This window comes from Pantoea sp. WEP (assembly GCF_041678305.1).
In the GTDB taxonomy this organism is placed as follows: domain Bacteria; phylum Pseudomonadota; class Gammaproteobacteria; order Enterobacterales; family Enterobacteriaceae; genus Pantoea; species Pantoea dispersa.
The window spans coordinates 1,726,397-2,184,694 of record NZ_JBGNXB010000001.1 but is presented as its reverse complement, the minus strand read 5'-3'; the positions used below and the strand labels follow the sequence as shown (position 1 = coordinate 2,184,694).

Here is a 458,298-nt window from a genome sequence, read left to right as displayed (position 1 = left end):
GACGCGTCAGCAGCAACATCGCCAGCGACAGAAAGAGGATACCGACACCGGTGATCAGCCAGCCGATCAGCAGCGCCGCCGGACCGGCAACCGCCGCCATATTTTGTGGCAGGCTAAAAACGCCCGCGCCGAGCATCGAGCTGAGCACCAGCGCAGTGAGCGCGCTAAGACCTAATTTTTTATCCAAAACGCCATTCCTGAGCAGCAGAGTGTGCTGGGTAGTAGTTGTTCAGCCAGAGTGTAAAGTGGCAATCAGTCCCGTTTAAAACGGAATGCCCTGAAAACAGGCGGCAGATTTTACGGAGAGCGAACGGTGAAGGCAATGCAAGACTATGCAGATTTGCACACGGATTATGCAAACGGCAGGGCGACGGGCGCCGCCCTGCGCGGGGATTATTTAAACAGGTCAGCAGTGACGGTCAGGTTGCCGCCGCTCTGGTTCTGCCACTGGCGCGTAATGTGATAATACTTCGCGCCTTTGGCGATGGCGCGTTTGCCCACGGCTTCTGAGATCTCGGTTGGCGTGCCGAAGTGATCGGAGAAGGAGATGGTGTCAAACGGCTGCATCTGTGCGGCCGTGATCGCATTGACTTCCTGCACGCTGCGGCCATCCGGCTGCGTCACAGTATAACGCTGACCGGTAGAGCTTTGGGTTTCAAAGAAACGACCCACGCTGGTGCTCGGCGTATCCGAGGAAGCAACGCCAGGGATTGCCACTTTCTTCGCCGCTGCGCCGCCCGCAGCCAGGGCTGCTTTGCCGGCTTCAGAATCAGCCGGAATCGAGTCAGACGTATCCTGCACCACGCGCGCTTTGGCATCGGCTTTATACACGTAGGCGGTCACGTACTGGTTGCCACCGTTGTTAGCATCCACCTGACGCACAATAAAGAAGGAGGCCGCACCTTTGTTTTTCGCCGCTTTGGCGATGGCTTCGTTCACGTCCGGCTGGCTGGAGAAGAAGCCGCTGACGGAGACGGTGTCAAATGGCTCAAGGCGATATGCTTCCGCCTTAGGCAGCTCTTTCACGCCGTTGAACATCCGGTATTGCGTGCTTTGTTCCACTTTCGCTGCATTGGCTTTGTACAGATCGGCGGTAACGCGCCAGTTGCCACCGTTACCGTTGCTGTCGTTGATGCCCTGCACGTAGAAAGAGTCCGCGCCTTTGGCGTCGGCGGCTTTAGACACGGCGTCTGTTGCATCGCCAATTGCATTGAAACGGCCGCTAATATTGATACGTTCGAATGGTTTTAACGCGGCCGCTTGTTCTGGCGTTAACTCTTTGGCAGCAAACGCATTGGCCGCCAGCAGTGATAACAGGGTCGACGCCAGAATGGTGTTCTTCAGCTTCATAAAAATGATCCTTCGCCTTACGCAAATTGAGTACGAAAACGTGCTGGACTCTTGATGTATAACAGATTAGCCGCTGATTATTGCATGTAATAATCGGCCTGTCTCAGCCAATTTATGCGCATAACATTGACAATCCCAGCATTTTATTCATCGGCCTGTCATCTTTCGCTGTTATGGCTTTTTTTTGGTCAGCTTACCGCTTTAACCGGTATCGCTTAGTACCATAATAGTTAACGCATTGTTAAATATAGGTTTTTAAAAACAGTTAATTCGTCATGACACGATTAGGCACAGCAGATTATTTTCCATAATGCCGCAAACCTGGTCGCATCCCGCGGTATTCATCGCTGGCATCTGAATATCTGTGTGAATGTCATAAGTGTGCGTTATGGCGCTAGATCGTCCTGGGCATTTTCAGTAGGTTATAAAGACTTTGTTACATAGTGCATTTCGCTCATAAAAAGCTGAAACAGCGTTTCGGCTTTTAAGCATGTGCCCCTTACAGAACCTCATCCTTTAATCATGGAAAGGAAACAGTATGTTAATTGGGATACCCAAAGAGCGGTTAGCTAACGAGTCCCGCGTCGCAGCGACGCCAAAGACCGTTGAGCAGCTCGTTAAGCTGGGATTCAGCGTCACCGTTGAGCAGGGCGCCGGTCTACGCGCCAGCTTTGATGATGACAGTTTTATCGCCGCCGGTGCCAGCATCAGTCATCCGCAGGATGTCTGGCAGTCCGACATCGTGCTGAAGGTGAACGCGCCAGACGACAGCGAGATCGCCCTGATGCGCGCGGGCAGTACGCTGGTGAGCTTTATCTGGCCAGCACAGAACCCGGCGCTGCTGGAGAAATTATCCGCACGCAACATCACCGTAATGGCGATGGATTCCGTACCGCGTATTTCGCGCGCGCAGTCGCTGGATGCGCTCAGCTCGATGGCGAACATCGCCGGTTACCGTGCCATTGTCGAAGCAGCCCATGAGTTTGGCCGCTTCTTTACCGGGCAAATTACCGCCGCCGGTAAAGTGCCACCGGCAAAAGTGATGGTCATCGGGGCTGGCGTGGCCGGTCTGGCGGCGATTGGCGCGGCGGGCAGCCTCGGTGCCATCGTGCGCGCCTTCGATACCCGTCCGGAAGTGAAGGAGCAGGTGCAGAGTATGGGCGCCGAGTTCCTTGAACTCGACTTTCAAGAGGAAGCGGGCAGCGGCGACGGTTACGCCAAAGTGATGTCCGAGGCCTTTATCAAGGCGGAAATGGCGCTGTTCGCGGCGCAGGCGCAGGAAGTGGACATTATCGTCACCACCGCGCTGATCCCGGGCAAGCCGGCACCGAAGCTGATCACCGCAGAGATGGTGGCCAGCATGAAGCCGGGCAGCGTGATTGTTGATCTCGCGGCAGCCACCGGCGGTAACTGCGATCTGACTGTCGCCGACCGCGTCACGCTGAGCGACAACGGCGTCAAAATCATCGGCTACACCGATCTGCCGAGCCGGCTGCCAACGCAGTCCTCGCAGCTGTACGGCACCAACCTGGTGAACCTGCTGAAGCTGCTGTGTAAAGAGAAAAACGGCGAGATCGTGGTTGATTTTGACGATGTCGTGGTGCGCGGCGTCACGGTAATTCGTGACGGCGAAGTGACCTGGCCTGCGCCACCGATTCAGGTCTCTGCTGCGCCACAGGCCGCAAAACCTGCCGCACAGCCGCAGGTGAAAGCGGCAGAGAAGCCCGCTGCGCCGTGGCGCAAATATCTGCTGCTGGCGCTCGCGGTAGTGCTGTTCGGCTGCCTGGCCAACGTCGCGCCAGCGGAATTCCTGTCGCACTTCACCGTGTTCGCGCTTGCCTGCGTCGTCGGGTATTACGTGGTGTGGAACGTCAGTCACGCGCTGCATACGCCGTTAATGTCCGTCACCAACGCCATCTCCGGCATTATTGTGGTGGGCGCGGTGCTGCAGATGGGCCATGGCGGCTGGGTCACCTTCCTGGCGTTTATCGCCGTCCTGATTGCCAGCATCAATATCTTCGGTGGTTTCACCGTCACCCAGCGCATGCTGAAAATGTTTCGTAAGAATTAAGGGGTAACAACATGTCTGGCGGATTAGTGACTGCAGCATACATTGTTGCCGCAATTCTGTTTATTTTCAGCCTGGCCGGGCTCTCGAAGCATGAGACCTCAAAGCAGGGCAATATTTTTGGTATCAGCGGCATGGCGCTGGCGCTGCTCGCCACCATTTTTGGTCCGCACAGCGGCCACGTGGCGTGGATTCTGCTGGCGATGGTGATCGGCGGTGCGATTGGCGTGCGTCTGGCGAAGAAAGTCGAAATGACCGAAATGCCGGAGCTGGTGGCGATTTTGCACAGCTTTGTCGGTCTGGCGGCGGTGCTGGTCGGGTTCAACAGCTACCTTGACCACGCGCCCGGGCTGTCAGCGGTGATGGAAAATATCCATCTGACCGAAGTGTTCCTCGGCATCTTTATCGGCGCGGTGACCTTCACCGGTTCGGTGGTGGCATTTGGCAAACTGCGCGGCAAGATCTCCTCAAAAGCGCTGATGCTGCCGCATCGCCATAAAATGAATCTGGCGGCGCTGGTGGTCTCATTCCTGCTGATGCTGTGGTTTGTGCGTACCGACAGCACCGCTGCACAGGTCGTTGCGCTGCTGCTGATGACGGTGATTGCGCTGGTGTTCGGCTGGCATCTGGTGGCGTCGATTGGCGGTGCGGATATGCCGGTGGTGGTCTCGATGCTCAACTCCTATTCGGGCTGGGCGGCGGCGGCGGCGGGCTTTATGCTGAGCAACGACCTGCTGATCGTCACCGGTGCGCTGGTGGGCTCCTCCGGTGCCATCCTGTCGTACATTATGTGTAAAGCGATGAACCGTTCCTTTATCAGCGTGATTGCCGGCGGGTTCGGTACTGACGTGAGCGGTGCGGATGCGGGCGAAGAAGCGGGTGAACACCGTGAGATCAGCGCGGAAGAGACGGCAGAACTGCTGAAAAACTCGACCTCGGTGATCATCACGCCGGGCTACGGGATGGCGGTCGCCCAGGCGCAGTATCCGGTGGCAGAGATCACCGAGAAGCTGCGCGCGCGCGGTATTAAGGTGCGTTTCGGTATTCACCCGGTAGCCGGTCGTTTGCCGGGGCACATGAACGTGCTGCTGGCGGAAGCCAAAGTGCCGTACGATGTGGTGCTGGAGATGGATGAGATCAACGATGATTTCAGCGATACCGACACCGTGCTGGTTATCGGTGCCAATGACACCGTCAACCCGGCGGCCCAGGACGATCCGCGCAGCCCGATTGCCGGTATGCCGGTGCTGGAAGTGTGGAAAGCGCAAAACGTCATCGTGTTCAAACGCTCGATGAACACCGGCTATGCCGGGGTGCAGAACCCGCTGTTCTTTAAAGAGAACACCCAGATGCTGTTTGGCGATGCCAAAGCCAGCGTCGAAGGCATTCTGCGCGCGCTGTAGGAAACGAAAAGGGCGGTGATGTCACCGCCCTGACAAGCTCAAACCGGGGCGGCACAGGATGGCCGCCCTGTGTTATTTAATCCTCTTCATCTTCCTCATCGTCGAGGTCAATCGGCGATTTGAAATCATCCGGCTTAATCGCCAGCAAATCACAGCGCAGGTGATCGATCACCTGTTCAGCGGTATTGCCGAGAAACGCAGCTGACAGACCGGTACGACCGATGGTGCCCAGCACCACAATCCCGGCGTCGAGATGCGACGCGATATCCGGGATGACTTCTTCCGGCAGGCCCTTCGCTACGTGGGTAAACTCCTCGCCGATGGAAAATTTCTGGCGCAGTGCTTTCATCGCCACCAGATGCTGGCCGCGAATCGCATCGTTATAGACGCTGGGATCAAAATCCGGCAATTCGATGGCAATGTTAATCGGTGTGACAGGATAGGCGCCCACCAGATGCACTTCGGTGTGATTCACCATTTCAGCCAGCTGCGTGGTCTCGCGGATCAGTTTTTGATTAAGCTCATCATGATGCGGTTCCTCGCTGGCAAGGTTTACCGCCACCACCGCTTTGCCGCCTTCCGGCCACGGCTGGTCTTTGACCATCCATACCGGGCACGGGCACTTACGCAGCAGGTGCCAGTCGGTAGGGGTAAAAATCACCGCTTCCAGACGATCGTGCTGGTGCGCCATCTTCAGGACCAAATCATGCTGATGCGCCAGCACTTCCTGAATGATGGCTTCGTACGGCCGGTTATGCCACACCACTTTGATCTCAATATCCACGCCGGCTTCCAGATAGGCCTGCGCCTGTTCGCGGATCCATTCGGTACGCTGGCTAATCACCCCTTTGCGCATGTTGACGCGCTCGTCGGGTGACAGCAGGGTGGTCATTTCGTAGGAGAAGTCGTAGATAGGCAGGAAGGCTTTGATTTTTCCGCCGATACGTTGATTGAGATACACCGCACGCCGCAGCGCCGGCTGGTCGTCCTGCTGAGCATCAATCGCCACCAGAATATGCTGATACCGGGACATAAGGCACTCTCCTCAAACCAAAGCGAAGTTGGATTAAAGATAGCCTAAGATGGCGCAGGGCAGAAGCGGAAAAGTTGTTGCCGGATCAATAAAATAACATTTATCGACCCGGCAGGCGGTTACGCTGCCTGATCGGTCTGGCCGGCCAGTTCAGCCAGCAGCGCATGGTTTTCGATGGTGATATATTTGCCTTTCACCGCCAGCATGCCGCTTTTCTGGAAACGTCCCAGCAGACGGCTGATGGTTTCGACGGTGAGTCCCAGATAGTTACCGATGTCGCCGCGCGTCATGGTCAGGCGGAATTCACGCTGTGAGAAACCGCGCTGGCCGAAGCGACGCGACAGGTTCCAGATAAACGCCGCCAGACGCTCTTCCGCGTTCTTCTTCGACAGCAGCAGGATCATATCCTGATCGCCTTTGATCTCGCCGCTCATCAGACGCATCATCTGCTGACGCAGCGCCGGCATTTTACCGGACAGATCGTCGAGGGTTTCAAACGGGATTTCACACACCATGGCCGTTTCCAGCGCCTGAGCGAAGCTCGGATGATGCGCGCTGACGATGGCGTCAAAGCCCACCAGATCGCCCGCCAGATGGAAACCGGTGATCTGTTCATCACCCTGTTCGGTAATGGTGTAACTTTTAATGGTGCCGGAGCGGATAGCATAAAGGGATTTCAGTTCATCACCGGCTTTGAACAGCGTCTGGCCTTTCTGAATCGGCTTTTTGCGTTCAATAATATTGTCCAGCTGATCCAGTTCATGTTCGTTCAGCGTGAAGGGAATACACAACTGGCTGATACTGCAATCCTGACAGTGGATGGCACAACCGCCAGACTGAATACGTCGAATGCTGCGTTTTTCCGGGATCATATAGGTACGCTCGATGATTATTGACTGTCGTCAATTTTAACATTTTTCTCTGTCATGTGAACTCATCCGAGCAGTAATAATGATCAAAACCGCACAAATGCTGGGTATTCGCGGCTTTGATGTCTGCAGATTACCAGCCGGTTTTTGATCTGGAACGTTTTCTTTCCATATTTACATCCGGACACAACCTGATCCTGCGCAGAAAGCGACGGATGTGATAGCGGAGAACCTTTGCTACTATTTTGCTTTCGGGTGGCATGTTGCGCCCGATTCACCACCAGGCGTGAGGAAAACACCATGAACCTTGATGATGAAGACCTTTTCCGCGATGCCATGGGTGATGTAACCCCGTTAAAAGATTGCGCCAACACCCAGTGGCTGCGCGCGCCGTCAACCAAAGCACCGCGCCAGCAGCCGCATGACGACGCACCGGACAACTTCCTGACGCGCGGCTTCCTTGAGATTATCCCGCGCGACACGCCGCTGGAATATAAAGCCGATGGCATTCAGCAGGGCGTGCTCGACAAGCTGCGGCTGGGCAAATATACGCTGGACGCCAGTCTTAATCTGTTACGCCAGCCGGTAGAGACCTGCCGGCAATCGCTGTTTAGCTTTATGCTGGAAGCGCGCAAACAGGGCCTGCGCAATCTGCTGATTATTCATGGCAAAGGGCGGGATGATGAAGCGCACGCCAATATTGTCCGCAGCTACGTGGCACGCTGGCTGCGGCAATTTGACGACGTTCAGACCTTCTGCAGCGCGCAACCGCAGCACGGTGGCAGCGGTGCAGTTTATGTCGGGCTGCGCAAAACCGATCGCGCGCGCCTCGACAATCGCGAACGCCACGCCAAACGCAGCCGTTAACTGTGAAATTTGCGGATGGTGGCCATCAGCACTTCCGCGCTTAGCGAGAGAGAGTGGCCGCTGCGGGTAATAATGCCCACCGGCTCGCCGGGGCCGGGCGATGCGATTGGCAGTGCGCTGAGCGCATTGTGACTTAAATCTTCCTTCACCGCGCCGGATGGCACAAACCACACATAGTCATACCGCAGCGCCAGCTGGCGGGCCAGCGAGGTGGACGAGGTTTCGACACAGTTGCCCGGCAGCGAGCAGCCTTGTTCATCCAGCATGTGCTGGGCAATACGCCGCGGCGCGGTGCCTTCAGGCGAAATCACTACCGGCCACTGCATGGCACGGGAAAGTGTGACGTTGTCACTTAAGAGCGGGTGCTCCGGTCGCACCACCAGCTTGAGCGATTCGAGAAACAGCAATTCGTAGGTCAGGCCGGTCATCATTTCGCTGTCCGCCATACGGCCAATGCCAATATCAAACTCCCCGGCGCGCAGGCCAGCCAGCAGCACATTATTGTGCAGCGTGGCCACCTGTACCGTGGTGTTCGGCTGCTGCTCATGGAAGCGATCCAGGATCTGCGGCAGCATCCCCATGGCGGCGGTGGTGAGGGCGCCAAGGCGGATCACGATCGGGCGTCCGGAAACCGGTGAGTTGAAACTTTGTCCGGCGTGGTTAAGCGCATCCAGTACTTTCACCGCGTGGGTCAGGAACTGTTCTCCCAGCGTCGTCAGCTGAGCACCAAGGCGACCGCGCTCAAACAGACGTGCGCCCGCCAGTTCCTCCAGCTCATTGAGCGTTTTAGACAGCGCCGGCTGACTCAGATTCAGGGTTTCCGCCGCGCGGCCCAGGGTGCCCTGTTGCGCGACTGCCACAAAGGTGTGTAAATGGCGCAGACGAATGCGCTGATTAAAGAGATGATTTTTATCCATAAACGCCAGCGTAATGAGTCAGAGCGGTCAGCGGCAAGTGGCTGACTAAGATTCTGTTAACTTACCTGCAAAATTATATTAACAAAAACGGTCGGCGTGAGAAGTTTTAGTAAGTGGCTGTATTGGTTGGCTTTATAAATAACCGGGCGTCCGGGCGCGTTTCTGCATTCAGCGTTATCAGTCGCTTAGCGGGAAAAATGTTGAATAATTCTCAATTTCACTTAAAAATACTGCCCGTTATTGTTAACGATGCGCTATCATAAGCGCCGTTTTTTTTACCAAAACTGATGACCTATTCGTGATAATCCTGCAGGAGTGGTACCGTGACCAGCGCTGAAGCCATTGACGTCCGCCAGCTCATCAATCAGAGCGCGTTAAGCAGCTGGCAGAAGCGTTTAATTGCGCTGTGCTTTGTCGTGGTGGCGCTGGATGGCATGGATATCGCGCTAATGGGCTTTATCGCGCCGACGCTGAAAGCCAGCTGGGGCGTGACCAATCATCAGTTGGGGATGGTGATCAGCGCGGCGCTGATTGGCCTGGCGCTGGGTGCCATGGTGGCTGGACCGCTGGCCGATCGCTACGGCCGCCGCGTGATGATCCTGCTCAGCGTGCTGTTTTTTGGCCTCTGGACGCTGGCGACCGCCATGGCGCAAAACATCGAACAGATGATGCTGTTCCGCTTCCTCACCGGTCTGGGGCTGGGAGCGGCGATGCCCAACGTCGGCACGCTGGTGGCCGAATACGCGCCCGAGCGGCGTCGGTCGTTTATTATCACCGTGGTGTTCTGCGGCTTCACCTTTGGCGCGGCCTCCGGCGGTTTTGCCGCCTCGTGGCTGCTGCCGCGCTATGACTGGCATTCGGTGATGCTGATGGGCGGCGTGCTGCCGCTGCTGGTGCTGCCGTTTCTGCTGCGCGGCCTGCCGGAGTCGGTGCGCTTTCTCATCAGCCAGCGCGCGCCTGCTGCGCGCATTCACGCCATTCTGGCGCGCATGCTGCCGGGCAGCGTCCGGCCTGACAGCCATTTTCAAAGCAGTGAACCGCTGGCCGCGCGCCACGGTGCAGTGGCCACCGTCGTCTCATCCCGCTATCTGTTTGGCAGCCTGATGCTGTGGGGCGGCTACTTCATGGGGCTGTTTCTGGTCTACCTGATTGGCAGCTGGCTGCCATCGCTGATTAACACGCTGGGCATGTCTGTCACCGAAGCGGCCATCGTCACCGCCATGTATCAGGCGGGCGGCACCGTTGGCTCACTGTTTGCCGGCTGGCTGATGGACCGCATCAACGCCAATCTGGCGCTGGCCATCATTTACTTTTGCGGCGGCATCGCCATCGTGGCGCTCGGGTTTTCCCCGGCGCAGGTCGGGTTGATGAGCGCCATCGCCTTCTGCAGCGGCTTCTGTTTTAACGGTGCCAACACCGGCATGAATGCACTCTCGGCCAGTTACTATCCCACCCATGCCCGCGCGACCGGCTCCAGCTGGATGCACGGCGTTGGCCGCATCGGCGCAATCATCAGCGCCTTCGTCGGCGCTGAGCTGCTGTCCCTCGGCTGGTCGTTTAGCCAGATCTTTCTGCTGCTGGCGTTGCCGGCGGCGCTGACCACGCTGATGCTGATACTGAAATGCCGCTTTGGTGACCAGCCGCGCGCCACCGAGTGACAGGGCGATCACAGTTCCGCGAAAATGTTACCCGCCGCTAAAGGGTTGATCTACAGTAGCAGCAACCCTTTAGCCCAAGGTGATGACCATGGATAACTTTCTCACCCGCGATGCCATCCGCACGCTGTTCTCTCAGGCCATGTCGGCCATGTACCAGCAGGAGGTGCCGCAGTATGGCACCCTGACGCAGCTGGTTACCGCCGTTAACGAACGCACTTTAGAAGCGCAGCCGGCGCTGAAAAACCGTCTGGCCGCTGCCGATGAGCTGAGCCGGCTCGGCGTGGAGCGTCACGGTGCCATTCGCGTCGGCACTGCCGCAGAGCTCAGCACGCTGCGGCAGATGTTTGCCGTGATGGGGATGGAGCCGGTGGGCTATTACGATCTGTCACAGGCGGGCGTGCCGGTGCACTCTACTGCCTTTCGCCCGGTCAGCGACAGCGCGCTGCGGCGCAATCCCTTCCGCGTTTTCACCTCGCTGCTGCGGCTGGAGCTGATCGACGATGCCGCACTGCGCGACAAAGCCGCGGCTATTCTGGCGGCGCGCGACATCTTCACGCCTGGCTGCCGGGCACTGATCGCGCAGCATCAGCAGCAGGGCGGTCTCAATGCTGCGGATGCCGCCCGCTTTGTTCAGGAGGCGCTGGAAACCTTTCGCTGGCATGCGCACACCACGGTGGACAGCGCCACCTACCGCGCGTTGAGCCAGCAGCATCGCCTGATTGCCGACGTAGTCTGCTTCCGCGGCTGCCACATCAATCACCTGACGCCACGTACGCTGGATATCGATCGCGTACAGGCGCTGATGCCTTCGCGCGGCATCGAACCGAAAATCCTGATTGAAGGGCCGCCGCCGCGCGCGGTGCCGATTCTGCTGCGCCAGACCAGCTTCAAAGCGCTGGAAGAGGCGGTGCATTTTAATGATGGCACGCCTGGCACCCATACCGCGCGCTTTGGTGAAATTGAGCAGCGCGGCGCGGCGCTTACGCCTAAAGGCCGCGCGCTGTACGACCGGCTGCTGGCGCAGGCCGGTACCGGCAGCGATAACCAGCAGCATCAGCTGCACCTCAGCGCGGTGTTTCGTGATTTTCCTGATGATGAACAGACGCTGCGCGAGCAGGAACTGGCGTGGTTCCGCTACCGTCTGACGCCGCAGGGCGAGCATCAGCCGCCGCGCGCCGGGGAAACCGTGGCGCAGCTGCTGGCCGCCGGACGTTTACAGGCGGAACCGATTGTCTACGAAGATTTTCTGCCGGTGAGCGCGGCCGGCATCTTCCAGTCTAATCTGGGCAACCAGACTCAGGCCCGCAGCGCCGGGAATGCCAGCCGTGCCGATTTTGAAGCCGCGCTCGGTGCCGCCGTGCAGGATGAGATGGTGCTGTATCAGCAGACGCAACAGCGCAGTCTGGCCCGCTGCGGCGTGCAGGAATAGGGCGTAAAAAAGCGGCCTGAAAAGTGACAGGATCACTTTTACAGGCCGGCTGTTTTTCTTTCTAATGATTATTGCAGGCGTGCGTCGCGCACCAGCGTATATTTTCCGGCACCCAGGAACAGGATGGCCAGCGCGCCCAGCAGGTAAAGCGCTTCCGTTTCCAGCGACCAGGCGCCGACATCGGTGCGATGCCAGAGTGCGCCCATTTTCACCAGCAGCGTTGCGACTACCATGTTAACGGCAATGATAAAGGCCGCCGGACGCGTCAGCAGGCCAACGATGACCATGATGGGTGCCACAATTTCCCCGATGTAAGCACCGTAAGCGATGAAACCTGGCATGCCTTTGACGCTGAGCAGATGGGCGATCCAGCCGACGCCATGAATCGCCTTAAACTCGCCATGAAACAGCAACAGCCCGCCGAAGGTTAAGCGTAACAGCAATTTACCGAAATCCGGGTGATCGCTCATCCGGGTGAACAGCTGATTGATGCCAGCAAACATCGCGTCTCTCCGTCACGCCAGGTTAACTTGCAACCATAAAACAGAATGCGCCGCTGCAGTTAACCAAAAAATTTGATGAAATTGTTCAATGAATCGGTCGCTTATTCGGCTTAATCTGCAAATGCTTGCAGAACATAGACATTCCACTGAGGCCTGCAAATAATGGAATCAGGCTTTACCAGGAACCCGCAATGAAAAATGAACGACGTCTGAGGATCATGACGGCAGAAGGTGAACTCAGAGGCCTGATGGATGATGAACTGTTTACCTTTAAAGGAATACCTTATGCAGCGCCGCCGGTTGGCGCACTGCGCTGGCGTCCGCCGCAGCCGGTGGTACCGTGGCAAACGCTGCGCGATGCCACCGCGTGGGGCGATGCCAGCTGGCAAAATCGTGACTACTGCGTGGCGGCCGGCGGCGGCGATCCGGGCCGCTTCAGCGAAGATTGCCTCTATCTGAATGTCTGGACGCCGGATGTCGAACCCGCTACGCCGTTACCGGTGATGGTATGGCTGCACGGCGGTGGCTTCAGCATCGGCGCCGGCAGCCTTGATCCCTATCGCGGCAAAGCGCTGGCAGCGCAGGGCGTGGTGGTGGTGACACTCAATTACCGCCTTGGCCATTTCGGCTTTTTCGCGCATCCGGCGCTCGACGCCCAGTATCCGCCGGGCAAGGTGGTCAATAATTTTGCGCTGCTGGATCAGATTGCCGCGCTGCAGTGGATTCAGCGCAACATTCCGGCGTTTGGCGGCGATCGCCATAACGTCACGCTGTTTGGCGAATCGTCCGGCGCGCGCAGCGTACTGTCGCTGTGTTGCTCGCCGCTGGCCGAAGGACTGTTTCATAAGGGCATCGTGCAAAGTGCCTACAGCCTGCCGGACGTGCCGCATAAGCAGGCGCAGCAAACCGGCCTGCAGGTGGCAGCGCATTTCAATCTGGCCGCGGACGCCAGTGCGGAGCAGCTGCGCGCACTGCCGGCCGACAGTTTCTGGCCGCTGGAGCGACCGCTGGCGCTGGGGCCGGTGGCCATCAGCGGCGATGCGGTGCTACCCAGACCGATGCTCGACACCTTTATGGCGGGTAAACAGCATCGCGTGCCATTGATGATTGGCAGCAACAGCGATGAAGCCAGCGTGCTGGACTACTTCGGCGTGGATGCCCGCAGCGTGTTACAACAACTGCGCAGCAAAAGTCGCCTGAGTTATCGCCTGCTGAAGTGGCTGTACGATATCCATGATGACAGCCTGCTGGGGCGCGCGGTGGCGCGCGACATGGCGTTTACCGTCATGCCGCTGCTGGTGGCACAGTCGCAGCACAGCATCGGCATGCCTGCATGGCGTTACTGGTTTGATTATGTGTCAGAAAACGCGCGTCATCTCTACCCGCACGGCACCTGGCACGGCAACGAAATTCCTTATGTCTTCAATACGCTCGCGACGCTGCCGCCGCCGGGTGACTGGCATTACAGCGCCAGCGATATCGCCTTTGCCGGTCGCGTCAGCGCCTGGTGGGTGGCCTTTGCGCGGGATGCCAGTGAGTTCAGCCATCGGCTGCGGCTCGACGGGGAACCCGACTGGCCGGTGTGGCGGCCGGGTGAAGATTTGACTTTCGCCTTTGGCCACGACGGTAAAGCGGAATCGGTGCTGAAGGCGCGATTTATGCGCGGCCGTCTGCGTCTGTTTCGCCTGATGATGCGCAGCCACGTTAAACTTTAATAAGCCTGCTAATCATGTAAAAACATCAATGTTTTTTTAAGGCAAATTAGCCGCTATCTGCCTGATTTTACGACCGCTCAGCCGCCCCGCGCGGCACCCCACCCTGCAATTAATTAGCTTACAAAACATTTATCTTTTCCCGGTTCGCTGCCGATAAATACCCTAAGCCCTGTTTTATCCGGGCTGCCAGCGTTCACACCAGGGGATTATGTATGGGTATGTTAAAAAACTTCACGATTCGCGCCGTTATGCTGACCATTCTCGGGCTTTTCTGCCTGTTATGGTGTGGCGTAGGGCTGTTCAGCGTCCACTCGCTGAATGCGCTCGGCGAGGGTAACGAGATTGATCGTCAGCTGGTAAACCAGATGACGGCGCTCAGCAAAGGCAACGATCAATATTTCCGCGTGGTCACGCGTCTGTCGCGGGTAATGGAAGGCCGCACCGCCGGTAACGCGCCGACCGCAGAAGCGTTCGCGCCGGTGCAGCAGGCACTGGATAACATGAAACAGCAGTTAAGCCAGTTCAAAGCCATGGCGCCGGGTCCGATGGACAGCGAGACGGTGAACAATGTGATCAGCAGCTGGCAGAAACTGCTGGATGAGGGGATCGCACCACAGGTGGCGCTGGCGCAGCAGGCTTCACTGGATGCATGGCGCGCGCAGGCCAACAATGTCACGCCGCCGCTGAGCCGGGCGTTTGGTGCCAGCGCAGAAGCGTTTAATCAGGCCGCCAGCAGCAAGCTGGATGAGACCCGCGTGACCGTGGATACGCTTACCAGCATGACCAAAGTGATTATTGTGTCGGCGGTGGTGTTCGGCTTATTGATTCTGCTGTTCACTGACCGTTACCTGGTGACGATGCTGGTGAAACCGCTGGATCGCATCCGTAACCATTTCACGGTGATTGCGCAGGGCGATCTCAGCCAGCCGGTGGAAGAATTTGGCCGCAACTGCGTCGGCAAACTGGTGCCACTGCTGCGGGCGATGCAGGACAGCCTGCGTGAAGCAGTCAGCGCCATCCGCAGCGGCACGGAGAACATCTATCGCGGCGCGGCAGAAATTTCAGCCGGCAATAACGATCTTTCATCGCGCACCGAAGAGCAGGCGGCCGCGCTGGAACAGACCGCGGCCAGCATGGAGCAACTGACCGCCACGGTGAAATTCAACGCCGACAACGCACGTCAGGCCAGCGCGCTGGCGGAGACCGCCACCGGCACCGCGCAGCAGGGCGGCCGTCTGGTTGGCGAAGTGGTGACCACCATGCAGGGCATTTCCGGCAGTTCGAAAAAGATTGCCGAAATCACCAGCGTGATCAACGGCATCGCCTTCCAGACCAACATCCTGGCGCTCAACGCGGCAGTCGAAGCGGCGCGTGCCGGTGAGCAGGGGCGCGGCTTTGCCGTGGTGGCCAGCGAAGTGCGCAACCTGGCGCAACGCAGCGCCGGCGCCGCAAAAGAGATCGCCACGCTGATTGAAGATTCAGTATCACGCGTTGAAAAGGGCTCGGAGCTGGTCAGCAGCGCCGGCAGCACCATGCATGACATTCTGAAGTCGGTGCAGGATGTGAACGAGATCATGAAGCACATCGCTGCCGCGTCGGAAGAGCAGAGCAAAGGGATTTCGCAGGTCGGCACCGCCGTCACTGAAATGGACAGCGTCACCCAGCAGAACGCGTCGCTGGTGGAGCAGGTGTCGGCGGCGGCCAGCGCGCTGGAGCGTCAGACCGAAGAGCTGCAGGCGTCGGTGGCGAAGTTCCGTCTGTCCGACAGCGCGCCGCGCGCGCAGGCTGTGGCATCCACTGCCGCGCCTGCGCTGCGCCGGCCGGTATTATCTGCCGCCGCAGGCGCTCAGGGTAAACCCGCCAGCAGTGAAGAGTGGGTTTCATTCTGAGGCTGACACAACCACGCCACCAGCTGCGGCAAAAACGGTGGCGCATCTTTTTCCGCCCGCTGTAACAGGCTGTAGCTCGCCCCGGTTGCCACACTCGCGGCAAACGGGGCGATTAACCGCCCGTTCGCCAAATCATTCTCCACCAGCGTAATATCCGCCACCGTCACGCCAAATCCCTGAATCGCCGCGCTGATCGCCAAATCCATGGTGGCGAAGTGCTGATTGCGCGCCATCGGCAGCTGCTCCGCCTGGCCGGACAGCCACAGCTGCCAGTCGCGCGTATCGCCGGTCGGGTGCAGGAAGGTAAATCTGGCCAGTTCACTGACATGGCGCGGCGCCGGCACGCTGCTGGCCAGCACCGGCGTCAGGCGCTCGGCAAACAGCGGAATGGCACCGGCAGGCGGCGTGCCGAATACAATCGCCGCATCAAAGTTTTCCAGCTGCGACGCGTGATCGAGCGTGGTGGTCAGCGCCACGTGAATGTCTGGCCGCTGCTGCTCCAGCGCCACCAGACGCGGCACCAGCCAGCGCATGGCGCAGGTCGGGGCTTTCAGCCGAATCGAGGCATTGCTGCGGCTGGCTTTCTCTGTGGCATTGATCAGCAGATTGAATCCCTGTTGCAGCTCCGGCAGCAGCGCCGCGCCCTGATCGGTGAGATGCAGACCGCGCGCGTGGCGTTCAAACAGGGCAAATCCCAGCCAGCTCTCCAGCGCCGCAATTTTGCGGCTCACCGCGCCCTGAGTGATGCACAGTTCGCTGGCGGCGCGCGTCAGGTTGAGATGACGGGCAGTGACCAGAAAGGCATGAATGGCGTTGAGCGGCAGAGCAGAGCGGGACATAACGGCCTCAAGCTATGATTTTTTATCATGGCTATTATGACAACAATTCGCTTGTCGACTCAAGCGTCGCGCCGTTGAATAGAAATCTACTTCCGATACGTGGTTATGCAACCTGTGGAGCAATGATGACCCTGAACAGCAGCGTGAAGCTCTCCTCCAAACAGCCGGACGTCGGCACCACCATTTTTAGCGTGATCGGCCAGCTGTCCGCACAGCACCAGGCCGTTAATCTGTCCCAGGGCGCGCCCAATTTCCCGTGTGACCCGCAGCTGGTTGAGCTGGTCAGCCAGGCGATGCGCGACGGCCATAATCAGTACGCCGCGATGACCGGTTTACCGGCGCTGCGTGAAGCGCTGGCGGAGAAAGTGCACCGCCTGTATGGCCAGCCGTACGATGCCGCCAGCGAAGTCCTGATCACCGGCAGTGCCAGTCAGGGCATCTACATGGCGATTTCGGCGCTGGTGCATCCGGGTGATGAAGTGATCTTTTTTGAGCCAGCCTTTGACAGCTACGCGCCGGTGGTGCGGTTACAGGGCGCGACGCCGATCGGCCTCAAGCTGCAGGTGCCCGATTTTGCGATTGACTGGGACGAACTGCGTGCCGCGATCACGCCGCGTACGCGCATGATTATCATCAATACGCCACATAACCCGAGCGGACAGGTACTGAATGCCGCCGATCTCGACCAGCTGGCGGCCCTGACGCGTAACACTGACATCGTGGTGTTGTCTGATGAAGTCTACGAACACATCGTGTTTGACGGCCAGACGCACTGCGGCATGGCCACGCATGCGGAACTGGCACAGCGCAGCGTGGTGGTGTCCTCTTTCGGCAAAACCTTCCACGTCACCGGCTGGCGCGTCGGCTATGCGCTGGCGCCTGCTGCGCTGATGGCGGAGATCGTCAAGGTGCATCAGTTCATGATGTACGCCGCCGATACGCCCATGCAGGTTGGCTTCGCGCAGTATCTGCAGAACCCGCAAAACTATCTGCAGCTGTCGTCGTTTTATCAGGCGAAGCGCGACCGGCTGCAGACGCTGCTGCAGGATTCACCGTTCAGGCTGTTACCGAGCGCCGGTTCGTTCTTTATGTTGGCCAGCTACGGACATTTCAGTGACGAAAGCGACAGTGAAATGGTAAAACGTCTCATCGTCGATCACGGTGTGGCCACCATTCCGTTGTCGGCGTTTTATATGGATGGCACTGACAATAAATTAATCCGCCTTTCTTTTGCTAAAGACGACGCAACGCTCGAAGCCGGCGCGCAGGCGCTGTGCCGGGTTAAAGGGTAATTAGGGGAAAATAATGAAAAAACTGAACGCACTGTTTATCGCACTGGGCATGATCACCTCCGTGCAGGCGCTGGCGCAGGAGAGCCTGCGCTACGGTCTGGAGTCGCAATATCCGCCGTTTGAAAGCCGCAACGCGCAGGGCGAGCTGGAGGGTTTTGACATCGAACTGGGCAAAGCTATCTGCCAGGTCGGCCATTTTGACTGCAAATGGGTTGAGAGCAGCTTTGATGCGCTGATCCCGGCGCTGCAGGCGAAAAAATTTGATGCGATTAACTCGGCGATGAACATCACCGAGGCGCGGGCGAAAAGTATCGACTTCACCAACCCGATCTACCGCATTCCTACCATGCTGATCGTGAAGCAGGGCGAGAAACTCGAGCCGACGGCGGCGTCACTGAAAGGTAAAAATATTGGCGTGCTGCAGGGCTCAATCCAGGAAACCTACGCTAAAAAGCACTGGGAATCCCAGGGCGTGACGGTGACGTCGTATCAGGATCAGAACCAGGTGTATAACGATATGGTCGCTGGCCGTCTTGACGGTACGCTGGTGATGTCCGCCGCCGGTCAGTCTGGTTTCCTCGATAAGCCGCAGGGCAAAGGTTTCGCCTTTGCCGGTAAGCCGGTGGAAGACGACACCATTCTCGGTTCCGGCATTGGTTTCGGTCTGCGCAAAGGCGATAGCAAGCTGAAAGGTGAACTGGATGCGGCCATCGCCAAAGTCCATGCCGACGGCACCGTCACTAAACTGGCGGCGAAATTCTTCCCGGGCATTGACGTCAGCGTCAGCAAATAAGCGGGTGTCAGCCTGACCGGCAGTCGCCGGTCAGGCAGTTTCAACGTTTCTCTGCAACCGCGCTTATCGGGCTGCCAGATAACAGAGTGCTTCCGCCACCTGATACGACTTCACAAATGACGGGATCGGCAGGAATTCAAAGCGCGAATGGAAATTGTGCGCGCCGGTGAAGAAATTCGGCGTCAGTAACCCTTTGGCCGACAGCGCAGACCCATCGGTGCCGCCGCGCATCGGAATCACTTTAGGTTCCACGCCCACCTGCTGCAGCGCAGCAAAAATCAGATCGATTGCCCGCCGGTCCTCACCAATCGCGTTACTGATGTTGCTATAGATATCATTGATCTTCAGCGCGACGTGACCAGTGGGATAGTGCGCGGCGATCTGATCGGCGACTTCCACCAGCTGCTGCTTCTTCGCATCAAAACCTTTTAAATCGAAATCGCGAATCGACGCTTTCAATACCGCCTGGCTGGCATTGGCCTGCATATCATTGAACCAGATATAGCCTTCGCGCCCGGCGGTATGCTCAGGCGTGGCAAGCCGGTCGAAGCGGGCGATGAAGTCGTGCGCCATCAGCAGCGGATTCACCAGCACGCCTTTGCCCGACATGGGATGCGCCGGCACGCCGGTGAAGGTAATTTCAGCGGAGGCGCCGTTGAAGCACTCATACACCACTTCGCCCAGCTCGCAGCAGTCGATGGTCCAGGCGAAATCGACGTTAAAGCGCGTCTCCAGGTCCAGCGCCTTGGCGCCGCGCAGGCCGATCTCTTCGTCCGGCACAAACGCCACCACCACATCACCGTGATCGCCACGCAGGTTTTCTACCAGCGTCATCACCACGCTGACTGCCGCTTTGTTGTCGGCCCCCAGCACGCTGGTGCCGTCGCTGAACACAATCTCCTGACCGACATACGGCAGGATTTCCGGATGCTCCGCCACCCGCAACCAGATGTCCTGCTGCGCATTCAGACACAGATCCGCGCCCTCAAAGCGCAGGGTTTGCGGATGGATATCCGGCGATAGCCCGACATCGACGGTATCAATATGGGTGATAAAGCCCACGCGCGGCGCGCCAGGCCGGTTGCCTGGTTTCACGGCGGTCACCGTGGCATGCTGATCAATCACCACATCCTGCAGACCGAGATCGCGCAGCTCCTGCGCCAGCAGTTCCGCCATGGCGTGTTGCGACGGCGTACTGGGCAGCGTGCTGGATTTGGCATCGCTCTGGCTGGAGACCGCCAGATAACGGTAAAAACGCTGGGTCAGCTGACGGGCAAGTTGGTCTGTCATCACAATTCCTTATTAGCTTTGCGCCACTGGAGATACGCCAGACGGCTAAATCATGTTATTTATGAAATAAATACCGATGCTGGCTCATGGAAGTCAATAAAAAGCGAGAAGACGATGAAAAAGATGATAGGAAAACTGGCGCTTAGCGCACTGGGGTTAGCGGTTGCAGGCGGCGTCTCGGCGAAGACGCTGGTTTACTGTTCTGAAGGCTCGCCGGAGAACTTCAACCCGCAGCTCTATACCTCCGGTACCAGCGTGGACGCCAGCGCCGTGCCGATTTTTAACCGCCTGGTGGATTTCAAACCGGGCACCACCGAGCTGGTGCCCAGCCTGGCGGAGCGCTGGGAGATCAGCCCGGACGGCAAGGTGTATACCTTCCATCTGCGCAAAGGGGTTAAGTTCCAGAGCAATAAACTTTTTACGCCGTCGCGCGATCTCAACGCCGACGACGTGATCTTCTCGTTTATGCGCCAGCTGGATACGAAAAACCCGTATCACACCGTTTCGGGCGGTAACTATGCCAACTTTGAAAGCCTCGAGCTGGCAAAACTGATCACCCGTATCGATAAGGTGGATGATCTGACAGTGCGGATTACGCTGGCCCATGCCGAAGCGCCGTTTCTCGCCGATCTGGCGTGGTATTTCGCCTCGATTCACTCGGCGGAATATGCCGACCAGATGCTGAAAGCCGGTACGCCAGAAAAAGTGGACATGCAGCCGATTGGCACCGGACCGTTTGAGCTGGTGCAGTATCAAAAAGATTCCCGCATTCTCTACAAAGCCTTCCCGCAGTACTGGCAGGGCAAGGCCAAAATCGATCGTCTGGTGTTTTCCATCACCCCGGACGCCTCGGTGCGCTATGCCAAACTGGAGAAAAACGAGTGCCAGGTAATGCCGTTCCCTAATCCGGCCGATCTCGACAACATGCGCCACAACCCGAACATCACGCTGGAACAGAAATCTGGCCTCAACACCGGTTTCCTGTCGTTCAACACCACCAAAGCCCCGCTGGACAACGTGAAAGTGCGCCAGGCGCTGGCGATGGCCATCAATAAGCAGGCGATCATTGATGCCATCTTCAAAGGTACCGGCACGGTGGCGAAAAATATTCTGCCGCCGGATGTGTGGAGTGCTGATAAAGATCTGCAGGATTACGCCTACGATCCGCAACAGGCCAAAGCGCTGCTGCAGCAGGCCGGCATTCAGCCGGGCACCGAAATTTCGCTGTGGGCGATGCCGGTCCAGCGGCCGTATAACCCCAACGCCCGCCGCATGGCTGAGATGATTCAGGCCGACTGGGCAAAAGTGGGCATCAAAGCCAACATCGTCAGCTATGAGTGGGGCGAATACCTGAAGCGCGTCAAGGGCGGCGAGCATCAGGCGGCGCTGATGGGCTGGACCACCGCCACCGGCGATCCGGATAACTTCTTCGGGCCATTGTACAGCTGCACCTCGGCGAACGGCGGCTCCAACTCGTCCAAATGGTGCTATGCGCCGTTTGAGAAAATCATCACCGAGGCGCGCGCCGAACAAAATCACGACAAGCGCGTGGCGCTGTACCGCGAGGCGCAGCAGATGATGCATGACCAGATGCCGGCGGTCATGATTGCGCACTCAACGATTTTCGAGCCGGTGCGTAAATCGGTCAGCGGCTACCAGGTGGATCCGTTCGGCAAGCACATCTTCTATCCGGTGGATATCACGCCTTAATCGCAGCGGACAGCGCGCTGAGCTGCTGTTGCAGAAAGGTCAGAAACAGAGTCAGGGCGGCGCTGCGGGGTCGCCCTGACTGCGTCTGCAGCTGCAGCGTACGCTGGCTTAGCTGATCGATATTGACCGCGCGCATCACCAGACCCTGCTGCTGCGCTTCCTCCAGGGTAAAACTGCTGCAAATGGTCACCGCCAGCGGCGTGCGCAGTAAAAAATGGAACAGGGTGGAGAAATTGTCGCAGGTCAGCACCGGTTCAATCAGGTGGCCACTCATGTGGCTGGCCAGCTCAAACAGCTGGCGTACCGTGGTGTTTTGCTGCGGTAGTGCCAGCGGATAGTGGCTGAGATCGGCCAGCGCCACCTGCGGCACGCCCGCCAGCGGATGGCTGTCATGCATCACCAGCAGCACCGGCGCCGGCCATGAGCCCACCACCTCAACCGCACGTTCCGCGTGCAGGCTGAATTGCAATGCCACATCGCACTCGCCGCTGCGCAGCAGTTCAGCCACGCCCTGAGCGCTTGCCACCCGGACGTCAAACAGCACGCCGGGATGATCGCGGCGAAAGGCGGCAATCAGCCGGGGCAGCAGGGTAAACGCCAGCCCGTCGGTACAGGCGACACGAATCAGCGTGCGCCGCACCGCCTTCAGCCCTTTGATCTCCGCCAGCGCATACTCCATATCCAGCAGATTTTTACGCACGTGATGGGCAAAAATCTCGCCGGCCTCGGTCAGCACCATCCCGCGCGCATGACGGGCAAACAGCGTCACGCCCAGCTGCTGCTCCAGCCGCTGAATTTGACGGCTGATGGCAGAGACCGCCACAAACAGCTGGGCGCTGGCCGCGCTGAGCGAACCGCAATCGGCTACCGCGAGAAAATAACGCATTTCCGTGCTTAACATGCCATGGCCTCCGTCTGTGCCTGCCTCGAAATCGGGCAACGCAGCTTTGCTTTAAAGGCAAATCTTACTCGATAAATTGATAATTGTGGCAAAGCTGCCTTTCCGCAAAGATGAAAAAACAGCAGACCTATAACAGGCAGGGCAAACATGACAGCACAACAGGCGGTTCAGCAGGCCACCGCATATTTCGACAGCGGGGAATTTCAACGTATCCTGGCGCGCCGCGTGGCGTGGCGCACCGAGAGCCAGCGCGACGATCGCGATGCGGCGTTACAGGACTATTTGCAGCAGGAGATTGCACCGCAACTGCAGGCGCTGGGCTTCACGCTACAGCTCATCGATAACCCGCACGCTGCCGGCCGGCCATTCCTCGTGGCGGTGCGCATGGAAGATCCCGCCTTACCGACCTTGCTGAGCTACGGGCACGGTGATGTGGTATTCGGCGATGACGAAAACTGGCGCAGCGGGCTGTCGCCGTGGCAGCTGACCGAAGAGGGCGATCGCTGGTACGGGCGCGGCAGCGCCGACAACAAAGGTCAGCACTGCGTCAATCTTGCGGCGCTGGAGCAGGTGTACCAGGCGCGCGGCGGCCGTCTCGGCTTTAACTGCAAATGGCTGTTTGAGATGGGCGAAGAGATCAGCTCGCCGGGGCTGGCGCAGCTGTGTCAGCAGCAGGCGGAACTGTTGCAGGCTGACCTGTTCATTGCCTCCGACGGTCCGCGGCTCAACGCCGTGCGGCCGACGCTGTTCCTCGGTTCGCGCGGTGCGGTAAATTTCCGCCTGACCATTAACGCGCGTGACAATGCTTATCACTCCGGCAACTGGGGAGGACTGCTGAGCAATCCCGGCACCCGGCTGGCCAGCGCCATCGCCACGCTGGTGGACGCGCAGGGCGTGCTTCAGGTTGCGGCGCTGCGGCCCGACTCGCTGACGCCGCAGGTGCGCGCCATTCTCAGCGATATCGAGGTGGGGGGCATGCCAGGCGATCCCGCGATTGACACCAACTGGGGCGAGCCAGGCCTGACGCCTGCCGAACGCCTGTACGGCTGGAACACGCTGGAAGTGCTGTCGTTTCTCACCGGTAACCCGGCGCGCCCGATGAATGCCATTCCCGGCAGCGCGACGGCGGTGTGCCAGCTGCGTTTTGTGGTCGGTACCGACTGGCAGCGGCTGGGGCAGCATGTCAGCGCGCATCTGGCGCAGCACGGCTTCCATGATGTTGAGGTTGAATTTTTGCGCGGTTCACCCGCCACGCGTCTCGATCCTGACGATCCGCTGGTGCACTGGGTGCTGAACAGCATGGCGGCAACCAGCGGCAAAAAACCGGCGCTGCTGCCCAACCTTGGGGGATCGCTGCCAAATGAGGTGTTCGCGGAGATTCTGGGCCTGCCAACGCTGTGGGTGCCACATTCGTATCCCGCCTGCGGTCAGCATGGCGTGAATGAGCACATGCTGAAATCGATTGCCCGTGAAGGGCTGCAGATCATGACGCAGCTGCTGTGGGAGCTGGGCGAGCAGGGAACGGAATGGCTGGCGCAACACCGCGCCTGTGCCGGAGGTGGCGCATGAGCAGCCTCAGCCATAGCGCGCCGCTGAGCGGGGTGAAGCCAAACCTGCACAAAACGCTGTTTGCGACCTGCATCGGTAATGCGCTGGAGTGGTTCGACATTGCAGTATATGGCTTTTTCGCCAGCTATATCGCCCACGCCTTCTTTCCCACCAGCGATGCGTCGGTCTCACTGCTGCTGACCTTTGGCAGTTTCGGCGTCTCCTTTCTGATTCGCCCGCTGGGCGCGGTGGTGCTGGGCAATTATGCCGATCGCCACGGGCGTAAAAAAGCGCTGCTGCTCTCCATCAACCTGATGATGGTTGGCGGAGCCATCATTACTTTTATGCCGGGCTACGACAGCATCGGCCTGCTCGCACCGCTGCTGATCCTGCTGGCGCGCCTGGTGCAGGGCTTCTCTGCCGGTGGCGAATTTGGCAGCTCTACGGCGTTTCTGGTCGAGCATTTTCCTGAGCGCAAAGCCTTTATCGCCAGCTGGCAGTTCGCCACTCAGGGCGCCAGCACGCTGATGGCCTCGGCGTTTGGTCTCGGTCTGACGCAGATCCTGAGCGAAGGCCAGATTCAGGCATGGGGCTGGCGTATTCCGTTTGCCTTCGGCCTGCTGATTGGCCCGCTCGGGCTGTATATCCGCCGTCACGTGCACGAGCCCGCCAGCTTTGCCGCACAGACGCCGGAAGCGGCCCCGCTGAAACGGCTGTTTGGCCGGCAAAAAGCGCTGATGCTGCTGGCAATTGGCCTGATGGTGATCTCCACGGCGGTCAACTACATGCTCAACTACGTACCGACCTACGCAACCAAAAATCTGCATCTGCCGGGCTCGGTGGCCTTTACCGCCACACTGCTGGCCGGGGTGATTCTGACGGTAGTGACGCCGCTGATGGGATGGTGGGCGGAGCGCATTGGCCGCCTGCCGCTGATGTGGGGATCGCTCATACTGCTGATGGTCACCATTTACCCAGCCTTTCGGCTGGTGGTCAATCACACCACGCCGGCCACGCTGATTGTGCTGGTGTGCTGGATGGCGCTGCTGAAATCGATCTATTTTTCTACCGTACCCTCGGTGATGGCGGATCTGTTCCCGATTGGTACGCGCGCCAGCGGCATGGCCATCAGCTATAACATTGCGGTTACGGTGTTTGGCGGTTTTGCACCGCTGATTTGCACGCTGCTGATCAGTGCCACCGGCACCAGTCTGGCGCCGGGCTACTACCTGATGGCGATGTCGCTCTTTAGCGGGATAGCGCTGCTGCGCAGTCAGAAACGGATACGCTAAGTGGCAACCGGTGCGCGCACTGCGCACCGGTGTTTACGCATCAGGCAAACTGCAGATAGGCGACGTGCGTTTGCAGATACTCCTCCAGCCCGTGGCGGCCATCGGCACCGCCGATGCCGGATTTACGCCAGCCGGCATGGAACCCCTGCATCGCTTCAAAATTTTCGCGGTTAATGTAGGTTTCACCGAATTTCAGCCGGCGCAGCGCGATCATCGCGGTGTTCAGATCGCGGGTATACAGCGATGAGGTCAGGCCATAGTCGCAGTCGTTAGCCAGCGCGATGGCTTCATCCAGCGTGTTAAAGCGCATCACCGGCAGCACCGGACCAAATATCTCCTCACGCATGATCGCCATCTCCTGACGTACCCCGGTGATGATGGTCGGTTCAAAATAAAAGCCGCGTTCACCGGCGCGTTTGCCCCCCAGCACCACCTTGCCGCCCTGCGCGACGGCGCTGGCGACCTTTTGCCCGACGCGGTCGCACGCGGCTGCGCTAATCAGCGGCCCCATATCCACATCGGCCTGCTGCGCCGGATCGCCAAATTTCACCTGCTGCATCGCCACGGTCAGGGCGCTGATAAAGCGATCGTAAATGCCGTCTTGCACATACACGCGCTCGGCGCAGTTACATACCTGACCGCTGTTAATAATGCGCGAACTGACGATAGCCCTGACCGCCAGATCGAGGTCGGCGTCGTCCATGACAATTGCCGGCGCTTTACCGCCCAACTCCAGCGACACTTTTGTCACATTCGGCGCCGCGGCGGCCATGGTGGCGATGCCGGCGTTGACGCTGCCGGTCAGGCTCACTAACCCGACTTTAGGGTTGGCGGCCAGTTCCTGTCCCACCTCCGGGCCATAGCCGTAAACGATGTTAATTACCCCGGGCGGCAGGCCGATGTCGTCGATAATGGCGGCGAACAGGGCGGCGTTGTTCGGGGTGATCTCACTCGGCTTCAGCACGATGGTGTTGCCGGTGATCAGCGCCGGTGCCGCTTTGCGCGCAATCAGGAAGAAGGGAAAATTCCACGGCAGAATGCCGGTGGTCACGCCAATCGCTTTCTTAAACACAAAGATGTTTTCGTTTGGGCGATCGCTGTTGACGATTTCCCCTTCGTAGCGTCGCGCCCATTCCGCCATGTAGTCGAGATAGTCAGCGGTAAACAGCACTTCGGTTTGCGCCAGCGCCTGGGTTTTGCCGCCCTCCGCGACGAGGGTGGTGCTCAGCTCAGGCTCGCGCTGGCGAATAGCCGTGGCGATGCGGTGCAGCCAGTCGCCGCGCGTCACCGCCGGTAACGCTTCCCAGCCGGGCTGAGCGGCTTCTGCGGCGGCAATGGCTGCCGCCGCCTGCTGTTTGCTGCCCTGGGGCACGCGTGACAGCAGGGTCTCCGTCGCCGGGTTAATCACTTCAATCCAGCTATCGTTATGCGCCTCGACAAACGCGCCATTAATGTAGTGTTGATGATGAAGGGTCATGTGCAGGGGCTCCACGCTCGGTTTTGTTAAACTGATGTGAAGGAAGAGTGAAGCAGATGAACGCTGGCGACCTTTTTATCACTGCCAGCACCGGCAGGGCGCTGGCAATAGCGGCAAGAATTACGCGACCGACGCAGCATTCTGCGTCAGTGGACCTTTTCAGGAACCGGGCATCATGGCGCCGCTGGCAATAAACCAGACCAGAAAACTGACACCGGCAACGATAATGGCGATGGGGAACAGCAGACCGATTTTCATATGCATCCTGAGCGTTAGGCGAGCTGGATTAGCGCGCGGTGGGTTTTCATCATACTGAATAGCTGAAATTGTGTCGCGTCATCGACCTGACGCAGATGTTCGCCTTTCTGATACTGAATCTGATGCACATGGCCGAGCTGACGCCACACCACAATGGCTGACGCCAGCAGCGCGCAGTTCTCTTCGCTCTGCACGCAGTCCAGCGTGGCGTAGTGGCAACTATCTAAGCCATTAATGAACACATTCAGCGCCTCGGGCGGCACGATGGCGCGGATGTCATCCAGCATCACGCGGCTCACCGCCTGCGACAGCACCAGCGTTAACCGTTTGCTCTTCATCTCAATCCCTGGTTCCGATGATTTTTCCCACGTTATACGGATTAAACTCCGTCGGGGGAAGTGATTCGCGCAGCTTTGTGTGAGTGCCATGTTAAGCGCCGCGCTGGCAACAGAGGAAAAACTGTGCCGATCAACACAACATAAATCAAAAATATGCCGAATAATAAGCAACTTAAAGAACTCATCCGGCATAACGGCAGCAAATGCGAATTTGTGATCCTTATGTTGCATACCCCCCCGATTTTGCCAGTCAGCCTGGCTTTACGGCAACCATCCAAAGGCTGAGTCCACGCAGTGCGCCATAGACTGCCACTAATCGGAAACCGCAGGTGTTTCCGTCTGGCCTCAACCTTACGAAGGAATAACAATGAACAGTGCCATTCTTGCAGGTATCTTCTGGCATCTGGTGGGTGCCGCCAGCGCCGCCTGTTTTTATGCTCCGTTTAAACAGGTTAAAAAGTGGTCATGGGAAACCATGTGGTCGGTCGGCGGCGTGATGTCGTGGCTGATTCTGCCCTGGGCAGTCAGTGCCGCGCTGTTACCGAACTTCTGGGCGTACTACAGCAGTTTCAGTTTATCGCAGCTGCTGCCGGTGTTTCTGTTTGGTGCCATGTGGGGCATCGGCAACATCAACTACGGCCTCACCATGCGCTATCTGGGGATGTCGATGGGGATTGGTATCGCCATTGGCATTACGCTGGTGGTGGGGACGCTGATGACGCCGCTGTTACAGGGCCGATTTGTTGAACTGTTCAGCTCCGCCGGCGGCCGGATGACGCTGCTGGGCGTACTGGTTGCGCTGCTGGGTGTGGCGATTGTGTCGCGTGCCGGGCTGCTAAAGGAGCGGGCGCTGGGGATCAACGCCGAAGATTTCAACCTGAAGAAAGGCCTGGTGCTGGCGGTGCTGTGCGGCATCTTCTCTGCCGGCATGTCATTTGCCATGGATGCGGCAAAGCCGATGCATGAAGTCGCTGCCAGTCTGGGCATCAATCCGCTGTATGTGGCATTGCCGAGCTACGTGGTGATCATGGGCGGTGGCGCGCTGATCAACCTCGCGTACTGCTTTATCCGCCTGGCGGTAAAGCCGGAGCTTTCGCTGCGCCGTGACTTTTCCGTAGCAAAACCGCTGCTGATCGCCAACATTGCTTTCGCCGTGCTGGGGGGAACCATGTGGTATCTGCAGTTCTTCTTTTATGCCTGGGGCCACGCAAAAATTCCTCCGCAGTACGACTTCGTAAGCTGGATGCTGCACATGAGCCTGTATGTGCTGTGCGGCGGCCTGGTGGGACTGGTGCTGAAGGAGTGGAAATCGGTGGGGCGTCGACCGGTGAGCGTGTTGTCGATTGGCTGCGTGGTGATCATTATCGCGGCAAACATTGTCGGTCTCGGTATGGCCGCCTGACCGCGCTTAACATCACACCGCCTGACGCGTCTCTGCGCGCGTCAGGCTTTTTCTTTGTCTGCCATCGGTTCGCGCGGCGACAAAAAACGCTGACGCCACGCGCTGGGCGTTAATCCGGTTTCGCGCGTAAACACCACGGAAAAGTAGTTGCTGTCATCAAACCCGCAGCGCGCCGCCACTTCGCTAATCAGACATGCCTGCGTGCGCAACAGATATTTTGCCTGACACAGCTGCAGCTGACGCAGGTAGTGGCCGATGGTCATGCCGGTTTGCTGACGGAACAGCTGTTTCAGCGACCGTTCGCTGAGCTGATTTTGCTGGCAGAAATGGGGCAGATCGAAGGGGCGGCTGATATCGCCGAGCAGCGCCGACATCAGCAGATCGAGCTGTTCGCCCTCCGGCAGCACCCACGGGCGATCGGCGGCGTAGCCGTGACGGCGCAATATCAGTGCCAGCTGCAAAAACAGTGCTTCCGACAGCTGAATCGATAGCGAATCACTTTTGCGACTTTCGCGCTCCAGCTGGCTGATGACGCCGCGCGCCAGCGCCATGCCGCGCGTGGTCAGACGCCAGCTGGCGGGTGTCTCTTCATCCTGTGGCGGCAGCAGCTGCTGCCAGTCGAGCGCCAGGCTGAAGCGATCGCGGCAGTAGAGAATATTGTCGAGCGCCAGATCGTTGACGCTATCAAAGCTGTGGCAATCACTGTCACGAATGTAAAACACATCGCCGCAGGTGATCAGCCACGGCCGATCGTTGAGGATATGCAGGCCATTACCGCGCCAGACAATCACAATCTCGCTGAACTCATGCCGGTGCGGTGGGAAAGAGGGCTGCGGCATGCGTTCTGCCACTGCTATGGGCAAATTGCTGGCCGGGAAGTAATCCTCGCGCGTCAGTAACAGCGGCATGTCAGCCCTCCGGTTACCCCATCTGCTGGCGCGCCATGCGCGGCGCGCAGCCAAATTCCCGCCGGAACAGGGTGGAGAAGTGATTACTGTCACCAAACCCACACTGATAGGCGATGTCCGTGATGCGCATCTCGCTGTGGCGCAACAGGTGCCGCGCCTGCAATAAACGCAGCCGATTGAGATAGCGCTGCGGCGTGCTGCCGGTCTGCTGCTTCATTTGGCGATGCAGGGTACGCAGCGACAAACAGAAGCGATCGGCCAGCGCTTCCCACGCAATCTCCTCACTGTAGTGCGCATTCAGCCAGTCCAGCAAGCGGTGCAGGCGGGCATCCTGGTCCTGCGCCTGATCGTTGTGCGCCGCCTCGCGCAGCAGCACCAGCAGCTGCAAAAAGTGCTGTTCCTGCTGCGCCTGACGTTCCAGCGACCAGCTGGCCGGCTGCTTCATCTGCGTCACCAGCTGCAGCGCCTGCGCCATCACTTTATGGTTGATCCGCCAGTGTGAAACATACTGGCCGTCCTGTTCGCGCGGCAGCAGCGCGTGCAGGCCGGACAGAAAGCGGAACGCCGCCGGACTGCGATACAACACATTCGTCAGGCACAGATTGTCGGTTTGCTCGTACAGATGGCGATCGTGATCGCGCACAAAACAGACGCAGCCGGCGCTGAGCGCCTGCGGCTGACCATTAAATACGTGGATGCCCGAGCCCTGTTCCACCAGCACAATTTCGTGAAAATCATGGTGATGCTCCGGAAACGCCGACTGCGGCACACGTGGCTCAATGGCTATCGTGTAATCGCCGGCCGGAAAGAAATCAGCACTGTGTAATACCGTCATCATGCGCCCTCAGTTAACAAAACCGTAACCGAGTCTACGCAGCCACCTGCCACCTTACCTTGAATTTTGCACCGGGCAGCGCAGGAAAATCGCCAATTATTCAAGATCGCCTAAGTGATTGATGGAATTGCGGCAAGGCTCACAACTCTGCCGTTATGCGGTTCTGTGAGCTCTCTCACGAACACCTTTGCAAACCTGCCAGCGGTGATGACCCGCTGGCACTCGCGGGAAGGTGTCTGCGGCGCAGGATTTCTACTCTGTCGCCATGTCTTCACAGGGAGTACTCGCCATGAGTCTGCGTAATACTGTTGCCATCGATTTAGGCGCATCCAGTGGCCGCGTCATGCTGGCCAGCTGGCAGGCTGACCGTCAGCAGCTCAGCCTGCGCGAAGTGCGGCGTTTCGCCAACCCGCGCGTGCAGCGCGGCGATTATGACTGCTGGGATTTGGACCGGCTGGAGCAGGAGATCCGCGCCGGACTGCAGCAGCTGGATGAGGAGGGCATTGTGCCGGACAGCCTTGGTATTGATACCTGGGGCGTGGATCTGGTGTTGCTGGACGCGCACGGCGAGCGGGTAGGCGAAGCGGTCAGCTACCGTGATAAACGCACCGACGGCCTGATGGCCCAGGCGATGCGTGAACTCGGGAAACCGGCGCTCTATCAGCGCACCGGCATTCAGTTTCTGCCGTTCAACACGCTGTATCAGCTGCGCGCACTGCATCTGCAGCAGCCGGACTGGCAGGTGCAGGTAAAGCACGCGCTGATGATTCCGGATTATCTGCACTATCGCCTGACCGGTGAACTCAACTGGGAATACACCAACGCCACCACCACCCAACTGCTCAACATTCACAGCGGCGAATGGGATCGCGAGCTGCTGGCCTGGGCGGGCGCCGACGCCAGCTGGTTCGGCACGCCGCGTGCGCCGGGCAATACCGTCGGTTACTGGCGTAACGCAAGCGGCCAGCGCATTCCGGTGATCGCCGTCGCCACCCATGATACCGCCAGCGCGGTGCTGGCCACGCCGCTGGAGCAGGACGATGCTGCCTATCTCAGCTCCGGCACCTGGTCGCTGATCGGCATCGAAAGCCTGCAGCCCTGCGTCAGCGAGGCGGCGCTGCAGGCTAATCTGACCAATGAGGGCGGTGCGGAAGGCTATCGGGTGCTGAAAAACATCATGGGCCTGTGGCTGTTGCAGCGGGTGTGCAGCGAACTGCACATCAGCGATCTCACTGCGCTGATTGCCGACGCCGCGCGGGAACCGGCCTGCCGCGCCCTGATTCACCCTAATCATCACCGTTTCATTAATCCGGCCAGTATGGTGCAGGAGATCCAGAACGCCTGCGCCGAACAGGCGATGCCCGTGCCGCACAGCCCGGCGGCACTGGCGCGCACCATCTTTGACAGCCTGGCGCTGCTCTATTCGCAGACGCTGCAGGAGCTTAGCCACCTGCGCGGCACTGCGCTGCGTCAGTTACATATCGTCGGTGGTGGCTGCCAGAATCCGCTGCTTAACCAGCTGTGCGCCGATGCCTGCCAGCTGCCGGTGTTTGCCGGCCCGGTGGAAGCCTCGACGCTGGGCAACATCGGCTGCCAGCTGATCGCGCTGGGTGAGTTGCGCGACGTGGCCGATTTACGCCGCTGCATTCGCCACAATTTCCCGTTAGAAAAATTTATCCCGCTGAATCACAGCGTCTTTGCGGCCCATCAGGCTCGCTTTGCGGCGCTGAGCCTACCTGCTAAGGAACTTGCATATGACAAAGCTGATTGAACAGGCCTTTGAACTGGCCAGACAACGCTACGCCGCCATCGGGGTGGATGTGGAACAGGTGATGGCACAACTGGATACCATTCCGGTGTCGATGCACTGCTGGCAGGGCGACGATGTACGTGGGTTTGAGAATCCGCAGGGGGCGCTCACCGGCGGCATTCAGGCGACCGGCAACTATCCGGGGCGGGCGCGCAACGCGGTTGAACTGCGTGCCGATCTCGACAAAGCGATGTCGCTGATCCCCGGTGCGAAACGCCTCAACCTGCATGCCATCTACCTTGAGAGCGACCGCCCGGTAGAACGAGATGCGATTGAGCCGCAGCACTTCAGCAACTGGCTGGAGTGGGCGAAAAGCAAAAAGCTGGGGCTGGATTTTAACCCAACCTGCTTTTCTCATGCGCTCAGCGCAGACGGGTTTACGCTGTCGCATGCCGATCCGGGCATTCGCCAGTTCTGGATCGACCACTGCACCGCCAGCCGCCGTATCTCCGCCTGGTTTGGCGAGCAGCTGGGCACGCCGTCAGTCATGAATATCTGGGTGCCGGACGGCATGAAAGATCTCACCGTCGATCGCCTCGCGCCGCGCCAGCGTCTCGCCAGTGCGCTGGATGAGATCATCCGTGAACCGCTGAATCCGCAGCACCACATTGATGCGGTGGAAAGCAAACTGTTTGGCATTGGCGCGGAGAGTTACACCGTGGGTTCCAGTGAGTTCTGCCTCGGTTACGCCACCAGCCGCCAGACCGCGCTGACGCTGGATGCCGGCCACTTCCATCCTACCGAAGTGATCTCCGACAAAATCTCCAGCGCCATGCTGTTTGTGCCGCGCCTGCTGTTACACGTCAGCCGTCCGGTCCGCTGGGACAGCGATCACGTGGTGCTGCTGGATGATGAAACCCAGGCGATTGCCAGTGAGATCGCCCGACAAAAGTTGTTCGACAGGGTGCACATCGGTCTCGACTTCTTCGATGCCTCGATCAACCGCATTGCCGCCTGGGTGATCGGCACGCGCAATACCCAAAAAGCCCTGTTGCGGGCGCTGCTGGAGCCGGGCGAACAGCTGCGTCAGCGGGAGCGTGAAGGGGATTTCACCGCCCGTCTGGCGCTGCTTGAAGAGCAGAAGTCGCTGCCGTGGCAGGCGGTATGGGAAGCGTGGTGCCTGCGCCACGATGTGCCAGCCGATGCCAGCTGGCTAAGCGAAGTCCGTCACTACGAACAACACGTGCTGCGTCAACGTTAAGGAATCGACTCATGCAAACAATTCTCTCCGCGTGGTTTGTGCGCGACATGGTTAAAGCCACCAGTGACATGTGGCTGAAAGGCTGGGATGAGCGTAACGGCGGCAACGTCAGTCTGCGTCTGTTGCCGGAAGAGGTCAGCGCGTATGCCAGCGATTTTTATCCGGCACCGCGCTGTATTGAACTGAGCAAGCCGGCGCCCGCGCTGGCCAACGACTGGTTCCTGGTGACCGGCTCCGGGAAGTTCTTTCGCAACGTGCAGCTCGATCCGGCAGACAGTCTGGTGCTGCTGCAGGTGGATGACAAAGGGCTGTCTTACAAAATTCACTGGGGGCTCAGCAACGGAGGGCTGCCAACGTCCGAGCTGGCGGCGCACTTTCAGTCACACAGCGTACGCAAGGCACTGAGCCACGGCGCGGACCGGGTGATTATGCACTGTCACGCCACCCACTTCATGGCGCTCAGCTATGTGGTGGATCTGGATGCGGCGCGCTTTACCCGCCTGCTGTGGGAGGGCAGCACCGAGTGCCTGGTGGTGTTCCCCGATGGCGTCGGCATTTTGCCCTGGATGGTACCGGGTACCGATGGCATTGGTCAGGCGACGGCAGAAGCGATGGCCAGTCATAGCCTGGTGATGTGGCCTTTCCACGGAATCTTTGGCGCCGGACCGACGCTCGACGAAACCTTTGGTCTGATTGATACCGCTGAGAAGTCATCGCAGGTGGTGGTCATGGCGCTGTCGATGGGCGGCATTCGTCAGAGCATCACCACCGAACAGCTGATTGCGCTGGGCGAGCGCTTTAACGTGAAGCCGTGGCCGGCGGCGCTGCAGGCGGAGCGCAGTGATGTTGCGTAAAGCGTTCGTCATGCAGGTCTATGCGCACTGCCATGCAGAGTATCAGCGCCGTCACACGCCGATCTGGCCAGAGCTGGAACGGACGCTGAAAGCGCATGGCGCGCACAACTACGCGATCTGGCTGGATGCTGAACGCAACCTGCTGTTTGCCAGCGTCGAGGTTGAGTCCGAAGCGCGCTGGCAGGCTGTAGCGCAAACTGAGGTGTGTCAGCGCTGGTGGGCATCAATGCGTGACCTGATGCCATCAAATCCCGACAACAGCCCGGTGAGCAAAGCCCTGCAGCCGATGTTTTTCCTGCCTTAGCCGGCCATGTCAGCAGCGGCGCCGCCAGGGGCGCCGCTAACTGCCAAACGCACTAGCCGTTGGAGCGCAGCTGCGGATAGCGGCGGAAAATGGCGATGCACCAGAACAGGCCCGCCAGGCCAATGATGGCGCCCACGTTGCCCACGTCTGCCATCTGCAGATGCAGACTGACCTGGTTACCGAGTAGCGCGCCTGCGCCAATACCGATGTTATAAATACCGGAAAACAGCGACATGGCGACGTCGGTGGCGTCCGGTGCCAGCGATAGCACGCGCACCTGCATCGCCAGGCCGATCATCATCATTGCCATGCCCCAGATAATACACAGCACGGTAATCGCTGCCGGGCGTACCGCAGCAAACACCAGCAGACCCATACACAGGGTAATCAGCGCAATGGCGGCGATCAGCAGCGCGGACGGGAATTTATTGCCCAGCGTGCTGAACAGAATGCTGCCCAGAATGCCGGCTGAGCCGAACAGCAGCAGTAACAGGGTGGTGAAGTTCTCATCGGCGCTGGCCACTACCTGCATAAACGGCTCAATATAGCTGTAAGCGGTGTAGTGCGCGGTCACCACGACGGTGACCAGAATGTACATCGCCACCAGCGCCGGACGGCGAAACAGCATCGGCACGCTGCTGAGTGAACCGGTGTGCTCACTCGGCAGGCGCGGCAGTATCCGCACCAGCATAATCAGCAGTACCAGCGCTGACAGACCGATCATACCAAAGGTGGTGCGCCAGCCCAGATACTGACCCACAATACGACCAATCGGTACACCCAGCACCATCGCCAGCGCCGTGCCCGTTGCCAGCATACTCAACGCCTGGGTTTTCTTGCCGGCCGGCGCAACGCGAATCGCCAGCGAGGCGGTGATCGACCAGAACACCGCATGCGCCAGCGCAATACCAATGCGCGACAGCACCAGCGACGTGAAATCCCACGCCACGGCCGATAACAGGTGGCTGGCAACAAACAGAATAAACAGGATGGCCAGCAGCAGGCGGCGCTCGACGTTGCGCGTCAGCAGCATTAACGGCAGCGATAACAGCGCCACGACCCAGGCATAGATGGTCAGCATGATACCGACATCAGCGGTTTTCATTGCAAAGCTGCTGGCGATGTCCGACAGCAGGCCAACCGGCACAAATTCGGTGGTATTGAAGACAAAAGCAGCGATAGCCAGCAGCACCACGCGCAGCCAGGCTGTTTTACGGGAAACGGTTGTTGATTGCATTGAATTCAAATCGGCTAAACGACGAGTGAGGGGGGCAGGAACGCACCCGGTAAAGTGACCTCGATCACAAATTTCCGCTATTGTGGAGCATTAGTCAGCCGATGAAAACCGTTAACCCGGGTTTTATCACTGAATATTTCTTATCGCGCTGAGCGTGGTAAATAGCCTGCGGTTATGGGGAGCTGCTGCGCCAGCGTGCTGCCGGCCCGCGAGTCTGCCGTACCAGCACAGGCTAAGTCAGGTGTTTCTGTAATAGAAAAATCGCTTAGCCGTGCTGAGTGCGGGTACCGTGTAGACGGGTGCGGTTCAGACCAGGATTATCAGAGTCACGCCATATGCTTTAGTGCCACGCTAAAGTTGTGGGTCGGACTTTTTTTTACGCCCACCGGGCAGCAGTGTTCGCAGCCCAACGCAGTGGCGTAAAATTTACGCGCCTGCTGGATTGCGGCCCCGGGCGTGTAAAAAGTCCCGAGAAAACGACGACCGCCGTCGGATGGCAGGAACGGACAGCCCTTCGCATGCACCACATGATTGTCGTTATAACCGGCATGCTTATCGACATAATAGTAAAGCTCCATCTGACTACCTCATTGCTGTGTAAAAAATAAGTCTATGTATTATTGGAATAGAACGAATTATAGCGATGAATTGCTATTTTGTTTTAAGTGGTACGGCGCGAATGCCTGATTATTCGAATCCAGCGGAGCAGGCGGGACGCTGAGGTCCCGCGCTAACGATGAAGGGTATTACAGTTTGCGGCCCTGTAAACGCAGGCCAACCAGCAGTGCCAGCACCAGCAGGGCGCTGATAAACAGGGTCACGCCCGGCCAGCCGTAGCGGTGCCAGAATACGCCGCCGAGGGTGCCGGCCACGCTGGAGCCCACGTAGTAGCTGAACAGGTAAAGTGATGATGCCTGGCCTTTCGCCCGGCGCGCACGCGGTCCAATCCAGCCGCTGGCCACCGAATGGGCGGCAAAGAAGCCGGCAGTGAACAGCATCATGCCCGGCAGAATCAGCCACAGCGAATTAAAGGCGGTCAGCAGCAGACCGGCCAGCATGATCGCCGTGGCGCCCGTCATCACCGGACCGCGACCAAAGCGGCTGGTCATCGCGCCGGCTTTTGGCGAGCTCCACGAACCGGTGAGATATACCACGGACAGCAGCCCGACCACCGCCTGGCTCAGTGACCACGGCGCGCTCAGTAGACGGTAGCCGATGTAGTTAAACAGCGTGACAAACGCGCCCATCAGCAGAAAGCCTTCGGCAAACAGCAGCGGCAACCCTTTGTCGCGCCAGTGCAGGCGGAAGTTGATCAGCAGACTGCGTGGCCGCAGCGAGGCAGGGCGAAAATGGCGCGACGCAGGCAGAATTTTCCAGAACATCAGCGCGCCAGCCAGCGCACAGCAGCCAATGACGCCAATGGCAATACGCCACGAGAAAAAGTCGGTCAGTACACCGGAGAGTAAACGACCGCTCATGCCGCCAATCGAGTTACCGCTGATGTACAGCCCCATGGAGAAGGCGATGACCCGCGGATGCATCTCTTCGCTCAGGTAAGTCATGCCCACCGCCGCGACGCCACTGAGCGACAGACCGGTCAGCGCGCGCATCAGCAGAATCCCCTGCCAGCTGCTCATGGTGGCGGAGATCAGCGTACAAATCGCCGCCAGCATCAGCGCGGTCACCATTACCGATTTACGTCCAATCGCATCTGACAGCGGGCCGGTGAACAGCAGGCCCAGCGCCATAAACCCGGTGGAGAGCGATAGCGAAATACTGCTTTCGGCAGGTGTCACGCCAAACTGCTGTGACAGCACCGGCAGGATCGGTTGTACGCAATAGAGCAGGGCGAAAGTGGCAAGACCGGCAGAGAACAGCGCCAGCGTCACGCGCATAAACTGCGGCGATCCACGTTCTATCCATTCAGTAGCGGTATCGGCGGTAACAGGCTTCGTGGACAAGCTGTCCTCATCAAGCGTCACAGCCTGGGAAGAGCGACTCACAGTACATCCTCAATTCAGCAAATATCTGAATACTGTAGGAAAGGCTAAATAGGTTGTACAATATATTAATAATCTCAAATGAGACGTTTAAGATATGATGATTGAGCTGCGCCATCTGCGCTACTTTATTGCCGTTGCGGAAGAGCTGCACTTTGGCCGCGCCGCGCAGCGGCTGCACATTTCTCAGCCGCCGCTCAGTCAGCAGATTTTGCAACTGGAACAGGCACTGGACGCGCAGCTGCTGACCCGCACTAATCGCAGCGTACAGCTCACGCCGGCCGGCCAGTCGTTTTTACAGGATGCGCGCGCGGTTTTATTGCAGGTGGAACAGGCGACCGGGCGCGCGGCGCGCATTCATCACGGTCAGCAGGGAGAGCTGCGCATCGGCTTTACCTCCTCGGCGCCGTTTACCGGACTGGTGTCGGATGCGCTGTATCACTATCGGCAGCGCTGGCCGGAGGTGCATATTCAGATGCAGGAGTACAACACGCGGCAGCAGCTGGCGCCGCTGCACGAGGGACGACTCGATCTGGGCGTCATGCGCAATACGCCGCTGCCGGAGGATCTTCAGCACCGCCTGTTGCTGCGTGAACCGCTGTGCGCGGTGGTGCACCACGCGCATCCGCTGGCACAGGCCACGTCAATTAGCATCCGGGCGTTAGCCAGCGAACCTTTTGTTTTCTTTGATGCGCAGGGCGGCACGGCCCTGTACGGTGAAATTCTGGCGCTGCTGCATCGCTACCAAATCAAACCTTACATTACCCAGGAAGTGGGTGAAGCCATGACGATACTCGGCCTGGTGGCAACCGGCCTTGGCGTGTCGATTTTACCCGCCTCGTTTGCCCGCGCGCGACTGGCGGAAGTCGCCTGGATTCCGCTACAGGAAAGCGATGCCATTTCTGAGGTGTGGCTGGTGTGGTCAGCATTGCGCCAGCCGAGTGCGCAGATGAGCAATATGATGGCGCTGCTGCTGCACAATGCCGAGGAATGAACCCGCGGGTACAGAAAACCGCGTTCTTTGTGTGCGATAAATCACATTTCTAATCAAATATTTGACGCTGCGCGCCAATCTGCATCACCATAGCTGCTGTTTATTTAGAAGCGCGAAAATATCCGGGAGCAGGGCGTGAATCTGGACAGTCAGCCTGGCCATATTGACCAAATAAAACAGACCAATGCCGGTGCAGTGTATCGTCTGATTGACCATTACGGTCCGATTTCGCGGATTGAGCTGTCGAAACGTGCCCAGCTGGCCCCGGCCAGCATCACCAAAATTGTGCGCGAAATGCTGGATGCGCATCTGGTGCAGGAGACCGAGTTTCAGGAGCCAGGCAGTCGCGGACGGCCGGCGATAGGGCTGATCCTCGATACCCTTGCCTGGCACTATCTGGCTGTTCGCCTTCAGCCGGGGTTCATCACCCTGACGCTGCGCGATCTCAGCAGCCGCGCGCTACAGGAAGATCGCCTGCCGCTGCCCGCCAGCGCCGACACGCCGCTACTGCAGACGCTGCAGGAGCTGGTCAACGCCTTTTTTATTCGCCATCAGCAAAAACTTGAGCGTCTGACCGCTATCGCCATTACCCTGCCGGGACTGATCAACGCCGCCTCCGGCGTGGTGCACCGTATGCCGGGCTATGACGTACAGAATATGCCGCTGGGCGAAACCCTGGCGCAGCGCACCGGGCTGCCGGTATTCGTCCAGCACGATATCTCCGCATGGACGCTGGCAGAGGCGCTGTTTGGTGCCTCACGGGGTGCGCAGGACGTGATTCAGATTGTTATTGACGAAACGGTGGGCGCCGGGGTGATCAGCGGTGGCCAGCTGCTGCACAAAAGCGGACGCGCGCTGGTGGAGATCGGTCATACGCAGATCGATCCTTACGGCCAGCAGTGTTACTGCGGCAATCATGGCTGCCTGGAAACGGTGGCCAGCACCGGCAGCCTGCTGCAGCTGGCGGCACAGCGCTTATCGTCGCAGCCGGACAGCCAGCTGCACCAGCAGCCGCTGACGCTGGCCTCGTTGTGTGCTGCTGCGCAGCAGGGCGACCGATTGGCACGGGACGTCATTGCCGGCGTCGGTCATCATATCGGGCGCATGCTGGCGATGATGGTCAACATCTTTAATCCTCAACAAATTCTTATCGGTTCACCGCTTAACCAGGCGGCGGACGTGCTGTTCCCGGCAGTCAGCAGCACCATTCGCCAGCAGGCCCTGCCGGCGTACAGTCACGCTATTCAGCTCACGCCCGCGGCTTTTAACGATCCCGGCACGCTGGGCGGCGCGGCGCTGATCAAAGACGCGCTCTATAGCGGCCATTTACTGATAAAACTGTTGCAGGGCTAACGCCAGCCCGCCTTAAGTTTGCGCTAACGCAAGCTCTCGCCTGGGACAAATCCTTAAACTGCCTCCTTTGCAGGTTACACATCGCTTTAATGAAGGAGGAGAAAGGTGAAAACGATTTTTGTCACCGGTACCGACACCGCGGTGGGTAAGACCGTGGTTTCCCGCGCACTGTTACAGTGCTTTGCCAAAGCGAATCTGTGTGCCGCTGGCTACAAGCCGGTTGCCAAAAGCGCGCAGCACACGCCGGAAGGGCTCCGTAATAAAGATGCCGTACTGCTGCAGCAGGCATCCGGCCTCACGCTGAACTACAGCGACGTCAATCCCGTGACGCTGGAAGAGGATGAAATCAGCACCAGCCCGGCGCAGCGCATCGATTATCCGTTACTCAATCGCGGACTGGCTGGCTTACAGGATCGCGCTGCACGCGTGGTAGTGGAAGGCACGGGCGGCTGGCGCAGCCTGATGAACGACTTACGGCCGCTGTCGCAGTGGGTGCAGCAGGCGCAACTGCCGGTGGTGCTGGTGGTGGGCATTAAAGAGGGTTGCATTAGCCACGCTTTACTGACCGCCGAAGCGATTGCCGCCGATGGCCTGACGCTGGCGGGCTGGGTCGCCAATCGCATCAATCCCGGACTGGCGCACTATGCTGAAATCATTGATGTTCTGCGCGATAAGCTGAACGCGCCGCTGTTGGGTGAATTGCCTTATCTGCCGCGCGCCGAACAGCGTGATTTGAGTGGTTATCTGGATATTTCGTTACTCGGGGGTGATGCACTGCACAGCGAGAGTGCAAAGCCCGCCGCCTGATGAAACAAAATGCGGCATATCGCACGCAGCTGAATCCGGAGTTTCAGGAGCGGCTGCTTTTTTTTGTGCCGTAAACCTTTTTATATTCAATCATCTGTCCTGAATTTTCCCTGTCCGCTGTCGCCCTGGCGCGTTTCATGCATCAGGCAAACTGATAAATCGTTTGCCGGAGCCCTGCTATGTCGCACCCAGAAGAAGAGAAAGGTTTGTTGTACGGGCTGGATGCCCGCATCGGTCCTGCACCGGCGTTCTTTGCCGCCCTGCAGCACGTGCTGGCCAGCGTGGTCGGTATCATCACGCCGCCGCTGATTATCGGTTCCGTGCTGGGGTTACAGGCCTGGATCCCGTATCTCATCAGCATGTCGCTGCTGGTTTCCGGACTCGGCACCTTTCTGCAGGCGCGCCGTTTCTGCGGCATTGGCGCAGGCATGATCTGTCTGCAGGGCACCAGCTTCGCCTTTCTCGGCGTCATTCTCTCGGCGGGGATGACGGTGAAAGCGCAGGGCGGTTCACCGCAGGCGATCCTCGCCATGATTTTTGGCTGCAACCTGGTGGCGGCGCTGATCCCGATGCTGATTAGCCGCTGCATCACACCACTGCGTAAAGTACTGACCCCGGTGGTGACCGGTACGGTGATCACCCTGATTGGTATCAGCCTGATAAAAGTCAGTATTACCGACTGGGCGGGCGGGCATAACGCCCGCGATTTTGGTGCGCCGGGTAATCTGGCGCTCGGGGCGCTGACCCTGCTGGTGATTATCGTGCTTAACCGTTCCCACTCGCGCTGGGCGCGGCTGGTGGCGGTGGTCGCCGGCATTGGTGCGGGCTGCATCGCGGCGGCGCTGAGCGGTCATCTGCCGCTGAAGCCGATGGCGGAGACGCACTGGCTGGTGCTGCCTTCGCTGCTGCATTTTGGCTTTGATTTTAGCTGGACGCTGTTTGTGCCGATCGCGCTGGTCTCGGTGATCTGCGTGATTGAGGCGGTGGGCGATCTGACCGCCAACTGTCTGATTTCACGCCAGCCGCTGGAAGGCGACGGGTTTCAGCGCCGGCTGCAGGGCGGAATTCTGGCCGATGGTCTCAGCTGCCTGCTGGCGGCGCTGTTCTCGGCATTTCCCAATACCACCTTTGCGCAGAACAACGGGGTGATTCAGATGACCGGCGTCGCCAGTCGCTACGTGGGGATGGTGATTGGCCTGATGCTGGTGCTGCTGGGCATCTTCCCGCTGGTCGGCAACCTGCTACAGCAGATTCCGCCGCCGGTGCTGGGCGGGGCAACGCTGGTGATGTTTGGCAGTGTGGTCGCCGCCGGTATTCGCGTGATGACGCAGGCCCCACTGGGGCGGCGTGAGATGCTGATTGTGGCGGTGTCGTTTGGCATTGGCCTCGGGGTGGAAGCGGTTCCGGACGTGCTGAAACAGTTTCCGCCGCTGGTCAGCAACCTGTTTGGTCATGCGGTCACCACCGGCGGGATTCTCGCCATGCTGCTGAACGTGGTGCTACCGAATGAAGCTAAAACGGTTGCGGCGGTCGGCGCGGTTGAAGAGAGCAACTGACGCACAATTTACCTGGAGAATCGCGCCCTCCGTGGCGCGGTTCGGTCGGGGTTACGGGTTGAGACGACGGCGCGTGCGGCCGGAGCTGAGGTAATCCGCGATGTAATCCTGCGAAATTTCGCCGCTGTAGCGACCTTCCTCATCGACAATCGGCATCCATACCGTGTTGTGTTCATACAACTTCGACAGCACCACGCGCAGGTTCTCCTCCGCTTTGCCGGTGACCTTAAAGGTGTGCAGCATCTCCTCGCAGCGGCCGGTGGCGCCGCGCGCTTCACGACGTTTGACAAAGCCCAGCGGTTTGCCATCTTCGTCGACCACCGTGACCGAACGCATGTCATTGTCGTCCATGGTCGCGAACGCCTCCTGCAGCGGGGTACTGCGCTGCACGGTGATGGTCGGCTGCTGATCGGTGACGTCGCCCGCCTGCACCAGCAGCAGACGTTTCAGCGTACGGTCCTGACCGACGAACGAGCCGACAAATTCGTTGGCCGGCTGCGCCAGCAGTTCGTCCGGGCTGGCACACTGCACGATTTTGCCCTGGCCAAACACCGCGATGCGGTCACCGAGCTTGAGCGCCTCATCAATATCGTGGCTCACCAGCATCACAGTTTTCTTCAGCTGGCGCTGCATATCGAGGAACTCGTTCTGAATCACCTCGCGGTTGATCGGGTCGACGGCACCGAACGGTTCATCCATCAGCAGTACCGGTGGATCCGCCGCCAGCGCGCGGATCACGCCGATGCGCTGCTGCTGGCCGCCCGACATCTCACGCGGGTAGCGATGCAGAAACTTCGTCGGGTCAAGCGCCACCATGCTCATCAGCTCCGTCGCCCGTTCCCGGCAGCGTTTTTTGTCCCAGCCCAGCATGCGCGGCACCACGGTAATGTTCTCTTCAATGGTCATGTTCGGGAACAGACCAATCTGCTGAATCACATAGCCGATATTGCGGCGCAGCGTGACGGTATCCTGGCCGCTGGTGTCTTCGCCATTAATTAAAATCCGCCCGCTGCTGGCGGGGATCAGACGGTTAATCATCTTCAGCGTGGTGGTTTTGCCGCAGCCGGACGGGCCAAGCAGCACACACATCTCCCCGGCAGGCACTTCCAGGCTGACGTTATCGACGGCATTGAACGTGGTGCCGTTTTTTTGCGTAAAGGTTTTCGTCAGGTTTTCCAGTTTTATCATTATCGAATCCCCTTAGGAGTCAGCGCTGACTGCAGACGGTGCAGCAGCCAGTCAAGAATAATCGCCAGTAAACAGATCATCAGTGCGCCGGCTATCAGCATACGCACATCGCTGCCGCTGATGCCGTCCAGCAGTTGCAGGCCCAGGCCGCCGGCACCGATCACCGCCGCAATCGCCATCACGCCGACGTTCATCACCACGGCGGTACGGATACCGCCAAAAATCACCGGCAGCGCCATCGGAATTTCCACCCAGCGCAGGCGCTGCCAGAAGGTCATGCCGATACCGCGACCGGCTTCGCGCAGCCCGGGCGGCAGGTTTTCCAGCGCGGTATGGGTATTACGCACAATCGGCAGCAGTGAATAGAGGAACACCGCGGTAATCGCCGGCAGGGCGCCAATCCCCTGACCGATCAGTGAAAACAGCGGAATCATCAGACCAAACAGCGCAATGGTCGGGATGGTCAGCACGATGGTGGCGATGCCCAGCACCGGTGTTGCCAGCCATTTGAAGCGGACAATCAGAATGCCCAGCGGCACGCCGACGAGGATGGCAAAACCTACCGCCACCAGCACCAGCCAGGTGTGCTGCCAGGTGAGCGCCAGCAGCGTGTTCCAGTTATCCATGATGTAATGCAGGGTATCCATTGCGCCTCCTTACAGCATGTTTTTGGATTTGAGGAAATCACGCGCCACCTGCTGCGGCGACTGGTGATCGATATCGACGCGCTTGTTCATCTCGGTGATGGCTTCATCGGTGATTAGCGGCGACAGCGCATTCAGCGCGGCCTCAAGGCCGGGATGGCTTTCCAGCACATCCTGACGCACTACCGGCGTGACGTTGTAACTTGGGAAGAAGTGCTTATCATCCTCCAGTACTTTCAAATCAAAGCCTTTAACCCGGCCATCGGTGGTGTAAATTAGTCCGGCGTCGACAAAGCCGTCGCGCACCGCGTTATACACCAGGCCGGGGTCCATCTGACGAATCTGCGGGCGATCCAGCGGCATGTTGTAGGCTTTCTGCAGCGGTTTCAGACCATCCGAGCGGCCGGCAAATTCCAGATCGAGACCGAGTTTCCAGTTATGATCCGGATCGGTGTTGCGCACCTGTTCCAGCTTCGCCACCAGCTGCGACATGGTGCTGATGCCTTCCGCCTCAGCGCGCTGGCGCTGCATGGCAAACGCGTAGGTGTTGTTCATCGGTGCGGGATTGAGCCACACCAGTCCCAGCTTCGCGTCCAGCTGTTTAACGGTTTTGTACGCCTCTTCAGACGACATCGGCTTGTTGATATGGTTAAAAATAATCAGCGAGGTGCCGGTATATTCCCACGTCATATCAATCTGCTTGTTGATCATCGCGTTGCGCCCGATGGTGGTGGCGATGTTGGTTTTCGGGATGACCTGAAAACCTTTCTTTTGCAGCCACATCACCGTCATCGCAGACAGGATATGTTGCTCGGTAAAGCTTTTGGTCGCCATTACGATGGGCGTGGCGGCGAGCGCGCCGTGACTAAGGGTTAAGGTGGCGGTCAGGGCCAGCGCGGTGCGTTTGACCCAGCGCGCCAGCAGATTAGCAGTGGCCATGATTACATGCTCCGGGTTAAGCCGCAGAGTGCGGGCTGAGGACGCGTCCCAATGCTGCCAGCAGCATGTCGAGGATCAGGGCAAACAGGGCGGTGGCCACTGCGCCGAGGATCAGCGTCGGGAAGTCGTTGAGATAAATACCGGGGAAAATCAGCTCGCCGTAGCTGCTGGCACCAATTAGGAAGGCCAGCGGCGCGGTGCCGACGTTAATCGCGGTCGCGATGCGTACCCCGGCGAGGATCACCGGCAGCGCATTCGGCAGTTCAACCCGGCGCAGCCGCTGCAGTTTGGTCATGCCAATACCGTTGGCGGCTTCAATCAGCGACGGGGGCACCGCGCTCAGACCGGCATAGGTGTTGCGCACAATTGGCAGCAGCGAGGCGAGGAACAAGGCTATCAGCGCCGGGCGATCGCCAATGCCGACAATCACCATCGCCAGCGCCAGCACAGCCAGCGGTGGCAGCGTGTTACCGACATTGAAGATTTGCATCACATATTCAGCCCAGCGACGGGCGAAGGGACGGCTGAGCAAAATCCCGCTCGGGATGCCAACCAGTAAAGCGCATAACATCGACCAGAACACTAAGTACAGGTGTTGCTGCCCAAGGTAAAGTAAATCCACCTTGCGGTCGCGCAGCGTATCCAGCCCTAATCCCCACACCAGCAGGGCTATCACCACCACGATGGCGAGCAGTGCCAGCCCGGCACGTCGGGCGAGCGATGCATTGTGCATAGCGTGCGTCTCCCTGATTGAAAAAATCGATTGATTTTATGACGTTATTTTCAGCGTACCGGCGTTATGCGGTGCAATACACAGACGAAAATCCAGCACGCTGTCAAATTGCAGTTAAAATGACTGTTTCCCGGCTTTTTCACAGTGAAAAACCAGAAACTGCCTTTAGAGCTATAGCAACGCTTGATGATCATTGCCAGTTTTCACGGCAAAATCAGGTAGATACAAAAGTGGTAAAACTAAGCGAAACCCGCATGAAATAAGGTGTCGCTCGACAATAAAAAATTTTCATCAAGATAGGTGACGTTGTCACAAGCAGGCGCACGCAGAGGAAACTGAGTCGGCGAAATTTCGACTAGCCTTGTAAGAAAAAGGGAGACGTATGACTGAAAGCGCACAATTACAAACGGAACATCGCCACTGGATTCTGATTGCCTGCATGCTGGCGATGTTCATGGCTGCCATTGAGGTCACCATTGTGGCCACGGCCATGCCAACCATCATTGCCGATCTTGGCGGTTTCGCGCAGTTTGGCTGGGTATTTTCTATTTATCTGTTAACGCAGGCGGTAAGCGTCCCGTTGTATGGCAGACTGGCGGATATCTGGGGTCGCAAACGATTATTTTTCATCGGCGTAACGCTGTTTTTGCTGGGCTCGGTGCTGTGCGGTTTTGCCCATAGTATGATGTGGCTAATTGTGTTTCGTGCCTTTCAGGGCCTGGGGGCCGGGGCGATTATGCCGCTGACCACCACCATCGTGGCGGACATCTATTCGCCGCGCGAGCGCGCCAGCGTGCAGGGCTGGCTCTCCAGCGTCTGGGGCGTCGCGGCCGTCATCGGTCCGCTCAGCGGCGCCTGGCTGGTTCAGCACTTTAACTGGTCGGTGATTTTCTGGGTAAACGTGCCGATTGGTCTGCTCTCCATGCTGCTGCTGGCGCGTTTTCTGCCGGCGCGCGAACAGCATCAGGGCGCAACGCTGAATCTGACCGGCAGCTGCTGGTTGATGATCAGCGTCACCGCACTGCTGGTGGCGCTGTTACAGGCGGAAGCGCTGGGTTTCTGGCTGGTGCCGTTCCTGGCGCTGGCGCTGCTGGCCGGCTGGCGGCTGAAACATCACGAGCAGCGGGCCGATGCGCCGCTGTTTCCGCTGGCGCTGTGGCGCAGCCGCCTGATTGTGGCCGGTAATGCCGGGAACCTGATTATCGGGGCCACCATGATGGGCATCAGCGCGTTTCTGCCGACGTGGATTCAGGGCATTACTGGCGGCACGCCGCTGCAGGCGGGCAGCGCGCTGGCGATGATGTCAATTGGCTGGCCGCTGGCCAGTACGCTCAGCGGGCGCCTGATGCTGATCACCTCGTATCGTTTTACCGCGCAGCTCGGCGCGTTTTTACTGATTGCCGGCAGCGCGCTGTTACTGCTGCTGCGCGCCGACAGCAGCATCATGCAGGCCGGGCTGACGGCGTTTGTTATTGGCACCGGGATGGGCATGACCAGCACCACCTTTCTGGTTTCGGTACAAAATCATGCGCACTATGAGATTCGCGGCATCTGCACCGCCTCGATCATGTTCAGCCGCATGCTGGGATCGGCCATCGGCACGGCGATAATGGGCGCGGTGCTCAATCTCAACCTGTCGCTGCGGCTGCCGCAGGCCAGCGATCCGATGCAGAAAATTATGGCACCGGAGAGCCGTCAGGCGCTGCCGCAGGAACAGTTACACTTCTGGACCGGGCAGATTGCCAGTTCGCTGCACTGGGTATTTGTGGTGGCATTGCTGATTGCGCTGCTGACGTTGTGGATTGCGTGGCTGATGCCGCGTCAGCGGCCGGAGGCGGAATAAAGCAGGGCGGCCGACCAGCCGCCCGAAGAGATTACTGTGCGGGAGCATCCTGCGAGCTGCCCGCGCTGTCCGGCACGCTGCTGTCCGCATCGCGACCGTTTTTCTTGTAAACGATTTTCTGCGTGTCGTTTTCACAGTGGCCAACGACCTGACCGCCTGCCTGATCAACCTGATCGTTCGGCACGATATCCAGCGTAAAATCCGATTCCGCCACGCCATTGTTGATGATCTTTTTGCTGATGTCGGCGCGCACGCTTTCGCAGGACGCCTGCACCGCCAGCGGTAACGCCAGCGCCATTAGCAACACAACTGCATTACGTTTTTTCATCACTCACTCCTTGTTGCGTCATTCCCGTGAAAACTATAGCAGCTGGCGCGCGTTACGGCGCCAGCGGACGGCCGGTGCGGCGATCGAGGCAGCGCAGGGTGTTCGGTTCCCAGTACGCATTAACGTTGTAGCTTTTTTCACAGGCGTCGCGGGTATCAAAGGCCCGGTCTGCCTTGTCGAACTCTTTCTCCACGCGGGTATTTACCTTGTTACGCAGGTTGCGCGTATCGTTCCACTGCTCATTGCTCTGACGCGCCGCCTCGTTGCTGGCCGCGTTGTTGCCATCTTCAATAATCAGGCGATCCGTCTTAGCGACAGCCAGCGGCGCAGTCAGCAATACGCTGGCGGTCAGCGTGGTAGCCAGCAGGGCGGAAAACAGTTTTTTCATCGTCATTTCCTTTCGTTAACTCCAGCACAGCGCGCAGGGCGGCTGTCACAACACTGTCTGCCAGTATATCATCGCTGCTTCTTTGCTCACCAGCGGTGAGCGGTTTGTTTAACGATCAGAGAGACTTTGTATGCTGCTGAAAACCGCGCTGCTGTTTTTTATCACTGCGATTGCCGAGATCACCGGCTGTTTTCTGCCGTGGCTGTGGCTGAAGCGTGGTATGAGCGCCTGGCTATTGTTACCGGCCGCAGCCAGTCTGGCGCTGTTTGTCTGGCTGCTGACCCTGCATCCGGCAGCCAGCGGCCGGGTGTATGCGGCTTATGGCGGCGTGTATGTGTTAACGGCGCTGATCTGGCTGCGGCTGGTCGATGGCGTCAAACTGAGTGCGTGGGATTGGGTCGGTGCGCTGGTGGCGTTCAGCGGCATGCTGATTATCGTTATCGGCTGGGGCAAGGCCTGAACCGGGCGCGCAGGGCGACCCGACGGGCCGCCACGCGCAGCTTGCTTATCCTTTAAACACTTTCAGTCCGGCGGTGGTTTGCGTCACCGGCATGATTTCCAGCGTGTTGATGTTGACGTGCTTCGGCAGCGTGGTCACCCAATAGACCGCTTCCGTCACGTCTTCCGCCGTCAGCGCGGTGGTGCCTTCATACACCGCATCCGCGCGGCCATCGTCACCTTTGAAGCGCACGTTCGAAAACTCGGTGCCGCCCACCAGGCCAGGCTCGATATCGGTGACGCGCAGCGCGGTGCCGTGCAGGTCGGTGCGCAGGTTGAGGCTGAACTGGCGCACAAACGCCTTGGTTGCCCCGTACACGTTGCCGCCGGCGTACGGCCAGCTGCCGGCAATCGAGCCAATGTTGACGATGTGACCGACGTTGCGCTCTACCATGGCAGGCAGCACGGCGCGCGTCATATACACCAGCCCTTTGTTGTTGGTGTCGATCATATCTTCCCAGTCTTCAACGCTGGCTTTATGCGCCGGTTCGACGCCCAGCGCCAGCCCGGCATTGTTCACCAGCACATCGATATCACGCCATTCGGCGGGCAGGGCAGCGATGGCTTCTTCGATAGCCGCGCGGTTACGCACATCCAGCTGCACGGTATACAGGTTGTCGCCCAGTTCCTGTTTTAATTCCTGCAAACGCTCAGCACGGCGTCCGCTGGCGATCACTTTGTGACCTGTAGCAATGAAGCGGCGGGTGATACTTTGACCAAAACCGGCGGTCGCACCGGTAACAAAAATAATCATCTCACTGTTCCTTATACGATTTCAGGTTCTCTGCCACACCTTAGCATTAACCCCGCAGCGCCGCTCATGAAAAGCGTGAGCGGCGTGTTGCAGAATCTTTCCTGCACGTTTTCGGTGCGGCCATGCACCATGAGCGTGCCCGATCAGGCACATTTTCCCGGCGTATAACGCCAGCGCAATGCGCAAGCGGAATACCACGAACAGGCAATCGGTTACGCATACGATTGCCTGCAATTTTTGCGACGATAATCGCGCTGAAATTGGGTATTTATCTGAATTTAAAGTGATTGTTGGGTGAACTTGCCTGGCATGCAGTTTGCAATATCTTTGCTATATCTCTCTGAAACTTGCCATTACACTCTGAAGGAAGCGTCATGTCTGACTCCGTTGTAACTCGTCTGCGCGCCAGTTTTTTTGATTTTCCCGCGCTGGCCGACCAGCCCGATGGCCTCGCCGACCAGGCACGCTACCTCGAAGACGGTCTGCTGACGCTGCGCGACGGCAAAGTGGTGAGCCTGGAGCGCTGGCAGCCGGCACATCAACACCTGGAATCAACGCAGGTGATCGATCTGCGCGGCAAGCTGATCCTGCCGGGGTTTGTGGATACCCATATTCACTATCCGCAGACCGAAATGATCGGCGCGTTCGGTGAACAGCTGCTGGAGTGGCTCAATCAGTACACTTTTCCGGTCGAGAGCCAGTACCACTGTGCGGCGCACGCGGCGCGCATGTCAGCGTTTTTCCTGCAACAGCTGCTGGCCAATGGCACCACGACTGCGCTGGTGTTTGGTACGGTGCATCCGCAATCGGTAGATGCGCTGTTCAGCGCCGCCGAACAGCTGGAGATGCGGCTGATTGCCGGCAAGGTAATGATGGACCGCCACGCACCGCCGGAACTGACCGAAACGCCGGCGCAAAGTTATCAGCAGACGCGTGAGCTGATTCAGCGCTGGCACCAGCGCGGGCGTCTCGGTTATGCGCTGACGCCGCGCTTTGCGCCGACCTCATCGCCGCAGCTGCTGGAAAAAGTGCAGCAGCTGAAAAACGAGTTTCCCGACACCTGGCTGCATACCCATCTCAGCGAAAATCAGCAGGAGATCGCCTGGGTAAAAACGCTGTTTCCCGCCCATGATGGCTATCTTGATGTGTATCACCAGCATCAGCTCACCGGCAAACGCAGCGTATTTGCCCACTGCCTGCATCTTGAGGATCGCGAATGGCAGTGCCTGCACGACACCGACTCGGCGATGGCCTTCTGTCCGACCTCCAACCTGTTCCTCGGCAGCGGGCTGTTCAATCTAAAACGCCGCTGGCAGCAGCGCGTGCGCATGGGCATGGGCACCGATGTCGGCGCCGGCACTACCTTCAATATGCTGCAGACGCTGGGTGAAGCCTATAAGGTGGGGCAGCTGCAGCAGTACAAACTCAGCGCCGCAGAAGCGATTTACCACGCCACGCTGGGCGGCGCCCATGCGCTGGATCTTGATGACAAAATCGGCAACTTCAACCCCGGTAAAGAGGCGGATTTTGTGGTGATCGATCCTGCCGTATCACCGCTGCAGCAGCTGCGCATGGCCAACAGCGACGATATCCATCAGCGTTTGTTTGTCCTGATGACGCTGGGTGATGACCGTAACATCGCGCAAACCTGGATCAACGGTAAGTGCGTGTGGCAGCGGGAAAGCCATGCGCACGCGCAAGGTTGTTGCCAGGCGACGAAACTGCCAGGATAAAAGCATCCCGCCGCAGGTGGCTGCGGCGTTGCTGATTATCAGGAGCGATAATGACTTCACGTGCCAATCCGTTTTTTAACGTCAGCCCCTTGCCGTACCAGACACCGCCGTTTGATCTGATCGACGAAGCGCATTTCCTGCCGGCGCTGGAAGCCGGAATCGCCGAAAAGCGCCAGGAAGTGGCGGCCATTGCCAGCAACCCCGAGCCGGCAACCTTTGCTAATACCTATGAAGCGCTGGAGCGCAGCGGTAGCCTGCTAAATCGCGTGTACCCCGTTTTTGCCGCGATGACCTCAGCCAATACCAGCGAGCGGCTCCAGCAGGTTGACGAGCTGATCACCCCGCAGCTGACGGCGCTCAATGACGAAATCTACCTTAACCCGGCGCTGTTTGCGCGGCTCGACAGCGTGTATCAGCAGCGCGGTTCGCAGTGCCCGGATGCCGAAGCGATGCGTCTGGTGGAAGTCACCTGGCAGCGCTTTCAGCTGGCCGGCGCCAGCCTGAGTGAGCGCGATAAAGCGCAACTGCGCGCCTGCAATCAGGAGCTGGCCAGTCTGGGCACGCGTTTCGGTAACCGGCTGCTGGCGGCAACTAACGCCGCCGCTTATACCGTCAGCAGCGCGGCGGCGCTGGACGGCCTGTCGCCGGCGGCGCTGGCACAGGCGAAGGACGCCGCCGGGGCGCGCGGGCTGCACGACGCATGGCTAATCCCTCTGCAAAATACCACCCAGCAGCCGGTGCTGCAGTCGCTGACGGTGCGCGCCACGCGCGAAGCGCTGTTTCAGCAGGCGCTGACGCGCAGCGAGCAGGGTGACGACAACGACACGCGCGCCATCGTGTCGCGCATGGCGCAACTGCGTGCGCAGCAGGCCAGTCTGCTGGGCTTCGACAGCTTTGCAGCATGGAGCCTGCAGGATCAGATGGCGAAAACGCCGGAAGCCGCCCAGTCCTTTATGCGCAACATCGTGCCTGCCGCGACGGCGCGCGCCGGGCGTGAAGCGGCGGATATTCAGCAGCTGATCGCCGATCAAAACCACAGCTTCCCGCTGCGCGCCTGGGACTGGAATTACTACGCGGAGCAGGTACGCGCCGCGCAATACGCGCTGGATGAAGGGCAAATCCGCCCCTATTTTGAGCTCAACACTGTACTGGAAAGGGGCGTGTTCTGGTGTGCCAGCCAGCTGTATGGCATCCGTTTTGAACAGCGCCACGATCTGCCGGTCTACCATCCGGACGTCAACGTTTATGAGATTTTCGATGCCGACGGTGCACCGTTAGCGCTGTTCTACACCGATTTCTTCACGCGGGATAACAAGAGCGGTGGCGCATGGATGGGCAATTTCGTCGACCAGTCGACGCTGCTGGAAAGCCGGCCGGTGATTTACAACGTCTGCAATTACAGCAAGCCGCAGCCCGGACAGCCGGCACTGCTCAGCTGGGATGAGGTGATCACGCTGTTCCATGAGTTTGGCCACACGCTGCACGGCCTGTTCGCCACCCAGCGCTATGCCAGCCTGTCCGGCACCGCCACACCGCGTGATTTTGTCGAGTTTCCGTCGCAAATCAACGAACACTGGGCCAGTCAGGATCAGGTGTTTGCCCACTATGCGCGCCATTATCAGACCGGTGAAGCGATGCCCGCCGCGCTGCGCGACAAAATGGTGCGCGCCGCGAAATTCAACAAAGGCTATGACATGACCGAACTGCTGGCGGCGGCGCTGCTTGATTTGCAGTGGCACTCGCTGTCGCCGCACGATAAACCGCAGGATGTCAGCCATTTTGAGCAGCAGGCGCTGGCGGCGGAGAATATCGCCCTGAGTGCCGTGCCGCCGCGCTATCGCTCCAGCTACTTCCGTCATATCTGGGGTGGCGGCTATGCGGCCGGGTATTACGCCTATATCTGGACGCAGATGCTGGCCGACGATGGTTATCAGGCGTTTGTCGAGCGGGGTGGTCTGACGCGGGAAAATGGTCAGCGCTTCCGTGAGCAGATTCTGTCGCGCGGTAACAGCAGCGATCTGCAGCATCTGTGGCTGGCCTGGCGCGGTAAAGCGCCGGACATCGGGCCGATGCTGAAACACCGCGGCCTCGACGAGGCGTAACGCGCCGTAACCGAAGGGCCAGCCAGCGGTGCAGCTGGCTGGCCTGCACGCTTATCCCAGCGGACCGCCTTCAATGGTGTCACACATGCCGGCCAGCACGCGCTCGCCGGTTTCCTCTTTCAGTCCGGCATACCATTCCGCGGTGACCGCCGCATCTTTGGCGTGGGTGACATCACAACGCTTGCGCGCTTTCAGCACCAAATCACGGGTGCGCTCGACGCGCCGCGCCTCATAGCGCAGCAGGCCGTCCTCAATGCCCAGCGAGTGGGCAGTCAGGGTTTGCGCCAGTACCACCGCATCTTCCATTGCCGCACAGCCGCCCTGACCGATATCCGGCGTGGTGCTGTGTGCCGCATCCCCCAGCAGCGCCACACGTCCTCTGACAAAGCGGCTGAAGGGTTCGATATCATGAATCTCCACGCGATTGGTGGTTTGTGCGTCAATGCTGGCGATCAGCCGCTGGACCGGTTCGGCCCAGCCGGCAAAATAGCCGCGCAGATCGTCTTTCACCGTTGCGCGATCCTGCGCCAGCCCTTTCGGCAGCGGGACATCAAAGAAAAAGTAGAAGCGGTTACCGCTCACCGGCATCAGCGAGACGCGCTTGCCCTCGCCGACAAAGGTGGTCCACTGATCGGCGGGCGCGATGCTTTCATCGATGGTGACCAGGCCATTCCAGTTAACGTAGCCTGCGTAGCGGCGCTCGACGTGTTCGCCCAGCACGTGATGGCGAATCACCGAGTGGGTGCCGTCGGCGGCCACCATAAAATCCCCTTCAGCCTGGCTGCCGTCATCAAACCAGGCGGTCACGCCGCTGGCATGCTGCTCCACCCGCACAACGCGTTTGCCAAAGCGGATGCGTTCGCGGCCGTAGCTGTCGATCAGCAGCGCCTGTAACTCTGCGCGTGCGACCGGATAAGGATACTCGCCGACCTGCTGCACCAGCGGTGACAAACTGAAGCGGGTCAGGGTGCTGCCGCTGTGGCCATCGTTGTAAGCCATAAACGCCATATTGCCGCCGAGCGCACGCAGCTGTGCCTTGAGACCCAGCGCATTGAGGCACTTCACGCCGTTAGGCCAGATAGAGATGGCCGCGCCGACCGGTTTCATCTCTTTCACCGCTTCATACACTGCGGTACTGAAACCCGCTTTTTCCAGCGCCAGCGCCGCGCTCATGCCGCCGATACCCGCTCCAATCACAATCGCTTTCATTACCGTCTCCTTTACTGTGCACCCTAAGCCCTGCAACTTTTGTACCATCTTGCAGGGCTAGGGTGATGGTGAGTTAAAGTATTGAAAATAATGATTTCTATTCTGGTTGGGTCAGACGCTGCTTCGGCAATGGGCACAGATGCTGCACCTTAACAGGGCGTCATCCGGGGGAAGGTGAACCAAAGGTTTCACGCTGGCAATCATCCGGCCAGCGTTCATACTCTCTACATCCATCCTGCGAGGACTGAATGATGAAGTGGATAACGATGTTATTTCTGCTGGGCAGCCTGAGCGCAGCGGCGCAAACACCGTGGCAGCCGGAGAGAAAAGGGGATGTGCCGCAGCTCACGCCGGTAGCAGCGAAGTGTGATGTCTCTTCCTGTCAGCAGAACTGTTACGTGCAGCAATCGCAGTGCAAGAATGACAACGGCGGCGGCTGTGGCTCGCTGGCGCAGATTTGCGTACAAAACTGTGCCAGCCAGTGCCGCTAGAGCGTTTACGGATCGTCTTTGATACGGCGATCGATGGCGAAGGGTGCGGAGGTCGCTGTGGCAATCAGCGCGGCCGCGCCCGGATGATCGGGGTTAAACAGCGCATTATCTTCGCCGGTGAGGATGCTGGGTACCGTCATCAGCAGGGGAAAGCCGTTGTGCGGATCGAGAAACGCCGCGCCGATGGCCTGCGTCTCCTCCTGCTGCTGATATTTTTCCCAGCCGGCCGGCAGTTTACTGCTGTCGAGGGCGATGATGTCGGACTCGGGTACCGCCACGGTAAACACCACAAAGCGGCTTTGCTCCAGCAGCGTTTTCCCGGCGTGCACCACCAGTTCCAGCGTCGCCAGCGCTTTTGAGCTGCTGAGGTAAACCGCTTTCATCCCGGGCGGATTCCAGCGGCCACCCCATTTTTCTGCGCCAGCACCGTTAAACGCCTGGCTGGCGTACTCCGCTTTGACAATCCGATAGAACACCCTGACGGGTGCGACCGGATCCTTCCGTCGTGTCATCAGACAATCACTCCGTGCTCCAGGCGACCAATCAGCGTCAGCACCGCATCGCAGCCGGCGGGCGTACTGAGCATGTTAATCGGCTGCGCGTTGTCGAGCGCCAGTGCAGGCTGATACATCCAGTGCATCGCCACTTCCGGATCGCCAGCGAACAGTTGGATCACCGCATCCAGCACTTCAAACACCTGATAGATGCGTGCACCCTGTTCGACCGAGAGCTGCGATCCGGACTTCTCGCGGCGCCGGTAGGTGTTACGGTCAATCGAGACCATTTGCGCGATGTCGATCGGCGTCGCTTTCAGAATCGTGGCGGCGCGTTCGACAATGCCGACATCCATGCCGTCGGTGATCAACTTATGCGCCTTAAGCCGGTTACGCGGCAGCCCCATCTGATCCATAAAAGAGGGGCGGGCGTGCTGAATCAGCGACGGATCAAAGATGCGCGATCCGCTGGTGGGATTAAAAGCCGATGCGGTGGACATCACAACCTCCTGATAATGTTCATGTGAACATTTTTATGCATCAAGTGTACAGCATTTGCCCGCCGGTGTCATGGTTTGTTCACGCCGCACCGCCATTAACTGGCGGTGCGCCAGATGTCGCTCATCGCCAGCTCAAGTTTTTTAAACAGCCGGTAGCGGGTGTCATGGAACGCGAAGCGCGCCGCGCGGGGCTGCAGCGCCTCCGGCGCAAGGGTAACCGCCTGCTGCACGGCGGCAGCCAGATTCGGCCACTGACCCACGCCCACGCCCGCACACAGGGCCGCACCCAGCGCCCCGGTTTCGTGGCAGGTTGCGACGCGAATCGGCATCCCCAGCACATCCGCAAACATTTGCGGCCAGACACTGCTGCGTGTCGCGCCGCCGGAGAGCGTGGCCTGGTTGACCGTAATGCCGGCCGCGCGCAGCCGGTCAATGTGCGCCCGGTGGGCAAAGGTCACGCCTTCAAACAGGGCAAACAGCATGTCAGCGCGCGTATGCCAGCCGCCGAGGCCGTAAAAGCCGGCTTTGGCGGGTTCGGCTTTCCGCCCTGAATAGAGGTAAGGGTGATACAGCGGCAACTGCGCGTCAGGCCTGACCTGTGCCACGCTGTCGCTGCTGCGCGCCGCGCCCTGGCCAGCGCGGCCATCATCAAATTCACGCAGGAACCAGTCAAGATTGGCGGCAGAAGTGGCGCTGGCCTCGATCGCCATGTAGCGATCGCGTTCGATGATCGAATTCATAAACACCGGGCGCAGATAATCAGGTTTGTCGACCACCACCTGATTGATGCTCCAGGTACCGGCGACAATGGAGGCCTCACCGCAGTTCACTACGCCCGAGCCGACCGCGCTGGCAACCACGTCAAACATGCCGGCCACCACCGGGATGCCAGCGGGTAAACCGGTGAGCTGCGCTGCGTGGGCCGAGACCACGCCGGTAACCTCGCAGGATTCACGCAGCGGTGGTAGCAGGGCGAGCGCCTCTTCAATGCCATATAACGCCAGCAATTCACGACTGTAGCTGCGCTGGCGATAATCAATCAGCCCGGCACCGGCGGCATCCGAATAGTCCGCGCTGACGTTGCCGCACAGAAAGTGGGCGATGACATCTTTGGCACACAGCAGATGGCCGATCTGCGCCCAGCGTTCCGGCTGATGCTGACGTATCCAGCTGATCAGCACCGGTGTTGCGGCGGGCCACGGTTTTTGCAACGACAGCGCGTAAATCTGCTGCGCCGCACCGCTGGATTCCAGCGCCTGTACCGTGGCGCTGGCGCGATGATCAATCGACTGGATGCCAAACAGCGGGCGCTGCTGACGATCCAGCGCATACAACCCGTTGCCGTGTCCGGCGGCCCCGACGGCAATCACTTCGCTGCCACGCGTGCCGGCTTGCTGCAGGCAGCGACTCACCGCATTGCTGACGCCGCGCCAGATATCTTCAACTGGCCGTTCAGCATAGCCTTCCTGCGGCTGATGCGTTTCGCCGGCGCACTCCGCTACCGACAGCACGCGGCCGCTCAGGTCAAACAGTACCGCTTTGATCATGGTATTTCCGGCATCGATGCCGAGAATCTGGCTCATATCCGACTCCGTTTCAGGCGAAGACGGCGCACCGCTTAAGCGCCGGTGCAGGTCACGCTTAACCCTGCTGGTAGATGTCCAGCGCATCCGCGCCGCTGACACCCTGATGAATAATCGCCATCAGCGCGCTGACCACGCGTGACGGATTATCATGTTGATAAACGTTGCGGCCATACACCATGCCGCTGGCACCCTGCGCCATCAGCGCGGCGCTTTTCGCCAGCACCGCGCCCAGTTCCCCTTTGCCGCCGCCGCGCACCAGCGTCGGACAGCGCGCCGCCTCCACCACACGATGGAAATCCTCTACGTTATCCGTGGGGTCGGCTTTAATGATGTCGGCGCCCAGCTCCCGCGCCAGCCGCACCAGCGGCACGATTTGTCTGACGTCACCGAGCGAGCCGTACGCCGCGCCCTGGCCGGCGGGGGCCATCACCAGCGGCTCCACCATCAGCGGCATGGCATAGCGATCGCAGGCCTGGCGCAGGCGGCCAATGTTCTCCACGCACATGCGAAAAATGCCCGGTTCATCCGGAATTTGATAAAGATTGACCACCACCGCGGCGGCATCCATCTGCAGCGCGGCAAGAATCGGTGCCTCCGGATTGTGCAGCACCGCCCACATCTCGCGATGGCGTGCTGCGTTATAGGCATTGCCGACGTCGGTGCGCATCACCAGCGCCGGTTTGCGCCCGGCAACGCACTGCAGCAGATCGGCCTGACCATAATTGACCTGGATCGCATCCGGCTGTGCGGCAATCAGGTTGCGCATCACGCTTTCAATATCTTCCAGCCCCAGCAGAAAATCGGGCTCGTTGGCGATGCCGTGATCGATCGCCACATCCAGGCACTTGCCGTGGTGAAATAACCGGTTGAGGCGAACTTTAGGGGTGAGTGACATCCTGAACTTCCTCCTGTGAAAACGCGGATGCGAGCGCGTGCAGCCCATGGCGCTGCGCCAGGCTGATTGCGGTGTGCTGCAAATGTTCAGCGCGCTGACTGTCCTGCCAGCCGAGCGAGTCGGCCAGCAGCTGCGAAATTTCCTGCATGAGCGGCGGCGTTAATTCACCGCAGATAGCCAGCGACGTGCGGCGCACCAGCACATCTTCCAGCTGGCACACCTGTTCATGCTCGATCAGATAGCGCAGTTCGGTGGCGCTGTAACCGGCATGATGCTGCAGCGGCTGTTCGCCGTGCTGCTGAATCTGCTGCAGCAGCGGCAGGGCCCGGCTGCCGTAGCGTTTCGCCAGTTGCGTCACGCGTGCCAGCGGAAGGTCATAGTGCTGCGCCAGCGCACTGAGCCAGGCGGGCTGGGCGGACGGCGCCGGAAAATCCCGGCCGCCGCCAATCGGCAGGTCGCTGCTGGAGACGCGACGCTTTTCTCCCAGCAGGCGCAACACGCGGTCGGCGGCCTCTTCCCCGAAGCGGCGGAAGGTAGTCCATTTACCGCCGACCAGACATAGCGTGCTCCAGGCACGCGCGTGGTCAGGCGGCAGCAGCACCAGCGAATGGTTACGCGAAATCTGGCCATTCACTTTGGCCTCGCTGGCCGGCAGCGGGCGCACGCCGCAGAAGGTGTACACCACCGCAGACGCTGGCACCACGATGTCAGGAAACACAAAGCGCAGCGACTCAAGAATGTAAGCCTGCTCTTCGGCTTCGCACACCACGCTATCGGGGTCATCAACGCGGATATCGGTTGAGCCCACCAGCACTTTGCTGAACCAGGGAAACATGATGCACACCCGGCCTTCCTGGTTTTCGAAATAGACCATTTCACCGTCCAGCATCTGTAACAGCTGTGGGTGATCGAGGATCAGATGCGATCCTTTGGTGCCGCCTATCAGTCTGGTGGGTGGTGAATGCACGGCCAGCTGCTGATTCAGCTGGTCGATCCACGCGCCGCCGGCATTCACCAGCACGTGCGGCTGCAGGCTAAAGCGCTCACCGCTCAGCGTATCTTCCAGCAGCACCGTCTCGTCGCTGGCGCTGACCACCCGCAGATAATTGAGCGCCAGCGCCTCCGGGCAGGCGCGTTCCGCATCTTCAATCAACTCAAACCCGAGTCGCTCCGGCGCGCTGATCCACGCATCGTAGTAGCTGGCGCTGTATTTCACCCAAGGCGCGAAGCCAGGCCAGCGATCGCGCGTGGCGGCTTCGTTACGCAGCTGGTGGCGCGGCATAGCGCCATACTGTCGCGTGTAGAGGTCGTACAGGCTCAGGCCGGTTTTGATCAGCAGCGCGCCGCGCCGGGTGGGCTTATCGCTCAGGCGCAGGAAACGTCGCGTGGCGTTAACCAGTCCACCGCCGAGATTATCGATCGGTACGGTGGTACGCAGCGGAAACACATAGTGCGCGGCGTTTTTCAGCAGGCGATCGCGCTCCATCACCGACTCCTTCACCAGGCCAAACTCGCCGGTCTCCAGATAGCGCAGGCCGCCGTGAATCATGCGCGACAGCGCGCCGCTGGCCGCCTGGCACCAGTCACCTTTCTCCACCAGCACCGCAGGAATGCCCTGTAATGCCAGCTCACGAAAAGTACTGATGCCGTTGATGCCGCCGCCGACGATCAGCACCGGCAGCGAACTGCGCGCGCGCAGGCGGCTAAGCCGTTGTTCGCGGGTCAAAACCTGTTCCATTGTCAGCTCCTTGCGATGAACGCTTACTTGTCAAAGGTATAGGAGCGGGCGCAGCAAACGGCAAATCAGGTCATACAGGATGTGATTTTGTTCACTACCAATGAGAATTGTCGGGAAGCCTGGCAGGGGTAACGATATACTGCCGGTCAGACATCATGGTTAACCTGCAGGAAAAGGAATTTTCATGTTTTCATGGGCCCGATTAAGCGCACTTGCGCTGCTGGTCAGCGGCAGTGCGCTGGCAACGACATCACCAGACAGCATCATCAAACCGCTGATGCAGCAGTATCAGATCCCCGGTATGGCGGTGGCGATTCTGCACGACGGCAAAACCGAATTTTATAACTATGGCGTGGCATCGAAAGAGAGCGGACAGCCGATCAACGAGCAGACGCTGTTTGAAATCGGCTCGCTGAGTAAAACGTTTACCGCCACCTTAGCCAGCTATGCGGCGCAGCAGAACAAACTGAATTTCAGCGACGCGGCCAGCCAGTGGCTGCCGGAACTGAAAGGCAGCGCTTTTGATCGCGTCTCGCTGCTGAATCTGGCGACGCACACCAGCGGCACGCCGCTGTTCGTACCGGATGACGTGACCAATACCCGCGAGCTGATGCGCTGGTACAAACAGTGGCAGCCAGAGGCCCAGCCGGGCACGGTGCGCGTTTATTCCAACCTCGGTATCGGTATGCTCGGCATGATTGCGGCTAAAAGTCTGCATCAGCCGTTCATCAGCGCGATGGAAAAGCAGCTGCTGCCGGCGATGGGCATGACGCACAGCTATGTGCAGGTGCCTGCATCGCAGATGGGGCGCTACGCCCAGGGTTATAACAAGCAGGATCGCCCGGTGCGGGTCACGCCAGGCCCGCTGGATGCGGAATCCTATGGCCTGAAATCCACCTCTGCCGATCTGATTCGCTGGCTGGCCATTCAGCTGCAGCAACAGCCGGTCGCGCCCGCATGGCAACAGGCGGTGGCCGCGACGCATCAGGGCTATTACCACACCGAGACCGCTTTTACTCAGGCGATGATGTGGGAATATTACCCGCTGCCGGTGACCACGCAGCAGCTGGTGGACGGCAACAGCGGCGCGCGCATCATGAAGGGCATGAAAGCCATGCGGATTACGCCGCCGCAGGCTGCGCCGCAGCAGGCGTGGTACAACAAAACCGGCTCCACCAACGGATTCGCCACCTACGCGGTCTTTATTCCGTCGCAGCGGGTTGCGCTGATTATGCTGGCAAATAAGTGGTTCCCGAATGACGATCGGGTGGTGGCTGCGGAAAAAATCATCAGCAACATCGGGAAGGGCGAATGATCACCATCAGAGCGCTGCGCGCAGAAGATTTTATGCCGTGGCTGGCGCTGTGGCAGGGCTATCAGCGCTTTTATCAGACTACCATTGACGATAACACCACCGGCGAGAGCTTTCGCCGCTTGCTGTCCCGCGCGGAACCCATGCACTGTCTGGTGGCCGAGCAGGACGGCGCGATGGTCGGGCTGGTGCATTTTCTTACCCATCGCTCAACCTGGACTCAGGGCGACTACTGCTATTTGCAGGACCTCTACGTCAGCGAAGCCGCGCGCGGTCTGGGTGCCGGCAAGGCGCTGATTCTGGCGGTCTATGAACAGGCAGAGAAGCTCGGCTGTTCGCGTGTTTACTGGCTGACGCAGGCGTCTAATAGCCACGCGCGGGCGCTGTACGATCGGCTGGCGCAACAAACCGATTTTGTGCAGTACCGTCATTTATTCGATCAGCCATAATTTTCCCGGGCTGCCATGGAAGGTGGCCCCCGCGTGCCTGATCCAGGCGCGCTTGCGTTATTCATCTCACCGTTTCGCTCCCTGAACCCTTTCAAACGAAAATCCCTCAGATAAATAACTGTGACCATGCTCGCTATTTTTTGCCTGCGTGCTGTCTTTTTGTTCGCTCGATGTTATGAATGAATATGTAATGTGTTTCGAATGAAACTTAAGCGTAAACAGACGGAGTGCGAGATGAACACCACTTTTACCTCAGAACAACAACCCGACGATTTTAAACAGCATGTGCGCCTGATGAAGCAGGCGCTCAGAGCACAGATTGGCGATGTCGAAGGCCTGTTTGAGCAGGTCAGAAGTAAGATTGTCAGTGAAATCGCGGCCGCGCGCGCCGAAGAGAAGCAGCACGGTACGGCGTGGCCGCAGGTCAGCTTCGCGGATCTGGCCGCTGGCCGCATCAGCGAACAGACCAAAAATCACATCCGCCGCCGCGGCTGCGTGGTGGTGAAGCAAACCTTCAGCCGTGAGCAGGCGCTGGCGTGGGATGCTGACATGCTTAACTACCTCGACGACAATGACTTCGACCGTGTCTATCAGGGGCCGGGCGACAACTTCTTTGGCAACCTCGATGCCTCGCGGCCGGAGATCTATCCCATTTACTGGAGCGATGCGCAGATGTCGGCCCGCCAGAGCGAGGCCATGGCGCAAACCCAGGCGTTCCTCAATCGCCTGTGGAAATTCGAATCCGCCGGTACGCGCTGGTTTGATCCAGACGTGAGCATCATCTATCCGGATCGCATCCGGCGCCGGCTGCCGGGCACCACCTCAAAAGGGCTGGGCGCGCACACCGACTCCGGCGCGCTGGAGCGCTGGCTGTTGCCGGCCTATCAGCAGGTGTTCAGCAAGATCTTTTCTAACCAGTTCGATCAGTACGATCCGTGGGACGCGGCGCACCGCACGGCCGTGCAGGAGTACCAGTCTGGCACCACCACCAAATGTTCGGTGTTCCGCACGTTCCAGGGCTGGACCGCGCTCTCCGACATGCAGCCTGGTCAGGGACTGCTGCACGTGGTGCCGGTGCCGGAAGCCATGGCTTATCTGCTGCTGCGTCCGTTACTGAAAGATGTGCCGGAAGAGGAACTGTGCGGCGTGGCGCCGGGCAAAGTGCTGCCGGTATCGGAGCGCTGGCATCCGGAATTAATTGCCGGTCTGTGTTCGATCCCGGCGTTGCAGGCGGGCGATTCGGTGTGGTGGCACTGCGACGTGATTCATGCGGTGGCGCCGGTAGAAAATCAGCAGGGCTGGGGCAACGTGATGTACATTCCCGCCGCGCCGATGTGCGGTAAAAACGCCGACTATGCGCAGCAGGTGGCGCAGGCGCTGGCGACTGGTGTCTCACCGGGCGATTTCCCCAAAGAGGATTACGAAGCCAGCTGGCGCGGTCGTTTTACGCCGCAGGATCTGAATGAAAACGGCCGGCGCAGTCTGGGATTAGCGTGATTTCTGCTAAGCTGGGCAAAAACTTTTTTACAACAGGCTCTATGAACGCACGTCATCAGCACATTATTCAACTGGTCAGCGAGCGCGGCAGCGTCAGCGTCAATGAACTGGCACAAACCACCGGCGTTTCGGAGGTGACGGTGCGTCAGGATCTGAACCTGCTGGAGAAGGGTGGCTTTCTGCGCCGCGTGCACGGTTCTGCCGTGGCACCGGAAAGTGATGACGTAGGCGCGCGCATGCAAACCCGTTTTGCGGTGAAAAAACGCCTGGCGGAGTACGCCGCCGGGCTGGTTAACCCCGGCGAAACGGTGTTTATTGAAGGCGGCAGCACCAATGCGCTGCTGGCGCGAGAGCTCAGCCATCGGCAGGACATCACCATCATCACCGTCAGCCATTACATCGCCGGACTGCTGCGTGAGCAGGGCGGCGATGTGATTATCCTCGGCGGGCTGTTTCAGAAAAGCAGTGAGTCGGTGGTCGGGCCATTAACGCGGCTGTGCATTCAGCACCTCAACTTCCATAAGGCGTTTATTGGCATTGACGGCTGGGATGAGGCGACCGGTTTCACCAGCCGCGACATGCTGCGCTGCGATGTGGTGAACGCCATCATGGAAAAACCGACGCACACCGTCGCGCTCACCGACTCCTCCAAATTTGGTCAGATTCATCCCTATGCGCTGGCGCCGCTACAGCCGTTTAAGCAGGTGATCACCGACGCGGAACTCGCCGCAGGCTGGCAGCAGCAGCTGCGTGCGCAGTCGCTGCAGCTCAGTCTGGTTTAACCTGATTCATGCGCTGAGTAGCGCCTGCGCGGTCAGCTCGTCGGTGATCAAACCGGTGACGAGTCCGCTGGCCAGCACCGCGCGGATCGCCGCCACTTTGCTCGGTCCGCCGGTCAGCGCCACGATCTCTGCGCGCTGCGCCAGATCCAGCGGCACCGACAGCGTGCGTGCCGTCAGCGAATTGTGAATCATCTGCCCATCGGCGGCAAAAAAGTGCCCCAGCAGTTCGCCCACCGCGCCGGCTTCCGACAGGGCACGGATCTCGGCTGCATCGATCATTCCGGCTTCCACCAGCTGGGCGGCTGGTTCCACGGTGCCAATGCCCACCAGCTTCACTTCACTGTGCGCGGCCATGCTAAACACTTTGCTGACGCCACGCTGCGCCAGCAGCACATCGCGATCCTCTTCGGTGTTGGCAAAAAACGGTACCGGCATCATGTAGGCCTGCGCACCGGTTTTTTCGGCGATGCGATGCATCACGTCATGCGGATTGAGCGCGTAGTTGCGCGTCAGGCAGCCGAGCAGGGAGACAAAGCGCAGGTGCGGCGCGTCGATACGTGCCAGCTGGTGAATTGCTGCCGACAGCGTCCGGCCGTGGCCGAGACCCAGCGTGATCGCCGGCGTGGAGGCCAGCAGATTACGTAAATAGTCGGCACCGGCCATGCCCAGCGCGCGCACCGGCAGGCCTTCTTCGCCGAGATCGGGTGCTACCTGACAAAAGTTCAGGCCGTAGCGGCTGCGCAACTGCTCTTCCAGCGTCACGCAGGCGACAATCGCGCCGTCGATGGTGACTTTCACCGCGCCTTCGGCCACCATGCGCGCAATCAGCCGATGGGTTTTCACCGACGGCAGGCCGAGCCGTTTGGCCACTTCAGCCTGCGTCAGGCCGCCGACATAGTGCAGCCAGGCCGCCCGCAGGGCCAGAGAGTCATCGCGTTCAGCGGAAGTCGGTGCGGATTTCATCGGGTTGTCCCTGTCTGGTTGAGGAGTGCTGCGGGCTGATGAAAGCCCTCAGCACGGCATGCTCACGCGAGATGCAAATCCCGCACCCCGGTATCAATATGGTCGGCCCAGAACGCCACGCTTTCGGCAATCTCCGCCACCACATTGCTGTCGGTGGGCTCGCGCTCTTTGAAGCTCAGCTCGAGGCAAATCTCGTTATCCTGCGCGCCGCCGCGCGCCAGCGCCTCGAGCAGCGGTTGCGGCTGAATGCGACCGCCGGCATTGTACTGCAATGTAAAGGGCCTGTGCCCGCCTTTATCCATCATGCTCTGCTTTATATGGATGATGGGCGAAAAGCGCGGCACCGCTTCAGCCCACGCGTAAGGGTCGTAGTCACGCGGATCGGCAGAGGTGACATCGCCATGATCGATATCCGCCATCATCCACATCGGCAGGGCAAACTGTGCCGCGCTCAGCCGCTGCTGCAGTGCCATACAGGCGGGAATGGTTTCGCCAAATTCGCGCCCGACGCTCATCGGTTCCCAGAACAGGTAACGCAGACCGGCCGCTTTGGCGTGTTCCGCCACTTCCGCCCAGCAGTCAATGGCGATGGCAATCAGCGCTTCACGCCGCGCCGCATCGTTAAAATCCCGCTGGGTGAAGATGGCAAACTGCGAGCCCACCGCGACGCCGCCCAGTTCCGCGGTGATGTCGGCAAAGGTCTTGAACCAGTCAATGTAGTAGCGACGTACCGCCGCATCCGGATGACCAAAATGGTTGAGGCGGCCATACGGGCCGGTCATGCCGGAGGTGACGCGCACGCCGGTGTCACGCAGCGCCTGCTGCATGCGGCGCGTCATGTGGCTGAGCGTGGCAGCAGGCCAGCCGGGATTGATAAACTCATGCGTCAGCTGCAGATCGCGGATGCGGATCTGCTGCGCCACGGTGTGAATTAAATCGCCGGGATCGGCGAAGCGGTTCACCAGCGGATTGGTATTCAGCGAAAGCGTTAGTGGCATGCGGCACCTCTCAGCCAGCGTGGGCGCGCAGCGGCGCGGCAGGGTGGAAAGTCTGTTCGAACCACTGGCTGAACGCGGTGCGCTGTGCAGTGCTCAGGTGCAGCTGATGTTTGGTGCGACGCCAGAGAATGTCTTCCGGCTGCTGCGCCCATTCGTACTGCACCAGGTAGCGCACCTCGGCCTCGTACAGCTGGCCGCCAAAATGCTCACCGAGATCGCTCAGCGAACCGGCGGTGCCCAGCAGCGTGCTCATACGCGCACCGTACAGTCGCGCATAATGCTTGCGCAGCGGCTGCGGCAGCCACGGCCAGCGCGTTTTGATCTCCTCCAGGAAGCTGTCAAAATCGGCATGGGCGATCTCGCCGCCCGGCAGCGTGGCGCTGCGCGTCCAGTCCGCGCCCATGTTGGGGAAAAACGGCGCCAGCTGTTGCAGCGCATGCTCGGCCAGCTTGCGGAACGTGGTAATTTTGCCGCCGAACACGTGCAGTAGCGGGGCATCCTGTTGATTATCGAGGTCGAACACATAATCCCGCGTCACCGCCGAGGGATTACCTTTGCCGTCGTCAAACAGCGGCCGTACGCCGGAGAAGCGGGTAATCACATCGCTGGCGCGCAGCTTAACCTTGAAGTAGCGATTCACCACGTCGATTAGGTACTGCTGCTCGCTATCATCCGCACTGACATCTTCCGCTTTGCCCTGCCAGGGAATGTCGGTGGTGCCGATTAACGCTTTATCACCCTCATAGGGATTGATAAAAATCACCCGCTTGTCGGTGTTTTGCACCAGATAGGCCTGCTGGCCCTCCCAGAATTTCGGCACGATGAGGTGCGAGCCTTTCACCAGCCGCACGCTGCGCTGGCTTTGCGTGTGGCTAACCTGATTGACGATATCCAGCACCCACGGTCCGGCGGCATTTACCAGCGCGCGGGCGAACACCGTGCGCTGCGCGCCGCTGGCCTGATCCTGCAGGGTAATCTGCCATTTGCCCGGCAGACGCTGCGCTGCCACGCAGCGGGTGCGCGGCAGAATGGTGGCGCCGCGCTCGGCGGCATCCAGCGCATTGAGCGTCACCAGCCGGGCATCGTCCACCCAGCAATCGGAGTACTCAAAGCCTTTCTGGTAGCTGTCCAGCAGCGGCGCGCCTTCAGGATCGCGCGTCAGATCGAGCACGCGCGTGCCCGGCAGTTTTTTGCGTCCGCCAAGATGGTCATACAGAAACAGGCCCAGCCGCACCAGCCACGCCGGGCGATCGGACGGGCTGTGCGGCAGCACAAAGCGCATCGGCCAGATAATGTGCGGCGCCGCGTTCAGCAGCACCTCGCGTTCAATTAGCGCCTCGCGCACCAGGCGGAATTCGTAGTACTCCAGATAGCGCAGGCCGCCGTGCACCAGTTTACCGGAGCGTGAGGAGGTGCCTGCGGCAAGATCGTCTTTTTCACACATCATCACCGACAGCCCGCGCCCGGCGGCATCGCGCGCGATACCGGCACCGTTAATGCCACCGCCGATCACAAACAGATCCAACGTGTTGTCACTCATGCGTTACTCCTTAAAGCTGTTTAATGCCTGCCAGGCGGCAGGAAGATCGCGGCGGATCTGCTGATACTGAGGGAACAGCTGCTGGTAGCGCTGCATCAGCGCAGGCGATGGTGCTTCGGCGTCGTCCAGCAGCGGGCGCACCCAGCGTTCAACGCACTGCGCCATGTCCGGATACGCGCCAATCGCCACCGCTGCCATCATGGCCGCACCCGCTGCGCCGGCTTCCTCGCGCTGGCTGATGCGCACCGGCGCGCCGATGCAGGCGGCAAGGATTTGCCTGAGCGGCTGCGATCGTACCGCACCGCCGGTAAGGCGAATTTCTCCCGGCAGCGTGGCGCCCATCGCCTGATAACAGTCGCGAGCTGCCATGCCGATGCCTTCAATCACGCCGCGCACCAGGTCGCCAAAGTTGTGCTGGTAGTTGAGGCCGGTGAAACTGGCGCGCGCGTCGGCGTTAACAAACGGTCCGCGCTCACCGGCCAGCGAAATGTAAGGATGGAACAGCAGGGTGCCCGGCTGCGCGTCGTTGAGCCAGCGATCGATCTGCTGCACCAGCCGCGCATGATCGGTTTCACAGCCAAAGCTGCTCAGCAGATCGCTGGCCACGTTCAGCAGCCAGTCGAGATTGAGCGTGGAGGCCATGTTGGTTTGCACCTGAGTGACATAACCTGGCCACGGCAGCGGAATCACGTAGCCGGTTTGCGCCGGGTTGAGCCAAACCTCGTCAATGGTGACGCTGCGCAGATGCACGCCGGTTGAGCCGACAATCGAACAGGCGGTATTGGCTTCACCGGTGTGCACCCCGGCACCGAGCGCGGTCATCGCCATATCGACATAGCCGAGACACACCGGCGTGCCAGCCAGCAGGCCGGTTTGCCGGGCGGCGTCAGCGGTCAGGCCATGGGTGATTTGCGTGCCGTCGATGATCTCCGGCAGCAGGTGGCGCCGGTGGTTAAGCCCCAGCGCGTCAATCACCGTATCGTCGTAGCGCTGGTGGCGATAGTTGCCAAAGGTAAAGCTGGCTTCAGACGGATCGGTGGCGCGCACACCGGTCAGATTGAGATAGAGCCAGTCCTTGCAGTGCAGTGCCACTTCGGCGCGCGCCAGCAGTTCGGGATAGTGCTGGTCCATGTGCGCCAGCTGCGCACCCTGCTGGCAGGTGTTAAGACCGGTGCCGGTGGCCTGAAAGCGTGCGGCGGCCAGCGGCTGCTGATTGAGTTTTTCCACCGTGGCGGCGGCGCGGGCATCCAGCCAGATCCACGCATCATCCACCGGCTGATTATCAGCACCGACCAGCCAGCTGCCATCGCCCTGGGCGGTCACCGCCACGGCCACCACGCGCGCCGCCAGATTCTCCACCCGATCGCCGAGCTTGTGAATCGCACTGACCGCATCCTGCCAGGTTTGCGTCATTGACTGCTGGGCGGCACCGCCTGCGCTGCGGTAATAGCGATTGCGCGCCGACGCGCACGCCAGCTGGTTACCTTCCAGATCAAACGCCACCGCTTTAACCACCGAGGTGCCGGAATCCAGACCCAGAATGATATCGCCACTCTCCACATACACCTCCGTTCGCTGCTCCCGGTGCGGGAACCCCTGTTTGGTTTATCCGCAGCCTTGTTAATGAGCTGTGATGATTTTGCTAAATACTGTCTTACACCACTTCTCATGGAGATAACATATCTGATGTATTATTTTTCTAAAAAAAGAATAAATTTCACACCGGATGGCGAGTTCGATCACAAAATCAGCGGGGATTGCGGATGCGCCTGGACACTGTGAAAGGTTTTTAATGATTGTATTAAAGGGGTTTTTAAACGGATTTGGGGTGATTGCAGGCAAATAAGCGATCCAGATCGCGCTGTGCGAAAAATTGCGCGCCACCTGTTGACAATTTAGCCACAACAGCACAATTCTCATCACACAAGTTATCACATTTATAACATTGCACGGCGATGAACATCGTCGCTGTGCATCCTGAGAGGTCACGTTATGTCCGAGGTCTCAATCTTAACGCAGCAGCTGGCACGCAAACGTCGGCGGCGCTACACGCTCAGCGGTGTGGTGATCGTGGCGCTGGTGGCTGCCATGGCGCTGGATACCAAAGTGGTGCGCATCGGTTCGGCGGACGACGCGCGTCAGCAGGGCTTCTCCGCAGACAGCTACGGGCAGAAAACCTTTCCCGGCATCCAGCAGGATGTCGAAGCGCGCGCGGTGGATGCCGCCACGCTGGCGGCCGCACTGAACAGCGATCGGCAGCAGGCGGTGGCCAGATACGGTGTCGGCTCGCCGCTGCCGGTGCTGCCGGTCAAACTGCAGGGCGTGGTGCAGCCGGGGCAAATGGGTGTCTTCCCGTTACAGGTCGCCGGTCTGCCAGCGGGCACGCAGCTGAGGTTGCAAACCGGCCCGGCGATCACCGGCACCGATCTGCGTGATGCCAGCGGCAAAATTCAGTTTGGTGATTTTACTAATCAGATCGAATACCAGAACGCCGGGGCGGCGATTAACCGCGCCATGAAAGTGGCGGTGCTGGAGAAACTGGACCGCGACGCGCTGCCGGGCAAAACCGTGCAGGTGGTCGGCGTGTTCCGTCTGCTCAGTCCGACCAACTGGCTGATTACGCCGGTGCGCGTGGAGGTGCAATGAAACCGTTCAACGTCAACCCGGCGCTGCTGAAAGGAGAAGTGATTCTGCAGGCGCGCAACGTCAGCAAAGTTTATGGCTCCACCCATGCACTGAAAGGCGTCAATTTTGAAATCCGCCGCGGCGAAGTCACCACGCTGTTTGGTGAAAACGGCGCCGGTAAATCGACGCTGATGAAAATTCTTTCTGGCGTAATTACGCCAACATCCGGGGAAATTCTGTTAAACGGCGAAGCAAAGGTGTTCCGTTCGGCCACCGAGGCGCGCGACTGTGGTATCTCGATTATTCATCAGGAGCTGAATCTCGCGCCCAACATGAACGTGCGCGACAACATTTTTATGGGGCGCGAAATCATGCGGTCCGGCGGGGTGGATTACGCCGAAGAGGCGCGGCTGACCCGCCATCTGATGGCGGCGCTGGAGGAGGAGATTGATCCGCTGACGCCGGTGGAGAACCTGCGTCTCGGGCAGCAGCAGATTGTGGAAATCGCCCGCGCGCTGTCGGTGAATTCACAAATCCTGATCATGGATGAACCGACCTCGGCGCTCAGCGCGGCGGAAGTGGCGGTGCTGTTTCAGGTCATCCGCGATCTGACCAGTCAGGGCGTGGCGATTGTGTATATCTCACACCATCTGGAGGAAGCACTGGAGATCACCGATCGCGCTGTGGTGCTGCGTGACGGCGTGATGACCGCTTATGCCCGGCGCGACGAGATCGACCTTGAATGGATCGTGCGCAACATGGTGGGAGAGCACTTCGACCTCGGTTCACCGCCCGGCGGCTATGCCTTCGGTGGCGACGCGCTGACGGTGCAGGCGTTAACCGTGAAAAGCAAAACCGGCATCCGGCTGGTGGATCAGCTGTCGCTGACGGTGCAGGCCGGCGAGATTGTCTGCATTTATGGCCTGATGGGCGCGGGGCGCACCGAGCTGCTGGAGTGTCTCGCCGGACGGCTGAAGCAGAGCAGCGGGCACATCCTGCTGCAGGATACCGAGATCTCCGCGCTGTCGCTGTCGCAGCGCATCAAAATGGGGCTGGCGCTGGTCCCGGAGGATCGTCAGCGCGACGGGCTGGTGCAGACCATGACGGTGGGCGAGAACCTGTCGCTGGCCAGCATCAGCGAGTTTGTGCGCGGACTGGTGCTGTCAACGCGACGGGAGAAACAGCTGATCAGTGACAGCATTCGTAACGTGACGGTCAAGACTGCCGGCGGTGAGGCGGCCATCGGTTCCCTGTCCGGCGGCAATCAGCAAAAGGTGGTGATCGGCAAAATGCTCGCCACCCGACCCAAAGTCATTCTGCTGGATGAACCGAGCCGCGGCATCGATATCGGTGCCAAAGCCGAAGTGTTTCGTCTGCTGGCGGAGAATGCCAGCAAAGGGCTGGCGGTGGTTTACACCACCTCGGAAGTGGGCGAGTGCCTGAGTATCGCGCACCGCATCGTGGTGATGAGCAAAGGGCGCATCTCGGCCATTTTCGACGCCAGCGTGAGTAAAGAACGCATTATGGCCGCTTCGGGCGAGTCTCTGGTGGCATGACATGAAAAACGGAGCAAACGGTATGACTGACAGAACCCAAACGCTGGATAGCGCACCGCGGGTGGCGAAACCGGCCAGCGGCAAGCGCCTCAATCTGGCGCGGCTGCTGCTGGAAGGGCGTGCCTTTATCGCGCTGCTGGTGATTATCGCCACGTTCTCCCTGCTATCGCCCAACTACTTTACCGGCGCGAATTTCCTCACCATGGCATCGCATGTGGCGATCTTCGGTTTGCCGGCGATCGGCATGCTGCTGGTGATCCTCAACGGCGGGATTGATTTGTCAGTCGGCTCGACGCTGGGACTGGCTGGCGTGATGGCCGGCTTTATGATGCAGGGCATCAACCTTGAAGCGCTCGGCGTGGTGCTCTATCTGCCGGTGTGGGCGGTGGCAATTCTGACGCTGGTGCTGGGCGCGCTGGTGGGGCTGGTCAACGGCGTGCTGATAGCGATTTTTCGCGTCCCGGCGTTTGTCGCCACGCTCGGCACCATGTATGTGGCGCGCGGTATCGCGCTGCTGATCACCAACGGTCTGACCTACAACAAACTCTCCGGCAGCGAAGCGCTGGGCAATACCGGTTTCGACTGGCTCGGTTTTAACCGCCTGTTCAACATCCCGGTCGGCGTGCTGGTGCTCGGCGCAGTGGCGCTGGCCTGCGGTTTCCTGTTGAGTCGCTCGGCGTTTGGCCGCTGGTTGTATGCCTCGGGCGGTAACGAGCGCGCCGCCGATCTCTCCGGCGTGCCGGTGAAACGCATCAAAATCAGCGTCTACGTGCTGTCGGGTATCTGTGCGGCGATGGCCGGGCTGGTGCTCTCTTCGCAGCTGACCTCCGCCGGTCCGACCGCGGGCACCACCTACGAGCTGACCGCCATTGCTGCGGTGGTGATTGGCGGTGCAGCGCTGACCGGAGGACGCGGTAACGTGCGCGGCACGCTGCTGGGCGCGTTCGTGATTGGCTTTCTCTCTGATGGCTTAGTGATTATCGGCGTTTCTGCTTACTGGCAGACGGTGTTCACTGGCGCCGTGATTGTGCTGGCGGTATTGCTCAACACCCTGCAATACGGCCGGCGCGGTCGCTAACCCTGTGCGCGCTGGCCGGCTGGCGCGCGAGTAACCGTAAAACAAACCTGTACCCTAATAATAACGGAGCACCTATGTTCACTAAACGTCTGTTTATCGCCGCCGCCGCGATGGCCATCTCCACCTTTGCCTTACCCAGCTGGGCCAACAACGGCCTGATGACCATCATCGTCAACGATCCCTCCAATCCATACTGGCTGACTGAGGGCCAGGTCGCGCAGAAGGCGGCGGAGAAGCTGGGCTACAGTGCCAAAGTCAGCGCGCACAAAGGGGATACCAACACCGAAAGCCAGCTGATTGATACGGCGATCACCAATAAATCCAAGGCGATCATTCTCGATCCGGCTAACGCCGACGGCTCGATTGGCTCGGTAAAGAAAGCCATCGCCGCCAATATTCCGGTGTTCGTGATCAATGCCGAACTGAACCAGAGCGGGCTGGCTAAAGCGCAGCTGGTGTCGAATAACGCACAAGGCGCGGCAGTAGGCGCGATGGAGTGGGTGAAGCAGGTGGGTGACAGCGCCAGCTATGTCGAGCTGGTGGGACCGCCGTCGGATAACAACGCCGCCACGCGCGCCAACGGTTTCGATACCGTGTTGTCTCAGTACCCGACGCTGAAGAAAGTCGGCCAGGAAGTGGCGAACTGGGATCGCACCCAGGGCTTCAATAAAATGCAGTCGCTGCTGCAGGCTAATCCGAACATCAAAGGGGTGATCAGCGGTAACGATGAGATGGCGCTGGGTGCTATCGCCGCCCTTAAGGAAGCTGGCAAACTCAGCCAGGTCAAAGTGGGTGGGTTTGACGGTTCACCGGATGCGGTCGACGCGGTTAAAGCCGGTACGCTGGCCTATACCGTGATGCAGCCGGTAGCGCAGTTTGCGCAGAAGGCGGTAGAGCAGGCGGACACCTTCCTCAAAACCGGCAAAACCGGGGTAGCACAGGAGAAGCAGCTGTTTGACTGTGTTCTGATCACCAAAGACAACGCCGGTGATTTCGTTTCGCCGTTTGTCCTGAAGCAGTAAGTCAGATCACCGATGGCGGCATTCTGGCCGTCATCGGTTGCCTGCTGCGCGCCTGATTTGCAAAAGAAACGTTTACGCGCTGTAATCAAAGCCGAAACTGCATTTCCGCTTCACTTTCCGGACGAAACATGGCGCATAACCCGCAAGAGACCTCCGCTGGTCACTTCCTGAATGAAACCTTACCGGGCGACAGCCGTCAGGCGCGTCAGCTGGCACGACGCCAGCTCATAGCCGAAGCCGTGATGGCCGAAGGCGCGGTGCGTATCGAAGATATTACTGAGCGCTTCGGGATCAGCCTGATGACCGCCCATCGCGATATTGATGAGATGGTTGAGCGCGGGCTGCTGCATAAATCACGCGGCGTGGTCTCTGCCACACCAACCAGCCTGGTGGAATCCAGCGATCTCTACCGTGCCACGCGCCAGCTGGAAGAGAAACAGGCGATTGCCGAAGTGGCCGCTGGCTACCTTGAACCCGGCCAGGCGCTGTTTCTGGATGATTCCACCACCGTGCTGCAGATGGCGCGGCTGCTGCCGGCCAAAGCGCCGCTCACGGTGATCACCAATTCGCTGACGTTAATGAATGAATTACGCAACGGTCGCGATATTACTCTGATGGGGCTCGGCGGCCAGTTTCATCACTGGTGTAACGCCTTTATGGGGCGCATGACGCGAGACGAAATCGCCAGCCTGCGCGCCGATGTGTTTTTTGTCAGCATGTCGGCGATTATTGATGATGCGGTGTTTCACCAGTCGGCCGAGACGGTGGAGACCAAGCGTGCCATGTTCGAGGCGGCGCAGAAGCGCATCCTGATGATGGATAACACCAAGTTTGAGCGGCGCGCGCTGCATCGCTTTGCCCACCTGAGCGAGTTTGATGTGGTGATCGTTAATCAGGGCACGCCGGTGCCAGTGCTGCGTCGCCTGCAGGAACTGGGGGTGAATGTGGTGGTGGCACCGATGAAAACCGGGCAGGGACGCACAGAGGCGTAATGCCCGGTTCGCGCGTTAGCCAAGGCCGATGAAGAAGCCGGCAATGGTGGCGCTCATCAGATTGGAGAGCGTTGCGGCGATCAGCGCGCGCAGGCCCAGCCGCGCGATTTCCGGGGTGCGCTCCGGTGCGACGGCCGAAAAAGCGCCGACCACCACGCCAATCGAACCAAAGTTAGCAAAGCCGCACAGGGCGAACGAGACGATGGCGATGGTTTTGCCGGCGAGCGCGCCCGCCTGATGCAGATAAGGTGAAAAGCTGATGTAGGCGACAAACTCGTTCACCACCAGTTTCTGACCTATCAGACTGCCCGCCAGCGCCGCATTGTGCCACGCCACACCCATCAGCCACGCCAGCGGAGCCAGCGCGAAGCCGAGTATTCCCTGCAGGCTGATGTCGCCGTGACCCAACCAGCCGCCGATGCCGCCAAGTATGCCGTTGAGCATCGCGATGATACCGACAAACGCCATCACCACCGTCGCCAGACCGGCGGCTATTTTCATCCCGGTAATCGCTCCGCTGGCGGCGGCTTCAATCAGGCTGCGTGCCGGCGTGTCGCTAAACGACAGGTGGGTAAAAGTCACCTGCGACGCTTCCGTTGCCGGACTGAGCAGCCGGGCGAACAGAATGCCGCCAGGAATGGCCATCAGCGAGGCGGCCAGCAGATATTCAATCGGTACCCCCAGCCCGGCATAGCCGAGCATAGTGGAACCGGCTATTGAAGCCATGCCGCTGCAGATGGCGGTGAACAGTTCGTTGCGATTGAGACGGTTGACGAAGGGTTTGACGATGGCCGGGATCTCATTCTGGCCGAGGAAAATGGTGGTGACCGCCACGAAGGATTCGATCTTACTGATGTTGAGCGCGCGCTGAAAGATGCCGCCCAGCAGGCGAATGATGGCGCCCATCACGCCAATGTAGTAGAGCACGCTAACCAGCGCGGTGATAAAGATGATGGCCGGCAGAACGTGAAAAGCGAATACAAAGCCGGCGCCGTTAAACACCTTGTCCATTTGCGGTCCGGCCAGCGCGCCAAACAGAAACGCGCTGCCCGCATCACTGTAAGCCAGCGCCTGATGCACGCCGCTGGCGACTTTTTCCGCCAGCCATTTGCCCGGCGGCAAATAGAGGATCGCGCCGCCGAGGGCAATCTGAATCAGTAACGCGGCGCCGGTGGTGCGCAGACTGATATGCTTTTTATTTACTGACAGCAGAAACGCGATCGCCAGTAATACCACCATACCCAGAACACTTCTCATTATATCCATCATGATATTTCCTGATGTCAGCCTGGTGAGGTTGCATAGCGGTATGGGCGACCACTTTCTGCCCATATTGTGGGGTTAAAGGATTAGCGGTACCTGCGCACGCAGTCTTCGACCAAATCCCAGAACCAGGCGGTATCCAGCGTGGTGCCCACTTTGGTGTTTGCCGGTTTCCCCAGCACGCCCAGCGCATCACACACCGTGCGGCCATAGCAGGGACCGCTGTTAACATCGATTTCGACAAACATCGGCTGAACGTTGAAGGCATCCGGATTGATCACATAGGCGACACAGGTGGCGTCATGCACCGGGCCGCCCGCCAGACCGTAATTGTCGTGCTGGGTTTTCAGCGTAAAATTCATCATATCGCTGAACAGCTTGCCGGCAGGGCCGCCAGCCTTTTCCATGCGGGTAATGATGTCCGGCGTGCACACCGTCTGGTGCGTTAAGTCGAGGCCCATCATCACCAGCGGGGCGCCGGCGGTAAATACCACGCGCGCGGCTTCCGGGTCGGCAAAAATATTAAACTCCGCCGACGGGGTAAAATTACCGGTGCCGTAAGCGCCGCCCATCAGCACAATTTCACGGATTTTAGGAATGATTTTCGGCTGCATGCGCATCGCTACCGCAATATTAGTGAGCGGGCCGACCGGCACCAGCGTGATATCCCCGTCGCTGTTCATCAGCGTATCGATAATAAAGTTCACCGCGTGCTTTGTTTCCGCCTTACGCGTCAGCGGGCCGAACACCGGGCCGTCAAGACCGGTTTCGCCGTGAATATTATCGGCGACGATCTGCTGGCGCATAATCGGCTGCGGCATGCCGGCATAAACTGGCGTGTCAATATTCAGCATCTGGCAAACGTTCAGGCCGTTGACCAGCGTTTTGTCCAGAATTTGATTGCCTGCCACGATACTGATACCGAGCAGTTCAATCGAAGGATGTTTCGCGGCCAGCATGATGGCGATGGCATCATCATGACCGGGATCACAGTCCAGAATAATTTTACGTGCTGTCATGGTTTACTCCTCAGCTTCTTTATTTATCACCTTAATTTCATTGCAGAAATTTTCCGGTGCGGTAGGGTAGAGGCCTTCACCTTAGCAGCGGCGTGACACGCCAGAGTATGAGAAATCTCATAGTGGACATCGAATGATGAAAGAAATAAATAATGACGCGCTGAAGCAGCAGTTAATAATGGCGTCCGGCTATTGCGATAAATTTTCAGCCGATGTGATCCCGCACACACATTTATTTCATATTCTTGCCGGAGACTATATTGTGCGCGAGGGTACTCTGCCGGCGTATATGTTTTATCTGGCGCGCGGTCGCACCAAACTGTATGTCACGCTGGCCAATGGCCGTATTTCGCTGGTGGATTTCTTTAATGCGCCCTGTTTTATTGGCGAGATTGAAGTGCTGGATGAAACGCATGCTTCACGCGCGGTGCAGGCGATTGAAGCCTGCTGGTGCCTGGCGCTGCCGGTGAAAACCTGCCGCACGCTGTTGTTAAATGATGCGCAGTTCCTGCGCCACGCCTGTCTCGGCCTGGTGAAAAAGAATTTCCGCAATATTGTCACCTCAACGCGCAATCAGGCGTTTCCGCTGGTTAACCGGCTGGCGGCCTTTATCCTGCTGACTCAGCATGACGGTGTGTATAAAGAGAAGCATACGCAGGTAGCGGAGTACCTTGGCGTGACCTATCGCCACCTGCTGTATGTGTTTGCGCAGTTCAGCGCAGAAGGGGTGCTGCGTAAGCAGCAGGGGGGTTATGCGATCGGTAACCGCGCGGCGCTGATGGCCTTAGCCGAAGAGATGGAACCCGGCGCAGCGCTGCCGGGTTACTGAGGTTTATGCGCCCTGGCGGGTGGCCGCCAGCACGATTTCCCGCACGCAGACCGACTGCGGCTGTGAATAGGCGTAATCGATGGCGCTGGCCACGTCGTCTGCGCTGAGCACCTTGCCGCCCATTTCGGCTTTCCACGCGTGATAACCGTCCTTAATTGCTTCGCTGGTGGTGTGACTCAACAGCTCGGTTTCAACTGCGCCCGGCGCGATAACGATCACGCGTACATTGTGCGGCGACAGCTCTTCGCGCAGGTTCTCTGACATGCCATGCACAGCGAATTTAGTGCCAACATACACTGCGTGATTAGGAAACGTCTTCCGTCCGGCCACTGAGCTGATATTAATGATCGTGCCCCTTTTGCGGTCAATCATGCCTGCGGTGACCGCCTGCACGCCATTGAGCAGGCCTTTCACGTTGACGTCGAACATCTTATCCCATTCGCCGGCATCCTGTTGTTCAATTGCGCCGAGCAGCATCACGCCCGCATTGTTAATCAGCGCATCGACCGGGCCAAACTGCTGCTCAGCATCCTGCACTGCGGTGGTAAATGCGTGGCGATCGGTCACATCAACCGCGCGGCACAGGGCGTTGGGCAGATTCAGTGCCGTCATACGATCGATACGGCGAGCCAGCAGCAGCAGGGCATGTCCACGCGCCGAAAGCAGTTTCGCCGTGGCAAGACCGATACCGGAGCTGGCACCGGTGATGACGATTAAAGGTTTAACATTCTGCGTCATAATGACTTCCTCATAGATAAAATTAATGGCGAAGCTGAGGCGTGCACTTTAAATCGCGCAGCGATTGGTGAAAAATGGTTTATTTCTTTCGCCGATATAATGATTTTCTATGGATAAGCGACAGCTAAAAGCTTTTATCTGCGTGTTTGAGGAGCGCAACATCACGCGCGCCGCACAGTTACTCAATCTGACGCAGCCCGCGCTCTCGGCCACGATCAAACTGCTGGAAGAGGAGCTGGCCACCACGCTTTTTATCCGCAGACCGCGTGGCGTGGAGGTCACGGAGGACGCTCGCGTCCTTTATCCGCAGGCGCGCAAGATGCTTAGCGATATGCAGGCGCTGGTCACACGCTTTCGGCAGCCGTCGGATTGCCTGCCGCTGAAGATTGGTGTCGAAGGGGATGTCGCGCCCGCCCAGCTGGCGCAACTGCTGACGGCCATCCGGCAACATTTTCCCACGGTGCTGCTTAGCGTCGAGCCCGGCTGCGTGGGCGATATCCGGCTGGCGTGTGAAAGCCTGCGCTGCGAAGACGAGCTGTTTATGCCGCTGTTTGAAGAGCACTACGTGCTGGCGTATCCCGCCAGTCATGCGCTAAATCAGCTGGAAACGCTGACCCATGACCAGTTGCTTCCGCTGCCGTGGGTGATGGTGCCGACTGATGAGTCGCATCAGCGGCTGCTGCCGTTTTACGGTGCGGGTGCGGCCGCGGCCAACGCCGGCAGCTACGCGCTGGCGCTGGATCTGGCGGAAGCCGGCTTTGGCGTCACCATTGCGCCGGCGCCGCTGGTTGCCGCGCGGCATCGCCTGGCCTGGCGCGCTTTACCCGGTCAGCCGCTGATGCGGCGTGTCGGCATTTGCTATGCGGTTCAGGCGCAGGCCAATCCGGCGGTAGAACGGGTGCTGGCGCACTTCAGCCACGGCGCGCCTTTGCGTACATTATGATAGATCCGGTGCGCTGCCGGGCACACCGGTTCAAAGCGGATTAGCGCGGGTTCATCATGTCAAAAATGGCGTCAAAATTGCCGTCGCGTTCGGCCCAGCGCCGCGCATGGTCGTGCTCCAGCAGCAGTTCACCGCGCGCGACCGGACCATTTTCCAGCATCTGCAGAATCTGCGCGATATAGTCGTCCAGCGGCATGGCGCGGGGATCGCTGAGCTGTTGATCACCGGTCAGCGCCGTCTGTAAATACGGCGGCAGCATTTCCAGCACCTCAACCGGGGTATTGCGCAGTTGATGACGCAGCGAAACCAGCCAGGAATGCAGAAAGGCTTTGCTGGCGCAGTAGGTGGGAAAACTGGCCAGCGGCAGGAAGGCCAGCGCGGAACTGGTTGCCATCAGCGTAGCCTGTGGCTGACGGCGCAGCAGCGGCAAAAAAGCGGCGGTGACGCGAATCACACCGAGGATGTTAGTCATCACGATTTGCTCAGCAATATCGCTGGTCCATTCGTCCGCCGTCACCGTTTCAGGCTGCGAGATACCGGCGTTAGCGATCAGCACGTTGATATGCGGGAACTGCGCGTGAATCGCCGCGGAACAGCGGGCGAGGGCAGTGGTGTCATTAACGTCCAGAGCAAAGCCAGTAATGGCCGGACGCTGGGCGATGATCTCATCGAGCAGCGCCTGGCGTCTGCCGGTGATAATGACGCGGTTTCCGCGATCGTGAAAAACCTCGGCCAGGCGGCGGCCAATGCCGCTGGTTGCGCCGGTGATGAGCAGGGTGTTGTTGGTCAGTTTCATAATGTGCCTTGTCAGTCAGAGAATGAAAGGCCACGTGCGGTGATGCACTGCTAGCGATCCTGATAAACAGGATGCGTAGAAAGCGTGAACGATGCCGTGGCGCTGTTCCGGTTTTCCTCTGCGCAGAGGCCCATTCCGGTTCAGGGCGCGTTGGATGACGGTAACGCCTACGGCAAGTCAGAAGTGAGATGCGCGCTTACTATATAGCGAGCCGGGGAGGGATGTCTATCCTGTCGTCCTGTTCCTACAGCCTGTGGCGTTTTGTCTTATGATCATGATCAGTTATGCTGATTTGTATTAAAAATCATAAAGGAATTATAAAGTGCGCACCCGGGATTCGGCTCGTTTGATTATTATAAATCCTCTTAATCAGGTTTTATTATTTTGGTTTAAGCATAAAAATAATGCCCTGTCAGGCAGAGAATACTGGGCCACACCCGGCGGAGGCGTTGAACCGGGAGAGACTTTTGAACAGGCAGCTATCAGAGAGCTCAGAGAAGAAACAGGCTTTTATGTCGATGATGTGGGTCAGCCGTTAACTGAGCGCATTTTTGAAATGACGCTTCCCAGCGGTGAGGTGGTTTTGGCAAATGAACGATTTTATTTAATTAAAGTTGGAGATGAAGATATCCGTACCAGTGGTTGGACTGAAAATGAAAAGTCAGTCATTGATAGTTATCACTGGTGGGATCTTACTGAGCTGCGAAACACTCGCGACGTCGTTTATCCAATAAATATTGCTGATCTCTGCACATTGCCGGATTAATTACGCGACGTGTCATAGCGTTGAGCGTGTGAATCTATCATTGCCGCTTTCAAATGGAATCTTATTGCAGATGATAAGAGCATGTTCAGTAGAGCAGACACAAGCTCAGGAAAGCAAAGTTTGAAGCATGAACTCACGGCAATGCTTGCAGAATTTATACAGGTATTTCAGGATTTTCAGCAGGTAGCCTAAAGCGGCCTGGTCAGCTTTGCCCCTGTGATCAAATGGCGCATAATGTATATTATGTTAAATATGGTATCCCGTCAGGTATCGCAATCCTTCAGTTTCTCCCTTTACGCCTCTTATCCCCACAGCGGCACTAATGATTATTGACTGATACTCTTAACATTACCGGCTCGATGGCCGGGATTGTATTTGTTGGGTCAAAATAGTTCGTGTAACAGTGAATCTTCCCTTACTCAGCTCTTCAGCATTAAGGCTTAAGACCATCATTTTGATCAGTCAGATGTAGCTTAAAGGCAAGCTAAACACCCCTATTATGATGGTTATCCAAAAACATATGTTGTCTGCCGCCGAAGGAAATCAGTACAAAAAATCTCGCCAGCTATAGGCGGGAAAGTAAAATTATACAAACTAATTCAGGTGAGCTTCAATTCGCTTACACAAAAACTTATAGAAGTTGTTCGCATAATGCAGTGAATTCCCAGATGGTAACCTCTGAAATATTGGACACTCTCCATCTTTAAGTTGCGAGTAGTCAAAATAGAATATTTCACCAAAATCAGTTTCACTCACAACTAGTCATCCAGTGATTTTAACCAGTCTATAAAATCATCTGTCCCATAGAGGTAGTCACGGTCTGTCGAAGGAATATCTACTGCACCTAAACATTCCAGAGTTTTCCAAACAATTTGGTCTTTCACTCTGATTTCCTCATCATCTATGATTGAAAAAGCCCATTCAGATACCTGTGAACGACTTACAACACCTGCATTAAGCTGCTGTATTACTTCCTTAAGCATTTCCCTGTTTGGAAGAATATTCATAATTATCTCCTCCCTTGGTAGTTACTATCAGCATCAAAAATATGATGATTTTTTCATCAGTAACAGGCTAAGGCGCAACACTTCTCACATTGCCTGAATGATCCAACGTCTCATACCATTTATGTTAAATAAGGTGTCTGATCAGGTATCTCAATCCTTCAGTTTCGCCCTTCACGCCTCTTACCAGGCCCACAACGCATTCCACCACGGCGACACTATGTGAAAACTTATCCCACCGGTCTGTTTGATGGACACCACGGCGATATCCTGGTGCGCATCAATGCGCACCCTACAACAGACTGCCCGGTTAGCTTCAGCTATCTCTTTCGCTCATCCACAATGACAACGAATCACGCGACACCACGACGTTATCCTGGTGCGCATCAATGCGCACCCTACAACTGACTGCACGGTTAGCTTCGTCCTCGGTGCTTCAGCTATCTCTTTCGCCCATCCACAACGACAACGCTACGCGAAAACTTCCCGGTTATCCCTCAACGCTTTTGTCAGATTTCACGTAGCGCGATCGGTCTGTTTGCTGAATATCGCGACGTCATCCTGGTGCGCATCAATGCGCACCCTGCAATGCCACTCCGCACTGCACAATCGCAGGGGCGCCATTCATGGCAACCGAACCCGGCGCCGTCAGCGGATTGCCACCCTCATTTATCTTTAAAATAATCTTCCGGCATTTGTCCCGGCGGCATGTTGATTACGGCATCATTATCCGGACCTTCATTCTTCATGTAGGTCACTTTGGCAAACTCAGGAATCACCACGTACGGATACGCTGGCCCTTCATCACGGAAACGATGCATATCTTCGATAAATTCATTCTGATAGCAGATGGTTTTTTCCGGATGCTGTCCTTCGCCGGCAATCCACTGCGGGAAAAAGATGGTGCCGTGAATCACCTTGCGGTTGATATCAAACAGCAGACTGACGCAGGTGCCGGTCGGCTCGTGCCAGTCGACTTTATAAATGCCCGGTGCAAACTGCACCGCATTCATGCTTTGATTGGTCACCCAACGGCCACCAACTAATCCCTGATGGATACGATAATCACAGGTCGTCGCGTTGCGCGCGTACCACTCATATTTCCAGCCATTATCATAGGTATAAACGAAATGCGTCCCGACAAACGCAGACAAATCTTTGGAAAATTCATCCGTTATCATGGTGTTATCCATTATTTTACCTCATCAGCAGTTTGTTGAAGCAGGAATAGTAAGTTATAGCGCCTGTGAGAAAACCAGACGGCAAATTAACAAAAAATCCGCTTCCTGAGCGTGCAGCCGGCTTGACAGCGCCCGTCCCCTGCTCTTTTTCTTCTGCCGGACTCCCTGTCATCCCTTGATTTAGCCTGGCTTTATGTCAAGTGCACATGAATACCAGCAAAAAGTAGTATTCATGTGCACTTAATCCACCTGCTTCAAATCGGACAACTCTCCGTGCGTGTTACCAAAATCGCATGCCGGTTAAATGCAGGGTTCTGGCGATGCCACCGACAGCGATCAGCGCCAGCACAATGCCCAACCCCGCCATCGCTTCAAATCCAAGGTGTCTGAACAGCAGATAACCGACAACGCAGCCGGATAGAAATGAGAAGATCGTAACCAGATGAGTAAAAAGCACGGTTCGGTGGCCATCGCGATCGGCGGCCTCGCTTTGACTGAAGGATGCGCGCAGCCAGGAGCCTAACGCGATGCCGGCGTCGGTCAGTGTGCCGGTCACGTGCGTGGAGCGAACGCGACCGGAGGAAAGCTGGGTCGAGGTTGAATTATGGATGCCCATCAGCAAACTCAGCGTAACCAGAATTTCGCCGTTGTTTCGTTCGGAATACCACAGAATTTCTACCAGGGAGGTCAGCAGCAGGAAAATACCCTCGGCCAGCAGCACCAGACAGTAAATGGTGCGCAGATTCCGCTTCAGGCCGTAAGCTACCGTCAAACGCGCCAGCATGGCACCGCAGACAAAAGCAAAAATCAGCACGGCCAGAAACAGCAGATCGTGCAGGTCAGAACCATTCACCTCTGCCGAAATTTGCGAGGTATTGCCGGTCATATGGGAAGGGAAAAAACCAAATGCGCCAAACGCCATGGCGTTGAGGATACCGGCCGTGGTGGCCAGCGTTAACGCCAGCAGGCGGTCTTCGCTGTGAGAGCGGATTTTCTTCTTGCGCAACAGCATAATCTATTCAGCACTCCTTTGAGAGATTCTCGGGTTGGTCGGGTCTCATCCTTATCAAGCATAGCGGCTATGCTCCGACTCACGGCTAATCCTCTGCTTTTATTACTTTTAAATCCTCCGCTGCCACATTGTGTCGCTGTCATTTTTTTGTCATTTCCACGTCAGCGGATAGTTGGTCCCCGGCGCTTACAGTGGTGCATGAACCCCGATTAATTATGAGGACCGATCATGACATTACGCAAAATCACGGCGCTGACGGCGCTGGTAATCTCTGCCCTGAGTGCCGGACTGGCGCATGCCGACAGCGCTGCCGCGCCGCAGGAAGTAAAAAATATTGTGCTGGTCCATGGCCTGTACGCTGATGGATCCAGCTGGGGCAAAGTCATCCCACTGTTGCAGGCGAAAGGTCTGCACGTCACCGCGGTACAAAACCCCACGACGTCGCTGAATGATGACGTGGCGGCGGTGAAACGCGCGCTGGCACAGCAGAACGGACCGGTGATTCTGGTTGCGCACTCTTATGGCGGCATGGTTATCAGCCAGGCGGGCGATGAACCTGAAGTGAAGGGGCTGGTGTACATCGCAGCGCGCGCGCCGGAGGCCGGTGAAGATTATCCGGCGCTCACCAAAAAGTTCCCTGCAGCACCGGTTGCCGCTGGCCTGAAGTGGCGTGACGACGGTTTTGGGGCGCTCAGTGAACAGGCGTTTATCCACGACTTTGCCGGCGATCTGCCGGAAAGCGAAGCGCGGGCTTATTACGCCGTTCAGCAGCCGATGGGTAAAGCCATTACCCAGGCGAAAACCAGCGTGGCGGCCTGGCATAGCAAACCGAGCTGGTATGCGGTGTCGACAGAGGATCACACTATCAATCCGGATCTGCAGCGCTTTATGGCGAAACGCATGCATGCGCAGACCATCGAACTCAAGGCCAGCCATGTGTCGCTGATTTCCCAGCCGCAGGCGGTGGCAAATCTGATTATGAAAGCCGCGCACGTACCAGGGTATTGAGCGCACCCTTACCGGGTGCATGTTTGATAGCGGCGCAATTTATTGCGTGATAAATCGCGCCGCTAGAAAGGGTGCGCGCCCTGCCTCACGAATGCGCTGGGGCACTCTTCATATCCAGTTCATAAACCACACAGGGCTGGTCGTAATGCTGCTCGATACCGCGATAGCGCATACCCAGCCGCTGCATCACCCGGTGGGAAGCAAGATTTTCCGGATGTGCCACCGCCACCAGATAATCCACGCCAATCTGCCCGGTAGCAAACTGCACAATCGCCGTGGCGGCTTCGGTGGCATACCCTTTCCCCTGACTGCTGCGCAACAGTCGCCAGCCAATTTCCAGCGGCGCCTGTTCCTGATGGGCCAGATGCTGCAGACAAGCCGCTCCGACGATGTCATCGCTGCTCTTCTCGCGCAGCGCCCACCAGGAAAAACCATAGCGCTGCCAGCGTTGCTGCACGCGCTCAATGGTCGCCAGCGTCTCGTCCTCGCTCTTCACCTGTCCCTCATTGATATAACGCATGATTTCCGGGTCATCATCCATCGCGCGCAAGCCGGTGAGGTGGCTTAGCGCAAAGGGTTCCAGTCGTAAGCGTTCTGTTTCAATCACTGCCTGCATGATTCCCTCCCCGGGTTGTCCTGATCGCCACAGTTAGTGGGTCTGTAGTTAGCGCATCATCGCCTTTGTGCGCGTCCGTTACCGGCCAGGCTCCTGACATTAACGGACAACATTGCCAGCGTCATCACAATTTCCAATGACCGGTCAGCTTGTAACCTTATCAACCTCGTGACAATATCGCTACATGTATATACATGTATGTTTCGTGACATTTACTACTGACTAACAAGAAAAATCAATGACTAACCACCTTTAGCCGTTCCAGCGAGGAAACTATGTCCGCTCAGATACCTGCCGCAGATTATTCAGGTGCAGAGAAACAGCGCCTGTCAGAAACACGTTCCATTGATTACATCCCGCTCAGCGAGCGTCACGGGCATCCGTTTAGCCAGTTCACGTTGTGGTTTGGCGGCAATTTGCAGATCACCGCCATTGTTACCGGTGCGCTGGCGGTGGTGCTGGGCGGCGATGTGGTGTGGTCGATTGTCGGTTTACTGGTGGGACAGATCGTCGGCGCGGCCATCATGTCGCTGCACGCGATCCAGGGCCCGCGGCTTGGCCTGCCGCAGATGATCACCAGCCGTATGCAGTTTGGCGTGTTTGGCGCGGTGATCCCGCTGGTGCTGGTGTGCATTATGTATGTGGGCTTCTCGGCCAGCGGCACGGTACTGGCCGGCCAGGCGCTGGCGAAGCTGGTCAACGTCAGCAATGCAGCCGGCATGATCATCTTCAGCGCCATCATCATCGTGATTGCAGTGCTCGGCTATCGGGTGATTCATAAACTCGGCAAAGTGGCTAGCGTCATCGGCGTGCTGGCCTTTGTTTACCTGTTCATCACCCTACTCTCCAGCCACGATTTAGCGGCCGTCTGGCAAAATCAGCACTTCAGCGTTGCCAGTTTTCTGCTGGCGGTATCGCTCTCCTCGTCATGGCAGATTGCGTTTTGCCCTTATGTGTCGGACTACTCGCGCTATCTGCCGGTGGATGTCTCCGCGAAAAAGCTGTTCAGTTCGGTGTTTTTTGGCACCGTGCTGGGCACGCAGGCATCCATGACGCTGGGCGTCATTGTGGCTGCAATTGCGGGTAAAGCGTTCTCCGGTAATGAAGTGGGCTACATCGTCGGGCTGGGCAGCAGCGCCACCATGGCGATGGTTATCTACTTCGCCATCTGCTTTGGCAAAATCACCTTCACCACGCTCAATGCCTACGGCAGCTTTATGTCGCTGACCACCATTGTCTCCGGTTTTCGCCAGCAAACCGCGATCAGCCGTGGCGGACGTATCCTGTTTGTGGTGCTGATGGTCACGATCTCCTGCATCATTGCGCTGCTCAGCGAACCGGCGTTTCTCAAATCATTTACCCACTTCCTGCTGTTCCTGCTGGCCTTTTTTGTGCCGTGGAGCGCCATCAGCCTGACGGATTTTTATCTGATTACCAAAGGGAAAGTCGATGTGCCCGCGCTGTCGCAACCGGATGGCCGCTACGGTCGCTGGAACTGGGCCGGTATTATCATTTACTTCCTCGGAGTGCTGGTACAGCTGCCGTTCATTGATAACCCGCTGCATCATGGTTCCCTGACGTGGATTTTTGCCGGCAACGATGTGTCATGGATCATCGGCTGGTTTGTTACCGCATTGCTGTGGCTGGCCGCACGTCGCTTTGATCGACGCGGGAAACTGGCCGACTCTGTTTATCCTCAGTGACGTTGTCACATATTAGTGCTGCGGCGCGTGTTTTCGCGCCGCCCGCATCGGCAATATCATGATAATGCCGTAAACGCTGCGGCACGCTACACTGCTGATCGCCCTTTCGAGAATGCAGGAGTCATGGATGCCAGCCTCAGCGCTTTCACTGTTCACCCCGGCCACGCAACAGTGGTTTCGCCGCACTTTCCCGGCGGCGACCCCCGTACAACAGGAAGCCTGGCGCGCCATCGCCAGCGGACAACATTGCCTGGTGATTGCCCCAACCGGCTCCGGCAAAACGCTGGCGGCATTTCTGCATGCGATCGACGCGCTGCTTCGCGAGCGCAGCCGTGACGAACCCGTAGCGCGCAGTCATAAGACGCGCATTCTGTATATTTCACCGGTTAAAGCGCTTGCGGCTGACGTGCAGCGTAACCTGGCGCTACCGCTGGCGGGCGTTGCCGCTCAGCGCGCGGAATTGGGTGAGGCGGAAATCACGCTGGAGGTCGGCATGCGCTCCGGCGACACGCTCAGCGCCGAACGGGCAAAGCTGCAGCGCCGGCCGCCGGACATCCTGATTACTACCCCGGAATCGCTTTTCCTGCTGCTGACGTCAAAAGCCCGCGAAACGCTGCGTGGCATCTCGACCGTGATTATTGACGAAGTACACGCGGTGGCCGGAAGTAAACGCGGCGCCCACCTGGCGCTCAGCCTGGAACGGCTCGATGTATTGCTGGCGCAGCCTGCTCAGCGCATTGGCCTGTCGGCCACTGTGCGACCGCCAGAAGCGGTGGCGGCTTTCCTCGGTGGCGCGGGCGCTACGCGCATCGTCAACCCGCCGGCGCAGCGGCCGCTGCAGCTGACAATTACTGTGCCGGTAGAGGACATGACGGACATGCAGCAGCGTCCCGATGCGCGCGCCGCGCAGGAGAGCAGCCTCGCCGCCGGTTCCATCTGGCCACATATTGAAGCCGGCATTCTGGATGAGGTATTGCGCCATCGCGCGACTTTGGTGTTTACCAATTCGCGTGGGCTGGCGGAGAAACTCACCGCACGGCTCAACGAACTGTATGCGCGACGCGCCGCGCCGGAACAGGGCGTAACAGAGCCCGCCCTCGCCTATGGCTCTTTTAGCGGCGGAACCGAAAAACGCGCCACGCCTGCTGAAGCGTATATTGCCCGTTCGCATCATGGCTCAGTCTCGAAAGAGCAGCGGCTGGAGATTGAGAACGCCCTGAAAGCCGGCGAACTGCGCTGCGTGGTGGCGACATCCAGTCTTGAACTGGGAATTGACATGGGCGATATCGATCTGGTGATTCAGGTCGGGGCACCGCCTTCGGTGGCCAGCGCGCTGCAGCGTATTGGCCGTGCCGGTCACCAGGTCGGCGGTACGCCGAAAGGCATTATCTGGCCGCGCACGCGCCGCGATCTGGTTGATGCGGCCGTGACGGTGGACGCAATGCTGGCAGGTGAACTGGATGCTATCGCTTTGCCACACAATCCGCTCGATATTCTCGCCCAGCATACGGTGGCGGCGGCGGCCATGGACACCCTGTCAGTCGAGGCGTGGTATCAACAGGTACGCCGTGCCGATCCGTTCAAAACGTTACCGCGTAACGCCTTCGATGCGGTGCTGGATATGCTGTCTGGCCGCTACCCTTCGGACGAGTTTGCTAACCTGCGCCCGCGCATTATCTGGGATCGACAACAACAAACCTTAAGCGGTCGGCCGGGCGCGCAGCATCTGGCCGTCACCAGCGGTGGCACCATTCCGGACCGCGGGATGTTCAGCGTGATGCTGCCGGAGGGCGAAGAACAGTCCGGTGCGCGCCGGGTCGGCGAACTCGATGAGGAGATGGTGTATGAGTCGCGGATTAACGACATCATCACGCTTGGCGCAACCTCGTGGCGCATCCAGCAAATTACGCACGATCAGGTGGTAGTGGTGCCGGCACCCGGTCGCTCGGCGCGCCTGCCCTTCTGGCACGGCGACAGTCTCGGGCGTTCGGCGACACTCGGCGAAGCCATTGGCCGCTATTTGCGACATGCCGCCAGCGGGGTGTTGCCCCGCAGCGACAACCTTGACGCCAATGCCCGACACAACATTCGTGCGCTCATCGACGAGCAGATTGCCGCCACAGGCCTGGTGCCAGACGATCGCAATTTGCTGATTGAGCGCTGTCGCGATGAAACCGGCGACTGGCGCGTGATTTTGCATTCTCCTTATGGTCAGCGCGTGCATGCGCCGTGGGCGCTGGCCATCGCTGAGCAGATTGGTCGCCAGATGGGCCTCGATCCGGCCGTGGTCGCCAGCGATGATGGGATTGTCGCGCGCTTCCCTGACAGCGAAGGCCGCGTGCCAGGCGCTGAACTGTTTTTGTTTGCGCCGGACGAACTCCAGCGACAGGTGACGGCTGCGGTGGGACATTCTGCGCTGTTTGCCGCCCGCTTCCGCGAATGCGCCGCGCGCGCCCTGCTGCTGCCGCGCCGCAATCCCGGCAAACGTTCTCCGCTGTGGCAGCAGCGGCTGCGTGCCGGGCAGCTGCTGGAAGTGGCGCGGCAGTTCGACGATTTCCCGATTTTGATCGAAACCGCGCGTGAATGTCTGCAGGACGTGTATGACCTGCCGGCGCTGCATCAGCTGATGGCGCGGATACAACAGGGCGAGGTTAAGCTGACTGAAGTTACCACCGATACGCCCTCGCCGTTTGCTGGGCCGCTGCTGTTTGGCTATGTCGCCGAATTCATGTATGCCAGCGATGCGCCGCAGGCGGAGCGGCGCGCCTCCATGCTGGCGCTCGACAGCGCGCTGCTGAGCGATCTGCTGGGCCAGGTTGAGATGCACGAGCTGCTGGCGCCCGAGGTGGTGGCACGCGTTGAGCAGGAGCTTCAGCGCACCGTCCCTGATTATCAGGCCAGCACTCAGGAAGCTGTGGTTGATCTGCTGCGCGAGCTGGGGCCGCTCACTGTGCCGGAAATCACGGCGCGCTACAACGGCGAGGCGGCGCTGATGCCGCTGCTAACCGCGCTGCAGCAGGCGCAACGCATCATTCAGGTTACGATTGCGGCGGAGGCGCGCTGGGCTGTCGCTGAAGATGGCGTGCGGCTGCGCGACGCGCTGGGCACGGCGCTGCCAGCTGATCTGCCCGCCGGGCTGCTCGCGCCGGTGGCCCGTCCGCTGCATGACTTACTTAATCGCTATCTGCGCACCCACGCTGTCGCCACCAGTCTGCAAATCGCCGCCCGCTTTGGTCTGGGCCGCGCCGTGGTCGACGACACGCTGGAAGAGCTGCGTCAGCAGCAACGCGTACTGAAAGGCGATTTCCTCTCGCCTGCAGTCGATGCGTCAACGCAGTGGGTAGCGGAAAGCGTATTTCGTCGTTTGCGCGTGCGATCGCTACAGGCGGCGCGTGAGGCCACCCGACCGGTCGAAGCGCCGGCGTACGTGGCTTTTCTGCTTGAGCGTCAGGGATTACTGAGCGACGTCGCAGCATCCGCGGCACAGGGCGCCTTTGCCGGTATCAACGGCGTGGTGCGGGTGATTGAACAACTGGCTGGCGTGGCGCTGCCGGTTTCGCTGTGGGAAAGCCAGATTTTGCCGGCGCGGGTGCGTGATTATCAGCCAGCGATGCTGGATGAGCTGCTCTCTTCCGGTGAAGTCATCTGGAGTGGCCAGCGGGCTCCTGGCGCGCAGGACGGACTGGTTTCACTGCACCTGAGTGAGTTTGCCAGCGAAACGTTACCGGTGCCTGATGAAGGTAATAATGTGACATTGTCACCTTTGCAGCAGGCGATTGTGGCGCAGTTACAGGACGGCGGCGGCTGGTTCGCCCGCGAGCTGCTGCCGCGCGTGATGGCGCAGCATGAACATGCTGTCGACCCCGGCGAAGTCTTTGCCGCGATGTGGGAGCTGGTATGGCGCGGCTATCTGACCATGGATACCTGGGCCGCGCTGCGCCAGCTCAGCACCACCAGCCACACGCCGCGTCCACGCCCGGCCCGTCCTGCGCGCAGTCGCCACAGTCGGGCCAGTTTCGCAGCCAGCCGCAGTGCTGCTGCGCAGCCCTCGCTCAACAGCATGGCCGGACGCTGGTCGCTGATTGTGCGGCAGCCGCTGACCGACACCGAACGCGCCCTGGCGCTGACTGAAAATATGCTCGACCGCTTTGGCGTGATCACGCGCGGTGCCGCCGTGGCAGAGCAGATTCCCGGCGGCTTTCCGGCGCTGCAGCCGCTCTTGCGCGGCATGGAGGATGCCGGACGGCTGCTGCGCGGGCGCTTTGTTGCCGGCATGGGCGGCGCGCAGTTTGCTGAAAATCCGGCCATCGACCGGCTGCGCCAGCTCGGCAGCGCGCAGGCCACGCACCCGCCGGTGGCGCTGGCGGTGCTGGATCCCGCCAATCCCTTTGGCGTGCAGCTGGCGTGGCCGCTCAGCGTCGGTGGCGTGCGGCCTACCCGCCGCAGCGGCGCACTGGTGGTGATTGGCGATGGGCGCGTTATCTTGTGGCTGCCGCCGGGTGGTAAAGAGCTGTTAACTTTTGGCGACATTAGTGAGGAGCAACGCCAGGCCGCCATCGTGGCGCTGGGCCAGGCCTTACGCCGGGAGAAAGCCCATAGCTTCATCCTCGAACGGGTGGACGATCAGCCGGCCAGTCAGTCATCGCTGCTACCGGCCCTGAAAGCCATCGGCTTTTCCCGCGTGCCGAAAGGCTACAGTTGGTATGGCTAAGCCTGCAGGCGGTAACGATGCTGCTGCAGGCGTTCGGCCTGACGCGGTGTGGCCACCGGCCAGCTAAGTTGCGGAAACAGGTATAACCGGATGCTGAACAGATGAAACAGCGGCAGCAGCAGCGCCTCGTCACGCTGCGCCAGCTGTTCCAGCTGCATCAGCAGCACATCGAGCTCCTCCTGCAAATCCTCATGCGGCGGCGTCTGCAGTGACTTCAGCCTGCGCTTGAGAAACAGTCCCAGTTCGTGAAACATCTGCCCGCTGTCCAGCTGATAACGGCTCAGCAGCGCCTGATGGCGTGCGTAGTAGTCAAAGCTATTGACCCCCAGCCACACCTCGGTCAGCAGCATTCCCGCCGGCGCCATATCGGACTGCGGATCAAGGTGCAGGCGTGGCAGCACCACGTTGACCTTATCCAGCATCAGGCCAATAAAACGCTGGCGTCCCAGCAGCGATGAGCCGTTGCGCTCAATCTCCTTAATAAAGCGCAGCAGTTCACGCAGGCCGTGACGCACGGCGCGGCGCGCAGTCCACGATGGCCGCTTATTGCGCATCAGCGCGGTCAGGATCACCGCAAACAGCACGCCGGCCATCGAAGCAATCGCGTTATTCACCAGCAGCACCAGATCGGGTTTCAGATGATGTCCGAGCCCGATAAAGCCGGGGATCTGAATCGCCACGCTCAGACCAATCATGTTGCTGGCCGGTCGCGCAATCATCAGCCCGAGCAGCAGCAAACCCGGTGCCAGGCAGAGAATCAGCGCCTCGAACGAGGTTGCCTGCGGCAGCAGCAGCGCGACATAAATCACGCTGATAAAAATCGCCACGATCACCCCACGAATAAACAGCTTCATTGAGGTCAGCGGCGTATCGAGGCTGGCGAAGAAGGAGCTGAGAATCGCGGCCATCACAGGCGCTGATGCCCCGTCGCGCCAGCCGGTCGCCATCCACAACAGACAGGAGCCAAAGGTGGCGCAAAATGCCGTCAGCGCCGACAGCCGAATCAGCCCTTTGTCGAAAAAGCGATGCGTGCGTTTGCCGCGCGCCAGCGTGGTATCGCCTGACAGATCGCTGACCAGCCCGCCCACGCTCTGGTAAGCCCCGGCGATACGCACAAAATCCACCAGCCGCTCCAGCAGGCCGGTAAATAGCAGACAGTGTTCGGTAGACAACTCGCCGTTGCGCCACGCCGCATTCAGGCGATCCTGACAAAGGCTCAGTTCCAGCTGAATGCCAATGACATCGCCCACCGCTTCGCCGTCATTCAGCCACAGCAGGAACTGCTGCAGGGTCTGCTCAACCCAGGCAGGAAAGGCAATCTGGCGCGCCGCCAGCCGCTGCAGCCGCATTTCAATCGCCGTCAGCGTGGGGATTAAGTATGAAAGATGCTGATACTGCGTGCTGACCAGGCGAATCAGACGCCGGGCCGCGTCGCCCTCGTACACGCAATGGGTAATCAGGATCTCGACCTGCTGCGGATTAGTGGCCATGCGGGTCAGGATTTCGTCGCGTTCTGGCGATCGGTCTGCGGAAATGCCAGAGAGTAAATCGCGACACAGCTTGCGCCCGTTGAGATACCACTGGCTGACGCTCTGCTCCAGCAGACTGCGCATCGAGACCGGAAACAACAACGCGTGCACCAGGCTGCTACACACAATGCCTAAAGTAATTTCCTCAATGCGCGACAGCACGGTGCTGGTGATACCGAGCGGCGTCGTCACTTCCGGGAAACCCATAATCGCGGCGCTGTAGCCCGCCAGCATAAAAACATAGCTTTTCGGTGTGCGGTCGTGCAGCGACAGATAGAGACACAGGCTCACCCACAGTGAGATACACAGGCTGAACAGCAGCGGATGCGCCACGGTGAGCGGAAAGATAAAAAAGATGAAGACGCCACCGAGCAGCGTGCCGAGCAGGCGGAACAGCGATTTGGAGATGGTGGAGGCCGAATAAAGCTGCGATGCCACAAACACCGTGGTCAGCGCCCAGGCGGGACGATCAACATTCAGTTCAAGAGCCAGATATAATGCCAGAAAGGCGGCCAGACAGGTTTTTACAGCAAAAAAAACGGCGTTTTTCGAAAACCACTGCATGTCACGGAGACCAGAAGGCGCTAAGTGCGGCGTATCCTGCCAGAATCTGGCGGGCGCTCATCCCGATAACTACGACAAATTGTTTCGTAATCGAAAACGGTGTTCATACGCGCCTGACAGCAGGCACAGAATGCTTTAAGGAAACTAATCGAACGCAGCGATCGGCGGGTCGCCGGCGGTATATCTGCGCTGTCACTGCCGCACAAAGCAGCAATCTGCCTTCAGCGGCAGAAATGTGTCGCAGATCACACTTTGCTGCCGGACGATGCTATCCATAAAATAATTTCGCGCAATAAGGCGCAGTTTCCTGCGCCCGATCATTTTAATAGCTGACGATGGTCACCCAGTTCGCGTCCCGGCCGGCTGGCGCTTCGTCGACCCGCTGCAACGCCCCGCTGCGCGCTTCAATGGCGTAGCTGCCAATAACCGCACTCTTCTCACCGCTCACCACCAGCCAGCGGCCATCGGCGCTGATCGCCATGCCGCGCGGCTGTTTCTCCACCGGCCAGCTGCCAATCAGCGTCAGTTTGCCATCCTGCTGGTTAACACGATAACCGCTCACGGTACTGCTGGTGCGCTCGCTGACATACAGAAAACGCCCGTCCGGCGTCAGCTGGATATCCGCTGACCAGATGCGCGGCGTGCTGTCGCTGTAACCCGGCGGCCGTTCACGCCCATGTTGCAGATGATACTGCGCCGCCACCGCGTTGGGCGTTTCCGCCACTTTCACCAGCTCGCCGCTGGTTTCGCGTCGGAACTGGGTAATGATGCCGCCCATTTCACCAATGTTGTACAGATAGCGATTATCCGGCGATAACACTGAGTGGCGCGGACCGTTATCGGCGGCGGTTGCTACCTCCCCCTTGCCGAGGGCGCTCAACGTGCCGTCTGCGCCCAGCCTGAGCTGCAGCACGCGATCGGTGCCAAGATTGCCCACATAAGCGTGACGACCGCTGGCATCGACAATCACCGAATGCGCCGCATGACCGGTTTTATAGCTGCCGACCGGCGGCGTAGCGATGGTGCCGCTGGCTGTCAGGCGGTAAACCTGCACCACGTCGCCGTCATATGAGGCCCCCAGCAGAAAGCGTCCCTGACGGTCAGTGCTGATGTAGGGGTAACTGGCCGCAGCCGGCACGGTGTGCCGGTTGTTCAGCTCGCCGCTCTGCGAGTCAATCTGCCAGCTCGCCAGCTGCAGTGGTTTACTGCGAATCGCCGCGTACAGCGTTTTGTGATCCGCACTGAGCGCCATCGGCATCACTTTGCCCCCGGCCTCAGTGTGGCCAAGCAGCTGCAAAGCGCCGCTGCGCGCGTCCAGCGTATAGCGCGCGATGGTGCCGTCGTCGGCGGCGGATACGTACACAAAGGTCTGCGCCAGCAGTGGCGCGCTCACCGTCATTGCCGCCAGCAGCGTAACGGTGCGCAGGCTGTTTATCATGGTGTTCTCCTTGATGAGGGGTAATCAGACCCGGTTATACGCAGTAAAGCACGCGCCTGTTATGTGAGATTGCCCGACCTCACCTGGGCACTTCTCCAGCAAGCCAGGCTAATCAGGCAATTAGCGGGCCGGCGAACCTGATGTATTGTCCGGGTTTGTGCGCGGGCTCACCTGGCGTGGCCGCGATGTGATGCAGGATTTTGCGGTGATGCCGCTGATGGCTGCACTATTTCTCCGGGCTAAGATGCATCTTTTCCTGCAGCAGTAAAGTCAGCCAGTCTGCAAACACCCGGACAGGACGGGAAAGGTGCAGCCGGTGCGGATATGAAAAGAGTCAGTTTGGTAAACGGAAAATCTTGTACGTTAAGACTAAAAATTAACCACTAAACCCCAAAGGATCTTGGGAAGATCCTTGAGGGGTAAATAGGTTTCTTACCAACTACCGTAGGGATATTTTTTCCCTTTGATAAAATCCTCGGTATCTTTTCCGTACTCATAGCCGTTAGAAAATCGCGTTATTCCTTTGCAAATATCTAATTTATCCCCTGATACGGTTTTCAGAACTGACGGGGTGAAGCGATAATTAGGCTCAGAACCACTTCCCTGTAACCAGACGGCCACTTTCCCCTCCGGAGCCAGACCAATTTGTACTCTGTCGTAATACGCAGTTCTTCCCCGATAATCCCTGTACTCACTCGGCCTGAGCATTTTCTCCAGTACAGGTTTAGGGATCGTCAGGTGAGTTTCATACACTTTTTTATCGATAATCGAGTCCCAGCAAAAAATAATATGTCTGGGAGGCCGTTTAACGTGATTCCAGTAGCCACCAGGCGCACGGTCTTTGTCGTTCCACTCGCCGATAACTTCGGGCAGGTCGGGCGTACTGTTCAGCGTGTTAAAGCGATAGTCCTTTCCATCAGAGTCAAGAATAGCGGCAAACGTCACCACTGCTGGCAACGCTTTAGGTGTGAAAAAGTTAAAAGTCCACTCTGCCGGTACATTGCTTTGCGCGGCGGTGTCGGACAAAGATTTCCCCTGACAGGCCGTTAGAATCAGCAACGGAAAAAACCAGGCTGCACGGATTATTTCCATATTTTATTCCCGTCCATATCATAAACTGTACGTTGCCAGCGCTCGTCTGGCCGGTTGGTGAACGTTACCAGCTTCGCTGGTTTGACTGCACCGCTGATACTCCCCTGGCCGTCTCTCACCACGCTATTCCAGTTGGCTGAGCAGTGAATATATTTTTCGGCCAGCATCAGAATTTCTGGCGTGGTAAAGCCGGGGGCAGGTTGCCCTCTCCTTATGGCACGGCCCATTACAATCGCTTTTTCACACAGGCTGTTCAGTTCTGGCTTGAGTGACAGGTTGTCGTCTTTAGGTAAAATAAGGGAAAATTCCACCCCTGCATCCTGCGCCGCATCGAGCATCACCCGCAATACCACCTTCGACCAGTCGTTATGCGTCGGACGGTCAATAACCAGTGCGGCACCGCTACGTTTCTGTAGCGTTCCGTAACGGTCGGCGGGCATTCTGTCGTCATACCAGGTAGCAACATTCACCTCTACCGCATTCAACAAGGGCGCTATCGCCGGATAGCCGTCGAGTGCTGTAAGCTGCGCGCAGGCCTGCCGATAAATCCGGGTTTCCGTATCAGGGGTGGAGTGAGGGACGGTTTCAAACTCTGGTCGGGTAAGAAAGTATGCTTCTTGTTCGTCGGGGTTGTAGCCACCACCAATGTCGGAGTGTGCACCGGGCAGCGCCAGCTCCGGCCACGCCGGTTTTACGCTATTCAGCGCGAAGTTAAAGCGGCATTCGTGCTGGGCGGTGATATGGAACACTTTGTCTGCCACGCCCGGACGCAGCACCAGATTGACATCCCCGGTGTCGGCGCTGTGCGGGTTGAGGCCGTTAACTGGTGTCCCGATGGCGGCTACGGTATCGAATATACCCAGAAAGCGGGTTTTTCCTCCGGGCGTCCCGGAAAACTCAATACCATTCAGACCTGCTTTAATCGCCGTGATAATGGCGTGATCCTGGCTGAACACCCGATTGGCAAAGTGGCGCGCCGCCGCTGCTCCCCGGCTGAAGCCAAAAATATCAAACTGCAGCTCTTTAATGGTGCAGGAACTGGTGTTGGCATGCTGGAGTAAATAACCCTGAATACCGGAAGCCAGTGCTGCAACTGCTTTATCGGTTTTTCTCACTACGCCAGTATCGCCCCGGCCTGTTCCCATTCCGTAAGTGCTGTCGCCAGCCCCGTCTTCCGTACCGATACCCTCGATATAAATAGCGTACTGACCGGCTCCTGTATCGGGCCTGATATCCTGTCTATACAATGTATTCAACCAGTGTACGTTGCTGTAGTAACCGATATAGCTCCCTGCAGCAGTGCCGCTGTAGCCACGTTTTAGTCTCACGCACTGGGAATACGCAGATCCAGCATCAGCATCATTCATCCCGTAATGTTCACCGGAACAGGCGGCCTGACGATCACCGCTGTTATTCGCATTGTTGCCTGTGCCATCAAAGAACACGCCGATGGTCAGCGTAATTTCCCGTTTCTTCTTCGCGGCCTGCGCACGCTGTTCAGGCTCTGACTCCTGCGCTTTTTTTCTCGCGGTCTCGGCCCGTTCGGCTACCCGTCCGGCGTTGCTGTCGCTCTCGTAGGTGTGCGTCTGGACTGATGGAATAAAACGGGCGCGGCACGGGCAGGAGCTGTAGCTGTCCAGCGAACCCGCCCACTCTTTCAGCTCTCCGCCCACCTCATAGGTGTCCCCAGTGCCGCCGCAAACGCGGAAGCGCCCCTCATGCTTCCCGCACGTCACCGGGTCGCCCTCCCTGGCCTGTTGCCGCAGAATGCCACCGATTTCGTAGGTGTCGTCAGACGCACCGGAAAGGATCCGTCCTCCGCAGGTAGTTTTGTCCAGGTGATACAGAAAAAAACCCGTTGCCATAATCCCTCATGAATAAAGTGGTTATTAAGTCAGCGCATCATACCTCAATCATGACTTAACCAAAATCTTCGGCTTCAGGTTGCCGGTAGTACGCCTGAATACTAAAAAGCACCCAACGTAAAATACTTTCCGTATCTCAATCATAACCCTAAGATGAAACCGGCTGAACACCTGACAGCGCGTCAGGTGTTCAACCGTGTCACAGGCTTTAGCGTACCGATCGCGCGACAGGCGCACAGCTTACTGCAACTTCACGCCTTTGGTTTCTGGCGCTAACCAGACCACCACCATCGCGGCAAGAAAAGCGATCACCGTGGTGGCCAGCCCGGCAGTGAATCCTCCAACGCTGGCGACAAAACCAATCAGCAGCGGCGCGATAAAGCCGCCCAGGCGCCCGCCGTTATACGCCAGCCCCATTAAAAAGCCGCGTGACTGCGTGTCGCCAATGATCTCGGCGAGGAAAGGGCCGGAGCCGGCAAAAATACCGTTTACGCCAAACCCTGCCATGAAGATGGCAACCATCAGAATCAGCGGCTGAGTGGTCGCCAGATACATGCCGACCGCCACCGCACCGATAAACAGGTAGAGCAGAAACATCGGCCTGCGCCCCCACTTATCGGCCAGCAGTGAGAACACCAGGAAGCCAGCAATGGCACCGGTTTGCAGGGCCAGCACAAATTTCAGGCTGTGAAGAAAATCGAGATGCTTAACTTCACGAAGATAGGTTGGCGTCCAGGTGAATACGCCCCAGAACAGGTACTGAATGAAAAAGATAAAGGTAAATGCCAGCAGCAATCCTTTGAGGTTGATTTTGCCGGTACCTGCTGTTTTGCTCTGGCGGTGAGCGCGTTCCTGCTGGCGCGCCAGCCAGACGGGTGATTCAGGCGTGATATAAGCAATAACCATCATGATAAACACCGGCAGTGCGCCAATCATGAAAAGGTAGCGCCAGCCGCCGTTTTCCAGCCCGCCGGTCAGGGCCGTCACCAGCGCCGTCAGGCCAATCGCCAGAATCGCTCCCACCGGTAACCCCATCTGCATCAGCGCGCCGCCGCGTGCACGACGTTCCGGACGCCATGTTTCGGCGATCAGTGCCGCTCCTGACGTCCACATGCCGCCCATACCCAGCGCACCGCAGAATCGCAGCGCAGCAAACGCCTGAGGATTGTGGGAGAGCGCCAGCAGTCCGGAGAAAAGTGAATAGATCGCGATACAGATAAAGGCCGTTCTGACGCGTCCGATCTTATCGGCAACCAGCCCAAACAGAATGCCACCAATAATCTGCCCGCCTGCCGTGGTGCTGATAAACACGCCAAGTTCCGTTTTGCTGACATCAAATACCACACCCAGTACCGGTAGTAACAGCGAGAGCAAAAACGAGTCATAGCTTTCAAACGTCCACCCTAACCCGCCCAGCGCCAGCGTCCTTTTTTTCTGCCGATGTATACGAGATCGCTGCAGCGGACTCATCCTGCGCCAGGGGAGGCGCTTCATGCAGTCTTGATTTGATATTCATCCATATTCTCCAGGGAGGATAAGCGATAGCGTGCAGCCGCGGTGCGCCAGAACAGCTGTTCTCTTTCGGTCGGCGAAGCGTGCTCAGCCAGCCTTTTACAGGCATTCCAGAATACGCCGTAGCTGAACATCCCTTTGTCGACAGGGAAGTTGCTGGCGAACATACAGCGCCCGACGCCAAACGCGTCAACCAGGGTTTCAAACTGCGGCCGCCAGGCCTGCGAGAGCGTCAGGGAGTCCGGTGGCGTGGCGTGCTGGGCGAAGGAGTAGCCCATGACGGTCATGCCGAAACCGCTGATTTTGATGCTCACGTTTGGCAACGCCGCCAGCGCAATGATGGCCTTTTTCCATTCCTGGAAGGTGGCATCCCGTTTGTCGGCATACGGCCCGCTACCGATCGGCCCGCCGCAATGGTCCACAATAATGTGCAGATCGGGTAGCGCCCGTGCCAGCTCAGCGATTTCATCGAGTTGGGTGTGATAAACCCAGACATCCAGCGACAGTCCTTTGCGGGCCAGGCATGCGGCACCGCGCCGGAATGCGGCACTGGCCGCCAGACCGGCGGGCGGCGTCACGGGACTGGATACCACGCGCGGGTCATCGTGCCAGGCCAGCGGATTACGCATCCCGCGTAACCGTCCCCCTGAACGTTCCGTCATGCTTTCAATCACCGGCAGCAGGTCATCGCCAGCCAACAGGCTGGCACCGCCGACAATCGCTTCACAGCCTGCCGCCGCGCCGTAATGGCCGCTGTTAAACATTGCCGCGACGCCGCTGGCAAACTCCACCTCACCGACGGGTTTGAAGGCCTCCGGTCCGTTGCGGCGCAGCATTGAACGGCACTGAATGTAGACGGTGGAGAGTATCCGGTGGCCGGACGTTTCGATATCGTGGCTGAATTCAGGCGCCAGATAACGCCCTGACTGGCGGTCCCATAAGTGATGATGCGCATCGACCATCGGCAGGTCGGGCATCAAAGCGGGTTCATGATGCAGTGCCAGCCAGTGCTCTCTGACTGGCAGATGCGGTGCGTTAACGATCTCCATAGTATCCCCTCTTAACTGCCTGATTTAAATCAGGTCTGAAACGCTGCTGGCATCCCTCATCGCCAAAGCTATGAGTTGCATCAGATAAAACACAGTTTTACATAGTAAATTGACTATAGAATCACCGCATAACCGATAGCCAGCAAAAAGGGGATGTTAATGATGTAAATAAGATGTTAATCACAAATGTCCTGCTACACCTTCTTATGGCGCGATAGCACATCCGGCCCCGCATCAATCATCCATTCCCTGCCCGGTCATTGGCTACACTTGCTGTTTTACCCGCGCAGAAACAAGGAAATGCTATGACTCAACACGCTTCAATCAATCACGCCTGGCTGCTGGCGTCACGCCCGGACGGCGAGCCGGTGAAAGAGAACTTCCGCTTTGTCGAACAACCGCTGCCGCAGGTGCAGGCGGGACAGATGCTGCTGCGCACCCACTATCTGTCGCTCGACCCGTATATGCGTGGCCGCATGGATGACAGCAAATCCTACGCGCCGCCGGCGCAACTCGACCAGCCGATGGTCGGCGGCACCGTATGCCAGGTGGCGGAATCGCAGCATCCGGATTTCAGCGCCGGCGACTGGGTACTGGCGGCCAGCGGCTGGCAGAGCTATGCCCTGTCCGATGGCACTGGCGTGACTAAAATCGGTCATCTGCCCCATCCATCCTGGGCGCTGGGTATTCTGGGTATGCCGGGCTTTACCGCCTACATGGGCCTAATGGATATCGGTCAGCCCAAAGCCGGTGAAACGCTGGTTGTCGCCGCAGCCACCGGACCGGTGGGCGCCACGGTCGGTCAGCTCGGTAAGCTGAATGGCTGCCGCGTCGTCGGCGTGGCCGGCGGCGAGGAGAAGTGCCGCTACGCGATTGATACCCTTGGTTTTTCCGCCTGTATCGATCATCATCGTGACGATTTCGCAGAACAGCTGGCGGCCGCCTGCCCGGACGGTATCGACATCTATTTTGAAAACGTCGGCGGCAAAGTATTCGATGCCGTCTTCCCGCTGCTCAACACCGCCGCGCGCGTGCCGGTGTGTGGCCTGGTGTCGGGCTACAGCAGTCGCGAACTGCCACCCGGCCCCGATCGCACGCCGCTGATCATGGGCGGGATTCTGAAACGCCGCATCCGTATGCAGGGCTTCATCATCTTCCAGGATTATGGCGATCGCTATCCGGAATTCCTGCAGGCGATGACGCCGCTGGTCGAGCAACAAAAAGTGTTGTACCGCGAACACATGGTAGAAGGGCTGGAGCATGCGCCGCAGGCGTTTATTGACATGCTGAAAGGCAAAAACTTCGGCAAAACCGTGGTGAAAGTGGCGTAGCCGGCGGTTCTCTCCCCGACTGTAAATCCGGCCTTAGTGTGTGAGCACTAAGGCTTTTTTGCGCTTTGCTTAACCGCTATTGAGATATAAGCCCTCCGCGTGCGCATGCGATGATGCCCTCCTCTATCCTCTTCTACCGGAGAAGTCATCATGTCGCTGACCTTAGCCGACTCCGCGGCGCTGCCGCGTAAAGTCAATACGCAACAGGCGGAAGCACCGGTGCCATTACCGGCTGGCGCCGCGCATATCATTCGCGACGATGCGGAAGCTATCGCCGTAGCCCATCAGTTGGCGGCCAGCTTCGCGCGCGAGGCGGCACTGCGCGATCGTGAGGGCATTCTGCCCCTCAAAGAGCTGGATGCGTTCTCGCAAAGCGGCCTGTGGGCAATGGCCATCCCCAAAGCCTGGGGCGGAGCGGGCGTGTCGTGGACCACCGTGGCCAGGGTGATCGCCATCATTTCAGCTGCCGATCCGGCGCTCGGTCAGCTGCCGCAAAACCATCTGGCCGGTGTGGCCCATCTGCTGGAAGACGGTAGCGAAGCACAAAAACAGGTACTGCTGAGCGAGGTACTGGCCGGGCTGCGCTGGGGTAACGCCTTCTCGGAGAAGCATGGCCGCACGGTCGCCGATTTTCAGACGCGCTTTCGGCGTGACGGTGATGAGGTGGTGATTAACGGGGAAAAATTTTATGCCACTGGCGCGCTGCTGGCGCATCGAATCCATGCCGTGGCGCTGGACGAGCATGACCGGGCGCATCTGATTGTGCTCGATCGCGACACGCCAGGCATCAGCGTCATTAATAACTGGTCGGCCTTTGGTCAGCGCACGACGGCCTCCGGTACCGTACTGCTGGAGAATGTCCGCGCCCCGCTGTCGCGCGTTATTCCAACCTGGCAGGCGTTTGAGCGGCCAACCGCTGCCGGGCCGATTTCACAGATCATTCAGGCGGCGGTGGATGTCGGTATTGCGCGCGGCACCATTGAAGACACCCTGCAATTTGTTCGCGAACGCTCGCGGCCGTGGATTGACAGTGGCCAGGCGCGCGCTGCCGATGACCACTTCACGCTGGCGGCAGTCGGTGATTTGAAAATCCGCCTGCACGCTGCCGAAGCGCTGCTGTGGCAGGCCGGTGCAGCGATTGACGCCGCGCTGACGCAGCCCGATGAGACCAGCGTGGCACGCGCGACCGTGGCCACCGCCGAGGCCAAAGTGCTGACGACGGAGATCGCTCTGCTTGCCGGTAACAAACTGTTTGAGCTGGCTGGCACCCGCGCCACGCTGCAGGAGTTTAATCTGGACCGCCACTGGCGCAACGCGCGCACCCATACGCTGCACGATCCGGTGCGCTGGAAGTATTACCACGTGGGTAATTATTATCTCAACGGCACGCCGCCGCCGCGCCATGCGTGGAGCTAAGGGCGGCGGAAGCGCGTTGCCGGATGGTCAGCTGCCAGGCGCGGCTGACCCGTCAGACGTTCACGCAAGGTTAACGGCTGTGCTGGCTGAGGACGCACCCGCCCGCGCTGGCGCAGTACCGGCATGACCCAGGCAATGAAATCGTTGAAGCTGCCCGGGCTGATAGCCCAGCCCAGATTAAAGCCGTCCACGCCCGATTCTGCCGCAAACTGATCCAGCCGATCGGCAATGGTTTCGCCGCCGCCCACCAGCAACGGATGCAGACCACCGATACCGATGTAGCGTGCTGCCTCACGCAGCGTCCAGCGTTTTTGATCGTCAATTCGCGTCAGGCTGGCCAGCGCCGAACGGCAGGCGTCGGTTTCGCGAAAGGCCAGCGGCATGTCCGGATCCTCCTGCGACCAGTCGATACCGGTCCACGCCGAGAAGAGCGCCAGCGCAGCCTCTTCACTGATGTATTGCTGATAATCCTCAAGTTTGGCCCGGGCGGCGGCATCATCTTCGGCCGTGATCACCGTGATGGCTGTGACAAAACGCAGCGACGCCGGATCGCGCCCTTCTGCCACGGCCAGCTGACGAATGCGCTGAATATCGCTGGCAATCGCCTGCGCGGTGACGCCACCGAGGAAAATGACTTCTGCGTTACGGGCAGCAAACTGCGCACCGCGTGCCGAAGTGCCAGCCTGAAACAGCACCGGGGTGCGCTGTGGGCTGGGCTCACTGAGATGTGCATCCGGCACCTGATACCAGCGACCATAATGCTGAATAGCGTGCACTTTTTGCGGATCGCTATACAGGCTGTTGGCTTTATCGCGGCTAACCGCATCTTCCTCCCATGAGCCTTCCCACAGCTTCGCGGCCACATCCAGAAACTCCTGTGCGCGATCGTAACGCTCATCATGCGGCAGCTGCCGGGTCAAACCCAGATTGCGCGCCGCGGAATCAAGCATGGAAGTCACCACGTTCCAGGCGATACGCCCGCGGGTGAGATGATCAAGCGTAGTGAACTTGCGCGCCAGCAAATAAGGATGTTCGTAGGTGGCAGAGACCGTAATACCGAAACCGAGGTGCTGCGTGACGGCTGCCATGGCTGAGACCAGCAGCAGCGGATCGTTCACTGGCATCTGAGCGGCCAGGCGCAACGCCGCGTCCGGCTTGCCCTGCCATACATCCAGTTGTCCCAGCGCATCAGCAATAAACAGCGCATCAAAACCTGCGGTATCAAGCTGCCGCGCGAGGGTCGTCCAGTAATCCAGCTCGGTATAGCGATGCGCCTGATCCTGGGGATGTCGCCACAATCCGGCAGAGAGATGACCAGGGACATTCATCATGAACGCAAACAGCAAAAACGGTGAAGGCATCCGTTACCCTCCTCAGACAGGGCGACGCGCACGCAGCGCACCCACGGCCAGTACCACAAAGATCAGTGCGCCGGTTGCCACCTGCTGCCAGTAAAAGTTCCAGCCGACCAGCAACAGTCCGTTGGCGATGAAACTCAGCAGCACGACCCCCAGCAGCGTACCCGGCACATTCGGGCGGCGCGAATGTGCGAAGGTCGCGCCAATAAAGCTGGCACCGATGGCATTCAGCAGATAGGCATTGCCCGATAACGGTACCCAGGCTTTGACATTGGCGGCGAGAATTAACCCGACGATACCGGCGACCAGTGCACTGAATATGAATGCCAGCGCGGTGAGACGTTTGACCGCCACGCCAGAATGATGCGCTACGCTGAGCTGTTCACCCATCATGCGCAGTGCGCGACCGCTGGCGCTGCGGTGCAACAGTTGATACAGCACCAGCACCGCGCCCAGCAACAGCCAGAGCGGCAGTGGAACGCCAAGTAGCGTGCCGTGACCAATAGCGGTAAAACCCGCCGGCAGCGTCTGGCTTAGCAGATAGACCGGCTGCCCACCGTTGGACGACAGTTGCTGTACGCTCTGACCAATAAACAGCGTGCCAAGCGTGGCGAGAAACGGCTCAACGCCGAGTTGTGTCACCAGAAAAGCGTTGAACACGCCTACCAGCAGTGCCGCCGTCAGCGCACCCAACAGCGCCAGCGGCAGCGCGACCTGATGCAGTACCAGCGTCACCAGCACCAGGCAGGCGACATCAATCACCGTACCGACGGACAGATCGATCGCGCCGATACGCGTGACCAGCGTCATGGCCAGCGCCACAATCGCCAGCGGTGCGACATTATTCAGCAGCACGCTACGAATGTTGGCGACGGTGGCAAACGCGGGCGCGGCGATGATGAAAAACAGCAGCAGCGCAACAAAGGTCAGCACCATCAGGCTGCGCAACAGCCCCGGCACTTTTTTACCGCTCAGGCTCAGTTCAGACATGAGATGCCCTCCCCGCCTGACGGCGCCGCAGTAGCGCGGTCAGCGCCACAACCAGCAGGATGAGCACACCCTCGACGCCGTTAATCCAGTAACTTGAGACGTTAACCAACTGAAAGCCGTTGGCTATCAGACTCAGAAACAGCGCGCTGATCAGTGCACCGCCCAGGGTCGGCACCAGGCGACGCGAAAACACCACGCCGAGCAGCGCGGCGGCAATCACCATCAGCAGATTGTCGTTAGCGCCCGGCGAACTGCCGCTGAGCAGCGCCACCGAGGCAATGGCTGCCAGTGCAGCGCTGAAGCCGCACAGCACATAACTCAGACTTTGATAGCGCGCCACGCTAATGCCCGCCGCGTTGGCGGCCTGCGGATGGCTACCCACCGCCTGCAGGCGCAGGCCAAACGCGGTGAAACGACTGAGCCCGAGTGCACTCAACGCCAGCAGCAGAAATCCCCAGCCGAGCCAGGAAACGCCCAGCGGTCCGCTGGCTATCAGCAGGTTTTGCAGCGCGCTGCTGGCGGAAATCGACGCGTTTCCGCTCAGCACCATCTCCAGTCCCATGGCGATGTTCATGCTGGTCAGCGTCGCCAGCAGGGGCAAAATACCAAGCCAGACAATCGCCAGGGCATTGAATATCCCCACGGCGATGCCGGTGAGCAGCGTGAGCAGCAGCGCATAAGTGACAGAGTGTTGCTCAGCGATCTGCGACGCGAATACCGCGGCACACAACCCCATATTAGCGGCAATGGATAAATCAATGCCGCCGCTAATCCCCTGAACACCGCCACCGCTTAGCACAAGCGTCAGACCCAGCGCCAGCGTTCCCACCACCGCCGTTTGCTGCAATACGTTACCGAGGTTGATCACGCTGAGGAAAATAGGCGACAGCCAGGCAAATACCGCCAGCACCAGTACAATAATCAGCAGCGCGACGTGCTGCAGCCACGGCTGCCCCTGCGGTTTGCCTGCCGCCGTCACCACCGCCGGTTGGCTCAGTTCACTCATAGGATTTGCTCCGTCAATGCGCCCGTGCCGGAAGCCAGGGACAGAATCTCCTGGTGACTGGTGTGCCGGGCGGACAGCGTGGCGACCTGCTCGCCGCGCGCCAGCACAATAATGCGGTCGGCGAGCGTTTGCAGTTCCAGCAGATCGGTGGAAAACAGGATAATCACCGCCCCGGCGGCCGCCAGCTGCTGCAGGGTTTGATAAATGGCGGCCTTGGCGGCAATGTCGACGCCAACCGTGGGCTCATCCAGCAGATAGAGCGTGGCGTGGGTGTTGAGCCATTTCGCCAGCACCGCTTTTTGCTGATTTCCGCCGGACAGCTGACGCAGCGGTGCCAACTGGCCCGGTGTGCGGATCGCCAGCTGGCGGATGTTGTCCGCCACTAGCGCGGTCTCGGCGGTTGCGGAGACGCCGCCCCAGCGCAGCAGGCGCTGCACGGTCGTCAGGGTGATGTTGTCGCGCAGGCTCACATCGAGCGCGATGCCGTTGGCGCGGCGATCTTCCGGCACCAGCGCGATGCCACGTTTCACCGCGGCATGTGGCGAAGCCGGTACGCCGTGCGTCTCACCTACGCGCAGCGTCCCGCTCACGCCACGTTCCAGACCAAACAGTGCGCTGATTAACGCCTTCCCTCCGGAGCCCAGCAGGCCGGTAATGCCAACGATCTCGCCACGTCGTGCGCTGAAACAAACATTGTGAAAGCGACCCGGCGCGCTCAGGGCGTCTACGGTCAGCACCGGCTCGCCGTCAGGTGGCAGACCGCGCGGTGCAATCGCCTGCTGCGTCTCACCGATCATGGCATTAATCAGCGCCTGCGGAGAAAGGGCGTCGCCGGTAAAATGCGCGACGTCTTTACCATCGCGCAGCACCGTAACCCGCTGGCACAGCGCCTGGATTTCATCGAGATAGTGAGAAACGTAGATCAGTGCGATCCCCTGCTGACGCATACGTTCAATAACGCGAAACAGCGCCTGCACCTCGTGGCGCGCCAGCGCGGCGGTCGGTTCATCCAGTACCACCACGCGCGGCGCGCGCTGTAATACGCGACAGATCTGCACCAGTTGCTGTTCCGCCACACTTAACCCGGCGATCAGCGCATCGGGATCGATCTGCAGATCGAAGTGCTGTTGCAGTAGCTGCCGCGCCTGCTGACGCATACGCCGGCGATCGATAAACGGTGTGCTGCCAATCCGTGGCTCATTACCGAGCAGCAGCGCTTCCGCCACCGTCAGCGTGCCTGGCAATAGCCGCTCCTGATGAACAATGGCGATGCCCTGCTGTTGTGCCTGAGCCGGACTGGTCAACACCAGTGGCCGGCCTTCCAGCGTCACGCTGCCCTCATCGGCAGCGTGGATGCCGCCCAGCACTTTGATCAGCGTCGATTTTCCGGCTCCGTTATGCCCAATCAGCCCATGCACTTCGCCGGCGTGGACATCAAGCGATACCGCCTGCAGCGCGGGAATGCCGTCAAAGGCTTTACTGATCTGGCGCAGTTGCAGTCGCACTGTCTTATTTATCATCGCTCTGGCCCAGCGTTTGCTGCGCCTGCGCCGCATTCTCTTTGGTGACCAGAATGGCCGGAACATAGGTGGCAGGCGGAAGTGAACGATCGCCGGCAAGGTATTTCGCCACATTTTGTACCGCAGTCTGTCCGATCAGATAGGGTTGCTGCGCCACCACCGCCGCCGCGCTGGATTTCGGATCTTTCACCAGCGAGACCACGTCCGGGCTGCCGTCCACGGCGTAAGTTTTGATTTCACTGCGACCGGCAGCATCAACCGCCTGAGTGGCACCAATCTGCGGTACGTCCCATGCCGCCCAGATAGCCTGTACTGACCCTTGCGGATACTTGTTAAGCAGCTGACTAATCTGCGCATAGGCATCCTGCACGGTATTGGGAATTACGTCGCGCAGTTCGGGCTGAATGATTTTAATTTTCGGATACCATTTCAGCACGGCTTTTAACTGGTCATAGCGCATCGCCACCACCGGCACGCCATAAAAACCATTAAACACCAGAATATTGCCTTCGCCGCGCAGATCATTGACCAGTTTTAATGCCAGCTGCTCGCCAATATAAAAGTTATCGGAGGTTGTGACGTTAATACTGGATGGGCTGGCGGTATCCACGGTAAATAAGGGAATGCCGGCGTCGCGAATTTTTTTCAGCCAGGGTTCCAGCACTGAGGCGGTGCCCAGCGTTTCAATAATGGCATCCGGTTTTTGTGCAATCAGCGTTTGAATTTGCGCGATCTGCTGTGACTCTTTGCGTCCGCCATCCAGCGCGATAGGCGTGCCACCCAGCCGCTTTACTTCATCAATTTGTCCCTGATAGGCTTTCAGATCCCAGTAGTGATCGGTACCGGCCACGGTAATACCGATACGTTTACCGGCCAGTGAGGGAATGGATGCATCAGCGGCGCGAGCGTGCAGCGACAAGCCGGCGAGCAGCGATGCAGAGGCCAGTAATAGTCCGGCCAGGCGGTGTTTATGCATTGTTTATATCCCTGGAAAAGGTTCAGCTAAATAAGGTGAGTGACGCCTGCTATTCGGCGTATAGCTGAAAATTATCACAGTCACTATTTATCCCTAATGCCATTTTCTCCTTTGGATATGCAGCGGATTTGCATATTGATTGCGTGAAAAAGCATGACCGGGCGCAGATATTCTGACGCCCGGTTATAAATAATAAAAACGTGGCTGGAATGAAGGCGTGCGGCGCTAAAGATACGTGATGGTCGCGGGCGCCGCGGGTGTGATTTTAACGCCCTTTTTTCTTGCGTCCCGGCTGGGTAAAGCGCTTGCGGTTAGCGCCCTGACCCGCTTTGTCACTCTGTTTCGGTGCGCTGACGGCCGGTTTTTTCGCGGCGGGCGTCGCCGCTTTTTTCTTCGCCTGTGCCTGCTGCGTTTTTTGATCTTCTGACGACGAATCTTCAATCAGCTTAAACAGGTCGATCAGTTCATCGTCCGTCAAATCGCGCCACTCACCGAGCGGGATACCTTTCAGGCTCACGTTCATGATCCGCGTGCGCTCCAGCTTCGTCACTTCATAGCCAAAGTGTTTGGCCATGCGGCGAATCTGCCGGTTCAGTCCCTGCACCAGGATAATACGAAATACAAAGGTCGACTCCCGCTTCACTTTGCATTTTTTCGTCACTGTGCCGAGCATCGGTACGCCCGCCGCCATACCGGCAATAAACTCGTCGGTGATCGGCTTATCCACCGTGACCACGTACTCTTTTTCGTGATTGTTACCGGCGCGCAGGATTTTATTCACCAGATCGCCGTGATTGGTGAGGAAAATCAGCCCCTGCGAGTCTTTATCCAGCCGGCCAATCGGGAACACGCGCTTGCTGTGATTGACGAAGTCACCAATGTTGTCACGCTCGCCCTCTTCCATGGTGGTGACAATGCCCACCGGCTTGTTGAGGGCGATTAATACCAGATCGTCTTCATTGCGCGGTTCAATCAGCCGCCCGTTGACTTTGACCTCATCCCCGGCGAACACCTGCGCACCGACGCTGGCGCGTTTGCCGTTAATGAAAACGTTGCCTTGTTCGATGTAACGATCGGCGTCACGGCGCGAGCAGATTCCGCTCTCGCTGATGTATTTATTCAGGCGCGTGGATGAGTTGGGCAGCATGGTTCCTCCGAAAAAAAACGGACTATACAGCATGTGCGCGCGTTGCGTAAGGCTGGGTTAAGCGTCCGGTGGCGGTTGTTCTTTGCGGTGTGATAGGGCGAAAAAGCGGTGCCGGGTGTCATAGCGATTTATGGCACATAAAAATCCCTCCTGTCGGTTAAAATAGCCCGCTAGCCCCTGATTAAACTCCGGGTATTGTGAACACCTCACCGTTAACCAGACATGAAAATGTACAACGTGAATCATCTTTTCGTCAGCCGGGAAATGAATGTGAAAAAGCTGCTGGCTTACGGTTTCCGCAAGGATGGGCAGGATTACGGCTACCGCTGTGATGTGATGAATAAACAGTTCACCCTGCAGGTAAACATCACCACCCAGGGTGACATTGCCGCCACCATTATCGATAAAGTCACAGGAGAAGATTACATTCTTCACCGTATTACTTCTGCCACCGGTGCCTTTGTGGGACAGGTTCGTGAAGAACATGACGCTATCTTGCTGGATATCGCAGAAAAATGTTTCCCGCAGAAGCATTTCAAAACAGCGCAGGCCGATGCGATTGTTCAGCACCTGAAACAGCAATATCAGAGTGAGCTGGAATTCTTATGGCCGCGCTTTCCTGAAAACGCCATCTTTCGCCGCAAAGATAATCAAAAGTGGTTCGGCGCGCTGTTGACGATTCACAGCAGCAAGCTGGGCCGACCGGATGATAGCCTGATTGAAATCGTCAATATTAAAGTCTCGCCGCAGGCCATCGCTTCGCTGGTCGATCGCGAGGTTTATTTCCCGGGCTACCATATGAACAAAAAGCATTGGGTTTCCCTGTGTCTGGATGGATCAGTCCCGACGGCCGAGGTTTTGTTGCGCATTGACAACAGTTTTAACCTGGCCGGCTAGACATCGGCGCGGCATCGTATACCTCTTCGCGGCTGATTTCGCCGCCCCATCCCCGCAGCCGCAACGTCTCGCCCGTCAGTTCCACCACCGCAAAGGGCACGCGCGACGGGCCATCCAGCATCCCCTGCAGGGTTATAAACACGGTATCCGCGCGGCGATGATAGCCGCCACGGTGATCGTGGCCGGCAAAACAGGCGCGCACGCCATAGCGGCAGAACAGTTCTGCCAGCTGCGCACCGTTGAGCAGACTGTGGCTGTAGCCCGGTGCCAGCGGATAATGCCCGAACACCACTACCTGCTGGCCGCAGGCGCGGGCCTCAATAAGCTGCGTTTCCAGCCATGCCAGCTGCGTCGCACCGACCGCGCCATTCCACGGCTGCGCCTGCGGTTGCTGGCGCGCCTGTAAATCAGCCAGCAGTGCGGCCGCGCGCTGGCGATCGTCGCCGTTGTGTTGATTGCAGTACAGGCTGATATCGTTGCCGTCGTAGACAATAAAGCGCCAGCCCGGCAGCTGAAAGGCATAGTAACTTTTTGGCAGCGGCAGCGCGTCATCGAGGTGATGCGCGATGGTCTGGGCGTCGTGATTCCCCAGCACCACGGCATGCGGATGGAGTAGCCGATCGTAGAGCGGCAGCAGCGTGGCATAGCTGTCCCAGTGGCGATCCACCAGATCGCCGAGCGTAACGACAAAATCCAGCGGCTGCTGATTGAGCGCGGTTATTGCCTGCGGCAGCTTATGCAGCGCATGACGATAGTAGAGATTCGCCGGGACATCCGCCTCAACGTCAGCATATTGCGGATCGGCCAGCAGCCCGAAGCGCAGCGTGCCGTCGAGCGGTGCCGCGCGTAAATCCGGTAACTGATACAGCTCAGCGACATCACCCAGCCGCTGGCGTTGCGCTGCGGTTAGCGCATGGGCATATCCCATCTCTGGCTCTCCTTAGCGAATACCGGCACGCATGAATGACTGAATAAACTGCCGCTGGAACAGCAAAAACAGCAGCAGCAACGGCAAGGTGGTCATCAGCGTTGCTGCCCCAATCAGCGCCCACTGCACGCCCTGCTCCGGCGCAGAAAACAGCTGCAGCCCGACGGTTAACGGACGCACCTGAACCGAGTCGGTGATCACCAGCGGCCAGAGAAAATCGTTCCAGTGGAAGCTGATCGATACCAGCGCGAACGCCACATAGATTGGCTTTGCCAGCGGAATGTAGATGTGGCGCAGAATGTAAAACCGGCTGGCCCCCTCAACGGTTGCCGCCTCTTCCAGCACCAGCGGAATGCTTTTGAACGTCTGCCGCAGCAGAAAGATGGCGAACGCCGAGGCAAAGTACGGCAGCGCAATGCCGGTCAGGGTATCGCGTAGCCCGAGCGCGCTGATGGTGCGGTAATTATTCAGAATCAGCACATCCGGGCTGATCATCAGCTGCAGCAGAATCAGCGCGAAGAGGAAACCGGAAAATTTCAGGCGGAACCGCACCAGGGCATAAGCGGCCAGCGTGGCCAGCACCAGCTGGACCACCACAATCATCAGCACCAGCAGCGTGGTATTGAGGAAGTAGCGGGCAAACGGTGCCGCGTGCCAGGCATTGATGAAGTTCGCCAGCGTCAGCGGTGCCAGCAGCGAAAAGTGCCCCTGTCCGGCGGCCGGATGAATGGCAATCCACAGTGCCACCAGCATCGGCAAGCTCCACAGCAGCGCGGCCAGCCAAATCAGCAGGTTGAGCGCAAAACCGCCCGGAGAGGATGCAGCTTTCATTGATAATGGGCTCGCTTATCCAGCAGATGAAATTTGATCAACGCAATCGATCCGAGGATCACCAGCAGCACTACCGTCATGGCCGACGCGGCTGGCATGTCCCAGAAACTGAACGCGGTACGATAGATATAAAACAGCAGCAGGCTACTGCTGTTGTTTGGGCCGCCATTGGTCATGGCAATCACCTGATCGACAATGCGGAAGGCGTTCATCGAGGCGTTGATCAGCACAAACAACGTGGTTGGCAGCAGCAGCGGCCACTGCACGCGACGGAAAAAGTAACCGCGCGATGCGCCTTCAATGGCGGCGGCTTCGCTGAGGCGCGGATCGATCTGCTGCAGCGCGGCGAGATAAAAGATCATGAAAAAGCCCGCCTCGCGCCATACCGAAACCGCCATCAGGCAGTACAGCGTGGTATCCGGCTCGCCGAGCCAGTTGACCGCCGGTAGCGAAAACCATGCCAGCAGGCTATTCAGGATGCCAAGCTGTGGCGTGTAGAAAAACAGCCACAGATTGGCGATGGCGATCATCGGCAGCAGCGACGGAATGAAGAAGGCCGCACGCACCAGCGCGTTGCCGCGCAGCCGACGATTGACCGCCAGCGCCATCAGCAGCGCCAGCGTCACCGCCAGCGGAATGGTGATCAGCGCATACAGCAGGTTATTCCACAGCGACTGCATAAAAATGTCGTCATCCAGCAGCGCGCGATAGTTATCCAGCCCGACAAAATGGGCCGGATGCGAAGCGCGCGCGGCGCTGAACAGGCTCTGCCACAGCGTGGCCAGCGCCGGGTAATGGGTAAACAGCAGCAGAAAGCTGAGCGCGGGCAGCAGCAGCAAATAGCCGCTGAGCTGCAATGACCACCCGCGCGGGCGCAACGTGGCGGCGCTGACAGAGAATGAGCTCATCACGCGGCCATCACTGATAGTTTTTCAGCAGGCGGTCAGCCTGTTTCTGCGCATCAGCCAGCGCCTGGGCCGGGGTTTTGCTCTGCGTCACCGCTGCTTCAATGGCGTGATTGAGCGCGTCCTGAATCTGCACGCTGTTGTAGGTCGAGAGCTCCGGCTGAGCATATTTCAGCTGCTCACGCGCCACCAGTGCCTGAGGCACCTGCTGCACATAGGCTTTCATTGCCGCTGTGTCCCACGCTGCCGGCGAGGTGGCAACATAGCCGGTAGCGATACTCCAGCGCGCGGCCTGTTCCGGTGCGGTGACCCAGCGGATGAAGCGCATCGCCGCCTGCTGCTGCGCCGGTGAAGCGCTTTTGAACACGTACAGGTTGCCGCCACCGGTCGGGCTGCCGCGCTGGGTTTTCTCCGGCAGCATGGCGACGCCAAACGGGAAGGTCGCGTTATCGTGCACGTTGGTCAGGTTACCGGTGGTAGTGACCATCATGGCCGTTTTACCACTGATAAAGTCCTGCGGCGTGGTGCCCCAGGCAATCGCACCCTTCGGCGAGACTTCCTCTTTCTGGCCGAGGTCGGTCAGCCACTGCAGGGTTTCCACGTTGCCCGGCGTGTTGAAATACACGGCGTTGCCCTTGCCGTTATCCAGCCGTCCGCCATTGGTGGCAGCCAGCCCCTGGAAATTCCAGTAGCCATTCGGCGTGGAAGGGATCTCAATGCCCCACTGGCTGACGCCGCTGGCCTGTTTCAGCGTCAGTTTTTTGCTGAATGCCACCACCTGCTGCCAGGTGGCGGGCGGCGTATTCGGATCGAGGCCGGCTTTCTCAAATGCCTGTTTGTTCCAGTACATCACCACGGTTGAGCGCTGAAAAGGCACGCCCCACACTTTGCCCTCAATGCGACGCAAAAAGGCCGGATAGAAGCTGTCGATCCACTGTTTGCCCTCTTCACCCGGGGCTAAATCGCTGGCGGCGACGATGGCACCGGCATCCATCAGCGACCAGGCTTCAATATCGCCCATTACCGCCAGCTGCGGTGCGTTACCGCCGCGAAACGCCGTCAGCGCTTTGGTCACGGTGGTGGCGTAATCGCCGGTGTAGACCGGCTGAATGCTGATCTCAGGGTGCTGTTTTTCAAAATCCGCCACCAGGGCTTCCACGGTGTGGCTGACTTTACCGCCGACCGCAATCGGATAGTACATCTGTAACTTCACCGGCTCAGCAGCAAACACCGACGCGGAGGCACACAGCATAACGACACAAGCCAGAGGCGAGAAACGGAGCGCAGACATGATTTTCCCTTGAATAAACGACAACGGTTAAACAGCGTATTTTTTCTCAGCCAGCAACATCGGGTGTTCAGCAGCGACACAGCGCTGGCCGCTGGTGGTGGAAAACAGGTATTGCCGGCTGGTGGACCACTGCAGGCCGACCAGGCTGTCATCCGTGAAGCGCTGCAGGCCGGGCACTTTGACGGTCAGTGATTCCGTGATGCCGGGCAACCGACAGACCAGCAGCGTATCCGCGCCCATGTATTCGTAGCTCACTACCCGCGCACTCAGCGCGGCCTGCTGCGGGGCGACCAGCTGGATATCCTCCGCGCGCAGGCCCAGACTCAGCGCCGTTTCGCCGGCATAGCTCAGCAGCGGTGTGTTGAGATGGCTGAGGTAGTGATGCGCGCCTTTGCTGTGCAGTGGCAGGATATTCATTGGCGGTGCGCCAATAAACTGCGCGGCAAAACAGCTCGCCGGCTGGTTGTAGAGCTGGTCTGGCGTGCCGTGCTGCTCAATGCGGCCATCGTTGAGCAGAATGATGTGATCGGCCATGCTCATCGCTTCGGTCTGATCGTGGGTGACGTATAACATGGTCAGCCCGAGCTGCTTTTGCAGCGCGCGGATTTCGCGCCGCATGCTCTGACGCAGTTTGGCATCCAGGTTGGATAATGGCTCATCCATCAGGCACAGCGTATTGTTGGCGATCACCGCCCTGCCCAGCGCCACGCGCTGCTGCTGCCCGCCGGAGAGCTGTGAAGGAAGGCGCGCCAGCAGCGGTTCCAGTTCAAGCAGTGCGCTGACCTGCGCCAGCCGGGCGGCAAACTGTTGCTTATCTTCACCGCGCGCCTTCAGGCCAAACAGCAGATTCTCCCGCACGCTCAGGTGAGGAAACAGCGCGTAAGACTGAAACACCATCGACAGCTTGCGCTGCGCCGGTGGCAGAGGCGTGACGTCGGTGTGATTGAAATAAATGCGGCCGCTGTCGGCCGTTTCCAGCCCGGCGAGGGTGCGCAACAGCGTCGATTTACCGCAGCCTGAAGGCCCCAGCAGTGCGACGAAACTGCCTTGCGCCACGTCGAAGCTGATATCCTGCAGCGCGATTTTATCGCCCCAGGTTTTGGTGATGTGTTGCAGCGAGAGATGGCTCATGCATCCGCAGTCCTGAAATCAGAATGGCGGTAAGCTAGCTGAGGCGGATGAAAGATTTATGGCGCTGACGTGACGGTTGGGTGATGGACAGCGACCTGCCGCAGAATCCCCCTCACCCGGCACGCCCGCAGGCCGCGCCGGGCAGGCGTTTATGCGTTACTGCGACATGCTCAGAATGGTGCGGATGTTCTGCGCCGTGGTGGCAATGATGTCGATAGCGCCGGTACGCAGCGCGCCGAGGATCGCCATGGCTTTGGTGTTTTCAGCGGCAATGGCAATCACGCAGGGAATTTTACGCAGCTCGTCGATACTCAGGCCAATTACCCGGTCGTTCATCACCGTATCCACGTGCTGGCCCTGAGCATTAAAAAAATCATAGCCGGCCACATCACCGGTCACGCCCTGATTGACGCTGGCATCAATGATCTCATGCGGTGTGAACCAGCCGAGCTTCACCATATAGCTGTTTTCGTTCATGTCGCCGATGCCCACCAGTGCCACATCCGCTTTGCGCGCGCGGTCGAGCGTCTCTTTGATGGTGCCGTTTTGCATGAAAGCGTCACGCAGCGCCCGGTTTTCGACGTAAGCCGGGGCGTACAGGGTTTCGCTGATGCCGCCAAACTTTTTGGCCAGCCGGCGACTGATGTGGTCCGCGTTGATGGCATCCCCCGGACGATGGGTGCCGCCGATGCCGCTGATAAACAGGCAGTTGCGCGTCGGCACCTGACCGGGATAATCGGCGACGGCCGCCACGTTGCGCCCCTGGCCCACGGCGACAATGGCGTTGTCTTTCAGCGACTGCGCGAGATGCGCCGACACCAGCGCCGCCACCTGACGCCGCTGCTCGTCGCTGTCTGGCGAATCGAGGGCAATCAGCGCGCGCTGCAGATGAGGAAAGCGCGTCTGCAACTGCTGTTCCAGCCGCGTACTGAACACCGGATGGTAGCGCACATTGATTTCGACGATGCCCTCTTCACGCGCGCGTTTCAGCAGTCGTCCCACCTTGATACGGGAAATCCCAAACTTACGCGCAATCTCCTCCTGGGTGATTTCGTCCTGATAGTAGGCGACGGCAATTTCCGTCAGCAGCTCGGAGTCCTGAGAAAGCGTGTTTTTTTCCATCCGTTACCTGTCTTGTATCGTCGTGCGGAGTGCTCAGCTGGGAGTTATATCATTGATGCGACTCGCTTCGCCAGCCAGCAACGCCGCGAGTCGCCGCGGCTGTCACGCTTAACGCTGAATGGCGTCAATTTTCAGCATGCGGGCAATAACCTTATCCAGCTCTTGCTGATCGAAGATCTGTTTCCAGTCCGGTTTGATGATCTTCTCGCGGCCATACTCCATGGCGATCATGCAGGCATCCGAGAACGGGTTGGTGGCGCGGAAAGCGACCGCCAGCGCAATCTGAATATGGCCGTACAGCATGGCCTTCGCTGCCTCTTCCGGGACGCCGCTGTGTTTTACCGTTTCATCCAGCGCCTCTTTCATGAAGGCACCGACCATGCAGGCGACGGTTTCGACCAGCGTCGGTTCCAGATACGCCAGTTGCGTCACCGTGACCCAGTGCACCTGATCAACCGGGCCGTACATCACGCTAATCACCTTACTCAGCTCTGCCTTCTGCTCAGCGCTGCCGCTTTCCCAGGCTGCCGCGACGTGCTGAACGGCAGCGACGCCACCAAACGCATCGGCGTGCTCCTCTTTGGTGTAGCGGGCCAGAAATACCGACGGATGGCACGGGTGCGCGACCGCGTATTCGATGTCGTCACGCTGGGCGATCAGGTTGGCGTAGGCCGCGGCCGGATCGAGCGTCAGCAGCACCGCACCGCTTTGCATCTGTGGCACCACGCTTTGCGAGACTTTGCCCAGTACGATATCCGGCACGGCGAGGATCACCACGTCACTCAGCAGCACCACCGACGCGGCATCCGACAGCTCGCGTCCCTGTGCAGTCACCTGCTGCTGCGCCTGCGGTGAATTCTCGCAGTAAAACACCTGATAAGCGCTGTGCTGCAAATTAGCGGAAATACGCATGCCCATTTTGCCGCCTGCGCCGATCACGGTGATGGTTTTCAATGCCTTGCTCATGTTAACGACTCCTGATCTTGTTTACTGCGTAGGAATTCAACGGCGCGGCGAGTCCATTCGGCTTCCCGCGCGCAGGTCTGCGCGGCATCGTCCTGCCACGGCAACCAGTGTTCGATGATTTGGTTGATGTCGCGATCGACCGGCCGCACGCTGGCGATCAGCCGGTCATAATCCAGCTTCCCTTCGCCCATCGGACAGCCGGCCAGGGTAAAACCGACCCAGCCGGCACGGCGGGTAAAGGCGAAATCTTTGATGTGCAGATTGCCGACGCGCGCAGCGGTATTGGCGATCACCTGCTCCTGCAGTTCCAGTCCGGCGACGCAGTTGGCCGGATCGAGACAGACACACAGCCACGGCGAGAGAAAGCGGTTGATCACCGACATCATCGCCGCGCTGCTGACCTGCTCGTAGGTTTCCAGGCACAGCCGCACCTGCTGGCGGGCAAAATCCGGCAGCACGGCAGCAATCAGATTGGCCGCTTCATCCAGCGATGGCCGGTGATCGGCGGTGTTGAACATTGAGCGCACCACGCGCGCGTCGAGAATGGCGGCGATGTGCAGATAGCGGCGCAGGTGTGCGCTGCCGAGACCGCGCGTACCCAGCTCCAGCGTGATGCCAAGCGCATCCGCCTGCTGACGCAGCGCCAGCAGCTGTTCATCTGACCACTGCTCAATCGCCGGGTAGTCGCAAATCTGAAATACCGACACGTCGAGATCGGCGGTGTGCTGCAGCATCTGCGCCAGCGTGAGCGGCTGTGGCACCTGGGGCGACATGCGCCAGAAAAACGCGTAGGTGCTGAGTCCGATGCGGCTCATGACGGCAGCTCCTCAGCCAGCGCACTGGCTTCCTGCACGATTTGCGCCAGCGCCTGCGGATCATGGGCAAAGCGGCCGAGGAACAGGCCGTTGACGTTGCCGCCGAGGCGCTGAATCAGGCCCGGCCCGGCGCTGCCGCCGTAAATCACCCGCAGCGTGATGCCGTCTGGCGTTGTCAGCTGCTGTAGCCCGCTGCACACCGCGCGGATGTAGCTGTCCGGCGCCGGCTGCGGCGCACCGATGGCCCACTGCGGTTCGTAAGCAAACAACACCTCACCGCTGAGCGCATGTTGCGCGGCCTCCGCCAGCGCCTCCCGCAGCTGCTGCTGGCACAGCGCAATCGCCTGCTCAGGCGTGCCCTGCTGCGGTTCACCGATGCACAGCACCGGGGTCAGGCGATAACGCAACGCCATCGCCACTTTGGCGGCAATCTGCGTTTTATCTTCATGAAAATGGCGACGGCGTTCGGCGTGACCGATCTCTGCCAGTGAGCACCCCAGCTCCTGCAGCATGCTGGCGCTGACCTCTCCGGTCCAGGCGCCGTTCTCCGCCTGACACACGTCCTGCGCGCCGACGCGCACCGGCGTGCCGGCAAAAATCTCTGTTACCGCCGGGATGGCCGGATAAGCGGGCAGCACAAACAGCCCGACATCACCGCGCTGCACTGCCGGATGCTGCGCCAGCGTCGCAACTTCGCGACACCACGCCAGCGTTTGCTGGTAGCCGAAATACATTTTCAGGCTGACGCCAAGCCAGATTTTAGGCTGAGCCATAATTACGCTCCCTGTTCAGATGCACTGTGTTCTTTTAACAGATTGCCAACGGTGTTGACGATCATCGCCAGTGAAACCGCACCGGCGTCCGGCGTGCCAACGCTTTTTTCTGCCAGCGGCCGTGCACGCCCCACTTTCGGTACCAGCTGTGCGGTGGCCTGCGCGGCCTGCTCCGCCACCGCTGCCGCACGTAACCAGGCTTCGGTGAGTGATGCGCCCTGCGCGACCGCAGCGCTCAGCGTGTCGCTAAACGGAACCAGCACGTCAACCATGGTTTTATCACCGACGCGCGCTTTGCCGAAGTGCATAATGCCCTCTTTGGCATCCCGGACGCCGGCAGCGACGCGTGGTGCATCCGCTGCCGCGCTGTCGCCCAGCGCGGTGCCGAGCGCGGTCAGTGCCACGCCCCACAGGGCTCCGGACGTGCCGCCCGCTTTATCCGCCCAGGCATCGGCGGCGCGACACAGCAGACTGCCAGCGCCGGCGCCACGCGCGGCCACCTCACGCGCCTTTTCCACTGCGCCGAGTATGCCGCGCTCCATACCAATGCCGTGATCGCCGTCGCCCGCTACCGCATCAATGTCGCCCAGCTGGCCGGCATGACGCTGAATCATCACCGCCACTGCTTCCAGCAGTTCAAGAACGCGCCGGGCGCTGTGTTGTGATGCGGTGCTGGCCTGAGGTAACGTCTCTTCACGGATCTCTTCGCACTCGGCCGCGCTGAGCGGTTCGGCAATCAGGACGCTGCCTTTGCGGTAGGCCGGCGTATTGGCCGGCGCGCGCCACAGCGTTTCCAGTTCATCATCGAGCCACATCAGCGTCAGCGAGACGCCCGCCATGTTAAAACTGGTGACAAATTCGCCGACATCCGGCTCCACCACCTGCAACTGCGCCGCCGACAGCAGCTGGGCGATGCGGCGATATACCACAAACAGCTCTTCATACTTGACTGAACCGAGACCATTGAGGATTACCGCCACGCGCTGTCCCGCCACCTGCGCCACATCCGCTGGCCGCTCACTCAGCAGCCGGTCGACAAAGATTTCTGCCAGCTCGTCGGCGCGCGGCACCGCTGTTTCGCTGATGCCCGGCTCACCGTGGATGCCCAGCCCGAGCGCCATGCGCCCTTTCTCTACCTCAAACAGCGGATGCGAAGCGCCCGGCAGCGTACAGCCGGAAAATGCCACGCCAAAGGTGCGGGTGCGATCGTTGGCGTGCTGCGCTTTTTTCAGCACCGTAGCCAGATCGTCACCCGCTTCTGCCGCGGCCGCCGCCACTTTAAACACACACAGATCGCCAGCGACGCCGCGTCGCTTCAGACGCTCATCGTGGCTGGCGCTGGACACATCATCCGTTACCGCCAGCACCTCACAGGCAATACCTTCAGCGCGCAGCCGCTCGCACGCCTGACCAAAATGCAGCACGTCACCGGCATAGTTTCCAAACAGCAACAGCACACCCGCGCCGTTATGCGCCGCGCGCGCGACGTTATAGATTTGCTGCGCCGACGGCGAAGCGAACAGGTTGCCCATTGCCGCCCCGTGCGCCAGGCCCTGGCCGACCAATCCGGCAAAGGCGGGATAGTGACCGGAACCGCCACCGACAATCACCGCCACGGTATCCGGCTGGCTGCGCGTGCTGCGCACCACGCCACCGCTCACCTGGCGTACTTTATCGGCGTTGGCGGCCACAAAGCCTTCGATCAGTTCCGCGGCAAACGCGGATGGCTGGTTAAACAGGTACGTCATGTTATTGCTCCTGTACAAATGAGGCTGGCAGAGGCTGCGCGCGACGGCGATTGAGGAACAGCATCAATACAGCGGAGAGCAGCATAAAACCGCCGACCACGAACATCGGTAACACATAACTGTGAGTGGCATCATGCAGTGCGCCGGTGATGTAACCGGCGGAGAAACCCGCCACGTTGCCCAGGGTGTTAATCAGCGCAATCGCCGCCGCGGCCGATGCGCCGGTCAGGAACTGCGTTGGCAGCGTCCAGAAATTGGGTAACGCGGCGAAGATGGCGCTGGCCGTTACGGCGATCACCAGGATGGTGGTAAACGGTGAATCCATGTACAGCGCCAGCGGTACGCTGACGCCGCCCGCGACCGCAGGAATCGCGATGTGCCAGGTTTTACAGCCACGCCGCGCGGCATCCCGCGACCAGAAAAACATCACGACGGCGGCGATCAGGTACGGCACGCCGGTGATCAGCCCTTTCTGCATCACGTTGAAGGTGGTGCCAAACTGCTGCTGGAAGCCGGCGATAATGGTCGGCAGGAAGAACGCCAGCGCGTACAGGCCGTAAATAAAGCCGAAGTAGATCAGGCACAGCATCCACACGCGGCTGTTGCCCATCACCGAACGCACGCTGTGCGGGTGCTGGCCCTGCTTGTGCTGATGTTCCGCTTCCAGTTCGGCTATCAACCAGTTTTTCTCGTCGTCATTCAGCCACTTCGCCTGACGCGGCGAGTCCACCAGCCAGAACAGCGCCACAATCCCGATGAGGATCGCCGGCAGCGATACGCCCATAAACATTACGCGCCAGCCCTCCAGGCCAAACAGCCCGTGCTGCTCAATCAGCGAGGCAGCCAGCGGTGCGCCAAATACCACCGTCAGCGGTTGTGCCAGGTAGAACAGCGAGAGAATTTTGCTGCGGTGGCGCGCCGGCACCCACAGGCTGAGATAAAGGATGGCGCCCGGGAAGAAACCGGCCTCGGCAATCCCCAGCAGCAGGCGCAGCGTGTACAGCCCTTCGACACTGCTGACCCAGGTAAACAGCAGCGAGACGATGCCCCAGCTGATCATGATGCGCGCCAGCCAGCGCCGCGCGCCGAACTTATGCAGCGCCAGGTTGCTGGGCACTTCCAGCAGGATGTAACCAATAAAGAAGATGCCGGAGGCGAGACCAAACTGCAGCGCACTGAGGCCGAGGTCCTGCGTCATGCCGTTTGGGCCGGCAAAGGAAATGGCGGTGCGATCGAGGAAGTTGATAAAGAACATCAGCGCCACAAACGGTACCAGGCGCCAGGAGATTTTGCGGATTGCGGTCTGCTCAGCCGCGCTGACAGCAGAGTGATTCATAACGCACCTCCGAAACGTGCGCAGTGAGACGGTGTTGGCCAGGCGCAAAACCGGCGCTGGCGACAGACAAAATGCGAGGTAAGAAGCAAATGACACATGTTCGAGTCCTCAATGGGTCTTCTTGTACATGGATAGGGTCATGCGAACAAATGAACACTACACGGATATTTGCTCGCACCTCAAGCGCAGTTGGCGAAAGTGTGACAGTGCGCATGAGATTTGTTTTCGGTGGTATTTTCAGGATTTTTCGCAGCAGAGCGGCGCTGCGCGATCGTTCCATCAGGATGTGTGTGAGATTTTGCGTGGTCGATCGCTAAATCATATGAACATGTATTGAACATATGTTTGTTTTTGTGGCAGGCTGTCAGTGAACATCTAATCACCTGACGAACATATGTGCAGGTGTCAGACCCTGTGTTACTGGAGAGACGTGATGAAAACTATCGCTATTGGTGCCGATGATGCGGCTATCGACCTGAAAAACATTATTAAAAAGCTGCTGGAAGAGCAGGATTATCAGGTAACTGATTACAGTAACGACGCGCAAAATGACCGCCCGATGTATCCGGACGTGGCGTTTGCGCTGGCGACGGCGGTGCAGCAAAAGCAGTTTGAGCGCGGCATTTTGCTGTGTGGCACCGGCATTGGCGTCGCGATTGTTGCCAATAAAGTGGAAGGCGTGCGCGCCGCGCAGTGTCATGACACCTTCTCCGCCGAGCGAGCGCGCAAAAGTAACAATGCGCAAATCATGACCATGGGCTCACGCGTAATCGGACCGGAGCTGGCGAAAAACATCGTTAACGCCTGGCTGGCATCCGAGTTTGAAGGTGGCGGTTCGACCGCCAAAGTGGAGAAGATCGGTTACTACGAACAGGTGTCACACGCGAAATAATGGGTCATCGGGCGCTGAGTTAAAAGCCGGCAGCGCCTGAGTGGGTGACATCGCCAGCGGCACGCTGACACGACTGGCCACTTTGGTGCGTGCCAGCCGTGTCATACCCGGTGTTTTAACTGCCGCTTAGCGTACCGCTGAGCACTGCAGGCGCATCCTGCTGCACCAGAAAGGCGACCAGCAGGGCGTCGCGTTCACCGTGGATAGCCGGCAAGGCAGCGCTATCGCTTACCGCATCGCCCTTTTGCAGTCGCACATCCCCGGTGCGTGCAATACCCTCCAGCACCGTGACCCAGCTGGCATAACCCGGCAAATGCGGCACCTCGATCTGTGCTCCACGATCCAGCCTGACGTCATAGATGTAAACGGCCTGACGCAGCGTCAGCGGCGCCTCACTGTGCTGCGGACCGGCCAGCAGCGTCCACTGGTTGAGCGCCGCCCCTTCTGCCCGGTACACGCTCTGCACCTGCCCTTCACCGCCGCCGGTTGCCGGGCGGATGTACGCCTGCAGCATTTCGCTTTCAATCAGCGGTGCTGACTCTTCATGACGTACCCCACTGCCCGCGTTCACCAGCAGTGCGCGTTTGCCGTTGAGGGCGAGAGTCTCTCCCTCCTCGCGCCGGTACTGCACCGAGCCGCGCCAGACATAGCTGAAAATCTCATCATCCTGATGGCGGCGCATCGGTACCATCGCGCCGGGCTTCAGCGTCATCTGGTCGACAATTGCCAGCGCGCCCAGTGGTTCTCCCGGACGCTGCCGGCGAATGGTAAAGGGACCGTATTCAAACAGCTGGTCGCGCTGCGCTTTAATCACATTCATCAGTAGCTTCCTCAAAAATCAGATTCTGATGACCATCATAAAGGCTGCAAAATTGCGTAACAGTAGGGCTTTTTGTTGGCTTAAATCAGTGGTTTTGAATGACCTTCGTCCGCGCCTTTAGCCTGCTGCAGTACGAAACTGAGCGCCAGGTGCGGGCTGGTAAGTGGCCGCTGTGGCGCAGGAAAACGCGATGCGGCGCCGGCCATTGACACCTGCGCTAACGCCACCTGAACCGCGCCCTGCTGCTGTCCCTGAGCGACGGCATCGGCGATCAGCGTGTAATAGTCGTCCAGCCGGCCAGCTTTGAATGCGCCCCAGGCATCAGGGATAAGCCTGACTTGCGGACGCTGGTCAGGTGCCAGATTCTCCGGGCAAAACAGCTGGCGCGTACTGTGCAGCGTAGACTCCGCGGCACACAGCACCAGCGCGGGTGCGCCACGGCGATGCACTTCGTCCGCCAGCATACGGTCAGTGCGATAAACCGCACAGCGCTGTTGTGCATCGCGCAGGCTGTCTGCGGCGGCACCTAAGGTAGAGCAGGTAATCAGTATCGCGTCGAACCACGGCGTCAGGCTAAGTAACAGCTGCTCCAGACGCTGCTGCTGGGCCGGCGTCATGCCACCGCTGAGCTCTGCTTCTGCCAGCAGATGTGGCATCACCAGATGGCTGATTTGCTGAGGCGGAATGCCGAGCGACTGTGCGGCGTCATCAAAAATAGCAATATTACTGGCGGCGGTATGCAGGCAGGCAATGGTCACAACGATTCCTTATCGCTTCAGGTTCAGTACGTTGCACTATAGCCGCAATCGGTGACGGAATGCAGCTTTACCGCTCCTGGCAGGCTTCTCCGGATGCGGTGCGAGGCCGTTTCAACGCCTCGCACCGTGCAATCTTCCTTCAGCCGGTCAGCGCGAAGTGCGATCTCAGAACCACACTTCTGCCTGTACGCCAAAGTTCCAGCTACCGCCAGCGGTAAAGCCGGCGCTGCCGAAATCATCGTTCAGCGCATAGTTGTCCAGCGCTTTAGACCAGTTCATCCAGGTCGCGAACAGGCGAATCTCCGGTCGCACCAGCATGTCGTTGATGTTGCCGACTTTAAATGTTGGCGCAAAGGTCAGTTTATACACATCGCCCTTCACCGCGTTGTACGTCGCGATGCTGCCGCCATCCTGATAGCTGCGGCCATTGGGTTTGAGGTCCATATACAGCCACGACGCTTCATACTGCAGCGCAAAGTTTTCCGTAATCGCCTGGGAGGCGCGCAGGTTGATGGTTGCCCAGTCATAGCGATCGCCTTTGCGGTAGCGATCCTCGCTGTGCTGCGCCAGCAGCGACGGGGCCACTGACCAGCGATCGCTCAATGGCATCACGCCAAAAGTGGCCAGTCGCAGCGCGCTGGCGTTGCGCGTTAAGTCGCCGTCGCCACCGATCTGCCGGGTTTCTGCGCCCAGGCCTTTCCCCCACTGAATGGCGTGAGTGCTGCTGCCCGGTGCCAGTCCGTAGAAGCGGTTATTATCGTGCCAGGCCAGCATGGTAAACACGCCGTGCTTTGCCGTATCGTCACTGCGCAGCGCATAGCTGCCGGTGGTCGATGCGCGCCCTTTCAGCTCGTCGTTGCCGTTTGCGCTCATGCCGGTCAGCATCCACTGCCAGTTACCGTAAAACTGGTTCGAGGTCAGCAACAGGTTTTGCACGTTGTTATCGTCGTAGCGGCTGCTGCCCAGGTCGCCAAAACTGCGGCCATAAATGGAGAAATCGCTGCGCCATTGCTCGTTCCATTGCAGGTTGCTGATGCCGCCGCCGGTGCCGCCAAGAAAGACGATATCGGTATCGGTGAAGTGCAGATCAAAATTGTCGCCGTCAAAGCGTTTACCTGCCCACAGCGAGGCATGCCGGGCAGCACCGCTGAAGCTGGGGAAATCCCCCATTTCGACATACACCTGGCGGATATTCAGATTATTGTCTTTATTCTGCACCCACGGGTCCGGACTGGATGAGCCATCTGCCAGCAGCGCTTTGAAATTGGCCCACGAACCATTACTGAACCGGGTTTGATTATGAAAGCCCAGCTCGATGTAGTGATCTTTTTCATTACCTAACCGGCCAATATGCGCATCACCGCCGATCGAACTGGCAGGCGAAATAGCAGGTCCGGCACGTCCGCCGCGCCCTTTATCATTAATCAGCAGGCCGGAACGGGCGTAGCCGGAAAAACGGAACGTGTTGGTTGTTCCGGCGCTCGCCTCCTTTTGCTGCTGCTCATCGCGCGCGATTTTCTCTTCCAGCTGGGCCAGACGCTGCTCCAGCGTTAATGACTGTGCCGCTGCACTGCCACCCACCATCATCCCCGCGATAGCCAGCGCCAGGCGCGCGGTTTTAGCCTTATGCATCACCATATTTATCTCTCTTATTATGTCCATTCATTAATTACAACGGGATTGCCTTTGACGCAGCGAGAGCATAAATAAGCGGATTGCGGTTCTTTTTGATCAATATCATTAAATTAAAAAGTTATATTTTACATGAAGTTATAAGATGATTGATTAATTCGAGGTCTGTTTTTACTTATATGGAAAAATCCTTTGCGACCTGTCTTAAAAGACGGGCGAATTAATTTTTCTTTTCCGATCCCATTCGCAGAATGGCGCTTTTTCCGGCACGGAAAATCTGCTTAGCCAGCAGCAGAAATAAAAACAAATTTGCGAGCTGTACCGCATCGCTTAATGCGGCAACCAGATGAGACGGCGCAATTATTCGGGCAAGCCTGCGCCTCGCTGCTACGCTTAGTGGTTGGATTATCCTTACAAAAGCTGGAGATATTATGAGCAATGACGATCGCAAGCCGACCACCACGGATGCTGGCATTCCGGTAGCCAGCGACGAACATTCTTTGTCCGTCGGTCCTGACGGCCCGCTGATGCTGCACGATCACTACCTGATTGAGCAGATGGCTAACTTCAACCGCGAACGTATTCCAGAGCGTCAGCCGCACGCCAAAGGCAGCGGTGCATTTGGCTATTTTCAGGTGACAGAAGATGTCAGCCGCTACACCAAAGCGGCGGTATTTCAGCCCGGCACCAAAACCGATGTGGTGATGCGCTTCTCCACCGTGGCCGGCGAGCGTGGCAGCCCGGACACCTGGCGCGATCCGCGCGGCTTCGCGATCAAGTTTTACACCAGCGAAGGCAACTACGACATGGTGGGCAATAACACGCCGGTGTTCTTTATCCGTGACCCGATGAAGTTCCAGCACTTTATCCGCTCGCAGAAGCGCCGTGCCGACAACAATCTGCGTGATAACGATATGCAGTGGGATTTCTGGACGCTGTCGCCAGAGTCGGCGCACCAGGTGACCTGGCTGATGGGCGACCGCGGCATTCCGAAAAGCTGGCGCCACATGAACGGTTACTCCAGCCACACCTATATGTGGGTTAACGCCGCCGGGGAAAAATTTTGGGTTAAATACCACTTCAAAACCGATCAGGGTGTGGAGTTCCTGACGCAGGATAACGCCGATCTGCTGGCCGGCCAGGACGGCGATTACCATACGCGCGATCTGTTTACCGCCATCAAAAATGGTGATTTCCCCAGCTGGACGCTGTACATGCAGATCATGCCGTTTGCCGAGGCGGAAACCTACCGCTTCAACCCGTTTGATCTGACTAAGGTCTGGCCACACAGCGATTATCCGCTGATTAAAGTCGGCAAACTGATGCTGAACCGCAACCCGACCGACAACCACGCGCAGATTGAACAGGCGGCGTTTGAACCAAACAACCTGGTGCCCGGCATCGGCCTGAGTCCGGATAAAATGCTAATTGGCCGGGTGTTTGCCTATGCCGATGCCCACCGCGCCCGTCTTGGCGTTAACTACAAGCAGATTCCGGTCAACGCCCCGCAGGCACCGGTGCACAGCTACAGCAAGGATGGCGCGATGCGCATCAATCCGGTCAGCGATCCGGTCTACGCGCCGAATTCGAAAGGCGGTCCGGTGGCGGACGGCGAGCGCTACCCGACGGATTCCACCTGGGAAGCGCACGGCAACATGGTGCGCGCGCCCTACACGCTGCGTCAGGATGATGATGACTTTGGCCAGGCCAATACGCTGGTCAATAAAGTGCTGGATGAGGCGGCACGTGATCGTCTGGTGAATAACGTCAGCGGTCATCTGCTCAACGGCGTGGAGGAGCCGGTGCTGTCGCGCGCGTTTGAGTACTGGCGCAACATCGATCAGACGATTGGCGATCGCATTGCCCAGCGGGTGCAAACCGAGCGCGCCAGGCGTTAATGAGCTGATTTATAAAAATAGAAAAGGCGCCCGCGGGCGCCTTTTTTGCATCGACAGGATTATTTCAGACGGAACGCCACCACGCTGTCGCCGGCTTTGGTGCCGAGCGAACCGTGACCGCCTGCGGCAATCACCACGTACTGCTTACCGTCGCTGCCCATGTAAGTGGATGGCGTCGCCTGCGCGCCGGCGCTAAGCTCCTGCTGCCACAGCAGTTCGCCGGTGGTGCTGTCATAGGCACGAATGAAGTTGTCTGCGGTCGCACCGTGGAACACCAGATCGCCGGCCGTCAGCAGTGGCCCGCCGTGCGCCACCATGCCCATCGGGAAGCCAATCGGGAAGCGACCCGGCAGGAAGCTGGTTTTCAGGTTTTTCGTGGTGCCAACGCGACGCAGCCATTCGGTTTTGCCGGTTTTCAAATCCACGCCGACCATGCGGCCCCACGGCGGTGCAATGCATGGAATGCCGAGACCGGAGGCCAGCTGCTGGATGTGGATGGCGTAATCACCGTGGAAGTTTTCGTTCCAGTAAGGCTGGCCATCTTTGGTGAACAGGCGCTCCGTCGCCGTGGCGGGCGTACGCTTGATCAGGTTGTATTTGTAGGCGAGGCGCACCGGTGCGGCAATCAGCATCTGACGCTGCGGATCAACCGCCACCGATCCCCAGTTGAACACCCCGATATTGCCCGGGAACACCAGCGAGCCGCCTTCTGTGGCTGGCGTCCACGGATTGCCGTCATAGCGCAGGCTGCGGAAATCCATACGGCAGGCCATTTGATCAAACGGTGTGATGCCCCACATTGACTTCTCAGTCAGCGGCTGCGGAATAAAGTTCAGGCTGGATACCGGCTGGGTGGCGGCGAATTTCTCGCCCGGCACGCCGCCTTCCGTCGAAACCTTCACGTCGTTAACCGGATAAACCGGCTGGCCGGTCAGGCGATTGAGCACAAACAGGTTGCCGGTTTTGGTCGGCAGGATCACTACTGGCTGTTTCTGGCCCTGATAATTGATATCGACCAGCGATGGCTGTGACGGGTTATCGCGGTCCCACAGATCGTGATGGGAGCTCTGATAGCGCCATTTGAACGCCCCGGTCTGCAGATCGAGCGCCACTAACGCATCACGAAATTTTTCAGTGTTGCTACTGGCATCACGCTCGATGCCCAGTTCATCCGGCGAGGCGTTGCCAAACGGCACGTACACCAGGCTGTTTTTCAGGTCGGCGCTCAGCGTACCCCAGGCCACCGGCGTATCCTGCGGATAGGTCTGGCCAGCAGCTATCGGCGCGGTATTCTGCGGATTAGCCGGATCAAAGTTCCACACCAGACGACCACTCTGCACATCATAGGCGCGAATCACGCCAGAGGGGTTACCGCTGTTGAAGCCGTTGTCCATTACCGAGCCACCGACAATCACCAGATTGCCCGCGACCAGCGGCGCGGCGGTCTGCATCAGCGCGTGTGGACGAACCTCACCCATATTGGCATGCAGATCCACCACACCGTTGTTGCCAAAATCGGCGCACGGTTTACCGCTGTCGGCATCCAGCGCAATCAGGCGGGCATCGGTGGTGGCGTTAAAGATGCGCTTGCGGCACATCGCCGGCGTCGCCGCCGTGTCCTGTGCGGCAATCGGTGCGTCCGCATAATAGCTGACGCCACGGCAGGTCTGATGCTGCTGCAGATAAGAACGATCTTTCGCCGGCGTGTATTTCCACTTCACCGCACCACTCTGCGGATCGAGCGCGTGGACCTCATTGTGCGGCGTACAGAAATAGAGCATGCCGTTGGCTTTCAGCGGCGTGGCTTCGAAGGTGTATTCGGTGGCGTCGTTATCCTGACGCAGATCGCCGGTGTGATAGGTCCAGGCCACTTCGAGATTGCGCACGTTCTCTTTGGTGATCTGATTCAGGGCGGAGAAACGCAGGCCGTCGGCGGTGCCGCCGTAGGCGGTCCAGTCAGCGTTCGCGCCCTGCTCGCTGTTTTGTTCACGCGCATTGGTGATGGTGCCGGCCTGCGGCAGCGGATCGTAAAAGCACAATCCAATCACCAGTACAATCATGATCGCCACCGTGCTGCCGAGCAGGCAGTGGAAGCGACGCTGTCCCTGATACAGCGGTTTGACCACCCACGGCATCGCCAGCCACAGGCCGATTACGCCAAACAGATCGCCGCGCGGGATCCACTGCCACTTGTCGAAGCCGACTTCCCAGATCATCCATGCCAGCGTGATCCACATCAGCACCGCATACAGGCTCAGCGCGCTGCGCTGATTGCGGAACAGTAAAATGGCGGTGATCAGTAATCCCACCGCCATCAATGCGTAAAATGCGCTGCCGCCCATCATCAGCAGCTTGCCGCCCATATAGAGCAGCGCAACACCCAGAATCGCCAGCACGAGACTGGTCAGTTTGTTTATCATGCGAATCCCTCAACGCTCATCATTATTAACCACCCCAAACTAAAGACACATAAACTCAACAAAATCTTAACTTACGTAACCGTCAGTTAAAAATCTGCCTGGCGGCGTGTCGTTAGTGCCGCTTATCAATGTAGCTCTGCTCCTTCATGCTGCGCCCCGCTTCGCTCGTAGTGTGAGTGAAATCACGTTTCAATTTTGTTGGAGGAAATTAATCAATCATCAGGAAAATCCGCATTTTTTGATAACGCAGCGTGCGATATGACTAAGGGCGCGACAGGCGTGCTGCCGGGCAGCCTGCAATTTGTCGGCGCATGTATTTCTGGTGAAATTATTTAATTGATTAGTGGCGTACAAATGCGATTTGTCCTGGTCATGTCAGAACCTGATGCTAAAAAAGCAGGCAACGCTGCGCTTTGCCCTAAAAATAGCGTCTTTCCGGCACGGTGACATTGATAAATGAAATAGCGTATTTATTATTTTGAGAGTTTCCTTAGCCTGTCTGCCAAATTAATCGGTGATATACATTATCTGACTGCTCTGCGGCAAAGCCGCTTATAAAAAGAAGGTTATTATGATCAGCGCAGACGCTTTTTATCGCAAATTACGTTTTCCATTTAAACTCACACATGCTGCCATTAAATTTCCCGTGGCCAATGCGCACGCCCGGCAATATCAGGTCCTGTCAGCAGAACAGACCATCGATCTGCTGCTCAGCGATGACCGGCTCTCAGTGTGCCGCTATGGGGATGGGGAACTGGAAATGACGCTATTTAAGAATATTGGCTTTCAGTCTTTTGATGAACGCCTTTCCATTCGCCTGAAAGAGATCATGCGCCGTGGCACGCAGAGCGATAATCGCTGTCTGCTGTGTATGCCTGATGCCTTTCGCGGCACCGGGAATATGCGTTTTGGCTCAGCGCTTTTCTGGTTTTTTCATAAAGCGTTTTTCTTTCGCCACTATGAGCATTTATTAAAGAAAGGCTATCGCTATGGTAATACGTCGGTAACGCGACCTTATCATGATTATAAAGATAAACAGCCGGCGGCACGTATTTTTGCTAAATTTAAACAGCTGTTTCACGATAAAAAAATTCTGATTGTTGAGGGTAGCGGCACGCGCCTTGGTCTCGGTAACGATCTGCTCGAAGGTGCCCGGCAGATCCGGCGCATTACCACCCTCAACCGTAACGCGTTTTCGGTTTATAACGAGCTATACAGTAATGTGCTGGCGCACGCGCGCGAGTTCGACATGGTATTGATCTCTCTTGGCCCGACGGCAACCGTGCTGGCTTACGACCTCAGTCAGCACGGCATTCGCTGCATCGATACCGGCCATATCGATATTGAGTACGAGTGGATGCGCAGCGCGGCACGCACTAAGGTGCAGGTCGCGGGGAAAAATGTGAATGAGGTCGGTTTATTACAGAGTGACGAACAGCATGAAGCGGATGCGCATTACCGCAGCCAGATTCTGCTGCACGTTGGCTTAGGTCAGGAGCCACTGCGCAGTGCCGCGGTGGTCACGCAGCCGGTAGTGTGATGCAGCGCACCGTAACCGATCGTGCCGGCGATCGGTTTGGTGCAGTACGCTCAGATAGCGGGTATTTATTAGCCAGCGCGATGGTTCTGACTGCGGCGGCGCGGGCACTATGCCATGGCGGACACTAATTAGTTAGCAGCCTTAGCAATCTGGCATTACCTTTGCTTAATGATTCCTGTGTTCATTTTCAGGAGTCGCATGATGAAAGCGTCCTCAACCCGCTACACCATTTTCTCGCTGCTGTTTCTCATCGCACTGATTAACTACATCGACCGCGGTGCGCTGTCGTTCGCCGCCAACGCCATCTCGCAGGAATTTCACTTCAGTAAAGTGCAACTCGGTGCCGTGCTGGGCTACTTTGGCTTTGGCTATCTGTTCGGGTCGCTGTGCGGCGGCTTCCTTGCCGACCGGCTGGGCACCAAAAAGGTCTGGCTGATGGCCGGCATTCTGTGGTCGCTGCTGGAGATCGCCACCGCGTGGGCCGGAGAGCTGGGCATGGCGCTGTTTGGCGGCTCGGCGATCATGGGGTTTGCTGCACTGCGCGTGCTGTTTGGCTTCAGCGAAGGGCCGGCCTACGCGTTGATGAACAAAACCATCGCCCACTGGGCACCGGATAACGAACGCGGTTTCGCGCTGGGAATTGGCCTGCTGAGCACCCAGGTGGGCTCGCTGCTGACCGCACCGATTGCCGTCGGACTGCTGCTGCTCACCAACGACTGGCGCATGATGTTTATGCTGCTCGGCGCGTTTTCACTGCTGGCGATGCTGCTGTTTGCGCGCCACTTTACTGATACGCCACAGCAGCATCCCCGTGCCAATGCCGTCGAGCGTCAGCTGATCATTGCCGGGCAACGCCAGCAGCCGCAGGACGAAGGCGCGCTGCCGTGGTGGCGCTTCTTTACCAGCCGCACGCTGGTGTGTAACGCGCTGGGCTATTTCAGTTTCCTCTACATCACCTTTACCCTGGTGACCTGGCTGCCGAAATATCTGCAGGATAATTTCCACTATGACCTGCACTCGCTGTGGTATGTGGCGATGATCCCTTGGAGCGGTGCCTGCCTGACGGTGCTGCTGGGCGGGCGCATCGCCGATCGCCTGCTGGCGCGCTTTAACAATCTGCGGCTGGCGCGCAACCTGTTTGCCGCCGTGACGCTGTGCGCCACCGCCTGCTGCTTTATGGCTATTCCCTGGGTCGGATCTGCTGCCGGCATTATCGCGCTGATGACGCTTGGCAACGCGCTCAATGCGCTGGTGAATAACGTCTACTGGTCGGTCGTGATTGACGTGACGCCAAAGGCATCGGTTGGTACCTTCAGCGGCATGACGCTGGCCATCGCCAACCTCGCGTCGATCATTTCACCGATGCTGTGCGGCTGGCTGGCGCAGTACTACGGTTATAACGCCATGTTTACCGTCACCGCCTGTATCGCCTTTGGCAGCATGCTGGCCATGACGCTGCTGCAGCCGGAGAAACGCCTGCAAGCCGATGCGCCGCCAGCCGCCGCGCAGCAAGCTTTGTAAGCGTTATCGCCCGTGCCGCTGGCAGAAGGCGGCGATATCCGGCGACTGAAAATCCGCCAGGTGCGCCATCAGCTTCTCCAGCGGCCAGTTCCACCAGGCAATCGCCTGCAGCTGCGCCGCGATGTCAGCGCTGAAACGGGCGCGAATCGGTTTCGCCGGCACACCTCCGACAATGGTGTAAGGCGGCACATCTTTACTCACCACCGCCCCGGCCGCCAGCACGGCGCCGTCACCGACCGTCACGCCAGGCAGGACAATCACGCCGTGACCGATCCACACATCGTGACCAATGATCACCCGATCGGCACGGCGTCCGGCGAAGAAACCGGCATCGCGCTGCGCGCGGCTGTCGTAATACTCCGGGCAGTAGGTGAAGCGATGCTGTGAGGCGCGATCCATCGGATGATTCGGTGCCCCGATACGCACCTGATTGGCGACGGCCGTGAAGCGGCCAATCTGCGCATCCGCCACGCAGCAGTGTTCCCCAAGGTAGGAAAAATCACCCAGTTCGCTGTATTCCAGATAACTGTGCGCCAGAATTTCACACTGCTGGCCAATCTGCGTGTCGCGCAGACGGACGCTGGGATCGATGGCGGTGTGTTGCATTTTAGCGGGATGCTGGGTGGCAGAAATCATAAAGCAGGTGCTCCGTTGTGGTCAGATGTCTGGATAAGTGGTTGCCTCAACGCAACCGCGAGCCACAACACTAGAGCGGGAAGATGACAGGAATGCTATCGTGTTGCTCCACCGGGAGATCTTCAGGAGAAAATGGAATGAAAGCGTCCCTGCCGTTATTAGCCTTGCTATTCAGTACCGCCCCCGCCTTTGCCGCCCTGCCGCCCGACATCAAAGCCGGAGAAATTGTGCAGGTCGAACTGGCGCAACTGCATCCCACTCAGGCAGCCATTGGTTATCGCCAGCTGGATTACAAGCAGCATCGTTATCAGGCCGATCCGGAAAAGCTGTTCGATGACTATTGCGAAAGCATGGGACAAAAAGGGGTGAAAAGTTTCACGCCGCGCTCCACTGTGCGCGATCCGGCCAGTTTCAGCTGTAAGGCGCCGGTCGGCAGCGAGCCCGGCCCGATGAAAACCGCGGTTATCGGTCCGGATAATCAACTGTACCTGACTGATGGTCACCATACGTTCAGCAACTTTGCTGACATGGCCGGCCTATCAACGCCAGTGCAGGTGCGCATTACCGATGATTTCCGCCCGCTGAAAAGCCAGGCTGCTTTCTGGCAAAAAATGGCGGCGGCACATCTGGTGTGGCTGGAGACGCCAAACGGTAAAATCGCCCCCGAAGCGCTGCCGCAGGAGCTGGGTCGCCAGCATATGCAGGATGATGAGTATCGTTCGCTGATCTACTTTGTGCGCGATATCGGCTTCGATAAGCCAGACAACCCGCCGCCGTTCCTTGAATTTTTCTGGGGACAGTGGCTGAGCCGGGAACTGCCGCTGAAAGCGTTCAACCTGCGCGACCGCGACGGCTACGCCGCAGCGGTGAAAAAGGTGGCGGAGAAGATGGTGAGCGTGCCGAAGGATACGGTGATTGCGCAGAGTGATAGCGGTCCGCTGACGGCGCAGGCGCTCGGTGCCAGAGACGCGGTGAACCAGAAGGCGCTGAACAAGTTAAGCGCCGATAACGGTAAGCTGAGCTGGGCGTTTAAACGTTAAGCGGGCTGGGTAGTGTTGGGTTTATCCAGGTGCGCAGCAATGCGCACCCTACAAAATTACACACTATTGCGGCTGGTGCGCAGCATTACGCACCCGACAAAACCCCACACCATTGTTGCTTGCGCGTGGGCATGCGTCTTTCTCCGTTGTGGCAGGGTCGCCATGGATGGCGACCGAAAACGGCGGTTATACCAGCTCGCTGTTTTTAACATCCGCGGACGGTGCCAGCAGGTTTTGATCGAAGGCGCGCAGCGGCTGGCCGTGGCGAACGCGCTGTGGCCAGTCCGGATTGGCCAGCGCGCTTTTGCCCAACGCCACATAATCTGCGCCCTGATACAACGCCATGCCGGCGCGTTCGGCATCTGACAGCGATCCGTTGATCACCACCGGCAGCTGTGGCGCAGCCTGGCGCGCCAGCTGTAGCAGCGACTCCGTCGCGTCCGCGAACGCCGGCTGCAGCGCATCGTGCTCGGTCAGGTGCAGATAATCGATACCTGAGTCGGCCAGCAGCGCAAATACCTGGCGCGCTCCGGCAGCGCCCTCCTGCCATTTATGCGTAAAATCATTCACTTTCCCCTGGGAAATCCGCACGCCCAGCGTGACGTTGGCACCGATGCGCTGCCGCACCGCGGCGATCACCTCCCGCGTCAGCGTCAGTCTTGCGATAATATCGCCGCCCCAGCGGTCGCTGCGCTGGTTGGTGTAATCGGTAACGAACTGATCGAGCAGATAACCGTTGGCCGCGTGAATTTCAATGCCGTCAAAACCGGCTGCCTCAATGGCGCGCGCCGCGCTGTCAGCAAAGGCGTCAATCACCTGCTCAATCTGTTCATCGCTCATGGCGCGCGGCAACGGATAAGCGCCGTGGCCATGGTAAAACCGCAGTTGTTCACCACGTGGCGGGATCGCCGAAGGCGCCAGCGTATCGCGCCGGTAAATATTGCCCTGCGATATCGCACCGGCGTGCATCAGCTGTGCAATGATTTTGCTGCCGTGCTGGTGCACGCTGTCGGTGATGGCCCGCCAGCCGGCGATCTGCTGGCGATTGACCAGCCCGGCCTGAAAAGCGTAAGTCTGTGACCAGGCTTCATCGATGTAGAGACCTTCGGTGATTATCGCGCCAAAGCCACCGCGGGCAAAACGCGTGTAGTACTGCTGCATACGCTCGCCCGGGACACCGTCTACGCTGGCGGAGATGCGCGTCATCGGTGCCACCATCAGGCGATTGGTTAAATCGAGGTGGTTAAGCGTACTGCTCTGAAACAGGTGTTTGTCGGACATTTGGCGCTCTGAAATAAATTATCATCAGGAGCCATTATAGTGAGTCGCCATTGTGGCAAAAATGACCGATTATGATACGTCTGCTTAACGGAAACCGTTACAATGAACTCCCGGGATATTGATGTTTTTCTGATGGTGTCGCAAACCCGCAGCCTGACGCAGGCGGCGCGGCGGCTCGGCACCACCACTATGACCGTGTCGCGCCGGCTGGCCTCACTGGAGGAAGATCTCGGCGTACGGCTGCTGCATCGCACCACGCGCGCCATTGCCCTTACCGATGAAGGCGAAGAGTTTCTTCCCTATGCCAGAACGCTGGCCGAGACCGAACAGAGCGCACGCAACCTGTTCGCGCCCGATAAACAGGGGGCCACCGGCCAGCTGCGCATCACCGCGCCCACGGGGTTTGGCCGCCGCACCATCATTCCGCTGCTGCCGTCACTGATGGAGCAAAACCCCGGGCTGCGCGTTGAGTTTCAGCTCAGCGACGATGTCACGGACATTGTCGGGCTGGGCTTTGATGTCGCGATTCGCATCGCCCCGCTGCGCGATTCCCGCCTGGTGGCACACCGTCTGGCCGATAACCCGCGCCGGCTGTGTGCGGCTCCGGGCTATCTGCAACGCTTCGGCACGCCGCGTCATCTGGCGGATCTGCATCAACACCACTGTCTGCGCCTGTCGAATGTGGTGCAGTGGAGTTTTATGGTGGACGGTCATCTCTCCAGCCTGAGCGTTGACGGGCGCTTCAGCGGCAGCAATGTCGAAGGGGTGCGTGCGCTGTGCGTGGCCGGCAGCGGCATCGCGCAGCTTTCTGAATGGGATGTGCGGGAAGAGCTGGCATCCGGCGAACTGGTGGCGCTGGAGCTGGAGGACGCGCAGCCGCAGATGCTGGGCGTGTGGGCGCTGTTTCCCACCACGCGCCATCTGCCGGCGCGCGTCAGCGTGTTTGTTGCGGCGCTCAGACAGGCGATGCAACAGCAAAGCCGGCCCGGCGAGTAACGCGGGCGTACGAAAAAAGGCGGAGGGGTGAGCTCCGCCTTGTTTCAAGTTCCGGTCAGTGCGCCTGACCGGTCAGTTGCAAAAGGGCAACGATGATTTGCAGGATCACCCGGACCAGGTCCAGGAGTAATCGAACAAGTTCCATCACTTTCCTTCTCCTCTGACAGGAGCGCGCTGTTCAGCTTTCGGGGCCCTGACTCTACCCGCCGACCGCCTAAGCACATCTGTGAGGAGCGCTGAGCGGCACTCATTGTGAAAGCCACAGGCCAGCACCACCTGAAACCTGCCGGGGTTTGACTATCCGCGCCCCTGGAGTCATCAGAAAACAATAAGCATCCGCCGCGCCCAACACCTGTATAACCATACAGTATTTTAGCGAAACTTGAAATCTTCCGCTGCACATTTTATCATTCCTTTTGTGAGGAGTGCTGAGCACCCCGTTCCGAGCGCGGTTACCAGCCGGGTGACGAACATAAAAAAAGGATTTGGCGACTTGGCCAAATCCTTTTTTATTGCCTGCGATTACCGCTACTGAGCGGCGCTGATACGCCAGATCGCGTTGCCGGCATCGTCGGCAATCAACACCCCGCCCTGATTATCCGTCGCCAGTCCTACCGGCAAACCGCGTACCTGCTTCTGATCGTCGGTGAGGAATCCTGACACCACCGTCTGCGGTTGCCCGACCGGTTTGCCGTTTTCAAATTTCACCCAAATCACTTTATAGCCGTTGAGCGGCGTGCGGTTCCAGCTGCCGTGTTCACTGATGAACGCGCCGCCGCGGTACTGCGGCATATTCTCCGCGCCATAGAACAGCAGGCCGAGCGGTGCCACGTGTGAGCTCAGCGCATAGTCCGGCTTGATGGCTTTCGCGACCAGATCCGGCCGCTGCGGCTGCGCGCGCTCGTCGACGTGCTGACCAAAGTAGCTGTACGGCCAGCCGTAGAAACCTTTGTCCTGCACGGAGGTCAGGTAATCCGGCACCAGATCCGAACCGATTTCGTCACGCTCGTTGGCGATGGCCCACAGCTTGCCGCTTTGCGGCTCCCACTGCAGACCGGTAGGATTGCGGATGCCGCTGGCATAAATGCGGCTGGCACCGGTTGCGGCGTCCACTTCCCACACCGCCGCGCGGCCATACTCTGCGCCGATGCCGTTCTCGGTGATGTTACTGTTGGAGCCGACACCGACGTACAGTTTGCTGCCGTCCGGACTGGCGAGCAGCGCTTTGGTCCAGTGGTGATTCAGCTCACCGCCCGGCAGCGACGTCACCTCTTCCGGCGGCGTACGGATTTCGGTTTCGCCGGTCTGGTAAGGGAATTTCACCAGGCTGTCGGCGTTAGCCACATACAGCGTATTGCCAATCAGCTGCATGCCAAACGGCGCATTGAGGTTTTCGATAAACCGGTGCTGTTCCCACTTGCCGTTTACGTTGCGCAGCAGCGTGATGCGGTTGCCGCCCGGGCCACCTTTGCCGGAAGATTTCTGCACCAGGCTCATGATCAATTCTTTCGGTGCCGTGACCGGGTTTTTCACCCCGTTGGCTTCTGCCACCAGCACGTCGCCATTCGGCAGCACATACAGCTGACGCGGGTGCATCAGGCTGGCCGGGATTTTCTCGATCTTCAGGCCATCGGCCACTTTTGGTGTCTCGCCCTCTTTCCACGCTGTGCCTTCCGGCACCTGCATCGGCGGCATAAAGAAGTTTTTAGCCTGCGGCAGCTGCGGATCAGGGCCGATTTGCCGTTGCGGATCGAGGTCCGATCCGCTGTCGCAGGCGCTCAGCAGTACTGCAATTCCCATCGCACTCATAACACGAAATTTCATGGGCGACCTCCCTGTAAACGACGCTCGCGCAGCGCCAGCTGCAGATTCGCTATCAGCAACAGCACCACCACCAGGGTGGAGAGCGTCACGCCCATCGGCACCACTGCATAGGCATCGCGGCTGTGAATGAATGCGTTAACGATGGCCAGCACGATTGCCAGCAGCGACAGCCAGAAATGGGTTTTCTCTGCGGCAGGTGCGCCACGGAATAAATGAATCAGGCTGATTAGTCGCGGCACAATCGCCAGCACCAGCCCGATGGCTATCAGCCAGCTGGCGGCTTTGGTCCACATGACGATGAAGGTTTGCAGATAGATAATATCAAACAGCCAGGCAGCAAAGAAAAAGCCCAGCGGCAATGGCTCAAGCAGGGTAAACAGCGTCACGCCAACAACCGAGCGTCCCGAGGTATGGTACATCGCACTCTCCCTATCACAGTTTTTCCAGGCGAGAGCGATCCGGCCAGGCATCGCTTCGCACGCCTGAGAAATATTAGTAAAGATAAAGAGTCATGCGCACAGCCCGCACAAAAAGTTAACCGTGCCGACGGAACTGGTTCAGTTCCTGTGCGTCGTGGCTGCAGAACAGTTGCACCTCTTGCGCGTGCTGCAGTGACAGCTCACGCAGCCGCTGCTGATTGCTGTGCCAGGCGGCGCGGTCACTGCACATCAGGCGCTGATAGGCGCGCAGGCCCGGCGTACAGTGGCGCTGGCTGTGGTACATTTCACCGCGATAAAACCAGGCGTCGCCGCCATGCAGCAGCCAGCCGCCCTGGTGACGAATCGCCACGCCCGCATGGCCCAGCGTATGTCCCGGCAGCGGCACCAGCAGAATCTCATCGCTGAGATCGTCGACCGCCTTCACCGCATCAAAGCCATACCAGCGCTCGCCGCCGCTGGCGTAACCGCGCCAGCCATCGTGCGCAGTCCACTGCTGCGGGCGAAACCGCTGACGCGCCAGCCAGCTGCTATCGCCCGCCTGGGTTACGGTATCCAGTTCACGCTGCAGCAGATGAATGCGGGCGGCCGGAAAATCACTGATGCCGCCGGCGTGGTCAAAATCGAGGTGGGTCAGAATAATGTGGCGCACCTCTTCCGGGCGAAAACCCAGCAGCTGAATCTGTGCCAGTGCGCTGAGCTGCTCGTTATAGCGAATATTATTTAGCGCGCGGAAAAAGCCCGACAGGCGGCGGTCAGGATGGCGCATATCCTGCGTGCCCAGACCGGTATCCACGAGGATTAAACCGTGACGGTCAGTTTCCAGCAGTAAGCAGTGGCACACCAGTTCAGCAAACGGACCTTTGCTGAAACCATCGAATAACGCGCCACCGAGCGGGCACATGCAGCCACAGTTGAGGTGATGAATTCGCATTGTTCTCCCCCAAAATAAAATGGCGCGAGCGCGCCGTTATTAAATAAATAAAAAAGTGATTTAACATATATGTGCCATGATGATGCTAATTGCAAATAAACCAGAAACATCCATCTATCACTTTATTTATTACTTATTTAATTTCAATGCATTGAAATATTTGGTGCGGATTTTGAATCAGCAAAAAAATAACCGCAGCGCAAGGTTATTCACGCTACGGTTATTTAACGCGGTCGGTTAACCGTTAATGATTAATCAGGCAGCGCGCGCCGCCCACCACAGGCGCAGCTTCAGTCCCCAGCTGCTGGTCCAGCCGCTGCTGGTGCTGACCACCTTGCCCTGATGCAGCACGATGAACGTCGGCGTGGCGCTGATTTCCCAGCGCTGTCCCAGCGCCCCGCTTTCATCATTGACGGCGAATCCCCGTACTCCTTTTTTATCCAGCCAGGTGGCGACGCGCGCATCGCTGCCGGATCGCAGAGCCACACTGACCACCTGCGTGCCGTGCTGACTGAGCGCGGCCACCGTCGGTGTGGTGAGTTTGCACACGCCACACCAGCTGGCCCAGACGTAAACCAGCACCGGCCGCTGCTGGCTCAGCGTCGCCAGGTTCACCTCGCCCTGCAGCGCGCTGAGCGGCTGCAGGGCCACATCCGCGGGCAGCTGCGGTGCACGCAGCCAGTCCATGGCCAGCAGTAGCGCCGCTGCCATCAGCACCAACAGCACGCCTTCGCGCAGCCAGCGCGTTACCCGGCTCATGGCTGAGCCTGCAGCGCACCTTTCACCGCGGCTTCCAGCTGTGCATAAGGCACTGCCCCGCTGATCAGCTGATTGCCCACCAGCGTGGCGGGCGTACCCTGCACACCCAGCTGCTGCGCCAGCGTCAGGTTGAGGTTGATGGTGTCGAGGCTGGCGGTGCTCGGCGCCGATAAGCTGATGCCACTTTTGTCGAGCGCGGCGGCGATGCTGGCTTCATCATGGTTGCCTTTCTTTGCCATCAGCCGTTCATGCAGCTTAAGAAAGTTATTCGGCTGCTGCTCCCACACCGTCAGCGCCAGACGCGCCGAACTGAGCGAGCTTTCAGCGCGGTACGGCAGCGGCTTCAGCACCACGGCCACCTGCGGATAGTTGTGCAGCAGTTTTTCGATATCCGCCTCAAACTTTTTGCAAAAGACGCAGTTGTAGTCGGTGAAATAGACCAGCGTCAGTGCCGGTTTTTTGGCACCGATGCGCGGTGAGCCGGCATCGTTAAACAGCGCCGCGCGGTTTTTCTCTACCATCTGCGCAACCACGTTTTGCTGCTGGCGCGCGGCTTCTTTATCAAATGCGTCGGCGGCTTCTGCCAGAATCGCCGGATTTTGCACCAGGGTTTCGCGAATCAGCTGTTTGATGCGCGCCTCCTGCTCAGGGGTAAATGGCGCGGCAGCCAGGGCGGGTGCTGCCAGTAACATCAGCGAAAGTAACAGGGATTTTTTCATCATTTTTTTGCCTCAGAGAATGTTGAAATCACCGCATCACGACTTAATAACGGCGATAAAATCTGGCCGTGCGGCAGTGCCGGGCCATAAATCTGGTTAAAGGGGATCGCTACGCGATCGCGGCGGCGCAGGAACTCGCCGATGGCCGGATCCGGTTGTGTCCAGTCACCGCGCAGCAGCACCACATCCTCTGCGCCGAGGGCGGCACGCACGTCAGGCTGATTCAGCACCCGCGATTTATTCACTTTGCAGGTGATGCACCAGTCAGCGGTGACATCGACGAATACGCGTTTATCCTGCTCCAGCGCCTGATTGATGGCGGCTTCGGTCAGCGGTTGCCACACCAGCGATTCTTCTTCCGGGGAGAGGCGCGTCAGCAGTAACAGCGCGCCCGCCAGCGTCACGGTAATGAACACCAGACCTGCCTGCGGCAGCGCGCGGCGTGCGATTAGCCAGCCCGTCAGCGCCAGCAGCAGGATGGCCGCCAGCAGAATGGCGACGGTGCTGCCCCAGTGGGGAATCAGCAGCGTCACCAGCCACAGCGTTGCCAGCAGCATCAGCAGCCCCAGCAGCGTGCGCAGATGCAGCATCCAGCGCCCCGGACGCGGCAGGCAGCGCGCCATGCCCGGCAGCGCCGCAACCAGCAGCCACGGCAGACTCATGCCGACACCGAGCGCGAAAAACAGCAGCCACAGCTGCGGCAGCGGCGCGGTCAGCGCATAGGCGACGGCGGTGCCAAGAAACGGTGCGCTGCACGGCGTCGCCAGCAGCGTGGCAAAGGCCCCCTGGCCAAAATGTCCTGCCAGACCGGCACCGCCGTGCGTCGCCAGCCGGGTAGTCAGGCCGGAAGGCAGTCGAAAATGCAGCAGATCGAACAGACTGGCGCTGAACAGGAACATCACCAGCACCATCACCAGCAGAAAGCCGCTGCTCTGAAACTGAATGCCCCAGCCCAGCGCCTGACCGCTGAGCCGTAGCACGGTCATCAGCAGCGCCAGCAGCAGGAAAGAGAACAGAATACCGGCGCTGGACGCGAGAAACTGCTGACGCGTCTGGCGTTGCGTCTGTCCCTGCTGCTGCACCAGACTGCTCAGTTTGATCGCCAGCACCGGCAGCACGCAGGGCATCAGGTTGAGAATCAGCCCGCCGAGCAGCGCCAGCAGCACTACCGACCACAGCGTGGCGTTTCCGGCAGAGGGAGAAAACAGCGGCTGATGACCAAGGGTCAGCTGGCTTTGCTGAGCGATACCGGCGTCAGCGATAACCAGCGACAGCGCTTTACCGCGCAGGTCCGGCGCGGCCTCGCCCCATTCGTCGGTCACTGCCACGCGAGCAGTCAGCGTCTCACCCTGCACGCTGATTTGCGGCGCCGCCAGCATGCTGCCCTGCGGATAATCAAAGAACAGTTCCGGCTGCTGCCAGCCCTGCTGACGCTGCGCCCGGATTTGCAGCGTGCCATCAACGAAGCTGGCATCAAGCTGATCGGTCAGCCCGCTGTCAGCCGGGATCTGCCCCATCGCCTGGGCGAAGTCACGCGCAAAATCCGGACCGGCGGGCTGCGAGAGATCGAGTTGGAACGGAAAGTCCGTCAGAATGCAGACGTCGCTGCAGGTGGACAGCGTCAGCGTGCCGGCCAGCGTGCTCTGCGGGGCAGATTCGAGCACGATGGGCAGCGTAACGTTGCCTTTGTAGCCTTGCGTGGTGAGGCCGCTGACGTCAAAGCGCGCTGGCACTGGCCACGACCAGCGGGCGTTGACATCCGGCGTTTGCCAGCGGATTTCCGGCGCGACGCCGCCTTCACCCGGCGAGCGCCAGTAGGTTTTCCAGCCCGGCTGCAGGCGAATATCCAGCAGCAGTTGCAGGTGATCGCCCTGCGGCGCGGCGCGCAGGCGCACTTCAGCATGGCTATTTTGCGCGTTGCGCAGCCAGCCGGTATCGGCGGCTTGCACGGTCAGCGCGCAGCTCGCCACAAGGAGCAGCAGGCTCCTGATCAGGAATGTCATAATCGTTTCTCCGTTGAATAACAGGGTTTACGCGGTGGATCGCGTGGTGTTATTCCCGGAAGACGCAGAGCGTGAGATGGCGCCGTCGCAGCGGCACAAACAGCGGTTCACGCCGCCAGACGGTAGCAGACGAAGTCTGGAATAGCGTGGCGATCAACGCCAGCAGCAGTACGAGGAACGGCAGCGCGGTATCGAGCAGCGGCGCGCTGCCGCTGAGTGACTTAGCGCCCAGCGCACAGGGCTTATCACTGCTGGCACCGTCATCAACGGCGGCGCTGTGAGCAGTAATGCTAACGACAGGCTGAGTCGGGAGATTGAAGCTGCGCTGGACGAGACAAAACGCCAGCACCAGACAAACCAGTGCCAGAATCCATTTTGCGCGTTGGGGCGATATCGTCATGCCACAGCCTCAGAGAAAAGTGCGGCCAGTTTATGCAAAAGCAGCAGAAACACCAACCCCTGCTGTGTAAACTTTTGTCTTTATGCCAGCGGGAGCAGGCTGACTGCAGAGAGGGAGAAATTATTCACGTTGATTAATCAGTAAACGCCAGCGGCGGCGTTCGCGCAGCAGGCGCTGATGCAGCCGCTGCAGCTGGGGTAACGTGAGCGCGGCGACCGCTTCTGGCGTAAGCACCGGCAGTCCCTGCTGTTTTCGCAGTGCCTCACTGGCGGCGTCGGCGTTCTGGTGTGGCTGGCACTGCGCCAGCAGCGTTGCCTGCCAGCCCCGCAGCGTTTCATCGTTGATGGCGGCGAGTTCACTCACCATGTCGCGCAAAAACGCTTTGCAGTGTTGCAGCAGTGTACGCCAGCCAATGGACGGTGATTGCAGCGCCAGCTGCAGTCCATCCACATCCGCCACGCGCTGGTAGCGCGCTGACACCACATAACCAATCTGTTGCTCAACCCGCAGGCGCTGAAAGAAGCGTGGTTCAAACATCAGCGCCAGCGCACGCAGCGCCGCGAGGCTGGCATCATCGGCAGCGGGCAGCGGAATAAACAGCAACAAGGCCTGATCGTTCGCCGCACAGCGCAGCGCGCTGACGCCGTGCTGCAGCGCCGCCGCGCGCGCCGGCGCAGGCTGAGTCCGGACCACTTCGCTCACCCCGTGCGCGGCGTGCTGACTGACACTTTCGCTGTGGCCGCACCAGGCGGCCTGCCATGCAGGATGCGCAGCCGGGGCCAGCAGCTGCTGCGGTAGTGCTTCCAGCAACTGACGAATCACAATACTTTGTGCAGCGCGGTGCGGTTGCGGCAGCACCGGCGCATTCAGCGCCGCCAGCACGCCAGGCAGCTGTTGCAGCGCGGGCATTGCATCGTCAGGCAGATTAATCACCAGTTGCCAGACGCCCTGCTGCTGTTGCCAGCGTCCGCTGCCACCGGCATGGCGCAGTGCGGCCAGCCGTGGGCGCAGCTGCTGCTGCCAGCTTAGCGCCGCCTCGTCACTGAGGGTGTGATAAAACGCCGGGCGCACCAGCAGCGTTTCCCGCGGCTGCACCGGATTTGCGCGCAGCAACGGCGCGCAATTTGCCGGGAGTTCCGGCAAATGCAGGACGTCAGCGCACGGATAAAATGACCAGTTAACCGGCGCAACCGGGCCAGCCGCGCTCTGTGGCCATGGCGCGCGCTGCAGACAGAATCCCTGCGTGGTGTAAGGCGCGGCGGACAGCTGTCGCTGCGTCAGCAGCCGCGTGCACGAGGCCTGTGGCAGCGCGGTGATGAAACCGGTGAAATCTGCGGGAACGTCAGCTGACGGCGCCGATCCCAGCGCCCGTCCGCGCAGCTGCGTCAGCGGCGACAGCGCAGCGAAATCCTGCTGTGCCAGTTGCAAATAGTGGCGATGCTGCGCTGGCGTGGCGGCGCGCACCGCACGCAGATGCTGCCAGAAGAGCTGTTCAATGCGTCTTGCCGCCGACGCTGACAGCGCTGGCGCACTGAAGCGCAACGCCAGCCAGCTATGATCGGCGCTCTGCCACAGCCATTCACACTGCAGCGAAGCGCACAGTTGCTCGCTGCGCAGCTGCGCCATCAGGCTGCCAGGGGCTTCATCCTGCCAGAAAGCCTCCAGTAATGTGACATTGTCACGCAAAGCGTTTTCTTCGCCGGTGATAAATAGGCTAAGCCAGAATGACTCTTCATCGGGAAGCTGGATGAGCGTTTCAACAGGCTCCGGCGCGGGAATGGCTGGCAATGAGGAGTGCACCGCACCGCCTGACTGGCGAACAGCAAACGCCTCGGCCAGCTGCTGTAATTCATCCAGCGATTGCGGTCCGCTCAGCCACAGCCGCTGGTTGGCGGCGACGAAATGCTGCTGATGAAATAGCCGCAGCGCCTGCTGAAGCTCCGTTGCGTTGTCACCAAAAGTCGCCGCACTCCCGACGCGAAAGCGGCGCAGTGCGCCACCGGCCGCGTCGAGCAGCGCTGCTTCACTCAGCGTTTCGGCATGATGCCGCAGCAGCTGAAATTCTGCCTCAATGACCGCCGCTTCCTGCGTAATCGCCGTACCGGTCAGCAGTGGCGCAGCCAGCATATCTGCCAGCCTTGCCACGCCCGCCGCCAGCGCCTGCGCCGGCAGCTGGAAGAACCAGGCACTGCGGCTGAGTTGTGTGGTGGCATTCACCTGACCACCCTGTTGCTGCAGCCACGGCATCAGGCGCTCATCGCCGGTAAAGCCCGCGCTGCCGCAAAACAGCAGATGTTCCAGCAGATGCGCCAGACCGGGCCAGCGATCGGGTTCGTGCAGGCTGCCTGCGCCGACGCGCACCAGCGCCGCGCTTTCCCGCGCGTCGGGCTGGTGCGACAGATGACAGCGCAGACCGTTAGCCAGCGTCAGGCTGCGTTCGCACATCAGGTGACCCGCTGTTTGAAAATCAGCTCAGAATTGCTGCGGTTACGGAACTGCAGCTGGGCGATTTTGATATCGCTGCAGCTGGCTTCACGGCGTGCCTCAAGAATTTTTCCATGATGCGGCGACTTGCTGCACACCGGGTCGGTGTTGTCGGCATCGCCGGTCAGCATGTATGCCTGGCAGCGGCAACCGCCGAAATCTTTCTCTTTCTCATCGCATGAGCGGCACGGTTCCGGCATCCAGTCGAAGCCGCGATAGCGATTGAAGCCAAACGAGTTATACCAGATATCTTCCAGGCTCTGCTCCAGCACTGAGGGAAACTGCACCGGCAGCTGGCGCGCGCTGTGACAGGGTAACGCCGTACCCTCCGGCGTCACGCTGAGAAATATCGATCCCCAGCCGCCCATACAGGGTTTGGGCCGCTCTTCGTAGTAATCCGGCGTGACGAACAGCAGATTGGTGAGATTGCCGCTGCTGCCCATGCGCTCACGGTAGCGCGCAACCACCGCTTCGGCGCGGGCAATCTGCTCGCGCGTTGGCAGCAGCCCCTGGCGGTTAAGATGCGCCCAGCCGTAGAACTGACAGGTGGCCAGCTCGACATCATCCGCCTCCAGCTCGATACACAGATCGATGATTTTATCGATCTGGTCGATATTATGGCGGTGCAGCACGAAGTTCAGCACCATTGGATAGCCGTGCTTTTTCACCGCTTTTGCTATCGCCAGCTTCTGCTGAAACGCCTTCTGCGAACCGGCCAGCGCGGCGTTCAGCGTTTCATCGCTCGCCTGGAAACTGATCTGGATGTGATCCAGCCCGGCGTCGGCGAAGGCATCAAGCTTTTTCTCCGTCAGGCCAATGCCGGAAGTGATCAGGTTGGTGTAAAAGCCCAGATCGCGCGCAGCGCGAATCAGCTCCGGCAGATCTTTGCGCGTCAGCGGTTCACCACCGGAAAACCCCAGCTGCACGCTGCCCATGGCGCGTGCCTGGCGGAACACCTCGATCCACTGCTCGGTGCTCAGCTCCTGTTCCTGCTGGGAGAAATCCAGCGGGTTCGAGCAGTAAGGGCACTGCAGCGGGCAGCGATAAGTCAGCTCCGCCAGCAGCCACAGCGGCGCATTCACGCCAGGTTTATTCGGGTTCACGACACTGGATCCACTTCTGTTCAATGGCCGATTGCAGGAAGTCTTTGACGTCATCATCGACACCACCCGCCTCCGGAAAACGCGCATTGAGCGTGGCGATAATGGCCGCCACATCCTGCTTGCCGGTCACCAGTTCCAGAATGGCGGCAGCGGTTTCATTCAGCTTCGCCATTCCTTCCGGGTAAAGCACCACGTGGCTGTCCTGCGCGGCTTCCCACTGCAGACGATAGCCGCGGCGAAACGCCGGAATCAGAGTCTCTTTCATGTGATTACACCAGTCTTGTACTGTGCCAGGCGACCTGATCGGTCACCGTGTGGTACGGCGGACGCTGCAGCGCGTATGCCATGGTCATGGCATCCAGCATGGTCCAGAGAATGTCGAGTTTAAACTGCAGGATCTCCAGCATACGGTTCTGCTGCTCAGCGCTGGTAAAGACTTCCAGCGCCAGCGCCAGGCCATGTTCCACATCGCGGTTCGCCTGGCTCAGGCGGCTGCGGAAGTAGAAATAGCCTTCCTCTTTGATCCACGGATAGTGCTGCGGCCAGCTGTCGAGGCGCGACTGATGAATCTGCGGGGCAAACAGCTCGGTGAGCGAGCTGCACGCTGCTTCCTGCCAGTTGGCGCGACGCGCAAAGTTGACATAGGCATCAACGGCAAACCGTACGCCCGGCAACACCAGCTTCTCTGACAGCAAGACTTTGCGATCGAGACCAACCGCTTCTCCCAGCTGCAGCCAGGCTTCAATGCCGCCTTCCTCACCGTTACGGCCGTCGTGATCGAGGATACGCTGTACCCATTTACGGCGCGTTGCCGGATCCGGACAGTTGGCCATGATCGCCGCATCTTTCAGCGGAATATTGGTCTGATAGTAAAAACGGTTCGCCACCCAGCCCTGAATCTGCTCGCGCGTCGCGGCACCGTTGTGCATCGCGATATGGTAAGGATGGTGAATATGGTAATACGCGCCTTTGGCACGCAGCGCCTGTTCAAAGGCTTCGGGTGACAACGCCTCGGTAATGATCACGATGCGGACTCCTGCAAATGAATCGCCATGCCGTCCCAGCTCACTTCAATGCCCTGCTGCGTCAGGAACTGGCGCTGCGGCGAATGCTCGTTGAGAATCGGATTGGTGTTGTTAATGTGAATCAGAATTTTGCGTCTGGCCGGCAGCGCGGCCAGCAGCGCCATCAGCCCCTGCTCTTCCGCCAGCGCCAGATGGCCCATGGCTTTGCCGGTATTTTTGCCGACGCCGGTGGTCAGCAGCTCATCATCCTGCCACACGGTGCCGTCGATCAGCAGGCAGTCGGCTTTTTGCAGCCAAGGCATAATCACCGCATCCGGTTCGCCGAGGCCTGGCGCATAGAGCAGCGTCTGCCCGCTGGCGGTGTTTTCGATAAACAGCGCCACGTTATGTCCCGGCAGCGGACGATCGCGATACGGCGAATACGGTGGCGCATTGCTGAGAATCGGAATGGCGGTGAATTGCAGGCTGGCGCAGACGTCAACGCGAAACGGCTCAAGCGGCGTGAGCGCACGATGCTGCAGGCCGCCGTTCCAGTGCTGCAGCATGGTAAAAATCGGGAAGCCGCTGGTGAGGTCGGCATGCACTTCCGGCGTACACCAGACCTGATGCGGGCAGCCCTCACGCAGGCTCAGCAGACCGGTAGTGTGATCGATCTGGCTGTCGGTCAAAATAATGCTGCCAATCGCCGTTCCGCGCAGCACGCCGTGTTTCACCAGTTCCGGCGTGCGGGCGATTTGCTGGCTGATGTCCGGCGAAGCGTTGCACAACACCCAGTCGGTACCGTTATCGCTGACAATGATTGAGGATTGGGTGCGCGCCTGCGCCTGGAGCGTGCCGTTACGCAGCCCGCTGCAGTTGGCGCAGTTACAGTTCCACTGCGGAAAGCCACCGCCAGCCGCCGAACCGAGGACTTTAATAAACATGTGAAGGACCGAAGCAGGAAAAGAAAATGCCCGCACGAACGGCGGGCAGGACGTCTTAGCGGTTGGAGATGTACAGCGTTACTTCCAGGCCCAGACGCAGGTCAACAAACTCAGGTTTTTTCCACATAATATTCTTCCTCATAGTCTTAAAACGCAGAGCAGGCTCTGCTAAAAACATTGCGACAGAAACAAAGCTTCCGCCAGCAATGGATAACGCGGGGCGATGTTGCGCCAATGTAGCGAGCAGATCAACCCTGATTGCGTAAGGAAATACACTTACGCCTGCCAGATTTGGTGCAATACCCGCTGCCAGTTGCCCCAGGCAAGTTGTTCCAGCAATGCCTGATCATAGTTGAGACTGCGCATCAGCGCATACAGCCGCGGCAAACCGGTAACATCTTTAAGCTCTGCGGGCACGCTGATGCCGTCAAAGTCCGACCCCAGCGCGACGTGATCGCTTCCCATAATAGTCATCAGATGCTCACAGTGTTTAACAATTTCGATCAAGCCGCCATCATCGTCGCGCTTACCGTCGGCGCGCAGAAAGGCGTTGCCGAAATTAATGCCGACCACGCCACCGCTATCGCGAATCGCCCGCAGCTGGTCGTCGGTAAGGTTGCGCGGCTGCGCGCACAGCGCGTGCGCATTCGAGTGACTGGCGACCAGCGGCGCGGATGAGAGCCGGGCCGTGTCCCAGAACGCTTTTTCATTCATGTGCGACACGTCGATCATCATGCGCTGCTGATTCGCCAGCGCGATCAGCCGCTCGCCGTCGGCGGTCAGCCCCGGACCGCTATCCGGCGAACCGGGAAATGCGCCAGTGACGCCAGCGCCAAAGCGATTTTCCAGATTCCAGAACGGACCGATGCTGCGCACGCCCGCCTGCCAGAAGGCGGCAAGGTCGGCGCCGTCGCCGTCAAAACCGTCCGCGCCCTCAATGTGCGCCACCATCGCCAGCACGCCGTCGCGCCGGCAGGCGGCGATATCGGCGGTGCTGAGGCACAGGCGCGCCCGGCCGTCAGAACGGGCAACCAGCTTTTTCAGAATCTCCAGCTGCTGCCACAGGATCTCCAGCGGCTGCCAGGCTTCACCGGCCAGGTGCGGCGCCACTTCGCTGACGTAGCGCTGCGGCGGCACAAACAGCGCAAACAATCCGCCGGAAAAGCCGCCCTGCTGCATGCGCGGAAAATCGAGGTGTCCTTTTTCGATACCGGTAAAGAAGGCAGTGGCCGGATCGTCGCGATGATGCAACCACAGGTTGAGCAACAGGTCATTATGACCATCAAAGGTTTTGATTAACATTGGGTTATCCGCCACGGATTTGATGCCGCCATGCTACGCGCATCCCGCCTGTTCGCCAAATACCGGCGCACAAAGGGTTACTGTTGTGCCACCTGCAGACCGCGATAAAAGGTCGGCTTGACATCGAGTGGCTGAGCAATCAGGCCGTACTTTTGATAAAAGTCGGCGGTTTCCTGCTGCTGTTGTACGGTGTGGTCATCAATGCTCTGCCAGTGTGACTGACGTCGGGCAAAAGATTTGGCGGCAGCCTCCTGAGGAAAACCGATGATTTTCGCCAGCCTGGCGGAATACGCCTCAACGTGGCGATTGGCCCAGCGGTCAGCGGCCGCCAGCCGGTTAATATAATCCTGCAGCGCCGCACGTTTACTGGCGTCACTCAGTGCCGCATCGGTGGCGGCGAGGAAGCTGTTGCCGCTGGAGAGCCCCACGCCGTTGATCAGCACGTGCCCAGTATGCGTTACTTCTGCCAGCGCGGTGTAAGGATCCCAGGTTGCCCACGCATCGACGGAACCACTCGCCAGCGCAATGCGCGCATCGGCAGGCGTGAGAAAGCGCCAGCTGACCGCTTTATCGCTCAGCCCGGCACTTTCCAGCGCTTTCAGCGCGATAAAATGACCGATCGACCCGCGCCCGGTAGCGATGCGTTTACCGCGCAGATCCCGCGGCGTTTTGATGGGTGAGTCCGGCGCAACCAGCACCGCCAGCCCGGCCGGGATGGATTTGCTGACGGCCACCGCTTTAACCTGCGAACCCGCGGCCAGCGAGAACAGCAGCGGCGCATCACCAATAATACCGGCATCAACCGCCCCGGCATTCAGGGCTTCGGCCAGCGGAGCGGCGGCCGGAAATTCCGCCCATTCGATACGGTAGGAGAGATCGTTGAGCTGCTGCGCTGCTTCGAGCTCGGCGCGCATGTTGCCCTTTTGATCGGCAATGCGCAGGGTAACGCCGTGTGCCGCGACGCTGCCGCTGGCCAGTAACAGCATCGTTAAAGTCACTCTTTTCATTATCATTTCTCTGCAGATGAAAAGCCCAGACTACCCTGCGCATAACAAATGACCGATGCCGATTTCGCATGAGGATTGCCGGAAGTAACATAACGATGCGCGGCTGACGATGGCGCAAAAAAAAGCCCGCAACACGAGGTGCGGGCAACGTAATACTGGAAGCAATGTGAGCAATGTCGTGCTCTTCTTCGGTAGAGCCACCGTCGAAGCGCAGAAGAATAATAATCATTCCTATTATCATCTGTAAAGCGCTAATTGAGAATTTTTCTCATTTCCACACTAAGGTTGTGCTTACCCCCGTCTCCCGCTGGGTAAAAAAAGCGCAGATGCGCGGCGAATTTGGGGAGTGCGCGTGCTTTGCGATACACTCTCGCTATTGCCCGAGAATCGTTGAGTTCTATGCCAAAATTATTCCCCGCGCTGCTGCTTGGTCTCAGCGTCCTGAGTGCCTCTGCGCTCGCCGCGCCCGCGGACTCTATCCGCCACAGTGGCTTTGTCTATTGCGTCAACGGCACGGTTAACACCTTCAACCCGCAGATGGTCAGCAGCGGGCTGGTGGTCGATACGCTGGCGGCACAGTTGTATGACCGCCTGCTCGACGTCGACCCTTATACCTATCGCCTGATCCCCGATCTGGCGCAGAGCTGGGAAGTGCGCGATAACGGCGCGACTTACCGCTTCCACTTACGCAAAGATGTTTCGTTCCAGCACACCAACTGGTTTACGCCGACGCGCAAAATGAACGCCGACGATGTGGTCTTTAGCTTTGCCCGCATGTTTGATCGCCAGCATCCGTGGCATAACGTCAACGGCGGCAGTTATCCCTACTTCGACAGCCTGCAGTTTGCCGACTCGGTGCAGAGCGTGAAGAAGCTGGATAACGACACGGTGGAGATCCGCCTCAACAGCCCGGACGCTTCGTTCCTGTGGCATATCGCCACCCACTACGCGCCGGTGCTGTCACAGGAGTACGCCAGCCAGCTGAGCGCGGCAGGCCAGCAGGAACAGCTGGATCGCCAGCCGGTGGGCACCGGCCCGTTCCAGCTGAGTGAGTACCGCACCGGGCAATATCTGCGTCTGGCGCGCAATCCGCACTACTGGAAAGGCGTGCCGCGTCTGCAACAGGTGGTGATTGACCTCGGCGTGGGCGGCACTGGCCGCCTGTCGAAATTGCTGACCGGCGAGTGTGACGTACTGGCCTACCCAGCCGCCAGCCAGCTGTCGATTCTGCGCGACGATCCGCGCCTGCGCATGACGCTGCGTCCTGGCATGAACATCGCCTATCTGGCGTTTAACACCCGCAAACCGCCGCTCGACCGTCCGGAAGTGCGCCACGCGCTGGCGCTGGCGATCAACAACGAGCGGCTGATGGAGTCGATTTATTACGGCACGGCGGAAACCGCAGCCTCGATTCTGCCGCGCGCCTCGTGGGCTTACGATAATGATGCGCGCGTGACGGAATACAATCCGGCAAAAGCGCGTGAAGCATTAAAAGCACTGGGCATTGAGGATTTGCATCTGCGTCTGGTGGTGCCGACCACCTCGATGTCGTGGAACCCCAGCCCGCTAAAAACCGCCGAGCTGTTGCAGGCGGATCTGGCGCAGGTGGGCGTGCGCGTCACCATCGCGCCGGTCGAGGGGCGTTTTCAGGAAGCACAGCTGATGGCCATGAATCATGATTTAACCCTGACCGGCTGGGCCACCGACAGTAACGATCCGGACAGTTTCTTCCGCCCGTTGCTGAGCTGTGCGGCGATTCGTTCGCAGACCAACTACGCGCACTGGTGTTCGCCGGCGTTTGATGAGGCGCTGCAGCGCGCGCTGCTGTCGCAGCAGTTGTCGGCGCGTATCGACAGCTACGATCGCGCCCAGCAGATGCTGGCGCAGGCGCTGCCGGTGCTGCCGCTGGCGTCGTCGCTGCGCCTTCAGGCTTACCGGCACGATATTAAAGGTCTGGTGCTGAGTCCCTTCGGTAATGCCTCGTTCGCCGGGGTTTACCGCGATGAGCACGGCGAGGAGTAAGCATGATCATCTATCTGTTGCGTCGCCTGCTGTTGCTGATCATCACCCTGTTCTTACTCTCGCTGGTGAGTTTCAGCCTGAGCTATTTCACGCCTAACGCGCCGCTGGAAGGCGCCTCGCTGTTCGATGCCTGGTGGTTCTGGTTTAAAGGGCTGCTGCAGTTTGATTTCGGTGTTTCCAGCACCAACGGTCAGGCAATTGATATACAGCTGCGCGAGGTGTTTCCCGCCACGCTGGAACTGTGCGTGCTGGCGTTTATGCTGGCGCTGCTGGTCGGTATTCCGCTCGGTATCTGCGCCGGCGTGATGCGCAATAAATGGCAGGATAAAGCCATCAGCGCGCTGGCGCTGCTCGGCTTCTCAATGCCGGTGTTCTGGCTGGCACTGCTGTTTACCCTGCTGTTTTCGCTGACGCTGGGCTGGCTGCCGGTTTCCGGCCGTTTCGACCTGCTCTATCCGGTGCAGAACATTACTGGTTTTGCCCTGATTGACGCCTGGCTTAGCCCTTCACCGTGGCGGCATGAGATGCTGGTCAGCGCGCTGACGCACCTGATTCTGCCGGTGATCGTGCTGGCTGTGGCACCGACTACCGAAGTGATTCGCCTGCTGCGCAACAGCACCAGCGACGTGATGGATAAAAATTATGTCAAGGCAGCGGCAACGCGCGGCTTGTCGCGCTTCACCGTGATTCGTCGTCACGTGTTGCACAACGCACTGCCGCCGGTGATCCCGCGTCTTGGCCTGCAATTCTCCACTATGCTGACGCTGGCGATGATCACCGAAGTGGTGTTCAACTGGCCCGGACTGGGGCGCTGGCTGATTAACGCCATCCGTCAGCAGGATTACGCGGCGATCTCCGCAGGCGTGATGGTGGTTGGCGGGCTGGTGATTCTGGTCAGCGTACTGTCGGATATTATCGGTGCGGCGCTCAATCCGCTGAAACACAAGGAGTGGTATGCCCTCAGATAACATCTACGCCGAGAAGCGGCTGCCGAGTGCGTTTCGCCTCAGCTGGCAGCGCTTTTATCGCGATACCAGCGCCATGATTGGCCTGTACGGCTTCGGCATCCTGCTGTTTCTCTGTCTGTTCGGCGGGCTGCTGTCCCCTTACGGTATCGACCAGCAGTTTCTCGGCTATCAGCTGTTGCCGCCGTCGTGGTCGCGCTACGGCGATGTCTCCTTCTTTCTCGGCACTGACGATCTCGGGCGCGATGTGCTAAGCCGTTTACTGAGCGGCGTGGCGCCGACGGTTGGCTCTGCGCTGCTGGTAACGGTGCTGGCAGCAATCTGCGCGCTGCTGCTGGGCGTGCTGGCGGGGATTACCCACGGTTTGCGCTCGGCGGTGATGAATCACGTGCTGGATACGCTGCTGTCGATTCCCTCTCTGCTGCTGGCGATTATCGTGGTGGCCTTTCTTGGCCCGCGACTGGAGCATGCAATGCTGGCGGTACTGCTGGCGCTGATCCCGCGTCTGGTGCGCGAAATCTACACGGCAGTGCATGACGAGATGGAAAAAGAGTATGTGGTGGCGCTGCGGCTGGATGGCGCGCGCAACCTGAATATTCTGTGGAATGCAGTGCTGCCAAACGTTCTGCCACTGCTGGTCAGTGAATTTACCCGCTCGCTGTCAATGGCCATCCTCGACATCGCCGCGCTCGGCTTTCTTGACCTCGGCGCGCAGCTGCCCTCGCCCGAATGGGGTGCGATGCTGGGTGACGCGCTGGAGCTGATTTACGTGGCACCGTGGACGGTGATGCTGCCGGGTGCCGCGCTGATGGTAAGCGTATTGATTGTTAACCTGCTGGGCGATGGCATCCGTCGCGCCGTCGCTGCGGGAGTGGAATAATGCCGTTACTGGACATCCGAAATCTGACCATTGAATTCATGACCGCTGAAGGTCCGGTGAAAGCGGTCGATCGCATCAATCTGACGCTAAACGAGGGCGAAGTGCGTGGCCTGGTGGGCGAATCCGGCTCGGGGAAAAGTCTGGTGGCGAAAGCCATCTGCGGCGTGACCAAAGATAACTGGCGCGTCACCGCCGACCGCATGGTGTTCGATGATATCGATCTGCTGCGCCTGTCGCCGCGCGAACGGCGGCGTATCGTTGGCCATAACGTGTCGATGATTTTTCAGGAGCCGCAATCCTGTCTCGATCCTTCTGAAAGTGTCGGCCGCCAGCTGATGCAGGCCATTCCACGCTGGACCTTTAAAGGCCGCTGGTATCAGCGCCTGTGGTTCTGGCGCAAAGAGCGCGCCATTGAGCTGCTGCACCGCGTCGGCATTAAAGATCACAAAGACATCATGCGCAGCTTCCCGTATGAGCTGACCGAAGGCGAATGTCAGAAGGTGATGATCGCTATCGCGCTGGCTAATCAGCCGCGCCTGCTGATTGCCGATGAGCCGACCAATGCCATGGAGCCCACCACGCAGGCGCAGATTTTCCGTCTGCTGAGCCGCCTCAATCAGAATAACAACACCACGATTTTGCTGATCAGCCATGACCTGCGCACCATGAGTCAGTGGGCGGACCGCATCAACGTGATGTACTGCGGACAAACGGTGGAAACCGCGCAGAGTGATGATCTGATGGAAACGCCGCACCATCCGTATACCCAGGCGCTGATCCGCGCCATGCCCGACTTTGGCCGCGCGCTGCCGCATAAAAGCCGCCTGAATACGCTGTCCGGCGCGATACCGTCGCTGGAACATCTGCCGATTGGCTGCCGTCTCGGTCCGCGCTGCCCTTACGCGCAGCGTAAATGCATCGAAACGCCGCGCCTGAGCGGCACTAAAGCGCATCTTTATGCCTGTCACTTCCCGCTGAATATGGAGAGCCAATAATGGAAACCCTGCTGGAAGTGCGCAACCTGAGCAAAACCTACCGCTACCGCACCGGGCTGTTCCGGCGCCAGCATGTTGAAGCGGTGAAAAACGTCAGTTTTACTCTGCGCGAAAAGCAGACGCTGGCCATTATCGGCGAGAACGGTTCGGGCAAATCCACGCTGGCGAAGATGCTGAGCGGCATGGTGGCGCCAAGCGAAGGTGAGATGCTGATCGACGATCACCTGCTCTCTTATGGCGATTACGGCTACCGCAGCCAGCGGATTCGCATGATTTTTCAGGATCCGTCGACGTCGCTCAATCCGCGCCAGCGCGTAAGCCAGATCCTTGATTTTCCGCTGCGGCTGAATACCGATCTTGATGATGAAGCACGCGAAAAGCGCATCATTGCCACGCTGCGTCAGGTCGGGCTGCTGCGCGACCACGCCGGCTATTATCCGCACATGCTGGCCCCCGGCCAGAAGCAGCGCCTGGCGCTGGCGCGCGCGCTGATTTTGCAGCCGAAGGTGATTGTCGCCGATGAAGCCCTCGCCTCGCTGGACATGACCATGCGTTCGCAGCTGGTGAACCTGATGCTCGAGCTGCAGGAGAAACACGGCATCGCCTATATTTATGTTACTCAGCATCTTGGCATGATGAAGCACATCAGCGACCAGGTGCTGGTGATGCATCAGGGTGAAGTGGTGGAGCGCGGCGGCACCGCTGACGTGCTGGCCTCGCCGCTGCACGACTTAACCAAACGGCTGATTGCCAGCCATTTTGGCGAAGCGTTAACCGCCGAGGCGTGGCGGCGCGAGCGTTGAGTGCTACGGCCGTAGCGGAAAACGCGGCGCGATTTACCCCATTTGATACAGACGTGCTAGAATCCGCACGTCGATTAACGTCGGTCGCACAATTTTTAATCATCGCGACCGCCAACAACAATGACCATAAGGATTACAGCTATGGGTTTTCTTTCCGGTAAGCGCATTCTGATTACTGGCGTTGCCAGTAAACTTTCCATCGCCTACGGTATTGCGCAGGCGATGCACAAACAGGGCGCAGAACTGGCTTTCACCTACCAGAACGACAAACTGAAAGGTCGCGTGGAAGAGTTCGCTAAAGAACTGGGTTCAGACATTGTTCTGCCGTGCGATGTGGCAGAAGACGAGAGCATCACTGCCCTGTTCACTGAACTGGCAAAAACCTGGCCGAAATTTGACGGCTTTGTTCACTCCATCGGCTTCGCCCCGGGCGACCAGCTGGATGGCGACTACGTGAACGCCGTTACCCGTGAAGGCTTCAAAATCGCGCACGACATCAGCGCCTACAGCTTTGTGGCGATGGCCAAAGAGTGCCGCGCGATGCTGAACCCGAACGCCGCACTGCTGACCCTCTCTTACCTGGGTGCAGAGCGCGCTATCCCGAACTACAACGTGATGGGTCTGGCGAAAGCGTCGCTGGAAGCCAACGTGCGTTACATGGCGAACGCGATGGGTCCGGAAGGCGTGCGTGTTAACGCCGTGTCTGCCGGTCCAATCCGTACCCTGGCCGCATCAGGCATCAAAGATTTCCGTAAGATGCTGGCACACTGCGAAGCGGTAACCCCGATTCGCCGTACCGTCACTATCGAAGACGTGGGTAACTCTGCGGCCTTCCTGTGTTCAGACCTGGCGGGTGGTATCACCGGTGAAGTGGTGCACGTGGATGGCGGCTTCAGCATTGCCGCGATGAACGAGCTGGAACTGAAATAAGTTCTGCGGGCGAGCCAGGTGCTCGCCCTTTTTCTTTTCTCTCCCCCGCCTTATAGCCACACGCTATTAATTATTCCCCATGATTCTTTTGCCGTGGACAGCCGTTCAGCGACGATAAGCTAGCCCTTGAGTGGCGATGCGCTTTTCAGATTTGCCCGTTGTGCACTCAGTCCGTTTTTTGCGAAAGGAATGACCATGGAACACCGCCGTTCTCCCGGCCATGACCACTGGTTTTATGAAAGCCAGACTCGCCCGCATACGTCCGCTGCTGCTCCCCTGGTTCCCGAAGCCGCTCATATTGATGACCGTTTTCTGCTCGGCCTGCAGCAGGAAGCCAGCGCACTGCAGCCGCTGCTGCAGCGCTTTCAGCCAGTGCTACAGGCGGCACGCGACCTGAGCCATACCCTGCTGCCCGATGCGGTCAGCACCTCGCTGACCCACACGCTAACGCTGTACGATCGTCTCAGCACCGCACTCACGGTGGCGCAGGTGGCTGGCGTGCAGCGGCTGTGCAATCACTACTCGGCGCGGCTTAACCCGCTGCCGGGACCGGATTCTTCGCGTGAAAGCAATAATCGCCTGACGCAAATCACGCAGTATGCGCGCCAGCTGGCGATGCAGCCTGAGCTGATTACCGCCAGCAGCATCAGCGCGCTGGATGCGGTAGGCCTGACTGAACCCGATATCGTTACGCTCAACCAGCTGGTAGGCTACGTCAGCTATCAGGCGCGCGTGGTCGCCGCGCTTCAGGCGATGATGGGCCTGCCGGTGCGCTGGATCCCTGGCGTCACGCCGCCCGCCGACGCCGATGCAGTGCTGTTCAGTCAGGCTGCTGCCTGGCAGCACGCCATCAAGCCGGTTGAGCTGCGTTATGCCAGCGCTGACCAGCTGGCGGCGGTGACCTTTTGTCAGGGTATGGCCGGACTCGACGACGCTGTCTGGCTGTTGGTGCACGATGCCCAGGCGCTATATGGCTGGGCGACGCTGCGTCAGCGGCTTGAGGCTTATGGTGGGGAAGAGGAACAGCTGGCGCAGGCAGTCAGCGCGCGCGTGCTGGGCTGCCGACGCCAGTTCGCGCAGCTGGCGAACGGCTGGCGCACGCGTTTGCTGCACGATGTGGATCAGGCCAGCGATGACAACCTGACGCAGCAGGTGATCGCGCTGAGCGCCCAGCTTACCCGGCTGCCGGAGCGCTTCAGTGCTGCCCATCTGCAGCCGCTGTTAAACGCGGGCTGGGGCAGCGAGCGCCTGTTCACGCTGATGCAGGCGGTGGCATTTGCCAGCTGGCAGGATCGACTGCTGATGGCGCTGGGCGAAGCGCGCTAATCCGCCAGGTGGCGGCGTGCTTCGTCAAAGAAGTGCTGCGACAGCGGCGACGCCCTGCCCGGCTCGGCAATCACCAGCGCCGCCTGACGTCCCATCGGCGCGATATCAATCGGCCGGCGCGCCAGATGCTTCAGCATTTCCGGTAGCAGATGGCCGCAGGGCGACACCATGACGCCCAGGCCAACCTGCGCACTCTGAATCAGCTGCATTACCGAGGCGCTTTCCACAATCACCCGCGGCAGCACGCCGGTTTCACGCAGCTGTCCGTCGAGGTAACGCCGGAAATAGCGCGTGGGCTCGGCCAGGCACAGCGGCTGATTCGCCAGCGTGTGCAGCGACAGCCGCTCATGCTGCAGCAGCGCCGGGAAATGATCGGGATGGAAAATCGCTTCGACGCCGCGATCGTTGAGCAGCGCGGTCTGGAAATGCAGTTCCCGCAGTGACGTCAGCTCAAAAAAGCCGATACCGCCGTCCACGGTGTGGCTGTTAAGCGCTTCCAGCAGTTGATCGGCGCTCATGGCGGAAACGCGATAGTCGAGCTGCGGATAGCGCGCTTCCACCGCTTTCAGTAACGCCGGCAGCGCCACGCTGCACTGCGGCATCACGCCCAGCCGCAGCGTGCCGTTGACGCCGTGTTTGAGCGACTCCACTTCCAGCTTCAGTCCCTGATACACCGAAACAATTTCGCGCGCCCACGTCAGCACGCGTTCCCCTTCTGGCGTGAAGCCGTCAAAGTTGTTGCTGCGATTGATCAGCGACAGCCCCAGCTCGCGCTCAAGGTTTTTAAGCCGCATCGAGAGCGTGGGCTGGCTGACGAAGCTGGCCTCCGCCGCGCGGCCAAAATGGCGCTCGCGTTCCAGATTGCACAGGTAAATCAATTGCTTGATGTCGATTTTCTTATCCACCGTCGAATTTTTATCGCGTTATGGTAGCAAAACTCGTCGCCCCCCAACGCGCACTCAGCGAAGAAATTTCTGCGTTGTCAGGCGGATTGCTCAGGTGGATAGCGGGTGATATATACAAGGAGACGCGGCGGGTCGCCACCGGCCGCGCCCCGCATGATTAACGGTACCGCCCGGCATCAGGCGACGCCGAGCGCACTTTTCACCTCATTGGCGATCTTCTCGACCTGCGGCCCGTAGATCACCTGCACATCGTGCTCGCTGACGCGATTAACCCCGTTCGCACCGGTCGACAGCAGCGTTTGATCCACCACTTCTTTCATCTCTTTGACCCGCACGCGCAGGCGTGTGAAGCAGCAATCGACGTCCTCTATATTGGCCTCACCGCCCAGCCCGCTGATGATCACGCGGGTGCGTTCATCCGCCGCCACCTGCTGCGGTTTGGCTTCCTCTTCGGATTCGCGCCCCGGCGTTTCGACCTGCATCCGGGTAATCACCAGGCGAAAGCCCCAGTAATAAACCGGCGCATAAATGGCGCCCAGCACCAGCGTCCACCACCAGTGGGTTTTGCTGCCGCCGAGAATGCCAAACACCAGCAGATCAATCGCGCCGCCCTGCACGTTACCGATCATCAGGTGCAGCATCGACATCAGCATAAATGACAGGCCGGTCAGCAGCGCGTGCATCACGTACAGCACCGGCGAGACGAAGATGAAGCAGAACTCCAGCGGTTCAGTGATGCCGGTGGTAAACGAAGTCAGGGCGCCGGCCAGCACCAGCGCTTTGACCCGCTGCTTATGTTCAGGTTTGGCGGTGTGATAGATGGCCAGCGCGGCGGCGGGCAGACCGAACATCATCACCGGGATTTTGCCCTGGGCGAGAAACTGCGTGGCGGTACGCACGGTGTCGTCCGGAATCGCGCCGGGATGGGTCAGCGAGGTGTTGAAAATATTCAGCGCGCCGACGATTGTCTGGCCGTCTACCGTCGCCATGCCGCCAATCGGCGTAAAGCGCACGGTTTCATTGAGGATGTGATGCAGGCCGGTCGGGATCAGCAGGCGCTCGCAGGCGCCGAGCAAAAAGGCACCGTACTGACCGCTTTTACCGATCATCTGACCGACCCACGCAATGCCCTGGCCGATGGTTGGCCAGATTAGTGCCAGCAGCACGCCCGTCAGCGGCAGCACCACCACCGTCACGATGGGCACAAAGCGACGCCCGCCAAAAAAGCTGATCGCCGTGGGCAACTGCTGGGTATAGAAGCGGTTGTGCAGCATCACAGTGAGCAGGCCGGCAATCACCCCGCCCAGCACGCTCATGTTGTAGGTAAAAATGCCGAGCATGTCGATGTACTCGGCTGACGTCATCATGGCGCTGGTCTGGTCCATACCCGCCTGCTGCAGCGCCTCGGGCGTGGTGGTGGCTGCCGTCAGCCCTTTTGCCGCCAGCGTGGCGCTGATCCCCACATTCATGGCGATATAGCCAATTACTGCCGCAAACGCGGCGGTGGGTTTCTCCGCTTTGGCCAGCCCAATCGCGCTGGCGACGGCAAAAAATACCGGCAGATTGGCAAACAGCGCGCCCGCCACTTTACGAATAAAACCGATGATCAACTGCGGCACCTGCAAACTGGCAAATGCTTCACCGGTGATCGCCGGATTCTGCAACGCGGCGGCCAGACCGAGAAAGATACCGGCGGCAGCAATGACGGAGATCGGCATCATTAAGGCTTTGCCGAATGCGTGAACCTGACTGGCAAGTTGCTTCATGGAGCGCGCCCTTTTGCTAACGGAAAGAGCAATTATTAGCCACTATTTGGCCGCACACTTACCCGCCGGCGCGCGGCAGCGGATAATTTATGATGGCGATCACGCTTTTACCCCTGGCGCGCGATAAACGTTAACTATCGCACCATTAAGTCAATCAATTAGACAACTTTTGCCGTCAGTCGCACACTTCTCACCAACAGAAGTCATATTCTGATAACAATTCATAAACAATAAGCCTGCGACTATCATGAAATTTAAACGTAAGATTCAGCCCTATCGCGCCGCTGCGGGCGGCTGGGGCTCGCTGGAAGCCACCACCCGTTTTGTCCTTGACAGTAAAGCTGCCCTGAAAAACATGCGTAACCTGATGCGCATGAACAAAGCGCGCGGCTTTGACTGCCCGGGCTGTGCCTGGGGCGATGATAACAAAAGTACCTTCAGCTTCTGCGAAAACGGCGCGAAAGCCGTGACCTGGGAAGCGACACGCCGCGTCGTCGAGCCAGAATTTTTTGCCCAGCACAGCGTCAGCACCCTGTATCAGCAGAGCGACTATTTCCTCGAGTATCAGGGCCGCCTGACCCACCCGATGCGCTACAACAGCGCGACCGATCACTATGAACCGATTAGCTGGGATGACGCCTTTGCGCTGATCGCGCAGCATTTGCAGTCGATGGATCATCCGGATCAGCTGGAGCTGTACACCTCCGGTCGCGCCAGCAATGAAGCCTCGTGGCTGTACCAGCTGTTTGGTCGGGTGCTGGGCACCAACAATTTCCCTGACTGTTCCAACATGTGCCACGAAGCCAGCGGCACCGGACTGAAACGCAGCATTGGCGTTGGTAAAGGCACCATTCGCCTGGACGATTTCGACCACGCTGATGCGATTTTTGTCTTTGGCCAGAACCCCGGCACCAACCATCCGCGCATGCTGCACAGCCTGCGTCACGCCGCCGATCACGGCGCCAGAATCGTGACCTTCAATACGCTGCGCGAGCGCGGCCTGGAACGTTTTGCCGATCCGCAGAAGCCGCTGGAGGTGGTGACGTCGATGGCCGGCAATATCAGTTCTGCCTATTATCAGCCTAACCTCGGCGGCGATATGGCGGCGGTGCGCGGCATGGTTAAAGCGCTACTGGAAGAGCAGCGTAAACGGCTGGCCGCCGGTGAAAAAGGCATATTCGATCAGGCCTTTATTGACGCCAACACCCAGGGCGTTGAGCAGTATCTGGCGGCCGTCGACGAGACCCGCTGGGAGCAGATTGTGCAGCAGTCGGGCCTGAGCGAAGCGCAGATTCGCGAAGCCGCCGCCATTTACCAGAGCGCCGAACGGGTGATCATCACCTGGGCGATGGGCATTACTCAGCACAAACACTCGGTCGATACCGTACGGGAAATCGTTAACCTGCAGCTGCTGTTTGGCCAGCTCGGCAAACAGGGCGCGGGCCTGTGTCCGGTGCGCGGCCACAGTAACGTGCAGGGCAACCGCACCATGGGCATCGACGAGAAACCGTCGAAAGCGTTCCTCGATGCGCTGGGCGCGCATTTTGCTTTTGAACCGCCGCGCGAGCACGGTCATAACACGGTTGAAGCGCTCAACGCCATGCTGCGTGATGAAGTCAAAGTGCTGATTGCGCTGGGCGGTAACCTCGCCGCGGCGGCGCCGGACTCACCGGTTACCGAAGAAGCGCTGCAGCACTGTGGTCTGACGGTGCACATCAGCACCAAGCTGAACCGCAGCCATCTGGTACCGGGCCACGAAGGCCTGATTCTGCCGACGCTGGGCCGTACCGAGCGCGATCGCCAGGCCAGCGGCAACCAGTTCATCACCGTGGAAGATTCGTTCAGCATGGTGCATGCCTCAGAAGGTGTCGGTATTCCGCTGGCAGAGACGCAGCGTTCGGAAACAGCCATTGTGGCCGGTATCGCGCATGCGACGCTGGGCAGCGACCACATCGACTGGCTCGGCATGGCCGCTGATTACAACGTCATTCGCGCTCACATTGCGGCGACCATCCCCGGCTTCGCTGATTTTAACCGTCAGTGTGATATTCCCGGCGGCTTTTACCTCGGTAACGCTGCCGCAGAACTGCGTTTCAATACGCCATCGCGTCAGGCAGAATTCAGCGCGGCGGCACTGCCGACCTCGCTGTTCCCGCAGCTGGGCAATGACGTTGAAGTGCCGTTCACGTTGCAGACGCTGCGCTCGCATGACCAGTACAACACCACCATTTACGGCCTGGATGACCGCTATCGTGGCGTATACGGTCAGCGTGAAGTGGTGTTTATCCATCCGGACGACATGGCGTCACTCGGTTTCAGCGAAGGACAGCTGGTTGACATTGAAACCCTGTGGAATGACGGTCTGACGCGTCGCGTCAGCGGCTTTAAGCTGGTGCCGTATAATATTCCGCGCGGTAACCTCGCCGCCTACTATCCGGAGACCAATCCGCTGGTACCGCTCTCCAGCTACGGTGACGGCAGCGGCACGCCCACCTCTAAATCGGTACCGGTGAAGCTGGCGCTGACCGCCGCCGCGCCCACCCAGCGTATCGCCTGAGTTCTGTGCGTTACCAGAAAGTAAAAAGCCGCGTAAAGCGGCTTTTTCGCCTGTTTTAGCCTTGCCGCGCGGACCTGATTCGCGTAAAACTGTCCACCGCTCTTAGGCCACGAAACTAAATATATTATGTTCCAGGATAACCCGCTGCTCGCGCAGCTTAAAGAGAAGCTTCACGCGCAGACCCCGCGCGCCGAAGGTGTTGTGAAAGGCACGGAAAAAGGCTTTGGCTTCCTCGAAGTTGACGCTCAGAAAAGCTACTTCATTCCCCCTCCGCAGATGAAGAAAGTGATGCACGGCGACCGCATTTCCGCCGTGATCCACACTGATAAAGACCGCGAGAGCGCGGAGCCGGAAACCCTGATTGAGCCGTTCCTGACGCGCTTTGTCGGCCGCGTGCAGAAAAAAGATGACCGCCTGTCTATCGTGCCGGATCATCCGCTGCTGAAAGACGCGATTCAGTGCCGTGCGGTGCGTGGCCTGACCCACGATTTCCAGAACGGTGACTGGGCCGTGGCAGAGATGCGCCGCCATCCGCTGAAAGGCGATCGCGGTTTCTATGCCGAACTGACCGAATTTGTTGTCACCGCGGACGATCACCTCGCGCCGTGGTGGGTCACGCTGTCGCGCCACAATCTGGAGCGCGAAGCGCCGGAAGTGGGCTTTGGCGAGATGCTGGACGAACAGCTGCAGCGTGAAGATCTCACCGTGCTGAACTTTGTCACCATCGACAGCGCCAGCACCGAAGATATGGACGATGCGCTGTATGTTGAAGAGCTGGCAGAAGGTAAGCTGGCGCTGACCATCGCTATTGCCGACCCGACCGCTTACGTTGCTGCCGGCAGCGAACTCGACCAGCTGGCCTCCAGACGCGCCTTCACCAACTATCTGCCGGGCTTTAACATCCCGATGCTGCCACGCGAACTGTCAGATGATGTCTGCTCGCTACGCCCTAACGTCAGGCGTCCGGCGCTGGTGTGTCGCGTCACTGTACTGCCGGATGGCAGCCTGGCTGACGATGCCCACTTCTTTGCCGCGTGGATCGAATCCAAAGCCAAGCTTGTGTACGACGAAGTGTCGGACTGGCTGGAGAACAGCGGCAGCTGGCAGCCGGAAAATGACACCATCGCGCAGCAGATTCGCCTGCTGCATCGCCTGTGCCTGGCACGCGGCGAGTGGCGTCAGACGCACGCGCTGGTGTTCAAAGATCGCCCTGACTACCGCTTCGTGCTCGGTGAGAAAGGCGAAGTGCTGGATATTATTGCGGAACCGCGCCGCATCGCTAACCGCATCGTGGAAGAAGCGATGATCCTCGCTAACGTCTGCGCCGCTAAAGTGCTGCAGGAGAAGCTTGGCTTCGGTATCTACAACCTGCACACCGGTTTCGACCAGGCGAACGCGGAACAGGCGGCCGGCGTACTGGCTGGTCACGGTATCACGGTTGATCCGCAGGCCATTACCACGCTGGAAGGCTTCCGTCAGCTGCGTCGTCAGCTTGATGCGCAGCCAACCCAGTATCTCGACAGCCGCATTCGTCGTTTCCAGAGTTTCGCCGAAATCAGCACCGAACCGGGCCCCCACTTTGGCCTCGGCCTCGACGCCTACGCGACCTGGACGTCACCGATTCGTAAATTCGGCGACATGATCAACCATCGTCTGCTGAAGGCTATCGTGCGCGGCGAAAGCATTGCGCGGCCACAGGATGACGTGACCCTGATCATGAGTGAGCGTCGTCGTCTCAACCGCATGGCCGAGCGCGATGTCGGTGACTGGCTGTACGCGCGCTTCCTCGCGCCGTTTGCCGGCACTGACCGCAAATTCAGCGCGGAGATCATCGACGTTTCGCGCGGCGGCATGCGCGTGCGCCTGCTGGAGAACGGTGCGGTCGCCTTTATCCCTGCCCCGTTCATTCACGCCGTGCGTGACGAACTGGTGTGCTCGCAGGAGAGCGGCACCGTGCAGATTAAAGGTGAAGTGGCCTACCGCGTGACCGATGTGATTGATGTGACCATCGCCGAAGTGCGCATGGAAACACGCAGCGTGGTGGCCCGTCCGGCCGCCTGAGCATGAAATCGTGCGGGATAACAGCCGTTATCCCGCATTTTTCCCCGCCCGCCCCAGCAGTTGTTAAATTTGTTTCCCGCTTCACACTTCTGATCCGATTCCCTGTCGTTAACAATTCATTACATTACTTTTAACTTGTTGTATTCCGATCGCCTTTTTCCCGGTCCCTACAAGGAGTTAACTCATGAACAACGTCAGAACCGGATTGATCTGGTTAGCGGTGGCGTTAATTGGTGCGGCTGCGTTCGCCATGCTGGCGCTCAGTCGCGGCGAGCACGTTAATGCCGTCTGGCTGGTGATCGCCTCCGTCGCCTGCTATAGCATCGCGTATCGCTTCTACAGCCTGTTTATCGCCAGGCGCATTTTTGAGCTGGACGACCGGCGCCGCACGCCGGCAGAGCGCTTCAATGACGGGCTGGACTATGTTCCTACCAACAAATGGGTGCTGTTTGGCCACCACTTTGCCGCGATCGCTGGTGCCGGTCCGCTGGTCGGGCCGATCCTGGCGGCGCAGATGGGTTTTCTGCCCGGCACCATCTGGATTCTGGTCGGCGTGATGCTGGCCGGCGCGGTGCAGGATTTTCTGGTGCTGTTTATCTCCACGCGCCGCGACGGTCGTTCGCTGGGTGAGATGGCGCGCCAGGAACTGGGCTCGTTCGCCGGCGTAGTCACCATGCTCGGTGCGCTCGGTGTGATGATCATTATTCTCTCTGCGCTGGCGCTGGTGGTGGTGAAAGCGCTGGCCAACAGTCCGTGGGGGCTGTTTACCATCGCCGCCACCATTCCGATTGCCCTGTTCATGGGCGTGTATATGCGCTTTCTGCGTCCGGGTAAAATCGCCGAAGTGTCGATCATCGGCTTTGTGCTGATGATGGCGGCGATCATTTACGGCGGTGACGTGGCGGCCGATCCGTACTGGGGACCGATTTTTACCCTGAAAGGCACCGAGCTGACGTGGGTGCTGGTGATCTACGGTTTTGTTGCCTCGTCGCTGCCGGTGTGGCTGCTGCTGGCACCGCGTGATTACCTCTCCACCTTTTTAAAAATCGGCGTGATCATCGGGCTGGCGGTGGGCATTCTGTTCGCCATGCCGGAACTGAAGATGCCGGCGGTGACGCGCTTTATCGACGGCACGGGGCCGGTGTTCTCCGGTGCGCTGTTCCCGTTCCTGTTTATCACCATCGCCTGCGGCGCAATCTCCGGCTTCCACGCGCTGGTGTCGAGCGGTACCACGCCAAAACTGGTGGAGCGCGAAAGCCATATTCGCTTCATCGGCTATGGCGCCATGCTGATGGAGTCCTTTGTGGCGATCATGGCGCTGATTTGTGCCTCGGTGCTCGATCCTGGCGTCTACTTTGCTATGAACTCACCGGCGGCGCTGATTGGCACCACGGTGGAGAGCGCGTCTCAGGTAATTAACGGCTGGGGCTTTGTGGTGACGCCGGAGATGCTGAGCGGTATCGCCGGCGAAGTGGGCGAAAGCACCATTCTCTCCCGCGCCGGTGGCGCACCGACGTTTGCCGTCGGGATGGCGCATATCATCACCGAGGTGTTTAACAGCCGCGCAATGATGGCGTTCTGGTATCACTTCGCCATTCTGTTTGAGGCGCTGTTTATCCTCACCGCCGTGGATGCCGGTACACGCGCCTGCCGTTTTATGGTGCAGGATCTGGTCGGGACCGTGGTACCTTCGCTGGCTAACAACCGCTCGTGGCTCGGGAACATGGCCGGTACCACTGTGGCAGTGGCCGGCTGGGGTTTCTTCGTGTATCAGGGCGTGGTCGATCCGCTCGGCGGCATCAACACCCTGTGGCCGCTGTTCGGTATTGGTAACCAGATGCTGGCGTCGATGGCGCTGATCCTCGGTACCGTGGTGCTGTTCAAAATGAAAAAGCAGCGTTACGCCTGGGTGACGATTGTGCCCACCGCCTGGCTGTTTATCACCTCCATGACCGCCGGCTGGCAGAAAATTTTCCATGAAAAACCGTCAATTGGTTTCCTCGCGCAGGCCAGTAAGTTCCGTAAAGGTCTCGATGAGGGCGTGATTATCGCACCGGCGAAAACCGGGGCCGACATGCAAACCATCGTGTTCAGCAATCAGATCAACGCGGCGCTGTGCGGCTTTTTCATGCTGGTCGCGGTAACCATGCTGATTGCGGCGTTCTTCGTGATCCGGCGCGCGCTGCGCAGTTCAGTGCCGACCACCCATGAGTCGGACGTGTCACTCCGTCAGGAGGTGCGAAATGTCTGAGGCCATTTTACGCTGGAAAAAGCCGCACGCGGGCTGGCAAATTCAGCAGTGCTTACCGCTCGCTGCCCGCGCCCCTGCTGCACCACGCTCACGCTGGCAGCGTCTGTGGCAGGGATTACAGCAGAGCTTCCGGTTAATGGTGGGCGTGCACGACTATCAAACTTATCTGAAGCATATGCGCGAAAAACATCCGGAACAGGCCCCCATGGATGAGCGCGCCTTCCATCGTTACTGCCTGGAGGCGCGTTTTCCCAGCCAGGCGGGCAAACTCGGCAAGTGCCCGTGCTAACCTTTCAGCCCCGGAATCCGGGGCTTTTTCGTGCCATTCTTTAATAAAAACAAAAATATATTCAGTTTGCATCTTGTGCTGGCGCAGGAGGTTGAATACTGTTGCTAAAATAATGAGATACCCCCTGCTGCGCATTCCTCCGGAGGAAGTTTCCATGACCGATGAACAAGGGCAAACGTTGCTATATACCTTGTTTGGCACAACCAGCCCTCATTGGCGTTTAACTTCAGATAGCGATGCGCTGCATTTTGCCGAAGATGAAAATGCCAATACCAATATGGCGGTGCCCCTGACGCCTGCTCAGGCCAGTCTGCTGCGTGCCATGACGGTAATTACTTCCAGCATCAACCTGACCCTTTCACTGCACGGCTCGCCAGTGCCGATGCACTTTGTCGGCCGTAAAGTGAATCAGTCGACCTGGGCCGGCACTGCGTCCGCCTGGGGCGATACCTCGTCGGTGGCGCGCGATTTAACCCTTGGTCTCTCCTTCGCCGAACAGGTGGTGTCAGAAGCGAATTCGGTGATCGTCATCCTCGATCAGCGCGGCAACATTCAGCGTTTTAACCGTCTGAGCGAAGAGTACACCGGCCTGAAAGAGCAGGAAGTGATTGGCCGTAATGTGTTTCAGCTGTTTATGACCAAGCAGGAAGCGCAGGCATCGCGCCGCAATATCGCCGGCTTCTTTCGCGACGGCAACTCCTACGAAGTGGAGCGCTGGGTTAAAACCCGAAAAGGTCAGCGACTGTTTCTGTTTCGTAATAAGTTCGTCCACAGCGGTAGCGGAAAAAATGAAATTTTCCTCATCTGTTCCGGAACCGACATCACAGAAGAGCGTCGGGCGCAGGAGCGCTTACGCGTTATGGCCAACACCGACACGGTGACCGGCCTGCCGAATCGCAACGCTATCCATCAGCAAATTAGCCTGGCACTGGAGCTGGCTAACGGCAGCCAGACCGGCGTGGTTTACCTCGATCTCGACAATTTTAAGAAGGTAAACGATGCCTACGGCCATATGTTTGGCGACCAGCTGCTGCAGGCGGTGTCGCTGGCGATCCTCAGCTGTCTCGGCAAGGACCAGACGCTGGCGCGCCTCGGCGGTGATGAATTTGTGGTGCTGGCTGAGCACACCAGTCAGGCGGCGCTGGAGGCGATGGCCTCACGCATTCTGGAGCGGCTGCGTCAGCCGTTCCGTATCGGGCTGATCGAAGTCTACAGCGGCTGCTCGATTGGTATCGCCCTCGCCCCGCTGCATGGTGAAGATCGCGAAAGTCTGATTCGTAACGCCGATACCGCGATGTACCACGCTAAAGAGAACGGGCGCGGCAAATTCTGCGTGTTCGCCAGCGAGATGAACCAGCGCGTATTCGAATATCTGTGGCTGGATACTAATCTGCGCAAAGCGCTGGAGCAGGATCATCTGGTGGTGCACTATCAGCCGAAGATCGATCGCGACGGTGAAGTGCGCAGTGCCGAGGCGCTGGTGCGCTGGAATTCACCTGAGCGCGGCCTGGTGCCGCCTGGCGATTTCATCTCTTACGCGGAAGAGTCCGGACTGATTGTGCCGCTCGGGCGCTGGGTGATGCTGAACGTGCTGCAGCAAATCGTTAAATGGCGCAGCGAAGGCATTTACCTGCGTGTCGCAGTGAACGTTTCCGCCAAACAGCTGATCGACCAGAGCATCTACAGCGACCTGAAACAGGCGCTGAGCGAAGCGGGCATCAGCGAGTGTCCGATAGACATCGAGCTAACGGAAAGCTGCCTGATCGAGAACGAGGCCGGTGCGCTGAAGCTGATGAAACAGTTTCAGGAGTTAGGCGCACAGGTGCATCTGGATGATTTCGGCACGGGCTACTCTTCGCTTTCCCAGCTGGCGCGCGTGCCGATCGATGCGATTAAGCTGGATCAAAGTTTTGTGCGCAATATCAACAAGCAACCGGTATCGCAGTCGCTGGTGCGCGCGATCGTTGCCGTGGCGAAAGCCCTGGATTTACAGGTCATTGCCGAAGGCATCGAAACCAAAGCCGAAGAGAAGTTTGTGCTGACCAACGGTGTCGATGGGCGTCAGGGTTATTATTATGCGAAACCAATGCCCGCAGAGCAGCTCGGGCATTGGCTGGCTAAGCATCCTGCCCGCGTTTAACGTCTTAGCGTACTGCTAACCGGCTTTACGCAGTGATGCGCTGTGACGATTTTGCAGCTGTACCAGACGTTCCATGTAGGCAATATCTTTCGGTTCCAGCGTGAAAGCATAGTCGACCCAATCCTCAGTAATATCCATCAGTTCTGCCCGTGACAGCTGCAGCACGCGCTGTCGCGCTTTCAGCATGGCACGGACTCCATTCAGTTTTGGCCGCAGCGTATCGATGAAGGTACGCGTGGTGCGGTAGCTGTCACCAGGCTGGAACACTTTGTCGACCAGACCACGGGTTTCATACCACTCTGCACTGTGCGACTCCCCTTCACAGATCAGCTCTTCGGCCAGCTTCATCCCGGAGCGGCGTGCCACCAGTGAGTAGCCGCCCATGCCGGGGAACAGGTTGAAGGCAATTTCCGGGAAGCCCATACGCGCACTGTTCTGCGCCAGAATGAAGTGGTGCGCCAGCGCTGCTTCAAAACCGCCGCCCAAGGCACTGCCCTCAATCATCGCCAGCGTCACGGCGCCGGTGTCAAACCCGCGGGCCGCCGAATGGATGCAGTCAACACAGGCGCGGGCGTAGGCGCGCAGTGCTTCACGGCGGTTATTACGAATGCATTCGACAAAGAAACGCAAATCGCCCCCGGCGTTAAACATCTGCGGCACCAGCGATCCGGTCACCCAGAAATCAATCGGCAGACCGGAACGCTGGGCGGCGTAGCTCAGGTTCATGATCTCCTCGATTAATTCGTGGTTGAAACTGGGGCGCGGCTGAGCGCGCAGCATCATCCACATGGTGTGTCGACCTTCCTCATAATAGGCGGCTAGCTGGGTGGTTTGGCCGACTTCGGTAAACAGGCGGCAGGTTGGTTGGTTAATTACTGTCATCGTCTCATCCTCTATTTATGTGATGCGTTAAACGCCACATCAGCGTAATGCAGAGTGAGGCCAGACCAAATGAGAGTTTGATTTATAACGTAAAATCCAGAGAGATCCCCGAGCCCCTGCCTGAGGAAAGATTAGCGGGCTTACTTAATGACGGCGCAACAGCCGGCAAGCGTATAAATACGCTTAACGCATAGTGAATAAACGACAGCATCCACAGTCTCTCGTTCGGGCACGCAATCCCCTTAAATAAAAAAGGCACCCGCCGGTGCCTTGAGAAATTATCACGCGCTCAGCCTTGCCCGTACCAGGCGTTCTTCCCGTGCTTGCGCAGATAGTGCAGGTCAAGCAGGGTCTGAGCGATAGGCGGCAGCTCCTCGCGCAGCTGCTCAGTGTGCAGCGCCATATAGGCCACCTCTTCCAGCACCACCGCACTGTGCACCGCGCTATGTGCGTCTTTACCCCAGGCAAACGGCCCGTGGGAGTTCACCAGCGCAGCAGGAATCGCGCCGGGCTCAATGCCGCGCTGCGCAAAGGTTTCAATGATGACCTGGCCGGTGTGCCATTCATATTCCTGCTCAATCTCTGCCCGTTGCATCGCGCGGGTGCAGGGAATGGTGCCATAGAAATCGTCAGCGTGCGTGGTGCCCCACGCCGGGATGTCCCTGCCCGCCTGCGCCCAGATGGTGGCGTGGCGCGAATGGGTATGCACGATGCCGCCAATCTCCGGCCACGCCTGATACAGTGCGCGGTGCGTCGCGGTATCCGAGGATGGCCGCAGCTGGCCCTCCACGACATTGCCGCTTTCCAGTTCGACCACCACCATGTCGTCGCGCTGCATCTGCTCATATTTAACGCCCGAGGGTTTGATCACCAGCAGCCCGCGCTCGCGGTCTACCGCACTGACATTGCCCCACGTAAAGGTCACCAGGTTGTAACGCGGCAGGTCAAGATTGGCCTCCAGAACCTGCTGTTTCAGCGCTTCCAGCATTGTGTTTTCTCCGCCATACAGTCATTACTGAATTGTGCGGAGCCACCGGTAAAAACGTTATGGAGGGAATGGCTGGATTAGCAGCGGAAAGTGGCTAAAGCGGGCAAAGTGTGGGGTTTGATACGGGATCCGGATGCGGACACCACGTCGGGATTTCAGAGTTTTCTTTCTGCATACACATCCGCTTACGCCTAGAATTATCTCAAGCCTGCGGCGGTACCAAAATGGTCTTTGCCAGCAGCGTGAAAAACGCGCGCTAAGGGCTGCGCGCCAGCGTGCAGGCTGAAGGAAAAGCACCGCCTGAGTGCATCGGGCGAACAACTTCAGGGCGTAACATCTATACTTAACGAGTTGCCTCTGAGCAAACCATCAAGGAGATGTCCATGACTACAACAATGAAACGCGTGACGGTTGCCGTGCTGGCAACGACGTTAGTGGTGGCCCTGAGCGGCTGTTCCAACTGGTCAAAACGTGACCGCAACACGGCGATTGGAGCCGGTGCCGGTGCTATTGGTGGATCGGTGCTCACCAACGGCAGCGCGCTGGGTACCGTCGGTGGCGCTGCGGTGGGCGGCATTATTGGCCATCAGGTTGATTAATAATAATATTGTAGCAGGCTACGCAGCGCATCTACGTCACATCGGGCCACCTTGCGTGGCCCGCTTTCATTAACCGCCCGCCAGTTTAACCTTCATGCCTTTGGCTTCCAGCAACGTTTTAAGCAAATCGCGCTTATCGCCCTGAATCTCAATTACGCCCTCTTTCAGCGCCCCACCGCAGCCGCACTTCTTCTTAAGCTCGGCCGCCAGCTTTGCCAGCGCGTCATCATCGAGATCGATACCGGTAATCAGGCACACGCCTTTACCTTTACGCCCGCTGGTCTGGCGCTGAATGCGCACGATGCCATCGCCTTTGGGTCGCTGCGGTTTCTCTTCGCTATGCGTAATACGGCCGGTTTCGGTGGAGTAAACCAGCGGATTGTCCTGAGCCATTAGCCCTCCTGTAAACTGTGCAGGATTTGCTGCAGCGTCTGCGCCGGGTCGGCAGATTGGGTGATCGGTCGCCCAATCACCATGTAATCCACGCCGGCCTGTTGTGCCTGCTGCGGCGTCATGATGCGACGCTGATCGCCGGCCTCGCTACCCGCCGGGCGAATACCCGGCGTAACCAGCGCGAAATCCTGCCCGATAACCTGTTTAAAGTGCGCGGCTTCCTGCGCCGAGCACACCACGCCATCAAGGCCACACTCGCGCGTCAGTCGTGCCAGACGCTCAGCCTGCTGCGCCGGCGATAAGGTGATGCCAAGACCTTTGAGATCGTCTTCGTCCATGCTGGTCAGCACCGTTACCGCAATCAGCAAGGGCGCATCACTGGCAAACGGCAGCAGCGCTTCGCGCGCCGCATTCATCATCCGCGCCCCGCCGCTGGCATGCACGTTGACCATCCATACGCCGAGATCCGCTGCCGCCGCGACCGCATGTGCCGTCGTGTTCGGGATGTCATGAAATTTGAGATCGAGAAATACCTCGAAACCGCGCGCCTGCAACGTCTTCACCAGCGACGGTCCAAACAGGGTAAACATCTCTTTACCCACTTTCAGACGGCACTGGCACGGATCGATACGGTCAACGAACTGCAGTGCGCTATTGAGATCATGATAGTCGAGTGCCACCAGAATCGGTGAGTGAGTAACAGGCATAACGTTTCCTCAGAGGCTGGCACCCGCAGGCGCGATGGACAAACGGCAAGCATTCTACCCGTGCAACCCGGCCACGACAACGTTGCGACGGCGATTGCCTTGCTGATTGACGAGCCGGTGCACAGTGCTGATGGTGCGATGATAAAGTTCCTATTAGTATGTTGTAACTACTATGCGTTATTAATAATCACCGAACGCGGCCAGCTTACTGGCCGTCGAGTCCGCGAATCGGTTTAACGGAAGACCAGGCGCGGCACGATGGGCAGTGCCAGTAGAGGGCGTGTGCGGTGAAGCCACACTTCTGGCAGCGGTAGCGCGGTTTAGTGCGAATCTGTTCGCCAACCATGTCGCGCAGCACCATCAGACTCTCTTTGGCGCGGCCATCTTCTGCCTCGTGCAGGTGGAAATCCATCAGACGATGGAACACGCGCATGGTGGGATGACGCTGCAGCTGACGGTTAATGTAGAGCTGTGCCGCTTCCGGCCCCTGCTGCTGCTCCAGAATGTCCGCCAGATAGAGTTCCGCCGCAGCACCGGTGTTCTCTTCAACGCAGCGTTGCAGGAACTGCGCCCAGCTGTCAGGCTGCTCCAGCCGCTGATAGCAGGTTTCCAGCATCGGCAGCGTTTCGCTCACCAGTTCTTTGTCCTGCTCCAGCACGCGCTGCAGCCGCTGCGCCGCTTTCGCGTATTCGCCCTGCTCCATCAGGATACGTCCCATCATGATGGAAACGCGCGCGCTTTGGTGGTCGGCCGCTTCACCTTTTTTCAACAGGCTCATGGCACGATCGAGGTCGTCACTGCTCAGCGCCTGCAGCGCCAGCTCGCAGTAGAAGTGGGCGATTTCGCCCTTTTGCTTATCTTTGCCGAGTTTTACCAGCCGCTCCGCCACCTCGATGGCTTTCTGCCAGTCGCTGGTCGCCTGATGAATCAGCAGCAGCTGCTGTAGCGCGCTGATGCGAAAATCGGTTTCATCGATCAGCTGGCTGAACATGTCTTCGGCGCGATCGTACAAGCCGGCAGCCATGTAGTCGCGTCCCAGCTGCTGAATTGCCAGCAAACGCTGATCGTAGGTAAGCGACGCGCTTTCCATTAACGACTGGTGAATGCGGATGGCGCGGTCGACTTCGCCGCGCGAACGGAACAGGTTACCGAGCGTCAGGTGGGCTTCAACGGTGCCGCTGTCCTCTTTAAGCATATCGAGGAACAGATCGACCGCTTTATCCTGCTGATTAGAAAGGAGAAAGTTCACCCCTGCCACGTATTCGCGTGACAGACGGTTAGCTTCCTGTTGCTTATCCTGTTGCGCACTGCGGCGGCCCATATACCAGCCGTACGCCGCCGCGACAGGAAGAAGCAGAAACAGCAATTCAAGCATCGAACATTAATCCCGACGCACTGCAGTGGAGGTGCTATTTACCGCAGCAGATTGTTCATTTTGCGCCTGCATGCGCTTCAGTTTACGCTGTGCATGCGCCAGCGAAACACGAATGCGCAGCCAGAACAGGCCACAGATCGCCCAGCCCAGCAAAAATCCGGCACCAAACAGGCAGGCCAGCAAGGTTGAAATGCGGAATTCGCCCTGCGCCAGCAGATAGTTGAAGGTGACAATCTGGTCATTATGCGCTCCGAGCGTGACGGAGATGATGAAAATGACCAAAACCACGAGAAAAATCAGCAAATATTTCACAATGCGTCCTGTCGTGAGGTTATCCGGTAGAGTATGCCAAAAAAGTGCCGCCGTTGCTGCTTATCCGCGCAGCAGTTAGTGCCCTTTCTGCAAGTACAATCAATCATATGGGGGCAAAGGGAGAAATTACAATCCGTCATCGCGCCCGGCAATCTCACGCTGCTCTTCCGGCGGCACGCTGAGCGGGCCACAAAAGCGCTGCGCCAGCCAGGTTGCCAGCGTCACCAGCAGCCACGAGATCAGCGTCGCGACCACCAGATCGCGCGGCCAGTGCATGCCCAGTACCAACCGGCTGCCCATGACCAGCGTCGCCCAGACAAACAGCACCACCACCGTAACAACATGCCGGCGCGGCCATAACAGGCCAATCACCAGCAGCGCCCAGCTGGCGGCAAACATGGTGTGGCCAGACGGAAAAGCAAAGCCCGTTTCAAACGCCCAGTGATTTTTTAACCAGGCGGGCAGCTTTGTATCATTGGCGAGCAAGGCGGACACCATTTCGCCGCGCTGCTGCCGTTTCAGCTGATAAAACTGCTGTTCGTTGACGCCGTGGCTGTGCTCAAGCCAGACCACATACGGCCGCGGCTCCTGCACCTGCTCTTTAATAAAAGTTTTGGTCGACTGACCAGCAAGAATCGCGCCGTTCATGATAATCAACAACAGAATGGCCGGCCGGAGGCGAAAGCGCAGGCACCACAATACCCAGCAGCTCAGAATCAGGCTGGTCAGCGTGCCCCACGGACTGGTGACGGTTTCGGTGATCCAGAACAGCACGCGCAACAGATGCCCGCTCTCCCCCGGTTGCCACTGCCAGCCGGAAAGCCATACGCCCAGCGGCATCAGAAGTAATAAAAACGCGCCCAGCGTGGTGCGTTGCACAATTTTTAACATCTCGTCCCTTTATTGTTTCCCGACCTGACAGGCATATTGCATAACTTTAGTTGAAAAAAGAATAACATACCCGTTGCGGCTTAGATAATTGTGCTTTATCACTACAATCACTCTGACTGATTAGCGGCCCTGGTGCAGGTTGTGGCACAATATCGGTAGTTTCGTCGGGCCAGTCGGGCCCGTGCGTTATCATGATGATAGCGCATCCTCTGAAGGTTCTGGAGAGTCACATGCAGCTGAAACGGGTAGCAGAAGCCAAACTGCCCACGCCATGGGGAGATTTCCTGATGGTTGGTTTTGAAGAACTGGCAACCGGCCACGACCACGTCGCGCTGGTTTATGGTGATATTAGCGATCACAATCCGGTGCTGGCGCGCGTCCACTCCGAATGTCTTACCGGCGATGCGCTGTTCAGCCTGCGCTGCGACTGCGGCTTCCAGCTGGAAGCGGCGCTGACCGCCATTGCGGAAGAAGGACGCGGCGTGCTGCTGTACCATCGTCAGGAAGGCCGTAACATCGGGCTGCTGAACAAAATTCGCGCCTATGCGTTGCAGGACAAAGGCTACGACACGGTTGAAGCGAACCATCAGCTGGGCTTTGCCGCCGATGAGCGTGACTTCACCCTGTGCGCCGACATGTTTAAACTGCTGGGCATCAATGAAGTGCGTTTGCTGACCAACAATCCGCGCAAAGTGGAGATCCTGTCAGAAGCGGGTATCAATATCGTTGAGCGCGTGCCGCTGATCGTTGGCCGTAACCCGAAAAATGCGCACTATCTCGATACGAAAGCCGAGAAGATGGGGCATCTGCTGCCGAAATCGTAACGCGGCGGTGCGCGCACTTGCAAAGCGCTTAAGTGACACACGCTGTCAGCGTCAATAATAAAGCCGGGCATGCCCGGCTTTATTTTTTAGTTGAGCATATTGCGTATCACATAATGCAGGATGCCGTCGTTCTGGTAATAGGTCAGCTCATTACCGGTATCGATACGACAGCGTGTTTCCAGCGTCTGCTGACTGCCGTCAGCCCGCGTCAGCGTCACCGGGACGCTGCAACCGGGCTGCAGCTGTGCCAGATTTGCCACGTCGATCCGCTCTTCCCCGGTCAGCTGCAGCGTCTTACGCGTCACGCCCGCCGGGAATTCCAGCGGTAAAATGCCCATGCCGATGAGGTTAGAGCGGTGAATACGCTCGAACGATTCGGCAATCACCACGCGCACGCCCTGCAGGCGCGGACCTTTCGCCGCCCAGTCGCGGCTGGAGCCGGAGCCGTACTCTTTCCCGGCGATCACCGCCAGCGGCACGCCCTCCTCCTGATACTTCATCGCCGCATCATAGATGGCCAGCTGTTCCTGGCTCGGATAGTGCCGGGTATAACCCCCCTCGACGCCAGGCACCATTTCGTTGCGAATACGGATGTTGGCGAACGTACCGCGCATCATGACTTCGTGGTTGCCGCGTCGTGAGCCATACGAGTTGAAGTCGTTACGCTCAACGCCGTGCGCCAGCAGATAACGCCCCGCCGGACTCTCCGCTTTAATGCTGCCAGCCGGGGAGATATGGTCGGTCGTCACCGAATCACCGAGCATCGCCAGGATGCGCGCGCCGTGAATGTCCTGCACCGGCTGCGGCGTTTTTTCCATATCGTCAAAGAACGGTGACAGACGAATATAGGTGGAGCCTTCGTCCCAGTCATAGGTAGCGGCTTCGCTGACTTTGATCTGCTGCCACTCGGGCGTGCCGTCGAACACCTCGGCGTACTCTTTATGGAACATGTCGCTGGTAACTTTCTGCACCGATGCGGCAATCTCTTCCGGCGATGGCCAGATGTCCTTCAGATAGACGTCATTGCCCTGCTGATCCTGACCGATCGGATCAGTCTGCAGGTTGATCTTCATGTTGCCCGCCAGCGCATACGCCACCACCAGCGGCGGAGACGCCAGCCAGTTGGTTTTCACCAGCGGATGGATGCGCCCTTCGAAGTTGCGGTTGCCGGACAACACGGCACCCACCGTCAAATCGCCCTCTTTAATCGCGCTTTCGATCTCATCCGGCAGCGGGCCGGAGTTACCGATGCAGGTGGTGCAGCCGTAACCCACCAGGTTAAAGCCCAGCTCATCAAGATACGGGGTCAGTTGCGCCACGGCGAGATAGTCGGACACCACTTTTGATCCTGGTGCCAGCGAGGCTTTTACCCAGGGTTTGCGCATGAGCCCGCGCTCGACGGCTTTTTTCGCCAGCAGGCCAGCCGCCATTAAGACGCTGGGGTTCGAGGTGTTGGTACAGGACGTAATCGCGGAGATCACCACAGCACCATCATCCAGCTGGATGCGGTCGCCGGTTTCACTGTCCAGATAGCTGACCGTTTTGTGCGGTTTCTGCGCGTGATTCACTTCCAGCTCATTACTGGCGTCAAAGGCCGCCGGTACGTCGCCGAGGGAGACGCGGTCCTGCGGACGTTTCGGACCGGCGAGGCTCGACTCTACCTCGGCCATATCCAGCGCCAGCGTGCTGGTGAAGATGGGCTCATCGCCCGGTTTACGCCACAGCCCCTGCTGTTTTGCATAGGCTTCCACCAGCTCAACCTGCTGCGCATCGCGCCCGGTGAGCGTCATGTAGCTGAGCGTGACTTCATCAATCGGGAAGAAACCGCAGGTTGCGCCATATTCTGGTGCCATGTTGGCGATGGTTGCGCGATCCGCCAGCGGCAGATCGGCCAGTCCGTCACCGTAGAATTCGACAAACTTACCGACCACCCCGTGCTTGCGCAGCATCTGCGTCACGGTTAATACCAGGTCGGTGGCGGTGATACCGGGACGCAGTTTGCCGGTCAGCTTGAAACCCACTACATCGGGAATCAGCATCGAAACCGGCTGGCCCAGCATGGCGGCCTCAGCTTCAATGCCGCCCACGCCCCAACCAAGCACACCCAGGGCGTTGATCATGGTGGTATGGGAATCGGTGCCGACCAGCGTATCCGGATAAGCCACTTCTTTGCCGTCCAGCGTTTCATGCCAGATGGCTTTACCGAGGTACTCCAGATTGACCTGATGACAGATACCGGTGCCCGGCGGCACGACGCGGAAACGGTTAAAGGCTTTTTGCCCCCAGCGCAGGAAAACGTAGCGTTCGTGGTTGCGTTCCATCTCCAGGCGCACGTTTTCTTCAAACGCATCGTCATCGCCAAAATGGTCAACCGTGACCGAGTGGTCAATCACCAGATCGACCGGTGACAGCGGGTTAACTTTCGCCACATCACCGCCCAGCCGCTTAACCGCTTCACGCATCGCCGCCAGGTCAACCACCGCCGGTACGCCGGTGAAATCCTGCATTAATACGCGCGCCGGACGATAAGCAATTTCGCGATCGGCATGTGCAGTTTGCTGCCACGCCACCAGCGCCTGAATATCTGCTGCCGTTACGGAATCTTCATCCTGCCAGCGCAGCAGGTTTTCCAGCAGAACCTTAAGGGATTTTGGTAAGCGATCGATATCACCGACCTGCTGAGCGGCTTTCGGCAAGCTGTAGTAATGATATTTTTTTGCCCCTACTTCCAGCGCATCCTGACTCTGCTCACGTAACGTTAACGACATAACTCCTCCTTTTATGGGCTCTTCTGCTAAACCTCAGAGAGTGCAAGGTTTAGCTTAAAGATAGACCACATTTTCGTTAACGTTTTGATAACAACACGAATTGACACACAAAACCGCAACGAAAAATGCCCTGACAAAAGTCAGGGCATTCAGAAAGCGTTAACTGGCAGGATTAGTGAATTACAGGACGGCCCAGACGGCCGCAGCCCAAAAGGCCATTGAGAAGGCATAAACGCTGAGCCATGAAAAAGTTGTGGTATTCATCTGTCACTCCTCCCGGATAGCGGGCAACAAAAAGCCATCGTCTTCAGCGTTGTACTGATGACACCGTTTTTTTAGATGCTGAGTGTTAAAGGACGGGCTTTTAACGTGCCCACCGGAGAGTCCGGTAAAATGCGCGACAGTATGTCTTAATAAGAATTGGACGCAGACTGCGTTATTTAGACTTAGGATCCATGAATGATTCAATAAAGCTGCGCTGCTGTTCACTCAGTTCCCATGAAGCCGGGATTGCCACTTGCGGTTCAGCAGGCGCGTCTTTGGCTTTGCACACCGGTGCTTTAGGCTGACGCGCAGCGACCGGATATTTACGACTGAGTGTATTTGCCCACATGGCTTAACCCCACATACGCCAAATCATTAACGCCACCACTACCCAGAACAGTGCTGAAGCAGCGAAGACAGTCAACCAGGCTTTGCGACGGATGTTACCTGAACGCTCTACCTTGGTGCTTTTAGCCCGGAAGTCCGGTTGTACAGTTAATCTCGTAGTCATAGTTTTTGATAATCACTCTCAATAAAACGATTGATAACAACGATGAAGATTTAGGACGAATCCTAAACTTGTTAAGTCCAAAAATCCAGTTATTTTTATTGAGCACAACGATTAACGCTATTTATCAAAACCGCCAAAACTGATGAGATAAATTTAAGCACGCTGCAAACTATTAATTTAATAGTTACATTGTAAATTTGGCTTAAACCAAAATTAGATCCACTCTAAATTTGAGTTTAATTTAACGAGCCAGTTAAAAAGCCCTTTCTCATCAGCTCTTAACTGGAGTATGGGAATATTCCTGGCAGTCCGCAAAGCGGCAAAGTAAAAATTGTGTACTGATTCGCATTTAATAAATAACAATGAAAAAACATGTGACGCATGTTTCATTTACAAAAAAATAATGGAATTTTTTGAGGTTCTGCTGGTGCTAAGCGGCGGGAAGTGTGCGGGAAGTCGCTGGACATCCCGCAAAAATAATGAGTTAGGTGATTACCTGAAAGGAAGCTTGATATCGCGGAACATCGCTTCGATATCTTCGTTTGAGCGCAGCGCCACAGCGGCGTCCACCACGTCTCGCGTCAGATGCGGTGCGAAGCGCTGAATGAAATCATACATATAGCTGCGCAGGAAGGTGCTGCGCCGGAAACCAATCTTAGTAGTGCTATTGGTGAAGATTTCTGAAGCTTCAATGCGCACCAGATCCGGATCGGAAACCGGGTCCACTGCCATGCTGGCAATTACCCCTACCCCCAGGCCTAAACGCACATAGGTTTTGATCACGTCGGCGTCGGTTGCGGTAAAAACAATACGCGGCGTTAAACCGGCACGGTTAAAGGCAGTATCCAGTTCTGAGCGGCCGGTAAAACCAAAGGTGTAAGTCACCAGCGGGAAATCAGCCAGCTCCTCAATCGACACATTGGATTTCCCCGCCAGCGGATGATCCGGCGTGACCACAATGGCACGGTTCCAGTGATAGCACGGCAGCATAATCAAGTCGTCGTACAGGTGCAGCGCTTCGGTGGCAATGGCGAAATCGGCGTTGCCTTTGGAGACCGCCTCAGCAATTTGTGTGGGCGAGCCCTGATGCATATGCAGGGAAACGCGCGGATAGCGTTCGATAAAGCCTTTGATTACGCCAGGCAGTGCATAGCGCGCCTGAGTGTGGGTCGTGGCCACGTACAGCGATCCTTTATCTGGCCAGGTGTGTTCACCGGCAACCGATTTAATCGCATCCACTTTGGACAAAACTTCGCGGGCAATACGGATAATCTCTTCACCCGCTGGCGTCACCTGCGTCAGATGTTTGCCGCTGCGGGCAAAAATCTGCACGCCCAGCTCATCTTCCAGCATGCGCACCTGCTTACTGATGCCCGGTTGCGAGGTATACAGCCCCTCTGCCGTGGAGGAGACATTGAGGTTGTGGTTAACGACTTCAACGATGTAACGCAACTGCTGCAATTTCATAGTTATATCTTCCCGATAGCGACAGAGGTGCATTCCCTGCAGGCGTGTATCCGCCCTGATGGCGTAATAATGAGGGAAAGCGAGTCAGCAAAATGCAATAAGCTATAACTACTATATCAGTTAACGTAAGAATGTAGAACGATTAGCTATAAGGATGGGAAAAAGGCCAGCGAACGCTGGCCTCCAGGGGGATTACTTCTTCGCTTCCTGCCACTTACCGTCGATATAGAAAACTGACCAGCCGGTCGCTTTGCCCTCTTTTTCTGAGGCAACATACTGCTGTTTAGTCTTACGGCTAAAACGCACCAGCGTTTTATTGCCTTCCGGATCCACTGCCGGCGCTTCGGCCAGATATTTCAGTTTCTCCGGCAGACGGTCAGCAAAGCGCTGCAGCTCTTCCACCAGCGGCGCACGGGTTTCACGCGATTTCGGGAAGGTGTTAGCGGCCAGGAACACGCCCGCAGCTCCGTCACGCAGCACAAAATACGCATCCGATTTCTCGCACGGCAGCTCCGGCAGCGGTACCGGATCTTCTTTCGGCGGCGCGACTTCGCCGTTACGCAGAATCTTACGGGTATTTTTACACTCGTCGTTGGTACAGGCCATGTACTTACCAAAACGCCCCATCTTCAGGTGCATTTCAGAGCCACATTTTTCGCACTCAACAATCGGACCGTCATAACCTTTAATACGGAATTCACCCTGCTCGATTTCATAACCGTCACACTCCGGGTTATTACCACAGACGTGCAGTTTACGGCCGTTGTCGATCAGGTAGCTGTCCATCGCGGTGCCGCATTTCTGGCAGCGACGACGGGCGCGCAGCGCGTTGGTTTCGGCATCATCGCCTTCCAGCACGTTAAGCACTTCGTTTTCCGGGATCAGGTTAATGGTCTGCTTGCAGCGCTCTTTCGGCGGCAGTGCATAACCGGAACAGCCGAGGAACACGCCGGTGCTGGCGGTGCGAATCCCCATTTTGCGTCCGCAGGTTGGGCAGTCGATGGAGGTCAGCACCATCTGGTTCGGCTGCATGCCGCCCTCTTCCGGATCTTTCTCCGCCTGCTCCAGCTGCTGGCTGAAATCACTGAAGAATGAATCCAGCACCGCTTTCCATTGCGCTTCGTTATTCGCGACCTGGTCGAGACTGTCTTCCATGTGCGCGGTGAAATCATAATTCATCAGCTCACGGAAGTTCTCTTCCAGACGATCGGTAACAATCTCACCCATCTTCTCGGCGTAAAAACGGCGGTTTTCCACCCGCACGTAACCGCGATCCTGAATGGTGGAAATGATCGAAGCATAGGTAGACGGACGGCCAATGCCACGCTTCTCCAGCTCGCGTACCAGCGAAGCTTCGCTGAAGCGCGCCGGCGGCTTGGTAAAGTGCTGGCCCGGCAGCAGGGATTTCAGATCCAGCGTGTCGCCCACGTTCACCGGCGGCAGCGTCAAATCTTCGTCATTTTTACGCAGCGCCGGCATCACTTTGGTCCAGCCGTCAAAACGCAGCGTACGCCCTTTCGCTTTCAGTTTGAAATCTGCCGCGCCGACGGTCAGCGTGGTGGAATCATATTGCGCGGGCACCATCTGGCAGGCCACGAACTGGCGCCAGATCAGCTGATACAGCTTCTGCGCATCCGCTTCCATATCCTTCAGCTGCTCGGCGGCAACGTTGACATCAGAAGGACGAATCGCTTCGTGCGCTTCCTGTGAATTCTCTTTGCTGGCGTAGGTGTTGGGCGCATCCGGCAGGTAGTTCTTACCGAATTTTTTCTCCACGTAGCCACGCGCCATCGCCACCGCATCCTGACTCAGGTTGGTGGAATCGGTACGCATATAGGTGATGTGACCGGCTTCATACAGACGCTGCGCCATCATCATGGTTTTCTTCACGCCAAAACCAAGGCGGGTGCTCGCCGCCTGCTGCAGCGTCGAGGTAATAAACGGCGCCGACGGTTTGCTGCTGGTCGGCTTGTCTTCACGATCCAGAACGGCGTAACGCGCCTTTTCCAGGATGGCCACGGCCGCTTCAGTTTGCTCGCGGTTCACCGGGCGGAACGCTTTGTCGCCCTGATGCGTCACCCTGACCGCCAGCGCATCGCCTTTCGGCGTCGACAGATCGGCGTCAATTTCCCAGTACTCTTCCGGTACGAAGGCTTTGATTTCGCGCTCGCGCTCCACCACCAGACGCACGGCAACCGACTGCACGCGTCCGGCCGACAGGCCACGGGCAATTTTTTTCCACAGCAGCGGCGAGACCATATAGCCCACCACGCGGTCCATAAAACGACGCGCCTGCTGCGCATTGACGCGCTCTATATTCAGTTCGCCCGGCTTCTCGAACGCCTGACGAATCGCATTTTTGGTGATTTCGTTAAACACCACGCGGCTGAAGCGTTTGTCATCGCCACCGATCACTTCCCGCAGGTGCCAGGCAATGGCTTCCCCTTCGCGGTCAAGGTCGGTTGCGAGATAGATGTGGTCGGCATCGGCAGCCAGGTTCTTCAGTTCGGAGACGACTTTTTCCTTGCCGGGCAGAATCTGGTAGTCCGCTTCCCAGCCGTGCCACGGGTCAACGCCCATGCGATTAACCAGCGCGGCCTTTTCATCTTTCTTTACTTTCTTGCCGGTTTTCGCCTTTTCCCCGTCGGCACTTTTACGGGCCGTTGAACCACTGGTCGGCAAATCACGGATATGACCGACGCTGGATTTCACCACGTAGTCATTACCGAGGTATTTATTGATTGTTTTGGCCTTTGCCGGGGACTCAACGATGACGAGTGCTTTACCCATATGTACCTTTACCTAATTGAAACGTCCTGATAAACGGGAGAGGATTGGCAGCCCCAAAACCCAATGGGTTCAATATTGCTGCTGACTTTTTGCTTTTCAAGCCAGCGGGGACAATCTCTGGTCAGATTGCATCGGCATTTGCAACTTGATGATTAAGAGCGAGTTTTCCGTCTGACGGTATCACACATCCTGGTGTGATCTCCCTGAAAGCTGAATCGCCCACACTCTACCTGATAAAATCTGTTACGCAACTTAATTAGCATTCTGTTTAATTTCTCGCCAGTTTTCTGACCGAACGCTGATTTGCTGAACGCACCGACAGGCAAGTAATATAGAAGGAGAAAATTCGCTGTCAAAAAAGAGGTGAAAAATGTCAGCAGAAACGGAATCCATTTCACGCCAGGCGCTACTGGAAATCGCTAATCAGCGCATTCAGCAGCACGATGAATATTTTGCCGGGATGGAAGCCACGGAGGTGATTCAGCAGGGCGAGGTTCTGGTGTTTCGCGGCCCGTGGTTCCTCGACGATGAAGGGTTGCCGACCGCCAAAACCACGGCGGTGTTTAACGTGTTTAAGCACCTTGCCGTGGTGCTCTCCGCACAGTATCACCTGGCATAAAAAAACCCGGCCTGCGCCGGGTTGGTTCACAACAGCGGTTTATCACCGCGCTGCCAGATTTTCAGAATCAGCCGCTCGGCTGCCACGCTGGCACTGTGGGTCACGCGATCGATCATCTTTTTCTTGCGCGCGAAGTGCACGCCCAGCACGCTAAAACGGTCCATGCGCGCAATGATCAGCGCATCGCTGGTACCAATCTCATCAATCAGCCCCAGATCCAGCGCCTGACGGCCATACCAGTGTTCGCCCGTCGCCACTTTGTCCAGATCCAGCGCCGGACGCATCTGATGCACAAAATCTTTAAACAGCTGATGGGTTTCATTCAGGTCTTCCTGAAATTTCTCCCGGCCTTCCTCGGTATTCTCACCAAACAGCGTCAGCGTACGCTTGTACTGGCCGGCAGTGTGCAGCTCCACATCAATATCGTTGCGCTTCAGCAGCCGGTTAAAGTTGGGAATTTGCGCCACCACGCCGATGGAACCAATGATAGAGAACGGCGCCGCCACAATGCGATCCGCAACGCAGGCCATCATGTAGCCACCGCTGGCGGCAACTTTATCCACTACCGCCGTCAGCTGCAGCCCCGCATCACGCAGACGTTGTAGCTGCGACGCGGCCAGGCCATAGCCGTGCACCACGCCACCGGGACTTTCCAGCCGCAGCAGCACTTCATCACCCGGCTGAGCCACCGCCAGCACGGCGGAGATCTCTTCGCGCAGCGAGCTGACTTCACCGGCGTCCATACTGCCTTTGAACTCCAGCACATAGAGAGTCGGCTTCGCCGCTTCAGTCACACCGGCTTTGGCATTGCGCTTTTCGGCTTTAGCTTTCTGTTTCTCTTCTTTCTTATGCTGCTTCAGCCACACTTTCTGCGCCTGCGGCTTCATCTTCGCCAGCTGCAGGTCCTCTTTCATCTCGCGATAGGCTTCGTCAAGATGGGTTAAGCGCAGCTGACCGCCGCTGTGACGTTTACGCAGCGCGGCATTGAGCACAATCAGTACAATAGCTGCGATCGCCACCACGACGGTGACGGCCTTGGCCAGAAATAATCCATAGCTGGAGAGTAAATCCATTCTGCCGCCTTATTAAACAGTGAATTACAGTCAAACCCTGAGTTTACCCGCTTTGATGTCATTCGTCGCCTGAAATGCCGGCAGGCGGCACAGAATGCGCGTTGCGGCGATTGCACCTTGCGCCAAATTGAGGCATAAAGCCAAAAAACCCTCTGACCTGCAAAGGACATCGCTGTGCATTATCAACCGAAAAGCGACCTGCTGGACAATCGCATCATTCTCGTGACCGGCGCTTCCGACGGCATCGGCCGCGAAGCCGCCCTGACCTATGCGCGCTACGGTGCGCGCGTGATTCTGCTCGGCCGCAATGCCACTACGCTACAGCAAACCGCTGAGGCGATTAATCAGCTCAATAAACAGCCCGCCGCTACGCTGCTGCTGGATCTGGCGCACGCCACACCGGAAAGCTGCCAGCAGCTGGCGCAACAGGTTGCCGCGCTGGTGCCGCGGCTGGATGGCGTGCTGCATAACGCTGGCATTCTCGGTGAGATCGTGCCGCTGGCGGAACTCGATCCGGCGGTCTGGCAGCAGGTGATGCAAATCAACCTCGACGCCACCTTCTATTTAACGCAGGCGCTGCTGCCGCTGCTGCTAAAATCCGACGCCGGTTCGCTGGTGTTCACCACCTCCAGCGTGGGCCGCACCGGCCGCGCGGGCTGGGGCGCGTATGCCGTGTCGAAATTCGCCACCGAAGGCATGATGCAGGTGCTGGCCGATGAGTATAAAAACCGCCATCTGCGGGTGAACTGCATCAATCCGGGCGGCACGCGCACCAAAATGCGCGCCAGCGCCTTCCCGGAGGAGAATGCCAGCCTGCTGAAAACCCCGGCCGACCTGATGCCGCTCTACCTCTATCTGATGGGCGATGACAGCCGCCGTAAAACCGGCATCAGCTACGATGCACAACCGGGGCGCAAGCCGGGACCGGCCAGCGCATGAGCGGTCGTCACCAGCAACGCCAGCAGCGGCTGAAAGAACAGGTTGACGCCCGCATCGCCGCCGCCACCGAAACGCGCGGCATCCTGATGGTGTTTACCGGCAACGGCAAAGGTAAAACCACCGCCGCTTTTGGCACCGCGCTGCGCGCCTGTGGCCACGGTAAAAACGTGGCTGCCGTGCAGTTTATTAAGGGTGAATGGCCTAACGGCGAACGCAATCTGCTGGCGCAGCACGGCGTGGAGTTTCAGGTGATGGCCACCGGCTTTACCTGGGAGACGCAAAACCGTGCCAGCGATACGGCCGCCTGCCAGCAGGTGTGGCAACACGCCAGACGCATGCTGCAAGACGCGTCGCTGGATCTGGTGATACTCGATGAAATCACCTACATGGTGAGTATGGATTATCTCGATCTGGATGAGCTGATCGCTGCACTGCAGCAGCGTCCGCCGCAGCAAAGTGTGATCATTACCGGGCGCGGCTGTCACCGCATGTTACTGGAGATGGCGGATACCGTCAGCGAGATGCGTCCGGTCAAACACGCGTTCGATGCCGGCATTCAGGCACAGCAGGGAATCGACTGGTAAAAACGGACGCCGCAGGCGCGGCGTCGGGGAGCATCAGGCACCGCGTTTGGTGTTGTTGCGACGCGGGCTGTTATTGCTTACCGCGCTATGGCGTTTCACCGCCCGGCGGATTTGGTTTGCTTTGGTGCGGCGACGATCTTTCTCGACCGCTACTTTGGTCACCGTCTCTTCCGGCAGTCCCACCAGCTTACGCAGGTAGTTGACCGCCGGCAGTTCCATCTCCATCCAGCCGCCGCGCGGCAGACCTTTTGGCAGCTGAATATCGCCGTAGCGCACGCGCATCAGACGGCTTACCTGCACGCCAACCGCTTCCCACAGACGACGCACCTCACGGTTACGCCCTTCCGTCAGGGTGACGTTGTACCACTGGTTAATGCCTTCGCCGCCAGCGAATTTGATGGTTTTGAACGCTGCCGGACCGTCTTCCAGCTGCACGCCCTTGCTCAGCTGACGCACTTTTTCGTCATCCACTTCACCAAATACGCGCACCGCGTATTCACGCTCAACTTCGCGGCTTGGGTGCATCAGGCGGTTGGCCAGCTCACCGTCGGTGGTGAACAACATCAGACCGCAGGTGTTCACGTCCAGACGGCCGACGGCAATCCAGCGTGAACCGCGCAGGCGCGGCAGACGATCAAATACCGTTGGGCGCCCTTCCGGATCGTTGCGCGTGCACAGCTCACCTTCCGGTTTGTAATACGCCAGTACGCGACACACCTCGGTGGCCGATTCAGCAATCGATACCAGATGGCCATCAATACGGATTTTCAGGGTTTTGTCATTTTCGATGCGATCGCCCAGCGTCGCCAGTTTGCCATCGACGCTGATGCGTCCGGCTGAAATCATTGCTTCGATTTCACGGCGCGAACCGTGTCCGGCGCGCGCTAATACTTTTTGTAATTTCTCGCTCATGGAGCTGCCTCGTTGTCGCCTTCCCAGGCGTCGTGGTAATGAAGAGGTAAGATACCGGCGTTACCAGGTCCCGTATCAGAATCTGTGACCGCTTCGCGCCAGGTGCCAGCGCGGACGGCCGGAGATTTTACACCAGCTACAGTTCCGTTAACACCTTTTCCTTTTCTGCCGATAATAAAGCGCCTGTGATCCGGAGGCTGAAGCGGGCAGTAAGGTCATTGATTCAGATTTCTGATTGATTTGCGTAACGAGCGTCAGGATGGCCTGCGCAACCCGCTGAAATTACGTCGTTTTGCCTGAGACCGTTTATTTATTTAATGACGCGCCGATTAGTGCCGCAATAGATTAAAGAGGCTCACCAGTCTGTTACCCGCAGCGTTCCCGGCCAGGCTGCAGATGTGCAAACAGAAAATCGGCGTAAAACACCGAAATCAGCACAAAGAACTAAATAGTGGTGTTAGTAAAGCTTATTGCAGCCAGCAGCACCAGCCATACAGCGGATTGGCGCTGCAGGTTGGATTAAGTCTGTATTTTCGCTTTTATTTGATAAAGATTAAATATGATGAATTGTTCTGCCGCGAAAACTGTGTAAAATTTAATCCTGAATTCGGCTAAGCAGTATCAGAAATTATTTTAATTACTTTTTATAAGCTTTAAAACAACAAGCCATTAACAAATAATGGTACAGCTGGCCTGATAATATAATCCGGCGCGCTCGGGAAATGGCGCGCTAATCGTTTCACGGATTGAATTTAATTTGTCTGTCGAAAGTCTTCACCAGGGATTTTGCTGACGGACATTAAATGAAGACCGCCATCATGAGAACCTCCCTGCTTTGGCCGGCGCTTGCAGCGCTGGCACTGAGCGGCTGTTCCGTGGGCCATACTGAGTACAGTCGTACGGCGCTGCAGCACGTGGATATGAGCGTGACCGGCATCCCGACGGTACTGGGTTTGGGCATCCTCGGTACAACCATTCCGTTAACGCCGGAATACAGTCTGACTGCCGCGCACGTGGCCAAAACCGCCGTGCAGCGCGTGAAGGCTTATCACCCCTATTGCGACGTCGCAATTATTTATCATAAAAACAATCCGGATACGCTGGCGAAATTCCGCAGCAGCGCGGTGGGCGAGCCAATTAAAATGTATGGCTATAGTTTTATTTCCGCGATGCCGGTCGAGTCGAGCGGCGTTAATCTGGCGCGCACCGCCATTAATAATCGCTGGAATAAAAAACCCTGTATGGCAATGGCTTCCGATGCCGGTGTCGTTCAGGGGATGTCAGGCGGCGCTGTCTATAATGCCGACCAGACAATCAGCGGAGTGATTGTGGGTTACAGCCATGAAATTGCTAACGTACGCAGCAAAAAAGTCATCTTAAAAGATGTCTCGCTGTACATTCCGTACGGCGATTTCAAACGCTGGCTGGAAGCCAATATCGGCCAGACGCCACAAACAGCGCCCGGCCCGGCGTAATTACAGGAACGGGCGGGTATCGCCTGCCCCTTCACGCACGATGACGGGCGCATCGCTGGTGAGATCGATCACGGTGGTTGGCTGCTGGCCCAGCGTTCCGCCATCAATAATTAAATCCACCAGCTTGCCGATGCTGTGCTGGATCTCTTCCGGATCGGATTCAGTGAAATCATTGCCTGGCAGCATCAGGGAGGTCGACATCATCGGCTCATTGAGGCGTTCCAGCAGCGCCAGCGCCACCGGATTTGACGGTACGCGCAGGCCGATGGTTTTACGTTTATCGTTCATCAGACGACGCGGCACTTCTTTGGTGGCCTTCAGAATGAAGGTGTAATTACCTGGCGTGTTGTTTTTCAGAATGCGAAACGCGCTGTTATCCACCTGTGAATAGGTCGACAGCTCAGAAAGATCGCGGCACATCAGGGTAAAGTTATGGTTACCATCGAGCTGACGAATGCGGCAGATGCGTTCCATGGCATTCTTCTCTTCCAGACGGCATCCCAGCGCGTAGCCGGAATCGGTCGGATAGACAATAACGCTGCCTTTGTTGAGATAATCCACCGCCTGATTAACCAGACGCGGCTGCGGATTTTCCGGATGAATGTGAAAAAGTTGACTCATAAAAACCTCATGTCACCCATCAACGTGCGATCTGACCGGCGCTAAAGCGGGAAAACGCTCCCAGACCGGCTCCACGCCGCCCGGCAGCCATAGCTTGCGCCCCAGTTCAATCCACGGACAGGGTTGGTGAAAATCGGACCCCTGCGAGGCCGCCAGCTGATTATCGCGCGCATAGCTCGCCAGCTGGGTACGTTCATTCGGTGCCTGCTGACACTGCGCCACTTCCATCGCATCGCCGCCTTCTGCGGCAAAATGCGCAATCAGTCGCTTCAGCCATTTGGCCGACAGCCCGTAGCGCGCAGGATGGGCCAGCACCGCCACGCCGCCAGAATGATGAATAGCATCAATGGCTTGTTTAATTGTACACCATTGTGGTGGCACGTAGCCGGTTTTGCCGCGCGCCAGATAGTTTTTAAATACCTGCGCCATGTTATCGGCTTTGCCCAGCTCTACCAGATAGCGGGCAAAATGCCCGCGGGTGATCACCCCGCCCTGCGCCAGACGCTGAGCGCCGGCCAGTGCGTCAGGAATGCGCGCGCGCTCCAGCCGTTCGGCAATCAGTTCTGCACGTGCCATACGGCACTGGTGCTGCTGCGCCAGAAAAGCGGTTAACGCCGGATGCTGCGTATCAACGTTGAGCCCGACAATATGAATTTCGTGGTTTTCCCACAGCGTCGACGCTTCCACACCGGCCAGTACCCGCAGCGGTAGCTGAAGCTGCTGCACCGCCGCCTGCGCTTCGGCAACGCCCGCCACGCTGTCGTGATCGGTAATCGCCAGCACGCCGACGTGCATCTCAACGGCACGCTGCACCAGCGCGGTCGGCGTCAGCAAACCGTCAGAAGCCTGGGTATGGCTGTGTAAATCATAAAGTGGAAAACGGGCGATATCTGACAAGGTCACTCCAGCGACTGCATTAAACCGGCTGGCATGATAACGATTTTGCCCGTAACTGAAAAAGGGTATTGACTTTTTTCACCCGAACCAGTTAACTAGTACACAAGTTCACACGTAACGGGTATTTAATCATGGCTCTTATCGGTACGCATGTTAATGGTTGGTGGCGCGATGATCCCTTTCACGGGCGACGTCGTCATGCACATTTTGCGTAACCGCAGTGCAGATACCTGAGCCCGCCACCGAGCGGGCTTTTTTTTGAGCGAAATTCAGAGAATCCATTATGGCTAATGCGAAACCTACATTGAAGTTGATTACCGGTACCGCGCCCTACCGCGAAGATCCGGCCGCAGTGTTTCATCAATTATGCGGCGCACGTCCGGCAACTCTGCTGCTTGAATCTGCCGATATCGACAGCAAGCAGAACCTGAAAAGCCTGCTGATTGTTGACAGTGCGCTGCGCATCAGCGCCCTCGGCAATGTTGTTACCCTGCAGGCGCTGTCGGAAAACGGCCGCGCGCTGCTGCCGCTGCTGGACGAAGCGCTGCCACCCGAGGTGCGCATCGCCGTTCGCCCGGACGGACGAGAGCTGCATTTCATGCCGGTTGAGGGTCTGCACGATGAAGACTCCCGCCTGAAGGCGCTGTCGGTGTTTGATGCGCTGCGTCTGATTCCGCATCTGGTGAACAGCCCAGCCGAAGAACGTGAAGCCATGCTGCTGGGCGGCCTGTTTGCCTACGATCTGGTGGCGGGATTTGAAGATCTGCCGCCGCTGCGCAATGACCAAAGTTGCCCGGACTACTGTTTCTACCTCGCCGAAACGTTACTGGTGATCGATCACCAGCAGCGCAGCGCCCGTCTGCAGGCCAGCCTGTTTGCGCCGTCCACCAGCGAGTTTCAGCGTCTGCAGAGCCGTATTGAACAGCTGCACGGTCAAATGACGCAGCCAGCGCCTGCGCTGCCGGTGCAGCGCGTCGAGCAGATGACGCTGAGCACCAGCCAGAGCGATGAGGCTTACTGCAACGTGGTGAGCGAACTGCAGCAGGCCATTCGCATCGGCGAAATTTTCCAGGTGGTACCGTCGCGCCGCTTCTCGCTGCCGTGCCCGTCACCGCTGGCGGCTTACGATACGCTGAAAAACAGCAACCCCAGCCCGTACATGTTCTTTATGCAGGATCAGGATTTTGCGCTGTTCGGCGCTTCGCCGGAGAGTTCGCTGAAGTATGACGCCAGCTCGCGCCAGATCGAAATCTACCCGATTGCCGGTACGCGTCCGCGCGGTCGCCATGCGGATGGCTCGCTGGATCGCGACCTGGACAGCCGTATTGAACTGGAAATGCGCACCGATCATAAAGAGCTGGCTGAGCACCTGATGCTGGTGGATCTGGCGCGCAACGACCTGGCGCGTATCTGTGTGCCCGGCAGCCGTTACGTGGCGGATTTAACCAAAGTGGACCGCTACTCGTTTGTGATGCATCTGGTGTCCCGCGTGGTTGGCACGCTGCGCAACGATCTTGATGTGTTGCACGCCTATCGCGCCTGCATGAACATGGGCACGCTGAGTGGTGCACCGAAAGTGCGTGCGATGCAGCTGATTGCGGAAAAAGAAGGCACGCGGCGCGGCAGCTACGGCGGCGCGGTCGGCTACTTTACCGCCAGCGGCGACCTTGATACCTGCATCGTCATCCGCTCCGCCTGGGTGGAAGGTGGCGTCGCCACTGTGCAGGCCGGTGCCGGCGTGGTGCTGGATTCTCAGCCTCAGGCTGAAGCGGATGAGAGCCGCAACAAAGCCCGCGCGGTATTGCGCGCCATCGCTACTGCCCATCACTGCAAGGAGATTTTCTGATGGCCGATATCCTGCTGCTCGATAATATCGACTCCTTTACCTACAACCTCGTTGATCAGCTGCGTACCTTTGGCCACAACGTGGTGATTTACCGCAACAACGTCCCGGCAGAAGTGCTGATCGACCGCCTGCAGCAGATGGAAAACCCGGTGCTGATGCTCTCACCCGGCCCTGGCGCACCGAAAGATGCCGGCTGCATGCCGCAGCTGTTACAGGCGCTGCGCGGTCAGCTGCCGATCATTGGTATCTGTCTCGGCCATCAGGCCATTGTCGAAGCTTACGGCGGGCACGTCGGCCAGGCGGGCGAAATTCTGCACGGCAAAGCCTCCGCCATTACCCATGATGGCGAGGCGATGTTTACCGGCCTCAGCAACCCGCTGCCGGTGGCGCGTTACCACTCGCTGGTGGGCAGCAATACGCCGGCGGAACTGACGGTTAACGCCAGCTACAACGGCATGGTGATGGCGGTGCGTCACGAAACGGACCGCGTGTGCGGCTTCCAGTTCCATCCCGAGTCGATTCTCACCACGCAGGGCGCACGTCTGCTGGAGCAAACACTGGCCTGGGCGCTGGCGAAATAACAGGGAGATGATGATGCAAACTATTCTGGAAAAACTGTATCAGGCGCAAACGCTGAGCCAGGCCGAGAGCCACCAGCTGTTCAGCGCGATTATTACCGGACAGCTGGAGCCGACGCAGCTGGCAGCGGCGCTGATCGCCATGAAAGTGCGTGGCGAGCGCCCGGAAGAGATCGCCGGTGCCGCCTCCGCGCTGCTGGCCGATGCCAGACCGTTCCCGCGTCCGGACTATACCTTTGCCGATATCGTTGGCACCGGCGGTGACGGCAGCAACAGCATTAATATTTCAACGGCCAGCGCCTTTGTCGCCGCCACCTGCGGGCTGAAAGTGGCCAAGCACGGCAACCGCAGCGTCTCCAGCAAATCCGGATCTTCCGATCTGCTGGCCGCTTTCGGTATCAATCTCGACATGCCGGCGCAGCAGGCACGGCAGGCGCTGGACGATCTCAACGTCTGCTTCCTGTTTGCGCCGCAGTATCACAGCGGTTTCCGCCACGCGATGCCGGTGCGCCAGCAGCTGAAAACCCGCACGCTGTTTAACGTGCTGGGTCCGCTGATCAACCCGGCGCGCCCACCGCTGGCGGTGATAGGCGTTTATAGTCCGGAACTGGTGCTGCCCATCGCCCAGACGCTGAAAGTACTGGGCTACCAGCGTGCTGCCGTGGTGCACGGTGGCGGCATGGATGAAGTGGCGCTGCACAGTGCGACCCAGGTCGCGGAGCTGCGTGACGGCGAGATCACCAGCTATCAGCTGACGCCGGAAGACTTTGGCTTCAGCTTCCAGCCGAAAGAGGCACTGGCCGGCGGCACACCGGAAGAAAACCGTGACATTCTGACGCGTTTGCTCCAGGGTAAAGGCCAGCCCGCCCACGAGCAGGCTGTTGCGGTAAATGTCGCAATGTTGCTGAAAGTATTCGGAAATGAAGATTTGCGCGATAACGCTGAGCGCGCCATGGCTGCCATTCGCAGCGGTCAGGCGTACGAGCGCGTTGTGGCACTGGCAGCGAGAGGATGAAATGAGTATCAAGGGCACCGTATTAGAGAAAATTGTGCAGGATAAAGCCCTGTGGGTTGAAGCACGTAAATCGCAGCAGCCGCTGGCCTCCTTCCAGAACGATCTGCAGCCGGCGGAGCGTCATTTTTACGAGGCGCTGCGTGGCACGCGCACCGTCTTCATTCTGGAGTGTAAAAAAGCCTCCCCGTCGAAAGGGCTGATTCGCGCCGATTTTGATCCCGCGACTATCGCCGGGATCTATCGCCATTACGCCTCTGCGGTGTCAGTGCTGACCGATGAGAAATATTTCCAGGGCAGCTTTGATTTCCTGCCGGTGGTCAGCGCCGCCATCACGCAGCCGGTGCTGTGCAAAGACTTTATTATTGATCCCTACCAGATTTACCTGGCGCGCCATTATCAGGCCGATGCCATTCTGCTGATGCTGTCAGTACTGGATGATGAGCAGTACCGTCAGCTGGCTGCGGTGGCGCATAGCCTGAAAATGGGCGTGCTGACCGAAGTCAGTAATGAAGAAGAGCTGGAGCGCGCTATCGCGCTGGAAGCTAAAGTGGTCGGCATCAACAACCGCGATCTGCGTGATTTGTCGATTGACCTGAATCGCACGCGTCAGCTGGCCCCACGTCTCAGCCATGGCGTCACCGTGATCAGCGAGTCCGGCATCCATAACTACGCCCAGGTGCGCGAGCTGAGCCATTTTGCTAACGGCTTTTTAATTGGCTCGGCGCTGATGGAAGAGCACGACCTCGACGCCGGTGTGCGCCGCGTGCTGCTGGGCGATAACAAGGTGTGCGGCCTGACCCGCCCGGAAGATGCGCAGGCCGCGCATCAGGCTGGCGCGCTGTATGGCGGCGTGATCTTTGCCGCCGGTTCGCCGCGCCAGGTTAACGAGGCGCAGGCGCAGGCGGTGATCGCCGCTGCGCCGCTGAAGTATGTCGGCGTGTTCCGCAATCAGGCTATCAGTGACGTTGTCACGTTAGCCACGCGTTTATCGCTTGCGGCCGTTCAGCTGCACGGCGACGAAGACAAAGCCTACGTTGCAGAACTGCGCCAGGCGCTGCCAGCCAGCGTGCGCATCTGGAAGGCACTGAGCATTCAGGATCGGTTGCCGCCACGCGACTGGCCGCACGTTGATCGCTACGTGCTGGATAATGGCCAGGGTGGCAGCGGTCAGCGCTTTGACTGGTCGCTGCTGCAGGGTGAAGACCTGGCTGATGTGCTGCTGGCCGGCGGCCTGAGCGCCGATAACTGCGTCGAAGCCGCTCAGCTCGGCTGCGCCGGCCTCGACTTCAACTCCGGCGTGGAGTCCGCGCCGGGCATCAAAGATGCCAGCAAAGTCGCGGCGGTATTCCGCACGCTGCGCGCCTATTAATTGCGTCTGCCCGCCTGCGGGCGGGCCGGATAAGGAAGAGGACACGATGACGACATTACTTAATCCCTACTTTGGCGAATTCGGCGGCCAGTATGTGCCGCAGATTTTGATGCCAGCACTGCGTCAGCTGGAAACGGCCTTTGTTGAAGCACAGCGCGATCCGGCGTTTCAGTCAGAATTTACTGACCTGCTGAAAAACTACGCCGGTCGCCCGACGGCCCTGACGCTGTGCAGCAACCTGACCAAAGGCAGCAAAACCCGCCTGTACCTGAAGCGCGAAGACCTGCTGCACGGCGGCGCACACAAAACTAACCAGGTGCTGGGCCAGGCGCTGCTGGCAAAACGCATGGGCAAAAACGAGATCATCGCGGAAACCGGCGCCGGTCAGCACGGCGTGGCGTCGGCACTGGCGTGTGCCCTGCTCGGCATGAAATGCCGTATTTACATGGGCGCGAAAGACGTTGAGCGTCAGTCACCCAACGTGTTCCGTATGCGGCTGATGGGCGCAGAGGTGATTCCGGTACACAGCGGCTCGGCCACGCTGAAAGATGCCTGTAACGAGGCGCTGCGCGACTGGTCCGGCAGCTACGAAACCGCGCACTACATGCTCGGCACTGCCGCAGGTCCGCATCCGTTCCCGACCATTGTGCGTGAATTCCAGCGCATGATTGGCGAAGAGACCAAAGCGCAGATTCTGGAAAAAGAGGGTCGCCTGCCGGATGCGGTACTGGCGTGCGTCGGCGGCGGTTCTAACGCCATCGGCATGTTTGCGGATTTCATCGAAGAGAGCAGCGTGCGCCTGATCGGCGTGGAGCCTGCGGGTCACGGTATTGACACCGGTGAGCACGGTGCGCCGCTCAAGCACGGTCGCGTTGGCATCTATTTCGGCATGAAGGCGCCGATGATGCAGACCGAAGAGGGACAGATCGAAGAGTCCTACTCCATCTCTGCCGGTCTCGATTTCCCGTCGGTCGGTCCGCAGCATGCGCACCTGAACAGCACCGGCCGCGCTGACTACGTGTCAATCACGGATGATGAAGCGCTGGAGGCCTTTAAGACGCTGTGTCGTGCAGAAGGCATCATTCCGGCACTGGAGTCATCGCACGCGCTGGCGTATGCGCTGAAGATGATCCGCGAAAACCCGGACAAAGAGCAGCTGCTGGTGGTGAACCTTTCCGGCCGCGGCGACAAAGACATCTTTACCGTTCACGATATTCTGAAAGCTAAGGGAGAGATCTGATGGAGCGTTATAATCAGCTGTTTCAACGTCTGTCCGCGAAACAGGAAGGCGCGTTTGTGCCCTTCGTCACCCTTGGCGATCCGTCGCCGGCGCTGTCGCTGAAGATTATTGATGCGCTGGTCGCGGGCGGTGCGGATGCGCTGGAGCTGGGGATTCCGTTCTCCGATCCGCTGGCCGATGGCCCGACCATTCAGGGCGCTACGCTGCGTGCCTTTGCCGCCGGCACCACCGTGGCGCAGTGTTTTGAAATGCTGGCCACCGTGCGCCAGAAATACCCCGATCTGCCGATTGGCCTGCTGATGTACGCCAACCTGGTGTTCAGCAGAGGTATCGACAACTTCTACGCGCAGTGCGCTGCGGTGGGCGTTGACTCGGTGCTGGTGGCTGACGTGCCGGTGGAAGAGTCGGCACCGTTCCGCCAGGCGGCGATGCGTCACAACATTGCGCCGATCTTTATCTGTCCGCCCAACGCGGATGACGATCTGCTGCGCGAAATCGCCTCGCACGGCCGTGGCTACACCTATCTGCTGTCACGCGCCGGCGTTACCGGTGCGGAAAATCGCGCCAGCCTGCCGCTGCATCATCTGATTGAGAAGCTGCACGAATATCATGCTGCGCCGCCGCTGCAGGGCTTCGGCATCTCTGAGCCGGGTCAGGTGAAAGAGGCCGTTGCCGCCGGAGCCGCCGGAGCCATCTCCGGCTCGGCCATCGTGAAAATCATCGAGCGTAATCAGAACGACCCAACGGCGCTGCTCAGCGAACTGCAAACGTTCGTCAGCGATCTCAAAGCGGCTACCCGCTGAGTTGGCACGGCCCTGCACTGGCTGCAGGGCCCTTCTTACTTCCTGCCTCCTTTTTTTCCCTAGCGACAAACTTTTTCATCGCGCCTGAGTTGCCGAAATGCGAGGCACGGCCCACACTTAAGCGTGCCGTCACGTTACGGTGCACCACCATCTATGACAGGGAGATAACCAATGAAATTGTTCAAAGTCGTTGCGGGTTTTTTAGTGGCTGCAGTGATGGCGCTCACCTTAAGTGCCTGTGCACCAACAGCAACAAAGGAAGGGACCGGCGGTTACATCGATGACACGGTCATTACCACCAAAGTGAAGGCTCAGCTGCTGAATGACGAGGCGCTGAAATCGACAGAAATTAACGTTGAGACCTTCAAAGGGAAAGTACAGCTGAGCGGCTTTGTCAGCTCGCCGCAGATGGCCAACCGTGCGGTTGCGGTAACGCGTAACGTGGCGGGGGTAAAATCCGTCGTCAACAATATGCAGATTAAGTAACTAAACGGGCGACCTGCGGGTCGCCCTTTTTCTTTCTGGTGTAAAAATCAGAAACGGTAGCCCGCGCCAAAGAAGAACACCCACGGATCGATGCGGGTATTGATATTCTGCTGTTCGCCCGCCGCTTTGAATTTCACTTCGGTATCGATGTCCATGTACCACAATGATGCGTTGAGCATCCAGTCGCGGTTGATCTGATAATCCAGCCCGACCTGACCCGCCACGCCCCAGGAGTCTTTCACGCTCAAATCGCTCAGCTGCGCATCCTGCCCGGTCTGGTTGAACTTCGCATCGTAGAAGGTGGTGTAGTTGATCCCGACGCCAACGTAAGGGCGCAGCGCGCTTTGGCTGTCGAAAAAGTAGTACTGCGCCATCAGGGTGGGCGGCAGCTGACGCACGGTAGCGAGGTTGCCGGTCGGGCCAAGTCCCACTTTGTGGCGGAACGGCGTGGCCGCCAGCAGCTCAACGCCGATATTGTCGGTCGCCATCCAGGTAAACGTCAGACCCAGCTGGGTATCATTACTGACGCTGAAGCCGCCCATACCCAGCACATTATCAGAGCCTTCGGTCGGACGAACGGTCGCGCTACCGGCGCGCACAAAAAAATCACCGGCCTGGTGAGCCAGTGCCAGTTGCGGGATCGCCAGCGCCAGCAGCAGCGCGCATTTAGCCAGTTTCATAATCACTCCTTTGCCGGAAAACAGGGTATTGAGGTTAATCGCGGCACAAGATTTACCCCTTTTTTGCCAAAAGATCATCAGCATCAATTCAAATTAATCACTTATAAAACAATGAATTGATTCAGATCAATTTTGCCTTTACAAGCGGACATAAAAATCCTGTTGCCGCCGTGACACGGCGTGATTATGTTGCTATTCCCCTTTTGTGATTTTGGTTCGAAGCCTCAGGAGTGGCGGGCGATCAGATGAGCGATTTACTTAACCCCTGTATGACCTGTGGCGCCTGCTGCGCCCATTTTCGCGTTTCTTTTTACTGGGCCGAAGCCGACGACGGCGGTGGCGCGGTGCCGGTTGAACTGACGGAACCCCTGAGCCTGCTGATGCGCAACATGCGCGGCACCAACGATCGTGCTCCGCGCTGCGTGGCGCTGCAGGGTGAAATTGGCGGCTGTGTTTCCTGTGGGATTTATGCGCAGCGGCCGTCACCGTGCCGGGAGTTCGCCATGTCCGGCGAAAATGGCGTGCCGAATGACGCCTGCGATCGCGCCCGGGCGCGCTATGGTTTACCCCCGCTTTTTCACCCTTCTTTACCTGAGATGACAGAAAGTTATGGGATTCCGGGTGCCAGCCTGCCTGCAGAACATGTACAATCGCCGGGTTAATTAACCCGGTTCCTTCAAGGAGTGTACATGTCTATCACGGCAAGCTCGTTATACCGTGACACAGGAAATTTTCTGCGCCATCAGCTGGTCACCATCGTGCTGATGGCGTTGCTGACCTCGTTTATTACCGTGATTGTTGGCCACGCCCTGACGCCGGGCGAGGATCAGTTATCCCTGCTCAGCCAGACCGACAGCAGCGCCTCATCGCTGTTTGAAATCGTCCAGAACATGTCACCGGATCAGCAACGCATTCTGCTGCGCGCCTCTGCCGCGGGCACTTTCGCTGCCCTGATTGGCAACACGCTGCTATTGGGCGGCATGCTGTGCCTGCTGCCGATGGTATCCAGTGGACAGCGCGTCAGCGCGCTGCGCGCGATTGGCGCCTCTGCGCCGCTGCTGCCGAAACTGCTGGTGCAGACCTTCCTGATCACCCTGCTGGTTCAGCTGGGCTTTATGGTACTGATGGTGCCGGGTGTGATTCTGGCGATTCTGCTGTCGCTGGCGCCGGTGATGCTGGCAAGTGAAAAAATGGGCATTTTCAGTGCGATGCGCGCCAGTATGCGTCTGGCCTGGAAGAACATTAAGGTGATTGCCCCGGCGATTATTCTGTGGCTGCTGGCGAAAATTGCGCTGATGTTCTTCTTCTCCACCCTGACCGTGCTGCCTGCCAATATCGCTTCGGTGGTGCTCAACGCGCTGGGCAACCTGGTATCAGCCATTCTGATTATCTATTTGTACCGGCTGTATATGCTGTTACGTTAAGCGTTACGGCGCCCGTGGCGGCGCCGTAACTCAACGCTCCTGCCCCTGACTGGAAACGCTATGAAGCAGTTACTCGATTTTCTTCCCCTGGTAGTTTTCTTTATTTTCTACAAGCTGTACGACATTTTCGTCGCCTCCGGCGCGTTGGTGGTGGCGACCGGTATCGCGCTGGTGGTCAGCTGGGTGCTGTACCGCAAGCTGGAAAAGATGACCATTTTCACCTTTGTGCTGGTTGCGGTGTTCGGCACCCTGACCTATGTGTTCCACAACGATGAGTTCATCAAGTGGAAAGTCACGGTGATTTACTCGCTGTTTGCGCTGGCGCTGCTGTACAGCCAGTGGTTTATGCAGCAACCGCTGATCCAGACCATGCTTGGCAAAGAGCTGCAGCTGCCGGGTGCGGTATGGCGTCGGCTGAATATCGCCTGGGCCCTGTTCTTCCTGGCCTGCGGCCTGGCGAATATTTATGTGGCGTTTTGGTTATCCCAGGCGTTTTGGGTTAACTTTAAAGTGTTCGGTCTTACCGGCCTGACCCTGCTGTTTACGCTGTTAAGCGGCCTGTACATCTGGCGACAGATGCCGCAACAAGAACAAAAATAATCGATGCAGCCTGGTCTCCGCCGGGCTTGTCTTCACCTGCAGAAGAACTGAGCAATGGACGAAAAACATAAGTTGCCGCAAGGCGAGATGGTCTCGCGTACCCTGGCGATGCCGGCAGATACCAATGCCAACGGTGATATCTTCGGCGGCTGGCTGATGTCGCAGATGGATATGGGCGGCGCGATACTGGCTAAAGAGATTGCCAAAGGTCGCGTGGTAACGGTGCGCGTGGACGGTATGACCTTCCTCAAGCCCGTCGCCGTCGGCGATGTGGTGAGTTGCTACGCGCGCTGCATCCGCACCGGCAATAGCTCGATGACCATCAACGTGGAAGTGTGGATTAAAAAAGTGTCGTCCGAACCGATCGGCCAGACTTACTGCGCCACCGAAGCGGTGTTTGTTTATGTGGCGGTCGATAACAGCGGGAAATCCCGTCCGCTGCCGGAAGGCCAGGCCAATCTGAGCAATTAAGCGTATAAAAAAGCGGCCCGGAATGGCCGCTTTTTGTTTGCCTGTCTGGCTTTACTCGATGTTCGCGCCGCCGTTAATGCGGAACACGATGTTCATCGTCAGCCCCTTGCCCGGCCGCCCTGGCTGATAGCGCCACTTCTTCATCGCCTGCTTCACTTCGCGCTCAAACATGTTGCGCGGCTCGGCGGACAAAATCTCGACGTTATCGACGCGCCCATCGCTGTCCACGTCAAACTTCACCCGCACCCGCCCTTCAACGCGCAGCGCGAACGCACGCGCCGGATACGCCGGCTTGCTGACGCTCATCGCTTTCGGTCCATCCGACACCGTCTGCGTCGGGGCCGGGTTATTCTTCGGTGCCGTAGAGGGGCGCGTTTGCGCGGCTGGCGCGTCCTGTTTAAACGGATTCTCCTGCGGCTTCACCTGCTGGCGCGGCTTCGGCTCTGCCTTTTTCTCCACCTTTGGCTTCGGTTTCGGCTTTGGCTTCGGTTTAGGTTCCGGCTTAGGGATCGGCACCGGCTCGGCTTTTGGTGGCTCTGGCGCGACTTCCGGCTCGGGTTCCGGCTCGGGCGGCGGCGGCGGGGTTACGGCTGCCGGTGCCGGTTCAGGCTGCACTTCCGGTGCCACCATGCTAATGCTGATAGGCTGAGACGCTTTAGGAACCTCAATGGTCTGATGAAATGAAGCATAAAGAATGCCGGCGATTACCGAACCGTGAAGGAGCACGGATAAAATCACGGACACAGGCGTTCGGGTTGGAAAAGGCGTAGTCAACGTCGTCATATCAGTCATGTTCATTGAGTGAAGCGCTGATTTTAAATGCAAATAGCAATCAGTTTCAATAAGCACGCTACTGAAGCCCAAAAGAAAGGCGCTTTTTAACCCTGCCTGCGTTGCAGCGCGCGCCCATTATCTTTCGTTTGCACTATGTTTAGCGATCACTTAACGTGTCTCGCAAATTCGGCAAGTCTAACGGGAGTATCCCATCGTGCTTTACGTCATTTATGCGGAAGATACCGCAGATTCACTGGAAAAACGTAACTCTGTGCGCCCGGCACACCTGGCGCGTCTGCAGCTGCTGCAGGATGAGGGGCGTCTGATTGTCGCCGGTCCTCTGCCTGCCGTCGACAGTAATGAGCCGGGCCCGGCTGGTTTCACCGGTTCTGTGATTGTTGCCGAGTTCTCATCGCTGGAAACGGCCCAGTCGTGGGCCAATGACGATCCATATATCGCCGCTGGCGTGTACGATAAAGTCACGGTTAAACCGTTTAAACGGGTGTTCTGATGCAGTGGCAGCCCCTTCTGTTGTTAGTGCTGGTGCTGCTGCTGATTGGTCGTGCGCTGTGGCTGTGGCGCCGTCAGGGCTGGCGTCAGGCACGCCAGCACATCGTCATGCTGGTGGTACTGGCGGCAGCCCTGCAGATAGTGAATGTTTCACTGGTATTACGCGGCCACTGACGACCGCGTTCATTGCTCAGGTATTCTGCGTGATAAACAGGATAGAGCGACGCTGCTGCTGCGCTACCTGATGACGAATCGCATGGATGCGCTTATAACGACGTGACTGCCCTTCCAGCCAGCGGGCACGACGGCGATGCGCCTGGCGTAACATTCTCCAGCGGGCCACTTCATTTCTGCTGCGTCTCATCACATCCTCTCTGACTGGCTAAACCCGCGACGCATTATAGTGATCTGGCTAAAAATGCCAAATCGAAACCTTCATCGAAACGTCATCAACGATTAAAGGTTTCGCTGGCGCAGATCAACACGTAAACTTTGCCCATCAAAGCGCGAACGGGACGTCCACTTTATGACCACATTTTATACCCTTATCAGCTGGTTGCTGCTGTTTGGCTACTGGCTGCTGATTGCCGGGGTTACGCTGCGCATCCTGATGAAGCGGCGTGCGGTGACCTCGGCGATGGCCTGGCTGCTGATCATCTACATTCTGCCGCTGGTGGGTATTATCGCCTATCTGTCGTTTGGCGAACTGCATTTAGGTAAACGTCGCGCAGAACGCGCCCGCACCATGTGGCCCTCGACCGCCAAATGGCTCAACGACCTGAAACAGTGTCGTCACATTTTCGCGACTGAACACAGCGACGTGGCGCGTTCCCTGTTCGAGCTGTGCCGTCATCGTCAGGGTATTGCCGGCGTTAAAGGCAATCAGCTGCAGCTGCTGACCAGCGCCGATGACGTGATGCAGGCGCTGATCCGCGATATTCAGCTGGCGCGCCATAATATTGAGATGGTGTTTTACATCTGGCAGCCGGGTGGTCTGGCTGATGATGTAGCGGAATCGCTGATGGCTGCCTCACGGCGCGGCGTGCACTGCCGCCTGATGCTGGACTCCGCCGGCAGCGTGGCGTTCTTCCGCAGTCCGTGGGTGGGCATGATGCGCAACGCCGGTATTGATGTAGTCGAGGCATTGCAGGTCAGCCTGTGGCGTGTATTCCTGCGCCGCATGGATTTGCGTCAGCATCGCAAAGTGGTACTGATCGATAACTATATTGCCTATACCGGCAGCATGAACCTGGTGGATCCGCGCTTCTTTAAACAGGATGCTGGCGTGGGTCAATGGATTGATCTGATGGCGCGCATGGAGGGCCCGGTGGCCACCACCATGGGCATCGTCTACGCCTGCGACTGGGAAATCGAAACCGGCAAACGCATTCTGCCGCCAGCGCCGGACGGCAATGTGATGCCGTTTGAGCAGGAGAGCGGTCACACCATTCAGGTGATCGCCTCAGGGCCGGGCTTCCCGGAGGACATGATTCATCAGGCGCTGCTGACGGCGGTGTATTCGGCGCGCGAGCAGTTGATCATGACCACGCCCTACTTCGTGCCGAGCGACGACTTACTGCACGCCATCTGTACCGCCGCGCTGCGTGGCGTTGAGGTGAGCATTGTTGTACCGCGCCACAATGACTCGCTGCTGGTCGGCTGGGCCAGCCGCGCCTTCTTCACTGAACTGCTGGAAGCCGGGGTGAAAATCTACCAGTTTGAAGATGGCCTGTTGCACACCAAGAGCGTGCTGGTGGACGGTCAGCTCAGTCTGGTGGGCACGGTGAACCTGGATATGCGCAGCCTGTGGCTCAACTTCGAGATCACGCTGGTGGTGGATGATGACGGCTTTGGTAGCGATCTCGCCACGGTCCAGGATGATTATATCGCCCGCTCGCGTCTGCTGGACGGCGCGCGCTGGGCAAAACGTGCCTGGTGGCAGCGCATCGTCGAACGACTGTTTTACTTCTTTAGCCCTTTACTGTAAAACGAGCGAAAATATTACCGCCTCAGGGCAAGCAGGAATGACCATGGATTTAAATAATCGCCTTACTGAAGATGAAACGCTGGAACAGGCTTACGATATTTTTCTTGAGCTGGCAGGCGATAACCTCGATCCGGCAGACATCATTCTGTTCAATCTGCAATTTGAAGAGCGCGGCGGCGCCGAGCTGTTTGATCCATCCGAAGACTGGCAGGAACATGTGGATTTCGATCTCAACCCTGACTTCTTTTCAGAAGTGGTGATCGGCCTCGGTGAAGCGGACGGCGAACCGATTACCGATGTGTTCGCGCGCATCCTGCTGTGCCGCGAGAAAGACCATAAGCTGTGTCATATTCTGTGGCGTGAATAAGCCGCAGCGCATAAAAAAACGCCGGGCTGTGCCCGGCGTTGTTGTTTATGGCACCGCTATTAAAGCGGATCAACCTTCAGACAGGATACCGCATGGCGGAAACTGCCTTCCAGTAGCGGTCGGGTTTTGGCGCACTCCGGGCCGGCAATCGGGCAGCGGGTACGGAACACGCAGCCTGATGGCGGATTGATTGGCGACGGCAGTTCCCCTTCCAGCAGCTGAATCTGCTTATTCTTCTCCAGGTCCGGATCAGGAATCGGCACCGCCGACATCAGCGCTTTGGTATACGGATGCTGCGGATCGTTATACACCGCATCATAGGTACCCAGCTCAACCGCGTGGCCGAGATACATCACCAGTACGCGATCAGAGATGTGCTTCACCACCGCCAGGTCATGCGCGATGAAGATCAGCGACAGGCCCATTTCACGCTGCAGTTTCTGCAGCAGGTTAACCACCTGCGCCTGAATCGACACGTCGAGCGCCGACACCGGCTCATCACAGATAATCAGCTTCGGCTCAAGAATCAGTGCACGAGCGATACCGATACGCTGGCACTGGCCACCGGAGAACTCGTGCGGATAGCGGTTGATGAGGTTCGGCAGCAGACCGACCTTCATCATCATGGTTTTAACCTTATCCTTCACTTCCTGACGCGGCATCTTTGGATAGTAGGTGCGTAGCGGTTCGGCGATGATGTCACCAATGGTCATACGCGGGTTGAGCGAGGCCAGCGGGTCCTGAAAGATCATCTGAATGTCACTGCGCGCCTGACGCCACTCTTCCTGGCTCTGGCCCAGCAGATCGCGCCCCAGCCACGCCACGCGCCCGTCGGTGGCTTTCACCAGACCGATAATGGCGCGCGCCAGCGTGGATTTGCCGCAGCCGGATTCACCGACCACGCCGAGGGTTTCGCCTTCATACAGACGCAGACTGACACCATCCACCGCTTTCAGGGTTTTCGGCGGCTGCCAGAACCACTGCTTGCCGTCTTTGATATCGAAATGCACCTTGAGATCGGCGATTTCCAGCAACACTTTTTTCTCTTCAATTACGGTGCTCATACTAACTCCTCCACCGGTTTGAAGCAGGCGCGCAGGCGCCCTTCGGCAAACGGTTCAAGCGGCGGTGATTTGGCACAAATATCCATGGCATATGCGCAGCGCGGCTGGAACGGACAGCCCTGCGGCAGACGCAACAGGTTGGGCGGGTTGCCGGGAATGGTGGTCAGCGACTCACCCTCCGCGTCAAGACGCGGCACCGCGCTCAGCAAACCGATCGAGTACGGATGTGCCGGCTGGTAGAACACATCGCGCGCACGGCCATACTCCATGGTGCGCCCGGCATACATCACCAGTACCTTGTCACAGATCCCGGCAACAACGCCGAGATCGTGAGTGATCATGATGATGGCGGTGTTAAATTCACGCTTCAGCTCATTCAGCAGCGTCATGATTTGCGCCTGCACGGTGACATCCAGCGCGGTGGTTGGCTCATCGGCAATCAGCAGCTTTGGCCGGCACAGCAGCGCCATGGCGATCATTACGCGCTGACGCATGCCACCGGAAAACTCGTGCGGGAACATTTTCATGCGCTTGCGTGCTTCCGGCATTTTCACCGCATCCAGCATGCGCACCGACTCTTCAAACGCCTGGGCGCTGCTCATGCCTTTGTGCAGTTTCAGCACCTCCATCAGCTGTTCGCCGACGCGCATGTACGGATTGAGCGATGTCATCGGGTCCTGGAAAATCATCGCAATCTGCTCCGCGCGCAGCTTGTTCAGCTTGCTTTCCGGCAGATTGAGAATTTCGCTGCCGTTGAACTGCGCCGAGCCGCCAATGCGACCATTTTTCGCCAGCAGTCCCATCAGTGCAAACGCGGTTTGCGATTTTCCGGAGCCGGATTCACCGACAATGCCCAGCGTTTCACCGGCGCGCAGGGAAAAGTTGAGGTCGTTCACAGCGGTCACGTCGCCGTCGTGGGTACTGAAGGTAACGCGCAGATCTTTAACGTCCAGCAGCAGGTTAGCGTTTCCCGCAGGTGCAGCCGCCAGCGGCTGCTGAGTATCATGATGGGTCATCGGGAAACTCCTTAACGATCTTTCGGGTCGAGGGCGTCACGCAGGCCATCGCCGATAAAGTTGAAACAGAACAACGTCACCACCAGGAATCCCGCCGGGAACATCAGCAGCCACGGTGATACTTCCATCGAGTTGGCGCCGTCGCTCAACAGCGCGCCCCAGCTGCTCAGTGGTTCCTGGGTACCGAGGCCAAGGAAGCTCAGGAAGGATTCAAACAGGATCATGCTTGGCACCAGCAGCGAGGCATACACCACCACCACACCCAGCACGTTCGGCACGATGTGGCGCAGCACGATATTGCCGGTAGAAACGCCGCCGACCTGTGCCGCTTCGATGAACTCTTTGCGCTTCAGTCCCAGCGTCTGGCCGCGCACGATACGCGCCATATCCAGCCATGACACCATGCCAATGGCAACGAAGATCAGCAGGATATTGCGGCCAAAGAAGGTCACCAGCAGGATGACGAAGAACATAAACGGGAACGAGTTGAGGATTTCCAGGATACGCATCATCACCGAGTCAATCTTGCCGCCGAGGTAGCCGGCCAGCGAACCGTACAGCGTGCCCACCAGCACCGCGATCAGCGCTGAAGCGATGCCAACCATCAGTGAGATACGGCCGCCAATCGCCACGCGCACCAGCAGGTCACGTCCCGAAGAGTCGGTGCCAAACCAGTGCCCTGAGGTGGTGTCCGGCGGTGCAGACATCATCGCCCAGTCGGTATCATCATATTTGAACTGCGCCAGCATCGGGGCGAACACCACGAACAGCGCAATCACCAGCAGCACCAGCAGGCTGATAAGGGCCGCACGGTTATGAATAAAGCGGCGACGTGCGTCCTGCCACAGGCTGCGCCCTTCCACTTCCAGCTTTTCGCTGAACGCGTCCAGAGCTTCGCTATTTTTCTTACTTAACATCATGAGCGAGCTCCACCATCAGTAACGAATTTTCGGATCGATAACGGCGTACAGCACGTCAACGATCGCGTTGAACAGGATAGTCAGCACGCCGACCAGAATGGTCAGGCTCATCACCAGCGAGTAGTCACGGTTCAGTGCGCCGTTGACGAACAGCTGACCGATGCCCGGCAGACCGTAGATTGATTCGATTACCATCGAACCGGTGATGATGCCAACAAACGCCGGCCCCATATAGGAGAGCACCGGCAGCAGCGCCGGCTTCAGCGCGTGGCGCAGCACGATACGGCGCAACGGCAGCCCTTTCGCACGCGCGGTGCGGATGAAGTTGGAGTGCATCACTTCAATCATCGAGCCGCGGGTGATACGGGCGATACTGGCGATGTAAGCCAGTGACAGCGCCACCATCGGCAGCAGCATGTAGTTCCACTGCCCGCCATTCCAGCCGCCGCCCGGCAGCCAGCGCAGAGTGATGGCAAAGATCAGTACCAGCAGCGGTGCCACCACGAAGCTGGGAATGACCACCCCGGTCATCGCCACCCCCATGACCGCGTAATCCCACAAACTGTTTTGCTTCAGCGCGGCGATAACCCCCGCCGTGACGCCCAGCACCACCGCAAGGAAGAAGGCTGCCAGCCCCAGTTTGGCCGATACCGGAAACGCATGACCAACCAGGTAGTTAACCGAGTAGTCTTTATATTTAAACGACGGCCCGAAATCGCCGTGTGCCAGCTGCACCAGGTAGCTGAGATACTGTTTGCCGATCGGGTCGTTGAGATGATATTTGGCCTCAATGTTGGCCATGACTTCCGGCGCCAGCGCACGCTCGCCGGTGAACGGACTGCCGGGTGCCAGTCGCATCATAAAGAAGGAGATGGTGATCAGAATGAATAGCGTCGGGATGGCTTCAAGGAGCCGACGCAGGATGAATTTTAACATTGCCGTACCTACCAGGCTGTTGCTTCACAAAGTCAAAAAGGCGGCGCCGCAGCACCGCCACTGTCGATAGCCTGAGTGCTATTAATGCTTAATGATGTACAGGTTCTTATCCAGGGTTTTATCCAGCGGATCGTTGCCGGTGTAGCCGCCAACGTACGGTTTCACCAGACGCGCGTTCACGTAGTAGTAAACCGGCACGATGGTGCTGTCTTTATCCAGGATCTGCTCTGCTTTCTGATAATCGGCCACGCGCGCTTTGTCATCCGCCGCTTTCACCGCATCGTGAATCACTTTGTCGAAGTCCGCGCTCTTATAGTGCGAGGTGTTACTGCTGCTGTCCGACAGCATGATGTTCAGGAAGGAAGTCGGTTCGTTATAGTCAGCACACCATGCTGCGCGGGAGACATCGAAGTTGCCCTGATGACGGGTATCCAGGAAGGTTTTCCACTCCTGGTTTTCCAGCTTGATGTTCACGCCGATGTTCTTTTTCCAGATAGACGAAGCGGCAATCGCCAGTTTTTTGTGCAGATCGGAGGTGTTATACAGCAGGTTGAAGGTCAGCGGTTTGTCGGCGGTATAACCGGCTTCGGCCAGCAGTTTCTTCGCTTCTTCGTTACGCTTGTTCTGATCCCACTTGTACCAGTCCGGCGGCAGCAGTTCCATGCCGTCAGTGGCTGGCGGTGTGAAGCTGTAGGCCGGCTGTTGACCCTGCGCCAGCACTTTGTTCACCATGATGTCGCGATCCAGACCCAGCTTCAGCGCGGTACGCACGCGAACATCGGTAAACGGTGCTTTCTGGTTGTTGATTTCATAGTAGTAGGTGCACAGATACGGTTTCACCATCAGCTCTTTACCGTTATCACGCTGCAGTTTTTTAAACAGCTCGATCGGCATGTTGTTGTAAGTGATGTCGCTGCCGTTCTCGGAGAAATAACGGTTCACATCGCTGACTTCGGAGTTGATTGGCAGGAAGGTGACTTTATTCAGTACGGTATGTTCGTTGTCCCAGTATTCCGGGTTACGCACCAGCGTCACGCGTTCGTTGATCACGTGAGATTCCAGTTTAAATGCACCGTTGCCGACCCAGTTCTGCGGCTGCGTCCACTGGTCGCCAAACTTCTCAATGGCGGGCTTATACACCGGTGACATCACCGCGTTGATCAGCAGCTTATCGAAGTACGGTACCGGCTCGCTCAGCGTCACTTCCAGCGTGTGGTCATCCAGTGCTTTCACGCCAAGATCGGAGGTCGGTTTTTTACCGGCGATGATGTCATCCACGTTGAGGATGTGGCCATACTGCGGGTAGCTCGCATAAGGCGAGGCGGTTTTTGGATCGACCAGACGCTGCCAGCTGTAGACGAAGTCCTGCGCGGTGACCGGCTCGCCGTTTGACCATTTGGCATTTTTACGCAGATGGAAGGTCCAGACTTTGTAGTCTTTGTTTTCCCAGCTTTCCGCGACGCCCGGAACCGGCTTGCCGTTGCTGTCGCTCACGATCAGACCTTCATACAGGTCACGGGCGATATTATCTTCCGGCACGCCTTCGATTTTGTGCGGATCCAGCGACTGCACTTCATCGCCATTGCCGCGCACCAGTTCCTGTTTCGCTGCCAATTCGGTACCCGCCGGTACGTTGGCCGCCAGTGCAGCATTCCCTGCCAGCGCGCCGATGGCCGCCAGTACGCCTGCGGCGATCAGGCTTTTTTTCGTGATGTTGTTCATTATTACGCTCCAGTTTTATTATCGTCACCGGGTCGGCTGACCGCCCGGCGTACCCCGTTTCCGGGAGATCTCCGCCTGTCTGCGCGAAGATCACTACCACCCTGCAGGGTTACCACGGCAACGTGACGCCCGACTGTAGCGCCGGATCGTCACATTACTCAATGTTTCTTTATGTAATAGTATTTCAGCGCCAGCATATCCTGCGGATCTTTGCCGCTGAAACCGCCCACCCACGGCTTCACCAGCCGCACGCTAACGCGGTAGTAAACCGGGATGATCGGTGAATCCTGATCCAGCTGTTGTTCCGCCTGCTGATAGAGCTGCGCGCGCTGCGCGTCATCAGCGGTGTTGAGCGTTTGCGCCATCAGCGCATCAAATGCGGCGCTGTGATAAAACGCGGTATTGATGGAGGAGCCACTCAGCAGCAGATTGAGGAAGCTGGATGGCTCGTTGTAATCCGCACACCAGGTGGCGCGCACCACATCAAACTGTGCCTGATGACGGGTCTCCAGTAGCGTTTTCCACTCCTGATTTTGCAGCGTGACCTGCGCACCGAGATTCTTTTGCCACATCGAGGCAGCCGCGATCGCCTGACGCTTGTTCTGTTCTGAGGTGTTATACAGCAGGGTAAAACGCAGCGGATGCTGGGCATTGAAGCCAGCTTCCGCCAGCAACTGCTTCGCTGCCGCGTTACGTTGCGCCTGCGTCTGCTGCGCCCACGCAGGCGTATTGAGAGCAATACCGTGAATAAAGGGCGGCGTCAGGCCGTAGGCCGGGATCTGTCCCTGCCCCATAATTTTCTGCGCGATGATGTCGCGGTCGAGCGTTAACTTCAGCGCGTTGCGTACGCGGACGTCGTCAAACGGCGCTTTCTTGTTATTGATTTCGTAATAGAAGGTGCACAGCAGCGGGCTGACTTTTACTTCATCTCCAAGCGCCTGCTGCAGCTTTTTGAACATATCGGGCGGCACCACGCTGTTGGTCATGTCGGTGCCGCCACTGCGATAGCGGTTTATATCGCTATTCTCAGAGGTGAGTGCCAGAAATACGCCTTCGTCCAGCGTGGTATGGGCATTGTCCCAGTAGTGCGGATTACGCTTCACCACGATCTGCTCATTCACCACCCAGTCCGCCAGCGTGTAAGCGCCATTACCCACGTAATGCCGCGGCTGTGTCCAGGCATCGCCCCACTGCTCTACCGCCGGACGATACACCGGTTTCATCGAAGTATGAGCCAGCATATCAACAAAATACGGTACCGGTTCGGAGAGCGTAACCTGCAAATGATGGTCGTCCAGCGCTTTCACGCCCAGCTGGGAAGGCGCAGCTTTACCAGCCAGAATGGCATCAATGTTGCTGATGTGCGCAGCCTGCAAATAGCTGGCGTACGGCGAGGCGGTGCGCGGATCGGCCAGACGCTGCCAGCTGTAGACAAAATCCTGCGCGGTGACCGGCTCACCATTGCTCCAGCGGGCGTCTTTACGCAGCGTGAACGTCCAGATGCGGCCCTGCTGATTTTGCCACTGCTGCGCCACGCCGGGCACCAGTTGACCGTTGTTGTCGGTCTCAACCAGCCCTTCCAGCAGATTGCGAATCACATTGGATTCCGGCACGCCCTCGACTTTTTGCGGATCAAGTGAGGACACTTCGCTGCCATTGTTAATAACGATGCGTTGCGTATCCGCTAATGTCGTCCCGGCTGGGATCTCAGCGGCCTGACTTTGCGCCAGCGCACTGGAGAGGCAAAGCGCCAGAAACGTGCGCGCTGCCGTTTTCGCTACCATGCTTTTCATCAACCAATATCAACCTTCAACATAAACCTGATAGCAGTAAGCAAGAAGCGTACACATTTGTTGCTAGCAGATAAAAAATTTTGCGGTGAGCCGAAAATTATCAGAAGCGTTGCCCGCACGCCAAAGCTAAACCACAAAAATGTTAGCTGATTCTCTTTTATCACGTTGCCGCGCACAGGAAAAGTGTTAATTCTTGAGCAGAATTATCCATTAATCCGCTGATAAATAATGAATTTCAGCCTGATTTGCACGTTAATTATTCGTTAATCAACTAACTTTATAATATTTACAAATATTGCTGCTTTTAATGCTGAAGCCCGGATATTTATTCAGATTTACAGCACAAGCTATAGAATGATACTGCGGATGATTTACAGAGTAGCGGGATATACTGTGACGATTATCACAGTATTTTGAGGCTCAGGCTGTGTGCGGGATAACACCAGTAGTAAAACTGATGCGGTCGGGCCGATATTAAGCGCGACAAATAAAATCACTATAATGGTGCAATATTTCATTTATTTGCACCATTCTGGTTCACAAAGCGCTTAGCGATAAAAAATAACCGCCGTTAATTCAGTAATCCTGGAAACAGGGCTTTCATTCCGGTCACGACAAACTCAATGCCCAGCGCCATGAGCAGCAGCCCCATGATACGCGTAATGACGTTGATACCGGTTTGTCCCAATACGCGCACCATCAGCGGTGCGGCCCGGAACAATAACCAGCAGCAGAAGGCAAATATCGCAATCGCCAGGGTAAAGCCCAGCAGATTTGGCCAGCTGTGATAACGCGAGCTCCAGACAATGGTCGAGCTGATCGCGCCCGGCCCTGCCATCAGCGGCAGCGCCAGCGGCACCACGCCGATGCTTTCACGAATCGCCGTTTCTGACTTCTCCTGCTTGTTCTGTTTGTCTTCACCCAGCTTGCCGCTGATCATCGACATAGCGATGGTGACCACCAGAATGCCACCGGCGATGCGGAAAGAGTCAATCGAGATACCAAACAGATGCAGGATACCGTCGCCAAGAAACAGCGAGGTCCAGAGGATAATCGCCACCGCCAGGTTCGCGGTCAGGTTAGTTTTATTGCGCTCCGCCACCGCCTGGTAGCTGGTCATGCTGATAAATACCGGAATAATGCCGACCGGGTTAACCAGCGCGAACAAACCCACAAAAAATTTAATGTAGCCAGAAAGATCGAGTAGCGCAGGGGTCACGGTGGGCTCCAGGTAATGGCGAAAAAATCGCGCTTAATGTAGTGCAAAAGCCTGGCGAAACACCAGAGGCTAACGTAGAAATAAATGCTGCACTTAAAGCACTATCCCAGTTTATTCCGCTACTGTTAGCGCGATGTTATCGGCCTACAGCCGGTCAGATCGGCTTCTGTAGCCGTCGACGCTAACTTTACTTGCAAAAGTGAGCGCTGAAAGGTGTCAGCTGATAGTTAAATTGATCTGCATCATAAATTGCCTACCCCATCAGGGGTAATCTTAGCCCATCGGAACTCAACCCTGTGACACAGGTCATCCTGGCGGAAAAACCTTTTTAGTAAGCAACGGCACGGGCATCGCCATCCTTAGCTATCCATAAGCGTAACGAGACTATACTTCTGGATTCAGGCTTGTTTACTAAAAAAGTTTAACTTCCTTAGGAGAGTATTATGGCCGTTACTAATGTTGCCGAGCTTAACGCACTGGTAGAACGTGTTAAAAAGGCACAGCGCGAATACGCCAATTTTAGTCAGGAACAAGTTGATACCATTTTCCGTGCGGCCGCCCTCGCCGCTGCCGATGCCCGTATCCCTCTCGCCAAAATGGCCGTTGCCGAATCCGGCATGGGTATCGTTGAAGATAAAGTCATCAAAAACCACTTCGCTTCCGAATATATCTACAACGCTTACAAAGACGAAAAAACCTGTGGCGTGCTGGACACCGATGATACCTTTGGCACCATCACCATCGCTGAGCCGATTGGCCTGATTTGTGGCATCGTGCCCACCACCAACCCGACCTCTACCGCCATCTTCAAGGCCCTGATTAGCCTGAAAACCCGTAACGGTATCATCTTCTCTCCTCATCCACGTGCCAAAGATGCCACCAACAAAGCGGCTGACATCGTACTGCAGGCTGCTATCGCGGCCGGCGCGCCAAAAGACATTATTGGCTGGATTGATGCGCCATCGGTTGAGCTCTCTAACCAGCTGATGCATCACCCGGATATCAACCTGATTCTCGCCACCGGTGGTCCGGGCATGGTGAAAGCGGCTTACAGCTCCGGCAAACCAGCGATTGGTGTGGGCGCGGGTAACACCCCGGTGGTAATTGACGAAACGGCCGATATCAAACGCGCGGTTGCCTCGATCCTGATGTCAAAAACCTTCGACAACGGCGTGATTTGCGCGTCTGAACAGTCAGTGATTGTCGTGGACTCTGTCTATGATGCCGTGCGCGAGCGCTTCGCCAGCCACGGTGGCTACCTGCTGCAGGGCAAAGAGCTGAAAGCGGTGCAGGATATCATCCTGAAAAATGGCGCGCTGAACGCGGCGATTGTCGGTCAGCCGGCTTACAAAATTGCTGAACTGGCAGGGATTAGCGTGCCGGTGAGCACCAAAATTCTGATTGGTGAAGTGAAACTGGTGGATGAGTCTGAGCCGTTCGCCCATGAGAAGCTCTCGCCTACGCTGGCCATGTACCGCGCGAAAGACTATTACGATGCGGTGGATAAAGCAGAAAAACTGGTGGCAATGGGCGGTATCGGCCACACCTCCTGTCTTTATACCGACCAGGACAACCAGCGCGAGCGCGTAAACTTCTTCGGCGACAAAATGAAAACCGCGCGCATCCTGATCAACACCCCGGCTTCACAGGGCGGGATTGGTGACCTGTATAACTTCAAGCTGGCCCCTTCACTCACGCTGGGCTGCGGTTCATGGGGTGGTAACTCTATCTCTGAAAACGTGGGTCCAAAACACCTGATCAACAAGAAAACCGTGGCCAAGCGAGCTGAAAATATGTTGTGGCATAAACTTCCGAAGTCTATCTACTTCCGCCGCGGTTCTCTGCCAATTGCGCTGGAAGAAGTGGCGACAGACGGTGCAAAACGCGCCTTTATCGTCACCGACCGCTTCCTGTTCAACAACGGTTATGCTGACCAGGTCACCCGCGTGCTGAAATCACACGGTATTGAGACCGAAGTGTTCTTTGAAGTAGAAGCAGACCCAACGCTGAGCATCGTGCGTAAAGGTGCCGAGCAGATGAACAGCTTCAAACCTGACGTAATCATCGCCCTGGGCGGCGGTTCACCGATGGATGCGGCCAAGATTATGTGGGTGATGTACGAGCATCCGGAAACCCACTTTGAAGAACTGGCGCTGCGCTTTATGGACATCCGTAAACGTATCTACAAGTTCCCGAAAATGGGTGTCAAAGCGCGCATGGTGGCCATCACCACCACTTCCGGTACCGGTTCAGAAGTTACCCCGTTTGCGGTAGTAACCGACGATGCCACCGGCCAGAAATATCCGCTGGCAGACTATGCCCTGACGCCGGATATGGCGATTGTCGATGCCAACCTGGTGATGGAGATGCCGCGTTCGCTGTGCGCCTTTGGGGGACTGGATGCCGTCACCCATGCGCTGGAAGCCTATGTATCGGTACTGGCCAACGAATACTCTGACGGTCAGGCGCTGCAGGCACTGAAGTTGCTGAAAGAGAATCTGCCTGCCAGCTACCGCGACGGCGCGAAAAATCCTGTGGCGCGTGAGCGTGTTCACAATGCGGCGACCATTGCCGGTATCGCTTTCGCCAACGCCTTCCTCGGCGTGTGTCACTCCATGGCGCATAAACTGGGCTCTGAGTTCCACATTCCACACGGTCTGGCCAACGCCCTGCTGATTTGTAACGTGATTCGCTACAACGCGAATGACAATCCAACCAAGCAGACTGCCTTCAGCCAGTACGACCGTCCGCAGGCACGCCGCCGCTATGCTGAGATTGCTGACCATCTCGGTCTGAGCGCAGCCGGTGACCGTACCGCGCAGAAAATTGAAAAACTGCTGGCATGGCTGGAAGAGATGAAAACTCAGCTGGGCATCCCAACTTCTATCCGCGAAGCGGGCGTGCAGGAAGCTGACTTCCTGGCGAAAGTCGACAAACTGGCGGATGATGCGTTCGATGACCAGTGTACCGGCGCTAACCCACGCTATCCGCTGATTGCCGAACTGAAACAAATCATGCTGGATACCTTCTATGGCCGTGAGTTCTCAGAAGCAGATAACAGTGTTGCCGCTGAGGGTGAAGCTAAAGCCGTAAAGAGTGAGAAGAAAACCAAAAAGGCCTGACTGGCCTGATACAAAAAAACCCGCTGCGGCGGGTTTTTTTATGCTGCGGCTATTCAGGCGTGAGGCAGTTGTGAACCGTAAATGGCGTTTAGCGAGCCGTCATTAATCGCCTGTTTATAGTGCTTGCGGCACACAGAGATATAGCGCTCATTACCACCGATCACCACCTGCTCCCCTTCGCTGAACGGTTTACCCTGCGCATCCAGCCGTAACACCATGCTGGCTTTGCGTCCACAGTGACACACGGTTTTCAATTCCACCAGCTTATCGGCCCAGGCCAGTAAATACTGACTGCCGGTAAATAACTCACCGCGAAAGTCGGTACGCAGACCATAACACAGCACCGGAATATCCAGATTATCTACCACGTCCGACAGGGCTTTCACCTGCTCACGCGTCAGAAACTGGCTCTCATCCACCAGTACACAGTGAACCGTCTGCTTCGCGTGCTGTTCCGCTATTTCACTTTCCAGGTTGGTCTGCGCGTTATATAAAAAAGCCGGAGACGAAAGACCAATACGCGAGCTGACTTTTCCGGCGCCGAAGCGGTCGTCAATTTCCGCGGTATACACCAGCGTACGCATGCCGCGCTCATGGTAATTGTAGGAAGACTGCAGCAGTGCGGTGGATTTTCCCGCGTTCATCGCTGAGTAATAAAAATAGAGTTGCGCCATAAATGTCTCTTGTCACTGCCCGAAACTGTTGCGCGTGAGTCTATCATAAAGCTGCTGCACTGTTGCGATGCATTATTTTTATCAACTGCTCAAATTAACGCCATCGTCATAGATCAGCAGCATCGTTATCAACATTTCGCACGTTATGTCAAAGCCGTGATCATGCAGCAATTTTATTCAGTATTATTAGCGCTGATGCCCGGGCGAAAGGCGCACAGCGGTATTTATCCCTGCAAAACCTGTGCTATCAAATCTATAAAAAGAATAATAAATAGCGCCTTAAAAAGCTTAACAACATTAACTTTACGTTTTGCTTTTTAATCTGGCTATTGCAGTTATTTTTCACCGCCACTATTATGAGGCGGCAGAACAACTCCATTTATTATATTTTGAGATTAGGACAATGAGCGAAGCACTTAAAATTCTTAATAATATCCGTACATTGCGCGCGCAGGCTCGGGAATGCTCTCTGGAAACACTGGAAGAGATGCTGGAAAAACTTGAGGTTGTGGTGAATGAACGTCGTGAAGAAGAATCTCTTGCCCAGGCGGAAAATGCCGAGCGCAGCCGTAAGCTGGAACAATATCGTGAAATGCTGATGGCAGACGGTATTGATCCAAACGAACTGCTGCAGGCATTAGCAGAAACCAAAGCGCCAGGTAAAGCCAAACGTGCGGCTCGCCCGGCGAAGTACGGTTACGTCGACGAAAACGGTGAGAACCGTACCTGGACCGGCCAGGGACGTACGCCAGCCGTGATTAAAAAAGCGATTGAAGAACAAGGTAAACAACTGGACGATTTCCTGCTGTAAGGAACCAGTGCTTCGCAGCATGCCAGCCCTGGCGCTGTGCTCTGTTTTACACCGGGTAAGAAAAAAGGAAGCCGCTGGCTTCCTTTTTTTATCGCGATTTACTGCTGATAGAAGTCGCGGTACCAGTCAACAAAACGCTGCACGCCCTGCTCTACGCTGGTCTGCGGGCGGAAATTTATCGCGTCATACAGCGGCTGGGTGTCTGCACTAGTGCCTAATACATCGCCGGGCTGCATCGGCAGCATATTTTTCTTCGCCTCAATCCCCAGCGCTTTTTCCAGCGACTCAATGTAAGTCATCAGGCTGGTAGGCTGACTATTGCCAATATTGTACACGCGATACGGCGCCGAACTGGTGGCAGGCGAGCCGTTTTCCACCGTCCAGTTTTCATCTGCCTGCGGAATCACGTCCTGCAAACGCACAATCGCTTCGGCAATATCATCAATATAGGTGAAGTCACGTGTCATCTGGCCGCGGTTATACACATCAATCGCGTCACCGGCCAGCATCGCGCGGGTGAACTTAAACAGCGCCATATCCGGACGGCCCCACGGACCATAAACGGTAAAGAAGCGCAATCCGGTGGTAGGTAATTGGTAAAGGTGTGAATAGGTATGCGACATTAATTCGTTGGCTTTTTTCGTCGCAGCATAAAGTGATACCGGATGATCAACCGAATCATCCGTGGAGAACGGCATTTTACGGTTCAGGCCATAAACCGAACTCGATGAAGCATACAGCAGGTGGCCAATCTTATGATGACGGCAACCTTCCAGAATATTTAAGTGACCAATCAGGTTGGCATCAGCGTAGGCGTGCGGATTCTCGATGGAATAGCGAACCCCTGCCTGTGCGCCTAAATGGATCACGCGCGCAAAAGCATGCTGTTCAAATAGGGAAGAAATGGCCTGGCGATCCGCCAGGTCCATTTTAAGGAAAGTAAACGCGGGATGTGCGGTAATCTGGTCGAGGCGCGCCTGTTTCAGGCTGACATCGTAGTAATCATTCAGGTTATCGATACCAACAACCTGGTGACCGGCAGCCAGCAAACGCTGACTAACGTGAAAACCAATAAATCCTGCCGCGCCGGTGACCAGAAAATTCATACATCCCTCATTTATTACACAATTTGAATAGACGCTCCGCGGCCGATTGCATAATAAACGAAACCGCGTTTGCTGATACGCTCCGGATCATACAGGTTACGACCATCAAAAATCACGGGTTGTTTTAACGAGGATTTAATCACGTCGAAATCCGGAGCACGGAAGTTCTGCCACTCGGTGCAGATCACCAGACCATCGGCGCCCTGCAGCGCAGCTTCTTTAGTGCCGCACAGCTTCAGATCGTCACGATGGCCGTAGATGCGCTGGGCTTCTTCCATCGCTTCCGGATCAAACGCCTGCACCGTTGCGCCCGCCTGCCACAGTGCTTCCATCAGCACGCGGCTTGAGGCTTCACGCATGTCGTCGGTATTCGGTTTGAACGCCAGACCCCACAGCGCAAACGTCTTGCCACGCAGATCGTCGCCAAAATGACGTTTAATAAACGTCGGCAGCTTGTTCTTCTGCGAATCGTTGACGTCTTCTACCGCCTGCAGCAGGCGCGGGGTGTAGCCGATTGACTCTGCAGTGCGAATCAGCGCCTGCACGTCTTTCGGGAAGCAGGAACCGCCGTAACCACAGCCCGGATAAATAAAGTGATAACCGATGCGTGAATCAGAACCGATGCCCTGACGTACTTTTTCCACGTCAGCACCCAGGCGTTCCGCAAGGTTGGAAATCTCGTTCATGAAGCTGATTTTGGTTGCCAGCATGCAGTTAGCTGCATATTTGGTCAGCTCTGCACTGCGAATATCCATCAGAATCATGCGGTCGTGATTACGGTTAAACGGCTCGTACAGTTCACGCAGCAGTTCGACCACTTCATCATTGTCGGTGCCCACCACGATACGTTCAGGACGCATGCAATCGTTAACTGCGGCGCCCTCTTTCAGGAACTCCGGGTTGGAGACCACATCGAACGCAATATTGGCATCACGCTGCTTCAGCGTTTCGCTCATCACCGCGCGCACGCGGTCAGCGGTGCCTACCGGTACGGTAGATTTGTCGATGACGACTTTGTGATCGTTCATGTGCTGCGCGATAGTACGCGCAACCGCAGTCACATATTTCAGGTCGGCAGAGCCATCCTCATCCGGCGGCGTGCCCACAGCAATAAATTGCATTACGCCATGGTTTACGCCCTCTTCTGCGTTGGTGCTGAATTTCAGACGCCCCGCTTCATAGTTCGACATAACCAGTGGCGTCAGACCCGGTTCAAAAATTGGGATGATGCCCTTTTTCAGGTTTTCGACTTTCTTTTCGTCGACATCAATACAGAGAACGTCATGTCCGACTTCGGCCAACACCGCAGCCTGAACCAGACCGACATAGCCGATACCAAATACAGTGACTTTCATTGAATTATCCTGTGCTTAATGAATTACTTTTTGTTGCCTGCAACGCCGTCGAGCCACTGAGCGAAATCTTTGCCCAGCACCGGATGACGCACGCCATACTCAACAAAAGCTTGCATATAACCCAGTTTATTACCGCAGTCGTGGCTCACGCCGGTCAGGTGGTAAGCTTCTACGGTCTCTTTTTCCATCAGCATGGCGATGGAGTCGGTCAGCTGTACTTCGCCGCCGGCACCCGGAGGGGTTTTCGCCAGCAGAGGCCAGATGTCCGCAGACAGCACGTAACGCCCCACTACCGCCAGGTTAGATGGCGCTTCCGAGGCTTTTGGCTTCTCAACCACGCCCACCATCGGTGCGCTCTGGCCCGGTGCCAACTCTGCGCCCTGGCAGTCAACCACGCCGTAAGCGGTGACATCGGCAACTGGCTCAACCATGATCTGGCTGCGACCGCTCTCTTCGAAGCGCGTCAGCATTTCTGCCAGGTTATCTTTGGTTGGGTTAGATTCGTACTCATCAATAATCACGTCTGGCAGAATCACCGCGACTGGCTCATCACCGACCAGCGGATGAGCACACATCACGGCGTGACCGAGGCCCTTAGCGATACCCTGACGTACCTGCATGATGGTGACGTGTGGCGGGCAGATTGACTGGATTTCATCCAGCAGCTGACGCTTCACGCGTTTTTCCAGCATCGCTTCCAGTTCGAAACTGGTATCAAAATGGTTTTCGATGGAGTTTTTAGAGGAGTGCGTAACCAGCACGATCTCATTAATACCCGCAGCAATACATTCGTTCACGACATACTGGATCAACGGCTTATCGACCAGCGGTAACATCTCTTTTGGAATAGCTTTGGTGGCAGGCAGCATACGCGTACCCAGACCTGCAACCGGGATTACCGCTTTTTTTACTTTAGACTTATAGGCAGACATCAAATACCTCTCTTAATAGGCCGTTCAAGTTAATACTTGATATGTCGGTTTAAAAACGAAATGAGTATATCAGTTAGTGTCAGACGGATTTATCCTGGATGGAGTTAATCCGCGGAATTTAAGACTATTACCCAAGTGTAAAGCTAAGCTTTGGCCCTGTCTTTAACCCGCGGAAAATATAAATCTGAGTGGCTATTCTTCGGACGATAACATCAGGCGAAGCCGGCCGCCGGCTCCCCAGACGTGACATTGCCAGGCATCGGCGCGCTGGCTGATTTGATTAAGATGGGTGCTGCCCATAGTGCCAAGCGGCACGCCGTTACTGAGCTGGATTTGCTGAGTATTGATGTGCAGTGTGGCATTCAGGCCGGCTGAAACCAGAATCAGATTTTTCAACTGACGATGGTAGTAGCCCACCAGCAGCGGGAACTGACCGTTCAGGTTGGCCTGACGCAACAGCATATTCACCTGACGCAGCAGACCATTGAGTTCCGGCAGACGTTGCTTTTGCCCGGACAGTTGCTCCTGCAATAAACCGTTGAACAGTGCTCTGAGCAATAATGCAGCCAGCACGCCGTTGTCGCCGGCACGCGTTACGTCCAGGCAATAAAACGCCAGATCTTTGTCCGACAACGCGGCAATATCCAGCACCAGCCCCGGCTGTTCCGCCATGGTGAGTTGACGGTAGTTTATGCGGCAACTGGCGATGGTTTGCTGGACTGGCGGTTGCAGCTGTTTGAGCAGCTTGGCGGCAGCGAGCGGATCGCGCACCAGGGCATCCCAGTCCTGAAAGAGCTGTTCATCTTCTTCCACTTTCGAGGTGAACATCGAAGGATAGAGGCACTCAAACACCGCTTCACGGAAACGTTCCAGGTTTTTTAGCGGCTTGAGCAGCACGTCCTGCACGCCAAGGCGCAGCACGTGGGCAATATCGGCCATGTTCTGCGTGGCGGAGATGATCAGGATGGGCACGCTATTACCACGTGTACGAATTCGCTCGACAAACTCAATACCGCCCATGCGCGGCATTTCCAGATCGCAAATGACCAGGTCCACCGACTGCGCGGCGAGTAAATTCAGGCCGTCGAGTCCATCGCCCGCTTCGAACGTGCTGGCTCCGAGGCCAGTTAACAATGTGTCCAGCAATGAACGGAAAACGACCTCATCTTCGACAATGAGTATCTTTTTGCCGATTAGCGGTTTTTCCATTCTCTCCCCCTGCGTACCAGATATTTCAATAGTGGTTCATAAAACGCCGTTGCGCCTTTCAGAATTGGCTGAAGTCACAACCCCCGTGAATGAACAACTGATTATCTGCTACGGACCAGCGGTAATAGTTCATCCATTTTTTTCTCCACGGCGGCCTTGCCTGCCGCAATGGCCTCTTCAGCCCGATGAAAGTCCAGCGTTGAAATCTGCGGACAAAAAGGCTGAATCAGCACATCCGGCGGATCGCCTGCCATACGATTACGTTTCAGGCGATTTTCCAATACCTGGATTGACGTTGACATAATTTCCATCGCGCCTGGAGACTGGCTGGCGCGCCGATGGGTCAACCCCATCAGACGCTGGCGCAGTTTTTTGCCCCAGCTCAGTGCTTCTGCCGCTGCCGCCTCTTCACCGCTCTGCGGCGTGACCGACAGCAGATCCTGCTGCATCAGGTGCGCATCATGTTGCAGGTCAACGGCAATCACAATGTCAGCGCCCAGCGCGCGGGTCAGCGAAATCGGCACCGGATTGACCACCGCACCATCCACCAGCCAATAACCATTGTAGCCAACCGGAGGCAATAAGCCTGGCATACTACACGATGCACGCACCGCCTGGTGCAAATCCCCTTCGGTCAGCCACAGCTCGCGTCCGGTGCTGAGGTTGGTTGCCACCACGCCAAAGCGCTTGTCCGCGTCTTCGATGAGCTCGTTAGGGATCAGCTGACGGATATGGCTAAACACCCGGTCGCCGCGTAGCAGGCCGCCACGCTGCCATGAGAGATCCATCAGACGGATAACATCCCAGTAGCGAAATGCGCTGACCCACTTCTCCATCAACGCCAGACGGCCGTTGACGTAGGCAGAACCCACCAGTGCGCCGACGGAACAGCCGGCAACGACATCCACCTCAATACCGGCGCGCTCCAGCGCGTTAATGACACCGATATGCGCCCAGCCTTTGGCAGCGCCCGATCCCAGGGCCAGCCCAATCCTGACTTTTCTCATCTCACCTCGTGATCAACCTGATGCGTAGCTTCACGCTGGCCAGTCGGCTAACATAGCGCACACTTTCATTAACTTTAATCACTCTCAGGAGATGATGTGTCCGAAAAGTGCCCCTGCTGCAGCGGAGAGCAGTATAGCCTATGTTGTCAGCCCTTTCTGAACGGGCAACAAACGCCACAGCGCGCTGAACAGTTAATGCGCTCGCGTTACAGCGCTTACGTTAAGCAAAACGCCGCCTGGCTGGTGGAAACCTGGCATCCCAGCCAGCGCGTGGCCGGACTGGAGACGCTATTATCCGAAAGTTTCGCCACCACAGAATGGCTTGGCCTGAATGTAACCCGTTGTAATCACGGAAGCCATGAGAATGAAGCCTTCGTGACTTTTTTTGCGCGTTATCTCGAAAAAGGCCGTACCTGCAGCCTGTATGAATGTTCACGCTTTCTTCGCGAGGATCAACGCTGGTACTATGTCGACGGAACAACGCCGGAGTTAGGGCGTAACGATCGCTGTCCTTGTGGCTCCGATAAAAAACACAAAAAATGTTGTGGCTAATCTGGACAGATGCCCAACAGCTTCACCATTCATCGCTTTGACAGGACTCTGATCGAGATGCAAGCGCAAACCATGCAACGAAAAGTTTTACGGACCATTTGCCCCGATGCCAAAGGTCTGATCGCCAAGATCACCAACATTTGCTACAAGCACGAACTGAACATTGTGCAGAACAATGAGTTCGTCGATCACCGTACCGGGCGCTTTTTCATGCGCACAGAGCTGGAAGGCATTTTCAACGACAACACGCTACTGGCTGACCTCGACAGCGCGCTGCCGACCGGTTCGGTACGTGAGCTGCACAGCGCCGGACGTCGCCGCGTGGTGATTCTGGTCACCAAAGAGGCGCATTGCCTGGGCGATCTGCTGATGAAGAGCGCTTTTGGTGGTCTGGACATGGAAATCGCCGCCGTTATTGGTAACCATGAAACGCTGCGTTCGCTGGTCGAGCGTTTTGACATCCCGTTCGTGCTGGTCAGCCATGAAGGCCTGACGCGCGAAGAGCACGATAACCGCATGGCGGATGAGATCGATCGCTATCAGCCGGATTACGTGGTGCTGGCGAAATACATGCGCGTGCTGACGCCGGCGTTTGTGCAGCGTTATCCCAACCAGATCATCAATATTCACCACTCGTTCCTGCCAGCCTTTATTGGCGCCCGTCCTTATCATCAGGCCTATGAGCGCGGCGTGAAGATCATCGGTGCCACAGCGCACTACGTGAACGACAACCTGGATGAAGGCCCGATCATCATGCAGGACGTGATTAACGTCGATCACAGCTATACCGCTGAAGAGATGATGCGTGCCGGACGCGACGTGGAAAAGAATGTACTGAGCCGCGCGCTGTATAAAGTGCTGGGCCAGCGCGTGTTTGTTTACGGCAACCGCACGATCATTCTTTAACCACTGCGGCGCTGATTTGCGCAACTCTTCAGCGCCACGCGTAAAAAGTGGGCAAACGATTGAGTTTTTTACTGCGGGCGCTTTACAGACTGAACGCATTTGGTATGATGCGCCCCGCTTTCAGGCATAAAGATTCAGGCCAGTGGCGGGATTCCCGAGCGGCCAAAGGGAGCAGACTGTAAATCTGCCGTCATCGACTTCGAAGGTTCGAATCCTTCTCCCGCCACCATCTGAATCCATTCTGCGCCTGAATCTTCTGAGCTTCATATCCCTGGCGGGATTCCCGAGCGGCCAAAGGGAGCAGACTGTAAATCTGCCGTCATCGACTTCGAAGGTTCGAATCCTTCTCCCGCCACCATTTCATGCTGCACATCTCCCCCAGCCGATAGAAAAACCAATAAATAACATCCGGAGAAGGATGAGAAGCTTCGACCGAAGGTTCGGGTCGAACGCAGTGAGACAACGCGCGCAGCGCGGCCCGCAGGGTGAGCCGCTTGCGGCGAATAATCCTTCTCCCGCCACCCTTTCATGCTGCACTTTTCACCAGACCGACATCTGAATTTACGCGATGCCAGGCCGGCATCAATGGCGCCCCTACAGTGATACGGACTCAAGTGTTACCCATGTGACCGGTTTCTATTCTCATCGTCCCAGTTGTCACCCGGATTGTAGGGTGCGCATTAATGCGCACCTGGATATTCACATCAACGCCCCCAGCTGAACGTCATCGCCTGTCTTACCCCGCTATCCTGCGTCCACCACCACAAATCACCTGCGTTCTGCCTCTCGCTCTTATCGTCACGCTCTTATGACGCAAGTCATGACTTTTGCCGCAAACCTGGTTACCATCGCCGCAACCTTTTGCGACGAAAAATGGCAGCGAAATGAAATTTGTCTCTTTTAACATCAACGGTTTGCGCGCACGCCCTCATCAGCTGGCGGCGCTGGTTGAACAGCATCAACCGGATGTCATCGGCCTGCAGGAAACCAAAGTGCACGATGACATGTTCCCGCTGGAAGAGGTCAGCAAACTCGGTTACAACGTGTTTTATCACGGCCAGAAAGGCCATTACGGCGTGGCGCTGCTGACCAAGACGCAGCCGGTAGCAGTTCGACGCGGTTTTCCTGATGACGGCGAAGATTCCCAGCGACGTCTGATCATGGCAGAAATTCCCAGCCCGATTGGCGATATCACCGTCATCAACGGTTACTTCCCGCAGGGGGAAAGCCGTGACCATCCCATCAAGTTCCCGGCCAAAGAGAAGTTCTATCGCGACCTGCAAAGCTATCTCGAGCAGCAACTGGCGGCCGACAAGCCGGTGCTGATCATGGGCGATATGAACATCAGCAGTACCGACCTGGACATTGGTATTGGTGAAGAGAACCGCAAGCGCTGGCTGCGCACCGGCAAATGCTCTTTCCTGCCGGAAGAGCGCGAGTGGATGGACCGGTTGCTGCAGTGGGGACTGGTCGATACGTGGCGTGAGAAAAACCCGGAAACCGCCGATCGCTTCTCGTGGTTCGACTATCGCTCAAAAGGATTTGATGACAACCGCGGTCTGCGCATCGATCTGCTGCTGGCCAGCCCACCGCTGGCATCACGCTGCATCGACAGCGGCATCGACTACAACATTCGCAGTATGGAAAAGCCGTCCGATCACGCGCCGGTGTGGTCCAGTTTCAGGCTGTAACTGAACAGCGTGGCGCCCGCGCGCCACGCCCGCTTATTTAATGATTTTCCAAATCAGCGGATTGGTACCCAGCACTTTTTCGTCACGCGCACACTGCAGCAGTACGCCTTCCGCTTTCACCACAGCGCCTTCGGAGTAGCTGCGGTTTTCATAGATACAGCACTGCAGGCAGTTGTTCTGCTGACGATTCTGCCCCTGCGTCCACACTTCCGGCGGCATATCCACCACCACATCGGTATTGCCCATTCGCGCGGGCTCCGGCTGGCGATTAGCCAGCGCGGCATGGCTGCACAGCAGCAGCCCACTCAGCAACAGCGTTGCGTAACGCATTATTCCATCTCCTTCGTTTTGCGCCGGGGCGTTTTACTTTTACTGCGCGTCTTCGCTCCGGTCGCGGCTAATCCACGAAAAGCCTGCAGTGACGGCCTCTGGCGCGCCTCACCAATCAAACCAATTAAGGTACTGACCAGCGGCTGCATAAACTCGTCATAGCGACAGGCTTTTTCACTGATGCGGGTAAGCGTTGACTCCCAGTGCGCCGTCATATCCGGCCGCGCGGCCATCTCCGGTAACGCATGAATCAGCGCCCTGCCCGCCTCGGTTGAGTGAATATAGCGACCTTTTTTCACCAGAAATGTACGGCGGAACAGCAATTCTATGATGCCGGCACGCGTCGCTTCCGTTCCTAAACCATCGGTCGCACGCAGCACTTTCTTTAATTCTTTATCCTGCACAAAGCGGGCAATACCGGTCATGGCCGACAGCAGCGTGGCGTCGGTGAACGGCCGCGGCGGCTGAGTCTGCTTCGCCAGCACCTCACCACGCTCACACAACAGCTCATCGCCTTTGCTCACCACCGGCAGCGGCGTGCCGTCATTCTCTTCATCGCGCTCTTTACTGCCCAGCAGCGCACGCCAGCCGGCTTCGGCAAGAAAACGTGCTTTGGCGACGAACCTGCCACCGCCGATATCGAGGTCGATGACGCATTTGCGAAATACCGCGTCGGGACAAAACTGCATCAGATACTGGCGCGCAATCAGAGCGTAAATATTGGCTTCATTGTCGCTCAGGTTCACCTTGCTGGCGCGCGCCGTAGGAATGATGGCATGGTGCGCATCCACTTTTTTATCGTCCCAGCAGCGATTTTTCTGATCCGCATTGAAATCCGCCGGCAGCGATACGTCCGGCTGATGCGCCTGAATGGCGTTCAGCACCGCATGACGTCCGGCAAAATGTTCGTCCGGCAGATAGCGGCTGTCCGAACGCGGATACGTAATTAGCTTATGGGTTTCATACAAACGCTGACAGCAGTCCAGTACCGTCTGGGCACTCAGGCCAAAACGCTTCGCCGCCTCGATTTGCAGGCTGGAGAGAGAAAATGGCAGCGGCGCCGTTTCTGACTCCCGCTTATCGTTGTAACCGGTAACCCACGCCGGTTTGCCGTTGATACGTTCAAGCACGTGGTCAGCGAGAGGACGATGCAGCAAACGGCCCTCGTCATCCTGCCACGGTTCACAGGCATCGCTGGGGATCCAGCTGGCAACGAAGCGCTCCTCTTTCGGGGTGACAATGTGCGCTTTAACTTCGAAGTAATCCTTCGGCACAAAGTTTTCGATCTCTTCATCGCGCCTCACCACCAGTCCCAGCACCGGCGTCTGAACGCGTCCCACCGAGAGCACGCCGTCGTAACCGGCGTTGCGGCCCAGCAGCGTCCAGGCGCGCGTCATGTTGATGCCATACAGCCAGTCAGCACGCGCCCGGGCCAGCGCCGAGACGCACAGCGGAATGAATTCACGGTTCTCGCGCAAACGGCTCACCGCGCGCTCGACCGCCGCAGGGTTGAGGTCGTTAATCAGGCAGCGCTGCACCTGCTGGCGCTTTTCAGCCGGCAGCTGCAGATAATCGAGCACTTCGTCGACCAGCAGTTGTCCTTCGCGATCCGGGTCACCGGCGTGCACCACCACGCTGGCCTGCTGCAGTAAGCCCTCGATCACTTTGAGCTGCTTCGCCACCGACGGGCGCGGCTGCAGGCGCCATTTGTCCGGGATGATGGGTAAATCCGCCAGATTCCAGCGCGCATAGCGGCTGTCATAGCTGTCAGGCTGCGCCTGCTCCAGCAGATGCCCGACACACCAGGTCACAACCTGGTCATTACCACAGGCAATATAGCCGTCGCCACGTCGATGCGGTTTGGGTAGCACATCGGCGATGGCGCGTGCCAGACTGGGTTTTTCAGCAATAAACAAACGCATGAATGGCGTCGTTCCTTTACGTCAGGTGACTACAGTAATCAGTGGATGGGCGCGGTCGGCCGGCAGCAGCGAGCCGATCGCCGTGGCCTCGACGCCAGCCTGCACGGCGCACGCGTGAAACGCCGCAATAGCGTCAGGCTGCACCGCCACCAGCAGCCCGCCGGAAGTTTGCGGATCGCACAGCAGTGCGCGCGTGGCCTCATCCATCGCAGAAATGTGCTCGCCGTAGCTGGCGAAGTTGCGGCTGGTGCCGCCCGGCACCGCGCCGGCCGCAATGTACTGGTCCACGCCGGGCAGACGCGGCACCTGTGCGGCCTGCACATGTGCGCGCAGGCCGGAGCCCAGACAGATTTCACTCAGATGCCCCAGCAGACCAAAGCCGGTGACATCGGTCATGGCGCTGACGCCGGGCAGTTTAGCAAATTCCGCCCCTGCGCTATTGAGCTGGCACATCACCTGCGCCGCCAGCGTCTGATGCTCCGCACGCAGCAGCCCTTTTTTCTCTGCGGTAGTCAGAATACCGATGCCGAGCGGTTTGGTGAGGAACAGCTCGCAGCCCGCCTGCGCAGCGCTGTTCTTTTTCACGCGCGCCACGTCAACGATGCCGGTAACGGCAAGGCCAAAAATCGGTTCCGGCGCATCAATTGAGTGACCACCCGCCAGCGCGATGCCGGCCGCCTGGCAGGCCGCGCGACCGCCTTCAATCACCTGCTGTGCCACCTTCGCATCCAGCACATTAACCGGCCAGCCGAGAATAGCGATGGCCATGATCGGTTTGCCGCCCATGGCGTAAATATCACTGATGGCGTTGGTGGCCGCGATACGGCCAAAGGTGTGCGGATCGTCAACGATGGGCATAAAGAAGTCAGTGGTGCTGACTACCGCCGTGCCGTTGCCAAGATCGTACACGGCAGCATCGTCACGGGTTTCATTGCCGACCAGCAGTTGCGGATCGTGAAAGGCAGCCAGTTCGCTGTGCAGAATGGTCTCAAGCACCTGAGGTGAAATTTTACAGCCGCAGCCAGCGCCGTGGCTGTATTGCGTCAAACGAAGCGGTTCGCTCATGGCGGGTTCCTTGTGCGCTGAACAGAGAGGGCTATGTTAGCCTGGCTGCCCGCTGCTGGTAAGCGCTGTCGCCGCTAAGCGCGATCTTTCGCACAGCGACTGTGCAATCAGTGTCGTTGCATGCACCTTGCCGCAGAAACCCGCTGCTGTCTGTCAGAAATAACTGACAAACGCCTCGCTGTCGGGCGCAACCACGGTGGTATTGGCTTTCAGCTGCGGCGTTCCGAGGTAGAGGAAACCCACAATCGCATCCTGCTCGCGGCAGCCAAAGGCGGCGCGTACCTGCGGATGGTCGGTCCATGGCCCGCTGCGCCAGATGCCGTTAAAGCCCTGCGCGACGGCCGCCATTTGCATCGCCATCACCGCGCAACCCGCGGACACGACCTGCTCCCAGCGCGGCACTTTGGCGGAGGCTTCGCAGTGCGCGACAACGGTGATGATCATCGGCGCGCGGAACGGTGACGTCCGGGCCTTCTCGATGGCTTTGTCATCCAGCTGGCTGTCGCGTGCGGCCTGCTCCAGCAGATGGCTAAAGCGTTCGCGCCCCTCATTTTCAATAATGATGAAGCGCCACGGCTGCAGCGTGCCGTGATCCGGTGCGCGCATACCCGCATGCAGAATATTCTGCAGCACTTCACCGGCCGGTGCCGGCTCGGTCAGACGCGACGCTGAACGACGGTTTACCAGTAATTCCAGTGCATCCATCTTGATTCTCCCGTGATTAACAAAGCGTGGGCTAATCCTGGCACAGCGCGAATTTTTGTAACAGTCTGGCGCGATTTCCTGCTGACTTTTCGCACGCTGCTCTTTAGGATGAACCCGACATCGGGGCAGACCGCATACCGGCTGCCCTGGCTACGTGAATATGGAGAGTTTATGCGCACATTGTGGCGAATTATTGCTGGCCTGTTCCGCTGGAGCTGGCGGGTGCTGAATTTTATCCGGGAATTTATCCTGAATCTGTTCCTGATTGTGTTAATTCTGGCCGGCGTCGGCATCTGGCTGCAGCTATCCAGCGCCAGCAGCAGTGAACCGGTGCAGCAGGGTGCGCTGAAAGTCGATCTGAGCGGCGTGCTGGTGGACAAACCGTCGGTCAGCAATCGTCTGAGCCGCATCAGCCGCCAGCTGCTGGGTGCCAGCAGCGATCGTTTGCAGGAAAACTCGTTGTTTGATGTGGTCGATGCCATTCGTCAGGCAAAGAGCGATAAAAATATCACCGGCATGGTGCTGGATCTGCGCGATTTTGCCGGCGGCGATCAGCCTTCGCTGCAGTACGTGGGTAAGGCGCTGCGCGAATTCCGCGACGCGGGCAAACCCATTTTTGCCCTCGGCGACAGCTATAGCCAGGCGCAATACTATCTCGCCAGCTACGCCACGAAGGTGTATCTGTCGCCGCAGGGCACGGTGGATCTGCACGGTTTCGCCACCAACGGCCTGTATTACAAATCCCTGCTGGATAAGCTGAAAGTCAGCTCACACGTGTTCCGTGTCGGCACCTATAAGTCCGCAGTTGAACCTTTCCTGCGTGATGATATGTCGCCGGAAGCGCGCGATGCTGATGGCCGCTGGGTCGGCCAGCTGTGGCAGAACTACCTCAACACGGTATCCGCCAACCGGCAAATCACGCCGCAGCAGCTGTTTCCGGGGGCGGCGGGCATCATCAGCGGTCTGCAGGCCGTTCAGGGCGATACCGCTAAATATGCCCTGGATAACAAACTGGTGGATGTGCTGGATTCGCGCGCTGCCGCCGATCGCGAGCTGGTGAAAACCTTTGGCTGGGATAAAGCCATCAACGACTACCGCAACGTCAGCATCTATGACTACAACGTCAAACAACCGCCGCAGCAGGATGGCAACATTGCGGTGATTCTCGCCAGCGGCGCCATCATGGATGGCGAAGAGAGCGCCGGCAACGTCGGTGGCGACACCACCGCAGCACAAATCCGCGACGCCCGCCTCGACGACAAAATCAAAGCCATCGTGCTGCGCGTCAACAGCCCGGGCGGCAGCGTAACGGCCTCTGAGGCCATCCGCGAAGAGCTGGCGGCGGCGCACGACGCCGGCAAGCCGGTGGTGGTGTCGATGGGCGGCATGGCGGCATCGGGCGGCTACTGGATCTCCACGCCGGCCGACTACATCGTTGCTGCGCCGAGCACCCTGACCGGGTCGATCGGCATCTTTGGCGTGATCAATACGGTGGAGAACAGCCTGAGCAGCATCGGCGTGCACAGCGATGGCGTTGCCACCTCGCCGCTGGCGGATGTGTCGACCACCAAAGCGCTGCCGACTGAAGTGCAGCAGCTGATGCAGCTGACCATTGAAAACGGTTATCGCAACTTTGTCGGTCTGGTCGCGACGTCACGCCATAAAACGCCACAGCAGATTGATGCCATTGCGCAGGGTCACGTCTGGACCGGTAGCGATGCCAAAGCCAATGGGCTGGTGGATGCGCTGGGCGACTTCGACGATGCGGTGGCTAAAGCCGCCGAGCTGGCGAAGGTCGCGAAACCTGAACTGAGCTGGTATCAGGACGATCCGGGGATGATCGACCTGCTGCTTAACCAGATGAATGCGTCGGCACAGGCCGTGCTGCCGGCCGCGCTGAAAGTGTGGCTGCCGGCTCCGGTCAGCGAAGTGATGGGCGCGCTGCAGGCGCAGCCGGGCCTGATGAATAATCTCAACGATCCGCAAAACCGTTACGCGTTCTGCCTGACCTGCGGCAACGTACGCTAATCTTTACAGCCCGGCCGCTGGTCGGGCTGCTTTTCCCCGCTAATCCCCTTATACTGCGCGTTTTACGGCAAGTCTGAGTTCATTCATGCAAAAGAAAAATATCTATGTAGCCTACACGGGCGGGACCATCGGTATGCAACGCTCCGCGCAGGGTTACATTCCGGTCTCTGGCCATCTGCAGCAGCAGCTGGCGATGATGCCAGAGTTTCACCGTCCGGAAATGCCGGATTTTACCATCCACGAATACCAGCCGCTGATTGACTCCTCGGATATGACGCCGCAGGACTGGCAGTCAATCGCTGACGACATCCAGCTGAACTACGATCGCTATGACGGTTTCGTCATTCTGCATGGCACCGATACCATGGCGTTCACCGCGTCGGCGCTGTCGTTCATGCTGGAGAACCTGGCCAAGCCGGTGATCGTCACCGGGTCGCAGATCCCGCTGGCCGAGCTGCGCTCAGACGGTCAGCAAAATTTGCTGAACTCGCTGTACGTTGCGGCTAACTATCCGATTAATGAAGTGGCGCTGTTCTTCAACAACACGCTATTCCGCGGTAACCGCACCACCAAAGCCCACGCCGACGGCTTTAATGCGTTTGCGTCACCGAACCTGTCGCCGCTGCTGGAAGCAGGCATCCATATTCGCCGTCTCAATACGCCGCCGGCACCGCGCGGCAGCGGTGAGCTGATCGTCCATCCGATCACTCCTCAGCCGATTGGCGTGGTGACCATTTATCCTGGTATCTCTGCCGACGTGGTACGCAATTTCCTGCGTCAGCCGGTGAAGGCGCTGATTCTGCGCTCTTACGGTGTGGGCAACGCGCCACAAAACGCCGAGTTTCTTGCCGAACTGCAGCAGGCCAGCGAGCGCGGCATTGTGGTGGTGAACCTGACGCAGTGCATGTCCGGTAAGGTCAATATGGGCGGTTACGCCACCGGCAACGCACTGGAACACGCCGGCGTGATCAGTGGTTTTGATCTCACCGTCGAGGCCACCCTGACTAAACTGCACTTTTTGTTAAGCCAGAACCTCACCAGCGCTGAAATTCGTGCCAAAATGCAGCAGAATTTACGTGGCGAACTGACCGAAGATTGATACGGAGCAAAATCCCATGAAGCGGGCATTGATAATCATCGATATTCAGAACGATTTTTGCCCCGGCGGCCCGATGGCCGTGCGTGAAGGTGACCAGACGGTTGCCGTTGCTAATCGCTATGCACGCGAATTCCGCGCGCGCGGTGAATGCGTGGTGGCGTTGCAGGACTGGCATCCGGCTAATCACGGCAGCTTTGCCTCGGTCTCTGGCGAGCCGGTGTATACGCTCGGTGAACTGAATGGTCTGGCGCAGATCTGGTGGCCGGATCACGGCGTGCAGCACTCACAGGGCGCGGATTTCCATCCGGATCTCGATCGCAGTCTGATTGATGCGGTGTTCCATAAAGGCGGCGATGTGGATGTGGATAGCTACAGCGCCTTTTTCGATAACGGGCACCGCCGCAAAACCGAGCTCGACAGCTGGCTGCGCGAGCGCGGCATTACTCACCTGGTGATGCTCGGCCTGGCGACCGATTATTGCGTCAAGTACAGCGTGCTGGATGCGCTGGAACTGGGATATCAGGTTGAGGTGGTGCAGGAAGGCTGCCGTGGCGTCAATCTCAATCCGGACGACAGCGAGATCGCGATCGCGCAGATGCAGGCGCAGGGTGCGGTCATTATCTGAAAATCAGGGCTGGAACTCTCCAGCCCTGCAGCCGGTTAATGCAGGTTGATGCGCGTCACGTCGGACTCGATTCCCCACTCTTCCTTCAGCTGTTTTTTCGACTTCATCACCATCTCACCGCCTTTACCGATGGTCATGTGCTGCGGTTCGTCGTTATGGCGCGCCTGCCACAGCATCACCAGCTGCAGACAGTTATCTTTCTGATCCTGCGTCAGCGCCACGCCGTCTGGCCACTTGCCGGTTTCCACCGCGCTGGCGAGGCGCTCGTAGACTTCCGGCGTCATCGCCGCCAGCATTGCTTCCAGTTCCTGCTTCATGCTCAGCCCTCGTGCTGATTGCCCTGCTCGTCGGTAAAGTTCAGCGACGCTGAGTTGACACAATAGCGCTCACCGGTTGGCTGCGGGCCATCCGGGAAAACGTGGCCCAGATGGGCGTCGCAGTTACCGCAGCGGATTTCGACGCGGTGCATACCGTGCGAGTCATCTTCCAGATAGCGGATAGCTTCATCGTTATACGGCTGGTAAAAGCTCGGCCAGCCGCAGCCGGAGTCATACTTGGTTTCGGAGAGAAACAGCGGTGCGTTGCAGACCAGGCAGTGATAGATGCCCTCCTGCTTGTTGTGCAATAGCGCGCCGGTGAAAGGCGGTTCGGTTCCACGATGCTGAGTGACGTAGCGCTGCATTTCCGACAGCTGGGCAATTTTTGCCTCGGGTGCGGTGTCTTTAGCCATTTTGAGTTCCGGAGTGTCATTCTGTAAAAATCGTCTAGTATTCTAACAAACGAACAACATCTTCCGGGTCTTTTTTCGTGCGGATGCTTTTGCCCCGACCAGCACTGCGCAATTTTGTGATGACGATCACTCTTTGCAACAGTCATCCCTTTTTAGTCTGCATTCGGCGTAAGATAGGTGCGCAACAAGGGCGTTGCGCAAGCGTTTGCGCACCCAATTATTCCTGGCGCTGGAATTGACCTGTCGCAACAATTGACACGATTCCGCTTGACGCCTGGTAAGGTTTTTGTAATTTTACAGCCAACCTTTTATTCACTAACAAATAGCTGGTGGAATATATGACTATCAAAGTAGGTATCAACGGTTTTGGCCGTATCGGTCGCATCGTTTTCCGTGCTGCTCAGCAGCGTTCTGACATCGAAATCGTTGCGATCAACGACCTGCTCGACGCCGATTACATGGCTTACATGCTGAAGTATGACTCTACACACGGTCGTTTCGACGGCACCGTAGAAGTGAAAGATGGCGCGCTGATCGTTAACGGTAAAAAAATCCGTGTTACCGCTGAGAAAGACCCGGCTAACCTGAAATGGGACGAAGTGGGCGTTGACGTTGTTGCTGAAGCAACCGGTATCTTCCTGACCGACGAAACCGCACGTAAACACATCACTGCCGGCGCGAAGAAAGTGGTTCTGACTGGCCCGTCTAAAGATGACACCCCAATGTTCGTTCGTGGTGCCAACTTCGACAAATATGCCGGCCAGGACATCGTGTCTAACGCTTCCTGCACCACCAACTGCCTGGCACCGCTGGCTAAAGTAATCAACGACAAGTTCGGTATCGTTGAAGGTCTGATGACCACTGTTCACGCCACCACCGCCACCCAGAAAACCGTTGATGGCCCGTCTCACAAAGACTGGCGCGGCGGCCGCGGTGCAGCGCAGAACATCATTCCATCTTCTACTGGCGCAGCGAAAGCAGTTGGCAAAGTTCTGCCAGAGCTGAACGGTAAACTGACTGGTATGGCGTTCCGCGTACCAACGCCAAACGTGTCTGTGGTTGACCTGACCGTTCGTCTGGAAAAACCAGCGTCTTACAAAGACATCTGTGCAGCCATCAAAGCCGCTGCTGAAGGTGACATGAAAGACGTGCTGGGCTACATCGAAGACGACGTGGTTTCTACCGACTTCAACGGCGAAACCCTGACTTCCGTGTTCGACGCGAAAGCCGGTATCGCTCTGAACGACAACTTTGTGAAACTGGTTTCCTGGTACGATAACGAAACCGGTTACTCAAACAAGGTTCTGGATCTGATTGCACTGGTTGCTGCTAAGTAAGCTAACCGGCTAAACAGACAAGGGGTGACTTCGGTCGCCCCTTTTTTTTCGATTGGATGAGAGAAGGTCTGACAATGCACAATTCGCTCTTTAACTTGCCCGTGGTGACGCAGATCACCCCTTACCTGTCGCAGCGTCAGATGGGTGAATTGCCGATTCTGGTGATCAGCCATCCGAAAGTGCGCGCCGCCATTGCCCTGCAGGGTGCGCACCTGCTGGCATGGCAGCCGGCCGGTCAGCAGCCCGCCATCTGGCTTAGCGACAAGACGCCGTTCGTCAGCGGCAAAGCCATTCGCGGCGGCGTGCCGGTCTGCTGGCCGTGGTTTGGTCCGGCAGGTGAACCTGCGCATGGCTTTGCCCGTAATCAGCCATGGACGCTGACGGCGCATGATGAGAACGAAGATGCGGTCATGCTGACGTTCACGCTGGAAAGTAATGCACAAACGAAAAAACTGTGGCCGCACGATTTCACGCTGCTGGCGCGCTTCCGCATTGCTGAACACTGTGAGATTGAGCTGGAAACCTGGGGCGATTATGAAGCCACTGCCGCGCTGCACAGCTATTTTCAGGTGGCGGACATTGCGCAGGTTGAAGTCAGCGGGCTCGGCAACAGCTATATCGATAAGGTGCAGGACAATGCCATCGGCAGCGCAGCGGACGGTAAACAAACCTATCCCGATCGGGTTGATCGCATTCATACCGCAGCGGAAGACTGCAGCGTGATCCACGATCGCGCCGGTAAGCGCCAGATTGAAGTCTACCACCATCATCAAAGTGACGTTGTCACCTGGAATCCTGGCCCGGCACTGTCCTGCAGCATGGCCGATATGCCTAATGATGGTTATAAAACCATGGTGTGCGTGGAGACGGCGCGGATTAACAAGCCGATGAAAAGTGCCGGTGAAACCCCTGCCCGCCTTGGCGTCACGCTGAGAATCCGCAATAAGTAATGCTGAACGGCGCGCATGCGCCGTTTACACCACATCCAGCGCCAGTTTGTGCTGCGGCGGCGGAAAGGCGCGATCCAGCAGCGCCAGTTCATCGCTGGCCAGGGTGATATTCAGGGCCGCCGCATTCTCCTGCACGTGAGCCACGCTGCCCGCCTTGGGAATGGCCATCACGCCCTGCTGGCGAATCACCCAGCTCAGCAGCAACTGAGCGATGCTGATGCCCTTCTGTTGTGCAATCTGCTGCAGAGTCGCATCGTCAAACAGCGCCTGACGCAGCCGTCCGGCCTGCGCCAGCGGACAGTAAGCCATGACGGGCGTATGGTGCTGCTGACAGAGCGGCAGTAGATTGAATTCAATACCGCGCGAAGCCAGATGGTACAGCACCTGATTAGTCGCGCAGCCCATACCACCGGCTTCACTCCACAGTTCCTGCAGATCGTCGCTATCAAAATTGGAGACGCCCCAGTGGCGAATTTTGCCCTGCTGCTGCAGCGTTTGCATGGCGCGCACGGTCTCTTCCAGCGGAACATTACCGCGCCAGTGCAACAGATAAAGATCGAGATAGTCCGTCTGCAGACGGCGCAGACTGCGCTCACAGGCGTCAATCGCATCGACCTCACCGGCGTTCCACGGGTAAACTTTTGATACCAACCAGGCTTGATCGCGCCGGCCGCGCAGCGCTGCGCCGACCACCTCTTCCGCGCCGCCTTCGGCATACATCTCAGCGGTATCGATCAGTTTCAGTCCGGCGTCCAGTCCAGCCTGCAGCGCAGCGGTTTCCTGCGCCCGCTGTGCCGGATTTTCGCCCATATACCAGGTGCCCTGGCCGATAGCTGGTAACGGCGTATCGTCGTTAAACTGAATCGTCTTCATCTCACCTCCTGTTGCGCCATTATGGGGCGCAATATTGGTGCAAGGTAACAAAAACGCCTCATTATGAGGCGTTCGTGCGGTCATCAGAAGCTGTAGCTGACGCCGGTCCACAGCGTAAACTGACCGTCTTTATCTACCATTGGACTGTCTTTAATTTCACTGGCGAAGCGGGTATAACGGCCTGACAGGCTGGCGTTCCAGCTCTCGCTGATCTGGTAGCTGGCGTTCATCTCGACGTAAGGCGACCAGCTATCGTCCGGGTGATAGCGATCGATGCCGGTACGCGCGCTTTCGTGGCCGGAAACGCCGTAGTAATAGCGGTTTTGGTTGGCACTGTTCCACATTGCGCCAATGCCCGGCGTCAGGCTGAACGCGCCGAAATCAAAGCGGTACAGGTAGGTCAGGTCCCAAATCATGCCGTTGCTGTTATTCAGCACATCGCCCAGCAGCGCGGTACGCACAATCCCCCAGTCAGCAACGTGACGATAAGTCGCGCCGGCCATCAGCGTCATGCGACGCTTGTCCAGCCCTTTCATATCGCCCAGATCGTTATCTTTCGGGTCATACTGCTGCGGCGAGCCCAGCAGCGTTAACGACAGCTGATTCTGCGGGTCTTTCCACAGGTAATAACCGCCCTGCAGGCTGCGGAACCAAAAGTTTTCCCCTTCATAATTGATGACCGGGATCGGCAGATAACGGTCCTGGCCGCCGCGGTACGGCGACTGGGCATAAATAACCGAAGCCCCAAGTGACACGGGTTCAGCGTAAGTGCTGAACGCCGCAAAATAGCAAGGACACATCAGAGCAAGCGCTTTAAGTTTGAAATGGTTCACAATTTATTCATTCCATTAATATAACAATCACACGCAGAGTCTAACCAAATTTTGCCACTGGTTTAACTTTTAATGTTGATTTCCTTTTTATCCTGTCAGAAGCGTCTGAGACGCAGCGCACCTGTTGCCGCAAGGGCGTGACGGCCTTAGCGCTTATGAGACTTTGTTATTGATATATCGCTAAATAAGGAGAAAAGACGGAGCAATTTTTCTGATTGCCTTCTACAGTAAAAGTAAGACGAGAATTTTTTGTACGAGCAGAGTAACCATAAGAATTGTGAATCCCGATAAAAAATCGTCAGGTTGGCATAAGGGTTGCTGTACTCAATAAAGAATATCTTCCGGGAGCTGCAAGAGCATCTTATTACGCTCCTTTACCTGTGCTAAAAACGAAAGGACGGGCATCGCTATGAATATATTCGATCACTATCGTCAGCGTTATGAAGCTGCCAAGGACGAAGAGTTCACACTGCAGGAATTCCTCACCATCTGTAAGCAGGATCGCAGTGCATACGCCAACGCGGCAGAACGACTATTGATGGCCATCGGTGAGCCTGTGATGGTCGATACTGCCCAGGAGCCTCGCCTTTCCCGTATCTTCTCGAACCGCGTCATCGGACGCTACCCGGCCTTTGAAGAGTTTTACGGTATGGAGGAAGCGATTGAGCAGATCGTCTCCTACCTGAAACACGCCGCGCAGGGGCTGGAGGAGAAGAAACAGATTCTGTACCTGCTCGGCCCGGTGGGCGGCGGTAAATCCTCGCTGGCCGAACGGCTTAAAGCGCTGATGCAGCGCGTGCCGATCTATGTGCTGAGTGCCGACGGTGAACGCAGCCCGGTCAATGACCATCCGCTGTGCCTGTTTAATCCGCAGGAAGACGCCAATATTCTGGAAAAAGAGTACGGCGTGCCGCGGCGTTACCTTGGCACCATTATGTCGCCGTGGGCGGCAAAACGGTTGCATGACTTTGGCGGCGACATCACCCGCTTCAAAGTGGTGAAAGTGTGGCCGTCGATTCTGGAACAGCTGGCTATCGCCAAAACCGAACCGGGTGATGAGAACAACCAGGATATTTCAGCGCTGGTGGGTAAAGTGGATATCCGTAAGCTGGAAAACCACGCGCAAAACGATCCGGATGCCTACGGTTATTCGGGTGCGCTGTGCCGCGCCAACCAGGGCATCATGGAATTCGTGGAGATGTTCAAAGCACCCATTAAAGTGCTGCATCCGCTGCTGACCGCTACTCAGGAAGGTAACTATAACGGTACCGAAGGGATTTCCGCCCTGCCGTTTAACGGCATCATTCTGGCGCACTCCAACGAATCAGAGTGGGTGACGTTCCGTAACAACAAGAACAACGAAGCTTTCCTCGACCGCGTTTACATCGTGAAGGTGCCTTACTGCCTGCGCGTGTCCGAGGAGATCAAAATTTATGAAAAACTGCTCAACCATAGTGAGCTGACCACCGCGCCTTGCGCACCCGGCACGCTGGAAACGCTGGCGCGCTTCTCGATTCTGTCGCGCCTGAAAGAGCCGGAAAACTCCAGTATCTACTCGAAGATGCGCGTGTATGACGGTGAAAGCCTGAAAGACACCGATCCGAAAGCGAAATCGTGGCAGGAGTATCACGATTACGCCGGGGTGGATGAAGGCATGAACGGCCTGTCGACCCGCTTCGCATTTAAGATTCTGTCACGCGTGTTTAACTTCGACCATGCCGAAGTAGCGGCTAACCCGGTGCACCTGTTTTACGTGCTGGAACAGCAGATCGAGCGCGAGCAGTTCCCGCAGGATCAGGCTGAGAAATATCTGGAACACCTGAAGGGCTATCTGATTCCGAAATATGCGGAGTTCATTGGCAAAGAGATTCAGACCGCTTACCTCGAATCCTATTCGGAGTATGGTCAGAATATCTTCGACCGCTACGTCACTTACGCGGATTTCTGGATTCAGGATCAGGAGTATCGCGATCCGGATACCGGCCAGCTGTTCGATCGTGAATCACTCAATGCCGAGCTGGAAAAGATTGAGAAACCTGCCGGGATCAGTAACCCGAAAGATTTCCGTAACGAAATTGTCAACTTTGTGCTGCGCGCACGGGCGCAGAATAACGGACGCAATCCAAACTGGACCAGCTACGAAAAACTGCGCACGGTGATCGAGAAGAAAATGTTCTCCAACACCGAGGAGTTGCTGCCGGTGATTTCGTTCAACACCAAAACATCCACGGACGAACAGAAAAAACACGACGATTTTGTCGATCGCATGATGGAAAAAGGCTATACCCGCAAGCAGGTGCGTCTGCTGTGCGAATGGTATCTGCGCGTGCGCAAATCGTCATAATCGACAGCGGTAAGCTACGCGGCATCCACATGCCGCCTGAGGAGGCCGGACCTGTTCCGGCCTGGCTTACAGCTTAGTTTGGGGGAATTTATGGCCTATTTCATCGATCGGCGTCTTAACGGCAAGAATAAAAGTGCGGTCAACCGGCAGCGCTTTTTGCGCCGTTATAAGTCGCAAATCAAACAGTCGATCTCCGAGGCCATCAACAAGCGTTCGGTCACCGACGTGGAGAGTGGCGAATCGGTGTCGATTCCTATCGACGACATCAACGAGCCGATTTTCCATCAGGGGCGCGGCGGCAGCCGCCATCGCGTGCATCCGGGGAACGACCACTTTGTGCAAAACGACCGCATTGAGCGGCCGCAGGGCGGCGGTGGCGGCAGCAGCGGTCAGGGCAATGCCAGCCAGGACGGAGAAGGTCAGGACGAGTTTGTGTTTCAGATTTCCAAGGATGAGTACCTCGACCTGCTGTTTGAAGATTTAGCACTGCCTAACCTGCGCAAAAATCAGCATCGCCAGCTCAATGAGTACAAAACTCACCGCGCGGGCTTCACCTCGAATGGCGTGCCGGCCAACATCAGCGTGGTACGCTCGCTGCAAAACTCGCTGGCGCGACGAACCGCCATGACCGCAGGCAAACGTCGTATGCTGCACGAACTGGAAGCCACACTGAGTGAAGTCGAAAACAGCGAGCCGGCGCAATTACTGGAAGAAGAGCGGCTGCGTAAAGAGATTGCGGAACTGCGGGCGCGCATTGAGCGTGTGCCGTTTATCGACACCTTTGACCTGCGTTACAAAAATTTCGAGAAGCGGCCTGAACCGTCCAGCCAGGCAGTAATGTTCTGCTTAATGGACGTTTCCGGCTCGATGGACCAGGCAACCAAGGATATGGCGAAACGCTTTTATATCCTGCTCTATCTGTTCCTTAGCCGGACTTACAAAAACGTCGATGTGGTGTATATCCGTCACCATACTCAGGCGAAAGAAGTCGATGAACAGGAGTTCTTCTACTCGCAGGAGACCGGCGGCACTATCGTCTCCAGCGCGCTTAAGCTGATGGACGAAGTGGTGAAAGAGCGTTATGACCCGTCGCAGTGGAATATCTATGCGGCGCAGGCCTCGGACGGCGATAACTGGGCGGATGACTCACCGTTGTGTCATGAAATTCTGGCGAAGCATATTCTGCCGGTGGTGCGCTACTACAGCTACATTGAGATTACCCGACGGGCGCACCAAACCCTGTGGCGCGAGTATGAGCATCTGCAGGCGATGTTTGATAACTTTGCCATTCAGCACATCCGCGAGCCGGAAGACATCTACCCGGTATTTCGTGAGCTTTTCCATAAACAGGTCGCTGAAGCCTGAGTTTACCAGCCGGTCACCGACCGGCTTTTTCTTTACCCCGCCCGGCTTAACCCCTCTGAAAACCCTGCTGTTTTTCTGTGCGGATTTAACCTTCTATGGGATAGCGCGCCACAGAATGAAAAAATGTGCAATTAACCGCTGACAAGCTATTGATAAGGCATTATCTTTTCACCTTGTCTGTGTGAATTGCCCGCAATTTGCTTTTTTATGCCCCGCCGCAGGAGAACGCCGTTGAATGCCAGCATGATTTACAGTTTGTTCATTATTGGTTCCGTGCTGGTCGCAGCAAGTATTCTGCTGAGTTCCTTCTCGTCGCGTCTCGGTATCCCGATTCTGGTGATCTTCCTGGCGCTGGGGATGCTGACCGGCGTGGACGGCATCGGCGGTATTGCTTTTGATAACTATCCGGTGGCCTATCTGGTGTCCAACCTGGCGCTGGCCATCATTCTGCTTGATGGCGGCATGCGCACCAAGGCCAGCTCGTTCAAGGTGGCGCTTGGTCCGGCGCTGTCGCTGGCCACCGTTGGCGTGATGATTACCGCCGGCCTCACCGGTCTGGCTGCCGCCTGGCTGTTTAAGCTCGATCTGATGCAGGGCTTCCTGATTGGCGCCATTATCGGCTCGACCGACGCCGCAGCGGTGTTTTCACTGCTGGGCGACAAAGGGCTTAACGAGCGTGTCAGTTCCACGCTGGAGATTGAATCAGGCAGTAACGATCCGATGGCGGTGTTTCTTACCATTACGCTGATCGACATGATCCAGCAGGGGCAGAGCGGCCTGAGCTGGATGTTTGTGGTGCATCTGGTGCAGCAGTTCGGCCTGGGCATTGTGCTCGGACTGGGCGGCGGTTGGGCGCTGCAGCAACTGATCAACCGCATCAGCCTGGCGCAAGGGCTCTATCCGCTGCTGGCGCTGAGCGGCGGCATCATTGTGTTTGCCCTGACCACGGTGATGGAAGGCAGCGGCATCCTGGCGGTCTATCTGTGTGGTTTCCTGCTGGGCAACAGCCCGATTCGTAACCGCCACGGCATTCTGCAAACTTTCGACGGCATGGCCTGGCTGAGCCAGATTGGTATGTTTATCGTGCTTGGCCTGCTGGTGACGCCGTCTGATCTGTGGCATATCGCGCTGCCGGCGATGATTCTCTCGCTGTGGCTGATTCTGGTGGCGCGTCCGCTGTCGATTCTGGTCGGGCTGCTGCCGTTTAAAGGCTTTACCGGACGTGAACGCATCTTTATCAGCTGGGTAGGCCTGCGCGGTGCGGTGCCGATTATCCTCGCGGTGTTCCCGATGATGGCCGGGCTGGAGAATTCAAAACTCTACTTCAATATCGCCTTCTTCGTGGTACTGGTATCTCTGATGCTGCAGGGCACGTCGCTGGGCTATGCCGCTAAACGGGCTAAGGTAGTGGTACCGCCGACCGCGTCACCCATCAGCCGCGTCGGGCTGGATATCCATCCGGAAAATCCGTGGGAGCAGTTTGTTTATCAGCTCAGCGCCGACAAATGGTGCGTCGGCGCCGCGCTGCGCGATTTACAAATGCCGCGCGAAACGCGTATTGCCGCCCTGTTCCGCGATAACGCGCTGATGCACCCCAACGGCAATACGCGTCTGAAAGAGGGTGACGTGCTGTGCGTTATTGGCCGCGAGCGCGACCTGCCGGCGCTTGGCAAAATGTTCAGCCAGACGCCGCCGGTGGCGCTGGATCAGCGCTTCTTTGGTGACTTTATCCTTGATGCCGAGGCGCGCCTGCGCGATGTCGCGCAGATCTATGGCCTCGAGCTTGATGAAGAGACTAACGATCAGCAGTCGCTCGGCCAGTTGATTATGGGTCTGCTCGGCAGCACGCCGGTGGTAGGAGATCAGGTCGAGTGGAACCAACTGACGTGGACAGTGGCGGAAAAAGAGGATAACCAAATCGTCAAAATTGGGGTGCGCGTGCGGGAAGAGAAGGAATAATCCGAGGCCGTATCGCTCGTAAACTGCGTGTCAGCGTCTATGATCACTATTCCACCCAGCAAACGGGAGAAGATGATGGGACACGTGGTGAAGATTGGTCGTTACGAGATCGTCGATGCAGTAATGGATGTGGAGAAGCTGGATACCGTCGGCATTCCCTGCCATACCAACCCCGGCCTGAGTTATCAGCTCGACGGCTGGGATCATGAAACCAGCGTACCGGCGTGGATTGATGGCGAACCGGTCGATCTGCAGATCGGCCACTATGACAAGCAGCAAGACCGCTGGGTATTGAAAAAACCGGCCTGATATTTTCCTCACCGCCATTCACTTTGACTGGCGGTCATTCCGAAAAGTAGTCTTAAAATAGTCTGTTATTTCATGGCACCTTTTACTTTTAATATTATTTTTCAACAGATTAGCTGGTCTGTACTTTAATCAAATATTGTTTTTTCAGACTCTTTCCATATTAACTCTGTCAAATAACTCCTGCATACTCTTAAACGTTGCTGCAGCTTTTCGTGACGTAAATCACGTCTCAAACGGCCCTTTCCATGCAGCGCTTATGGCAGCACTGACTCATATCTCGCTGAATATTATTTTATTTCTGCTTTCAGCGGACGACTCCTGAGCGCGTACTTGATTCTGGTCAGGCCATCTTTTACTTAAGAAAAGAGAGCAGGTTTTATGGCAAGTACATTGGTAATGAACGATGCAACCCGCTCGTGGAGCGGACTGCGCAAAAATCTCATCGCGAAAGTGGCACTCAGCTTTTCGGATTTAATTGCACTGAACCTGGCATTATTTTTATCCGCGGCCACCGTCCAGGGTATTTGGGGAGAACTGGACAGTTTTATTCCGCCGCAGCAAATTGAATACCGCTTTGTCGCACAGTTAGGTCTGTCAGTGCTGTGCACGGCCTGGTTCTGGGTGCGTATGCGCCACTACACCTACCGCAAACCGTTCTGGTTTGAGCTGAAAGAAATCGTCAAAACGCTGTTTGTATTTTCGCTGCTGGATCTGGCACTGATTGCCTTTTCCAAATGGGACTTCTCGCGCATGGTGTGGGTATTCAGCTGGACCTATGCCCTGCTGCTGCTGCCGCTGATGCGCGCTGGCGTGAAGCGTGCCATTAACCGCGCGGGCCAGTGGCAAAAAGAGACCATTATCATCGGCTCCGGTAAGAACGCCATGGAAGCCTACGCGGCGCTGCAGAGCGAGGAGATTCTGGGCTATAACGTGCAGGCGTTTATCTCGCTGGATGATGAGCCTCACCAGGAAAGTGTTAACGGCGTGCCGGTTATTACCTGGAAAGACATCAACTGGCAAACCATGGACCGTGACAACACGCAATTTATCGTCGCCACCGAATTTGAACAGCAGGTGGTGCGCGATAAATGGCTGAAGTTTTTGTCCAAGATGAAATGCCGCTCGATTTCGGTTATCCCTACGCTGCGCGGTGTGCCGCTGTATGGCACCGATATGTCGTTTATCTTCAGCCATGAAGTGATGATCCTGCGCGTCAGTAACAACCTGGCGAAACGCTCCTCGCGTTTCCTCAAGCGCACTTTCGACGTGGTGGTTGCCTCACTGCTGCTGCTGTTTCTTGCCCCGGTGTTCGGTCTGCTGTGCTGGATGGTGAAGCGCGATGGCGGGAATGCCATTTACGGCCACGAACGCGTCGGTCAGGATGGCGTGAAGTTTAAGTGCCTGAAGTTCCGTTCAATGGTGACCAACTCACAGGAAGTGCTGCAGAATCTGCTGGCCACCAGTGCCGAAGCGCGCGCTGAGTGGGATCGTGATTTCAAACTGAAGAATGATCCGCGCATCACCAAAATCGGTGGCTTCCTGCGGAAAACCAGCCTGGATGAACTGCCCCAGCTGTGGAACGTCATTCGTGGCGAAATGAGTCTGGTGGGACCGCGTCCGGTGATTGAAGCCGAGCTGGAACGCTACGCCGGCGATGTCGACTACTATCTGATGGCCAAACCGGGCATGACCGGTCTGTGGCAGGTCAGCGGGCGTAACGATATCGACTACGACACGCGCGTCTATTTTGACTCCTGGTACGTGAAGAACTGGGCGCTGTGGACTGACATCGCCATCCTGTTCAAAACCGCTGGCGTGGTGCTGCGCCGCGACGGTGCTTACTGATACCCTCGACGCGATGTCTGCGCTGTGCCGGCAGACATCGCCTTTTCGTTGTAGCCCTTTCTTTTTGGCCGCAGACTCATTACCCTTCTCGCCTGTTTAACAGGACGTTACTGGTTCGTAATGCAAAAGTTTACCCTACTCCTTTTGAGCCTGGTGCTGCTGGCACCGCTGGGCATCGATCTCTACCTCCCCACGCTGCCGCAGATTGCCGACGGTCTTAACAGCCCGGTCAGTCTGATCCAGACCACCATTCCGCTGTTTTTGCTGGTGATGGGTATCGGTCAGCTGGTTACTGGTCCGCTGGTGGATAATTTTGGCCGTAAGCCGATCGCGCTGTTCGGCCTCGCGCTCTACATCATCGGCAGCGCAGTGGCCGCAACCGCCACCGTCTGGCCGGTGTTCTTCCTGGCGCGCCTGATTCAGGGCTGCGCGGTATGCTGTAGTGCGGTGGTGGCATTTAGCGGCGTGCGCGATCGGCTGAGCGGCGATGCCGCGGCGCGCGCTTATGGTTTCCTCAATGGCGCGCTGAACATCGTGCCGGCGCTGGCACCGCTGCTCGGCGGTATTCTGGCGGAAGCCTATGGCTGGCGTGCGCCCTTCTGGTTCCTGTGCGGCTATGCGCTGGTGATTGCCATTATTGTGGTGGTCGCACTGCCGGAAACGCGTCCGGCGGACACGCTGCGCGTCAAAGGACTGCCGCTGGCGCAGTATGCTGCCATCGCCCGGCAGCCGCGCTTTCTCGCTTTCGCCTTTGCCAACGCGGGCGCGCTCGGCATGGTGCTGACCTACGTTTCGCTGGCGCCGCACGTGTTGATGACCGAAGGTGGCCTGACGCCGCTGCAATTCTCCTTTGCCTTTGGCGCCAACGGTTTCTGGATCATGCTGGTCAGCGCCTTTGTTAATAAAACCATTCGCAAGGCGGGCCGCCCGTTTTGTCTCGCCATGGGGTTTGTCACCATGCTACTCGGTGCGCTGCTGCTGGTGGCGGGGATGACGCTGTTACCTGCGGCCTGGCAAACCCACTGGTCGCTGTACATGATTCCGGTGGCGATCTCGGTAGCCGGCCTGGCCTTCACCGTCGGGCCGGCCACCAGTTATGCGCTGGAGCCGTATCAGCAGCAGGCGGGTGTGGCAGCGGCGCTGCAGGGATTTATTCAGATGGCGGGCGGTGCGGGTGGCAGCCTGGCGATGGTGGCGCTGCCGGTGGCAGAGAAATCAGCGTTAGCGCTGATGATGCTGGTGGGTGCAGCGCTGGCGCTGATCGCCTGGCGCTGCAGTAAGAACATGCGTGGTACAGTGACGGCGCTTAACTAAGCGTGACCGGGACGCGCGGCGCGAGTGCACACATCAGCTCGTAGCCTACCGTTCCGGCGGCTTTCGCCACCTCATCAATTTTCACCTCGTTGCCCCACAGCTCCACGCGCGATCCGATACCCGCCTGCGGGCAGGGTTCGAGGTCAATCATCATCATGTCCATCGAGATCGCCCCAAGCGTTTGCGTGCGGATGCCATCAACGCTGACCGGCGTACCGGTCGGCGCATGGCGCGGATAGCCGTCAGCATAGCCACAGGCTACAATACCGATACGCTGTGGCGCGGCCGCGTGGTAGCGATAACCGTAGCCAACGCCCTCGCCGGCACTGATCTGCTGTATGCCAATAATTTCACTGCTGAGCGTCATTACCGGCTGCAGACCGGTACTGGCGATATCCTGCCAGTCGCCGCTCGGTGACGCGCCATAAAGAATAATCCCGGGCCGCACCCAGTCAAAATGCGCCTGCGGATGCCACAGCGTAGTCGCTGAGTTGGCAAGCGAACGCGGACAGTTCAGCCCTTCCGCCGCCTGTTCGACGTGCTGCATCGGTTCCACCAGCCCCTGCGGGTTTTCCGCATCGGCGAAGTGCGCCATCAGCGTCATTTCCCCCACGTTGGGCAACGCACGCAGCTTGTGCCAGGCCGCCTGTGCCTGTTCCGGACGAAAACCGAGACGGTTCATGCCGCTGTTGATCTTCAGATAAACATCGACTGGCGCCGACAGCTGCGCCTTCGCCAGCGCCTGAATCTGCCAGTTACTGTGTACGCTGGTGGTCAGGCGATAGCGATCGATCAGCGTCAGGTCATCGGCGTGAAAGAAGCCTTCCAGCAGCAGAATTGGCTTTTTCCAGCCCTGCTCGCGCAGCAGGATCGCCTCTTCCATATTCAGCAGCGCGAAACCATCGGTTTCCGCCAGACTCTGCCATACGCGGGCAATGCCGTGGCCGTAGGCATTGGCCTTCACCACCGACCAGACGCGCGCGTGCGGTGCCGCCTGACGCACAATCGCCAGATTGTGGCGCAGCGCCTGTTGATTAATGGTGGCACCCGTAGGACGTGACATGTTTTTACTCTCCCTGAAGTATCAGCGCGTCGCGCTGGCATTACGCAGCGGCGATGCCGGGGCCGCAAAGCCCGGCAGATAACGCAGCACCGACAAGTCGTCGGCGGCGATGGCCGGTTTACGTCCCGAAATCAGATCGGCCAGCAACTGGCCGGAACCACAGGCCATCGTCCAGCCCAGCGTACCGTGCCCGGTGTTCAGCCAGAGATTGGTCAGCGGCGTGCGCCCGACAATTGGCGTGCCATCCGGCGTCATCGGGCGCAGTCCGGTCCAGAACGTAGCCTGTTCAACATACCCGCCTTCAGGATAGAGATCGCGGACCACCATCTCCAGCGTTTCACGTCGTGCCGGCAACAGTTTGGTGTTAAAACCAACGATTTCGGCCATGCCACCGACGCGAATGCGGTCATCGAAGCGTGTCACCGCCACTTTATAGGTTTCATCCAGGATGGTGGAGACCGGCGCGCCCTGCGGATCTTTGATCGGGATAGTCAGGGAATAGCCTTTCAGCGGATAGACCGGAATCGACACGATGTCTTTCAGCAGCGCCGTGGAGTAAGAGCCAAACGCCACGACGTAAGCATCGGCTTTGATGACCTCATCGCCGCACTTCACGCCATAGATGCGATTGCCTTCGCGCAACAGCTGATCCACTGACGTGTCGTAACGGAAAGTGACGCCGGCTGCGGCTGCCATTGCCGCCAGCCGCTGGGTAAACAGCTGGCAGTCACCGGTTTCGTCATTCGGCAGGCGCAGGCCGCCGGTCAGCTTGTGCGCGGTACCCGCCAGCGCCGGCTCTACGCTGTGCAGCTGATGCGCTTCCAGCAGCTCATAAGGCACACCCGCTTCACGCAGCACCGCGATGTCTTTGCTGGCGCTGTCAAACTGTTGCTGCGTGCGGAACAGCTGCAAAGTGCCGCCCTGGCGCCCTTCATAGGCGATACCGGTGCTGCTGCGCAATGCCTTCAGGCAGTCGCGGCTGTATTCGGCGATACGCACCATACGGCCCTTATTTTCCTGGTAGTGACGCATGTCGCAGTTGCGTAGCATGTTCCACATCCACTCCAGCTGGAATTTGCTGCCGTCGAGTCGCACTGCCAGCGGCGCATGCTTCTGAAACATCCACTTTACCGCCTTAAGCGGTACACCGGGCGCCGCCCAGGGTGCCGCATAGCCGGGCGAAATTTGCCCGGCATTGCCGGCACTGGTTTCCAGCGCCGCGCCGGGCTGGCGATCGATTACGGTGACGTCATGCCCCGCCTGCGCCAGATACCACGCACTGGCTACCCCTACGACACCACTACCCAGAATGACTACGCGCATAAGCCCCTCATCGCGAAAAGCATAATTAACTGGTATCACCATCGGGTTTAGCATAACCCGATGGCTGAACTGATATTACATTCGACCCTTTCATTTCACATGTTTTTCACTTAACTGCACACTGAAATCATGCGGTCGCGCCAAAATCAGAGTTTTTTGTGCCTTAAAAGCGTTAACCAGCGAATTATTATGCGAAAGGCAGAGCATCTCACTTTTTTCAGGAGAAAGCGCCGCAGTCATATCGCGCGCTTATAAACAGGATTTAATGCTGCAATTTATAACTCAGATAACACATCACCTTATTAGCTACCAAAGCACGCCTATTATGATGATTTTGTACCAAAAGAATTCGATTGAGTTCCCGCATCGGATAAGCGACAGTGGACTATCATTGAAGTGTTCGCTCAGTTTTTTTGGGCTGTCTTTCTCAGGATGAAGCCTTAAACGATCGTGACAGGTGACACTCTGTTGCCTGCCGCTTGCAAAACAGAGGTGCGCTATGACGACAATGTTTGACGAGCCAACCCGCAACAGCAAACGACTTAGTGACGGTCCCGACTGGACCTTTGAACTGCTTGATGTCTACCTGGCGGAGATCGACCGCGTGGCCAAAAGCTATGGGCTCGATACCTATCCGCACCAAATCGAAGTGATCACCTCTGAGCAGATGATGGATGCATACTCCAGCGTGGGGATGCCCATCAATTATGCCCACTGGTCGTTCGGCAAGAAGTTCATCGAAACCGAGCAGCGCTATAAACATGGCCAGCAGGGACTGGCGTACGAGATCGTCATTAACTCGAATCCCTGTATCGCTTATCTGATGGAAGAGAACACCATGACCATGCAGGCGCTGGTGATGGCGCACGCCTGCTATGGCCACAACTCTTTCTTCAAAAACAACTACCTGTTCCGCAGCTGGACCGATGCCAGCTCGATTGTCGATTACCTGCTGTTCGCGCGTAACTACATCTCTGATTGCGAAGAGCGTTATGGCGTGGAAGAGGTCGAGCGGCTGCTGGACTCCTGTCATGCGCTGATGAACTATGGCGTCGATCGCTATAAACGCCCGCAAAAGATTTCGCTGCAGGAAGAGAAAGCGCGGCAGAAAAGCCGGGAAGAGTATCTGCAGAGCCAGGTCAATACGCTGTGGCGCACCCTGCCACGCAAAGAGAAAGAGTTTACTCAGGTCGAGGCGGCGCGCTATCCCTCTGAGCCGCAGGAAAACCTGCTGTACTTTATGGAAAAGAACGCGCCACTGCTGGAGTCGTGGCAGCGTGAAGTGCTGCGCATTGTGCGTAAAGTCAGCCAGTATTTTTACCCGCAGAAACAGACCCAGGTGATGAATGAAGGCTGGGCGACCTTCTGGCACTACACCATCCTGAATCACCTGTACGATGAGGGCAAAGTGTCGGAACGCTTCATGATGGAGTTCCTGCACAGCCATACCAACGTGGTGTATCAGCCGCCGTATAACAGCCAGTGGTATAACGGTATCAACCCGTATGCGCTGGGCTTTGCCATGTTCCAGGACATCAAGCGCATCTGTCAGTCGCCAACCGAAGAAGATCGCTACTGGTTCCCGGACATCGCCGGCTCCGACTGGCTGAAGACGCTGCATTTCGCCATGCGCGAGTTTAAAGACGAGAGTTTCATCAGCCAGTTCCTGTCGCCGAAAGTGATGCGGGATTTCCGTCTGTTTACGGTAATGGACGACGATCGTAATAACTATCTTGAGATTGCCGCCATTCATGATGAGGCGGGATATCGCGCGATTCGTCAGCAGCTGTCGGCGCAGTACAATCTGAGCAATCTGGAGCCCAATATTCAGGTGTACAACGTTGACCTGCGCGGTGACCGTTCTCTGACGCTACGCTATGTGCCGCAGCAGCGCGCCCCGCTCGATAAGAGCCGTCGCGATGTGCTGAAGCATGTGCATCGGCTGTGGGGTTTTGATGTCAATCTGGAACAGCAGAACGAAGATGGCAGCGTGGAGCTGCTGGATCGCTGCCCGGCGCGCGGACCAGCGCTTTAAACAAAATCTCCATGCTCAGGGACGAGCATTTATCATCCTGCGTTGTAAGCCCCTAATCTCACAGATAATCCTGCACCAACTTCACAGACAGTCAGTATCCGCTGATGCGGCGGGCTATTCGCAGCGCTGAGGCTTTTACGTTGCGCCAGGAGATTCCCGCGGGGAGGCGGGAATCAGGCCGGGCCGGTCAGGAAGACCGATACCGGCCGGTCCGTCAGGCGCAACGTGAACGCCGAAGGTACCGCGTAAGCGGCGCGAGGAGCAGCCCGGCAGCAGCGGATACTGGCTGTCCGGGACAGGAACCCGTAAAACGTTTGTACGCTGTTAACGCTTACTGCTCAAATCATCCGGCATGCTTTTCTGCATACTGTGCCAGATTTCACCGCTGCGGCGGCCGTAGTTACGCACGCTGTCGACGATCTGATCCTGCGTCGGCTGTTTGCCACACAGATCCGCCAGCTGACGATAAAAGTTACGCGCCAGTTCACGCGCTTCCGGATTTGAGAAGTAATGGCGGCCAACGCGGGTGTACAGCCCTTTCAGACCGTTGAGAATCAGGCCGTAAATCGGGTTGCCGGAAGCGAAGGCCAGGCCGCGAAACACGCGGTAATCAAGCTCGGTATAGGCTTCAGCCTGATCTTCCTCGCTCAGCGCACTCTCCAGCACTTCACGCGCCTTATCCGGATGATGACGCAGCGCGCGGCTGATAAAGATAGACGCGATATTTGTGCGCACTGACAGCAGGTTATCAATTAACTGCGGCACACTGTCGTGGTCAAGACGGGCGAGCGTTTCGAGGATATTAAGACCAGACGTTTCCCAGAAATCATTGACGCGGGTGGGTTTACCATGCTGAATGGTCAGCCAGCCATCACGAGCCAGCCGCTGCAGCACTTCACGCAGAGTGGTGCGGGTCACGCCGATCAGTTCAGAAAGCTCACGTTCGGCAGGAAGAATCGATCCCGGCGGAAAACGGCTGTTCCAGATGCTTTCAATTATGTACTCTTCAGCGAATCCTGCAGGGCTCTGTGCCTTAATCACCATAGCATTTATTTCTCGTTGCTTTCTTTGTCGTAATAGCACTCATCATACCAGAGGGGTCATAGCGGAAATAGCCTGCCAGCGGATTAAAAGCGCGCGCTGGCGCAAAATTCAGCAGCTGCGCAGCGAAAAAAGCCGTGGGTTACGCTGCGCTTGCCTGGGCGCTTTTGATGCCGTGTGCTAAAAGCCACGATTTTTTGGCGTGGATCAGGGATAAGTCATTTTTATACATGATTTTTTCCGCCTGCCTGGCTGGCACGGGTACGCTTTTGGTTTACACTGCGATGCATTAACGGCTACGGGAAAAGCAATATGTTGCGATACTTGAATCAATGCTCACGCGGACGCGGTGCCTGGTTATTAATGGCCCTGACCGCCCTGGTTTTTGAACTGGTTGCGCTGTTCTTTCAGCACGTGATGGGACTGCAACCCTGCGTAATGTGTATCTATGAGCGTTGTGCGCTGTTTGGCGTCATGGGCGCCGGCCTGGTGGGTGCAATTGCGCCTAAAACGCCGCTGCGCTGGGCCGCCATCGCCATCTGGCTCTACAGCGCTTATGAAGGGGTACGCCTCTCTTATGAGCACACCATGATTCAGCTGCATCCCAACCCGTTTGTGACCTGCGATTTTGCTGCTCGCTTCCCGAGCTGGCTGCCGCTGGATAAATGGCTGCCGGCGGTATTTGTCGCCAGCGGTGACTGCGCCGAACGCGGATGGACTTTCCTGACCTGGAGCATGCCGCAGTGGATGATCGTGATTTTTGCCGCTTATCTGCTGGTGGGCATTCTGGTATTGATTGCGCAACCGTTCAAAGCGAAACGTCGCGATTTGTTTGGTCGCTGATTCCCAGTCAAAATACGTCTCAGACAAAACAGGCAGCCGCGGCTGCCTGTTGCGTTATCAGCCGTTACGATCCGGCCGGTCTATAATGTGTTCTTCCCAGTCGCGCACTTCACTCTCGCGCACCGCGATGTATCGCACCGAAATACGCTGAGCATGCATCGCCTTCTTCGACCCGGCAATCAGCGGGTGCCACGCCGGCAGCGTTTTGCCCTCCCCTAACAGCCGGTAAGCGCAGGTGCGCGGCAGCCAGTTAAAGGTGGTGAGATTCTCACGCGTCAGCTTGATGCAATCTTCTTCGTACTCGAAGCGACGCTCATAATTGCGGCACTGACAGGTCTTAATGTTGAGCTGATTGCAGGCGACGTTGGTGAAGTAAATCTCATCGGTATCCGCATCCTGCAACTTGTTCAGACAGCACTGTCCACAGCCGTCGCACAGCGATTCCCACTCTGCGTCGTTCATTTGGTCCAGGCGTTTGGTCTGCCAGAAAGGTTGGTCGGTCATGATAGCGGTCCGGGTTGAGCAACAAGACCGCACCTTATAAAGCTTCAGGTGCGGTGATGCAAGTATTACAGTACGCGGGTGCTGATACCGTGACCGGCCAGCGACACTTCCAGCTTATCGCCGGAGCGCAGCGGGCCCACGCCTTCAGGCGTGCCGGTCAGCACCACGTCACCGGCGCGCAGCGTGAAGTACTGGCTCATGTAAGCAATCAGCGGCAGAATTTTGTGGATCATATCTGCCGTAGTGCCGTGCTGACGCACCTCGCCGTTAATGACCAGCTTGAGTTCGGCATCCTGCGGATCGACGCTGAATTCAGCCGCCGGGATAAACCCGGACAGCGGACAGGAGTTATCGAAACTCTTGGCGCGCTCCCATGGCTGACCGGCTTTCTTAAACCCGGCTTGCAGATCGCGCAGCGTTAAATCCAGCGCGACGCCATAACCGGCAATCGCTTTCGCCACGTGCTCTTCACTGGCCTGCTTCAGGGTAGCGCCAATCAGCACCGCCAGCTCCACTTCATGATGCACCTCACCAAAGCTGGCCGGGATCGACAGTGGCTGCCGCAAATCGCACACCGCGGTTTCCGGTTTGATAAATACCACCGGCTCACTCGGGGTGGCGCTGCCCATCTCTTTAATATGCTTTGCATAGTTGCTGCCGACGCACACCACTTTGCTGACCGGATAATCCAACAGCGCGCCCTGCCAGTTACGATGCTGATACATGCTAATCCCCTGCTTGAGTTGTGTTAGGTGCCAGCCGCGCTGGCGAAGATGTCTCATCAGCCGCCGGAACGTGGCAGGCTGCTGAGCACTATATTAGCGGGTTTATCGCGGCGCACGTGACGGAAAGCGGCAAAAGCCGTTCCCCGGTTCATCAGGTCCGCCGCTTAAGACAACGATTATTGCCCACAATAATGGGTTAAGGTGAGCAATTAAATTAATGCCGAAGCACTGATTATATTTACAGGATATATTTTTACAGATGAATCTGAATTAAACTTTTTTACCCTGTTCAAGATGAATGTTGAGCAGACTTTCAACCGGTGGTGGGATCTGCAAATAATAACCTTGTTCGCTTAAACCCTGCTTAACTTTATTGATGTCAGCGTTGGCCAGCCTGTCGCGCTGGTCGAGCGACAGCATCATCGCCAGCTGCGGTTTGCCAAAGCCGCGCAGCAGTTCTTCCGGGACGCGCGAAAAATCGTCTTTTTTTTCTACATACAGATAAGTCTGGTCGCGTTGCGGGCTTCTATAGATCACACAAAACATATTTTTTACTCGAATTAACTAAGGGCGTCACTTGCCTGAATATAGCAGTAACTATAACATGCTTGCAGAACTTCGAATATTGACCCGCGGGTGTTAATGACGATTTTATCGGCGTTTACTTCAGGGTCGTAAAACAGGACTGAGTCAGGACAGATGTCGCAATCGCCAATCGAATTCAAGGGCAGCAGTTTTACCCTGTCAGTTGTTCATCTGCACCATTCGCAACCCGAGGTGATTCGTCAGGCGCTGCAGGACAAAATCGACCAGGCCCCGGCTTTTCTGCACAACGCGCCGGTGGTGCTGAACGTGTCAGCCCTGAACGGTGACATCAACTGGAAGCAGATGCAGCAGGCCGTCAGCGCCACCGGCTTACGCATTGTGGGCGTGAGCGGCTGTAAAGATGAAGCCCTGAAAAAGATGATTGCCCGCGCTGGCCTGCCGGTGCTGTCAGAGGGTAAAGAGAACCGCAAACGCGCTGATGCGCCGGAGCCGGAAGCGGTCGCGCCGCCGGTCAGCGAACCGGCCAGCAAAACGCGGATCATCAATACGCCAGTGCGTTCCGGTCAGCAGATTTATGCGCGCAACGCCGATTTGATCGTCACCAGCAGCGTCAGCGCCGGTGCCGAACTGGTGGCAGACGGCAACATTCATATTTACGGCATGATGCGCGGCCGCGCGCTGGCCGGTGCCAGCGGCGATCGCGACTGCCAGATTTTTTGCACCAACCTGTCAGCAGAGTTGGTCTCCATTGCCGGCGAATACTGGATCATGGACCAGATCCCGGCGGAATTCTTTGGTAAAGCCGCGCGCCTGTGCCTTAAAGAGGGCGCGCTCACCATCCAGACACTTAATTAGGCCCCTTTTCTTTCGTTAAGGAAATCAACATTTATGGCACGCATCATTGTAGTTACATCGGGTAAAGGGGGCGTTGGCAAGACCACGTCAAGCGCGGCCATCGCCACAGGGTTAGCGCAGAAAGGCAAAAAAACCGTGGTGATCGATTTCGATATCGGTCTGCGTAACCTCGACCTGATCATGGGCTGTGAACGCCGCGTGGTGTATGACTTTGTCAACGTTATCCAGGGCGATGCGACGCTGAATCAGGCGCTGATTCGCGACAAGCGCACCGAGCAGCTTTACATTCTGCCCGCCTCACAAACCCGTGATAAAGATGCTCTGACCCGCGAAGGCGTGGAAAAAGTGCTGAACGACCTGGCGGCAATGGATTTCGATTTTATCGTCTGCGACTCGCCGGCCGGTATCGAAACCGGTGCGCTGATGGCGCTGTACTTCGCGGATGAAGCAATCATTACCACCAACCCGGAAGTCTCTTCCGTGCGTGACTCAGACCGTATTCTCGGCATCATCTCGTCGAAATCACGTCGCGCTGAAAACAGCGAAGAGCCGGTAAAAGAGCACCTGTTACTGACCCGCTATAACCCGGGACGCGTAACGCGTGGCGACATGCTGAGCATGGAAGACGTGCTGGAAATCCTGCGCATTCCTCTGGTCGGCGTGATTCCGGAAGATCAGTCGGTGCTGCGCGCGTCTAACCAGGGTGAGCCCGTGATCCTCGATGCAAACTCTGACGCCGGTAAAGCTTACGCTGATACCGTAGATCGCCTGCTTGGCGAAGAACGCCCCTTCCGCTTTATCGAAGAAGAGAAGAAGGGTTTCCTGAAACGCCTGTTCGGGGGATAACCAATGGCATTACTTGATTTCTTTTTATCCCGTAAGAAGAACACAGCCAACATAGCCAAGGAAAGGCTGCAGATTATCGTGGCCGAACGCAGAAGGGGCGACAGTGAGCCCCACTATCTGCCGCAGCTGAAGCGCGATATCCTGGAAGTGATCTGTAAATACGTGAAAATTGACCCGGACATGGTCACGGTGCAGCTGGATCAGAAAGGGGATGACATCTCTATCCTCGAGCTCAACGTGACGCTGCCGGAGACGGAAGACGTTCCTAAATGATTGTAGCGGGTTCCTGATTTTCCCCTGCGTGGTTGCGCAGGGGAAAACGTTCCGCTTACAGCGTGTGTAAAATCTCGTCGATCCCGGCTTTCAACACCTCACCCCGCCAGCCTGCCAGCAGTTCCGGCGGACGCGTGGCGCTTTTCAGCCCCCAGTGCACGCTCAGCACCTGGTTAATCTGGCGCCGTGATGCTAACAGCTCCTGACTGTAACCGGTCTGCTCACTCACCTGCTGTACCAGCGCTTTAATCGCTTTAAACGCCTGCTTGTAGTGCGCGTGGTCAATCAGATTAGGCAACGGCGGCGGTAATGCGGCCTCATCCAGCGCCTGCGCCTCTGCCACCATCGCCACCAGCGCCTTACCGTGGAAGCGGATTTCGTGACCGTTCAGGCCGAGATGATCCAGCTCGCCAAGGCTGCCGGGCATAAAGCGCGCGACTTTCCACAGGTTCTCTTCGCGCACCACAAAATTCACCGCCATGTCTTTCTGCCGGGCGAGGTTGAGACGCCACGCGGCCAGACGCTGCAGCACCGCCAGCTGGCGCGGACCCAGCTGCCACGCATTGGTGATATCGCGCCACGCCTCTTCCGGCTGCAGCACGTCAAGACGGCGCTGACACAGCGTAGCGCACTCACTCAGCGCCGCCGCCATGTTGCCTGCCGCTTCGGTTTGCGCCACCAGCTGATGGGCGATCGGCAGCAGATAAGCCACATCGGCCGCAGCGTACTGGCACTGCCGCTCGGTAAGCGGACGCGCCAGCCAGTCGGTGCGCGCTTCGCTCTTATCCAGCTCAATCTGGTTGAAATGATTGACCATCGCGGCAAAGCCCCACGACAGCGGCTGCCCGGCGAAAGCGGCCAGAATCTGCGTATCGATCATCGGCTCCGGCAGGCAGCCGAAACGATGCAGGAAGACTTCGAGGTCTTCCCCGCCAGCGTGCAGGAACTTGGTCAGCTGACGATCCTGCAGCAGCGCAACAAACGGCGCCCAGTCGCTGATGGTTAACGGATCGATCAGAACCAGTTGCTCGCCATCGAAGAGCTGGATCAGGCCAAGCTGCGGATAGTACGTGCGGGTGCGCACGAATTCGGTATCCAGCGCCACGGCGTGATGCTGACGGGCCTGCTGGCATACCGCGGCCAGCTGGTCATTGTGGTCGATCAGGGTGTAATTCACGTTGTCTTTCTCGCTGCGACAAACCTCGCACAGCGCTCCATGTTAAAAGCAATAAAAACGCCGGACGGTGCCGGCGTTGACCTGAGCATTCAGCGGAAGCCAGTACTACGCTTCGCGCTTCGCCTCGTCGCGCAATTCGCGACGTAAAATTTTACCGACGTTGGTCTTCGGCAGCTCATCACGAAACTCGATAATCTTCGGCACTTTATAGCCGGTGAGCTGACGGCGACAATGATCCAGCACTTCCTCTTTCGTCAGCGACGGATCTTTTTTCACGATGCACACTTTCACCGCTTCGCCGGAGAGATCGCTCGGCACGCCAATCGCCGCCGCTTCGCGCACCTTGGCGTGCTGCATCAGCACATCTTCGATTTCGTTAGGATACACGTTAAAGCCGGACACCAGAATCATGTCTTTTTTACGATCGACGATGCGGATAAACCCTTCCGTGTCCACGGTAACAATATCACCGGTGTGCAGCCAGCCATTTTTCAGCACTTCCTCGCTGGCATCCGGCCGCTGCCAGTAGCCAATCATGACCTGCGGCCCGCGGATGCACAGTTCACCCGGTTCACCCGGCGGTACGTCGCGATCTTCATCATCGACAATACGCACGTCGGTGGACGGAACCGGCAAACCGATGCTGCCGGTGTGGCAGGTAATATCATACGGATTAACCGACACCAGCGGTGAGCATTCGGTGAGTCCGTAGCCCTCCAGCAGATAGTGCCCGGTGAGTTTCTCCCAGCGCTCGGCCACCGCTTTCTGCACCGCCATGCCGCCACCGGCAGACAGACGCAGCGTGGAGAAGTCCAGCTGGTTAAAATTGGCATCGTTCAGCAGGGCGTTGAACAACGTATTAACACCGGTGATGGCGGTAAAGGGAAATTTACTCAGCTCTTTAACGAAACCGGGAATATCACGCGGGTTGGTAATCAGCAGGTTGGTGCCGCCCAGGTCGAGGAACAGCAGACAGTTCACCGTCAGGGCAAAGATGTGATAAAGCGGCAGCGCGGTTACCACCTGCTCCTGTCCGGCGCGCAGCAGTTTACCGTAGGTGGCTTTGGTCTGCTCCAGATTAGCCTGCATGTTGCCGTGGGTCAGCATGGCGCCTTTCGCCACGCCGGTAGTGCCACCGGTGTACTGCAGAAATGCCAGATCCTGATTATTGATCACAGGACGATGATAGCTCATCTGCTCGCCCTGCTGCAGCGCATGACGAAACGGTACCGCCCCTGGCAGATGGTATTTCGGTACCAGCTTTTTCACATATTTAACGACGAAGTTCACCAGCGTGGCTTTCACCGGCGCCAGCTGATCGCCCATGCGCGTCAGCATCACGTGCTTAACCGGGGTTTCCGCGACCACTTTTTCCAGCGTATGGGCGAAGTTGGAGACAATGACAATCGCACTGGCACCGCTGTCATTAAGCTGGTGCTTCAGCTCGCGCGGCGTGTACAACGGGTTAACATTCACCACCACCATACCGGCACGCAGGACGCCAAACAGCGCCACCGGATACTGCAGCAGATTTGGCATCATCAGCGCGACGCGATCGCCCTGCTGCAAGCCTAATCCCTGTTGCAGCCAGGCCGCAAAAGCACGGCTCTGCTGCTCCAGCTGGCGGTAAGTCATTGGCTGGCCCATGTTAATGAAAGCCACCTGATCGGCATAACGTTGCGCTGCGTGTTCGAAAAGATCGACCAAAGAGGGATAACGGTCTGCGTTAATTTCCGCTGGTACATCTGGCGGATAGCGTTTCAGCCAAACCTTGTTCAAAGATTCACCCCGATATTCTTGTTGCGTAGCCATCGCCGCCTCTGCAATCAGTGTTGTTAACAATATTTTAACTGATTGTACCAGTTTGCCTGTTCCGGCATTTTCAGGTTGCGAGGCGCATCACTAAATTTCGCGCATCGGTTGCGCGCCCAATAAAAAGGCCCGTTCGCGAGCACCGCGACCGGGCCGTAAAAAAACCTGTTTAGCGCTATTCGGTAAGAATGGTCTCAACCTGCGCCGGACCGCCGGTGTTCATGCCCCAGTAGGGGTTAGGCCCCCAATAGCCGGGATGGCGACGCGTCGGCCCGTACCAAATCCACGGATCGATCGGCTGCGGCGGCGTCATCACCTGCTGAGTCAGATGCCAGCGCTGATAACCGCGCACATCAATCACCACAAAGTTGTAACTGGCTTTGCCAATTTCCCCTTTCTCGGTGCCTTTGATGTTGCCCAACACCGTGACGTACTGATTATTGACGTCGATCGGATCAACAAAACCATGAATGTCAGCGTAAATGCGGCCAATGGAGGCAGCACCGAGGCGCGGTCGCGCGCTGTCATCCAGCGGCTGAGTAGCAATTTCCAGCCGGGTCAGGCCGTTGAGGTTAGTTACCTTCACGACTTTGCCGCCGAAGCGCGACTCCTGGCCGACATACAGCTGCGGCGCATTCATCACGCGTAATAAATCCTGCTGTGGAAGCTGAGAACTCCCTTTAATGGCATCCGGCACTGACACGCAGCCGCTGAGCAACAGCGCACAGGCTAACAGAGCGCCAGACATCCCTTTACGACTAATTGGCATAGCACTTCTCCTGTTATTTCTCCGTTAGACTGAAGGCACAAAAATAAGTTGCGTAGGCGCCTAGCGCCCCGGCAATTTTTTCCATGCCACTTCATTGCGCAGATAAACCGGCTCAGCATTTTCCACCGCCACGCTGTCGCCGCGCTGCCAGGCGCTGAGCGCCAGCGGCAGCATATCTTCTGCGGCAGGCAGCGTGACCGTGGTGGTCAGCAGTTGTGCCCCGGTCGTGCCAGCCAGAAGCTGCGGATATGCCTGCCAGCCGGTGCCGACAGTGGCCCACTCGCCGCTCAGCTGCGCGATGCGCGCCTGTGCCGCTTCCGGCTTGAGGACGGCTTCGCTCTCAGCGCCCTGCCACTCGCCCTGCTCATCACGCTGATACTCTGCCCAGTAGACTTCACCCATGCGCGCATCAATCGCCGCCAGCACGCGCGTTGCCCCGGTCAAACGCCAGGCACCCTGCGCCATGGTGGCCAGCGAGGATACGCCAATCATCGGCAGATTTGCGCCCAGCGCCAGGCCCTGCGCGATGCCAATGCCGATGCGCACGCCGGTAAAACTGCCGGGCCCGCGGCCAAACGCCAGCGCGTCCAGCGCGCTCAGCGCCAGCGACTGCGCCTGCAACAATTCCTGCACCAGCGGCAGAATACGTTGAGTATGATCGCGGGGCGCGATTTCGAAGCGGGCATCGATCTGCTGCTGATTCAGCAGCGCGGCAGAACAGGCTTCTGTCGCGGTGTCCAGGGCTAAAATTCGGGCGGACATAACAACCTCAGAGAATCAAAATGGCGCGCATCTTACCACAGCCTGGCAGAAATTAGTGCTTCTCTGGCGGACGCACAAAGTCAATCGCACGCTGTAAATCGCGGGTGCGCGGTGTCGGCGGCAGGCTATTAAGGAACAGACCGCCATACGGACGCGACACCAGCCGCTGGTCACAAATCACCAGCACACCGCGATCGTCGGTATCGCGAATCAGACGGCCCACGCCCTGCTTGAGGGTGATCACCGCGTCCGGCAGCTGCACATCGTTGAACGGATCACCGCCGCGCAGACGGCAATCCTCCATGCGCGCCTTCAGCAGCGGATCTTCCGGCGAGGTAAACGGCAGCTTGTCGATGATCACCAGCGACAGCGCATCACCGCGCACGTCAACGCCTTCCCAGAAGCTGCTGGTGGCCACCAGCAGTGCATTGCCGGCGTCAAGAAACTGTTTGAGCAGCTGGCCTTTGCTGGTTTCGCCCTGCAACAGCACCGGCAGGGTCATGGAGGCGCGGAACTCCGCCGCCAGCTCGCGCATCATTTTGTGCGAGGTGCACAGGAAGAAACAGCGTCCTTTGTTGGCTTCAATCAGCGGTTTCATCATGCGTGCCAGCTGACGCGCACCGCCAGGATAGTTGGGTTCCGGCATGTTGCGCGGCACGCACAGCAAGGCCTGCTGCGCATAATCAAACGGACTTTCGAGGATCAGGGTGCGGGCATTATCCACACCGAGCCGGCTGGCGAAGTGGCTCATCTGTTCGTTGACCGCCAGCGTCGCCGAGGTAAACACCCACGCCGCTTTGCGTCCGTCCATCACTTCGCGGAAGCGCTCCGCGACCGACAGCGGCGTCAGCGCCAGCGTAAAGTGCCGGCTGCTGCATTCGTACCAGTAGCTGAAGCCCGGTTCATCAATCGCGCGTAAACGCTTGAGCCGGGTGCGATACAGCGCGGCACGCTCGAAGGCAGCGTCCAGCAGCGCGGAACGGCCCAGCGACAGCTTAATCACGTCGTAACACAGCTCGAGCGCATCATCCAGCAGCGTAAACATGCGCATGATGTTGTTGTCGCTCAGCAGATCGCGCAAATTGCCGCGAAAACCGGGCTCGCCCAGCGTCAGCCGAAAATCCTGTGCGCACTGCGCCAGCCGGTCGGCGGATTTCTGCAGCTGCTGCACATCGCGCACCTCGGTGCGGTAGGCAAGGATAATGTCTTTGGCGAGATCCTGCAGTTGCCGGCTCGACAGCTGCTGGCCAAAATACTGGCTGGCAATATCCGGCAGCTGGTGCGCTTCGTCGAAGATCATCACGTCAGCTTCCGGGATCAGCTCGCCAAATCCCCCCTCTTTGACCACCAGGTCGGCGAGAAACAGGTGATGGTTCACCACCACCACATCCGCATCCATCGCTTTTTTGCGCGCCTTCACCACGAAGCAATCTTTATACAGCGGGCAATCGCTGCCGAGGCAGTTATCGTTGGTGCTGGTGACGTAAGGCCAGATCGGACTGTCTTCCGCGACGCCGGCGCAGCTGCTGACGTCGCCATCAACGGTCTCCGAAGACCAGCTGCGCACGTTAATCAGATCGCCGAGCGCCTGCACGCTGAGATCGCCGCCAGTCTGATTTTGCTGCTCCAGCCGTTCCAGGCACAGATAGTTGGAGCGCCCTTTCAGCAGCGCGGTTTTGCCGCTGAACGCCAGGGCGCGGGCAATGGTCGGCAGATCGCGGTTGTAGAGCTGATCCTGCAACGCTTTGGAACCGGTCGATACAATGACTTTTTTCTTCGCCCGCAACGCCGGTGCCAGATACGCATAAGTTTTACCGGTGCCGGTGCCGGCCTCGACCACCAGCTCGCCTGCCTGCTGCACCGCTTCGCTCACTGCCTGCGCCATTTCGCGCTGTGCCGCGCGCGGCTTAAAGCCGGGAATCGCCTGCGCTAACGCGCCATCCGCTGCAAAATCGTCTGCCACACATCCTCACCGATTGCTCTTAAAACACCTGTAATTATGTCAGGATTCACCGCAGGCGACCACAACAGATGACAGCCGGCCATGGGATATGGCAGGCTAACGCAGCAAAAATAAAGGAGAACAGCATGACCATTACGCGTATTGATGCCGAGCACCGCATGTCCGAAGCGGTTGTACATGACCAGACCGTGTATTACACCAGCGTGCCGGAGAATCTGGATGACGATGCGGAAGCGCAGACCGCCAACGCGCTGGCGGTGATTGACCGCATCCTGACGCGCGTGGGTTCGGATAAAAGCAAAATTCTCGACGCCACCATTTTCCTGGTGGACAAAGAGGACTTTGCCGCGATGAACCGCGCCTGGGATGCGTGGGTCTCGCCGGGTAATGCGCCGGTACGCTGCACGGTGCAGGCCGGCCTGATGAATCCGCGCTACAAAGTGGAAATCAAAATCATCGCCGCGCTATAACGCTCGCCGGGCGCTATTCGTCGTCTTCGTCCTCTTCGAAGCGCGCCCGAATCGCTTCGCCCTGATGGTTCTGGCGAATTTCCTGCGCCACCTGCGCAATCGCCTGCCCGCTGGACATGCCGCCGGCCATCAGTTCCTGAATACGTTCCACTGCCTGCTGCTGCTGTTCGTGCGATAAAGCCGGAAGACCTGAAAACATGATGCACTCCTGTAATGGGGGGACGCATTATTCCACGCTGAACAAACAGGTGCCAGCAGCAAAAAAATATGCCAGGCTACGCGCCTGCCTGCTGAACTGATTTAGCCAAACGAACGTGAAAACCCTCTCGCTACAGTATACGCCCGATACACTTTTACACCGTTTTTCCACGCTGGCGCACCGCCCGTGGGCGATGCTGCTGACCTCTGGTCACGCCGAGCACGCGGATAACCGTTTCGATATTCTCACCGCCGACCCGCGGGTGACCCTGACGACGCGCGGTGACAGCACCGCCATCGACGACGGCACCGGCATCAGCCACTCCACCACCGATCCGCTGCAGCTGGTGCAGCAGCAGCTGGACGCGCTGGGCATCCGGCCGGCGTTTGATGCAAATCTGCCGTTTCAGGGCGGCGCGCTGGGTCTGTTTGGTTATGACCTCGGTCGCCGTTTCGAAACGCTGCCGCAGCGGGCGCAACAGGATTTACACACGCCGGATATGGCGGTGGGCATTTATGACTGGGCGCTGATTGCCGATCACCATCGCCAGACGCTGACGCTGATTGCCCTGCACGACGCGGAACAGCGCTGGCAGTGGCTACAGGCGCTGGCGGTGCCGCAGCCCAAACCCTTTGCCCTGACCAGCGACTGGCAGGCCAATATGAGCTATGCGCAGTACGCCGCGCGTTTCCAGGCGGTGCAGGCCTACATTCAGGCGGGCGATTGCTACCAGGTTAATCTGGCGCAGCGTTTCCAGGCCAGCTATCGCGGCGATGAGTGGCAGGCGTTTTTACGTCTCAACCGCGCCAACCGCGCGCCGTTCAGCGCCTTCCTTCGTCTGCCGCACAGTGCCGTGCTGAGCCTGTCGCCGGAGCGTTTTCTCTCGCTGCAGCAACAGCAGATTGAAACCCGGCCGATTAAAGGCACGCTGCCGCGCCTGGCCGATCCGCAGGCCGATCGGCTGCAGGCGGAGAAACTGGCCAGCGCTGAAAAAGATCGGGCGGAAAACCTGATGATTGTGGACCTGCTGCGTAATGATATTGGCCGCGTCGCCGAGCCGGGCAGCGTCAGCGTGCCGGAGCTGTTTGTGGTGGAGCCGTTCCCGGCGGTGCATCACCTGGTGAGCACGGTGCGGGCCAGGCTGCCAGACGCGCTCTCCGCTACCGATTTGCTGCGCGCCTGTTTCCCCGGTGGCTCCATTACCGGCGCGCCCAAGATCCGCGCCATGGAGATCATCGAAGAACTCGAACCGCAGCGGCGCAATGCGTGGTGCGGCAGTATCGGCTACATCAGCCTGTGCGGGCGTATGGACAGCAGCATTACCATCCGCACGCTGATTGCCGAAAATCAGCAGCTGTACTGCGCGGCGGGCGGCGGTCTGGTGGCTGACAGCGATGCTGAGGCGGAATATCAGGAGACGCTGCACAAGCTCAACCGTATTCTGCCCTGTCTGCGTGATGAGGCGTGATATGGAGCTGACGCTGGCGCAGTTTCTCAGTCGCTTTGTGCTGCAGCCGCCGCTGGCGACCGCGCACAGCGTGATCAGCGGACGCCGTGCCGCGGTGCTGGTACCGGTGATTGATGGCGACCAGCCCGAACTGCTGCTGACCCGCCGCTCCGCGCTGCTGCGCAAACATGCCGGGCAGGTGGCGTTCCCCGGCGGCATGATGGATGCCACTGACGATTCGCTGATCGCCACCGCGCTGCGTGAAGCGCAGGAAGAAGTGGGCATCGCGCCGCAGCAGGTGCGGGTGGTCGGCGTGTTACCGCCGGTCACCAGCAGTACCGGTTTCGCCGTCACGCCCGTGGTCGGCATCATTCCGCCGCACCTGCCGCTGCGGCTTAACCCGGATGAAGTTGAAAGCGCCTTTTCCATGCCGCTCGCAGAGGCGCTGCGGCTGGGGCGCTACAGCGGACTAACGCTGCGCCGCGGTCATCGCCAGCACCAGGTGTGGCTGTCGTGGTATGAAGATTATTTTATCTGGGGCATGACCGCCGGTATCCTGCGCGCGCTCGGCCAGCAGATCGCCCTGCTTTGATCCCCCGTCCCGTTTCACCCTGGCCGAAAAATTGATCCCGTTCACATCCGGGGATACGGATAACTATTTCTGTGGTTTATAATTAGTTTATTTCATGCGAAAAGCTGCTCGCTGCCGCCCGCTGGCGATTACTATTAGCCGCATTAACGGCCTGCGCCGTAGAAAAGAAGATTTGTGAGGAGCGTCACCGGTGATAAGTGTTTTTGACATGTTCAAAGTGGGTATCGGCCCGTCCAGTTCGCATACCGTTGGCCCGATGAAAGCGGGCAAACAGTTTGTTGACCTGCTGATCGAACAGGGCAAGCTGCAGGACGTGACGCGCGTGGCGGTGGACGTTTACGGCTCACTGTCGCTCACCGGTAAAGGACACCACACCGACATTGCCATCATTATGGGTCTGGCCGGCTTTGAGCCTGCCAGCGTCGACATCGACAGCATTCCGGCGTTTATCAAAGATGTCGAAACGCGTGAGCGGCTGCTGCTGGCACAGGGCGCGCGCGAGGTCGACTTCCCGCGTGACGGCGGCATGGTCTTCCGCAGCGAAAACCTGTCGCTGCATGAAAACGGCATGACTCTGTACGCTTTTGCCGGCGATCGTCTGCTTGAGCGCAAAACCTATTACTCGATTGGCGGTGGCTTTATTGTCGACGAAGCGCACTTTGGTCAGTCCGTGCTGGATGAGGTCGCCGTGCCCTATCCGTTCCATTCAGCCAAAGAGTTGCTCAGTCATTGCCGCGATACCGGCATGTCGCTTTCGGGGCTGGTGATGAAAAACGAGCTGGCGCTGCACAGCCGTGACGAGATTTACGCCTATTTTGGCAACATCTGGCAAACCATGCAGGCGTGTATCGATCGTGGCCTGAATACCGAAGGGGTGCTGCCGGGCCCGCTGCGCGTGCCGCGTCGGGCGGCGTCGCTGCGACGTCTACTGGTCTCCTCAACCAAACATTCTAACGATCCGATGAACGTCATCGACTGGGTCAATATGTTTGCGCTGGCGGTGAATGAAGAGAATGCGGCCGGTGGTCGTGTGGTCACCGCACCGACCAACGGTGCCTGCGGTATCGTGCCGGCGGTGCTGGCGTATTACGATCACTTCATCGAAACGGTCACGCCGGATATCTTTATCCGCTACTTCCTCGCCTCGGGCGCGATTGGCGTGTTGTACAAAATGAACGCTTCGATTTCCGGTGCCGAAGTCGGCTGCCAGGGCGAAGTAGGCGTGGCCTGCTCAATGGCCGCCGCTGGCCTCGCTGAACTGCTGGGAGCCAGCCCGGAGCAGGTGTGTGTTGCCGCTGAAATCGGCATGGAACACAACCTCGGACTGACCTGCGATCCGGTCGCCGGTCAGGTACAGGTGCCGTGCATTGAGCGTAACGCCATTGCTTCGGTGAAAGCGATCAACGCCGCGCGGATGGCGCTGCGCCGCACCAGCGAGCCGCGCGTATCGCTGGATAAGGTGATCGAGACGATGTACGAGACCGGCAAAGATATGAACGCTAAATATCGTGAGACCTCGCGTGGCGGTCTGGCGATCAAGGTGCAGTGCGACTGACCGGCAACGTCGCGTTTCGCTGCTGACAATTGCAGCGATCGGCCATTATTTCTGCAATGGCCTCTACCTCCGCGTTATCAAACCAGATACATTATTTTTGCGCGCGACCTCTAATGGTCGCGCGATTTTTTAGTGCCGCTTTTTTTCTCCAGCCGCGCTAAATTTGGCCGCCGCCATGCCGATAACTTTCACGTTAATTTGGTCTCATTCTTTGTCTTAGCAAGGTGGTTACTGATGCTCCTTCCCCAGCAATTTGTGGGTCAATTTCGCCGTAAGCGCCTGCTTATTGCGTTGGTGATCGCGTCGCTGGTTCTCATTCTTACGCTGACTTTTCGCTACATCGAAGAGAAGTCACGCATTGAGCAGCAGTCCCTTAACTTTGCCACCCGCGCGATTGAGCGCTTTGACCGCATGTTTTCGCCGCTGGACGTCTCCGCCAACAACACGCTGGGGCTGGTGGGCGTGCCCTGCACGCAGGTGCGCTACCCGCTGATTGAGAAGATCGCGGCGCTGCAAACCGTGCGTACCGTACTGCTGGTGCAGGACGATACCATCTACTGTTCGAGTATTTATGGCCCGCGCCACATCTCGTTCAGCCAGACCTATCCCGAGCTGGCGATCAACAACCAGCGCATGATGCTGTCTACCGACGACTACCTGCTAAAAGGTTCGCCGGTGCTGCTGCTGTGGACCCCAAAGTCGCTGGATAACCAGGACGGCCTGCTGCAGATCATCAATATTGAACTGATGACCAACTATCTGCTGGAGCCGCAGCTGCCGTGGGTAGAGCGCGCGATCTTTAACGTAGGCGGACAGAGCCTCGAATATGGTAATCCGCTGATCGAGCATACCGTACCGTCCGATGACGAAGTGGCGTACGATCAGGCCTCGCTGCGTTATCCCTACAGCATTACGCTGTACGGCCCCTCTCCGGCGCGGCTGGCGCTCAATACCCTGCCGTCTCAGCTGCCGCTGGCGGTACTGCTGAGCCTGCTGCTGGGCTATATCGTCTGGCTGGCCACCGCCAATCGCATGAGCCTGAGCTGGCAAATCAGCTATGGCATCACCGCTAACGAATTTATGGTCTACTGCCAGCCGCTGATCAATGCCCGCAGCGGCGATTGCGATGGTATCGAGCTGCTGCTGCGCTGGCACAATCCGCGTCAGGGCTGGATTGCCCCGGACGTATTTATTCCGCTGGCCGAACGCCAGAACCTGATTGCACCGCTGACGCGCTTTGTGATTGCCAGAGTCGTCGCGGAGTTGCCTAATCTGCCACAGTGCCCGGCATTTCATATCGCGATTAACGTCGCGGCCAGCCACTTCCGCGATCGCCTGATTGTTGAGGATTTACAGCGCTACTGGTGGCCCGCCAATCCCCTGCCGAAACTGGTGGTGGAGCTGACCGAGCGCGATGCGCTGCCGGTCATCGACCAGACGGTCGTGGCGCAGCTGCACGAAATTGGCGTGCGGCTGGCGATTGACGATTTCGGTACCGGCCACAGTTCGCTGGCCTATCTGAAAGATCTGAAGCCGGACGTGCTGAAAATCGATAAAATCTTTACCGCCGCGATTGGCACTGACGCGATCAACGCTACGGTAACGGATATGGTGATTTCACTGGCACAGCGGCTGAATATCGCGCTGGTCGCGGAGGGCGTGGAAACCGCCGAGCAGGCGCATTATCTGCGCGAGCGCGGCGTTGATCATCTGCAGGGTTACTACTATGCGCGCCCGATGCCGATTGAGGACTTCCCGCAATGGCTGGCGCAGCATCAGGCGCAGCTGGGCGCCTGATGCCGGACGACATCAGGCGTCGCCCTCTTCCTCGTCATGGTGCGGCTTGTCTTTGGTGACGCGCACCAGATCGATACGGTAATCCGTGGCTTCGATAATCTGGAAGTGCAGCGGTGGCAAATCGATAATCTCGCCCGGCAGCGGCAGCTGCCCCTTCTGCTCAATCAACAGGCCGGCCAGCGACGCGTGATCTTCATCCGGATCGACCAGCTCATGGTGGTCGAGCAGCTGCTGCAGCGAGTGCAGATCGGTACCGCCCTTCACCAGCCAGCCGTCGCCATCCGCCACCACATCCGGCGTTTCGTCTTCATCCGGGAACTCACCGGCAATCGCTTCCAGCACGTCCAGCGGCGTAATCAGGCCCTGCACCACACCAAATTCGTTGGTAACGATGACGAAGCTCCCTTTAGCGCGACGCAATACGCCCAGCAGGTTAATCGGATCCAGCGTTTCCGGCACCACAATCGGCGGCGTGTTGGCCGCGAAGGTCGCGACATCCATACCGTGCTCCAGCGCCACCAGCAGCTCTTTCGCGCGCACCACGCCGATGATCTCATCCAGCTCGCCACGACACACCGGAAACAGACTGTGAGGCGTATCCAGCAGCTGAATGCGGATCTCATCCAGCGGACGCGAGACGTCAACCCACGAGATATCGCCGCGCGGCGTCATGATGCTGCGAATCGAACGCTGTGACAGCGTCAGCACGCCGTTAATCATGTAACGCTCTTCGTCTTTAAACGCTTCCTGCGGCATCGCTTCCGTCAGTGACGCTTCTTCGGTATGCGCCGGCTGGTTACGCTGGCGCCCGCCCATCAGACGCAGAATCGCTTCGGCGGTACGTTCACGCATCGGACGGTGCGCCTGATGACGGATAAAGTTCCGGCGCGCAATCTGGTTGAACAGCTCGATCAAAATCGAGAAGCCAATTGCCGCGTACAGATAGCCTTTCGGAATATGGAAACCAAAGCCTTCCGCCACCAGCGACAGACCGATCATCAGCAGGAAGCTCAGACACAGCACCACCACCGTTGGGTGCGCGTTGACGAAGCGGGTCAGCGGTTTTGAGGCCAGCAGCATCACGCCCATGGCAATCACCACTGCCGTCATCATCACCGGCAGATGGTTCACCATACCGACGGCGGTAATCACCGCATCCAGGGAGAACACCGCGTCCAGCACCACAATCTGCGTCACGACCGCCCAGAAGCTGGCATAGGCTTTGTTGCCCTGATGCTCCATGCCACGGTTTTCCAGCCGCTCGTGCAGTTCCATGGTGGCCTTAAACAACAGGAACAAACCACCAATCAACAGAATTAAATCTCGTCCGGAAAAGCTGAAATCGCCTACGCTGAATAGGGGTCGCGTCAGCGTCACCATCCAGGAGATCAGCGACAGCAGGCCGAGGCGCATCACCAGCGCCAGCGACAGACCAATCAGGCGCGCTTTATCGCGCTGTTTCGGTGGCAGCTTGTCGGCAAGAATGGCGATAAACACCAGGTTGTCGATGCCGAGCACAATCTCCAGCACGATCAGCGTCAATAAACCCGCCCAGATTGAGGGGTCGAAGAGAAATTCCATCAATGACTCCTTGCTAAACGTAAGGGCGAACGCGACTGAGCCTGCGCCGGAAGGCGAGACGAGAGAGCGTTAACGGATGAGGCAACACCGGCAGGTGTCAGGGTGCGCGCTGAGCAGCGCGGGGAACAAGTGAAGCGACGTCGGTGACGGTCCATATAGGTGAGCTAAAGCCCGGTACTCCTGAGTAATAAACAGAAAGCTAATGTATCAGTTACATCAATAACGTCAAAAAATTTTCTTACATTTACAAATAACTGCGCCAGCGCAAGAAACTGCCATAAAAATGCCCGTTGCCGCCGGTACGCTCCGAATAGCAGAGCAACGTCACATATTTTATTTTTTCGCTCACTAAAATAAATCGCGACCTTACTGCTGTATCGCGGAATGTTTTGGGCCTTTTCCTGATGACTTTCTTCAATTTAGTCCCGGGCGATCCACAGAAAATAACAACGGTAATTCTCAATGATTCCCGGCCATGGTCGGGAACTCTCATGCGAACGGAGGTAGCAAGTGACCATTGCGCTTGTAATTGGTACACATGGCTGGGCGGCAGAACAGCTGCTGAAAACAGCAGAAATGCTGTTGGGCGAGCAGGAAAATGTCGGATGGATTGATTTCGTACCCGGCGAAAATGCAGAAACGCTAATCGAAAAATATCAGGCACAGCTCGCCCGACTCGACACGTCGAAAGGCGTGCTGTTTCTGGTGGACACCTGGGGCGGCAGCCCGTTTAACGCCGCCAGCCGCATCGTGGTGGATAAACCGGGCTATGACGTTATTGCCGGCGTCAACATTCCCATGCTGGTGGAAACCCTGATGGGGCGCGATGACGATCCATCGCTGGAAGAGCTGATCCACATCGCCGTCGAGGCCGGCCGCGAGGGGGTGAAAGCGCTCAAAACCGAATCCGCCGCGCCGGCAGCGGCCGCACCGGCCCCGAAAGCCCCTGCCCAGCCGCAGAAGCCGCTGGCACCGGGCGAGCACATGAAAATTGGCCTGGCCCGTATCGATGACCGTCTGATCCACGGCCAGGTGGCCACGCGATGGACCAAAGAGACCAACGTGACGCGCATCATCGTCGTCAGTGATGAAGTGGCCAACGATCACGTTCGCAAAACCCTGCTGACTCAGGTGGCGCCGCCGGGCGTGACCGCCCACGTGGTGGATATCGCCAAGATGATCCGCGTGTGGAACAACCCGAAGTACGGTTCCGATCGCGTGATGCTGCTGTTTACCAATCCGACCGATGTTGAGCGCGTGGTGGAGCAAGGCGTGGATATCAAGTCGGTGAATATCGGCGGCATGGCCTTCCGTCAGGGGAAAACGCAGGTTAATAACGCGGTGTCGGTGGATGAGAAGGACATCGCTGCCTTCCGCAAGCTGAATGAGCGCGGTATCGAACTGGAAGTGCGTAAAGTCTCCAACGACCCGAAACTGAAAATGATGGACCTGATTGCGAAGGTCAATGCCTGATTCGCCTGTGCCTGCGCGCGTGGGCAAAAAGTTCTGATCTTGCTGAGGAAAAATGCAATGGAAATAACCTCGCTACAAATAGTGTTGATATTTATTGTGGCCTGTATTGCCGGGATGGGATCGATTCTCGATGAGTTCCAGTTCCACCGGCCGCTGGTGGCCTGTACCCTGATTGGTGCAGTGCTGGGTGATATGAAAACCGGCATCATCATCGGCGGTACGCTGGAGATGATCGCGCTGGGCTGGATGAACATCGGTGCGGCAGTGGCACCGGATGCGGCGCTGGCTTCCATCATCTCTACCATTCTGGTCATTGCTGGCGGTCAAAGCGTCGGTGCCGGTATTGCGCTGGCCATCCCACTGGCCGCAGCCGGTCAGGTGCTGACCATCATCGTGCGTACCATCACTGTCGCCTTCCAGCACGCCGCGGATAAAGCTGCGGAGAAAGGCAATCTGACGGCGATTTCATGGATCCACGTCTCTGCCCTGCTGCTGCAGGCGATGCGTATCGCTATCCCGGCGCTGATTGTGGCGGTCTCGGTCGGTACCAGCGCGGTGCACAGCCTGCTGAGTTCGATTCCGGAAGTGGTCACCAATGGTCTGAACATCGCCGGCGGCATGATCGTGGTGGTCGGTTACGCGATGGTCATCAACATGATGCGTGCCGGTTATCTGATGCCGTTCTTCTATCTTGGCTTTGTCACCGCCGCGTTCACCAACTTTAACCTGGTGGCGCTGGGCGTGATTGGCGTGGTAATGGCGGTGCTGTACATCCAGCTGGCGCCAAAATACAACCGCGTCGCAGGCGCTGCCTCGGCGGGCCCGGCTAACAACGACCTCGACAACGAACTCGACTAGGAACAGGTGACATCATGGTAGATACAACCAATACTCCAAAGAAACTCACCCCCGGTGACGTGCGCGGTGTGTTCCTGCGCTCCAACCTGTTTCAGGGTTCGTGGAACTTTGAACGCATGCAGGCGCTGGGCTTCTGCTTCTCAATGGTGCCGGTGATCCGTCGCCTGTATCCGGAAAACAACGACGAACGCAAGCAGGCGATTAAGCGTCACCTTGAGTTCTTCAACACCCATCCTTACGTGGCAGCGCCGGTGCTCGGCGTGACCATGGCCATGGAAGAGCAGCGCGCCAACGGTGCGGCGATCGATGACGGTGCCATTAACGGCATCAAAGTGGGCCTGATGGGGCCGCTGGCTGGCGTGGGCGACCCGATTTTCTGGGGGACCGTGCGTCCGGTGTTCGCCGCGCTGGGTGCCGGTATCGCGATGAGCGGCAGCCTGCTTGGTCCGCTGCTGTTCTTCTTCCTGTTTAACATTGCGCGCATGCTGACCCGTTATTACGGCGTGGCTTATGGCTATCGCAAAGGGGTGGATATCGTCAGCGATATGGGCGGCGGCTTCCTGCAAAAACTGACCGAGGGGGCATCGATACTCGGCCTGTTTGTTATGGGAGCGCTGGTCAACAAGTGGACGCACGTCAACGTGCCGCTGGTGGTATCCCGCATCACCGACCAGACCGGCAAGACCACGGTCACCACCGTGCAGTCGATTCTCGACCAGCTGATGCCCGGCCTGATTCCACTGCTGCTGACCTTTGGCTGTATGTGGCTGCTGCGCCGTAAAGTTAACGCGCTTTGGATCATCGTTGGCTTCTTTGCCATCGGTATCTTTGGTTACTGGATCGGCCTGCTCGGTCTGTAATCTCACCGCCGGGAGTCAGACTCCCGGCGTTTTTTGAACGGCGTGACCTGAGCGCCAACGCTGAGGTCACTTCGGTTGAGGAAGAAGCCTGTATGTCACTGACTGACGCCCTGATTGCCCTGCTGATCGCCGCTCTCGCCCTGTTTGCGATTTACGACGATGTCATCCTGCCCCGCCGCAATGGACCGACCCGACTGCGCGTCACCCTGCGCCGCCGCCATAAAATCGACAGCGGCATCTTTATCGTGCTGCTACTGATTCTGCTGTGGAACAACGTCAGCCATCATGGCCCGCAGCTCACCACCACTTTGCTGATGGTGCTGTGCTTTATGGCTATCTGGCTGTTCTGGATCCGCAGCCCGCGGCTGCTGATGAAAAATGACGGCCTGTTTTTCGCCAGCGTGTGGATCGATTACCGGCGTATTCAGAGTATGAACCTGTCAGAGGATGGCATTCTGGTGATGCAGCTGGAGCAGCGTCGCCTGCTGATTGCGGTGAAACAGCTCGACGACCTGGAGAAAATCTACCATACGCTGGTGGAGGCGCGTTAAACGCGCTGCCACAGCGTCAGGGTGAAATCCGCGTCACAGCTAAAGGTGGCGCTGGAGGCCAGCTGCTGCCACACCGCTTCACGCGCACGCCAGGCAAAGGGGGTCATCTGCAGCAGGCTCACCGCTTCCGCCCCGTTCAGCGTCATCGTATAATGGAGGTTTTGCTGATCGATCTGCTCAAATCCCGCATAGTTTTTCTCTTCCGCCGTATGCAGCTGCACTTCACGATAGATCAACGCCTTAAACTGCTGCAAATGGTGCGGCCCCGGTGTCACCGTCAGCAAATAGCCGCCGGGCCTGATGACGCGGCTCAGCTCCTGCTCGTTACAGGGCGCGTAAATGCGCACGATAGCGTCCAGTGAGCCATCGGCAAACGGCAGGCGCTGGCTGGAGGCGACACAAAAGTTAACCGCGCGATAGCGCTTTGCCGCCATGCGCACCGCGGCTTTGGCCACATCCAGACCGTACAGCTGGCTGTCGGGCAACGCGGCAGCCAGGGCGGCGGTGTAATAGCCTTCGCCACAGCCGATATCCAGCAGCTGCGCGGGCCGGTTTGTGAGTGGCTGAGCCAGACGCTGCGCCACCCGATCGCGCAGCGGCTGATAGTGTCCGGCATCCAGAAAGGCCCGGCGCGCCTGAAGCATCTCTGCGCTGTCGCCCGGTTCGCGTGAACCTTTGTGCTGCACCGGCAGCAGGTTGACGTACCCCTCTTTCGCCCGATCGAACTGATGACCGGACGCACAGCGATAACTGCTGGCGTGCAGGTGCAAAGCGAGGTGGCAAAGTGGGCAAATCAACGACATAGATAACTCCGGGTTAGCGATTCGCGGCGCAGTTTACCCTGATCATCCGGTAACAGAAAGGATAAAGAAAAGCCCCGCTCATTGAGCAGGGCTTTTAAGATTCGATTCAGCGGTGCATGACACCGAGCCTGAGAGCGAAATCAGATAGCAGTAACGTTAACTGCTGCCGGGCCTTTCTGGCCGTCCTGAATTTCAAACTCAACTTGTTGACCTTCGGCCAGGGTTTTAAAACCGTTGCCCTGGATAGCAGAGAAGTGAACGAACACGTCTTTGCTGCCGTCAGCAGGAGTAATAAAACCAAAACCTTTAGACTCGTTGAACCACTTAACCTGACCTTTAATCTTTGCCATTTTTGCAAATTCCTTAGAGTGTTTATATTGCCCGCAGGCAGTCTTACAGAGAAACCAGAGACATTACTGAATGAGGCACTAATTTAAGGTTCGGCAAGGAAGCGGTATTCAACGTCAACGTCTTTACTCGTAACTTCTTTACTGAAGATGCCATACATAAACAGAACTGTACCTCGTTTGACCCACGATTCGTTATCACATATCCGCTAATTAATGGCAAGCCATTTTTAAACAGTGATCGACATGCCGCACATAATTGCCTGAAACCGGCAGCGAAAGGTGGATAACGTTATTGACAGCAACGCCTCAGCGTGTGCAAAAAAAGTCTATGCGTCAGTATAGTTAGCGCCAGACTCGCGTTTCGTCAAGCGCAGCGGTAAACGCTGCTTTTTCACATTTAAACCGAATAAGTTTAGGCAAAAAATATTGCATTAATATGGCACAGATAAGCTATTTCACTGGCCGTTGTGCAATGAGCGACATAACTGCGCAGCGCTCAAATCTTGTACAACAAATTCCTGACAGTACAAGTTAAAAATAGTTTTGCACCAAAATCAGGAAAATATAATCGCCGTTGCCCCAAATATAGGCAGACTGCACGCTGGCATTTATCTCATTTTTTTCTAAACACCCAACAATTAAATGTTAAAAAGCGCGGAAGCCGCTGGCATTTAACAAAAAGGGCTTAGGATAAATCTTAATCGTAATTCATCAGGCTGCGGCTCTCGCCAATTCGCCATGGGGCAAAAGGCGCATCGACCTCGCCCGCCTGCAGCAATGCTTGCGCCAGCACCGTCGGCGGATCGTCAAGCGACTCGTCCGCCAGCTCAAATACGCCCCAGTGAATGGGAATCGCCAGCGGTCGCCCTATCTGCTGCCAGAGCTGTACCGCCTGATCCGGGTCCATGTGCTGGCCGCGCATGAACCATTTTGGTGCATAGGCACCTATTGGTAACGCAGCCAGATTAAACGGCCCCAGACGCTGCGCGATGGCAGAGAGATTATCGCTGTAGCCGCTATCGCCGGAGAACCAGAAATTGAGCTGCGCATTACGCACTACCCAGCCGCACCACAGCGACCGGTTGCGATCCCAGAAGGTACGCATGCTCCAGTGGCGCGCGGGAACCGCTGTGAAGCTGATGTCGTCAAGCTGCACCTGCTGCCACCAGTCCAGTTCAGTGACGGTGCGCACGCCACGGCGGCGACACCAGTCGGCCATCCCCAGCGGCACCAGAAAGTGCGCCGCAGGAAAGCGGCGAGCGATGCGTTTCACCGTAGGCCGATCAAGGTGGTCGTAATGGTTATGCGAGATCAGCACATAATCAAGATGCGGCAGCTGCGCCACGCTGAGCGGCGCCGGGGTTTTACGCTGCGGCCCGGCAAATGGCAGCGGCGAAGCGCGTGTCGACAGCGCCGGGTCGATCAGAATATAGCGCTGATTGAGACGCAGCAGCAGCGCGGCATGGCCCAGCCACCAGACACGGTCATCTTCACCGCTCAGGTCGGCCTGCTGGCACCAGCTAGCGGTAAAGGCCGCATAGCCGGACTGCGGTGGCAGCGGCAGATTCTGCTGCTTACGCTCGCGCCGCCAGCGCTGTAAATAGCCAGGCTGACGCAACTCCTCTTCCGGGTTACGAAAGCCATGCGGCGTATGATGGGCCAGCGAAGCGTCATACCAGGGATTTTGCCAGGCCATGGCCTCTCCGTTGTGTGCTTAACGTTCCGGGATCAGGCGAATAAAGTCGCGCTTGTCCCCGGTATCCTGCTCATCCTGCGCTTTTTCGGCCACCGGCTGCGCCTCAGCGATACGGCGCAGCAGCGCGTTCTGTTTCTTTTGCTCTTCCAGCAGCGCTTCCAGCAGCTGAAGCTGTTCACTGGCGCGCACGCTGGCCCGGTTAACAAAAAACCAGGCAATAAAGGCCACAATCACAATGATGGCCAGCACGCCATAGTTAAACAGCGGACCGGTACTGGCGGCTAATTCGTTCATAACTGCATCAATCCTCAAACATCATTCAGGTACATCGCCGCTGATTCTACTCGTTGCGTGCGGAAAAGATATGGTGGCGAAGATAAAGCAGATTATCCCGCCTGCGTGCCGCTTTCAGTTATCTCTGATCGATCCGGCGAGAAAAGCGAGGCATGCTGCTACTATAGAGTTCGCAGCAATGCGGGAACAGCTGCGTTATGTAACACAAGGAGATAAAAATGAAACTACTGATTCGTGCGGTGATGGTGCTGGCTGTCTTGTGGCTGGCGATGCTGTTTACCGGCTACGGCGTGTTAACCGGCAGCAATAAAAACGCAGCCGGGCTGGGCTTACAGTGCAGCTACCTGACCGCGCGCGGCATGATTACCGCACAGTATCTGCACACCGACAGCGGCATTGTTGGCGTTACCGATTGTCCACTGCTGAAGAAAAGCGGCGAAGTGGTCGACAACTAAGTTAAGCCGCCTGCCGGGCTGCACGTCAGCCCGGCAGGATTCAGAACGGATAGTCGTAATAGCCCATTTGCTCCGACACCTTACGCGCGGCACGATGCAGCATGGTCACATACTCTTTTTTTGCCGGTTCGGAGAAGCGCACCGTCGGAAAAGAGAGACTCATGCCGGCAATCACCACGCCGAAGCGATCAAACACCGGTACCGCCAGACAGCGAATCCCCGCTTCCTGCTCTTCATTATCCTCACCAAAGCCCTGTTGCCTGACCTGATCCAGCACCGGCAGTAGCGCCTGCGCGTTGACGATAGTGTTAGCGGTGCTGCGACGGAATTCCACTTCACGCAGAATGTCGTTCACCTCCGCGCGCTCACGCCACGCCAGCAGCACTTTGCCGATGGCGGTACTATGCAGCGGATTACGCCGGCCGATGCGCGAATACATGCGCAGGTTATACAGCGAGTCAATCTTATGGATATAGACGATGCTGTCTTCTTCCAGCGCGCCGAGATGAATGGTCTCTTTGGTCTGGCGCGACAGTTCGCGCATCTCCACATCGGCGCTGCGAATCAAATCCACGTTCTGCAGCGCGTGCGCGCCAAGTTCAAACAGTTTGAGCGTCAGCGAATATTTTTCGCTCTCGCCCTCCTGCGCCACGTAGCCGAGTGATTTCATGGTCTGCAGAAAGCGGTAGACCGTGCTTTTCGACATCATAACCCGCTGCGAAAGCTCGGTGATGCCGTGATCGCGCTCTTCGCCCAGCGCCTGCAGAATGCCAAACACTTTCATCACTGATGATACGGCATCCGGCTGTTTATCGTTATCGCGGCTCGCCATGCGGGACTTCCTTAACGCTTTTGCAAAAACGCCAGTATAGAGGTTACAGCCGGACGGCGGCAACGACACATCCACTTGTAATTTTTGTCCATTAATGCGGTGATTTCAGGCAGAAAATTGATTAGCATGATGATATTCACTTACTTCACTTCTCCCTGTTTATGTCTCCTACCGTGTCTCAGGATGGATTACCCGTTCCACAGCGCTACGGCGCAATAATTACCATTGCGCTTGGCATCATGATGGCGGTGCTGGACGGCGCGATTGCCAACGTGGCGCTGCCGACCATTGCGCGTGAGCTGAACGCCAGCCCGGCGGAATCGATCTGGATCGTCAACGCCTATCAAATCGCTATCGTGATTTCGCTGCTGTCGCTGTCGTTTCTTGGCGATATGTTCGGCTACCGGCGCGTCTATCAGGTCGGGCTGGTGCTGTTTGTATTCACCTCGCTGTTCTGCGCCCTTTCCTCGTCGCTGAATATGCTCACCGTGGCGCGCGTGCTGCAGGGCTTCGGCGGTGCGGCGCTGATGAGCGTCAACACTGCGCTAATCCGTATTATTTACCCGCAGCGCTTCCTGGGACGCGGCATGGCCATCAACTCGCTGATCGTGGCCGTCTCCAGCGCCGCCGGTCCCACGGTGGCGGCGGCGATTCTCTCCATCGCCAGCTGGAAATGGCTGTTCCTGATCAACGTGCCGCTCGGTGTGGTGGCGCTGTGGCTGGCGCTGCGCTTCCTGCCGGATAACACGCAGAAAGCGAAGCAGCAGAAATTTGATGTGCCGAGCGCCATCATGAATGCGCTGTTTTTCGGCCTGCTGATTTCAGCGCTGACCGGCTTCGCGCAGGGAGAAAATGGCTGGCTGATTGCGGGTATGCTGCTGGCGCTGCTGCTGATCGGCGTGGTGTTTGTGCGGCGTCAGCTGGCGATGCCGGTGCCGCTGTTGCCGGTAGATTTGCTGCGCATTCCGGTGTTTTCGTTGTCGATCGGCACCTCGATCTGTTCGTTCTGTGCACAAATGCTGGCGATGGTGTCGCTGCCGTTTTTCCTGCAAAACGTACTGGGCCGGGATGAGGTCGCAACCGGCCTGCTGCTGACGCCGTGGCCGCTGGCTACCATGGTGATGGCACCGATTGCCGGCCGCCTGATCGAGAAGTTTCATGCCGGTCTGCTGGGTGGGCTGGGGCTGGCGCTGTTTGCCGCCGGGCTGTTTCTGCTGGCGCTGCTGCCTGCACAACCCACGGATGCCGATATTATCTGGCGTATGATGCTGTGCGGTGCCGGCTTCGGGCTGTTCCAGTCACCCAACAATCACACCATCATCTCGTCGGCTCCGCGCCAGCGCAGCGGCGGTGCCAGCGGCATGCTCGGCACCGCGCGACTGGTCGGGCAAAGCACCGGTGCCGCGCTGGTGGCGCTGATGTTTAACCTGTTCAACGACAGCGGCACCCATGCCTCGCTGCTGCTGGCCGGGACCTTTGCCAGCGTGGCGGCGATCGTCAGTATGCTGCGCATGACGCAAAGCCGTCAGCCGGCAGAGTCATAAAAAAAGGGCGCCCGCAGGCGCCCTGTTCATTTTCTATGTAGCTTACTTAAGGTAGGCACCGCTGCGCAGCGCTTCGATACGCTTGTCGAGCGGCGGGTGCGACATAAACAGCTCACTCAGCGACTTACCTTTACCGTTAATACAGAACGCCATCATGCTGCTGGGTTCCTGCGGTTCGTAGCTGGTTTTCAGGCGCTGCAGCGCGGCAATCATCTTTTCACGACCCACCAGCTTCGCAGAGCCGGCGTCGGCGTGGAATTCGCGATGGCGCGAGAACCACATGGTAATGATGCTGGCGAGAATACCAAACACCAGTTCCAGCACCGTCGCCACGGCAAAATAGACCAGCGGATTGCCGTTGCTGCTCTCTTCACCGTCGCGGTTGCCGGACAGGAAGCCAGACGCCACCTGCGCAATGATACGCGAAATGAAGATCACGAAGGTGTTCACGATACCCTGAATCAGCGTCATGGTGACCATGTCACCGTTCGCGATGTGGGCGATCTCGTGCGCCAGCACCGCCTCCGCTTCGTCGCGGCTCATGTTCTGCAGCAAACCGGTGGAGACCGCCACCAGCGAGGCGTCACGGCGTGCGCCGGTGGCAAAGGCGTTGATATCGGGCGCGTGGTAAATCGCCACCTGCGGCATCGCAATGCCGACCTGCTGAGCCTGGCGGCCGACGGTTTCCATCAGCCAGCGTTCCGTCTCGTTACGGGGTTGTTCAATCACTTCACCGCCGACCGAGCGTAACGCCATCCATTTGGACATCAGCAGTGAAACAAACGCACCGCCAAAGCCAAACAGACCTGCCATAATCATCAGACCCTGAACACTGCTTGACTGGATTCCTGTCAGACTCAGAATCAGTCCGAATACCAACATCACCGCCAGGTTGGTGACCAGGAAAAGCGCAATACGCATCATAAACGTTAATCTTCCTCAGTTGTGCTCGCGCTCATGCGCGGATATACATCCTATGTCCATTGTGGCGCTTTTCAAGCGACCTTAATCTTTAAGTGCCTAAAAAGACATAACTTTACATTTGGTAATGTGAGCAGCTGCCGCCTGCCGGGCAGTGATTTCAAGGCAAAAAAAAGCACCGCCGCAGCGGTGCTGTGATTTCAGGCCGAAGGGTTACTTCGCTGCCGCCGGCGCTGGCTGATCTTTTTCCAGCTGGGCCAAATCGTTAGCGATTTTCACCGTTTCATCCAGATATGGATCCGGCTCTTTGTAGTCTTTCGGCAGATCGTCCAGGCTCTTCAGCGGCGCTTTGCCTTCCGCCTGGTAGCGCGCATTGATACGTTCCAGACGCAGCGCATCTTCTTCGTGGTTCTCTTTCTCGCGCTGAGCCAGATTGAGCGACACGATGTTACGCTTGTCCTTCATCGCGTTGAAACGCGCGATGTCTTTCATGATGTACTGGAACTCGCGATCTTTGGCGATGCGATCGGCGTGCTCTTTGGTCAGCTGCGGCACCAGCGGCGTGATATCGCCGGTTTTGGTGTAGGTCGCTGCGTTGATGCTGTCCCACGGCAGCGCGTTATCCTCAAACTTCTCGCCGGTTTCTGCCGCTTCCACGCCGGTCGGCATCAGCAGGTCTGGCGTGACGCCTTTCCGCTGAGTACTGCCACCGTTGATGCGGTAGAATTTCTGAATGGTGTACTGGACTGAGCCCAGCGCCGGCCATTCCGGACGCAGCATCTGATCGTAGATGCGGTTGAGTGAGCGATACTGCTGCACCGTGCCCTTACCGAAAGTCGGTTCGCCGACAATCAGCGCGCGGCCGTAATCCTGCATCGCCGCGGCAAAGATTTCCGACGCCGAGGCGCTGAAGCGATCGACCAGCACCACCAGCGGACCTTTGTAGTAAACGATGCCGTCGTTGTCGCTGTCCTCACGCACGCGACCATTATTGTCACGCACCTGCACCACCGGACCACTCGGAATAAACAGGCCGGAGAGCGATACCGCTTCGGTCAGCGCGCCGCCGCCGTTGGTACGCAGATCGATGACGATGCTGTCGACGTTCTGCTTCTGCAGTTTCTGCAGTTGTACTTTCACATCATCGGTCAGGCCAACGTAGAAGCCCGGAATATCCAGCACGCCGACTTTCTCTTTGCCGACGTTGTGCACGGTGCCCTTCACCGCGCGATCTTCCAGACGGATTTTCTCACGCGTCAGCGTCACGGTACGGGTTTTGGTGCCCTTGCCGGCTGGCAGGATCTCGAGGCGCACTTTGCTGCCCTTCGGCCCTTTGATTTTGGACACCACATCATCCAGACGCCAGCCAATCACATCTTCCATTGGCTTGCCCGGCTGGCCGACGCCCACAATGCGGTCGCCCACGCTGATGGATTTGCTCTTGGCCGCCGGACCACCGGCCACCATCGAGTTGATCACCGTGTAGTCGTCATCCATCTGCAGCACGGCACCGATACCTTCCAGCGACAGGCTCATTTCGGTGTTGAACTGCTCGGTGTTGCGCGGTGACAGATAGTTCGTATGCGGGTCGATTTCATGCGCGAACGCGGTCATTGCCAGCTGGAACACATCTTCGCTGTTGCTTTGTGCCAGACGACGGATGGCAAAGTTGTAGCGCTTGGTCAGCGTCTCGCGAATCTCTTTGTCATCTTTCCCGGCCAGCTTCAGGCTCAGCTCGTCATACTTCACCTTGGCATCCCACAGCGCGTTTAGCTCATCTGTGCTTTTCGGCCACGGTGCTTTGGCACGATCGATATCGATGGTGTCATTGCCGGTGAAGTTCATCGGGCGGTTCAGCACGCTGAGCGCATACTGATAGCGCTCGAAGCGGCGCTTCTGCGCCAGATTATAGAGATCGTAAAACACATCCAGCTTGCCGCTGCGCAGCTCATCACCGAGCGTGGTTTTCTTGTCGGCGAATTTTGCCACGTCCGACGCCAGCAGCACGTTATGGCTGTAATCGAGCAGATTCAGGTAGCGGTCAAAAATTTTCGCCGAAAAATCCTGATTCAGATCGAACTGACGATAGTGAGAGCGGGTGAAACGCGAAGTGACGCGTTCACTGACGGTAGGATGCTGTGCTTCTTCGTGTAACTGGGGAATCTGGTCGGCGCGGGTAATGTTGTCCGCGCCAAAGGTGGGGCCTGCCAGCAGCAGGCCCGCGATCATACCGATCTTAAAAATGCTGTTCATGCCAGGGTCGGGCCTCCGTTTCAGAACTGCAAGTGTTCTGCGCGCACAATCATTGCCAGGCCGGAAGCGAGCTGGACCCGGACGCCATCTTTGGTAATTTCCAGGATGGTAGCGTCCATTGCACTTTTGCCTGCTTTGACTTTGATGTTTTGACCCGCTTGCAACGTTGAAGTGTCAGTGACGGGTTTTGCCCGCGGTGGACGCGGAGCAGCCTGACGCTCACCGGCCGCAGCACGCGGCGCCTGTGGACGTGGCTTACGCGGTGCGTCACCCTCCGCCGCTTTACGGGCAGCAGGCTTGCGCGGACGACGCTCAGCGGTCTCTTCACCGGCTTCACGTTTTTTCGCTTTTTGCTGCTCGCGCTGCGCCTGCACGCGCGCTTTGGCTTCTTCCAGCTGCTTACGCGCATGTTCTACGTGCTGCTCATCCAGCACGCCACAGGCGTTGCCGTCGAGATCGACACGGGTGGCACCGGCTTTAATGCCGTAAAGATAACGCCAGCTTGAGGTATAAAGGCGTAAGGCCGAACGCAGTTGCGTCTTGCTCAGGCTGTTTTCGCCCTGAACGCGCTCCACCAGATCCTGAAAGATACCGATTTTGAGCGGACGCGCTTCACCTTCGGCGCTAAAGCAGTGCGGAAAACGCTGCGCCAGAAAGGCGATGACTTCTTTACTGCTGTTCAACTTAGGTTGATTTTCCATGAAATTTCCTGATTACAACGGGTTTGCCGACCAGAGCAGGCATGAACAGGCGACATTATAATGACAACATCGCCAAATGCTATGTGATCCAGTCGATTAGCTGCGCGTCAGCTGAAGAAATTTTTCAATGTCGCTGTTCGCCAGCACTGCACAAAGCCCGTCGGTAAGGGCTACCAGCCCCGCTTCATCCTCGCTATCGAAGCGAGAATAAACCGTACTGTCGATGTCGAGAACACCGACCATCGTGCCATTCACTTTCAGAGGAATCACGATTTCCGCGTTGCTGGCGGCGTCGCAGGCAATGTGCCCCGGGAAAGCGTGCACGTCTTCAACCCGCTGCACGCGATCCTCCGCAACCGCGGTGCCACATACGCCTTTACCCACCGGAATGCGTACGCAGGCGATTTTGCCCTGGAACGGACCCAGCACCAGCGTCTCCGGCTCGGTCAGCAGATAGAAGCCTGCCCAGTTAACCCCTTCCAGGCGTTCAAACAGCAGCGCACTGCAGTTGCCCAGCGCCGCCAGGAAAGAAGTTTCGCCCGCTAACAGTGCGCGGACATCGCGATTTAAATCCTCGTAAAAGGCTTTTTTGTTCATTGTTTAACCATAACTCATCACTGGCGTGACCTTGTTGTCACTCAGTTGTTAAAATAAGCACTAATAATCCAACCCCACAAGGTGAATCATTGTGTTAGTTACTATACCCTTAGCACGCTATGCTTGAGACTATTCTCGTACCATAGATTGATGCAGACAGACGAACTCTGCTCCGCATGCCGGTAACTGTAACGAACAATGGGCCCCTTGCGTCATTTATGAAAATTCACGCCATCAGCCAGACGTTGCCCCACGCACGTTATCAGCGTTGCCCGCAATGCGATACCCTTTTTTCCTTACCGGATGTGAAATCGCATCAGTCGGCTTATTGCCCGCGCTGTCATGCCCGTATTCAGAACGGTCGCGACTGGTCAATGACGCGGCTCACCGCCATGGCCGTCACGATGATCGTACTAATGCCGTTCGCCTTCAGCCTGCCGCTGGTGGATATCCGCCTGCTTGGCATGCGCATCAACGCCAGCCTGCTGGAGGGCGTGCTGCAGATGGCGCAACAGGGCAACGTACTGACAGCCGCCATGGTGGCGTTTTGCACGATTGGCGCGCCAGTGACGCTGGTGGCCGGCATCTGCTATTTGTGGATTGGCCACGCGCTCGGCATGAACCTGCGCCCGGTCCTGCTGATGCTGGAGAAGCTCAAAGAGTGGGTGATGCTGGATATCTATCTGGTCGGCGTGGCGGTGGCGTCGATTAAGGTGCAGGATTATGCCGCGCTGGAGGTCGGCTACGGGCTGGTCGCCTATATCGCGCTAACCATTATGAGCCTGCTGACGCTGATTCATCTCAACGTGGAGGAGCTGTGGGAACATTATTACCCGCAGTCGGTGCCGCACGAACCGCCCGAGCGGTGGCAGGTTTGCCTGAACTGCCACCATACCGGTATGCCCGATGAACGCGGACGCTGCACGCGCTGCCATACGCCGCTCGATTTTCGCCGCCGCCACAGCCTGCAAAAATCCTGGGCGGCGCTGATCGCCTCGATTGTGCTGCTGATCCCGGCTAACCTGCTGCCGATTTCGGTGGTGTACGTCAACGGTGCGCGGCGCGAAGACACCATTTTCTCCGGTATTCTTGGCCTCGCCTCCGGTAACGTGCCGGTGGCGGCAGTGGTGTTTATCGCCAGTATTCTGGTGCCGTTTACCAAGGTGTTGGTGATGCTGACGCTGTTGCTCAGCATCCATTTTAAGTGTGAACAGGGTTTGAAAACCCGCATCCGTCTGCTGCGTGCCGTCACCTGGGTGGGCCGCTGGTCGATGCTGGATCTGTTCGTCATTGCTTTAACCATGTCGCTGGTCAATCGTGACCAGCTGCTGGCTTTTACCATGGGACCTGCCGCCTTCTACTTTGGCGCGGCAGTCATCCTGACCATTATGGCCGTTGAGTGGCTCGATAGCCGCCTGATCTGGGATGCACATGCAACAGGAAACGCCGACTACACCGACTAGCGCTAATCTGCGTAATAAACGCAAGATTTCGCCGTTCTGGCTTTTGCCCATTATCGCCCTGCTGATTGCCGGCTGGCTGTTATGGACCAATTATCAGGAGCGCGGCACCACCATCACCATCAACTTCCAGACCGCGGACGGCATCGTGCCGGGCCGCACGCCGATTCGCTATCAGGGCGTGGAAGTGGGCACCGTGCAGGGCATTGTGCTGAGCGATGACTATCGCAGCATTCAGATCAAAGCCAGCATCAAGAGCGACATGCGCGATGCGCTACGGGAGAACACCCAGTTCTGGCTGGTGACGCCAAAAGCCTCGCTGGCGGGCGTCTCCGGGCTGGATGCGCTGGTGGGCGGTAACTACATCGGCATGATGCCCGGCGACGGCAAAGAGCGCGATCACTTCACCGCGCTGGACACCCAGCCGAAATACCGGGTAAACACCGGCGAACTGCTGATTCACCTGCACGCGCCCGATCTCGGCTCGCTCAACACCGGTTCGCTGGTCTATTACCGTAAAATTCCGGTCGGCCGCGTCTATGACTACAGCATCAACGGTAATACCGATGGCGTGACCATCGATGTGCTGATTGAGCGGCGCTTTACCAACCTGGTGAAAAAACAGAGCCGCTTCTGGAATGTCTCGGGCGTTGACGCCGATGTCAGCCTGAGCGGCGCCAAAGTGAAGCTGGAGAGCCTGGCCGCGCTGGTGAATGGCGCGATTGCCTTTGACTCGCCGGACAGCGGCGAACAGGCCAACAGCGATCAAAACTATCAGCTCTATTCGGATCTGGCACACAGCCAGCGCGGCGTGCTGATTTCGCTCGATCTGCCCAACGGCGACAACCTGAAAGCCGACAGCACGCCGCTGATGTATCAGGGGCTGGAAGTGGGCACCCTGACCAAACTGACGCTGCTGCCGGGCGGCAAAGTGTCCGGCGAGCTGACGATCGATCCCTCCGTCACCGGCCTGATGCGCAGCGGCACGCGGATTGAGATGCGCGCGCCGAAACTCAGCCTGACCGACACCAGCCTGAGCAGCCTGCTGACCGGTAATACGCTGGAACTGGTCCCGGGCGAGGGTGAGCCGCAGGATCACTTCAGCGTGCTGCCGGCCAGCGAAACGCTGCTGCAGAAGCCGGATGTGCTCACCGTTCAGCTCAGCGCGCCGGAAACCTACGGTATCGACGCCGGACAGCCGGTAATGCTGTATGGCGTGAAGATCGGCCAGGTTATTTCGCGCCGGCTGGATGAAAACGGCATCAGCTTTGTGGCGGCCATCAATCCGGAGCACCGCCAGCTGGTACACGCCGACAGTAAGTTCATCGTTAACAGCCGTCTCGACGTTAAATTTGGCCTCGACGGCATGCAGGTGCTGGGTGCCAGCGCGCGCGAATGGATCGACGGCGGTATCCGGCTGGTGCCGGGTGCGAAAGGTCAGCCGTCCAGCCGCTATCCGCTGTACGCCGACTCAGAGCGCGCGGCGGAAGGCATTACCGGCGATCAGCCGCCGACCACGCTCAAACTGACCGCCAACAGCCTGCCGGATGTACAGGCCGGCTCGGTGGTGCTGTACCGCAAGTTCCAGGTCGGTGAAGTGGTGGATGTGGTGCCGCGCGCCGATGCGTTTGAGATTTCGGTCCATATCCAGCCGCAGTATCGCAAGCTGCTGACCAGCGAAAGCGTGTTCTGGGCCGAAGGCGGTGCCAAAGTCCAGCTCAACGGCAGCGGTCTGACCGTTCAGGCTTCACCGCTGAACCGCGCGCTGAAAGGCGCAATCAGCTTTGATAACCTGACGGGCGCGCAGGCGGCGAAAGGCGCTAAGCGCGTGCTCTATCCGTCTGAAACCGCCGCGCGTGCGGTGGGCAGCCAGATTACCCTGCACACCTTTGATGCCAGCAAACTGTCGGCAGGCATGCCAATCCGCTACCTCGGCATCAACGTCGGTCAGGTGGAGTCGCTGGCGCTGAGCCAGGATAACAACCAGGTGGTGGCGAAAGCGGTGCTCTATCCGGAGTATGTGCAGGACTTCGCGCGCATCGGCAGCCGCTTCTCTGTTGTCTCGCCGGAGATTTCGCCCGCCGGCGTTAATCACCTGGAAACGCTGCTGCAGCCGTATGTGAACGTGGACCCGGGCAAAGGCGCGCTGGCGCGCAGCTTTGAACTGCAGGAGAGCACCATTACCGATTCGCGTTACCTTAACGGGCTGAACATCTATGTGGATACCACCGAAGCCGGTTCGCTGTCGATTGGCACGCCGGTGCTGTTCCGCGGTGTAGAAGTCGGCACGGTCACCGGCACTTCGCTGGGTAACATGGCCGACCGCGTGCAAATCGCGCTGCGCATCAGCAAAAAGTATCAGCATCTGGTGCGTAACAACTCGGTGTTCTGGCTGGCCTCCGGTTATAACCTCGACTTTGGTCTGATTGGCGGCGTGGTGAAAACCGGCACCTTCCAGCAGTTCATTCGCGGCGGCATCCAGTTTGCCACACCACCAACGGTGCCGCTGGCGCCGCAGGCCGGTGCCGACAAGCACTTCCTGCTGCAGGATGAAGCGCCAAAAGAGTGGCGCAACTGGGGCACGGCGATTCCGTCGCCAAACTAAGACAACGGGCAGCCTGCGGGCTGCCCGACTTATTTGCGTCAGGGATATTGCGCACGGCTGTACCTGAGCCGGGCTCGGCGTTACACTTCGCCCTCACTTTGTTAGTCCGGTAGATATCCGTGTCCGATCGTTTTCCTGAAGATTTTCTCGCGCTGATGCGCGCCAGCCTGGCCGACGAGGCCGAACTCGAACGCTTTCTCGCCATCAGTCAGCAGCCGCTGCGCCGCAGTCTGCGCGTCAATACGCTGAAAATCAGCGTGGAGGATTTTCTCACGCGCGTGGCGGGCTACGGCTGGCAGCTGACGCCGATTCCGTGGTGTCGGGAAGGCTTCTGGATTGCGCGTGATGACGAATCGCTGCCGCTCGGCAGCGTCGCGGAACACCTCAGCGGTCTGTTCTATATTCAGGAAGCCAGCTCAATGCTGCCGGTCACCGCGCTGTTTGACGCCGCGCCGGATGCCCGCCAGGTGATTGACGTGGCCGCTGCGCCGGGCTCAAAAACCACGCAAATGGCCGCGCTGATGCGCAATCAGGGCGCGATCCTCGCCAATGAATACTCCGCCAGCCGGGTGAAAGTGCTGCATGCCAATATCAGCCGCTGCGGCGTCAGCAATGTGGCGCTGACCCATTTTGACGGGCGCGTCTTTGGTGCCGCGCTGCCGGAACAGTTCGATGCCGTACTGCTGGATGCGCCCTGCTCCGGCGAAGGCGTGGTGCGCAAAGATGCTGACGCGCTGCGCAACTGGACGCTGGCCAGCACCGAGGCCATCGCCGCCACCCAGCGCGATTTACTCGACAGCGCTTTTCACGCGCTGCAACCGGGCGGCACGCTGATTTACTCGACCTGTACGCTTAATACTATCGAAAACCAGCAGGTGATTGCCTGGCTGCAGCAGCGCTATCCGCAGGCGCTGGAAATTGTGCCGCTCAACGATATGTTCGCTGGCGCCGAACGCGCGCTGACGCCGGAAGGCTTCCTGCACGTGTTTCCGCATATCTTCGACAGCGAAGGCTTTTTCGTCGCGCGGCTGCGCAAAACTGCCAGCGTGCCGCCATTACCGGCGCCGACCTACAAACTCGGCAAGCTGCCCTTCTCGCCCGCCAGCCGCAAGCTGGTAGCGGAGGTGGCGCAGGCCGCGCACAAGGTGGGACTGCACTGGGATGAGAGCCTGACGCTGTGGCAGCGCGACAAAGAGCTGTGGCTGTTCCCGGCGGCGCTGGAGAGCTGGCTCAGCAAAGTGCGTTTCTCGCGTATCGGTCTCAAACTGGCGGAAACCTTCCCGAAAGGCTTTCGCTGGCAGCATGAAGCGGTGGTGGCGCTGGCGCAACCGGACAGCGCGCTGGCGTTCGAACTGGACGAAGCGCAGGCGGAAAGCTGGTATCGCGGTCAGGATATTCATCCCGACACGCCGCCCGCGCGTGATGAAGTGATTGTCACCTACCAGCAGCAGCCGCTGGGCCTGGCGAAACGCGTTGGAAGCCGCATCAAAAACAGCTATCCGCGTGAACTGGTGCGCGACGGGCGGCTGTTCCGCTAACACGCATTACTGCAACTGCACCAGCGTCAGCCGGTTGCCAAATACCGCGCCGGTATCAATATAATGCTGATTCGCGGCGTTAAGCGGCTGCTCCAGCGGCGTATGGCCAAAGTAGAACGCACTGGCACCGGCGATCGGCTGCGAGCGGCCGCGCTGATGGCGAGCGAGCCGGTCGCGGCTCCAGACGACCTGATGCCAGTCGACATCCTGTCCCAGTGCGTAGGCACTGGCAGGATAGTCGGCATGAGCAATGACGATGACGCGCTCCTCAAATTGCAGATGTAAAATCAGCGGCAGATCGGCACAGCGCTTCAGCGCATGACGCGCGGCAATCAGCCGCGCACCGCTCAGCTGCCAGAACCAGTCCCCGCCGTTCATCATCCACAGCATCGGATCGTCGCCCTGCAGCGCATCGAGCGCCATCTGCTCGTGATTACCGCGCACGCAGCGGAACCACGGCTCTTCCAGCAGTTGCAGACAGCCGAGGCTGTCCGGCCCGCGGTCGATTAAATCCCCGACCGATAGCAGCAGATCCTGTTGCCGATCAAAGCCCTGCCGCAGCAGCTGCGCATCAAGCTGCGCGCGGCAGCCGTGCAAATCACCGACCACCCAAATATTGCGCCAGTTATTTGCACGCAGCGTCTGATAAAACATGTAATCTGCCCCGGTTGACTGGAAGTTTAGTAAACCCGGCATAAAGTATAGTCCGGTGAGGGGTAGCCGCGGAGGCATCAGCGTGAGCAGTCGGAAACAGTTTGTTGGCATCCTCGTGATGATTTTTATTGGCAGCCTGCTGCTGCTGGAGTCGCTCGCGCGCCTGGTGCATCTGCTTTTTGTTGGCTGAGCGGTGTTTCATGCCGCGCTAAACGCTTACACTCCTTTGCGTCTTACTGAAAGGAGTCGCCATGAGTCAGAATATCTACGATAACCCCGAATTTTTTGCTGGCTATGCCACCCTGCCGCGGTCGGTCAACGGACTGGACGGCGCGCCCGAGTGGCCCGCGCTGCGGGCCATGCTGCCTGAGCTGCGTGACCAGCGCGTGCTGGATTTGGGCTGCGGCTACGGTTGGTTTTGTCGTTACGCGCAGCAGCAAGGCGCGCGAGAAGTTGTGGGGCTGGATGTGTCAGAAAAAATGCTGGCGCAGGCCGCTGCCATGACCGATCGGCCCGGCATCACTTATCAGCGTGCTGACCTCGAAACCCTGCAGCTCAGCAGCACTTTTGACGTGGTGTACAGTTCACTGGCGCTGCACTATCTCAGCCATATCGACGCCCTGTTTGCCACGATCTTTCATGCGTTACGTCCCGGCGGCGCGCTGGTGTTTTCATGCGAGCACCCGATTTATACCGCTCCGCGTCAGCAGGAGTGGATCATTGATGATGCCGGGCAGCGCAGCTGGCCAGTCAATCAGTATCAGCAGGAAGGGGAACGAGTCAGCAACTGGTTTGCTGCCGGCGTGAAGAAGCAGCACCGCAAACTGGCAACGTGGATCAATGCGCTGATTGCCGCCGGTCTGGTGATTGAACGGCTGGATGAGTGGGGTCCGGATGTACAGCAGGTAGCGGAGAATCCGGCGCTGGAAGAGGAGCGCGAGCGTCCGATGCTGTTTTTGCTGGCGGCGCGCAGGCCGCTGTAAGGTTTTCAGCAGTGGCTGCATCCTGCAGCCCTGTGAAAATTCCCCCCGGCGCTTATCTCCGGCACTCAATCAAGGTGTTAGCTCTGTAAGGGACGGCACCTACTGTAACGCTTAAGATTATTCCGAACAAGTTAAATGATATTAACTATCATTCTCAACTATTGATCTGGCGCGCTGTTAATGCCCGTTGCGTTTGTGTCGCTTCTGTCTGCTAAATCTCACAGGAGCCCGCATGATCACTGACTACACCTTTAACTATCTGGATGGCCTGGATGTGCACTATCGTTATAAACCGGCCAGTCTGGATAATCAGCATCTGTTGATTGTCATGTCCGGGTTTAACCTGCCCGATCCCACCGTGTATGATTTTACTTTGCTGGAGCACACCCGTGCAGCCGTGTTATGGATCAAAGACGATTTCAACGGTTTGCCAGCGTATTACCTGTGTAACAATCTTCAGTTCAACATCGAGCACGGCGTCAGCCAGCTCATCCGGGCGGTGATTGAGCTAACCCAACCTTCTGACGTGACCATTCTCGGCGCGTCGAAAGGCGGCAGTGCAGCGCTCTACTTCGGTATTCGCCACAACATCAGAAACATTATTACTGCAGTACCACAGTTTTTTCTCGGTGACTATGCAAGCCAGATTTGGCCCAGTGTGGGTAAAGCGATGATGGGCGAGATAAGCCCGGCTGCGGTCGCGTTGCTAAATAAATACCTGCCCAATGCCCTGCGTCGCGATCGCCAGACGCAGAAAAATATTTATCTGTTTACAGCACTGGCCGATCATCAGCGCGAGCAGGAAGTGTTACCGCACCTCGGGCTGCTGGAAAAATACAGTAATTTCAATCTGATTGAATCGTCATCACCCTGTATCACGCAACATAATGAGGTGACCCGCTATAACCTCAACCTGATTCTGGCGCTGATATATCAGTTGGAGCAGAATATCACCCCGCGCTGGGGCCATATTCGCAACGGCAGCAGTTGGTAACGGCGCAGCTAAAAATCATAGGTTGGCTATGACGAATCCCGGCTAACGCGTGATTAAAAAGATCGCCAGCATAAAACCGATAAACAAACCGGCAAAGGTCAGCAAACCGGTGCGCGGCGTTTTGGCCTGACCGACAATCGCGCCGATAAAAATGCTCAGAATGGTGAGCGTGCCAATCATTACCCAGAGAAGATAGTGTGTATTTGCTGCCATGCGAAATCCTGTTAAGCGGCCATCAATCAATGCGCCCTGTTATACCATTTTTCGCTATGGCTGGCTGCTGCAAATATCCGCTGCGTTGCGCTCAGCATGACGATGCATCGCATGTGACAACGTCACTTTCGTATTATCTCACGCAATGTTATCACGCTTAATAAATGCGCTAATTGAGCAAATAAAGTCCGGCAACAAGGGTACCGACGGAAATAATATGGAATAGCTCAGTCATGGTAGCGACCTCAATTTAATGCCTGTACGACTCAGTCAAGAACAGCATCTGGCGTTCGTCAAATCATCACCGCCTGCAATAAGCGCAGCCGATGGCATAAATACCAATCGATGCTTAACTGAATACGTACCCATAAGACAGGAGGAAAGCCATGAGCCAGTCTGCATTAGCCACCTACCTTGCGTTAAGCGACGACGACCTCAATGAGATGGGCATCCGTCCGGACACGCTGTTCGAAGCGCAGCCCGACGATAACGGCGCCGTCGGTTACTATTTCAACGTACCGGACACCACGCCGCAGCGCGTGCTGGGGCAGAAACGCTGGTCGCTGGGCGATCGCATCGACATTCCGGCCAGCGTGCTAAATAACGATTCAGCGTAACGGCTCCCGGGATGCGCGATCCTGTGCCAGGCTTAAGTCATTGTGGAATGTTGCAATCAAGAGGGAATGATTATGATGAAAAAAACGGTACTGGCGTCACTGCTGATGGTGTTTAGTCTGGGCGCTATCGCTGAACAGGGCGGCTTTGAGGGCGGTAAAACCCCGCCGCCGCAGAAACAACAGGACGCCGGTTATAAAGGGTCTGAAGACACCGGCCAGACGCATATCGAACAGATTCGGGATTTTCGTCAGGGCGGCTATGTCACGCTGGAAGGTTATATCGTTAAAAAGTTAAGCGGTGATAATTATCAGTTTCGCGACAGCACCGGCACCATCACCATTAAAGCCGCTGCCGATACCTTCAAAGGCAAAACCTATAACGCTGAAGATCAGGTACGGGTAAGCGGCAAAGTGTATGGCCGGGGCGAGAATACCCGTGTTGATGTTGCACGTATCGAAGAACCTTAATGCATTATTGTCCGGTCCGCCGTCGCGTGTGCGGCGGACATTATCTTTCCCTTCGCAGGAAATCATCGCATGAAGAGCCTGTTTGCCAGTCTGTTAATCCTCTCCACCCTGACCGCGTTAGCTGGCTGTCAGCAACCTGAACGGCCAATTGGCCCGGACGGACGCCCTAATGTCCCTGCAGAACAACCGGTGCCCGGCGGCCCAATGAGTAAGGGGCCGGTAGGTCAGCCGCAGGCCTGACCGCAGAAGAAATCAGCAATATCTCTTTATAAGAAACCGGCATCAGAGGAAAAAAACCTCCCGCAGGAGGTTTATCACCTAGATCGGTTTCTGCCCATCGTCTTCGCCGGTGTCATCATCGTCATCAAGCGGCTCTTCACCGGGCACCTGAGCATCATCAGGCAGCGGAGTGACATCATCGGGTCGTTCTGACATAAGCACCTCCATACCCCACATTGGGTAATAACTATTTTAGTTGCGTTATCCTTCAGCCCGGCGGGTTTATCACGCATCTGTGAATTAAGCGTAAGAAGTAAATTAGTTATGGGTTAACGCTTTGCTTATCGCCTGCCCTCGGCTAACGCGATAAACAAAAAAGGCCACCCGAAGGTGACCAATAATAGGGTACTCGCTGCGTTAGTCATCAGGTGTGGTTATTAATTTATTTCGCCACATGAATAACACAACTGAATTAATTCGCTTCTTTCATCACATACAACGACGAGGCAATGGCAATCATAATCGACTTACAAAAAATACATTTTGCGCCGAGTGGATTTTGCCTGTTCCTGTCAAAAACGGACTGGCGATATTGAGAGCCCTGACATTGTGGGCATCTCATAGCATTAATTACTGTAATAATCAGAGACCTGTAACGTTAACAGCTGACGGACCTTTAGGGCCGTTTTCTACAGAGAATTCAACTTTCTGACCGTCATCGAGTGAGCGGAAGTCAGTTCCCTGAATGGCAGAAAAATGGACGAAAACGTCTTTGCTGCCGTCTTCCGGAGAAATGAAGCCGAAACCTTTCTCAGCGTTGAACCATTTTACTGTACCGAGCATTTTATTTGACATGTTTATACCTTGATAATGAGCCATATGGCATTAGAGGCTGAACCGCAGCGACACATCAGAACCTGAGATAAAACTCAAAGAGAAAGGCACAGGAAAGGCACTAACACAGATGAGAGATACAAAACGAACTAACTATGGGACTGTCTGCTTATCAGACCGGAGATGCATTAACGCACGTCTGGCGGGTAAACACAAGGGCTAAATAAATTTAATGGCCAATTAAAGGCGTAACGAAACGGTGAACGCTCCGCGTTTAAAGTTTTAAGTGGATAGAATCTGTCACTATTTTAATCTCTGAAAGCCTCAGGCATTTAAAATAATTATTTTGCTGCGGCCACGACTGTCATTTCGCCAGGTAAAGAGTACGCCGAAAAAGAGACAAAAAAAGACCCAATACGATTCCTGTATCGGGTCCAGGGAAATGGCTCGTTGAGAGCCGTGCGCTAAAAGTTGGCATTTTTGCAGGCGAGGACGCCTTGCCTTTTAAAGGTAGACCAGCATCGGTGATTTTCCAGCCAGCGGGCTTCGCCGCCGGCAAAAGCTGCCAACTCTGTGATCGCGCTGGCACTAACGGCTGGCAGGCGCAGCGGCAAAAATGTGCGCTACGCCTGAAAATGCAGGGATTATTTACCGCACAGCTGCTGGGCGCGATCGACGATCGGCTGCAGGCTCATCTTTTGTCCGGGATGCGCTTTATCGGCGGCAAGGATGGTATCGATGGACTGCAATGTGCCCTGCCCGGCATTGCCGCGCGCCAGCGCTTTATCATTAAGCGGATACTGCAGCAGTGTGCTGGGGTTGATGGCAAACAGCGCGCCATCTTTCTCGCAGGTCAGCATCACCTCTTCGCGGGTGAACGGCCATTTATCTTTGCCCATTTCAAAACGGCTGACGGTGATAATTTGCCCGGCGAACGCCTGGCTGCACAACGCCATCAGTAACCCAGCTGGAATCAGTTTCTTCAGCAAAATCTCGACCTCATCTCATCTTTTAACAGATTCAGGCCGGCGACAGCGTAGCAAACACGCTCACCAGCCCGATAACAATCAACGCCAGCAGCAGCTCGAGCTGCGTCAGACGGATAAAAAGTTTCGGTGCCCGGCTGGCGGCCAGGCGAAAACGCGGCACCAGCAGATAGCGATTAAGCAGCGCAATTAGCACCATCAGTGCCACCAGCAGCGCTTTGCTCACCAGCAGCTCGCTCCACAGCGTGGCGGTCCAGTTGAGCGGCGTACCGGCAATCAGCAGGCTGTTGACCGTGCCGGTAACAATCGCCAGCGCCACGGCCAGATGACCATAGCGTGAAAAGCGCATCATGCTGCGAATGGCATCGGTGCGCCAGGCAATGTTACGCGCCTCGCGCATTAATAGCAGCAGCGGCAGCAGACCACCGGCCCAGAAGGCGGCCGCGATCAGGTGCAGCGCATGATTCCCCTGCTGCAGCAGTCCCGGCATGCCGTCGCGCATCGCCGCATGGCCGACGCCCGCCAGTGCCACCAGCTGCAACAGCGCAGTCGCCAGTAACGCCTGCTGGCGCAGATTACCCCGCAGGCGCAGCGCCAGCGTGCTGAGCAGGGCAAACAGGATAACCCAGCGCCACACCGCGCCGAAGCGTGTGCCCAGCACCGCCAGCCAGACGTCGATGCTGGCGATACTGCGCCAGTCGCCGCTCATCAGCCCGGTCTGCGCCGCCAGCATCAACAGCGCACTGAGTAAACTCAGCACGGCGCTGTATCCCATCAGCCGCCGCCAGCGCTGTGCCAGCACCGGTCGGTAGCGCGACGGCGCCAGCAGCGCGGTATAAAATGCACTGCCGGTCAGCAGAAACAGCGCCAGAAAATGCAGCGCCCGCAGGACGATCCAGAACGCGCTAAGACTCATTACTTCACGCTGAAGCTGTAGCTACCTTTGGTTTTGTGGCCGTCCACTGACAGCACGTGCCAGTTGACCTGATACTGGCCCGACGCCAGCGGCTGGGCGATCGGCACAATCAGCTGATCGTGCTGCTGCGGATTCAGCTGGGCTTTCTCCAGCGCCACCGGCTGCTGCTGCGCGTTGGTCATTTCCACGCCGCTGAATGCCGGTTCAATATCTTCGGTAAATGTCAGGGTGAGTTGCTGCGGCGCGCGCTCCACCACGGCGTTATCCGCCGGCACCGGGGCTTTCAGGTGGGCATGTGCCAGAGCCAGCTGGCTGAAGCCCAGCGTCGCGCCCGCCAGCAGTAGCGCGATAACGCGCCTGGATGCAGTTTTCATCATCACGTCTTCCCTTTTAACTGCGGCACTGCGCCGCAAATGTGGCAGCAGGATACGCCGCTGCTTTTAGGCTGTCGAGACTTGCGGTGCGATCCAATTCCCTTGATCCAGCAGGGCGAAACCATTATTTTTGCCCCTGTTTATCAGGAGAAAAGCATGAGCCAAAACCTTGCCCTGCTGTCGCAGGAAGAGAAAGACAAAGTAAACGTCGATCTCGCCGCCGCTGGCGTGGCGTTTAAAGAGCGCTACAACATGCCGGTGATCGCCGAGATGGTGGAGCGCGAGCAGCCGGAAGCGCTGCGCGACTGGTTCCGTCAGCGCCTGATGGCCTATCGCCAGGCATCGCTCAGCCTCTCCCGCCTGCCCTACGAACCTAAGCAGAAATAATTTATGTTACGCGTAATCGATACGGAAACCTGTGGCCTGCAGGGCGGCGTGGTGGAAGTGGCGTCGGTGGATGTCATTGACGGCCAGATCGTCAATCCGATGAGCGATCTGATCTGCCCGGATCGGCCCATCAGTCGTCAGGCGATGGCGGTGCACCGCATCACTGAAGCCATGGTGGTAGGCAAACCGACCATCGAAGAGGCAATTGGCCGCTATCACGGTAGCCCGCACTATGTGGCACATAACGCCAGCTTTGACCGGCGCATGCTGCCGACGATGCCGGGCGAATGGATCTGCACCATGACGCTGGCGCGCCAGCTGTGGCCGGGCATTAAATACGGTAACCAGGCGCTGCGTCACAGCCTGAAACTTGAGGTGTCGCCGCCGGAAGACCTGCACGCGCACCGCGCGCTGTACGATTGCTACGTCACCGCCGCGCTGCTGATCCGCATTATGGAAACCTCCGGCTGGAGCGCCAGCGAGATGGTGAGTCGCTGCCAGCCGGCACCGGTCAGCGACGAGGTGTTCCCGTTTGGTAAGTATCGTGGTCAGAGCATCGGCAGCATCGCGCGTAAAGATCCGGGCTATCTGCGCTGGGTGCTGGAAAACGTACGTGATTTGCGCGCGCCGCTGCGGCAGACGCTGCGCAAATACGTTAAGGACACTCAGTAATCGCTGCGCGGCGGCAGCGTGCCCTGCGCCAGGGCGATCAGGAAAGTGAACTCCTGCGCCACGCCTTCATAGGATTTATAACGTCCTGATTTGCCGCCGTGGCCGGAATCCATATCGGTGCAGAGTAACAGCAGCGCATCGTTGGTGCGCAGCTCACGCAGCTTTGCCACCCACTTCGCCGGCTCCCAGTACTGTACCTGCGAATCGTGCAGCCCGGTGGTCACCAGCAGGTGCGGATACGCCTGCGCCGTCACGTTGTCATACGGGCTGTACTGGCGGATGTAGCGATAGAATTCCGCCTGCTCCGGATTGCCCCACTCATCATATTCACCAGTGGTCAGCGGAATCGACGGATCGAGCATGGTCGTGACCACATCGACAAACGGCACCTGAGCGATCACGCCGTGAAACAGCTGCGGGGCCATATTCAGCACGCCGCCCATCAGTAAGCCTCCGGCACTGCCGCCCATGGCGTACAGCTGCTGCGGGTTACCATAGCCTTTCGCCACCAGCGCTTCGGTAACATCAATGAAGTCGGTGAAGCTGTTCATTTTATGTTGCAGCCGGCCATCGTCATACCACTGCTGGCCCAGCTCGCCGCCACCGCGCACGTGGATAATCGCGTAGATGAAACCGCGCTCCAGCAAACTGATGCGGCTGGTGCCAAAACTGGCCTCCATGCTGCTGCCATACGCGCCGTAGCCGTACGCCAGCAGCGGATTGGCGCCGCGCTGAAAGTGTTTGCGGTGATAAACCAGTGAGACCGGCACTTCCGTGCCGTCGCGCACCGTGATCCACAGGTGTTCACTTTTGTAGTCGGCAGAGTCAAAGCCCGGCACCGGGGTTTGCTTGAGAATGCGCCGCTCGCCGGTCTCCATGTTCAGTTCGAACAGCGTGGTCGGCGTCGTCATCGACGAGTAGCCGTAGCGCAGCGTGTCACTTTCCGGCGTGGGGTTGTAGGCCAGCCAGGTGACATAGGCCGGATCGTCAAAGGCAATACCGTAACTCTCGCCGCTGGCCCAGTTAATCTGGCGCAGGGTATTTACCCCGCGCTGGCGCTCTTCAACCACCAGCCAGTTACGAAACAGCTGGAAATCTTCCATCACCACGTGGTCGCGCGGCGGGATCAGGGTTTGCCAGCGATCTTCAGCCAGCCACGCGCTGCGGTACAGGCCGAAATTTTTGCCGTCGCGGTTGGAGCGAATGAAGAACTGGTGATTGTAGTGATCGATGCTGTATTCATGATCGCGCCGCCGCGGACAAAACACCTGCGGCTGTGCGTCCGGATATTCCGCGTCAATCAGCAGAATTTCACTGGTGGTAGTGCTGAACAGCGCGATCAGGATGAAGTGTTCCGAGGTGGTTTTATGCACGCTAAGGTGGAAAGACTCATCCTGCTCTTCATATACCAGCTGATCTTCCGACTGCGGATGCCCCAGTTCGTGACGCCACACCTGATAAGCCAGCAGCGTTTTCGGATGCTTGCGTACGTAGTAGAGGGTGCGTGAGTCGTTGGCCCACGCCACGCTGGAGGACGCGTCGCGCAGCACCTCCGGATACCAGCTGCCGCTGTTGAGATTACGAAAGCGGATGCCGTACTGGCGGCGCGATAAAAAATCTTCCGCCAGCGCCATCACCTGGTTATCCGGGCTGATATCCAGCGTGCCCATGGTGTAAAAATCACTGTGTGCCGCACGCTGGTTGCCATCCAGCAGCAGTTGCCACGGCTGGTCGGCGGGCGCATCCACCGGCTGGCGGAAATAGGCTGCGTACTCATTGCCGGCTTCGTAACGGCTTTGATAGCGGTAGCCGCGTTTAACGTACGGTACCGAGTGGTCCTGCGCCGGTAGCCGATCGATGATCTCTTTCAGTACCCGATCCTGCAGCGCATCCTGAGAAGCCATCATCGCTTTACCGTAGCCGTTTTCCGCCTCCAGATAAGCCAGTACCTCGGGGTTTTGTCGGTCATCATCACGCAGCCAGAAATAGTTATCGGTGCGCGTTTCGCCGTGTAACGTCATGTGGTGGGGGATTTTTTTCGCTTGCGGCTGATTCATTACAGAGTTTCTCCCTGAAAGACGACATCCTGCAAGCGTGGCACTTCTGGCAGAGGAAGCCAAGCCGGAAACGCACGCGAAGTGTAACCGGAGGCCGCCGCAACCGCCTCCGGCGTGACTCAGGCCGCTTTTTCCGCCGCGATGTCGCGCTGAATACCGTCGCGCACGTCCTGCGGAATTTTTAGCGCATCGCCGAGCGCGGAGAGGTAACTGCGCTCCATGAAATGATCGACATCGATCGCCGCACAGCTAAGGAAATAGAGCTCCAGCGCTTCCTCTTCATTTTTCACGTCGGCGGCCAGCCACTGCGGATCGAGTGGACGGTTCATTGCCTGCTGAATCAGCGCTTCCGCCTGCGCACCGTAACCGGCCTGATGGATATTCTGTTCGATGGCCGTGCGCTCGAGATCGTCAATGTGCCCGTCGCTTTTCGCAGCAAACACCAGCGCGGTTACCAGTCGCTCCGCGCGCTGGTCGAGCGGCGTCTGCAACTGGCCAAACGCAGGCTCATCCTGATGGGTTTCCCGCACGCGCTGCTTGTATTTATTCCACAGCACCGCGCCTGCCGCCGCCCCGCCGCCGACCAGCAGCGCGGTGCCGCCGTATTTGGTTAACAGCTTGCGCGACGATTTGCTGGCAACCAGTAAACCCGCCAGGCCACCCAGCGCGCCGGGTGCCAGCATATCGCTCAGGCCGCCTGATTTGCCGTCACCGCCCTTCTTTGCCAGAACCGATTGAATTTGCTGCAGCCAGTTACTCATCGTTTAACTCCTGTTTAAGTTTCCGCTCACTATGCTGCCGCACGCTGTGTCAGTTAACGTCAGAGCCGGCAAAGTATGGCAAAGCCGGACGTGCGCAATGCGTGAGTACGCAAACGTTTTCGTTTATACTGCGCGCGCATTTTGACTGCTAAGGTGAAATTATGACGACTCTCGGAACCGCGCTGCGTCCTGCCGCAACGCGTGTCATGCTGTTAGGTTCAGGTGAATTAGGCAAAGAGGTGGCGCTGGAGTGTCAGCGTCTCGGGGTGGAAGTGATCGCCGTCGATCGCTATGCCGATGCCCCGGCGATGCACGTTGCGCATCGCAGCCACGTCATTAACATGCTGGACGGTGATGCACTGGCGGCGCTGATTGCGCAGGAGCAGCCCCACTTTGTGGTGCCGGAAATTGAAGCCATCGCCACCGAAAAACTGCTGGAGCTGGAAGCGCAGGGGCAAAAAGTGGTGCCGACGGCCCGTGCTGCACGTCTGACCATGAACCGCGAAGGCATTCGCCGTCTGGCGGCAGAAGAGCTGGCGTTACCGACCTCAACCTATCAGTTTGCGGATAGCAAAGCGCGTTTCGTCGCGGCCGCGCATGAGATCGGTTTCCCCTGCATCGTGAAACCGGTAATGAGCTCCTCCGGTAAAGGCCAGAGCTTCATTCGCGAAGCCAGCCAGCTGGATCACGCCTGGGATTATGCGCAGCAAGGCGGACGCGCGGGCGCGGGCCGGGTGATCGTCGAGGGCGTCGTGAAGTTCGATTTTGAAATCACCCTGCTGACCATCAGCGCGGTGGACGGCATCCACTTCTGCGCGCCAATTGGCCATCGTCAGGAAGACGGTGATTATCGGGAATCCTGGCAGCCGCAGCAGATGAGCGAACTGGCCCTGCAGCGCGCGCAGGATATCGCCGCTAACGTGGTGAAAGCGCTCGGCGGTTACGGCCTGTTTGGCGTGGAGCTGTTTGTGTGCGGCGACGAAGTGGTGTTCAGCGAAGTCTCTCCACGTCCGCACGATACCGGTATGGTGACGCTGATTTCGCAGGATCTCTCTGAGTTCGCGCTGCACGTGCGCGCCTTCCTCGGCCTGCCGATTGGCGGCATTCGCCAGTATGGACCGGCAGCGTCGGCGGTGATCCTGCCACAGCTCGATAGCCACAACGTGCAGTTTGTGAATGTGGAAGCCGCACTCGGTGCGGGTCTGCAGCTGCGCCTGTTTGGTAAGCCGGAAATTGCGGGGCAGCGCCGTCTGGGCGTCGCGCTGGCGACCGGTGACAGCACCAATGATGCCGTGGCCCGCGCCATTGCCAGCGCCGCGGCCGTGCAGGTTCAGGGCTGATTGCCCGGGTGGTGACGCAGCGCCATCACCACCCGCAAAATTTGACCGCTGCCGCGTAGCAGTTACGCGGCAGCGCTATTCGCCATCAGCGGGGTGAAGCCGCACCTGCCACAGCCTCACGCGCCAGCTGCGTAATACGATCCCAGTCTCCGCTCTCCAGCGCATCGTTTGGCACCAGCCACGAGCCGCCAATACACAGCACGCTTTTCAGCGCCAGATAGTCACGATAGTTGGCCGGTGAAATGCCGCCGGTCGGGCAGAAACGCACCTGTGGGAATGGACCACCAATCGCCGCCAGCGCTTTGACGCCACCGTTAGCCTCTGCCGGGAAGAACTTGAACTCGCGCAAACCATAATCCATGCCGACCATCAGTTCCGACACGGTGCTGATGCCTGGAATCAGCGGCACCGGGCCTTCCACCGCCGCCTTGAGCAGCGGTTCGGTGAGCCCCGGGCTAATGACAAACTGCGCGCCGGCGTCGGTCACTTCTTTCAGCTGCTGGGTATTGATCACCGTGCCGGCACCCACAATCGCTTCCGGGACTTCTTTGATCATTGCCCGCAGCGCATCCATCGCCACCGGCGTGCGCAGCGTCACTTCCAGCACGCGTACGCCACCTGCCACCAGCGCTTTGGCCATTGGCACCGCATGTTCCAGCTTGTTAACGACAATCACCGGCACAACCGGGCCGGTAGTCAGAATCTGTTCCGCACTCGTTTTCCAGTTCTTCATTACGTTTCCTCAGGAGAGACAGCCCGACGCGCGGTCACGCTGTCAGAAAGAGAGCCCTACCATACAAGATCGGCCGGACGGACGTCTATTGGATATCATCAATTTTTGAAACCGCGGTTCATTTTCGAATGATTGCCTGGTGCGCATCATTCCGCATCCGTCTGCAGAGTCGCCATTCATGGCGACCATGGGTAAACCCTTGCTGGCTTAAAACAAAACGCCCCTGGCAATGAGCGCAGGGGCGTTATCATAAACTTCTCAGTCAGCGATGGAGGAGCGGTTATTCAAACTCGTTCCACGAACGGCCGTCGCGGGTGATCATCGCCACCGAGGCGACCGGGCCCCAGGTGCCGGCCTGATACGGTTTGGAGGCGTCGCCATCCGCATTCCACGCTTCAATAATCGAATCGACATAAGTCCACGCCGCTTCGACCTCATCGCGGCGCACAAACAGTGCCTGAATGCCGCGCATGGTTTCCAGCAGCAGACGCTCGTAGGCATCCGCCAGATGCGACTGATTGAAGGTTTCGGAGTAGCTCAGATCCAGCTTGGTGGTCTGCAGCTTGTGCTTGTGATCGAGACCCGGCACCTTGTTGAGGATCTCAATATCCACGCCCTCGTCCGGCTGCAGACGAATTGTCAGCTTGTTCTGCGGCAGCTCGGCGTAAGAGTCCTTAAACAGGTTCATTTCCGGGTTTTTGAAGTACACCACCACTTCTGAGCACTTGGTCGGCAGACGCTTACCGGTGCGCAGGTAGAAAGGCACGCCCGCCCAGCGCCAGTTATCGATATCCACGCGGATGGCGACGAAGGTTTCGGTGCTGCTCTGCTTGTTAGCTCCCTCTTCTTCCAGGTAGCCCGGCACTTTTTTGCCCTGCACAAAACCGGCAGTGTACTGACCGCGTACGGTTTTCTCGCGCACGTTGGTCTGGTCGATGCGACGCAGCGAGCGCAGCACTTTCACCTTCTCATCACGAATCGCGTCAGCACTGAGATCGGACGGCGGCGACATGGCGATCATGGTCAGGATCTGCAGCAGGTGGTTCTGGATCATGTCACGCATCTGGCCGGCTTTATCGAAGTAACCCCAGCGGCCTTCGATACCCACCTCTTCCGCCACGGTGATCTGCACGTGGTCGATGGTGCGGTTGTCCCAGTTATTGACGAAAATCGAGTTGGCAAAACGCAGCGCCAGCAGGTTGAGCACCGTCTCTTTACCAAGGTAATGGTCGATACGGAACACCTGGCTTTCATCGAAGAATTTACCGACGCTGTCGTTGATCTCCTGCGAGGTCTCCAGCGAGGTGCCGAGCGGCTTCTCCATCACCACGCGCGCCGGTTTGGCGTTGAGTTTAGCGGCGCCCAGGCCTTCACAGATGGCGCCAAAGGTGCTCGGCGGCATGGCAAAGTAGTTGATGGTGACGCGGTTTTTCTGATCCAGCATCTTGCCCAGTTTCGAGAAGTGCGAGGTGTCGTTAACGTCGAGGTTGCAGAAGTCGAGACGGCCGCTGAGTTTGTCCCACAGCGCTTCGTCAATCTTCTCCTTCATGAAGGTTTCCAGCGCTTCACGCACCACTTTGGTGTAGGCCTCTTTGTCCCACTCCGCGCGACCCACGCCAATAATGCGCGTGGTATCGTGAATCTGACCGGCTTTCTCCAGCTGATACAGTGAAGGCAACAGTTTCCGGCGTGCAAGATCGCCTTTGGCACCGAAAATCACCAGATCGCATGCCTGGGCTGTTTGTGTTACCGCCATTTTCCTCTCCTCGTTGCAGGATATACCCGGCCTGAGCGTCCTCATCCTGCCGGGTCCTTATTGTAATTTTCTTACAGCACAATGTACTTTTTTCACCGCGCCAGGACAACCCGGCTGCGGTCGGTTACAGGTGATTATCCTGCACCGCCGGGGCGCATTTAACGTGTTGCGAAGTGCGCTAACGCGCCTTTTTCTGTTTCGATGTTTGTCGGGCGAAAACCCGGCAGCGATCAAAGTATGACAAAAAAAGCGCGGTTACATTTGTCCGCCGCTGCGTACGTCAGGCTATTACACGGTATATTCCGCATAATTGGCAGCGATTTCACGCACGGGTGAATGCAAAAAAGTGATTGATGGTCATCGGGTTAACAACATGCTGGATCAAATACAGGCGCAGCTGGCCGCGCTGAGCAAATCAGAACGCAAAGTGGCAGAACAGATTCTGGCCGCGCCGCAGCAGGCGATGCACTCGAGCATTGCCACGCTGGCACAGGCGGCGCAGGTCAGCGAACCGACGGTGAACCGCTTCTGTCACCGCATGGGCACGCGCGGCTTTCCCGATTTCAAGCTGCAGCTGGCACAGAGTCTGGCCAAAGGACCGAGCTGGGTCAGTCGCGATGTCGAAGAAAATGACAGCGTAGAACGCTACAGCCACAAGATTTTCGATTCCGCGCTGGCGGGACTCAGCCGCGTGCGTCAGCAGCTCGATATGCAGGTGATCGATCAGGCGGTGCAGGCGCTGTCGCAGGCGCACAAAATTGCCTTCTTCGGCCTCGGTGCTTCAGCGGTGGTGGCGCATGATGCCACCAATAAATTTCTGCGTTTTAATCTGCCGGTCATCTGGTCCGAGGATATTGTGATCCAGCGCATGAGTTGCATAAATAGTGGACCAAATGACGTGTTTGTTCTGATATCGCATACTGGCCGCACCAAAAATATGATAGAACTGGCTCGCCTGGCGCGTGTAAACGCTTCCACCGTGCTGGCTATCACCTCGCCCGGATCGCCGCTGGCAGATGAAGCCACGCTGGCGCTGACGCTGGATGTACCGGAAGATACCGACATCTATCTGCCGATGGTTTCCCGCCTGGCGCAGCTCACCGTGGTTGACGTGCTGGCAACCGGTTTTACCCTGGAGCGCGGTACCGCTTTCCGCGAGAATCTCAAACGGGTAAAAGAGGCGCTGAAAGCGTCGCGCCTCGAAAAGCCGGCGACGGAATCACGTGCACAGCAAAATAATTAACATCACATTCACAATGTGAGTCGAATCACAGCCCCTCGATCATATAGAATGAGTGACCATTGCGTGTCACTTGTGATCGACACGATACTTTGTCAACGGAGTCCTTCATGTCCAGACGTCTCAGAAGAACCAAGATCGTTACAACCCTCGGCCCAGCCACCGATCGCGACAACAACCTCGAAAAAATCATCGCGGCGGGCGCTAACGTTGTGCGACTCAATTTCTCCCACGGCACCCCGGAAGATCATCAACTGCGCGCCGATAAAGTGCGGCAGATTGCGGCCAAACTCGGTCGCCACGTCGCCATTCTTGGCGATCTGCAAGGCCCTAAAATTCGCGTATCAACCTTCAAAGAAGGCAAAGTTTTCCTCAATGTCGGTGACCGCTTCCTGCTGGATGCCAACCTGAGCAAAGGCGAAGGCGACAAAGAGAAAGTCGGTATTGACTATAAAGGCCTGCCGGAAGATGTGGTGCCGGGCGATATCCTGCTGCTGGACGACGGTCGTGTGCAGCTGAAGGTGCTGGAAGTTCAGGGGGTGAAAGTGTTCACCGAAGTGACCGTCGGTGGCCCGCTCTCCAACAATAAAGGCATCAACAAGCTCGGCGGCGGCCTGTCGGCCGAAGCGCTGACCGAAAAAGATAAGCTGGATATCATTACCGCGGCGAAAATTGGCGTCGACTATCTGGCGGTCTCCTTCCCGCGTAACGGCGAAGACATGAACTACGCGCGCCGTCTGGCACGCGATGCCGGCTGCGATGCCAAACTGGTGGCAAAAGTCGAGCGCGCTGAAGCGGTGGCAACGCAGGAAGCGATGGACGACATCATCCTCGCCTCCGACGTGGTGATGGTGGCGCGTGGCGATCTCGGCGTGGAAATTGGCGATCCGGAACTGGTGGGCATTCAGAAAGCATTGATTCGTCGTGCGCGTCAGCTGAACCGCACCATCATTACGGCTACCCAGATGATGGAGTCGATGATCACCAATCCGATGCCGACCCGCGCGGAAGTGATGGATGTGGCAAACGCCGTGCTGGACGGCACCGATGCGGTGATGTTGTCGGCGGAAACGGCGGCCGGTCAGTATCCGGCGGAAACCGTGTCGGCGATGGCGAAGGTGTGTCTTGGCGCGGAAAAAATTCCAAGCGTGAACGTATCCAAACACCGCCTGGACGTGCAGTTTGACAACATCGAAGAAGCGATTGCCATGTCGGCGATGTACGCCGCTAACCATTTGCAGGGCGTGTCGGCCATCATTACCATGACCGAATCTGGTCGTACCGCACTGATGACGTCGCGCATCACTTCCGGTCTGCCGATCTTCGCAATGTCACGTCATGAACGTACCCTGAACCTGACCGCGCTGTACCGTGGCGTGACGCCGGTGTTCTTTGACAGCAACAATGATGGTGTCGCCGCCGCGCACGATGCGGTTAATCTGCTGCGCGACAAAGGGTTCCTCGTCTCCGGCGACCTGGTAATTGTCACCCAGGGCGACGTGATGGCGACCACCGGCACCACCAACACCAGCCGTGTCCTGCGCGTAGACTGAGTTTTACGCACCTCCTGACAGCGGCTGTAACAACATGGACAAACGCGACTGCCTGGCAGTCGCGTTTTATTTTTCACTGACAAGGAGGCCAGATGGCCCGCTATCAACCCATCAGTCAACTCACCGGGCGCGTGCTGCTGTTTCCGCTGGCGCTGGTGCTGTTTGAGTTCGCGACCTACATCGCCCATGACATGATTCAGCCCGGCATGCTGCTGGTCACCGCCGAGTTTAACGTCGGTCCGGAATGGGTATCCACCTCACTCACTGCCTATCTGATGGGCGGCGTGGTGCTGCAGTGGCTGCTCGGTCCGCTGTCGGATAAATATGGCCGGCGTCCGGTATTGCTGTTCGGCATTCTGTTCTTTGCCGCCGCCTGTGTTCTCACCACCTGGGTGAGCAACATCGAGCAGTTCGTTACGCTGCGTTTTATCCAGGGCATCAGCCTGTGCTTCATTGGCGCAGTAAGCTATGCCGCAGTGCAGGAGGCGTTTGACGAGGCGTTAGCTGTGCGCATGATGGCGCTGATGGCTAACGTGGCGCTGCTGGCACCGCTGGCGGGTCCGCTGGCCGGTGCCGCCTGGCTAACGGTGGGCGAATGGCGCAGCATGTTCTGGCTGTTTGCGGTTTGCAGCCTGCTGGCGTTTGTGGTGCTGTGGCGCATCATGCCGGAAACCGCCGGCGATCGCAGCCACTCCATTGCGTTACCGAACCTGGCGCGCGGCTACGGACGGCTGGCGCGCGATAAGCAGGTGATGTACGGCTCCTTCGCTATCGGCCTGGTGTTCATCCCGATTCTTACCTGGGTGGCGCTGTCGCCGGTTATTCTGATGCATGAAGAGGGCTTATCCCGCCTGCAGTATGCATTGCTGCAATTACCGGTGTTTCTGGCGATGATCGCCGGTAACCTGACGCTGGGCAAACTGGCGGGACGCGTGGCCATCGAGCAACCGGTGAAATTTGCCGCCTGGCCGATTCTGCTCGGCCTGAGCATCGCGCTGGTGGCGAACCTACTCAACAGCCACAGTTACCTGCTGCTCACCGCCGGTCTTAGCCTGTATGCGTTTGGTGCCGGGATGGTCAACGCCGGGCTGTACCGGTTGACGCTCTATTCCAGCAGCGAAGGCAAAGGCAGCATCGCCGCCATGCTGGGGATGATCAGCATTCTGACGCTGGCGGCAGGGATTGAAGTGGCAAAAAGCGGTTATTTCAGCGGCGGTACGCCGTGGTTCAGCGCGATTAACTCCGTCGCCGGCGTGTTGTGGTTTGGCCTGGTGACGCTGTTCCTGCGCGAGCGCAAGCGGCGCAGTCGCCTGACAAGCGTCGAATGAGTGATGACGAACCGTGCCGGGCGGCACGGTTCAGCACGCGTTAGCTATTTACGCGGGTACAAATCCTTACGCGCGTAAGGCTCAATATCCCCTTCTTTACGCGTCTTCAGCAGTTTGAGAATCCATGTGTACTGCTCCGGATGCGGGCGCACGAAGATTTCCACCTCTTCGTTCATGCGCCGCGCCAGCGTGGTGTCATCGGCATCCAGCAAATCGTCCATCGGCGGGCGCACATAAATCTCCAGCTTGTGCGTCGCGCTGTTATACACCGGGAACAGCGGCACGACGCGCGCGCGGCACACTTTCATCAGACGCCCGACCGCCGGTAATGTCGCTTTATAGGTAGCAAAGAAATCGACAAACTCGCTGTGCTCAGCACCGTGATCCTGGTCCGGCAGATAGTAGCCGTAATAGCCCTGACGCACCGAGGCGATAAACGGTTTGATGCCGTCGTTGCGCGCGTGCATGCGGCCACCAAAACGGCGACGGACGGTGTTCCAGATATAATCCATCAGCGGATCGCTTTGATTGTGGAACATCGCCGCCATCATCTGGCCTTCCGAAGCCAGCAGCATCGCCGGAATATCCACGCCCCAGCCGTGCGGCACGAGGAAAATCACGTTCTCATGATTCTCCTGCAGCGCCGTGATGATCTCGCGGCCGTGCCACTCAACGCGCTGGCGCACGCGTTCAGGATTACGCATCCCCAGCTCGGCCATCATCACCATCGCCTGCGGCGCGGTGGCAAACATACGATCAGCAATCTCTTCGCGCTGCGCTTCGCTGAGCTCCGGCAGGCAATAATAGAGATTGATCAGCGCACGGCGGCGCGCACTTTTCGCCAGCTTGCCGGCAAACTTACCCAGCCCGCCCAGCACTGGATCGCGCACCCTGGCCGGCAGCATCGCCATACCGGCCAGCGCACCAATCGCCAGCCAGCTGCCCCAGTATTTCGGCTTTAAAAAAGAACGTTGAAAAACGGGAATAAACTCACTGTTATTTTTTTTTCGGGTTTCCATGCACTCGCCTCTGACAATGACGGCTCAATAATAGTGACGGCAGGTAATTTTGCAATCTTCACAGGCCAGATAGCAAAAAACCGACGAAGAATCCGTCGGTTTTTGCGCGTTTGCCCGGAAATTAACGTTATTTCAGCGTCAGCTGTGGCAGATAACTCTTCACCTGCGCCAGATAGGTGCTGCGATCTTTACCGGTCAGCCCTTCCATGCGCGGCAATTTCGCCGTCAGCGGGTTGACCGCCTGGTTGTTGATCCACACTTCATAATGCAGATGCGGTCCGGTAGAGCGACCGGTGTTACCGGAAAGCGCGATGCGATCGCCGCGTTTCACTTTCTGTCCCGGTTTCACCAGCGCTTTGCTCAGATGCATGTAGCGGGTCATGTACTGGCGACCGTGACGGATCGCGACGTAGTTACCGGCGGCTCCGCCGTTTTTCGCGATCACCACTTCGCCATCGCCGACGGCCAGTACAGGCGTACCAATCGGCAGCGCAAAATCGACGCCTTTATGCGGCGCGATGCGCCCGGTCACCGGATTGAGGCGGCGCGGATTGAAGTTTGACGAGACACGGTACTGCTTGACCGTCGGGAAGCGCATGAAGCCCCGCGCAAGACCGGAGCCGTTGCGGTCGTAGAACTTGCCGTCTTCCGCGCGGAACGCGTAGTAATCTTTACCGCCGGTGCGCAAACGCACGCCGAGCAGCTGGCTCTGCGCACTCTTGCCGTCCAGCATCTCGCGCGACATCAGTACGCTAAAGTCATCGCCGGCGCGCAGTTTGCGGAAATCCATCTGCCACTGCATCGCTTTAATCACGCTGCTGGTTTCGGCGCTGGTCAGGCCGGCGCGCTGGGCGCTGGCGGCGAAACTGCCGCGCACTTCGCCTTTCAGAACGCTGTTCTGCCATTCACCCTTCTGCATCTCCTGCTGCATCTTAAAGCTGCCGTTCGGCTGACGCGCATAGGTGCGGGTTTCACGCCGATCAATCTCCCAGGTGAAGTCCTGCAGCGCGCCATCAGCATCCAGCGTCCAGCTCAGTTGCTGCCCCACGCGCAGATTACGCAAACTCTTGTCGCTGCTGACCAGCGCATTAATGTCACCGAGATCGATACCGTACTGATTAAGCGCGCTGCTCAGCGTATCGCCTGAGGAAACGGTGTAATCATGCTGATCGGGATTAACCGGCACGTCTTTATCAATGTCATCCGACGGGATCTCGTCTTCCGGTTCCGCCGTGGTTTGATCGATCGGTTCACTGGCTTCCGGCAGCAGCGTGCGCAGCTCGTTTTTGTCCAGCGTGATGTCTTTCACGATGGGCGCAACATCGCGGGGATGATAGACGTAAGGCCGCCAGACAGCGACGGCCAGTGTAACAACGGTGAGTGACCCCAGCATAACGCGGTGGGGGCGCGGCAAATTATTAAATGCGAGGGCGACAGAGCGGGCTATCTGCTGCACTTTTACCTATTCCTCTATGCTCCATTCAGGCAGCTCGCATACTGGCTTGACAGCTGTGAGAGGAATTTCACGTAGCTGTCTTTGGTTAAGCTGATTCCCATGCCTAACGGGTCGAGGGTGCCTTTACGCACGCTGGTTCCGCGAGACACGGCATCGATGACCGCCGGCCTGAATTGTGGTTCAGCAAAAGCGCAGACTGCTTTCTGCTCAACCAACTGTGTTCGTATTTGATGTAAACGCTGGGCGCCCGGCTGGATCTCAGGATTGACGGTAAAATGACCTAATGGTGATAAACCGTAATGTTTCTCAAAGTAGCTGTAAGCGTCGTGAAAAACGAAATAACCCTTGTTCCGTACCGGCGCGAGTTGTGCGCCAATCCGTTTGTCTGTGTCCGCCAATTGTGCCTCAAACTGCTGCAGGTTGGCGTCAAGTTTGGCTTTGCTTTGCGGCATAAGTTCCAATAATTTTCCGTGGATTGCAACAGCAGATTGTTTCGCAATCTCCGGCGACATCCACAGGTGCATATTAAACTCGCCGTGGTGATGATGAGTATGAGACGGGTCCTGGTTCTCAGAATTGTCTGAGTCATGGTCGTGATCGTGACCGTGCTCATGTTCGTCCTCATCTTCACCGCCGCTAATCAATAGCGGTTTTACGCCAGGCAAGGCGGCAATTTCGAGGTTCTTACTGGCCGGTAACTCCCCGGCGGACTTCGTCAGAAAGGCTTCCATCTCCGGACCGGTCCATACTACTAAGTCAGCGTTTTTAATACGTTTTACATCGGATGGCCGTAAGGCATAATCGTGCTCTGAGGCACCGTCCGGCAGCAATACTTCAACCGGCGTAATGCCATCGGCAATGGCGGCTGCGATAAATCCGAGAGGCTTGATTGAAGCCACCACCGCAGACTGCGCGGAAAACGTGGTGGCGAGGCTTAACGTCGCCGCAGAAAGGGTAAAAGCCAGGCGCTTTTTATTGTGTAACATAATGCGTCATTCCATCGTGACCAAGTGATGGAATGTGATATTATAACATTCGAAATTCAATGCAACCCGTAAATATCATGTCGTCACTTGTTACACTCGAAAACATTTCGGTGAAGTTTGGCCAGCGCGCGGTGCTGGCAGGCATCAGCCTGTCGCTGCAGCCGGGCAAAATTCTCACCCTGCTGGGTCCCAATGGAGCCGGCAAGTCCACGCTGGTGCGCACGGTACTCGGCCTGCTCACGCCAGACAGCGGCAGCGTCCGCCGCGCGCCGGGGCTGCGTATTGGCTATGTGCCGCAAAAGCTGCACATCGATCCGACGCTGCCGATCAGCGTAGAGCGCTTTATGCGTCTGACGCGCGGCAGTCGCCGTGACGCTATTCTGCCGGCGCTGAAGCGGGTGCAGGCCGGCCATCTGCTGCAGTCACCGCTGCAAAAACTGTCTGGTGGCGAAACGCAGCGCGTGCTGCTGGCGCGCGCCCTGCTCAACCAGCCGCAGCTGCTGGTACTGGACGAACCGACGCAGGGCGTGGATGTTAACGGCCAGGTGGCGCTCTACGACTTGATCGATCAACTGCGACGCGAGCTCAACTGCGGCGTGCTGATGGTGTCGCACGACCTGCATCTGGTGATGGCAAAGACCGACGAAGTGCTGTGCCTCAACCATCACATCTGCTGTTCCGGCACGCCGGAAGCCGTCTCGCAGCACCCGGAATTCATCGCCATGTTTGGCCCGCGCGGCGCACAGCAGCTGGCGATCTACCGCCATCATCATAATCACCGTCACGATTTACAGGGACGCATTGTTCTGCGCAAAGGAAACGGCCCGTCATGATAGAACTGTTATTACCCGGCTGGCTGGGCGGCGTATTGCTGGCCCTGGCGGCCGGTCCGCTCGGCTCTTTTGTCGTCTGGCGCCGCATGTCCTATTTTGGCGATACCCTCGCCCACGCGTCATTGCTCGGCGTGGCGTTTGGTCTGCTGCTGAATGTGAACCCCTATTATGCGGTGATTCTGGTCACCGTCTGTCTGGCGCTCGGGCTGGTGTGGCTGGAGCGACGCCCGCATCTGGCGATCGACACACTGTTAGGGATTATGGCGCACAGCGCGCTGTCGCTGGGTCTGGTGGTGGTCAGTCTGATGCAGGGCGTGCGCGTTGATTTGATGGCCTATCTGTTTGGCGATTTGCTGGCGATCACCCCGGATGATTTGTCGCTGATGGCGGGCGGCGTGGCAATCGTGCTGGTGGTGATGGCGTGGCAGTGGCGTTCGCTGCTGTCGATGACCATCAGTCCGGAGCTGGCGCAGGTGGATGGCGTAAACATTCAGCGTACCCGCCTGATGCTGATGCTGGTAACCGCGCTGACCATTGGTGTGGCGATGAAATTTGTTGGCGCGCTGATCATTACTTCACTGCTGATCATTCCGGCCGCCACGGCGCGACGCTTCTCGCGTTCGCCAGAACAGATGGCCGGCTTTGCGGTGCTCATCGGCATCATTGCCGTCACCGGTGGCCTGAGCTTCTCCGCCAGCTACGACACCCCGGCCGGTCCGTCGGTGGTGCTGTGTGCTGCGGTACTGTTCATTATCAGCATGGCAAAAAAACCGGCGGCGTGACGCCGGTTACTCTTCGCGGCTGATGCCGAAATGCTTATAGGCGTGCTGCGTGGCCATCCGGCCGCGCGGCGTGCGCTGAATAAAGCCCTGCTGGATCAGAAACGGTTCGATAACGTCCTCGATGGTTTCACGCTCCTCACCAATCGCCGCCGCCAGATTATCCAGCCCCACCGGACCGCCCATGAACTTGTCGATGATCGCCAGCAGCAGCTTGCGGTCCATATAGTCGAAGCCCTGATTGTCCACATTGAGCATATCCAGCGCGCTGGCGGCCACTTCGCCACTCATGTTGCCGCTGGCGCGCACTTCAGCGAAGTCACGTACACGGCGCAGCAGGCGGTTGGCGATACGCGGTGTGCCGCGTGCGCGACGCGCCACTTCCAGCGCGCCCTCTTCGCTCAGCGTCAGCCCCAGGCAGGCGGCGCTGCGTCCGACGATGTGCTGCAGATCCGGCACATTGTAGAACTCCAGGCGCTGCACGATCCCAAAGCGATCGCGCAGCGGTGAGGTGAGCGAGCCTGCGCGGGTGGTGGCACCAATCAGGGTAAACGGCGGCAAATCCAGTTTGATCGAGCGCGCTGCGGGTCCGTCGCCGATCATGATATCCAGCTGATAATCTTCCATCGCCGGATACAGCACCTCTTCCACTACCGGCGACAGGCGATGAATTTCATCGATAAACAAGACGTCGTGCGGTTCAAGGTTGGTGAGCATCGCCGCCAGGTCACCGGCCTTTTCCAGCACCGGACCGGACGTGGTGCGCAGATTGACGCCCATCTCATTAGCTACGATGTTGGCCAGCGTGGTTTTACCCAGCCCGGGCGGACCAAAGATCAGCAGGTGGTCCAGCGCATCGCCGCGCAGTTTGGCGGCCTGGATGAAAATCTCCATCTGCTCGCGCACCTGCGGCTGCCCGACATATTCCGTCAGCAGTTTGGGGCGAATAGCGCGGTCGAGGCTCTCTTCCTCAGTGAAAGAACTGCCCGAGACCAGGCGGTCGGCTTCAATCATGCATTACCTCAAATAGCAGCGCGCAGGGCTTCGCGAATCAGGGTTTCACAATCCGCATCTGGTTTGCCAACCTTGCTGACCATACGGCTGGCTTCCTGCGGTTTATAACCCAGCGCTACCAGCGCCGCAACTGCTTCAGCCTCGGCGTCGTTGTTATCCTGCTGTGCCGACGGCGTGGTCAGGGTAAACGCCGAGTCGCCGCCAAACAGGTCGCCGTGCATGCCTTTGAAGCGATCTTTCATCTCAACCACCAGACGCTCAGCGGTTTTCTTGCCCACGCCCGGCAGCTTCACCAGCGAGGCGATCTCTTCGCGCTCCACCGCCGTGACAAACTGCTGCGCTGACATGCCGGAAAGAATCGCCAGCGCCAGTTTGGGCCCGACGCCGTTGACTTTGATCAGCTCCCGGAACAGCGCCCGCTCCTGCTTACTGTTAAACCCGAACAGCAGCTGCGCATCTTCCCGCACCACAAACTGGGTGAAGATAATCGCTTCCTGGTTGATGTCCGGCAGCTCGTAAAAGCAGGTCATTGGCAGGTGCACTTCGTAACCCACACCGTGCGCCTCAATCAGCACCAGCGGCGGCTGTTTTTCCAGAATAATGCCTCGTAAACGACCAATCACCTGAGCAATTCCTTAGTGTATGTGTAAGCGTCTGAATCATCGGCCTCCTGCCACACCGCGCTCAACCGCGCGTCTGCTGGAGGTAAAATGTCGGCTATGTATATCATAAAAAAGGCTGGATGCATATCCAGCCTATTGAATGGCCACGCTTTTGCTAACCGGATCGCAAACGTCCGCGCGTCAGCACCAGTTTGCTGTCGCTCATGCGCGCCGCATTCTGGCTGACGTGGCAATGGGTGATGGCGATGGCCAGCGCATCGGCGGCATCCGCCTGCGGATTGGCCGGCAGTTTGAGCAGCGTGCGCACCATGTGCTGCACCTGGCTTTTTTCCGCGCTGCCGATGCCGGTTACCGTCTGCTTCACCTGACGGGCCGCATACTCAAACACCGGCAGATCAAGGTTGACTGCTGCGACAATTGCCGCGCCACGCGCCTGCCCCAGCTTGAGCGCCGAATCCGCGTTCTTCGCCATAAACACCTGCTCAATGGCGAAGTAATCCGGCGCGAACTGGGTGATGATTTCGCTGACGCCAGCGTAAATCAGTTTGAGGCGGGAAGGCAGATCGGTGACGTTAGTGCGGATACAGCCGCTGCCCAGATAGCTGAGCTGGCGGCCGGTCTGGCGGATGACACCGTAGCCGGTGACGCGCGAGCCGGGGTCAATCCCGAGTATTATCGCCATAGCGCGTCTCCGTATTGCAGGGATTTGCGTAACGCCATTACAGCGTTTCCGCTACCTCATCAGAAATTTCACCGTTATGGTAAACTTCCTGCACATCATCACAATCTTCCAGCATGTCGATCAGACGCAGCAGTTTAGGTGCCGTCTCGGCATCCAGTTCCGCTTTGGTTGATGGAATCATCGACACTTCAGCACTGTCGGCTTTCAGACCGGTGGCTTCCAGTGCATCGCGCACGCTGCCCAGCTCTTCCCACGCGGTAAAGACGTCAATCGCGCCATCGTCATAGCTCACGACATCTTCTGCACCGGCTTCCAGCGCCGCTTCCATCACAGCATCTTCGTCCTGGCCTGGCGCGAAGGAGATCACGCCTTTCTTGCTGAACAGGTAAGATACCGAACCGTCGGTGCCGAGGTTACCGCCGGTTTTGCTGAAGGCGTGACGCACTTCGCCCACGGTACGGTTACGGTTATCACTCAGACACTCTACCATGACCGCAGAGCCGCCCGGACCGTAACCTTCATAGATGATGGTTTCCATGTTGCTGTCATCTTCACCGCCGACGCCGCGCGCGATCGCACGGTTCATGGTGTCACGCGTCATGTTGTTGGACAGGGCTTTGTCCATCGCTGCGCGCAGACGCGGGTTGGAGCCGGCATCGCCACCGCCCAGCTTGGCCGCTGTCACCAGTTCGCGAATGATTTTGGTGAAGATTTTACCGCGCTTGGCGTCCTGTGCCGCTTTGCGGTGCTTCGTGTTTGCCCATTTACTGTGTCCAGCCATCTTACATATTCTCCGATCTTTAACAGGGTGCAGGCTATCTTGCTGGCAATCTTGTTCCCCGGCAGTGCGCGCAATCCTCACGTACTCATGTACGCTCCGGTTGCTGTGCGCTGGCGGTGAACAACCTTGCTGCGCCGATGACGCCTGACTGTTCTATTTTAGCGGTGCAAATCTTTCGATTTACACCGTATGTCTGTAATTTAACGATAAAACCACCGGAAAAACGCGCGGTGGCGGGCATTCAGATAAATTCGTCGATTGCCTGACGATTACTCCACGAGCGGGTTAGTGCGGCGGCGGCGGCCGGTGTCAGCCACTGGGCGGCGAGGTGCTCGCTCAGCAGTGGCTGGCGCTCGGCGGGCAACGCCAGCCGGAACCAGTGTTCCCGGTTATGCGTGATGCCCGGCGCATAGCGATGGCGGTAGTGCGGAAAGATCTCAAACTCAATCTGTTTGTGGCAATCTTCCAGCACCAGCCCCTCTGCGGCGATATCAATCGCCAGCTCTTCAGCCACTTCGCGCTGCGCCGTTTGCGCCGGCGTTTCGCCCGGCTCCAGGCTGCCGGTAACCGACTGCCAGAAGCTGGGGTCATCACGCCGCTGCAGCATTAACACCCGGCCGGTATCTTGCGCAAAAATCACCACCAGCACCGATACCGGGTGTTTATAGCCCATTATTTCGTCTCTGGAGTGACTTTCTTCGGCGCGATCTGGATACCGAGGTCCGCCAGCGCCGCCGGGTTGGCTTCGCTTGGCGCTTCGGTCATCAGACAGGCCGCCGCGGTGGTTTTCGGGAACGCAATCACATCGCGGATATTGTCGGTGCCGGTCAGCAGCATGGTAAGACGGTCAAGACCGAATGCCAGACCTGCATGCGGCGGGGTACCGAACTTCAGCGCATCCAGCAGGAAGCCAAACTTCTCACGCTGCTCTTCTTCGCTGATGCCCAGAATGCTAAACACCGTCTGCTGCATATTGCCGCTGTGGATACGCACTGAACCGCCGCCCACTTCATAACCGTTGATCACCATATCGTAGGCGTTAGCCACCGCCTGCGTCGGATCGGCCGCCAGCTGTTCCGCCGTCAGCGCTTTTGGCGAGGTGAACGGATGGTGCATCGCCGCCAGGCCGCCCTCGTCGTCCTCTTCGAACATCGGGAAGTCGACCACCCACAGTGGAGCCCAGGCTTTATCATTGGTGATTTGCAGATCACGGCCCACTTTCAGGCGCAGTGCACCCAGCGCATCCGCCACCACTTTGGCACGGTCGGCGCCGAAGAAGATCAGGTCGCCGTCCTGCGCGTCGGTACGCTGCAGAATAGCTTCAACGATCTCCGGCGTCAGGAATTTGGCCACCGGGCTCTGCACGCCGTCGAAACCGCTGGCGCGCGCATTGATCTTCATCCACGCCAGACCTTTGGCACCGTAAATGCCAACAAAGCTGCCGTATTCGTCGATTTGCTTACGCGTCAGCGCGGCACCGCCCGGCACGCGCAGCGCCGCGACGCGACCTTTCGGGTCGTTTGCCGGGCCGGCGAACACCTGGAATTCGACGTTTTTCAGCAGGTCAGCAACGTCTACCAGCTCCATCGGGTTACGCAGGTCTGGCTTATCCGAACCATAGCGGTTCATCGCTTCGGCGAAGGTCATCTGCGGGAAGTCACCGAGGTCGACGCCTTTGATGTCCAGCCACAGTTCACGGATCATCCGCTCCATCACGCTGCGCACCTGCTCCGCGCTCATGAACGAGGTTTCCACGTCGATCTGGGTAAACTCCGGCTGACGGTCAGCACGCAGGTCTTCATCACGGAAGCATTTGACGATCTGATAGTAGCGGTCAAAACCAGACATCATCAGCAGCTGTTTGAACAGCTGCGGTGACTGCGGCAGCGCGTAGAATTTACCTTTGTGCACCCGGCTCGGCACCAGGTAGTCACGCGCGCCTTCCGGCGTGGCTTTGGTCAGCATCGGGGTTTCGATGTCGAGGAAGCCTTCACCGTCCATAAAGCGGCGCACGAAGCTGGTAATTCTGGCACGGGTTTTCAGACGCTGCGCCATTTCCGGACGACGCAGGTCGAGGTAGCGATAGGTCAGACGCGCTTCTTCGCTGTTGGTCTGGTTAGAGTCCAGCGGCAGCGGTTCTGCGCGGTTGATGATGTTCAGCTCATGGGCGAACACTTCGATGTCACCGGTGGCCATGTCGCTGTTGCGGTTTTTCTCTTCACGCGCACGCACGGTACCGGTGATCTGGATACAGAATTCATTACGCAGTTCAGACGCCAGCTGGAAAGCCTGTTGATGATCGGCATCGAAAAACACCTGCGCGATGCCTTCGCGGTCACGCATATCGATAAAAATCAGGCTGCCGAGATCGCGACGGCGATTGACCCAGCCGCAGAGAGTAACTTGCTGACCCACATGAGACAGATTGAGCTGTCCGCAATATTCTGTACGCATAACGTATCCTTTTAACTTCGCCGCTGCTGCCAGACAGCATCAGGCCGCGTAACCTTCTGAGATGCTGCCGCAAAAAAGGCGGCTATTATAATGGAAAATGGCAGGCAGGATAAGCAGATCCCGCGCAAAGCGGACAAATCGTCAGCGTTTGCCGCGCGATCGGTTCCTGCCCGTGGCAAAACCAGGTAACGTACGGCGCATTTTCCGCGCCACAGCAGGCAGGAGCAGTTTTGACACTTCGTATTGGATTACCGCAATGGCAGCACGCCAACTGGAAAGTATTGGGTATCGAAACCCTGGCGGATTACGCCCGGCTGTTTGGCTGCGTCGAAGGCAACACCACGCTTTACGCGCTGCCCAAACCGGAAGTGGTGCAGCGCTGGTATGACATGACTGACGACGCCTTTCGCTTCTGCTTTAAATTTCCTGACACAATCAGCCACAAAGCGGCGCTGAAGAACTGCGATGAGCTGGTGAATGAATTTCTGCGCCTGCTGGATCCGCTCAGCCAGCGCATCGGCCAGTACTGGCTGCAGCTGCCCGCCGCCTTTTCACCGGCGCAGCTGACAGATTTATGGGCGTTTCTCGATCGCCTGCCGCGCAGCTTTCACTATGGCGTTGAAGTGCGCCATGCGGCCTTTTTTGCCAAAGGCGAGGCCGAGCGCGCGCTGAATCGCGGCCTGCATCAGCGCGGGGTTAATCGGGTGATACTCGACAGCCGTCCGGTGCACGCCTCTGCCTCGCTCAGCCCGGCCGCCGTGCATGCGCGCGCGCAAAAGCCGCGCGTGCCGACGCACGCGGTGCGCACTGCCGGACAGCCGATGGTGCGCTTTATCGGCAGCGATAGCGTGGAGGAGAGCCTGCCACTGTTTGATGTCTGGCAGCAAAAACTGGCGGACTGGCAGCACGACAGCGACCCGCTGCTGTTCATCCACACGCCGGATATGGGCGCGGTGTTTCCGCTGCTGCAGGCGCTGTGGCCACAGCTGCAACAGCTGGAGCCGACGCTGCGCCCGCTGCCCGCCTGGCCACAGCAATCCAGCCTGTTCTAAACGCAGGGAAACGGGTGCAGCCTGCGGCAGTTTCTGCCAGAATAGCGCCCTTTCCGTTTTCTCTCCGGATAATTCATTATGTCTGACCGCGATACGCTATTCTCCGCGCCCATCGATAAACTGGGCGACTGGACCTTTGACGAGCGCGTGGCTGAAGTCTTTCCCGATATGATTCAGCGCTCGGTGCCGGGTTACTCCAACATCATTTCGATGATTGGCATGCTGGCAGAACGCTTTGTACAGCCCAACAGCCAGGTTTACGATCTCGGCTGCTCGCTGGGCGCGGCCACGCTGGCGGTGCGCCGCAATATTCAGGCACCGGGTTGCCAGATTATTGCCGTCGATAATTCGCCGGCGATGGTGGAACGCTGCCGCCGTCACATCGACGCCTTCCGCGCTGCTACGCCGGTGCAGGTGCTGGAAGCGGATATCCGCGATATCCACATCGAAAACGCCTCACTGGTGGTGCTCAACTTTACCCTGCAGTTCCTCGAGCCGGACGCGCGCCTGACGCTGCTGCAGAAAATCGCTGCCGGCCTCAATCCGGGCGGTGCGCTGGTGCTGTCGGAAAAGTTCAGCTTTGAAGATGCCGACGTCGGCGAACTGCTGTTCAACATGCACCACGACTTTAAGCGCGCCAACGGCTATAGCGAGCTGGAGATCAGCCAGAAGCGCAGCATGCTGGAGAACGTGATGCTGACGGACAGCGTGGAAACGCATAAAGCCCGTCTGAAAAGCGCTGGCTTTGCCCACGCCGAGCTGTGGTTCCAGTGCTTTAACTTTGGCTCACTGGTGGCGTTGAAATGATTGATTTTGGCCGTTTTTATCAGCAAATCGCCACCGGCCCGCTCGCCAGCTGGCTGGAAGTGTTGCCGGCGCAGGTCGCCGCCTGGCAGCGTGAAAACCTGCACGGACATTTTCGCAACTGGGAGAAGTCGGTCGACAATCTGCCGCTGCTGGTGCCGCAGCAGCTCGATCTGCTACACAGCGTCAGCGCGCAGCATGACGCGTTAACCGATCGCCAGCGCGCCGGCATCGAAAAGCTGCTGCGTAACCTGATGCCGTGGCGCAAAGGGCCGTTTTCGCTCTATGGCTGCGACATCGAAACCGAATGGCGCTCCGACTGGAAGTGGGACCGCGTGCTGCCGCATATCTCTTCGCTGGCGGGTCGAACCGTGCTGGATGTGGGCTGCGGCAGCGGTTATCACATGTGGCGCATGATTGGTGCCGGCGCGCAGCTGGTGGTCGGCATCGATCCGATGCAGCTGTTCCTGTGCCAGTTCGAAGCGGTGCGTAAGCTGCTGGGTGATGATCGCCGTGCGCATCTGCTGCCGCTGGGCATTGAGCAGCTGCCGGCGCTGCAGGCGTTCGATACCGTGTTCTCCATGGGCGTGCTCTATCACCGGCGTTCGCCGCTCGACCATCTGTTGCAGCTGAAAAATCAGCTGGTCAGCGACGGCGAACTGGTACTGGAAACGCTGGTGATTGAAGGCGATGAAAACGCGGTGCTGGTACCGGGTGAACGCTATGCGCAGATGCGCAACGTTTACTTTATTCCGTCTGCGGCGGCGCTGAAAAACTGGCTGGAGAAGTGCGGTTTTGTCGATGTGCGCATCGCCGATTACGCCATCACCTCGGTGGAAGAGCAGCGTCGCACCGACTGGATGACCAGCGAATCGCTGGCGGAGTTCCTCGATCCGCACGACAGCAGCAAAACGATTGAAGGCTATCCCGCCCCGCTGCGTGCCGTGCTGGTGGCGCGCAAACCGTGACGCTTAACGCCGCGACAGCGCCAGCTTCGCGGCGAAACCAATAAACACGCATCCGGTCAGGCGATCCATCACTTTTAACACTGCCGGACGGCGCAGATGACCGGCAAAGTACTGGCTGCCGCTAATCAATACCGCGTTCCACACTAAGCCAATCACCATGTGGGTGAGCGCCATCAGCGTGCACCACAGCGCCACCGATCCGCCGGCCGGGATAAACTGCGGCAGGAAAGTGACGTAAAAGACCCCGACTTTGGGATTGAGCAGGTTACCGGTCAGGCCACGCGCAAAGCAGGTCAGATAGCGCTCTTCCCGCTTTTGCCCCTCCTGCCCGCTGGCCACCGTGCTGCGCGGGTTAAGCAGCAGTCTGACGCCGAGATACAGCAGGTACACGGCACCGATGCCTTTCAGCAGGTTATAAGTCATTTCCGAAGCCAGCAGCAGCGCGCCTAAGCCCAGCCCGACCGCCACGCCCCACACCAGACAGCCGAGCGTAACGCCCAATGCCGTCGCCGAGGCACGCTGCCAGCCCTGCGCAGCCGCTGAACGCAGCACCAGCGCGGTATCGAAGCCGGGCGTCAGCGTAAGCAGGGTAATGGCGAAAAGGAATGAAATAATCAGTGTCATAATGGGCTCCCGGGTTGTGCACAGAACAGCATACGCGACGGCGCATCAATTGTCCGTCGCCGGACGATCCCAGTACTGATATTTGTAGGCCGAACTCAGATGCCGCTCAATGGTGCCTTTGGCAAACACTTCGGTCTCATGCAAATAGCTCAGCGTGCAATTGCCCACCTCGTCCCACAACTGGCACTCATCCACCGATCGCAAAGTGCTGACCGGCGTGGTCGAGGTGCCGTGCAGCCGCAGTTCGCGCCACTGATTATCGTAGCTGTAAGTATCTTTACTGCGCGCGCTGGTGGATGCCACCACCAGCCCCTGCGGATTCCAGCGCCAGGTATTCTCGCCGTTGGTCAGTTCATCGCTGCCGCGCGCAATACTTTTTTCCAGCCGGAAGTGTTTATCGTAGCGGTAAGTGGTATCAGTAAAGCCCTCTTTCCCCATGCTGGTAAATTTGTCCGAGGCGCTGATGATGTTGCCGTGTTGCCCCATCTGCCAGCTGATGGTGCCCTGCCGGTTATCCACCACTTCCTCTTTGCCCGCGCGGGTCACTTTAACCAGATAAGCATAGTCAGCTACCCAGCCGCGCTGCACGCGCGCGATATGCTGCTCCATGCTCAGCACCACGTTGCCTTCGCTTTTGTCATAGGTGATGTCAGCTACCATCAGATCGCCGCACTGGTCAAACTGCCCGAGCACGCGCTTCTGCGAGTTGACGTCTTTACCAAACTCCCCGGCCACCACCTGGCGCACCGCGCCTTTGGCATCGCCGCCCAGCATAATCCAGTTGTTGCTGCTGGTGATGTTTTTGCTCAGCGGCGGGCAGGTGCTGCTGGCGGCCAGCGCCGCGCCGGCAACGGGGAACAGCAGAATCACAACAGCATAAGGGAGGGATTTCATCAGCGTTATCCGCGCGTTAAGCCATAGAGTAATCAAAGCATCTTTTTCACCAATGCGCTATTCATGGCGAAGCGGCAGACAAAAAGAACCCCAGCAAGGAACTGGGGTTTGGTACTTGCAAACATCACGTCAGGTTTTCGGCGTGCTGCGCGGCAAAATTGGTACGGGTCAGGCGACCCGGTCAACGCTCATCTGCATCATGCTCTTCATGGCTTCGACGACATCGCCATCGACACAGGAGCGGCTGAATTCATCGGTTTCCGCTTCAGAACACATCGAGACACCGGCTTTACGGTAGCGCATCGGTGACGCGACGGCGCGGCTGGCGGAGCTGTGGACTTCCTGCAATCCGCTGTCGAGGAACTTTTGCAGATTGCTGAGGCGCACGCCTGCCCCTGCCATAATGATTGGACCGGTGCTGTATTCATTTAGTTCCCGTAATAATGCAATTCCGGTTTCAGCGCTCTGCTGCTGACCGGAAGTCAGAATGCGGGCGATCCCTAAATCAGTCAGCACCTCCAGCGAACGCTTCGGGCTGTGGCACAAATCAAAGGCGCGATGGAAGGTCACCGCCATGCCGTCGCACAGCGCCATAATCTGCTGCATGCGAACCGTGTCGACGTGCGCATCTTCGTCCAGCATGCCAATCACCAGGCCAGGAAAACCCAGCTCGCGAATGCGCGCCACGTCCGATTTCATCACCTCAAATTCGCGTGCGGTGTAACAAAAATCGCCGCCGCGCGGCCGCACGATCGGGTGGACCGGAATGGTCAGTTCACGTTGTGCGGCTTCCAGCATACCCGCCGAAGGTGTCAGTCCGCCTTCACGCGGAGCACTGCACAGCTCCACGCGATCGGCACCGGACGCCTGCGCAGTCATTGCGCAGTCGATGCCATAGCAACAAATTTCCAGTTTCGTCATACCTTGCTCCTTTTCATGACTGCTGGCTCGGGAGGAGTGCATCAGTTAGTCTGCTCATTTAGACAGTTTACGTGGAAAGCGCACTATGGCATTCGATTTTGATCAAGGGATAGACCGTCGTCACAGCGATAGTTTGAAATGGCACAAATATGGTGATCGCGATGTGCTGCCTTTGTGGGTTGCCGACACCGATTTTCGCTCGCCGCCGTGCATCATTGAGGCCATCAAACAGCGTGCCGACCACGGTGTTTTCGGCTATGGCGCGACGCCGCACGGTTTGATTGATATCACTATTTCCCGCTTAGCCCAGCGCTATGGCTGGCAGATTGAGCCGGAATGGATTGTGTTGCTGCCGGGCGTGGTGAGCGGACTGAATTTATCGGTCCGGGCATTTACCGAGTCGTCGCAGAGCACCGTGGCACCGACGCCGATTTATCCGCCGTTTCGCGCGGCAGCGCGGCTGGCGCAGCGCGCTCAGGTCAATCTGCCATTGCAGTTACAGCAGGATCGCTGGGTGATGCAGCTGGATGACAGCCAGATGCAGGGCAACGAGCGCCTGCTCATGCTGTGCAATCCGCAGAATCCGGGCGGCACCGTCTACCGCCGGGATGAGCTGGAGGCGCAGCTGGCCTTTGCCCAACGCCACGATTTGCTGGTGTGCTCTGATGAAATCCATTGTGACCTGCTGTTAACGCCTGGCGTACAGCACATTCCGTTTGCCTCGCTGAGTGAAGACGCCGCCCAGCGCAGTATTACCCTGATTTCGCCGTCTAAAACCTTCAACATCGCCGGGCTGGGTGCGTCCATGGCCATTATCCCTCATCCCGAACTGCGGAAACGCTTTAAGCAGGTGCGTGAAGGCATCGTACCGGGTGTGGATATTCTAGCGCTGGTAGCGGCGGAAGCCGCATGGCGCGGCGGTGATGCATGGCTGGCGGACCAGCTGGTTTACCTGCGCACCAATCGTGACTGGCTGGTGCAGCAGGTGAATGCGCTGCCGGAACTCAGCATGGTCGCGCCAGAGGCCAGCTACCTCGGCTGGATTGACGCCAGCCAGCTGGATGTCGCCAGCCCGGCGCTGTATTTCGAAAAACACGGTCTCGGTTTCTCGCCGGGCCGTGATTTCGGCGACGATCGCTTCATGCGCTTCAACTTTGGCTGCACGCACGCCACCCTGCAGCAGGCGGTATCGCGCCTGCTGCAGGCGGTGGCAGCACGGCGCTAAGCCTGTTCGCTGGCAACGATCTCCTCCAGCCGCCACGGATGAAACTTGATGGTAGTTTGCCCGTCCGTCACCGCTAAGGTCGGATTGGGCAGACGTTCATTTTCGCCCTGCGGCGTGCTGGTTTTAAACGCGATGCCCGGCTGCGTCAGCGCCTCGTCTGCCAGCAACGCCATCGCACGCATGCCCAGCGTTTCCGGCTCGCCGCGCAACACAATTTCCACATGCTCCCAGCCTTCATGGCGATACAGCTTCTCACCGGGCCACGGCAGCTCGATCACATCCACCTGCCAGCCCGCGATGCGCAGCGGCTGATGCAACTTAAACAGGCAGATCGGCCGTCCATTAATCATCGCTTCGGAAAACTGCTCGCCGATTTGCAGTAAGCCGGCTTTCCAGCGTTCTGCCGTGGCGAACTGGTGACAGCGCACCGCCACGTGGTCCGCCTCGTGCTGCGTGAGGTCAAGACCGAGGCGTGCCGCAAAGTGTTGCAAAGCCTGTTCGAATCGGGACAGGTCTTGTTTTAAGTCACTCAGTTCTGAAGGAAAATCCAGATTCATACGTTAAATACCTCAAACTCAGTTCAGATCTTTTAATCAATAAAAAAACAGGGCTGCCGCAGCTTTCGCTTGACAAAATGCTCGGATTCATCCGATTTCACGCCAAAAACCTTCAAAAACCGCATAAATCGCCCCTCTCTTTCGGATTAATCGCGTAATCAGGTCCACACGTTACTTTATAAAAGTGCCTTAACCAACTGTTATTATTAACAATAGTTAATACAATGAGATAACTCTTATTTAGCCGCCAATCAATTGCAGTAGCTGACCCTTTCTTATAAATTTGGGTTTCACAACTACAAGGAATGGCCCTATGTCTATGCTCATTGTTGTCGCGGTCCTGATAGCCTTGATGGGATTTGCAATTTCCCGCCACTGGAAGGTGCGTGAAGACAAAAGCGTTAAAAATCCCCGTCGCCACCCGCGCCGCCGTTAACCGGCGCGCGGGCCTGCGTCCACCGGCAGCCATAACCGATTGCTGACGCACCCCAACATTTCACGTATACTTCCCCTCTTATTTTTTCCGTCCCGATACGCACGCGGGATGACGACATCGGCTCGCCCTCAGCTGGCGGGCCTTTTCAGCATATGAAGGTAACGCGGTGAATATTCAGGCTCTTCTTTCCGATAAAGTCATTCAGGCGATGGTGGCGGCAGGCGCACCGGCCGATTGCGAACCGCAGGTTCGTCAGTCTGCAAAAGTGCAGTTCGGCGATTACCAGGCGAACGGTATCATGGCCGTGGCGAAAAAGCTCGGTCAGGTGCCGCGCCAGCTGGCTGAACAGGTAGTTCAGCATCTGGATCTGGCTGGTATCGCCAGCAAAGTCGACATCGCCGGTCCCGGCTTTATCAACATCTTCCTTGACCGCCAGTGGCTGGCACAGCAGGCCGCGCAGGCGCTGCAGCTGCCACGCCTGGGCGTCAGCGAGGTGACACCTCAGACTATCGTGATTGACTACTCAGCGCCCAACGTGGCGAAAGAGATGCATGTCGGTCACGTGCGATCCACCATCATCGGTGATGCCGCAGTGCGCACCCAGGAGTTTCTCGGTCATCACGTCATCCGCGCTAACCACGTCGGTGACTGGGGCACACAGTTTGGCATGCTGATCGCCTATCTGGAGAAGCAGCAGAACGAGCATCATGAAGATATCGCGCTGGCCGACCTGGAAGCCTTCTACCGCGAAGCGAAACGCACCTATGACGAAGACGAAGCCTTCGCCGAGCGCGCCCGCGGTTACGTGGTGAAATTGCAGGGTGGCGACGAATATTGCCGCGCCATGTGGAAGAAGCTGGTGGATATCACCATGAGTCAGAACCAGCAGGTGTATGACCGCCTTAACGTCACCCTGACGCGTAAGGATGTGATGGGTGAAAGCCTGTATAACGACATGCTGCCGGGCATCGTCGCCGATCTGCGCGAAAAAGGGCTGGCGGTGACCAGCGAAGGCGCCACCGTGGTCTTCCTTGATGAGTTCAAAAACAAGGAAGGTGAACCGATGGGCGTGATCATCCAGAAGAAGGATGGCGGCTATCTCTACACCACCACCGATATCGCCTGCGCCAAATATCGCTACGAAACGCTGCATGCCGATCGCGTACTGTACTACATCGATTCCCGCCAGCATCAGCATCTGCAGCAGGCGTGGACCATCGTGCGCAAAGCGGGCTACGTGCCGGAGTCGGTGCCGCTGGAGCACCATGCGTTCGGCATGATGCTGGGCAAAGATGGCCGTCCGTTCAAGACGCGCAGCGGTGGCACCATCAAACTCTCCGATCTGCTGGATGAAGCCGTTGAGCGCGCCCATGCGCTGGTCAGCGAGAAAAATCCGGAGATGAGCGCGGCAGAGCTGAAAGAACTGGCGGAAGTGGTCGGCATTGGCGCGGTGAAATACGCCGACCTGTCGAAAAGCCGCACCACCGATTACATCTTTGACTGGGACAACATGCTGGCGTTTGAAGGCAACACCGCGCCGTACATGCAGTATGCCTACACGCGTGTGCTCTCGGTATTCCGTAAAGCGGGCATTGAGGCAGACAGCCTGCACGGTGATATCATCCTGACTGACGAGCGCGAAGCGCTGCTGGCGACCCGTCTGCTGCAGTTTGAAGAGACCATCACCCAGGTTGCGCGCGATGGCACGCCGCACGTGATGTGTGCTTATCTGTACGATCTGGCCGGTCTGTTCTCGGGCTTCTATGAGCACTGCCCGATTCTCTCCGCCGAAGAGGAAAACGTACGCAACAGCCGTCTGCAGCTGGCTGCGCTGACGGCGAAAACTCTGAAGCAGGGGCTGGATACGCTGGGCATCAAAACCGTCGAGCGAATGTAAGCCTAAAAAAACCCGCTGCGGCGGGTTTTTTATTTGCTATTGGTAATTGACCATCACTTCACTGCTCACCACCCGCAGGCCAGGCGGCAACGCGCCCTGTCCCTGAAATCCGAAAGCCAGATGCAGCGTTTCATCGGCTGCCACGTTGGCGAGGCCGCGCGTGCTGCCGCTGGCGCCGTCGAGCTCCACGCAGCGCTGGCTGGCGCACAGCCGCACCACCAGACCGGATGGCGCCGGTCGGCTCAGCGTGTAGCGCCAGTTCACCAGCGAAATAGTCCCTGCAGCCGCCGAGGGCGCTTTAAGCGCCGGCGACAGCAGCCAGTTGCCGCGCACGCCAAGGCTCGGGCCGCTGGCGCTGGCCTGCCACGCGCCGCTGGCGGCCTGGCCCGTTAGCGGCAGCGCCAGCAGCGCCGCCAGCAGCCATGAGAGCGTCACGCCGCGCATTATTTGCCGCCTATGGTTGCAGTCATGCGGATTTGCCGGTTATCGGTCAGCTCCATATTGGACAGCACCACCAGCTGCGGCAGGTTGCGGCGCAGGAAGCGCGCCAGCAGCGCCCGCAGCGGATGGTTAACCAGCAGCACCGGCGGCGCACCGGTCATCTCCTGCTGCTGCAGCGCGGCCTGCGCCTGCATCAGCAGTCGATCGGCAAGACCCGGTTCCAGACCGCCACCACCCTGCAGCGCCTGCAATAGCAGACGTTCCAGTGTGGCATCCAGTCCAATGACCTGCACTTCGCCGTTGCCCGGGAACCACTGCTGGGTAATCGCGCGGCCCAGCGCGACGCGCACCACGCTGGTCAGTTCCTGCGGATCGTTCTGCACCGGGGCATGTTCGGCCAGCGTTTCGATAATGGTGCGCATGTCGCGGATCGAAACGCGCTCGGTCAGCAGATTTTGCAGCACTTTGTGCAGCGTGGTCAGGGTGATCACGCCCGGCACCAGATCTTCCGTCAGCTTTGGCATCTCCTGGGTGACGCGGTCCAGCAGCTGCTGCGCTTCCTGACGCCCAAACAGCTCGCTGGCGTACTGGCCGATCAGGTGATTAAGGTGGGTAGCCACCACGGTACTGGCTTCCACTACGGTGTAGCCCTGAATCTGTGCCTGCTCTTTCAGCGCGCTGTCGATCCAGATGGCCGCGAGGCCAAACGCCGGGTCCACCGTCGCTTCACCCGGCAGCGTGCCCGCCGCCGTGCCCGGGTTGATCGCCATCCAGCGTCCCGGATAAGCATCGCCGCTGCCAATCTCCACGCCCTTCATCAGGATGCGATAGCGCGCCGGCGGCAGCTCCATGTTGTCACGAATGTGCACCACCGGCGGCAGGAAGCCAACCTCCTGCGCCACCTTTTTACGGATACTGCGAATACGCCCGAGCAGCTCGCCGTTTTGCAGATGATCGACCATCGGAATCAGGCGGTAGCCCACTTCCATGCCGAGCGAATCTTCCAGCTGGACGTCGGTCCACGAGGCTTCGACCGTGGCCGGCGTCTCCTGCGTTTTCACCACGCTGGAGGCTTCACTTTGCTTCTTCGGCTGCATTTCGCGGCCGCGCAGCCACCAGGCCAGGCCGAGCAGCGCCGCGGTGAACAGCAGGAACACAAAGTTCGGCATGCCGGGCACCAGGCCCAGCAGGCCAATCACGCCGGCGCTCAGCATCAGCACGCGCGGATTGTTAAACAGCTGGCCCACCATCTGTTCGCCGACGTCCTGATCGGTGCTGACGCGGGTAACGATGACACCGGCAGCGGTAGAGATCACCAGCGCCGGGATCTGCGCCACCAGGCCGTCACCGATGGTCAGCAGCGTATAGGTCTCCCCGGCGTGGCCGAGATCCATACCGTGCTGCACCACGCCCACCAGCAGGCCGCCGATCACGTTGATCACCATGATCAGGATGCCGGCGATGGCGTCGCCGCGCACAAACTTACTGGCACCGTCCATAGAGCCGTAGAAGTCCGCTTCCTGGGTCACCTCGGTGCGCCGGCGTTTGGCTTCGTCTTCACCAATCAGGCCAGCGTTCAAATCGGCATCAATTGCCATCTGCTTGCCGGGCATACCATCCAGCACGAAACGCGCGCCCACTTCGGCGATACGACCGGCACCTTTGGTGATGACCATGAAGTTGATGATCACGAGGATGATGAATACCACGATACCAATGGCGAAATTACCGCCGACGAGGAAGTGACCAAAGGCTTCAACCACGCGCCCGGCGGCATCAGCCCCCGTATGCCCTTCCAGCAGGATGATACGCGTTGAGGCGACGTTCAGCGCCAGACGCAGCAGCGTTGAGAACAGCAAAATGGTCGGGAAGGCAGCGAATTCCAGCGTGCGCTGGGTGAACATCGCCACCAGCAGCACCATGATGGACAGCGCAATGTTGAAGGTAAACAGCAGGTCAAGGATGAACGCCGGCAGCGGCAATACCATCATTGACAGGATCAGCATGATCAGCACCGGACCAGCCAGCACCTGCCATTGCGTGTCTTTAAAATTGCCCGGTAAACGCAGCTTTTCGGCCAGATTAGCCATGGTTGGTGTTCTCTCCTGCAAAGTCCATCTCTGCCGGGACCGGCAGATGTTTTGGTTTGTTTGGAATCAGGCCGCCTTCGCGCTTCCAGCGTCGCAGCTGCCAGACCCACGCCAGCACTTCGGCCACGGCGGCATAGAGCGCGCCGGGAATAAACTGGCCAATTTCCGTATGACGATAGAGCGCACGCGCCAGCGGCGGCGCTTCCAGAATCGGTACGCGGTGCTCTTTAGCGATTTCCCGAATGCGCAGGGCAATGTCACCGGCGCCTTTGGCAATCACTTTCGGCGCGCTCATCTTGCCTTCCTGATACTGCAGCGCCACCGAGTAGTGCGTCGGGTTAGTCACGATGACGTCCGCCTTCGGCACGTCTGCCATCATGCGGCGGCGGGCAGCGGCACGCATCGCCTGGCGGATACGCCCTTTAACGTGCGGGTCGCCTTCGTTCTGCTTGTGTTCATCGCGAATTTCCTGGCGCGTCATGCGCAGCTTTTTGAAGTAGCTGTAGAGCTGCCAGAACACGTCAAAGCCAACCATCGGGATCAGTCCCAGCATCACCAGCGCACAGCTGATGGCGGTCATCGACAGGCCATGCTGCAGCGCATTCACCGGCGATTCGCTCATCAGACGCAGCATCTCCTGCCAGTGACTCCACAGATACCAGCCAGCCACCAGCGCCACCAGCACCGCTTTGAGGATCGCCTTCACCAGTTCCGCCCACGTCTGACCGGAGAACATGCGCGCAATGCCCGGTAACGGGTTGAGCTTTTTGAAATCGAATTTGATGGATTTTCCGCTGATGTTGATTCCGCCCAGAATCATCGGCGCGGCGATGGCAACGATCAGCAGCCCGGCCATCAGCGGCAGCAGCGCGATCACCGCCTGCATCACCAGGTTGCCGATGTGCGAGACGATAATTTTATCATCATTGACCATGCCGTGGTCGAAGCGGAAGCCGGTGGCCACCATGCTGGCCAGCCGTTGCGCCATATTGTGGCCGCCCAGCCAGATGATCAGCAGCCCGGCCAGCAGCATCAGTACCGAAGTCAGCTCGCGCGAACGCGGAATCTGCCCCTCCTGCCGTGCTTTCTCAAGTCGGTGGGGGGTGGGCGATTCTGTTTTGTCCTCGTTGCTCTCTTCAGCCACGACATACCTCAGCTGGCAGGAATTCTGAGCATAGGATGCCAAAACCCTTCGGGTCTAAAGCGCGGATTAAGCGAGAAAAAGATGGGTTTATTTAGCCATAAGTGAAATCAGCACCTGCGCTAACCTGGTGCGGGCCAATCACCAGCGAACGGTTCCGCGACCTTTGCTGCGTAATACGGTTAAGTGGTGGAGCAAGCAAAAGCCGTGCCGGACTGGCTGGGTTAAAGACGCGGCTGCGCCCGGAAATTCCGAAAATCATAAAATTGTTTCGCCGCGCAATCTTTTTTTATCTGAAAAAATAGATAAATCTTATTTACCAATTCCCCTAAGCACCATCAGGGGGCAAATGTCGCGCCGCACACCAGCCGCGCTTGCTTACGCAAATAAATTAATGCAGCTTATCTATCGTCCCAGCCAGAACGATCGCGGCGTGCCGTTAAGGCGTTTTTTCGCCCGGTAGCACGGGATTTGCCGCGGTGCAATGGTTTGAATTCTCAAAAGTCTTAGGTAGACTTAAGTCAGCACTATCTTTCTGTAATTTGACTGTTTTTTAGTGGCCTTCTCACTGCATAATCTGCCCGCCCGCTGAGTGCGTGCCGGATACAACTCTGCAGCGATACTGATGAAAATTTGAGGATCATGGTGAATAAGAGTCTCTTGCTAACGCTGCTGGCGGCTTTAACGCTGGCGGGATGTAAAGCGCCTCCACCGCCCGTGACGGATGACACCCTGGTCACCAGCGAAGTGAACGGCGTAAAACTGGTTCATCGTCATGCAGTGGCAGCACCCGGTGAATTTACCCCGGTGAATGAGAGCTTTCGCGCGCTATATGCCGCCTCTGTGATGACCCTGCCGGATTACGGCGGCAAAGTGGTGCGTTATCTGGATAACGCCCAAACCTTTGAGGTGCTGGGTCGCGTCGAGCACAACTGGCTGGCGATTGCAGAAGAACCCAGCGGTCAGCTGATTGGCTACGTGCCCCCCAAAGCTGGCGTGGAGAGCAGCCGCTATGATGCCACGCTGCGCAGCGACCGGCCGCGTCCCCGTCGTACTAAACAGGTCTGCGTGGCCGTGGGCGGCGCCAGTAAAGCATGCCGCACCAATGATACCGCGACCTGGATCTTAGACTGATGATGCAATCCGGCGCATATTGCCCGCAGCACACCGCTGCTTTGCGGGCTAACCGTTCCGTTATTGCCAGGATAATTGAGATTTAATGACTCAGGACTCCCTTGCCCGCGATGGCATTGTCGCGGGCAACGATAACCTTTTGCTGAATGCCGCAGCCCCGATTCTGAATGCCGTCGTGCGTATACGGCAGGCGGCGACGCACGACGATCCCGCTGGCCTGCGTCAGCTGCTGATTGAAGAGATCCGCCAGTTCGAGCAACGCTGCAAGCAGGCGGGTTTGCCATTTGAGATGATCATCGGCGCACGCTACTGCCTGTGTAGCGTGCTGGACGAAGCGGCGGCGCAAACTCCCTGGGGCACGCGCGGCGTCTGGTCCGGCAACGGCATGCTGGTGACCTTTCATAACGAAAGCTGGGGCGGCGAAAAAGTGTTCCAGCTGCTGTCGCGCGTGTCGCAAAGCCCGCAGCAGCATTTATGGCTGCTGGAAGTGATTCACTACTGCCTGCTGCTTGGCTACGAAGGGCGCTATCGCGGCAGCGACAGCGGACGCGCGCAGTGTGAAGGCATCCGTAAACGGCTGGCGCAGCTGATCGCGGAAACCCGACCGGCGGCACCACCGCGCGCGCCACTGGTGGAAGTGCATCCGCTGGTCAGCACCCTGACACGACCGATGGTGCCGCTGTGGGCCTGCGTCACGCTGGCTACGCTGATTGCCTGTCTGATCTACAGCGGGCTCAACTGGCGGTTGGGCAATGCGGCCGAACCGCTGCTGCGCGCCATCTATCAAACCCCGCTGCCGCAAATCATGCCGGGCCGCCGCCCCACCTCACCGCAGGCGCTGCTCGATCTGCATCAGCGGCTTAACGACGTGATTGCCGCAGGCCAGTTGGAAGTGAGCGATGGTGCCTTTGGCAGCAAAGTGATCATCCCTGCGGACAAGCTGTTTGCGCCGGACGGTACGGTGGTAAACCAGGTTGGCCGCGCGCTGCTGGCGCATGTGGCCAGCGCGATGAAGACGGTAAAAGGCACGGTGCTGGTATCGGTCTATACCGATAATCGTCCGGTGGATGGCCGTTTCGCCTCCAGCTATGAATTCTCCTTCGCCCGCGCCCGTGCCGTTACGCAACTGCTGAATACGCAGCTGGCGGACGGTCACAGCGTTAAAGCCGAAGGCCGCGGTGACAGCAATCCGCTCTTACCCAATGACAGCAATGAAAACCGCGCCCGCAATCGCCGGGTGGAGATCACCCTGTTTGCGGCACCGGAAACCCTCGGCAACCATCAGGGAGGCCAGTGATGCGCGCATCACTCCAACATCTGTTAACCCATCGCATGCTGTGGGGCCTGATTGGCGTCACGGCACTGAGCTGCGTGCTGTGGATGCTCGGTCCGTTGTGGAGCTTGGGTGACACCCGTCCACTGGAGCCGGTATTCCCGCGCCAGCTGGCGGTCGGCCTGCTCTATTTCTGCTGGGTGCTGTTCCAGTTTATTCCCGCCATCTGGCGCGGCTGGTTTAACAGCAAGCTGCTCAATCGCCTGCAGGAGATGAGCCACGAAGAAGCGTCCGATCGCCAGGCGACCGAGACGCTGCTGACCCAGCGCTTCAGTGAAGCGGCGCTGCGGCTGAAACGCACCCAGTTTGGTCGCCGGCATCAGAAAAGCTGGCTGGCGCGTTTTCAGAGTCACTATCTGTATCAGCTGCCGTGGTACGTGATGATAGGCGCGCCCGGCGCCGGTAAAACCACCGCGCTGCTGAATGCTGGCCTGGAGTTTCCGTTAACTGACAGCCTCGGCAAAGAGGCGGTACGCGGCGTCGGCGGCACGCGTCACTGCGACTGGTGGTTCACCGACAGCGCAGTCTTAATCGACACCGCGGGCCGTTACGCACTGCAGGAGAGCCAGCGCGCGCGCGACGGCGCCGAGTGGCATAACTTCATTAAATTGCTAAAGCGCTACCGCACGCGCCAGCCGATCAACGGCGTGATCATGACCATCAGCGTGGCCGATCTGCTGACCGATTCCGCCGAGGCACGTCACGCCCAGGCCAGCGCGCTGCGCAGCCGCATGGTCGAGCTGCATCAGCAAACCGGCATTCACTTCCCGGTGTATGTGATGGTCACCAAAACCGACCTGCTGAAAGGGTTTATGAGCTTTTATGGCAACCTGAGTAAGCCGCAGCGCGATGCCATCTGGGGCTTCACCTTCCCGTGGGAACCGGGCAAGCCGCATAAAGATGACTGGCACCGCAGCTTTAGCGAGCGCTTTCAGCAGCTGGAGCAGCGTCTGCAGCAGCAGCTGGCCGACGTGATGGCCGGCGAGCGCGATCTCACCCAGCGCGCCGACAGCTTCCTGTTTCCGCAGGAATTCAGTTCGCTGCGTCCGTTACTCAACGAATATCTCGACGTGGTGTTTTCCCGCCATGAGGATGAGATTGCCTGGTCGGCGCGCGGCCTGTTCTTCACCAGCGGTACCCAGGAAGGCCTGCCGTTTGACCGCATCATGGGCGAACTCAACCGTAAGCTACAGCTGCCACACACCGGCGAGTCGAGCCTTGCCGCGTGGGACAGCGTTAACCGCAGCAATCCGATTCCGGGTACCAAAGGCCAGAGCTTCTTTATTCGCGACCTGTTAAGCGACCTGGTGTTCCGCGAAAGCGGCCTCGCCGGCAGCAACCGTCGCTGGGAGTATCGTAACCGGCTGCTGCACTGGATCGGTTACGGCGCGCTCACCGGCGCGCTGGTGCTGCTCTCCGGTTTGTGGCTCACCAGCTACGTGCAGAATCAGCGTTATCTCGATCAGGTCGCGGCGCGTATCGGGCCGATTACCGCGCAAAGTCAGCAGGTTATTCATCAGCCAGCCGATAATATTTTTGATCTGCTACCCTTCTTAAATAACCTGGTGAAACTGCCGCTGTCGGCGCATTTTTCTCTCGACAATCCACCGCTTACCATGCGCGCTGGACTGTATCGCGGTAACCAGGTGAGCGATGCCGCATGGGTGCTTTATCAAAATGCGCTTAAGTCTTTACTGCTGCCGCGCGTGGCCCAGCAAATTACCAACCTGCTGCGTGACGATCCCGGCACCGACAATGACTACAGCCGCAATGCGCTGCGCGCTTATCAGATGCTGTATCAGCCGCGTAACTATGACGGAGAATTTCTGCGCGGCTGGCTGATGCAAAATCTGCAGCGCACGCTGCCGGACAATGTCAGCGCGCGCGATCTGCAGCAGCTTGACTGGCACCTTAGTCAGCTGCTCGATCAGCAGATTCAGTCGTCGCCTTATGCGCGCGACAATGCGCTGATGATGCGTAAGCTTGCGGAAAATCTGAAAAATGCCGGTCAGAATGGCCGTATGCTGGCGGTTGCGCCACACACCGTATCGCAGCGATTGACCGGACACAGTGAGTAATGGTGAGGTAACCATGGCGAGTTACACCGCGCCGGGCTGGTATGGCAAATTACCGGCCACCGGTGATTTTCTGCGCCAGCGGCTCAGTGAAGCCACGGTGACGCCGTGGAGCCACTGGTTTCAACAAGGCTTAATCCACTGGCATCAGCAGGAAGAGGCCAGTACGCAACAGTTTTTACGCGCGCCGGTATGGAATTTTGTCCTGCCGCTATCGCCGCTGCGCCAGCAGGTGCAGCTGGGCTGTCTGCTGCCCTCGTGCGATCGCGTCGGCCGTGCGTGGCCGCTGCTGGCGCTGCACAGCATTCCGCTCAGCGCGTGGCATGCTTCACAGCTGGCGATCTCCGGCGACTGGTATCAGGAACTCGGCGCGCTGCTGTGGCAGGCGGTGCGCGATCGCCACAGCCCGGACGCGCTGGAGACGCAGATTCAGCAGCTGGCTCCGCTGCTGCTGCCGGATAAGCAGCGCAGCGACATCATGGATGTGATTGGTTTTGACGATTTGCCCTGCACCCTGAGCTGGCGTGAAGTGGCCGACCGTTTTGATCCCCAACAGCACATTAGCTACTGGTGGAGTAATCGCAGTGACGGCTTTGCCCACGCCACGCATAAACACAGTGGCCCGCTCACCGCGCAACTTTTTTCGTTATTGTTTAACCCGGCGGCGGGTGCTCAGCCGGGACGTAATGGCCTCTATCCACCGATGTTTGAGTAGGCCAGTGCGCTTGCCTTGTTAACGGGATGACTCATGCAATTTACCATTGTGCAGTGCAATACGGATGTGCCCGCCAAAACCGTCGCGTTTAGCCCGCCCGGCGGGACCATCGGCCGCAGCCAGGATAACGACCTGGTGCTGCCCGATGAATCACGCGCCATCTCGCGCCTGCAGGCGCTGGTGCACCTGTCGCCAGACGGCGAGTGCCGCCTGACCAACCAGGGCAGCGTCACTTCAGTGGTGCTGAACGGCGTGGCGCTACAGCGCGGCTCGCAGGTGCGGCTGCGCCACGGCGATACGCTGCAGATTGGCGAATATGGCCTGGAAGTGCGCGACCCGGCGTGTCAGAACGCACCGCAGGATGATCCGCTGGCGTTTTTTGCTGACAGCGCCGCCGATCCGCTGGGTATGCAGCAGGACGAAAACGTGCCGGAACCGGAAGTGCTGCCGCAGAGCGACAGTCCGCGTCACGAACGCCGCCCGGACGCACGCCTGGCGATCGATCCGCAAAGCGATGCGCCCGTAGTGCCAGCCGTGCTGCCGGGCGCCGATCAGGACAAACTGATCGCCGCGCTGCTGGAAGGCATGGGCCTGAATAATGGTCACCAGACGCCGATCACCGAAGAGCAGATGCGCGTCACTGGTCGCATGCTCAGCCTGTTTTCGCAGGGTACGGTTGCCCTGCTCTCTTCGCGCTCCATCCTCAAGCGCGGCGTGAAAGCCGACATGACGATGATCCTTAACGAAGCCAACAACCCGTTTAAAATTCTGCCTTCCGGCAAAACCGTGCTGATGCAGATGTACCAGAGCCAGATGCCTGGCTTTATGCCACCGGAAGCAGCGGTGCGCGATGCGCTGGTGGATTTACAGGCGCATCAGCTGGGGATGATTGCCGGCATTCGCGCCATCATTGCTGCGATGCTGCAGTCGTTTAATCCGCAGCGTCTGGAAGAGGAAGCGCGCAAAGACGGCGTGCTGCCTAAGATGCCCTTCAGCGGCGGACGCAAAGCGGCGCTGTGGGACTATTTTCTCCGTCACTATCAGCGCACCGCGGGCGAGATTGAAGATGACTTCCACACCCTGTTTGGTGAAGCCTTTCTGCATGCCTACGACATGGAAGTGAATCAGTACAAAGATTCCCAGACGCGGACCGAAGACGCATGAAGATGAAGTTTGCCAGCCGCTGCCAGCAGGGTATGCGTGACGAAAACCAGGATCGCACCGGTGCCGAAGTCGATGAACAGAAAGCCTGTTTTCTGGTGTGCGACGGCGTGGCCGGTCTGCCCGGCGGCGATTATGCCGCCCAGCTGGTGCGCGATACCCTGCTGACGCAGCTGCAGCAAAACAACACGTTCACGCCGGAGAGTACACGCGCGGCGATAGAAAAGTGTCAGCAAACGCTGGTCAGCGCCCAGGGGAACAATCCGAATTTTTCGCGCATGAGCACCACCCTTGCCGCCCTGTTTATTGACCGCACAACGCAGCGCGCATGGTGGGCGCACGCCGGTGATAGCCGGGTTTATCACTTCCGCCACGGGGTGCTGCATCAGGTGACGCGTGACCACAGTCTGGCGCAGCAGCTGCGTGAAGCCGGCTATGAAAATACCGGCATTAACAGTAATTTACTTTATAATGCGCTGGGTATTGAGCCGGCCCGACCGGCCACCTTCAGCGAGGTGATTGAGCTGACCGATGGTGACGCATTTCTGGTCTGTACCGACGGTTTCTGGCTCAACCTCACCACCGACGAAATGGAACAGGCACTGCGCATGGTAAACGCCTGCGAAGAGTGGCTGGCATTGATGGAACAGGCCGTAAACCGCAGTGTTAAAAGCGACAATCTCAGCGCTCTGGCAATCTGGATTGGCGAACCGCAGGACGCGACGCTGCTTTATTCCCAGGCTGATGCGGCACGTTTTCTGCCGTCACGTTATTGATTGCAAGGATCATTATGAAACTGTGGTTGCCGGGCGTTGCCGCCCTGTTTCTGGCCCTGAATGCGAAGGCGGAAGATTACCGGGTGGTCTACTCGCCCAGCCTGTCGCTGGAAGTCTATATCGATAACGTTGCCAGTAATGCGCCCGACGACTGGTGTAAAGAGACGCTGCCGCTGCGCATCGTATCCGGTAAAAGCAGCGACACCAGCATTCTTACCAGCTTTCTGCCGCGCGTCGGCACGCTGCTGGCGAACCAGTGCGGCCTGCTGGATGAGATCCCCTGGCAGATGACCAGCAAAGAGGGCAGCGTGCTGGCTAACGGCAGCGCGGCAAAACTGCAGAACTGGCGGCCGATCATCCTCAACGACGCGACCGCCAGCGCCAGCGCCAATACCGCAGCGCCGCTGGATTTATCGCGTCCGGCCGACAGCACGCCGCTGCAGCACTTCGCCCTGCCCGGCGGCTGCCATTTCCGTACCTGGTGGGATGAAAACGGCGGTTCGCTGTTTATCCCTGAGAACCCGCAGCAGCATTGCTCAACCGAGGGCTGGCTGGAAGGTCCGGCGGCGATGACGCTGCTGAGTGACGGCAAAACGCGCAGCCAGATGGTGACGTTCCTGCAAGGTTATCCTATCGCCGATCTTACGCTGACCCGCACGCCGCTGGAGGTGGTAGCGGTGAACAAACAGCGCATGATTGTCGCGCGGCCCGATGCCAGCGATAGCTGGCTGGTGCTGCCGTTCGATGCTCAGCAGCACGTCTGGCGCTTCAGCGGCACGCTGCTGATTAAAATGGATAAAAACACCGGCACGGATAGCGAAGCGGTGAAATCGCGGGTTGATAGCTTACGCGGCATCTGGTCGCCGCAGTTTATGCCACAGCAAAAAGTGACTGTGTTACTGATTGACACCCTGCACGCCGATCTGGCCGATCCGGCAATTGGTGCCTGGCGTAACATTAATTAATTAGCGGTTGTTGCCCACCGTCACCGGCGTGACGGGGCGCTACAGGACGTGTTCAGAGAGCTCACTATGTCGGCAAACGAAAATCATACCCCCAATGCCCTGCCTGCGGGCTACCGGTTTAACGAGTTTGAAATCAAGGAAGTGATCGGCGGCGGCGGCTTTGGCATTGTCTATCGCGCCTGGGATCATCAGCTGGAACGCACCATCGCCATCAAAGAGTACATGCCGGTGTCACTGGCGGTACGCGGTGCGGACCTGGCGCTGGAACTGCGCGGCGAGCGCTTCCAGAAACTGTTTAATGCCGGACGCAACAGCTTTATTCAGGAGGCACGGCTGCTGGCGCGCTTCAATCATCCCGGTCTGCTGCATGTCCTGCGCTTCTGGGAAGAGAACGGCACGGCTTACATGGGCACGCTCTATTACAGCGGCATGACGCTGAAAGAGTGGCAGCTCAACAGCCCGGACAGCATTGACGAAGCGTGGATTCGCCGTCTGTTGCCGCCGCTGTTTGGTGCCATCAACACCATTCACACCGCCGGTTACCTGCATCGTGATATTTCGCTCGATAACATTCAGATTCAGGAAAATCAGCTGCCGGTGCTGCTCGACTTTGGCTCGGCGCGCAAAGAGATTGGCAACCTGTCGGATGAAACCGAGATCATGCTCAAGCCGGGCTTCGCGCCGATTGAGCAGTACAGCGAAGAGGGAGAAGTCGAACAGGGACCGTGGACCGATATCTACGCGCTGGGCGCGGTGCTGCATACGCTGATCACCGGCCACGCGCCGCCGGTCAGCGTGGTGCGCTGCATTGAAGATAACTACCAGCCGCTGGTGGAGCGCAAGCCTGAGGGGTATTCGCTGCCGCTGCTGCACGCGATCGACTGCGCGCTGGCAATGAAGCCGGAAGACCGGCCACAGAGTATTGATGCTTTTGCCCGGCTGATCGATCTGCCGGTGAGCGATGTCGAAGCGCTGGTGACGACCTTCCCGGTGACCGCGGAGAGCCAGCCCGTGCCCGAGCCGGTAGCGGCCGTGCCGGAACCGCAGGTAATGGCGGTTAATCATGCCGCCGCCGCGATTGAACCGGTAACGCCGCGCAATGTGCGCCGTTTGTCGCCTGCCCTGCTCGCCGCCGCTGCCGTGGCGTTGCTTGCCGTGGTGGTCGTGGTGTGGAAAGCCAATCGCCCGAGCGACGCACCGCCGGTGGCGGCCAGCAGCGCCCCGGCGGCGACGCCATCAGCGGGCAGCGCGCCCGCCAGCAGCGCACCAACCATGGCGACGGTTTATCTGCAGTTGCAGGCAGGGGAAAATATCGTGCTGAACGGCGAAGCGAAGGATGTGAAACCCGCCAGCAGCGGTTTCGCCTCGCTGAATCTGGCGGCAGGCAGCTATCGTATTGAAGTGCATCACGGCAGCCAGGTGCGCAGCCAGATGCTGACGATTAACCAGCCGGGCACCTGGCTGATTAATCCGGGTAATTGAGGTTAGCCGCGCGCGGCGCTCTGCTGCAGCGCGCGCACTTCGGCCGCAAGGCGCGTTAACGCTTCTTCCTGCATGCCGCGTTTGCCCAGCTCCTGTTCCAGCGAAAACAGATACTGCGCGTTGCTGCCGAGCGGACCGCTGGCCTGAGCGATCAGCGGAGCAATGGTGCTGCGGCAGGAGTCGGCTTCATACAGCGGATGACGCGGATCCATGATAAACACCAGCGCCGTAACCGTGCGGCCATCCTCCAGCGTCAGTTCACACCAGGTGGGCAGATAGCAGCCGGTGATCATTTCCCGTTTCCACAGCAGCTCAAGCTCTTCATGCAGGCGCGCTTCCGGCAGGCGAAACGCCAGACCGCTGGTAGAACCGCCCTCTTTCAGCGCCAGCATCCGTCCCGGTGCGGCAACGGTGCCGCGTCCGGCGGTCAGCCGCAGGCAAAAAGCACGATGCCAGCCCTCAAGCCGTCCGGTCGCCACCTCTTCCGCTTCAAAGACCGGGTTCCACATCAGGGAACCGTAGCCGAAGATCCACACCGGGCTTTGATCGGGACGACAGGCAAGCGTTGCGCAGAGCGACGCGGCGCGCTTCTCACAGCTCCACAGCAGCGCTTCGTCAATATCACCAAATGAAGTTTTGCAATCCGCTTTAAGTAAGAATTCCCGGGTTAACACTGCAATCTCCTCTACTGCGCTGACCTTCCTGTCGTTATAGCTCCCTGAATCTGCGATTTTACAGGCGGCGCCCACGGCGTCGACTTAAGACAAGACAGTAATGCATTTGCCATAAACGTTTCAAGATTGACCCCGATCACAAAGGGGAAATTATCTGTAAATAGCATCGGCTGCCTGGCAGGATTCTTGAACGAAGCGCGGAGAAGTGTGAAGCGGGCCGCAGTGGCCCGTGCGGGAGCTAGTGTTTAGGATGCCACTTGTCGTCCTCGCCTTTGGCGTACTCTTTTTTGACCGCCGCCCAGGCGACTTTGTGTGCCACCTGCTCACGCGATTCATCACCGCGACGATCGTCTTCATCTTTATACTGATCCCAGGCGCTGTTAAACGCCTTTTGGTAGATGGTTTGCGCATGGCCCGGCAGCACGTGGCGCACGCTGTCCGGCAGTTCCCGGTTCGATGAATAAGGCATAGTTCCTCCTGTTTCAGGTTCCCTGTATAAGTCTGGAAGAGAACGGCAAAAACGCAAACCTGCTATTTCATAGTTCTGCCAGCAAAAAAGGCGGTTAGTGGGGATAAGGCCAGATGATTCAGTTCTGTTCTTCCTCCTTTCACGCAGGATAGATGAGAAACACGCACTATTAACCTGCTGATGAAAAGGGTTAATTCGCTGATTAATGCGAATTTTGCTTCATTCAGATAAAAATGACAAAAAGTAAAAACGCGTAAAAAATCTGCGTGAGCAGTGGTGAAAAGTTACACTGCGCTTCGTCAGATGAGTCACTATATTTATCAGGCAGCAATTGCCTGTTTTTGTTCTTTTTGCCGAAGAGGATGGCGCATGGCTGGACATGAGAAGACCCGACACAGCGAGTATTCGCTGATTTTCCCGATTCTGGCGCTGGCGGTGCTGAGCTTTTTTGGCGGCCAGACAGCGCTTCTGCCGGTAATCGGCATCAATCTGCTGGCGCTGGTAGCGATTTTAAGCAGCGCCTTCAGCGTAGTACGTCACGCCGACGTTCTGGCGCACCGGTTAGGTGAACCTTACGGCTCGCTGATCCTCAGCCTGTCAGTGGTAATTCTGGAAGTGAGCCTGATTTCGGCGCTGATGGCGACCGGCGATGCAGCGCCCGCGCTGATGCGCGATACGCTCTACTCCATCATCATGATTGTTACCGCCGGACTGGTGGGCTGTGCCCTGCTACTTGGCGGGCGTAAATTTGCCACCCAGTACGTTAACCTGGCCGGCGTGAAGCAGTACATGATCGCCATTTTCCCGCTGGCGATTCTGGTGCTGGTGTTTCCTAATGCCCTGCCCGGCGGCAATTTCACCACCACGCAGGCGCTGATCATTGCGGCGATCTCTGCGGCGATGTACGGCGTGTTCCTGCTGATTCAGACCAAAACCCACCAGAGCCTGTTTGTTTACGAGCATGAAGACGAGAGCGATGATGGCGACCCGCATCACGGCAAACCTTCCGCGCACAGCTCGCTGTGGCACACCGCGTGGCTGATTGTGCATCTGATTGCGGTGATCAGCGTGACCAAGATGAACGCCAACTCGCTGGAAATGCTGCTTACTGAAATGAACGCGCCGGAGCAGTTTACCGGTTTCCTCGTCGCGCTGCTGATTCTGTCGCCGGAAGGTCTGGGCGCAATCAAGGCGGTGCTGATGAATCAGGTCCAGCGCGCGATGAATCTGTTTTTCGGTTCGGTGCTGGCTACCATTTCATTGACGGTGCCGACGGTGACCATTATCGCTACCCTGACCGGTCAGCAATTGATTTTCGGCCTTGAGCCGCCGCATATGGTGGTGATGAGCGCGGTGCTGATTCTGTGCCACATCTCGTTCTCCACTGGCCGCACCAACGTGCTCAACGGCGCAGCGCATCTGGCCCTGTTTGCCGGCTATCTGCTGACGATTATGCTGTGATGTGAAATGAAGTGGTCGCCATGAATGGCGACCCTACAGCGCAGGGTGCGCATTCATGTGCATCAGGTGAATCGGTCGTCATGAACGGCGACCGTACAATGTAGGGTGCGCATAAATGCGCACCTGGATAAAGATATCTTTACGGCTTAATAACAGCCGTTAGCACATCTGGCCCTGCCAGCTATTTGCTAAAAATTAAGCCTTAAATCGAATAGTTTATTGCAAATCTTCTGTTTACCCGAAGAAGTTAAAATGTTCACCGCATGCACTCTGGCTGCCAGTCATTATTTATGATTGCCTGTAAATAATCCATACGTCAATTGATTTACATTCTTTTCAGCGCCGACACCGTATCAAAATGCTGCTTGTACGTTAAAACCTTACCGCTTAGCGATGGACGCTATCAGCTTTAATGTCAACCATGAGAGAAAAGCAGATAATAAAATAGTTGCGATAATCAACGCATCAATGGTCGATAAAAAAACATGAAAAGGGTTCACTAATTTACCTAACAGCATATACGATGATTCGGAAAGGAACCTGAACATGACCTCAGGAATAATAATTGCGTAGCCTAGCGTTAAGACAATTAGTAATAGTATCCGTTTCATTTCATGTATGCTCCTTGCAACAAGATATGATAAGTATATAATCGTTTCTTAAGGATTTCTACAGTAAGGGATGATTAACCATGTCGTATCTGAAATTGAAGCTTCAGGCCGATCGTACCATTGCACTCAATTTTGAAAAAGCACTGGCGCAACTGCGTGAAGAAACGCGAACCGCCAGTATCACAGTTGCCTCGGGCATTGAAAGAGTTAGCTGGTATGGTTCCTGCGTTTTTGATGATTACAAAGATGTGTGTAAACGACTGAGAAATGAAGATGTTCGTATGTTTTCAGCTCTGCCACAGGTTTTTTCACGACATGATGTCATCCTTGATATGGTTGAAATCTACTTTAGAAAAAAACTTGCGCGTCTCAGTGAACATAATGTTCAAAATCTGGTGCGCCAACTTGCTGAAAAGGCGGCTAATTATACAAGCGGTAAAGCTTCAAAACTCACCATTTCATTTCTTATCGCGCGCATAGTTACCGAATCTAAAGTTTTTAAGAGTTCGCTGGTTGATGTGATTGACCAGACCTCGCTTTATAGTGTCACAGTTTTAAAATTTTATGGGAAAATACAAATCGCTGCAACAGCAGCTCAGCATTTAAAATTTGCGGATCCGGAATATTATTTCGATCTGTATCAACAGAAATTAGAAATGCTTTATTATCTCATAGAGCCTGAAATGTCTAAAATTATTTACTTAAAGAAATCCGGCTCAACAAATGATGAGCAAATACTGGCATTAGTAGAACGGTTACTGACAAAATGAAACGAATCTTTTCCTGGTTCTATGCATGGTTAAGTCAGTCTTTTTTTTCACTAATACCGGTGATTGCGGCGGTAGCAGGTGGAATACTTTTGACAGCGCTTTTCCCTCATTATGGGCTGTTATTGACTCTACTGTGGGTCATTGCCATGGGTGCTATTTACGTGAAATATTTTAGATGGTTTTGACGGTCAATTTCAGTTGATACTTTATGTAATCCCTTCGTTGTTAAGCGCCTGCGACAGAATTAACCATTCTATTACAAAGGCACCCGCGGGTGCCTTTGCTGTTGCTATGACAAATCAGTTACTGGTATCCAGCTCCGGGAAGCTTTTAACCAGATCATCAATCGCTTTCATCTGCGCCAGGAACGGTTCCAGCTTATCAAGCGGCAGCGCGGACGGGCCGTCGCATTTGGCGCTGTTCGGCTCCGGGTGCGCTTCGATGAACAGACCGGCGATGCCTACCGCCATGCCCGCACGCGCCAGTTCGGCAACCTGCGCACGACGACCGCCAGAGGCCGCGCCAAACGGATCGCGCGTCTGCAGCGCATGGGTGACGTCAAAAATCACCGGGCTGTTATTAGTGACTTTCTTCATCACGTTGAAACCGAGCATATCAACCACCAGGTTGTCATACCCGAAGTTGCTGCCGCGATCGCACAGAATCACCTTGTCGTTGCCACCTTCGGCAAACTTATCGACGATATTGCCCATCTGGCCCGGGCTGACGAACTGCGGCTTCTTCACGTTGATCACGGCACCGGTTTTCGCCATCGCTTCCACCAGGTCGGTCTGACGCGCCAGGAAGGCCGGCAGCTGAATCACGTCCACCACATCGGCGACCGGCTGCGCCTGCCAGCTTTCGTGCACGTCAGTGATAATTTTCACGCCGAACGCCTGCTTCAGCGCCTGGAAAATTTTCATGCCTTCGTCGAGGCCAGGACCACGGTAAGACTTGATGGAAGAGCGGTTGGCTTTGTCAAAAGAGGCTTTGAACACATACGGAATGCCGAGCTTGTCGGTTACCTTCACGTAATGTTCGCAGATGCGCATGGCGAGATCCTGGGATTCCAGCACGTTCATGCCGCCGAAGAGAACAAATGGCAGATCGTTTGCGACCTTGATATCGCCGATACTCACTACTTTCTGTGTCATGCCCTTTCCTTAAATGTCGGGGGACGCTTAGTGCAGCGTCACCTGTTTCTGTTCAATTGCGTGGATCTGCACTTTAATCATCTCGCTGACTGGGTCTTCAGGACACTGTTCAACGAAATAGGTCAAATCGGTCAGTGCGATATGCTCGCACTCCAGCTGGGCGTAAATCAAACCGCGGTCGCGAATCTCATAGGGATCGTCCGGGTCGATTTGCAGCAGCACCTGGCTGACGTTGAGCGCCAGCTCCATCTGCTTCTCATCCATCAGCGCCGCTTTCAGCGTGTCGAGCATTTTGCGCATCACGCTGACGGTTTTTGCTTCGTCGAGGTCGTCAGAATAGAGCTTTGCCGTCGGGCTGATGTTGCCCTTCAGCCACACTTCCAGCGTGTGGGTGTCGAGCGTCTCACCGTTAAACGGATTGATCAGCCACATTTCACCGTCGAGCCAGTCGGCACGCAGTATCAGCTGCGTCGGGAAAATCACCGGCATCAGCGGCAGCTCAAGCTCATCCGCAATGTGCAGCAGAATCACGCCGAGCGACACCGCCGTTCCCTGCCGGCTCTTCAGCACTTTATCGATCCACAGCGCGTCTGACAGATTGTACACGCCGCTGGCACCGCCAAAGCCCCACTGCTGGTAAAACAGATCGAGCAGCTTCTCCAGCTGCAGATCCGCATCCTGTTCGCTACTGACATAGCGCCGCGCCTCTTCAACCAGGTCAGCCAGCTGCTGCTGGACGGAAGGCGCGGAAAAATCATTGCGTATGGCGCAGGTCGCGCCAATCACCGCTTCACTTAACGGTGTTTCACTGTAATCAAGTTGCACTGGCGAGGTCATACTATCCCCAATAACGGCATTTTGGTCATCGCCAGTTTAATCACCAGCAATAATGCGACCACGGCGACTAAACAGGCGACCCAGCGGGTCGCCATGCTGCGCGGGCGACGACTCAATGCCACGGAACCTAAGGCGATGTAGATGATAACCGCTAACAGCTTCTCCGTCAGCCAGCTTCCTTGTGGGGTAAACGGATAAAAGTGGGTAATCAGCACCAGCAGTGCACCGCTGAGCAGCAGGAATGTATCGTTGACGTGCGGCGCAATGCGCACCCAGCGCCGTTGCAGCTGGGCAGATCCGGTGGTCAGCCAGTAAAAACGCAGCAGAAACAGCGTGATGGTGATCGCGACCGTCAGCAGATGGAAATTTTTTATCAGCGGATACCAGCTGGCCATAGTGCTTCCTTAAGTAAGTTGTCCAAGCGTGACGCGCGGATTGCCGCCGTAATCCTCAACGGTGGTGACCGCCTGAAAGCCATTACGGGTCAGCAGCGCGCGTACAGCCTCGCCCTGCTGCCAGCCGTGTTCCAGCAGCAGCCAACCCTGCGGTTGCAACCAGTGCGGCGCGCGTTCAATGATTAATCGTAAATCGGCCAGCCCGGCCTCCTCCGCCACCAGCGCGCTGAGCGGCTCAAAACGCACGTCACCCTGCTGCAGATGTTCATCGGCGGCATCAATGTAAGGCGGATTGCTGACAATCAGATCGAAACGTTGGGCGGGCAGATCGTCGAACCAGTGGCTGCGCACAAATCCGGCGTTGGTGAGGTGCAGGCGCTGGGCGTTGTCCTGCGCCAGCGCAACCGCGGCGGCGATGCGGTCGCAGCCGGTAATCTGGCAATCGGGCCGCTCGCTGGCCAGCGCCAGCGCAATGGCGCCGGTGCCGGTACCGAGATCGAGCACCGCGGAAGGCGTCGCGGGCAGCCGCAGCAGCGCCTGCTCCACCAGCACTTCGGTATCCGGACGCGGAATCAGCGTGGCATCACTGACGCGCAGCGGCAGCGACCAGAACTCGCGTTCGCCCACCAGATGCGCAATCGGCTCACCGCGCACGCGGCGTGCCAGTAACGTCTCCAGCTGCGCCAGTTGCGCATCATCGAGCGGGCTGTCGTCAAACGCTATCAGCCAGCTGCGCGATTTGCCGGTGACAAAACCCAGCAGAATCTCCGCGTCGCGCTTCGGGCTATCGCCTCCGCACAACGCAGCCTGCGCCTGCTGCAGCCAGCGCCGGACGTTCATCACTCCTGCCCGGCCAGTGCGGCCAGCTGGTCAGCCTGATACTCCTGCACAATCGGCTCGATCAGCGTATCCAGTTTGCCTTCCATGGTTTCGTCGAGGCGGTAGAGCGTCAGGTTGATGCGGTGATCGGTCACGCGCCCCTGCGGGAAGTTATAGGTACGAATACGGTCGGAACGGTCGCCGCTGCCCAGCAGGTTACGCCGCGTTGAGGCTTCCGCCGCCTGGCGCTTTGCCATTTCCGCCGCGTGAATACGTGCGCCCAGCACCGCCAGCGCTTTGGCTTTGTTTTTGTGCTGCGAGCGCTCATCCTGGCACTCCACCACGATGCCGGTTGGCAGGTGGGTGATACGGATCGCCGAATCGGTGGTGTTAACGTGCTGACCGCCTGCGCCGGAAGAGCGGAAGGTGTCGATTTTCAGATCGCCCGGATTGATGTCCGGCAGTTCGGCTTCCGGCAGCTCCGGCATCACCGCCACGGTACAGGCGGAGGTGTGAATGCGCCCCTGCGATTCGGTTTCCGGCACGCGCTGCACGCGATGGCCGCCGGATTCAAACTTCATGCGGCCATAGGCGCCATCACCGGTGATACGCGCAATGACTTCTTTGTAGCCGCCATGCTCGCCATCGTTGGCGCTCATGATCTCCACCTGCCAGCGACGCGCTTCGGCATAGCGACTGTACATGCGGAACAGATCGCCGGCGAAAATCGCCGCTTCGTCGCCACCGGTACCGGCACGCACTTCGATAAAACACGGACGTTCATCGTCGGGATCTTTCGGCAGCAGCAGCACCTGAAGCTGCTGTTCCAGCACCTCGCGCTTGTCGCGCGACAGCTTTAACTCTTCCTGCGCCATGTCGCGCATTTCCGCATCGTCGAGCAGCATTTCAGCCGTTTCGACATCTTCCTGCACCTGCTGCCATTCGCGGAAACAACGGGTGACGTCGCTCAGCTGGGCATATTCACGTGATAACGCGCGGAAACGGTCCTGATCGCCAATTACGCCGGCATCGCCCAGTAACGCTTCAACTTCTTCATGGCGTTCCTGCAGCGCTTCCAGCTTGGCAACAATCGAGCTCTTCATCTAATAGAGGGTATCCCAGTGATAGGTCGTGACAGACCAGATTACTCTAAACCGAGGCTGTCACGTAAGATCTGCAGGCGTTCGCTGTCGCCGTCGCGCGCGGCCTGCTGCAGTGATTTGGTTGGTGCATGAATTAAACGGTTGGTGAGCTTGTGTGCCAGCTCCTGCAAGACTTTTTCGGCATCAGCACCCTGACGCAATGCCGCCAGCGCACGATCCTGCAGCTCGGCGCGCACGTCGTCAGCCTGCGCGCGGTATTCGCGGATGGTCTCACCGGCGCTTTGCGCGCGCAGCCAGGCCATGAATTCACCGCTCTCCTGCACCACAATGCTTTCCGCCTGCACCGCCGCCGCTTTGCGCTGCGCCATGTTCTGCTCGATGATCGCCTGCAGATCATCCACGCTGTACAGATAAGCGTTGGCCAGCTTGCCCACTTCCGGCTCAACATCGCGCGGCACGGCGATATCCACCAGCAGCATAGGCTGATTGCGGCGCGCCTTCAGCGCCCGTTCCACCATGCCTTTGCCAATAATCGGCAGCGGACTGGCGGTGGAGGAGATAATGATATCGGCATCGGCCAGGCGGGTTTCGATATCGGCAAGGCCAATCACTTCGGCGCCGACTTCGTCCGCCAGCAGCTGTGCGCGTTCACGCGTGCGGTTGGCGATCATCAGTTTGCGCACGCTGTGTTCGCGCAGGTGGCGCGCCACCAGTTCGATGGTTTCACCGGCACCAACCAGCAGCACGTTAACGCTGCTAAGTGATTCGAAAATCTGACGGGCTAAGGAGCAGGCAGCAAAGGCGACCGACACCGCGCTGGCGCCGATTTCGGTTTCGGTGCGCACGCGCTTGGCCACCGAGAAGGTTTTCTGGAACATGCGTTCCAGCTCGCTGCTCAGCGCATGGTCGCGCGAGGAGTCAGCATGGGCTTTTTTGACCTGACCGAGAATCTGTGGCTCGCCCAGCACCAGCGAGTCGAGTCCGCTGGCCACGCGCATCAGGTGGCTGACCGCCGCGTTATCCTGATGCCAGTACAGGCTGTTGCGCACGTCCTCTTCACGTAAGTCGTGATACTCGCACAACCAGCGCACCAGCTGCTCCTGCAGATCGGTCTGCTGCTCTACGCTGAGGTAGAGTTCCGTCCGGTTACAGGTAGAAAGCACCACCCCGCTCTGCACCATCGGCTGAGACAGCAAGCTGTTCAGCGCCTGGTCCAGCGTGTCTGGCGTGAACGAAACACGTTCGCGCAGCGCAACAGGTGCGGTTTTGTGGTTGATTCCGAGAGCAAGCAGCGTCATGGTGATTCGGGTTGGGAAGTCCCAATAATTGTCAGGTTTTGTGCTGCGCATTCTACAAGATGCAACAGATCAAGAAAAGCCATACAAAGCCTATGACTGTAATAAGATTAAACTGATCGTGCGCAATTATCCTGACATCGCCATTGACGGCACAGAGACGGATGGTTAGCGTTACCGGTTACGACGTAAAAACGTGTCTGAGGAGACGACCACGTGATGCATTTGCCCCCGCGCCAGCTGTTGCGCCTTTTGCCCCTTGCCAGCGTGTTGCTGGCTGCCTGTAGCATCAACAAACCCCAGCAAGGTCCCGGTCCCAGCACGACATCGCCGCAGTGGCAGCAACATCAGCAGGCGGTAGCGAAAATTACCCAGTACCAGACGCGCGGCGCGTTTGCCTATCTGTCGGATAAGCAGAAGGTTTATGCCCGCTTCAACTGGCAGCAAACTGCTGCAGACCGTTACCGTCTGCTGCTGACTAACCCGCTCGGCAGCACAGAACTGCAGCTCGACGCGCAGGGTTCGGTGGTGCAGATTGTCGATAACAAAGGCAAACGCTACGTCAGCAACGACGCGGAGAAGATGATTTCCCAGCTCACCGGCATGGATATTCCGCTGGCGAACCTGCGTCAGTGGATGATGGGTCTGCCTGGCGACGCCAGCGACTATCAGCTGAACAACAATTATCAGCTGCAAAGCCTGACCTACAGCCGCAACGGCCAGCAGTGGAAGGTGAATATCAGCGATTACGACAGCAAGGTGAACCCGCCGCTGCCGGCCAACCTCGAACTGACCGAAGGCGGTCAGCGCATCAAACTGCGCATGGATAGCTGGACCACACAATGATCACCACCTGGCCCGCGCCGGCAAAGCTCAACCTGTTTCTCTACATTACCGGCCGTCGTGCAGACGGCTACCACAATTTGCAGACGCTGTTTCAGTTTCTCGATGTTGGCGACACCCTGGAGATTACCCCGGATAACAGCGGCAATATCACCCTGCTGACGCCGCTCGACGGCGTGGCCGATGAAGACAACCTGATCGTGCGGGCGGCGCTGGCGCTACGTGCCGCAGCGGCGGACAAAGGCACCCTGCCGCCGCAGGCCGGTGCCCGGATCGCGCTGGAGAAGCGCCTGCCGATGGGCGGTGGTCTGGGCGGTGGCTCGTCTGATGCCGCGACGGTGCTGGTGGCGCTGAACCATCTGTGGCGCACCCAGCTCAGCGTGGATGAGCTGGCTACGCTTGGCGTGCGCCTCGGTGCCGATGTGCCGGTATTCGTGCGCGGCCATGCGGCGTTTGCCGAAGGGGTCGGCGAGCAATTGCAGCCCGCGTTTCCGGCGGAAAAATGGTATCTGGTGGCCCATCCTGGCGTCAGCATCGCCACCCCGGATCTGTTTCGCGATCCTGAACTGACGCGCGATTCACCAATACGCACATTAGATGAACTGTTGCAGCGTCCTTTTCACAATGATTGTGAAGCGGTAGCAAGAAAACGTTTTCGTGAGGTTGATGCGCTGCTTTCCTGGCTGCTAGAATACGCGCCGTCGCGCCTGACAGGGACCGGCGCTTGCGTGTTTGCTGAATTTGACACCGAGTCCGCTGCTCGTCAGGTGCTGGAGCTTGCCCCGAAATGGATGTGCGGATTTGTGGCGCGTGGGCTTAATCTCTCGCCGTTACAGCGTACCCTTTCCGGGCTCTAAGCGTAAACGTGACAGTGTCACCCTGTTCCAGACACTGCACGTGACGCATTAACACACCCGTATGAACAGGCTCAAATGTATTCGCCGGTTATTTTTGAGCGGTTCATTCTCTGGACGCCAAGCCTGAGGTTCTTCTCGTGCCTGATATGAAGCTATTTGCTGGTAACGCCACCCCGGAACTAGCACAACGTATTGCCAACCGCCTTTACACCAGCCTCGGAGACGCCGCTGTCGGCCGTTTCAGCGATGGCGAAGTAAGTGTACAGATTAATGAAAATGTACGCGGTGGTGATATTTTCATCATCCAGTCCACCTGTGCCCCCACCAATGATAACTTGATGGAGCTGGTTGTGATGGTCGACGCACTGCGTCGGGCTTCTGCTGGTCGTATTACTGCTGTAATCCCTTACTTTGGCTATGCCCGTCAGGACCGCCGCGTGCGTTCTGCCCGCGTGCCAATTACCGCCAAAGTTGTGGCTGATTTCCTCTCCAGCGTCGGCGTGGACCGTGTACTAACGGTTGACCTGCACGCTGAACAGATCCAGGGCTTCTTTGATGTCCCGGTGGATAACGTGTTCGGTAGCCCGATTTTGCTGGAAGATATGCTGCAGATTGGTCTGGAAAACCCGATTGTGGTTTCGCCGGACATCGGTGGCGTAGTGCGCGCTCGCGCTATCGCCAAACTGCTCAACGACACCGACATGGCCATCATCGACAAACGTCGCCCGCGTGCGAACGTGTCGCAGGTGATGCACATCATCGGTGACGTTGCCGGTCGTGATTGCGTACTGGTCGACGATATGATCGACACCGGCGGTACGCTGTGCAAAGCGGCTGAAGCACTGAAAGAGCGCGGCGCGAAACGCGTGTTCGCTTACGCCACCCATCCAATCTTCTCTGGCAACGCGGTGGAAAATCTGCGCAAATCAGTGATTGATCAGGTGATTGTTTGCGACACTATTCCGCTGTCGGAAGAGATGAAGTCACTGCCAAACGTGCGTACGCTGACGCTGTCTGGCATGCTGGCCGAAGCCATTCGTCGTATCAGCAACGAAGAATCGATTTCGGCGATGTTCGAACATTAATTGTTCGCGAAAAACCGGGCGCCCTGCCCGGTTTTTTATTGCCTGTGCGCGGAGTAACACCCCGATAAAGCCGCTTCCGCTGCCACTATTTGCGCGATAAATGGCCTCAAAATCCGCCAATCTCCCCGCCTTCCACTCTTTTTATCAGACAAGCGCATCCGGGCTTTAGCGGTCCAGTGATTAGTGATATTTTTCACCACACTTTTGCTGAGAACTCCGACCACCATGCCACTCGACATTTATACGTTGTTTATTTGCGAGCTCTACGTGCTGGGGTTTCTGAGCATTATTTTGATTTTTGCCTGGGTCGGGGCGCAGTACGACCGGGTGCTGGGTTTTACCACACTGACGCTAATACTGACGCTTGCCGCCGTGCTGCTCAGCAGCCTGCGCAGCGCCGGTTTACACTTTTTGCCGGTGGCGGTCGGGAATGTCATCATGCTGCTGGCCTACGGCACCCTGCTCAACGCCTTTCGTACTTTTTGCCGCCTTCCGCTCGGTTTTTGCTGGATCACTGGCGCGCTGTTGTGGGCGCTGCTTTGTGCCTTTCCGCAGTTCTATCACGGCCAGCCGAAACGCGTGCTGGTCATGTGCCTGCTGTGCATCATCTTTACCGCCGCGCTGATTCGTCTGCAGTGGCAGGCACGCGCCTCGCTGACCGTCACTTTCTGGCCCGCGCAGATACTGCTGTGGATCCACTTACTGTTCCATCTGGCGCGCATTTTCCTTGACGATGCGGTAGCCACCCCCGTACCGGGCGCCATTGGCGGGTCCGGCTTTTCGGTGTATGTGATTCTGGAGTCGATCCTCTTCGTCATCGGCCTGACATTCACTATCCTGGCGATGGTCAATGAGCGTACGCAGATCGCCCATAAGCTGGCGTCGCTGCACGATCCGCTTACCGGCGTCTGGAACCGGCGCGCATTGTTTGAGGCCGCAGAAAAACTGCTGCTGCGCCACGCACGTTTGCCGCAGCCCTATATTTACAGTGCAGTGCTGTTCGACCTCGATCATTTCAAAAGCATTAACGATCGCTATGGCCATCAGCAGGGGGATCGGGTGCTGGTGGATTTTTGTCAGGTGGTAAAAGCGTTAATGCCGGTTGAGGGTCAGTTTGCCCGGCTGGGCGGTGAGGAGTTTGCCGCGTTGCTTCCTGGCGACAGTGAGCAGGCGCAGCGCATCTGTGAGCGTATCCGGCTGGCGACACAGCTGTCGCTACCCAACGACATCGGTTATACAGTGAGCATTGGCTTTGCCACTGCCAGCCAGCGTCATCAGGCGTTTCCCTCCCTGCTGGCGCTGGCTGATGAAGCCTTGTATCGCGCTAAAGCCGCCGGACGTAACCGCGTCGAAGGTTATCAGACGCCGCAGGCGGCAATGGCGGAAGCCGGTTAGTGCGTTGAGTGGTGATCGCGACGGCAGCGTTTATCACCGTAGTGACGCAACCAGTAATAGCGGTCTTCCACCCTCTCCCGCCCGCTGACGCGTGCGCCGACCAGCCACAGTAGCGCACCCACGAAAATACTGAACATCGCTCCATGCGCGAGGAACTGTGGCAGGTTGACCGACGGCAGCTGGTTAATGATGGAATAACCCACCCCGAGTACCATGGTTAACAAGCCGAGACACATCAAACCATTACCGACGGTGCGGCAGTGTTGACGTTTCATGATTCACCTCCATCCTTTTCAGCAACGCAGAAAACAGCACGTTTGGTTAACTGGCCATAAGTTTAGGCAATGGCTGGCGGTTAAGATGCGTACAGGATCACACATCCTTCACAATGTCTGACAAAACTTTACCGCCAGCACATTGATTTCGATAGAAATTGATTAGTCACCTTTGGTCATTAATCTGTCATTGCGCCCTTTGTCATCCCCGCCGGCAGGCAGTAAACTATCGCCCTTTCGCAGCGAGACAGGATAAACATCGTGAGCAGCATTAAACTGATTGTGGGGCTGGCCAATCCCGGCGCTGAATACGCGGCAACGCGCCATAACGCTGGTGCCTGGTATGTGGATTTACTTTGCTCGCGCCATAATCAGTCTCTCAAAGAGGAGCCGAAGTTTTTCGGCTACACCGCGCGCCTGTCGCTGGCCGGCGAGGATGTGCGCCTGCTGGTGCCTACCACCTTTATGAACCTGAGCGGCAAAGCGGTGGCGGCGATGGCGACGTTCTATCGCATTACGCCGGAAGAGATTCTGGTGGCACACGATGAAATGGACCTGCCGCCAGGCGTGGCGAAATTCAAACAGGGCGGCGGCCATGGCGGTCATAATGGCCTGAAAGACATCATCAGCAAGCTCGGTAATAACAACAATTTTCATCGCCTGCGCGTCGGTATCGGCCATCCGGGCGATCGTAACAAGGTCACAGGATTTGTGCTCGGCAAGGCACCGGCCAGCGAGCAGAAACTGATTGACGAGGCGGTCGACGAAGCGGTGCGCTGCACCGAGCTGTGGCTGAAAGAGGACAAGATCAAGGCGATGAACCGCCTGCACGCCTTCAAAGCCAGCTAAGCCAATTCCCGCGCCGCCGCAGGGAATTCTGTGTATAATGCGCGAAAATTTTTGAATCAGTCGGCGCTGTCTGCCAGCGCTGCACACTCAGTGAGAAAGGTAAGATCATGGGATTTAAATGCGGTATTGTGGGCCTGCCGAACGTCGGTAAATCCACCCTGTTCAACGCGCTGACCAAAGCGGGTATCGAAGCAGCCAACTTTCCGTTCTGCACCATCGAGCCCAACACCGGCGTGGTGCCGATGCCTGACCTGCGCCTCGATCAGCTGAGCGAAATTGTTAAGCCACAGCGCGTGGTGCCAACCACCATGGAGTTCGTGGACATCGCCGGTCTGGTAAAAGGCGCGTCGAAAGGTGAAGGCCTGGGCAACCAGTTCCTGACCAACATCCGCGAAACTGAAGCTATCGGCCACGTGGTACGCTGCTTTGAAAACGACAACATCATCCACGTCTCCGGTAAAGTAAACCCGGCGGAAGATATTGATGTCATCAACACCGAGCTGGCGCTGTCGGATCTCGACACCTGCGAACGTGCCATTCAGCGCTGCCAGAAGAAAGCCAAAGGCGGCGACAAAGATGCTAAGGCGGAACTGGCCGCGCTGGAGAAGTGCCTGCCGCATCTGGAAAACGCCGGTATGCTGCGCTCGCTGTCGCTGGACGCCGATGAGAAAGCAGCGATCCGCTATCTCAGCTTCCTGACGCTGAAGCCGACCATGTACATCGCCAACGTTAATGAAGACGGTTTCGAGAACAACCCGTATCTCGACCAGGTGCGCGCGATTGCTGAAGCCGAAGGCTCAGTGGTGGTGCCGGTCTGTGCGGCAGTGGAATCGGACATCGCCGAGCTGGAAGATGAAGAGCGCGACGAATTCATGGCCGAACTGGGCCTGGAAGAGCCGGGCCTCAACCGCGTGATCCGCGCCGGTTACGCCCTGCTCAACCTGCAGACTTACTTCACCGCAGGCGTGAAAGAAGTACGTGCCTGGACCATCCCGGTTGGCGCCACCGCACCGCAGGCAGCCGGTAAAATCCACACCGACTTCGAGAAAGGCTTTATCCGCGCTCAGACCATCGCGTTCGAAGATTTCATCACATACAAAGGTGAACAGGGTGCGAAAGAAGCCGGCAAAATGCGTTCAGAAGGTAAAGAGTACATCGTGAAAGATGGCGATGTGATGAACTTCCTGTTTAACGTTTAAATAAAATGTGCCGTCTCATGAGGTTTCACCGAGCCTCATAGAGAGCGCAATAACTATAAAATCCACGCAATTGCGTGGATTTTTTATTACATGCTTTTTACGGGCGGGGATAAATTGCCAGCGCCAGTCACATCGCACTCTTTACGGCGGCTGGTCAAAATCTCGGCTGCAGCGCTACTTATAGCTCCCCTTACCGAACCACATTACCTGTTTGATCGAAACGGGCAACCGGGCTGATGCTATTGAGGTACAGCCTGGCTGCAACCAACGGTACTCCCTGGATATACAGCAATTTAACTTATCCTGATGAACGAAAGGTTTCGGGGCAGGATTGGCTGATAAACCTGATGGACCTAAATATACTTACGCTTCGTTTGTCATTATTACAGAGCGCACTCATGAGCCGATACCATGTTGCTGGCAGTGAAGGTAAGTTTGAAAAAGACTCAGGCGAGCAGGTCATGGCCAATAAGCTGGGGCTCACCGATTCCACTGAGATGAACGAGGCAGAACTTGTTCTGTTAGAACAACTCTACCAGTCAGTTTTTGAAGAAAACTTTCCCGAAGGGAAACTTAACGTCGCGCTACTAAAAAGCTGGCATCGCCGCTGGCTGGGTAACATCTACGAATGGGCTGGACAAGAGAGAACGGTCAATATTAGCAAGGGTGGTTTTATGTTTGCGCCTTCAGCACAATTGCCAAAACTGCTGAACGAATACAACAAGTATCTTGCGCATTACACGCCCTGTAACGTCATGGAAGAAGAAGAACTCATCATTGCTATCGCCGTTACCCATGTCGAGCTGATACTTATACATCCCTTCAGAGAAGGAAACGGACGTTTGTCGCGGCTGTTAGCGGATGTCATGGCGGTTCAGGGAGGATACAAACCGCTGGATTATCAAAGCTGGGAGCAGAATAAAACCCAGTATATTTCGGCTATTCATGCTGGTATGTCAATGGACTACGCGCCAATGAAATACTGGGTCAGTCGGGCACTGAGAAGGCACTAAGCCAGTCGAAGATGCGCGAATTTTTTGCGCGCGGCTTCAAGTGAGGCCTCGACGCTAGCTGAGGACTGGCCGGTTTCAACAGCCGTTGACGTTGCTACTGAACGAATGATATCGGAGCGAGAAGGTTTAGCATAACCTGAGTGCGCTTTTTTTCTGTTGTTGGTCATTAAGCCCTCTCTACATCAGTGCAGTTGCGTAAGACACCATAGCCTCAAGAGTATATCAAAGCTTTGAACCAACATCACGTTCCCTTCTGGCTCGGCAAGCTGATGTCCCATCAGGCTTCAAACAATCTCATGAGCCCGGTAAATAAACCCCACGCAAGGCGATGAATCGCGCCGCTACGGCTATTGTGCGAATTGCGGTTTCATTGACTGAATGGCAGCAACGCGGCCGCGCGAATGATTACTGAAGCAGCTACGCCAGGCTAATTATCCGATCCGTTAGTGGCATACAGCGGCCATGACTCAAACAGATAGCCGTCGAAATCGATGTCGTCCACATCGGAGAACTCCAGCAGCAGTTGCTTGACGTTTTCCAGGTGCTGCCACATCGCCTGTTTCGCGGCGCGCGCGTCTTTCTTGATTAAGGCGGCGAGGATCTTTTTATGATCGTCGAGCCACTTTTTGCGGTAGTTGGTGTTGATCAGATGCCGGTGCAGCTGGCTCCACATCACGTTGTCTTCGCGCCACTGCCAGGATTGTTTGAACAGCTCCACCAGCATGCTGTTGTGCGTGGCTTCGGCAATCGCCAGGTGGAAATTGCGGTCGCCGTTTTCGCTGTCGTTCACTGCGCCTGACGCCAGTTCGCGCTCTTCCAGCGCCAGCGCCTGGCGCATTTTGATGATGTCCTCGCGCGTCGCCTGTAACGCAGCGAATTCGGCGATATTACTTTCCAGCAGCTGGCGGGCCTGTAGCATCTCAAACGGACCGGCCGCATTGCAGGCGGTTTGCGCAGCGGCACGCGGTGCCGGCGTGTCGTTGATCACATAAATGCCTGCGCCACGCCGCACTTCAATCAACCCTTCCAGCTCCAGCATAATCAGCGCCTCACGCACCAGCGTGCGCGTGACGTTCAGCAGCATCGCCAGTTCACGCTCCGGCGGCAACCGCTCACCAATCGCGTACTGTTTCTGCGTAATCATGTTGCGAAGCATCTCGCCCACTTCCTGATAGGGTCGCTGTGCTGAAGCTTGTGGTTTCATAACGCTCTTTTCTGCTGGTTCAGACATTAGGCCGCCAAATTTTCTACCCTGCACTATAACACAGGGCGTGATTTTCACCGTGGGTTAAGGGTGAAGTAGCGTCGGGCGTTATGGAAGCAGATATCCTGCAACATCGCGCCCAGCGCGGCTTCATCGTGCGGCACAATGCCGTCATGCACCCACTCGCCAAACAGATTGCACAGAATGCGGCGGAAGTATTCGTGCCGCGTATAAGAGAGAAAACTGCGCGAGTCGGTCAGCATGCCAACGAACTGACTGAGCAGCCCCATCTGCGCCAGCTGCTCCAGTTGCCGCAGCATCCCGTCACGCTGATCGTTGAACCACCAGCCAGAGCCAAACTGCATCTTGCCCGCCATGCCTGCGCCCTGAAAGTTACCCGCCATGGTAGCCAGCACTTCGTTGTCACGCGGATTGAGGCAGTAAAGAATGGTTTTTGGCAGCTGGTCATTGGTGTCCATCGCGTCCAGCAGGCGCGCCAGCGGCCAGGCAACAGGATGATCGCCGATGGAGTCGAAACCGCTGTCCGGGCCGAGCTGACGGAACATGCGCGTGCTGTTATTGCGGATCGCACCGATGTGTAACTGCATCGCCCAGCCACGGCGGGCATACTCCGCGCCCAGCCACACCAGCACGGCGGTGCTGAACTGCGCAATCTCCAGCTCGCTCAGCGCCGCACCGCTGCGGCGTCTGGCGAGAATGCCATCCAGCACGCTGTCGGCTGGCACCGCAGCATAGCGCAGCGTTTCAATGCCGTGGTCGGCGGCGCGGCAGCCATGGGCGGAAAAGTGGTCCAGACGGCGCAATAACGCCACACGTAGCGCATCAAAGCTGTCGATGCTGACATCTGCGGCGGCTTCCAGCCGGGTCAGATAATCGGTGAATCCTTCCAGTTCTATCTTAAACACCCGATCCGGACGCCAGCTCGGTGCCACCTCAATATCAAAGCTGCTGTCTTCAGCTATCTGACGATGGTACTGCAGGGAGTCAACCGGATCGTCGGTGGTGCCCACCATGCGTACGTTCATCTGGCGCATAATACCGCGTGCGGAAAATTCAGGCGTGGCCAGCTTCTCTGCACACTCATGCCAGATGCGCGGTGCGGTTTCCGGTCCAAACAGCGTGTCAGTGATACCGAACGGCCGGCGCAGCTCCAGATGCGTCCAGTGATAGAGCGGATTGCCAAGCGTTTTCGGCACGGTCTGCGCCCAGGCCAGGTATTTATCGTAATCGCTGGTGGTGTTACCGGTGATCAGTGATTCCTCTACGCCCGCCGCGCGCAATGCGCGCCATTTGTAGTGATCGCCCTCCAGCCAGATTTGCCCGAGGTTGGCAAACTGCCGGTCTTCTGCAATCTCCTGCGGATTGAGGTGGCAGTGGTAATCATAGATCGGCATCTCCGCCGCCACGTCGTGATACAGGCGGCGCGCCACCTCGCTGTGCAACAGAAAATCGTCATCCATAAAACGCTTCATTTGGCCTCCGGATTGAGGGATGCAACCGCGGCTCTGGCACCCTGCTGGCACAGGCGGTCATAGGTGTGTTGCAGGGCGGCAACAAAGGCCGGATTGGCGGGTAAGTCGTCCGCGAAGATCTCGTCAATGCCCAGCAGTGCCTGCACGCGGGCGGGACCTGAAGGGAACTGCTGATTAATCCGCTCAAACTTAGCGACCAGTGGATCAGCCACCGGGTAGCGCTCACCCTTTTCGTCTTCGCCGAGGATATAACGCATCCAGCCCGCGATGCCGAGCAGCAGATGCCGGCAGTCACTGCCGTGGTGCAGATGATAGCGCAGCGAATCCAGCATGCGCTGTGGCAGTTTCTGACTGCCATCGCTGGCAATTTGCGCCGTGCGATGGCGCAGCGACGGATTACTGAAGCGCTCAAGCAGTTGATGCGCATACGCGTTCAGATCGCTGCCTGCCGGCATCGTCAGCGTGGCCCGCTGTTCAGTCAGCATCAGCGACAGCGCGGCCTGACGGTAAGCGGGCAGCTGCATGGTCTCAGCGATAGTTTCACAACCGCCGAGGTAGCCAAGATATGCCAGAAACGAGTGTGTGCCATTCAGCAGACGCAGTTTCATCAACTCGTAGGGGGCGACATCCGGAACAAATTGCGCACCAACACGCTGCCAGTCGGGACGTCCCGCCACGAAGTTATCTTCGATCACCCACTGACGAAACGGCTCACAGGCGACACCACAGGGATCGGCGATGCCCAGCAGCCCGGTAATCTCGCGCTGCGTCTCCTCCGTCACGGCCGGCACGATGCGGTCAACCATGGTGCAGGGAAACGTGACCTGTTGCTCAATCCATGCCGCCAGCGCCGCATCTTGTCGTTGTGCCAGGCCGATGACCGCAGCCCGCGCGACGTGGCCGTTGTCACGCAGATTGTCGCATGACAGCACGGTAAAAGGCGCCAACCCGGCTTCACGCCGCAAGCGCAGCGCCTCAACGATAAAACCAATGGCAGATTTCGGCTGCCGGGGATGGGCCAGATCGTGCACGATCAGCGGATGAGTGCTGTCCAGTTCCCCGGTTGCGCCATGAGTGCAGTAGCCTTTTTCGGTTACCGTCAGCGAGACGATGGCGGTTTCCGCGCGGGCAAGCGCGTTAAGAATGCCGTCACAACCGTCCAGCGCCGGGTGCAGCGCGGAGTGCACGGAACCAATGATTTTGACGTCATGACGCGTCGCACCTTGCTCGGTGACGCTGTAGAGCAAATTCTGAGCGCGCAATTGTTCCACCAGCAGTCTGCCGCTGGCCGACATCAGGTTGACCTCGCAAATGCCCCAGTCGCTGTCGCTCATCTCCAGCAGATGGTGCTGATAGAGCGCCTGATGCGCGCGATGAAACGCACCGCAGCCGATGTGCACGATGCGCGGCACCAGCCGCTGCTGCTGCCATGCGGGCCGCGCCACCTTAATGCTGGCGTCGGCAAGGTTGTGTTGCATGTAAACTCCTCAGTGTCCGGCGCGACTGCGCGTCCGCCGGGCAAGCGGTACAGGGCGACCGGCGTCAGAAAAAGGCGCGGTGTATCGCCAGCTCAACGCCACGAATCTCAGCCAGACCTTTCAGCCGGCCAATCGCGGAATAGCCCGGGTTGGTTTTCTTATGCAGATCGTCCAGCATCTGATGCCCGTGGTCGGGCCGCATCGGGATCAGGTCTTCCTGTCCCGCATTACGACGGCGCTGCTCCTCTTCGGCAATCGCTTTGATCACCGCAAACATATCGACATCACCGCCAAGGTGCGCGGCTTCGTGGAAAGTTTTGGGGTTGGCTTCACGCCGGGTTGAGCGCAGATGGGCAAAATAGATGCGCGGCCCAAAACGTTTCACCATGCCGGCTAAATCATTTTCCGCCAGTACGCCGTAGGAGCCGGTACACATCGTAAAGCCGTTGGCCGGGCTGTCGATGGTGTCGATCATCCACTGCAGATCGTCGGCATTGGAGACGATACGCGGCAGGCCGAGGATCGGACGCGGCGGATCGTCCGGATGTACCGCCATACGAATACCGACCTCTTCAGCGACCGGGATAATGCCGAGCAGAAACGTGGCAAAGTGCTCGCGCAGCCGGGCTTTGTCGATGCCGTCATAGCGCGCCAGCTGAGCACGGAACTGCGCCAGCGTGTAGCCCTCTTCCGCGCCAGGTAATCCGGCGATGATGTTACGCGTCAGCCGCAGCTTGTGCTCTTCGCTCATGCTGGCGAAGCGCGCAGCGGCCTGGGCTATCTCGTCAGCGCTGTAATCATTTTCTGCGCCCTGACGCTGCAGGATATGCAGCTCGAATACCGCAAATTCAATCTGATCGAAGCGCAGCGCTTTCGCGCCATCCGGCAGCTCGAACGCCAGATCGGTGCGCGTCCAGTCCAGAATCGGCATGAAGTTGTAGCATACGGTGTGGATGCCGCACTGCGCCAGATTGCGCAGCGACTGCTGATAGTTGCTGATCCACTTTTGGCACTGCCCGCTGCCGGTTTTGATCTCCTCATGGATCGGCACACTCTCCACCACCGACCAGACCAGCCCGGCCGCCTCAATCATCGCTTTGCGCTGCAAAATCTCCTCAACCGGCCACACCTCGCCGTTAGGGATGTGATGCAGGGCAGTCACAATGCCGGTAGCGCCCGCCTGTCGGGCATCGGCGAGTGAAACGGGATCGTCAGGGCCATACCAGCGCCAGGTCTGCTTCATGTCGTTCTCTCCTGCGGGCCTGAGCATCATCCTCAAAGCCCTTCCATTTTGGTTGACCAATTTTACAAGCGAAGCGCTTTATGAGCCATAAAAAGCGCCTGCGCAGCGTCAAATTCGGCTTTTCACCGTTGGAAGTCAACCTGATAAATGATTTTGGTTAACCAGATCACAAATACCGCATCAGGCTGGCGACCACCTGACCTAACTGTGGTTCATTCCCGGCGGATAGGTAAAACAGGACGCATCACGCCACGCCCGGCAATCAAGGGCCAGGGTTATGCGCTGGCCGGTATGGACTCCACCTCCGGCCAGGCAGTCACAGACGTTGCTCACACATGCTGTTAATAATGAATGGAGAATCCGATGAACCGCAGTTTGAATCCAGGGATTGCCGCAACCGGCACGAAACGCGTCATCCGTCATCTGCGCTGGTGGGTGCTGGTGCTGTTTCTCGCCGGCGTCACTGTCAACTACATTACCCGTAACTCGTTAGGCATACTGGCGCCCGAGCTGAAAACCAGTCTCGGCATCACTACAGAACAATATTCATGGATAGTCGGCGCTTTTCAGCTGGCTTATACCTTCTTTCAACCGATCTGCGGCTGGCTGATTGATGTCATTGGCCTCAAACTCGGCTTCTTCATCTGCGCCACCATCTGGGCGCTGGCCTGTCTGTTCCATGCCGGCGCCGCCAGCTGGTTGCACCTGGCCATTTTGCGCTTTGTCATGGGCGGAGCTGAAGCGGCCGCCACGCCAGCTAACGCCAAAGTGATTGGTGAATGGTTCCCGAAAAAAGAGCGTCCGATTGCGGCCGGCTGGGCCGGCGTCGGCTTCTCGATTGGCGCCATGCTGGCGCCTCCCATCATCTACTTTGCCCACGCCTCGTTCGGCTGGCAGGGCGCATTCCTGTTTACCGGCTGTCTGGCTCTGGGCTGGGTAGTGCTGTGGTGGCTGTTGTATCGCGATCCGGAACGTAACCCGAATCTCAGCAGCGATGAGCTGGCCTTTATTCGTCAGGATAATGAGCCACCGGCGGTCAAACTGCCCTTCTTCAAAGCCCTGAAAACCGTCTCCAGAAACAAGCGTTTTTACGGTATCGCCATTCCCGCTTTTATGGCTGAACCGGCATGGGGCGTGCTGAGCTTCTGGGTACCGCTCTATCTGGCAAAAGATCTGGGAATGGACCTGAAACAGATTGCCATGTTCGCCTGGCTGCCGTTCCTCGCGGCGGATCTCGGCAGTGCAGCCAGCGGCTACCTGACGCGCATCTATACCCGGCTGTTTGGCTTCAGGCAGGTAAATTCCGTTGTCGCCAGCTCGGTCACCGGCGCCTTTCTGATGCTGTCGCTGGCGCTGGTGGCGATGACCAAAGACCCCTATGTCGCGATTGCCCTGATCTCAATTGGCGGTTTTGGTCACCAGATCATCTCGTGCATGTTAAGTGCGCTGGTGGTGGAAAAATTTGATAAGGGCCAGATGGCCACGGTGAATGGCATGCGCGGCTCGTTTGCCTGGATCTCCAGCTTCCTGTTTTCGCTGGTGATTGGCGTGACGGCTGACAAAATCGGCTTTAACCCGCTGTTTGTCGCCATGGGCTTCTTTGACCTGATCGGTGCAGTCTTCCTGATTGCGTTTATTGCTGAGCGTCGTTCAGCGACCCAATGAAGTAGGTAACGATGAAAACCTTAAAAAACTGGTCTTTAGCCCATTCTGATCGTCACCATGTGGTGCTTAACGTCGATGGCAAACACCATCTGTACCTGTACGTGCTGGAAAAAGGTTTGTTCCGCGTGGTGATCAAGCGCCACGGCAACTACAGTCTGGACCGCACCTGGAGCATTGCGCCGGAACAGGATGTTCCGTGGGAAGGGCGTCCGCGCGACAGCCTGGCCGGGTTTAGCCTGCCCGGCTTTACGCTGGAGGAAGAAGCCAATTGTCTGACCATCAGTACCGACACGCTGCGCGTGATAGTGCGTCAGCCGCTGGCGCTGGAGTGGCAGTACCGTGATGCCGCTGGCCACTGGCAACTGCTGACCGGCGATCGCCCCACCAGTGCCTATCAGATCAACGCACACGGCGACGGCGTAGCGCACTATCAGCGCCGCATGGCAGACGACCGCTACTACGGTCTGGGCGAAAAAACTGGCGATCTGCAACGCAACGGCAAACGCTTTGAGATGCGTAATCTGGATGCCATGGGTTACAACGCCTCCTCCACCGATCCGCTGTACAAACATGTGCCCTTCACCCTCACGCGGCGTAACGACGTCAGCTTTGGCCTGTTCTACGATAACCTCAGCACCAGCTGGTTCGATCTGGGTAACGAGCTGGATAACTATCACCAGCCGTATCGCCGCTGGCAGGCGGAGAGTGGCGATATCGATTACTACCTGTTTGTCGGTAAGCGGGTGCTGGATATCACCAAAACCTTCGTGCGCCTGACCGGCAAAACGCTGTTCGGCCCCAAATGGAGTCTGGGCTACAGCGGCTCGACCATGCACTACACCGATGCGCCGGACGCGCAAAACCAGCTGATGAACTTCATCCGCCTGTGTGAGGAGCACGCTATTCCGTGCGACTCCTTCCAGCTCTCTTCGGGTTATACCTCGATCAACAACAAGCGTTATGTGTTCAACTGGAACTACGACAAAGTGCCGCAGCCGGAAGCGATGAGTCAGGCATTTCACGATGCCGGGCTGCGCCTGGCGGCCAACATCAAACCCTGCCTGCTGCAGGATCACCCGCGCTATGAAGAAGTCGCGGCTCAGGGACTGTTTATCCGCGATTCGGAAGAAGATGTGCCAGAGCGCTCGGTGTTCTGGGATGATGAAGGATCGCACCTCGATTTCACCCATCCGCAAACGGTGGCCTGGTGGCAGGAGAACGTCACCCGTCAGCTGCTGGAAAAAGGCATCGACGCCACCTGGAACGATAACAACGAGTATGAAGTCTGGGACGGCGAAGCACGCTGTCACGGCTTCGGCACGCCGATTGCCATCAAGCATATTCGCCCGGTGATGCCGCTGCTGATGATGCGCGCCTCGATGGAAGCGCAACAGCGCTTTGCCCCCGAACAGCGACCGTTCCTGATTTCGCGCTCCGGCTGCGCCGGGATGCAGCGCTACGTGCAAACCTGGAGCGGCGATAACCGCACCAACTGGACCTCGCTGCGCTACAACATTCGCATGGGCCTCGGCATGAGCCTGTCCGGCTTGTATAACGTCGGTCACGACGTCGGCGGCTTCTCGGGCGATAAACCCGACGCGGAGCTGTTTGTGCGCTGGGTGCAGAATGGCGTCATGCATCCGCGCTTCACCATTCATTCGTGGAATGACGATCACACCGTGAATGAGCCGTGGATGTATCCTTCGGTCACACCCGCGATTCGGGCGGCTATCGCGCTGCGCTATCGCCTGCTGCCGTATCTCTACACGCTGCTGTGGCAGGCGCATGCGGACGATGAACCGATGCTGCGCCCGACGTTCCTCGATCATGAACACGATGCCCAGACCTTTGCTGAGTGTGATGAATTCCTGCTCGGCCGCGATCTGCTGGTCGCCAGCGTGGTGGAACCTGGCCAGCGTGAACGCCGCCTGTGGCTGCCCGACAACCAGACAGGCTGGTATGATTTCGCCACGCAGCAGTGGTATAGCGGGGGTCAGTGGATCACCTTGCCTGCGCCCCTGGAAACGCAGCCGCTGCTGGTGCGCGCAGGTGCGGCACTGCCATTCAGCGAGCGTATTGCTCACGTCGACGCCGCCGCAGACGATCGTCGCACGCTGCAGCTCTACACGTTGCAGGGCAAAGGCGTTAGCCACGGCGAACTGTTCGAAGATGATGGCGAATCCTGGGGCTATCAGCAGGGTAATGCGCTGTGGCTGCAGTGGGAAATGCGCTGCGAAGCCACAGCCATTCACCTCAGGTTACGGCGCAAGGGTGACTATCAGCCGGCATGGCAAACGTTGCAGATTGCCCTGCCCGCCGGTGAACAGCGTGCGCTGTTTATCGACGGTGTCGCCGCAGGCGCTGCGTCAGCCGACGTGACGCTGGCTCAGATTTCCCGCAGCTGATAAACCACAAGAGCGCACCGATGTCGGGTGCGCCTGCTTAACTTCAGCCCGTTCTTCTCTCCCTCAGCGGCTTACACCAACACGCTATCTGCCCGTTTTCTGTCCCGACGCTATCCCGCGAATAAATCTATCCGGTTTAATACGCTTATTTCACCGCCCTGCTCACCCGATTAATCCTGGTTGCTTACTAATATAATAGCTGCGCTTAATGCAGGCATAAGCGTTTACTGCTGAGGCGATTGCGTAAAACATGACGACGCACTGGCTAAGCCATCGCAATAATATGCCTCAACACGGAAACGCCGCGGTTTAAGCAATATTCAACTGTGGCGCGCTATTAGTCATTAAGACGACATTAATCGGGTAATTCCCGACTTCTTAAAGGGCCTCTGTGATGAGAAGATTGCTGTTACCGATGATAGCTTTACTTGCCAGCCACGCCACCTTTGCCGCCGACGGTCAAATCACGTTCGTCGGCGCGATCGTTGAACCCTCCTGTGATTATGCCGTGACGCGCAGCGTCTCGCTGAACTGCACGCGCGAAGGGATTAAAAAGAGCAAAACCCTGCAGGTTAATGGTGCCGCGCGTGAATTACCTTACGCGCTGGGCACCGCGCGCATTATCCGTGAGCGTGGTTTGACTTTTCTGCAGGTAGAATATAATTGATGGTTTTAAGCCTGATTTACTCAGCTGCTCATTATCGTGTCATTATCACTGCATGGCAAAGGAATGCTTTATAAAACAGTGTTTCTCTTAACCTATCCTGGCATTTCACTTCCAAAATAACAGGCACCTGATTAATCTGGCATCCAACGCTTCAGTCTGCAGATATTTTTAACTGCACGATGAGGGATATAAGCATCATTTGCGACATCATGATTTTATATAAATATAGCAATATAGCGCCTGAACCAACAGGCCGGTGCCGACCAGCGCCTTTACGGTGCCGCCGGAAATGCCCCGTCTGATGGCCGCGGCCGGGTATTCAGCTCGCGCGCCTGATCGCCCATAGTACATTGACTTCTTTCGTGGCGCAGGTACATTTTACGCCATGAAAACCTTTCTGATTATTGTCCCGGACGGCGGCATGCTGTTCGAAGCGGCGGGTATCGCCGACATCCTCATGCACGCCAACCTGCACCAGCCGGTGGGCGTTGCTGGCGTACGCTATCGCATCAGCATCGCGACCACGCAGCCGCACCAGGTGATCCACGGCCAGTCTGGCCTCAATCTGCTCGCCGACCTCAAACTGGCTGAACTCGATCCGCGCGAACGCTGGGACACCATCATGATTACCGGCCGCGGTGATAACCCCGAAGAACGCAACATGGTGGTGGACTGGATTAAGCTGGCTGCCCCACAGGCGCGCCGCGTGGTGTCGATTTGCGGGGCGGCGATGCTGCTGGCGGAGGCGGGATTGCTGGATGGCCGGCGCGCCACCAGCCACTGGCGTCTGCTGGACACGCTGCAGGCCAGCTATCCGCGCGTGCAGGTCGAAGGCGGCCCGCTGTATATTCAGGATGGCCCAATCTGGACCTCCGGCGGCGTCAGTTCCGGCTTCGATCTGACGCTGGCGCTGGTAGAGGAAGATTTTGGTTTCAGCGTGGCGCGCGACATCGCACAGGATATGGTGATGTATCTGCGTCGTCCCGGCGGCCAGATGCAGTTCAGCCGCTTTCACCTGCAGTCCGTCAGCGAGTCGGGGCCGATTGCTCAGCTGCAGAGCTGGATCGCCGCCCATCTGGCGGAAGACCTGTCGGTGGAGAAACTCGCAGCCCAGGTGGCGATGAGCCCGCGTAACTTTACCCGCGTGTTCAGCCGCGAAACCGGCGTTTCACCGGCGCGCTATGTGGCAGAAGCGCGGCTGGCGGCGGCGCGCGAGCGGCTGGAGCAGACGCGCGAGACGCTGGAACGCATTGCCATCGCCACCGGCTTTGGCAGCAGCATCAACCTGCGGCGCAGCTTCGAGCGCCAGCTGCATCTCACGCCTAACGAATATCGCCAGCGCTTTCACAGCCGCAAAATGGCGTAAAGTGATCCTTTTTTGTCGTTTACGCCAGCGAGCCTCCGGCCTACAGTGACTGCAGTAACTTCACTAAGGAGTCAGTCATGATCAAGGTAGGCATTAACGGTTTTGGCCGTATCGGACGTAACGTATTCCGCGCCGCGCTGGGCAGCAGCGACATTGATATTGTGGCGATTAACGATCTCACCGATAGTAAAACGCTGGCGCATCTGCTGAAGCACGACTCCCTGCTGGGTCGGTTGCCGGCAGAAGTCAGCGCTGGCGACGGCGAGCTGCGCATTGATGGCAAACCAGTGCGGGTGTTCAGCGAGCGCGATCCGGCCAATATTCGCTGGCGTGACGTGGGCGTGGATATTGTCATCGAAGCCACCGGCTTTTTTACCGAGCGTGACAAGGCCGCGGTGCATATCACGCACGGCGGCGCCAAACGCGTGATCATCTCTGCGCCGGGCAAAAATGATGATTTGACGATTGTGATGGGCGTCAACGACCAGCGCTACGATCCGCAACAGCACTTTGTAGTGAGCAACGGCAGCTGTACCACTAACGGCCTGGCACCCGCCGCGCAGGTGCTGCATCAGGCGTTTGGTATTGAGCACGGTCTGATGAACACCACCCATGCCTATACCAACAGCCAGGCGCTGCATGACCAGCCAGAGAAAGATCTGCGCGGCGCGCGTGCGGCGGCGCTGTCGATTGTGCCCTACTCCAGCGGCGCAGCTAAAGCGCTCGGCCGGGTGATTCCGGAACTGGAAGGCCGCTTAACCGGTTACTCGCTGCGCGTGCCGGTGCCGGTGGTGTCGGTGGTGGATCTGACGGTGACGCTGAAACGCGACGTGACGGCCGAAGAGGTGAATGACGCCTTTAAAGCCGCTGCTGCTGCGGGTCCGCTGCAGGGTATCCTCGGCTACAGCGATGAGCCGCTGGTCTCCAGCGATTATCAGGGCGATGCGCGCTCATCGATTATCGACGGCTTATCCACGCTGGTGATTGGTGGCAACCTGGTGAAGATCCTTGCCTGGTACGATAACGAATGGGGCTTCTCCAACCGTCTGGTTGACCTCGCACGCCTGATGGCACAGCGCGGTCTGTAATCTCCCCGGCGGCGTGCGCCCGACCCGCGCACGCCGCGCTAATGCGCCAGATAGAAGATCAGATGCATTCCCGGTGCCTGCTCAATTTGCAGCGAGGTAAAGGTATATGTCTGCATCCTGCCTTCGACATCAATCAGGGTTTTATTGCCCGCGCCGATTTTCCCCACATCATGGTCATTCCACAGCGTGCGAAACCCGGCGCTGCGCGCCAGCAAATCCTCGATCACCACCTCGAATTCCTGCGACTGATTGCTGGCGGCATAACCGGCGCGAAACGCCGACAGCGTATGGCGCGCCGCCTCTTCCCAACCATGAATGCGCTGCTGGTAGGCTTCACTGATGAACATCAGCTTGAGCGAGTTGCGATCCGCCGGCGGCAGGGCCGCCCAGTCGACAATCAGCGACTGCGCTGCCGGATTCCAGTAGACAATATCCATGTTGGCGCGGCGCACAAATGCCGGATGCGGGTCCAGCGCATCCACCATCGCCCTTACTTCAGGCGGCAACTCATGACTGAAGGGTTGCGAGTGTGCGTTACCAAACACCAGCGCTTCAAGATACTCCTGCTCGGTAACCGAGAGCTGTAGCACTTTGCCGATGCGCTGCAGCGCGGCGGGCGAAATACTGATGTCGCGCCCCTGCTCGAGCCAGGTATACCAGCTGACGCTGACTGCTGCCAGCTGTGCCACTTCTTCGCGCCGCAGTCCGCTAACGCGCCGGTTTTGCCGGCTGAAGCCATAGATCTGCGGATCAATACGCGCGCGCTGGCGGGTAAGGAAGTTTTTCACATCTTCACCACGCGATTTGACGGCCTGGGTATGACCTGTAGTCATAGGATAAACCACCCCATTTTTCACTGAATGATTGACATTTACTATCACCGGACAGAGTAAGGTATCTCAGCGGAGTAAAGCAAAGTATGTCAGCAGATTCAGTTTCCGCCGGACGGCAAGCAGTCCGGCACACCCGGGTGAGCCTGATCACCATGCTCACCGGCATGGTGACCCTGATTGTGGTAATGGGTATCGGCCGCTTTTCACTCACGCCGCAGATCCCGCTGATGATCGCCAACGGTCACCTGACGCTCTCCAGCGCTGGCGTGCTGGCGGCCATGAATTACATCGGCTACCTGCTGGGCGCACTGCACGTGAGCCGCATCACTGCCCATCACGCGCGCTACCTGAAGGCCGGTTTGCTGGCCACCGCGCTGGTGACCCTGCTCTCCGGCTTTAGTCATGCCTGGGTACTGCAGTGCCTGTTCCGTGTGGTGGCGGGTATCGGTGGTGCCTGGGCCCTGATTATCGTCACATCCTGGACGCAGATGGTGCTGGCACAGCAGCAGGCCCCGCGCATGTCCGCCGCGGTATTTGCCGGCCCGGGAGCTGGCATCACTCTGAGCGGCGTGCTGGCGTGGCTTATCACCCGGTTACACCTGAATGACGATCGCGCCTGGCAATGCTATGGCGTGGTAGCGCTGGCTGGCGTGCTGCTGCTGTGGCGCGCGCTGCCCGCGTCGCTCCCCGCCCGGCAGCGGGAAAGTGCGCCGGCGGCACCGGGTAGTGCGGTAAAACGGCTATGGCTGGCCTATACGCTGGCCGGTTTCGGCTATATTTTGCCCGCGACGTTTCTGTCACAAATGGCGCACAGCCTGTTTGCGCAGGGTCAGCTGGCAACGCTTTTCTGGCCGCTGTTTGGACTTTGCGCAGTGGCTGGTGTGGTGCTGATTATGCTGTTTTCTGCGCGCCTGAATACGCGCCTCAGCCTGGCGTGGGTTATGATCCTGCAGGGGTTGGGCGTGGCCAGCGGCGTGCTCATCCCGGGCGTGAGCGGGCTGCTGATCTCAACGGTGATGGTCGGGCTGGGGTTTCTTTCGATTATGCAGCTGTCGATGCAGCTGGCGCGCGCCGTCTCCAATATCAGCGTGGCAAAAACCGTGGCGATATTGACGTCAGGCTATGCCACTGGCCAGCTAATCGGGCCGCTGATCTCCGCCGCCAGCGTGCAGATTTTTGCTTCCCTGCACCCCGCGCTGCTGCTGGCCGCTGGCGGACTGGTGCTGGGCGGACTGCTGGTGCTGCGCATCCGCCCGCACTGACGCGCTTACTTCAATGCCATCGCCTGCTTTAGCGTGAAGAACAGGTCGGTCTGATCGGTCAGGCCGACCACATTCGCCGCGTGCGGACCGTAGGCCGCGATGCGCAGTTGGGTGCCGGTGTGCTCCTGGGAATCCTCTTCCGAGTTACCGTAGCTGATGGTCATCACCGCGCCATCTTTGGTGTTGAGCGCCTGAGTCAGACCCGGCGCTTTAGTGCCGTTTTCGACGATCTGGCTGCTGTGCGCGTGATCGGCGGTGACCACTACCAGCGTATCGCCGTGCTCGCGCGCATACGCCAGCGCCACCTGCACCGCCTCATCTAAATCGACGGTTTCACCAATCTGACCGCACGGGTTAGCAGCGTGATCCTGCTTGTCAATCGACGCGCCCTCCACCTGCAGGAAGAAGCCGTTGTCGTTGTGGCTGAGCAGGTCGATGGCTTTTTGCGTCATCTGCGCCAGGGTTGGCATTGATGCCGGACGATCTTTGTTGACCTCACAGGTCACCACCGGTTTATCCAGATTACCGTGATAGCTGGCTTTCGGCCCCTGCCAGCGCACCGGCATGTTGTCCTCCGAGAACAGCCCCAGCAGTGGCGTCTGTTGATTCGCCTGCTGTACCGCATTCAGCGCGGCGAGATTATCGACCAGCTGGAACCCCCTTATTTCGGCCTGCTCGCGCAGGGTTTTGCCCTGATAGTCGCCCGCTTTAGCCCGCTCAGCGAAAGATTTGGCACCGCCGCCCAGGGTGACGTCGGGACGGGTTTGCAGCAGCTGCTCGCTGATCGATCCTTTCCCGCCCTGCTCCAGCGCGTTACCCGGACACAGCTCGCTGGTTTTTTCCGGGCCGTAGCATTTGCGCGAGGTAACGTGCGCCATCAGCGCGGCCGGCGTGGCATCCTGCAGTTCTGCGGTCGAGACGTTGCCGGTGGCTTTACCGGCTGCTTTCGCCAGTTCAAGCAGCGTGACCTGATCTGTGCCGTTGACATCGACGCCAATCGCGCCGTTATAGGTTTTCGTGCCGGTGGCCCAGGCGGTGGCCGACGCGGCAGAATCCGTTACGTAGTTTGGCTTGTGCGTTTTCTTGTCCAGCGAGTAATGGGTGTACTGGCCGGTGAGCGGCAGCGCATCAATACCGGGAAAGAAGCCGCCGGCCCCCATCGCCTGATTGCGTGCCGCGGTGATTTCGGAATCGCCCATGCCATCGCCAATCAGCAGGATGACATTCTTCGCCGTGCTATTGCTCAATGAGGCTTTCAGCGCCTCGGTCTGGTCGCCACTCAGGCGACGCGCCCCGCCGTGCTGGGTGATATCGCCGGTGGCGGCGCGTTGATAGCTGGCGCTCTCTGCCAGCGCGGACGTGGCGGTGAGTGAAGCCAGCAGAGAGAGCGTGAAAAGAGGTAAGCGTTTCATTTATCAGCATCCTTATCCGTAGATATAACCAAATGTTTCCGCCGACAAGTCTGCGACAGTGCGGTGACACTTTTGTGTCAGTTAAGGAATGTTTTGATGACAAAACCGGCAAAGTGGAGAGGCTTAAGGCAATCTGCGCAGAGGTTAAGCGAATAGAAAAAAAGGAGAAAATAGCCCTTGACCCTTATCGCTGAACTCCCTATAGTAGCGCCCCGTTGACCCAGTGCGGTCAGCAAACAAAATGTGGTGAGGTGTCCGAGTGGCTGAAGGAGCACGCCTGGAAAGTGTGTATACGGCAACGTATCGGGGGTTCGAATCCCCCCCTCACCGCCATCATTCAGAGAAGAGCCTGTACGCAAGTACGGGCTTTTTTCATTTATATTCTCCAGACGTGGGGGGATGAGAATCCCCGATGGGGGGTTCGACAACTGGCGCATGCCAGTTGGACAGCGGAGCCTGCGACGCTGCCCGCAGGGTGAGCGAAGCTCATCAATCCCCTCTACCATTTGTAACAAGACTTCAGGCGGACGAAACCGCTTGTGAATTGATTACAGAGACACAGTTCTACAAAATCAGCAAAAAAATGCACGTGAAGTGCACGTGCACTTTGATGCCATGAAAGCCTCTGACTATCGACAGGAGCTTTTTCATTTTTTATTCTCCTTGCAGCACCGACCCCGCGATCTGGCGACCCCGCTACCTCATTTGATGCCACAATCCATCACAAATCTGCCCAACAACTCTGCACACTCACCGCTTTTGTGCCACAGGACGCATAATCGAAAGATCCCCTTTCGCTGCAATATCGCGTGGGCAGCGGACCGTGTACTCTTACCGGAAATTCTGCAGGATATCCTTTTCATCCACTGATGATGTCACTGAATTCAGAGGGAATGCGCGATGACCAGACTGAAAAAGCACCGGCCATGTTCCGGCCACTCTCTTCGCTGTTTAATGAGACGGACGAACGATCGCCTGACGGGAGAGCGTTAACATGGCCGTTCAGTCAAACGTATCCCATATTCTTAACGAACTCGCGCACAACGCCCGGCAGATAGACGAGAGCCAGGCGCAGGCATTGATCGCACAAATTCGCAGCGCGAAACACATTTTCCTGCAGGGTGCCGGGCGCAGCGGCATTGCTATCCGCGCGTTCGCTAACCGTCTGTTGCATCTGGGTTTCTCTGTCAGCATGGTGGGTGAAATCTCGTCACCCCACTCCAGACCTGGCGATTTATTGATTATTGGTTCTGGCAGTGGCGAAACCGCGAGCCTGAAAGCACTGGCGCTGAACGCCGTTGAGCGCGGTGTCGATGTGGCGCTGATTACCCTGAAAGCAGATTCAGGCATCGGCAGACTGGCCAAATGCGTGTTGGTGTTACCCGGCACCGTTAAAACCGATAACGCACGCAGCGCCGGACGATTCTCGCAGCCAATGGGCTCGGCCTTTGAGCAGCTTTGCTTCATCACCTGTGACGCCATGGTGCTTGAAATCATGCATCAGTGCGGTGAAACCAGCGAGAGCATGTTCAGCCGCCATGCGGACTTCGAATAACAGCATAACGTGTTTCCCGAACGTCGCTGATTTATACGCGGCAAACCTGAGAGCGAAACCCTGTGTGGTGATAATGTGTCGCCGCTGATACGGGTGTACAGGTTAGATAATTTATTCTGTTTATATTTAAGCGTAATTGATTTCCCTGGTGCCGGACTCAGTTATTGATGTGGATAAGGCCACGCATGATCGAGGCCGGTTGATGACAGGATGCCCGTGACGGCCAGCCAGGTGATCACCAGCGCGAAGACAATAATTGCTGTAATTTCAATTGATTTAATCCAATGACGCTTAGCCATAAATCCCCCTTCTCAGTTCAGGTGTTTGTACACGCTTCTCTGAAGATAAGATGTTACCGGTAAAGCGCAAGCGTTGATCACATCATGAAACATAAAGCACAGCTTATTGATTATTTGCGGCGCGAAAATTTGGCATAGCCGATTACCCGTCTGCTGGCGTCCTGGTGCATCCGGGTTTTTCGTGGGGTGAGTGATGTTATCCTTCAGACGCTGCGTGCACCGGGCTAAGCGCATCCGTTGCCGCTAACCCATTTTTGTGACGCACAATATCCGCCATGATTGCCAGCGCGATCTCCGCCGGGGTTTTGCTGCCGATATCCAGACCAACCGGTGCGTGAATGCGCTGCAACTGCGCCGGCGTCAGCTCCGCAATCGCGCTCAGGCGCGCTTTGCGTTTGGCGCTGTTGCGCTGCGAGCCCATCGCACCGAGATAAAATGCCGGCAGATTGACCGCTTCCATCATGGTGAGATCGTCAATACGCGCATCATGCGTCAGCGAGAGGATCGCCGTAGCGGCATGGCAGCCCTCGCGTTCCAGATACACCGCCGGAAACTGCTGCACCAGTTTGACGTCCGGTGCCAGTTCGGCCGCCATATTGCTCAGCACCTCTTCACGGTGTTCACAGACGATGGTTTCGAATCCCAGCGCCAGCGCGAAGTTGGCACAGTACACGGCGACGCTGGAGAGTCCGGCAAGGATCAGGCGCGGCGCGGCACTGAGGGTCAAAACGATTTCACCGTCAGTGACCTGGGTGCGGGTGCGGCGGGTATATGGCGCCGGTTCGAGCGCGTGACACGGCTGCGGCAGCGTCAGGCGTTTGGTGATGGCACGCGCGCCGGACAGCGCATCCTCCAGCTGCTGTAAATAGCGCAGCGTGGCGGCCCCGGCAGGCAACCGTTCGACCAGAATATCCAGTACGCCGCCACACGGCAGCGCGCGGTCAGGCGTGTCGCCCCCCTCACCGTAGCGCACCAGTTGACTGGCAGCAGAGAACGCCTGCTGCTGAACGCGGGTGATAAAATTCTCCTCGACGCAGCCGCCGGAAAGGGAACCGCTGTAGCGCCCATCGGCGCGAATCACCATCATCGCGCCCGGCGGGCGCGGCGATGATCCGTACGTGCTGAGCACGGTACACAGCCACACCGGCTGCGCTTCCGCCCACTGCTGCGCCATCCTTACCACCTGCACATCAAGAGAGTGCATGACTTTCTCCGCTCATCGTTTCCGCCCTTTTTCTTCCCGTAAGCATAGCAATGAAAAACCCGGCCGCAGCCGGGTTGAGATTAGCTATTTTATCAAGGTTAACTGTAAGCATGCAGCGTACGCTGGCACAGTGCCGAGCGAACGCAGTCGTCTTTACCGAAACGCACCACGCCAATCATCTCATCCTCTTCGAAGCGCGCCAGCGCATCGGCAAGGCCAGATTTGACGCTGGCGGGCAGGTCGCACTGAGTGACATCACCGTTGACAATGACCGTGACGTTTTCGCCCAGGCGGGTCAGGAACATCTTCATCTGCGCAGCGGTGACGTTTTGCGCCTCATCCAGAATCACCACCGCATTCTCAAAGGTACGTCCGCGCATATAAGCGAAGGGCGCGATCTCTACCTTGGCGATTTCGGGTCGCAGGCAGTACTGCATAAAGGAAGCGCCGAGACGTTTAACCAGAACGTCGTAAACCGGTCGGAAATAGGGAGCGAATTTCTCGGAGATGTCTCCTGGCAGGAAACCGAGATCTTCATCCGCCTGTAAAACCGGGCGCGTCACAATGATCCTTTCGATGTCCTTATTGATCAGGGCCTCGGCTGCTTTCGCAGCGCTGATCCAGGTTTTACCGCAGCCGGCTTCACCGGTCGCGAATATCAGCTGTTTCGTTTCTATGGCGTTAAGATAGTGCGCCTGAGCATCGTTTCTGGCCTCAATTGGTGACCGGTCACGCACATCGCGCGCCATGCCAATTGCATCCAGCCCACCCATCTGCACCAGCGAAGTGACCGATTCTTCTTCACGCTGACGATGACTGCGAGAGTCATTGCGAAGCACTCGGCGGGCTTCACGACGCGCTTTGATCACTGCTTTCTGTCTTCCCATAGTGGCACCTTACAGTTGGTTTCATTTATCGCGGCGGATCACCCGCGGCGATGATTTGAACGCTTTAGAGGTTTTGTTGGCTTCCTTGTAAGCCGTATCGAGCCAGTGAGAAAAGTGTGCAACAACGCCGAAACGCTGCCGCGCACCGGTAAACATCGGAAAAGAATTCGAAGGCGATAAAAGAAAAGTGAAGAGGATTCTCACGCGGGAGGCAATCCCCCGCAGCGTACTGCGCTAGCTGAAGTGTATTTAACTGTCCGTATAAGGACCGGGCCATGCGCGAACTCCAGTGGACTTAGCCACACAACTGACGACGCTATGACTAAAGTTCATCATATTTCCGCCGATTTGCAACACTATTTTTACTTTATGGCAAAGAAAACCCGCGCGGCGCAGCCTTAGCCCGGTGCGCTTAAATTAAATTAATATTACTATTCAGTAAGATAGGTAATTCAGAACTTAACAAACTGTTTCAGAAAATTCGGACGTCACAGCGAGACAGGAGAAATTTAAGGCGGGCTTAACAGCAGCGCCCGGCACCGCTAACGGCGGACAAGCGCTGTACATTAATTAATCAGGCTTCGAGCAACGGCTGCCCCAGATAATGATTTTTGTCCGCCACGCCGGGCAAAACAAAAAAGTATCCGCCGCCGATGGGACGAATATATTCTTCCAGCGCTTCGCCGTTGAGCCGTTTCTGCACGGTAATAAAGCCTTTGCTTAAATCGTGCTGATAACAGACGAACAGCAGTCCCATATCCAGCTGCCCTGCCCCGGTAATCCCCGAGGAATAGCTGTAGCCGCGCCGCAGCATCAGGCTGCTGTCGGTTTGCGGCGTGCGCGGATTGGCGAGCCGGATATGCGCATCCAGTGCGATGATCTCGCCGTCCGGATCGCGGGCGTAATCCGGCACGTCGTGCTCGTGCTGCATCCCCAGCGGCGCGCCGGACAACTTCTCACGACCAAAAATGGTTTGCTGCTCGCCCAGCGGCGTGCGGTCCCACATTTCAACGTGAAAACGGATGATGCGTACCGCCTGATAGCTGCCGCCGTGCGTCCACGCCGGTTCCTGCTGTTCTGGTGTCACCCACAGCAGCTGGTCCATCAACTGAGTATTGTGGGTATCCGGATTGGCGGTGCCATCCTTGAAACCCAGCAGGTTGATCGGCGTTTCGCGCCCTTTGCTGCGTGCAGCGTGATCGGCGATAAAGCCGTCGCGCCGCCAGCGCACCGCCAGCAGATCCGGCGTGTGCTTGATGATATCGCGCAGCGCGTGAATCACCGTATCCTGGGTATTGGCGCAGATCTGAATCAGCAGGTCGCCATGACACTGGGCGGCGTCGAGCGAATCGTTGGGAAAGCGTGTCATCGTCTGCAGCTGGCTGGGTTTATGCGCGGCCAGCCCGAAGCGCTCGTCGAACAGTGAATGCCCCACCGACAGCGTCAGGGTCAGGTTATCGGGCGCGATGTCCGCACCCAGGATGCCGGAGTCGAGCGGCGGCAGTTGCGGATTGGGCACCGCCGGCGCCGGTCCGCCCTGGGTGAGAAAGGCAAAGCGCTGCGTCAGCAGCCGCAGCAGGCGTTCCAGTTCGGCTTTATCACTGGCCAGCACATCAAACGCCACCAGCATCATAGATGCCTGCTGCGGCGTCAGAATGCCGGCCTGATGAGCGCCATAAAACGGTTGCGCCTGCTGGCGCGCGTCGGGTGCAACCGTGCCGGGTGAGAAACTCTCTGCCGCGCTGGCGGCATGGAACGGACAGCCGCCGCCCAGTGCCGCCGCGCCACCCAGCATGCCTAATCCCTGTAACAGACGACGACGCGACGGTTGCGCCGCGTCATTTTTTTTACTCATGATTAATCAAGACCTAAAGTGCCGCGCAGCAGGGAGAGATCTTCCGCCAGCGTGGTGATGGGCCCTTTCAGCGCATTGCGGTCGCTGGTGGTCAGCTTTTCATAGGAGGCAAAACCGTCTTTGGTGCGGTATTTGCTGAGAATGCCATCCACCTTCTTAAAGTTCGCGTCCACTTTCGCCAGCAGCTGCGGATTGGCTTTTTGCAGCAGAGGACGCAGCAGATCAACGATTTTCTGTGCGCCGTCGATATTGGCCTGAAAATCGGACAGATCGGTACGGCTGTAGCGATCTTCCTCACCGGAGATTTTGCTGGACGCTACCTCTTCAATCAGGCCTGCCGCGCCACCGACCACTTTCGCCGGCGGGAAGGCCAGCTCGCTGACGCGGGTTTGCAGATCCTGCACATCCTTATACAGCTGGTCAGCGAACGCGTCCGCGCCTTTGGTGGTGTTGTCTGCGAACAGCAGTTTTTCCAGCCGATGGAAGCCGGTAAATTTCGGATCTTCCGCTTTTTTCTCGAAGTCATCTTCACGCGCGTCAATACTGCCGTCGAGGTCAGAGAACAGTTCGGCAATCGGCTCGATGCGCTCGTAGTGGACGCGCGTCGGCGCATACAGCGCTTTGGCTTTTTCCACGTCACCGGCTTTTACCGCGTCGGTAAAGGCTTTGGTGCCGGCCACCAGCGCGCTCACCTCGCCCATCACGTAGACTTTGTAATCGGCAATCGGCCCGACCAGCTGCAACACGTCTGGCTTGCCGTTGCTGGCGGTTTTGCTGTCACCGCTGACCACCAGCTTGCCTTTCGGATTGGTGAGCAGGCCGCAGGTCATGTCATATTCACCCGCTTCCAGGTTGGCGGTGAGCTTCTGGCTGAAGCCAGGCGCGATGTTTTCGCGCTCTTCCACCACCATCACGCCTTTGAGGATTTCCCACTCCAGCGCTTTCTGGCTGTTGTTTTTGATGATGAACTGGGTTTTACCGGCCTGCACGTTGAGCGACATCGGCTCGCACTGCTTGTCAGTGACCGTCACCGTGACCTGCGGTACGGCAGCGGCAGAAGCGGCACCGGACAGCGCCAGCATGGAGAGCAACAGCGCCTTACGGCGTAAGCGAATCGTCATAGTCATATCCCTGTTACATGAAGGTACAGGCGCACGCGCGCCTGCGAAAAGTTAGCGCACCGACCGTGCGGCGCTGGGTGCCGGACGCGCCGGGAAGAAAAACAGCAGCAGCGCCGGGATCAGGTAAATCAGCCATACCGCGACTTCGCTGACGCTCGGCGCTTCCTGATAACCCAGAATGCCTTCCAGCAGCGTGCCAAAGATCGAATGGGTCGAGAGCGTGTTGCTGAAGTCAAACGCGGTCGCCTGGAAGTGGTTCCACAGTCCCGCCTCGTGGAAGGCGCGGATCGCCCCCGCCGCCAGACCGGCCGCCACCAGCAGGATGAACAGGCTGGTCCAGCGGAAGAAGTGCGCCATGTTAAGACGCACGCCGCCGTAGTAAATCAGCATGCCCAGCACGATAGCGGTCGCCAGACCCAGCACCGCGCCAATCGGCGGCGCATAACCGACATCCTGGGTGAAGGCCGCCAGCAGAAAGAACACCGACTCCAGCCCTTCACGCGCCACGGCGAGAAACACCATCAGCACCAGCGGCAACCCGCTGCCGCCCGGCTTCTGCAGCGCCTGATCGACGGATTTTTCCAGCGTGGCTTTGATATTGCGCGACACCTTGCGCATCCAGAACACCATCGAGGTGAGGATCACCACGGCAATCACCGCCACGATGCCCTCGAACAGCTCCTGCTGTTTCTGCGGGAACTCACCGGTGGTTTCGTTGATGAAAATACCGAGCGCGAGGCACAGCGCTGCAGCGATAAACACGCCGGCCCACATCGCGGGAAACCACTGGCTGCGCTGGGTGCGTTTGAGATAGCTGGCAATCAGGCTGACGATGAGTGCTGCCTCGAGACCTTCGCGCAGCATAATGAGAAAGGGAACGAACATCACCAACCTCTTGAATGTTAAGGAGGGTAAACCTTAGGTAAAAATACGTAAAGTGCGAACGATATCGATTATCATTATCGCGAATGAAAATACAAGTCACCGCGCGAAATTAATTTTGCTTTTGCGGGTCAGGGTGCGATGCGGGAAAGTCAGGGTGGAGTGACAGATTAGGCGATAAATCGCGCGCAGAGGACGTGACACTAACAGTGCGGGGAGCACGGCACACGCGCTCCCCGCTTTACTCAGGCCATCACCGTTATTTGGTGTTGTATTCCGCTTCGGCAGCAATAAAACGTTGCTGCGCTTCAGCCGACGGTTCGCGACCGGCCAGACTTACCAAGACAATCGCGATGCTGGCAAACAGGAAGCCCGGGATGATTTCATACAGATTGAGCCAGGCGTACTGCTTCCAGATCAGCACCGTGGCGGCACCGATAATCATGCCGGCCAGCGCGCCGTTGCGCGTCATGCGCTTCCAGCACACGCCGAACAGCACCACCGGACCGAATGCGGCACCAAAGCCTGCCCAGGCGTAGCTCACCAGGCCGAGCACGCGGTTCTCCGGGTTGGAGGCCAGCGCAATCGACACCAGCGCGATCACCAGCACCATTAAACGGCCAACCCATACCAGCTCTTTCTGGCTGGCATTTTTACGCAGGAAACCTTTATACAGGTCTTCGGTCAGTGCGCTCGAGCACACCAGCAGCTGACAGCTCAGGGTCGACATCACCGCCGCCAGAATAGCTGACAGCAGAATACCGGCGATCCACGGATTGAACAGAATACGTGCCAGCTCGATAAACACGCGCTCGCCGTTTTCGCTCACGCCCGCTGCCTGATCCGGATGGTTCTGGAAATAGGCGATGCCGAAGAAGCCCACCGCGACGGCACCGGCCAGGCACAGGATCATCCAGGCCATGCCGATGCGGCGTGCGGTACGGATTGAACGGTGCGAGTCTGCGGCCATGAAGCGCGCCAGAATATGCGGCTGGCCGAAGTAGCCAAGGCCCCAGCCGAGCAGTGAAATCACCGCCACGAAGTTCAGGCCCTTCAGCATATCGAGGTTTTCCAGGCTTTTCGCTTCAATCACGGCCAGCGAATCATCCAGGCCACCGACGGCGATAATCACAATCACCGGCGTCAGAATCAGGGCAAAAATCATCAGGCTGGCCTGTACGGTATCGGTCCAGCTCACCGCCAGGAAGCCACCCACCAGCGTATAAAGAATGGTTGCTGCCGCGCCAGCCCACAGCGCGGTTTCATAACTCATGCCGAAAGTGCTTTCAAACAGGCGCGCACCCGCCACGACGCCCGAGGCACAGTAAATGGTGAAGAAGATTAGGATGACCAGTGCCGAGATGACGCGCAGAATTTTGCTGTGGTCTTCGAAGCGGCTGGTGAAAAAGTCTGGCAGGGTTAAAGCGTTATTGTGATGCTCGGTCTGCACGCGCAGGCGACCCGCAACAATTTTCCAGTTCAGCCACGCGCCAATCGTCAGGCCGATGGCAATCCAGCTCTCAGAGATCCCGGAGAGAAAAATCGCGCCCGGCAGTCCCATCAGCAGCCAGCCGCTCATGTCCGAGGCCCCGGCCGACAGCGCGGTCACCACGCTGCCCAGGCTGCGACCGCCCAGAATATAGTCGTCAAAGTTTTTGGTTGAGCGGTACGCGATAAAACCAATCAACACCATCCCGAGGATGTAAATGATAAATGTCACCAGCATCGGTGTACTTACTGTCATCTGTCTCTCCACTTATTATTTGATCTCTTAAGAGAAATCTTTTTCCTGCGTTACCGGAACGGGATAACGTCAGGGCTTTACCGCATCCAGAGAAAGCGATTTCTCATAAGGCGCGGTATCCTGCCGCAAAGGTGCGACGCGCACAATGCATTTAACACAGCTGTTACCTGGGTTTCACCTGACTTTGCGTTTTTCATGCTCACAGGTTGCGCCTGTTCACATTTTAAGTTGCACCTGATATCAGCCAGGAGGCGTCCTGTTGCAGTGGGTTGCAACTCTGGCGAGATTCTTGCAGCAAGTTCTGTGCCGCTTTTGCTGCGTTAACAAAAAAGCCGGTTAAAAACGTGCAACCGGGGTCACATTTAACACGGTTGCACAAAGTTGCAACATGAGTGATAGTGCAGCCCACGCTGAAGTTGATTCACACTTTGAGGACGAGGAAATCATGGGAACCACCACCATGGGGGTGAAGCTGGATGAAGCCACCCGCGATCGCATTAAACTGGCGGCGCAAAAGATTGACCGCACGCCACACTGGCTGATCAAGCAGGCAATTTTTAACTATCTCGGCCAGCTGGAAGCGGGAGAAACGCTGGCGGAGATCCCGCTGCAGCTGAATGATGCCGCAGACGATGAGCGCGTACAGGAAGAGAGTTTCCAGCCTTTCCTCGACTTCGCCGAACACATTTTGCCGCAGTCGGTCAGCCGCTCGGCCATTACCGCCGCGTGGCGTCGTCCGGAGACCGATGCGGTGCCGATGCTGCTGGAGCAGGCGCGTCTCCCTGCCCCGCTGGCAGAGAAAACCCACCAGCTGGCATACAGCCTGGCGGACAAGCTAAGGCACCAAAAAGGGGCAACCGGACGCGCCGGCATGGTGCAAAGCCTGCTGCAGGAGTTCTCGCTCTCGTCGCAGGAAGGCGTGGCGCTGATGTGCCTGGCGGAAGCGCTACTGCGTATTCCTGACAAGCCCACCCGCGATGCGCTGATCCGCGATAAAATCAGCAACGGCAACTGGCAGTCCCATCTGGGCCGCAGCCCGTCGATGTTCGTCAACGCCGCCACCTGGGGCCTGCTGTTTACCGGGCGTCTGGTCTCCACGCACAATGAAGCCAACCTGTCGAAATCGCTGAACCGCATCATCGGCAAGAGCGGCGAACCGCTGATCCGCAAAGGCGTGGATATGGCGATGCGCCTGATGGGCGAACAGTTCGTCACCGGCGAAACCATCGCCGAGGCGCTGGCCAACGCGCGCAAGCTGGAAGAGAAAGGCTTCCGCTACTCGTATGACATGCTGGGCGAAGCGGCACTCACCGCCAGCGATGCCAAAGCCTATCTGATCTCCTATCAGCAGGCGATTCACGCCATTGGTAAAGCCTCCAACGGGCGCGGCATTTATGAAGGTCCGGGCATTTCCATCAAGCTGTCGGCGCTGCATCCGCGCTACAGCCGCGCGCAGTATGAGCGGGTGATGGAAGAACTTTACCCGATCCTGAAATCGCTGACGCTGCTGGCGCGCTCGTATGACATCGGCATCAACATCGATGCCGAAGAAGCCGATCGCCTGGAGCTGTCGCTCGATCTGCTGGAAAAACTCTGTTTTGAGCCGGAGCTGGAAGGCTGGAACGGCATCGGTTTCGTGATTCAGGCTTATCAGAAGCGCTGTCCGTTTGTGATTGATGCGCTGGTGGATCTGGCGCAGCGCAGCCGCCGTCGTCTGATGATCCGTCTGGTGAAAGGCGCTTACTGGGATAGCGAAATCAAACGCGCGCAGATGGAAGGCCTCGAAGGCTATCCGGTTTACACCCGCAAGGTGTACACCGACATCTCCTACCTCGCCTGTGCGCGTAAACTGCTGGCGGTGCCTAACCTGATTTATCCGCAGTTTGCCACCCACAACGCCCACACGCTGGCGGCGATCTACCAGCTGGCGGGCAACAACTACTATCCTGGCCAGTACGAGTTCCAGTGCCTGCACGGCATGGGCGAACCGCTGTACGAGCAGGTAGTGGGCAAAGTGGCCGATGGCAAGCTGAACCGGCCGTGCCGGATTTATGCGCCGGTCGGTACCCACGAAACGCTGCTGGCCTACCTGGTGCGTCGCCTGCTGGAAAACGGCGCCAATACCTCGTTCGTCAACCGCATCGCTGACAACACGCTGCCGATTGACGAGCTGGTGGCCGATCCGGTGGCTGCAGTAGAAAAAATGGGTGTCGCAGAAGGCGCCATTGGCCTGCCGCATCCGAAGATTCCGCTGCCGCGCGATCTGTATGGCGACAAGCGTGTTAACTCTGCCGGTCTGGATCTGGCCAACGAACACCGCCTGGCGTCGCTCTCCAGCGCCCTGCTCTCCAGCGCCAGCCAGCCGTGGCAGGCTCAGCCGATCATTGATGGCGAGCTGGGTAGCGGCAGCAGCCGCGCGGTGATCAACCCGGCCACGCCGGCGGATATCGTCGGCAGCGTGCGGGAAGCCACCCCTGAAGAGGTCTCCTGTGCGCTGGATGCCGCGGTGAATGCCGGACCGATCTGGTTCGCCACGCCGCCGCAGGAGCGCGCCGCGATCCTTGAGCGTGCCGCCCAGGCGATGGAAGATCAGATGCAGCAGCTGATCGGTTTGCTGGTACGTGAGGCAGGCAAAACCTACAACAACGCCATTGCCGAAGTGCGCGAAGCGGTGGACTTCCTCTATTACTACGCCGGCATGGTGCGTGACGATTTCGATAACGAAACCCATCGCCCGCTCGGTCCGGTAGTGTGCATCAGCCCGTGGAACTTCCCGCTGGCGATCTTCACCGGCCAGATTGCCGCCGCCCTGGCAGCGGGCAACAGCGTGCTGGCGAAACCCGCCGAGCAGACGCCGCTGATTGCCGCGCAGGCGGTGCAGATTATGCTGGATGCCGGCGTACCGGCCGGCGTGCTGCAACTGCTGCCCGGTCAGGGCGAAACGGTGGGTGCGCAGCTGACCGGCGACGAGCGGGTGCGCGGCGTGATGTTCACCGGCTCAACCGCAGTCGCCACCCTGCTGCAGCGCAACCTGGCTGGGCGCCTCGATCCGCAGGGTCGCCCGACGCCGCTGATCGCCGAAACCGGCGGCATGAATGCCATGATCGTCGACTCTTCAGCGCTCACCGAACAGGTGGTGGTAGATATCGTGGCGTCCGCGTTTGACAGCGCCGGCCAGCGCTGCTCGGCGCTGCGTCTGCTGTGCATCCAGGACGATGTGGCTGACCACACGCTGAAGATGCTGCGTGGTGCCATGGCCGAATGCCGCATGGGCAATCCGGAGCGTCTGTCGACCGACGTCGGTCCGGTGATCGACGCTGAAGCCAAAGCCAACATCGAGCGTCATATCCAGGCGATGCGCAATAAAGGCTTTACTGTGTATCAGGCGGTGCAGGAGCATCCGCAGGACAGCAAAGAGTGGCACAGCGGCACCTTTATCAAACCGACGCTGATTGAGCTCGACCAGGTCAGCGATCTGGATAAAGAGGTGTTCGGTCCGGTGCTGCACGTGGTGCGCTTTGCGCGCAACAACCTGCCGCAGCTGATTGAGCAGATCAACGCCTCGGGCTATGGCCTGACGCTCGGCGTGCATACCCGAATCGATGAAACCATTGCGCAGGTGACGGCCGGGGCGAAAGTCGGCAACCTGTACGTTAACCGTAACATGGTTGGCGCGGTGGTTGGCGTGCAGCCGTTCGGTGGCGAAGGCCTGTCGGGCACCGGTCCGAAAGCCGGCGGTCCGCTCTATCTCTACCGCCTGCTGGCCCATCGTCCGGACGGTGCCCTGCGCATTACCTTTGATCGTCAGGATGCCGAACGGCCGGTGGACAGCAGCGTGCGCACCACGCTGCTGAGCGCGCATCAGGCATTGCAGAGCTGGGCACAGGATAAGCCGGAGCTGCTGGCGCTGTGTCAGCGTTACGCTGCGCTGAGCCAGGCCGGGACCGTGCGACTGCTGCCAGGCCCGACCGGTGAGCGCAATACCTTTACGCTGCTGCCGCGCGATCGGGTACTGTGTATCGCGGACAATCAGCAGGATGCACTGATTCAGCTGGCGGCGGTCACCAGCGTCGGTAGCCAGGCACTGTGGCAGGATGACGAACTGCACCGGACGCTGCGCCAGTCGCTGCCGGCCGCGGTGCAGGCACGCATCACGCTGGCGAAAGATGTGCTGACGGCAGAGTTTGATGCGGTGATCTATCACGGCGATGCCGATCAGCTGCGCAGCCTGTGCGAACAGATTGCCGCCCGCGAAGGTGCGATTGTGTCCGTGCAGGGCTTTGCCCGCGGCGAGACCAATCTGCTGCTGGAACGTCTGCTGATTGAGCGCTCGCTGAGCGTCAATACCGCCGCCGCTGGCGGCAACGCCAGCCTGATGACTATCGGTTAAGTAAAGCAGGATCGCCATGGATGGCGTAATGGAGATCGGTGAAGGACACCGCAAGTTGCAATAAGGCCGTAGCGGCGCTATTCATTGTGCGATGAATCGCGCCGCTACGAAACGTGCCGTCGTTTTTGTACCACTTTAAACCTTATCAGCGCACATCATGCCACCGACTTACTGCGTTTCAAACCAATCAGCGTCGGGAACACAAACAGTGACTGCCCCAGCCCGCGGTTGGTCAGTGACCACACCGCCACCGAACACAGCGAACAGATACCGACAATTGCCAGCGGATAGAAGCACGCCCACAGCAGCGCAAACCACGCCTGCTCAAACAGATGATGGCGCTGCGCAAACAGAATCGCTGACATGCCGAAGAACTCAATAAAAATGCGGTGGATAACGTAGATCTGTAGCGTGTTGCGGCCAATCCAGTTGAAGTAACGCATGCTGAAGTGCGCGTTGAGCCAGCGGCACGCCGCCACGCTCACCAGCACCGCGATGATGCACATAAACAGGCTCTTATCGAGGCCAAAAATCACGTGCAGACCGGACAGCGCCGCCAGCGCGGCCCACGGCAGAAGGTTCTCGCGGCGCAGCTGACTCAGGCGCAACATCAGCGGGCTCCAGAACGCGCCCAGCAGGAAGAACAGGAAATACTGTGCCACGCTCTGCGGTCCCCAGTAGGGAATGATCTTCTCCACCGCCAGATAATTCAGCACCACCGCCGCCACCAGCAGCGCCACTTTGTGATGACGGAAGATTTTGGCGCACAGGAAGTAGATCGCCAGACCGTACAGGTACCACGAGGTACTCATCGCCAGGAAGGTCAGCTTAAGGAACTCCAGCAGCGAACCGGCGTAAGCCGCGTTGAGGTTCTGCGAGATACGCTGGCCGGTGATTTCAGTCGAAATGCCGACAATCGACCACCACTGAATAAAGCCCCACAGCACATAGAGATAGAACAGATTGGTAATGCGGCTGGTAAATACCTGTTTCCACGGTCGGTTGAGAATGCCGTTGGTGGCAAGCAGGCCGGAGACGAAGAAAAAGGCGGGCATACGCAACGGTGATAACACCGTATTAAACTGCACCCATATTTCCGCCGGGATCCAGCCGGCGCTGAGATATTTAACCGTGCCTTCAAAGCCGGGTAATACGGTGTGATACAGCACCACCAGCAATATGCACACCCCTTTCAGGGTATTCACCCATGCAATATCTTCTTTCCTGGCGTTATTCATATTTTTGACTCCTGCTGCGGTGTAGGTCTTAAAGGAGAAGAATGAAGAAACAGGCAGTGAAGCCTTTATGGTTATTCAACGATTATTCAACAAGCAGCAGGGGCTGACTCTAGCGAAACTCCTAAAACTTTTTCGCTGGTCCTGATATAACAATACTTTACAGTACCAGAGATAAATTGACCGCCCGGCGGGTTAGCCGTGAATAGCTGTTATTTAAGCCTTCATGGCATAAATTGACGGTGCGCCGCGCACGTAATGCCGCGTGGAAATTAAGAACATTCCGCAGCGGAGTAAACCAGCATTAATTATATCGCCGGGAAATAAATTTATTAATGCGTCAAAAAGGTAAGCGCGGTATTTAATATTTTGCTAGAGGAAAAATAATTCGGGCCAGCGAACCGGCCCGGAGAGATTATTGATTGAGAAACTTGTCGAGAAATTGCCGGGTGCGTGCCTGCTGCGGATTGCTGAACAGCGCTTTAGCCGGGCCCTGCTCCACAATACGCCCCTGATCCATAAAGATGGCGCGATCGGCGACGTCACGCGCGAAGCTCATCTCATGCGTAACGATCACCATAGTGCGTTTCTCCTGCGCCAGCGCGCGGATGGTGCTGAGCACCTCGCCCACCAGTTCAGGATCCAGCGCCGAGGTTGGCTCATCGAACAGAATCACCTGCGGACGCATCGCCAGCGCCCGGGCAATTGCGACGCGCTGCTGCTGACCGCCGGAAAGCCGGCGTGGAAAACTCTCTTCCTTACCGTGCAGACCAACCTTCTCCAGCAGCGTGCGCGCGCGCGCAATGGCTTCCGCCTTCGCTTCGCCTTTGACGATCACCGGCCCTTCAATGATGTTCTCCAGCACCGAACGGTGCGGGAACAGGTTGAAGCTCTGGAACACAAAGCCGACCTGCTGGCGCAGCTGCCGCACTTTATCCTTCTGCTTATGCAGGCCGAGGCTGGCGTCGATGCTGATGTCACCGACTTTGACCTGGCCGCTTTCCGGAACTTCCAGCAGATTAATACTGCGCAGCAGCGTGGTTTTGCCTGAGCCGCTCGGACCGATGATCGCCACCACTTCGCCGGGCGCGACATCGAGGTCGATACCGTGCAGCACCGTCTGGCCGTGAAACTGTTTCACCAGCTGACGGACTTCAATTGCACTCATCTTGCCTCCCGATCCTGACGATTGACGTGCGCTTCCAGCCGGTTTTGCAGCGCCGACAGCACCGTGGCCATCACCCAGTAAATCAGCGAGGCCGCCAGATACATGGTGAACACTTCCAGCGTGCGCGAGGTGATCAGCTGCGCCTGCCGGAACAGCTCCGGCACCTGAATGGTGGCCGCCAGCGAGGTATCTTTCACCAGGCTGATAAAGCTGTTACCGAGCGGCGGCAGCGCGGTGCGCGCCGCCTGCGGCAGAATAACGCGACGCAGCGTCTGCCACGGCGTCATGCCGATACTGGCCGCAGCTTCCCACTGACCGCGCTCAATAGCCGCAATCGCGCCACGCAGCGATTCCGAGGCATAGGCCGCGGTGTTAAGTGACAAACCAATCATCGCCGATGGAATCGGGTCGAGCTCAATGCCAAACTGCGGCAGACCGTAGTAGATCATAAACAGCTGGGCAATCAGCGGCGTGCCGCGAAAGATCGACACATAAAAACGCGCCAGCCAGTTAACCGGCCAGAAGCGTGACAGGCGCATCAGCGCCAGCACGAAGCCGAGTATCAGGCCGAAGAACATCCCGCCGATACTCAGCTGCAGCGTGAACAGCGCGCCCTTCAGCAGAAAAGGTGCTGAATCCAGCACCAGCTGTAAACTTTCCTGCATTATTTCGTGACGTCCGCGCCGAACCACTTCTCAGACAGCTTGCTCAGCGAGCCATCCTTCTGCATGTCGGCAATGGCACCATCAATCGCTTTCAGCAGCGATTCATTGCCTTTACGCAGTGCCACGCCCGCTTCCAGACGGGAGAAGGCCGGGCCCGCCACCGCCATGGTATTGCCGGTTTTCTTCACCAGATCCAGCGCGGCTAAGCGGTCGACCAGAATGGCATCCACGCGGCCTGAACGCAGATCCTGATATTTGGTCGGGTCATCGTCATAGGTACGGATATCGACGCCTTTGACGTTGTCGCGCAGCCACTGCTCATAGTTAGAACCGAGACCCACGCCGACTTTCTTGCCGGACAGATCTTCCGGTTTGGTGATGGAGCCCGCGTTTTTCTTCAGCGTCAGCGCCTGCACGCCGGAGATGGTGTACGGCGTGGAGAAATCATACTTCTTCTTGCGCTCGTCGGAGATGGTCACCTGGTTGATCACCACGTCGATACGTTTGGAATCCAGCGAGGCCAGCATGCCGTCCCATTTGGTCGGTTTGAGATCCGCTTTCACGCCGAGGTGTTTTGCCAGCTCCTGGGCAAACTCGACTTCAAAACCGGTCAGCTTGCCGTTTTCATCCTGGAAGCTGAACGGCGGATAGGTGCCTTCCAGCCCGACGCGCAGCTCACCTTTGCTCTTGACCTGCGCCAGCAAATCTTCTGCCGCAAAGCTTTTTACGTTCACGCCCGCCACCAGTGCGACCGCCATCATTCCCATCACCAGCTGGCGACGAATCGGAGAGAAAGCCATGTTTACCCCATTATTGTGATGTGTTGTGTGCTTATGGTTAATTAACGCACATTTTGGGCGCGGCGTGCTTTATCTCGCAATAAAGGGTGCCGCTCCGGCATGTGCTCTTTGTAATAACCGCTGGATTATAAACCTTTTTTTGCTGCTGTCTCATACCGAAGGATGATAAGCAAATAACGCCGGTGCGCCGCCGGTATGCACAAACAGCAACGGCCCTTCCCGGCGGAAACGGTTCTGGCTGATGCCATCGATCAGACCCGCCATCGCTTTGCCGGTGTAGACCGGGTCGAGCATAATGCCCTCCAGCCGCGCCAGCAGGCGCACTGCTTCCATGCCTTCGTCATTGGGTTCGCCGTAGCGCGGCGCAAAATAGTCATCCCACAGGGTTATCGGCGCACGTGCTTCCAGCTCCAGCTGCTGTGCCAGCGCGCTGCGAATGCGCTCCACCACCGGCAGCTGCGCCTCGACCTTGCGCGACACCGTCACGCCCACCAACTCGCTATTCGGCAGCAGCTGTTCCAGACCGACCGCCAGCCCGGCATGCGTCCCGGCACTGCCCGACGCCACCACCACCGCAGCGAAATCCACCACGCCTTCGCTTTGATGGGCGATCTCCTGCGCGCATTCGACGTAGCCGAGTGCGCCAAGCGCATTCGAGCCGCCCACCGGCACAATGTAAGGCCGGAAGCCCTGCGCTTCCAGCCGTTCTGCCTGCTCTGCCAGCTGCTGCGGCGGATTGTGCAGCGCATCAACCATCACGACCTCGACATCCATCAGGTCCAGCAGCAGGCGGTTGCCGTTGCTCAGGTAGTTGGCGGCGTCGGTGCCAATCGGGTTCTCCAGCAGCGCCACGCATTTCAGGCCCAGACGTGCCGCCACGGCTGCCGTCTGGCGCACGTGGTTGGACTGGATCGCACCGGCGGTCAGCAGCACATCGGCACCTTCACGCAGCGCATCGGCCGCGAGAAACTCCAGTTTACGCAGCTTGTTACCGCCCAGCGCCACCGGCGTGACGTCATCACGTTTAATAAAGATATCGCGTCCGAGGTAATCAGACAGGCGTGGCAAATGCTCTAACGGCGTCGGTGCGCCAAGCAGTTCAAGACGGGGAAACTGGTGCAGAAGATGTAAGGACAATGCAGCCTCCATTCGGGCAATGTGCAGTTATCCCTACAGTGTTGCAGAAGATGAGAAAAGTCGCATCCGGAATTGATCGCGACGCGCCCCGGTTGCTGGCATGCTCACCAGTAACCGGGGTTGAATCACCCTTAGCCGCGCTGCCAGCCTAAGAACTGGTCATATTTGCGCAGTGCAATACGGTAGTTATTGTTGCCCGCATCGGGCAGATCGTTTTGCAGACACTCATGCCAGCTGTTGCCCCGTAACCTTTCTGCCGGGAAATTTTTCGCTTTCAGCATGTCATCAAGACGACGCAGACGCACCACATATTCACGAATGGTACTGTGACTCATCTCGGTCTGCTCAAACAGATATTGTTTGAACGCCATGATATCGAAGTAATTCGGATGGGTATTACAAAAAATATCGCTGCAGAAACGGCACAGCGCCGTCAGTTCCGGCTGGAGTTTCATCCATACCTGATCGTCAATCATCTGATCCATGCGTGCGATGGCCTCTTTGTTGATGATCTGGCCGCGGAACACTAACGCCATACGGTCTAAAACTTTGCCACAGTGTGAACAGTTGCTTTGGCTGTGTTTGTAGTCTTTAAGGTAGCGACTTAACGGTCTGGCTTTAACTTTGGCTCCCATTGCTGAGTCCCCGGTTTTTTTATTTTTGGTTCCCCAGGAACTGAGTCTGTTAGCGCGCTCCCGTCAAACGGGCCCGCAGGCGTTTGATCGCCTGACTGTGCAACTGGCTGACGCGGGATTCCCCCACTTCCAGCACCGCGCCAATCTCTTTCAGGTTCAGTTCTTCCTGGTAGTACAGTGTGAGCACCAATTTTTCGCGTTCAGGCAACGCCTCAATCGCTTCAATCACGCGTTCACGCAGGTTTCCTTCCATTAACTGATGCAACGGGTTGGCTTCCTCATGCCCCTCCGTGACCAGTTCCGCACTGTCGCCGTGTTCTTCCCGATACTCGTCGTACGAGAAAAGCTGGCTGTTATTGGTATCCAGCAGAATCTGCCGGTACTCTTCCAGCGAAACATTCAACCGCTCAGCCACTTCCTGCTCGGTAGCCGCGCGCCCCAACGCTTGCTCTACCTGATGCATAGCGCCGGCCACCTCGCGCGCATTACGACGTACGCTGCGTGGTGCCCAGTCGCGGCTGCGCAGCTCATCCAGCATTGCGCCCCGGATACGCTGCACGGCGTAGGTGGTAAAGGCGGTGCCCTGCAGCGCGTCATAGCGCTCCACGGCATTCAGTAAGCCAATACCACCGGCCTGCAGCAGATCGTCAAGCTCAACGCTGGCTGGCAAACGCACCTGCAGGCGCAGCGCTTCATGCCGCACCAGAGGAACGTAGCGCTGCCAGAGCGAATGTTTATCCATCACGCCATCGGCGGTATAGAGATCGTTCACGTTGACTACCCTGCGTTAATAAAGTTATCGGCATGATTATCCAATTCTGTAGCGGTTTCGATTGGCAGAATAGGCAGGCAAAAGCGAGGTTATTTCAAATTTGTTATGGATGGCGGTGGATCGCACCGCCATTGTGCGCAGGTTCAGCGCAGATTACGCAGCCGCTGCCTTGTGCCAGGCGGGACGGCGTCCCACAGCGCACAGGTTTTGCCCTCAAGCGCCTGATAAAAAGGGCTAATGGACTCGTCGCATTCCAGCGCGGAATTAAACAGCACCTGACCGGTTTCTGCGTCAATGCTAATCATTTTGTTGATAAACAGCCGCTGCAGGTCGCTGCGCAGGAACAGGCCATTGTCGACGCTGTTATCCGCCAGAAAGCCCTCTTCATTCTCCTGGGTGTCGATATGGCAGGCTTCCACCCACGGCCAGCTGTGGCGCTCGGTTAAGCGCGTGCCGGTAATAATGCAGGCACCATAGCGCGCTTTCACCGCCGCGCTGAACTCCGCCTGGCTGGCGCGCTGGAACACTTTCGCCTTGACGCGCCGCCCCACTTCAGTACCCGGCATCACCGCGCTGGGCATTTTCTGCTGCGGCGTGCTGAGCACCACTAAGAACTGGATCTTGCGCGACAGCGGGAAACAGGGATGCGCCTGCGGATCAAACAGCTGCCAGTACTCATCCTCTTCGGTCTGACGCATCAGTACCAGCTTAAAACCGCGGCTGTTGAGCAGGTTTTGCGCTTCTGCCGAGCGGGGATCGAGCATCGCGTACACCCGGGTTTCGCCGATCACTTTCCAGCGTCCGCTTTTACGCGCTTCATCGTTACGACGAAAATAGAGAAACGCCTGCTGGTTTTTAAGGTAATGCTCGAAGCGGCGCAGGTAGTTTTTGCGCTCGTTATCGTCGGAGACGAACAGCAGATCCTCCAGCGGACTGTTCAGCTCCTCCTGCGCAAACAGCGCGCGGATCACCAGGTTGCGGTAGCTGGTTGACGGGCTGAGCAACCCGCGGGCGGTGAGCTCCTTCTCCTCCGGATGCTGCTGCGCATAGCGCAGCGCGATCTCATCGAAGGTCAGTTGCTCACCCGGTAACAAGTCATAATTGAAGCGCATAGACACCCCAGAAACAGGAAAAATAGAGCGTAAAAATTGGAATGATTCTGAAGAGGGTTATCGGCAGTTCTCACCCAGGCTGTAACAGGATGGTTACTTTTTTGAGGTTATGATGCGCAAGGGGAAATCGTCTGCCGCGCAACAGCCCAATTTGATTTAGCTCAGCAGGAATGCCCACGCGCTGCTTTTCTCTCCTTGCGCTTATCCCCGGCAATGCCCGCTTTTTTATCGGTTATTCGCGCCATCAATTATTCCTGCGCGCTCGTATGCTCACAGCATGACTCTGTGGAGAGCAGAGACGCGTAATAAGGAAGGCAATGATGAAAGGTATAGTGCTGGCGGGCGGGACAGGTTCCCGCCTGCATCCTGTAACCTGCGGCGTATCGAAGCAGTTGTTACCAGTTTATGACAAACCGATGATTTACTATCCACTTTCGGTGCTGATGCTGGCAGGCATTCGTGACATCCTGGTGATTACTACCGCTGAAGATCTGGCGGGATTCCAGCGTTTGCTGGGCGACGGCAGCCATTTCGGCGTCAATCTGCAGTTCGCGGTGCAGCCATCGCCCGATGGCCTGGCGCAGGCGTTTATCATCGGTGAGTCTTTTATTGCCGGTGAGCGCTGCGCATTAGTGCTGGGCGATAACATTTTCTTTGGGCAAAGCTTTGGTAAAAAGCTCGAAGACGTGGTTGCGCGGCCGCAGGGCGCTACGGTGTTTGGCTATCAGGTGATGGATCCCGAGCGCTTCGGCGTGGTGGAGTTTGATAAGCAGTTCCGCGCGCTGTCCATTGAAGAAAAACCGCCACAGCCAAAATCGAACTATGCCGTCACCGGCCTCTATTTTTACGATAAAAACGTCTGCGCCATGGCGCGGGAAGTTCGCCCTTCTCCCCGCGGCGAGCTGGAAATTACCACCCTCAATCAGATGTATCTCGACGATGGGTTGCTCAACGTCGAAGTGCTGGGACGTGGCTTTGCCTGGCTCGACACCGGTACCCACGAGAGCTTACTCGAAGCGTCACACTTCATTCATACCATTGAAAAGCGCCAGGGCTTCAAAATTGCCTGTCTGGAAGAGATCGCCTGGCGCAAGCGCTGGATTGGCAGCGAATCGCTGCTGAAGCGCGCCGCTTATCTCGGCAAAACGCAGTATGGTCACTATCTGAAGATGCTGGTGGAGGAGTGAGATGGAGGTCATCACCACGAAAATTGCTGATGTCAAAATTATCCAGCCTAAAGTGTTTGGCGATGCCCGCGGCTTCTTCCTCGAAACCTTTGAGAAGCGGCGTTATCAGCAACTGCTGGATATCGACCTGGATTTTGTGCAGGACAACTACTCCCGTTCAGCGCGTAACGTGCTACGCGGGCTGCATTTTCAGAAAACCCAGCCGCAAGGCAAACTGGTGCGCGTGGTACGCGGCGCGGTATTTGACGTTGCCGTCGATATCCGTGCGGATTCGCCCACCTTTGGCCAATGGACCGGGCTGGAGCTGTCTGAAGAGAACAAAACCCAGCTGTGGATCCCGCCGGGTCTGGCACACGGTTTTGTGGTGCTCTCCGAGGTCGCTGACTTCGAATACAAATGTACTGATTACTACAACCCACAGGATGAAGCCTGCCTGATGTGGAATGACGCTGAAATTGCGGTGCAATGGCCGGTAGCGACGCCTCTGCTATCGGTAAAAGATCAACAAGGACTCTCCCTGCAGGAGTTAGTGCAATGCGCGTTTTGTTAACCGGTGCTTATGGCCAGCTTGGCCGTTGTTTACTGGATCGGGTGCCGGCAGAGTGGATCCTGCTGGCCTGTGGCTCTGCCGAGTTAGATATTACCGACCGCCCGGCGGTGGAACGGGTGGTGAAGAAATTCCGTCCCGATGTGATCATCAATGCCGCCGCGTATACCGCGGTTGATAAGGCAGAAACCGACCGTATCCGCGCCATGAAGGTCAACGCCATCGGCCCGGAAAATCTCGCCATCGCCGCTCACCAGCAGGGCGCCCGCTTGATTCATCTCTCCACCGATTACGTGTTTGATGGCAGTAAAAAAACGCCTTATACCGAAAGCGATCTGCCCTGCCCGATCAATTTCTACGGCCTGAGCAAATGGGAGGGTGAGAAACGCGTATTCTCCGTGCTGCCGGACGCCTTAGTGATTCGCACCTCGTGGGTGTTCAGTGAGTACGGTGCAAATTTTGTCAAAACCATGCTGCGGCTGGCAGAAACCCGCAGCGAAATCAGCGTGGTGAACGATCAGTTTGGCTGCCCGACCTATGCCGGCGATCTGGCACAGGCGATTATCACCCTGGCATCCCGCGCGGAAGCCGCCGGCGTTTATCACTACTGTGGCGATGTGGCGGTCAGCTGGTGCGAATTCGCCCAGGCGATTTTTGTGGTCGCGCAGCGGGATGTGCTGGTGAAAGGGATTGGCAGTGCGCAATATCCGATGGCGGCGGCAAGGCCGGCAAACAGCGTACTGAATACCGCGCGGATAGCGGCGCTGGGGATTGAGGCATCGGACTGGCAAAATAAACTTACCGGAGATTTTTTTCCTCAGAGTGAAAGTTCAGCTATCGCCTGATAACGCGATAGTTGATTTGCTTCATGCATAAAAAAACCCGGATTAAACCGGGTTTTTTATTCACTTAATCAGGCAACCAGAGCTTTGCCCACTGCCTTAACGGTTCGCCCGTCAACAGCCAGTCACTTCTTACTGCCTCGCGCAGCGCATCACCCATACGCCAAGACGTTTCACAATCGTTCAGGTGCATTTCGATAGCTTCAACCCAGTCTTTATAACGGTTACGCACTAAAGTCACTGGCAGGTTATAGCGATAACACTCAACGTCGCTTGCAATGACTGGAAAACCACAGGCGCCATATTCAAGCAGACGTAAATTACTCTTACAGCGGTTAAATAAATTATCTTCAACCGGCGCTATAGCCAGATCAAGATTCAACGATGCTAATTTTTCTGGATACGCATCGATATCAACACCGGTATGGTATTCATGAATATAAGGTCGTAACCTGGGCGGACACATTCCCATGAACACCCATTCAACTCTATCCGACAATGCGCGAACCACATCCACCATCATCTCCAGGTCACCTGTATGGCTGGCACCACCAGCCCATCCAACTCTTGGTTTTCTGCCCTGACCACGCAAAGAGCTCAGGCTTCCCCATTGATTAACTGGTAAACGGTTTTCAGCAACTCGAATATCAGGATGATAGCCGGAAAAAGCGTCAGCCAGCACAGGTGTGGAAACGACAAAGCGATCGACCATACTCAGGCTTTTCCGGATCGATTTAACAATATCTTTCGGCATATCCACACGGTGCATATTTTTAACCGGCAGATTGGGAAGATAATCATCCAGTTCAAACACCTTAAACGCTCGTGAAAACTTCTTCAATCTGGCGATCCAGTCATGCGCTTCAGGTGTAATCTGGCGCTGAAGTATAATGCTGTCAGCATCGTACTGTGTAAGCTGAGGCAAATTGATGAGTAAACGAGAAAGTTTACCTTGTACCAATCCAGCTTCTTCCATCGCCTCAAATGGTTTGATTATTCGATAATAACCGCAGCCGCTTAAGTCAGCCATATGTGCCATCACTGTAGGTGCTGCCCTCCAGAAGACAGGCTTCCACGTATAGCTGCTGTCATCAAGCAATTCAAAACCTTCACCACCCAGGGTTAGATTCGCGTTGTAAGAAGGATCTTTCGCGATGAGCGGTAACCATTTTTCGTACATCAAATCCTGTTCACCAGTAAAGCGTTTAATCTTCGCGTCCTGTGTTGCTTTGTCGACTTTCTTCTGACTAACGCTTCCTTCATGCATGACAGTCGCATAAGGTGTCCAGACCGTCAGATACCCTTGTTCACGCACTTTCAGACAGAAATCAACATCATTATATGAAACACGAAAACGCTCTTCATCAAGTCCACCGACAGCCTGATAAACGTCTTTTCTCACCATCATGCAAGCGGCAGTGACAGTAGTATAATTTTGATCAGCGATGAGCCTGTTCAAATAACCTTTATCATCACCAGGTCTGCCGATAAATGGATGATCGGCCGGGCCTCTTAGTCCTAACACTACCCCTGCATGCTGGATCCGGCCATTAGGGTAAAGAAGTTTAGCACCTACAATTCCTACTTCAGGACGCTGGGCGTGATTCAGCATATTTTCCAGCCAATCGTTCTGGATAATTGCTGTATCATTATTCAAAAGAACAATATATTCACCCCGTGCGGCTTCAACCGCCAGGTTATTAATAGATGAATAGTTAAACGGATAAGGATAGGAAAGCACACGTATGCGAGCAGGGTCGACTTGTGCAATACCTTTCAACCACTCCTGCGTTTCGATTAACTCACTATTGTTATCGACAATGATAATTTCATAATTCAGATAACTGGTTTTTTCCAGCAACGTTGTCACGCAAGTAATTAATATTGGCAATTGATCTTTAGTTGGAATAATAATCGAAACTAAAGGTGTATGCGTAACATTATATTTTAGTCGCCAGACTCCAGGAGAATGACTCTCTACCGCTGCATTTTCATAACCCCGTTGTAATAAATGCTTTTCCAGCACCTGCTGTTGTTCTATACAAGAGCGCAGGACATAGGGTTTACGCATAATGAAAGGCTCGTCAAGATGACCTACGACCCCGATGCCTTTACATTCAATGATTCGGGTAATATATTCGAACTGGAATGCATCTGACCAATCAGATGAGAACCCATCCAATTCAATGAATGTTTCTCTTTTAAATAACCAGTGATCAGCCATAATTCCTGGAATACTAAGCAATAAATCCAGGTTAAAGTCAGGATGAAAAGCCAGACTACTCACTTTTTCATCCTGAATCAGGACAGCATCACCATAAACTGCAGCACAATTTGTTGCTAATGGGAGCTGTAATTTAGCAATTATTGCACCGTTATCGGTTAGCTTTTCTCCCGCATTTAGGATAATGAACCAGTCACTGGCATATTCGCTTATTAATTTATTAATCTCTTCTGCAATTTCTTTATGAGCGCAATTCACAACAACAACACTGTCATTCAACGTCAGTTTATTATCACTCACGTTAAGTATTAACGGCTGCAATTTAAGCGATCTATGTCTGGAATCCAATTCCTTTAGGTTTTCTAATGTTTCAATAAGATTGTCATCTGCATCCTTAACGACAACCAGACAACTTATATAAGTCATCTGTGCTGTTTCCAGCTCGTATTCGGAAATGAAGTGAGCCTGAGCATTAGAAGGTTTTCGTGCTGCCAGCCAACCATCCAAACCTGAATCATTTTCGGTTATTTCATCCAGCATTATTTGTGATGAACGCATGGAGAAAACAACATTTTTAATAAAATCTCTTGCAGTTGGGATGCCTGAACTACTCAAAATACGTACATTCGCTACCCCACTGTCATCGGGCACAAATGGCAGCATCAGAACACGGTCGAATATATTATCTATGACTTCTTCTTTAATGACCCGACCATTAACTTCAATCTGAGTGATGAAAGGAAAATGATCATATTCCGCGCGATCAAAAAGTGAGACATTCAGCCACACGCTAGCTTCTACAGGTTTAATCCCCAGAATAGCGGGTGTTAACCTAAAATGTGCATTATTATCTACTTTAAACCAATGCTGACCTGGATTGCGTACGACTCCATTTAATGGAGTAACATTTAATTTAACAGTGTCCCAGGCTTTTTCCAGGAAATTTTCATCATCATTATTGCTGATAAAATTACCTACATCATGCATATGCATTAAAGCAAGCGCAATTTCGTTGTCAGTGCGCATCACCAGTCGGCTAAATTTACCACGTGCCATTTCGCGCAATCCCTGCGTAATCTGATGAGCGCTCGCAGGAATTTTTGACTGATCAGCATTGATCATGAGAACTGCATGATGACGATTAACTTTCTGATCTCGTTTGTGATGCCAGTCCTGTAGATCTGTAAAATCTGCATTTACATCTATGATTGTAAATCGCGCAAATGCGAGCCAATCGCTAATTTGCGAGGCAAGGCGTTTTTTATACTTAAAGTCACTATTATCGCCATAAATGATTACATCCAGCGCTGGCTGCTGTACGATTGCTGTTGCAACACGATTAATAGAACATCCGTCCTGAAAATCACCATGTAAGAACGCTGTGCGGTCCGCCTGAGCGCGACGGCAAAGTTTATCATGAAGCCGGAACGCATCCTTCAGATGTGCTATAAAAGTTTTTTCATCATTGAATTGAAGTCCGATATCTCGCCATGCATTACCTGGTGCATTAGGGTTATATTCCCAGTGGGCAACCTTCGCATCTGCAGAATACAGAATAATGGGCCGATCCAATGTCATAAATTCATAAATTAATGATGATGCATCAGCAAGTAAAATGTCTGCTTCTGCAAAACTGGTAGCGATACTTGCTTCGGGATCATCAATCAGTTCGACCAAAGGATCTTGTTGTGATTGTTCACGCCACTTATTCATTAAGTCACGAAAAATAGCTTTATCGACAACAAAACTATGCTCATGTTGCACAATTGCAGGATGAGGCTTTATTATAATTCTGGAATCAGGATAAATATTTCGAATGAGGTCAACGACTCGCTCACCGAAAAAAACGGCGGCACTGATTTCTGGATTATAGGTTGGCGCGAATAATATTGTTGGATTGACATTATTTATCTTTTTCTTTTCAATTTGAAAGACCTGATCAACCCAGGAGTTTCCTGTAATAATGAATCCTTTACGAGGCAGCACATTTGATTGCAGAGTATCTTCAATATCCCAGGGACTGCCACACATATAGTCAGCATAGTTATATTGACTTTCTGCAAATCCATAACGTGTAACAGAGCCATGCCTCATACCAATTAATTGTACATTATGAGCATCGCAATAATCACGCCAGAACTCAACAGACCAGCCATCGGCAACTGCAATGACATCTGGCTTAAATGAGAGAACTTCATCAATAGATAGTGTCACAATGCTTTGGCTAAACATTTTAGCCAACGGTTTTAAAGAGCGAAAATGGAATGGCATACTGCCAAAACAAGCCACCTTCAGAGAATCGTTCTTACCCTGAAAAATTTGCGGTGATGGCAAACGAAACGCAACACATAACTTTTCATCAGCTGACTTTAAATATGACTCAAACTCAAAACCAATCAATCCAGCAATAGCACGGCATGAGCGAACTTCTTTTTCACTACCTGAAAGTAGTAAAACACCGTTATCACTCAGTAATGACGCCACTCTTAATAGAATTTGCAACTGTGCTTTTTCATCACCATAGCTTGCTAAACTCTGGGAAAGGGCTATGCAATCAAACTTTTCTTTCGAACTAAAAGTCAAAACGTCCTGATTTATCAAATCGATATTATTCAGATTTAATTGTTTGATTTTAGATGATAAAAAGTTAATATTCGGAATGCGATTATCAATAATGACAACCTTCTCGAAATGGACTGCCGCTTCAATAGCCAGATCACTATAACCAGCACTGAAATCAGCAAAACTTCTCTTACGCCCAGGGATACTCTGTAAATCGAAAAAAGTCATGTTAACGATATCGCTAGAATGATCGTCTGACAGGGAATGAGGTTTTTCTCCAGTGATTAATGACATAAATCCCTCCAACCATGAACCATAATATCTTTAGCCATATCCAGATCCTGAATTGTGTCAATATCAAATGCATTGATATTAAAAGCAGCCATAGGTAGAAAAGACGTCAGAGCCTCATAAACATATAGTGGCTCATTAACAACAACTTCAGGCTTGATTATTGCGATACCTGTCCATTCATACGCGCATGTCGTCTCTCTTGTAAATAAATCAACTTCGCCATCTTTATTAAGACATGCTCGTACGCCATCACTTGTTGTATACTCAGAAATGCCTATCAATGTCTCATGCTGCTGGGTTGCAGCCATAAATTTCTCAAAGCTTTCATCTTGAATCACTGTGTCAGCATCGATAATTAAAAAACGCTCTTTTAAATGACGTGACACACACCATATACTTTGCAATGTATTGGTTTTCATATAATCAGGATTACGCACTAACAGGCAATCGGGACGGATTCGTTTTGCTTCTCTGATAACATCTTCTTCCTGAAAACCAACCACTATCCAGACATTTTCAATGTTTTTTAGACGTTCAAGATGATAGTTGAGTAACGTCTTCCCTGCCACCTCAACCATACACTTTGCGCGGTTCAGCCCCAGACGTGAACCAATACCTGCTGCACTTATTACAGCGTGTTTAATAGACGACATAGTGCACCTCCGTCGTAAATTATAAAATCGCTAAGCTTACACAAAATTTTGTTAGGCTCATGGGTAGCACCAAATGCGATCCGCCAGTCAGCTTCTTCGAACATTGGAACGTCATTCATACCTTCTCCGACGGCAATGATTCGATCAAATCGACTCCGTAATTGTCGAATCGCATCAGATTTATTGAGTATATGACTCACGCCACAAAGCTGACTTTGATCATTCAGTTCAGCGATGGATGTAAAGCTTTGTATTCCCAGTTTATCTAATAACGGCTTTACCCAAATATCTAAGTTACCCGTTACCACAAAGCATTGGTCAGGATGATTTCTGATGAAATCGAGAACTTCTGGCTGGAATTCAACGCGTGTTTCCAAAGCCTCATGAATCCATGCAACATTGGAATCCTTTAATAAACGGACCCGCAACTTGAAAGATTTTTCGAATGGAATAAGCCCGGCAATTGTCGCCTCAGTCAAAACCGAAATTTCATCCTCCAGTCCGACCGAAGTAGCTATTAAAGGTAATAGTTCCTGGCGAGTAAGAGTACCGTCTAAATCAAAGCAATAGGCTGTGTTCATTTATCCCCCCGGTGACTAATGAGCGTATAAAGTTGCTGGGTCTCTTTGCGATTAGCAAGTTCATCACCGAACGGGGACTTCCATTCGAGGCATGAGAAAACATCAGAAGGAAATGCAAATTGCAATATCGCATCCATTTCAGTTGTGGTGCGGTAAATGGCGGAATAGTTCTGTTTTAATTCTTCCGAGTAAAATTCTTTAAGCGTCAGTCGCTCATCTGTAGCCAATGGCTCACGTAAATAAATACGGCCATGTTTAGCACATAGTCTGGCAGCATGGCTTAGCACTGCATAACAATCAGCATCATTTAAATAAAGCATTAGTCCGGAGATAATAATCATATCAAACGGAGGCGTGAGGCTCAGATGCTCATCCTGTATATCCGTAACTGACATGAGTTGAAACCTCGCATTAGGGACTTGCCTAAGGCGTGCGTGTTCAACTGCTTGCGTGATGAGTGAAGCAGAGAAATCAACTCCGAGATATTCAATTTTTGGTGAGATTTCGGCGAAAAACCAGCTCCATCGCCCTATTCCACAGCCAAGCTCAATTACGCGTTTTGGGAGAGAAGATGAAATATGCTCGGCTAAAATTACCTTTTCTGCACGATCTCTTTCTGCCACAAGTTGAGGCTGATTATCCTGATACATCGTGGCGCTAAGTGGGTTAATGTAATTAGCGTTACCACGGCCATCAAAAAATTCCTGGGTGGACTTATAGTTTATGTCAACGGCAATAGCGTTGATTCGATTATCATTGCTCATGATTGAGCTCCAGAGTGTACTATCACTCCTCACATTTTATCGGACACAAACTTTAACAATCGGCTGATAAAAACCGCTCAAACCCGGTAATTTCCGCCTTTACATAAAAAAAAAGCCACTGCAATGCAGTGGCACATTAAATGCGTTTTTGTCTTTAACGCAGCAGGGACAGCATAGTCTGCGGCACCTGGTTGGCCTGCGCCAGCACAGAAGAGCCCGCCTGCTGCAGGATCTGCGCGCGCGACATGTTCGATACTTCTGTCGCGTAGTCAGAATCCTGAATACGGCTGCGCGCAGCTGACAGGTTGTTCACGGTATTGTTCAGGTTGGTGATGGTGGACTCAAAGCGGTTCTGTGAGGCACCCAGCAGGCTGCGCTGCGCATCCACAGATTTAATCGCCTTATCAATATCCGCCAGTGGGGTGCTGCCGTTTGCCACGCCACCTGACGCGCCGCTTGTTACCGCACCTTTCAGCACGTCAAAGCCTGTCGCTGAGGTGGTACGCGCGGTTCCGTTAACCAGATCCGTACCCGAAGACATAGCACGAGTGTTCAGCGCGCCCGTACCTGCCACGCCGGCTGCCGCCAGGTTATAGCCGTCGCTTGAACTGATGGTGATTGCGATGGTTTCAGCATCCTTAGAGCCAACCTGGAAGCTGTAGTCTTTCGTACCTGAACCGGTGTTCAGCACTTTGATGCCGTTGAAGTCGGTCTGCTTGGTAACGCGGTTGATCTCTTCCATGCGCTGGTTAACTTCAGCCTGGATGGAGTCGATGTCTGAAGCCGAGTTGGAGCTGTTCTGCGCCTGTACGGTCAGGTCACGTACACGCTGCAGGTTGTTGTTGATCTCGGACAGCGCGCCTTCAGCGGTCTGCGCCAGTGAGATACCGTCGTTGGCGTTACGGGCAGCAACGGTCAGGCCGTTGATGTTAGAGGTGAAGCGGTTAGCAATCGCCTGACCTGCAGCATCATCTTTAGCGCTGTTGATGCGCAGGCCGGAAGACAGGCGCTCAATAGCCGTGCCCAGGGAAGACTGAGATTTGTTCAGGTTGTTCTGGGTAACCAGAGACAATGTATTTGTGTTGATAACTGCCATAAGAAATACCCTTATACGTTAGTTAAGTTGGCCTGATAATTAAACCGTTCCGGCCGCCTATTAATTATCGTCACACGCAAAATTAACTTTAGGGATCTTAGTATCAAAGATTTCCTCATTATCAGATTTAAGTGTCAGAGCAGGGTGAGTTATAAATATAAAAAAAGCGCCTCCTGAGAAGCGCTTTTATTAATGATTTGCGTTGAATTAACGCAGCAGGGACAGCATGGTCTGTGGTACCTGGTTGGCCTGCGCCAGCACAGAAGAGCCCGCCTGCTGCAGAATCTGCGCGCGCGACATGTTCGATACTTCAGTCGCGTAGTCAGAATCCTGAATACGGCTGCGCGCAGCTGACAGGTTGTTCACCGTGTTGTTCAGGTTGGTGATGGTCGATTCAAAACGGTTCTGTGAAGCACCCAGCAGACTGCGCTGTGCATCCACAGATTTAATGGCCGCATCAATATCTGCCAGTGGCGTAGAACCTGAAGCCGTGCCCGATGCACCGCCAGTAACTGAACCTTTCAGCACATCGAAACCAACGGCCTCGGTACTGCGTGCAACACCGTTGACCGTGTCACCAGTACCCATCGCTTTGGTATTCAGTGCGCCCGTGCCTGTCACACCTGAAGCAGCAAGGTTAAATTTATCACTTGAGCTGATGGTGATAGAGATGGTTTCAGCATCTTTCGCACCAACCTGGAAGCTGTAGTCTTTCGTACCTGAACCGGTGTTCAGCACTTTGATGCCGTTGAAGTCGGTCTGCTTGGTAACGCGGTTGATCTCTTCCATACGCTGGTTAACTTCAGCCTGGATGGAGTCGATGTCTGAAGCCGAGTTGGAGCTGTTCTGCGCCTGAACGGTCAGGTCACGCACACGCTGCAGGTTGTTGTTGATCTCGGACAGCGCGCCTTCAGCGGTCTGTGCCAGAGAGATACCGTCGTTAGCGTTACGGGCAGCAACGGTCAGGCCGTTGATGTTAGAGGTGAAGCGGTTAGCAATCGCCTGACCTGCAGCATCATCTTTAGCGCTGTTGATGCGCAGGCCGGAAGACAGGCGCTCAATAGCCGTGCCCAGAGAAGACTGTGACTTAGACAGGTTGTTCTGGGTAACCAGAGACAAGGTGTTAGTGTTGATCACTGCCATAGTAAGATTCCTTATTAAAGAGAGTTTAATTCAGCCTTCAGGCCTGCGGTTCTTAACCGTACTGGGATTATCGACAGGGCAAGAAAAAACTTTATTGTCTTTTTTTGAGGACGATAAAAAATTGTCGATTGGCGGGTGCGCATCACGCATGAGAGTAAAACAATAAGAAAAACGGAGCCCTGGGCTCCGTTTGAAAGATAAGATGATTTAAATCTTAACGCAGCAGGGACAGCATGGTCTGTGGCACCTGGTTGGCCTGCGCCAGCACAGAAGAGCCCGCCTGCTGCAGAATCTGCGCGCGCGACATGTTCGATACTTCTGTCGCGTAATCCGAGTCCTGAATACGGCTGCGGGCTGCCGACAGGTTGTTCACCGTGTTGTTCAGGTTAGTAATCGTTGACTCGAAGCGGTTCTGCGAAGCACCCAGCAGGCTGCGCTGCGCATCCACAGATTTAATCGCCTTATCAATATCCGCCAGTGGTGTAGTGCCGTTTGCCACGCCACCTGACGCGCCGCTTGTTACCGCACCTTTCAGCACGTCAAAGCCTGTCGCTGAGGTGGTACGCGCGGTTCCGTTAACCAGATCCGTACCCGAAGACATAGCACGGGTGTTCAGCGCGCCCGTACCTGCCACACCGGCTGCCGCCAGGTTATAGCCGTCGCTTGAGCTGATGGTGATAGAGATAGTTTCAGCATCCTTAGAGCCAACCTGGAAGCTGTAGTCTTTCGTACCTGAACCGGTGTTCAGCACTTTGATGCCGTTGAAGTCGGTCTGCTTGGTAACGCGGTTGATCTCTTCCATACGCTGGTTAACTTCAGCCTGGATGGAGTCGATGTCTGAAGCCGAGTTGGAGCTGTTCTGCGCCTGCACGGTCAGGTCACGCACACGCTGCAGGTTGTTGTTGATCTCGGACAGCGCGCCTTCAGCAGTCTGTGCCAGAGAGATACCGTCGTTGGCGTTACGGGCAGCAACGGTCAGGCCGTTGATGTTAGAGGTGAAGCGGTTAGCAATCGCCTGACCTGCAGCATCATCTTTAGCGCTGTTGATGCGCAGGCCGGAAGACAGGCGCTCAATAGCCGTGCCCAGGGAAGACTGAGATTTGTTCAGGTTGTTCTGGGTAACCAGAGACAGGGTATTCGTATTAATAACGGCCATGATGATGTCCTGTATTCTAAAAGTGGGTTTCAATCGGGCTTATGGCCCGAGGCCAATTAGCTTGTTATGGTTATCGTCGACCCGGATAAAAACCTTAGCTTTTTTTTAAAGGCCAGAAACACGCCACGATTTCGACCCTATTTGGCTTATTGTTTTTTTTCACCTTCTCTAATATTCCTTACAACGCTGCCGATACTCTCTCCAGTGATCGTCAACCCTAAGGATTCCAACATGGCAAGTGTAAGCAACCTCAATGCCGGTAACAGCCTCGGCTTAAGCGATTTGTATGACCAGCTTCAAACCGCTGAACAAGCGAACCTGACGCCAATTACGCAGCAGCAAACGTCTTATAAAGCAAAATTAACGGCCTGGGGTGTGGTACAAACTGCACTGGCAAAAGTGCAAACGGCCGCAGCGGCCTTAAAAGATACCTCTGCTATTGCCTCAACCAAAGTCAGCAGCACCAACACTGCGTTCACCGCCACGCTGGCCAATGACGCGGCAGCCGGTAACTTTTCGGTTGAAGTTACCCAATTGGCTAAAGCGCAGTCGCTGCTGTCGAAAAGCGCGACCAGTAAAGATGGCGATTTAGGCGATTCCAGCCTCGCCTCGCGCACTATTACCATTACGCAACCTGGTCAGAAAGACCCAATGACCATCACGCTGAGCAAAGATCAAACCAGCCTGACGGACATTAAAGATGCGATTAACAAACAGCAGGGCAGCGTTACCGCCAGTATCATCAAGTCTGATGACAATACCTATTATCTGGCCCTGACCTCGCGTGATACCGGCACCACCAACGAGATGACGGTTTCTACCGATGACAGCGCCCTGGCGCAGTACATTGGTTTTACTAAAGGTGGCAGCAGCAATGGCATGACAGAGCAGGTAACCGCTGCCGACGCCAAACTGAGCATCAACGGCGTCGCCATCACCCGCAGCAGCAACACCATTACTGATGCGCCGGAAGGCGTCACGCTGAACCTGACCAAAACCAATACCGGCAGCCCGGAGACCTTATCCGTCACCAAGGATAATGCGCCGATGATCGCTGCGGTGCAGGCCTATGTTGATGCGTATAACTCGCTGCAAACCACCATTAGTAACCAGACGAAGTACACTGCCGTAGATCAGGGCAGTACGTCCCAGGATACAAGTAATGGCGATCTGCTGGGCGACGGCACGCTGCGTAACATTCAGACCAGCCTGCGCTCCAAGCTGTCCACCAGTGCCCAGAGCGGCGGCAGTATTTCACTGCTTTCTCAGATTGGTATCACTCAGGATATTAACGGCAAGCTGACCGTCGACAGCACCAAACTGAATAAAGCGCTGGATGAAAAATCCGCAGATGTCGTGACGTTCCTGTCAGGTGACGGTAAAACGACTGGCTTCGCAACGCAGACCAGTAACTATCTCGATCAGATCCTGGGCACTGATGGTTCAGTGCAAAACGCCACAGACGGTATCAACAAGACACTGAAGAAATTGTCTGATGATTACGACCGGGTGAATGCTCAGATTACCGCCACCATGGCACGCTACAAAACCCAGTTCACGAATCTGAATACGCTGGTCTCATCCATGACGCAAACCCAGAACTATCTGACGCAGCAGTTTGCGGCGATGAGCAGTTAACAGGAGTTAAAAATGTACGCAAAATCGGGAACGCAGGCCTACGCACAGGTCGGTCTGGAGAGTGCCGTGTTAAGTGCCAGCCCACACCAGCTGGTAGTTTTGCTATTTGATGGCGCACTGAGCGCCATGAAAAAAGCCACTATTTTGATGGAACAGGGCGACATTCCCGGTAAAGGCCAGGCACTTTCCAAAGCCATCAATATTATTACCAACGGCTTACGCGCAGGATTAAATCATGAGGTGGGCGGTGAACTCTCCGCAAACCTCGACAACCTGTATGACTACATGACACGACGTTTGCTTGAAGCTAACCTGCGTAATGATGCAGAGGCTATTGTCGAGGTTGAAGGGTTACTCACCAATATCGCCGATGCATGGAAGCAAATTGGTCCTCATCACGTACAGGAATCTTACTGATGATGGCACCTGGCGATGTGTTGCAGGGATATCAGCAGTTACTGAAGTTAAGTAACACTATGCTGAATCAGGCGCGGGAAGGACTGTGGGATGATCTGGTGGCGAATGAAAGTACTTATGTCCGCAACGTCGAGAGCATGGCACGTAATCAGGATCCGGGTGCACTCCCTGCGGCCCTGCGTGTGCAAATTCGCGCACTGATTAAACAGATACTGAATAATGAAGTCTTGATGAAGACGTTACTGGCTGAGCGCATGGATGAACTGCGATCGCTGGTGCAAACAACGTCGCAACAACAAAAAGTCACCTCAGCCTATGGCCGCTTCTCTGACAAGGTACTCTACCCGGGGAACCTTTAATCCACCGATTGCGCGGGTAACGGCACTGTGGCCTTACCCGCGCAATCGGATTATTTCTCTGCCGTGACCGGCCTGAGAATCTGCGGCTCAATATCCTGAATCACCGCGTCGCCAGGACGCTTTGCCACTTCGTCCAGCGCCTGCTGACACTCGACGGTTGGGCGATCCACTTTACGCAGCGTCAGGCCATCGTAGTGCAGCTCACCGTTCTCCAGCGAGAGCGGCATCACGCGCGCCTGACGGTTAACGTTAACCCAGTCATCATCCAGGCGCGTCAGCTTGCCCGGTTTGGCAATCACCCGCTGCCACTGGCGGCAGTCAAGGGTAGCGCCATCAGCGCTGACGATTAGGCTGGCCATAGCCTCGCTGCTGATCAGCTTGCTCTGCGGTCCCATCGTCTGCCAGTTACCCTGCAGCTCCAGCGGTGCCGGGGTTTTTACCGCTTCGTCATAACTGTTGATTTGCGCACAGCCGCTCAGCGCCAGCGCGGCCAGTACCATCCACTTTTTCATCTTCGGTCCCTACACTCGCATCAATGGCGGCTACGTTATAATGTTTTCCCGGCGTGACGCAAGGTATCTGCGGTGGAATCCCCCTTCTCTTTCTCCGGCGCCCTCAAGCTGTTCAACTCTTCGCCGATAACCTGATGTGAAGTCTAAAGCACCTGCACCCATAACAATATTGACGACTTACTCACCCTGGTTTCGGAGAACGCTGTTATGCGATTGACCCTTCGCGCACGTCTGGCTGCGATTGTCAGCCTGCTGTGCCTGTTACTGATTATTGCTGCCGTCTGGGGAATTATCGGCCTGCGCGCTGCCGATCAGCGCGCGCAAAATGCCTATCAGAACGAGCTGCTCCCGCTGCAATACTCTTCACGCCTGTACCGCATGGTGCAGGAGCAATCCGCTACCCTGTTCGATGCGCTGCGCTACTGGACCGACAGCAGTGAAGTGGAAAAACGCCTGGCGCGCATTGCGCAGTACGGTCAGCAAATCAACGCCGATCGCCATACCTGGCAGCAGCTGGCGTTTGATGCGCAGACCAAACCGCTGAGCCAGCGCTTCCTGACCCATCTCGACGGCTGGCAGGGTGCGCTGCATGAAGCCGGTGAGCTGCTGAAAGGCGGTAACCCGTCCGCCGCACTGGTGGTCATCGAAACCCGCCTGCGCAGCGGTAGCCAGTTGCTGCAACAGGACATTGACCAGCTGGATACGCTGATGCGGCAGCATGCGCAGACGGCCTGGCAACAGGGCAACCGCGACTACCTGCTGGCACGCAATAGCCTGATCGCCATCCTGCTGTTGGGTCTGAGTCTGGCGCTGGTCTCCGGCTGGCTGCTGATCCGCTCGATTAACCGTTCCATCGCCCAGGCGCGCGAACTGGCGGATGCCATTGCCGGCGGCGAGCTCAATCACCGTATCGGTACGGTAACGCGCGATGAGATGGGTGAACTGATGCAGGCGCTGCTGCGCATGGATGTGCGGCTGGCCGAGATCGTGCGCGAGGTGGGCGAAAGTGCCCATGCACTGAGCGATGCGGCACGCCAGATGGCGGATGGCAACGACGATCTGTCGGAGCGCACCCATGCGCAGGCCAGTTCGCTTGAGCAGACTGCGGCCAGTATGGAGCAGATGACCGCCACGGTGAAACACAACGCGGACAACGCCGCGCAGGCCAACGAGCTGGCAAGCGATGTGCGCCATCAGGCCGAGCGCGGCAGCGGTGTTCTGCGCGACGCGGTGAGTGCGATGGAGGAGATTGAATCCTCCAGCAAGCGCATCGCGGATATCAACCGCGTGATTGATGAAATCGCCTTCCAGACCAACCTGCTGGCACTGAATGCGGCGGTAGAAGCGGCGCGCGCCGGGGAACAGGGACGCGGCTTCGCGGTGGTGGCGTCAGAGGTGCGACAGCTGGCGCAGCGTTCGGCCGGTGCCGCACAGGAGATCAAGGCGCTGATCGATGCCAGCGTAGGTAAAGTCGAAGCCGGCAGCGCGCTGGTGCAGCGCTCTGGCGAGATGCTCAACGACATCAATCACGGCGTGGCGCGCATGGTGGATATCGTTGGCGAGATCGCCGTGGCCAGCCGCCAGCAATCCAGCGGCATTGAGCAGGTGAACACCGCAGTAATCCAGATGGACGGCGCCACCCAGCAGAATGCATCGCTGGTGCAGCAGGCCAGCGCGGCCAGCCAGACGGTGAGCCAGCATGCCGGTTTGCTGGTGGAAAAAATGGCGTTCTTCCGCCTGCAGCAGCCATAAGGAGCCGCCATGAAGCGTACCATAATCGCGCTGCTGGCCGCGCTGCCGCTGCTCAGCCAGGCCGCCACCACGCTCAATATCGCCACCATTGCCAATGGTGACATGACTATCATGCAGCAGCTGTCGAGCCGTTACGAACAGCAGCATCCGGATGTGAAACTACAATGGCACGTGATGGATGATGGCGCCCTGCGCCAGGCGGTGCTGGCAGCCATGAACAGCGGTGACGCAAAATTTGATGTGATTACCGTGGGTACCTATGAAGCGCCGCTGTGGGGTAAAAAAGGCTGGCTGGCGCCGCTCAACAACCTGCCACCAGAGTATGACAGCGACGATCTGCTGACGCCGGTGCGCAAAGCACTGTCCTGGCAGCAAACGCTGTACGCGCTACCGTTTTACGGGGAAAGCAGCATGACCTATTACCGCAAAGATCTGTTTGCGGCGAAAGGGCTGACCATGCCGGACGATCCCGACTGGACCGACATCAAAAATTTCGCGGCGAAACTCACCGATCCTCAGCACGGTATCTATGGCCTGTGCCTGCGCGGCCAGCCCGGCTGGGGCGATAACGTTGCCCTGCTCACCACCATGGCCAACGCCTATGGTGCGCAGTGGTTTGACGATCGCTGGCAGCCAACGCTGAATTCGCCAGAGTGGCGTGAGGTATTGACCGATTATCTGGCGATGGTGAAACAGGACGGTCCGCCGGATACGGCCAGCAATAGCTTTGGCCAGATCCTGCGTCTTACCGCACAGGGAAAATGCGCGATGTGGATCGACAGTACCGTCGCCGCCGGCCTGCTGATTAACCCGCAGATTTCGCTGGTAGCGGACAAGCTGGCATTTGCGCCGGCGCCGGGCGGCATTACGCGCAACGGCTCGCACTGGCTGTGGTCGTGGGCGCTGGCGGTACCGGCTAACTCACCGCAGCGCGCCGCCGCCGTGGACTTCATCAGCTGGGCGACCTCGCGGCAGTATATTCAGCAGGTTGCGGATACCGTCGGCTGGGGAGCGGTGCCACCCGGCAGCCGCAACTCCACCTACCAGCAGCCAAACTATCAGCGCCTGGCGCCTTACGCCGCTCAGGTGCGCAGCGCGATTGAATCCGCCACCGTCGATCAACCGACATTGAATACCGTACCTTACACCGGTGTGCAGTACGTCAGTATTGCTGGCTTTGATCAGATGGGTAACGCCGTCGGGCAGAATCTGGCAGCACTGCTGCAGGGCAAGCTGACGGTGGACCAAACGCTGGAAAAAAATCAGCAGGACGTGACGCGCCTGCAAGCCGCACAGCAGTAAACATTCGGGGTTCCTGACAAGTCGCCGTGTGCGGGTTACACTAACGCGCAATTTGACCGGCAGGAACCCCCGAATGAAAACCCCTGAAGAGTATTACGCCCTGGCCCGCAGCCTGTTTTTCACCGCCCACCCTGATTTTCAGTCCGCGCTGGATGAACTGAGTGAGAGTGATGCGCGCGCCGCCAATATGTCCCTGCGTGAACTGCGCGCGTGGCACGCCGAGCGCATCTATGCCGCGTTTCTGCGGCAGAAGAAGCTCGACGGCATGCTGTTCTCCATCCAGCTGGCGGAACCGGATAAAGCGGTTGCTGCACAAGCGATTGAAATCTATCTGAAATCTCACGCGGAAGCACTGGGTATGACGTGGGAAGAGTTCTGTATTAAGAACGAGTTATAAGCGATGTACTGATAAAAAGGCGATCGGAGAGAAATTTCCGGGGAAAAAGTTGTACAAGATGGGAAAAGTTGTATAACTTAATACTCACGACGACTGTCGTCGATTGTCCTTGAACGAAAGGTGCTATTGCACCGCCTCTGGAGGTGTTGCTGGATTTCCACCTCCAGAGGTTCGATTTTTTGCGTGCGCCCTCTGCTTTTGCCCGCTTTACTCCCCTGTCGTTGCATCTTTACGCCGCGCTGTTTCACCCGTATGAAAATAATTGCCGCCCTGCCGCTTGTCACTGGTTTTATTTACAGTAATATGACGCTCCCACTTTGATTACTGGAATGCCCTGATGTTTGTGGAGCTGATTTACGACAAGCGCAACGTAGCCGGATTACCGGGCGCGCGGGAAATGATTTTGCAGGAGCTGGAGAAACGCGTGCAGCGCGTCTTTCCGGATCTGGAGGTGCGGGTTAAGCCGATGGAGCGAAACGCCATCGAAACCGATATGAGTAAAAACGACAAGGCGACGATTGCGCGTATTGTTGAAGAGATGTTCGATGAAGCCGAGATGTGGCTGGTGGCCGATTAGGCCACCAGCAGCCGCGTTTAGCTTTCCTGCTCGCTGTGATTGATGGCGATTTCCAGATCCTGAATCGCCTGATCGATATCATCCAGCAGCTGTCCCTGCTTGTTGATCAGCGCATCAAAACGCGTGGCGTACTCTTTATCCTTATACTCCCCGGCATCAAAGGCCAGCCAGTGGCTGGAAAGCGTCTCAGTGTTGGTCTGCGCATAGTGACGCATCTCTTTTAGCTGTGAGGTGACATCACGCAGGTAGTCAGTTTTGGTTTTGATTGCCTCTGTATCACTCATGCTATTTTCCTTTTTGCTGATAAAGCCAGTTAAAATAACGCCTGAGCAATTAAAGTTAGCAGATAATAGCGAAGCCGCCTGCAGAATTATCCGAAGTATGTAGTCGCAGGGAAAAGGGACATCCCTGTCCCTTTGTTATGCCCGCCTGAATTACAGATACTTCTTCGCCAGCGCAATCAGTTCATCCTTTGCGGCGCTGCCCAGCTTCAGCACGCCCTGTTCAACAAAGCTGAAGGCCTGGACAAAGTCCTTCACCCCGGCGCTGATATCCTGCGCCACCGCATCGCTGGCGGCGGTCGCAGCCACCGGCGCGTCAGGGGCAACAACCGGTGCGGCGGTCTGCGCGTTGCGCACGCCAGGTGTGGCGGCCGCCGAGGCGCCTGCGCTGGCCGAGCCGTTCGCCAGCGTATCCTGCGTTGCCAGCTGCTGATCGAGATCGACCGGAGCATCCGCATGAAACGGTTGCTCAGCGCTGGCGGGCGCTGCCGGTTGCGCAGCTGGCGTTGCGGCTGCCGGCGGCGTTTCTGGCTGGGCAACGCTATCAGCTGCGCTGTCAGCGGCAGCCGGCACAGCAGACGTGCTGGCCGTTTCGTTGGCAAAACTCTCCAGCGGTGACAATGCCTGTTGCGCCGCAGCGCTGGTTGGATTGATGACAGTTTGATCGCTCATAATTTTCTCCTTATTGCTAAATAAAGACCGCAGTTGCTGCAAACGGACTGCGATCCGCTCGGTAATACGCATCAGGTCCTCCTTAGCGCCGCGGCTGTGGCGCGGTTTGCTGCCCGGCCGGCGGCGTGGAGGGCGTTGAGGTGTGGCTGGTGCTGCGCGGCAGCTGGGCATCCAGCTTTTTCTGCAGCTCAACCAGCTGGCTGGTCAGTTCGGCGACCTTTGCTTCGCGTCGATCGGAGATCGCCCGGTATTGCTGGCGAATCTCCTCCACGCGCCGGTTGGCGTCGTTATTGACGTAAAGAAACAGAATGGTCATCGCCACACACAGCAGCGATAACAGCATCAGCAGGCCACCCAGCATCAAATGACGGCGGTGGCTTCGCACCAGCAGTTCACTGTTTATCTGCACCATCGCGGTTCTCCTCCAGAGTGGTGATCAATTGATTAATCTGGCTGCGAAACTTATCGCTGTGCTCGGCTTCGGTGGTCGCCAGCAGGATACCGAGTGCGTTCTTGATCAAACGCAGATCGGTCTCCAGCGATGAGATACGCCGCAGGTTTTTGTCGTGACGGATACGCAGTTCATCGTTTTCCTGGCGCATCAGCGCATGGCTCTCCTTGAGAAGCAGCACCTGCTCTTTGTAGCTGGTGATGATCTCGCCGCCCGCGCGATTGCTGGTGACGATTGACGCGATCCCCGCCATCAGGGGTTTCCAGAACACCGCTGCCGCGCCACCGCCAAGCAGCAGTGCGCCTACGCTGGTGACCAAACTACTCTCCATGCCCTACCTCTCTCACCTGGCGAGGGTTAGCCGGACACCCCGCTGACCTCCCTCGCCAGTATCACGGCCAGCGGCATATTTAAGTTTACTTTAAATAATGATTTTAAGTATACTTAAGTCAAGCCTGGAGGAGTTGTCAAGATGATGAAAAAAGAATCTGGTGGTGAGCGCATTCGCCAGCGCCGTAAGGCACTGAAATTAACGCAGCAGGCGCTGGCCAATGGCATTGGCGTGTCGCACGTTGCGGTTTCGCAGTGGGAGAAAGAAGAGACGGTGCCGCGTGGTGAGCATCTGCTGCGGCTGGCGGAGTTGCTGCAGTGTAGCGCGGCGTGGATTATTGATGGCGACGGCCAGCCGTTTGCCAGTACGCACGCTTCCCCCGCTCTCACTGCCGTGCCGCTGGTCACGCTGGTGCAGGCCGCGGACTGGCTGGATGAGCAGCGACTGCAGTGGCAGCAGCAGGCCGTCCGCTTTCTTTACAGTGACGAAGCGCTGAGCGACAGTGCGCTGGCGGTTACGCTGGAAGATGACGCCATGAACCCGGCGTATCGCGCCGGCGACCGGTTGATCTTTGATCCGCAACGCGTGCCCCAGCCGGGCGATGTGGTGCTGGCGCGGGTAGATAACGTCGCGATGGTGCGAATTATTCGGATGCACGACGAGCAAATTTTCTCGTTACGGCCGCTGAACGAAGATTTTCCCGTGCAGCAGAGTCAAAAAAATACGCTGGAACTGATTGGCACGCTGGTGGAAATGCGGCGGCGCGGCAGCCGCTGAAGCAGCAAAAAACCCGCCACGCGGCGGGTCAAATCCAACAAAAGACTACGGCAAAAATCACAACGTGTCGGTGAGATGATCAACGACCACCCTTCCCTCGGGATCGGTTTGCGTTATACGGTAACTGACGCGGTAAGAGCGGCGGTTACTCAGTTTATCGAACAGCGCCACGCTGCCCTTGTGCTCACCGTTGGCACCGACAATGTGCCATTCGGTGACATCTTCCTGTCCCCGGTTATGCAGGCGTAACAAACTCTGCTCAACTAAACGATCGCTTTCATCAATCTTCAAATAATCACGCAACATCTTTATCACCTCCGATTAACCCGGCTAACGATACGCTTTTCATTTATCCTTTCAATCGAATTTATTTATCGTTCACGTCGCTGGCCAGCGGTTGGGTAAAAATTCCCCCTGGCGTGCACCGCCAGCCGCTTCGGTTAAGTGGAATTTAATAAAATAGTTAACGATCACGCGTCTCAGCGCTGGACAGATCCTGCCGTCTGGCTGTTAATGTAAGGCAAAATAACGATAGCGCCGGACAATCTCATGCTGACTACCATCCTTTACCGCAGCCACCTCTATGATCACGTTCCCATCAAAACGCTGGAGGATATGGTTGGCAAAGCCAATAAGAAAAACGAAGTTTCAGATGTCACCGGCATTCTGTTGTTTGATGGGCGACATTTCTTCCAGCTGCTTGAAGGACCCGATCAGGCCGTTCAGGGCATTTACGACCGTATCTGCCGCGACGCCCGTCATCACAATCTGGTGGAACTGATGCATGATTTCGCGCCAGCCCGCCGTTTTGGTAACGTCGGTATGGAGCTGTTTGACCTGCGCGAGCATGACAAATCCAGCGTGCTACAGGCGGTGCTGGATAAAGGCACTTCGCGTTACCAGCTCACCTATGACGACCGTGCACTGCAGTTCCTGCGCACCTTCGTTGAGGCGCGGGAAAAAGAGAACTATTTCGAGATCCCGCCGGCCAATACCTGGGAATTTATTACTGATGCGGAAAGTCAGCGTCAGTTGGAGAGTCTGCAGCACTATGTACAGGATTGCCGGTTTGCGTTTCAGCCGATTGTCGATCCCTTCTCGCGGCGTATCACGGCCTATGAAGCGCTGATTCGCACGCCGGACGGCGGTTCACCGCAGGAGTACTTCTCTGCGTTTGGCGGTGATGCGATTTACCACGCCGATATTCAGTCCAAGAGTCTGGCCTTCAACCTGGCGAAAAATCTCGGCCTCGGCGAGCAGACGCTGACCATCAATCTGCTGCCGATGTCGCTGGTCACCGTCCCGAATGCGGTGGATTTCCTGCTGCAGGAAATCGCGGCCAACGATCTGGTACCGGAGCAGATCGTGGTGGAAGTGACGGAGAATGAAATCATCTCGCGTGCCGAAGAGTTTACAGCAGAAGTAAGAAAACTTAAGGCGGCTGGTATCAGCCTGGCGCTGGATGACTTTGGTGCCGGGTTTGCGGGGTTGTCGCTGCTGTCTAAATTCCAGCCGGATAAGATCAAAATCGATCGGGAAATCATCAGTGACGTGCACAAAAGCGGTCCAAAACAGGCGATTGTACACGCCATCATTAAGTGCTGCGCTTCGCTGGAGATCGCGGTGATTGCTGAAGGCGTGGAGAAAGCCGAGGAGTGGATGTGGCTGGAAGCGGTGGGTGTCAGTCAGTTCCAGGGCTATCTGTTTGCCCGCCCACAGTTTAATGGTTTCCCGGCAGTAGCCTGGCCGGAGATCAAGTAACCGCGCACGCTGACCGCCGTAATTACGGCGGTCACGCGCTTAACACTCAGTCTCGCGTGCCGGTTCCTCCAGCCGTTCACTGAGCACCACGTATTTCATCAGCTCAAACGTGCGCTGCGTCATTGGCACCGCGCTGCACGGGCGGAACCAGCCAAACTGCTTCTGGTACAGCCACACTTCCGGATGACGCTCGCCATCTTTAATCCAGTAATAACCATCATTCATAGGTTTGCCCAGCGGCCTGCGCCGCGAATCAGACATTCATGCGTGCCCGATAAAGTGATACGCCCTCTGGCGTAATGAGTAACCCTGCTTGCATGAAAGCTTACTCCAGCTAATTACTGTAGCAGATAAGAGAAGCGACCGGGCACTTAACGCTGGGCTTATTCAGATAATGAACGAGGCGGTAAAAGAATAAATGCCCCTAAGCTAAGGGGCGAAGCAGACAGGCAAGCTAACATCCGTGTTACTGCAATGGAGTGGAGAACAGCAGACACAAGAATTCAGGAGGCAATATCGTCAGGGGTACGCTGAACAATAAGTTCCAGTGCCTGGCGATAAATATCCAGCTGAACCACGTCATGTTCAGACTCTAATCGCTCCAGCAGCGCCAGAATAATATCTTTATTGCTCACACGCAGTTTCACTGCTGCCAGCTGCTTATAAATCAGCGCAATGATCTCTTTTTCACTGGCATATTCTGAATCCGCGTGCTGGAAATATTCTGACAATTGAGACTCTGTTGACGCCAATGCATTCTGTTCCATAACAAGCCTCATCGGGTGAGCTGCAGTGCAAACTGCAGTGATTAATCGGTTACTCAGGTTAAATTTTTGAATCAGCACAGGTAAAAAAGCAGCCTCTGAAAGTGGAAATCCACAACACCTTCAGAGGCGATGCAAAGCATCATTCGTTACGTGTGACTGACTGCCACAACCGAGAAGTTATACAAAGATGGAAAACTTGTACAACAATTCCGTTAGCATTTCGTGTGGTCAGAGGAGATTTGCACAACAATTTCGCCATTCTTTCCCACAATAAATCGTCATTTTCACAGGAAAAATCATGCAGTTAACCTGAATAAAATATCAGACCCTGTGCTAACCCACTCTTTCTGCTCAACAAAATTTTTTTCTCCCCTCGCTGACTCGCTCACTTCTATACAGCCCCCACAAACTTGTACAACTTTGCAAAACTGTACAATTTAGCCGTTCTGCGTGTAGAGTGTGAAAACGATTACGGCCGCCAGAAACGGCCAGCGATCAGCTAAAATTCATCACAATAAAACCCCTGCTGGAGAGAGAGATGAAACAACACGAAACCAATAAGGAGCGTAAAAACGAGGGCGAGGTGCACAAAGGTTTACCGGAAGCCGCACCGCATGCAGGTAATGCTTATGAAGAGGATGACCATCCAGCCCAGGATGACGCTCGTGAGCACGGTGAAATCCCGCGTACGCGCGATGACAGTCAGGATGACAAAAAAGATCCTTATCAGGATCAGTAAATTGCCTTCGATGATATCTGGACCGACCCACCGGATGTTATTTTCGCGGCCGCTGACTGCTGGCGTTAATAAGCGAAGCGGCAACCGAGATTGATCATTGAGTTTAATTAAGACATTATTTTGCGGAAATTAGAGAAGGCGTGCCTTCATTCATTTCTGGAGAGCACTAATGGAAACGGGTTTTTACTGGGTAGGCAGCAGCACAACTGAGCCTGAGGTATGGTACTGGGATGCTGGACGCGGCTTTTATCGCCCGATGGAGCCGATACCGCTTTCTCTGCCTCGTTTTAAATCTGCCGGTTTTAAACTCCTGAGTGGCAAACTGACGCCACCGGAAGAGTCACACTCTGCTTAAGTTTTCGTCTGCAGGTGAGAATATTGTCAGTTACGCTGTTAAGCGCAGCGTAGCTGAACTATATTCCTGTGAGGAGGACATGATAATGCAGGAAGGATTTTATTGGGTACAGCGCGGCGATGAAGAACCCGAAATCTGGTTTTTCTCTATCCGTGAAGACGGTGCCTGGTTTGAACCCACCAAAAACGATGCCATCAGTCAGCAACGTTTTGCTGAACAAGGCTACAGGGCGATCAGCGAGAAATTGTCACTGTCCTGACCCTGACGAAACCGCCTCTTTCAGGCGGTTTTTTATTGCGCGCCGCTAGACCTGCATGCTCATGATCTCGCTATAGGCATTGACCAGCTTGTTACGCACCTGAATTCCCATCTGCATCGAAATCGACGATTTCTGCAGATCGACCATCACATCATTCAACTGGATGCCCGGTTTACCCAGCTCAAAATCCTGCGCCTGACTGCGCGCAGCGGTCTGGGTGGCGCTGATTTTATCCAGCGCGGCTTTCATGGTGGCACCAAAATCGAGCTGACTGGCGGACTCGGTCGGTTTGCCACTGGCCTGCAGTGACGTCAGCTGCAGCTGCTGCAGTACGCCATCAATTGCCTGAATTGACATTGCCTGTACCTCATAGATGAAGGGTTCTTTTTTTCACGGAGGAAAAGTTAACACACTGTCAATAGGACAAAGGCGCTAAATGACTGCAAAAAACCCGGCTTATCCAGCCATCGAAGTGACACGATTCATCAAATAATGCCAGGCATTAGATTGGAATTTCATTTTTTCCCCTACCCCGTCGGCCAGCAACACGGCATCAACGGGCGGGGATGCGTATCAGGGAGTCAGTTTTGTCACCTACATACACCCGGTCAATTATGTCAGGCAGGAATTGGTCATGAATGCGAGTGCAGCCGCCACACAGGATACAGCAAAGAAAGGCTTTAATGACCTTCTCGCCCGCCTGCGCGCAAATCCGCGTATTCCATTAATCGTTGCTGCCGCGGCCGCTATCGCCGTGGTTCTGGCGCTGGTGCTGTGGGCCAAAGCGCCCGACTATCGCGTTCTCTATAACAACCTCTCTGATGAGGATGGCGGCGCGATTGTTACCCAGCTCACCCAGATGAACATCCCTTACCAGTTCGCTGAAAACGGCGGCGCCCTGATGGTGCCCGCCGATAAAGTGCATGAGCTGCGTCTGCGTCTTGCCCAGCAGGGACTGCCGAAAGGGGGTTCAGTAGGCTTTGAGCTGATGGATAAAGAGAAGTTTGGTATCAGCCAGTTCAGTGAGCAGATTAACTACCAGCGTGCGCTGGAAGGTGAGCTGGCGCGCACCATCGAAACGCTTGGACCGGTGAAGAGCGCGCGCGTGCATCTGGCGATGCCAAAACCGACGCTGTTCGTGCGCGAGCAAAAATCCCCGTCGGCCTCAGTAACGCTGAACCTGCAACCGGGCCGTGCGCTGGATGAAGGCCAGATTCAGGCGATTCAGCACATGGTCTCCAGCAGCGTAGCCGGTCTGCCACCAGGCAATGTAACCGTGGTCGATCAGGCAGGTCGCCTGCTGACGCGCTCCGACAGCGAAGGCCGCGATCTTAACGATGCCCAGCTGAAATATGCCTCTGAAGTGGAAGCACGCTATCAGCAGCGCATTGAAGCCATTCTGAATCCGATTCTCGGTCAGGGTAATGTGCATGCGCAGGTGACCGCGCAGATTAACTTTGACCGCAGCGAGCAGACGGACGAGAAGTATCAGCCGAATGCGAACCCGAATAACACAGCGATTCGCTCACGCCAGACCAGCACCAGCGATCAGAACGGCAGCCCGTATCCGGGCGGCGTGCCGGGTGCGCTGTCGAATCAGCCTGCGCCGGCCAATACCGCGCCGGTCACCAACCCGCAGCAGCAGAACAATAACAACGCTAACGGTCAGCAGAACAACAACAACGCGCAGAATGCCGGCACCTCGACCAGCACCGCGCAGAGCAGCGGCCCGAGCAGCTCCAGCCGCAACGACACGGTGAACTACGAGCTGGATCGCACCATTCGTCACACCAAACTCAACGTCGGTGACGTGCAGCGCCTGTCGGTCGCCGTGGTGGTCAACTACCGCGATGACGGCAAAGGCAAAGCGGTGGCGCTTAACGATCAGCAGATCAAGCAGATTGAAGATCTGACCCGCGAAGCGATGGGCTATTCGCAAACGCGTGGCGACAGCGTCAACGTGGTGAACTCGCAGTTCAACACTACCGAGCCAACCGGCGGCGACCTGCCCTTCTGGCAGCAGCAGTCGTTCTTTGATCAGCTGATGACGGCCGGTCGCTGGCTGCTGGTGGCACTGGTTGCCTTCATCCTCTACCGCAAAATGGTGCGTCCGCAGCTGCTGCGTAAGCGTGAAGCCGAGAAAGCCGCCGCCGAAGCCGCCGCTGCCCGTGCTGCCGCGCGTGAAGAAGAAGCCGCTTACAGCGTCCAGATCAACAAAGACGAGCTGGACCAGGAGCGCAAATCTAACAACCGCATGAGCGCCGAGGTGATGAGCCAGCGCATCCGCGATATGTCTGAAAACGATCCGCGCGTTGTGGCGCTGGTTATCCGCGAATGGATGAGTAACGAACTATGAGTCTGACCGGTACTGAAAAGAGCGCCATTCTGATGATGACCATTGGCGAAGAGCGTGCGGCAGAGGTGTTCAAACACCTCAACCAGCGTGAGGTGCAGCACCTCAGCGCCGCGATGGCCAGCATGAAACAGATTTCGCACAAGCAGCTGACCGAAGTGCTGCGCGAGTTCGAAACCGATGCCGAACAGTTTGCTGCGCTGAGCCTCAACTCCAACGACTACCTGCGTTCGGTGTTGATCAAGGCGCTGGGCGAAGAGCGCGCTTCCAGCCTGCTGGAGGACATCCTCGAAACGCGCGAAACCACCAGCGGCATGGAAACCCTCAACTTTATGGAACCGCAGGCGGCGGCGGATCTGATCCGCGACGAGCACCCGCAGATTATCGCCACCATTCTGGTGCACCTGAAGCGCGGCCAGGCGGCGGATATTCTGGCGCTGTTCGACGAGCGTCTGCGCCACGATGTGATGCTGCGTATCGCCACCTTCGGCGGCGTACAGCCGGCGGCGCTGGCGGAGCTGACCGAAGTGCTCAACGGCCTGCTGGATGGCACCAACCTCAAGCGTGCGAAGATGGGCGGCGTGAGAACCGCAGCGGAAATCATCAACCTGATGAAAACCCAGCAGGAAGAAGCGGTTATCGAAGCAGTACGCGACTTCGATGGCGAGCTGGCGCAGAAGATCATCGACGAGATGTTCCTGTTCGAAAACCTGGTGGAAGTGGACGACCGCAGCATCCAGCGTCTGTTGCAGGAAGTGGAGTCCGAGCAGCTGCTGATTGCCCTGAAAGGCGCCGAGCAGCCGCTGCGCGAGAAATTCCTCAAAAACATGTCGGCGCGTGCCGCCGATATCCTGCGCGACGACCTCGCCAACCGTGGCCCGGTCCGTATGTCCGCGGTGGAGAACAACAGAAAGCAATCCTGCTTATCGTGCGCCGTCTGGCGGAAGCAGGCGAGATGGTAATTGGTGGTGGCGAGGAAACCTATGTCTGATGCCTTTTCCGCCCGTGCATGGCAGCGCTGGCAGCCTGATGATTTAGGCGCACCGCAGCCGCCCGAACCTGAACTGCTGCTGGCAGAGGAGCCGGACAGCGACCTCGTGCTGAGCGAGGAAGATGAACAGCAGCAGCAGCTGGAACGTCTGCAGCAGCAGATGCGTAAAGATGCGCAGACGCAGGGCTACAGCGAAGGTTATCAGAAAGGCTTCGCCGAAGCGCAGCAAAACGGCTATGACGCCGGGTTCCAGCAGGGACTGGCTGATGCCCAGCAGCAGCAGGCTCCGTTACAGGCGCGTATGCAGCAGCTGGTCACCGAGTTCCATCACACGCTGGAAGCGCTGGATAGCGTGATTGCGTCGCGCCTGATGCAGCTGGCGCTGGAAGCGGCGCGCACGGTGATTGGCCAGGCGACGCAGGTGGATGGCAGCGCCCTGCTGCGCCAGATCCAGCAGCTGATTCAGCAGGAGCCAATGTTCAGCGGCAAACCGCAGCTGCGCGTGCACCCGGACGATCTGCAGCGCGTTGAGCAGACGCTGGGCCCAACGCTCGATTTACACGGCTGGCGGTTGCTGGCCGACAGTTCGCTGCATCCCGGCGGCTGTAAACTCAGCGCCGAAGACGGCGATCTGGATGCCAGCGTCGCCACGCGCTGGCAGGAGCTGTGCCGTCTGGCGGCACCGGGAGCATTCTGATGACGTCACGCCTTTCGCGCTGGCTGGGCGCGCTCGACAGTTTTGAAGACCGCATCAGTCAGGTGCAGACGGTGCGCCGCTATGGCCGCCTGACGCGCGCCACCGGTCTGGTGCTGGAAGCCACCGGCCTGCAGCTGCCGCTGGGCGCCACCTGCATTATTGAGCGCCACGACAACGGCACAATTACCGAAGTGGAAAGCGAAGTGGTCGGCTTCAACGGCCAGAAACTGTTTCTGATGCCGCTGGAAGAGGTTGATGGCATTCTGCCCGGCGCGCGCGTGTATGCCCGCGTGCACGGCGATCACAGCGGTAAACAGTTGCTGCTGGGGCCGGAGCTACTTGGCCGCGTGCTGGACGGCAGCGGCAAGCCGCTGGATGGCCTGCCCGCGCCGGAAACCGGCTACCGCGCGCCGCTGATCACCGCGCCGTTCAACCCGCTGCAGCGTACGCCGATCCACGATGTGCTGGATACCGGCGTGCGGGCAATCAACGCCCTGCTCACTGTGGGCCGCGGCCAGCGTATGGGGCTGTTTGCCGGCTCCGGCGTGGGGAAATCGGTGCTGCTCGGCATGATGGCGCGTTACACCAAAGCCGACGTCATCGTGGTGGGCCTGATTGGTGAACGTGGCCGCGAAGTTAAAGAGTTTATCGAGAACATCCTTGGCGCCGAAGGGCGCGCGCGCTCGGTGGTGATCGCCGCGCCGGCCGACGTTTCGCCGCTGTTGCGTATGCAGGGGGCCGCTTATGCCACGCGCATCGCCGAAGATTTCCGCGATCGCGGTCAGCACGTGCTGCTGATTATGGACTCCCTCACCCGCTATGCCATGGCGCAGCGTGAGATCGCGCTGGCGATCGGCGAGCCGCCGGCCACCAAAGGCTATCCGCCATCGGTGTTCGCGAAGCTGCCGGCGCTGGTAGAACGCGCCGGCAACGGCATTCACGGCGGCGGTTCAATCACCGCGCTCTATACCGTACTGACCGAAGGCGACGACCAGCAGGACCCGATTGCCGACTCGGCGCGCGCCATTCTCGACGGCCACATTGTGCTGTCGCGTCGTTTGGCGGAGGCCGGTCACTATCCGGCCATTGATATTGAAGCGTCGATCAGCCGTGCCATGACCGCGCTGATTGATGAAACCCACTATGCGCGCGTGCGCCAGTTCAAGCAGTTGCTCTCCAGCTTTCAGCGTAACCGCGATCTGGTGAGCGTCGGCGCTTATGCCGCAGGCAGCGATCCGATGCTGGACCGGGCCATTAAGCTCTATCCGCAGATGGAAGCTTTCCTGCAGCAGGGCATTTTTGAACGCAGCGATTATGACGATGCCTGTCTGCACCTGCAGGCGATGTTCGGCTAACGCCGCCCGACTTGAGGTAACGCGATGAAAACAGCCAATGCGATTGATACGCTGCGCGACCTGGCGGAGCAGGATCTGGAACAGGCGGTGATCCACCTCGGCGACATGCGTCGCGGTCAGCAGCAGGCCGATCAGCAGCTCAGCATGCTGCTCGATTACCAGGATGAGTACCGTAATAAGCTCAATCAGGATATGTCCGGCGGCATCGCCAGCACGCGCTGGAGCAATTATCACCAGTTTATTCAGACGCTGGAAAAAGCCATCGAACAGCATCGCCAGCAGCTTAATCAGTGGAACCAGCGGCTGGAACAGGCGCTGAGCAACTGGCGTGAAAAGCATAAGAAGCTGAATGCCTATCAGACGCTGATTACCCGCGCGGAAGAGAACGCATTACGACAGGAAAGCCGTCTCGATCAGAAACGGATGGATGAATTTGCCCAACGGGCCGCATTGAGGAAAGGCGAATGAACACGCTGCCAACACTGCTGACACAGCTTGCCAAAACCGGCAAAGCGCAACCTTCAGCGGCAGTGGACAATCTGTCCGCTGCTGACACCCTGCCGCAGGGATTTATTACCGAGCTGGGCAACCGCCTGCTGACGCTGGTTAAGCAGCAGGGGAATGGCGCGCAATCCGCTGATCTGGCGGCAGAAATTGACGCGAAAAACGTCACAAAAGCGTCATTAAGCGCCCTGCTGCAGGCACTGGACAAACCAGAGGCGTTAAACGCATTTTTACAGCCGGAAAACACTAAAGCCGGACTGAAATCAGCCGATGATAATGACAAGCGCGCAGCAAGTTCGTTAACTGCCAGCGACTTACAGAATGTGCAGGCGCTGTTTGCCATGTTGCCAGCGGTGGTCGAAAACCGCAGCAGCCCGCCAGCGGATAACAGCACCGCACTGGAGACCCGGGGTGAGGCGCGCACCAGCTTAAACGCTGCGTTACTTAACAGTTCGCTGCAAAGTGCGCTGAAAGAGGAACAGGCGAAGCCGGATGGACAGCCATCTAAAGGCAGCGATGCGCTGACCAGCCTGACCGGTGTCAGCCATAGCCCGGTGCAGAGCGCGGCCGCCAGCGGCACGCCGGCCAGCAACAGCGGTATGACGCTGGATGAGAGTTTTCAGCAGGTGCTGAGCACGCTGAGCAAACCGGAAGAGCGGCGCGAGATGCTCAGCAGCCATGACAGCAGCGCGCCGGCCATCAGCAGCCCGCTGAGCAGTACCAGTCCGCTGGTCAGCACCACGGCCAGCACCAGCAGCGCGCCTTCCACGCCGATGCTGAATGCGCAGCTGGGCAGCAACGAGTGGCAGCAGGCGCTGAGCCAGCAGATTGTGATGTTCAGCCGTAACGGCCAGCAGAACGCCGAATTACGTCTGCATCCGGAAGACCTCGGCGCGATACAGATCAGCCTGACGCTGGATAAAGATCAGGCACAGTTAACAATGGTTTCCAGCCACAGCCATGTGAGGGCCGCGCTGGAAGCGGCGCTCCCACAGCTGCGTACGGCGCTGGCGGAGAGCGGCATTAACCTGGGACAGAGTAACGTCAACAGCGACGCCTTCGCACAGGGCCAGAGTTATCAGGGCCAGCAGGAAGGACGTCGCGACGGCCAGTACGGCAGCTTTACCCTCTCCCAGGACAGTGACAACGAGATAACGCCTATTGCCGTCCCGGCAGCCCTCCAGGCGCGCGCGACCGGCAACGGCGCTGTCGATATCTTTGCCTGACAGCGACTAAACGCTGAAGGTAAGCGTAAAACCCGCGTCTTTTCTTCCCATTGTTTGACTTAAGACGCGGGATAATCTGTCCAGGTAAGCCGAGAGGCTTGCCCATAATTCACAGGAAGTAACTGCAAACATGTCTGATAACGCGAAAGCTAAAGGCCGCAAACGTTCATTACTAATTCCGGTGTTACTGATTGTAACGCTGGCCGCTTGCAGCGTGGCAGGCTATGCAGTCTGGCGAATGATGAATAAACACGAGGGTGACAAGCCGGAGGCTGCCAAAGTGGAGCCGCCGCCCGCCCCGGTATTTTTTGCAATGGATACGTTTACGGTTAACCTGGTCAATCCCGATAACGATCCCGATCGCGTGCTGTACGTAGGCTTTACCCTGCGTCTGCCGGATGAGGATACCCGTCGTCGGCTGAATGACTACCTGCCTGAGGTGCGCAGCCGTTTGCTGCTGCTGCTTTCACGTCAGAGCGCCAGCGCGCTGGCAACCGAGCAAGGCAAACAGGCCCTGGTTGAACAGATCAAACAGGTGCTGGCGCCACCGCTGGTAAAAGGTCAACCTGCGCAGGTAGTCAGTGACGTGCTGTTTACCGCCTTCATTTTGAGGTGACTTAATGGGCGATAGCATTCTCTCCCAGGCTGAGATTGACGCGCTGCTCAATGGCGACAGTGACAGTGCGGAAGTAGAGAACAGTTCCAAAGGGGCCGATGGCGATATCCGCCCCTATGATCCCAATACCCAGCGTCGCGTGGTGCGCGAGCGTCTGCAGGCGCTGGAGATCATCAATGAGCGTTTTGCCCGTCATTTCCGTATGGCGCTGTTCAACCTGCTGCGCCGCAGCCCGGATATCAGCGTTGGGGCAATCAAGATTCAGCCGTACCATGAGTTTGCCCGCAACCTGCCGGTGCCAACCAACCTGAACCTGATTCACCTGCAGCCGCTGCGGGGGACTGCGCTGGTGGTGTTCTCGCCGAGCCTGGTGTTTATCGCCGTGGATAACCTGTTTGGCGGCGACGGTCGTTTTCCGACCAAAGTGGAAGGCCGTGAGTTCACCCACACCGAGCAGCGCGTGATTCGCCGCATGCTCAAGCTGGCGCTGGAAGGCTACAGCGACGCATGGAAAGCCATTTATCCGCTGGAAGTGGAATACGTGCGTTCTGAAATGCAGGTGAAGTTCACCAACATCACCACCTCACCGAACGATATCGTGGTCAACACACCGTTCCAGGTGGAGATTGGCAACCTGGTGGGTGAGTTCAATATCTGTATTCCGTTTTCGATGATTGAGCCGCTGCGCGAGCTGCTGGTCAATCCACCGCTGGAGAACTCGCGTCAGGAAGATAACCACTGGCGCGACAATCTGGTGAAACAGGTGCAGCACTCGGAGCTGGAGCTGATTGCCCACTTCGCTGAAACGTCGCTGCGTCTGTCACGTATTTTGCAACTGAAACCTGGTGACGTCCTGCCCATTGAGAAGCCGGACCGCATCATTGCCCACGTCGACGGCGTACCGGTACTGACGAGCCAGTATGGCACGCTCAACGGCCAGTATGCGCTGCGTGTAGAACATCTGATTAACCCGATTTTGAATTCGCTGAATGAGGAACAGCCCAATGAGTGACAGCAAAAAACCGTCCGATGATATCTCTGCGGACGATCTGTGGGCTGAAGCGATGAACGAGCAGGCGGCGACCAGCAGTGCAGCGGAGCCAGGCGATAACGTATTTAAGTCGCTTGAGGCCAGCGCCGCCAGCGGCTCGCTGCAGGACATCGATCTGATCATGGATATCCCGGTCAAACTGACCGTGGAACTGGGCCGTACCAAGATGACCATCAAAGAACTGCTGCGCCTGACGCAGGGTTCGGTGGTGGCGCTTGACGGCCTGGCCGGCGAGCCGCTGGACATCCTTATCAATGGCTATCTGATCGCCCAGGGTGAAGTGGTGGTGGTGAACGACAAATATGGCGTGCGCATCACCGACATTATTACTCCGTCCGAACGTATGCGTCGTCTGAGCCGCTAATCATGTTAAAAAACGCGCAAACCGTTCAGCCCGCTCACGCCCAGCCGGTGGTATCCACCAGTTCGGTTGTTGGGCAAGTCAGTAGCGTGCTGGCGGTGATCGTGCTGCTGATTCTGGCCTGCGGCTGGCTGGCGAAACGCCTCGGCTTTGCGCCGAAAGCGGTGAGCGGTCAGGCGCTGAAAGTCAGCGCCAGCGTGCAGGTTGGCCGTCAGGAGCGGGTGGTGATTGTTGATACCGCCGATGCGCGTTTAGTGCTGGGCGTCACCGCTCAGCAGATCACCCATCTGCACTCGCTGCCGCCGCTGCCACCGGAAGCGTCGCTACCTGTCAGCGCGGCGCCGCAGGATTTTCGTCAGCTGTTTCAGAACCTGGTTAAACGTCCCGGAAAACCCCAATGATGCGTCGATTGCTCCCTCTTCTGCCGCTGCTGATGCTGCTGGCACCGGCTGCCCATGCGCAGCTGCCGGGTTTGATCAGCCAGCCGCTGGCCAATGGCGGCCAGAGCTGGTCGCTGCCGGTGCAAACGCTGGTCTTCATTACCTCGCTGACCTTTATTCCGGCGGTGTTGCTGATGATGACCAGTTTCACCCGCATCATTATTGTGTTTGGTCTGCTGCGTAACGCACTGGGCACGCCGTCCGCGCCGCCGAATCAGGTGATGCTGGGTCTCGCGCTGTTCCTGACCTTCTTTATCATGGCGCCGACCTTCGACAAGATTTACACCGATGCCTATCTGCCGTTCAGCCAGGACAAAATCAGCATGGACGTGGCGATCGACAAAGGTGCCCAGCCGCTGCGTGAGTTCATGCTGCGCCAGACGCGCGAAGCCGACCTGGCCCTGTTCGCCCGTCTCGCCAACAGCGCGCCGATTCAGGGCCCGGAAGCGGTGCCGATGCGTATTCTGCTGCCCGCCTACGTCACCAGCGAGCTGAAAACCGCTTTCCAGATTGGTTTCACCGTCTTTATTCCGTTTCTGATCATCGACCTGGTGGTCGCCAGCGTACTGATGGCGCTGGGGATGATGATGGTGCCGCCGGCCACGATTTCGCTGCCGTTTAAGCTGATGCTGTTCGTGCTGGTGGATGGCTGGCAGCTGCTGGTGGGATCGCTGGCGCAAAGTTTTTACTCCTGAGTGGCTTTCCGCCCTCACCTTTCTCTCGACAGGAGCGCAACATGACACCGGAATCGGTAATGGTAATGGGCCAGGAAGCGATGCGTATCGCCCTGATGATGGCCGCTCCGCTGCTGCTGGTGGCGATGGTGAGCGGTTTGCTGATCAGTATTCTGCAGGCGGCAACGCAGATTAACGAACAGACACTGTCGTTTATCCCGAAAATTCTTGCCGTGGCGGCCACTGCCGTGGTGGCCGGACCGTGGATGCTCAACCTGATGCTGGACTACATCCGTACCCTGTTCAGCAACCTGCCTTACATCATCGGCTAATGGTCACCCTCGACAGCAGCCAGCTGGTGCACTGGGTGGCGCAATTCTTCTGGCCGATGGTGCGTTTGCTGGCGCTGTTTGCCAGCGCGCCGCTGCTAAATGAACGTTCGATTCCGAAACGGGTCAAAATTGGACTGGCGGTAGTCACCACCTGGATTCTGATGCCGCTGCTGCCGCCGGTCGAAGTGACGCTGTTTACTCCGGCCGGTTTCTGGATGCTGGTGCAGCAGCTGCTGATTGGCGTGGGGATTGGTCTGACCATGCAGCTGGCTTTTTCTGCCGTGCGGCTGGCCGGTGAGATGATTGGTCTGCAGATGGGCCTCTCTTTTGCCACCCTGCTCGATCCAAACAGCCGGATCAACATGCCGCTGCTGGCCCGTTTTCTCGACATGCTGGCGATGCTGCTGTTCCTGACCTTCAACGGTCACCTGTGGTTGATCTCGTTACTGGTGGACAGTTTTCACACATTGCCGATTAACGATCAGCCACTCAACGCCAACGCCTTCATGGCGCTGACCAAAGCCGCCAGCTTAATTTTCCTTAATGGCATGATGTTAGCGCTACCCTTAATAATTCTGCTCCTCACGCTAAACCTGGCACTAGGTTTGTTAAACCGCGTTTCACCTCAGCTGTCGGTTTTCGCCATCGGCTTCCCAATCACCTTAACGGTAGGGATCCTGAGTCTGGGTATGATGATGCCGTTGCTTGCACCTTTCTGTGAACATCTGTTCGGTGAAGTCTTTGATTTACTCGCGCAGTTTGTATCAGAACTTTCCCCTGCCCGTTGATTAACGATACTGTTAACCTTCTTATACGATAGTTAAGTAATCAAAAACATTCTGTGCATTTTTCGAACCATATTTTTCAGAAATCAACTGAGGATATTCTGATAAATGCGCATTTATGGTGAAAATTATTCTTATTAAACGGCGCTTCGCGTATTTTAGTCAGACGATTCCTAAGCCGGTTAAGCCGGTGAATCGGTTGATAAAATGCTCAAAGGGCTGTTTTTAAACAAAAAAAATATTACAGCGATTTTTCTTGTCTAAATCCCTTTTTTCCGGCATTGTCAACACTCGCTGAAACGTCACACTTTCGCGATTCAAATGTTTTTAAGAATTGTCCTATCAGATTTGTCTGTGACTTGCGCGATAGTGACAGGGCTCTCAAAACAGAGCGAAAGAAACACATAAACCAAATTCCCGGCGATTCCCACTATCGCGGGGACAAGAGTGACGTGGAAGTAACACAATAAACTTCGCAGAACGGGTCAGGGACGAGTCAAGATGGCGCAGGAATGCATTACGCCAGTCTGCTGAGCAGAATAAAAAAGTGTCTTTGGAAATCTCTCTCGTACCGCAAACGCGTATTCATCGTTGATTTAAACGGATAACAAATTGGTGAGGGTCGCTATAATGCCAACGATTATTATGGATTCATGTAACTACACACGCCTGGGTTTGTCAGACTATATGTCGGCAAAAGGAGTCAAAAAGAAAAATATTACTTCCGTGTCTGACATCGAACAATTGCAACAACGGTGTGCGCAATTAAAACCGGGCGTAGTATTTATTAACGAAGAATGCTTTATTCATGAATCCGATTCCAGCGATCGCATTCGTTCTATTATCATGCAGCATCCGGATACGCTATTCTTTATTTTTATGGCGATCTCGAATATCCATTTTGAGGAATACCTCTACGTTCGTAAGAACCTGATTATTACGTCAAAATCGATAAAAACATCGACACTGGACTCCCTGCTGGGCACCTACCTGCAAAAGAAACTCAATGCGTCACCGCGCATTTCTGCCGGGCTGGATATTCATCCACTGACATTGAGCCAGACTGAATCGAATATGCTGAAGATGTGGATGTCAGGTCATGACACTATTCAGATTTCGGATAAGATGCAAATCAAAGCGAAAACTGTTTCGTCACATAAAGGCAATATTAAACGCAAAATTAAAACGCACAATAAACAGGTTATTTATCATGTGGTGCGCCTGACAGATAATGTTACCTCGGGCATTTATGTCAACGTGCGATAATTTCACCCACCGATAATACGCTTTGTGGTCAAGGCCAGTCCCCGCGACTGGCCTTGATTATTTTTGAGCGTTTTGCGAGCGCGATCCCACTTCCCCGCTAAGCCTTTATCCCCTGCTGCCGATGCTTGTTTTCAGAACCCCTTACCACTATGAGAGCAAGGAAATGAAAACAGCATCGATAGATGAGCAACATAAGCTCAGCATCTGGCAAAACCTACGTCTGATGCCTCTGTTCAGCATGATCTTTGGTGGCATTCTGCTGCTTTTTGCCCTGTGCATTGGACTCGCCAGCTACTTTCTGATTCAGAGCAATAATTCCCTCAATGACGCCACCGATGAGATTCAGGTGCGCATGGGCATTTCTAACAGCTCAAACCATCTGCGAACCGCACGCCTTAATGTACTGCAGTCGGGCGCGGCGGCGCGCATCGGTGAAATGGATGGCTATCGTGCCGATCTGGCGCGCACCGAAACGCGTATTAAGCAGGCGCGCGAGGGCTTCAAAATTTATATGGATCGCAAAATGAAGACGCCGGCTGACCTGGCGCTCGACGGTCCACTCACTACCAGTTTCAATGCCTATATCGATAAAGGCCTGAAGCCGATGATCGAGTCGGCGAAACAGGGCAGCTTTGAGGGGATTGTCGCGCAGGAGACCGATGTCACCCGCAAGCTGGATGATGCCTATAATGCCGTGCTGCTAAAGGCGATTAAGATCCGCACCGAGCGCGCCGAAGCGATTAACGCCGAAGCGGCGCATCAGTCGCGCGTCGGTTTTATCGCGATGGCTGCGGCTTTTGCCGCCGCGCTGCTGCTGGTGCTGCTCACCTTCGTATTCCTGCGCCGCGTGGTGATCAATCCACTGCGCCTGTCGGTGGGTCGCATTGAGCGCATCGCGCAGGGCGATCTCACCGCCCCCGAGCAGGCCTATGGTCGCAATGAAATTGGTAGCCTGCTGCACAACCTGCAGCTGATGCAGGCGTCGCTGGTGCGCACTGTTGGCACCGTCCGTGAAGGCGCGGTGGCGATTTATCAGGGCTCCAGCGAGATCTCCGCAGGTAACACCGATCTGTCATCACGCACCGAGCAGCAGGCTTCTGCGCTGGAGCAGACTGCCGCCAGCATGGAGCAGCTCACCGCCACGGTGAAGCAGAACGCCGAAAACGCCCATCACGCCAGCCAGCTGGCCGCCGATGCGTCTGGCAAAGCGCGCAGCGGTGGTGAACTGGTGAGCGGTGTGGTGAAAACCATGAATAACATCTCCGGCAGCTCGAAGAAAATCGCCGAGATTACCAATGTCATTAACAGTATCGCCTTCCAGACCAATATCCTGGCGCTGAACGCCGCAGTAGAAGCCGCACGCGCCGGGGAACAGGGCCGTGGCTTCGCCGTGGTCGCCAGTGAAGTGCGCAATCTGGCGCAGCGCAGTGCGCAGGCGGCGAAAGAGATTGAGTCGCTGATTGCCGAGTCAGTAGATTTGATCAGCAACGGCTCGCATCAGGTCGGTGAAGCCGGCAGCACCATGGGCGAGATTGTCGAAGCGGTGCGCCGCGTTACCGACATTATGGCCGAGATTGCGGCAGCGTCTGATGAGCAGAGCCGTGGCATTCAGCAGGTCAGCCTGGCGGTGACCGAGATGGATAACGTGACGCAGCAGAACGCCTCACTGGTGGAGGAAGCCTCTTCAGCCGCGGCTTCGCTGGAAGATCAGGCCGGTAAACTGACGCAGGCGGTGGCGGTGTTCCGCCTGAATGATACGCCGGCCTCGCTGGTGGCTGCTGCGCCGCAGCCAGCGCTGAAAGCGCCAGCGCTCGCTCCACGTCCGACGCTGGCTGCAGCGGGCAATGATAACTGGGAGACGTTTTAAGAGGAGTGAACTGGGGTGCGGTATTTTTCCCTCACCCCATCCCTCTCCCGCTTGCGGGAGAGGGGGCTGTCCGTGCGGCGATTAAATATCGTCTTTACTTAGCGCCCTGCAAACAATCTATTTTAACCATCCGCACTGAACGGTTCCTTCTCCCGCAAGCGGGAGAGGGTTTGGGTGAGGGCAACCTGAGGGCAATCTAGCGCAAAACCAGACTACCCTTCCCCCGCATACGGCTCGACAAACACGCCTTCGGCGTGATCGCTCTCATTAAAGAACCAGATCCCCAGCGGGTAATCCTCCAGCGCCACCAGATACATGGTGCCCTCATTAAAGCCTTCCACAGCCAGCACAGTACCGATGCGACGTGGGCCGCCGTCGGTTTTTACCGTTACCCGGTCATTGACCTTCATTGATTTCTCTCCAGAAACAGTCCTGCGCATAGTGTAACGGAAGATAGTCAGCGCTGCCTGATCGCGATCAGCGTCGGGCGATTACCCACACCGCATGCACGATGCCGGGGATGTAACCACACAGCGTCAGCAGAATGTTGAGCCAGAAGGCGCCGCCGAAGCCGACCTGTAAAAATACGCCCAGCGGTGGCAACAGAATGGCAATAATAATCCGAATTAAATCCATACTAACTCCCTGATAACCATAATAATCAACCAGCTGTAAGCATAGCTGCTTTACGCCAGAATGGGGAATGCAGCGGGTAAAGAAGTGTCAAAGCCGGGCTTTTCACTTTCTTAACGTTTCCCGGAAAGACTTTTGACGCGGCACCCTCGTACACTTGTCAGCACTGCACCAACCCCAAAGGGGCAGTCAACCTAAAAGTAACAAGGATTTTTGCCCGCGCAGCGCGGGCTTTTTTTTGCCCGTTTCCCGTCCACGTCCCTCGCCCGCTGTCACCGTCTATACTTGTCAGGAATCCGTTTGCCTCCGGGAGGCTGTCATGGCTACAGCAAAAGAGTACAGCGATAACGTGCAGCGCGAAGTGAACATCGACGTGGACGCGCTGCTGGAAGCGATTCAGAAAAAAACGTCAGGCGAAGTGCAGGAGTTTATGCAGGCTGAAGATGCGCACCGCGTGAAGGTGAATGGCGAAGCGTTTGACTCTTACACCGAACTGGCCGAGGCGTTTGAACTTGATATTCGTGATTTCACCATCACCGAAGTGAACCGCTGAAATCGATTTCAAAAAAAAGACCCGGCACGCTGGCCGGGTTGAAAAAAGAATAAATTCGTTACACCAGGAAAATCTTAACACCGCTTCAGAGTACGCCTTAGCTGAAGTAAGACAAGTCTCAATTCTGCACGCAATTCGAACAAATCTGCATAATCATGCACTGCTGTTACCGAAAACATCGCGCTACGGCTGACATTCTGCATGCACAAAACGTGCAGCCGCTTCGGTATCCGGGCGGTGTTTTAAGAATTATCCTGGATAGTGGCCGCGCCGGCGGCAAGGAAAAGTGTGATCGTGATTACGCTATTATACTGATTACACGTCGCTTTACGGATGCCTTTGGGCGTAAGGAGTGTATTGATGATCCCGTTAGATTCCTCCCTGCTGATCGTGACCGATCTCGATGGTTCGCTGCTCGATCATCATGACTATAACTGGCAGGCCGCCAGCGAGTGGCTGGCGCGTCTTAAGCAGCAACAGATTCCGCTGGTGATTTGTTCGAGTAAAACCGCAGCCGAAATTATTCCGCTGCAGAAGCGGCTGGGCATCGCCGGTGCGCCCTTTATCGCGGAAAACGGTGCCCGCGTCGCCTTCGGCGGGGAAGCACAGATCGCCGAAGAGCCCGGCGCCGATTATCTTGCGCTCTGCGCCACGCTCAGCAACCTGCAGGCGGATTTTCGCTTCACCGGCTTTCATGACTTTAGCGACGCAGAAGTGGCCCGTTTCACCGGCCTGACGTTGACGGAAGCCAGCCAGAGCCGACTGCGCGATGCGTCTGAAGTCATCGTATGGCGCGATGATGAAACGCGGCTCGACGCCTTCCGCGCGGCGCTGGCGCAGCATCAGCTGGCCCTGACACAGGGCGGACGTTTCTGGCACGTAATGCCGGCGGGCAGCGGTAAAGGCGTGGCGCTGGAACAGTTATTGCAGCAGTTGCAGCAGCAGGAAGGCACGAAGCGCACCACGATTGGTCTGGGCGATGGCCCTAACGATGCGCCGATGCTGGAACGCGTCGATTATGCCGTGGTGATTAAAGGTTTCAGTAAAACCCCGGTGGTGCTGCAACGCAGCGATCATCACAACGTTTACCACACCGCTCACGTTGGCCCTGAGGGCTGGCGCGAAGGTCTGGATTACTTTCTTGCCCAACCTGAATAACGGCAGCTGACCAGAAGGATGAGACGATGAGTGATTTTTACCAGAACGGCGTAATTACCAACTTTCATAATCTCACCCACCGCAGCGTGGAGTCGCTGGAAAAAGAGATGGTGCGCTTTGCGCGCAAGCGCAAAATGGGGCTGATTCTGCCCTCGCTGTTTTCCGAGCTGGAAGGCCCGGCGCTGGATAATATCGTCAATGAACTGGCGAAAGTGCCCTATCTGGAGGAGATTGTGATTGGCCTTGACCGTGCCGATCGCGATCAGTTTCTTTTCGCGCGCGAATTTTTCTCGCGCCTGCCGCAGCGCCACCGCATTTTGTGGAACGATGGCCCGCGGCTGAAAGCGCTGGACGCCGAGCTGGATAAAGAGGGCCTGTCGCCCAGCCAGCCCGGCAAGGGGCGCAACGTGTGGTTCTGCACCGGCTACACGCTGGCCTCCGACCGCTCGCAGTGCGTGGCGCTGCATGACTGCGATATCGTGACCTATGAGCGCGGCATGCTGGCACGTCTGCTCTACCCGCTGGCCAACCCGGCGTTTCAGTATGAATTCTGCAAAGGTTTCTATGCGCGCGTTGCGGACGGCAAGCTTAATGGCCGCGTCGGGCGTCTGCTGGTGGGCCCGCTGCTGCGCTCGCTGCAGAAAGTCTACGGCCATTCGGAGTATCTCGACTATCTCACCAGTTTCCGCTATCCGCTGTCCGGCGAGTTTGCCATGCGCACCCACGTGCTGAACGGCATCAAAATCCCTGGCGACTGGGGGCTGGAAATTGGCGTGCTGTCAGAGATCTATCGCAATTACACCACGCGGCAGACCTGCCAGGTGGAAATCGCGGACAACTACGACCATAAGCATCAGCCGCTGGCGGAAGAGGACGGCACCGGTGGCCTGAAACGCATGAGTAATGATATCGTGCAGTCGCTGCTGCGTAAGCTGGCGACAATGGGCGTACCGCTCACCAGCGACTCATTCCGCGTGCTGAAGGCCACCTATTATCGCAACGCGCTGGACATGATGGAGATCTACAACCACGAAGCCACCATGAACGGACTGAAGTTTGATCAGCACATTGAAGAAGCGGCGGTCGAGATGTTCACTCAGGCGATTCTCGACGCCGGCCAGTCGTTCATCGAGCGGCCAAACGAGAAACCGTTTATCCCCAGCTGGAGCCGCGTGCAGTCAGCGTTCCCTGATATCCTGCAGCGCATCTATCAGGCGGTTGAAGAGGATAACGAGGGCAAAGTCTAACCAGCCGCGCACACCCGATTGCGACCGCCGCTTTTCGCCAGATACAGGCGGCGGTCCGCTACCGCCTGCAGACTTTCTGCATGGTAACTGCCCTGCTCAGTACTGCAGCTGACACCTGCCGACAACGTAACGCTAAAGGTGGTGCTGGCGTTGACCAGAATGGTTTTGGCCGCCAGCCGGCTGCGGATACGCTCCGCCACGCCCTGCGCCTCAGCCAGCGTGGTGTGCGGCAGCACGATGCAAAACTCTTCGCCGCCGATGCGTCCGGCCACGTCGTAAGGGCGCAGCGTATGTTTGATGACGCCGGCCACGCGCATTAGCGCCTGATCGCCCGCGTGGTGGCCCCAGCTATCATTGACCTTTTTAAAATGATCGATATCGAGCTGGATCACCGCCAGCGGCTGTTGCTGCTGTTCGCAGCGCCGCGCCAGCACGATAAACTGGTCGAAAAACGCGCTGCGATTAAGCAGGCGCGTCAGGCCGTCATAGTTAGCGCGCCAGGCCAGTCGCGCCGAGAGGTCCTCCAGCCGCCGTACCAGGCGGAAAATCACCTGATGCGCCAGCGCCAGTAACAGCACGAACAGCAGCCACATGCCCAGCAGAAACAGCGCTACCCGCCCCAGCTCCTGCGCCAGCCCCTGGCGCAGGCTCTGCACGTTGATTAGCCAGGCATCGACATTTTTTAACTTAACCCAGCTGGCCAGCTGACTGCCGAGCCACAGTGTTCCGGCCGGCTGCTGGTGAATCGCCTGCATCAGCTGGCCACGCTGCGCGGGGGTCAATGCCACATCGTGCGGTGCCGGCAGCCGGGTGATCTCGTTGAGTGCGCGATCTTCGAGCACCAGCTTGCCCTGCAGCACGCTGTGACGCGACTGGTGCAGCAATGCATTTATTCGCTGCTGGGTGAAGTCCATCGACAACACGCCGTACCAGTGCTGATGGGCGATCACCGGCGCGCTCACCGTCAGCATCAACCCTTCGTTGAACTCCCCCTGATAGGCTTCGGTCCAGTGCCATCGCGTCTGCGGCGCCCGGCCCGGCTGCTGGTCGCGAAAATAGGGTCGCTGCGTCATGGTGGCGTAACTTTGTGCCAGCTCCTGCGCGTCGCGCGGCGGACGTGAGCTGATGTAATAGCCTGCGCGCGAGGTGTACCAGAAGCGTGAATGAAAGTCCTGCGCCTCATCGCTGAACTGCATGATAAAGCTGAACTCCAGCGCAGCGCGCAGCTCGGGCAGCAGATAAGTATCATCGCGCTGCAGCAGCGCATCACGCTGCAGCCATTCATCGCTGACGCCGTTAATTGGCATGCTGCGCAGGTTAGCGATCTGCAACTGCCACACCGGCTGATGGCGCAACTGCTGAAAACGCTGCAGGGCGTGCTGACCATAATCGGCGTTTAGCGGGTGCGTCAGCGCGTAGCTGAGCATCCGCTGATAGTAATTAAGCTCGTCCAGACTCTCCTGAAAGCGGCTATCGAGGCTGCGCTGGATCTCCGACAGCTGGGCGCGCTGCCGCTGCTGATAGTTATTTTTTAATTCCAGCGCTTCATGGACGGTGAGAAAAAGTGAAAAGAGAAAGACCGCCAGAAAACAGAGATGCACGCGCAGCGCAGGCGTCATGCGGCGTGATGACAGTGGCGAGATTGGCATCAGTAGCCAGGCTCCGGATAACAACGAATTGAAGAAGTGTAGTCAGGCGGGAAAACGGCGTACAGGCAGAGATCAGGAAAAACGTGAAAAGTGACAATGACATCGGGACGGCGCGCTGACCGTCCCGGGGGACTCAGCTGGCCAGCTGGCGCGCGGCCGACAGATGCGTCAGCTCATCACTGCGGAACGCTTCGCGGCGTACACTGTAGCCATCATACCAACGACACTCTACCATTCCGCTGGCATAGCCGGTCACCACCATGGTGGGTCCGCCCTGTTTGTGCTGAACTTCGTCACTGATTGCAAAGGTCATACCGCGCCCTCCCTTCTCACCGTTGATTGAACGGATTAAGGTATAGCAGCTGTGCGCGTTTTTTGCCTATAGGATATTGCTATTACTGTGACAAATTCGGAATAAGCAGTGAAAAATGCCGTAAATAAACAAAGCCGATAAAAGTTATTATCGGCTTTGAATGATTTTCCCGGGTGGGAAATCAGATTTTGCAGCCTTCGCAGTCGGCTTCGTCGCTGATATCTGCCGGCACTTCACTGGCTTTTTCTGCCGCTTTGGCTTCCGCCTGCTCCAGCTGTGCATCGATATCAAATTCAAACATATCGTCGTTCATCATCGTTCTCCTGACCCGTGATTAGAAATTTCCTGCGCTTTATACCGATTTACCGCGCAGCTTCGCAACCAGATTTACCACTAACAGCACAATCGACCCAACGATAAAGCCCAGCACCAGATTCGCGCCGTTGCTCAGCAACATGGAAACCACGCCCGGGAAGCCGCTGCTGTACTCTTCAATAGCATGATGCAGCGGCGCGATACCGTGCACGATAATGCCGCCGCCTACCAGGAACATCGCGACGGTGCCAACCACCGACAGGATTTTCATCAGCCACGGAGCCAGCGCCAGCAGCGCGCCGCCGGTGGCCTGCGCCAGCGTGGAGGACTTCTCACGCAGCCAGTAGCCGAGATCGTCAATCTTAACGATCATCGCCACAATACCGTACACGCCGATGGTCACCAGAATGGCAATACCGGCGAGGATTAACACCTGATTGAGCAGCGGCGCATCCGAAACAATGCCCAGGGTAATCGCCACGATTTCAGCCGACAGAATGAAGTCGGTGCGCACTGCGCCTTTCACCTTATCTTTTTCGAACTGGCGCGGGTCCTGCTGCGCCAGATTATCCAGCCGCTTTTGCCGCGCTTCCGGGCTCTTCTCTGCTTTGTCGTGGTGCAGGCTGTGCAGCACTTTTTCCACCCCTTCAAAGCACAGATAGGCGCCGCCAATCATCAGCAGCGGCGTAATCAGCCAGGGCGCAAACGCGGAGATCAGCAGCGCCAGCGGCACCAGGATCAGTTTGTTGATAAACGAGCCTTTCGCCACGCCCCACACCACCGGGAGCTCACGATTGGCCTTCACGCCCGTCACCTGCTGCGCATTGAGCGACAGGTCATCGCCCAGCACGCCAGCGGTCTTTTTTGCCGCCACTTTGCCCATGACGGAAATGTCGTCGAGCAGCGTGGCAATATCATCCAGAAGAGTCAGTAAGCTGGTTCCTGCCAAAATGTCATTCCTTATTCCGGTTCGTGATCCTGACAACAGGGGCACCGCTCAATCGCCGTCACCGTCATATCGGCGATGCCCGCACAGTCCCATTCGACGCGTAACGTTTTCCCGTGCAGATCGTCGGCGTGCAGATACTTGCTCACCGGACTTTCTGTCATGCCGCTTATCTCCTCGGTGGCCACCAGCGTATCGTCCAGGTAAATGCGCGCCGTGGCATGCGCATTGACCATGCGCTCATCGCGCAGTTGATACAGGCGTCTAACCGTCAGTTTGATGCTGCTCATGGTGGTGTTCCGCGTCCCAGAGAAAACGCTGATCTAAACTGTTATGGCAGCTAAAAGCAATCACCCTGCCTTAATCCGCCCGATAGTGATGCAATCCCTGATGATCGATCTCGCTGCTGTGCGTGGCAGCCAGCAGCCACTCTTCCAGCCGCTCCACCAGCGCCTCATCTTCCAGCCGCAGTTTGCCGCGCAGCGCGCATTCCCAGACGATCAGCACCTTCCAGCCACTTTCCTGCAGCTGCTGCACATAGCGCCGGTCACGCTCCACGTTACTGTTGATTTTGCCGCTCCAGAATTCGGTGCGCGTGGCCGGCATTTTGAACAGATAACAGTGATGACGATGCCAGAAGCAGCCGTGCACAAAGATAATGGCTTTGTGCTGCGGCAGCACAAAATCCGGCCGGCCCGGCAGCGCTTTGTCCTGTACACGAAAACTAAAGCCGCGATCTTTCAGCAGCAGCGCAATACGCTGCTCAATCGCCGTATCCTGATTGCGAATGGCGCGCATATTTTTGCTGCGAATATCATGCGAGTGGACGTCTGCCATGGCGTCTCCTTTTTTGCGGGCTTCTTCAACTTTAGCGCGTTGAGGCGAAAGCGAAAGTTTGTGCAGAGCAGATTGCGAGACGCTGCGCAGCCATCGTTAATTTCCACGCCGCGCCAGGAGTGGTAGCATAGCCACTTCACTGTTAAGGAAAAACGCATGCTTGCACTCGATCCCGCCGCGACGGCTTCGCCCTCCCCGCACTCCGCTGATGATGACGCCACCGCGTTACTGCTGCAGGTACTGGATATCTACGCGGCCCGCGATCTGGTGGTCATCCTGAGCGAGGCCGGCGGCCGCGACTGGAGTATCACGCAGCTTAACCGTATTCGCGCGGGAAAAAGTGCCGCGCCCGCGCTGTCCGCGGCGGAGGTCGCCCGTCTGCAGGCGCTGCTGCCGTCGCGACCGGCGCATTATGACAATCCCCGCTTTCAGTTTATCGATCTGTTTGCCGGCATCGGGGGTATTCGCCGCGGCTTTGAGCAGATTGGTGGCCAGTGCGTATTCACCAGCGAGTGGAATAAAGAAGCGGTGCGCACTTACAAAGCCAATCACTACAGCGATCCCGCCCGGCATCAGTTCAACAGTGATATCCGGCTGATTACCCAGCCGGCCGGTTTGTCGGATGAGCAGGCGATTTATCAGCATATCGATAAGACGATTCCCGACCATCAGGTGCTGCTGGCCGGCTTTCCCTGTCAGCCCTTTTCGCTGGCCGGCGTCAGTAAGAAGAATGCACTGGGTCGCGCGCACGGTTTTGAATGTGAAGCCCAGGGCACGCTGTTTTTTGATGTGGCGCGCATCCTCGCCGCCAAAAAACCGCCGTTTTTCGTGCTGGAGAATGTGAAGAACCTCAAGAGCCATGATAAAGGCCGCACCTTTGCCATTATTATGGCCACGCTGGATGAGCTGGGTTACGACGTCGCTGACGCGGCTGACGACTCATCGCCGGATGCCAAAGTGGTCGATGCGCGTCACTTCCTGCCACAGCACCGCGAGCGCATCGTGCTGGTGGGGATCCGGCGCGATACCGGCCTGAGCGAGGGTTTTTCGCTGCGCGCGCTGGCGGCGCTCTATCCGCCTGAAGTTCCGCCGCTGCACAGCCTGCTGGAGCCGCAGCCGGCGGCAAAATATACCCTGTCGCCCACGCTGTGGCACTATCTGTACCAGTATGCGAAGAAGCATAAAGCCAAAGGCAACGGTTTTGGCTTTGGCCTCAACGATCCGCGCAATCCGCACTGCTGCGTACGCACGCTGTCAGCGCGCTACTATAAAGACGGGTCGGAAATCCTGATCGATCGCGGCTGGGACCACGCGCTGGGCGAGCAGGATTTTCAGCAGGCCGCGAACATGGCGCGCCGCCCGCGCCGCCTGACGCCGCGTGAATGTGCCCGCCTGATGGGCTTTGAAGCGCCGGGCGAAGCGCGCTTCCGCATTCCGGTCTCCGACACACAAGCCTACAAACAGTTTGGTAACTCGGTGGTGGTGCCGGTGTTCGCCGCCGTAGCGAAACTACTGCTGCCGCTGATTGAGCAGCACGCGCGTCAGCGCCGCTGAAAACGCAGCCGCGCTTCACGCCCCGGTTTTCCGCCCCGCAATTTGCTTTAGTAAGGCGCGATGTGCTGTTTTGCCGCACATCGCGCGCACTGTCACCGGACTGTCACGCATCAAACCAATACTGCGTTTTATTTTTTGCGGAGCTGTTTGATGTCTCTCCTGTCTGTAATCTCCCTGCCGCTGCGGCTGCGACCTCGTTTTACCCTGCGTCTGCCCGTCTGGCTCTCCAGCCTGCGCAGCCAGTTCATGCTGTTTATTGTGCTGTTTTGTCTGCTGCAGTTTGCCGGGGTGCTGTTGCTCAACCAGCACGTGAATCAGACGCAACACTCATTGCAGCAGGCCAGCCAGCTGCGCGAACGGCTGGCCCTGCTGGATAAAGCACGCATTGAGTTACTCACCGCCAGCGACAACAGCCATCGTGCCGGTATTTATCTGATGCAGGACCAGCAGAGCGGTTCGGTCGACAGCTGGAAAAGCCTGGCGGCGGCCGCCACTACCTCATTGCAGCAGGCGCAGCAGCTGTTTGCTGCCTATCAGGCGAAAAGCGATAGCCCGCTGGCACAGGGCTTCGTGCTACTGGCTGGCGGGCTGCAGGAGCAGCTGAAAGGGCTGGCAGCCAATGATATCAACGCATTTTTTATGGTGCCGATGCAGGCTTTCCAGCAGCAGTTCAACGATGCCTGGTTTAGCGAAATTGAACAGGCCAATCAGCAGCTCGGCAGCGTCAACCAGCATTCGCTTAGCACGCTCAAGCAGAGCCGCAATCTGGCGCTGGCGATTGCCGCGTTATTAATGGCGCTGCTGCTGCTGGCCGCCGCTCTGCTGATGCGCGGCGTGTTGCTGCCGCTGCGTCACGCCAACGCCCAGCTGGCACAAATCGCGACGGGCGATCTGGTCGCCAGCCCGGCACCGACGCGTCGTCAGTCGCTGGAAACGCGCCAGCTGCTCCTGTCCATCGATACCATGCGTCAGGGTTTGCAGCAGATCGTCAGCGACATCACGACGGTAGCAACCCGGGTGGCGGCCGGCGCTGACGAGATGCAGCAGCATAATCAGCAGGTAATGCAGCAGCATCAGGCGCAAAATGCCAGCTTCCATCATCTGTCGCAGCGGCTGCATCGCGTGTCAGAAGAGGTGGAAAAAGGTGCACACTTCTCGCAACAGGCGACGCACGACGCGCAGTCCGCGGATGCGCTGATGCGTCACTGCGCCCATGAAGTCGACAATATGGAACACCAGATGCAGCAGATCGTCGCGGCCGCCGGCGATATCGCTGGCATCGTCGGCATGCTGGACAGCCTGTCGATGCAGACGCGTCTGCTGTCGCTTAATGCGGCGATAGAATCTGCGCATGCTGGCGCTTACGGGCGCAGTTTTTCGGTCGTCGCCAAAGAGATGGGATTGCTGTCGCAGCAGAGCGGCGCATCCACGCGGCAGATCGACGGTTTAATCCAGCACACGCAGCAGCACGTTCAGGATGGCTTTGCGAAGGTGCAGGCGCTGGAAGTGCTGTTTGCGCGGATTGGCCAGGCGGTATCGGGCGTAGTCAGCCAGCTGAATGAACTGCAGGATAACAGTACGGCGCAGAGCCATCGCGTGAGCAAAATTGCCCGGGAAGTGGTGGAAATGAGTCTTCAGCTCCAGCAAAACGAAGCCCTGACTGACCAGCAGGTGCAGGCAGCGGCGCAGCTGAGTGAACTTTCAGCGCGACTGACGCAGCGCGCGCAGCAGTTCCGCGTTAGCTAAGGTGCAGAAAGAAAAAACCCGTCAGCGACGGGTTTTGGTGTTATTTCTTTTTCTTACTTTTCTTCAGCAGTGCACGCACCTGCTTCAGCTCGGCGGCGCTCAGTTGATCGCCCGCCTCTTCGGTATACAGACTGTCGACGACCGGTGGCTCAACGGTATCTAAACTGGCCTGCAGGCGGTTAACGATCTCCTGACTCATGGAGATTTGGTTATCAGCGGCTAACTGTTTAATGTGCTCTTTCAGCGCCGGGTCAATTTTAATGGTTAAGTTAACGGTCTCGGTCATCTTCACACTCCCTCTTGATTTACAACAACGTAGCGGAAGCAGATGAAAGTTAACAGACTGTCATAAAAATTTAATATTGTGCCGGTATGGGACTGAAATCGCGTAACACGGACTCATCAATATCGGTCAGATTGCCCTGCAGTTCGGCGCACAGCTTTGCCATATAGCGGACGAGAAAATCGGCGTTGTGTTCCGCCAGCAGACGGCCGGTTTCCGTCTGCATGGTCTGCGGCAGGCTCAGCAGTTTCTTCTGGAAATGATCCAGCGTCCACTTTACGTCATCCAGTTCACGGTCTTTACCCAGCGGATCGTCGCTGTCGAACAACGGCCGTCCCAGCGCACCTGCGGTATAGAAAACGCGCGCAAGGCCAATCGCGCCTAATGATTCGAGACGATCGGCGTCCTGAACGATCTTCGCTTCTAACGTTTTTGGCGTAAT

431 protein-coding genes, 3 tRNA genes, 1 other RNA gene, 2 pseudogenes and 1 other annotated feature (2 of these 438 only partly in view) are annotated in these 458,298 nt (G+C 57.5%); of the genes and pseudogenes, 202 read left to right on the top strand and 235 right to left on the bottom strand.

Annotation, left to right across the window (positions count from 1 at the left end; all coding sequences use genetic code 11):
- Together ABVR31_RS10020 and ydgH are read right to left on the bottom strand one after the other, a co-directional pair.
- On the bottom strand, positions 1-187 hold the beginning of the coding sequence (locus ABVR31_RS10020; RefSeq protein ID WP_021506111.1) for a basic amino acid/polyamine antiporter. The gene continues 1,205 nt to the left of window position 1, outside the view; the window shows 187 of its 1,392 coding nt (coding positions 1-187); it begins with the start codon at positions 185-187; its stop codon lies off the left edge, out of view.
- A 206-nt stretch (positions 188-393) separates the two neighbouring features.
- Positions 394-1,350, bottom strand: a complete 957-nt coding sequence (gene ydgH, locus ABVR31_RS10015) for a DUF1471 family protein YdgH (protein ID WP_021506110.1) — start codon at positions 1,348-1,350, stop codon at positions 394-396.
- Between the two features lie 538 nt (positions 1,351-1,888).
- Here ydgH and pntA point away from each other — a divergent pair.
- Positions 1,889-3,421, top strand: coding sequence for a Re/Si-specific NAD(P)(+) transhydrogenase subunit alpha (pntA, locus tag ABVR31_RS10010; RefSeq protein ID WP_372772617.1), 1,533 nt, complete (start codon positions 1,889-1,891; stop codon positions 3,419-3,421).
- Between the two features lie 11 nt (positions 3,422-3,432).
- A complete protein-coding gene (gene pntB, locus ABVR31_RS10005; protein ID WP_088515812.1) occupies positions 3,433-4,821 on the top strand; it encodes a Re/Si-specific NAD(P)(+) transhydrogenase subunit beta in 1,389 nt (462 codons plus the stop codon).
- A gap of 76 nt (positions 4,822-4,897) precedes the next feature.
- On the opposite strand, the gene uspE is transcribed toward pntB, so the two are convergent.
- Together uspE and ABVR31_RS09995 are read right to left on the bottom strand one after the other, a co-directional pair.
- A complete protein-coding gene (gene uspE, locus ABVR31_RS10000) occupies positions 4,898-5,854 on the bottom strand; it encodes a universal stress protein UspE (protein WP_058769760.1) in 957 nt (318 codons plus the stop codon).
- A gap of 119 nt (positions 5,855-5,973) precedes the next feature.
- Positions 5,974-6,726, bottom strand: a complete 753-nt coding sequence (locus ABVR31_RS09995) for an FNR family transcription factor (RefSeq protein ID WP_031279133.1) — start codon at positions 6,724-6,726, stop codon at positions 5,974-5,976.
- 297 nt (positions 6,727-7,023) lie between these two features.
- Here ABVR31_RS09995 and smrA point away from each other — a divergent pair, with 297 nt between their 5' ends.
- Positions 7,024-7,590: a DNA endonuclease SmrA gene (gene smrA, locus ABVR31_RS09990; RefSeq protein WP_152391026.1), complete on the top strand. Its 567-nt coding sequence runs from the start codon at positions 7,024-7,026 to the stop codon at positions 7,588-7,590.
- Here smrA and ABVR31_RS09985 read toward each other — a convergent pair.
- Positions 7,587-8,507 (bottom strand): LysR substrate-binding domain-containing protein, encoded by a 921-nt coding sequence (locus tag ABVR31_RS09985; RefSeq protein ID WP_021506104.1) that lies wholly within the window; start codon positions 8,505-8,507, stop codon positions 7,587-7,589. The two genes, smrA and ABVR31_RS09985, sit on opposite strands and share 4 nt — an antisense overlap.
- 323 nt (positions 8,508-8,830) lie before the next feature.
- On the opposite strand from ABVR31_RS09985, the gene ABVR31_RS09980 reads away from it, so the two are divergent.
- Both ABVR31_RS09980 and ABVR31_RS09975 read left to right on the top strand, forming a co-directional pair.
- Complete coding sequence (locus ABVR31_RS09980) at positions 8,831-10,165, top strand: MFS transporter (protein ID WP_372772614.1); 1,335 nt, start codon at positions 8,831-8,833, stop codon at positions 10,163-10,165.
- Positions 10,166-10,253: 88 nt separating this feature from the next.
- Positions 10,254-11,594, top strand: coding sequence for a VOC family protein (locus ABVR31_RS09975; RefSeq protein WP_372772612.1), 1,341 nt, complete (start codon positions 10,254-10,256; stop codon positions 11,592-11,594).
- Between the two features lie 68 nt (positions 11,595-11,662).
- Here the strand turns inward: ABVR31_RS09975 and ABVR31_RS09970 are convergent, their stop codons facing one another.
- A complete protein-coding gene (locus ABVR31_RS09970; RefSeq protein WP_058769762.1) occupies positions 11,663-12,097 on the bottom strand; it encodes a DoxX family protein in 435 nt (144 codons plus the stop codon).
- 191 nt (positions 12,098-12,288) lie between these two features.
- Here ABVR31_RS09970 and ABVR31_RS09965 point away from each other — a divergent pair, with 191 nt between their 5' ends.
- On the top strand, positions 12,289-13,812 hold the full coding sequence (locus ABVR31_RS09965) for a carboxylesterase/lipase family protein (RefSeq protein WP_325923689.1): 1,524 nt from the start codon (positions 12,289-12,291) through the stop codon (positions 13,810-13,812).
- A 212-nt stretch (positions 13,813-14,024) separates the two neighbouring features.
- The gene (locus ABVR31_RS09960) at positions 14,025-15,701 is read left to right on the top strand and encodes a methyl-accepting chemotaxis protein (RefSeq protein WP_058758510.1); all 1,677 of its coding nucleotides are present in this window, start codon (positions 14,025-14,027) and stop codon (positions 15,699-15,701) included.
- Here the strand turns inward: ABVR31_RS09960 and ABVR31_RS09955 are convergent.
- On the bottom strand, positions 15,659-16,540 hold the full coding sequence (locus ABVR31_RS09955) for a LysR substrate-binding domain-containing protein (RefSeq protein ID WP_058758511.1): 882 nt from the start codon (positions 16,538-16,540) through the stop codon (positions 15,659-15,661). The genes ABVR31_RS09960 and ABVR31_RS09955 overlap by 43 nt on opposite strands.
- Before the next feature lie 125 nt (positions 16,541-16,665).
- Here ABVR31_RS09955 and ABVR31_RS09950 point away from each other — a divergent pair, with 125 nt between their 5' ends.
- Positions 16,666-17,832 carry a methionine aminotransferase gene (locus ABVR31_RS09950; protein ID WP_058774709.1) on the top strand — a complete coding sequence of 389 codons (1,167 nt, stop codon included), beginning with the start codon at positions 16,666-16,668 and terminating at the stop codon, positions 17,830-17,832.
- A gap of 13 nt (positions 17,833-17,845) precedes the next feature.
- Positions 17,846-18,625 (top strand): transporter substrate-binding domain-containing protein, encoded by a 780-nt coding sequence (locus tag ABVR31_RS09945; RefSeq protein WP_372772609.1) that lies wholly within the window; start codon positions 17,846-17,848, stop codon positions 18,623-18,625.
- A gap of 63 nt (positions 18,626-18,688) precedes the next feature.
- Here the strand turns inward: ABVR31_RS09945 and pepT are convergent, their stop codons facing one another.
- On the bottom strand, positions 18,689-19,915 hold the full coding sequence (pepT, locus tag ABVR31_RS09940) for a peptidase T (RefSeq protein WP_372772607.1): 1,227 nt from the start codon (positions 19,913-19,915) through the stop codon (positions 18,689-18,691).
- 114 nt (positions 19,916-20,029) lie between these two features.
- Between pepT and ABVR31_RS09935 the strand changes: the two genes are divergently transcribed.
- On the top strand, positions 20,030-21,625 hold the full coding sequence (locus tag ABVR31_RS09935; protein WP_058758514.1) for an ABC transporter substrate-binding protein: 1,596 nt from the start codon (positions 20,030-20,032) through the stop codon (positions 21,623-21,625).
- On the opposite strand, the gene ABVR31_RS09930 is transcribed toward ABVR31_RS09935, so the two are convergent.
- Complete coding sequence (locus ABVR31_RS09930) at positions 21,615-22,526, bottom strand: LysR family transcriptional regulator (protein WP_058774705.1); 912 nt, start codon at positions 22,524-22,526, stop codon at positions 21,615-21,617. The two genes, ABVR31_RS09935 and ABVR31_RS09930, sit on opposite strands and share 11 nt — an antisense overlap.
- A 147-nt stretch (positions 22,527-22,673) precedes the next feature.
- Here ABVR31_RS09930 and ABVR31_RS09925 point away from each other — a divergent pair, with 147 nt between their 5' ends.
- Positions 22,674-24,095 (top strand): M20 family metallopeptidase, encoded by a 1,422-nt coding sequence (locus ABVR31_RS09925; protein ID WP_288422625.1) that lies wholly within the window; start codon positions 22,674-22,676, stop codon positions 24,093-24,095.
- Positions 24,092-25,366 (top strand): MFS transporter, encoded by a 1,275-nt coding sequence (locus ABVR31_RS09920; protein ID WP_372772604.1) that lies wholly within the window; start codon positions 24,092-24,094, stop codon positions 25,364-25,366. The genes ABVR31_RS09925 and ABVR31_RS09920 overlap by 4 nt, the downstream gene beginning before the upstream one ends.
- Before the next feature lie 40 nt (positions 25,367-25,406).
- Here ABVR31_RS09920 and aldA read toward each other — a convergent pair whose 3' ends face one another.
- The 3 genes from aldA to ABVR31_RS09905 form a co-directional block, all read right to left on the bottom strand.
- Positions 25,407-26,843, bottom strand: a complete 1,437-nt coding sequence (gene aldA, locus ABVR31_RS09915) for an aldehyde dehydrogenase (protein ID WP_371221043.1) — start codon at positions 26,841-26,843, stop codon at positions 25,407-25,409.
- 159 nt (positions 26,844-27,002) lie between these two features.
- Positions 27,003-27,101, bottom strand: a complete 99-nt coding sequence (locus ABVR31_RS09910) for a YoaK family small membrane protein (RefSeq protein WP_021313714.1) — start codon at positions 27,099-27,101, stop codon at positions 27,003-27,005.
- 14 nt (positions 27,102-27,115) lie between these two features.
- Positions 27,116-27,439, bottom strand: coding sequence for a hypothetical protein (locus ABVR31_RS09905; RefSeq protein WP_058769772.1), 324 nt, complete (start codon positions 27,437-27,439; stop codon positions 27,116-27,118).
- A gap of 367 nt (positions 27,440-27,806) precedes the next feature.
- On the opposite strand from ABVR31_RS09905, the gene rhaT reads away from it, so the two are divergent.
- On the top strand, positions 27,807-28,841 hold the full coding sequence (gene rhaT, locus ABVR31_RS09900) for an L-rhamnose/proton symporter RhaT (protein ID WP_215800121.1): 1,035 nt from the start codon (positions 27,807-27,809) through the stop codon (positions 28,839-28,841).
- 41 nt (positions 28,842-28,882) lie between these two features.
- On the opposite strand, the gene rhaR is transcribed toward rhaT, so the two are convergent.
- Both rhaR and rhaS read right to left on the bottom strand, forming a co-directional pair.
- Positions 28,883-29,749 carry an HTH-type transcriptional activator RhaR gene (gene rhaR, locus ABVR31_RS09895; protein WP_058758520.1) on the bottom strand — a complete coding sequence of 289 codons (867 nt, stop codon included), beginning with the start codon at positions 29,747-29,749 and terminating at the stop codon, positions 28,883-28,885.
- A 13-nt stretch (positions 29,750-29,762) separates the two neighbouring features.
- A complete protein-coding gene (rhaS, locus tag ABVR31_RS09890; RefSeq protein ID WP_315657763.1) occupies positions 29,763-30,584 on the bottom strand; it encodes an HTH-type transcriptional activator RhaS in 822 nt (273 codons plus the stop codon).
- Positions 30,585-30,873: 289 nt separating this feature from the next.
- Here rhaS and rhaB point away from each other — a divergent pair, with 289 nt between their 5' ends.
- Genes rhaB through rhaM form a run of 4 tightly spaced genes read left to right on the top strand, consistent with a single transcriptional unit; the run spans position 30,874 to position 34,753 of the window.
- Complete coding sequence (rhaB, locus tag ABVR31_RS09885; protein ID WP_315657446.1) at positions 30,874-32,355, top strand: rhamnulokinase; 1,482 nt, start codon at positions 30,874-30,876, stop codon at positions 32,353-32,355.
- A complete protein-coding gene (locus ABVR31_RS09880; protein WP_211724456.1) occupies positions 32,339-33,595 on the top strand; it encodes an L-rhamnose isomerase in 1,257 nt (418 codons plus the stop codon). Before rhaB ends, ABVR31_RS09880 begins: the two co-directional genes overlap by 17 nt.
- Positions 33,596-33,606: 11 nt before the next feature.
- Positions 33,607-34,449 (top strand): rhamnulose-1-phosphate aldolase, encoded by an 843-nt coding sequence (gene rhaD / locus ABVR31_RS09875; protein ID WP_088515799.1) that lies wholly within the window; start codon positions 33,607-33,609, stop codon positions 34,447-34,449.
- Positions 34,439-34,753: an L-rhamnose mutarotase gene (gene rhaM / locus ABVR31_RS09870; RefSeq protein ID WP_058769776.1), complete on the top strand. Its 315-nt coding sequence runs from the start codon at positions 34,439-34,441 to the stop codon at positions 34,751-34,753. Before rhaD ends, rhaM begins: the two co-directional genes overlap by 11 nt.
- 52 nt (positions 34,754-34,805) lie before the next feature.
- On the opposite strand, the gene ABVR31_RS09865 is transcribed toward rhaM, so the two are convergent.
- The 3 genes from ABVR31_RS09865 to ABVR31_RS09855 form a co-directional block, all read right to left on the bottom strand.
- Positions 34,806-35,990, bottom strand: coding sequence for a sugar transporter (locus tag ABVR31_RS09865; protein ID WP_031279126.1), 1,185 nt, complete (start codon positions 35,988-35,990; stop codon positions 34,806-34,808).
- 326 nt (positions 35,991-36,316) lie between these two features.
- Positions 36,317-36,568 (bottom strand): hypothetical protein, encoded by a 252-nt coding sequence (locus ABVR31_RS09860; RefSeq protein WP_288422631.1) that lies wholly within the window; start codon positions 36,566-36,568, stop codon positions 36,317-36,319.
- Positions 36,569-36,736: 168 nt separating this feature from the next.
- Positions 36,737-37,993, bottom strand: coding sequence for an MFS transporter (locus ABVR31_RS09855; protein WP_315657456.1), 1,257 nt, complete (start codon positions 37,991-37,993; stop codon positions 36,737-36,739).
- A 94-nt stretch (positions 37,994-38,087) separates the two neighbouring features.
- Between ABVR31_RS09855 and ABVR31_RS09850 the strand changes: the two genes are divergently transcribed.
- From ABVR31_RS09850 to ABVR31_RS09835, 4 genes are all read left to right on the top strand, one after another.
- A complete protein-coding gene (locus ABVR31_RS09850) occupies positions 38,088-38,984 on the top strand; it encodes a LysR family transcriptional regulator (RefSeq protein ID WP_372772599.1) in 897 nt (298 codons plus the stop codon).
- 135 nt (positions 38,985-39,119) lie between these two features.
- Positions 39,120-40,337, top strand: a complete 1,218-nt coding sequence (locus ABVR31_RS09845; RefSeq protein ID WP_372772597.1) for an ROK family protein — start codon at positions 39,120-39,122, stop codon at positions 40,335-40,337.
- Between the two features lie 105 nt (positions 40,338-40,442).
- The gene (gene bioD, locus ABVR31_RS09840; RefSeq protein WP_372772595.1) at positions 40,443-41,144 is read left to right on the top strand and encodes a dethiobiotin synthase; all 702 of its coding nucleotides are present in this window, start codon (positions 40,443-40,445) and stop codon (positions 41,142-41,144) included.
- 179 nt (positions 41,145-41,323) lie between these two features.
- The gene (locus ABVR31_RS09835; RefSeq protein WP_058758529.1) at positions 41,324-42,700 is read left to right on the top strand and encodes a nucleobase:cation symporter-2 family protein; all 1,377 of its coding nucleotides are present in this window, start codon (positions 41,324-41,326) and stop codon (positions 42,698-42,700) included.
- Positions 42,701-42,751: 51 nt separating this feature from the next.
- Here the strand turns inward: ABVR31_RS09835 and osmV are convergent, their stop codons facing one another.
- From osmV to ABVR31_RS09815, 4 genes are read right to left on the bottom strand one after another with little or no spacing between them, the layout of a single operon-like run.
- Positions 42,752-43,888, bottom strand: a complete 1,137-nt coding sequence (osmV, locus tag ABVR31_RS09830) for an osmoprotectant ABC transporter ATP-binding protein OsmV (protein WP_021506074.1) — start codon at positions 43,886-43,888, stop codon at positions 42,752-42,754.
- Entirely contained in the window at positions 43,888-44,535 is a 648-nt protein-coding gene (gene osmW, locus ABVR31_RS09825; protein WP_021506073.1) for an osmoprotectant ABC transporter permease OsmW, read from the bottom strand. Before osmW ends, osmV begins: the two co-directional genes overlap by 1 nt.
- 9 nt (positions 44,536-44,544) lie before the next feature.
- The gene (locus tag ABVR31_RS09820; protein ID WP_088515792.1) at positions 44,545-45,471 is read right to left on the bottom strand and encodes a glycine betaine ABC transporter substrate-binding protein; all 927 of its coding nucleotides are present in this window, start codon (positions 45,469-45,471) and stop codon (positions 44,545-44,547) included.
- A 16-nt stretch (positions 45,472-45,487) separates the two neighbouring features.
- Positions 45,488-46,204, bottom strand: coding sequence for an ABC transporter permease (locus tag ABVR31_RS09815; protein ID WP_021506071.1), 717 nt, complete (start codon positions 46,202-46,204; stop codon positions 45,488-45,490).
- 17 nt (positions 46,205-46,221) lie between these two features.
- Between ABVR31_RS09815 and ABVR31_RS09810 the strand changes: the two genes are divergently transcribed.
- Positions 46,222-46,467, top strand: a complete 246-nt coding sequence (locus ABVR31_RS09810; protein WP_141097281.1) for a hypothetical protein — start codon at positions 46,222-46,224, stop codon at positions 46,465-46,467.
- A gap of 119 nt (positions 46,468-46,586) precedes the next feature.
- Positions 46,587-48,047 (top strand): MDR family MFS transporter, encoded by a 1,461-nt coding sequence (locus tag ABVR31_RS09805; protein WP_372772592.1) that lies wholly within the window; start codon positions 46,587-46,589, stop codon positions 48,045-48,047.
- Positions 48,048-48,078: 31 nt separating this feature from the next.
- Here ABVR31_RS09805 and ABVR31_RS09800 read toward each other — a convergent pair whose 3' ends face one another.
- Positions 48,079-48,375, bottom strand: a complete 297-nt coding sequence (locus tag ABVR31_RS09800; protein ID WP_058769782.1) for a DUF1161 domain-containing protein — start codon at positions 48,373-48,375, stop codon at positions 48,079-48,081.
- A 52-nt stretch (positions 48,376-48,427) separates the two neighbouring features.
- Positions 48,428-48,763: a DUF1283 family protein gene (locus tag ABVR31_RS09795; RefSeq protein ID WP_372772590.1), complete on the bottom strand. Its 336-nt coding sequence runs from the start codon at positions 48,761-48,763 to the stop codon at positions 48,428-48,430.
- A 133-nt stretch (positions 48,764-48,896) separates the two neighbouring features.
- Between ABVR31_RS09795 and ABVR31_RS09790 the strand changes: the two genes are divergently transcribed.
- Positions 48,897-49,223, top strand: coding sequence for a YnfA family protein (locus ABVR31_RS09790; RefSeq protein WP_371221206.1), 327 nt, complete (start codon positions 48,897-48,899; stop codon positions 49,221-49,223).
- A gap of 45 nt (positions 49,224-49,268) precedes the next feature.
- On the opposite strand, the gene ydfG is transcribed toward ABVR31_RS09790, so the two are convergent.
- Positions 49,269-50,015 carry a bifunctional NADP-dependent 3-hydroxy acid dehydrogenase/3-hydroxypropionate dehydrogenase YdfG gene (gene ydfG, locus ABVR31_RS09785; RefSeq protein WP_372772588.1) on the bottom strand — a complete coding sequence of 249 codons (747 nt, stop codon included), beginning with the start codon at positions 50,013-50,015 and terminating at the stop codon, positions 49,269-49,271.
- Positions 50,016-50,389: 374 nt separating this feature from the next.
- On the opposite strand from ydfG, the gene guaD reads away from it, so the two are divergent.
- Entirely contained in the window at positions 50,390-51,748 is a 1,359-nt protein-coding gene (gene guaD, locus ABVR31_RS09780) for a guanine deaminase (RefSeq protein WP_372772586.1), read from the top strand.
- Between the two features lie 50 nt (positions 51,749-51,798).
- The gene (gene dcp / locus ABVR31_RS09775; RefSeq protein WP_325923701.1) at positions 51,799-53,850 is read left to right on the top strand and encodes a peptidyl-dipeptidase Dcp; all 2,052 of its coding nucleotides are present in this window, start codon (positions 51,799-51,801) and stop codon (positions 53,848-53,850) included.
- A 51-nt stretch (positions 53,851-53,901) separates the two neighbouring features.
- Here the strand turns inward: dcp and hpxO are convergent, their stop codons facing one another.
- Positions 53,902-55,059 carry an FAD-dependent urate hydroxylase HpxO gene (gene hpxO / locus ABVR31_RS09770; RefSeq protein WP_058780578.1) on the bottom strand — a complete coding sequence of 386 codons (1,158 nt, stop codon included), beginning with the start codon at positions 55,057-55,059 and terminating at the stop codon, positions 53,902-53,904.
- Positions 55,060-55,307: 248 nt separating this feature from the next.
- Between hpxO and ABVR31_RS09765 the strand changes: the two genes are divergently transcribed.
- Complete coding sequence (locus tag ABVR31_RS09765) at positions 55,308-55,550, top strand: hypothetical protein (RefSeq protein ID WP_371221050.1); 243 nt, start codon at positions 55,308-55,310, stop codon at positions 55,548-55,550.
- 5 nt (positions 55,551-55,555) lie between these two features.
- Here ABVR31_RS09765 and ABVR31_RS09760 read toward each other — a convergent pair whose 3' ends face one another.
- The 5 genes from ABVR31_RS09760 to ABVR31_RS09740 form a co-directional block, all read right to left on the bottom strand.
- Positions 55,556-56,062 carry an RES family NAD+ phosphorylase gene (locus ABVR31_RS09760; RefSeq protein ID WP_372772583.1) on the bottom strand — a complete coding sequence of 169 codons (507 nt, stop codon included), beginning with the start codon at positions 56,060-56,062 and terminating at the stop codon, positions 55,556-55,558.
- Positions 56,062-56,544, bottom strand: a complete 483-nt coding sequence (locus ABVR31_RS09755; protein WP_021506062.1) for an antitoxin Xre/MbcA/ParS toxin-binding domain-containing protein — start codon at positions 56,542-56,544, stop codon at positions 56,062-56,064. The genes ABVR31_RS09760 and ABVR31_RS09755 overlap by 1 nt, the downstream gene beginning before the upstream one ends.
- A 95-nt stretch (positions 56,545-56,639) precedes the next feature.
- The gene (locus tag ABVR31_RS09750) at positions 56,640-58,127 is read right to left on the bottom strand and encodes an FGGY-family carbohydrate kinase (protein ID WP_372772581.1); all 1,488 of its coding nucleotides are present in this window, start codon (positions 58,125-58,127) and stop codon (positions 56,640-56,642) included.
- A 58-nt stretch (positions 58,128-58,185) separates the two neighbouring features.
- Complete coding sequence (locus ABVR31_RS09745; protein WP_058758540.1) at positions 58,186-59,025, bottom strand: class I fructose-bisphosphate aldolase; 840 nt, start codon at positions 59,023-59,025, stop codon at positions 58,186-58,188.
- Positions 59,009-60,763, bottom strand: a complete 1,755-nt coding sequence (locus ABVR31_RS09740; RefSeq protein ID WP_372772579.1) for an FAD-dependent oxidoreductase — start codon at positions 60,761-60,763, stop codon at positions 59,009-59,011. The genes ABVR31_RS09745 and ABVR31_RS09740 overlap by 17 nt, the downstream gene beginning before the upstream one ends.
- Before the next feature lie 184 nt (positions 60,764-60,947).
- Between ABVR31_RS09740 and ampC the strand changes: the two genes are divergently transcribed.
- From ampC to ABVR31_RS09720, 4 genes are all read left to right on the top strand, one after another.
- Positions 60,948-62,078 (top strand): class C beta-lactamase, encoded by a 1,131-nt coding sequence (gene ampC, locus ABVR31_RS09735; protein ID WP_372772577.1) that lies wholly within the window; start codon positions 60,948-60,950, stop codon positions 62,076-62,078.
- Complete coding sequence (locus ABVR31_RS09730) at positions 62,075-62,524, top strand: GNAT family N-acetyltransferase (protein WP_021506057.1); 450 nt, start codon at positions 62,075-62,077, stop codon at positions 62,522-62,524. The genes ampC and ABVR31_RS09730 overlap by 4 nt, the downstream gene beginning before the upstream one ends.
- A 234-nt stretch (positions 62,525-62,758) precedes the next feature.
- Complete coding sequence (locus tag ABVR31_RS09725) at positions 62,759-64,021, top strand: DUF1479 domain-containing protein (RefSeq protein WP_315657498.1); 1,263 nt, start codon at positions 62,759-62,761, stop codon at positions 64,019-64,021.
- Between the two features lie 41 nt (positions 64,022-64,062).
- Positions 64,063-64,803 carry a DNA-binding transcriptional regulator YciT gene (locus ABVR31_RS09720; protein WP_058769793.1) on the top strand — a complete coding sequence of 247 codons (741 nt, stop codon included), beginning with the start codon at positions 64,063-64,065 and terminating at the stop codon, positions 64,801-64,803.
- Positions 64,804-64,809: 6 nt separating this feature from the next.
- On the opposite strand, the gene ABVR31_RS09715 is transcribed toward ABVR31_RS09720, so the two are convergent.
- The 4 genes from ABVR31_RS09715 to ABVR31_RS09700 form a co-directional block, all read right to left on the bottom strand.
- Complete coding sequence (locus tag ABVR31_RS09715) at positions 64,810-65,766, bottom strand: sugar-binding transcriptional regulator (RefSeq protein WP_372772574.1); 957 nt, start codon at positions 65,764-65,766, stop codon at positions 64,810-64,812.
- Between the two features lie 62 nt (positions 65,767-65,828).
- Entirely contained in the window at positions 65,829-66,764 is a 936-nt protein-coding gene (locus ABVR31_RS09710; RefSeq protein ID WP_372772572.1) for a sugar phosphate isomerase/epimerase family protein, read from the bottom strand.
- Between the two features lie 10 nt (positions 66,765-66,774).
- Positions 66,775-68,304 carry a glycerol-3-phosphate dehydrogenase gene (locus ABVR31_RS09705; protein WP_088515780.1) on the bottom strand — a complete coding sequence of 510 codons (1,530 nt, stop codon included), beginning with the start codon at positions 68,302-68,304 and terminating at the stop codon, positions 66,775-66,777.
- 3 nt (positions 68,305-68,307) lie between these two features.
- Entirely contained in the window at positions 68,308-69,864 is a 1,557-nt protein-coding gene (locus ABVR31_RS09700) for an FGGY-family carbohydrate kinase (protein ID WP_058758548.1), read from the bottom strand.
- Between the two features lie 432 nt (positions 69,865-70,296).
- Here ABVR31_RS09700 and ABVR31_RS09695 point away from each other — a divergent pair, with 432 nt between their 5' ends.
- From ABVR31_RS09695 to ABVR31_RS09675, 5 genes are all read left to right on the top strand, one after another.
- Entirely contained in the window at positions 70,297-70,950 is a 654-nt protein-coding gene (locus ABVR31_RS09695; RefSeq protein WP_058758549.1) for a DUF2291 domain-containing protein, read from the top strand.
- A complete protein-coding gene (locus ABVR31_RS09690) occupies positions 70,947-72,485 on the top strand; it encodes a sugar ABC transporter ATP-binding protein (RefSeq protein ID WP_104092941.1) in 1,539 nt (512 codons plus the stop codon). The genes ABVR31_RS09695 and ABVR31_RS09690 overlap by 4 nt, the downstream gene beginning before the upstream one ends.
- Before the next feature lie 22 nt (positions 72,486-72,507).
- Positions 72,508-73,563: an ABC transporter permease gene (locus ABVR31_RS09685; RefSeq protein WP_058758647.1), complete on the top strand. Its 1,056-nt coding sequence runs from the start codon at positions 72,508-72,510 to the stop codon at positions 73,561-73,563.
- A 74-nt stretch (positions 73,564-73,637) separates the two neighbouring features.
- Positions 73,638-74,585 (top strand): D-ribose ABC transporter substrate-binding protein, encoded by a 948-nt coding sequence (locus ABVR31_RS09680; RefSeq protein WP_371221053.1) that lies wholly within the window; start codon positions 73,638-73,640, stop codon positions 74,583-74,585.
- Positions 74,586-74,713: 128 nt separating this feature from the next.
- On the top strand, positions 74,714-75,577 hold the full coding sequence (locus ABVR31_RS09675) for a DeoR/GlpR family DNA-binding transcription regulator (protein ID WP_021506045.1): 864 nt from the start codon (positions 74,714-74,716) through the stop codon (positions 75,575-75,577).
- 15 nt (positions 75,578-75,592) lie between these two features.
- Here the strand turns inward: ABVR31_RS09675 and ABVR31_RS09670 are convergent, their stop codons facing one another.
- Entirely contained in the window at positions 75,593-76,843 is a 1,251-nt protein-coding gene (locus tag ABVR31_RS09670) for a NupC/NupG family nucleoside CNT transporter (RefSeq protein WP_372774014.1), read from the bottom strand.
- A gap of 83 nt (positions 76,844-76,926) precedes the next feature.
- On the bottom strand, positions 76,927-77,859 hold the full coding sequence (gene rihB / locus ABVR31_RS09665; protein WP_371221054.1) for a ribosylpyrimidine nucleosidase: 933 nt from the start codon (positions 77,857-77,859) through the stop codon (positions 76,927-76,929).
- A 136-nt stretch (positions 77,860-77,995) separates the two neighbouring features.
- On the opposite strand from rihB, the gene yeiL reads away from it, so the two are divergent.
- Positions 77,996-78,688 carry a transcriptional regulator YeiL gene (gene yeiL / locus ABVR31_RS09660; RefSeq protein ID WP_371221208.1) on the top strand — a complete coding sequence of 231 codons (693 nt, stop codon included), beginning with the start codon at positions 77,996-77,998 and terminating at the stop codon, positions 78,686-78,688.
- Between the two features lie 3 nt (positions 78,689-78,691).
- Here yeiL and ABVR31_RS09655 read toward each other — a convergent pair whose 3' ends face one another.
- Complete coding sequence (locus tag ABVR31_RS09655) at positions 78,692-79,426, bottom strand: SDR family oxidoreductase (protein WP_371221055.1); 735 nt, start codon at positions 79,424-79,426, stop codon at positions 78,692-78,694.
- Between the two features lie 109 nt (positions 79,427-79,535).
- Between ABVR31_RS09655 and ABVR31_RS09650 the strand changes: the two genes are divergently transcribed.
- Entirely contained in the window at positions 79,536-80,369 is an 834-nt protein-coding gene (locus tag ABVR31_RS09650) for a LysR family transcriptional regulator (protein ID WP_141495438.1), read from the top strand.
- Between the two features lie 40 nt (positions 80,370-80,409).
- Here the strand turns inward: ABVR31_RS09650 and ABVR31_RS09645 are convergent, their stop codons facing one another.
- Positions 80,410-81,165, bottom strand: a complete 756-nt coding sequence (locus ABVR31_RS09645; RefSeq protein WP_371221056.1) for an SDR family oxidoreductase — start codon at positions 81,163-81,165, stop codon at positions 80,410-80,412.
- Positions 81,166-81,487: 322 nt separating this feature from the next.
- On the opposite strand from ABVR31_RS09645, the gene ABVR31_RS09640 reads away from it, so the two are divergent.
- Positions 81,488-81,931, top strand: a complete 444-nt coding sequence (locus tag ABVR31_RS09640; protein ID WP_058758556.1) for an NUDIX hydrolase — start codon at positions 81,488-81,490, stop codon at positions 81,929-81,931.
- Positions 81,932-82,689: 758 nt separating this feature from the next.
- Here ABVR31_RS09640 and ABVR31_RS09635 read toward each other — a convergent pair.
- From ABVR31_RS09635 to ABVR31_RS09625, 3 genes are all read right to left on the bottom strand, one after another.
- On the bottom strand, positions 82,690-82,938 hold the full coding sequence (locus ABVR31_RS09635; protein ID WP_372772567.1) for a hypothetical protein: 249 nt from the start codon (positions 82,936-82,938) through the stop codon (positions 82,690-82,692).
- Positions 82,939-83,600: 662 nt separating this feature from the next.
- Complete coding sequence (locus tag ABVR31_RS09630; RefSeq protein ID WP_058758650.1) at positions 83,601-84,116, bottom strand: phenolic acid decarboxylase; 516 nt, start codon at positions 84,114-84,116, stop codon at positions 83,601-83,603.
- Between the two features lie 280 nt (positions 84,117-84,396).
- Positions 84,397-85,128, bottom strand: a complete 732-nt coding sequence (locus ABVR31_RS09625) for a YoaK family protein (protein ID WP_021506033.1) — start codon at positions 85,126-85,128, stop codon at positions 84,397-84,399.
- Between the two features lie 228 nt (positions 85,129-85,356).
- On the opposite strand from ABVR31_RS09625, the gene ABVR31_RS09620 reads away from it, so the two are divergent.
- Positions 85,357-86,136: an alpha/beta hydrolase gene (locus tag ABVR31_RS09620; RefSeq protein WP_058774676.1), complete on the top strand. Its 780-nt coding sequence runs from the start codon at positions 85,357-85,359 to the stop codon at positions 86,134-86,136.
- Positions 86,137-86,221: 85 nt separating this feature from the next.
- Here the strand turns inward: ABVR31_RS09620 and ABVR31_RS09615 are convergent, their stop codons facing one another.
- Positions 86,222-86,752 (bottom strand): GNAT family N-acetyltransferase, encoded by a 531-nt coding sequence (locus tag ABVR31_RS09615; protein ID WP_059008837.1) that lies wholly within the window; start codon positions 86,750-86,752, stop codon positions 86,222-86,224.
- A gap of 275 nt (positions 86,753-87,027) precedes the next feature.
- Between ABVR31_RS09615 and ABVR31_RS09610 the strand changes: the two genes are divergently transcribed.
- Together ABVR31_RS09610 and ABVR31_RS09605 are read left to right on the top strand one after the other, a co-directional pair.
- The gene (locus ABVR31_RS09610; RefSeq protein WP_088515770.1) at positions 87,028-88,455 is read left to right on the top strand and encodes a cytosine permease; all 1,428 of its coding nucleotides are present in this window, start codon (positions 87,028-87,030) and stop codon (positions 88,453-88,455) included.
- Between the two features lie 112 nt (positions 88,456-88,567).
- A complete protein-coding gene (locus tag ABVR31_RS09605; protein ID WP_372772563.1) occupies positions 88,568-93,166 on the top strand; it encodes an ATP-dependent helicase in 4,599 nt (1,532 codons plus the stop codon).
- On the opposite strand, the gene ABVR31_RS09600 is transcribed toward ABVR31_RS09605, so the two are convergent.
- The 6 genes from ABVR31_RS09600 to ABVR31_RS09575 all read right to left on the bottom strand — a co-directional run bounded on the left by ABVR31_RS09600 (position 93,163) and on the right by ABVR31_RS09575 (position 102,215).
- Positions 93,163-95,259, bottom strand: coding sequence for an FUSC family protein (locus tag ABVR31_RS09600; RefSeq protein ID WP_058774673.1), 2,097 nt, complete (start codon positions 95,257-95,259; stop codon positions 93,163-93,165). The genes ABVR31_RS09605 and ABVR31_RS09600 overlap by 4 nt on opposite strands.
- A gap of 322 nt (positions 95,260-95,581) precedes the next feature.
- Positions 95,582-96,697, bottom strand: a complete 1,116-nt coding sequence (locus ABVR31_RS09595) for a lactonase family protein (protein WP_372772561.1) — start codon at positions 96,695-96,697, stop codon at positions 95,582-95,584.
- A gap of 432 nt (positions 96,698-97,129) precedes the next feature.
- Entirely contained in the window at positions 97,130-97,789 is a 660-nt protein-coding gene (locus ABVR31_RS09590; protein ID WP_325923717.1) for a DUF2931 family protein, read from the bottom strand.
- Positions 97,780-99,654 carry a phospholipase effector Tle1 domain-containing protein gene (locus ABVR31_RS09585; protein WP_325923718.1) on the bottom strand — a complete coding sequence of 625 codons (1,875 nt, stop codon included), beginning with the start codon at positions 99,652-99,654 and terminating at the stop codon, positions 97,780-97,782. The genes ABVR31_RS09590 and ABVR31_RS09585 overlap by 10 nt, the downstream gene beginning before the upstream one ends.
- Positions 99,655-99,894: 240 nt before the next feature.
- A complete protein-coding gene (locus ABVR31_RS09580; protein ID WP_372772559.1) occupies positions 99,895-101,028 on the bottom strand; it encodes an MFS transporter in 1,134 nt (377 codons plus the stop codon).
- A gap of 116 nt (positions 101,029-101,144) precedes the next feature.
- Positions 101,145-102,215: an amidohydrolase gene (locus ABVR31_RS09575; RefSeq protein WP_372772557.1), complete on the bottom strand. Its 1,071-nt coding sequence runs from the start codon at positions 102,213-102,215 to the stop codon at positions 101,145-101,147.
- A 305-nt stretch (positions 102,216-102,520) separates the two neighbouring features.
- On the opposite strand from ABVR31_RS09575, the gene ABVR31_RS09570 reads away from it, so the two are divergent.
- Complete coding sequence (locus tag ABVR31_RS09570; protein WP_215480321.1) at positions 102,521-103,546, top strand: NADP-dependent oxidoreductase; 1,026 nt, start codon at positions 102,521-102,523, stop codon at positions 103,544-103,546.
- A 150-nt stretch (positions 103,547-103,696) separates the two neighbouring features.
- The gene (locus ABVR31_RS09565) at positions 103,697-104,962 is read left to right on the top strand and encodes an SfnB family sulfur acquisition oxidoreductase (RefSeq protein ID WP_325923721.1); all 1,266 of its coding nucleotides are present in this window, start codon (positions 103,697-103,699) and stop codon (positions 104,960-104,962) included.
- On the opposite strand, the gene ABVR31_RS09560 is transcribed toward ABVR31_RS09565, so the two are convergent.
- From ABVR31_RS09560 to ABVR31_RS09530, 7 genes are all read right to left on the bottom strand, one after another.
- Positions 104,959-106,323: an LLM class flavin-dependent oxidoreductase gene (locus ABVR31_RS09560; RefSeq protein ID WP_372772554.1), complete on the bottom strand. Its 1,365-nt coding sequence runs from the start codon at positions 106,321-106,323 to the stop codon at positions 104,959-104,961. The two genes, ABVR31_RS09565 and ABVR31_RS09560, sit on opposite strands and share 4 nt — an antisense overlap.
- 12 nt (positions 106,324-106,335) lie before the next feature.
- Complete coding sequence (locus tag ABVR31_RS09555; protein ID WP_372772552.1) at positions 106,336-107,310, bottom strand: ABC transporter permease; 975 nt, start codon at positions 107,308-107,310, stop codon at positions 106,336-106,338.
- Complete coding sequence (locus tag ABVR31_RS09550; RefSeq protein ID WP_125308654.1) at positions 107,303-108,316, bottom strand: ABC transporter permease; 1,014 nt, start codon at positions 108,314-108,316, stop codon at positions 107,303-107,305. The genes ABVR31_RS09555 and ABVR31_RS09550 overlap by 8 nt, the downstream gene beginning before the upstream one ends.
- Positions 108,313-109,836, bottom strand: coding sequence for a sugar ABC transporter ATP-binding protein (locus tag ABVR31_RS09545; protein ID WP_088515762.1), 1,524 nt, complete (start codon positions 109,834-109,836; stop codon positions 108,313-108,315). The genes ABVR31_RS09550 and ABVR31_RS09545 overlap by 4 nt, the downstream gene beginning before the upstream one ends.
- A complete protein-coding gene (locus ABVR31_RS09540) occupies positions 109,826-110,812 on the bottom strand; it encodes a sugar ABC transporter substrate-binding protein (protein WP_058774665.1) in 987 nt (328 codons plus the stop codon). The genes ABVR31_RS09545 and ABVR31_RS09540 overlap by 11 nt, the downstream gene beginning before the upstream one ends.
- Positions 110,813-111,077: 265 nt before the next feature.
- Positions 111,078-111,959: a 23S rRNA pseudouridine(2604) synthase RluF gene (rluF, locus tag ABVR31_RS09535; RefSeq protein ID WP_021506014.1), complete on the bottom strand. Its 882-nt coding sequence runs from the start codon at positions 111,957-111,959 to the stop codon at positions 111,078-111,080.
- A 57-nt stretch (positions 111,960-112,016) separates the two neighbouring features.
- Positions 112,017-112,394, bottom strand: coding sequence for a hypothetical protein (locus tag ABVR31_RS09530; protein WP_372772549.1), 378 nt, complete (start codon positions 112,392-112,394; stop codon positions 112,017-112,019).
- Between the two features lie 27 nt (positions 112,395-112,421).
- On the opposite strand from ABVR31_RS09530, the gene ABVR31_RS09525 reads away from it, so the two are divergent.
- Positions 112,422-112,856 carry an MmcQ/YjbR family DNA-binding protein gene (locus ABVR31_RS09525; protein WP_372772547.1) on the top strand — a complete coding sequence of 145 codons (435 nt, stop codon included), beginning with the start codon at positions 112,422-112,424 and terminating at the stop codon, positions 112,854-112,856.
- Here ABVR31_RS09525 and ABVR31_RS09520 read toward each other — a convergent pair.
- The 11 genes from ABVR31_RS09520 to ABVR31_RS09470 form a co-directional block, all read right to left on the bottom strand.
- On the bottom strand, positions 112,840-113,784 hold the full coding sequence (locus tag ABVR31_RS09520; protein WP_372772545.1) for a metallophosphoesterase: 945 nt from the start codon (positions 113,782-113,784) through the stop codon (positions 112,840-112,842). The genes ABVR31_RS09525 and ABVR31_RS09520 overlap by 17 nt on opposite strands.
- Positions 113,785-113,796: 12 nt before the next feature.
- The gene (locus ABVR31_RS09515; RefSeq protein ID WP_059008856.1) at positions 113,797-114,615 is read right to left on the bottom strand and encodes a carbohydrate ABC transporter permease; all 819 of its coding nucleotides are present in this window, start codon (positions 114,613-114,615) and stop codon (positions 113,797-113,799) included.
- The gene (locus ABVR31_RS09510) at positions 114,612-115,523 is read right to left on the bottom strand and encodes a carbohydrate ABC transporter permease (protein ID WP_371221067.1); all 912 of its coding nucleotides are present in this window, start codon (positions 115,521-115,523) and stop codon (positions 114,612-114,614) included. The genes ABVR31_RS09515 and ABVR31_RS09510 overlap by 4 nt, the downstream gene beginning before the upstream one ends.
- 10 nt (positions 115,524-115,533) lie before the next feature.
- Positions 115,534-116,811 carry an ABC transporter substrate-binding protein gene (locus ABVR31_RS09505; RefSeq protein ID WP_150058036.1) on the bottom strand — a complete coding sequence of 426 codons (1,278 nt, stop codon included), beginning with the start codon at positions 116,809-116,811 and terminating at the stop codon, positions 115,534-115,536.
- Between the two features lie 27 nt (positions 116,812-116,838).
- Positions 116,839-117,942, bottom strand: a complete 1,104-nt coding sequence (locus ABVR31_RS09500) for an ABC transporter ATP-binding protein (protein WP_211726166.1) — start codon at positions 117,940-117,942, stop codon at positions 116,839-116,841.
- A 156-nt stretch (positions 117,943-118,098) separates the two neighbouring features.
- On the bottom strand, positions 118,099-119,064 hold the full coding sequence (locus ABVR31_RS09495) for a sugar-binding transcriptional regulator (protein ID WP_021506007.1): 966 nt from the start codon (positions 119,062-119,064) through the stop codon (positions 118,099-118,101).
- Between the two features lie 108 nt (positions 119,065-119,172).
- Entirely contained in the window at positions 119,173-120,030 is an 858-nt protein-coding gene (locus tag ABVR31_RS09490) for a phosphogluconate dehydrogenase C-terminal domain-containing protein (RefSeq protein ID WP_372772542.1), read from the bottom strand.
- Entirely contained in the window at positions 120,027-120,845 is an 819-nt protein-coding gene (locus tag ABVR31_RS09485; protein WP_058758582.1) for a sugar phosphate isomerase/epimerase, read from the bottom strand. Before ABVR31_RS09485 ends, ABVR31_RS09490 begins: the two co-directional genes overlap by 4 nt.
- Entirely contained in the window at positions 120,842-121,618 is a 777-nt protein-coding gene (locus ABVR31_RS09480; RefSeq protein ID WP_372772540.1) for a triose-phosphate isomerase, read from the bottom strand. Before ABVR31_RS09480 ends, ABVR31_RS09485 begins: the two co-directional genes overlap by 4 nt.
- Positions 121,619-121,620: 2 nt before the next feature.
- The gene (locus ABVR31_RS09475) at positions 121,621-123,366 is read right to left on the bottom strand and encodes a dihydroxyacetone kinase family protein (protein WP_315657581.1); all 1,746 of its coding nucleotides are present in this window, start codon (positions 123,364-123,366) and stop codon (positions 121,621-121,623) included.
- Position 123,367: 1 nt separating this feature from the next.
- Positions 123,368-124,702, bottom strand: coding sequence for an MFS transporter (locus ABVR31_RS09470; RefSeq protein ID WP_288443001.1), 1,335 nt, complete (start codon positions 124,700-124,702; stop codon positions 123,368-123,370).
- 433 nt (positions 124,703-125,135) lie between these two features.
- Here ABVR31_RS09470 and ABVR31_RS09465 point away from each other — a divergent pair, with 433 nt between their 5' ends.
- Positions 125,136-125,594 carry an RpiB/LacA/LacB family sugar-phosphate isomerase gene (locus ABVR31_RS09465; protein WP_021506001.1) on the top strand — a complete coding sequence of 153 codons (459 nt, stop codon included), beginning with the start codon at positions 125,136-125,138 and terminating at the stop codon, positions 125,592-125,594.
- A gap of 115 nt (positions 125,595-125,709) precedes the next feature.
- Here ABVR31_RS09465 and ABVR31_RS09460 read toward each other — a convergent pair whose 3' ends face one another.
- From ABVR31_RS09460 to ABVR31_RS09450, 3 genes are all read right to left on the bottom strand, one after another.
- Positions 125,710-126,414, bottom strand: coding sequence for a pirin family protein (locus tag ABVR31_RS09460; RefSeq protein ID WP_372772538.1), 705 nt, complete (start codon positions 126,412-126,414; stop codon positions 125,710-125,712).
- Positions 126,415-126,494: 80 nt separating this feature from the next.
- Positions 126,495-127,172 (bottom strand): glutamate racemase, encoded by a 678-nt coding sequence (locus ABVR31_RS09455; protein ID WP_372772536.1) that lies wholly within the window; start codon positions 127,170-127,172, stop codon positions 126,495-126,497.
- 165 nt (positions 127,173-127,337) lie between these two features.
- Positions 127,338-128,759, bottom strand: coding sequence for a carbohydrate porin (locus tag ABVR31_RS09450; RefSeq protein WP_372774012.1), 1,422 nt, complete (start codon positions 128,757-128,759; stop codon positions 127,338-127,340).
- Between the two features lie 476 nt (positions 128,760-129,235).
- Between ABVR31_RS09450 and ABVR31_RS09445 the strand changes: the two genes are divergently transcribed.
- On the top strand, positions 129,236-130,702 hold the full coding sequence (locus ABVR31_RS09445) for a catalase (protein WP_372772534.1): 1,467 nt from the start codon (positions 129,236-129,238) through the stop codon (positions 130,700-130,702).
- Positions 130,703-130,761: 59 nt separating this feature from the next.
- Here ABVR31_RS09445 and ABVR31_RS09440 read toward each other — a convergent pair whose 3' ends face one another.
- Positions 130,762-133,122 (bottom strand): membrane-bound PQQ-dependent dehydrogenase, glucose/quinate/shikimate family, encoded by a 2,361-nt coding sequence (locus tag ABVR31_RS09440; protein WP_372772532.1) that lies wholly within the window; start codon positions 133,120-133,122, stop codon positions 130,762-130,764.
- 571 nt (positions 133,123-133,693) lie between these two features.
- Between ABVR31_RS09440 and ABVR31_RS09435 the strand changes: the two genes are divergently transcribed.
- Together ABVR31_RS09435 and ABVR31_RS09430 are read left to right on the top strand one after the other, a co-directional pair.
- Positions 133,694-134,662, top strand: coding sequence for a GT-D fold domain-containing glycosyltransferase (locus tag ABVR31_RS09435; RefSeq protein ID WP_315657593.1), 969 nt, complete (start codon positions 133,694-133,696; stop codon positions 134,660-134,662).
- A 201-nt stretch (positions 134,663-134,863) separates the two neighbouring features.
- Positions 134,864-136,183 (top strand): MFS transporter, encoded by a 1,320-nt coding sequence (locus ABVR31_RS09430; protein WP_222952037.1) that lies wholly within the window; start codon positions 134,864-134,866, stop codon positions 136,181-136,183.
- Between the two features lie 3 nt (positions 136,184-136,186).
- On the opposite strand, the gene ABVR31_RS09425 is transcribed toward ABVR31_RS09430, so the two are convergent.
- The gene (locus ABVR31_RS09425) at positions 136,187-136,819 is read right to left on the bottom strand and encodes a DapH/DapD/GlmU-related protein (RefSeq protein WP_372772530.1); all 633 of its coding nucleotides are present in this window, start codon (positions 136,817-136,819) and stop codon (positions 136,187-136,189) included.
- A 137-nt stretch (positions 136,820-136,956) separates the two neighbouring features.
- Here ABVR31_RS09425 and ABVR31_RS09420 point away from each other — a divergent pair, with 137 nt between their 5' ends.
- Entirely contained in the window at positions 136,957-137,859 is a 903-nt protein-coding gene (locus tag ABVR31_RS09420) for a ParB/Srx family N-terminal domain-containing protein (RefSeq protein ID WP_059008883.1), read from the top strand.
- Between the two features lie 186 nt (positions 137,860-138,045).
- Here the strand turns inward: ABVR31_RS09420 and ABVR31_RS09415 are convergent, their stop codons facing one another.
- Positions 138,046-139,140 (bottom strand): NADH:flavin oxidoreductase, encoded by a 1,095-nt coding sequence (locus ABVR31_RS09415; RefSeq protein ID WP_372772528.1) that lies wholly within the window; start codon positions 139,138-139,140, stop codon positions 138,046-138,048.
- A 102-nt stretch (positions 139,141-139,242) separates the two neighbouring features.
- Here ABVR31_RS09415 and ABVR31_RS09410 point away from each other — a divergent pair, with 102 nt between their 5' ends.
- A complete protein-coding gene (locus tag ABVR31_RS09410) occupies positions 139,243-140,136 on the top strand; it encodes a LysR family transcriptional regulator (RefSeq protein ID WP_088517157.1) in 894 nt (297 codons plus the stop codon).
- Positions 140,137-140,664: 528 nt separating this feature from the next.
- Here the strand turns inward: ABVR31_RS09410 and ABVR31_RS09405 are convergent.
- The 15 genes from ABVR31_RS09405 to ABVR31_RS09335 form a co-directional block, all read right to left on the bottom strand.
- Positions 140,665-141,960: a sorbosone dehydrogenase family protein gene (locus ABVR31_RS09405; protein ID WP_150058014.1), complete on the bottom strand. Its 1,296-nt coding sequence runs from the start codon at positions 141,958-141,960 to the stop codon at positions 140,665-140,667.
- Complete coding sequence (locus ABVR31_RS09400) at positions 141,957-142,379, bottom strand: DUF2231 domain-containing protein (RefSeq protein ID WP_136547638.1); 423 nt, start codon at positions 142,377-142,379, stop codon at positions 141,957-141,959. Before ABVR31_RS09400 ends, ABVR31_RS09405 begins: the two co-directional genes overlap by 4 nt.
- Before the next feature lie 115 nt (positions 142,380-142,494).
- Positions 142,495-143,331: an MBL fold metallo-hydrolase gene (locus tag ABVR31_RS09395; RefSeq protein WP_211726161.1), complete on the bottom strand. Its 837-nt coding sequence runs from the start codon at positions 143,329-143,331 to the stop codon at positions 142,495-142,497.
- A gap of 255 nt (positions 143,332-143,586) precedes the next feature.
- Entirely contained in the window at positions 143,587-144,090 is a 504-nt protein-coding gene (locus ABVR31_RS09390) for a thioredoxin domain-containing protein (protein WP_372772525.1), read from the bottom strand.
- A complete protein-coding gene (locus tag ABVR31_RS09385) occupies positions 144,087-144,809 on the bottom strand; it encodes a DsbA family protein (RefSeq protein WP_088517198.1) in 723 nt (240 codons plus the stop codon). The genes ABVR31_RS09390 and ABVR31_RS09385 overlap by 4 nt, the downstream gene beginning before the upstream one ends.
- A complete protein-coding gene (locus ABVR31_RS09380) occupies positions 144,809-146,812 on the bottom strand; it encodes a protein-disulfide reductase DsbD family protein (RefSeq protein ID WP_371221082.1) in 2,004 nt (667 codons plus the stop codon). The genes ABVR31_RS09385 and ABVR31_RS09380 overlap by 1 nt, the downstream gene beginning before the upstream one ends.
- A 49-nt stretch (positions 146,813-146,861) precedes the next feature.
- Positions 146,862-147,212 (bottom strand): hypothetical protein, encoded by a 351-nt coding sequence (locus ABVR31_RS09375; RefSeq protein WP_058758599.1) that lies wholly within the window; start codon positions 147,210-147,212, stop codon positions 146,862-146,864.
- A gap of 120 nt (positions 147,213-147,332) precedes the next feature.
- On the bottom strand, positions 147,333-149,657 hold the full coding sequence (pqqF, locus tag ABVR31_RS09370; protein WP_372772522.1) for a pyrroloquinoline quinone biosynthesis protein PqqF: 2,325 nt from the start codon (positions 149,655-149,657) through the stop codon (positions 147,333-147,335).
- Positions 149,657-150,799 carry a pyrroloquinoline quinone biosynthesis protein PqqE gene (gene pqqE / locus ABVR31_RS09365; protein ID WP_372772520.1) on the bottom strand — a complete coding sequence of 381 codons (1,143 nt, stop codon included), beginning with the start codon at positions 150,797-150,799 and terminating at the stop codon, positions 149,657-149,659. The genes pqqF and pqqE overlap by 1 nt, the downstream gene beginning before the upstream one ends.
- The gene (gene pqqD, locus ABVR31_RS09360) at positions 150,786-151,064 is read right to left on the bottom strand and encodes a pyrroloquinoline quinone biosynthesis peptide chaperone PqqD (protein ID WP_021505975.1); all 279 of its coding nucleotides are present in this window, start codon (positions 151,062-151,064) and stop codon (positions 150,786-150,788) included. The genes pqqE and pqqD overlap by 14 nt, the downstream gene beginning before the upstream one ends.
- 4 nt (positions 151,065-151,068) lie before the next feature.
- Positions 151,069-151,824 carry a pyrroloquinoline-quinone synthase PqqC gene (pqqC, locus tag ABVR31_RS09355; protein ID WP_021505974.1) on the bottom strand — a complete coding sequence of 252 codons (756 nt, stop codon included), beginning with the start codon at positions 151,822-151,824 and terminating at the stop codon, positions 151,069-151,071.
- The gene (gene pqqB, locus ABVR31_RS09350) at positions 151,821-152,747 is read right to left on the bottom strand and encodes a pyrroloquinoline quinone biosynthesis protein PqqB (RefSeq protein WP_021505973.1); all 927 of its coding nucleotides are present in this window, start codon (positions 152,745-152,747) and stop codon (positions 151,821-151,823) included. The genes pqqC and pqqB overlap by 4 nt, the downstream gene beginning before the upstream one ends.
- A 55-nt stretch (positions 152,748-152,802) precedes the next feature.
- A complete protein-coding gene (gene pqqA / locus ABVR31_RS09345) occupies positions 152,803-152,874 on the bottom strand; it encodes a pyrroloquinoline quinone precursor peptide PqqA (RefSeq protein WP_010617686.1) in 72 nt (23 codons plus the stop codon).
- Between the two features lie 149 nt (positions 152,875-153,023).
- Positions 153,024-154,043: a dipeptidase gene (locus ABVR31_RS09340; protein ID WP_372774009.1), complete on the bottom strand. Its 1,020-nt coding sequence runs from the start codon at positions 154,041-154,043 to the stop codon at positions 153,024-153,026.
- A gap of 83 nt (positions 154,044-154,126) precedes the next feature.
- Positions 154,127-155,056, bottom strand: coding sequence for an ABC transporter substrate-binding protein (locus tag ABVR31_RS09335; protein WP_372772518.1), 930 nt, complete (start codon positions 155,054-155,056; stop codon positions 154,127-154,129).
- A gap of 399 nt (positions 155,057-155,455) precedes the next feature.
- Here ABVR31_RS09335 and sapA point away from each other — a divergent pair, with 399 nt between their 5' ends.
- The 7 genes from sapA to ABVR31_RS09300 all read left to right on the top strand — a co-directional run bounded on the left by sapA (position 155,456) and on the right by ABVR31_RS09300 (position 162,977).
- On the top strand, positions 155,456-157,078 hold the full coding sequence (sapA, locus tag ABVR31_RS09330; protein ID WP_058758605.1) for an ABC transporter substrate-binding protein SapA: 1,623 nt from the start codon (positions 155,456-155,458) through the stop codon (positions 157,076-157,078).
- A 2-nt stretch (positions 157,079-157,080) separates the two neighbouring features.
- On the top strand, positions 157,081-158,046 hold the full coding sequence (gene sapB, locus ABVR31_RS09325) for a putrescine export ABC transporter permease SapB (protein WP_021505968.1): 966 nt from the start codon (positions 157,081-157,083) through the stop codon (positions 158,044-158,046).
- Positions 158,033-158,923 carry a putrescine export ABC transporter permease SapC gene (gene sapC / locus ABVR31_RS09320; RefSeq protein WP_021505967.1) on the top strand — a complete coding sequence of 297 codons (891 nt, stop codon included), beginning with the start codon at positions 158,033-158,035 and terminating at the stop codon, positions 158,921-158,923. Before sapB ends, sapC begins: the two co-directional genes overlap by 14 nt.
- Positions 158,923-159,918 (top strand): putrescine export ABC transporter ATP-binding protein SapD, encoded by a 996-nt coding sequence (gene sapD, locus ABVR31_RS09315; RefSeq protein WP_021505966.1) that lies wholly within the window; start codon positions 158,923-158,925, stop codon positions 159,916-159,918. The genes sapC and sapD overlap by 1 nt, the downstream gene beginning before the upstream one ends.
- Positions 159,918-160,721 (top strand): putrescine export ABC transporter ATP-binding protein SapF, encoded by an 804-nt coding sequence (gene sapF / locus ABVR31_RS09310; protein WP_306172992.1) that lies wholly within the window; start codon positions 159,918-159,920, stop codon positions 160,719-160,721. The genes sapD and sapF overlap by 1 nt, the downstream gene beginning before the upstream one ends.
- Before the next feature lie 141 nt (positions 160,722-160,862).
- The gene (fabI, locus tag ABVR31_RS09305; RefSeq protein ID WP_021505963.1) at positions 160,863-161,651 is read left to right on the top strand and encodes an enoyl-ACP reductase FabI; all 789 of its coding nucleotides are present in this window, start codon (positions 160,863-160,865) and stop codon (positions 161,649-161,651) included.
- Between the two features lie 195 nt (positions 161,652-161,846).
- Entirely contained in the window at positions 161,847-162,977 is a 1,131-nt protein-coding gene (locus ABVR31_RS09300; protein ID WP_371221087.1) for a CMD domain-containing protein, read from the top strand.
- Here the strand turns inward: ABVR31_RS09300 and ABVR31_RS09295 are convergent.
- Positions 162,974-163,870: a LysR family transcriptional regulator gene (locus ABVR31_RS09295; protein WP_125308808.1), complete on the bottom strand. Its 897-nt coding sequence runs from the start codon at positions 163,868-163,870 to the stop codon at positions 162,974-162,976. The genes ABVR31_RS09300 and ABVR31_RS09295 overlap by 4 nt on opposite strands.
- Before the next feature lie 188 nt (positions 163,871-164,058).
- Positions 164,059-165,648, bottom strand: a complete 1,590-nt coding sequence (locus ABVR31_RS09290; protein WP_021505960.1) for a PTS transporter subunit EIIC — start codon at positions 165,646-165,648, stop codon at positions 164,059-164,061.
- Between the two features lie 247 nt (positions 165,649-165,895).
- On the opposite strand from ABVR31_RS09290, the gene ABVR31_RS09285 reads away from it, so the two are divergent.
- From ABVR31_RS09285 to pdeR, 5 genes are all read left to right on the top strand, one after another.
- Positions 165,896-168,205 (top strand): FdhF/YdeP family oxidoreductase, encoded by a 2,310-nt coding sequence (locus tag ABVR31_RS09285; RefSeq protein WP_372772515.1) that lies wholly within the window; start codon positions 165,896-165,898, stop codon positions 168,203-168,205.
- Positions 168,206-168,331: 126 nt separating this feature from the next.
- Positions 168,332-170,266, top strand: a complete 1,935-nt coding sequence (locus ABVR31_RS09280) for an exoribonuclease II (protein ID WP_372772513.1) — start codon at positions 168,332-168,334, stop codon at positions 170,264-170,266.
- Between the two features lie 184 nt (positions 170,267-170,450).
- The gene (locus ABVR31_RS09275; RefSeq protein ID WP_372772511.1) at positions 170,451-172,517 is read left to right on the top strand and encodes a carbon starvation CstA family protein; all 2,067 of its coding nucleotides are present in this window, start codon (positions 170,451-170,453) and stop codon (positions 172,515-172,517) included.
- Positions 172,510-172,806, top strand: coding sequence for a YbdD/YjiX family protein (locus ABVR31_RS09270; RefSeq protein WP_222951984.1), 297 nt, complete (start codon positions 172,510-172,512; stop codon positions 172,804-172,806). The genes ABVR31_RS09275 and ABVR31_RS09270 overlap by 8 nt, the downstream gene beginning before the upstream one ends.
- A 154-nt stretch (positions 172,807-172,960) precedes the next feature.
- Positions 172,961-174,946, top strand: a complete 1,986-nt coding sequence (gene pdeR, locus ABVR31_RS09265; protein WP_058758614.1) for a cyclic di-GMP phosphodiesterase — start codon at positions 172,961-172,963, stop codon at positions 174,944-174,946.
- 15 nt (positions 174,947-174,961) lie between these two features.
- Here pdeR and ABVR31_RS09260 read toward each other — a convergent pair whose 3' ends face one another.
- Together ABVR31_RS09260 and araD are read right to left on the bottom strand one after the other, a co-directional pair.
- Positions 174,962-175,828, bottom strand: a complete 867-nt coding sequence (locus ABVR31_RS09260) for a crotonase/enoyl-CoA hydratase family protein (RefSeq protein WP_021505954.1) — start codon at positions 175,826-175,828, stop codon at positions 174,962-174,964.
- A gap of 289 nt (positions 175,829-176,117) precedes the next feature.
- Complete coding sequence (gene araD / locus ABVR31_RS09255) at positions 176,118-176,816, bottom strand: L-ribulose-5-phosphate 4-epimerase (protein WP_058758615.1); 699 nt, start codon at positions 176,814-176,816, stop codon at positions 176,118-176,120.
- Positions 176,817-177,199: 383 nt separating this feature from the next.
- Between araD and osmB the strand changes: the two genes are divergently transcribed.
- Positions 177,200-177,415 (top strand): osmotically-inducible lipoprotein OsmB, encoded by a 216-nt coding sequence (osmB, locus tag ABVR31_RS09250; RefSeq protein WP_031279061.1) that lies wholly within the window; start codon positions 177,200-177,202, stop codon positions 177,413-177,415.
- 69 nt (positions 177,416-177,484) lie between these two features.
- Here the strand turns inward: osmB and yciH are convergent, their stop codons facing one another.
- The 5 genes from yciH to pgpB form a co-directional block, all read right to left on the bottom strand.
- Positions 177,485-177,808 (bottom strand): stress response translation initiation inhibitor YciH, encoded by a 324-nt coding sequence (gene yciH / locus ABVR31_RS09245; RefSeq protein WP_021505951.1) that lies wholly within the window; start codon positions 177,806-177,808, stop codon positions 177,485-177,487.
- Positions 177,808-178,515: an orotidine-5'-phosphate decarboxylase gene (pyrF, locus tag ABVR31_RS09240; protein WP_104092987.1), complete on the bottom strand. Its 708-nt coding sequence runs from the start codon at positions 178,513-178,515 to the stop codon at positions 177,808-177,810. The genes yciH and pyrF overlap by 1 nt, the downstream gene beginning before the upstream one ends.
- Before the next feature lie 205 nt (positions 178,516-178,720).
- Positions 178,721-179,890: a lipopolysaccharide assembly protein LapB gene (gene lapB, locus ABVR31_RS09235; protein ID WP_058758617.1), complete on the bottom strand. Its 1,170-nt coding sequence runs from the start codon at positions 179,888-179,890 to the stop codon at positions 178,721-178,723.
- 6 nt (positions 179,891-179,896) lie between these two features.
- Positions 179,897-180,202, bottom strand: a complete 306-nt coding sequence (locus ABVR31_RS09230; protein WP_058771279.1) for a LapA family protein — start codon at positions 180,200-180,202, stop codon at positions 179,897-179,899.
- A 126-nt stretch (positions 180,203-180,328) separates the two neighbouring features.
- On the bottom strand, positions 180,329-181,093 hold the full coding sequence (gene pgpB, locus ABVR31_RS09225) for a phosphatidylglycerophosphatase B (protein ID WP_372772506.1): 765 nt from the start codon (positions 181,091-181,093) through the stop codon (positions 180,329-180,331).
- Positions 181,094-181,323: 230 nt separating this feature from the next.
- Between pgpB and ribA the strand changes: the two genes are divergently transcribed.
- Positions 181,324-181,917, top strand: coding sequence for a GTP cyclohydrolase II (gene ribA, locus ABVR31_RS09220; protein WP_058758620.1), 594 nt, complete (start codon positions 181,324-181,326; stop codon positions 181,915-181,917).
- Positions 181,918-182,003: 86 nt separating this feature from the next.
- Here the strand turns inward: ribA and acnA are convergent, their stop codons facing one another.
- The 5 genes from acnA to topA form a co-directional block, all read right to left on the bottom strand.
- Positions 182,004-184,685: an aconitate hydratase AcnA gene (gene acnA / locus ABVR31_RS09215; RefSeq protein WP_058771277.1), complete on the bottom strand. Its 2,682-nt coding sequence runs from the start codon at positions 184,683-184,685 to the stop codon at positions 182,004-182,006.
- A gap of 436 nt (positions 184,686-185,121) precedes the next feature.
- Positions 185,122-185,298 carry a hypothetical protein gene (locus ABVR31_RS09210; protein ID WP_176428134.1) on the bottom strand — a complete coding sequence of 59 codons (177 nt, stop codon included), beginning with the start codon at positions 185,296-185,298 and terminating at the stop codon, positions 185,122-185,124.
- Between the two features lie 3 nt (positions 185,299-185,301).
- Complete coding sequence (locus ABVR31_RS09205) at positions 185,302-185,460, bottom strand: YmiA family putative membrane protein (protein WP_071813666.1); 159 nt, start codon at positions 185,458-185,460, stop codon at positions 185,302-185,304.
- A gap of 492 nt (positions 185,461-185,952) precedes the next feature.
- On the bottom strand, positions 185,953-186,927 hold the full coding sequence (gene cysB / locus ABVR31_RS09200; protein WP_021510116.1) for an HTH-type transcriptional regulator CysB: 975 nt from the start codon (positions 186,925-186,927) through the stop codon (positions 185,953-185,955).
- Positions 186,928-187,119: 192 nt separating this feature from the next.
- Entirely contained in the window at positions 187,120-189,717 is a 2,598-nt protein-coding gene (gene topA / locus ABVR31_RS09195; RefSeq protein WP_058774627.1) for a type I DNA topoisomerase, read from the bottom strand.
- 370 nt (positions 189,718-190,087) lie between these two features.
- Between topA and ABVR31_RS09190 the strand changes: the two genes are divergently transcribed.
- Positions 190,088-190,336, top strand: a complete 249-nt coding sequence (locus ABVR31_RS09190) for a YciN family protein (RefSeq protein ID WP_058758623.1) — start codon at positions 190,088-190,090, stop codon at positions 190,334-190,336.
- 26 nt (positions 190,337-190,362) lie between these two features.
- On the opposite strand, the gene sohB is transcribed toward ABVR31_RS09190, so the two are convergent.
- Positions 190,363-191,409, bottom strand: a complete 1,047-nt coding sequence (gene sohB / locus ABVR31_RS09185; protein ID WP_058758624.1) for a protease SohB — start codon at positions 191,407-191,409, stop codon at positions 190,363-190,365.
- 174 nt (positions 191,410-191,583) lie between these two features.
- Between sohB and ABVR31_RS09180 the strand changes: the two genes are divergently transcribed.
- Positions 191,584-192,348, top strand: a complete 765-nt coding sequence (locus ABVR31_RS09180) for a YciK family oxidoreductase (RefSeq protein WP_021510112.1) — start codon at positions 191,584-191,586, stop codon at positions 192,346-192,348.
- Complete coding sequence (gene cobO, locus ABVR31_RS09175) at positions 192,345-192,932, top strand: cob(I)yrinic acid a,c-diamide adenosyltransferase (RefSeq protein WP_150057980.1); 588 nt, start codon at positions 192,345-192,347, stop codon at positions 192,930-192,932. Before ABVR31_RS09180 ends, cobO begins: the two co-directional genes overlap by 4 nt.
- A gap of 33 nt (positions 192,933-192,965) precedes the next feature.
- Here the strand turns inward: cobO and rluB are convergent, their stop codons facing one another.
- Positions 192,966-193,844, bottom strand: a complete 879-nt coding sequence (rluB, locus tag ABVR31_RS09170) for a 23S rRNA pseudouridine(2605) synthase RluB (protein WP_021510110.1) — start codon at positions 193,842-193,844, stop codon at positions 192,966-192,968.
- 818 nt (positions 193,845-194,662) lie between these two features.
- Between rluB and ABVR31_RS09165 the strand changes: the two genes are divergently transcribed.
- Positions 194,663-195,319, top strand: a complete 657-nt coding sequence (locus ABVR31_RS09165) for a serine protease (RefSeq protein WP_176428135.1) — start codon at positions 194,663-194,665, stop codon at positions 195,317-195,319.
- Here the strand turns inward: ABVR31_RS09165 and ABVR31_RS09160 are convergent, their stop codons facing one another.
- Both ABVR31_RS09160 and ABVR31_RS09155 read right to left on the bottom strand, forming a co-directional pair.
- Positions 195,320-195,940 (bottom strand): L-threonylcarbamoyladenylate synthase, encoded by a 621-nt coding sequence (locus tag ABVR31_RS09160; RefSeq protein WP_021510107.1) that lies wholly within the window; start codon positions 195,938-195,940, stop codon positions 195,320-195,322.
- Positions 195,941-195,952: 12 nt separating this feature from the next.
- Positions 195,953-196,837: a PHP domain-containing protein gene (locus ABVR31_RS09155; protein WP_088517175.1), complete on the bottom strand. Its 885-nt coding sequence runs from the start codon at positions 196,835-196,837 to the stop codon at positions 195,953-195,955.
- 155 nt (positions 196,838-196,992) lie between these two features.
- Positions 196,993-197,097: a sequence feature (Trp leader region), on the top strand.
- 23 nt (positions 197,098-197,120) lie between these two features.
- On the opposite strand from ABVR31_RS09155, the gene ABVR31_RS09150 reads away from it, so the two are divergent.
- From ABVR31_RS09150 to ABVR31_RS09125, 6 genes and pseudogenes are all read left to right on the top strand, one after another.
- Positions 197,121-198,683: an anthranilate synthase component 1 gene (locus ABVR31_RS09150; protein ID WP_372772501.1), complete on the top strand. Its 1,563-nt coding sequence runs from the start codon at positions 197,121-197,123 to the stop codon at positions 198,681-198,683.
- Positions 198,683-200,276, top strand: a pseudogene (gene trpD, locus ABVR31_RS09145) (bifunctional anthranilate synthase glutamate amidotransferase component TrpG/anthranilate phosphoribosyltransferase TrpD). The gene ABVR31_RS09150 and the pseudogene trpD overlap by 1 nt, the downstream one beginning before the upstream one ends.
- 1 nt (position 200,277) lies before the next feature.
- On the top strand, positions 200,278-201,645 hold the full coding sequence (trpCF, locus tag ABVR31_RS09140) for a bifunctional indole-3-glycerol-phosphate synthase TrpC/phosphoribosylanthranilate isomerase TrpF (protein WP_058758631.1): 1,368 nt from the start codon (positions 200,278-200,280) through the stop codon (positions 201,643-201,645).
- Between the two features lie 46 nt (positions 201,646-201,691).
- Positions 201,692-202,885 (top strand): tryptophan synthase subunit beta, encoded by a 1,194-nt coding sequence (trpB, locus tag ABVR31_RS09135; RefSeq protein WP_372772499.1) that lies wholly within the window; start codon positions 201,692-201,694, stop codon positions 202,883-202,885.
- Positions 202,885-203,688 (top strand): tryptophan synthase subunit alpha, encoded by an 804-nt coding sequence (trpA, locus tag ABVR31_RS09130; RefSeq protein ID WP_372772497.1) that lies wholly within the window; start codon positions 202,885-202,887, stop codon positions 203,686-203,688. The genes trpB and trpA overlap by 1 nt, the downstream gene beginning before the upstream one ends.
- Positions 203,689-203,859: 171 nt before the next feature.
- Positions 203,860-204,174, top strand: a complete 315-nt coding sequence (locus tag ABVR31_RS09125) for a BON domain-containing protein (RefSeq protein WP_021510099.1) — start codon at positions 203,860-203,862, stop codon at positions 204,172-204,174.
- A 47-nt stretch (positions 204,175-204,221) separates the two neighbouring features.
- On the opposite strand, the gene ompW is transcribed toward ABVR31_RS09125, so the two are convergent.
- On the bottom strand, positions 204,222-204,854 hold the full coding sequence (gene ompW / locus ABVR31_RS09120) for an outer membrane protein OmpW (RefSeq protein ID WP_058771265.1): 633 nt from the start codon (positions 204,852-204,854) through the stop codon (positions 204,222-204,224).
- Between the two features lie 245 nt (positions 204,855-205,099).
- Here ompW and ABVR31_RS09115 point away from each other — a divergent pair, with 245 nt between their 5' ends.
- The 4 genes from ABVR31_RS09115 to yciA are packed head-to-tail and all read left to right on the top strand — an operon-like array spanning position 205,100 to position 207,349.
- Positions 205,100-205,516: a YkgJ family cysteine cluster protein gene (locus ABVR31_RS09115; RefSeq protein WP_058771264.1), complete on the top strand. Its 417-nt coding sequence runs from the start codon at positions 205,100-205,102 to the stop codon at positions 205,514-205,516.
- 27 nt (positions 205,517-205,543) lie between these two features.
- The gene (locus ABVR31_RS09110) at positions 205,544-206,278 is read left to right on the top strand and encodes a YciC family protein (protein ID WP_372772495.1); all 735 of its coding nucleotides are present in this window, start codon (positions 205,544-205,546) and stop codon (positions 206,276-206,278) included.
- A 60-nt stretch (positions 206,279-206,338) separates the two neighbouring features.
- Complete coding sequence (locus ABVR31_RS09105; protein WP_058758637.1) at positions 206,339-206,878, top strand: septation protein A; 540 nt, start codon at positions 206,339-206,341, stop codon at positions 206,876-206,878.
- A gap of 54 nt (positions 206,879-206,932) precedes the next feature.
- The gene (yciA, locus tag ABVR31_RS09100; protein WP_058758638.1) at positions 206,933-207,349 is read left to right on the top strand and encodes an acyl-CoA thioester hydrolase YciA; all 417 of its coding nucleotides are present in this window, start codon (positions 206,933-206,935) and stop codon (positions 207,347-207,349) included.
- Between the two features lie 51 nt (positions 207,350-207,400).
- On the opposite strand, the gene tonB is transcribed toward yciA, so the two are convergent.
- Positions 207,401-208,132 carry a TonB system transport protein TonB gene (gene tonB, locus ABVR31_RS09095; RefSeq protein WP_193750260.1) on the bottom strand — a complete coding sequence of 244 codons (732 nt, stop codon included), beginning with the start codon at positions 208,130-208,132 and terminating at the stop codon, positions 207,401-207,403.
- Between the two features lie 205 nt (positions 208,133-208,337).
- Between tonB and ABVR31_RS09090 the strand changes: the two genes are divergently transcribed.
- Entirely contained in the window at positions 208,338-208,634 is a 297-nt protein-coding gene (locus ABVR31_RS09090; RefSeq protein ID WP_010617723.1) for a YciI family protein, read from the top strand.
- Entirely contained in the window at positions 208,634-208,807 is a 174-nt protein-coding gene (locus ABVR31_RS09085) for a hypothetical protein (protein ID WP_021510092.1), read from the top strand. The genes ABVR31_RS09090 and ABVR31_RS09085 overlap by 1 nt, the downstream gene beginning before the upstream one ends.
- A gap of 16 nt (positions 208,808-208,823) precedes the next feature.
- Here ABVR31_RS09085 and ABVR31_RS09080 read toward each other — a convergent pair whose 3' ends face one another.
- Positions 208,824-208,997, bottom strand: coding sequence for a YciY family protein (locus tag ABVR31_RS09080; protein ID WP_088517180.1), 174 nt, complete (start codon positions 208,995-208,997; stop codon positions 208,824-208,826).
- A 162-nt stretch (positions 208,998-209,159) separates the two neighbouring features.
- Here ABVR31_RS09080 and cls point away from each other — a divergent pair, with 162 nt between their 5' ends.
- Positions 209,160-210,620, top strand: a complete 1,461-nt coding sequence (gene cls, locus ABVR31_RS09075) for a cardiolipin synthase (RefSeq protein WP_021510090.1) — start codon at positions 209,160-209,162, stop codon at positions 210,618-210,620.
- Between the two features lie 37 nt (positions 210,621-210,657).
- Positions 210,658-210,987, top strand: coding sequence for an HI1450 family dsDNA-mimic protein (locus tag ABVR31_RS09070; protein WP_013509338.1), 330 nt, complete (start codon positions 210,658-210,660; stop codon positions 210,985-210,987).
- Between the two features lie 59 nt (positions 210,988-211,046).
- On the opposite strand, the gene oppF is transcribed toward ABVR31_RS09070, so the two are convergent.
- From oppF to ABVR31_RS09035, 7 genes are all read right to left on the bottom strand, one after another.
- A complete protein-coding gene (gene oppF, locus ABVR31_RS09065; RefSeq protein ID WP_021510088.1) occupies positions 211,047-212,051 on the bottom strand; it encodes a murein tripeptide/oligopeptide ABC transporter ATP binding protein OppF in 1,005 nt (334 codons plus the stop codon).
- Positions 212,048-213,067: an ABC transporter ATP-binding protein gene (locus ABVR31_RS09060; protein WP_021510087.1), complete on the bottom strand. Its 1,020-nt coding sequence runs from the start codon at positions 213,065-213,067 to the stop codon at positions 212,048-212,050. Before ABVR31_RS09060 ends, oppF begins: the two co-directional genes overlap by 4 nt.
- Positions 213,068-213,078: 11 nt before the next feature.
- A complete protein-coding gene (oppC, locus tag ABVR31_RS09055; protein WP_021510086.1) occupies positions 213,079-213,987 on the bottom strand; it encodes an oligopeptide ABC transporter permease OppC in 909 nt (302 codons plus the stop codon).
- A 15-nt stretch (positions 213,988-214,002) separates the two neighbouring features.
- Positions 214,003-214,923, bottom strand: a complete 921-nt coding sequence (gene oppB / locus ABVR31_RS09050) for an oligopeptide ABC transporter permease OppB (RefSeq protein ID WP_021510085.1) — start codon at positions 214,921-214,923, stop codon at positions 214,003-214,005.
- 81 nt (positions 214,924-215,004) lie between these two features.
- Positions 215,005-216,645, bottom strand: a complete 1,641-nt coding sequence (gene oppA / locus ABVR31_RS09045) for an oligopeptide ABC transporter substrate-binding protein OppA (protein WP_021510084.1) — start codon at positions 216,643-216,645, stop codon at positions 215,005-215,007.
- Positions 216,646-216,803: 158 nt separating this feature from the next.
- Complete coding sequence (locus tag ABVR31_RS09040) at positions 216,804-218,438, bottom strand: ABC transporter substrate-binding protein (RefSeq protein ID WP_288443043.1); 1,635 nt, start codon at positions 218,436-218,438, stop codon at positions 216,804-216,806.
- 571 nt (positions 218,439-219,009) lie between these two features.
- On the bottom strand, positions 219,010-219,657 hold the full coding sequence (locus ABVR31_RS09035; RefSeq protein ID WP_031280216.1) for a YchE family NAAT transporter: 648 nt from the start codon (positions 219,655-219,657) through the stop codon (positions 219,010-219,012).
- Between the two features lie 443 nt (positions 219,658-220,100).
- Between ABVR31_RS09035 and adhE the strand changes: the two genes are divergently transcribed.
- Positions 220,101-222,779 (top strand): bifunctional acetaldehyde-CoA/alcohol dehydrogenase, encoded by a 2,679-nt coding sequence (gene adhE, locus ABVR31_RS09030; RefSeq protein ID WP_058771261.1) that lies wholly within the window; start codon positions 220,101-220,103, stop codon positions 222,777-222,779.
- 53 nt (positions 222,780-222,832) lie between these two features.
- Here the strand turns inward: adhE and tdk are convergent, their stop codons facing one another.
- Positions 222,833-223,453, bottom strand: a complete 621-nt coding sequence (tdk, locus tag ABVR31_RS09025; protein WP_058757709.1) for a thymidine kinase — start codon at positions 223,451-223,453, stop codon at positions 222,833-222,835.
- Between the two features lie 9 nt (positions 223,454-223,462).
- Between tdk and ABVR31_RS09020 the strand changes: the two genes are divergently transcribed.
- Together ABVR31_RS09020 and hns are read left to right on the top strand one after the other, a co-directional pair.
- Positions 223,463-223,774 carry a hypothetical protein gene (locus ABVR31_RS09020; RefSeq protein ID WP_372772488.1) on the top strand — a complete coding sequence of 104 codons (312 nt, stop codon included), beginning with the start codon at positions 223,463-223,465 and terminating at the stop codon, positions 223,772-223,774.
- A gap of 82 nt (positions 223,775-223,856) precedes the next feature.
- A complete protein-coding gene (gene hns, locus ABVR31_RS09015) occupies positions 223,857-224,264 on the top strand; it encodes a histone-like nucleoid-structuring protein H-NS (RefSeq protein WP_031280215.1) in 408 nt (135 codons plus the stop codon).
- Between the two features lie 98 nt (positions 224,265-224,362).
- Here hns and ABVR31_RS09010 read toward each other — a convergent pair whose 3' ends face one another.
- The 5 genes from ABVR31_RS09010 to rssA all read right to left on the bottom strand — a co-directional run bounded on the left by ABVR31_RS09010 (position 224,363) and on the right by rssA (position 229,873).
- A complete protein-coding gene (locus ABVR31_RS09010) occupies positions 224,363-225,370 on the bottom strand; it encodes an NAD-dependent epimerase (RefSeq protein ID WP_058757710.1) in 1,008 nt (335 codons plus the stop codon).
- A 14-nt stretch (positions 225,371-225,384) separates the two neighbouring features.
- Positions 225,385-226,725 carry a UDP-glucose/GDP-mannose dehydrogenase family protein gene (locus ABVR31_RS09005; protein ID WP_021510077.1) on the bottom strand — a complete coding sequence of 447 codons (1,341 nt, stop codon included), beginning with the start codon at positions 226,723-226,725 and terminating at the stop codon, positions 225,385-225,387.
- A 23-nt stretch (positions 226,726-226,748) separates the two neighbouring features.
- Positions 226,749-227,657 (bottom strand): UTP--glucose-1-phosphate uridylyltransferase GalU, encoded by a 909-nt coding sequence (galU, locus tag ABVR31_RS09000; RefSeq protein ID WP_021510076.1) that lies wholly within the window; start codon positions 227,655-227,657, stop codon positions 226,749-226,751.
- 192 nt (positions 227,658-227,849) lie between these two features.
- The gene (rssB, locus tag ABVR31_RS08995; RefSeq protein WP_021510075.1) at positions 227,850-228,866 is read right to left on the bottom strand and encodes a two-component system response regulator RssB; all 1,017 of its coding nucleotides are present in this window, start codon (positions 228,864-228,866) and stop codon (positions 227,850-227,852) included.
- 101 nt (positions 228,867-228,967) lie between these two features.
- Positions 228,968-229,873: a patatin-like phospholipase RssA gene (gene rssA, locus ABVR31_RS08990; protein WP_021510074.1), complete on the bottom strand. Its 906-nt coding sequence runs from the start codon at positions 229,871-229,873 to the stop codon at positions 228,968-228,970.
- Positions 229,874-229,969: 96 nt separating this feature from the next.
- On the opposite strand from rssA, the gene ABVR31_RS08985 reads away from it, so the two are divergent.
- The 6 genes from ABVR31_RS08985 (at position 229,970) to xthA (ending at position 233,022) form a co-directional block, all read left to right on the top strand.
- On the top strand, positions 229,970-230,425 hold the full coding sequence (locus ABVR31_RS08985) for a YchJ family protein (protein ID WP_372772485.1): 456 nt from the start codon (positions 229,970-229,972) through the stop codon (positions 230,423-230,425).
- A gap of 57 nt (positions 230,426-230,482) precedes the next feature.
- Positions 230,483-231,331 (top strand): formyltetrahydrofolate deformylase, encoded by an 849-nt coding sequence (gene purU, locus ABVR31_RS08980; protein ID WP_031280214.1) that lies wholly within the window; start codon positions 230,483-230,485, stop codon positions 231,329-231,331.
- Positions 231,332-231,475: 144 nt separating this feature from the next.
- Positions 231,476-231,560: transfer RNA gene (locus tag ABVR31_RS08975), tRNA-Tyr, on the top strand.
- 44 nt (positions 231,561-231,604) lie between these two features.
- Positions 231,605-231,689: transfer RNA gene (locus tag ABVR31_RS08970), tRNA-Tyr, on the top strand.
- Between the two features lie 39 nt (positions 231,690-231,728).
- A non-coding RNA gene (locus ABVR31_RS08965) (RtT sRNA) lies at positions 231,729-231,855 on the top strand.
- A gap of 360 nt (positions 231,856-232,215) precedes the next feature.
- Positions 232,216-233,022 carry an exodeoxyribonuclease III gene (xthA, locus tag ABVR31_RS08960; RefSeq protein WP_372772483.1) on the top strand — a complete coding sequence of 269 codons (807 nt, stop codon included), beginning with the start codon at positions 232,216-232,218 and terminating at the stop codon, positions 233,020-233,022.
- A gap of 33 nt (positions 233,023-233,055) precedes the next feature.
- On the opposite strand, the gene ABVR31_RS08955 is transcribed toward xthA, so the two are convergent.
- The 4 genes from ABVR31_RS08955 to ABVR31_RS08940 all read right to left on the bottom strand — a co-directional run bounded on the left by ABVR31_RS08955 (position 233,056) and on the right by ABVR31_RS08940 (position 237,044).
- Positions 233,056-233,352, bottom strand: a complete 297-nt coding sequence (locus tag ABVR31_RS08955) for a YnjH family protein (protein ID WP_021510070.1) — start codon at positions 233,350-233,352, stop codon at positions 233,056-233,058.
- Positions 233,352-235,274: a DNA topoisomerase III gene (locus ABVR31_RS08950; RefSeq protein ID WP_372772481.1), complete on the bottom strand. Its 1,923-nt coding sequence runs from the start codon at positions 235,272-235,274 to the stop codon at positions 233,352-233,354. Before ABVR31_RS08950 ends, ABVR31_RS08955 begins: the two co-directional genes overlap by 1 nt.
- Positions 235,275-235,295: 21 nt before the next feature.
- Positions 235,296-236,339 carry a selenide, water dikinase SelD gene (gene selD / locus ABVR31_RS08945; RefSeq protein WP_262257902.1) on the bottom strand — a complete coding sequence of 348 codons (1,044 nt, stop codon included), beginning with the start codon at positions 236,337-236,339 and terminating at the stop codon, positions 235,296-235,298.
- A gap of 153 nt (positions 236,340-236,492) precedes the next feature.
- Positions 236,493-237,044 carry an NAD(P)H nitroreductase gene (locus ABVR31_RS08940; protein WP_058774609.1) on the bottom strand — a complete coding sequence of 184 codons (552 nt, stop codon included), beginning with the start codon at positions 237,042-237,044 and terminating at the stop codon, positions 236,493-236,495.
- 171 nt (positions 237,045-237,215) lie between these two features.
- Between ABVR31_RS08940 and sppA the strand changes: the two genes are divergently transcribed.
- From sppA to pncA, 3 genes are all read left to right on the top strand, one after another.
- Positions 237,216-239,072, top strand: a complete 1,857-nt coding sequence (gene sppA / locus ABVR31_RS08935) for a signal peptide peptidase SppA (RefSeq protein WP_372772479.1) — start codon at positions 237,216-237,218, stop codon at positions 239,070-239,072.
- An 85-nt stretch (positions 239,073-239,157) separates the two neighbouring features.
- The gene (gene ansA / locus ABVR31_RS08930) at positions 239,158-240,171 is read left to right on the top strand and encodes an asparaginase (RefSeq protein WP_136547151.1); all 1,014 of its coding nucleotides are present in this window, start codon (positions 239,158-239,160) and stop codon (positions 240,169-240,171) included.
- 16 nt (positions 240,172-240,187) lie between these two features.
- Positions 240,188-240,796 (top strand): bifunctional nicotinamidase/pyrazinamidase, encoded by a 609-nt coding sequence (gene pncA, locus ABVR31_RS08925; RefSeq protein WP_372772477.1) that lies wholly within the window; start codon positions 240,188-240,190, stop codon positions 240,794-240,796.
- A gap of 35 nt (positions 240,797-240,831) precedes the next feature.
- On the opposite strand, the gene ABVR31_RS08920 is transcribed toward pncA, so the two are convergent.
- Positions 240,832-241,113 (bottom strand): YeaC family protein, encoded by a 282-nt coding sequence (locus ABVR31_RS08920; protein ID WP_058774606.1) that lies wholly within the window; start codon positions 241,111-241,113, stop codon positions 240,832-240,834.
- 2 nt (positions 241,114-241,115) lie between these two features.
- Positions 241,116-241,526 carry a peptide-methionine (R)-S-oxide reductase MsrB gene (gene msrB, locus ABVR31_RS08915; RefSeq protein WP_021510062.1) on the bottom strand — a complete coding sequence of 137 codons (411 nt, stop codon included), beginning with the start codon at positions 241,524-241,526 and terminating at the stop codon, positions 241,116-241,118.
- 338 nt (positions 241,527-241,864) lie between these two features.
- On the opposite strand from msrB, the gene gapA reads away from it, so the two are divergent.
- Entirely contained in the window at positions 241,865-242,863 is a 999-nt protein-coding gene (gene gapA / locus ABVR31_RS08910; RefSeq protein ID WP_021510061.1) for a glyceraldehyde-3-phosphate dehydrogenase, read from the top strand.
- A gap of 74 nt (positions 242,864-242,937) precedes the next feature.
- A complete protein-coding gene (locus ABVR31_RS08905; RefSeq protein ID WP_372772475.1) occupies positions 242,938-243,813 on the top strand; it encodes a D-hexose-6-phosphate mutarotase in 876 nt (291 codons plus the stop codon).
- A gap of 24 nt (positions 243,814-243,837) precedes the next feature.
- Here the strand turns inward: ABVR31_RS08905 and ABVR31_RS08900 are convergent, their stop codons facing one another.
- Entirely contained in the window at positions 243,838-244,686 is an 849-nt protein-coding gene (locus tag ABVR31_RS08900; protein WP_372772473.1) for an aldo/keto reductase, read from the bottom strand.
- 83 nt (positions 244,687-244,769) lie between these two features.
- Positions 244,770-245,519, bottom strand: coding sequence for a MipA/OmpV family protein (locus ABVR31_RS08895; protein WP_058774604.1), 750 nt, complete (start codon positions 245,517-245,519; stop codon positions 244,770-244,772).
- A 409-nt stretch (positions 245,520-245,928) separates the two neighbouring features.
- Between ABVR31_RS08895 and yeaG the strand changes: the two genes are divergently transcribed.
- The 6 genes from yeaG to ABVR31_RS08865 all read left to right on the top strand — a co-directional run bounded on the left by yeaG (position 245,929) and on the right by ABVR31_RS08865 (position 254,655).
- A complete protein-coding gene (gene yeaG, locus ABVR31_RS08890) occupies positions 245,929-247,863 on the top strand; it encodes a protein kinase YeaG (RefSeq protein ID WP_021510057.1) in 1,935 nt (644 codons plus the stop codon).
- Positions 247,864-247,953: 90 nt separating this feature from the next.
- Complete coding sequence (locus ABVR31_RS08885) at positions 247,954-249,228, top strand: YeaH/YhbH family protein (RefSeq protein WP_372772470.1); 1,275 nt, start codon at positions 247,954-247,956, stop codon at positions 249,226-249,228.
- Between the two features lie 231 nt (positions 249,229-249,459).
- The gene (locus ABVR31_RS08880) at positions 249,460-251,187 is read left to right on the top strand and encodes a potassium/proton antiporter (protein ID WP_021510055.1); all 1,728 of its coding nucleotides are present in this window, start codon (positions 249,460-249,462) and stop codon (positions 251,185-251,187) included.
- A 75-nt stretch (positions 251,188-251,262) separates the two neighbouring features.
- On the top strand, positions 251,263-251,496 hold the full coding sequence (locus ABVR31_RS08875) for a DUF1480 family protein (protein ID WP_021510054.1): 234 nt from the start codon (positions 251,263-251,265) through the stop codon (positions 251,494-251,496).
- Between the two features lie 378 nt (positions 251,497-251,874).
- Complete coding sequence (gene wbaP / locus ABVR31_RS08870) at positions 251,875-253,341, top strand: undecaprenyl-phosphate galactose phosphotransferase WbaP (protein ID WP_058757724.1); 1,467 nt, start codon at positions 251,875-251,877, stop codon at positions 253,339-253,341.
- 120 nt (positions 253,342-253,461) lie between these two features.
- A complete protein-coding gene (locus ABVR31_RS08865) occupies positions 253,462-254,655 on the top strand; it encodes a multidrug effflux MFS transporter (protein WP_372772467.1) in 1,194 nt (397 codons plus the stop codon).
- On the opposite strand, the gene dadX is transcribed toward ABVR31_RS08865, so the two are convergent.
- Entirely contained in the window at positions 254,648-255,718 is a 1,071-nt protein-coding gene (gene dadX / locus ABVR31_RS08860; RefSeq protein WP_372772465.1) for a catabolic alanine racemase DadX, read from the bottom strand. The two genes, ABVR31_RS08865 and dadX, sit on opposite strands and share 8 nt — an antisense overlap.
- Before the next feature lie 21 nt (positions 255,719-255,739).
- A complete protein-coding gene (locus ABVR31_RS08855) occupies positions 255,740-257,041 on the bottom strand; it encodes a D-amino acid dehydrogenase (RefSeq protein WP_058771249.1) in 1,302 nt (433 codons plus the stop codon).
- A 499-nt stretch (positions 257,042-257,540) separates the two neighbouring features.
- Here ABVR31_RS08855 and ABVR31_RS08850 point away from each other — a divergent pair, with 499 nt between their 5' ends.
- Positions 257,541-259,076, top strand: coding sequence for a SpoVR family protein (locus ABVR31_RS08850; RefSeq protein WP_031280208.1), 1,536 nt, complete (start codon positions 257,541-257,543; stop codon positions 259,074-259,076).
- A 324-nt stretch (positions 259,077-259,400) separates the two neighbouring features.
- Here ABVR31_RS08850 and fadR read toward each other — a convergent pair whose 3' ends face one another.
- Complete coding sequence (gene fadR / locus ABVR31_RS08845) at positions 259,401-260,120, bottom strand: fatty acid metabolism transcriptional regulator FadR (protein WP_058757728.1); 720 nt, start codon at positions 260,118-260,120, stop codon at positions 259,401-259,403.
- A gap of 309 nt (positions 260,121-260,429) precedes the next feature.
- Here fadR and dsbB point away from each other — a divergent pair, with 309 nt between their 5' ends.
- Positions 260,430-260,960, top strand: a complete 531-nt coding sequence (dsbB, locus tag ABVR31_RS08840; RefSeq protein WP_040679952.1) for a disulfide bond formation protein DsbB — start codon at positions 260,430-260,432, stop codon at positions 260,958-260,960.
- Between the two features lie 57 nt (positions 260,961-261,017).
- On the opposite strand, the gene ABVR31_RS08835 is transcribed toward dsbB, so the two are convergent.
- The 3 genes from ABVR31_RS08835 to ABVR31_RS08825 all read right to left on the bottom strand — a co-directional run bounded on the left by ABVR31_RS08835 (position 261,018) and on the right by ABVR31_RS08825 (position 262,735).
- The gene (locus ABVR31_RS08835) at positions 261,018-261,464 is read right to left on the bottom strand and encodes a YcgN family cysteine cluster protein (protein ID WP_021510046.1); all 447 of its coding nucleotides are present in this window, start codon (positions 261,462-261,464) and stop codon (positions 261,018-261,020) included.
- A gap of 65 nt (positions 261,465-261,529) precedes the next feature.
- Positions 261,530-262,189: a fumarylacetoacetate hydrolase family protein gene (locus tag ABVR31_RS08830; RefSeq protein WP_021510045.1), complete on the bottom strand. Its 660-nt coding sequence runs from the start codon at positions 262,187-262,189 to the stop codon at positions 261,530-261,532.
- A 270-nt stretch (positions 262,190-262,459) separates the two neighbouring features.
- Entirely contained in the window at positions 262,460-262,735 is a 276-nt protein-coding gene (locus ABVR31_RS08825) for a YcgL domain-containing protein (RefSeq protein WP_141495373.1), read from the bottom strand.
- Positions 262,736-262,888: 153 nt separating this feature from the next.
- Here ABVR31_RS08825 and minC point away from each other — a divergent pair, with 153 nt between their 5' ends.
- From minC to minE, 3 genes are read left to right on the top strand one after another with little or no spacing between them, the layout of a single operon-like run.
- Positions 262,889-263,590 carry a septum site-determining protein MinC gene (minC, locus tag ABVR31_RS08820; RefSeq protein ID WP_260640118.1) on the top strand — a complete coding sequence of 234 codons (702 nt, stop codon included), beginning with the start codon at positions 262,889-262,891 and terminating at the stop codon, positions 263,588-263,590.
- A 33-nt stretch (positions 263,591-263,623) separates the two neighbouring features.
- On the top strand, positions 263,624-264,436 hold the full coding sequence (gene minD / locus ABVR31_RS08815) for a septum site-determining protein MinD (RefSeq protein ID WP_021510042.1): 813 nt from the start codon (positions 263,624-263,626) through the stop codon (positions 264,434-264,436).
- Positions 264,437-264,439: 3 nt separating this feature from the next.
- Positions 264,440-264,709 (top strand): cell division topological specificity factor MinE, encoded by a 270-nt coding sequence (gene minE, locus ABVR31_RS08810; protein ID WP_010616394.1) that lies wholly within the window; start codon positions 264,440-264,442, stop codon positions 264,707-264,709.
- Between the two features lie 55 nt (positions 264,710-264,764).
- Here minE and rnd read toward each other — a convergent pair whose 3' ends face one another.
- The 5 genes from rnd to ABVR31_RS08785 all read right to left on the bottom strand — a co-directional run bounded on the left by rnd (position 264,765) and on the right by ABVR31_RS08785 (position 271,192).
- Positions 264,765-265,886 carry a ribonuclease D gene (gene rnd, locus ABVR31_RS08805; RefSeq protein ID WP_372772459.1) on the bottom strand — a complete coding sequence of 374 codons (1,122 nt, stop codon included), beginning with the start codon at positions 265,884-265,886 and terminating at the stop codon, positions 264,765-264,767.
- A 105-nt stretch (positions 265,887-265,991) separates the two neighbouring features.
- Positions 265,992-267,665, bottom strand: a complete 1,674-nt coding sequence (gene fadD, locus ABVR31_RS08800; RefSeq protein WP_222951963.1) for a long-chain-fatty-acid--CoA ligase FadD — start codon at positions 267,663-267,665, stop codon at positions 265,992-265,994.
- Between the two features lie 208 nt (positions 267,666-267,873).
- The gene (locus ABVR31_RS08795; RefSeq protein ID WP_010616392.1) at positions 267,874-268,467 is read right to left on the bottom strand and encodes a Slp family lipoprotein; all 594 of its coding nucleotides are present in this window, start codon (positions 268,465-268,467) and stop codon (positions 267,874-267,876) included.
- Between the two features lie 60 nt (positions 268,468-268,527).
- The gene (gene tsaB / locus ABVR31_RS08790) at positions 268,528-269,229 is read right to left on the bottom strand and encodes a tRNA (adenosine(37)-N6)-threonylcarbamoyltransferase complex dimerization subunit type 1 TsaB (RefSeq protein ID WP_058781824.1); all 702 of its coding nucleotides are present in this window, start codon (positions 269,227-269,229) and stop codon (positions 268,528-268,530) included.
- Positions 269,230-269,281: 52 nt separating this feature from the next.
- Positions 269,282-271,192, bottom strand: a complete 1,911-nt coding sequence (locus ABVR31_RS08785) for an ATP-dependent DNA helicase (protein WP_141495370.1) — start codon at positions 271,190-271,192, stop codon at positions 269,282-269,284.
- A gap of 125 nt (positions 271,193-271,317) precedes the next feature.
- Here ABVR31_RS08785 and ABVR31_RS08780 point away from each other — a divergent pair, with 125 nt between their 5' ends.
- Positions 271,318-271,662 carry a RidA family protein gene (locus ABVR31_RS08780; protein ID WP_058757734.1) on the top strand — a complete coding sequence of 115 codons (345 nt, stop codon included), beginning with the start codon at positions 271,318-271,320 and terminating at the stop codon, positions 271,660-271,662.
- 13 nt (positions 271,663-271,675) lie between these two features.
- Here the strand turns inward: ABVR31_RS08780 and ABVR31_RS08775 are convergent, their stop codons facing one another.
- On the bottom strand, positions 271,676-271,861 hold the full coding sequence (locus ABVR31_RS08775) for a YoaH family protein (protein WP_021510035.1): 186 nt from the start codon (positions 271,859-271,861) through the stop codon (positions 271,676-271,678).
- Positions 271,862-271,976: 115 nt separating this feature from the next.
- Here ABVR31_RS08775 and pabB point away from each other — a divergent pair, with 115 nt between their 5' ends.
- From pabB to ABVR31_RS08755, 4 genes are all read left to right on the top strand, one after another.
- Positions 271,977-273,329: an aminodeoxychorismate synthase component 1 gene (pabB, locus tag ABVR31_RS08770; protein ID WP_150057924.1), complete on the top strand. Its 1,353-nt coding sequence runs from the start codon at positions 271,977-271,979 to the stop codon at positions 273,327-273,329.
- A gap of 1 nt (position 273,330) precedes the next feature.
- Positions 273,331-273,900: a CoA pyrophosphatase gene (locus tag ABVR31_RS08765; RefSeq protein ID WP_127834149.1), complete on the top strand. Its 570-nt coding sequence runs from the start codon at positions 273,331-273,333 to the stop codon at positions 273,898-273,900.
- 190 nt (positions 273,901-274,090) lie between these two features.
- Entirely contained in the window at positions 274,091-275,455 is a 1,365-nt protein-coding gene (locus ABVR31_RS08760; protein WP_058774595.1) for an L-serine ammonia-lyase, read from the top strand.
- Between the two features lie 234 nt (positions 275,456-275,689).
- The gene (locus ABVR31_RS08755; protein WP_058757738.1) at positions 275,690-277,252 is read left to right on the top strand and encodes an EAL domain-containing protein; all 1,563 of its coding nucleotides are present in this window, start codon (positions 275,690-275,692) and stop codon (positions 277,250-277,252) included.
- Positions 277,253-277,264: 12 nt separating this feature from the next.
- Here ABVR31_RS08755 and ABVR31_RS08750 read toward each other — a convergent pair whose 3' ends face one another.
- Complete coding sequence (locus ABVR31_RS08750; protein ID WP_021510030.1) at positions 277,265-278,833, bottom strand: TerC family protein; 1,569 nt, start codon at positions 278,831-278,833, stop codon at positions 277,265-277,267.
- Between the two features lie 510 nt (positions 278,834-279,343).
- Between ABVR31_RS08750 and manX the strand changes: the two genes are divergently transcribed.
- From manX to ABVR31_RS08730, 4 genes are all read left to right on the top strand, one after another.
- Positions 279,344-280,306: a PTS mannose transporter subunit IIAB gene (gene manX / locus ABVR31_RS08745; RefSeq protein WP_058757739.1), complete on the top strand. Its 963-nt coding sequence runs from the start codon at positions 279,344-279,346 to the stop codon at positions 280,304-280,306.
- Between the two features lie 57 nt (positions 280,307-280,363).
- Positions 280,364-281,164: a PTS mannose/fructose/sorbose transporter subunit IIC gene (locus ABVR31_RS08740; protein ID WP_031280203.1), complete on the top strand. Its 801-nt coding sequence runs from the start codon at positions 280,364-280,366 to the stop codon at positions 281,162-281,164.
- A 14-nt stretch (positions 281,165-281,178) separates the two neighbouring features.
- Positions 281,179-282,024: a PTS mannose transporter subunit IID gene (locus tag ABVR31_RS08735; protein ID WP_021510027.1), complete on the top strand. Its 846-nt coding sequence runs from the start codon at positions 281,179-281,181 to the stop codon at positions 282,022-282,024.
- 92 nt (positions 282,025-282,116) lie between these two features.
- Positions 282,117-282,575, top strand: coding sequence for a DUF986 family protein (locus ABVR31_RS08730; RefSeq protein WP_021510026.1), 459 nt, complete (start codon positions 282,117-282,119; stop codon positions 282,573-282,575).
- Here the strand turns inward: ABVR31_RS08730 and rlmA are convergent.
- The 5 genes from rlmA to ABVR31_RS08705 form a co-directional block, all read right to left on the bottom strand.
- The gene (rlmA, locus tag ABVR31_RS08725; RefSeq protein ID WP_152390951.1) at positions 282,572-283,378 is read right to left on the bottom strand and encodes a 23S rRNA (guanine(745)-N(1))-methyltransferase; all 807 of its coding nucleotides are present in this window, start codon (positions 283,376-283,378) and stop codon (positions 282,572-282,574) included. The genes ABVR31_RS08730 and rlmA overlap by 4 nt on opposite strands.
- Positions 283,379-283,518: 140 nt before the next feature.
- Positions 283,519-283,728 (bottom strand): transcription antiterminator/RNA stability regulator CspE, encoded by a 210-nt coding sequence (gene cspE, locus ABVR31_RS08720; RefSeq protein WP_021510024.1) that lies wholly within the window; start codon positions 283,726-283,728, stop codon positions 283,519-283,521.
- Between the two features lie 83 nt (positions 283,729-283,811).
- Complete coding sequence (locus ABVR31_RS08715; RefSeq protein ID WP_110866451.1) at positions 283,812-283,886, bottom strand: DUF2627 domain-containing protein; 75 nt, start codon at positions 283,884-283,886, stop codon at positions 283,812-283,814.
- 539 nt (positions 283,887-284,425) lie between these two features.
- Positions 284,426-285,424, bottom strand: coding sequence for an MBL fold metallo-hydrolase (locus ABVR31_RS08710; RefSeq protein ID WP_372772452.1), 999 nt, complete (start codon positions 285,422-285,424; stop codon positions 284,426-284,428).
- An 18-nt stretch (positions 285,425-285,442) separates the two neighbouring features.
- Positions 285,443-285,718 carry a YebO family protein gene (locus ABVR31_RS08705; protein WP_141495364.1) on the bottom strand — a complete coding sequence of 92 codons (276 nt, stop codon included), beginning with the start codon at positions 285,716-285,718 and terminating at the stop codon, positions 285,443-285,445.
- Positions 285,719-285,936: 218 nt separating this feature from the next.
- Here ABVR31_RS08705 and ABVR31_RS08700 point away from each other — a divergent pair, with 218 nt between their 5' ends.
- A complete protein-coding gene (locus ABVR31_RS08700) occupies positions 285,937-286,173 on the top strand; it encodes a YobH family protein (RefSeq protein ID WP_021510021.1) in 237 nt (78 codons plus the stop codon).
- Between the two features lie 40 nt (positions 286,174-286,213).
- Here ABVR31_RS08700 and kdgR read toward each other — a convergent pair whose 3' ends face one another.
- A complete protein-coding gene (gene kdgR, locus ABVR31_RS08695) occupies positions 286,214-287,005 on the bottom strand; it encodes a DNA-binding transcriptional regulator KdgR (RefSeq protein WP_372772449.1) in 792 nt (263 codons plus the stop codon).
- A gap of 161 nt (positions 287,006-287,166) precedes the next feature.
- Here kdgR and ABVR31_RS08690 point away from each other — a divergent pair, with 161 nt between their 5' ends.
- Positions 287,167-288,549 (top strand): MFS transporter, encoded by a 1,383-nt coding sequence (locus tag ABVR31_RS08690; RefSeq protein ID WP_058774591.1) that lies wholly within the window; start codon positions 287,167-287,169, stop codon positions 288,547-288,549.
- Positions 288,550-288,591: 42 nt separating this feature from the next.
- On the opposite strand, the gene htpX is transcribed toward ABVR31_RS08690, so the two are convergent.
- From htpX to ABVR31_RS08670, 4 genes are all read right to left on the bottom strand, one after another.
- The gene (gene htpX, locus ABVR31_RS08685; protein ID WP_021510018.1) at positions 288,592-289,473 is read right to left on the bottom strand and encodes a protease HtpX; all 882 of its coding nucleotides are present in this window, start codon (positions 289,471-289,473) and stop codon (positions 288,592-288,594) included.
- A gap of 210 nt (positions 289,474-289,683) precedes the next feature.
- Positions 289,684-291,723 (bottom strand): carboxy terminal-processing peptidase, encoded by a 2,040-nt coding sequence (prc, locus tag ABVR31_RS08680; protein WP_372772447.1) that lies wholly within the window; start codon positions 291,721-291,723, stop codon positions 289,684-289,686.
- Positions 291,724-291,743: 20 nt separating this feature from the next.
- Positions 291,744-292,424, bottom strand: a complete 681-nt coding sequence (gene proQ, locus ABVR31_RS08675; RefSeq protein WP_010616374.1) for an RNA chaperone ProQ — start codon at positions 292,422-292,424, stop codon at positions 291,744-291,746.
- 96 nt (positions 292,425-292,520) lie between these two features.
- The gene (locus ABVR31_RS08670; protein ID WP_150057907.1) at positions 292,521-293,021 is read right to left on the bottom strand and encodes a GAF domain-containing protein; all 501 of its coding nucleotides are present in this window, start codon (positions 293,019-293,021) and stop codon (positions 292,521-292,523) included.
- Positions 293,022-293,239: 218 nt separating this feature from the next.
- Between ABVR31_RS08670 and yebS the strand changes: the two genes are divergently transcribed.
- The 3 genes from yebS (at position 293,240) to rsmF (ending at position 298,624) form a co-directional block, all read left to right on the top strand.
- Positions 293,240-294,484 carry a membrane integrity lipid transport subunit YebS gene (gene yebS, locus ABVR31_RS08665; RefSeq protein ID WP_058771236.1) on the top strand — a complete coding sequence of 415 codons (1,245 nt, stop codon included), beginning with the start codon at positions 293,240-293,242 and terminating at the stop codon, positions 294,482-294,484.
- A complete protein-coding gene (locus tag ABVR31_RS08660; protein WP_372772444.1) occupies positions 294,453-297,086 on the top strand; it encodes an MlaD family protein in 2,634 nt (877 codons plus the stop codon). The genes yebS and ABVR31_RS08660 overlap by 32 nt, the downstream gene beginning before the upstream one ends.
- Positions 297,087-297,199: 113 nt before the next feature.
- Positions 297,200-298,624, top strand: coding sequence for a 16S rRNA (cytosine(1407)-C(5))-methyltransferase RsmF (gene rsmF / locus ABVR31_RS08655; RefSeq protein WP_372774005.1), 1,425 nt, complete (start codon positions 297,200-297,202; stop codon positions 298,622-298,624).
- 6 nt (positions 298,625-298,630) lie between these two features.
- Here the strand turns inward: rsmF and ABVR31_RS08650 are convergent, their stop codons facing one another.
- On the bottom strand, positions 298,631-299,278 hold the full coding sequence (locus ABVR31_RS08650; RefSeq protein WP_058757749.1) for a metallophosphoesterase: 648 nt from the start codon (positions 299,276-299,278) through the stop codon (positions 298,631-298,633).
- Positions 299,279-299,529: 251 nt separating this feature from the next.
- Between ABVR31_RS08650 and ABVR31_RS08645 the strand changes: the two genes are divergently transcribed.
- Together ABVR31_RS08645 and ABVR31_RS08640 are read left to right on the top strand one after the other, a co-directional pair.
- Positions 299,530-300,261: a trans-aconitate 2-methyltransferase gene (locus ABVR31_RS08645; RefSeq protein WP_141495361.1), complete on the top strand. Its 732-nt coding sequence runs from the start codon at positions 299,530-299,532 to the stop codon at positions 300,259-300,261.
- 232 nt (positions 300,262-300,493) lie between these two features.
- Positions 300,494-301,255 (top strand): hypothetical protein, encoded by a 762-nt coding sequence (locus ABVR31_RS08640; protein WP_152999313.1) that lies wholly within the window; start codon positions 300,494-300,496, stop codon positions 301,253-301,255.
- 42 nt (positions 301,256-301,297) lie between these two features.
- Here ABVR31_RS08640 and ABVR31_RS08635 read toward each other — a convergent pair whose 3' ends face one another.
- Positions 301,298-301,468, bottom strand: coding sequence for a hypothetical protein (locus tag ABVR31_RS08635; protein ID WP_021510008.1), 171 nt, complete (start codon positions 301,466-301,468; stop codon positions 301,298-301,300).
- A gap of 386 nt (positions 301,469-301,854) precedes the next feature.
- Here ABVR31_RS08635 and ABVR31_RS08630 point away from each other — a divergent pair, with 386 nt between their 5' ends.
- From ABVR31_RS08630 to ABVR31_RS08620, 3 genes are all read left to right on the top strand, one after another.
- Positions 301,855-302,085: a hypothetical protein gene (locus ABVR31_RS08630; RefSeq protein WP_215800926.1), complete on the top strand. Its 231-nt coding sequence runs from the start codon at positions 301,855-301,857 to the stop codon at positions 302,083-302,085.
- 75 nt (positions 302,086-302,160) lie between these two features.
- On the top strand, positions 302,161-302,553 hold the full coding sequence (locus tag ABVR31_RS08625) for a YgiW/YdeI family stress tolerance OB fold protein (RefSeq protein WP_127834767.1): 393 nt from the start codon (positions 302,161-302,163) through the stop codon (positions 302,551-302,553).
- A 69-nt stretch (positions 302,554-302,622) separates the two neighbouring features.
- The gene (locus ABVR31_RS08620; RefSeq protein WP_058774586.1) at positions 302,623-302,793 is read left to right on the top strand and encodes a hypothetical protein; all 171 of its coding nucleotides are present in this window, start codon (positions 302,623-302,625) and stop codon (positions 302,791-302,793) included.
- Positions 302,794-303,244: 451 nt separating this feature from the next.
- Here ABVR31_RS08620 and ABVR31_RS08615 read toward each other — a convergent pair whose 3' ends face one another.
- From ABVR31_RS08615 to copC, 5 genes are all read right to left on the bottom strand, one after another.
- Positions 303,245-303,394, bottom strand: a complete 150-nt coding sequence (locus ABVR31_RS08615; protein ID WP_223815600.1) for a hypothetical protein — start codon at positions 303,392-303,394, stop codon at positions 303,245-303,247.
- A 20-nt stretch (positions 303,395-303,414) separates the two neighbouring features.
- The gene (locus tag ABVR31_RS08610) at positions 303,415-303,627 is read right to left on the bottom strand and encodes a cold shock domain-containing protein (RefSeq protein WP_021510003.1); all 213 of its coding nucleotides are present in this window, start codon (positions 303,625-303,627) and stop codon (positions 303,415-303,417) included.
- 623 nt (positions 303,628-304,250) lie between these two features.
- Positions 304,251-304,598 carry a YebY family protein gene (locus ABVR31_RS08605; protein ID WP_059009741.1) on the bottom strand — a complete coding sequence of 116 codons (348 nt, stop codon included), beginning with the start codon at positions 304,596-304,598 and terminating at the stop codon, positions 304,251-304,253.
- A 28-nt stretch (positions 304,599-304,626) separates the two neighbouring features.
- Entirely contained in the window at positions 304,627-305,508 is an 882-nt protein-coding gene (gene copD / locus ABVR31_RS08600; protein WP_372772440.1) for a copper homeostasis membrane protein CopD, read from the bottom strand.
- Positions 305,508-305,885 carry a copper homeostasis periplasmic binding protein CopC gene (gene copC / locus ABVR31_RS08595; RefSeq protein WP_059009744.1) on the bottom strand — a complete coding sequence of 126 codons (378 nt, stop codon included), beginning with the start codon at positions 305,883-305,885 and terminating at the stop codon, positions 305,508-305,510. The genes copD and copC overlap by 1 nt, the downstream gene beginning before the upstream one ends.
- Positions 305,886-306,038: 153 nt before the next feature.
- On the opposite strand from copC, the gene ABVR31_RS08590 reads away from it, so the two are divergent.
- Positions 306,039-306,269, top strand: a complete 231-nt coding sequence (locus ABVR31_RS08590) for a DNA polymerase III subunit theta (protein WP_010616356.1) — start codon at positions 306,039-306,041, stop codon at positions 306,267-306,269.
- A gap of 3 nt (positions 306,270-306,272) precedes the next feature.
- On the top strand, positions 306,273-306,941 hold the full coding sequence (exoX, locus tag ABVR31_RS08585; RefSeq protein ID WP_288443088.1) for an exodeoxyribonuclease X: 669 nt from the start codon (positions 306,273-306,275) through the stop codon (positions 306,939-306,941).
- Here the strand turns inward: exoX and ABVR31_RS08580 are convergent.
- Both ABVR31_RS08580 and ABVR31_RS08575 read right to left on the bottom strand, forming a co-directional pair.
- Positions 306,935-308,998: a prolyl oligopeptidase family serine peptidase gene (locus ABVR31_RS08580; protein WP_372772437.1), complete on the bottom strand. Its 2,064-nt coding sequence runs from the start codon at positions 308,996-308,998 to the stop codon at positions 306,935-306,937. The genes exoX and ABVR31_RS08580 overlap by 7 nt on opposite strands.
- A 119-nt stretch (positions 308,999-309,117) precedes the next feature.
- Complete coding sequence (locus tag ABVR31_RS08575; RefSeq protein WP_215480383.1) at positions 309,118-309,759, bottom strand: tellurite resistance TerB family protein; 642 nt, start codon at positions 309,757-309,759, stop codon at positions 309,118-309,120.
- A 161-nt stretch (positions 309,760-309,920) separates the two neighbouring features.
- Here ABVR31_RS08575 and purT point away from each other — a divergent pair, with 161 nt between their 5' ends.
- Positions 309,921-311,099, top strand: coding sequence for a formate-dependent phosphoribosylglycinamide formyltransferase (purT, locus tag ABVR31_RS08570; RefSeq protein WP_372772435.1), 1,179 nt, complete (start codon positions 309,921-309,923; stop codon positions 311,097-311,099).
- Between the two features lie 85 nt (positions 311,100-311,184).
- Here the strand turns inward: purT and ABVR31_RS08565 are convergent, their stop codons facing one another.
- Complete coding sequence (locus tag ABVR31_RS08565; RefSeq protein WP_058757515.1) at positions 311,185-311,832, bottom strand: bifunctional 4-hydroxy-2-oxoglutarate aldolase/2-dehydro-3-deoxy-phosphogluconate aldolase; 648 nt, start codon at positions 311,830-311,832, stop codon at positions 311,185-311,187.
- A 280-nt stretch (positions 311,833-312,112) separates the two neighbouring features.
- Positions 312,113-313,588, bottom strand: coding sequence for a glucose-6-phosphate dehydrogenase (zwf, locus tag ABVR31_RS08560; RefSeq protein ID WP_021509979.1), 1,476 nt, complete (start codon positions 313,586-313,588; stop codon positions 312,113-312,115).
- A 373-nt stretch (positions 313,589-313,961) separates the two neighbouring features.
- On the opposite strand from zwf, the gene ABVR31_RS08555 reads away from it, so the two are divergent.
- From ABVR31_RS08555 to ABVR31_RS08545, 3 genes are all read left to right on the top strand, one after another.
- Entirely contained in the window at positions 313,962-314,831 is an 870-nt protein-coding gene (locus ABVR31_RS08555; protein ID WP_372772432.1) for a MurR/RpiR family transcriptional regulator, read from the top strand.
- A 107-nt stretch (positions 314,832-314,938) separates the two neighbouring features.
- Positions 314,939-316,381: a pyruvate kinase gene (gene pyk, locus ABVR31_RS08550; RefSeq protein ID WP_021509977.1), complete on the top strand. Its 1,443-nt coding sequence runs from the start codon at positions 314,939-314,941 to the stop codon at positions 316,379-316,381.
- 92 nt (positions 316,382-316,473) lie between these two features.
- The gene (locus tag ABVR31_RS08545; protein ID WP_372772430.1) at positions 316,474-317,709 is read left to right on the top strand and encodes an MFS transporter; all 1,236 of its coding nucleotides are present in this window, start codon (positions 316,474-316,476) and stop codon (positions 317,707-317,709) included.
- Positions 317,710-317,753: 44 nt separating this feature from the next.
- Here the strand turns inward: ABVR31_RS08545 and lpxM are convergent, their stop codons facing one another.
- From lpxM to znuA, 3 genes are all read right to left on the bottom strand, one after another.
- Complete coding sequence (gene lpxM / locus ABVR31_RS08540; RefSeq protein WP_058757512.1) at positions 317,754-318,728, bottom strand: lauroyl-Kdo(2)-lipid IV(A) myristoyltransferase; 975 nt, start codon at positions 318,726-318,728, stop codon at positions 317,754-317,756.
- Positions 318,729-318,855: 127 nt separating this feature from the next.
- A complete protein-coding gene (mepM, locus tag ABVR31_RS08535; protein ID WP_031280193.1) occupies positions 318,856-320,184 on the bottom strand; it encodes a murein DD-endopeptidase MepM in 1,329 nt (442 codons plus the stop codon).
- Between the two features lie 14 nt (positions 320,185-320,198).
- Positions 320,199-321,170: a zinc ABC transporter substrate-binding protein ZnuA gene (gene znuA, locus ABVR31_RS08530; protein ID WP_372772427.1), complete on the bottom strand. Its 972-nt coding sequence runs from the start codon at positions 321,168-321,170 to the stop codon at positions 320,199-320,201.
- Positions 321,171-321,247: 77 nt separating this feature from the next.
- Here znuA and znuC point away from each other — a divergent pair, with 77 nt between their 5' ends.
- Both znuC and znuB read left to right on the top strand, forming a co-directional pair.
- Entirely contained in the window at positions 321,248-322,003 is a 756-nt protein-coding gene (gene znuC / locus ABVR31_RS08525) for a zinc ABC transporter ATP-binding protein ZnuC (protein WP_058757534.1), read from the top strand.
- Positions 322,000-322,785, top strand: a complete 786-nt coding sequence (gene znuB / locus ABVR31_RS08520) for a zinc ABC transporter permease subunit ZnuB (RefSeq protein ID WP_059009754.1) — start codon at positions 322,000-322,002, stop codon at positions 322,783-322,785. Before znuC ends, znuB begins: the two co-directional genes overlap by 4 nt.
- A 6-nt stretch (positions 322,786-322,791) precedes the next feature.
- Here znuB and ruvB read toward each other — a convergent pair whose 3' ends face one another.
- From ruvB to aspS, 6 genes are all read right to left on the bottom strand, one after another.
- Complete coding sequence (ruvB, locus tag ABVR31_RS08515) at positions 322,792-323,796, bottom strand: Holliday junction branch migration DNA helicase RuvB (protein ID WP_021509970.1); 1,005 nt, start codon at positions 323,794-323,796, stop codon at positions 322,792-322,794.
- 8 nt (positions 323,797-323,804) lie between these two features.
- On the bottom strand, positions 323,805-324,419 hold the full coding sequence (ruvA, locus tag ABVR31_RS08510) for a Holliday junction branch migration protein RuvA (protein ID WP_021509969.1): 615 nt from the start codon (positions 324,417-324,419) through the stop codon (positions 323,805-323,807).
- Positions 324,420-324,573: 154 nt separating this feature from the next.
- Complete coding sequence (ruvC, locus tag ABVR31_RS08505) at positions 324,574-325,101, bottom strand: crossover junction endodeoxyribonuclease RuvC (RefSeq protein ID WP_021509968.1); 528 nt, start codon at positions 325,099-325,101, stop codon at positions 324,574-324,576.
- Between the two features lie 37 nt (positions 325,102-325,138).
- Complete coding sequence (locus ABVR31_RS08500) at positions 325,139-325,882, bottom strand: YebC/PmpR family DNA-binding transcriptional regulator (protein ID WP_021509967.1); 744 nt, start codon at positions 325,880-325,882, stop codon at positions 325,139-325,141.
- Positions 325,883-326,123: 241 nt separating this feature from the next.
- Entirely contained in the window at positions 326,124-326,555 is a 432-nt protein-coding gene (gene nudB / locus ABVR31_RS08495) for a dihydroneopterin triphosphate diphosphatase (protein ID WP_058771222.1), read from the bottom strand.
- Entirely contained in the window at positions 326,555-328,336 is a 1,782-nt protein-coding gene (gene aspS, locus ABVR31_RS08490) for an aspartate--tRNA ligase (RefSeq protein WP_288423856.1), read from the bottom strand. The genes nudB and aspS overlap by 1 nt, the downstream gene beginning before the upstream one ends.
- Positions 328,337-328,566: 230 nt before the next feature.
- Here aspS and ABVR31_RS08485 point away from each other — a divergent pair, with 230 nt between their 5' ends.
- The 3 genes from ABVR31_RS08485 to cmoB all read left to right on the top strand — a co-directional run bounded on the left by ABVR31_RS08485 (position 328,567) and on the right by cmoB (position 331,160).
- Positions 328,567-329,388, top strand: coding sequence for a DUF72 domain-containing protein (locus ABVR31_RS08485; protein WP_058757508.1), 822 nt, complete (start codon positions 328,567-328,569; stop codon positions 329,386-329,388).
- Between the two features lie 78 nt (positions 329,389-329,466).
- The gene (gene cmoA, locus ABVR31_RS08480) at positions 329,467-330,195 is read left to right on the top strand and encodes a carboxy-S-adenosyl-L-methionine synthase CmoA (RefSeq protein ID WP_058757507.1); all 729 of its coding nucleotides are present in this window, start codon (positions 329,467-329,469) and stop codon (positions 330,193-330,195) included.
- Positions 330,192-331,160: a tRNA 5-methoxyuridine(34)/uridine 5-oxyacetic acid(34) synthase CmoB gene (gene cmoB / locus ABVR31_RS08475; protein ID WP_288423861.1), complete on the top strand. Its 969-nt coding sequence runs from the start codon at positions 330,192-330,194 to the stop codon at positions 331,158-331,160. Before cmoA ends, cmoB begins: the two co-directional genes overlap by 4 nt.
- Before the next feature lie 3 nt (positions 331,161-331,163).
- Here cmoB and ABVR31_RS08470 read toward each other — a convergent pair whose 3' ends face one another.
- The 3 genes from ABVR31_RS08470 to cutC all read right to left on the bottom strand — a co-directional run bounded on the left by ABVR31_RS08470 (position 331,164) and on the right by cutC (position 333,599).
- Positions 331,164-331,784: a LysE family translocator gene (locus tag ABVR31_RS08470; protein WP_288423864.1), complete on the bottom strand. Its 621-nt coding sequence runs from the start codon at positions 331,782-331,784 to the stop codon at positions 331,164-331,166.
- 45 nt (positions 331,785-331,829) lie between these two features.
- A complete protein-coding gene (locus tag ABVR31_RS08465) occupies positions 331,830-332,678 on the bottom strand; it encodes a hypothetical protein (protein ID WP_021509960.1) in 849 nt (282 codons plus the stop codon).
- Between the two features lie 168 nt (positions 332,679-332,846).
- Complete coding sequence (gene cutC, locus ABVR31_RS08460) at positions 332,847-333,599, bottom strand: copper homeostasis protein CutC (protein WP_021509959.1); 753 nt, start codon at positions 333,597-333,599, stop codon at positions 332,847-332,849.
- Positions 333,600-333,684: 85 nt separating this feature from the next.
- Here cutC and ABVR31_RS08455 point away from each other — a divergent pair, with 85 nt between their 5' ends.
- Positions 333,685-334,824: a MalY/PatB family protein gene (locus ABVR31_RS08455; RefSeq protein ID WP_372772420.1), complete on the top strand. Its 1,140-nt coding sequence runs from the start codon at positions 333,685-333,687 to the stop codon at positions 334,822-334,824.
- On the opposite strand, the gene ABVR31_RS08450 is transcribed toward ABVR31_RS08455, so the two are convergent.
- Positions 334,821-335,381, bottom strand: a complete 561-nt coding sequence (locus ABVR31_RS08450; RefSeq protein WP_058757503.1) for a VOC family protein — start codon at positions 335,379-335,381, stop codon at positions 334,821-334,823. The two genes, ABVR31_RS08455 and ABVR31_RS08450, sit on opposite strands and share 4 nt — an antisense overlap.
- 313 nt (positions 335,382-335,694) lie before the next feature.
- Between ABVR31_RS08450 and ABVR31_RS08445 the strand changes: the two genes are divergently transcribed.
- Both ABVR31_RS08445 and argS read left to right on the top strand, forming a co-directional pair.
- Positions 335,695-335,817: a hypothetical protein gene (locus ABVR31_RS08445; protein ID WP_007889544.1), complete on the top strand. Its 123-nt coding sequence runs from the start codon at positions 335,695-335,697 to the stop codon at positions 335,815-335,817.
- A 166-nt stretch (positions 335,818-335,983) separates the two neighbouring features.
- Entirely contained in the window at positions 335,984-337,714 is a 1,731-nt protein-coding gene (gene argS, locus ABVR31_RS08440) for an arginine--tRNA ligase (protein ID WP_372772417.1), read from the top strand.
- 36 nt (positions 337,715-337,750) lie between these two features.
- On the opposite strand, the gene ABVR31_RS08435 is transcribed toward argS, so the two are convergent.
- The 3 genes from ABVR31_RS08435 to flhB are packed head-to-tail and all read right to left on the bottom strand — an operon-like array spanning position 337,751 to position 341,389.
- A complete protein-coding gene (locus ABVR31_RS08435; protein WP_288423875.1) occupies positions 337,751-338,158 on the bottom strand; it encodes a flagellar protein FlhE in 408 nt (135 codons plus the stop codon).
- Positions 338,158-340,245 carry a flagellar biosynthesis protein FlhA gene (gene flhA, locus ABVR31_RS08430; protein ID WP_021509954.1) on the bottom strand — a complete coding sequence of 696 codons (2,088 nt, stop codon included), beginning with the start codon at positions 340,243-340,245 and terminating at the stop codon, positions 338,158-338,160. The genes ABVR31_RS08435 and flhA overlap by 1 nt, the downstream gene beginning before the upstream one ends.
- Positions 340,238-341,389 (bottom strand): flagellar biosynthesis protein FlhB, encoded by a 1,152-nt coding sequence (flhB, locus tag ABVR31_RS08425; protein ID WP_372772415.1) that lies wholly within the window; start codon positions 341,387-341,389, stop codon positions 340,238-340,240. Before flhB ends, flhA begins: the two co-directional genes overlap by 8 nt.
- Before the next feature lie 163 nt (positions 341,390-341,552).
- On the opposite strand from flhB, the gene ABVR31_RS08420 reads away from it, so the two are divergent.
- The 9 genes from ABVR31_RS08420 (at position 341,553) to ABVR31_RS08380 (ending at position 351,027) form a co-directional block, all read left to right on the top strand.
- The gene (locus ABVR31_RS08420) at positions 341,553-341,849 is read left to right on the top strand and encodes a hypothetical protein (RefSeq protein WP_372772413.1); all 297 of its coding nucleotides are present in this window, start codon (positions 341,553-341,555) and stop codon (positions 341,847-341,849) included.
- A gap of 179 nt (positions 341,850-342,028) precedes the next feature.
- On the top strand, positions 342,029-342,520 hold the full coding sequence (locus ABVR31_RS08415) for a hypothetical protein (RefSeq protein WP_021509952.1): 492 nt from the start codon (positions 342,029-342,031) through the stop codon (positions 342,518-342,520).
- An 85-nt stretch (positions 342,521-342,605) separates the two neighbouring features.
- Complete coding sequence (gene icmH, locus ABVR31_RS08410; RefSeq protein ID WP_058757499.1) at positions 342,606-343,817, top strand: type IVB secretion system protein IcmH/DotU; 1,212 nt, start codon at positions 342,606-342,608, stop codon at positions 343,815-343,817.
- Entirely contained in the window at positions 343,817-345,931 is a 2,115-nt protein-coding gene (gene tssM, locus ABVR31_RS08405) for a type VI secretion system membrane subunit TssM (RefSeq protein WP_372772411.1), read from the top strand. The genes icmH and tssM overlap by 1 nt, the downstream gene beginning before the upstream one ends.
- Before the next feature lie 13 nt (positions 345,932-345,944).
- A complete protein-coding gene (tagF, locus tag ABVR31_RS08400) occupies positions 345,945-346,643 on the top strand; it encodes a type VI secretion system-associated protein TagF (protein WP_058771215.1) in 699 nt (232 codons plus the stop codon).
- Positions 346,644-346,676: 33 nt separating this feature from the next.
- A complete protein-coding gene (gene tagH / locus ABVR31_RS08395) occupies positions 346,677-347,807 on the top strand; it encodes a type VI secretion system-associated FHA domain protein TagH (protein ID WP_125310408.1) in 1,131 nt (376 codons plus the stop codon).
- Positions 347,804-348,580, top strand: a complete 777-nt coding sequence (locus ABVR31_RS08390) for a PP2C family serine/threonine-protein phosphatase (RefSeq protein WP_278426772.1) — start codon at positions 347,804-347,806, stop codon at positions 348,578-348,580. Before tagH ends, ABVR31_RS08390 begins: the two co-directional genes overlap by 4 nt.
- Before the next feature lie 14 nt (positions 348,581-348,594).
- Positions 348,595-349,545 (top strand): hypothetical protein, encoded by a 951-nt coding sequence (locus tag ABVR31_RS08385; RefSeq protein WP_372772408.1) that lies wholly within the window; start codon positions 348,595-348,597, stop codon positions 349,543-349,545.
- Between the two features lie 66 nt (positions 349,546-349,611).
- Positions 349,612-351,027, top strand: a complete 1,416-nt coding sequence (locus ABVR31_RS08380; protein ID WP_372772406.1) for a serine/threonine protein kinase — start codon at positions 349,612-349,614, stop codon at positions 351,025-351,027.
- A gap of 2 nt (positions 351,028-351,029) precedes the next feature.
- Here ABVR31_RS08380 and ABVR31_RS08375 read toward each other — a convergent pair whose 3' ends face one another.
- Positions 351,030-351,701, bottom strand: coding sequence for a gamma-glutamylcyclotransferase (locus ABVR31_RS08375; RefSeq protein ID WP_021508695.1), 672 nt, complete (start codon positions 351,699-351,701; stop codon positions 351,030-351,032).
- Between the two features lie 238 nt (positions 351,702-351,939).
- On the bottom strand, positions 351,940-352,170 hold the full coding sequence (chaB, locus tag ABVR31_RS08370) for a putative cation transport regulator ChaB (RefSeq protein WP_021313035.1): 231 nt from the start codon (positions 352,168-352,170) through the stop codon (positions 351,940-351,942).
- Positions 352,171-352,539: 369 nt separating this feature from the next.
- On the opposite strand from chaB, the gene chaA reads away from it, so the two are divergent.
- A complete protein-coding gene (gene chaA, locus ABVR31_RS08365) occupies positions 352,540-353,631 on the top strand; it encodes a sodium-potassium/proton antiporter ChaA (protein ID WP_058757491.1) in 1,092 nt (363 codons plus the stop codon).
- A gap of 691 nt (positions 353,632-354,322) precedes the next feature.
- Positions 354,323-355,012, top strand: coding sequence for a hypothetical protein (locus ABVR31_RS08360; protein ID WP_222951933.1), 690 nt, complete (start codon positions 354,323-354,325; stop codon positions 355,010-355,012).
- A gap of 299 nt (positions 355,013-355,311) precedes the next feature.
- Here the strand turns inward: ABVR31_RS08360 and kdsA are convergent, their stop codons facing one another.
- From kdsA to hemA, 6 genes are read right to left on the bottom strand one after another with little or no spacing between them, the layout of a single operon-like run.
- Positions 355,312-356,166 carry a 3-deoxy-8-phosphooctulonate synthase gene (kdsA, locus tag ABVR31_RS08355; RefSeq protein WP_021509944.1) on the bottom strand — a complete coding sequence of 285 codons (855 nt, stop codon included), beginning with the start codon at positions 356,164-356,166 and terminating at the stop codon, positions 355,312-355,314.
- 27 nt (positions 356,167-356,193) lie between these two features.
- On the bottom strand, positions 356,194-357,003 hold the full coding sequence (gene sirB1 / locus ABVR31_RS08350) for an invasion regulator SirB1 (RefSeq protein WP_021509943.1): 810 nt from the start codon (positions 357,001-357,003) through the stop codon (positions 356,194-356,196).
- Complete coding sequence (locus ABVR31_RS08345; protein WP_222951932.1) at positions 357,000-357,398, bottom strand: SirB2 family protein; 399 nt, start codon at positions 357,396-357,398, stop codon at positions 357,000-357,002. Before ABVR31_RS08345 ends, sirB1 begins: the two co-directional genes overlap by 4 nt.
- Positions 357,399-357,407: 9 nt before the next feature.
- Positions 357,408-358,238: a peptide chain release factor N(5)-glutamine methyltransferase gene (gene prmC, locus ABVR31_RS08340; RefSeq protein WP_222951931.1), complete on the bottom strand. Its 831-nt coding sequence runs from the start codon at positions 358,236-358,238 to the stop codon at positions 357,408-357,410.
- The gene (gene prfA / locus ABVR31_RS08335; protein ID WP_058780680.1) at positions 358,238-359,320 is read right to left on the bottom strand and encodes a peptide chain release factor 1; all 1,083 of its coding nucleotides are present in this window, start codon (positions 359,318-359,320) and stop codon (positions 358,238-358,240) included. Before prfA ends, prmC begins: the two co-directional genes overlap by 1 nt.
- Before the next feature lie 41 nt (positions 359,321-359,361).
- On the bottom strand, positions 359,362-360,618 hold the full coding sequence (gene hemA / locus ABVR31_RS08330) for a glutamyl-tRNA reductase (protein ID WP_021509939.1): 1,257 nt from the start codon (positions 360,616-360,618) through the stop codon (positions 359,362-359,364).
- A 216-nt stretch (positions 360,619-360,834) separates the two neighbouring features.
- Between hemA and lolB the strand changes: the two genes are divergently transcribed.
- The 4 genes from lolB to ABVR31_RS08310 all read left to right on the top strand — a co-directional run bounded on the left by lolB (position 360,835) and on the right by ABVR31_RS08310 (position 364,795).
- Positions 360,835-361,461, top strand: a complete 627-nt coding sequence (lolB, locus tag ABVR31_RS08325; protein ID WP_021509937.1) for a lipoprotein insertase outer membrane protein LolB — start codon at positions 360,835-360,837, stop codon at positions 361,459-361,461.
- Positions 361,458-362,315 carry a 4-(cytidine 5'-diphospho)-2-C-methyl-D-erythritol kinase gene (gene ispE, locus ABVR31_RS08320; protein WP_150057859.1) on the top strand — a complete coding sequence of 286 codons (858 nt, stop codon included), beginning with the start codon at positions 361,458-361,460 and terminating at the stop codon, positions 362,313-362,315. Before lolB ends, ispE begins: the two co-directional genes overlap by 4 nt.
- Positions 362,316-362,452: 137 nt before the next feature.
- Complete coding sequence (gene prs / locus ABVR31_RS08315; RefSeq protein ID WP_006118899.1) at positions 362,453-363,400, top strand: ribose-phosphate diphosphokinase; 948 nt, start codon at positions 362,453-362,455, stop codon at positions 363,398-363,400.
- Between the two features lie 225 nt (positions 363,401-363,625).
- Positions 363,626-364,795 (top strand): GGDEF domain-containing protein, encoded by a 1,170-nt coding sequence (locus tag ABVR31_RS08310; protein WP_372772399.1) that lies wholly within the window; start codon positions 363,626-363,628, stop codon positions 364,793-364,795.
- On the opposite strand, the gene ychH is transcribed toward ABVR31_RS08310, so the two are convergent.
- Complete coding sequence (gene ychH / locus ABVR31_RS08305) at positions 364,792-365,070, bottom strand: stress-induced protein YchH (RefSeq protein ID WP_021509933.1); 279 nt, start codon at positions 365,068-365,070, stop codon at positions 364,792-364,794. The two genes, ABVR31_RS08310 and ychH, sit on opposite strands and share 4 nt — an antisense overlap.
- A gap of 261 nt (positions 365,071-365,331) precedes the next feature.
- Between ychH and pth the strand changes: the two genes are divergently transcribed.
- The 3 genes from pth to ABVR31_RS08290 all read left to right on the top strand — a co-directional run bounded on the left by pth (position 365,332) and on the right by ABVR31_RS08290 (position 368,131).
- Positions 365,332-365,919 carry an aminoacyl-tRNA hydrolase gene (gene pth / locus ABVR31_RS08300; RefSeq protein ID WP_021509932.1) on the top strand — a complete coding sequence of 196 codons (588 nt, stop codon included), beginning with the start codon at positions 365,332-365,334 and terminating at the stop codon, positions 365,917-365,919.
- Between the two features lie 107 nt (positions 365,920-366,026).
- Positions 366,027-367,118 (top strand): redox-regulated ATPase YchF, encoded by a 1,092-nt coding sequence (gene ychF / locus ABVR31_RS08295; RefSeq protein ID WP_288421818.1) that lies wholly within the window; start codon positions 366,027-366,029, stop codon positions 367,116-367,118.
- A 398-nt stretch (positions 367,119-367,516) separates the two neighbouring features.
- Positions 367,517-368,131: a Fic family protein gene (locus ABVR31_RS08290; protein ID WP_058757532.1), complete on the top strand. Its 615-nt coding sequence runs from the start codon at positions 367,517-367,519 to the stop codon at positions 368,129-368,131.
- Between the two features lie 427 nt (positions 368,132-368,558).
- Here the strand turns inward: ABVR31_RS08290 and uxuR are convergent, their stop codons facing one another.
- The 4 genes from uxuR to uxuA all read right to left on the bottom strand — a co-directional run bounded on the left by uxuR (position 368,559) and on the right by uxuA (position 373,549).
- Positions 368,559-369,335 carry a Uxu operon transcriptional regulator gene (uxuR, locus tag ABVR31_RS08285; RefSeq protein ID WP_031280188.1) on the bottom strand — a complete coding sequence of 259 codons (777 nt, stop codon included), beginning with the start codon at positions 369,333-369,335 and terminating at the stop codon, positions 368,559-368,561.
- 74 nt (positions 369,336-369,409) lie between these two features.
- Positions 369,410-370,828: a glucuronate isomerase gene (gene uxaC, locus ABVR31_RS08280; protein WP_372772396.1), complete on the bottom strand. Its 1,419-nt coding sequence runs from the start codon at positions 370,826-370,828 to the stop codon at positions 369,410-369,412.
- A complete protein-coding gene (locus tag ABVR31_RS08275) occupies positions 370,825-372,306 on the bottom strand; it encodes a fructuronate reductase (protein ID WP_372772394.1) in 1,482 nt (493 codons plus the stop codon). The genes uxaC and ABVR31_RS08275 overlap by 4 nt, the downstream gene beginning before the upstream one ends.
- Before the next feature lie 64 nt (positions 372,307-372,370).
- Complete coding sequence (gene uxuA / locus ABVR31_RS08270) at positions 372,371-373,549, bottom strand: mannonate dehydratase (RefSeq protein ID WP_372772392.1); 1,179 nt, start codon at positions 373,547-373,549, stop codon at positions 372,371-372,373.
- A gap of 363 nt (positions 373,550-373,912) precedes the next feature.
- Here uxuA and ABVR31_RS08265 point away from each other — a divergent pair, with 363 nt between their 5' ends.
- From ABVR31_RS08265 to gap, 5 genes are all read left to right on the top strand, one after another.
- On the top strand, positions 373,913-375,214 hold the full coding sequence (locus ABVR31_RS08265) for an MFS transporter (RefSeq protein ID WP_021509925.1): 1,302 nt from the start codon (positions 373,913-373,915) through the stop codon (positions 375,212-375,214).
- Positions 375,215-375,225: 11 nt separating this feature from the next.
- Complete coding sequence (locus tag ABVR31_RS08260; RefSeq protein ID WP_372772390.1) at positions 375,226-377,619, top strand: TIM-barrel domain-containing protein; 2,394 nt, start codon at positions 375,226-375,228, stop codon at positions 377,617-377,619.
- A gap of 415 nt (positions 377,620-378,034) precedes the next feature.
- Positions 378,035-378,286: a hypothetical protein gene (locus tag ABVR31_RS08255; RefSeq protein WP_372772388.1), complete on the top strand. Its 252-nt coding sequence runs from the start codon at positions 378,035-378,037 to the stop codon at positions 378,284-378,286.
- A 385-nt stretch (positions 378,287-378,671) separates the two neighbouring features.
- On the top strand, positions 378,672-379,652 hold the full coding sequence (locus ABVR31_RS08250) for a GlxA family transcriptional regulator (RefSeq protein ID WP_141495311.1): 981 nt from the start codon (positions 378,672-378,674) through the stop codon (positions 379,650-379,652).
- Positions 379,653-379,729: 77 nt separating this feature from the next.
- Positions 379,730-380,740: a type I glyceraldehyde-3-phosphate dehydrogenase gene (gene gap, locus ABVR31_RS08245; RefSeq protein ID WP_058757433.1), complete on the top strand. Its 1,011-nt coding sequence runs from the start codon at positions 379,730-379,732 to the stop codon at positions 380,738-380,740.
- Positions 380,741-380,778: 38 nt separating this feature from the next.
- Here gap and ABVR31_RS08240 read toward each other — a convergent pair whose 3' ends face one another.
- Positions 380,779-381,573: a helix-turn-helix transcriptional regulator gene (locus ABVR31_RS08240; protein WP_222951923.1), complete on the bottom strand. Its 795-nt coding sequence runs from the start codon at positions 381,571-381,573 to the stop codon at positions 380,779-380,781.
- A gap of 86 nt (positions 381,574-381,659) precedes the next feature.
- On the opposite strand from ABVR31_RS08240, the gene ABVR31_RS08235 reads away from it, so the two are divergent.
- Complete coding sequence (locus tag ABVR31_RS08235; protein ID WP_222951922.1) at positions 381,660-382,835, top strand: YbfB/YjiJ family MFS transporter; 1,176 nt, start codon at positions 381,660-381,662, stop codon at positions 382,833-382,835.
- 5 nt (positions 382,836-382,840) lie between these two features.
- Here the strand turns inward: ABVR31_RS08235 and phoA are convergent, their stop codons facing one another.
- Positions 382,841-384,247, bottom strand: a complete 1,407-nt coding sequence (gene phoA / locus ABVR31_RS08230; protein ID WP_372772385.1) for an alkaline phosphatase — start codon at positions 384,245-384,247, stop codon at positions 382,841-382,843.
- A 245-nt stretch (positions 384,248-384,492) separates the two neighbouring features.
- Between phoA and ABVR31_RS08225 the strand changes: the two genes are divergently transcribed.
- Together ABVR31_RS08225 and hxlB are read left to right on the top strand one after the other, a co-directional pair.
- Positions 384,493-384,580, top strand: a tRNA-Ser gene (locus ABVR31_RS08225).
- Between the two features lie 661 nt (positions 384,581-385,241).
- Entirely contained in the window at positions 385,242-385,802 is a 561-nt protein-coding gene (gene hxlB / locus ABVR31_RS08220; RefSeq protein WP_336698428.1) for a 6-phospho-3-hexuloisomerase, read from the top strand.
- A gap of 161 nt (positions 385,803-385,963) precedes the next feature.
- On the opposite strand, the gene ABVR31_RS08215 is transcribed toward hxlB, so the two are convergent.
- The 7 genes from ABVR31_RS08215 to putP all read right to left on the bottom strand — a co-directional run bounded on the left by ABVR31_RS08215 (position 385,964) and on the right by putP (position 393,794).
- Positions 385,964-386,101, bottom strand: coding sequence for a hypothetical protein (locus ABVR31_RS08215; RefSeq protein ID WP_372772383.1), 138 nt, complete (start codon positions 386,099-386,101; stop codon positions 385,964-385,966).
- A gap of 196 nt (positions 386,102-386,297) precedes the next feature.
- Positions 386,298-387,305, bottom strand: a complete 1,008-nt coding sequence (locus tag ABVR31_RS08210; RefSeq protein ID WP_193718012.1) for an XdhC family protein — start codon at positions 387,303-387,305, stop codon at positions 386,298-386,300.
- 98 nt (positions 387,306-387,403) lie between these two features.
- Positions 387,404-388,192, bottom strand: a complete 789-nt coding sequence (gene phoH / locus ABVR31_RS08205; protein ID WP_372772381.1) for a phosphate starvation-inducible protein PhoH — start codon at positions 388,190-388,192, stop codon at positions 387,404-387,406.
- Positions 388,193-388,766: 574 nt separating this feature from the next.
- On the bottom strand, positions 388,767-390,047 hold the full coding sequence (gene efeB, locus ABVR31_RS08200) for an iron uptake transporter deferrochelatase/peroxidase subunit (protein WP_166711604.1): 1,281 nt from the start codon (positions 390,045-390,047) through the stop codon (positions 388,767-388,769).
- Positions 390,048-390,049: 2 nt separating this feature from the next.
- A complete protein-coding gene (gene efeO / locus ABVR31_RS08195) occupies positions 390,050-391,168 on the bottom strand; it encodes an iron uptake system protein EfeO (protein ID WP_372772378.1) in 1,119 nt (372 codons plus the stop codon).
- 51 nt (positions 391,169-391,219) lie between these two features.
- Positions 391,220-392,053 carry an iron uptake transporter permease EfeU gene (efeU, locus tag ABVR31_RS08190; protein ID WP_021509909.1) on the bottom strand — a complete coding sequence of 278 codons (834 nt, stop codon included), beginning with the start codon at positions 392,051-392,053 and terminating at the stop codon, positions 391,220-391,222.
- A gap of 256 nt (positions 392,054-392,309) precedes the next feature.
- Entirely contained in the window at positions 392,310-393,794 is a 1,485-nt protein-coding gene (gene putP, locus ABVR31_RS08185) for a sodium/proline symporter PutP (RefSeq protein ID WP_372772376.1), read from the bottom strand.
- A 445-nt stretch (positions 393,795-394,239) separates the two neighbouring features.
- On the opposite strand from putP, the gene putA reads away from it, so the two are divergent.
- Complete coding sequence (putA, locus tag ABVR31_RS08180; RefSeq protein ID WP_372774002.1) at positions 394,240-398,184, top strand: trifunctional transcriptional regulator/proline dehydrogenase/L-glutamate gamma-semialdehyde dehydrogenase; 3,945 nt, start codon at positions 394,240-394,242, stop codon at positions 398,182-398,184.
- Positions 398,185-398,339: 155 nt separating this feature from the next.
- Here putA and ABVR31_RS08175 read toward each other — a convergent pair whose 3' ends face one another.
- The 8 genes from ABVR31_RS08175 to ABVR31_RS08140 form a co-directional block, all read right to left on the bottom strand.
- Positions 398,340-399,422, bottom strand: a complete 1,083-nt coding sequence (locus tag ABVR31_RS08175) for an acyltransferase family protein (RefSeq protein WP_141495303.1) — start codon at positions 399,420-399,422, stop codon at positions 398,340-398,342.
- Positions 399,423-399,834: 412 nt separating this feature from the next.
- Positions 399,835-400,587 (bottom strand): L-cystine ABC transporter ATP-binding protein TcyN, encoded by a 753-nt coding sequence (gene tcyN, locus ABVR31_RS08170; RefSeq protein WP_372772374.1) that lies wholly within the window; start codon positions 400,585-400,587, stop codon positions 399,835-399,837.
- Entirely contained in the window at positions 400,584-401,252 is a 669-nt protein-coding gene (gene tcyL, locus ABVR31_RS08165) for a cystine ABC transporter permease (RefSeq protein WP_058757420.1), read from the bottom strand. The genes tcyN and tcyL overlap by 4 nt, the downstream gene beginning before the upstream one ends.
- Entirely contained in the window at positions 401,252-402,052 is an 801-nt protein-coding gene (gene tcyJ / locus ABVR31_RS08160) for a cystine ABC transporter substrate-binding protein (RefSeq protein ID WP_021509903.1), read from the bottom strand. The genes tcyL and tcyJ overlap by 1 nt, the downstream gene beginning before the upstream one ends.
- Before the next feature lie 150 nt (positions 402,053-402,202).
- Positions 402,203-403,189, bottom strand: a complete 987-nt coding sequence (locus ABVR31_RS08155; protein WP_150057838.1) for a D-cysteine desulfhydrase — start codon at positions 403,187-403,189, stop codon at positions 402,203-402,205.
- 131 nt (positions 403,190-403,320) lie between these two features.
- Positions 403,321-403,824 (bottom strand): flagella biosynthesis regulatory protein FliZ, encoded by a 504-nt coding sequence (fliZ, locus tag ABVR31_RS08150; RefSeq protein ID WP_031280184.1) that lies wholly within the window; start codon positions 403,822-403,824, stop codon positions 403,321-403,323.
- A 49-nt stretch (positions 403,825-403,873) separates the two neighbouring features.
- Positions 403,874-404,596, bottom strand: a complete 723-nt coding sequence (locus ABVR31_RS08145) for an RNA polymerase sigma factor FliA (RefSeq protein WP_021509900.1) — start codon at positions 404,594-404,596, stop codon at positions 403,874-403,876.
- A 143-nt stretch (positions 404,597-404,739) separates the two neighbouring features.
- Positions 404,740-405,708, bottom strand: a complete 969-nt coding sequence (locus ABVR31_RS08140; RefSeq protein WP_088517721.1) for an HNH endonuclease signature motif containing protein — start codon at positions 405,706-405,708, stop codon at positions 404,740-404,742.
- 320 nt (positions 405,709-406,028) lie between these two features.
- Between ABVR31_RS08140 and rfbA the strand changes: the two genes are divergently transcribed.
- Genes rfbA through rfbD form a run of 3 tightly spaced genes read left to right on the top strand, consistent with a single transcriptional unit; the run spans position 406,029 to position 408,287 of the window.
- The gene (gene rfbA, locus ABVR31_RS08135; protein WP_088517720.1) at positions 406,029-406,895 is read left to right on the top strand and encodes a glucose-1-phosphate thymidylyltransferase RfbA; all 867 of its coding nucleotides are present in this window, start codon (positions 406,029-406,031) and stop codon (positions 406,893-406,895) included.
- 1 nt (position 406,896) lies between these two features.
- Positions 406,897-407,445, top strand: a complete 549-nt coding sequence (gene rfbC / locus ABVR31_RS08130; RefSeq protein ID WP_021509897.1) for a dTDP-4-dehydrorhamnose 3,5-epimerase — start codon at positions 406,897-406,899, stop codon at positions 407,443-407,445.
- Positions 407,430-408,287 (top strand): dTDP-4-dehydrorhamnose reductase, encoded by an 858-nt coding sequence (gene rfbD, locus ABVR31_RS08125; RefSeq protein ID WP_372772371.1) that lies wholly within the window; start codon positions 407,430-407,432, stop codon positions 408,285-408,287. Before rfbC ends, rfbD begins: the two co-directional genes overlap by 16 nt.
- 64 nt (positions 408,288-408,351) lie before the next feature.
- Here rfbD and ABVR31_RS08120 read toward each other — a convergent pair whose 3' ends face one another.
- From ABVR31_RS08120 to ABVR31_RS08090, 7 genes are all read right to left on the bottom strand, one after another.
- A complete protein-coding gene (locus ABVR31_RS08120) occupies positions 408,352-413,364 on the bottom strand; it encodes a glycosyltransferase (RefSeq protein WP_372772369.1) in 5,013 nt (1,670 codons plus the stop codon).
- The gene (locus tag ABVR31_RS08115; RefSeq protein ID WP_372772367.1) at positions 413,355-414,017 is read right to left on the bottom strand and encodes an NTP transferase domain-containing protein; all 663 of its coding nucleotides are present in this window, start codon (positions 414,015-414,017) and stop codon (positions 413,355-413,357) included. Before ABVR31_RS08115 ends, ABVR31_RS08120 begins: the two co-directional genes overlap by 10 nt.
- Complete coding sequence (locus ABVR31_RS08110; RefSeq protein WP_336698401.1) at positions 413,993-414,598, bottom strand: HAD family phosphatase; 606 nt, start codon at positions 414,596-414,598, stop codon at positions 413,993-413,995. Before ABVR31_RS08110 ends, ABVR31_RS08115 begins: the two co-directional genes overlap by 25 nt.
- Entirely contained in the window at positions 414,595-415,362 is a 768-nt protein-coding gene (locus ABVR31_RS08105; RefSeq protein WP_336698399.1) for a class I SAM-dependent methyltransferase, read from the bottom strand. The genes ABVR31_RS08110 and ABVR31_RS08105 overlap by 4 nt, the downstream gene beginning before the upstream one ends.
- A 154-nt stretch (positions 415,363-415,516) precedes the next feature.
- Positions 415,517-416,458, bottom strand: a complete 942-nt coding sequence (locus ABVR31_RS08100) for a flagellin (RefSeq protein WP_336698397.1) — start codon at positions 416,456-416,458, stop codon at positions 415,517-415,519.
- A gap of 207 nt (positions 416,459-416,665) precedes the next feature.
- A complete protein-coding gene (locus tag ABVR31_RS08095; protein WP_336698396.1) occupies positions 416,666-417,601 on the bottom strand; it encodes a flagellin in 936 nt (311 codons plus the stop codon).
- A gap of 214 nt (positions 417,602-417,815) precedes the next feature.
- Complete coding sequence (locus ABVR31_RS08090; protein ID WP_336698394.1) at positions 417,816-418,757, bottom strand: flagellin; 942 nt, start codon at positions 418,755-418,757, stop codon at positions 417,816-417,818.
- A 231-nt stretch (positions 418,758-418,988) separates the two neighbouring features.
- On the opposite strand from ABVR31_RS08090, the gene fliD reads away from it, so the two are divergent.
- The 3 genes from fliD to fliT are packed head-to-tail and all read left to right on the top strand — an operon-like array spanning position 418,989 to position 421,171.
- Complete coding sequence (gene fliD, locus ABVR31_RS08085) at positions 418,989-420,395, top strand: flagellar filament capping protein FliD (protein WP_125311391.1); 1,407 nt, start codon at positions 418,989-418,991, stop codon at positions 420,393-420,395.
- Positions 420,396-420,407: 12 nt separating this feature from the next.
- A complete protein-coding gene (gene fliS / locus ABVR31_RS08080; protein ID WP_125311393.1) occupies positions 420,408-420,812 on the top strand; it encodes a flagellar export chaperone FliS in 405 nt (134 codons plus the stop codon).
- Positions 420,812-421,171, top strand: coding sequence for a flagellar protein FliT (fliT, locus tag ABVR31_RS08075; RefSeq protein WP_372772364.1), 360 nt, complete (start codon positions 420,812-420,814; stop codon positions 421,169-421,171). The genes fliS and fliT overlap by 1 nt, the downstream gene beginning before the upstream one ends.
- A 50-nt stretch (positions 421,172-421,221) precedes the next feature.
- On the opposite strand, the gene yedD is transcribed toward fliT, so the two are convergent.
- The gene (yedD, locus tag ABVR31_RS08070; protein ID WP_104188863.1) at positions 421,222-421,683 is read right to left on the bottom strand and encodes a lipoprotein YedD; all 462 of its coding nucleotides are present in this window, start codon (positions 421,681-421,683) and stop codon (positions 421,222-421,224) included.
- Between the two features lie 207 nt (positions 421,684-421,890).
- On the opposite strand from yedD, the gene ABVR31_RS08065 reads away from it, so the two are divergent.
- The 4 genes from ABVR31_RS08065 to ABVR31_RS08050 all read left to right on the top strand — a co-directional run bounded on the left by ABVR31_RS08065 (position 421,891) and on the right by ABVR31_RS08050 (position 425,711).
- On the top strand, positions 421,891-423,435 hold the full coding sequence (locus ABVR31_RS08065) for a methyl-accepting chemotaxis protein (RefSeq protein ID WP_058757409.1): 1,545 nt from the start codon (positions 421,891-421,893) through the stop codon (positions 423,433-423,435).
- Positions 423,436-423,444: 9 nt separating this feature from the next.
- Positions 423,445-424,737, top strand: a complete 1,293-nt coding sequence (locus ABVR31_RS08060) for a sugar ABC transporter substrate-binding protein (RefSeq protein ID WP_058780709.1) — start codon at positions 423,445-423,447, stop codon at positions 424,735-424,737.
- A 73-nt stretch (positions 424,738-424,810) separates the two neighbouring features.
- Positions 424,811-425,134, top strand: a complete 324-nt coding sequence (locus ABVR31_RS08055) for a DUF6388 family protein (protein ID WP_372772361.1) — start codon at positions 424,811-424,813, stop codon at positions 425,132-425,134.
- A 337-nt stretch (positions 425,135-425,471) separates the two neighbouring features.
- Complete coding sequence (locus ABVR31_RS08050; protein ID WP_021509882.1) at positions 425,472-425,711, top strand: DinI-like family protein; 240 nt, start codon at positions 425,472-425,474, stop codon at positions 425,709-425,711.
- Positions 425,712-425,728: 17 nt separating this feature from the next.
- Here the strand turns inward: ABVR31_RS08050 and ABVR31_RS08045 are convergent, their stop codons facing one another.
- From ABVR31_RS08045 to ABVR31_RS08030, 4 genes are all read right to left on the bottom strand, one after another.
- The gene (locus ABVR31_RS08045; protein ID WP_021509881.1) at positions 425,729-425,995 is read right to left on the bottom strand and encodes a hypothetical protein; all 267 of its coding nucleotides are present in this window, start codon (positions 425,993-425,995) and stop codon (positions 425,729-425,731) included.
- A 150-nt stretch (positions 425,996-426,145) separates the two neighbouring features.
- On the bottom strand, positions 426,146-426,664 hold the full coding sequence (locus tag ABVR31_RS08040; RefSeq protein ID WP_372772359.1) for a hypothetical protein: 519 nt from the start codon (positions 426,662-426,664) through the stop codon (positions 426,146-426,148).
- Positions 426,665-426,746: 82 nt separating this feature from the next.
- On the bottom strand, positions 426,747-427,076 hold the full coding sequence (locus ABVR31_RS08035; RefSeq protein ID WP_372772357.1) for a hypothetical protein: 330 nt from the start codon (positions 427,074-427,076) through the stop codon (positions 426,747-426,749).
- Positions 427,057-427,446: a hypothetical protein gene (locus ABVR31_RS08030; RefSeq protein ID WP_031280179.1), complete on the bottom strand. Its 390-nt coding sequence runs from the start codon at positions 427,444-427,446 to the stop codon at positions 427,057-427,059. The genes ABVR31_RS08035 and ABVR31_RS08030 overlap by 20 nt, the downstream gene beginning before the upstream one ends.
- Before the next feature lie 141 nt (positions 427,447-427,587).
- Here ABVR31_RS08030 and ABVR31_RS08025 point away from each other — a divergent pair, with 141 nt between their 5' ends.
- The gene (locus ABVR31_RS08025; RefSeq protein WP_222986501.1) at positions 427,588-428,223 is read left to right on the top strand and encodes a S24 family peptidase; all 636 of its coding nucleotides are present in this window, start codon (positions 427,588-427,590) and stop codon (positions 428,221-428,223) included.
- Positions 428,224-428,280: 57 nt separating this feature from the next.
- Here the strand turns inward: ABVR31_RS08025 and ABVR31_RS08020 are convergent, their stop codons facing one another.
- Positions 428,281-428,529, bottom strand: coding sequence for a hypothetical protein (locus ABVR31_RS08020; RefSeq protein ID WP_211726884.1), 249 nt, complete (start codon positions 428,527-428,529; stop codon positions 428,281-428,283).
- A gap of 243 nt (positions 428,530-428,772) precedes the next feature.
- Here ABVR31_RS08020 and ABVR31_RS08015 point away from each other — a divergent pair, with 243 nt between their 5' ends.
- Positions 428,773-429,984, top strand: a complete 1,212-nt coding sequence (locus ABVR31_RS08015; protein ID WP_222951906.1) for a diguanylate phosphodiesterase — start codon at positions 428,773-428,775, stop codon at positions 429,982-429,984.
- Between the two features lie 39 nt (positions 429,985-430,023).
- On the opposite strand, the gene ABVR31_RS08010 is transcribed toward ABVR31_RS08015, so the two are convergent.
- Positions 430,024-430,245, bottom strand: a complete 222-nt coding sequence (locus ABVR31_RS08010; RefSeq protein ID WP_150060136.1) for a hypothetical protein — start codon at positions 430,243-430,245, stop codon at positions 430,024-430,026.
- A 242-nt stretch (positions 430,246-430,487) separates the two neighbouring features.
- Positions 430,488-430,751 (bottom strand): biofilm/acid-resistance regulator YmgB/AriR, encoded by a 264-nt coding sequence (locus ABVR31_RS08005; protein ID WP_031280177.1) that lies wholly within the window; start codon positions 430,749-430,751, stop codon positions 430,488-430,490.
- 538 nt (positions 430,752-431,289) lie between these two features.
- Here ABVR31_RS08005 and ABVR31_RS08000 point away from each other — a divergent pair.
- Entirely contained in the window at positions 431,290-431,490 is a 201-nt protein-coding gene (locus ABVR31_RS08000; protein WP_021312831.1) for a hypothetical protein, read from the top strand.
- A gap of 440 nt (positions 431,491-431,930) precedes the next feature.
- Positions 431,931-432,104, top strand: a complete 174-nt coding sequence (locus ABVR31_RS07995) for a hypothetical protein (RefSeq protein WP_021509872.1) — start codon at positions 431,931-431,933, stop codon at positions 432,102-432,104.
- 45 nt (positions 432,105-432,149) lie between these two features.
- Here the strand turns inward: ABVR31_RS07995 and fliE are convergent, their stop codons facing one another.
- Positions 432,150-432,461 carry a flagellar hook-basal body complex protein FliE gene (fliE, locus tag ABVR31_RS07990; protein WP_021509871.1) on the bottom strand — a complete coding sequence of 104 codons (312 nt, stop codon included), beginning with the start codon at positions 432,459-432,461 and terminating at the stop codon, positions 432,150-432,152.
- A gap of 277 nt (positions 432,462-432,738) precedes the next feature.
- Between fliE and fliF the strand changes: the two genes are divergently transcribed.
- The 15 genes and pseudogenes from fliF (at position 432,739) to ABVR31_RS07915 (ending at position 446,622) form a co-directional block, all read left to right on the top strand.
- A complete protein-coding gene (gene fliF, locus ABVR31_RS07985; RefSeq protein WP_058771155.1) occupies positions 432,739-434,460 on the top strand; it encodes a flagellar basal-body MS-ring/collar protein FliF in 1,722 nt (573 codons plus the stop codon).
- Positions 434,457-435,448 (top strand): annotated as a pseudogene (gene fliG, locus ABVR31_RS07980) (flagellar motor switch protein FliG). The gene fliF and the pseudogene fliG overlap by 4 nt, the downstream one beginning before the upstream one ends.
- Entirely contained in the window at positions 435,441-436,145 is a 705-nt protein-coding gene (gene fliH, locus ABVR31_RS07975) for a flagellar assembly protein FliH (RefSeq protein WP_021509868.1), read from the top strand. Before fliG ends, fliH begins: the two are co-directional and overlap by 8 nt.
- Complete coding sequence (gene fliI / locus ABVR31_RS07970) at positions 436,145-437,500, top strand: flagellar protein export ATPase FliI (RefSeq protein ID WP_372772352.1); 1,356 nt, start codon at positions 436,145-436,147, stop codon at positions 437,498-437,500. The genes fliH and fliI overlap by 1 nt, the downstream gene beginning before the upstream one ends.
- Before the next feature lie 24 nt (positions 437,501-437,524).
- Positions 437,525-437,968, top strand: a complete 444-nt coding sequence (gene fliJ, locus ABVR31_RS07965; protein ID WP_021509866.1) for a flagellar export protein FliJ — start codon at positions 437,525-437,527, stop codon at positions 437,966-437,968.
- Positions 437,965-439,230, top strand: a complete 1,266-nt coding sequence (locus tag ABVR31_RS07960; RefSeq protein ID WP_372772350.1) for a flagellar hook-length control protein FliK — start codon at positions 437,965-437,967, stop codon at positions 439,228-439,230. Before fliJ ends, ABVR31_RS07960 begins: the two co-directional genes overlap by 4 nt.
- A 130-nt stretch (positions 439,231-439,360) precedes the next feature.
- Entirely contained in the window at positions 439,361-439,846 is a 486-nt protein-coding gene (gene fliL / locus ABVR31_RS07955; RefSeq protein WP_021509864.1) for a flagellar basal body-associated protein FliL, read from the top strand.
- Positions 439,847-439,850: 4 nt separating this feature from the next.
- Complete coding sequence (fliM, locus tag ABVR31_RS07950) at positions 439,851-440,858, top strand: flagellar motor switch protein FliM (RefSeq protein ID WP_021509863.1); 1,008 nt, start codon at positions 439,851-439,853, stop codon at positions 440,856-440,858.
- Positions 440,851-441,261 (top strand): flagellar motor switch protein FliN, encoded by a 411-nt coding sequence (gene fliN, locus ABVR31_RS07945; protein ID WP_021509862.1) that lies wholly within the window; start codon positions 440,851-440,853, stop codon positions 441,259-441,261. Before fliM ends, fliN begins: the two co-directional genes overlap by 8 nt.
- 2 nt (positions 441,262-441,263) lie before the next feature.
- Positions 441,264-441,659, top strand: coding sequence for a flagellar biosynthetic protein FliO (gene fliO / locus ABVR31_RS07940; RefSeq protein WP_058757392.1), 396 nt, complete (start codon positions 441,264-441,266; stop codon positions 441,657-441,659).
- Complete coding sequence (gene fliP, locus ABVR31_RS07935) at positions 441,659-442,393, top strand: flagellar type III secretion system pore protein FliP (protein WP_031280176.1); 735 nt, start codon at positions 441,659-441,661, stop codon at positions 442,391-442,393. Before fliO ends, fliP begins: the two co-directional genes overlap by 1 nt.
- Positions 442,394-442,434: 41 nt before the next feature.
- Positions 442,435-442,704 carry a flagellar biosynthesis protein FliQ gene (gene fliQ / locus ABVR31_RS07930; protein WP_010618647.1) on the top strand — a complete coding sequence of 90 codons (270 nt, stop codon included), beginning with the start codon at positions 442,435-442,437 and terminating at the stop codon, positions 442,702-442,704.
- Positions 442,704-443,492: a flagellar biosynthetic protein FliR gene (fliR, locus tag ABVR31_RS07925; protein ID WP_021509859.1), complete on the top strand. Its 789-nt coding sequence runs from the start codon at positions 442,704-442,706 to the stop codon at positions 443,490-443,492. Before fliQ ends, fliR begins: the two co-directional genes overlap by 1 nt.
- A gap of 627 nt (positions 443,493-444,119) precedes the next feature.
- Complete coding sequence (gene rcsA, locus ABVR31_RS07920; protein ID WP_372772346.1) at positions 444,120-444,755, top strand: transcriptional regulator RcsA; 636 nt, start codon at positions 444,120-444,122, stop codon at positions 444,753-444,755.
- Positions 444,756-444,918: 163 nt separating this feature from the next.
- A complete protein-coding gene (locus tag ABVR31_RS07915; RefSeq protein WP_021509857.1) occupies positions 444,919-446,622 on the top strand; it encodes a methyl-accepting chemotaxis protein in 1,704 nt (567 codons plus the stop codon).
- A gap of 212 nt (positions 446,623-446,834) precedes the next feature.
- Here ABVR31_RS07915 and dsrB read toward each other — a convergent pair whose 3' ends face one another.
- Both dsrB and ABVR31_RS07905 read right to left on the bottom strand, forming a co-directional pair.
- Positions 446,835-447,032 (bottom strand): protein DsrB, encoded by a 198-nt coding sequence (gene dsrB, locus ABVR31_RS07910; protein ID WP_170264770.1) that lies wholly within the window; start codon positions 447,030-447,032, stop codon positions 446,835-446,837.
- A 67-nt stretch (positions 447,033-447,099) separates the two neighbouring features.
- Positions 447,100-447,258 (bottom strand): YqaE/Pmp3 family membrane protein, encoded by a 159-nt coding sequence (locus ABVR31_RS07905; protein ID WP_021509855.1) that lies wholly within the window; start codon positions 447,256-447,258, stop codon positions 447,100-447,102.
- Positions 447,259-447,574: 316 nt separating this feature from the next.
- Between ABVR31_RS07905 and ABVR31_RS07900 the strand changes: the two genes are divergently transcribed.
- The 3 genes from ABVR31_RS07900 (at position 447,575) to ABVR31_RS07890 (ending at position 450,213) form a co-directional block, all read left to right on the top strand.
- Positions 447,575-447,808, top strand: coding sequence for a YodD family protein (locus ABVR31_RS07900; RefSeq protein WP_058757390.1), 234 nt, complete (start codon positions 447,575-447,577; stop codon positions 447,806-447,808).
- Positions 447,809-448,168: 360 nt separating this feature from the next.
- The gene (locus tag ABVR31_RS07895) at positions 448,169-448,966 is read left to right on the top strand and encodes a mannosyl-3-phosphoglycerate phosphatase-related protein (RefSeq protein WP_222951904.1); all 798 of its coding nucleotides are present in this window, start codon (positions 448,169-448,171) and stop codon (positions 448,964-448,966) included.
- A gap of 26 nt (positions 448,967-448,992) precedes the next feature.
- Positions 448,993-450,213, top strand: a complete 1,221-nt coding sequence (locus tag ABVR31_RS07890; RefSeq protein WP_058757388.1) for a hypothetical protein — start codon at positions 448,993-448,995, stop codon at positions 450,211-450,213.
- Here the strand turns inward: ABVR31_RS07890 and dgcQ are convergent.
- The 6 genes from dgcQ to ABVR31_RS07860 form a co-directional block, all read right to left on the bottom strand.
- Positions 450,210-451,862 (bottom strand): cellulose biosynthesis regulator diguanylate cyclase DgcQ, encoded by a 1,653-nt coding sequence (gene dgcQ / locus ABVR31_RS07885; RefSeq protein WP_372772343.1) that lies wholly within the window; start codon positions 451,860-451,862, stop codon positions 450,210-450,212. The genes ABVR31_RS07890 and dgcQ overlap by 4 nt on opposite strands.
- 133 nt (positions 451,863-451,995) lie before the next feature.
- A complete protein-coding gene (locus ABVR31_RS07880; protein ID WP_010618657.1) occupies positions 451,996-452,175 on the bottom strand; it encodes a YodC family protein in 180 nt (59 codons plus the stop codon).
- 181 nt (positions 452,176-452,356) lie between these two features.
- A complete protein-coding gene (locus ABVR31_RS07875) occupies positions 452,357-452,491 on the bottom strand; it encodes a hypothetical protein (RefSeq protein ID WP_254919505.1) in 135 nt (44 codons plus the stop codon).
- 36 nt (positions 452,492-452,527) lie between these two features.
- Positions 452,528-453,439 carry a DUF808 domain-containing protein gene (locus ABVR31_RS07870; RefSeq protein WP_058757386.1) on the bottom strand — a complete coding sequence of 304 codons (912 nt, stop codon included), beginning with the start codon at positions 453,437-453,439 and terminating at the stop codon, positions 452,528-452,530.
- Positions 453,440-453,450: 11 nt separating this feature from the next.
- Entirely contained in the window at positions 453,451-453,726 is a 276-nt protein-coding gene (locus tag ABVR31_RS07865; RefSeq protein ID WP_021509848.1) for a hypothetical protein, read from the bottom strand.
- Positions 453,727-453,796: 70 nt separating this feature from the next.
- Positions 453,797-454,273, bottom strand: a complete 477-nt coding sequence (locus tag ABVR31_RS07860; RefSeq protein WP_058757385.1) for a very short patch repair endonuclease — start codon at positions 454,271-454,273, stop codon at positions 453,797-453,799.
- 156 nt (positions 454,274-454,429) lie between these two features.
- On the opposite strand from ABVR31_RS07860, the gene dcm reads away from it, so the two are divergent.
- Positions 454,430-455,827 (top strand): DNA (cytosine-5-)-methyltransferase, encoded by a 1,398-nt coding sequence (gene dcm, locus ABVR31_RS07855; RefSeq protein ID WP_372772340.1) that lies wholly within the window; start codon positions 454,430-454,432, stop codon positions 455,825-455,827.
- 150 nt (positions 455,828-455,977) lie between these two features.
- A complete protein-coding gene (locus tag ABVR31_RS07850) occupies positions 455,978-457,573 on the top strand; it encodes a methyl-accepting chemotaxis protein (protein WP_104093176.1) in 1,596 nt (531 codons plus the stop codon).
- A 40-nt stretch (positions 457,574-457,613) separates the two neighbouring features.
- Here ABVR31_RS07850 and ABVR31_RS07845 read toward each other — a convergent pair whose 3' ends face one another.
- Together ABVR31_RS07845 and ABVR31_RS07840 are read right to left on the bottom strand one after the other, a co-directional pair.
- Complete coding sequence (locus ABVR31_RS07845) at positions 457,614-457,859, bottom strand: hypothetical protein (protein WP_372772338.1); 246 nt, start codon at positions 457,857-457,859, stop codon at positions 457,614-457,616.
- A 70-nt stretch (positions 457,860-457,929) separates the two neighbouring features.
- Positions 457,930-458,298: the 3' portion of a phosphohydrolase gene (locus ABVR31_RS07840; protein ID WP_058757381.1), read on the bottom strand. The gene runs 336 nt beyond the window's last position; only the last 369 of its 705 coding nucleotides appear in the window; the start codon falls outside the window, past its right edge — the gene reads right to left on this strand; its stop codon occupies positions 457,930-457,932.

Excerpts from the sequence above, each read along its gene's own strand:
- ABVR31_RS09745 (WP_058758540.1), bottom strand. The coding sequence starts at position 59,025 with ATGTCACTCACCCCTAAAGTTCGCCTCAACCGGTTATTTCACCACGGC.
- ABVR31_RS09755 (WP_021506062.1), bottom strand. The coding sequence starts at position 56,544 with ATGTCCACCGCATCGGCTTTTAATCCCACCAGCGGATCGCGCATCTTT.
- ABVR31_RS09695 (WP_058758549.1), top strand. The coding sequence starts at position 70,297 with ATGTCCGAGGTCTCAATCTTAACGCAGCAGCTGGCACGCAAACGTCGG.
- ychF (WP_288421818.1), top strand. The coding sequence starts at position 366,027 with ATGGGATTTAAATGCGGTATTGTGGGCCTGCCGAACGTCGGTAAATCC.
- ABVR31_RS09805 (WP_372772592.1), top strand. The coding sequence starts at position 46,587 with ATGACTGAAAGCGCACAATTACAAACGGAACATCGCCACTGGATTCTG.
- ABVR31_RS08850 (WP_031280208.1), top strand. The coding sequence starts at position 257,541 with ATGACGACAATGTTTGACGAGCCAACCCGCAACAGCAAACGACTTAGT.
- ABVR31_RS09670 (WP_372774014.1), bottom strand. The coding sequence starts at position 76,843 with ATGGATATAATGAGAAGTGTTCTGGGTATGGTGGTATTACTGGCGATC.
- ABVR31_RS09105 (WP_058758637.1), top strand. The coding sequence starts at position 206,339 with ATGAAGCAGTTACTCGATTTTCTTCCCCTGGTAGTTTTCTTTATTTTC.
- pqqF (WP_372772522.1), bottom strand. The coding sequence starts at position 149,657 with ATGTGCGAACGCAGCCTGACGCTGGCTAACGGTCTGCGCTGTCATCTG.
- ABVR31_RS08940 (WP_058774609.1), bottom strand. The coding sequence starts at position 237,044 with ATGGATGCACTGGAATTACTGGTAAACCGTCGTTCAGCGTCGCGTCTG.
- ABVR31_RS09750 (WP_372772581.1), bottom strand. The coding sequence starts at position 58,127 with ATGAGCCAGATTCTCGGCATCGATGCCGGAAATACCATGATCAAAGCG.
- osmV (WP_021506074.1), bottom strand. The coding sequence starts at position 43,888 with ATGATAAAACTGGAAAACCTGACGAAAACCTTTACGCAAAAAAACGGC.
- gap (WP_058757433.1), top strand. The coding sequence starts at position 379,730 with ATGATCAAGGTAGGCATTAACGGTTTTGGCCGTATCGGACGTAACGTA.
- ompW (WP_058771265.1), bottom strand. The coding sequence starts at position 204,854 with ATGAAACTGGCTAAATGCGCGCTGCTGCTGGCGCTGGCGATCCCGCAA.
- ABVR31_RS08920 (WP_058774606.1), bottom strand. The coding sequence starts at position 241,113 with ATGAAGCAGGAACTGGAAGCAATGCTGGCGGCGATGACGCCGGAAGTC.
- chaA (WP_058757491.1), top strand. The coding sequence starts at position 352,540 with ATGGCTGGACATGAGAAGACCCGACACAGCGAGTATTCGCTGATTTTC.
- ABVR31_RS09625 (WP_021506033.1), bottom strand. The coding sequence starts at position 85,128 with ATGCTGTTGCGCAAGAAGAAAATCCGCTCTCACAGCGAAGACCGCCTG.
- xthA (WP_372772483.1), top strand. The coding sequence starts at position 232,216 with ATGAAATTTGTCTCTTTTAACATCAACGGTTTGCGCGCACGCCCTCAT.
- uspE (WP_058769760.1), bottom strand. The coding sequence starts at position 5,854 with ATGTCCCGGTATCAGCATATTCTGGTGGCGATTGATGCTCAGCAGGAC.
- ABVR31_RS09510 (WP_371221067.1), bottom strand. The coding sequence starts at position 115,523 with ATGAGCTCATTCTCTGTCAGCGCCGCCACGTTGCGCCCGCGCGGGTGG.
- fliL (WP_021509864.1), top strand. The coding sequence starts at position 439,361 with ATGTCTGATAACGCGAAAGCTAAAGGCCGCAAACGTTCATTACTAATT.
- fadR (WP_058757728.1), bottom strand. The coding sequence starts at position 260,120 with ATGGTGATTAAGGCACAGAGCCCTGCAGGATTCGCTGAAGAGTACATA.
- pgpB (WP_372772506.1), bottom strand. The coding sequence starts at position 181,093 with ATGTTAAAAATTGTGCAACGCACCACGCTGGGCGCGTTTTTATTACTT.
- pncA (WP_372772477.1), top strand. The coding sequence starts at position 240,188 with ATGAAGCGGGCATTGATAATCATCGATATTCAGAACGATTTTTGCCCC.
- ABVR31_RS09110 (WP_372772495.1), top strand. The coding sequence starts at position 205,544 with ATGTCTATCACGGCAAGCTCGTTATACCGTGACACAGGAAATTTTCTG.
- osmW (WP_021506073.1), bottom strand. The coding sequence starts at position 44,535 with ATGGATACCCTGCATTACATCATGGATAACTGGAACACGCTGCTGGCG.
- dgcQ (WP_372772343.1), bottom strand. The coding sequence starts at position 451,862 with ATGCCAATCTCGCCACTGTCATCACGCCGCATGACGCCTGCGCTGCGC.
- ABVR31_RS09615 (WP_059008837.1), bottom strand. The coding sequence starts at position 86,752 with ATGCAGGCAGTGATTGAAACAGAACGCTTACGACTGGAACCCTTTGCG.
- ABVR31_RS09960 (WP_058758510.1), top strand. The coding sequence starts at position 14,025 with ATGGGTATGTTAAAAAACTTCACGATTCGCGCCGTTATGCTGACCATT.
- ABVR31_RS08635 (WP_021510008.1), bottom strand. The coding sequence starts at position 301,468 with ATGGCAGCAAATACACACTATCTTCTCTGGGTAATGATTGGCACGCTC.
- tcyL (WP_058757420.1), bottom strand. The coding sequence starts at position 401,252 with ATGCAGGAAAGTTTACAGCTGGTGCTGGATTCAGCACCTTTTCTGCTG.
- araD (WP_058758615.1), bottom strand. The coding sequence starts at position 176,816 with ATGCTGGAAGCGCTGAAACAGCAGGTTCTGGAGGCCAATCTTGACCTG.
- ABVR31_RS09570 (WP_215480321.1), top strand. The coding sequence starts at position 102,521 with ATGACTCAACACGCTTCAATCAATCACGCCTGGCTGCTGGCGTCACGC.
- ABVR31_RS08290 (WP_058757532.1), top strand. The coding sequence starts at position 367,517 with ATGAGCCGATACCATGTTGCTGGCAGTGAAGGTAAGTTTGAAAAAGAC.
- chaB (WP_021313035.1), bottom strand. The coding sequence starts at position 352,170 with ATGCCTTATTCATCGAACCGGGAACTGCCGGACAGCGTGCGCCACGTG.
- ABVR31_RS08415 (WP_021509952.1), top strand. The coding sequence starts at position 342,029 with ATGGTGAATAAGAGTCTCTTGCTAACGCTGCTGGCGGCTTTAACGCTG.
- ABVR31_RS08235 (WP_222951922.1), top strand. The coding sequence starts at position 381,660 with ATGTCAGCAGATTCAGTTTCCGCCGGACGGCAAGCAGTCCGGCACACC.
- ABVR31_RS09070 (WP_013509338.1), top strand. The coding sequence starts at position 210,658 with ATGACCATGGATTTAAATAATCGCCTTACTGAAGATGAAACGCTGGAA.
- ABVR31_RS08060 (WP_058780709.1), top strand. The coding sequence starts at position 423,445 with ATGAAGCGTACCATAATCGCGCTGCTGGCCGCGCTGCCGCTGCTCAGC.
- ABVR31_RS09420 (WP_059008883.1), top strand. The coding sequence starts at position 136,957 with ATGAAAGCGTCCCTGCCGTTATTAGCCTTGCTATTCAGTACCGCCCCC.
- ABVR31_RS08450 (WP_058757503.1), bottom strand. The coding sequence starts at position 335,381 with ATGAATCTGGATTTTCCTTCAGAACTGAGTGACTTAAAACAAGACCTG.
- ydfG (WP_372772588.1), bottom strand. The coding sequence starts at position 50,015 with ATGATTATTTTTGTTACCGGTGCGACCGCCGGTTTTGGTCAAAGTATC.
- dcp (WP_325923701.1), top strand. The coding sequence starts at position 51,799 with ATGACTTCACGTGCCAATCCGTTTTTTAACGTCAGCCCCTTGCCGTAC.
- ABVR31_RS08650 (WP_058757749.1), bottom strand. The coding sequence starts at position 299,278 with ATGTTTTATCAGACGCTGCGTGCAAATAACTGGCGCAATATTTGGGTG.
- ABVR31_RS08385 (WP_372772408.1), top strand. The coding sequence starts at position 348,595 with ATGAAACTGTGGTTGCCGGGCGTTGCCGCCCTGTTTCTGGCCCTGAAT.
- dadX (WP_372772465.1), bottom strand. The coding sequence starts at position 255,718 with ATGTCACGTCCTACGGGTGCCACCATTAATCAACAGGCGCTGCGCCAC.
- selD (WP_262257902.1), bottom strand. The coding sequence starts at position 236,339 with ATGAGCGAACCGCTTCGTTTGACGCAATACAGCCACGGCGCTGGCTGC.
- ABVR31_RS08050 (WP_021509882.1), top strand. The coding sequence starts at position 425,472 with ATGTTTGTGGAGCTGATTTACGACAAGCGCAACGTAGCCGGATTACCG.
- aspS (WP_288423856.1), bottom strand. The coding sequence starts at position 328,336 with ATGCGTACAGAATATTGCGGACAGCTCAATCTGTCTCATGTGGGTCAG.
- sirB1 (WP_021509943.1), bottom strand. The coding sequence starts at position 357,003 with ATGACCTCGCCAGTGCAACTTGATTACAGTGAAACACCGTTAAGTGAA.
- ABVR31_RS08625 (WP_127834767.1), top strand. The coding sequence starts at position 302,161 with ATGAAAAAAACGGTACTGGCGTCACTGCTGATGGTGTTTAGTCTGGGC.
- ABVR31_RS08105 (WP_336698399.1), bottom strand. The coding sequence starts at position 415,362 with ATGAGCAATGATAATCGAATCAACGCTATTGCCGTTGACATAAACTAT.
- ABVR31_RS09290 (WP_021505960.1), bottom strand. The coding sequence starts at position 165,648 with ATGAAGCAACTTGCCAGTCAGGTTCACGCATTCGGCAAAGCCTTAATG.
- ABVR31_RS07860 (WP_058757385.1), bottom strand. The coding sequence starts at position 454,273 with ATGGCAGACGTCCACTCGCATGATATTCGCAGCAAAAATATGCGCGCC.
- ABVR31_RS09465 (WP_021506001.1), top strand. The coding sequence starts at position 125,136 with ATGAAAACTATCGCTATTGGTGCCGATGATGCGGCTATCGACCTGAAA.
- yciH (WP_021505951.1), bottom strand. The coding sequence starts at position 177,808 with ATGGCTCAGGACAATCCGCTGGTTTACTCCACCGAAACCGGCCGTATT.
- ABVR31_RS09650 (WP_141495438.1), top strand. The coding sequence starts at position 79,536 with ATGGATAAGCGACAGCTAAAAGCTTTTATCTGCGTGTTTGAGGAGCGC.
- fliO (WP_058757392.1), top strand. The coding sequence starts at position 441,264 with ATGTTAAAAAACGCGCAAACCGTTCAGCCCGCTCACGCCCAGCCGGTG.
- dsbB (WP_040679952.1), top strand. The coding sequence starts at position 260,430 with ATGTTGCGATACTTGAATCAATGCTCACGCGGACGCGGTGCCTGGTTA.
- ABVR31_RS07895 (WP_222951904.1), top strand. The coding sequence starts at position 448,169 with ATGATCCCGTTAGATTCCTCCCTGCTGATCGTGACCGATCTCGATGGT.
- ABVR31_RS08100 (WP_336698397.1), bottom strand. The coding sequence starts at position 416,458 with ATGGCAGTTATCAACACAAATACATTGTCTCTGGTTACCCAGAACAAC.
- ansA (WP_136547151.1), top strand. The coding sequence starts at position 239,158 with ATGCAAAAGAAAAATATCTATGTAGCCTACACGGGCGGGACCATCGGT.
- ABVR31_RS09760 (WP_372772583.1), bottom strand. The coding sequence starts at position 56,062 with ATGACACGACGGAAGGATCCGGTCGCACCCGTCAGGGTGTTCTATCGG.
- fliS (WP_125311393.1), top strand. The coding sequence starts at position 420,408 with ATGTACGCAAAATCGGGAACGCAGGCCTACGCACAGGTCGGTCTGGAG.
- rlmA (WP_152390951.1), bottom strand. The coding sequence starts at position 283,378 with ATGTCGTTGATTTGCCCACTTTGCCACCTCGCTTTGCACCTGCACGCC.
- dsrB (WP_170264770.1), bottom strand. The coding sequence starts at position 447,032 with ATGAAGGTCAATGACCGGGTAACGGTAAAAACCGACGGCGGCCCACGT.
- ABVR31_RS09610 (WP_088515770.1), top strand. The coding sequence starts at position 87,028 with ATGTCCGCTCAGATACCTGCCGCAGATTATTCAGGTGCAGAGAAACAG.
- ABVR31_RS08390 (WP_278426772.1), top strand. The coding sequence starts at position 347,804 with ATGAAGATGAAGTTTGCCAGCCGCTGCCAGCAGGGTATGCGTGACGAA.
- ABVR31_RS09285 (WP_372772515.1), top strand. The coding sequence starts at position 165,896 with ATGAAATTTAAACGTAAGATTCAGCCCTATCGCGCCGCTGCGGGCGGC.
- cobO (WP_150057980.1), top strand. The coding sequence starts at position 192,345 with ATGAGCGGTCGTCACCAGCAACGCCAGCAGCGGCTGAAAGAACAGGTT.
- ydgH (WP_021506110.1), bottom strand. The coding sequence starts at position 1,350 with ATGAAGCTGAAGAACACCATTCTGGCGTCGACCCTGTTATCACTGCTG.
- ABVR31_RS09550 (WP_125308654.1), bottom strand. The coding sequence starts at position 108,316 with ATGAGTGAACTGAGCCAACCGGCGGTGGTGACGGCGGCAGGCAAACCG.
- fliD (WP_125311391.1), top strand. The coding sequence starts at position 418,989 with ATGGCAAGTGTAAGCAACCTCAATGCCGGTAACAGCCTCGGCTTAAGC.
- efeO (WP_372772378.1), bottom strand. The coding sequence starts at position 391,168 with ATGACGATTCGCTTACGCCGTAAGGCGCTGTTGCTCTCCATGCTGGCG.
- ABVR31_RS09435 (WP_315657593.1), top strand. The coding sequence starts at position 133,694 with ATGATCAGCGCAGACGCTTTTTATCGCAAATTACGTTTTCCATTTAAA.
- ABVR31_RS09380 (WP_371221082.1), bottom strand. The coding sequence starts at position 146,812 with ATGACATTCCTGATCAGGAGCCTGCTGCTCCTTGTGGCGAGCTGCGCG.
- smrA (WP_152391026.1), top strand. The coding sequence starts at position 7,024 with ATGAACCTTGATGATGAAGACCTTTTCCGCGATGCCATGGGTGATGTA.
- ABVR31_RS09445 (WP_372772534.1), top strand. The coding sequence starts at position 129,236 with ATGAGCAATGACGATCGCAAGCCGACCACCACGGATGCTGGCATTCCG.
- ABVR31_RS09160 (WP_021510107.1), bottom strand. The coding sequence starts at position 195,940 with ATGAGTCAACTTTTTCACATTCATCCGGAAAATCCGCAGCCGCGTCTG.
- rluB (WP_021510110.1), bottom strand. The coding sequence starts at position 193,844 with ATGAGCGAGAAATTACAAAAAGTATTAGCGCGCGCCGGACACGGTTCG.
- ABVR31_RS08250 (WP_141495311.1), top strand. The coding sequence starts at position 378,672 with ATGAAAACCTTTCTGATTATTGTCCCGGACGGCGGCATGCTGTTCGAA.
- dcm (WP_372772340.1), top strand. The coding sequence starts at position 454,430 with ATGCTTGCACTCGATCCCGCCGCGACGGCTTCGCCCTCCCCGCACTCC.
- ABVR31_RS09280 (WP_372772513.1), top strand. The coding sequence starts at position 168,332 with ATGTTCCAGGATAACCCGCTGCTCGCGCAGCTTAAAGAGAAGCTTCAC.
- ABVR31_RS09460 (WP_372772538.1), bottom strand. The coding sequence starts at position 126,414 with ATGAATGTGATTAAAGCGCAGCGCGACCAGCTGTTTGAATACGGTCCC.
- ABVR31_RS08780 (WP_058757734.1), top strand. The coding sequence starts at position 271,318 with ATGACCATTACGCGTATTGATGCCGAGCACCGCATGTCCGAAGCGGTT.
- fliF (WP_058771155.1), top strand. The coding sequence starts at position 432,739 with ATGAATGCGAGTGCAGCCGCCACACAGGATACAGCAAAGAAAGGCTTT.
- ABVR31_RS08580 (WP_372772437.1), bottom strand. The coding sequence starts at position 308,998 with ATGAATCAGCCGCAAGCGAAAAAAATCCCCCACCACATGACGTTACAC.
- aldA (WP_371221043.1), bottom strand. The coding sequence starts at position 26,843 with ATGACCCTTCATCATCAACACTACATTAATGGCGCGTTTGTCGAGGCG.
- ABVR31_RS09390 (WP_372772525.1), bottom strand. The coding sequence starts at position 144,090 with ATGAGCCGGGTAACGCGCTGGCTGCGCGAAGGCGTGCTGTTGGTGCTG.
- fliE (WP_021509871.1), bottom strand. The coding sequence starts at position 432,461 with ATGTCAATTCAGGCAATTGATGGCGTACTGCAGCAGCTGCAGCTGACG.
- ABVR31_RS08555 (WP_372772432.1), top strand. The coding sequence starts at position 313,962 with ATGCTGGATCAAATACAGGCGCAGCTGGCCGCGCTGAGCAAATCAGAA.
- hemA (WP_021509939.1), bottom strand. The coding sequence starts at position 360,618 with ATGACGCTGCTTGCTCTCGGAATCAACCACAAAACCGCACCTGTTGCG.
- guaD (WP_372772586.1), top strand. The coding sequence starts at position 50,390 with ATGTCTGACTCCGTTGTAACTCGTCTGCGCGCCAGTTTTTTTGATTTT.
- flhA (WP_021509954.1), bottom strand. The coding sequence starts at position 340,245 with ATGGCTAATCTGGCCGAAAAGCTGCGTTTACCGGGCAATTTTAAAGAC.
- nudB (WP_058771222.1), bottom strand. The coding sequence starts at position 326,555 with ATGGGCTATAAACACCCGGTATCGGTGCTGGTGGTGATTTTTGCGCAA.
- ABVR31_RS08095 (WP_336698396.1), bottom strand. The coding sequence starts at position 417,601 with ATGGCAGTGATCAACACTAACACCTTGTCTCTGGTTACCCAGAACAAC.
- oppF (WP_021510088.1), bottom strand. The coding sequence starts at position 212,051 with ATGAGCACCGTAATTGAAGAGAAAAAAGTGTTGCTGGAAATCGCCGAT.
- zwf (WP_021509979.1), bottom strand. The coding sequence starts at position 313,588 with ATGGCGGTAACACAAACAGCCCAGGCATGCGATCTGGTGATTTTCGGT.
- ABVR31_RS09600 (WP_058774673.1), bottom strand. The coding sequence starts at position 95,259 with ATGCAGTGGTTTTCGAAAAACGCCGTTTTTTTTGCTGTAAAAACCTGT.
- ABVR31_RS09405 (WP_150058014.1), bottom strand. The coding sequence starts at position 141,960 with ATGAAATTTCGTGTTATGAGTGCGATGGGAATTGCAGTACTGCTGAGC.
- ABVR31_RS09485 (WP_058758582.1), bottom strand. The coding sequence starts at position 120,845 with ATGAGCCGCATCGGACTCAGCACCTACGCGTTTTTCTGGCGCATGTCG.
- pdeR (WP_058758614.1), top strand. The coding sequence starts at position 172,961 with ATGACCGATGAACAAGGGCAAACGTTGCTATATACCTTGTTTGGCACA.
- ABVR31_RS08565 (WP_058757515.1), bottom strand. The coding sequence starts at position 311,832 with ATGAAGAACTGGAAAACGAGTGCGGAACAGATTCTGACTACCGGCCCG.
- rluF (WP_021506014.1), bottom strand. The coding sequence starts at position 111,959 with ATGCTGCCCAACTCATCCACGCGCCTGAATAAATACATCAGCGAGAGC.
- trpB (WP_372772499.1), top strand. The coding sequence starts at position 201,692 with ATGACGACATTACTTAATCCCTACTTTGGCGAATTCGGCGGCCAGTAT.
- ABVR31_RS08705 (WP_141495364.1), bottom strand. The coding sequence starts at position 285,718 with ATGAACGAATTAGCCGCCAGTACCGGTCCGCTGTTTAACTATGGCGTG.
- ABVR31_RS09645 (WP_371221056.1), bottom strand. The coding sequence starts at position 81,165 with ATGAAACTGACCAACAACACCCTGCTCATCACCGGCGCAACCAGCGGC.
- ABVR31_RS09620 (WP_058774676.1), top strand. The coding sequence starts at position 85,357 with ATGACATTACGCAAAATCACGGCGCTGACGGCGCTGGTAATCTCTGCC.
- ABVR31_RS09430 (WP_222952037.1), top strand. The coding sequence starts at position 134,864 with ATGAAAGCGTCCTCAACCCGCTACACCATTTTCTCGCTGCTGTTTCTC.
- pqqD (WP_021505975.1), bottom strand. The coding sequence starts at position 151,064 with ATGAAAGAGACTCTGATTCCGGCGTTTCGCCGCGGCTATCGTCTGCAG.
- ABVR31_RS09165 (WP_176428135.1), top strand. The coding sequence starts at position 194,663 with ATGAGAACCTCCCTGCTTTGGCCGGCGCTTGCAGCGCTGGCACTGAGC.
- ABVR31_RS09690 (WP_104092941.1), top strand. The coding sequence starts at position 70,947 with ATGAAACCGTTCAACGTCAACCCGGCGCTGCTGAAAGGAGAAGTGATT.
- ABVR31_RS07865 (WP_021509848.1), bottom strand. The coding sequence starts at position 453,726 with ATGAGCAGCATCAAACTGACGGTTAGACGCCTGTATCAACTGCGCGAT.
- hxlB (WP_336698428.1), top strand. The coding sequence starts at position 385,242 with ATGGCCGTTCAGTCAAACGTATCCCATATTCTTAACGAACTCGCGCAC.
- ABVR31_RS08020 (WP_211726884.1), bottom strand. The coding sequence starts at position 428,529 with ATGTTGCGTGATTATTTGAAGATTGATGAAAGCGATCGTTTAGTTGAG.
- proQ (WP_010616374.1), bottom strand. The coding sequence starts at position 292,424 with ATGGAAAATCAACCTAAGTTGAACAGCAGTAAAGAAGTCATCGCCTTT.
- ABVR31_RS09415 (WP_372772528.1), bottom strand. The coding sequence starts at position 139,140 with ATGTCCGACAAACACCTGTTTCAGAGCAGTACGCTTAACCACCTCGAT.
- pqqB (WP_021505973.1), bottom strand. The coding sequence starts at position 152,747 with ATGTTTATTAAAGTCCTCGGTTCGGCGGCTGGCGGTGGCTTTCCGCAG.
- ABVR31_RS07845 (WP_372772338.1), bottom strand. The coding sequence starts at position 457,859 with ATGACCGAGACCGTTAACTTAACCATTAAAATTGACCCGGCGCTGAAA.
- ABVR31_RS07960 (WP_372772350.1), top strand. The coding sequence starts at position 437,965 with ATGAACACGCTGCCAACACTGCTGACACAGCTTGCCAAAACCGGCAAA.
- yeaG (WP_021510057.1), top strand. The coding sequence starts at position 245,929 with ATGAATATATTCGATCACTATCGTCAGCGTTATGAAGCTGCCAAGGAC.
- ABVR31_RS08110 (WP_336698401.1), bottom strand. The coding sequence starts at position 414,598 with ATGAACACAGCCTATTGCTTTGATTTAGACGGTACTCTTACTCGCCAG.
- uxaC (WP_372772396.1), bottom strand. The coding sequence starts at position 370,828 with ATGAAGCGTTTTATGGATGACGATTTTCTGTTGCACAGCGAGGTGGCG.
- ABVR31_RS09630 (WP_058758650.1), bottom strand. The coding sequence starts at position 84,116 with ATGATAACGGATGAATTTTCCAAAGATTTGTCTGCGTTTGTCGGGACG.
- rfbA (WP_088517720.1), top strand. The coding sequence starts at position 406,029 with ATGAAAGGTATAGTGCTGGCGGGCGGGACAGGTTCCCGCCTGCATCCT.
- ABVR31_RS09565 (WP_325923721.1), top strand. The coding sequence starts at position 103,697 with ATGTCGCTGACCTTAGCCGACTCCGCGGCGCTGCCGCGTAAAGTCAAT.
- ABVR31_RS09730 (WP_021506057.1), top strand. The coding sequence starts at position 62,075 with ATGATCACCATCAGAGCGCTGCGCGCAGAAGATTTTATGCCGTGGCTG.
- topA (WP_058774627.1), bottom strand. The coding sequence starts at position 189,717 with ATGGGTAAAGCACTCGTCATCGTTGAGTCCCCGGCAAAGGCCAAAACA.
- ribA (WP_058758620.1), top strand. The coding sequence starts at position 181,324 with ATGCAGCTGAAACGGGTAGCAGAAGCCAAACTGCCCACGCCATGGGGA.
- ABVR31_RS08015 (WP_222951906.1), top strand. The coding sequence starts at position 428,773 with ATGCTGACTACCATCCTTTACCGCAGCCACCTCTATGATCACGTTCCC.
- yciA (WP_058758638.1), top strand. The coding sequence starts at position 206,933 with ATGGACGAAAAACATAAGTTGCCGCAAGGCGAGATGGTCTCGCGTACC.
- ABVR31_RS09985 (WP_021506104.1), bottom strand. The coding sequence starts at position 8,507 with ATGGATAAAAATCATCTCTTTAATCAGCGCATTCGTCTGCGCCATTTA.
- fliR (WP_021509859.1), top strand. The coding sequence starts at position 442,704 with ATGGTCACCCTCGACAGCAGCCAGCTGGTGCACTGGGTGGCGCAATTC.
- sapD (WP_021505966.1), top strand. The coding sequence starts at position 158,923 with ATGCCGTTACTGGACATCCGAAATCTGACCATTGAATTCATGACCGCT.
- ABVR31_RS09205 (WP_071813666.1), bottom strand. The coding sequence starts at position 185,460 with ATGACTACGAGATTAACTGTACAACCGGACTTCCGGGCTAAAAGCACC.
- efeU (WP_021509909.1), bottom strand. The coding sequence starts at position 392,053 with ATGTTCGTTCCCTTTCTCATTATGCTGCGCGAAGGTCTCGAGGCAGCA.
- tssM (WP_372772411.1), top strand. The coding sequence starts at position 343,817 with ATGCGCGCATCACTCCAACATCTGTTAACCCATCGCATGCTGTGGGGC.
- minE (WP_010616394.1), top strand. The coding sequence starts at position 264,440 with ATGGCATTACTTGATTTCTTTTTATCCCGTAAGAAGAACACAGCCAAC.
- ABVR31_RS09740 (WP_372772579.1), bottom strand. The coding sequence starts at position 60,763 with ATGGAACAGGTTTTGACCCGCGAACAACGGCTTAGCCGCCTGCGCGCG.
- ABVR31_RS09795 (WP_372772590.1), bottom strand. The coding sequence starts at position 48,763 with ATGAAAAAACTGTTTTCCGCCCTGCTGGCTACCACGCTGACCGCCAGC.
- cysB (WP_021510116.1), bottom strand. The coding sequence starts at position 186,927 with ATGAAATTGCAGCAGTTGCGTTACATCGTTGAAGTCGTTAACCACAAC.
- cls (WP_021510090.1), top strand. The coding sequence starts at position 209,160 with ATGACCACATTTTATACCCTTATCAGCTGGTTGCTGCTGTTTGGCTAC.
- ABVR31_RS09270 (WP_222951984.1), top strand. The coding sequence starts at position 172,510 with ATGTCTGAGGCCATTTTACGCTGGAAAAAGCCGCACGCGGGCTGGCAA.
- prmC (WP_222951931.1), bottom strand. The coding sequence starts at position 358,238 with ATGAACGTCCGGCGCTGGCTGCAGCAGGCGCAGGCTGCGTTGTGCGGA.
- ABVR31_RS08175 (WP_141495303.1), bottom strand. The coding sequence starts at position 399,422 with ATGAATAACGCCAGGAAAGAAGATATTGCATGGGTGAATACCCTGAAA.
- ABVR31_RS08140 (WP_088517721.1), bottom strand. The coding sequence starts at position 405,708 with ATGCGCTTCAATTATGACTTGTTACCGGGTGAGCAACTGACCTTCGAT.
- ABVR31_RS09860 (WP_288422631.1), bottom strand. The coding sequence starts at position 36,568 with ATGGAGCTTTACTATTATGTCGATAAGCATGCCGGTTATAACGACAAT.
- exoX (WP_288443088.1), top strand. The coding sequence starts at position 306,273 with ATGTTACGCGTAATCGATACGGAAACCTGTGGCCTGCAGGGCGGCGTG.
- yedD (WP_104188863.1), bottom strand. The coding sequence starts at position 421,683 with ATGAAAAAGTGGATGGTACTGGCCGCGCTGGCGCTGAGCGGCTGTGCG.
- kdgR (WP_372772449.1), bottom strand. The coding sequence starts at position 287,005 with ATGGCGAGCCGCGATAACGATAAACAGCCGGATGCCGTATCATCAGTG.
- ABVR31_RS08590 (WP_010616356.1), top strand. The coding sequence starts at position 306,039 with ATGAGCCAAAACCTTGCCCTGCTGTCGCAGGAAGAGAAAGACAAAGTA.
- phoH (WP_372772381.1), bottom strand. The coding sequence starts at position 388,192 with ATGGGAAGACAGAAAGCAGTGATCAAAGCGCGTCGTGAAGCCCGCCGA.
- znuC (WP_058757534.1), top strand. The coding sequence starts at position 321,248 with ATGTCGTCACTTGTTACACTCGAAAACATTTCGGTGAAGTTTGGCCAG.
- lapB (WP_058758617.1), bottom strand. The coding sequence starts at position 179,890 with ATGCTTGAATTGCTGTTTCTGCTTCTTCCTGTCGCGGCGGCGTACGGC.
- ABVR31_RS09655 (WP_371221055.1), bottom strand. The coding sequence starts at position 79,426 with ATGACGCAGAATGTTAAACCTTTAATCGTCATCACCGGTGCCAGCTCC.
- ABVR31_RS08275 (WP_372772394.1), bottom strand. The coding sequence starts at position 372,306 with ATGCAACACAACCTTGCCGACGCCAGCATTAAGGTGGCGCGGCCCGCA.
- ABVR31_RS09835 (WP_058758529.1), top strand. The coding sequence starts at position 41,324 with ATGTCGCACCCAGAAGAAGAGAAAGGTTTGTTGTACGGGCTGGATGCC.
- ABVR31_RS08005 (WP_031280177.1), bottom strand. The coding sequence starts at position 430,751 with ATGGAACAGAATGCATTGGCGTCAACAGAGTCTCAATTGTCAGAATAT.
- ABVR31_RS09210 (WP_176428134.1), bottom strand. The coding sequence starts at position 185,298 with ATGTGGGCAAATACACTCAGTCGTAAATATCCGGTCGCTGCGCGTCAG.
- ABVR31_RS08500 (WP_021509967.1), bottom strand. The coding sequence starts at position 325,882 with ATGGCTGGACACAGTAAATGGGCAAACACGAAGCACCGCAAAGCGGCA.
- ABVR31_RS08645 (WP_141495361.1), top strand. The coding sequence starts at position 299,530 with ATGAGTCAGAATATCTACGATAACCCCGAATTTTTTGCTGGCTATGCC.
- fliM (WP_021509863.1), top strand. The coding sequence starts at position 439,851 with ATGGGCGATAGCATTCTCTCCCAGGCTGAGATTGACGCGCTGCTCAAT.
- ABVR31_RS08345 (WP_222951932.1), bottom strand. The coding sequence starts at position 357,398 with ATGGCCAGCTGGTATCCGCTGATAAAAAATTTCCATCTGCTGACGGTC.
- ABVR31_RS08255 (WP_372772388.1), top strand. The coding sequence starts at position 378,035 with ATGATAGCTTTACTTGCCAGCCACGCCACCTTTGCCGCCGACGGTCAA.
- ABVR31_RS09400 (WP_136547638.1), bottom strand. The coding sequence starts at position 142,379 with ATGTACCATACCTCGGGACGCTCGGTTGTTGGCGTGACGCTGTTTACC.
- ABVR31_RS09060 (WP_021510087.1), bottom strand. The coding sequence starts at position 213,067 with ATGACCCATCATGATACTCAGCAGCCGCTGGCGGCTGCACCTGCGGGA.
- znuB (WP_059009754.1), top strand. The coding sequence starts at position 322,000 with ATGATAGAACTGTTATTACCCGGCTGGCTGGGCGGCGTATTGCTGGCC.
- wbaP (WP_058757724.1), top strand. The coding sequence starts at position 251,875 with ATGGCAAGTACATTGGTAATGAACGATGCAACCCGCTCGTGGAGCGGA.
- ABVR31_RS08710 (WP_372772452.1), bottom strand. The coding sequence starts at position 285,424 with ATGGCCTGGCAAAATCCCTGGTATGACGCTTCGCTGGCCCATCATACG.
- ABVR31_RS09675 (WP_021506045.1), top strand. The coding sequence starts at position 74,714 with ATGGCGCATAACCCGCAAGAGACCTCCGCTGGTCACTTCCTGAATGAA.
- ABVR31_RS09820 (WP_088515792.1), bottom strand. The coding sequence starts at position 45,471 with ATGGCCACTGCTAATCTGCTGGCGCGCTGGGTCAAACGCACCGCGCTG.
- ABVR31_RS09965 (WP_325923689.1), top strand. The coding sequence starts at position 12,289 with ATGAAAAATGAACGACGTCTGAGGATCATGACGGCAGAAGGTGAACTC.
- ABVR31_RS08755 (WP_058757738.1), top strand. The coding sequence starts at position 275,690 with ATGCTCCTTCCCCAGCAATTTGTGGGTCAATTTCGCCGTAAGCGCCTG.
- ABVR31_RS09950 (WP_058774709.1), top strand. The coding sequence starts at position 16,666 with ATGACCCTGAACAGCAGCGTGAAGCTCTCCTCCAAACAGCCGGACGTC.
- ABVR31_RS09880 (WP_211724456.1), top strand. The coding sequence starts at position 32,339 with ATGACAAAGCTGATTGAACAGGCCTTTGAACTGGCCAGACAACGCTAC.
- ABVR31_RS08545 (WP_372772430.1), top strand. The coding sequence starts at position 316,474 with ATGGCCCGCTATCAACCCATCAGTCAACTCACCGGGCGCGTGCTGCTG.
- ABVR31_RS09920 (WP_372772604.1), top strand. The coding sequence starts at position 24,092 with ATGAGCAGCCTCAGCCATAGCGCGCCGCTGAGCGGGGTGAAGCCAAAC.
- ABVR31_RS07915 (WP_021509857.1), top strand. The coding sequence starts at position 444,919 with ATGAAAACAGCATCGATAGATGAGCAACATAAGCTCAGCATCTGGCAA.
- ABVR31_RS08210 (WP_193718012.1), bottom strand. The coding sequence starts at position 387,305 with ATGCACTCTCTTGATGTGCAGGTGGTAAGGATGGCGCAGCAGTGGGCG.
- copC (WP_059009744.1), bottom strand. The coding sequence starts at position 305,885 with ATGATGAAAACTGCATCCAGGCGCGTTATCGCGCTACTGCTGGCGGGC.
- purT (WP_372772435.1), top strand. The coding sequence starts at position 309,921 with ATGACGACTCTCGGAACCGCGCTGCGTCCTGCCGCAACGCGTGTCATG.
- fliI (WP_372772352.1), top strand. The coding sequence starts at position 436,145 with ATGACGTCACGCCTTTCGCGCTGGCTGGGCGCGCTCGACAGTTTTGAA.
- ABVR31_RS08045 (WP_021509881.1), bottom strand. The coding sequence starts at position 425,995 with ATGAGTGATACAGAGGCAATCAAAACCAAAACTGACTACCTGCGTGAT.
- ABVR31_RS08090 (WP_336698394.1), bottom strand. The coding sequence starts at position 418,757 with ATGGCCGTTATTAATACGAATACCCTGTCTCTGGTTACCCAGAACAAC.
- ABVR31_RS08950 (WP_372772481.1), bottom strand. The coding sequence starts at position 235,274 with ATGCGTTTGTTTATTGCTGAAAAACCCAGTCTGGCACGCGCCATCGCC.
- ABVR31_RS08265 (WP_021509925.1), top strand. The coding sequence starts at position 373,913 with ATGAACCGCAGTTTGAATCCAGGGATTGCCGCAACCGGCACGAAACGC.
- minC (WP_260640118.1), top strand. The coding sequence starts at position 262,889 with ATGTCGCAATCGCCAATCGAATTCAAGGGCAGCAGTTTTACCCTGTCA.
- sapA (WP_058758605.1), top strand. The coding sequence starts at position 155,456 with ATGCCAAAATTATTCCCCGCGCTGCTGCTTGGTCTCAGCGTCCTGAGT.
- ABVR31_RS08055 (WP_372772361.1), top strand. The coding sequence starts at position 424,811 with ATGAAAACCCCTGAAGAGTATTACGCCCTGGCCCGCAGCCTGTTTTTC.
- ABVR31_RS09475 (WP_315657581.1), bottom strand. The coding sequence starts at position 123,366 with ATGACGTACCTGTTTAACCAGCCATCCGCGTTTGCCGCGGAACTGATC.
- fliZ (WP_031280184.1), bottom strand. The coding sequence starts at position 403,824 with ATGGGAGCCAAAGTTAAAGCCAGACCGTTAAGTCGCTACCTTAAAGAC.
- ABVR31_RS09385 (WP_088517198.1), bottom strand. The coding sequence starts at position 144,809 with ATGAAAAAATCCCTGTTACTTTCGCTGATGTTACTGGCAGCACCCGCC.
- ABVR31_RS08660 (WP_372772444.1), top strand. The coding sequence starts at position 294,453 with ATGCAACAGGAAACGCCGACTACACCGACTAGCGCTAATCTGCGTAAT.
- minD (WP_021510042.1), top strand. The coding sequence starts at position 263,624 with ATGGCACGCATCATTGTAGTTACATCGGGTAAAGGGGGCGTTGGCAAG.
- ABVR31_RS09080 (WP_088517180.1), bottom strand. The coding sequence starts at position 208,997 with ATGAGACGCAGCAGAAATGAAGTGGCCCGCTGGAGAATGTTACGCCAG.
- ispE (WP_150057859.1), top strand. The coding sequence starts at position 361,458 with ATGATCACCACCTGGCCCGCGCCGGCAAAGCTCAACCTGTTTCTCTAC.
- ABVR31_RS09125 (WP_021510099.1), top strand. The coding sequence starts at position 203,860 with ATGAAATTGTTCAAAGTCGTTGCGGGTTTTTTAGTGGCTGCAGTGATG.
- ABVR31_RS09085 (WP_021510092.1), top strand. The coding sequence starts at position 208,634 with ATGCAGTGGCAGCCCCTTCTGTTGTTAGTGCTGGTGCTGCTGCTGATT.
- hpxO (WP_058780578.1), bottom strand. The coding sequence starts at position 55,059 with ATGAAAGCGATTGTGATTGGAGCGGGTATCGGCGGCATGAGCGCGGCG.
- tcyJ (WP_021509903.1), bottom strand. The coding sequence starts at position 402,052 with ATGGCTTTCTCTCCGATTCGTCGCCAGCTGGTGATGGGAATGATGGCG.
- ABVR31_RS09555 (WP_372772552.1), bottom strand. The coding sequence starts at position 107,310 with ATGTCTGAACTGAGCCTGAGCGGTAAAAAAGTGCCGGGGCTGTTGCGC.
- tsaB (WP_058781824.1), bottom strand. The coding sequence starts at position 269,229 with ATGTCCGCCCGAATTTTAGCCCTGGACACCGCGACAGAAGCCTGTTCT.
- ABVR31_RS07880 (WP_010618657.1), bottom strand. The coding sequence starts at position 452,175 with ATGACCTTTGCAATCAGTGACGAAGTTCAGCACAAACAGGGCGGACCC.
- ABVR31_RS08670 (WP_150057907.1), bottom strand. The coding sequence starts at position 293,021 with ATGAACAAAAAAGCCTTTTACGAGGATTTAAATCGCGATGTCCGCGCA.
- ABVR31_RS08730 (WP_021510026.1), top strand. The coding sequence starts at position 282,117 with ATGTCACTGACTGACGCCCTGATTGCCCTGCTGATCGCCGCTCTCGCC.
- ABVR31_RS09300 (WP_371221087.1), top strand. The coding sequence starts at position 161,847 with ATGGAACACCGCCGTTCTCCCGGCCATGACCACTGGTTTTATGAAAGC.
- yebS (WP_058771236.1), top strand. The coding sequence starts at position 293,240 with ATGAAAATTCACGCCATCAGCCAGACGTTGCCCCACGCACGTTATCAG.
- ABVR31_RS08435 (WP_288423875.1), bottom strand. The coding sequence starts at position 338,158 with ATGCGCGGCGTGACGCTCTCATGGCTGCTGGCGGCGCTGCTGGCGCTG.
- oppA (WP_021510084.1), bottom strand. The coding sequence starts at position 216,645 with ATGAACAACATCACGAAAAAAAGCCTGATCGCCGCAGGCGTACTGGCG.
- ABVR31_RS09575 (WP_372772557.1), bottom strand. The coding sequence starts at position 102,215 with ATGGAGATCGTTAACGCACCGCATCTGCCAGTCAGAGAGCACTGGCTG.
- ABVR31_RS09725 (WP_315657498.1), top strand. The coding sequence starts at position 62,759 with ATGAACACCACTTTTACCTCAGAACAACAACCCGACGATTTTAAACAG.
- ABVR31_RS07875 (WP_254919505.1), bottom strand. The coding sequence starts at position 452,491 with ATGATGAACGACGATATGTTTGAATTTGATATCGATGCACAGCTGGAG.
- ABVR31_RS08000 (WP_021312831.1), top strand. The coding sequence starts at position 431,290 with ATGAAACAACACGAAACCAATAAGGAGCGTAAAAACGAGGGCGAGGTG.
- sapF (WP_306172992.1), top strand. The coding sequence starts at position 159,918 with ATGGAAACCCTGCTGGAAGTGCGCAACCTGAGCAAAACCTACCGCTAC.
- efeB (WP_166711604.1), bottom strand. The coding sequence starts at position 390,047 with ATGAGTAAAAAAAATGACGCGGCGCAACCGTCGCGTCGTCGTCTGTTA.
- osmB (WP_031279061.1), top strand. The coding sequence starts at position 177,200 with ATGACTACAACAATGAAACGCGTGACGGTTGCCGTGCTGGCAACGACG.
- ABVR31_RS08615 (WP_223815600.1), bottom strand. The coding sequence starts at position 303,394 with ATGAGATGCCCACAATGTCAGGGCTCTCAATATCGCCAGTCCGTTTTT.
- adhE (WP_058771261.1), top strand. The coding sequence starts at position 220,101 with ATGGCCGTTACTAATGTTGCCGAGCTTAACGCACTGGTAGAACGTGTT.
- rssA (WP_021510074.1), bottom strand. The coding sequence starts at position 229,873 with ATGAGAAAAGTCAGGATTGGGCTGGCCCTGGGATCGGGCGCTGCCAAA.
- ABVR31_RS08630 (WP_215800926.1), top strand. The coding sequence starts at position 301,855 with ATGAGCCAGTCTGCATTAGCCACCTACCTTGCGTTAAGCGACGACGAC.
- putP (WP_372772376.1), bottom strand. The coding sequence starts at position 393,794 with ATGACAGTAAGTACACCGATGCTGGTGACATTTATCATTTACATCCTC.
- ABVR31_RS09815 (WP_021506071.1), bottom strand. The coding sequence starts at position 46,204 with ATGCACAATGCATCGCTCGCCCGACGTGCCGGGCTGGCACTGCTCGCC.
- ABVR31_RS09935 (WP_058758514.1), top strand. The coding sequence starts at position 20,030 with ATGAAAAAGATGATAGGAAAACTGGCGCTTAGCGCACTGGGGTTAGCG.
- tcyN (WP_372772374.1), bottom strand. The coding sequence starts at position 400,587 with ATGAGTGCAATTGAAGTCCGTCAGCTGGTGAAACAGTTTCACGGCCAG.
- ABVR31_RS09010 (WP_058757710.1), bottom strand. The coding sequence starts at position 225,370 with ATGAATTTTCTGGTCACCGGCGCGGCAGGATTTATTGGTTTTCACGTT.
- purU (WP_031280214.1), top strand. The coding sequence starts at position 230,483 with ATGCAAGCGCAAACCATGCAACGAAAAGTTTTACGGACCATTTGCCCC.
- rhaD (WP_088515799.1), top strand. The coding sequence starts at position 33,607 with ATGCAAACAATTCTCTCCGCGTGGTTTGTGCGCGACATGGTTAAAGCC.
- ABVR31_RS09425 (WP_372772530.1), bottom strand. The coding sequence starts at position 136,819 with ATGATTTCTGCCACCCAGCATCCCGCTAAAATGCAACACACCGCCATC.
- znuA (WP_372772427.1), bottom strand. The coding sequence starts at position 321,170 with ATGTTACACAATAAAAAGCGCCTGGCTTTTACCCTTTCTGCGGCGACG.
- ABVR31_RS09545 (WP_088515762.1), bottom strand. The coding sequence starts at position 109,836 with ATGATAAATAAGACAGTGCGACTGCAACTGCGCCAGATCAGTAAAGCC.
- ABVR31_RS08010 (WP_150060136.1), bottom strand. The coding sequence starts at position 430,245 with ATGTCTGATTCGCGGCGCAGGCCGCTGGGCAAACCTATGAATGATGGT.
- ABVR31_RS09970 (WP_058769762.1), bottom strand. The coding sequence starts at position 12,097 with ATGTTTGCTGGCATCAATCAGCTGTTCACCCGGATGAGCGATCACCCG.
- ABVR31_RS08575 (WP_215480383.1), bottom strand. The coding sequence starts at position 309,759 with ATGAGTAACTGGCTGCAGCAAATTCAATCGGTTCTGGCAAAGAAGGGC.
- ABVR31_RS08030 (WP_031280179.1), bottom strand. The coding sequence starts at position 427,446 with ATGGAGAGTAGTTTGGTCACCAGCGTAGGCGCACTGCTGCTTGGCGGT.
- ABVR31_RS08955 (WP_021510070.1), bottom strand. The coding sequence starts at position 233,352 with ATGCGTTACGCAACGCTGTTGCTGAGTGGGCTGCTGCTGTGCAGCCAT.
- fabI (WP_021505963.1), top strand. The coding sequence starts at position 160,863 with ATGGGTTTTCTTTCCGGTAAGCGCATTCTGATTACTGGCGTTGCCAGT.
- ABVR31_RS08690 (WP_058774591.1), top strand. The coding sequence starts at position 287,167 with ATGTCTCCTACCGTGTCTCAGGATGGATTACCCGTTCCACAGCGCTAC.
- ABVR31_RS08465 (WP_021509960.1), bottom strand. The coding sequence starts at position 332,678 with ATGAAATCCCTCCCTTATGCTGTTGTGATTCTGCTGTTCCCCGTTGCC.
- ABVR31_RS08260 (WP_372772390.1), top strand. The coding sequence starts at position 375,226 with ATGAAAACCTTAAAAAACTGGTCTTTAGCCCATTCTGATCGTCACCAT.
- ABVR31_RS08380 (WP_372772406.1), top strand. The coding sequence starts at position 349,612 with ATGTCGGCAAACGAAAATCATACCCCCAATGCCCTGCCTGCGGGCTAC.
- ABVR31_RS08765 (WP_127834149.1), top strand. The coding sequence starts at position 273,331 with ATGGAGCTGACGCTGGCGCAGTTTCTCAGTCGCTTTGTGCTGCAGCCG.
- prc (WP_372772447.1), bottom strand. The coding sequence starts at position 291,723 with ATGAACAGCATTTTTAAGATCGGTATGATCGCGGGCCTGCTGCTGGCA.
- pntA (WP_372772617.1), top strand. The coding sequence starts at position 1,889 with ATGTTAATTGGGATACCCAAAGAGCGGTTAGCTAACGAGTCCCGCGTC.
- tagF (WP_058771215.1), top strand. The coding sequence starts at position 345,945 with ATGGCGAGTTACACCGCGCCGGGCTGGTATGGCAAATTACCGGCCACC.
- ABVR31_RS09375 (WP_058758599.1), bottom strand. The coding sequence starts at position 147,212 with ATGACGATATCGCCCCAACGCGCAAAATGGATTCTGGCACTGGTTTGT.
- ABVR31_RS08905 (WP_372772475.1), top strand. The coding sequence starts at position 242,938 with ATGCACAATTCGCTCTTTAACTTGCCCGTGGTGACGCAGATCACCCCT.
- ABVR31_RS09635 (WP_372772567.1), bottom strand. The coding sequence starts at position 82,938 with ATGAATATTCTTCCAAACAGGGAAATGCTTAAGGAAGTAATACAGCAG.
- ABVR31_RS09450 (WP_372774012.1), bottom strand. The coding sequence starts at position 128,759 with ATGATGGTGGGTGGCAGTGCAGCGGCACAGTCATTAACGCTGGAGCAG.
- rhaS (WP_315657763.1), bottom strand. The coding sequence starts at position 30,584 with ATGACGGTATTACACAGTGCTGATTTCTTTCCGGCCGGCGATTACACG.
- fliN (WP_021509862.1), top strand. The coding sequence starts at position 440,851 with ATGAGTGACAGCAAAAAACCGTCCGATGATATCTCTGCGGACGATCTG.
- oppC (WP_021510086.1), bottom strand. The coding sequence starts at position 213,987 with ATGATGTTAAGTAAGAAAAATAGCGAAGCTCTGGACGCGTTCAGCGAA.
- ABVR31_RS09800 (WP_058769782.1), bottom strand. The coding sequence starts at position 48,375 with ATGAAAAAACGTAATGCAGTTGTGTTGCTAATGGCGCTGGCGTTACCG.
- ABVR31_RS08835 (WP_021510046.1), bottom strand. The coding sequence starts at position 261,464 with ATGACCGACCAACCTTTCTGGCAGACCAAACGCCTGGACCAAATGAAC.
- ABVR31_RS08735 (WP_021510027.1), top strand. The coding sequence starts at position 281,179 with ATGGTAGATACAACCAATACTCCAAAGAAACTCACCCCCGGTGACGTG.
- ABVR31_RS08610 (WP_021510003.1), bottom strand. The coding sequence starts at position 303,627 with ATGTCAAATAAAATGCTCGGTACAGTAAAATGGTTCAACGCTGAGAAA.
- ABVR31_RS08240 (WP_222951923.1), bottom strand. The coding sequence starts at position 381,573 with ATGACTACAGGTCATACCCAGGCCGTCAAATCGCGTGGTGAAGATGTG.
- sapC (WP_021505967.1), top strand. The coding sequence starts at position 158,033 with ATGCCCTCAGATAACATCTACGCCGAGAAGCGGCTGCCGAGTGCGTTT.
- ABVR31_RS09540 (WP_058774665.1), bottom strand. The coding sequence starts at position 110,812 with ATGCATAAACACCGCCTGGCCGGACTATTACTGGCCTCTGCATCGCTG.
- ABVR31_RS09005 (WP_021510077.1), bottom strand. The coding sequence starts at position 226,725 with ATGAAAGTCACTGTATTTGGTATCGGCTATGTCGGTCTGGTTCAGGCT.
- ABVR31_RS08875 (WP_021510054.1), top strand. The coding sequence starts at position 251,263 with ATGGGACACGTGGTGAAGATTGGTCGTTACGAGATCGTCGATGCAGTA.
- fliH (WP_021509868.1), top strand. The coding sequence starts at position 435,441 with ATGTCTGATGCCTTTTCCGCCCGTGCATGGCAGCGCTGGCAGCCTGAT.
- ABVR31_RS08750 (WP_021510030.1), bottom strand. The coding sequence starts at position 278,833 with ATGGAATTTCTCTTCGACCCCTCAATCTGGGCGGGTTTATTGACGCTG.
- ABVR31_RS09685 (WP_058758647.1), top strand. The coding sequence starts at position 72,508 with ATGACTGACAGAACCCAAACGCTGGATAGCGCACCGCGGGTGGCGAAA.
- uxuR (WP_031280188.1), bottom strand. The coding sequence starts at position 369,335 with ATGAAACCACAAGCTTCAGCACAGCGACCCTATCAGGAAGTGGGCGAG.
- cutC (WP_021509959.1), bottom strand. The coding sequence starts at position 333,599 with ATGACGAAACTGGAAATTTGTTGCTATGGCATCGACTGCGCAATGACT.
- kdsA (WP_021509944.1), bottom strand. The coding sequence starts at position 356,166 with ATGACACAGAAAGTAGTGAGTATCGGCGATATCAAGGTCGCAAACGAT.
- ABVR31_RS09505 (WP_150058036.1), bottom strand. The coding sequence starts at position 116,811 with ATGTCTGCGCTCCGTTTCTCGCCTCTGGCTTGTGTCGTTATGCTGTGT.
- icmH (WP_058757499.1), top strand. The coding sequence starts at position 342,606 with ATGACTCAGGACTCCCTTGCCCGCGATGGCATTGTCGCGGGCAACGAT.
- putA (WP_372774002.1), top strand. The coding sequence starts at position 394,240 with ATGGGAACCACCACCATGGGGGTGAAGCTGGATGAAGCCACCCGCGAT.
- ABVR31_RS09560 (WP_372772554.1), bottom strand. The coding sequence starts at position 106,323 with ATGCCTTCACCGTTTTTGCTGTTTGCGTTCATGATGAATGTCCCTGGT.
- rhaT (WP_215800121.1), top strand. The coding sequence starts at position 27,807 with ATGAACAGTGCCATTCTTGCAGGTATCTTCTGGCATCTGGTGGGTGCC.
- ABVR31_RS08215 (WP_372772383.1), bottom strand. The coding sequence starts at position 386,101 with ATGGCTAAGCGTCATTGGATTAAATCAATTGAAATTACAGCAATTATT.
- ABVR31_RS08795 (WP_010616392.1), bottom strand. The coding sequence starts at position 268,467 with ATGCCAATTAGTCGTAAAGGGATGTCTGGCGCTCTGTTAGCCTGTGCG.
- cmoA (WP_058757507.1), top strand. The coding sequence starts at position 329,467 with ATGTCTGACCGCGATACGCTATTCTCCGCGCCCATCGATAAACTGGGC.
- fliJ (WP_021509866.1), top strand. The coding sequence starts at position 437,525 with ATGAAAACAGCCAATGCGATTGATACGCTGCGCGACCTGGCGGAGCAG.
- ABVR31_RS09595 (WP_372772561.1), bottom strand. The coding sequence starts at position 96,697 with ATGATAAACAGCCTGCGCACCGTTACGCTGCTGGCGGCAATGACGGTG.
- rfbD (WP_372772371.1), top strand. The coding sequence starts at position 407,430 with ATGCGCGTTTTGTTAACCGGTGCTTATGGCCAGCTTGGCCGTTGTTTA.
- ABVR31_RS09190 (WP_058758623.1), top strand. The coding sequence starts at position 190,088 with ATGTCAGCAGAAACGGAATCCATTTCACGCCAGGCGCTACTGGAAATC.
- sppA (WP_372772479.1), top strand. The coding sequence starts at position 237,216 with ATGCGCACATTGTGGCGAATTATTGCTGGCCTGTTCCGCTGGAGCTGG.
- phoA (WP_372772385.1), bottom strand. The coding sequence starts at position 384,247 with ATGAAACGCTTACCTCTTTTCACGCTCTCTCTGCTGGCTTCACTCACC.
- ABVR31_RS09715 (WP_372772574.1), bottom strand. The coding sequence starts at position 65,766 with ATGAAATCCGCACCGACTTCCGCTGAACGCGATGACTCTCTGGCCCTG.
- ABVR31_RS08470 (WP_288423864.1), bottom strand. The coding sequence starts at position 331,784 with ATGACACTGATTATTTCATTCCTTTTCGCCATTACCCTGCTTACGCTG.
- sapB (WP_021505968.1), top strand. The coding sequence starts at position 157,081 with ATGATCATCTATCTGTTGCGTCGCCTGCTGTTGCTGATCATCACCCTG.
- ABVR31_RS09395 (WP_211726161.1), bottom strand. The coding sequence starts at position 143,331 with ATGCGAATTCATCACCTCAACTGTGGCTGCATGTGCCCGCTCGGTGGC.
- ABVR31_RS09335 (WP_372772518.1), bottom strand. The coding sequence starts at position 155,056 with ATGAAAAGAGTGACTTTAACGATGCTGTTACTGGCCAGCGGCAGCGTC.
- copD (WP_372772440.1), bottom strand. The coding sequence starts at position 305,508 with ATGAGTCTTAGCGCGTTCTGGATCGTCCTGCGGGCGCTGCATTTTCTG.
- ABVR31_RS07905 (WP_021509855.1), bottom strand. The coding sequence starts at position 447,258 with ATGGATTTAATTCGGATTATTATTGCCATTCTGTTGCCACCGCTGGGC.
- fliQ (WP_010618647.1), top strand. The coding sequence starts at position 442,435 with ATGACACCGGAATCGGTAATGGTAATGGGCCAGGAAGCGATGCGTATC.
- ABVR31_RS09440 (WP_372772532.1), bottom strand. The coding sequence starts at position 133,122 with ATGATAAACAAACTGACCAGTCTCGTGCTGGCGATTCTGGGTGTTGCG.
- ABVR31_RS09850 (WP_372772599.1), top strand. The coding sequence starts at position 38,088 with ATGATGATTGAGCTGCGCCATCTGCGCTACTTTATTGCCGTTGCGGAA.
- ABVR31_RS09910 (WP_021313714.1), bottom strand. The coding sequence starts at position 27,101 with ATGAAAATCGGTCTGCTGTTCCCCATCGCCATTATCGTTGCCGGTGTC.
- yeiL (WP_371221208.1), top strand. The coding sequence starts at position 77,996 with ATGAAAGAAATAAATAATGACGCGCTGAAGCAGCAGTTAATAATGGCG.
- ABVR31_RS08360 (WP_222951933.1), top strand. The coding sequence starts at position 354,323 with ATGTCGTATCTGAAATTGAAGCTTCAGGCCGATCGTACCATTGCACTC.
- lpxM (WP_058757512.1), bottom strand. The coding sequence starts at position 318,728 with ATGGAAACCCGAAAAAAAAATAACAGTGAGTTTATTCCCGTTTTTCAA.
- ABVR31_RS08700 (WP_021510021.1), top strand. The coding sequence starts at position 285,937 with ATGAAACTACTGATTCGTGCGGTGATGGTGCTGGCTGTCTTGTGGCTG.
- ABVR31_RS08885 (WP_372772470.1), top strand. The coding sequence starts at position 247,954 with ATGGCCTATTTCATCGATCGGCGTCTTAACGGCAAGAATAAAAGTGCG.
- ABVR31_RS09865 (WP_031279126.1), bottom strand. The coding sequence starts at position 35,990 with ATGCAATCAACAACCGTTTCCCGTAAAACAGCCTGGCTGCGCGTGGTG.
- ABVR31_RS08065 (WP_058757409.1), top strand. The coding sequence starts at position 421,891 with ATGCGATTGACCCTTCGCGCACGTCTGGCTGCGATTGTCAGCCTGCTG.
- ABVR31_RS08855 (WP_058771249.1), bottom strand. The coding sequence starts at position 257,041 with ATGCGCGTAGTCATTCTGGGTAGTGGTGTCGTAGGGGTAGCCAGTGCG.
- hns (WP_031280215.1), top strand. The coding sequence starts at position 223,857 with ATGAGCGAAGCACTTAAAATTCTTAATAATATCCGTACATTGCGCGCG.
- fliP (WP_031280176.1), top strand. The coding sequence starts at position 441,659 with ATGCGTCGATTGCTCCCTCTTCTGCCGCTGCTGATGCTGCTGGCACCG.
- ABVR31_RS08825 (WP_141495373.1), bottom strand. The coding sequence starts at position 262,735 with ATGTTTTGTGTGATCTATAGAAGCCCGCAACGCGACCAGACTTATCTG.
- pyrF (WP_104092987.1), bottom strand. The coding sequence starts at position 178,515 with ATGCCTGTTACTCACTCACCGATTCTGGTGGCACTCGACTATCATGAT.
- tonB (WP_193750260.1), bottom strand. The coding sequence starts at position 208,132 with ATGACGACGTTGACTACGCCTTTTCCAACCCGAACGCCTGTGTCCGTG.
- ABVR31_RS08115 (WP_372772367.1), bottom strand. The coding sequence starts at position 414,017 with ATGTCGTCTATTAAACACGCTGTAATAAGTGCAGCAGGTATTGGTTCA.
- tagH (WP_125310408.1), top strand. The coding sequence starts at position 346,677 with ATGCAATTTACCATTGTGCAGTGCAATACGGATGTGCCCGCCAAAACC.
- ABVR31_RS09930 (WP_058774705.1), bottom strand. The coding sequence starts at position 22,526 with ATGTTAAGCACGGAAATGCGTTATTTTCTCGCGGTAGCCGATTGCGGT.
- ABVR31_RS08035 (WP_372772357.1), bottom strand. The coding sequence starts at position 427,076 with ATGGTGCAGATAAACAGTGAACTGCTGGTGCGAAGCCACCGCCGTCAT.
- ABVR31_RS09975 (WP_372772612.1), top strand. The coding sequence starts at position 10,254 with ATGGATAACTTTCTCACCCGCGATGCCATCCGCACGCTGTTCTCTCAG.
- rcsA (WP_372772346.1), top strand. The coding sequence starts at position 444,120 with ATGCCAACGATTATTATGGATTCATGTAACTACACACGCCTGGGTTTG.
- ABVR31_RS09995 (WP_031279133.1), bottom strand. The coding sequence starts at position 6,726 with ATGATCCCGGAAAAACGCAGCATTCGACGTATTCAGTCTGGCGGTTGT.
- rihB (WP_371221054.1), bottom strand. The coding sequence starts at position 77,859 with ATGACAGCACGTAAAATTATTCTGGACTGTGATCCCGGTCATGATGAT.
- ABVR31_RS08900 (WP_372772473.1), bottom strand. The coding sequence starts at position 244,686 with ATGAAGACGATTCAGTTTAACGACGATACGCCGTTACCAGCTATCGGC.
- ABVR31_RS09945 (WP_372772609.1), top strand. The coding sequence starts at position 17,846 with ATGAAAAAACTGAACGCACTGTTTATCGCACTGGGCATGATCACCTCC.
- ABVR31_RS07850 (WP_104093176.1), top strand. The coding sequence starts at position 455,978 with ATGTCTCTCCTGTCTGTAATCTCCCTGCCGCTGCGGCTGCGACCTCGT.
- trpA (WP_372772497.1), top strand. The coding sequence starts at position 202,885 with ATGGAGCGTTATAATCAGCTGTTTCAACGTCTGTCCGCGAAACAGGAA.
- galU (WP_021510076.1), bottom strand. The coding sequence starts at position 227,657 with ATGTCTGCCTATAAGTCTAAAGTAAAAAAAGCGGTAATCCCGGTTGCA.
- cmoB (WP_288423861.1), top strand. The coding sequence starts at position 330,192 with ATGATTGATTTTGGCCGTTTTTATCAGCAAATCGCCACCGGCCCGCTC.
- rhaB (WP_315657446.1), top strand. The coding sequence starts at position 30,874 with ATGAGTCTGCGTAATACTGTTGCCATCGATTTAGGCGCATCCAGTGGC.
- sohB (WP_058758624.1), bottom strand. The coding sequence starts at position 191,409 with ATGGATTTACTCTCCAGCTATGGATTATTTCTGGCCAAGGCCGTCACC.
- ABVR31_RS09720 (WP_058769793.1), top strand. The coding sequence starts at position 64,063 with ATGAACGCACGTCATCAGCACATTATTCAACTGGTCAGCGAGCGCGGC.
- ABVR31_RS09680 (WP_371221053.1), top strand. The coding sequence starts at position 73,638 with ATGTTCACTAAACGTCTGTTTATCGCCGCCGCCGCGATGGCCATCTCC.
- ABVR31_RS09605 (WP_372772563.1), top strand. The coding sequence starts at position 88,568 with ATGCAGGAGTCATGGATGCCAGCCTCAGCGCTTTCACTGTTCACCCCG.
- ABVR31_RS09040 (WP_288443043.1), bottom strand. The coding sequence starts at position 218,438 with ATGAAAAGCATGGTAGCGAAAACGGCAGCGCGCACGTTTCTGGCGCTT.
- pepT (WP_372772607.1), bottom strand. The coding sequence starts at position 19,915 with ATGACAGACCAACTTGCCCGTCAGCTGACCCAGCGTTTTTACCGTTAT.
- rfbC (WP_021509897.1), top strand. The coding sequence starts at position 406,897 with ATGGAGGTCATCACCACGAAAATTGCTGATGTCAAAATTATCCAGCCT.
- pyk (WP_021509977.1), top strand. The coding sequence starts at position 314,939 with ATGTCCAGACGTCTCAGAAGAACCAAGATCGTTACAACCCTCGGCCCA.
- ABVR31_RS09590 (WP_325923717.1), bottom strand. The coding sequence starts at position 97,789 with ATGGAAATAATCCGTGCAGCCTGGTTTTTTCCGTTGCTGATTCTAACG.
- ABVR31_RS09275 (WP_372772511.1), top strand. The coding sequence starts at position 170,451 with ATGAACAACGTCAGAACCGGATTGATCTGGTTAGCGGTGGCGTTAATT.
- ABVR31_RS08120 (WP_372772369.1), bottom strand. The coding sequence starts at position 413,364 with ATGTCATTAATCACTGGAGAAAAACCTCATTCCCTGTCAGACGATCAT.
- ABVR31_RS08025 (WP_222986501.1), top strand. The coding sequence starts at position 427,588 with ATGATGAAAAAAGAATCTGGTGGTGAGCGCATTCGCCAGCGCCGTAAG.
- ABVR31_RS09150 (WP_372772501.1), top strand. The coding sequence starts at position 197,121 with ATGGCTAATGCGAAACCTACATTGAAGTTGATTACCGGTACCGCGCCC.
- rhaR (WP_058758520.1), bottom strand. The coding sequence starts at position 29,749 with ATGCCGCTGTTACTGACGCGCGAGGATTACTTCCCGGCCAGCAATTTG.
- ABVR31_RS09955 (WP_058758511.1), bottom strand. The coding sequence starts at position 16,540 with ATGTCCCGCTCTGCTCTGCCGCTCAACGCCATTCATGCCTTTCTGGTC.
- ABVR31_RS08640 (WP_152999313.1), top strand. The coding sequence starts at position 300,494 with ATGATCACTGACTACACCTTTAACTATCTGGATGGCCTGGATGTGCAC.
- ABVR31_RS07900 (WP_058757390.1), top strand. The coding sequence starts at position 447,575 with ATGGCTACAGCAAAAGAGTACAGCGATAACGTGCAGCGCGAAGTGAAC.
- ABVR31_RS07995 (WP_021509872.1), top strand. The coding sequence starts at position 431,931 with ATGCAGGAAGGATTTTATTGGGTACAGCGCGGCGATGAAGAACCCGAA.
- ABVR31_RS09515 (WP_059008856.1), bottom strand. The coding sequence starts at position 114,615 with ATGAAAGCTGCATCCTCTCCGGGCGGTTTTGCGCTCAACCTGCTGATT.
- ABVR31_RS07890 (WP_058757388.1), top strand. The coding sequence starts at position 448,993 with ATGAGTGATTTTTACCAGAACGGCGTAATTACCAACTTTCATAATCTC.
- ABVR31_RS09410 (WP_088517157.1), top strand. The coding sequence starts at position 139,243 with ATGAACTCCCGGGATATTGATGTTTTTCTGATGGTGTCGCAAACCCGC.
- ABVR31_RS08310 (WP_372772399.1), top strand. The coding sequence starts at position 363,626 with ATGCCACTCGACATTTATACGTTGTTTATTTGCGAGCTCTACGTGCTG.
- uxuA (WP_372772392.1), bottom strand. The coding sequence starts at position 373,549 with ATGAAGCAGACCTGGCGCTGGTATGGCCCTGACGATCCCGTTTCACTC.
- ABVR31_RS09260 (WP_021505954.1), bottom strand. The coding sequence starts at position 175,828 with ATGACAGTAATTAACCAACCAACCTGCCGCCTGTTTACCGAAGTCGGC.
- cspE (WP_021510024.1), bottom strand. The coding sequence starts at position 283,728 with ATGGCAAAGATTAAAGGTCAGGTTAAGTGGTTCAACGAGTCTAAAGGT.
- gapA (WP_021510061.1), top strand. The coding sequence starts at position 241,865 with ATGACTATCAAAGTAGGTATCAACGGTTTTGGCCGTATCGGTCGCATC.
- fliT (WP_372772364.1), top strand. The coding sequence starts at position 420,812 with ATGATGGCACCTGGCGATGTGTTGCAGGGATATCAGCAGTTACTGAAG.
- ABVR31_RS09500 (WP_211726166.1), bottom strand. The coding sequence starts at position 117,942 with ATGAGCCATCTCTCGCTGCAACACATCACCAAAACCTGGGGCGATAAA.
- lolB (WP_021509937.1), top strand. The coding sequence starts at position 360,835 with ATGCATTTGCCCCCGCGCCAGCTGTTGCGCCTTTTGCCCCTTGCCAGC.
- tdk (WP_058757709.1), bottom strand. The coding sequence starts at position 223,453 with ATGGCGCAACTCTATTTTTATTACTCAGCGATGAACGCGGGAAAATCC.
- ampC (WP_372772577.1), top strand. The coding sequence starts at position 60,948 with ATGTTTTCATGGGCCCGATTAAGCGCACTTGCGCTGCTGGTCAGCGGC.
- ABVR31_RS08775 (WP_021510035.1), bottom strand. The coding sequence starts at position 271,861 with ATGTTTTCAGGTCTTCCGGCTTTATCGCACGAACAGCAGCAGCAGGCA.
- ABVR31_RS09480 (WP_372772540.1), bottom strand. The coding sequence starts at position 121,618 with ATGGCTCAGCCTAAAATCTGGCTTGGCGTCAGCCTGAAAATGTATTTC.
- ychH (WP_021509933.1), bottom strand. The coding sequence starts at position 365,070 with ATGAAACGTCAACACTGCCGCACCGTCGGTAATGGTTTGATGTGTCTC.
- ABVR31_RS08740 (WP_031280203.1), top strand. The coding sequence starts at position 280,364 with ATGGAAATAACCTCGCTACAAATAGTGTTGATATTTATTGTGGCCTGT.
- ABVR31_RS09925 (WP_288422625.1), top strand. The coding sequence starts at position 22,674 with ATGACAGCACAACAGGCGGTTCAGCAGGCCACCGCATATTTCGACAGC.
- ABVR31_RS08455 (WP_372772420.1), top strand. The coding sequence starts at position 333,685 with ATGGCATTCGATTTTGATCAAGGGATAGACCGTCGTCACAGCGATAGT.
- ABVR31_RS09710 (WP_372772572.1), bottom strand. The coding sequence starts at position 66,764 with ATGCCACTAACGCTTTCGCTGAATACCAATCCGCTGGTGAACCGCTTC.
- msrB (WP_021510062.1), bottom strand. The coding sequence starts at position 241,526 with ATGGCTAAAGACACCGCACCCGAGGCAAAAATTGCCCAGCTGTCGGAA.
- oppB (WP_021510085.1), bottom strand. The coding sequence starts at position 214,923 with ATGTTAAAATTCATCCTGCGTCGGCTCCTTGAAGCCATCCCGACGCTA.
- ABVR31_RS09115 (WP_058771264.1), top strand. The coding sequence starts at position 205,100 with ATGAGCGATTTACTTAACCCCTGTATGACCTGTGGCGCCTGCTGCGCC.
- ABVR31_RS08620 (WP_058774586.1), top strand. The coding sequence starts at position 302,623 with ATGAAGAGCCTGTTTGCCAGTCTGTTAATCCTCTCCACCCTGACCGCG.
- rssB (WP_021510075.1), bottom strand. The coding sequence starts at position 228,866 with ATGGAAAAACCGCTAATCGGCAAAAAGATACTCATTGTCGAAGATGAG.
- ABVR31_RS08830 (WP_021510045.1), bottom strand. The coding sequence starts at position 262,189 with ATGTATCAGCATCGTAACTGGCAGGGCGCGCTGTTGGATTATCCGGTC.
- acnA (WP_058771277.1), bottom strand. The coding sequence starts at position 184,685 with ATGTCGTTAACGTTACGTGAGCAGAGTCAGGATGCGCTGGAAGTAGGG.
- ABVR31_RS08865 (WP_372772467.1), top strand. The coding sequence starts at position 253,462 with ATGCAAAAGTTTACCCTACTCCTTTTGAGCCTGGTGCTGCTGGCACCG.
- ABVR31_RS09490 (WP_372772542.1), bottom strand. The coding sequence starts at position 120,030 with ATGAGCAAGGCATTGAAAACCATCACCGTGATCGGCGCAGGCGGCAAA.
- ABVR31_RS09585 (WP_325923718.1), bottom strand. The coding sequence starts at position 99,654 with ATGGCAACGGGTTTTTTTCTGTATCACCTGGACAAAACTACCTGCGGA.
- ABVR31_RS09905 (WP_058769772.1), bottom strand. The coding sequence starts at position 27,439 with ATGAAGAGCAAACGGTTAACGCTGGTGCTGTCGCAGGCGGTGAGCCGC.
- ABVR31_RS09520 (WP_372772545.1), bottom strand. The coding sequence starts at position 113,784 with ATGGGATATGCCCATGCGCTAACCGCAGCGCAACGCCAGCGGCTGGGT.
- htpX (WP_021510018.1), bottom strand. The coding sequence starts at position 289,473 with ATGATGCGTATTGCGCTTTTCCTGGTCACCAACCTGGCGGTGATGTTG.
- ruvB (WP_021509970.1), bottom strand. The coding sequence starts at position 323,796 with ATGATTGAAGCCGACCGCCTGGTCTCGGGCAGTTCTTTCACTGAGGAA.
- ABVR31_RS09470 (WP_288443001.1), bottom strand. The coding sequence starts at position 124,702 with ATGAATCACTCTGCTGTCAGCGCGGCTGAGCAGACCGCAATCCGCAAA.
- ABVR31_RS08445 (WP_007889544.1), top strand. The coding sequence starts at position 335,695 with ATGTCTATGCTCATTGTTGTCGCGGTCCTGATAGCCTTGATGGGATTT.
- trpCF (WP_058758631.1), top strand. The coding sequence starts at position 200,278 with ATGAGTATCAAGGGCACCGTATTAGAGAAAATTGTGCAGGATAAAGCC.
- ABVR31_RS09765 (WP_371221050.1), top strand. The coding sequence starts at position 55,308 with ATGATGAAGTGGATAACGATGTTATTTCTGCTGGGCAGCCTGAGCGCA.
- ABVR31_RS08040 (WP_372772359.1), bottom strand. The coding sequence starts at position 426,664 with ATGAGCGATCAAACTGTCATCAATCCAACCAGCGCTGCGGCGCAACAG.
- ruvC (WP_021509968.1), bottom strand. The coding sequence starts at position 325,101 with ATGGCGATAATACTCGGGATTGACCCCGGCTCGCGCGTCACCGGCTAC.
- rhaM (WP_058769776.1), top strand. The coding sequence starts at position 34,439 with ATGTTGCGTAAAGCGTTCGTCATGCAGGTCTATGCGCACTGCCATGCA.
- prfA (WP_058780680.1), bottom strand. The coding sequence starts at position 359,320 with ATGAAGAGCTCGATTGTTGCCAAGCTGGAAGCGCTGCAGGAACGCCAT.
- ABVR31_RS09495 (WP_021506007.1), bottom strand. The coding sequence starts at position 119,064 with ATGGAAAAAAACACGCTTTCTCAGGACTCCGAGCTGCTGACGGAAATT.
- pntB (WP_088515812.1), top strand. The coding sequence starts at position 3,433 with ATGTCTGGCGGATTAGTGACTGCAGCATACATTGTTGCCGCAATTCTG.
- ABVR31_RS09705 (WP_088515780.1), bottom strand. The coding sequence starts at position 68,304 with ATGAGTGACAACACGTTGGATCTGTTTGTGATCGGCGGTGGCATTAAC.